Origin of the sequence: Paracoccus suum (genome assembly GCF_003324675.1) — a bacterium.
Taxonomy (GTDB): Bacteria; Pseudomonadota; Alphaproteobacteria; order Rhodobacterales; family Rhodobacteraceae; genus Paracoccus; species Paracoccus suum.
The window spans coordinates 1,502,444-1,948,265 of record NZ_CP030918.1 but is presented as its reverse complement, the minus strand read 5'-3'; the positions used below and the strand labels follow the sequence as shown (position 1 = coordinate 1,948,265).

The window sequence follows — 445,822 nt, the reverse complement described above, 5'->3', positions numbered from 1 at the left end:
GATGCGCTGGATTTCATCCTGCAGGCGATTGAAAAGGCAGGTTATCGTCCCGGCGACGACGTCATGCTGGCGCTCGACTGCGCGGCGACCGAGTACTTCAAGAACGGCAACTATGTCCTTGAGGGTGAGGGCAAGACCCTGTCTCCGGCCGAGAACGTGGATTACCTCGCGGCGCTCGTCGGCGACTATCCGATCTTCTCTATCGAGGATGGCTGCTCGGAGGACGATTGGGAGGGCTGGCGTCTGCTGACCGAGCGTCTGGGGCGTCAGGTCCAGCTGGTCGGCGACGACCTGTTCGTGACCAACCCGTCCCGCCTCGCCGAGGGGATCGAGCGTGGTTGCGCCAACGCCCTGCTGGTCAAGGTCAACCAGATCGGCACCCTGACCGAGACGCTGGACGCCGTACGCATGGCTGACCGCGCCGGCTATTCCAGCGTCATGTCGCACCGTTCGGGCGAGACCGAGGACGCGACCATTGCCGACCTGGCGGTCGCGACCAACTGCGGCCAGATCAAGACCGGCAGCCTCGCTCGGTCGGACCGGTTGGCGAAGTACAACCAGCTGATCCGCATTGAGGAAATGCTGGGCGCCACGGCGGAATACGCCGGCCGCTCGATCCTGCGCTGAGATCTGTGTCGGGTGCGTCCCCTTGGGGCGCGCCCGAACTTCCAAGTGTGATCTGCGGGTAACCCTGCTCCCGGGTACGCCGCGGACGGCCGCCTTCCAATCGCGCTTCCCGCCGGCGCGGCGACAGTCTCGGGGCCGCAGCCAACTTCGAGTTGGCGAATTCTCTCAGATGCGCGCTTGGGCCTGACCCGGCCCATACAGGCTGCGGGCCCGGTCCTCGAAGGCGCGCACGATGCGGGCCATTGCCTCGCCGAACACCACCCCGATCACGCGTTGCAGGATCGGGTTGCGGAATTCGAAGTCGACGTTGAAATCGACTTCGCAACCGCCCTCCGGGCGGTCGCGGAAAGCCCAGCCAGATCGCAGGTAGCGAAACGGGCCATCGAGGTATTCGGTGTCGATCCGCTGCTGCTGCGGCCATAGGGTAACCCGGCTGCCGAACCTTTCCCGAAACACCTTGAAGCTGATGACCAGATCAGCGTCGATCACCTCCGAACCGTCAGGCCCCGGCGCGCGCGCACGTAGGCGCGCAGCACTGTTCCACGGCAGGAACTCCGGGTAGCGCTCGACATCGGCCACGAGGCCATACATCTGCTCGGCGCTCCAGGGCAGGCGGCGGGTCTCGGCATGATTGGGCAAGGGCGGCGGTCTTTCAGCGGCAGGCGGCGGCGGCCGGGTCGGCGGTCAGAGCCCCGCCTCCCCGAAGGTATTGCACTTCGCGATCTCGCCCGATTCAAACCCGCGCGCAAACCATTTCTGTCGGTCGGCGGACGAACCGTGGGTAAAGCTGTCCGGCATCGGCACGCGGCCCGCGCCTTCCATCAGGCGGTCGTCGCCCACTGCCCCGGCGGCACCTATCGCCTCGCTGAAGTCCTCTTGCGTGATCTTCAGGTTCTGGCTGGCTTGGCGGCCCCAAATCCCGGCAAAGCAGTCAGCCTGCAACTCGGTCAGTACCGACAGGGCGTTGCTGTCCGCCTCGGACGCACGCTGGCGCATCTGGGTCACCTTCGGCAGAACGCCGATCAAGTTCTGGATGTGGTGGCCGATTTCATGCGAGATCACATACGCATAGGCAAAATCGCCGCCCGCACCCATCCGGTCCTGCATCTGCGAAAAGAACGAGGTGTCCAGATACACTTTCTGGTCGTTGGGGCAGTAGAATGGTCCCATCGCCGCCGAGGCGCCACCGCAAGCTGACTGCACCTGACCGCTGTAAAGTACCATGCTCGGGTCCGTATACTGGACCCCCGTCTGCTCGGGCAGGACCTTCTGCCAGACGTCCTCGGTGCTGGCGAGGACGGTCGAGACGAACTCGCCCGACTCGCGCTGCTCGGGCGAGAGTTGCGAGGGATCGACCTGGGTCTGCTGGGTCTCGCCCTGCATCGCACCGACCAGCGGCGAGATGTCGATGCCGAAGAACCAGCCGACGGCCAGCACCACCAACGTGCCCACAAGCCCCAGCCCGCCGATTCCGCCCGCGCTCATCCCGCGGCGGTCATCAATGTTGCTGCTGCCCCGTTGTCCGCGCCATTCCATATGCTTACCGCCTCCTGCTGGCCAACGCCGCACTGTCGCCCACGCGTAACAGTCCCGCGCAACACGGGCAACGAGCGGCGTTGCCCCACGGTTCCTCACGATCCCGCGCGCGGGGCGTCCGGGTGGGTCCCGCGGCCAACGCGGAACTTGACGGCGGCAGCCCGAGCGGCGACGAGGGGCCGCGTGAAACGGCCCGATGGTCAGCGACGAGGACAGCGATGCGAACGGCAACGGCACGGCAGATCATGCTTCTTGCGGGGCTTCTCTCGGGGCTGCTGCTCGCAACGGTGTTCGGCTTTCAATATGCCGGCTACCCGCCCTGCGAGTTGTGCATCCTGCAACGCTGGCCGCATGTAGCGGCGCTGGCGCTGGGGATCGTTGCCTGGTTCATGCCTGGGCGGACCAGTGCCCGTGCGCTCGCCTGGGCCGGGGTGATCGTGATGCTGGCCTGCGCGGGCATCGCCTTCTACCACGCGGGGGTCGAGTGGAAATGGTGGGCCGGTCCCGCGCAATGCAGCGGCGGCGCCAGCAACATCGGCAGCCTCAGCGTCGATCAGCTGATGGCGAAGATCAACGCCGCCCCCGTCGTGCGCTGCGACGAGCCGGCGCTGCTGATCCTGGGCTTCAGCATGGCCGCCTGGAACGTGGTTGCCTCGCTGCTGCTGGCGGGCCTCTGGTCGGTCGCGGCGCGCCGCCTGCGCTGAAGCCCTCAGCGCAGGAAGATCAGCGCCATCCCGACGGTCGCCATCGCCGCCCCCGCCCATGACGTCGCCGAGGGCCGTGCCCCGGTCACGATCCAGAGCACCGGCAGAATCAGCACTGGCGAGAGCGCCGACAGGGTCGAGACAATCCCGACCTTGCCGCCTGACAGCGCAAACAGCAGCAGCGTCATCCCGATCAGCATCGCGAGGACTCCCGAGGCCGCAATCTGAGCACCGAGGCGCAGGGTCAGCCGCGCTTGCGGGCGGAATTGCCTGATTGGCAGCGAGACGAGGATCGAAGAGCAGACAACCGCGATCCCGACCCGGATCAGCGAGGCGGTCATGGCATCAACCTGCCCCGCCGCCATGACCGGCCGCGCGATTAGCGAGCCGCCAGCCTGTCCCAAAGCGGCCAACAGGCCGAAGGTGACGCCGATCCAGACCCGGCCGCGCACCGCCTCGAAGCTGTGGGTGCCGCTGCGGCCCGGACGGCCGAGGACCGCCACCGCCACCCCGACGGCGCAGAGCGCGACCCCGGCCCAGCCCTGCGGCGGCAGGGTTTCGCCCAGAACCACACGGCCGAGCAGGGCGGCCATGGGCGCGTTCAGTGCAAACAGCGCCCCCGCGCGGCGCGGTCCGAGCCGGACCAGCGAAAAGAACAGCAGCGTGTCGCCCAGGAAAACGCCGACAAGCCCCGAGAGGGCGAGCCAGGCGGCGTCATGGCCGGTGACCGACTGCCAGCCGCCGGTGACCAGCGTCACCGCGCCCAGCATCAGCGTTACCATCCCTTGCCGGTAAAAGCCGAAAGCGGTGGGACCCACCGCCCGCGCGGGGCCAGCCCCGACCAATCCCGTCACGGCCCAGCACAGCGCCGCGCCCAGTGCCGCCAACTCGAACATCGCGCGCCCCCTGATGGCCTCAGCGGCCCGCAGCGCGATCGCTAGCCTTGCCGCGCAACCGAGGCAAGCGGTCCGGCGTTCGGCCTACGACATTGATCAACGGAGGTTTCACGATGACCACGAAACGCGGCTCGGCCCGCTGGCAGGGCGACATTCGCGGCGGCACCGGGCAGATCTCGACAGAGTCCGGCGCGCTGAACAAGCAGCCTTACGGCTTCAACACCCGCTTCGAAGGCGTGACCGGCACCAACCCGGAGGAGCTGATCGCCGCCGCCCACGCAGCCTGCTTTTCGATGGCGCTCTCGAAGGCGCTTGGCGATGCCGGGGTCACCGACCCGGTGATCGAGACGACCGCCGCCGTGACGCTGGAAAAGGATGGCGACGGCTTCAGCATCACCCGCTCGGCCCTCACCTCCAAGGTGTCGGCGGCGTCGGGCGATGAAGAAACGATCCGCACCGCCGCCGAGGGCGCGAAAAGCGGTTGCCCGGTCAGCAAACTGCTGAATGCCGAGGTGACGCTGGACCTGACCGTCGGTTGAGGCGGTATGACGCATCGGGGCCGGCTGCCACCGGTCCCGATGTGTCAGCCGGTAGTCAGCGCGTCGTCTCGGTCAGGCGGCGGCGCACATAGCTCTGCACCGTGTCGATCATCGGCTTCATGTGGGCTTCGTCGTCCCGGAAGAAGTGGTCCGCACCGTCAACGATCTCGTGGGTGACAGTGATACCCTTCTGCTCGCGCAGCTTGCCGACCAGCGTCGCTGTATCCTTGGGCACGGCCACGCGGTCCGCGGTACCGTTGATGATCAGCCCCGAAGCCGGGCACGGCGCAAGAAAAGTGAAGTCATACATGTTCGCGGGCGGCGCGACGCTGACAAAGCCCGTGATCTCGGGGCGGCGCATCAACAGCTGCATGCCGATCCATGCGCCGAAGCTGAAGCCTGCGACCCAGCAGTGCTTGCTGTTGGGATTCATCGCCTGCAGGTAATCGAGCGCCGATGCCGCGTCCGACAACTCGCCAATGCCCTGGTCGTATTCGCCCTGGCTGCGCCCGACGCCCCGGAAGTTGAACCGCATCACCGTGAAGCCCATACGGTGGAACGCGTAGTGCAGATTGTAGACCACGCGGTTGTTCATCGTCCCGCCATATTGCGGGTGCGGATGCAGGACGATGGCAATGGGGGCATCGCGGGCAGGCTGGGGATGATAGCGCGCCTCTAGGCGGCCCTCGGGGCCGGGAAAGATCAGTTCGGGCATGGGATGTTGACGATCCTGACGGTGCTGTTCTTGACCGCGCGGGGGCGCAGGCCTAGTGATTGCCTCTATGTGGGGCATCGGGCGTTCGCGTGCAAGCGAACGGACGCCGATGTGGCAAGGGGACCGTCATGAAGCTGTCCACGAAGGGCCGTTATGCGGTGGTGGCGCTGGTTGACCTCGCCATGCTGAAGGGCGACGAGCCTGCCTCGCTGGCCGAAATCTCGCGCCGCCAGGACATTTCGCTACCTTATCTGGAGCAGCTTTTCGTCCGCCTGAGGCGCGCCGGGCTGGTGAAGTCGGCCCGCGGACCGGGCGGCGGCTACCGCCTTTCGCGTCCGGCGGAGGAGATCAACTTGGTCGACGTGCTGTCCGCCGTGGATGAGACCGTCAGCGCGCTGCATGTCGGTGCCGGTGCCTCCGGCGCCATCTCGGGCAGCCTCGCACAATCTCTGTCGAACCGGCTGTGGCAAAGCCTCAGCGCGCATGTCTATGTGTTCCTGCACAACACCACGCTGTCGGATGTCGCCCGGAACCGCCTTCTGCCCTGCCCCGCTGTCCCTGAGCTTTTGTCGGTGGTCGACGACTAAAGCCCGAACGGGCGTTTCACCGCAGGCCGCGAACCCATGCCGCAGCCCTTTTCCGCCGCGACCGGCTTTCCGCGCGCGCCTGCAAGGCGTAGAACGCCTCTGCCCAAGCCGGAGCCGTGACCGTGAACCAGACCATCGCCATTGCCGCCCCGAAGGTGACCATGCCTGACACGCAGACCGTCACCTCGGTCACCCACTGGACCGACAGGCTGTTCAGCTTTCGCTGTACGCGGCCCGCCTCGCTGCGGTTCCGCTCGGGCGAGTTCGTGATGATCGGTCTTGCCGGCGAGAACGGCAAGCCGCTGCTCCGGGCCTATTCCATCGCCTCGCCCAACTGGGATGACGAGTTGGAGTTCTATTCGATCAAGGTGCCGGACGGGCCGCTGACCTCGCGCCTCCAGCATATCCGGGTGGGCGATCCGATCGTTCTGCGCCCCAAGCCGGTCGGCACACTGGTCCACGACGCTCTGCTGCCGGGGGAGCGGCTGTGGCTGCTGGCGACCGGCACGGGCCTTGCGCCCTTCGCCTCGTTGATTCGCGATCCCGAGACCTATGAGCGGTTCGGCACGGTCGTGCTGATGCACACTTGCCGCGAGGCGTCCGAACTGGAATACGGCCGCCGCCTGGTCGAGAGCCTGAAGGACGATCCGCTGATCGGCGAGATGGTCGAGGGCAGGCTGCTGTATTACCCGACCACCACGCGGGAGGCCTCGCCCCGCATGGGCCGGATCACCGACAACCTGACCTCGGGCAAGGTGTTTGCCGATCTGGGCCTGCCGGCGATGACGCCTGGGACGGACCGGGCGATGATCTGCGGCAGCCTGGCCTTTAACCTCGACGTCAAGGCTGTGCTGGAAGGGTTAGGCCTGAACGAAGGGGCCAACAGCGAGCCGCGCGAGTTCGTGGTCGAAAAGGCCTTCGTCGGCGACGGGATCTGAGGGGACTGCCCTCGTGCAGACAAAACAGCCGGGGGTTTCCCACCCCCGGGCCCCCGTGGGATATTTCGCCAACGCAAACAGGCTGACGCCGCGCCCCGGAAGGGACGCGGCGCTTTGCGTTGACGGTCATCGGCCTCCCCGCCTGTACCGTGGGGGAAGTTTGGTACATGCAGACTTAAGGAAGGGTTAAAGTCGGCGGGACATTGAGGACAGCTTCCTTGCGGCTGGCCAGCCAGCAGGATGGAGGCGCCTCATTTCATCTGGGCGGTCCGGCGCAGCGAAGGGCGCCCTCGTTGCCGTGGTTAGATTGGTGCGATGTCACCTTCTGCCCGCAGGGCGTGGAAGTCGTCCGCGAAATCCCCCAGCCGGCCCGCGGCGATGGCGGCGCGCAGGCCAGCCATGAGCTGCTGATAGTAATGCAGGTTGTGCCAGGTCAGCAGCATACCGGCGATCATCTCGCCGGCGCGCACGACGTGGTGCAGGTAGGCGCGCGAGTAGCCGCGGCATGCGGGGCAGCCGCAATCCTTGTCCAGCGGGCGCGGATCGTCGGCGTGGCGGGCGTTGCGCAGGTTGACCTGTCCGCGCCGGGTCCAGGCCTGCCCGGTCCGGCCCGAGCGCGAGGGCAGCACGCAGTCCATCATGTCGACGCCGCGCTGCACGGCGCCGACGATGTCGTCGGGCTTGCCGACGCCCATCAGGTAGCGCGGCTTGTCCTGCGGTAGCAGGCCCGGCGCGTAGTCCAGCACGCCTAACATCGCCTCCTGCCCCTCGCCCACTGCGAGGCCACCGATGGCATAGCCGTCAAAGCCGATGGCGGTCAGCGCCGCCGCGCTTTCGGCGCGCAGGTCGGGTGAGACGCCGCCCTGCATGATCCCGAACAGCGCATGGCCGGGCCGGTCCCCGAAGGCATCGCGAGAGCGCTGTGCCCAGCGCATCGACAGCCGCATCGAGGCGGCGACCGCGTCCTCGGTTGCCGGCAGCGCCGGACATTCATCGAAGGCCATGACGATGTCCGAACCGAGCAGGCGCTGGATCTCCATGCTGGTTTCGGGCGAGAGCAGATGCCGACTGCCGTCGATGTGGCTGGCGAAGGTCACCCCCGCCTCGGTGAGCTTGCGCAGCCCGGCGAGGCTCATGACCTGAAAGCCGCCGGAGTCGGTCAGGATAGGCCCGTCCCAGTTCATGAACCGGTGCAGGCCGCCCAGCCGGGCGATGCGCTCGGCCCCCGGGCGCAGCATCAGGTGATAGGTGTTGCCCAGAAGGATATCCGCCCCGGTCTCGCGGACCGAGCCGGGCAGCATCGCCTTGACGGTCGCGGCGGTGCCGACCGGCATGAAGGCCGGCGTGCGGATCTGCCCGCGTGGCGTCGAGATGATCCCTGTCCGGGCGGCGCCGTCAGTCGCGGTCAGGTCGAAGGCAAAGCCGCTCACGCCAGCCCCTCGGCGCGCAACAATGCCTTGACGTCCTGTTGCGGGCGGGCACCGACATGGCCGATCACCTCGGCCGCGGCGATGCAGCCCATGCGTCCGGCGGCGGAGAGGCCCACCCCGGTCGCGAGGCCATAGATCAGGCCGGCGGCAAACTGATCGCCGGCGCCGGTGGCGTCAACCGGCACCACTTTCCGGACAGGGGCGGTCACCCGTTCGGTCCCGCGGATCAGGATGGCATCCTCGCCCGAGCGGGTGCAGATGACCGTGCCGCAATCGGCCGCCGCGAGGCCCAGTGCCTCCTCTAGGTCTTCGACCTGATAAAGCGATTGCCATTCATGGACGTTGCCAATGACGTAATCCATCGGCCCGGCGACCAGGCGACGAAAATCCTCGCGATGACGATCGACGCAGAACGGATCGGAGAGGGCGATCCCGGCCTGACCACCGGCCGCATGGCAGGCCTCGGCGGCTTTAAGGAAGGCGGCCTTCCCCTCGGGCCGGTCGAACAGGTAGCCCTCGAGGAATAGCCACGGCCCGCCCGCGAACACTGCCGGGTCCACGTCGGCGGGCGACAGCTCGGCCGAGATTCCGAGGTAGGTGTTCATCGAACGCTCGCCATCCGGCGTCACAAGGATGATCGAGCGCGAAGTCGGCAGCGCCTCGCCCGCGACCGGCGGGTTGACGAAGGCGCAGCCCTCGGTCTCGGTCTCGCGGGCGTAGCCGAGGCCCAGTTCATCCTGCGCCACGCGGCCGATGAACGCAGTGCCCAAGCCCAGCCGGCCGATCCCGGCCAGTGTGTTGGCAACCGATCCGCCGGGCACCAGTTGCGCGCGGTGGACGTCCGCCGCCTGAGCCGCCATCAGGAATTCGGACCGGGCGCGATCGACCAGTTGCATGATCCCCTTGTCGACCCCGAGCCGGGTGAGGGTCGCGTCATCGGTCGTCGCGATCACGTCCATGACCGCATTACCGATGCCGACCACGTCATAGCGGCGAGGGGTGCTCATAAAGTCTTCTCCGGGTAGGGACACAGGTCGGCGATCAAACAATCGGGACAGCGCGGGCGACGGGCCTGACAGATATGGCGTCCGTGCAGGATCAGCCAGTGGTGGGCGCGGGTCTGCGCGAAGGCGGGGACGTTATCCTCGATCGCGCGCTCGGCTGCCTCAACATCCGCGCCGGGGGCGAGTTGGGTGCGGTTGGCGACGCGAAAGATATGCGTGTCGACCGCTTGCGCGGGCAGGCCCCAGATGCAATTCAGAACTACGTTGGCAGTTTTGCGCCCGACGCCCGGCAAGCTGGTCAGGGCCGCGCGCGAGGACGGGACCTCGCCGCCATAACGCTCGATAAGAATTTCCGAAAGGCGGATGACATTGCGGGCCTTTTGCCGGAAGAGGCCGAGGGTGCGGATCGCCTCGGTCAACTCGGCCTCGCCGATCGCCAGCATCGCGGCGGGGGTGTCGGCGCGGGCGAACAACGGCCCAGTGGCGCGGTTCACGCCAGCGTCGGTCGATTGCGCCGAGAGTGCGACCGCGACCAGCAGGGTGAAGGCGTTGGTGTAGACCAGTTCGGTCAGCGGCTGCGGCTGCGCTGCGGCAAAGCGTTCGAAGACCGCCATTTGCGCGGCATAGGGCAAGGGGGCTGGGAGGCGGGCCATGCCCTGTCATGACGGCGGGGCGGCGCCTTGGCAAGCCGGCGCCGCCGCCGCAAAGCGAAGGGCCAGACCTTTCGGCCCGGCCCCCTGCAAGCGGATCAGCCAGCGATCACATCGGGCGGATGATGATCTCGACCCGGCGGTTCTGGGCGCGGCCCTGCGGTGTCGCGTTCGAGGCGATGGGCTGAGTGAAGCCACGGCCCGCGGTCGCAATCCGGTTCGAGGCGACGCCGCCGGCGCTGAGGATGCCGGCGACAGCGCGGGCGCGACGCTCGGACAGGTCCTGGTTATGCGCGGCGCTGCCGGTGTTGTCAGTGTGGCCGATCACGTCGACGCGGGTGTTCGGATACGAGTTCAGGTTGCGCGCAATGCTATAAAGGTCATTGACCGCAACGCCCGAAACCGCGGCCGAGTCCGTGGCGAACAGGATCGATTCCGGCAAGTTGACGTTGATCACGTTGCCGTTCTTGACGACCGTGACACCGGGAGTGGTGACCGACTGCTGCAGGGCGCGGGCCTGCGCGTCGAGCGCCGAGCCGGCGAGGCCGCCGACCAGGGCACCGGCAGCAGCGCCGCGGACGATGTCCCGGCCCTTGTTCGAGCTGTCGCTGTCACGCTGCAGTCCATAGGCGGCGCCGGCGGCAGCGCCGAGGATGGCCCCGGTCTGGGCGCGGTTCGCCGGGACGGGGTTGCCAAGCTGGTCAGTGGCACAAGCCGAAACAGCCATGACGCCAGCCGTGGCGAGGATCAGAGGGGCGCGAAGTTTCATCTGAGTCGTCCTTGTCAGCGGCCGTCATCCACGGCCATTCAAATCTCGCAACGCGCGGCGGGCATCCCGCTGCGCAATGGAAACTGCGCGTTGATAGCATCGGTTCCCAACGCAAGCCATTCGCATTGCTTGAAAACCTGTCACAACGCCGGGCGCGCGATGTGACTGGTCAACGCAAAACGCCCGCAACGGGTTGCGGGCGTCAGGTTGCGGCGGTGGCGCGGCTCAGTGAAAGCGCGCGGCCACGTCATCGATAGCCCGGTCGATCGCAGCGCTGCGTGTCTCGGGCGTGCCCTGGGTACGCAGGATGTCACTCGCCGCGGCAACTGCCGTCTGGACGGCACGGTCGCGCACCGCGCGCACGGCATCCGCCTCGGCCGAGGCGATCTGATCCTGCGCCGACTTCAGCCGGCGCTCGATCGACACCTCGAGGTCGCGCTTGGCTTTCGCGGCGCCAGCCTCGGCCTCGCGGCGGGCGTTGGCCACGATCTCTTCGGCTTGGCCCTTCACTTCGCGCTGGCGGCGCTCGTAGGAGGCATAGATCTCCTGCGCCTCGTCGCGCAGGCGACGCGCCTCGTCGAGGTCGGCGCGAATGTCGACGGCCCGCTTGTCCAGGTGGTTGCCGATCGCGGCCGGCACCTTGAAGTAGAACAGGATCGCCAGGAACAGCAGGAACGCCAGCAGCACGACAAAGTCGGTGTTGCGCAGCGAAAAGAACGGCCCGGTAGCGGCGAGCGCCGGAGAGGCGACGAGGCCGGACAGGGCGGCGCTGAGGGCGAGACGGTTCATCGGGCAACCCCTTGCAGACGGTGGTCGACGGCGGCGCTGACGGCGTCGGCATCGGCCCGGCCGCCAAAGGCGTTCACCAGCTCGGCCGTGACCTCGCGTGCGACGCTGCGGGCGTCATCCAGCGAACTGGCCTTGATCTGGCTGATGCGGCCTTCGGATTCCGCACCGCGGGCCGAGATTTCGGCATCGGCATGGGCGATCGCAGCATCGACCTCGGCCTGGATGGCGGCCTTTTGCTGGGCGACGATGCCTTGGGCCTCGCCGCGGGCCTCAGCCAGGGCACGCTCGTAGGCGGCCTCGGCGTCGCGCGCCTTGCGCTTGAATTCCTCGGCCGCGCCTAGATCGCCGCCGATGGCGTTCTGGCGGTCGGCCAGCACGCCACCGATACGCGGCAGAGCGACGCGCGAGAGCACCCACCAGATCAGCAGCAGCGTCAGCGCCAGCCAGAAGATCTGGTTGGCAAAGGTGGTGATGTCGAGTTGCGGCATGCCGACCGAGGCGACCGCCTCGTGACCGCCGGCGGCGGCCGCAGTGACGTGGTCGGCCGCGGTGGCCGCGCCATCCGTGGTGGTCGTCACGACCGAGGTCGTTCCCGCCACGTCTGCGGACGGCTGATGCGCCTCGGTCGCGGCCGGGATCGCGGTCTGTTGGAGGAGGCTGATCATGTCCTGTCCCTGAGCGTCGTCGCTGGAAATGCTCGGCGGGCGGAGGCCGGGGTTATCCCCCTGCCCCCGCCCGACCGAAAGGCGAGATGCAGGCGGTTATCAGACCGCGAACAGCAGAAGCAGCGCGACCAGGAACGAGAAGATCCCGAGGGCTTCTGCGAAGGCCATGCCGATGAACAGCGTGGCGGTCTGCGAAGCGGCAGCCGACGGGTTGCGCAGCGCGCCCGACAGGTAGTTGCCGGCGACATTGCCCACACCGATCGCGGCGCCGGCCATGCCGATGCAGGCAAGGCCCGCACCCAGATACTGACCCAGCTGGGCTACGGCGACGTTTTCCATGGTTTCTGCTCCTTGAGGCGATGGAAAGAGGATTGTTCCGTCAGTGCGACGGGTGCAGCGCGTCCTTGAGGTAGACGCACGTCAGGATGGTAAAGACATAGGCCTGGATCAGTGCGACCAGCACCTCGAGGCCGTACATCGCGGTAATCGCGACGATCGAGATCGGGGCGATGGCGGCGAGCGCGGCAAAGCCGGCGAACACCTTGATCACGGCGTGACCGGCCATGACGTTGCCGGCAAGTCGGATGGAGTGGCTGACAGGACGGACAAAGTACGAGATCAGTTCGATGATCGCGAGGATCGGGCGCAGCGCCAGCGGCGCCGAGCTGACCCAGAAGAGGCCGAGGAAGCTGGCGCCGTTCTTGACGAAGCCGAGGATCGTGACGCCAAGGAACACCAGCAGCGCCAGCACCGCCGTCACCGCGATATGCGAGGTGGTCGAGAACGACATCGGGATCAGCCCGAGGAAGTTGGCGAACAGCACAAAGGTGAACAGCGTCATGATATAGGGGAAATACTTGACGCCTTCGTGGCCGGCGACGTCCTCGACCATCTTGTGGACCATGCCGTAGGTCAGCTCGGCGATCGACTGGATGCGGTTCGGAATCAGGCCGCGGCCACGGGTGCCCCAGACCATCAGTGCGATGATCGCAAGCGCCACGAGGCCCATCCACAGCGTGGCATTGGTCGGCTCGTACCACCGGACGCAACCCGCGGTCAGGCCCTCTGCGGGAACGCAGGTGCCCGGCTCTACGGTGCGGAACAGCGGTTCGACGATGAACTGGTCCATCGGGTGGAACACCAGCCCGGTCGTCTCGCCATGCGCTTCGGTCGCCATCAGTGTGCCTCGTCCTCGTCGTCGTCATCATCGGCGGCGCGGCCGCCCGTGGTGTCAGTCCTGCCCGCGGCTGCTGCGGGTGGCGGGTTCGCGTCCGCCATCTCGCGCGCGGTGCGCATCATCGTCTTTACGCCTGCCGCGAACCCGGCGAGGGTGAACAGAACCAGCAGGATCGGGCGCGTCCCGAACAGCCAGTCGAGGCCAAGACCGATGCCAAAGCCGAGGACAATCCCGGCCACCAGCTCGATCACCATGCGCCACGCCTGATTGGCGTGATCGAAACTCTTTCCCAACGCGCCGGCGGTTGAAGGCGCGGCGGTCCGGCGGGCATCCAGCTTTACCTCGAGCGCCGCGAGCCGCGCGGCGTCTTGCTGCCGCTGGGCGTCGGTTTCGGCCTCGCTTGGCACGCTGATCCTCTTGCCGGTGGTTGGCGGTCTGATATGGGCCGGGGTGCCTGGTGTCAAGCAGGTGTAAATTATTGAAATAGCGTAGATTTCCGATTGTTGCATCGGATGGCGCGCGCGAGGCATAGTCAACCGCGCAGTTGAATATCGAAAGGCGGCCCCTTCGTGAGTGATCTGGACGCGATCTTTGCCGCGCTTGCCGATCCGACACGGCGGGCGATCCTGTCGATGCTGCTGGAAGACGACATGGCGGTCAGCGATGTCGCGGCGCCCTTCGCCGTCTCGCTGGCGGCGATCAGCAAGCATCTGGCGGTTCTCGCCGCGGCCGGCCTGATCGCGCAGGAGCGTCGGGGCCGCATCACTTGGTGCAAGCTGGAGCCTGAGGCGATGCGCGCGGCCAGCGTCTGGATGCGCGGCTTTGGCCAGATCGACCCGCTGGACTTGGACGATTTCGAGCGGTTTCTGGCGTGTCAGCTGGCTGAGGATGCCGGCCAGTTGTAGCCGTCGCCGCGGGGCACCTCGCGGATAGGCGGATCAGCCGGCTGGAACACCTCGACCAGCAGCGGATAGCAGGCCGCCGCGTCCGAGGAATGGCCGGTGCTGCAATCGCCGCCCGGACAGGCTGACAGGCCGGCGATCAGGTCGATCTCGGCAAAGAACTCCAGATAGTCGCCGGGACGGACCGGGCTCGCCTTCATGAAATATTGGCCGGTATCGGCAGTGAAGCCGGTGCACATGAAGAGGTTCAGGACGTCATGGACCAGCAACTCGACTTCCGCCGGCCGCTTGCCGAGGTGGCGGGCCATGGCATTGGTCAGGTTTGAGTGGCAGCAGTGATGGTAATCCCCGCCGCCCAGTAGATGCTGGGTGTAGGGATCGCAGCGGGTGCCGATCACGTCATGCACGCGTCCACCATCAGGATCGGTGCCATACCAGCCGAGCGAATCTGCGGTGATCGTCGCCATCGCCCGCAGATGCGGCAGCGTTGACCAAAGCCGGTCGCCAACCTTGACATGGGTGCCATGCAGCGCCCGGGTCTTGCCGGAAAAGAAACGCTCCGTCAGGTCGTCCTTGGCCCAGAGGTTCAGGTCCCCGACCTGCGGCCCCTCGATGGAGGAGATGCGCACGAACTGACCGGCCGCTAGATCCCAGCAGCGCCCGTCACGCGGCGGCACCCGCAATTCGCTGACTTTGACGGCGCCGTCACGGGCAGCGTGCAGCTGGGCGAGATCCGGGTCCGGCAGCGTTTGTGACGGATAGACCAGCACCGGCGGGATCTGCCGGCGCTGCTGGGCGTCGGCAGGGGCGGTGGAAGGGGGGGCGGAATCTGGCATGGCGTCAGATCACCATGCCGGCGTTCGTTTGAAAAGCCCTTCAGGCCACCAGATCGTATTCGGGCTGGGGCTCAAGCGCGGAGGCGGGCAGAGGCTGTGGCTCGTAATAGGCGAACATCTCGGCCAGAACGGCGAGGCCGCGCTCGGCATGCGACTTCGGGGCGGCGGGGCGGTTGAACGGGGTAGCACTGGCCATCATGGCCTCCTGCAGTTGCGATGTTATCGTCTCCTCCCGAGGACAACATAATATGCTGCGTCGCAGAATACAGGTGCTGCAACGCAGCGTCACGACATGCAAACGCCGCGCGGTCTGGCCACGCTGCGTCATTCTGCCGGTCCGGTCAGTGGCTGCGTTCGACCATCATGTGCTTGATCGAGGCGATGGCCTTGGCCGGGTTCAGCCCCTTGGGACAGGTGTTGGTGCAGTTCATAATCGTGTGGCAACGATACAGCTTGAACGGATCCTCCAGATCGTCCAGCCGCTCGCCGGTCGCCTCGTCGCGCGAATCCGAGATCCAGCGATACGCCGTCAACAGGGCCGCCGGCCCGAGGAAGCGATCACCGTTCCACCAGTAGCTGGGGCAAGAGGTCGAGCAGCAGGCGCACAGAATGCACTCGTAAAGCCCGTCCAGCTTCTTGCGGTCCTCGACCGACTGCAGCCATTCCTTGTGCGGGGGCGGCGTCTCGGTCTCCAGCCAAGGCTGCACATAGGCGTGCTGGGCGTAGAACATGGTCAGGTCCGCGACCAGGTCCTTGATGACCGGCATGTGCGGTAGCGGATAGATCGCGACATCGCCCGGCACCTCGTCGATGCCGTAGATGCAGGCGAGGTGGTTGCCGCCGTCGATCACCATCGCGCAGGACCCGCAAATCCCCTCGCGGCACGAGCGGCGAAAGGTCAGCGTCGGGTCGATCTCGGTCTTGATCTTGATCAGCGCGTCAAGGACCATCGGACCGCATTTGTCGAGATCGATGAAATAGGTGTCCAGACGCGGGTTTTCCCCGCTGTCAGGTTCGAAGCGATAGATCTTGAACTTGCGCAGCCGGGTCGCGCCCTCGGGGGCGGGCCAGGTCTTTCCAACCTTGATCTGGCTGTTCTTGGGCAGGCGGAACTGGACCATGGAGGGCTCCTTTTCAGGGCGTGTCTGTCGGCTGACAGGCAGAAAGAGGCGAGTGCGTAATGCCGAAGCGCGCCGCGAAAGCAGACGGCAAGCGCGCGTTCGTCAACGAAAACTCAGGCGTGTGGCGCCGGCGGGACGCGCTCAGGGCTCCAAGCATCTGCATCCGATCACCCGGCCCAGCCGGGTTGCGAGGTCAGCGGCCGGGTCGGCATCTGCCCCGAGCGGCGCATCACGCAGCGCGTAAAGACATCGGATGGATCACGCCCGGCAATCGCATCGGACGAGATCGAAAGGGACACCCCGGCAACGGGATGGACCCCATGCCGGTCGCCAGCCACGCCCACCGAGACGCTGCTTTGCGGCCCGCGGGCGGCGCGCGCATCGCCAAGGCAGGTGCGCTCGGCATCCGCCACCGGCACCGGGCCGCACCCCGCCAGCACCGCTGCGGCGAGGGTCAGGACCAGGATGCCGGGGGCGGCGCGCAAGGTCAGGCGGTCCGCGACAAGGCGGCGATGCAGCTGCTGGCTGCGGGGCGCTTGACGATCGATGCGACCGCGCCGGCCGCACCGCCGCTGGCGCCGGAGCTCGCCAGGTCCGCAAGCTCGGCCTGCGTCGCGTTGTTCACCACGCAGCTGGTGTAGGGCATGACGTTCACACCCGGCAGGCGGGCCGCCATCTCGCGGTTCACCACCGATACGGCGGCGGCGCGGGTGGCGCTGCCCACTGTGGAGGGCGCGGTGGGGGTCGGGGCAACGACGACCGGCGGCGCGACCGGGGCTGGGGCGGGTTGCACCGGGACCACCGCGCAGCCGGCGAGCGACAGTGCAGCAGCGGACAGGATCAGAACGGAACGCATTAATATACCCTCGCTTTGGGAGCAATCTTCTTCAGGTCGATCCCGCCTTCCTCGACCGTGGTGAGCGGTTCCAGATGCACGGGGCGATAGCTCAACGTTACGCCGGTTCCATCGACCCGCGCCAGAGAATGCTTGCGCCAGTTGACATCATCGCGTTCGGGCCAGTCCTCGTGCGCATGGGCGCCACGGCTTTCCTTGCGCGCCTCGGCCGCGACGATGGTCGTCAGGGCGTTCGGCATCAGATTCGTCAGCTCCAGTGTCTCCATCAGGTCGGTGTTCCAGATCAGCGACCGGTCGGTGACATGCAGGTCGGACATCTTGGCGGCGATCGCCTCCATCTTGTCCACCCCTTCGGCCAGGGTCTTGTCGGTGCGGAAAACCGCCGCATCGGCCTGCATGGTACGCTGCATCTCGCCGCGCAGCTGGGCGGTGGGGATGGCGCCGCTTGCATGACGCAGCGCGTCGAACCGACCGAGGATCTTGTCCACCTCGGCGGTGTTGGTCGGCGGCACGGGGGTCTTGCGGTCGATCACCTTGCCCGCCTGGATCGCAGCAGCCCGGCCAAAGACCACCAGGTCGATCAGGCTGTTCGAGCCGAGGCGGTTAGCGCCGTGGACCGACGCGCAGCCCGCCTCGCCCACCGCCATCAGGCCGGGGAACACGCGGTCAGGGTTATCCTGCGTCGGATCAAGGACTTCGCCCCAGAAGTTCGTGGGAATTCCGCCCATGTTGTAATGCACTGTCGGCAGGACCGGGATCGGCTCGCGGGTCAGATCGACCCCGGCAAAGATCTTGGCGCTTTCGCTGATGCCGGGCAGGCGCTCGTGTAGCGTCTCGGGCGGCAGGTGCGACAGGTGCAGGAAGATGTGGTCCTTGTGATCGCCGACGCCGCGACCCTCGCGGATCTCCAGCGTCATGCAGCGGCTGACGACGTCCCGGCTGGCGAGGTCTTTGTAGGTCGGCGCGTAGCGTTCCATGAACCGCTCGCCTTCCGAGTTGGTCAGGTAGCCGCCCTCGCCCCGTGCCCCCTCGGTGATGAGGCAGCCCGAGCCATAGATCCCGGTCGGGTGGAACTGCACGAACTCCATGTCCTGCAGCGGCAGACCGGCGCGTGCCGCCATCCCGCCTCCGTCCCCGGTGCAGGTATGCGCGCTTGTGGCGCTGAAATAGGCCCGGCCGTAGCCGCCGGTGGCCAGCACGACCATCTTGGCGTTGAACACATGCAGCGTGCCGTCGTCGAGCTTCCAGCACACGACGCCGGTGCAGGCGCCGTCGGTTATGATCAGGTCGAGCGCGAAATATTCGATGAAGAACTGCGCCTTCTGCTTCAGCGCCTGGCCGTAGAGCGTGTGCAGGATGGCGTGGCCGGTCCGGTCGGCGGCGGCACAAGTGCGCTGGACGGGCGGGCCCTCGCCGAACTCGGTGGTGTGGCCGCCGAAGGGCCGCTGGTAAATGCGGCCATCGGCCGTGCGGCTGAAGGGCACGCCGTAATGTTCCAACTCATAGACCGCCTGCGGCGCCTCGCGGGCGAGGTATTCCATGGCGTCGGTGTCGCCCAGCCAGTCGCTGCCCTTGACGGTGTCATACATGTGCCACTGCCAGTTGTCGGGGCCCATGTTGGACAGGCTGGCGGCGATGCCACCCTGTGCCGCGACGGTATGGCTGCGGGTCGGAAAGACCTTGGTCACGCAAGCGGTGCGCAGGCCCTGCTCGGCCATGCCGAGGGCGGCCCGCAGGCCGGCCCCGCCGGCGCCGACCACGACGACGTCATATTCGTGCGTCTCAAAGGGATATGCTGCGCTCAACGCTCGCCTCCTTGGATGTTCAGGCGGTCTTTGTCAGACGACGATGCCGATCAGGGCCATCCGCGCCAGGGCGTAGATGCCCGCCGCCATGACCGCCCAGCCAACGATCTGGACGGCGATCAGCGTCCAGGTACGGGCCAGCCCGCGCATGTAGTCGTCGATCAGGATCCGCGTGCCGCGAATCCAGTGAATCATGCCCACGACAATGAACAGCCCCAGCAGGATCGCCGGGCCGGGGCGGCCGATCAGGCCGATCACGTCTGGCTGCTCCAGGCCGATGGCCGAGCCGGTCAACCCGATGACCAGCGGCGTCAGGATCGCTAAGGCAACCGCACTGACGGTCATTGCCCAATGTGCGGCCGTGCCAGAGCGGGCGGAGCCGAGGCCCTCGGCCGCCTTGCGCGGGGTGTAGAAATGCTGCGTCGGCAGGGCGGCGTCGTTCTTGCGTTCGCTCATGATGGGTGCCTCCTCAGGCCATGACCACGAGGGTCAGGACGGTCAGGATCGCTGATCCGACCAGCACGGCGATCGACAGGTTGCGACCGGTGTCGATCTCCATCCCGCGACCAGAGTCGTAGTAGAGGTGCCGCAGCCCCGCGAGCAGGTGGTAAAACAGCGCCCACATGGTCCCGATCATGACGAGCGAGCCGAGCCAGCTGCGCAGTGCCCAGTCGGCGGTTGCAAAGGCGTCGGGCGAGGTGACCGCGGCGACCAGCCACCAGACGATCAGCAGCAGACCGGGCAGCATCCCCTGGCCTGTGATGCGGGTCAGGATCGAGGTGATGGCGGTAAGCGGCAGGCGGTAGACCTGCAGATGCGGCGACAGCGGGCGCTCGCCGCGTTGGAACCTGATCTCGGCCAAGGTGCCCTCCCCTCATCGGACGCCGGGGGCGGCCCTTGCGCAAGGCGCGACCCCTTTTGGTATTCTGCGCCGCTCTCTACGCGCTTGAGGCGGGAAGGTCACGTCACTTTCTGCCCGCTAGCGCAAACGAGGCGGGGATGTGATCACAGGCGCCAAAGGCGTGATCACACCGCTCTGCCCGGTTGCGCGAGTCTACTGCGCGCCGAGTTTCAGGTCGGGCGTGTAGTCCACGGCGACATCCTTGGTCATGGCCTGTCCGCAACGCATCACGCCGCGCGCGGCATCGAACGACATCGTGGGCGAACCATGCAGCGCCCAGCCCTTGGCGAGCGCGTCGCTAATCTTGTGGCAGAACGCGGCGGTGTCGTCTTCGGTCAGCAGGCGGTAGAGGGTGGTCATGAATTACGCTCCAAAGGGGTTGGGGCCGACCCATCCGTGGATCAGGCCCAGGACAATGAACACGAGGACCGCGCCGACGGCGGCCATGATTTCCTTGCGCGCCGGCACTGCGGCGGTTGCGGGCGGGGTCCAGGGCGTGCGGCTGATCATCGCCATCTCGACCAGCGCCCAGACCAGCAGGCCGCCGAACAGCACGAACGAGGGCAGATCGCCGTTTACCAGTAGATGCGCGACGGCCCAAAGCGAGAAGCCGAGCAGTTGCGGATGGCGCAGCGCGCGGCCGACGCGGGTTTTCATGCCGCTGGCGGCGAACAGATAGATCGCGATCAGCACCAGCAGGTTGTTGATTCCCCGCGTGGCGGCGGTGGGTCTCCACCACACCGGGCCGTCCGCCGTACGATAGCCCCAGATCATCAGCAGGATCGAGACGACCAGCGCGCCGGTGACGATACCCTTGCCACCCTCACCAAATCCGATGCGGCTGTCCGGCGCGACGCGTTTCCACAGATGCGCGGCCCACCACAGGGCAACGCCGGCAATCAGGATGATCATTCCCATCGGGCTGGCTCTCTCTGTTAAGCTGGCGGTTGTTCCTGCGCGGTAATCTGCGCCGGCTGGCGCCGGGCCGCAATGGCTTCGGCCTGCGCAAGGGTGCGGCGCGCCATCGCGGCATGCAGGTTCTCGACGATGCGGCCGCCGAGGACAGCCACGCCGCGCCCCTCGGCCGCGGCACTGTCAAAGGCGTCGATCTGGCGGCGGGCCAGCTCAATCTCGGCTTCGGTCGGCGCGAATGCGGCGTTGGCGGCAGCGATCTGGTTCGGGTGGATCACGGTCTTGCCGTCAAAGCCGAGTTGGCGCCCGGCGGCACATTCGTCCTCGAGCCCTGCCGGATCTCGCAGATCGGGAAACACGCCGTCGAGGATCAGCCGGCCATGTGCCCGCGCCGCCAGCACGGACATGCTTAGCGCGGTCGCGAGCGGTGCCCGCCCCGCCTCGGCCGGCAGGCGCAGGTCAGCGGCTAGGTCATTGGTGCCCATGACCAGCGCCGCGACCGCTGGATGCGCGGCAATGGCGCCAGCGTTCAGCACACCGGCGGCGGTCTCGATCATCGCCCACAGCGGGACACCCGCCGCCCGTTCGGCCACCGCTGCCGAGTCCGCGGCCCCGCCGACCTTGGGGACCAGCACCGCGTCGGCCCCTGTCGCCGCGGCCAGATCATCGGCGCCCCAGGGTCCGGCCAGCGCGTTGATGCGCACGATCCGCGGCCGGCCGCCGAAGTCCGCGGCCAGCACATCCCGCAGGTTCGCCCGCGCGGCAACCTTTTGCGATGGGGCAACCGCATCCTCGAGGTCCAGGATGATCGCGTCGGCCGGCAACCCGCATGCCTTGTCCAACGCGCGCGGGTTCGAGGCCGGGACATAAAGGGCAGAGCGGCACAGGATCGGGGTCATGCGTTACCTTCGCGGCTGCGCGCTGAGGGAAATAGATCAAATGCACGCCATGGGCTCGACGCGCTTAGGGCCAGGGGCCACCATTCGTCAATCAGATGCACTTTGCGCGCCGCAGGGAGGGCGAGCGATGATCAGCGGCCCGATCCGCCCGGCGAGCCCCGCCCCAGGTCTGCCCGCGACCGCGACGCCCGGCATCGGCCGCGAGGCCCTCGCCGGCCCTGCCGCGATGCCCCCCGTCCAGCCGGTCGCCGCCTTTACCGCGGCCAGCGCCGCGCGAGAGGAACGGCTGGCCGAAGCCACACCAGAGCCGCCACAGCGCGCGGCAGCCGGCGCGCCGGACGACCGCGCCTTGGTGCTGGCGCTGATGAGCGAGGCTGAATCCATGTGCCGGATCGCCAATGCCCGCAGCGTCCCCGAGGGGCACCTGCCCGCGCTGCGCCTCGGCTGGGGCTTTGGCCGCGAGCATGGCGCCCTGGAGGTGCGGGGCGAATTGGTGCTGCTGGGCGAGGGCGGCTATCAGATCGGCGCGGGCCAGATCTATCGCGCCGGCCAGTTGGTGGCGGCGTTCAGCGGCCAGAACCTGGCATTTCTGGACGGCGGCAAGACCGACCGGCTGCTGTGAGCCCCGTCGTCAGACCGGCCCAACCTGATTTCAGATCTGGCGCTCGGGCATCTGCACGACCAGCCCATCGAGTTCCGGCGTGACCTTCAACTGGCAGGTCAGGCGCGAGCGGACGGGGTCGGGCTCGTAGGCGAAATCGAGCATGTCCTCCTCCATTGGATCGCGCGGAGGCAGGCGATCGATCCATTCGGGGGCGACATAGACATGGCAGGTCGAGCAGGCGCAGGCACCGCCGCAATCGGCGTCGATGCCAGGGATGCCGTTGTCACGCGCGCCCTCCATCACCGTCATGCCGGGCTTCACCTCGACCTCGTGGCGGGTGCCATTGTGCTCGATATAGGTGATGCGGGCCATGACGTGATGATCTCCCCTCGGGACTGGGCGCTGGTGTTGCAGGCATCCGATAGTCGAGCCCGCCGGCATTGAAAAGGGCGGGGGCCGCGCGGCACCCGCCCCTGTTCAGATCAGGCGCAAAACCTCAGCTGCGGTCGATCGGCAGCGCCACGTACAGCGGGTCACCCCCGCGGCGGATCAGCAGCAGGATCGACTTGCGGCCGGCATCGCGCGCCGCCTTGACCTGCGCATCCAGATCACCGAGCGTCGCGACCGGCTTCTGGCCGATCTCGGTGATGACGTCACCGCTGGCGATGCCCTTGTCGGCCGCCGGACCCTCGGGATCGACGCTGCGCACGACGAGACCCTGGGTGCCGCTCGGCGCGCCGATCTGCGCCGCCAGCTCGGGCGTCAGCTCGGCCAGCGTCAGGCCCATGGCATCGCTCGCGGTCTGCGAAGCGGCGCTGTCCTTGGCGGTCTGGCTACCCGTCTCGCCGCCTTCGGCCAGCTCGCGCCGGCCCAGCGTGACCTTCAGATCGACGGACTGACCCTGGCGCATGACGGTCATCGGCACTGCCTCGCCGATCGGAGCGTCGGCCACGCGGCGCACCAGATCGCGGCTGTCCTTGACCGGACCGCCGGCAAAGCTGACGACCACGTCGCCGGCCTTCATCCCCGCCTCGGCCGCGGGTCCGCCGGGCACGTCGGTGATCATCGCGCCCTGCCCCTCCTTGAGGCCCAGCGCGTCGGCCATTTCCGGCGTCACGTCCTGGATCTTGACGCCCAGCCAGCCGCGGCGCGTCTCGCCGAACTGTTCAAGCTGCTTGACCACCTTGGCAACGACGTTCGAGGCCATCGAAAAGCCGATGCCGATGCTGCCGCCGTTCGGCGACAGGATCGCGGTGTTCACGCCCACGACCTCGCCGTCGAGATTGAACAGCGGGCCGCCCGAGTTGCCCCGGTTGATCGCGGCGTCGGTCTGCAGGAAGTCGTCATAGGTGCCGGTCAGCTCGCGGTTACGGGCCGAGATGATGCCGCTGCTGGCGGAGAATCCCTGCCCCAGCGGGTTGCCGAGGGCCAGGACCCAGTCGCCAACGCGCGCCTTGTCGCTATCGCCGAACTGGACGAACGGCAGGTCCGTGCCTTCGACCTTCAGCAGGGCGATGTCGGTCTTGGGGTCCGTGCCGATCACCTTGGCGGCGCGCTTGTGGCCGTCCTTGAACTCGACCTCGATCTTGTCGGCATCTTCGATGACGTGGTTGTTGGTGACGACAAAGCCATCGGCCGAGATCACAAAGCCCGAGCCGAGGGCCTGGCTGCGCTGCGACGGGGCGTCGGGGCCACCCTGACCGAAGGGGTTGCCCTGCCCGCCGTCCTGGCCCTGCGGCATGCCGGGAAAGCCGAAGTCGCGGAACATGTCGCCAAAGGGCGATCCCGGCGGAAAGACCGGGCCACCGCGGCGACCTTGGCCCTGCCCTTGGCCTTGGCCGCGGGCCGGCTGCGAGACGACCGAAGTGGTGGTGATGTTGACCACCGCCGGGCTAACCTTGTCGACCAGATCGGCAAAGCTGTCGGGCATGACCTGGGCGCGCTTGGCCGAACTGTCGGGCGCGGTCAGGGGGGCGTTATTGTTGGCAGTGCCGACAACCGGCTGGTTGGCCGGCGCTTCGGCAGGAATGGCCGGGGGTGTGGCAGGCGCCTCGGCCTGCGCGGTCGGCGCGGCGGGGCTGACGGGGGCGGTCTGCTGCGCGATGCCTGGCCCCAGGGCCATGGCCAGCGCCAGACCGGAACCGGTCAGCAACAGTTTGGTATTCTTGCGGATCATCTAGCTTACTCCATCATGGGACGGGCGGCCCGGGTGGGCGGCCGTCCGCTGCCGGCAAGATCAAGAACCCATCTGGGAAGGCGCGACAAATAAATCACGGTCTCGGCTAGTGAACTGATCGTGACTTGTATTTCATCTTGCAAAGATGGCGCGAGGCGTGGCCCGCGCCATTGAGGTTTCAGTTGGCGGGCGCCGGCGTTGCGGCGGCCGGATCGGCAGGTGCGACGACCGGCGCCTCCGCGGCAGGCACTGGGGCCGCCGCTCCGGAACCGGCCGGCGTTTCCGGGGTCGTCGCGGCCGGGGGCGAGGCTTCAGTGGCGGCGGTCGGTTCGGCCGCGGCCGGAGTCCCCTCGGCTGCCGGCGGCGTTACTGCGGGCGCCTCGCCTGACGGGGGCGGCAGGGCGACCGGCGCCGCGCCATTTGCGCGATCGCCGCGCAGATAGCTGAAGAATTCGCCATCCGGCTGCATGACCATCGAACTGGTCTCGGCGTTCAGCGCCCGCTCATAGGCGGTCATGCTGCGCGTGAAGGCAAAGAACTCTGGGTCGCGGCCAAAGGCGCGCGCGTAGATCGCGTTGCGGGCGGCATCGGCCTCGCCGCGCACGACCTCGGCCTTGCGGCGGGCGTCCGAGGTCAACTCGACCACGGTGCGGTCGGCCGTGGCGCGTACGCGCTGCGCCTCCTCGCCGCCGCGGGCCCGTTCGTCCGCGGCCTCGCGCTCGCGCTCGGCCCGCATGCGTGCATATGTCGCAGCCAGGTTCTGCTGCGGCAGGTCGGTCCGGGTCAGGCGCACGTCGATGATCGTGATGCCCAGCGCCTCGGCCTCGGATTTCGCCGCGTCGCGGATCTGGTTCATCAGTGCGGTGCGGTCGTTCGACAGGACGTTGGTCGAGGGGACCGAGCCCAGGACCCCGCGGATGGCGTTGGTCAGGATGCCGCTCAGCCGCTGCTCGGCAAAGGTGATCCCGCCATCGCCGACGGCGCGGCGAAAGCGCACGGCGTCGGTGATCTGCCAGCGCGCAAAGGCGTCGACCACAAGGCGGCGGTCATCGGCCGGCGTGACCTCCATCGGCTCGGTCGGCAGGCCGAGGATGCGGGCGTCGTATTTCACGACCCGGTCAACCAGCGGCAGCTTCATCCCGAGGCCGGGCGTGGTGCGGATCGCGACGACCTCGCCAAAGCGCAGGACCAGGGCGGTCTGGCGCACGTCGACGATATAGATCGTGGTCATCACCAGGATGGCGACGACGATCACCAGCGGCAGTGCAAGATTGGACAGGATGCGCCGCATCAGTTCGTCCCCCGGTGGTGGTGGCGGTGGCACCGTTGCTGGTAGCGGTGCCGGTGGCGGGCGCCTGAGCGGGCGCTTGAGCGGGCGCGCGGTTTGCCGCGGGGCGCTGCTGGCCGCGGGTCAACTGGTCCAGCGGCAGATAGGGCACGACGCCCTGCCCGCCCGTGGCCTCGCCGTCGAGGATCACCTTGTTCACGCCGCCCAGGACCTTTTCCATCGTTTCCAGATACATGCGCCGCCGGGTCACCTCGGGCGCCTTGACATATTCGTTGTAGACCGACTCGAAGCGTGCAGCTTCACCCTCGGCAGCGTTGACCGCGAGGGCACGATAACCCTCCGCCTGCTCGACCAGGGCCGCTGCCTCGCCGCGGGCATTGGCGAGCACGCGGTTGGCATATGCATCCGCTTCTTTCGCCAACCGGTCGCGTTCCTGCTGGGCTGCCTGCACGTCGCGGAAGGCGTCGATCACCTCGTTCGGCGGGTCGGCCCGGCCGAGGTTGACCCGTGCCACATTGATCCCCGCGCGGTAGCTGTCGAGCGTCCGCTGGATGGCGATTTCCAGATCCTTGGCGATCACGCCCCGGTCGCGGTTCAGAATCGGCGCCAGTTCGGTCCGGGCGACGATGTCACGCATCGCACTTTCCGCCACCGCGCGGATGGTGCCTTCGGGATCGGCGAGGTTGAACAGGTACTGCTGCGGATCCGAGATGTTCCAGACGACTTGGTATTGCAGGTCGACGATGTTCTGGTCGCGGGTCAGCATCAGACCGCTGTCCATCTCGCCGTTACGGCCCGCGCCAATCTCGGTTACGCGCTCGCCTGTGACGTTGACGATTTCCTTGGTGACGAACGGCCAAGGGGCAAAGTTCAGGCCCTCCTCGCCGATGGCGATGGGTTTACCGAACAGCAGTTCTACGGATTTTTCGCCCGTGGTGACCTGGTAGAACGAGGCAAAGGCCCAGACCACGGCCGCCCCGAGCGCAAAGATCCCGAAGCTGGAGCGGTTGAAGCCAAAGCCGCGCCCGCCGCCGGGCCGGCGCGGGCCATTGCCCCCTGCGCCGCCCATCAGGACGCGCAGCCGCTCCTGCCCCTTGCGGACCAGATCATCCAGTTCTGGCGGCTGGCCGGGGCGGCGCGGGCCACCGTTGCCGGGGCGCGGCGGCAGTTGCGGGCGCTGGCCGCCCTCGGGCGGGGTGGCTGGGGGCACGCCCCAGGGGCGATTGGGCCGTTGCGGGCCGCCCGCGTTCGGCCGGTCGCCGCCGTCGGTGCCGCGCTCGCCATCCTTACCGCCGCCGCTACCGCCGCCCCAGGGGCCCTGTGCCGCCATGTGTCCCGCCTCTCTCGTCGTAAAAAAAAAATCTAAGTCAATCTGGTGCCTAGCCCAGCAAAATCAAGGTAACGCCGGCAGTTAGACGCCGACGGCCCGTGCCGCAGGAGCGTCGGGCGCAATGTCCGAGGTCACATCCGGCGCCTCATCGTCTGGCACTGCCTGGTCGAGTTCGACCGGACCGTGGCGGCGCACGGGGCGGCGCATGGTCACGATTTCCTCGGCCAGGGTCGGGTGAACGGCCATGGTGCGGTCGAAATCGGCCTTGGTCGCGCCCATCCCCATCGCAATCGCCGCCATCTGGATCATCTCGCCTGCCTCGGGGGCAAAGATATGGCAGCCCAGCACCTTGCCCTCGGCCGCCCCGTCGCTGGCGTCAACGATCAGCTTCATGCTGACGCGGCCCGGACGGCCGGCGAATTTCTGACGCATGGGCGCGAAATCGGCGACAAAGACCTCGACCGGACCGCGCGCGGCGGCCTCGTCCTCGGTCAGGCCTACCGTGCCCACCTCGAAGGGGCGGGTATAGACGGCGCTGGCGACCAACTCGTGATCGACGCTGCGGGCGCGCGCGCCAAAGATGGTGTCGGCAAAGGCGTGCCCCTCGCGGATCGCGACCGGCGTCAGATTCACGCGGTCGGTGACATCGCCCACCGCGAAGATCGAGGGCACCGACGTCTGCGACCAGCGGTCGACCATGACCTGACCCTTGCTGCCGAGGTGCACGCCGACCTCAGCCAACCCGAGGCCGCCGGTGTAGGGCGCGCGTCCGAGGGCAAAAAACACAGCGTCGAACACCGCCTCGCTGCCGTCGCCAAAGCGGACGCGTCTGGCGTCCCCCTCGGCGCTGATCGCGGTGACCTTGGTTTCCAGCCGGAGGTCAATCCCGATCTCGACCATCTGCGCATCGACATGCTCGCGCATGTCCTCGTCAAAGCCGCGCAGCAGGTGATCGCCGCGGTGCGCGAGCGTCGTCTTGCTGCCAAGCCCGTTCAGGATCGTGGCGAATTCGCAGCCGATGAAGCCGCCGCCGATGACCAGCGCCCGCGCCGGCAGGGTTTCCAACTCGAACAGATCGTCCGAGATCAGGCCAAGCTCGGCCCCCGGGATGTCGGGCCGGACCGGCCGGCCGCCGGTCGCGACCAGGATATGCTTGGCGCTGACCGTCTGGCCGTCCGCGAGGCGTACGGTGTGCGCGTCCTGGACGGTGGCGCGCTGCTTGAAGAGAGTGCCGCCCGCCACGGTAAAGCCGTTCTCGTAGATCGCCTCGAGGCGCGAGAGCTCGGTATGCAGCGCCGCGCGGAAGGTGGGCCAGTCAAAGCGTCCCGCGGTGGCGCCCCGCCAGCCGTAGCCCTGCGCCTCGGCCGCGGCCTCGGGGGCGGATGCGGCAAAGATCATCAGCTTCTTGGGCACGCAGCCGCGAATGACGCAGGTGCCACCCATGCGCGATTCCTCGGCCATGGCGACGCGCGCGCCGTGTTCGGCTGCGGCGATCCGTCCGGCCCGCACCCCGCCAGAGCCGCCGCCGATGACGAACAGGTCGAAATCAAAGGCGTCGTCGGGAAAGCCTGCGCTGTCCTTGCTCATGCCAGATCCTCCTCGGGGGTGATGTCGGCCTCGAGCAGGGTCACGGTGCCGTCGGGCTGGCCGATCAGGGCGATGTCGGCGAGGCACAGGAACAGGCCGTGCTCGACGACACCGGGAATGGCGCTCAGCCCCGCGGCCAGCGCCTGCGGGTCGGGGATCGCGCCCAGCTCCAGATCGAGGATCAGGTTGCCCTCGTCGGTGCGGTAGGGCGAGCCGCTGCGCTGGCGGAGCATCACCGGCCGGTCGGCCATGTCCATCCGCGCCAGCAGATGGTCGATATGCTGTTGCGTGCTGGCAAGACCGAAGGCCAGCACCTCGACCGGCAGAGGAAAGCCGCCCAGCTGCTCGACCACCTTGGCGCCATCGGCGATCACCACCATCCGCTCGGACGCCGCGGCGACGATCTTTTCGCGCAGCAGGGCGCCGCCCCCGCCCTTGATCAGGGTCAGGTCGGGGTCGATCTCGTCGGCGCCGTCGATGGTCATGTCCAGATGGCCGATCGCGTCCAGCGGCTCTACCTTGAGGCCGAGCGAGGTGGCGAGGTCCGCCGTCGCGACCGAGGTTGCGGCGCAGCGCAGCGAGAGGCGCTCGGCCGCGGCGCGGGCGGCGAGTTCGCGCACCATGATCACGGCGGTCGAGCCGGTGCCAAGGCCAAGGCGCATGCCGTTTTGGACCATGGCGACGGCGGCGCGGGCAGCGGCGCGTTTTGCGGCATCGGCGGCGGCGGGATCGGTCATGATAGCCTCGAACATATGTTGCGGGCGAAAGGGAGCGGATCGCGGCAGGGTGTAGCCGAGTTTGCCCGCGGGCGCGAGGGGGCGGCCGACCGCGCCGCCGGCTGCCGCGATTACTGCCGCGATTGCTGCCGCAGAGGGCTGCGCGGGCGGCCGGATGCCTCCGCGTCAACCGCCGGCGCGATAGCCATTGCGCGGCGTCGGATTTCCCTGTTTTGCTGGCGCAAAGGACAGACAGATGCGCAAGCCAGCCGCGTTCCCCGCCAACCCCGATCGACCGGCCCCGACGGTTCCGGCAGGGCAAATCGCACCCGCCAGTCCCGCGTCCGCGCCCGGGCCTGTCCCCCTGCCCTCCACGGCCCGACGCAGCGCCACCATCAACGCCGCCGCGACGGAAAAGCCGCGCCATTTCCGCTTTCTGCTGCTCGACCGCTTTACGATGATGAGCTTTGCCAGCGCGGTAGAACCGCTGCGGCTGGCCAACTATGCCGCCGGCCGGCGCCTGTATGAGTGGAGCTTTCTGGGCGAAAACGGTCGCGAGGCCGTCTGCTCGAACGGCGCGCGCGTTGCCCTCGACGCGGGCCTCATCCCGACCGCACCGGGCGAGGCGATCATCGTGTGCGGCGGCCTCGACATCGCCCGCGGCCTGACCCGGCCGATCCTGACCTGGCTGCGGCGCGAGGCGCGGCGCGGCAACGTCCTGGGCGGGCTTTGCACCGGGACCTGGGCGCTCGCGGCCGCGGGGCTGATGGACGGCCGGCGCGCCACCATCCACTGGGAAAACCATGATGGCCTGGCCGAGGCTTTCCCCGAGGTCGACCTGTTTCGCTCGGTCTTCGTGTTGGACGGTAATCGCATCAGCGCCGCGGGCGGCACGGCGCCGATCGACCTGATGCTGCGCCTGATCGCCCGCGATCACGGCGACGAGTTGGCCGCCACCGTGGCCGACCAGTTGATCTACACCGCGATCCGCACCGACCAGGACAGCCAGCGTCTGTCCATCCCGACCCGGATCGGCGTGCGCCACCCTCGCCTCGCCGCCGTCATCGCCCGAATGGAGGCCAATCTGGAGGATCCCATCAGCCCGGCGCAACTGGCGCGCGACGCGGGCATGTCGACCCGCCAGTTGGAGCGTCTGTTCCGCCGCTACCTGAACCGCAGTCCCAAGAAATACTACATGGAAACGCGCCTCAGCCGGGCGCGGAATCTGCTGATGCAGACCGAGATGTCGGTGATCGAGGTCGCCCTCGCCTCGGGCTTTACCTCGCCTTCGCATTTTTCCAAATGCTACCGCGCCCAGTATGGCGCGACCCCTTACCGCGAGCGTGGGACTGGCGGTGCAACCGTGGCGGCAGCGCCCGCGCTGGCACAGCAGGCGGCCGGCTGACATCTTGCAAACTGGCGCATGCCACCCGGCATTGCGCCCGACGCACCGCCCGTATCGCCAGCGCAACGCGCTTTTCTTTTGCAGGTCCGCCCCCTAGGCTGCTGGCAGGACAACGTTCCACTCAGGGAGTTCCACAATATGCAAAAGCTGCTTCTCGCCAGCGCCGCCGCTGCCGCCTTGCTGGCCGCCAGCGCGGCCGGCGCCGAGGATATCAAGATCGGCGTTTCGCTGGGCTTTACCGGACCGCTTGAATCGATGTCCCCAGCGATGGAGCAAGCCGCGCTGATGGCCATGAAAGAGGTCTCGGATTCCGGCAAGCTGCTGGACGGCTCGAAAATGGTCGAGGTCAAGGGTGACAACACCTGCACCGACGCCGCCGCCTCGGTCGCCACGGTCGAGCGCATGGTCGCCGAAGGCGTCAAGGGCATACTCGGGGGCATGTGCTCGGGCGAGACGATCGCCAGCCTGGAAAAGGTCGCCGTGCCGCAGGGCGTCGTGATGATCTCACCCTCAGCGACCTCGCCGGCGCTGTCGACCATCGACGACAAGGGCTTTTTCTTCCGCACCTCGCCGTCTGACGCGCGCCAGGGCGAGGTCATGGCCGACATCATCCTGTCGCGCGGCATCAAGAACGTCGCCCTGACCTATACCAACAACGACTACGGCAAGGGTCTGGCCGACAGCTTCCAGGAAGCCTTCAAGAAAAAGGGCGGCACGGTCACGATCAACGCCGCCCATGACGACGGCAAGGCCGACTACTCGGCCGAGGTCGCGGCGCTGGATTCGGCCGGCGGCGATGCCCTCGTGGTCGCGGGCTATGTCGACCAGGGCGGCGCTGGCATCGTGCGCGGCGCGCTCGACAGCGGCGCCTTCGACACCTTCGTGTTCCCGGACGGCATGGTCAGCCAGTCGCTGGTCGACAAGTTCGGCACCGAATTGAAGACCTCGTTCGGCCAGAACCCGGCCTCCGAGGGCGAGGGCCGCGACAAGCTGCTGGAACTGGCCAAGACTGCCGGCTTTGACGGCAGCTCGGCCTTTGCCGCGGAAAGCTATGACGCCATCGCGCTGATGGCGCTGGCGATGGAGGCTGCCAAGTCCTCCGATCCCAAGGTCTGGAAAGACAAGGTGATGGAGATCGCCAACGCGCCGGGCGAGAAGATCATGCCCGGCGAGCTGGCCAAGGGCCTCGAGCTGCTGGCCGAGGGCAAGGACATCGACTACGTCGGCGGCACCTCGGTCGAACTGGTCGAGCCGGGCGAGAGCGCCGGCGTCTACCGCGAGGTCGACTTCCCCGACGGCAAGCTGAACGTGGTCAAGTACCACTGACCTGATCGCCCATAATCCAAGGCCCGGTGCGCATGGCGCGCCGGGCCGATTGCTACCCGCTGACCGGCCCATCTGCCAAGAGGCTGGCGGCGAACAGGGGAAATTTACATGATCCGGGTCGACGACCTGCACAAGCATTTCGGCGGATTTCGTGCCGTGGACGGCGCCAGCCTCGCCATCGAGACCGGCTCGATCACCGGGCTGATCGGCCCAAATGGCGCCGGAAAATCAACGCTTTTCAACGTCATCGCCGGGGTTCTTGCGCCCACCTCGGGCCGCGTGACGATGGATGGCGAGGATATCACCGGCCTGCCGCCGCATGAGTTGTTCCACAAGGGGCTGCTGCGGACCTTCCAGTTGGCGCATGAATTCGCCTCGATGAGCGTGCGGGACAACCTGATGATGGTCCCGGGCGGGCAGATCGGCGAGGGGCTGATGGGCGCATGGCTGGGCCGCGGCCGCGTCGCCGCGCAGGAGGCCGAATTGCGGGCCCGTGCGAACGACGTTCTCGACTTCCTGACCATCCGCCACCTGACCCATGAAAAGGCCGGCAACCTGTCAGGCGGCCAGAAAAAGCTGCTGGAACTGGGCCGGACCATGATGGTCGACGCCAAGGTCGTGTTCCTCGACGAGGTTGGGGCCGGCGTGAACCGCACCCTCCTTGGCACCATCGGCGAGGCGATTACCCGCCTTAACCGCGAGCGGGGCTACACCTTTTGCGTGATCGAGCATGACATGGATTTCATCGGCCGCCTTTGCGACCCGGTCGTGGTGATGGCCGAGGGGCGCGTGCTGGCCGAAGGGCCGGCCGACGCAATCATGCAGAACGAGGCCGTGATCGAGGCCTATCTGGGCCGCGGCCTCAAGAACAAGGGGGCGGGCGTGGCATGAGCAGCGATGCGTTCGGTGGCCGGGGCGCGCGCGATGCCTCGCTGGTGAACAGCCGTGGCACCGGGACAATGACCGGCGCTGCCCGCAGCGGTCCGGTGCTGCCCGGCAAGCCCGGCGATCCCTTCCTCATCGGCGAGGACATGCGCGGCGGCTACAGCAAGGCCGACATCCTGCATGGCTGCACTCTTGCGGTCGATCGCGGCCAGATCGCGGTCATCGTCGGACCCAACGGCGCCGGAAAGTCGACGGCGATGAAGGCGGTGTTCGGCATGCTGCCCCTGCGTGAGGGCAGCGTGCGCCTCGGCGGACAGGACATCACTGCTCTGACCCCCCAGGACCGGGTCCATGCCGGCATGGGCTTCGTGCCCCAGACCCACAACATTTTCCCCTCGATGTCGGTCGAGGAAAACCTCGAGATGGGGGCCTATATCCACACCGCTCCGGCCCGCATCCGGACGGCCATGGACCAGGTCTACACCCTGTTCCCGGCTGTGGCCGAAAAGCGGCGGCAGGCGGCGGGCGAGCTGTCCGGCGGGCAGCGCCAGCAGGTCGCGGTCGGCCGCGCGCTGATGACCGGCCCGCAACTGCTGATGCTGGACGAGCCGACGGCGGGCGTCTCGCCCATTGTCATGGACGAGTTGTTTGACCGCATTATCGAGATTGCCCGGACTGGCATCAGCATCCTGATGGTGGAACAGAACGCCCGACAAGCCCTTGAAATTGCGGACATCGGCTATGTCCTGGTGCAGGGCGCGAACCGTTACACCGGCACCGGGGCCGAGCTGCTGGCCGACCCCGACGTGCGCCGCACCTTCCTTGGGGGCTAAGCCATGGACATCCTGAACGCCCTGGTGGCAATCCTCAACTTCGTCATCATCCCCGCTGCGGCCTACGGCGCGCAGCTTGCGCTGGGCGCGCTGGGGGTGACGCTGGTCTATGGCATCCTGCGGTTCTCGAACTTTGCCCATGGCGACACCATGGCCTTTGGCACCGCGGTCACCATCCTGCTGACCTGGGGGCTGCAGGCCCTCGGCGTGACGCTGACCCCGCTTCCGACCGCCCTGCTGGCGCTGCCTGTCGCGATCGCGTTCACTGCAGCGCTGGTGTTGCTGACCGACCGCGCGGTCTATCGCTTCTACCGCCGCAAGAAGGCCGCCCCCATCATCATGGTCATGGCCTCTGTCGGGATCATGTTCATCATGAACGGCCTGACGCGCCTGCTGATCGGTGTCGACGAGATTCGGTTTGACGACGGCGCGCGTTTCATCATCAGCGCCGGGGATTTCAAGCGCTGGTCCGGCCTTGACGAGGGGCTGTCGCTGCGTGGCACCCAGGTCATCACGCTGGTGACGGCCTTTGCGGTGATGGTCTGGCTGTTCTGGTTCCTGAACCGCACGCGGTCGGGCAAGGCGATGCGCGCCTATTCCGACAACGAGGATCTGGCCCTGCTGTCGGGAATCGACCCCGAGCGCGTGGTTCGCCTGACCTGGATCATCGCCGCGGCGCTGGCGACCCTTGCCGGCACGCTCTACGGCCTCGACAAGGCGTTCAAGGCGTTCAACTATTTCCAGATCCTGCTGCCGATCTTTGCCGCTGCCATCGTCGGCGGCCTCGGCAGTCCGCAGGGCGCCATCGCCGGCGGCTTTGTTGTCGCCTTCAGCGAGGTCGCGGTCACCTACCCTTGGAAAAAGGTCGCGACCTACTTCGGCTTTCAGCCCGAGGGCCTGCTGCAACTGCTGTCCACCGAATACAAGTTCGCCGTCAGCTTTGTCATTCTGATCGTGGTGCTGCTGTTCCGGCCAACCGGCCTGTTCCGCGGCAAGTCTGTCTAAGGGGGCGCCGTCATGTCCAGCAATCGTCAGGCCGGTCAGGCCAGCCCGTGGCGCGCACCCGCACTGTTCTGCGTCATCGTCGCGCTCGTGATCCTCGAGGGGACGACCCGCAACGCGCTCTTCTCCGGCTCTTGGAACACGGCGCTGGGGATTTTGAACATGGGCATCATCTCGGCCATCACGGCGCTGGGGGTGAACATCATCTGGGGCTATGCCGGCCTCTTCAACGCCGGTGTGGTCGGCTTTCTGGCGCTAGGCGGGCTGGCCCCGGTGCTGATCTCGACCCAGCCCGTGCCCGGCGCCTGGTCTGCCGGCGGGGCACGGATGCTGGCGGCGATGCTGATGGGCCTTGCGGTGCTGGCCCTCGCCACTTGGCTCTGGCGCCGCGCCGGCGCCCGCCGCGGGATCGCCGTGGCACTGATCCTGCTCGCCGGGTTCTTTGCCTTCCGCTGGCTGTTCGATCCCGCGGTCATGGCGATCGAGGCGAACAACGCCGCGCGCGCCGGCAACATCGGCGGCCTCGGCTTGCCGGTCCTGCTCAGCTGGCCGGTCGGCGGGCTGCTGGCCGCCGTGGCCGCCTGGGCGGTGGGCAAGGTCGCGCTGGGCCTGCGCAGCGATTACCTCGCCATCGCCACCCTCGGCATCGGCGAGATCATCGTCGCCGTCCTCAAGAACGAGGACTGGCTGGCGCGCGGCGTCAAGAACATGACCGGCATTCCCCGCCCCGTCCCCTACGAGTTGGACCTGCAATCCAATGCCGAGTTCGCGGCCGAGGCTGCCCGCGTCGGCCTGCCCGTGGCCGAAGCTGCTGGCATCTGGGTCAAGCTGGGCTACACTTCGCTGTTCACTGCGGTGCTGCTGTCACTGGTGCTGCTGGCGGAACTGGCGCTGAACAGCCCCTGGGGCCGGATGATGCGCGCCATCCGCGACAACGAGGTCGCGGCCGGCGCCATGGGCAAGAACGTAACCGCCCGTCACCTGCAAGTGTTTGTCCTCGGCTGCGCCGTGATCGGCCTCTCGGGCGCGATGATGGTGACAAGTGACGGGCTGCTTAACCCCACCTCGTTCAACCCGCTGCGCTATACATTCCTGATTTGGGTGATGGTGATCGTCGGCGGCTCTGGCAACAACTGGGGCACCGTGCTGGGCGCGCTGCTGATCTGGTTCCTGTGGATCAAGGTCGAGGTCTGGGGCCCGCAGCTGATGGCTTTCCTGACAATGCCGCTGCCGGCCGGCGCGGTGAAGGCGCACCTGCTCGGCTCGGCAGCACATATGCGCTTCATCGCCATGGGCCTCGTGCTGCTGCTGGTGTTGCGCTTCGCCCCCCGCGGGCTAGTGCCCGAGCGCTAGGCGGCGTCGCACCCGACCTGCGCCCCGCCGCGCAAGCCTCAGCAGGAGCCGCATGTTCGACACCGGCGGGGGAGGCGGGGGCGGCTCGGGCGGGTCCACCGGCTCGATGAACGTCTGCTCGATCATGCTGGCGATGGCGCCGTCATCGTCCCGCCAGAACGGCCCTTTCGGGTCGAGCAGCGAGCGGAGCATCGCGGTCAGCGCATGTTTGGGCACAGGGGCGTGGCCCTCGCCCCAATCGGCGAGGTGCAGATAGCACCCCTGCCCGACGCGACCCGTGTAGTCCCCGCCTGGCACCAGAAAGCTGTTACGCTTTAGGAACGGCTGCATGTGGCGCTGAACGTGCCAGTCCCTGCTGTTTTGCAGATACAGCACCCGGCTGCCGCGGAAAGCGAATGTGTCCGGCAAGACCGCAGGCGCATTCTGGCGGATCACCTCGCGTGCCGAGGAAAGGTCGCGAACTTGCTCGTCCCATGCGCGGCGGGCGTATTCGATGACAAAAGCATCATCATATTCGCAAATATCGGTCTGCGGGTTCCATACCAACGCCCCGCTGCCGGGCGTGTGATATGCGGCCTGCAACCCCGCGAAACCACCGCCTGACCCGCCAAAGAACAGGATACGCGAAGGGCGCAGATTCATCCGCAGCGCTTCGATCACGCGCTGCACGGCCTCCTGCGCCCTGACCGCGCGACTGCCGGCATACCAACCCAGCGTAAGGCAATCGCTTTCCGCCAGCACAGGGTCGGCGATGCTGACAAAGGAGACCTTGCGATCAGGCGGCGTCACACCGACGCCCGAAAAGAATGGTGGGTGCGCCGTCGGGCCGCGCGGCTTATTGCCAGTAAACGTCACCAGCATAGGCTGTCCCGGGCGGGGCACGATCAGCAGATCAATCGGCGTGCCCTCAAAGTCGACGGTGTGCAGGCCGATCGTCAGTTCCGCCTTTTGCAGGGCGCTGACATCGGCATGGGTGAATTGCGCCAGCTTCGACCAATTATCGAGGTTTCGATACGAGGTCTGCGCGGCCGTCATAAAACACTCATTAAAATTATCTGACACAGTCATGACCATGTTGCAGTCAGTCCAGCAAGCGGATTGCGCCGCAAAGCCGGCAGCATCGCCCCTTGTCGTCACGACGCCGGCTGACTAAAGCGCCAGCATGACCCAGCATCAGCGCCTGCTCATCGTCGATTTCGGTTCTCAGGTGACCCAGCTCATTGCGCGTCGCCTGCGCGAGCTGAACGTCTACTGCGAAATCCATCCGTTCCACGACGTCACCGACGCCTTCCTGGACGAGTTCGCCCCCCAGGCGGCGATCCTGTCGGGGGGCCCGGCCTCGGTCACGGCGACGGGCAGCCCGCGCGCGCCGCAGCGGCTGTTCGAAATGGGGATCCCCCTCTTCGGGATCTGCTACGGCCAGCAGGCCATGACGATCCAGCTGGGCGGTCATGTCGAGGCCGGCCACCATGCCGAGTTTGGCCGCGCCTTCGTCGCCCCCGCCCCCGGTCACAAGGGCGATGGAATCTTTGCCGGCCTCTTCCAGGACGGCCGGGAGGAGGTCTGGATGTCGCATGGCGACCGGGTCACCACCCTCGCCCCTGGGTTCGAGGTCATCGGCACCTCGCCGGGCGCGCCCTATGCGATGATCGCCGACGAGGCACGCCGGTTCTATGCAGTACAGTTCCACCCAGAGGTGCACCACACCCCGCATGGCCGTCAGATGCTGGAAAACTTTGTCCGCCTCGCCGGGTTCACCGGCGACTGGACCATGGCCAGCTATCGCAACGACGCCATCGCCCGTATCCGCCAGCAGGTGGGCGACGCCAAGGTGATCTGCGGGCTGTCCGGCGGGGTCGATTCCTCGGTCGCCGCGGTCCTGATCCACGAGGCGATCGGCGATCAGTTGACCTGCGTCTTTGTCGATCACGGCCTGCTGCGCCAGGGCGAGGCGGACGAGGTGGTCGCCATGTTCCGCGACCACTACAACATCCCACTGATCCATGCCGACGAGCAATCGCTCTTCCTGGGTGCCCTGACCGGCGTCAGCGACCCGGAGGTCAAGCGCAAAACCATCGGCCGCCTTTTCATCGAGGTCTTCCAGAAGCACGCGGCCGAGGTCGGCGGCGCCCGGTTCCTGGCGCAAGGCACCCTTTATCCCGACGTGATCGAGAGCGTCAGCGTCTCCGGCGGGCCCTCGGTCACCATCAAGTCGCACCACAATGTCGGCGGCCTTCCCGAAAAGATGGGCCTCAAGCTGGTGGAGCCGCTGCGCGAGCTTTTCAAGGACGAGGTCCGGGCGCTGGGGCGCGAGCTTGGCCTGCCCGCCAGCTTCATCGGCCGCCATCCGTTCCCCGGCCCCGGACTCGCCATCCGCTGCCCCGGCGAGATCACGCCCGAAAAGCTGGACATCCTGCGCAAGGCCGACGCCGTCTTCATCGACCAGATCCGCAAGCACGGCCTTTACGACGACATCTGGCAGGCCTTCGTCGCGATCCTGCCGGTCAAGACCGTCGGCGTCATGGGCGACGGCCGCACCTATGACTTCGCCTGTGCCCTGCGGGCCGTCACCTCGGTCGACGGCATGACGGCGGATTACTACCCCTTCAGCCACCAGTTCCTGGGCGAAACTGCCACCCGTATCATCAACGAGGTCCGCGGCATCAACCGCGTGACCTATGATATCACGAGCAAGCCGCCGGGGACGATCGAGTGGGAATGATGGGAATCTGAGGCCCAATCCTCGCTCGATTCATAGGGGTTACAAGCAAGCCAGATTAGGTTCAGGCGCCTGGTAAACCAAGGTTCTGACTGCCTCGCCTCGCCGCCTCGACAGCTTGCGCAAGTGCGGCGGGCGAAAGGCACCCTTTGCGGGGCCAGCCGCCTCGCGCCACGTTGCGCGTCACGAGCGTCGAAGTCGTCGGCGCGCTTGCCAGGTTCACCAGCCTTGAACGCAAGCGTGAGCTAGCCGCATTGATGCCACGCGCAGACCCCTGGCGGTTGCGCGCGCCCTCCCCCAATCCCTACATCCACGCCAAAGCAACACGCGTTGCCTCCTGGGAGTCCCCTTATGAAGACCATCGGCTTTCTCTCCTTCGGTCACTGGTCGGACGAGCCCGGCTCGGCCGTCCGCTCGGCCCGAGATGTACTGACCCAGTCCATCGAGCTGGCGGTCGAGGCTGAAAAGCTGGGCGTTGACGGCGCTTATTTCCGCGTCCACCACTTTGCCCGGCAGCTGGCCTCGCCCTTTCCGCTGCTGGCGGCAGTGGGTGCGCGGACCTCGCGGATCGAGATCGGCACCGGCGTCATCGACATGCGCTACGAGAATCCGATGTACATGGTCGAGGATGCGGGCGCGGCGGACCTGATCTCGGGCGGACGCTTGCAGCTTGGGATCAGCCGCGGCTCGCCCGAGCAGGTGGTCGATGGCTGGCGGCACTTCGGTTTTCAACCGGCCGAGGGCGAGGATCACGCCGACATGGCGCGGCGCCATGCGCTTGTCTTTCTGGACCTGCTGGAGGGGCGAGGCTTTGCCAAGCCCAGCCCGCGGCCGATGTTCCCGAACCCGCCGGGCCTGCTGCGTCTCGAGCCGCATTCCGAGGGGCTGCGCGATCGTATCTGGTGGGGCGCGGCATCGGATGCGACGGCGGTCTGGGCGGCTGAGATGGGGATGAACCTGCAAAGCTCGACCCTCAAGCAGGACGAGACGGGCGAGCCGTTCCACATCCAGCAGGCCAGACAGATCCGGGCCTTTCGCGACGCATGGGCAAAGGCCGGCCACGCCCGAAAGCCGCGGGTATCGGTCAGCCGGTCGATCTTTGCGCTGATGGACGACCGCGACCGGATGTATTTCGGGCGCGGCAAGGAAAGCGATCAGGTCGGCATCATCGACGAAATGCGGGCGGTGTTCGGCCGCGGCTACGCCGACACCCCCGACCGGCTGATCGAGCAACTGCGCGAGGACGAAGGCATCGCCGAGGCAGACACCCTGCTGCTGACGGTGCCGAACATGCTAGGCGTCGATTACAACGTCCATGTGCTTTCCAGCATCCTGCACCATGTCGCGCCGGCGCTGGGCTGGCGCTAGGCCCTAGCCCTCGGCGACCAGCGGCGGATCGTCCGGCAGGGCCGCGCGCTTCGCATCGACGTCGGCCCGGCCCTGCAGCATCTCTGCCTCCAGCAGGGCCGATTGCTGGCGGGACAGGCGCACAAACTCCGGGTTATCCTCGGGGGCGACACCGCGGCGATAGGCTTCGGCCATGCGCCGCAGATGGGTCTTGTCGGCCTCGACAAAGCGCGCGGCGAGGGCATCGGCCTCGGCGCGGGTAAACCCGAGCGCCTCATAAGCCGACCGGCCGCTGCGTACGGCGCTGTCAAAGGTCTCGCGGATGATGTCCTCGGCGCCGGCCTCGTAGAGGTCATAGACATGCGTGCGGTCGACCGCGCGCGCGACAATGTGGACGTTCGGATATGTGGCGGCGACATAGCGCACGATCTCGGTGATCTGGGCGGCGTCGTCGATGGCGACCACCAGCAGCTTGGCATTGGCGATGCCGGCAGATTCCAGCAGGTCCGGCCGGGTGGCATCGCCGAAATACGCTTTGATGCCAAACAGCTTCAGCATCTCCAACTGCCGCGACGAGTAATCGACAACCACCGGCTGCTCGCCGATGCTGCGCAACATGCGCGCGACCAGGCCGCCGAAGCGGCCGTGGCCGGCGATGATGATCGGGCTGGCCTCGTCGATCTGGTCCGCCTCGCGTTTCTGGTCGCCGCCCGCCATGGGCGCGATCACCCGGTCGTAGAGGATGAACAGCGCCGGGGTCAGCAGCATCGACAGCGCCACCACCAGCAGGGCAACGTCGGCGATGCTCTGCGGAATAATCTGCGAGGCGGTGGTGAAGGACAGCAGCACAAAGCCGAACTCGCCCGCCTGCGCGAGGCCCAGCGCGAACAGCCAGCGGTCGGTGCCCCGGACCCCGAACAGCCGCGCGAGCAGCAACAGCACGGCCGCCTTGATCGCCATCAGGCCCAGCGTGAGGCCGATGACTGTCGCCGCTCGGTCGATCAGCAGCGCGAAATCGATGTTTGCGCCGACGGTCATGAAGAACAGGCCCAGCAGCAGGCCCCGGAACGGGACGATGTCGCTTTCCAGCTCGTGGCGGTATTCGCTGCTGGCCAGCACGACACCGGCGATGAAGGTGCCCAGCGCCGGCGACAGTCCGACCAGCGACATCAGGGTGGCAATCCCAAGGACCAACGCAAGCGCCGTAGCGGTGAACAGCTCGCGCAGATGCGCGGTCGAGACAAAGCGGAACAGCGGCCGGGTCAGGCGGTTTCCGATGAACACCACCGCCGCCACCGCCGCGAGCGTGATCAGCGCCACCTGCCAACCGGGCCGGCCGTCGACGAGGCTGAAGGTCGCCGCGGCCGCCTCATGCGAGGGCGTTGCGACGGGGTCCATTAGCCCCGGCCGCGCGAGCAGCGGCATCAGCGCCAGCATCGGGATCACGGCGATGTCCTGGAACAGCAGGACCGCGAACGACGCCTCGCCGCCGTCGCATTTCAACAGGCCCTTTTCGGTCAGCGTCTGCAGGACGATTGCTGTCGAGGACAGGGCAAAGACCATGCCAAGCGCCAAGGCGATGGTCCAGGGCAACCCCAGCGCCACACCCGCGCCGCCGGCGGCGAGCGCGGTCAGCACCACCTGCAATCCGCCGAGCCCGATCAGGCGTCCGCGCATGGCCCAAAGCTTGTCGATCTCCAGCTCGAGGCCGACGAGGAACAGCATCATGACGACCCCGAACTCGGCGAAATGCTGGATGGCAGAGACATCGACCCGCAGCAGTGTCAGCAGGGGCGAGATCGCCATCCCAGCCACGAGGTAGCCCGGCACCGACCCGAGGCCGAGGCGCGTCGCGATCGGCACGGCGACGATTCCGGCGACCAGAAAGAGGGTGGCGAGCATCAGGATGCCGGTCATGTCGTGCCCCGCGCGGAATTGTCGGTGGCCACCTTGCGCGCCCCACGCCGCTTCGCGCAAGCGGGCGCTTATTGCGGCAGGCGGGCCAAGGACCTTGGGCTGACCTAGCCGCCGGTGGCTGGCGAGGGAGAGATCACCTCCAGCAGATAACCCTCGGCCAGCGGCAGGCCCGCCGCGCCGATGGCCCGCGCCGGGGCGCCCATCGTGCCGCCCAGTATCTCCGGCAGCACGACCCCGGCAGAGGGCAGGCGCGACAGGGCGCGGCCGACCTCGGCCACCACCTCCGTGCGTAGCGCCGGCGCGAAGGCGCCATCGATCACCACCGCCTCCAGATCGAGGATGGTGGCCGCCGATAGTGCCGCAAAGGCGATTGCCTCGCCTGCCTCGGCCGACCAGCGTGCCCGGACGGCGGGCGCCAACGGCCAGTCCGGGACCGGGTCGCCCTGCGGCAACTCTCTCCCCGCACGCACCTCCAGCGCCGCCAGCGACGCTCGTTGCAGCAGTTGCGTCACGCCGGCATGGGCGGCCCCCGCCGCGGCGCCCGGCACGGCGAGCGCCGGCGGCCCGCCCGGCACCGGGGTCGAGCCGATAGCCCCGGCATTGCCGCGCGGACCCAGCCACAACCGACCGCCCAGCACCAGCCCACCGCCGGCATAATGGCCGATGTAGACATGCAGGAAATCATCGGGCAGATCGCGCCGGCCAAAGATCAGCTCGGCCGCGCAGGCGCAGGAGGCGTCGTTCTCCAGCCAAGCCGGCAGGCCGGTCGCGACTTCGGCCTCGGCGCGCAGATCCCGGCCCTGCCAGGGCGCAAAGGCATCGCCCCAGTCCCACATGCGGAACGGCATCGCGATCCCGAGGCCACCGACGCGGGCCTGCGCCTCGGGCGGGAGGCTGGCGGTCAGTTCCGCCGCGGCGTCCGTGGCGAAGGCCAGCACCGTGTCGGGATGCGGGACGGCCTGCGGATGGCGCCGCTCGCGCTGGCCGAGGATGGCGCCGGCAAAGTCGATCAGCACCATCCGCGCGCTGCGCCGACCCACCTGCAGCCCCAGAAAGAACGCCCCGCCGGGGGCGAGGGACAGCGGGACGCTGGGTTGGCCGATTCGTCCCCGCACCCGCCCTTCCGCCGCAATCAGCCCGCGCGCTAGCAGATCGCGCACGATGTTGGACATGGACTGCGGCGTCAGCCCGCTGGCCTGCGCCAGTGCGCTGCGCGCCAAGGGTCCGTCCCGCCGCAGAAGAGTCAGCACCAGCCGCTCGTTATGGCGGCGCATAGTTTCGGGACGCATCGAGTTTGAGGGGCGAACGGGCATGCCCACATGCTGGCGAGCGCACCGACTAAATCAAGATCATTGATTTATTGACAGCGCCCGCCCGGTCATGCTGCACTGACGCAAGGTCCGGGCCGCGCATGGTCGGGGGAACGATGCCGCGCGCCACCGGAATCGGAGCATCAGGGGAGAGAGATTTGATGACCAAGACCATGAGCCGCGCCTTGCTCGCCGGCGCCACTGCCTTGGCCCTTTCGGGCACCATGGCCAGCGCCCAGGGCACCACCAGCGCCTGCCTGATCACCAAGACCGACATCAACCCGTTCTTCGTCAAGATGAAGGAAGGCGCCAGCGCCAAGGCCAAGGAACTCGGGATCGACCTCAAGACCTTTGCCGGCAAGGTCGATGGCGACCACGAAGCCCAGCAGGCAGCGATGGAGAGTTGCATCGCCTCCGGGGTGAAGGGCATCCTGATCGTCGCATCGGACACCAAGGCGATCACTGAAAGCGTCAAGCAGGCGCGCGATGCGGGGATCCTGGTGATCGCGCTGGACACGCCGCTCGACCCCATCGACGCCGCCGACGCGACCTTTGCGACCGACAACTTCGAGGCTGGCCGCCTGATCGGCGCCTGGGCCAAGGCGAAACTGGGTGACAAGGCCGAAAGCGCCAAGGTCGCGATGCTGAACCTGACCGAGATGCAGCCTTCGGTCGACGTGCTGCGCAACCAAGGCTTCATGGAAGGCTTCGGGATTGATCCCAAGGACAAGACCAAGTGGGGCGACGAGGATGACCCCCGGATCATCGGGCAGGAACTGACCTCGGGCAACGAGGAAGGCGGGCGCACCGCGATGGAGGCGCTGCTGCAGCGCGATCCCGGCATCAACCTAGTCTATACCATCAACGAGCCTGCGGCCGCCGGCGCCTTTGAGGCGCTGCGCAGCGCCGGCAAGGACAAGGACGCAACCATCGTCTCGATCGACGGCGGCTGCCCGGGGGTGGAAAACGTCAAGGAGGGCGTGATCGGCGCGACCAGCCAGCAATACCCGCTGCTGATGGCCTCCAAGGGGATCGAGGCGATTGCCGCCTTCGCCAAGGACGGCACCAAGCCGCAGGTCAGCGAGGGCCTCGATTTCTTCAACACCGGCGTGAACCTCGTCACTGGCGAGCCGCAGGAAGGCGTGCCCTCGATCTCGGTCGAGGAAGGCCTCGAGCAGTGCTGGGGCTGATCTGATCTGGCAGGGTCCGGGAGCTTCCCGGGCCCCGCCGCGCGCCTGAAGGCGCGTTCGCAGATTGTCCGCGCCAGTCCGGTCCCCTACCCTTGCAAAGGTCCGCCGATGTCCGACCGCCCCGACCCCGCGCTGCCGCAACGCCAGCCCGAAGCCCCGCCCGAAGCGGTCGCGCAGTTCGAGCCGGCGCATGGCGACAGCGGGCTGCAATCGATGCAGCGCTTCCTGCACCGCTTTCCGACCATGGTGCCGGTGATCGTGCTGGCGCTGGCGCTGGCCGGGTTTGGACTGCTGGCGCCCAACTTCTTTTCCGCCTTCAACCTGTCCCTGATCCTGCAGCAGGTGGCCATTGTCGGCATCCTGGCGGCGGCGCAGAGCCTGGTGATCCTGACCGCAGGCATCGACCTGTCGGTCGGCGCGGTGATGGTGCTGACCTCGGTCGTGATGGGCAAGCTCGGCATCGGCCTGGGCCTGCCAATGCCGCTCGCCCTGGCCGGCGGACTGCTGGCCGGCGGCGCCACCGGGCTGCTGAACGGCTTTCTAGTCACCCGCCTGCGTCTGCCGCCGTTCATTACCACATTGGGCACCTGGAACGTGTTCCTTGCCCTCAACTATTACATCAGCGACCGCGAGACGATCCGCAGCCAGACCATCGATGCCGAGGCGCCGTGGCTGAAGTTCTTTGGCACCCGCTTCAACCTCGGCGGGGCGACGCTGACCTACAGTGTCATCCTGTTGGTGCTGGTCTTTGCCGCGCTATGGTTCGCGCTCTACCACACTGCCTGGGGCCGGCGCGTCTATGCCGTAGGCGATGACAAGGAGGCGGCCGAACTGGCGGGCATCCGCACCGACCGCACGCTGCTATCGGTCTATATCGTGGCCGGCTTGATCTGCGCGCTCGCCGGCTGGGCCTCCATCGGACGCGTCGGCTCGCTGTCGCCGACCTCGTTCCAAGAGGCCAACCTGGAGAGCATCACGGCCGTGGTGATCGGCGGGATCAGCCTCTTTGGCGGGCGTGGCTCGATCCTCGGGCCGCTGATCGGGGCCCTGATCGTCGGCGTCTTCAACTCGGGCCTCAAGATGATGGGCGTCGACGTGTTGTGGCAGCTGTTTGCCACCGGCTGGCTGATCATCATCGCCGTCGCCGTCGACCAATGGATCAGAAAGCTGACCGCATGAGCATCGCGCCCAAAGCCCCGACCACGCCGAGTGTCGCACCGATCCTGACCGCCCGCGGGCTGGTCAAGCGCTATGGCCGCGTGACCGCCCTCGATGGCGCCGACTTCGACCTCTATCCCGGCGAGATTCTGGCCGTGATCGGGGATAACGGTGCGGGAAAATCCTCGCTCATCAAGGCGCTGTCGGGCGCGTTCCAGCCCGATGAGGGCGAGATGCGGCTGGACGAGCGGCCGATACGCTTTGCATCGCCGCTAGAGGCCAAGCGCGCCGGGATCGAGACCGTCTACCAGACGCTGGCGCTGTCGCCCGCGCTGTCCATCGCCGACAACATGTTCATGGGCCGCGAGCTTTATACCAAGGGTCCACTGGGCCGCATGCTGGGCATGCTCGACAAGCCGGCGATGGCCCGCTTTTCGCGTGAAAAGCTGACCGAACTAGGGCTGATGACGATCCAGTCCATCGACCAGCCGGTCGAGACGCTGTCGGGCGGTCAGCGTCAGGGCATCGCCGTGGCCCGCGCCGCCGCCTTTGGCAGCCGGGTGATCATCCTCGACGAGCCGACCGCCGCGCTGGGCGTCAAGGAAAGCCGCCGCGTGCTGGACCTGATCCTGGATGTGCGCGCGCGGGGGGTGCCGATCGTCCTGATTTCGCACAACATGCCGCATGTGTTCGAGATCGCAGACCGCATCCATATCCACCGCCTTGGCCGGCGGCTGTGCGTCATCGACCCCAAGTCGCATTCCATGTCGGATGCGGTCGCCTACATGACCGGCGCCGCCCGGCCCGAAGGCGTCATGGCGTGAATCTGCCCGAGGGCGACGCGAGCCAGGCGCCGCGGCGGCTGATCGCGTTGGCCGGGCCGCCTGGCGCCGGAAAATCGACCCTCGCCCCGGCGCTGGCGGCGCATCTTGGGGCTGTCGTGGTGCCGATGGACGGGTTTCACCTCGACAACCGCCTGCTGGACGCGGCCGGGATGCGCGGGCGCAAGGGCGCGCCCGAGACGTTCGACGTGGCGGGGCTGTCCAACGCTCTGGGCCGCCTCAAGGCGGGCGAAGGAGACGTCATCCTGCCCGCCTTTGATCGGGACCGGGATGCCGCCATCGCGGGGGCCATCCGCATCGGGCCCGAGGACCGGTTGCTGCTGGTCGAAGGAAACTATCTGCTTTGCCGCCTGCCCGACTGGGCCGATCTGGCGCAGTTTTGGGACGCAAGCATTCTGCTGCGGGTGCCCCGCCCGGTGCTGGCTGCGCGGCTGGCGGCCCGCTGGCAGGGCTACGGGCTGACCGCCGAGGCCGTCGCGGCGCATCTGGCCAACGACCTGGCAAATGTCGATGTGGTCACCGACAGCGCAATCGAGCCAACCTTGCACATAACCGAGACAGATACGGCCGAGGCCATCGCGGCCCGGATCGCCGCCCGCCTCAGCCGATAAGGCGCAGGGCCTCGGCGATAGCGTCGTTGCTGTAGGGCTTGCTCAGCCGCGGGGCGTCCCGCAGGACTGCGGCCGCCGCACCGCTGCCATCGTCATAACCGGTCGCCAGCAGGAACGGCACGCCCGCCGCACGCAGCGCTTCGGCTACCGGGGTCGACAGCCTGCCGCCCAAGTCGAGATCGAGGATGGCGAGATCGAACCCGCCCGCTGCGATCCGCTCCAGCGCGTCGGCGATCGTGCCGGCAATCACAACGTCGGCCGCGCCCATCGCGCGCAGCGCATCGGCGGCATTCATGGCGATCAGCAGGTTGTCCTCGACCACCAGGGCACGCCCGGTAAAACGCGGCCGGGCGCCGCGCGCCGCCGCCGTCCGGGCGCTGGCGGCCTGAACCTCGGGCTGCTCGACCACCTCCTCGATGCAGCGGGCCGGGATCAGGAACTCGGCCGCAAGGCCGGTGGCCTCAAAGCTGACCTGCGCGTCGCCCCCCAGCTCGTGCGGAATGGCGCTGCTCAGCAGCGTGCTACCGAAACCGCTCCGCTTCGGCGGGCGCACGGCCGGGCCGCCCCGTTCGGTCCAGCGCAGGCGCAGCGGCCGCTCGTCGCCAGCCTCGCCATCGGTGACAAAGGCAACCTCGACCTGGCCGGAGGGCGAGGACAGCGCGCCGTACTTGACTGCGTTGGTCACCAACTCGTGGATCACCAGTGCCATCGTGCCGCGCGCCCCGGCCGCGAGAACGACGTCGCCACCGCTGAAATGCAGCCGTTCGCTGTCGCCCGCGAAAGCCTCGATCTCGGTGCAGATCAGTCGGCGCAGGGTTGTGTCCTGGTCCTCGCTGGTTCCGGTCAGCACGTCACTGGCCCGCGCCAGCGCCTCGATCCGGCCGCGCAGCTCGGTCGCGAACTTGCCAACCTCGGGCGAGGCGCCAGCAGCCCCGCGCGAGATCAACCCGCCGACCAACCCGAACATGTTGCGCAGGCGGTGGTTTAACTCGGCAATGACGACCTCTTGCGAGTGGCTGCGGCGCAAATCGCGGTGGCTCGTGTCGGCGGTCTGCTTCAGCGCCATTTCCAGCAGCGTGATGCGCAGGACCTCGGCGGCGCGCAGATCGCCCGCGTTCCAGGGAAGGCTGTGGCCCGACACCTGTTCACGCCAGGCCTCGAAGCTTTTGCGCGGCGACAGGCGGCCATCCGGCAGCAGGGTCTTTTGCGGAACGCCCGCCCAGACCACATCCTGCGTGACCTCGCGCCGCAGCAGCAGCACATATTCGCGTGGATGACTGCGCAGCGGGATCGCCAGCAGGCCGCCAATCCCACGCTCGGGGGCGATCACGCCGGGCAGATCAGCTTCCAGATGGTCCGTGGCGAAAACCTTGGCAGGACCGGCAGCGACCAGGGCAGACAGCAGGGCACGATGCTCGGCCTCGGTCGGCGTCAGGCCCTGACTGTCGTAGATGCCGCGCAGCATCAGCGTCATGCCGTCAAAGGCAATGACGGTCCCGATTTCCTGCGCGAGGATCGACAGTTCCAGCCCCGGCTGGATGCCGCTGGCGAGCGCTGCCGAGACGCGCTCGTGCATCGCATGGGCCGCCCGGGCATGCTCGCCCTCGGCCGCGATCTCGGCCAGCGTCAACTCGTAGGACAAGAGGCGCGTGAACAGCTCGATCTGGGCGCGGGTGTTGTAATCCACGTAGTGCGCGCGGGGATGGTGGCAGGCGATCATGCCCCACAGCTTGCCGCCGCGCAGGATGGATGCCGACATGGAGGCGCCGACGCCCATGTTGCGCAGATAGGTCAGGTGGATGGGCGCGACAGCGCGCGTGACCGACAGCGACAGATCCACGGGCTTTCCGTCAGGGCCGACCGCGGGCACCAGCGGATGCACCGGCGCGTCCACATCGGCGATGATGCGCAGCAGGCTGCGGGTATAGAGCGCGCGCGCCTGCGCCGGGATGTCCGAGGCGGGAAAACGCTGGTCCATGTAGCTGTCGGCGCCGGCGCCCAGCGCCTCGGCAATGACGACGCCGCTGTAGTCGGGGTCGAACTTGTAGACCATGACCCGGTCAAAGCCGGTCATCGCCCATATGCCGTTGGCGGCGATATCGCACATCGCGCGCGGATCCGGCGCGGCCCGCACGCGCGCCAGCAGCGCGCCGACGACCGCCGCGTCGGCATGATGGGTGCCATCGCCCGAGCGCTCGAAATCGAACAGCAGGTTGTCTCCGTCGCGGTGCAGCGCGATATCAAAGCGGCGGCCGTCCTGCAACAGATCGACTTCGAATACCGAGATGCCGTCATCGCCGCCACGCCCGAGGATCTGGACCTTGCCGCGCAGCAGGTGCATCGCGTCGGGGGGCAGATGCTCGATCAGGCGCGTGCCGACCATCGCCTCGGCCTCGATCCCCAGGACCGCGCCGCAGTTGGCCGAGGCGTTGCGGACCACCCAGTCCGTGGACAGCACCAGCAGGCAGCCGAAATCCTGCACGCCGCCCAGAAACTGGATCGGCTCGCGCGCGCAGCTGTCGTCGCCGGCCATGCTTTCGTCCGGGACGTCTTGCCCGACAGCCACCATCGGAGCGGAATCAGGCATAGGCACGGTCTTGTGCTGCCGAGGGGGTCCGTTCGAGTGCTGCGGTATAAAGGTCAAAGATTGCTCCCACCTGCGCCACCAGCGCATCGCCCGCGGCACCGGCCGCGGGCAGCGCCGCGAGCCGGGCGCACAGGGCCCGCCACCGGGCGCTTTGTGAATCCATCGTCAGATACTGCCCCGCGCCGCGCGCCAGTGCATCGGCCGTCGCCAGCCAGCGACGGGCCAGCACCTGCGCACCAAGGCGTGAGCCGAGCAAGACATACAGAACCGCTGTCGCATCCGCCTGTTGCGGCGCGAGGCGGGCCCGCGGTCCGGCGCCGAGCGTGCGCAGGTCGGCCGCAATGGCCGCGCGCGTGGTTGCGGCCAGCGCCTCCGCCTCGGCGCAGTCAGGGCCGTCCTGCGGCACCAGCGCCTCGAGCGCGCTTAGCTGCGCTGCAAGGAAACGGGTCAGATCGCCGGCGCGGCCCAGATCCAGCGCGGCGAACGCATCGTCAACGCGTTGATGATGGGGCCGGGTCTCGGCACGCAGGCGCCCTCGCAGTTGATCCGACCCGTCCACCCGCGCCTTCTCCTCGCCGTCCGTCCCTCGACCCTGTCGAAAATTAGCGTGGGCCAATCTCCGGGTCATTGTTGTTGCAACTCGCCCCTGGCGGCCGCGAAGCCAAGGAGTTTGGCCATAAAATCAAACACAACGATGTTGGCCATACAACCGTTGCCATTTTGATAATTTTCGCCTCGACCTCGCGCACTCCATTGCGTAAGTGACTGATTCTTCGGGCTGGATCAACTCGCGCGAGATGATGGCCTCCCGGCGATCCGCAGAAACCGGCGGCATTTTGCCACCATGTCGGGTATCCCGTTCACCCTGCAGTTGGCAAATCCCGCAAATGGGCGGCCTCAATCCAGCGTCACCGCCCTGCCCTCACGGATGCTCTGATCGGCGGCGAGGACGATGGCGAGCGAGTTCAGCGCCGCCTCGACCAGCGGGGCGGAGTCGGTACTGCCGTCGATGCAGTCGGCGAACAGCGTGGCCTCCAAGTCGCAAAGCGCCTGGTGGTCAGGCTCGCCCTCCATGGTGATGGTCTCGTCGGCCTTGACCAACCTGTGGTCGGGGCCGGTTTCAGCGTGGTGCAGGCGAATGACGTCGGTGCGGGTGTGGCTGTCGATATCGGCGCTGCCGGCCTCGCCCCCCGAGGCGGCCGGAACCAGCGAAACTGCGCCCCGCGGTCCGACCACGTCCTTCACGAAATGGGCCACCTCGGACATCATGGGACCCCAGCCGGCCTCGTACCAGCCGACCGAGCCATCGTCGAAGACGACGTGCAGCGCGCCGTAGTTGGGCTGGGTGCCCTCGTCCCACAGGCGCGCGCCGATGCCGTGCACGCGGAGCGGGCGGGCGCCCGTCAGCTGGCACATGACGTCGACGTAATGGACGCCGCAATCGACCAGCGGCGTCAGGCTGCCGAGCAGGTTGCGGTGCCAGACATAGGCCTCGCCGGTGCTCTGCTGGTTCAGGTTCATGCGCATCACCAATGGCTTGCCGAGGCCTTGGCCGATCTGCACGAACCGCTGCCACGAGGGGTGAACGCGCAGGATATAGCCGGCCAGCAGGACCCGCCCGACCTCTGCCGCGCGGGCGGCGACGGCGCGCGCGTCCTCCGTCGTGGTGGCGATGGGCTTTTCGACGAACACATGCGCGCCCATGTCCAGCGCGGCCAGTGCAAAGGCTGCGTGGGTGTCGGGCCAAGTGCTGATCGAGACCGCGTCCGGCCGGGTTTGCGCCAGCGCCTCGCCGTAATCGGCAAAGCGGGGATAGTCGGCCAGGGCCGCGGGAATCGGGCGGTCATGAATGCCGCGAGCGACCAAGCCGACGATCTCAAACCGCCGATCGCGATGGTAGGCATCGGCATGCGACGCGCCCATGTGCCCCAGACCGACCACCAGAATGCGGATCGCTGCCATCGCTTGTCCCCCGGTTTGCCTCGCAGCGCCGTTGCCGGCAACTCCCCCATCCTCACGGTTGGGGACGGGCCCGCCATTCGTGCCAGATCAGGCCGATGATCGCCAGATCAAGCGCGGCGAGGCCCAGCAGCACCGGATTGCCGGTGTGCATCCAACGATGCCCCTCGAAAGCGATAAAAAAGCATTGGATGGCGATGGCGGCGGGATAAGCCCAGGCGAACCGCGCCCACAACAGGCCGACCATCACCAGCTTCAAGCCGCCATGAAGCACCAGGTAGAGGGCGTAAAAATGCTGGCTGGCGGCAGGCCAATTCTCGGCCGCGTGCAGCAGTTGGCGCGACAGCGGGCCGTGACGGTCGGCAATCAGGTGCCAGCGGGCCGCGGCCTCGATCAGGTCGTGGACCCGCGTCGGAGGTGCGGCCAGCAGCGCGGCGCCCGCGACCAGTTCGGTAAGGCCCATCAGGCCCTTCAGCGTGATGCCGCCCTCGAACAGCCAGTGCCACCAGCCCTTGCGCGCCTCGATCCGCCGGGCGATGGCGCGGGGACGCGCGCGGTCGGTCAATCGCTGCCCCGGTAGGGCTCGACATATTGCAACGCCATGTCCCAGGGAAAGAAGATCCAGGTGTCCTGACTGACCTCTGTCACATAGGTCTGGACCATCGGCTTGCCCTTGGGCTTGGCATAGACGGTCGCGAAATGCGCCTTGGGATAGAGGTTCCGGCACAGCTCGAGCGTGCGGCCGCTGTCGACGAGATCGTCCACCACCAACACGCCCTCGCCGTCACCCATCATCTGCGCATCGGGTGATTTCAGCACCTGCACGCTGCCCTGCTCGCCCTTGAGGTAGGATTTCACGCTGATCGTGTCGATGGTGCGGATGTCCAGCTCGCGCGCGACGATCATGGCCGGGACCATGCCGCCGCGGGTGATGGCAACCACCGCCCGCCAGCCGCCGTCCGCAGGTCCCTGACCGTCAAGCCGCCAGGCCAGCGCGCGCGCGTCGCGATGCAACTGGTCCCAACTGACGTGAAAGCCCTTTTCATGCGGCAGGCGGTCGGCGCGGGGTTCAAGCATCTGGTCGGCCATCGGCATGTACCTTTTCAGTGGCGAACGATCAGCAGCAGCCCGAGCGCGCCGATCAGGGCGCCCGCCGTGCGGTCGATGGTGGACTTCAGGGCGAAATAGCGGCGGCGCACCGGTGCGGTGGACATCAGGGCGTTGACCGCGACGTAAAAGGTCAGCTCGCACGCCAGGGCGACCGCATAGACCAGCGCCGGCCCGGCGACGCCATGCAGCCGCGGAAAGAGCGACAGCAGGATCGCACCATAGAACAGCGCCGGCTTGGGGTTCGACAGGTTCAGCGCCATGCCGGCCCGAAAGCCCGGCCCGCCGATCACCGCCGACGCGGGCAGCGGATCGTGCGCATGGCGCCACATCTTGACCGCGACATAGATGAGGTAGAGGCCCCCCGCGACCTTCAGCACCACGAACAGCTGCGGCACCAAGCGGAAGAGCAGGCTGAGGCCGAAGAGCGAGGCAAGGCACCACAGCGATGCCCCGAAGGCGAGGCCAAGCGCATAACGCAGCGCCGCCTGACGGCCCATGGCCGCGGCGGCGCGCGTGCAGGCAATGATAGCTGGCCCCGGGGTCAGGATCGCCAGCGACAGGGTGGCCACGAAGGCGGCCAGTGCAGGGACCGTGATCGCGTCCACTCAGCCTTCCTTGCGCGCGGCCACGGTCATGCCGTTGCCGCTGGCATCGATGTCGGGGGAATCCACCGCCTTCATCCCGACCACATGATAGCCGGCATCGACGTGATGCACCTCGCCGGTCACGCCCGATGACAGGTCAGACAGAAGGTAGAGGGCCGATTTGCCCACATCGCCCTGGGTGACGGTCCGCCGAAGGGGCGAGTTCAACTCGTTCCAGCGCAGGATATAGCGGAAATCGCCGATGCCACTGGCAGCCAGGGTCTTGATCGGACCGGCGCTGATCGCATTCACGCGGATACCGTCGCGGCCGAAATCCTCGGCCAGATAGCGCACCGATGCCTCAAGCGCGGCCTTGGCGACACCCATGACATTATAATGCGGCATCACGCGCTCGGCGCCATAGTAGGTCAGGGTCAGCATGGTGCCGCCCGGCGACATCATCGCTGCCGCCCGCGCCGCCACGGCGGTAAAGCTGTAGACGGAAATATCCATCGTCAGGCGGAAATTGTCGCGCGTGGTCGCGGCATAGCGGCCGCGCAACTGGTCCTTGTCGGAAAAGCCGATGGCATGGACGATGAAATCGATAGCGCCCCATTCCTGCTGCAACTGCGCGAACAGCGCATCGATCGAGGCGTCGTCGCCGACGTCGCAGGGCATCACCAGCGGCATGCCGATGCTGGCGGCCAGCGGCTCGACCCGTTTTTGCAACTGCTCGCCGACATAGCTGAAGGCGAGGGTCGCACCCTCGGCTGCCAGGGCCTGGGCAATTCCCCAGGCGATCGACTTGTCGTTGGCAACGCCCATGATGAGGCCCCGCTTTCCGGCCATAAGTCCGGCACGTCCGGACCGACCGTCTGCCCCATCACCGTCGCTTGACATGTATCGTCCCCGCTGTTTTGCAGCCTTCGGCGAGGATTAGGCCAAACCCTTGGGGGCATCAAGCATGAGCGAACGCGGCGGAATCTTTGCCGGGAACGATCCGTTCTCCATCGCAACCAGCTGGCTGGCCGAGGCGGGCGGCACCGAGCCGAACGACCCCAGCGCCATGGCGCTTGCCACCGTGGACGCCGAGGGCCTGCCCGATGTCCGCATGGTCCTGCTGAAGGCGATCGATCCGCCGGCGCCGGATGCGGGCTTTGTCTTCTACACCAATTATGACAGCGCCAAGGGCTGCCAGATCGCCGAGACCGGCGTTGCAGCCTTTGTCCTGCACTGGAAATCCTTGCGCCGGCAGGTCCGCGTGCGCGGCGAGGTCAGCCGTGCAGACGGGCCGGAGGCCGACGCCTACTACGCCTCGCGCGGACTGGAGAGCCGCATCGGCGCCTGGGCATCGGACCAGAGCCGGCCGCTGGACAGCCGAGCCGCGCTGATGGCGCGGGTCGCGCGCGAAGGGCTGCGCCACGGGCTCAACCCCCCGCGCCCACCCTTCTGGGGCGGCTTTCGCATCCGCCCGCTGGCGGTCGAGTTCTGGGCCGACGGAGCGTTCCGGTTGCACGACCGCTTTCGCTGGACGCGTCCGCAGCCGGACGCGGCGCCGGCCGCCGGGGCGGAAATGGTCGATGGCGCGGCGGGCGCCTGGCAGGTAGTTCGACTCAACCCTTGAAAATCGCGCGCATTTCCAGCAAACCTTAGGTCCCGCGGGCGCCGCGCATCGCACCGCGGGCCATGCTGGAAGTTTGCGCGCCGACGTCACGGAAAGCCCCGCGAGCATGTTGCAACGACAGGACGACCCGGTCGAGATTGTCGGTCGTATCAAATGGTTCGATCCAGGCCGCGGATTCGGCTTCCTGATCGATTCCGACGGCGGCCCCGACGTGCTTCTGCACGGCAATGTCCTGCGCAACTATGGCCAGAGCACCATCGTCGAGGGCACCGAAGTCAAGGTGCGCGCCATCGTCACCACCCGCGGGAAACAGGCGGTCGAGGTGCTGTCGATCCTGCACCCTTCGCCCACCAGCGGCGCGCAGATCGCGGAACTGGCGGGTCCCGAGCTTGCCGAGGTCGCCGCCCTGCCCTTCCAGCCGGCGCGGGTGAAGTGGTTCGACAAGTCCAAGGGCTTTGGCTTTGCCAATATCTTCGGCCTGCCCGGCGACGTATTCTTGCATATCGAGGTGCTGCGGCACAGCGGCTTTGCCGATCTGGTCGTAGGCGAGGCGATCGCGCTGAAGGTGATCGCCGGCCCGCGCGGCCCGATGGCCGCACTGCTGGCCAGTTGGGATTATGCCGCCCTGCCGCCCGTGGCGGCCTTGCCGCCGGAGGACGCGCCGGCACGAACCGAAACCCTGACGGCGGAGCACGCATGAGCGCCCTGACCCTCGCCCGCCCCGCGTTGCTCGCCCTGTTGCTGGCCGCGTCTGCCGCTGCGGCAGACACAAAAGTGGCCTGCGCGCCGGACCGCGCAGCCTTTACCCTGCCGGACGGCAGCACGCGCGATATCGCCGTCGAGGTGGTCGATACCCCCGACAGCCGGGCACGGGGGCTGATGTTCCGCGAAAGCCTCGCCCCGGAACACGGCATGTTGTTCATCTACGAGGCGCCGTCCGAAGTCGCTTTCTGGATGCGCAACACATTGATCCCGCTCGACATGCTGTTCATCGATCCCGCCGGCCGCGTGGCCCATGTCGCGGCCAACGCCGTGCCGCATGACGAGACCCCGGTGCCGGGCGCCCACCCCGGCGATCCCGCGCCAGAGCGGCTTATGGTCCTCGAGATCGGCGGCGGCGAGGCGGCGCGTCTTGGCCTCGGCGAGGGCGCGATCCTGTCGCATCCGCGCCTGCCGCAGGACATCGCCGCGCTGCCCTGCGAATGAGGCCTTGCGCCGGGCGGTGCTTCGGCTAGACCCGTCCCCGGCCGGGGCGTAGCGCAGCCTGGTAGCGCGACGGCTTTGGGTGCCGTAGGCCGCGAGTTCGAATCTCGCCGCCCCGACCATTTCCTCACCATCCCTATGCCACGGCAGCTTTAGCGGCCGGGCCGTGTGGCGGCGATTGTGGAGCGCCCCCAAGCTGACAAAAACCCGCTGGCGCTTGCCCTGCCCCGTCCGGCCCGGCTAAATCGCGCCATGCATGTTCTTGACCGTATCCACGCCTACAAGCTGGACGAAATCGCAGCCGCCAAGGCGGCCCTTCCCCTGTCCGAGATCGAGGCCCGCGCCGCTGCGGCCCCAGCGGTGCGCAGCTTTTCGGGCGCGCTCGATCACGCTGCATCAGGCGGCTATGGCCTCATTGCCGAGGTCAAGAAGGCCAGCCCCTCCAAGGGACTGATCCGCGCCGATTTCGACCCGCCGCGCCTTGCACTCGCCTACGAGGCGGCGGGGGCCGCCTGCCTTTCGGTGCTGACCGACGGACCGTCCTTTCAAGGCTCGCCGACTTTCCTGGCGCAGGCGCGTGCGGCAACCTCGCTGCCCGTGCTGCGCAAGGATTTCCTCTATGACACTTATCAGGTGGCCGAGGCGCGGGCCTGGGGCGCGGATTGCATCCTGATCATCATGGCCGCCGTCGACGACACGCTGGCCGCCGAACTGGAATCCGCCGCCAGCGACTGGGGCATGGACGCATTGATCGAGGTGCATGACGAGGCGGAGACGGAGCGTGCGCTGCGCCTGAACTCGCCCCTGATCGGTGTCAACAACCGCGATTTGCGCAGTTTCGAAGTCTCGCTCGACACAACCCGGCGGCTGGCGCCGATGGTGCCCGCAGGCCGCCGGATCGTTGCCGAGAGCGGGCTGTCCGGCCCGGCGGAGCTTGCCGCCCTCGCCCATGCCGGCGTGCGCCGCTTCCTGATCGGCGAGAGCCTGATGCGCCAGCCCGATGTCGAGGCCGCTACCCGCGCCATCCTCGCCGATCCCGTGCCATGAGCCTGACCCATTTCGACGCGGCCGGACAGGCGCACATGGTCGATGTCTCGGCCAAACCCGCGACCGCGCGCGAAGCGGTGGCCGAGGGGCTGGTGATCATGCAGGCCGAAACGCTAGCCCTCGCCCAGGGTGGGGCCGCGAAAGGCGACGTGCTGGGCGTCGCCCGCCTCGCCGGGATCATGGGCGCCAAGCGGACCGCCGATCTGATCCCGCTGTGCCACCCGCTGCCGATCACCAAGGTCGCGCTGGAACTGACCCCGGAGCCGGCGCTGCCCGGAATTCGCATCCGCGCGACCGTGCGCACCGCCGGCCAGACCGGCGTCGAGATGGAGGCCCTGACCGCCGTCAGCATCGCCGCACTCACGGTCTACGACATGCTGAAGGCGGCCGAAAAAGGCATGCGGATCGAGGGGATTCGCCTGCTGACCAAGACCGGCGGCAAGTCCGGGACATGGCAGGCGGACGCGTCCGGAACCCGTCTGAACGAGGAGGCCGGCACATGATCCCCGTCGACGAAGCGCTCGCTCGCACCCTCGCCCTCGCCCCGGCCCCGATCCCAGAGGAGGTTCTGCTAGCCGAGGCAAACGGCCGCGTTCTGCTGGCCCCCGTGGCGGCGCGCCTGACTCAGCCGCCGTTCGACGCAGCCTCGATGGACGGCTATGCCCTGCGTAGCGCCGACCTGCCCGGCCCGCTGACAGTGGTCGGCGAGGCCGCCGCCGGGCGCGAATGGGATGGCGAGATCGCCCCCGGCCAGGCAGTTCGGATCTTCACAGGCGCGCCGGTCCCCGACGGATGCGACCGCGTGGTCATGCAGGAAAACGTCACGCGCGAGGGCGAGCGGATCGCCGTGACCGACGCCTCGGGCGGCAGCAACATCCGCCCGCGCGGCAATGATTTCAGTGAAGGCAGCGTGATCGACGCCGGCCGCCGGTTGGGTCCGGCGGAACTGGCGCTGATCGCGGCGATGAACGTGCCGCGCGTCACGGTCGCCCGCCGCCCGGTGGTCGCGATCCTGCCCGGCGGGGACGAGCTGGTACCCCCCGGCACCAACCCCGGTGCCGGCCAGATCATCAACAGCAACGACATTGCCATCGCCGCCATCGCGGCGGCGGCGGGCGCCCTGCCCCGCATCCTGCCGATCACGCGCGACACTGCCGAGAGCTTGCGCGCGGGGCTTGAGGCGGCGGCGGACGCCGACATCATCGTCACCATCGGCGGCGCCTCGGTCGGCGATCACGACCTGATCGCGCCCGTGACCGAGGCGATGGGCATGGAGCGCGCCTTCTGGAAACTGGCGATGCGCCCTGGCAAGCCGCTGGTCGTCGGCCGTCTCGGCAATGCGTTGATGCTCGGCCTGCCGGGCAACCCGATCTCGGCCATGGTCAGCGCCCTGCTGTTCCTGCGCCCGCTGATCGAGCGCATGCAGGGCCTGCCCGGTACCCAACGCCTGCACCATGCGACGCTCGGCTGCGACCTGCCCCCCGAAGGGCCGCGCCAGCACTACCTGCGCGCGCGGCTGAACGAAGGCGCGGCCGGGGATCGCGGCCTGCCGGTGATTACGCCCGACGACAATCAGGACAGCGCCAGCCTTTCGGTGATGGCGGCGGCGGGTGCCCTGCTGGTGCGGCCTGCCCACGATCCCGCGCGCCGGGCCGGTGAGGTGATGGACTACCTGTCCCTGCGGGATTGGACCTGAGCCGCCCAAATTAAGGGAGTTCGCGTAGGAGCAACCAGCCGTGTCGCAGCCGGGGTTCCGGCAGGCGCGCCTATTCTCACCACAGCGAGGTGCGGCCGCCAGTACCCTAGATCAGCCCTACGGAGCCTCGTCTTCCATGATCCGCGCCAGCCGCGATTGCTCGTCGGCGCTCAGGGGGGCCGTGACCGGGGCGGCCTTGCGCCGGCGCGCATAGGCAAAGGCCAGGCCGAGCCCCAGCAGCGCCATCACGGGGCCGGCCAGCCACAGGATCAGATTGCCGCCCGTGCGCCGCGGCTCGAACAGCACATATTCGCCGTAGCGGTCGGTCACCGCGTCAATCACCTGGCTGTCGCTGTCGCCCGCGACCAGCAGCTCGCGCACATAGAGGCGCAGGTCCCGGCTGATCTCGGCATTGCTGTCGTCGATGTTCTCGCCCTGGCAGACCGGGCAGCGCAGCACCCGGCTGATCTCGCGGGCGCGGGCCTCCATCGCCGGATCGGCCAGCACCTCGTCGGGCTGGATCGCCAGCACCGGCGAGGCGAGCGTGAGCGCAAACAGCGCTGCGGCAGCCAGACGCCTCATTCGGCGGGCACCGCGCCACGGGCGGCGGGATGGGGCTGCCGACGCGCGCCGGCGGCGACGCGGCTGCGCCGGTCCGACAGGCTGAGGCAGCCGCCGAGCGCCATGATGATCGCGCCCGCCCAGATCCAGTTGGCGAACGGTTTTACGTAGCTGCGCACCGCCCAGCCGCCCTGTGCCTGCGGATCGCCGATCACGACGTACAGGTCGCGGAAGATACCGTTGTCGATCGCGGCCTCGGTCGTCGGCATCCCCTGCACCGGATAGAACCGCTTTTCGGGATGCATGACCGCGACCTCGCGACCGTTGCGGCTGACCCGCATCTCGGCCCGCGTCGCGGTGTAGTTGGGGCCAGGCAGATCCTCGACCGAGGCAAGCGTTATCTGGTAGGTGCCGACGTCGAACGTCTCGCCCACCTTGGCGACGCGGATATCCTCGATCTGCCAGGCCATGATCAGGCTGACGCCGATAAAGGTCACCCCCAGCCCGCCATGCGCCAGTGCCTTGCCCCAGTCGGCCCGCGGCAAGCGCGTAAGGCGCGACCAGCCGCCGTTGTTGGTGCGGTAGACCAGCTCAGCCAGCGCGCCGAAGATCAGCCACGAGCCGAGGCCGGCACCAATCACCGCCAGCGCGCTGCGGCCGCTCGACACGGCAAACACCAGCGCCATCACCGCAAAGGCCAGAGCCAGTGCCGGACGTAGCGGCCGTAGCGCGCGGGCGAGGTTGCCGCGCTTCCACGGCAGGATCGCGCCGATCGGCAGGATCAAGGCGATGGCCACCATGAACGGCGTGAAGGCCTGCTCGAAAAACGGCGCGCCGACCGACAGCCGGCGGCCCCACATCTCGGCCAGCAGTGGCCAGACCGTGCCGATGAACACCACCAGCGCGGCCACTGCGAGCAGCACGTTATTCACCAGCAGCGCCCCCTCGCGCGAGACGGGGGCAAAGACGCCGCGCGCGCTGAGGGTGCTGGCGCGGGCGGCGAACAGCGTCAGTGCGCCGCCGACAAACACCGCAAGGATGCCGAGGATCACCACGCCGCGGGTCGGATCGCTGGCAAAGCTGTGGACCGAGGTGATGACGCCAGAGCGGACGATAAAGGTGCCGATCAGCGAGAAGGCGAAGGCGAGGATCGCAAGCAGGATGGTCCAGCTTTTCAGCACCTCGCGCTTTTCGACCACGACCGCGGAATGGACCAGCGCGCCGGCCAGCAACCACGGCATGAAGCTGGCATTCTCGACCGGATCCCAGAACCAGAAGCCGCCCCAGCCAAGCTCGTAATAGGCCCACCACGAGCCCAGCGCGATGCCGATGGTCAGGAACACCCAGGCGGCGAGCGTCCAGGGACGCACCCAACGCCCCCAAGCGGCGTCGACCCGGCCCTCGATCAGGGCGGCGACGGCAAAGCTGAAGGACATCGAGAGGCCGACATAGCCGAGGTAAAGGAACGGCGGATGGAACGCGAGGCCGGGGTCCTGCAGCAGCGGGTTCAGGTCGCGCCCGTCAAAGGGCGGGTTCACCATCCGCAAAAATGGGTTCGAAGTGAACAGGATGAACGCGAGGAAGGCCGCACCGATCGAACCCTGCACCGCCAGTACCCGCGCGCGCAGCGCGGGCGGCAGGTTATCGCCAAAGGTTGCCGCCGCGGCGCCGAACAGCGACAGGATCAGCACCCACAGCAGCATGCTGCCCTCGTGATTGCCCCAGACGCCGCTGACCTTGTAGAGCATCGGCTTCAGGGTATGGCTGTTCTCGTAGACCAGCTTGAGCGAGAAGTCGGAGGTCACGAAGGCGACCGTCAGCGCCGCGAAGCTGATGCCGATCAGCCCGAACTGCGCCGCGGCGGCAGGCCGCGCGCTCTCCATCGCCGCCATGTTGCCGCGCGCCGCGCCCCACATCGGCACGCTCATCTGCCAGAGCGATACGGCAAAGGCGAGGATGAGGGCGAAATGGCCCAGTTCGGCGATCATGGCACACTCCGGTCTCGACTGACTTGGCGGGACTTTAGCGGCATGCGGGCGGCAGGGCTATGCAAGATGGCGTGCGACAGGGTGCCGCGCAGTTGGCCGTGCGCTCGGCGGCGGGACGGGATGCATGGCAAAACAGGGGGCAGCGCGCCCCCCGTTTTTATCCCGCCCGAAGTCGTTTCAGGACCGCTGCGCGGCCCATTCGGCCAAGGCGGGATTGTCGGCGAAAGGCTCCGGCCCCCGCACCCGGCCGGGGGCTGAGGCACCCGTTACATCGGCACCACCGGGCCCGCCGACTACCGCGTCGCCCGATGCCATGGCCGCCGCCAGCGCCTCGCCCAAGGGATCGCCCGATGCGGCCTCGACCTCAGCTGCGACCACCGCGCCGCCTTGGCTGGACGCGGCGACGGTCTTTTTCACCTTGGCGCTCGGCCAGACGCGGCCGCGGAAATAATGCGCTTCGCGCGCGCCGAAATAGAAACTGACGATCGCACCCATCAGCCACCACAGCGGCTCGGGCACCAGCGCAAGCCCCTCCATCCGGGTGGAAAAACCGATCGGCTCGACCATGGCGTAGACAAAAAGGCCAATGGTGCCGAGCGTCAGCATGGGGCGCGGCAGGCGGTTCAGACCGTTCATAAGGCTGTCCCACCAAGTGCGGGGGGCCGCCTCGAACTCGGTGCCATGTTCGGCCATGGCGCGGGCATAGGCTTCCTCGTCCAACTCCATCCGGCGGGTGGTGTTCTGGCGGAACACTTCGGCCATCCCGGTGGCGGCGTTGCCGACCGCCGTAACCGTGCCGCCGACGCCAATCAGGCGGTCCATCATGCCCATTTCGCGCACCTCGCCTTATGCTGAGCCAATGTCAGGTGATAGCGCGGCGCCACAAAGCTTTCGGCGCGAGTGATCCAGCCGCCCTTGCCGCCATCGTGCCGGCGGCAATACTTGCGGCTGGCGGGGCGCAGATCGCCAAGGCTGTAGTAATAGTTCCGCCGGGCGATGCCGTAGGCGTCAGCGAGGTGCCGGGGCGCCGCCAGCGCCGCCTCGCGCGCGGCGCGGATGGTCTGAGGGCCGACCTGGCCATCATCCGTCGCATCAAAGCCCATGCCGGCCAGCAAGCGCTGCAGGATCTTCACCGCGTTGCTGCCGGCGTTGACATACATGTCGAACACCGAAGGCTGCACGATCCCCGGCAGATCCGCGATCCGCGGGCGACGAAAGTAGTGCTCTACGAAAATGCGGCGGGCATCCTCGCGGGTCAGCGCCTTGACGTCGGCAACGTCGATCCGGCGGTCGTCGGTCTTGTCGAAGCCGAGGCGTTGCAGCGTCGCGAGTGTCACGCCGTATTTCGTGGCCCCACCCGGATCGTCCGGGTCGTTCACGTACCCCCCTTCACGCGCGACGATCTCTGCCGCGATCTGATCGACCGTCATCATGCCTGCTGCCCTCGCATCCCGTGGCGAGGGAATGTGCCGGGTGACGGTTAACGGGGTCTTAGCGGTACGTGCGTTGCGCCGGGCGCGGTCAGCTGTTGGGGGCTTTGGGGTCGACGTAGACGCCCTGCGACTTCAGCGATTCGACCACTTCACGCGGGACATAGCTCTCGTCATGCTTGGCGAGGATCTCGTTGGCGACGAACACGCCGCCCTGCATGCTGCCAGTGCCGATCATGCCCTGACCTTCCTCGAAGAGGTCGGGCAGGATGCCGGCAAAGCGGACCGGGACGGTCTTGGCGGTGTCGGTGACGGTAAAGCTCACCTCGTGGCCCTGTCCGCGCTTGAGGGTGCCCTCTTCGACCAACCCGCCGAGGCGGAACACCTCGCCCTCGCGCGGCGGATCGCTGGCCACCTGGCTGGGCGAGCGATAGAGGTTGATGCCATCGCGAAAGCCGTATCCGATCAGGACGGCGGCGATCAGCAGCGCCGCGCCGGCCGCGATCAGAACCTGGATACGACGCTTTTTCTTGAGCGATTTCATGGCATGGCCTCAAATATCTTATGCCGCCTCGAAGGCGATGGGCTGGCGCAGGAACTGGGTCGCCTTGGTCGACACCCGGGCCGGATCGCCGGTCGTCAGAAAGCGGGTCTCGCTACCGGCGCCGATGAACTCGGGACGGCGGTCAAGATAGTCCTTCAAGCTGGCCGCCACCAGTCTTGGCTGTGACAGAACCCGCACCCCCGGCCCGAGCGCGGCCTGGAAGGCGCGCTCCATCAGCGGGAAATGGGTGCAGCCGAGGACCGCGGCCTGCGGATGCGGCATGCGCCGCTTCAGCGCCTCGACATGGCTGGTGACCAGGGCTTCGGCGAGGATCTCGTCTCCTTCCTCGATGGCATCGACAACGCCGCCGCAGGGCTGGCCCTCGACATCGACGCCGACCGCCCGGAACGCGAGTTCGCGCTGGAAGGCCCGGCTGGCGACGGTTGCAGGCGTCGCGAACAGTGCCACATGCTGCACCGCGACCTGCCGCGGGGGCGAGCTGTCGCCCCATTGCCGCTCGGTCAGCGCCTCGATCAGCGGGACGAACACACCAAGCACGCGCTTGTCGTCCGGGATCCAGGTTTCCTGCATGCGCTTGAGGGCGACGGCACTGGCGGTGTTGCAGGCCAGAATGACCAGATCGCAGCCTTCGGCCCAGAGCCGCTCGACCGAGGCGCAGGTCAGGTCATAGATTTCCTGCGCCGGGCGGGAGCCATAGGGGGCGTGGGCGTTATCGCCCAGATAAACCAGCGGCAGCTCCGGCATGGCCTCGCGGATCGCCGAAAGCACGGTCAGCCCGCCAAGGCCCGAATCGAAAACGCCGACCGCCATGAGACACCCCTCCGCCTATGCGCGCCCTCTCTAGGACGCGGGCGGTGCAAAGGAAATGACCTTGCGGGCGCTTGCGAAAGGCTTGGCGTGACAGTTTCGCCGCTCCAAGCGCCACCGCCCCGCGACCCTTTATTCAGCCGCGTGACGCAGGGGCGTGCCGCCGGTGCGGAACGCGGCCAGCAGTTCGGCGGCCCGGTCGGAGGCCTTTTCGGCGGCGGCGTCCTTGATCATGCCGTAGCCCTTCACCTCCAGCGGCAGGCGCGCCAGTTCGCGCGCAATACCCTCGGTGGCCGGGGTGACGGCCGGCAACACCTCGCGCATCATCGCCTCGTAATCGCTGATCGCCTGACGCTCGCGCCGACGCTCACCGAGGTAACCAAAGGGGTCGAGCGGCGTGCCGCGCAGGCCCTTGAGGCTGGCGAGCGCGCGGAACACCGGCAGCATCCACGGCCCGAAAGTCCGCTTTTTCGGCCGCCCGTCTGCATCGCGTCCCGGCAGGACCGGCGGGGCCAGATGGAACGACAGGCGGACATCACCCTCGAAACTTTCGGCGACCCGGGCGGCAGTCTGTAGGTGCAGGCGCGCGACCTCGTATTCGTCCTTGTAGGCCAGCAGCTTGTAATAGCCCTCGGCGACATCGCCGCGCAGCGCCGGGGGCGCCGCATCGACCAGCGCCATGAATCGTCGGGCGAGCGCCTCGTTCTGGTAACCCACCAGCCGGGCGGCACGGTCGGCGACCGGATCGGCAGGCGTGTCGGCCGCCGGCGGGGCAATCACGGCCGCCACGTCCGCCGGGTGGATCACCGCCCAGCGGCCGATCTGGAAGGCGCGCTGATTGGCCGCAACCTGGGCGCCGTTCATCTCGATTGCGCGCAGGATCGCCACCTCGGACAGCGGGATCAGCCCGCGCTGCCAGGCCGCACCGGTGACGATCATGTTGGAATAGATCGAATCCCCCATCAGCTTCAGCGCCAGTTGCGAGGCGTCGAAGAAGGCCAGCCGATCCTTTAGCCGCGCCTCGAGGCTGAGCTTGAGGCGCCCCGAGGGCAGGCGGAAATCGCGGTCGCGGGTGAACTCGCCAGTGATGATCTCATGGTCGTTGACCACGGCCCCGGTGCGGCCGGTGGTCATTAGTCCAAGGGTGCGGGCCCCGGCGGTGACCACCAGATCGCCGCCGATGACGCAATCCGCCTCGCCCACCGCGACGCGGATGGCGCTTATGTCGGAAGGTTTTTCGGCAAGACGCAGGTGGATATGCACAGCGCCGCCCTTCTGGGCGAGGCCCGCCATCTCCATCATGCCCGCGCCCTTGCCGTCCAGTTGGGCAGCCTGCGCCAGCACTGCGCCGATGGTCACGACGCCAGTGCCGCCAACACCGGTAATGACGATGTTATGGGTGCCATGGATCGCCGGCATCACCGGATGCGGCAGGTCGGGCAGATCGAACGCAGCAGCCGCCGGCTTGCGCGGCTTGCCGCCATGGACGCTGACAAAGGAGGGGCAGAAGCCTTTGACGCAGCTGTAATCCTTGTTGCAGGACGACTGGTCGATGGCACGCTTGCGGCCCAGCGCAGTGTCCAGCGGCACCACGCTGACGCAGTTTGACTGGACGCTGCAATCGCCGCAGCCCTCACAGACCTCGGGGTTGATCCAGATGCGGGTGTCGGGGTCGGGAAAGGCACCCTTCTTGCGGCGACGGCGTTTTTCCGCGGCGCAGGTCTGGATATAGAGGATCGCGCTGACGCCCGGCGCCTCCTCAAGCTCGCGCTGGGTGGCCATCAACTCGCTGCGCGGACGCAGGATCAGGCCGGGGAAGTCGTCGGCGCGGACATCCTCTTTCTCGTCATGCACGACGATCACCGGATCGACGCCCATGGCGGTCAACTCGCGTGCGATCTGGGCGGCGGTCAGCCCGCCCTCGTTCGGCTGGCCGCCGGTCATGGCGACGGCGTCGTTGAACAGAATCTTGTAGGTGATGTTGGTCCCGGCGGCGAGCGCCGCGCGGATCGCGAGGCTACCTGAATGGTTGTAGGTTCCGTCGCCAAGATTCTGAAAGACGTGCTTTCTTTTGCTGAAGGGCGCCTCGCCGACCCAGTTCACGCCCTCGCCGCCCATATGGGTGAAGCCGTTGGTCTCGCGGCCCATCCACTGCACCATGTAGTGACAGCCGATGCCGGCATAGGCGCGGCTGCCCTCGGGCAGACGGGTGCTGGTGTTGTGCGGGCAGCCCGAGCAGAACCACGGCGTGCGGGCGGCGATCTCGGGCGCGTTGTCGGCGCGGCGCGCCTCGCGGATGCGGTCCAGCCCGGCGCGCAGCGCGTCGGTACCACGGCCTTCCTCGATCAGGATGCCGCCGATCTTTTCGGCGATGCCGACCGGGTCCAGCGCATAGCGGGTCGGGAACAGTTCTTCATGGGTCCGGTCGTGCTTCCAGCCCAGAACACGGCCGCGCCGGTCGTCGAAGATCGCTTCCTTGACCTGGACCTCGATCAGCTTGCGCTTTTCCTCGACCACGGTGATGACAGCCAGTCCCTCGGCCCAGTCGTGAAAGCTGACCATGTCCAGCGGCCAGGTCTGGCCGACCTTGTAGAGGGTGATGCCGAGCCGCTCGGCCTCGGCCTCGTCGATGCCGAGCAGGCCAAAGGCGTGGACCAGGTCCAGCCAGTTCTTGCCCGCCGCCACAAAGCCCAGCTTGGCCCCAGGCTTGCCCCACATCCGCTTGTCCATGCGGTTGGCGCGGCTGAACGCCTCGGCCGCAAAGCGCTTGTGGTCGATCATCCGCGCTTCCTGGATGACCGGCGTATCGCCGAGACGGATGTTCAGGCCGCCTTCGGGCATCGGGAAATCGGCTGGCGTAACGAAAGAAAGCCGCATCGGATCGCCATCGACGACGCTGGTCGCCTCCACCGTGTCCTTCATCGTCTTCAGGCCAACCCACAGGCCGGAGAAGCGCGACAAGGCATAGCCGTAAAGGCCGTAGTCGAGGATTTCCTGCACCCCGGCCGGGGACAGCACGGGCATATAGGCATCGACCATGGCCCAGTCGGACTGGTGCAGCACCGTGCTGCTCTCGCCGGTGTGGTCGTCGCCCATGGCCATGATGACGCCGCCATAGCGGCTGCTGCCGGCCATGTTTCCATGGCGCATGACGTCGCCCGAGCGGTCGACGCCCGGCCCCTTGCCATACCACAGAGCGAAGACGCCCTGATGGCGCCCCTCGCCGCGCAACTCGGCCTGCTGGCTGCCCCAGATGGCTGTCGCGGCCAGGTCCTCGTTCAGGCCCGGCTGGAACAGGATATTGGCGGCCGCCAGCTCTTTCTTCTGGCGGGCCATCTGCAGATCGACCCCGCCCAGCGGGCTGCCGCGGTAGCCGGTGACGAAGCCCGCGGTGTCCAGACCTGCGGCCCGATCGCGCGCGGCCTGCATCAGCATCAACCGGACAAGGGCCTGGGTGCCGTTCAGCAGGACGCTGCGCTTGGTGAGGTCAAAACGGTCGGCGAGTGAAAACTCGGCGTGTTTGCTCATTCCGCCCTCCCCAGCGTTATGATCGCTCAAGTATAGGTCAGAAACTGTGACCCACAAAGCGCAAACTTCCTGTTTCGCTAGCGACAATCGCAATGGTAAGGATTGCACCGAACGCAAGCCTGCCCCGCAAGGATCGCAAAGCAATGGACTGGGACAAGCTGAGAATCTTTCACGCGGTTGCGGACGCCGGCAGCCTGACCCATGCCGGCGACGCGCTGCATCTGTCGCAATCTGCGGTCAGCCGGCAAATCCGGGCGCTGGAAGAATCACTGTCGACGACTCTCTTTCACCGCCATGCGCGCGGGCTGATCCTGACCGAGCAGGGCGAGTTGCTGTTCGAGGCGACGCGCAGCATCACCAAGCGGCTTGATACCGCCTCGGCCCGCATCCGCGACAGCGAGGAGCATGTCTTCGGCGAATTGAAGGTCACGACCGCGACCGGCTTCGGCACGCTGTGGCTGGTGCCGCGCCTGCCGCGCCTTTACGCGCGCTACCCGGACCTCAAGATCGATCTGATGCTCGAGGAACGGGTGCTGGACCTGCCCATGCGCGAGGCCGATGTCGCGATCCGCATGAAAGAGCCGTCGCAGTCCGACCTGATCCGCCGCCGGCTGCTGAACATCCGCATGCGGCTTTATGCCACCCCCGAATACTTGGCCGAGAACGGCATCCCCGAACAGCTCTCGGACCTCGCGACGCACCGTATCATTTGCCAGAATCCGACGACGCCGCAGGTGTCTGCGGGGGCCAGCCTCGTGCAGACGCTGCTCGCGCAAAATCCGCGCTCGACCTTGGCGGTGAACAATTACTTCGGCGTGCTGCAGGCCGTGCTGTCGCAGGTCGGGATCGGCATCCTGCCGGACTACCTGACCAATGATTTTCCCAACCGCCTAGTGCGCGTTCTGGCGGACGTGGAATCCGGCGAAGTCCCGGTTTTCCTTGCCTTTCCGGAGGAACTGCGCGCCTCGCGCCGGGTCACTGCGTTCCGCGATTTCGTGCTGGAGGAAATCCAGGCCTGGCGCCGCGTCCAGCACGCTCTGGTGGCCGAGGGCGAGAGCCATACCGGACACGCATAGCGGGTTTGCCCCTGGCACGCACACCCACGCCTTGATGCGGCGCCCCTCTCGCCATATCTCATTTCGTGAAGGCGATGGGTCGGGCGACCGACCCCTTGGCTTCACCTCCCTGTTGGACTTAGGCCGGGCCTCGTGCCCGGCTTTTTTTTGGCCTGCGTCCAGCGGCTTGACACGCAAATCCAGTCGGACCGTCTGAACCCTTCCGGGCCCTTTCCCCCACCCCCTCGGGCAGGCTAGAACCGCGGCGCTTGGAGGCGCCGCGTGTTGCGGCCAAAAGGGGGCAACGGGTCATGTCAGAGCCACAGATCACGCCGGAACTGATCACCGCCCATGGCCTCAAGCCCGATGAATATGCACGCATCCTCGAGTTGCTGGGCCGCGCGCCGACGTTCACGGAACTCGGCATCTTTTCCGCGATGTGGAACGAGCATTGCAGCTACAAGTCGAGCAAACGCTGGCTGCGCACCCTGCCGACCACCGGCCCGCAGGTGATCTGCGGCCCCGGAGAAAATGCCGGCGTGGTTGATATCGGCGACGGCCTCGCCGTGGTCTTCAAGATGGAGAGCCACAACCATCCCAGCTATATCGAGCCGTATCAGGGCGCCGCGACGGGCGTCGGCGGCATCCTGCGTGATGTGTTCACCATGGGCGCGCGGCCGGTGGCGGCGATGGACGCGCTGTCCTTTGGCCGCCCCGACCATCCCAAGACCGCCCATCTGGTGCGCGGCGTGGTCGAGGGGATCGGCGGCTATGGCAACGCCTTTGGCGTGCCCAACGTCGGCGGCGAGGTGCGCTTTCATTCCAGCTATGACGGAAACTGCCTCGTGAACGCCTTTGCCGCCGGTATCGCCCCGGCGGACCGCATCTTCTATTCCGCCGCTTCGGGCGTCGGCATGCCAGTCGTCTATCTCGGCGCCAAGACCGGCCGCGATGGCGTCGGCGGTGCGACCATGGCCAGTGCCGAGTTCGACGACAGCATCGAGGAAAAGCGTCCCACGGTGCAGGTGGGCGATCCCTTCACCGAGAAATGCCTGCTCGAGGCCTGCCTCGAACTGATGGCCTCGGACAGCGTCATCTCGATCCAGGACATGGGCGCGGCGGGCCTGACCTGTTCGGCGGTCGAGATGGGCGACAAGGGCGGCCTCGGCATCCGGCTCGATCTGGACCGCGTGCCGGTCCGCGAGCCGGCGATGACCGCCTACGAGATGATGCTGTCCGAGAGCCAGGAGCGCATGCTCATGGTCCTCAAGCCCGAGAAAGAGGCCGAGGCGCGCGCCATCTTCGAGAAATGGGACCTTGATTTCGCCGTCGTGGGCGAGACGATTGCCGAGGACCGGTTCCTGATAATGCTCGGCAATTCGGTCATGGCCGACCTGCCGCTGTCGAAGCTGGCCTCGTCGGCGCCGGAATACGACCGGCCGTGGACCCCTACCCCCGCAGCGGGCGCCATGCCGGACTTGCCCGCCATCACGCCCATCGCGGCGCTGAAGGCGCTGATCGGCAGCCCGAACCACGCCTGCAAATCCTGGGTGTGGGAGCAGTATGATACCCAGGTCGGCGCCGACACGGTGCGCCGCCCCGGCCTCGGCGCCGGGGTGGTGCGGGTCCATGGCACAGACAAGGCGCTTGCCTTCACCAGCGACGTGACCCCGCGCTACGTCCGCGCCAACCCGGTGCAGGGCGGCCGTCAGGCCGTTGCCGAGGCATGGCGCAACCTGGTTGCGGTCGGCGCGCGGCCGCTCGCCGCGACCGACAACCTGAACTTCGGCAACCCGGAAAAGCCGGCGATCATGGGTCAGTTGGTCGGTGCGATCCAGGGCATCGGCGAGGCCTGCACCGCGCTCGACTTCCCGATCGTGTCCGGCAACGTGTCGCTCTATAACGAGACGGATGGCACGGGCATCATGCCGACCCCGACCATCGGCGGCGTCGGCCTGCTGGACCGGCTGGACGACCTGATCGCGGGCCTGCCCGAGGACGGCGATATCGCGATCCTGATCGGCGAGACGCGCGGCCATCTGGGCCAGTCCGCCCTCGCCTACGAAGCCTTCGGGATCGAGAGTGGCGACGCCCCGCCGGTGGACCTGTCTGCCGAGCGCAAACATGGCGAGTTCATCCTCGCGAACCGTAAGCTGCTGTCGGCCTGCACCGATCTGTCGGACGGCGGTCTGGCCCTCGCGGCCTTCGAGATGGCCGAGGCGGGACGGACCGGCGTCACGCTGGACGCCGGCGAGATCGCCGATCTGTTCGGTGAGGATCAGGCCCGCTATCTCGTGGCCTGCACGACCGGCGACGCCGACAGCCTGCTGGCCGCGGCAAATTCCGCCAGCGTTCCGGTCCGGCGGATTGGCAGCTTTGGCGGCGCTCAGGTAGCATTTGGCGGTGACGCGGCGCCATTGGCGGAGTTGTCGCAACTCTACCGCAGCGCTTTCGTCGCGAAGCTGGGTCTCGCCGAAGCCGTCTGAGCGGGGCCCCTCGGCCCTTAACGGGTCGGGGTGCAGCATTCCCGCCTTCGCGTAGCTACTCCGCCTGTCGGACGGAGATGCACCGCGCGCGCCCTCCGGCCCCAGCCTAGCCGCGGCGGACGTCCTGGCTTTCCGGCAGGACCGCCGTGAACCGGCTGCCCTTCCCCGGTTCACTTTCGATGCGCAGCCGGCCGCGGTGACGGCCGATGATATGCTTGACGATCGCAAGGCCGAGGCCGGTTCCACCCTGCTCGCGGGCGCGGTGTGTGTCGACGCGGTAAAATCGCTCCGTCAACCGCGGCAGGTGCAACGGGTCGATCCCGTCGCCGGTGTCGCTGACCGTGATAGCCCAGGCGGGCCCGCGCAGCACCGGCTCGTGCGCAATTCGCTCCAGCGCCACGCTGACCGTGCCGCCGCCATATTTGATCGCATTCTCGATCAGATTGTGCAGCACCTGCACAAGCTGGTCGGCATCGCCCGGCACCATCACGGGGGAGTTGACTGCGACCGTGCGCAGCCGCACACCCGCAGCCTCCGCCGCCGGAGCGAGGGTCGCAACTGTCGCACGGATCAGGCCGGCCAGATCCACGCTCGCGGCGGGACGCTGGCGCTCGTTCGCCTCGACCCGGCTCAGCGACAGAAGGTCGGCGACTAGCCGGTTCATGCGCCCGGCCTCGCGCTCCATGATCGCCAGGAACCGCTCGCGCGCGGGGGCGTCGTCCCGCGCCGGGCCGCGCAACGTCTCGATGAAGCCCATCAGCGCGGTCAGGGGCGTGCGCAATTCGTGGCTGACGTTGGCGACGAACTCGCGGCGCATCTGCTCGGCCTGTTCCAGCGCCGTCAGATCCTCGATAGCGACGAGTGCCCCGCGCCCCGTGCCGATGGCCAGCGGGGCGACGGTGACCTCGCAGGCGTGATCGCGCCCCGCCCACGGCAGCGTGACGCGCAGCCGCTGCCCGCCGGTGGGGGCGGGCGAGAGGCCCGGATCGGGCGGCGCCTGCGGGCGAGCCGGGTCGAGCACCGATTCCAGCGCGCGGATGACCGAAGGCTGGCGAATCAGGGTCACGAAAGGGCGACCAAAGACGGCGGGGCCCAGCATCGCCTCGGCCGCGGGGCTGGCGCCGATCAGCAGCGCACGCTCGTCAACCGCAAGCAGCGGCACCGGCACCGCGGTCAGGAACGCGCCGATCAGCCGCCGGTCCATCAACCGTCCAGACGGCTGAGGCCGGCGCCAAAGCGTGCCGCGTTCTCGCGATAGCGCCGGGCGCTTGCGCGCAACTCGGCCTGTGCAGCATCGTCCAGTTGGCGCACCACACGTCCGGGCGAGCCGACGACCAGCGCGCCCGGCGGGATCACCTTGCCCTCGGGGATCAGCGCCCCGGCGCCGATCAGGGCGCCCTCGCCGATCACCGCGCGGTTCAGGATGATCGCCCCCATGCCGACCAGCACGCCATCGCCGATGGTGCAGCCATGCAGGATCGCCCGGTGGCCGATGGTGCAGTCCTCGCCTACGGTCAACGGGCAACCGATGTCGGTATGGCACACGCACAGGTCCTGCAGGTTGCTGCCGACACCGATGCGGATCACCTCGTTGTCGCCGCGCAGGACCGCGCCCCACCAGACGCTGGCGCCGGCCAGAAGTTCGACCCGGCCGATCAGCTGCGCGTCCGGCGCGGCCCATGCGTCCTTCGCGAGTTGCGGTGCGACCCCGTCCAGTTCCCAGATCATGGCGTTTCCCTGTCCTTGTCCATCATCCGGCGCACGAAATCGCCCAAGTCCACCTGCCGCTCGCGGCGCAGGCGTTCGGCCGCGATGATGGACCGCAATTGCGCCTCGGTCGCGTCCAGATCGTCGTTGACCAGCACATAGTCGTATTCCGCCCAGTGGCTGATCTCGCCCCGGCTCTTGTCCATGCGCGCGTCGATAACCTCGGCGGCGTCCTGCCCGCGCGCCTGCAGACGGCGCCTCAGCTCTGCCAGGTCGGGCGGCAGGACGAACACTGATACCGCCGACTGTCCGAGGGGCGAGTTGCGAATCTGCTGGCCGCCCTGCCAGTCAACGTCAAAGAGGGTGTCGCGGCCTTCGGCCATCGCGGCCTCGATCGGGCCGCGCGGGCTGCCGTAGAGGTTGCCGAAAACCTCGGCATGCTCGAGCATCTGGCCGCCTTCGACCAGGGCGCCGAACTGCTCGCGCGAGCGAAAGAAGTATTCGCGGCCCTCGGCCTCGCCAGGCCGCGGAGCGCGTGTGGTGGCCGAGACAGAGAACCGCAGGTTAGGGTCCCAGGCCATCAACCGGCGCGCCAAGGTCGATTTGCCCGCCCCCGAGGGCGAAGACAGAATGATCAAAAGTCCCGTGCGCCGCATTCCGTCCCCTTGTCACCCGGCCGAGGCGGCCTCTGGCGCCGCCTGAATGGACGAGGGGGGCCGGGACGGTCAAGGGCAGGTACCGGCGCGCCCGATGCTAAATGTCGTTAAGAAGTCGTAAAAAAGCCGTGCAAACTTGGCTGGCGCGGCGCAATCTCGGGGGGCATCTAGCAGGGTAGGCAGGCGGGGCTGACGGACGGCACGCCTTGCGTTTGGCGGATGGCGGCACGGCGGCGATGGAAGACGACGACCAGTTCAGCGGCGGCGATAAAGATTTTGATGGACCCTGCGCCGGTCTGGCCGACTTGGTGCGGCTGTCCGATTTCGATCCGCGCCACCCGGGGCGAATCCTCGGCGAATTGCGGGGCTATTGGGACGGGCTGCGGCGCGGCCGCGCCATCCCCACCCGGGCCGATATCGACCCTCGCGGGCTACGCGGCGCGCTGGGCCACGCCTTCATTCTGGAGCGGATTGCGCCGGGCGCGGCGCGCTTTCGTCTCGCCGGACGGCACCTGATCGACTTGATGGGCATGGAGGTGCGGGGCATGCCGCTCTGCTCGTTCTTCAATCCCGCCTCGCGCGGGCGGCTGTCGGATGTGCTCGAGACCGTGTTTGCAGGTCCCCAGATCGTCGAGTTGACCCTGCTGTCCGAGGGCGCCTACGCCCGGCCCGTCCTTCCCGCACGCATGCTATTGCTGCCGCTGCGATCAGACCTAGGAGATATCACCCGGGCCCTCGGCGTGATCGTGGCGGAAAGCGCGATCGGCCGGCCGCCGCGCCGCTTTGACCTGACGGCCGAGGTGCTGACCCCGGTGATCGAGGGCGCGCGCACGCTGGCCCCGGCGCCGGGCGCGCTGGGCTTTGGCGAGCCGGCACCGCCGCCATGGCGCACGCCGGACCCCGGCCGCAGCCCCGGCCTCGGCCGTCGTCCGGGCCGCGTGCCCGCGGGCTCAACAGCTGGCGAGCCGCCCACTGCCGCCCGTCCCGCCCTCACCGCTGGCGAGACGCCCGGCTGGCCGACCCTTCCCGCAAGCGACCCCCTCGCCGCGCCGAAGCCCGAGCCCCTGCCCAAGAACGCGACCCTGGCCGAACGCCGCGCCCGTTTCCGCGTCATCCCCGGCGGCAGCTAGAGTCCGGACGCCCTCCCCCCGTCCTTGCATCCGCCGCCGGTGATGAGCATCTTCGCGCGGTTGCAAAGACATGCCCAGAACCAGCCAGGGACCGCCCGATGACTCAACAGCCCCGTGACCTCGCCGCGCTCGGCACCCTGCCCGACTGGGACCTGACCGACCTCTACCCCGCCCCCGACGCGCCCGAACTGGCGCAGGACATCGCCCGCGTCACCGCCGAGGCCACCGATTTTGCCGCCCGCTACCAGGGCAAGCTGGCCGACCTGACCCCGGCCGAGATGCTGGCCTGCATCGAAGCCTATCAGCAGATCGACATCACCGCCGGCCGGATCATGTCCTACGCCGGGCTGCGCTATTACCAGAACACGACCGACGCCGCGCGCGCCAAGCAGATGGGCGATCTGCAGCAGACCATCACCGATGCCACGACGCCGCTGGTGTTTTTCAGCCTCGAGTTCAACCGCGTTCCCGATGCGACCTACGATGCCGTCTTTACGGCAGCCGACGGCCCGGCGCGCTATAAGCCCGTGTTCGACCGCATGCGCGCCATGCGCCCCTACCAGCTGTCGGACGAGTTGGAGCGGTTCTTGCACGACAACAGCGTGGTCGGCGCCGCTGCCTGGAACCGCCTGTTTGACGAGACAATGGCCGGCCTGACCTTCGATGTCGACGGAGAGACACTGGGGCTCGAGGCGACGCTGGACCGCCTGACCGACCATGACCGCGACCGCCGCGAGGCTGCGGCCAAGGCGCTGGCGGTGATCTTTGGCCGCGACGTCAAGCTGTTCGCCCGCATCCACAACACGCTCGCCAAGGAAAAGGCGATCGAGGACGGTTGGCGCAAGATGCCGACACCGCAGACCGCCCGGCACCTGTCCAACCATGTCGAGCCGGAGGTGGTCGAAGCGCTGAAAAATGCGGTCGTCGCCGCCTATCCGCGCCTTTCGCACCGCTACTATCGCCTCAAGGCCAAGTGGCTCGGCCTGGACAAGTTGCAGGTCTGGGATCGCAACGCGCCACTGCCGGGCGAGCCGCCGCGGCTGATCGGCTGGGACGAGGCGCGGGCCACCGTCATGGACGCCTATGCCGGCTTTGATCCCAAGCTGGCGGAGCTGGCGCAGCCGTTCTTCGAGCGTGGCTGGATCGACGCGGGGGTGAAACCCGGCAAGGCGCCGGGCGCCTTTGCCCATCCGACCGTGACCACGGTGCATCCCTATGTGCTGCTGAACTACCTCGGCAAGCCGCGTGACGTGATGACCCTCGCTCACGAGCTTGGCCACGGCGTGCACCAGCGCCTTGCGGCCGCGCAGGGCGAACTCCTCGCCTCGACCCCGCTGACGCTGGCCGAGACCGCCTCGGTCTTCGGCGAGATGCTGACCTTCCGGGCGCTGCTGGCCAAGACCACCGATCCGGCGCAACGCAAGGCGCTGCTGGCCGGCAAGGTCGAGGACATGATCAATACCGTCGTGCGCCAGATCGCTTTCTACGATTTCGAATCGCGCCTGCACGCCGCCCGGGCCGAAGGCGAGTTGACGCCCGATGACATCAACCGAATCTGGATGGACATACAGCACGAGTCGCTGGGCGATGCGTTCGAATACATGCCGGGCTATGAGACATTCTGGGCCTATATCCCGCATTTCATCCACTCGCCGTTCTACGTCTATGCCTATGCCTTTGGCGACGGGCTGGTGAATGCGCTCTACGCCGCCTACGAGGCCGCGCCGCAGGGGTTCCAGGCCAAGTATTTCGACATGCTCCAGGCCGGCGGCTCGCAGCACCATTCGACGCTGCTGCAGCCCTTTGGCCTGAACGCCGCCGACCCGTCCTTCTGGGACAAGGGCCTGTCGATGATCGAGGGCTTCATCGACGAGCTGGAGGCGCTGGAGGGGTGATCTCGCTGCATCGGCTGGCACCGGACGAGGCCGAACGTCTGGCCGGGTTGCGCATCGCGCCCGGCCAGGATGCCTTCGTATCCGCCGGCCGAGAGATGATCACCGACCAGACCGAGGGCCTGAGCCTGCATGAGGTTCGCGGTGCTGACGGCGATGCCATCGGCATGTTCAAGCTGGATCCCCTTTATCACCAGCGCCACGACTTTGCCGGCACCCGCGATCTGGGCCTGCGCGGCTTCCTGATCGACTCGCATCTCCAGGGGCGCGGGATCGGGGCCGCCACGCTGGCGGCGCTGGGCGATCATGCGCGCGCGGAATACCCCGAATTCGACCGGGTCGTCCTGACGGTAAACCTGGAAAACACCGTCGCGCGCCGGGCCTATCTGAGCGCCGGGTTCGAGGATCGGGGCGAGTTGTATCTGGGCGGCGCGCGAGGTCCGCAGCATATCCTGTGGCTGGACCTGCGCGCGGACCGCTAGCTGTCAGGCGACAATTAGCTCGTCGGGGTCGTGCAGGGCTTCGCCCCCGCCCCAGACGGCATCGGCAAGGCTGGACGGCTTGTGCCGCAGCCTAGCCAACTCGGTCTGGGTCACCCATCGGAAACGGTCCACCACGCCCTCGGGATCGCCCATGCGGACGATTGCATCGCCGATTACCGTCGCGCGAAAGACCAAATCGACCTGACGAAAACCATGTGCATCGCTGTGAAATTCGTTCACCAGGATCGGCGCGCCGACGGTGATGGAGAGCCCAGTCTCCTCGGCCACCTCCCGCGAGAGGTTCTGGCTCAGCGACTGGTCGGCCTCGACCCCGCCGCCGGGCAGGCACCACAGATCCGATTGCGCGCCGGGATAGGCGTTAACCACCAGCAGCCGGCCCCACGCGTCGAGGATCGCCGCGCGCACCGCCAGCCGCAGCCGCATCCGTCAGTCCCTGCGACGGGTGACGCGGTTGACATGGCCCATCTTGCGGCCCGGACGCACCTCGGATTTGCCGTAGAGGTGGATCTGGGTGTCACGCTCGGCCAGCAGGGTCGGGATCCGCTCGATGTCGTCGCCGATCAGGTTCTCCATTACCACGTCGGCATGGCGCTGACCGTCGCCCAGCGGCAGGCCGGCGATGGCGCGCACATGCTGCTCGAACTGGCAAACCGCCGCGCCGGCCTGTGTCCAATGGCCACTGTTGTGGACCCGCGGGGCGATCTCGTTGACCATCAGACCGCCCTTGGTGACGAACATCTCGACGCCCATGACGCCAACATACTCGAGCGAGGTGACGATCTTGGCCGCCATCAGCACTGCGTCAGTCACGACCCGTTCGGGCTGGCCGCAGGGCACGGTCGTCAGGCGCAGGATGCCGCCGCGATGCTCGTTCGTTCCGGGGTCATAGGCCGATACCGAGCCATCGCCCGCACGTGCGACGATCACGCTGATTTCACTGTCGAAATCAACCATGCCTTCAAGGATGCAGGGTGCGCCGCCAAGCTCTGCCAGGGCCGCCTCGGCCGCAGCCGGCGCGTCGTCCTTGAGCCGCACCTGACCCTTGCCGTCGTAGCCCATCCGCCGGGTCTTGAGGATCGCGGGCGCGCCAATGGCGGCCAGCGCCGTCGTCAGGCCGGGCACGTCATCCACCGCCGCCCACGAGGCCGTGGGCAGGCCCAGATCGTTCAGGAACTGCTTTTCGTCCACCCGGTCCTGGCTGACCGCCAGGGCGTGGCGGCCGGGCAGGACCGCGCAGCGCCGTTCAATCCGATCGAGGGCCGCGGTCGGGACGTTCTCGAACTCGTAGGTCGCAACGTCGATCGCCTCGGCAAAGGCATCCAGCGCCGCCATGTCGTCCCAGCCAGCGGTGGTGCGGGCCGAAGTCAGGGGCGCAGCGGGACAATCCTCCTCCGGCTCGAACACATGGGTGTGATAACCCAGCCGTCCGGCCGCAATTGTCAACATACGCGCCAGCTGTCCGCCGCCGAGAATGCCGATTACGCCGCCCGGGCGCAGCGCAGCGGTCGGAAACTCAAGGCTGCTCATCGATAGGCTCCTGTGGAATCGATGCGGACAGGGCGGCGCGCCAATCATCGAGCCGCCGCCCCAGCGCATCATCGCCAAGGGCGAGGATCGCCGCCGCCATCAGCCCGGCATTGGCTGCCCCGGCAGCGCCGATAGCCATGGTCGCGACCGGAAAGCCCTTGGGCATCTGAACGATCGAATACAAACTGTCTATTCCGCCAAGGGCGCGGGTCTGGATCGGCACCCCGATCACCGGCAGCCGCGTCTTGGACGCCATCATGCCCGGCAGGTGCGCAGCGCCCCCGGCGCCGGCGATGATGACCTTTAGGCCCCGGTCTGCCGCCTCGACCCCATAGCTCCACAAGCGATCGGGGGTGCGGTGCGCGCTGACGATCCTGGCCTCGTAGGCGATCCCCATTTCATCGAGGATGTTCGCCGCCTCACGCAGGGTCGGCCAGTCGGACTGGCTGCCCATGATAATGCCGACGGGAGGGGTCATATAGCCTCTTCCACTGAGCAGCCCTTCGCAGGAAGCACCTGTTATATATCGCACTTTCATGCGTGCAACCTAGCCTTTTCGGGCCAGTCCCCGAGACACCCGACAGGTCGGCGTCAGGCGATGATGTCAGGGGTAACCACGTCCTCGAGCCGCGCGATTCGGTCTTTCAGTTGCAGCTTGCGCCGCTTCAGCCGCTGCATTTCGAGGCTGCAGGACAACGGTCCCTGCCCCGCCAGACCGGCGATCTGCGCGTCTAGCTCGCGATGCTGGGCGCGTGCAACCCGTAATTCGGCTTCGGCCATCTCGGCCGCGGACATCACGTGATCGTTTGGGGAACAGGGCGGCGGCATGGCAGTCCGTGGCTGGCGTGTGGCCACCGTACACTACACGGAGAGCCGTGGCTTGTTAACAATTCTGTGCCTTGTTGCAGGGCAAGTGCGTTCACATATCTTAACCCGATGATGCCGCCGCTATCGGGGCATTGCCGCAGTCGCTTTGACAAGGACGCCGAAAGAAATGAGCCGTATTGCCATCGCAACCCACCCGACGTTGCTGGGCTTTGATCAGCTGGAACGGCTGGCCGAACGCGCCTCCAAGGGGGCCGAGGGTTATCCGCCCTACAATATCGAACATATCCAGCCCGACGGGTTCCGCATCACGCTGGCCGTCGCCGGCTTTGCCGAGGACGATCTGTCGATCACGCTTGAGGATCGGCAGTTGATCGTGCGCGGCCGGCAGGCCACGGAACCAGAGGCCGAGGGCCGGACTTTCCTGCACCGCGGCATCGCTGCGCGGGCATTTCAACGCAGCTTTGTGCTCGCCGATGGTGTCGAGGTCGGGTCGGCCCGCCTTGAAAACGGCCTGCTGCACGTCGATCTGACGCGCCGGGTGCCCGAACAGATCGTCCAGACCATTCCGATCAGCCGTCCATGAAGGGGATCGCCATGAACATGAAACATGATTTCACGCCCGAGACGCTCGGGAACATCGTCTACATTCGCCCGGTCGCGGTGGATTCACTGCCCAAGGACGTGCGAGAGCAGGCCCCCGGAATCGCCACCCTTTACGCGGTCCACGGCCCCGACGGCGAGCGCTTGGCCTTGGTGCGCGAGCGCGACATGGCCTTTGTTCTGGCCCGCCAGAACGATCTGGCCCCGGTCAGCGTCCACTGACCCGCCGCGCCGCCCGCCCGTCCTCGCGTGGGCCAGGCGGCGCGAGCCTCAAGTCCCATCGGCGTTAACCCGCCGAATCTCAACAATTTCCTCACATTCTCGCAAGCCAGGCGGTGTGGCGTGCGCCAGCCCTTGCGCCTTTTCCTCCGCCGCCGCACGCATGGAGTCGCACCCGCGCGAGGTTCCATGTCCGCAGTCGTCATCAGCCTGACTACCATCCCGCCCCGCCTGCCGCTTATCGCCGAGACTTTGCACGACCTGCTGGCCCAGACCGCGCGCATCGACGAAATCCGCCTCTACCTGCCGCGCAAGCACCGCCGCTTTCCGCTGTGCGAGGCGCAGATTCCGCAGCTGCCCAAGGGCGTGCGCCTGTGCCTGATAGACGAGGACTGGGGACCGGCGACCAAGGTGCTACCCGCCGCGCGTGAGTTGCGCGGCCAAGATGTCGAACTGATTTTTTGCGATGACGACCAGCGATACGCCCCCGATTGGGCGGCCCATTTCCTCGCCGCCCGCGCCGATCACCCGCGCGCCTGCCTGGTCGGCCTTGGTTATGACCTGGAGCACCGCCCGCGGGGCTTGCGCTATTTTCCCGCGCGGGAAGGCGGCCCCTTGCCCCGCGCCCGGCGGATCGAAAAGGGACTGGGCTACAGGGTGCGCCGCGCCCTTAGCCTCGGCCGATGGCGGCCGCGGCATTATACTGCCAGCGGCTATGTCGACATTCTGCAAGGCTATCGCGGCGCCATGATCCGGCCCGATTTTCTGCCCGAGACCGCCTGGGACATTCCGGATGTGCTGTGGACCGTCGATGATCCATGGCTATCGGGCCAGATGCTCGCCAATGGCGTGCCGATCTGGCTGGTCGCAGGCTGTCCGGGCGGGCGCGAGACCGCGGCCGCCCGCACCGAGGGCCTGCGCCAGATGATCTATCAGGACCACGGCCGTCGCGAGGCGGACAGCCTGGCCATCGAATATTTCCGCCACCACTACGGCCTGTGGCCCGACCGCAAACCGCCCCAGTCCTTGAGCGCGTCAATTCCGATCCCGCGCATCCGAGGGCGGGAACCGGCAGAGGCGCCGGCGGAATAGAAAAAGGGGGCCCCGGGGGCCCCCTTTCGATTCGGCGATGGCAAACGGGTCAGGAAACCGACGCGTTGCCCGGACCGATCAGGCCCATCTGCTCGAGCTTCAGCAGCACCTGCTGGGCAGCGTAATCGACATCGACGCCAGCGGTGTCGACGCGCAGCTCGGGGGACTCGGGCGTCTCGTAGGGGTCCGAGATCCCCGTGAACTCCTTGATCTTGCCTTCGCGCGCCATCTTGTAGAGGCCCTTGCGGTCGCGGCGCTCGCACTCTTCCAGAGAGGTCGCGACGTGCACCTCGATGAAGGCGCCGAACGCCTCGATCATTTCGCGCACCGAACGGCGGGTGGCGGTGTAGGGCGCGATCGGCGCGCAGATGGCGATGCCACCGTTCTTGGTGATTTCGGACGCGACATAGCCGATCCGCTTGATGTTGATGTCGCGGTGCTCTTTCGAGAAGCCCAGCTCCTGGCTGAGGTGCTTGCGGACTACATCGCCGTCCAGAAGCGTGACCGGACGGCCGCCCATCTCCATCAGCTTGACCATCAGCGCGTTGGCGATGGTGGATTTGCCGCTGCCCGAAAGGCCGGTGAAGAACACGGTGAAACCCTGCTGGGCGCGGGGCGGCGCGTTGCGACGCAGCTCGCGCACCACCTCGGGGAAGCTGAACCACTCGGGGATCTCCAGCCCCTCGCGCAGGCGGCGGCGCAGTTCGGTGCCCGAGATGTTGAGGACGGTCGCGCCTTCCTCGATCTCGTCCGCCGGCTCGTACTGGGCGCGCTCCTGCACATAGACCATCTGTTTGAAATCGACCATTTCGACGCCGATTTCGTCCTGATGCTTGCGGAACAGCTCCTGCGCCTCATAGGGGCCGTAGAAGTCGTTGCCCTGGCTGTTCTTGCCCGGGCCTGCGTGGTCGCGGCCGACGATCATGTGGGTCAGACCGTGGTTGCGGCGGATGATGCCATGCCAGACAGCCTCGCGCGGGCCGCCCATGCGCATGGCGAGGTTCAGCAGCGACAGGTGCGTGGTGGCCTGCGGATACTTGTCCAGCACCGCCTCGTAGCAGCGCACGCGGGTGAAGTGGTCGACGTCGCCCGGCTTGGTCATCCCGACGACCGGATGGATCAACAGGTTGGCCTGCGCCTCACGGGCCGCGCGGAAGGTCAGTTCCTGGTGCGCGCGGTGCAGCGGGTTGCGCGTCTGGAAGGCGACGATCTTGCGCCAGCCCAGCTTGCGGAACATGCTGCGCAATTCGTTCGGCGTGTCACGGCGGCCGCGGAAATCGTAATGCGTCGGCGGCTGCAGGCCAGTGACCGGGCCACCCAGGTAGACCGGGCCGGCGGTGTTGTGCAGATAGTTGACAGTCGGGTGCGCCAGATCGTCGGCGCCAAACACACCCTCGGCCTCGACGCTCTTGTTGGGCACCCATTTGTCGGTGACCGACATGATGGCCAGGATTACGCCCTCCTGATCGCGCAAGGCGATATCAGTGCCCGGCTCGATCTCGCCGGCAAAACCTTCGCTGACGTCCAGCGTGATCGGCATCGGCCACAGGGTGCCGTCGGCCATCCGCATTTCCGAGACGACGCCGTTGTAGTCGGCCTCGTTCATGAAGCCTTTCAGCGGCGAGAAGCCGCCGTTCATCAGCAGTTCCAGATCGCAGATCTGGCGCGGAGTCAGGTCCCAGCTGGGCATGCTGCCCGCCGCAAGCTTGAGTTTCTGCGCCGAGTCGGGGCTGACATAGAGTTCGGGGATCGGCGACAGGTTCGGCTGGGTCATGGGAACACCGGAAAAAAGCGCGTGACGCGGGGAGGTTGGGTTGCCCGGCCCCTTAACGCGGGGGGCGCCGAGCGTCAACGTGACGATCCGCCCAGCTTGCGCCCTGCATCGGTCAGGATGGGCGGCAGGCGGTGCGCCGCTCAGGCGATTGCCACTTCGCTCGCGGCCGGCGCCACGTCGGCGGGCACGCCTGCCTCCGCTTCCTGCTCGGACAGCCAGCGTTCCGCGTCCAACGCGGCCATGCACCCCATCCCGGCGCTTGTGACCGCCTGGCGATAGATATGGTCGGTCAGATCGCCCGCCGCGAAAACTCCGGGGACCGAGGTGCGAGTACTGCCGGGCTCCACCACCACATAACCGCCGTCGTGCAACTCCAACTGATCCTTGACGAGCTCGGAGGCAGGGGCGTGGCCGATCGCGATAAACACGCCATCCGCCGGCAGCACCTGGGTCGTCCCATCGACGGTGGAGCGCAGCTGGACCCCCGTCACCCCCTGCGGCTGGCCACCGCCAAGGATCTCGTCCACCTCGGCGTTCCAGATCACCTCGATCTTGGGATGGTTGAACAGGCGCTGCTGCATCACGCGCTCGGCCCGCAGGCTGTCGCGGCGGTGGACCAGGGTCACCTTGGTCGCGAAATTGGTCAGGAACAGCGCCTCCTCGACCGCGGTGTTGCCGCCGCCGACGACCACGACCTGCTTGCCGCGATAGAAAAAACCGTCGCAGGTCGCACAAGCGCTGACGCCAAACCCCTGCAGCCGCTGCTCGCTCTCCAGCCCCAGCCACCGGGCCTGCGCGCCGGTCGCCAGGACCACCGCATCCGCCGTGACCACCAAGCCGCTGTCGCAAACCGCGCGGAACGGGCGCTTGAAGAGGTCCAGCTCGGTCACGACGTCGGAGACGATTTCGGTGCCCATCTCGCGGGCATGGGCTTCCATCCGGGCCATCAGGTCGGGGCCCTGGACTGACAGATCGCCGATCCAGTTCTCGACATCCGTGGTGATGGTCAGTTGTCCGCCCGGCTGGATGCCTTGGATCAGCAGCGGCTGCAGCATGGCGCGCGCGGCGTAGACTCCGGCGGTATAGCCGGCGGGACCGGAGCCGATGATGAGCAGGCGGACGTGGCGGGCTGTCTGGTCAGACATGGATCGCTCCTGAACAGGGGGCGCATCGGGCGCGTTCCTGCCGTGCTAGCCCGCGGCCCCGCAGGCTGCAACGCCTCCCCCGACCCCAGCGGCCCGGGCGAAAGAATATTGCGCAGAGGGCCGCCGGGCGATACCGTCCAGCACGTTTCACCGCCGGAGGACGCAATATGACTGGTGCGAGGCTCGACGAGATCGACCGGCGTATCCTCAGCGAATTGCAGGCCGACGGTCGCATGACCAATGTCGAGCTGGCGCGCCGGGTCGGCATTTCCGCCCCGCCCTGCCTGCGCCGAGTGCGCACGCTCGAAGAGGCCGGGCTGATCCGCGGCTATCACGCTGACATCGACCCCCGCGCGCTGGGGTTCGAGGTCGCGGTCTTTGCCATGGTCCGGCTGGTCAGCCAGTCCGAGCGCGACCTGTCCGCCTTCGAGGCCCGGGCCCGCGCCTGGCCCCTGGTCCGCGAATGTCACATGCTGAACGGCGAGATCGACTTCATCTTGAAATGCGTCGCGCCCGATCTGTCCAGCTTTCAGCATTTCCTGACGAACCAGTTGACCTCGGCCGAGAACGTCGCCTCGGTCAAGACCAGCCTGGTGATCCGCTGCGCCAAGGACGAGCCGGGCGTGCCGTTCGAGCCATTTGGCCCGCTGCATTCGCATGCGGTAGCGATCTGACCCGCGCGCGATCCCCGGCGTTTACAAGGTGATGGCCGAGATAAGCCGTCCGTAGTCCGGCTCGCCCAGATGGGTGGCGCGGCGGTAACTGAAAAACCGCTCGGGATCGCTGTAGGTGCAATGCCCGATCCATTCCGCCTCGCCCCCCGCCGCGCGCAGGCGCGAGACGCCCATGCCGGGCAGGTCCAGCATCGGCCGTCCATTCGGGCCGCCTGCGAAAAACCGGGACAGCGCCGGATCATCGTCGGTGAAGGCTTCCATCATTTCCGGGCCGACCTCGTAAGCCGCCTGGCTGATGCAAGGGCCGACCACTGCGCGGATATCGCGCGCGCCCAGATCGCGCATGGCGGCAACCGTCGCCTCGAGCACGCCCGCCTGGGTGCCGCGCCAGCCGGCATGGGCGGCACCGATGACGCCGGCCGCCGGGTCAGCCAGCAGGACCGGCTGGCAGTCGGCGGCGAGAACGCCGAGCGCGATCCCGGGCTGGGTTGTCACCATCGCGTCCGCGCGGGTGGTGCGCAGCGCGTCGAGGTCGGTCTGCGCGGTCACAATCACGACATCCGCCGAATGGACCTGCGACAGCGTTACCAGATGGTCCGGCGCCACCCCCATCGCATCCGCCACACGGCCCCGGTTGACGTTCACCGCCTGCGCCTGATCGTCTGACCCGCGACCGCAATTAAGCCCAGCATACAACCCCGACGAAGCGCCGCCCTTGCGGGTAAAGAACCCGTGGCGCGCGCCCCCCAGCAGAGGGTGGGTCAGGATTTCAAGCATGACCTGCATCCAGGGTCCTGTCGTTGGGCCGCGCAGCAGAGGCGGCTTTTGGGCGCAGCGCGCGGCGAGGGGCCGCGGCTGTCTCGGGAGGGGCGGCGCGGCGGTCATTCGACCGTTGGCCGCGCCGTCACGGTTCATCTCGGGGCGCGCCGTCCGGACATGGCTGCCGGACCGACACGGAGGGTTATCGCGGCGGGCGCAAAGCCGCGGATCCCGCGCCCGGATTGCCAGCCACCAGCGGCTGAAAGCCCGGCACCGGCGGGACGCCTTCGGGCCAGATCGCCATCGCCTCGAACAATTCACCCATCTCTGCGGGATGGGTCAAGCGCCGATGCGCAGTCAGTACCGCGTGGGCCGCCGCCGGTCCGGCCGCGGCGAGCCGTTCGGCCCGCGCGGTGATGCCGAGCGATTCCAACCAAACCCCCTGCGGCACAGGCGAAGACACCGCCGCCCCGGCGGCACGCGCCGCCACCGCCAGCGGGGCAAAATCGACATGCGATGTCAGGTCTGCCTCGCCCGGATGGTCCAGGATTCCCTCCATTCGGTGTCTGCGCAGCGCCTGCAGGCTGTCGCCGCGCCCGTCGAAGGTACCGTAATCGATGATGATGGCGGCCCCACCATGGCGGGCAATGCGTTCGGCAACCACGGTCATGATCGCGGGCGCGCCTGGGCGATCCTCGAACACCTCGCCAACTGGGGCGCTACGCGGCAGCGTCACCGGGGGCGCAAGGGCCAGGGTCAGGTCGCCGGAGGGCGAGAGGGTGACGACCCGCTCTGCCCAAGCCGTCTCGACCCTCTGGAATTGCCGGATCGGCAGCGCGTCGAAGAACTCGTTCGCGATCAGGAACAAGGGTTTTTCAGGCAGTTGCGCAACATCGTCCAGATGCGTCACCGCGCCCAGACGGTCCCGCTGGACGCCGCGCAGATGAGGCGAGGCCTCGATCAGGATCACCGGCGGCTGCCATCCCAGCGCCGCGGCAAGCACCCGACGCGCGTCCGCCATCAGCGTGCCACGACCCGGCCCGATCTCTGCCAGCACGGCGTCCGCGGGCGCGCCCTGATCGCGCCACGCCTGACCGATGGCGAGACCTACAAGCTCGCCGAACATCTGGCTGACTTCGGGCGCGGTGGTGAAATCGCCGCGCGCTCCAAAGGGGTCGCGCGTGGCGTAATAGCCGTGCTGCGGATGTAGCAGGCAGGTCTGCATGAAATCATCCAGCCGCATCGGCCCGTCCACGGCGATCCGCGCGGCGATCAGCCGGCCCAGCGGCGTCGGCATCAGGCCGGGCCGCGGGCCGGGCGGGCACGCGCCCGCAAGATCAGCGCAAGTCCGATCAGCAGCATCGGTAGCGACAGTAGCTGGCCCATCGACAGCCCCCAGACCGGGCCGCCGATCACATGGCCCAGCGGGTTGTCGGGGGTGATGAACTGCGCATCGGCCTGGCGGAATGCCTCGACAAAGGTGCGCGCCGCGCCATAGCCGGCCAAGAACACGCCCAGTGCCAACCCGGGCCGGCGCAAGCCGCCCCGCGCCATCAGCGCCCACATCACAAGCCCGAGGACCAGTCCCTCCAACCCGGCCTCGTAAAGCTGGCTGGGATGGCGTGCGCAAAGGCCGGCGGCGATGCCGGGGCAGTTCTGTGCCGCCTCGCCGGGAAAGATCACGCCCCAGGGAACATCCGTCGGGCGGCCCCAAAGCTCGGCATTGATGAAGTTCGCGATCCGGCCAAAGAACAGCCCGACCGGCACCACGACGGCAAGCGCATCGGCCAAGCGCAGCGCTTCCACGCCGTTGCGGCGCGCCCAGATGATGGCGGCAATGACGACGCCCAGAAAGCCGCCGTGAAAGCTCATCCCGCCGTGCCAGACCTTCAGGATCTCGGCCGGATGGGCGAGGAAGAATGCAGGCTGGTAGAACAGCACAAAGCCGATACGCCCGCCGAGGACGACGCCGAGCACAATCCAGGTCAGCAGCTCCTCGGCCTGCGCGGGGCGGAACGGGGCGCGGTCGCCCCAGGGGCGGGGGCTGCGCATAAGCCGCGCGATCAGCAACCAGCCGCCAACCAGCCCGGCGAGATAGGCCGTGGCATACCATCGGATGGGAAACTCCCGCCCGAACAAAGGAATGGTCACGATATCGGGGCTGATGTCGGGAAACGGGATCATGTCGGTCCTCGGCCGGATCGGGGGCGGGGCAGGACTGCGCGGGCCGGCCGGGCGTGTCAACCGGATTGAAACCCCGCCCGCCGCGGCCCATATCGCCGGAAGGCCCACCCGGGCTACACGGCAGCCGCCGCCAGGAAGGATCGCCCATGACCACCCAGAACCGGATTTTCGACGATCTGTCCAAGCTGATGACCAATGCCATGGGCGTCGCCCAGGGCGCCCGGTCCGAGGCCGAGACCGCCTTCAACGGCTGGATCGACCGCTGGCTGGCAGAACGCGACTTCGTTACCCGCGAGGACTTCGAGGCCGTGCGCGAGATGGCGATTAAGGCCCGCACCGAGGCGGCGGAGCTACGCGCCCGGTTGGACCGGCTCGACCCGCAGGGCGCCCCGGCCGTGAGGGCGGATTCTGCGACACCGGCAGAGCCGCGGCCGGGTCAGACCTCGAGCCTGGACGGAAAGCCCGACCCGGCCGAGCGCCTTTGAACCCTATTCGGTCAGCTTGATTTCCTGCTGCAGGGCGCCGGCCGGGTCATAGACCAGCACGCGCCCTGCCCTTGTCACGACGATCACCCGCGTTGCCGTCTGGGTCACGGCCTCCGCCACCTCGCCGCTCGGCAGGGCCAGTTGCGGCGGCAGAACCGGCCCGGTCGCCCCCAGCCGCAGCCACAGCAGCGCCACAATTGCCAGAATACCCAACCCCATCACCACCGCGAGCCCGGACACCAGAGCCTTGAGATAACGCAGATGCGGCAAGGCTTCCGGCGGGGCAGGCGGGTCTGCTAGATCATCGCCCATGGCCCACCTCATTGTCACCGTTCCGACCGACCTGCCGCCCGAGCGGCTTGATAAGACGCTCGCCTCCCTCGCGCCAGAGGGCGAGGGCCTGTCGCGCACCCGCATCGCCCGGCTGATGGCAGAGGGCGCGATCACCGGGCCGGCCGGCATCGTGCGCGACGGCAAGGGCACGGCCCAGCCCGGAGACTACCATGTCGCACTGCCGCCGCCGGCCCCGGTCGACACGGTGGCCGAGGATATCCAGCTGGCCATCGCCTACGAGGACGAGGCGCTGATTGTCATCGACAAGCCCGCCGGCATGGTCGTGCATCCTGCCCCCGGCAGCCCCGCCGGCACGCTGGTCAACGCGCTGCTGGCGCATTGCGAGGGCGAGTTGTCGGGCGTCGGCGGTGTCGCCCGTCCTGGGATCGTCCACCGGATCGACAAGGACACGTCCGGCCTGCTGGTGGTGGCCAAGACCGACCACGCCCACCAGACGCTGGCGGCGCAATTCGCCGCGCACACGGCAGAGCGGCGCTATCTGGCCCTCGCGAATGGCGTGATCGACCCTGCGGACGCGCGGCTGCGCGGCCTGAAGGGCACGAGCTTCGAGCCGGGGGGCGTCTTGAAGGTCGCGAATCACCTGGGCCGCCACCCGGGTGACCGCCAACGCCAGGCCGTGGTTGCGCGCGGCCGGCATGCGGTCACCCGCGCGCGCATGATCGAGTCGTTTGGCACCCCGCCAGCCGCGATGCTGGTCGAGTGCCAGCTGGAGACCGGGCGCACCCATCAGATCCGCGTGCACCTGGCCTATTGCGGCCTGTCGCTGATCGGTGATCCAGTCTACGGCGGCGCGCGACGCGCCTCGACCCGCGCCCTCGGCCCGGCGGCCGAGCTTGCTGCAGCGTTTCCCCGGCAGGCGCTGCACGCCGCCCATCTGGGCTTTGTCCACCCGCTGAGCAGTGAGACATTGCGATTCGACAGCCCGCTACCGTCCGACATGGCCGGGCTGCTGGCTGCCCTGCAACGCGCCGACGCCTAGGGAACCCACACCGGCGATCCTGCGTTGGCAGCACGCCCCGTGCCGCCTCTCACGCGGCGAAAGGATACCATGGCCAGCTATACCAACCTTCCCGCGCCCAGCCCCGAACAGGGGCTCAACCGCTACATGCAGGAGATTCGCAAGTTCCCCCTCCTCGAACCGGAGGAGGAATACATGCTGGCCAAGGCATGGGTCGATCACGAGGACAGCGCCGCCGCCCACAAGCTGGTCACCTCGCACCTGCGCCTCGCGGCGAAGATTGCCATGGGTTATCGCGGCTACGGCCTGCCGCAGGCCGAGGTCATCAGCGAGGCGAACGTCGGCCTGATGCAGGCCGTCAAGCGCTTCGATCCAGAGCGCGGCTTTCGCCTCGCGACCTACGCGATGTGGTGGATCCGCGCGTCGATCCAGGAATACATCCTGCGCTCGTGGAGCCTGGTGAAGATGGGGACGACCTCGGCCCAGAAAAAGCTGTTCTTCAACCTGCGCAAGGCGAAATCCAAGATCGGTGCGCTGGAAGAGGGTGACCTGCGGCCCGAGAACCTGGCCCGTATCGCGACCGAGTTGAATGTGACCGAGCGCGAGGTCATTGACATGAACCGCCGCCTCGCCGGCTCTGACGCCTCGCTGAACGCGCAGGTCGGGGCCAGCGACGGTGACAGTACCGCGCAATGGCAGGACTGGCTGGAAGACGAAGACGCGAACCAGGCCGAGGCCTTCGCAGAGGCGGACGAACTCGACGCGCGCCGCAGCCTGATGGCTTCGGCAATGGTCGATCTGAACGAGCGTGAGCGTGACGTCCTGGTCGAGCGGCGGCTGCGGGACAACCCCCTGACGCTGGAGGAACTCTCGGGCCGCTATGGCGTCAGCCGCGAGCGCATCCGCCAGATCGAGGTGCGCGCCTTTGAAAAGCTGCAGACGCGGATGCGCGCACTGGCTCGCGATCGCGGCATGGCCGTGCCCGAGCGCGATTGATCCCCCGCCCCTCGGGGGCTTAGGTTGCCTTGCGACGACGGGTGACGCCTTGCGGCGGGGAATGGCGGCAGCTTCATGACGGCGCTTGCGCAGTATCAGCGGCTTGAGGCGGCGGGGACCTGGCGTCCCGGCCCGTCCGCGCAACGGCGCGAGGTGATCGTCAGTTTTGGCGATGCGACGTTGGTCCTCAGCGATCCACGCTCCGAGGTGCCCCTGTCGCATTGGTCACTGCCCGCAGTGATGCGCCTTAACCCCGGCCGCCTGCCAGCACTTTACGCGCCCGCGGGCGCGACCGGCGATGAGGAGTTGGAGGTTGCTGATCCGCTGATGATCGGCGCCATCGACAAGATTCATCACGCGATCGCCCAGGCGCGCCCGCACCCGGGCCGGTTGCGCAGCGGCGGCATGGCGGCGATTGCCGTCGCACTCTTCGCCGTCGCCGCCTGGTGGCTGCCGGGGGCCATGCTGGATTATGCCATCCGCATCGCCCCGCCGGCGCAGCGACTGGCAATCGGCAACAGCATCCTTGATGATATGACGCGGGTGACGGGACCGGCCTGCGGGCGTCCAGCGCCCGCCCAGGTCCTCGCCCGCCTCGGCCCACGCCTGCTGGGTCAAGGCGGCCGGATCGAGGTGTTGCCCGCGGGCCTGAAGGGCGCGCGCACCCTGCCCGGCCGGATCACGGTCATGGGGCCAAACCTTCTGGACGCGGGCGAGGTCCCGGCCGAGGCCGCCCTTGGCCATGTGATCGCGGCCGATGCCTATGCTTCCGAGGTCGATCCCCTGCGGGGGGCCCTACAGCACGCGGGCTCCCGAGCGGTGCTTCAGCTGCTGACCCGGGGCGGGCTGCCGCCCGGCGCCCTTGATGGTTACGGCCAGTCGTTGCTGACTGCGCCCGAGCCCCGCGCGAGTGACGACCCCCTCCTCGCCGCGTTCACCCGCGCGGGCGTACCCAGCGAGCCATACGCCCGCGACGTCGACCCCAGCGGGGAGTCGACGCTGGTCCTGATCGAGGCTGATCCATACCGCACCCGCTTGCCCGACCAGCCGCCACTGACCAAGGACGAATGGCAGACCTTGCGGGGAATTTGCGACGAGTAGGCGCGGGCATCTCTGCCTGTCTCTGAATAATCCCTCTTCGCAGCCGATGCATTGGATCGCGTCTGCCATCGCAGGGCCGACGGCCCCTGCCGCAGGTCCGCGAGGCTTGGCCTCAGGGTTCGCGTGGCAACGCTCTTTACCTTGGGATCAAAGCCGCGAACCCGGCGCGGGTGAGGCGATCATAGGCGCTGACGATGCCCTCCCGCGTCGGGTAGGGCCCGGCAAGTATCGCATCGCGGCCCCGCGCTGCGGTCCCTCTCGCCGCAGGGAAACCGGCCGCAGCCAGCCGGCTCAAGCCAGCGTTGACCGAGTCGGCATCCGCGTAAACCCCGATCTGCAGCCATCGTGCACCGGCGGGGATCATCGCTGCAGTTCGGGATGCTTTGTCTTTTCTGGCGGCGCCTCCGGTCGGTCCCATGACGCCAGATTTTCCTACTGAAGGTGCCCGGGCATTCTTCAGCGACTTCGGGTTACCTCGGCGCAGGACGTCGGAACGGGCGCCCTTCGCATCTGTGGCCTTATCAAAGCGATCCGAAGCGCCCGCAGCCGCAGCCGCCCTTGGAACAGCGTCGGCGAGCCGACCGCTGCGGTAGCGAAAGCCCCGCGGCTCCAACAGACCGCCCGCGCAGTATCCTCCGGTCGGATCCTCCTTCAGTTTCGCCGGTCTGCTTGATGACGCGGCGGACAGGCCGAGCAGCCTGCACAGCCGCTGGTCGGGATGCAGGCTCGCGGCACTGGCGCTCGCGATGAGCGGCTGGACGTTTACGCTAACAGAGATTTGTCGGCCAAGGGTTTGGTCATCGGGACCGTTGGCTTCGACCGAGGCAGGTCCATCCGCAGCCGCCATTGGCAACCCATCATTCTGACTTGCGCCGATGCCCTCGGTCTCGGGTGACGACGGGAGCGAAAGACCTTCATCCGCTGTGGCCGATGTCGCCGTTGCGGGATCAACCATGCCCGATCTTGCCGCCGCGTCCGGGACAGGCACAGGACGGTCGGGACTCCGCTCCCCGGCCTGCAGTGCCGCAGCTCGCACCGATACAAATTCGCCCGGACGCATCTCGCTCGCGAGCGCGGTGAGCAGGCGCGCTTCGACCTTCTCCATTCCCGGCATGGCAGTGACGCCGTTCTCCCCCTTTTCCACCGGAAAAGGTCGCGCGTCGGACCAACTCCCCGGGGTCGGGGGATAGCCGCATATTACGGCCCCGGTGCCATCTAGCCGTGGCTGCCATTGGCGGCCGTTGCGGACAAATACGCAGCCGGCGCTGTCGACATATTGCCGCCCGGTAAAGGCGGCCGGGGGGACCTCTGCTGGCCGGATGGTGGGTGCCACGTCCCCCGGCGCGGCTTCCTGTGCGGCGATCGCCGTGCCCCACACACAGCAGAGCAACAACAGAAATATGCGCACCATGCAGACCAGCCCCGAATCAGTCCGTCAGGACCGGTCTAGCGGGTGCCGCCTAATCGCCGGTTAACAGGCTCTCACTTCGTGCCGAACATCCGGTCACCGGCATCCCCCAGACCGGGCACGATATACCCGTGATCGTCCAGCCGCTCGTCCAGGGCCGCGGTAAAGATCGGCACATCCGGATGCGCGTCGCGCATCCGCGCAACCCCTTCCGGGGCGGCCAGAAGGCACAGGAATCGCAGATTCTTCGCCCCTGCCTCCTTCAGAAGATCGATCGCTGCGACCGAACTGTTACCCGTCGCCAGCATCGGATCGACGGCGATCACCATGCGCAGGTCCAGGTCGGCGGGAACCTTTGAATAGTATTTCACCGGCTGCAGGGTCTCCGGGTCGCGGTAAAGCCCGATAAAGCCGACGCGCGCGGCCGGGATCAGTTCGAGGATCCCGTCCATCAACCCATTGCCGGCCCGCAGGATCGAGATCAGGGCCAGCTTTTTGCCCTCCAGCGTCGGCGCCTCCATCTGGCAGACGGGGGTTTCGATGGTCGTCGTTGTCAGGTCCAGCTCGCGCGTCACCTCGTAGGCGAGCAGCAGGGAAATCTCGCGCAGCAGGCGTCGGAACCCGGCAGTCGAGGTGTTCTTGTCGCGCATGATCGTCAGCTTGTGCTGGACCAGGGGGTGTTGAACGATCGTCAGATGGGGCTGGGTCACGAAACTTTCTCCTTCAGGCGCTGGCGGGTGGCCGCGTCGCAGAATGCAGCCTCGGCAGCCCAAAGATTCATCTGCCGAAACTCGTCCTCAGCCCAGCCGAACGCGTCCGCGAGGGCATCATATTCCGCGCCGAGCGTGGTGTGAAAGAACGGCGGATCGTCGGTCGAGACCGTGACGCGGCAACCGGCATCGACCAGCCGGGCAATGGGATGGTCGGCAATCGAGGGGTAAATGCCCAGGACCACGTTGCTGCCGGGACAAACCTCCAGCGTGACGCCAGCCTCGGCCAGATCGCGCACGAGGTCCGCATCCCCGATAGCGCGGACGCCGTGGCCAAGGCGGCTGACGCCAAGATCGCGCCATGTGCTGCGGATGCGATCCGGTCCGCACCACTCGCCCGCATGGCATGTCAGGCCCAGTCCCGCCTCGCGCGCGCAGTCAAAGGACCAGGCGTAATCCTTTGGCAGGCCTTTGGTTTCATCGCCAGCGAGGCCAAAGCCCGAGACCCAGCCGGAACCGTCCTCGGACGCCGTCTCGACCGCGCAACGGGCGGAGGCGCGGGCGCGTTCGGGGCCGAAATGGCGGATCGGGGTGATGATGGCGCGGCTGTCGATGCCTTGCGCGGCCATCTGCACGGCGACCTCGCTCATGGCTGCGACGTGATCGCGCCAGGCACCGAGGTCGGCACCGCCGCAGAACTCGGGCGAGACGAAGGTCTCGACGTAGATCGCACCTTGTTCGGCGGCCTCCTCCAGCACGGCGCGCAGCAGGGCGGCATAATCCTGCGGGCCACGGATAACGCTGGTCGCGGCCTCATAAACCCGCAGGAAATCATTGAAGCCGCGGTAGGAATAGTTTCCCGCGGCGTCAAAGATCGAATCGAGGCGCAGGCTCTTGGCGCCGGCTAGGCCGCGCACGAATGCGGGCGGTGCCGCGCCTTCGAGGTGCAGGTGCAGTTCAATCTTGGGGATCAAGGAAGCTGCCCTTGGTTGTTGGCGCGAGGCCCAGATGGGCGGCGACCGAGGCGCCGACATCGGCGAAGCTGACCAGACCGATGGCCCGCGGGCCCACGCCCCATCCGAGGACCGGGACCCGCTCGCGCGTGTGATCGGTGCCGCTCCAGCTGGGATCGTTGCCATGGTCGGCAGTGAAGATCGCCAGATCGCCCGGGCGCAGGCGGGCGAGGAATTCGCCCGCAACTTGATCGAACCATTCCAATGCACTGGCGTAGCCCGCGACGTCCCGACGGTGACCGAAGCGGCTGTCGAACTCGACGAAATTGGCGAAGGTCAGGCTGCCATCCTCGGCGGTGCCGGCAAGGCTCAGCAAGTGATCCGCGAGGGCCGCGTCGCCGTCGCCCTTCCAAAGCTTGCCGATGCCGCGCATGGAAAAGATGTCGCCGATCTTGCCAATGGCGTGGGTGGCGCGGCCGGCTGCTGCGGTGCGTTCCAGAATGGTGGCGGCCGGGGGTTCGGCCGCAAAGTCGCGCCGATGGGCCGTGCGCTGAAAACTGCCCGGCCCGCCGATGAAAGGCCGGGCGATGACGCGGCCCACGCGCATGGCGTGAACCTCGGGGGCGAGGGCGGCGCAAAGGTCCAGCAGGCGTTGCAATCCGAAGCTTTCCTCATGCGCGGCGATCTGGATGACGCTGTCGGCCGAGGTGTAGACGATCGGCCAGCCGGTCTGCATGTGTTGCGAACCAAGGCGCTCGATCACCTCGGTCCCGGAGGCATGCGCGTTGCCCAACACGCCGTCCACCCCCGCCAGGGCGGTGATCCGGTCCGTCAGGGACTCCGGAAACGCCGGGCAGCTGTCAGGAAACACCCTCCATTCCCAAGGGGTAGGAACACCGGCAAGCTCCCAATGGCCGGTCGGGGTGTCCTTGCCGTGCGAGACCTCGGTCGCGGCGCCCCACAGCCCTTCGGGCACCGCGCCGAGGCCGGGCGCCCTCGCCCCAGAGGCCAGCGCCAATGCCGCGCCGAGGCCGAGGCGGTCGAGATTCGGCATGCGCAATGGGCGCTGCGCCGCGATATGAGCCAGCGTGTTGGCGCCGGTGTCGGGGCGCGTCCCGTTGAAGAACGCACCCGCGTCCGGCGCGCCGCCGATGCCAACACTGTCCATCACGATCAGGAAGGCGCGGCTCATTCAGCGTGCCCGGAGGGGGAAACGCGGGACAAGACCTGCGGCCGCGGCGCGGGGGCAGTCCCCAGCTGATAAGCGGTGCGCAGGCGGGCGGCGGCCACATCGGCCGCGGCCTCGCTAGCCGCATGAACCCGGCCGAGGGGTTGGTCCGGACCGGCCAACTCGCCCAGCCGTGCGAGGTGGGAAAAGCCGACGCTGGGGTCCAGCGCCTGGCCCGCGCGCACCCGCCCGCCGCCGAGGGCGACCACCGCCTCGCCAATGGCGGTGGCGTCGATTGCGGCAATCGCATCGGCTGACGCGGGGTAGACATCTCGGACCACGGGGGCCGCGGCGAGATGCCGCGCGGGTGCGTCGACCAGATCGGTCGGACCGCCCTGCCCGGCGATCATCGCCGCAAAACGCTCGGCCGCCGCGCCGCTGTCGAGGGCGCGCGTCACCGCCGCCAGTGGGTCCGCTTGGCCGACGAGAGCCAGGCACTCGGCCGCCAGCGCCAGCGTCAGGTCGCGCAGCGCAGATGGCGCGCCGCGCAGGCAGTCGATTGCCTCCATGACCTCAAGCGCGTTGCCGGCGGCGCGGGCGAGCGGCTGGTCCATGTCGGTCAGCAGCGCCGAGGTCCGGCAGCCGGCGCCGTTTGCCGTATCGACCAGCGCCTCGGCCAGGGCCTCCGCCTCGGCCGGCGTCTTAAGGAAAGCGCCAGAGCCGCTTTTGACGTCCAGAACGAGCGCATCCAGACCCGCCGCCAGCTTTTTCGACAGGATCGAGGCGGTGATCAGATCGACGCTCTCGACCGCCGCAGCTTCGTCACGGATGGCGTAGAGGCGCCGGTCGGCCGGTGCCAGATCGGCGGAGGCCGCGACGATGGCGCAGCCCGTACGGCCAACGAGGGCACGTAACGCGGCCTCGTCCAAGTCGGTGCGCAGCCCGGGAATCGCCTCAAGCTTGTCGAGCGTGCCTCCGGTGTGCCCGAGGCCGCGACCAGAGATCATGGGCACATAGGCACCGCAGGCGGCCAAGACCGGCGCCAGGACCAGCGAGACAGTATCGCCGATCCCGCCGGTCGAATGCTTGTCGACCACTAGCCCGGGCAGGTCCCAGGTCAGCATCCGGCCCGAATCGCGCATCGCGCCAGTCAGCGCTACCCGCCCGGACATGCCGATTCCGCGCGTCAGCACCGCCATCGCAAAGGCGCCGGCCTGCGCGTCGCTGAGCGCACCCGAGGCAAGGCCGCGCGCGATGATCCCTGCGCCGTCCGAATCGAGGCCCCGCCCGTCGCGCACCGCTGCGATGACCGGGCGCGGGTCGGGTGCGCCGTCGGTCATTCGCTGCCGGCCATGTGGGCGACCTCGAACCGGCCCGGCAGCAGCTCGCCCACGGTGGTGGCAAGTGTCTGCCCGCCGGTGGTCGCCAGCAGGACCGGCGTCTCGCCCCGCGCGAACTCCGCCAGCTTCTGGCGGCAGCCGCCGCAGGGCGGCACCGGGGCCGGCGCATCGGCAATGACCGCGACTTCGATGATCTGCGTCTCGCCCGCGGCGATCATGGCCGCAATGGCGCCCGCCTCGGCGCAGGTGCCTTCCGGATAGGCGACATTCTCGACATTGCAGCCGGAATAGACCTGGCCCGAAGGGACACGGATTGCCGCACCCACCTTGAAGCGGGAATAGGGTGCATAGGCACGCTCGCGCACGGCGCGGGCTGCATCGAGAAGCGACATCGGGCACCCTCCGGATCTGTTGGCGGCAAGTCTCGCGCGCGGCGGGTGTGGGTGCAAGGGCGGCCTTGAGTCGTCGGGCGCTCTCAAGGGATTATCGCAATCGGGCGCGATGACCCTTGCGCGAAAGCCCGGTTCCGCAGCCCCGGCCGATGCGCTACGCAGATATGTGGCAACCAGGGAGGGGCGCGGGGATGGACGATCGGCGGCAGGACAGCGCGCGGCAATCGGCGCTCGATTATCACGAGTTTCCCCATCCCGGAAAACTCGAGGTCCGCGCCACCAAGCCCTTGGCCAACGGCCGAGATCTCGCCCGCGCCTATTCGCCGGGCGTCGCCGAGGCCTGTCTGGAGATCAAGGCGAACCCGGCCGACGCGGCCCGCTACACCGCGCGCGGCAATCTGGTCGCGGTGGTCAGCAACGGCACCGCCGTGCTGGGCCTCGGCAATATCGGCCCGCTGGCGTCCAAGCCGGTGATGGAGGGCAAGGCCGTCCTCTTCAAGAAATTCGCCAATATCGACTGCTTCGACCTGGAAATCGCCGAGACCGACCCAGAGCGCCTGGCCGACCTCGTCTGCGCGCTGGAGCCCACATTCGGTGCCGTCAACCTCGAGGACATCAAGGCACCAGACTGTTTTATCGTCGAAAAGATCTGCCGCGAGCGGATGAACATTCCCGTTTTCCACGACGACCAGCACGGCACCGCAATCGTCGTCGGGGCGGCCGCGACCAACGCGTTGCTGATCGCCGGCAAGCGGTTTGCCGACATCAAGGTGGTCTCGACCGGCGGCGGGGCGGCCGGCATCGCCTGCCTGAACATGTTGCTGAAGTTGGGCGTGCAGCGCGAGAATGTCTTTCTGCTTGACCTTCACGGGCTGGTCTATGAGGGCCGCGAGGCCGACATGACGCCGCAAAAGGCAGCCTTCGCCCAGCCGGGAGGGCCAGCGACCCTCGGCGACGTCATCATCGGCGCGGACATGTTCCTCGGCCTCTCCGGCCCTGGCGTGCTGACTGCCGAGATGGTCGCCCAGATGACGCCGCAGCCGATCGTCTTCGCCCTGGCAAACCCCACGCCGGAAATTCTGCCCGACGAGGTGCGCAGCGTCGCGCCGGATGCGATCATCGCCACCGGCCGCTCGGATTTTCCTAACCAGGTCAATAACGTCCTGTGCTTTCCCTTCATCTTCCGCGGCGCCCTCGACGTGGGCGCCACGCAGATCAATGACGCCATGCAGTTGGCCTGTATCGACGGCATCGCTGGCCTCGCCCGGGCCACGACCTCGGCCGAGGCGGCGGCGGCCTATCGCGGCGAGCGGCTGAGCTTTGGCCCCGACTACCTGATCCCCAAGCCGTTCGACCCGCGACTGATCGGCGTGGTGGCCACCGCCGTCGCGCAGGCCGCGATGGAGACCGGGGTTGCCACCCGCCCGCTGGCCGACATCGGGGCCTACAAGCGCAAGCTGGACGGATCGGTCTTCCGAAGCGCGCTGATCATGCGCCCGGTATTCGAGGCCGCCGCCGCCGCCACGCGCCGGATCGTCTTTGCCGAGGGCGAGGACGAGCGCGTGCTGCGCGCGGCCAACGCCATGATCGAGGAGACCACCGACGTGCCGATACTGATCGGCCGTCCCGAGGTGATCGAGCACCGGGCCGAGCGCGCGGGCCTGCCGATCCGCCCCGGCCGCGATTTCGAGATCGTGAACCCCGAGCATGACCCCCGCTATCGCGACTACTGGGAGGAATATCACCGCCTGATGGCACGACGCGGCGTCAGCCCCGACATCGCTCGCGCGATCATGCGCACCAACACCACTGCCATCGGCGCGATCATGGTCCACCGTGGCGAGGCGGACAGCATGATCTGCGGCACCTTCGGGCAGTATCACTGGCACCTGCGTTATGTGCGCGAGGTGCTGGCGCGCGGCGGCCTTGCCCCGGTCGGGGCGCTGAGCCTGATGATCCTTGAGGATGGGCCACTGTTCATCACGGACACGCAGGTCAACCACGACCCCTCGCCGCAGGAGGTGGCCGACAGCGCCATCGGCGCGGCCCGGCACGTGCGCCGCTTTGGCGTCCAGCCGCAGGTAGCGCTGTGCAGCCATTCGCAATTCGGCAACCTCGAAACCGAATCCGGCCGCAAGATGCGGGCTGCGATGGCAATCCTCGACGCGCGCGAGGCCGATTTCACCTATGACGGCGAGATGCACACCGACGCCGCGCTCGACCCCGAATTGCGCGAGCGCATTTTCCCCGGCTCACGCCTGCAGGGGGCGGCAAACGTCCTCGTGTTCTCGAACACCGACGCCGCGTCCGGCGTGCGCAACATCCTCAAGACCAAGGCCAACGGGCTGGAGGTCGGGCCGATCCTGATGGGCATGGGCAACCGCGCGCATATCGTGACCCCCTCCGTCACGACACGGGGCCTGCTGAACATGGCCATGCTGGCCGGAACGCCGGTGCAGCATTACGGCTAATTGAAAAGGCGGGCGCTCTCGCCCGCCTTTCTCCGCTCGCCGTCGGCCTGAGGTCAGATCGCGAAGGACGTGCCGCAGCCGCAGGACGAGGTCGCGTTCGGGTTCTCGATATGGAACCGGGCGCCGATCAACTCATCTTCAAAGTCGATGACCGCGCCGGCGAGGAACGGCAACGAGACCGGATCGACGACCACCTTCTGACCCTCCTGCTCGAGGACCAGATCGCCCTCGCCGGGCGCATCGAGGCGGATGTCATACTGGAAACCCGAGCAGCCGCCCCCCAGCACTGCGACGCGCAGCGGTTGGGGCGCCTCGGCGCCACTATTGATTTCGGCCAGCCGGGCGAAGGCGCGGGGCGTCACGCGCGGCGGCAAGTTCAGTTCGGAAGGCAGGTTCATGGGGCGTTCCCGTTCAAAGACGGCATGACGCCGATATAGGGTGTCATCGGCCCCCGGGCAAGAAACCCCGTGCCGATAAGGAGGTTTGATGCGCGCGCCTTACGCCTGCCAGCCCGAGCTTAGCCGTGGGCGGCTTCACGACGAGGCGCTGTCTACCTTTCGCTCGCCCTGGCAGCGGGACCGCGACCGCATCATCCATTCCAGCGCCTTTCGCCGCCTCAAGCACAAGACGCAGGTATTCGTCGAGCACGAGGGCGATTACTACCGCACCCGCCTGACGCATACGATCGAGGTCGCGCAGGTGGCGCGGACTATCGCCGGGGTACTTGGCCTCGATACCGACCTCGCCGAGGCGGTGGCCCTGGCCCATGACCTTGGCCATCCGCCCTTTGGCCACACGGGCGAGGATGCCCTGGCCGGCCTGATGGCCCCCTACGGCGGATTCGATCACAACGCGCAGGCCTTGCGCATTGTCACCCGGTTGGAGCGTCACTACGCTGGTTTCGACGGCCTGAACCTGACCTGGGAGACGCTGGAGGGGATCGCCAAGCACAACGGGCCGGTCGCCCCGCCCTGGTCCTATGCCCTGGCCGATGTGAATGCCCAGTGGGACCTGGAGCTTGGGACCAATGCCAGCGCCGAGGCGCAGGTCGCAGCGGTGGCCGACGACGTCGCCTACAACCATCACGACCTGCACGACGGCCTGCGCGCGGGACTGTTTGACGAGGCCGAGCTGGCCGAGCTGCCCCTGATCGGCCCAGCCTTTGCGCAGGTTGACGACCTCTATCCGGGCCTCGACCCGATGCGCCGCCGCCACGAGGCACTGCGCCGCGTCTTCGGCGTCATGGTCGAGGATGTGATCGCAGTGGCGCAGAATCGCCTCGCAGCCTCGCAGCCCCGCTCGGTCGACGAGATCCGGGCGATGGACGGCCCGATCATCCGCTTTTCCAAGCCGCTCTACCAGAACCTCAAGGCAATCAAGGGGTTCCTGTTCACCCGCATGTATCGCGCCCCGACCGTCATGGTCGAACGGGCACGGGTGACGCAGATGCTGACCGAGTTGTTTCCGCTGCTGATGGACCAGCCCGCCCTGATGCCGGAGGATTGGCAGGCCGAAATCGCGGGGGCCGGCAACGATCCGGCCCATCGCGCCCGCGTCGTGCTGGATTACGTCGCCGGGATGACGGATCGTTTCGCGATTGCCGAGTACCACCGCCTGATCGGGCCGTCCGAGTTCGCTTGAGCCGTCAGGCCGCCGCTGCGCTCGCGCGCAGCCGCGCGACCATGGCCCGCAATCCGTTCGAGCGTTGCGCCGACAGATGCTCGTCAAGGCCGAGGCGGGCCAGTTCCGCCTGCGCGTCGACCTTTTCCACCTCGCCCACCGGCAGACCCGAATAGAGAGCGTGCAGCACTGCGATCAGCCCGCGCACGATCATCGCGTCGCTCTCGCCCGCAAAGTCAAAGCGGGCGTCCGCGCCCTGCCCCTCGATCCGCGGCATCAGCCAGACCTGGCTGGCGCAGCCTTCGACCTTGGTCGCGGGCACCTTCAGCGCGTCGGGCAGCGCCGGCATCTCGCGCCCGATCTCTATCAGGTGGCGGTAGCGATCCTCCCAATCATCCAGAAAGGCGAAGGTCTCGGCGATATCCTCGAAGGCAGGCTGGGCCATGGTCTTGTCCTTAAAATCGCAGGCGCGGCGGGCGCGGCTCGGCCGGGGCGTCGGGTGCAGGCGCCGGCGGTTTCGGGGCGGGCTCGACCCGTATGCTGACGGCGCCGGCAGGGATCGGCAGATGGTCGGCAAAGCTGACATCAACCGGAACCGGCAGCGGCGGCAGGAAAGCGATCAGCTCGGACACTGCCTTCGCCAGCGCCGGCCGCGCAGCGTCGGGCGTACCGGACAGAATCGCCAGATGCGTGGCGCTGCCGTCCGACATTTGGGCGGCGACCAGCACCGCGCCGGTGGTCAGCCCGGCCATGTCGGCCAGCCGCCTGCCCAGCGCGGGCGCAAGCGCGGCCACCAGCCCGGGGTCGGGGGGCGACAGGCTGCGGGCCCGTTGGTCCACCTCGGTCGGGGCGGCGGCCAGCGCCTGCGCCAGCCAGGCCAGCGCGGGGGCGTCCAGCAGCATGGCCGAGGGCGCGCCGGGATTGACCAGCAACGGCAGCCCCTCGGCGCCAAGGCGGCGCGCGACCTCGCGGCCCGGCAGTGCCACATGCGCCACCGGGCGACCCAGCGCCCCGGCAAGGCGCCCGTCGTCGTCGCAGGCGAGCGCGACCTCGGCCCCGTCCAGGGGCAGGCGCAGCACGGCAGCGATGTCGTCCCGCGGGTCCTCGGCCAGCGCCAGGAACAGCTCGGTGTCGGCCAGCTGGCGCAGGATCGCGGCGCGGGCAGCGTCGCCCGCCTCGTGGAATGGGACGGAGCACAGATCGTCGAGCGCACTCATGCAAGGTTCCTCAGGCTTTGGTCCACGGCGGCGCGCAGGGCCGGGACGACCTCGGCCTCGAACCATGGGTTGCGTTTCAGCCAGCCGGTATTGCGCCACGACGGGTGCGGCAAGGGAAAGATCGCTGGCGCATGCTCGCGCCAACGGGCGACGGTTGCGCCGACGCCACCCCGCGTCGCTGCGGCGCCAAGGTGCCAGCGCTGGGCGTGGCCGCCGATCAGCAGCGTCAGCTGCGGCCGCAGCAGGTCCAGCACCTGTGGGCGCCACGTCGCGGCACAGATCGGCGGTGGCGGCAGGTCGGAACCCTGCGCGTTGTAACCCGGAAAGCAGAAGGCCATTGGCACGATGGCAAAGCGCGCGCGGTCATAAAAGGCGGCCTCGTCCACCCCCATCCACTCGCGCAGCCGCTTGCCTGAGGCGTCGGCGAAGGGGCGGCCCGCCTCATGCACGCGCAGGCCGGGCGCCTGCCCGACCAGCAGGATGGGCGCGCCGGGCGCAAACCACACCACCGGCCGCGGCGCATGGCGCGTCGCGGTGCCGGCAAAACGCGTGGCACAAAGGCGGCAAGCCTCGATCTGCGGGATAAGCGCGGGCATGCGGATCAGATAGGCGCGGCGGGGCGGCGCGGAAAGGGGCCGGCGGCATGGCAGCAGCGGATGTGCAGGCGCGAGTGGTGGCGAGACGGCACCGCGCGGACCACGAACGATCTTGGCCAGGCTAGAACGCGCGGCGGGCCCGCAACGCGGCGCTGATCGTGCCGTCGTCGAGGTAATCCAGCTCGCCCCCGACGGGCACCCCCTGGGCAAGGCCAGTGACGCTGACCCCCAACGGCGCCAGCGCCTCGGCGATGTAATGCGCGGTTGTCTGGCCCTCGACCGTGGCATCGAGCGCCAAGATCACCTCCCGCACGCCTTCCTCGGCAACGCGGCCGATCAGGGTTGGGATACGCAGGTCTTCCGGCCCGACCTCGTCCAGCGCCGACAAGGTCCCGCCGAGGACATGATAGCGACCGCGAAAGGCGCGCCCGCGCTCCATCGCCCACAGGTCGGCGACATCCTCGACCACGCATAGCTCGCCATTGGCGCGGCGCGCGTCCGTGCAGATCGGGCACAGGTCAGCATCGGTGATGTTGCCACAGCGCAGGCACTCGCGCGAGGTCTCGGACACGCGGGCCATCACCTCGGCCAGTTGCACCATGGCGCCGCTGCGGCGGCGGATGAGGTGCAGCACGATCCGCCGGGCCGATCGCGGGCCGAGGCCCGGCAGCCGCGCCATCAGCGCGATCAGCGCCTGGATATCATCGCTGCCAGCGGAATCGGACATTCAGAATGGCAGCTTCATGCCGGGTGGCAGACCAAAGGTCTCGGCCATCTTGGCGGCCTCGGACTTGGCGGCATCGCCCGCGCACTCCTGCGCGTCGCGGATGGCGGCGACGATCAGGTCCTCGACCACCTCGCGATCCTCGGGACGGAACAGCGACGGGTCGATCGACAGCCGCTTCAGATCGCCCTTGGCGCTGACGATGGCCTTGACCATCCCCGCGCCGGCACTCCCCTCGACCTCCAGGCTGTCGAGCTTGCCCTGCATCTCCTCGACCCGGCCCTGCATGTCGCGCGCCGCCGCCATCATCTTGGCCATGTCGCCAAAGCCGCCCAAACCCTTGATCATCGCTCTATTCCTCGTCCTCGAAGGGATCCCATTCCTCGACCGCCGCGACCGGGCCCAGGCCCTCGCCATGGCCCTGCAGATCGTCTTCGACCTCGGCCTGCACCTCGACCGGGGCCGGGCGGACCGAGGCGATGCGGGCGCCGGGGAAGGCCGACAGGACGGCCTGCACCTTCGGGTCGGCTGCAGCGCGCGCGCGGCGGGCGGCGAGGTCAGCCTCCCGCACCTCGGCGACAGTCGGCGCGCCGCCCTCATTCACGAGGCTGACGGTCCAGCGTGCGTTGGTCCAACCGCGCAACCGCTCGGTCAGGCGCTGCGCCAGATCGCGCGGGGTGTCCGGCATCGGCTGAAACTCGACCCGGCCGGGGGCATAGCGGGCCAGCCGCACATGGGTTTCGACATCGATCAACAGCCGCACGTCGCGCATCCGCGAGATAAGGGCGAGCACCGAGGCCCAGTCGTGATAGTCGGCCAATTGCGGGATCGGAACGAGGGCCTGCGCCGTCGCCGCGGCCCCTGCCCCGCCAAGGTTCGCGCCACTACTGCGCGCAACCGCATCCACCCGCGCCATGGGAGGCTGCGCTACCCGGGCGGGGGAGGCCGGAGGGGCAAGGGCCGTGGCGCCACCGCCGCCGCCATTGCCGCCAGTTTGCGCCGCGAACTCCCCCGCCGCCTGCGCCTGTTGCACGCGGCGAATCAGCGCCTCCGGGTCGGGCAAGTCGGCCACATGGGTCAGGCGGATGATCGCCATCTCGGCAGCCATCATCGCGTTGGGCGCAATGGACACTTCCTCGAGCGATTTCAGCAACATCTGCCACATGCGCGTCAGAACGCGCATCGGCACCTCGGCGGCGACGCGGGCGCCACGGGTGCGCTCGTCCGGGGTAAGGGTCGGATCCTCGATCGCCTCGGGCGTGATCTTCAGCACGCTGATCCAGTGCGTCACCTCGGCCAGATCACGCAGCACCGCGACGGGATCGGCGCCATCGGCATACTGCGCCTGCAATTCGGCAAGCGCCCCGGCCGCATCGCCGCGCAGGATCATGCCAAATAGGTCCAGCACCCGCCCGCGATCCGCAAGGCCCAGCATGGCCCGGACCTGCGCGGCGGTCGTCTCGCCTGCACCGTGGCTGATGGACTGGTCCAGCAGGCTGGTCGCATCGCGGGCCGAGCCTTCGGCTGCGCGGGTGATCAACGCCAGCGCATCCTCGCCGATCTCGGCCCCCTCGGCCGCGGCAATGCGACGCAGCAGCGCCAGCATCACCTCGGGCTCGATCCGGCGAAGATCGAACCGCTGGCAGCGCGACAGCACCGTGACCGGGACCTTGCGGATTTCGGTGGTGGCAAAGATGAACTTCACATGCGGCGGCGGCTCCTCCAGCGTCTTCAGCAGCGCGTTGAAAGCCGAAGTGCTGAGCATGTGCACCTCGTCGATGATGTAGATCTTGTAGCGCGCCGAGGCCGCCCGATAGTGAACCGATTCAATGATTTCGCGGATATCATTGACGCCAGTCCGAGATGCGGCGTCCATCTCCATCACGTCCACATGACGGCCCTCGGCGATGGCGAGGCAATGCTCGCACTTGCCGCAAGGCTCGGTCGTCGGGCCGCCGGTGCCGTCCGGGCCGGTGCAGTTGAGGCCCTTGGCGATGATCCGCGCGGTCGTGGTCTTACCCGTGCCCCGAATGCCGGTCATGATGAAGGCTTGCGCGATCCGGTCGGCGGCAAAGGCATTCTTCAGGGTGCGGACCATGGCCTCCTGCCCGACGAGGTCGGCGAAGGTCTCGGGGCGGTATTTGCGCGCCAGCACCTGATATGCGGAGGTCGCGCCGACAGTCGTGGCGGCCTCGGTCGCAGGGTCTGCAGGCGGGATCAGGGGGGCATCATCCATGCGCGGAATGTAGGTGCGGCGGGGCACCGCGTCCACTACCGGCGCGCAGACTCGGTGGACACAACAGGCGGTTCAGCTTCTCCGGCCGCCCACCCTGCGCCGTCTTCCGTCCCGCTATCGAGGATCGAGTTCATATCCTTGGGGCACGGCCGGATCGGGCTCGCCATCTCCCCGCCTGTGGCGCAGGCGCTTGGCCGCTTCGACCCGGGACTGCTGCTTCATCAAAACAGCCTCTTCGTCCGAGGTCCCCTCGGAAAGCTCGTGTAGGCGAAGGGTCAGGTCCATCGTCCTCTCCTGCGGTTGCCGAACTTAGTCCTCGGCTTTTGCCGGGTTCACGGCGGGCTTGCCGGGAACGGCCCCGTTGTCATCTTGCTCCTGCGCCGCCTTGTTCTTGCCCATAGCGCGCTTGTTGCGTTCGGCTTCCTCGGGAGTCGTTTCGGCGGGCGGGGTGATATGGGCGCGGTTTATCATGGCCATGCTTGCGTTCCTTTCGGTGAGGTTCCAGCGGTCACACGGTGCGGGGCGGCGGCCCCTCGACGCCCTCGGGCGACTGGTCCCTAACCGGGCGCGTGCCGTTCGCGGGAATCCCGTCCCGCTCGGCATCGCCCTCATATTCATTGGTCAGGGTGTGCTCGTCCTCGTCCGTTCCGGACTTGTCCGATTTATCAGGCTTGCTGGCCATGGTGATCCCTCCTGCTCACAGGATCAACCAGCCAGTGCAGCAAGGGTTCCGGCGCCTCAGGCGGGCTGCCCTAGCCGTTGCCGCGGGTAAAGCGGGCCGCGCCCTCGGCGGCCCGCATCAGGGCGCGGGACTTGTTCACCGTCTCGGTAAACTCGGCCTCGGGATCGCTGTCCAGCACGACGCCCCCGCCCGCCTGGACATAAAGGGTTTCATCCTTGACCACCCCGGTCCGCAGCGCGATGCACATGTCCATCTCGCCATTAGCGGCGAAATAGCCAACCGCGCCGCCATAGACGCCGCGCTTTTCCGGCTCCAGCTCGTCGATGATCTGCATCGCGCGGACTTTGGGCGCGCCACTGACGGTCCCGGCCGGCAGCCCGGCGAGCAGCGCCGACAACGCGTCCTCGCCGCCCCGCAACTCGCCCACCACGTTGCTGACGATGTGCATGACATGACTATAGCGTTCGATGATGAACTGCTCGGTCGGACGCACGGTGCCAATCCGGGCGACCTTGCCGACATCGTTGCGCCCGAGGTCGAGCAGCATCAGATGTTCGGACAGCTCCTTCTCGTCGGCGAGCAACTCGGCCTCCAGCGCGCGGTCCTCGTCCGGGTTCGCGCCGCGCGGGCGGGTGCCGGCGATCGGACGGATCGTGACTTCGCCGTCGCGCAGGCGGACCAGGATCTCGGGGCTGGCACCGACAATCTGAAAGCCGCCCATGTTCAGGAAGAACATGAAGGGCGAGGGATTGGTGCGCCGCAACGAGCGGTAAAGGGCAAAGGGCGGCAGCGGATAATCCATTGCCCAGCGTTGCGACGGCACGACCTGGAAGATGTCGCCCGCGCGGATGTAATCGCGCGCCGTCTCGACCGCCGCCAGGTAATCGGCACGGGCAAAGTTCGAGCGCGGCTCTCCGACCTTGGTATCGCCGCCCAGCGCGCGCGGTTCGGCCGGCTGCCGGTCGAGGCTGCGCAGCGCGTCCATCACCCTCTCTGCCGCCTGGGCATAGGCGGCGCGGGGCGGAACACCCGCGTCGTGCCAAGCCGGAGCGCAGAGCGTCACCTCGCCCTTCACGCCGTCCAGCACCGCGACCAGCGAGGGCCGGATCAGCATGGCGTCGGGCAGGTCCAGAGGGTCGGGATTGACGTCCGGCAGATGCTCGACCAGGCGGATCATGTCGTAACCGAGATAGCCGAAGAGGCCCGCCGCGACCGGCGGGATGCCGTCCGGCATGTTCATCCGGCTTTCGGCCAGCAGGGCGCGCAGGCTGTCGAGCGCGGGCCGGTCGTCCGCTGCAAAGCGGTCCTCCCAGCGGGCATTGCGGTTGACCTCGGCCGCCTGGCCACGACAGCGCCAGATCAGGTCTGGCTTCATCCCGACGATGGAATAGCGACCGCGCAGCTCGCCGCCGGTGACGCTTTCCAGCACGAAGCTGAGGGGCTCGGCTTCGGCCAGCTTCAGCATCAGGCTGACGGGCGTGTCGAGGTCGGCGGCCAGCACAGCCGTGACAAGCTGGTTTTCGCCCCTCGCCCAGGCAGCGGCAAAGCTGTCAAAATCGGGCGAGAGCTGCATCACTGCATCCGTGCGTCGACGGCGGCCGCGGCCTGCTGGTTCAGGTGCAGCCCAAATTCGTCGACCAGCGCGCGGGTGTAAAAGTCGAAGTAATCCTCGGCCAGCGTCTGCGTCTGACGCTTGCTGACGGCCGAGGCGACCTGAACCGTCTGGTCGGCCTTGGGATCGGCCTCGTGCACCGCATCAAGGGTGACGATGAACACGCGCCCGTCGGCATCCACCACGGCGCCGTCGCCAGCTTCCTTCAGGGCAAAGCCTTCGGTCACGACCGCTGCCGGCGCGCCGTCGATGGCGCCGTCGCGGCCAAGGCCGGGGGCCTTGGTCCCAGCGGCCTGCCCGGCCTCGGCCTCCGCCGAAAGGCGCTGCTTGTCGGCCAGCGCCAGTAGGCGCTTGTGTGTCTCGGTCGTGGTCCAGTCGGCCAGCACGCGATCGCGCACCTGATCGAAGGGGATCACGGCGGCGGGCGTGACCTTGGTCAGAGTCATGGCAAAAATGCCGCCATCGTCGAGTTCGAACAGCTCCGGATAGTCCTTGTCGGTCAGGGTCTCGACCCGGGTGCGGAACGCCGGATAGGTCGCGATCGAGCCGGCGGCGGGGGTCTCCCCCTCCTGCCAGTCGATCTCGCCGCGCTTCATCGGGGTCTCCTTGGCCAGATCGTCAAGGCTGGCGCCGCCGGCCAGGAGATCGTTGATCGCCGCGGACTGGCCCTCGATATCGCGCTTGGCCTTGTCGAGGGCGGCTTCGGCGCGCAACTCGGTCTGGGCCGCCTCGAAGCCGACGTTCACCGGATCGAGGATGGCATTCACCGAAAACAGCGCCGGCCCCAGATCGGTGGGCACTGGCCCCACGACGCCATTGCCTTCGGTCGCAAAAACCGCGGCGCCCGCAGCGCCCAACTGGGCCTGCGTCACCTCGCCCAAGTCGATCGCCTGCCGGGTCAGGCCGCGCTCTGCCACCAAGGCGTCGAAATCGACCTCGCCCTTGTCGAGGCGCGCTTTGGCGGCCTCGGCCGTCGCCTGATCGGGATAGACCAGACGGTCAACCATGCGCCGCTCGGGCTGCTGGAACTCGTCCTTGCGCTCTTCATAGAGCTGGCGCAGCGCGGTTTCGTCCAACTGGACAGAGTTTTCCAGCATCTCGGGCGTCAGCCAGGCATAGCTGATGTGGCGCGTCTCGGGCTTGGTAAAGCGGCTGGCATTGGCCTGGTGCCAGGCCTGCAGCGTGGCGTCGTCCGGGGCGGTGACCGGGCCATCCAGCTGATCCGCGGTGACCTCGGACCACGTCAGATCGCGGGTCTCGGTCAGCCAGCGCGTGGTCTGGGCGACTGCGCCGGCCGGGGCGGCGGTGGCTCCGGTGACGGCGCGCTGCAGCAGCAGCCGCGCTTCGTCCATGCGCACGTCACGCTCGAACTGCGGCTCGGACAGCTGCTCGTTGCGCAGTGTGTCGGCGTAGCGCGCACGATCAAAGCCGCCGATCCCCTGGAAGGCGGGCGCTGCCATGATCTGGTCGGCAACGCGGCGATCTCCGACCGACAAGCCCATCTGGCGCGCCTCTTCCTCCAGCGCCGAGGCGGTGATCAGACGCTGCTGGACCGACTGCGGCAGGCCCATGGCGCGCGCGGTCTCGGCCGTCATCGGCTGGCCGGTCTGCGACTGGATGCTGCGCATCTCGGCCTGCAGGGCGCGGGCATAGTCGGCGGCCTTGATCTCGGTACTGCCGACCGCACCGATGCTGCCCTGGCTCGGGCCGGTAAAGTTGCTGACCCCCCAGCCGCCAAGGCCGAGCAGGATGAAACCCATGAGGATCCAGTTGATCGCGGACTTGCCGCGGCGGGTCATGGCCATGATGGGGTCCTCGGGCTGGTCTCGGGCGTCGTGTCAGGCGGTCGCTGTGGGGCGCGCGGGGGCGCGTCTGCGCTGTCTTAGGCAGGCGCCTCGCCAGCGACAAGCCTCGCCCCGCCCAGATCGGCCAGGCGCGCCGCCATGTCGGCGATGCCGGCTCGGTCCACGTTGGCAAAGGCAATGCGCACATGGCGCGCGCCCTCGGCCGAGCCGTCGGGCATGAACATGGTGCCCGGCAGCAGGAGCAGCCCGGCCTCGCGCACAAGCCGCCGCGCGAGGGTAGAGCTGTCCTCGGCATAGGGATGCTCGGCCCAGGCGAAATAGGCGCCGCAGCCTTTCAGGCGCCAGCCGGGCAGGCCGCCCAGTGCCGCCGCCATGGCGTCGCGCCGCGCCAGGATCTCGCGCCGCTCACCGGCGAGCCAGTCGCCGAGGTTCTCCAGCCCCCAGAGCGCCCCGATCTGGCCCATCTGCGAGGCAGAGATGGCGACAGTGTCGAGAAACTTCTCGACCTCGACCAGCCGCTCGGGCGAGGCGATGATCGCCCCGACCCTGTGGCCAGTCAGGCGGTAAGCCTTTGAAAACGAGTAGAGCGATATGACATCGCGGCCCCAGTCGGGGTCCTGCAGCAGGTCATGAACCGGCGCGGCGCCTGGCTCGGTCCGGCTGTCGAAATCGGCATAGGTCTCGTCCAGCACCAACGCGATGCCATGCTGGCGCGCCAGATCGCGAAACGCCGCCAGGATGCCCGCGGGGTATTCCGCCCCGGAGGGGTTGTTCGGCGTCACCAGCACGATGGCGCGGGTGCGCGGAGTGATCAGCGCTGCGGCATCCTCCGGCCGCGGGACCATATCCTGAGGACAACTGAGCGGCACGGCGCGGGCGCCCTGCATGTCGAGCCACATCTTGTGATTGAAGTACCACGGCACCGGAATGATGACCTCGTCCCCCGCGCCAACGAGGGTGGCCATCACCGCACAGAACGCCTGGTTGCATCCCTGGGTGATGGCGACGTTCTCGGCGGTGATCGCACCGCCCGACCGTTCAGACCAGCGCGCCGCCAGCGCCGCGCGCAGGGGGTCATTGCCGAGGACCGGGCCGTAAAGATGCGCCTCGGGGCGGTTCAGCGCGGCATCGGCCAGCGCGTGGCGCAATCCCTCGGGCGGGGGATCGATCGGCGCGGCCTGGCTGACGTTGATCAGGCGAGCGAGCGTCGCCGCATCCGCCTCGGCCATCCAGCCACGCGCCTCCATGATCGGCGGGCGGAAGGTGCCGGCAACGGAGGGGTTCAGCGGTGTCGGGGTTGCGGTCACGGCATCTGCCTCGGTTCGAGAAGGGCGGGAAGGTCCGGCGGCAGCGCCAGATCCGGGGCGGGGTAAGTTTTGTGAGGCGCGGCGGGGCTGATCGCTCGCTGCGGAATGGTCAGCGGGGAGGCTTGCGCGGCGGGGGCGATTGCTGCCGGCTGAACTGGCGCCTCGGCCACGGCCATCTGGGTATTGTCGGTCCATGTCGGCGGGGTCTCTGGTGCCGTATTCGTCACGGGCGTTGAGGACGCCGGATCGCCAGTCACGGCCGGGACGGCATCGGAGGCGTTATTACCCTGCCCGGCGGCACTGTTCTGCGTCTGCGGCGGCCGTTCGTTCACAGCGGCGGGCAATGCATCGGGCATCCGAGCAGCCGGAGGAGCCGCCCCAACTTCACGACTCTCCGCCCCAGCCGTTTGCGGCGAAGGGCTGGCGATGATCACGGGCGCCCGCTCGCCTGCGGGGGTGGAGAGCGGCGACAGCGCAGCCTGCTGTATTGCGGGCGCATCCGACCGAGGAGTCTGCGGAAGCGCCGGGGCGCTACCGGTAGCGGCGGGCAGGCCCTCCTGCGACGGCTCGTCCATGGGGGCGGGGCGCGAGTCGGCCTCGGCGACGGCACGCTGCGGCAAGGTTTCGCCACGCGGGGCGGGTAACGGTCGGCCGGGCACGGGGCGCGGCGGATTTGCTGCAAGGCTGCCCGGCGCGGTAGGCGCGCGGTCCAACGCCTCGCCGATCGCTGCAGGCGCGGCCGGCTCGGCCACCGGCCCGGCGGCCCCGGGTAAGGGGCGGTCGATGGCCTGCGAAGGCGGCGCGGTGCTAGCCCCCGCCGGTGCAGTAAGCGCCATCCCGGCGGCCGCTGGCACGGGCGGCGTCTCGTCGCGCGGCGGACCCTTTGGCATCTCGCCGGTCACGCGCGGCGCCACCGCAGCGGCCTCAGTCAAGGTGGGCTGCGGCAGCGCAAGCGACAGCGCGGCAAGCGTCGCCCCGCAGAGCAGCGCGCCCTGCATCAGTCCGCCCCCGAAACCCGCCATTCCGTCCTGCCTTGTCCCATTCGTCGCGCTATCTGGCAGGCTTGACCCCCCCGCGCGCTTCGGACCATTTATACCGACGACCCCGCCGGGGTATAGCCTCTGACAAAAGCGGACGCGCATGATCCTGCTGATCGACAACTACGACAGCTTCACCTGGAACCTCGTCCACCTGCTGGGCGAGGCCGGGGCGGAGATCGCTTTGCACCGCAACGACGCGCTGAGCGTTGACGAGGCGATGGCCCTGGGCGCGGACGGAATCGTGATCTCTCCCGGGCCGTGCGATCCCGCCCGCGCCGGCATTTGCGTGTCCCTGATCCGCGCCGCGGCCGAGGCGCGGGTGCCACTGCTGGGCGTCTGCCTGGGGCATCAGGCGATTGGCGAGGCGTTCGGCGGCAAGGTGGTACGGGCGGTGCGCGCGGTCCACGGCAAGACCGACGCCATTCGCCACGACGGTCGCGGCCTCTTTGCCGGGCTGCCCGACCCCCTGACGGCCACGCGCTATCATTCGCTGGCGGTCGATCCGACCAGCCTGCCCAATTGCCTCGAGATCACGGCGCGCACAGATGACGGCACCATCATGGGCCTGATGCACCGCAAGTTGCCGATCGAGGGCGTGCAGTTCCATCCCGAAAGCATCGCCAGCGAAGGTGGCCGCACGATGATCGATACCTTCCTCAGCCGGTGCCAGCACCAGGCGCCGGTTGCCGCATGACCGATATCCGCCCGCTGATCGGCCTTGCCGCCGACCGTCCCCTGACCGGCGCAGAGGCGGAAACCGCCTTCGGCGCGCTCTTCGATGGCGCCGCCACCCCGGCGCAGATCGGCGGGCTGCTGATGGCGATGCGCGTGCGCGGCGAGACCGTGGACGAGATCGCCGCTGCGGCCCGGGCAATGCGCAAGCGGATGCATACCGTCATCGCGCCCTCCGGGGCGATGGATATCGTCGGCACCGGCGGCGACGGCAAGGGCACGCTAAACATCTCGACCGCGACGGCTTTCGTCGTCGCCGGCACGGGTGTGCCAGTCGCCAAGCACGGCAACCGCAACCTCAGCTCGCGCTCGGGCAGTGCCGATGCGTTGACCCACCTCGGCCTCGACGTGATGGCGGGCCCTGACGCGGCCGGACGCGCGCTGAAAGCCTGCGGCATCTGCTTCATGATGGCCCCCGCGCATCACCCCGCGATGCGTAATGTCGGCCCCGCGCGGACCGAGCTTGGGACGCGCACAATCTTCAACCTGCTCGGCCCGCTGACCAACCCCGCCGGGGTACGCCGTCAACTGACGGGCGCCTATTCCCCCCAGTGGATCAGGCCGATGGCCGAGGTGCTGGCCGCCCTCGGGTCCGAGGCGGCATGGCTGGTCCATGGCGGCGATGGCACGGACGAGCTGTCCATCGCCGCCCCCTCGCGCGTCGCCGCGCTGGAGGATGGCGTGGTGCGCGAGTTCGAGATCTCGCCCGAGGACGCGGGACTGCCGGTCCATCCGTTCGAGGCGATCATCGGCGGCGATCCGGCGCAGAACGCCGCCGCACTGCGGGCGCTACTGGCGGGCGCGCCCGGCGCCTATCGCGATGCGGTGTTGCTGAACGCGGCAGCCGCGCTGATCGTCGCCGGCACAGCGCCGAACCTGCGCGAAGGGGTCGAGCGCGCGGCCGAGAGCATCGACAGCGGCCGCGCCGCCGCCCGCCTCGCCGATCTCGCCGCGATGCAGCCCCCGCCGCCGGCGTTCTGAACCGCCCTGCCCGGCTCGCCCGGCCTATCAGCGGAGCGTTCCGTGACGCCATCACCGACCCCCGCTCCGCCCCCGGCATGGGCCCATCTGCCCTTCTTTCAGGCCGACTGGCCGCGGATCGCCGCGCATTTGGCTGGGACGCAATGGCTGCCCGGCCCGGATCGGGTGTTCGCCGCCCTGCAGGCCGTCTCGCCCCGAGATGTGCGAGTGGTGATCCTTGGGCAGGACCCCTACCCCACGCCGGGCCATGCCGACGGGCTGGCCTTTTCGGTCGCACCGCAGGCGCCGTTGCCGCGCTCGCTGAGAAATATTTATGCCGAGATGCGCGACGATCTGGGCGCCGCGCCGGCGGATGGATATTTGGGGCATTGGGCCGCGCAGGGGGTGCTGCTGCTGAATACCGCACTATCGGTCGGGCCGGGCGATGCCGGCAGCCACGCCCGCCTGGGGTGGAGCGGGCTGGCGAGCCAGGTGATTGACGCGGCGCAGCGAGGCGGCCCCATCGCCTTCGTGCTGTGGGGCGGCCACGCGCAGGGCGTGGCGCGCGGGTTGGCACGGCCGCAGGATCTGGTGCTCGCCAGCGCCCATCCCTCGCCGCTGTCAGCGCGTCGCGGCTTTTTCGGCTCGCGCCCCTTCAGCCGGGTGAATGACTGGCTGACGGCGCAAGGCCGCCCGGCCATCGACTGGGTCGGTACGGATCGGCCTGCTCTGTTCGCGGATCGCTGATTCGGCGCGCTACTGCGCCGCTTCCAGCGCTGCGATGATCGGCGAGAAATCCGCGGCCTTCAGGCTCGCACCGCCGACCAGCGCGCCATCGACATTGGGAATCGCAAAAATCTCTGCCGCATTCCCTGCCTTGACCGAACCGCCATAGAGCAGCCGCATGCCATCCGCGTCGGCAAAGCGCGCCGCGAGCGTTTGGCGCATCGCCCCATGAACCTCGGCGATCTGGCTGGCATCGGCGGTGCGCCCGGTGCCGATGGCCCAGACCGGCTCATAGGCGACGACGGTGTTGGTTGCGGTCGCACAATCGGGAACCGAGCCTGCAAGCTGCGCGGCGATCACCGCCAGCGTTTCGCCGGCGTCGCGCTGCGCCTCGGTTTCGCCGACGCAGATGATGGTGACAAGGCCGGCTTGGTGCGCGGCTACGGCCTTCGCCGCAACCTGGGCATCCGTCTCGCCGTGATCGGCGCGCCTTTCCGAGTGTCCGAGGATGACATGGCTGGCGCCCGCGTCCAGCAACTGGGCGGCCGCGATGTCGCCGGTATGGGCGCCCTCGGCGCGCGCATCGCAGTCCTGCCCGCCGACCAGAACCCGCGAGCCGCGATCTGCCAGCGGGGCGATCAGCGTGGCTGGCGGACAGATCAGCACCTCGACCCGGTCCGAGCCGAGGCCATCGACCTCGGCCAACGCGGCACGGGTGCCGTTCATCTTCCAGTTTCCAGCGGCAAGCTTTTTCATGTCGATCCCCACCATGTTGCGCAGGTGGGGTTAGACGGCCGGTGCCCCGGGATCAACCGACAGCCGGCCGCAACAGCGGTCAGCTGCCAGCGCGCGCGCCCTCGATCGGGGCGAAGTTCACGGATTCGCCGCAGCCACAGCTGTCGGTGACGTTCGGGTTGCGAAAGCGAAAGCCGCTGTCGAGCATCCCGCTCTCGTAATCGATCTCGGTGCCGAAGAGGAACATCTGCGCCGTGGGCGCGATCAAGACGCGGGCGGCGCCCTGCTCGATCGCCTCGTCACCGGGCGCGGCGGCCTCGGCCAGCTCCATCGTGTATTCCATCCCCGCGCAGCCGCCCTTTTTCAGGCCGATGCGCAGCGCGAATGCCTGCTTGTCCTCCATCAGCCGGGCGATTCGCGCCTCGGCCGCCTGGGTCACCGTCACGGGGGTCTTGCCGGGGATCGAAAACATGCCGCAGGGCCTTTCTTCAACTCGGGCCAGATGTAGGGACGCCGCGGCCGCCGCTCAAGCGGGACCGCCCGCGAAGAGGCGTTACATGAAGCCCAGTTCCAGCCGCGCCTCGTCCGACATCATGTCCATGCCCCATTGCGGCTCGAACGTCATATGAACGTCGACCTGCTTGACGCCCGGGATGGCGTTCACCGCATCGGCGACCCAGCCCGGCATCTCGCCGGCGACTGGGCAGCCGGGTGCGGTCAGCGTCATGCGGATCATGACCTCGGCCGCGTCGTTCACGACGATGGTGTAGATCAGTCCAAGGTCAAAGATATTGACCGGGATTTCCGGGTCATAGACCGAGCGGCAAGCCTCGACGATGCTATCGTAGAGGGGGTGGTCGACGGTCGAAGGCTCGATCAGCGGGGCGCCCTCGGCAGGCGCTGCCGGCGCGGCGGGGGATAGGTTCATGTGCGCGCGTCCTGTGATTTCCGAGCAAAGATATAGGTCTTGCCGGCGCGCGGGTCCAGATGCAGGCTGGAATATCAGACGCCGAATGGCGGCGGGGTGAAATCCGGGCGCAGTTACATCTTGCGTCTGGCGTGATTTTGGCTATTTTCCCCGCTTCATCGACCGGCGGGCCAGCGCCGTGACCCGCCCCTCACCCGTCCCTGGGCTGTCTGAGGTCCGCGCGTCCGCTTGGCGCGTCGGTCCCGAATCATAGACTTTGCAGCGGCCAGACGGCCCTGCCCCAGACCGAGGTTGCGACATGGCCGTCCCACAGAACCGCGTCACCCGCTCCAAGCGCAACATGCGCCGCGCGCATGATTCGCTGGTTGCTGCGAACCCGAACGAATGCTCAAACTGTGGCGAGCTGAAGCGCCCGCACCACGTCTGCCCGTCCTGCGGCCATTACGCGGATCGCGAAGTTGTCGCGCAGGCCGCCGCCGTTGACCTGGACGACGACGCCGCCTGAGCGCTGCCGCGCTAAGAGGGGTTTGATATGACGATCGGTGACGCGTCGGGCCGCCCGGCGGCCGCGCGTACTGCCGCAAGCGGCGGCAATGTGGTGATTTCGGTCGACGCCATGGGCGGCGACCGTGGTCCCGCCGTCGTGGTCGCAGGCATGGCTGAAAGCGCAGCCAAGAACCCCGATCTTCGATTTATCGTCCACGGCCCCGCCGCGGAATTGCAGCGCCTGATCGGGCGCCGCCGCGACTTGGCGGACCGCTGCGATCTGCGCGACGCCCCAGGGGTCGTCACCATGCAGGACAAGCCCAGCCAGGTGATGCGCAAGGGCGAAGGCACTTCGATGTGGTCGGCGATCGATTCGGTCCGCGCTGGCGAGGCAACGGCCTGCGTCAGTTGCGGCAATACCGGCGCGCTGATGGCGCTGTCGATGATCCGCCTGCGCAAGCTGCCCGGGATCAACCGCCCCGCCATCGCGTGCCTGTGGCCATCGCGCAATCCGCAGGGCTTCAACGTCATGCTGGACGTCGGCGCCGATATCCGCGCCGATGCGCCCGATCTGGCGCAATATGCGATGATGGGCGCCAGCTACGCCCGCAACGGCCTGGGGCTGGAGCGTCCGCGCGTCGGCTTGCTGAATGTCGGCACCGAGGAGCACAAGGGGCGGCCCGAGTTGAAGCTGGCAGCAGAGTTGATCGAGGCCGGCACCTCTCTTGGCAGCTACGATTTCGTGGGCTTTGTCGAGGGCGGCGACCTGCCCGGCGCGCGCGTTGATGTGATCGTCACCGATGGTTTCACCGGCAACGTCGCGTTGAAGACCGGCGAGGGAACGGCCAAGCTGGTCGGCGATTTCCTCAAGGAAGCCTTCGCCAACTCCGTCATGTCGAAATTCGCCGCCGTTCTGGCCATGACCTCGCTGAAGCGCCTGCAAAAGCGGATTGATCCGCGCAGAGTGAATGGCGGGGTGTTCCTGGGCTTGAACGGCACAGTCGTAAAATCGCACGGCTCGGCCGACGCGACCGGCGTCTCGGCCGCGATCAAGTTGGCGTTCCAACTGGCTCGCTCGGGCTTTCAGGAGCGGCTGGCGGCGCGTGTCGCCCAAGGGCCCGCGGGCGATATGCCCGCCGCGCAAGTTCGTCCCGGTCCGGTCGCGTGAGCGGCCTGGGGGACGCCATCATCCGCAGCACGGTGCGCAGCACCGGGATGTACCTTCCCGAGCGCATCGTGCGGAACGCCTTTTTCGAAGCGACGCTCGACACCTCCGATGCCTGGATCCGCGAGCGCACCGGCATCGAGGAGCGCCGCTTTGCCGCGGCCGACCAGGCGACCTCGGATCTGGCGATCCGCGCCGCGCGCGATGCGCTCGACCGCGGCGGTCTGGACGCGGGTGAGATCGACGCGGTGATCGTCGCAACCTCGACCCCCGACCTGACATTCCCCTCGGTCGCGACCATGGTCCAGGCGGGCCTGGGGATGGAGCGCGGTTTTGCCTATGACATCCAGGCGGTCTGCGCGGGCTTCGTCTACGCGCTTGCCAATGCCGATGCGATGATCCGCGCCGGCCTCGCGCGCCGCGTTCTGGTAATCGGGGCTGAAACCTTCAGTCGCATCCTTGACTGGACAGATCGGGGCACCTGTATCCTGTTCGGCGATGGTGCCGGCGCGGTGGTGCTGGAGGCGGCAGAGGGCTCGGGCGATAGCGCCGATCGCGGCATCCTGGGGATCGACCTGAACAGCGACGGCCGGCACCGGGACCTGCTCTATGTCGATGGCGGCGTTGCCACGACTGGCAAGGCGGGCGTTCTGAAGATGCAGGGCAACTTGGTGTTCCGCCACGCTGTCGAGAAGCTCGCCAAGACGGCCCATTTGGCGCTCGACCGGGCCGGCATTGCCACGAGCGAGGTGGACTGGCTTGTTCCCCACCAAGCCAACCTTCGCATCATCGCGGCGACCGCCGCGCGCATGGACCTGCCGATGGAGCGTGTGGTGCTGACCGTCTCGCAGCACGGCAATACGTCCGCCGCCTCGATCCCACTGGCGCTTGCGACGGCGGATGCCGCCGGGCGCTTACAGCCGGGACAGGTCGTCGTAACCGAGGCGATCGGCGGCGGCCTCGCCTGGGGCGCGGTCGTCCTGCGCTGGTAGCTTTTACCGCAGCTGGCTGTCCTTGCTGCCGCGTCGGTTGATCCCGGCCGCTGGTCGCCACGTCTTATCACTTGCTTGCTGGCATTCGATGCACAGCTGAACCCCCGGGATCGCCGCCCGACGCGCCTCGGGGATCGGCTCGTCACACTCCGCACAGGTCTCGCGGCTGGGGCGTCCCTCGCCCGGACGCTGGCGCCGCATCCGTTCGATGGCCTCGCGCGTGCTGACCTCGATCTGCTCGTTTACTGCGCCGTCTTGCGCCCAACCGCCTGCCATGGCTTTGCTGTCCTGCGTCATTATCAGGCCCTCAATGTGGGCATTCGGAGCAGCCATCGCAACGCCAAGCGCCGGGCAATGCGGGCAAAAGCCGGGAAAAGCGGGAACGCTATGGGTGCCCGGCCGTTGACAGAGAATATTTCAGCCCGCAATCTGCGACGCCAGAAGGTTGACCGATGAGTGAGAAAACATTGACCCGCATGGATCTGTCCGAGGCAGTTTTCCGAGAAATTGGACTGTCGCGACAGGAATCTGCGCAGTTGGTCGAGAGCGTGCTGACCCATGTCTCGGACGCGTTGGTGCGTGGCGAGCAGGTCAAGATTTCCTCGTTCGGGACTTTTTCCGTGCGTGAAAAGAACGAGCGCATGGGTCGCAACCCCAAGACTGGCGAGGAGGTCCCGATCACCCCGCGCCGTGTCCTCAGCTTTCGCCCTTCGCATCTGATGAAGGACCGCGTCGCCGACGGGAACCGCCGCTGATGGTCAAGTCGGCCGAAGCTTTCCGATCGATCGGCGAGGTTGCGAGGCTGATTGGCGTCGCACCCCATGTGCTGCGCTATTGGGAAGCGCAGTTCCCGCAGTTGTCGCCGGTCAAGCGCGCCGATGGGCGGCGGTATTACCGACCGGACGACGTGCGTCTGGCGGCGGGCCTTTGCGTCGTCATGCGCGACGAGGGTATGACTGCCCGAGGCGCGACCCGGCTGATGGCCGACGACAAGGGGGCCGCCCTTCGCGCCCGCGGGGCGGATCGCCTGGCCGAACTGCTGGCCGCGGCGCCCACCCAATCAAGCCGCAAGCCCGCGCCGGCCAAGCAGCGCAGTGCCGATGGCCCGGCCAAGTCGCCGCGCCGTGAGGCGACCGATCTACCTCTCTTTCCGCAGGCAAAGCCACCCAAGGCCGTCCTCTCGGAGCGTTTTGCGGCAGCGCATGATGGCCTGCGGCGACTTCCGAATGCGGCTAGGCACCGGGCTGCGTTGACGGATCTGGCGCAGCAGTTGCGCGCGCGCCTGAAGGCCGCCTGAACGCAAACAGGCGGGCCTGCGCGGGCCTTTCGCCCCATCCCGAATGGCCCCGCGATCAGGGGCATAAACCCCGCATCGCCCCTTGTGCAGCCCTGCCGATCCCATCTATATGGCCGGCGTCGGGCCGTGGCGCAGTCTGGTTAGCGCGTCCGTCTGGGGGGCGGAAGGCCGAGAGTTCGAATCTCTCCGGCCCGACCAAAACGAAACGCCCACCCCATGCGGGGTGGGCGTTCGCATATCCTGGGGGTTCACGGCGTGACAGGCATGCAAGGCAACGGCGTTCTGCCTGATCGCGCCCTGCGCGCGCTGATCGCGGATGGCGGGTTGAGCGCATCGCGCCCCATCGACCCTGATCAGGTCCAGCCTGCCAGCCTAGATCTGCGCCTAGGCACCTGGGCGATCCGCCTGCGGGCCTCGTTCCTCGCCGGACAGGGCCGGCGGGTCGACGACCGGCTGCCGGACTTCCAGATGCACCGCATGGACCTCACCGACGGCGCGGTGCTGGAAAAGGGCTGCGTCTATCTGGTGCCGCTGCTGGAGCGGGCGCGCCTGCCCGAAGGGCTTGAGGGGGTCGCGAACGCAAAATCCTCGACCGGAAGGCTCGATCTGTTGACCCGCCTGGTCGCGGACGGCGGGACCGAGTTTGATCGCCTGGCCCCCGGCTATGACGGCCCGCTGTATGCCGAGATCTGCCCGCGCAGCTTTTCCGTTCTGGTGCGCCCGGGAATGCGCCTGAACCAGTTGCGACTGAAGGCCGGCGATGCGCGGCTGACGGATGGCGACCTGCGTGCGCTGCATACGCGCCAGCCGCTGGTCGATGGCGCGCCACTGATCGACGCCGGACTTGGCTTTTCGGTCGACCTGACGCCCGGTCCCGGTGGCCTTGTGGGTTGGCGTGCCCGCCCGCATGCCGGGGTGATCGACCTCGAGCGGATCAGCGCTTACCGGGCGCGCGATTTCTGGGACCCGTTGCAGGCCGAGAATGGCCGACTGATCCTCGATCCGGGTGCATTCTATATCCTCGTCAGTCGCGAGGCGGTGACGATACCGGCGGACCACGCCGCCGAGATGTCACCCTATCTGGCCCTGGTGGGCGAATTCCGGGTGCATTACGCCGGCTTTTTCGACCCCGGCTTTGGCCTTGGCACCGCAGGTCATGGCGCGCGCGGTGTGCTTGAGGTGCGTTGCCACGAGGCGCCCTTTGCGCTGGAGCACGGGCAGGTCGTCGGCCGCCTGGTCTACGAGCGTATGGCCGCCCCGCCGGACCGCCTCTACGGCACGGACATCGCGTCAAACTACCAGGGCCAGGGGCTGAAGCTGGCCAAGCAGTTTCGCGACAACTGACGTCAGAAGCGCCGGCCGACCCGCGTCGCCAGCCTTGCAGCGCGGCGCGCCTGGTTCATCTGCTTGCGTCCGACGGCGGTCTTGGGCCCGCCGGAGGTCGAATCCGCCGTGCGCCGGGCATAGGCATTGGTCGCCTTGCGCATCCCCATGCCGATCAGGCGCCGCAGCGCCATGCGAAAGATCATTTCCAGCGGGTTCATTTGCTGTCCTTCTGCAGGATCAGGCCTCGCCGAACAGATCGCCGGGTGGGCCATCGGTATCATCACCGTCATCCATGTCGGGATCAACCGGCTTGACTGCAAGGCCGTCTGGCGCCGGACGCGCGTCCAGCAGGCCGGCGGCGCGCAGTTCGGACAGGCCCGGCAGATCGGCCGCGCTTTCAAGGCCAAAGTGGTCCAGGAAAGCCTCGGTCACGACGAAGGTCACCGGGCGACCGGGCGACATCCGCCTGCGCCCAAGACGAATCCAGCCCGTCTCGATCAACTGGTCGAGCGTACCGCGCGCGACCGCGACGCCGCGCAATTCCTCGATCTCGGTGCGGGTGACAGGCTGGTGATAGGCGACGATGGCCAGCGTCTCGATCGCCGCGCGGCTGAGACGGCGCGACTCGACCCGGCTGTCCTGCATCAGAAACCCGAGATCCGGCGCCGTGCGAAAGGCGAAGGCATCACCCACACGCTCGAGCGTCACGCCGCGCCCTTCATAGCGTCGCCGTAGCCGGGCCACAGCTTCGCCCGGATCGCTGCCTGCGGGCATACGCTGGGCCAGATCGGCGATCCGCAGCGGGTCACTTGCAGCAAACAGCATCGCCTCGACCATCCGCTCCTGCTCCTCCAGCGGCAGGGGCGCGAAAGTCGGGGCGTCGTTTGCCTCACTCATCGGCGCGGCCGCCGCAGGCTGATCGGCGCGAAGCTGCCGCCCTCCTGGCGCAACTCGATCCGGCCTTGGCGCGCCAATTCCAGGCTGGCCGCAAAGGTCGCCGCGGTGGCGCTGCGCCGGCGCGCCGGGTCCTCCGACCAGCCCTCGGGCAGGAACTGCGAAAGATCGGTCCAGTCGGGTGCAAAGCCGACGAGGTGGCGCAGCCGGTCCAGCGCCTGCTCCATGGTCCAGATGCCGGCCCGGTCAAAGGCAAAGGGACGGAATTCGTCATGGGTCCGCAGACGCGCATATGCCGCCATCAGGTCCATCAGGCCGGCCTGCCAGCGGATGGTACGGGAGCGGGCGATGGCCTCAGGGGCGCCGCGGGAAAAGCGGTCCTGCCCCAGCCGGTCGCGGGCCATCAGCCCGGCCGCCGCGCGCCGCATCGCATCCAGACGTTCCAGCCGCCAAGCCAGATGCGCAGCGAGGCTCTCGGCATCCGGGCCCTCTGCCTCTGGGTCCGGGGGCAGCAGCAGACGGGATTTGAGGTAGGCCAGCCACGCGGCCATCACCAGCCAGTCAGCCGCAAGTTCGATCCGCAGGCTGCGGGCGCGGTCGATGGCGGCAAGGTATTGCTCGACCAGCGACAGGACGGAAATGGTCATCAGATCGACCCTCTGCGCGCGCGCCAGCGACAGCAGCAGGTCCAGCGGCCCCTCGAAACCGTCCAGATCGACAATCAGCGACTCGTCCCGCTCAACCGCCGGGACGGGCGGACTGTCGGGGACAAGATTCAGATGCGGCGGGCGACTGGCCACGGTCCGTCCTTTTGCAGTCGGCTGAAGGCAGCCTGTCCCGACCGCCGGCGCTGCGTCAAGTTTTCCGCCGGCGGGGCGCAGCTGGATCGAGCGCGGCGAGGCGCTGCTCGAGTGCCGCGATCCGCGCCGATTGCGCCGCAGTGCGGGCGGCCAATGCGTCGAGCAGGCGGGCGCGCACCGCCTCGATCCGGGGCGCTGGCGGGGGGGGTTCCGCCAGGGCGAGCAGGTCGGGGCCGCCCTGCTCAGCGATGGCGTCAAATATGCCGACCCGAGCGGCGATTGCGGCCTCGATCTGGGCACGACTGGGGATGGACTGCATGATCTGCGGCAGGCTGGGCAGATCGCCCTCGTCCGGCAGCAGCGCCGCAACAATGGCCGATTCCGGATCGGCGACCTCTGGCACGGGCGGCAGAGTGACGCCAAAGACGGCCGCCGCGAGGGCGACCATGTCGGTATCACCACGGCAGGTGTGAATCTCGACCGCGCCCGGCAGCAAATCCTGCCAGACCGGCAGATCGCCATAGCGCTGTACCAGTTGGTCCAGCGCGCCGGGGTGCGGCGCGCCAATAGCGTTGGCAGCCAGCCAGGCATGCGGATCGCGGGCAAAGATCACGACCCTCAAGTCAAAGCGCTCGGCCAAGGGTTCCAGCAGCCGCGCCATCGCCTGAGGGTGGCGGCACAGCCGGTCATTCGACAGGATCAGCCGCAGCGCGCCGGGCGCCTGCGCCTGCGACGCCAGCTTTGCCGCCCAGCCGGCGCCGAGTTTGGTCAGCTGCGCGGGAGATTGGTCCAGTGCCGCCTCAAGCGGCTTGCCCCGTGCCAGCAGGGGCGAGGGCCCAAGGTCGAGCGCGTGGTCTGCCTCAAGATCAGCGGCCGCGAGGCTCGCCGCGATGAGGGCGCCCCCGTTGCCAGGCATTCCGACATGCACGATCAGTTCGGGCCGCGCCGGGTCGGGCTGCGTCCGGACCGGCGTAGAGGCAGGCATTACGGGCGCGGCCGGCGCACGCGCCTCGACCTCGGCCAGCATGTCGAAATCGCCGCTGTAGACCCGGCGCACGGTCGCCAGTCCATCCTCGGACAGAGCCGGCACCCCGCCGGCACGCTGACGCGAGCTGTTTTGCGGAAACAGCGCCGGGACGTCGATCAGCTCGTATCCACCCGCGCCAAAGATCGGCGTCAGCATGCGCTCGACGTCCGCCTTCAGCGTCTCGACCCGGCCGATCTGAAGGTCGGGCACCAGGTCGTAGAACACCTGCAGGCGTTGCGGGCGCCAGTGATCGTTCATGTTCAGCAACTTGGGATCGGACTCGAGTGCGGTGGCAAAGCTGTCCGGCGTCAGGAAATCGCGCAGGGGGATGCGCTCTGGAACCTTCATCTGAGCCCGAACACGCTCGGTAATCCGGTTTTCTTTCGACAGTTTCTTGCCAAAGCAGGACATGAACCGGCGCAAGGGGTCGCGGATAAACGCGATCTTACGCACCGCTGGATCCTCCAGCATCTCGGCAAAGCGGGGCAGGCCGATGTCGCTGGGGCGCTGCAGTGGGTTGGCGGCGCGGTCATGGATCGCGTCGAGGCGCAACTCTGGCGCGGGCAGGCCCAGCGCGCGGGCCGTCGCCTGATTAAGCGTCGCCTTGAGCGTGCTGCAGGCGACGATCGGGTTGGAAAAGAACATGAACCCGAGGTCGGGCGACAGGTGGATGGTATTGTCGAACGACTTTGGCGTGCGCAGCAGCGCCTGCATCCGCGCCGCGCGTTCGGCCCCGCTGGTCATCTGGCTCATTTCCGTCGCCCTCACTGAGGGCGCGACAGGACCACAGCGAGGCCCCCGCCGCAAGCGCGACGCAGCCGCCTCAGCCGTGACCGAGGCTGTCGAGTTCGCCGCGCAGGGCGGCAAGATCGGCATTGTCCGCCAGTTGCCGACGGTCGAGTGCGCGGTCGGCTCGCTGCTGGGCCTCGGCGCTCATGGCGCCCGCGGCGGCAACCACCGGGATCATTGCGGCAATATCGCCGTTGCAATGCATGACCACGTCGCAGCCGGCGGCGATCGCGGCGGCGGTGCGCTCGGCATGGGTGCCGGGCAGCGCCTGCATGGTGATATCGTCGCTGGTCAGCAGGCCGCCGAAGCCGATGTCCTCGCGGATCGCGGCGACGACTGCGGCCGAGGTGGTTGCCGGCTGACGCGGGTCAATCGCGGTAAAGATGATGTGCGAGGTCATGGCAATCGGCAGGTCGGCCAGTGCCCGGAACGGGGCAAAATCCCCCACCCGCAGATCGGCGAGGTCTGCATCGACCACGGGCAGATCGTGATGCGTGTCGGCGGTGGCGCGGCCATGGCCGGGCAGATGCTTGATACAGGGCAGAACGCCAGCGGCCAGCAGCCCGTCGGCGCAGGCCCGGCCGTGCTTTGCGACAATGGACGGATCATCGCCAAAGCAACGGTCGCGCAGGAAGGCGTGCGTTTCGTCGCAAAGCAGATCGAGGGTCGGGGCACAGTCACCGTCGATCCCAACCGCTGCAAGCTCTGCCCCGATAAGGCGATAACGCAGGTAGGTGGCGCGCGGCCCGGCCGTCGCGGCGCGCAGCGGAGGCGTCCAGTCGCTCCAGTGCGGGCCGCGCAGGCGCTGGACGCGCCCGCCCTCCTGATCGGTCATGATCAGCGCGTCGCGCCCCACCGCATCGCGCAGATCGCCCGTCAGGCGACGCAACTGGTCGGGCGCCTCAACATTGCGCGCGAAAAGGATAAAGCCCCAAGGGTCGCTGTCGCGGAAGAAGGCACGCTCATCCGCGGTCAGCACCGGCCCGCTGATGCCACCGAGGATCGTTGCAGAAGTCATGGCCGCGCCTTTGGCAGAGCTGATGAAAGAATCGGGGCGGACGATGCCGCCCGCCCGTAACCGGCCCGGCAGCAGGCTAACCCGCGCCGGGCAATGCGCTCAGTTCGAGGCGGTCGGGATACAGTCGGTGCCCGCCGATTTCAGCTGCGCGCAAAAGGCGCGCGCCTCGTCGCGGTCGCCAAAGCCGGCAACGCGCAGGCGCCAGAAGGTGCGCCCGTTCCGCTCGGTCTTCTGGACAACCTGATCCTTGCCGGCGAACAGGCCGCCGTTCTTGCCGGCGACGCGGGCCCATTCGCCGCGCGCCAGCTTGTCGCTGTCGAAGGCACCGATCTGGACTACGGTCTTGCCCGACGCCTTGGCCGCCGCGGCGGGTTTCTCAGGAGAGTTCTCTGCCGTTTTCTCGACCGGCTTGTCGGCCGGTTTTTCGGCCGCCGCGGCACGTTCGGCCGGGGCTTCGGTTACGGTCGCGGCAATTGGCTCCGCCTCGGGCGCGGGCTGCGCGGTGGGCTCGGCTGCCGCGATGCGACGCTGCGGGCGCGGCTGCGGGCGCGGACCCTCGGCGACGGCCGGGGCGGCGGCCTCTGCCAGCGCATTGGTGATCGCATCGGTCTGAGCAGGGGCGCCGGCGAGGTCGGTAACGGCACTGTCGACCGCTGCATCGGCGGCCGGCTCGTCCGTCGTCTCAGGCAGGCTTGCCACAGCGGCGAGGGCCTGAGCCTGGGCCGCGGCCTCCTGCTCGGCGGCGAGGCGGGTCGCCTCGGCCTCGCGGGCGGCGCGAGCTTCGGCGTCGCTCTGCGCGATGACAGTGGCGGCAGCCTGGGTCGGGGCAACCTCGGCCAGCGCGCCCGGGGTCCGGGCGGTGGCGCCGAAGGTGCCCATGGCAGCGTCCTCGGGCGCAAGGCCCGCGGCCTGCGGCGCAATCTCGACCTTGCCGACGCGGCCTATGCCCTCGCCGGCGGCAATCGCATTGACCGCAAGGCCGGTGCCCTTGGTCATCTCGCCGCCCGGCTCCTCGGGGGCGACGCGGGCCTCGCCCTGCAGGGCCCGGATCACCGGCACGCCCGAGACATCGCGCGTGACCAGGCGATAGCCCCAGACCAGCAGCCCGACCATCAGCGCGACCGAGACGAGTGCACCCACATAGTTCAGCAGCCGCGCGATTCGCGCGGCCATGCCGTCCCGCGCGGCGCGCACATCGCCCTCGGCATCGGTAGAATAACGGGCCGGGTCGTCCCAGCCGTGGTCCATTGCAGGCTCGGTATGATCGTAGTCATAGCCCCGATGGCGGGAATGTCCCTGCCCCGGATAGCCGTCATCAAACCCGCCGAGGCGGAAATCTGCTGTCGTCATCTCACTGCCTGCCTGTTCCGGTTGACCCGGCTTTTCGTGGACTGCTCGTTCGCCCTGGCCTTGACGCTGTTGCTCAGCGCATCTCGCGGACAGGGGTCACGCCAAGGATACCAAGACCGGCCGCGATCGCAACGCCCACCGCGCGAGCCAGGGCGATTTTCGCCGCCGTTGTGGCATTGTCGCCATCGTGGACGAAGCGCAGCGTGGAATCGTCATGGCCGCGGTTCCACAGCCCGTGGAGGGCGCCGGCCAGATCATAAAGGTAGAAGGCCACCCGATGCGGCTCGTTCGCGCGGGCCGCGATCTCGACCGTACGGGGCCATTCGGCCAGCTTGGTCATCAGGTCAATCTCGGCCGGGTGCGACAGCCGGCTGAGGTTGGCTCCGGCGAGGGCCGCATCGCTGACGTCGACTCCCGCCTCGGCCGCCTTGGTCAGAACCGAGCTGATGCGAGCATTGGCGTATTGCACGTACCAGACCGGGTTTTCCTTGGACTGCTCAAGCACCTTGGCAAAGTCGAAATCCAGCGCCGCGTCGTTCTTGCGTGTCAGCATGTGGAACCGGGTCACGTCTGCGCCGGCCTGGTCGATCAGATCGCGCAAGGTGATGAAGGTGCCGGCGCGCTTGGACATCTTGAACGGCTCGCCGTTCTGCCAAAGCTTGACCAACTGAATGAGCTTGATGTCCAGCGGCACCCGGCCGTTGGACAGCGCGCTGACGGCGGCGTTCATCCGCTTGACATAGCCGCCGTGGTCGGCGCCGAAAATATCAATCAGCCGGTCAAAGCCGCGGTCGATCTTGTCCCAGTGGTAAGCGATGTCGGGCGCGAAATACGTCCAGGCGCCATCGGATTTCTTGACCGGCCGGTCCACGTCATCGCCATGCGCGGTGCTGCGGAACAGGGTCTGCTGACGCGGCTCCCAATCGTCGAGGGTCTTGCCCTTCGGCGGCTCCAGCGTGCCCTCGTAGATCAGGCCGGCGCTGCGCAGCCGCTCGATGGCGGTCTCAATCCGGCCGGTGCCATACAGCGCCTTCTCAGAGGAGTAGACGTCCATCTGCACGCCGAGCGCGGCCAGATCGTCGCGAATCATCCCCATCATCGCTTCGGTCGCGAATTCGCGGACCTCGGCCAGCCATTCGGCCTCGGGACGGTTCAGCAGCTTATCGCCATAACGCTCTTTCAGGGCCTGGCCGACCGGGATCAGGTAATCACCGGGATAGAGGCCCTCGGCGATCTCGGGCTCCAGCCCGTTGGCTTCGCGGTAGCGTTCGTAGGCTGAGCGGGCGAGGACATCGACCTGCGCGCCGCCGTCGTTAATGTAGTATTCGCGCGTGACGTCATAGCCGGCGAAGGCCAGCAGCCGGGCCAGCGCGTCGCCGAACACCGCGCCGCGGGCATGGCCGACATGCATCGGGCCGGTCGGGTTGGCGCTGACGAATTCGATATTCACCTTCTCGCCCGCGCCGAGGGTCGAGCGACCGAAATCAGCCCCCTCGCCCAGCGCGGCGCGAACCACCTCCTGCCAGACCTCGGTGCTGAGGCGCAGGTTCAGAAAGCCGGGCCCTGCGACCTCGGCCGCGGTGATGCGGGGATCCTTGCGCAGATGGGTGGCGAGCGCCTCGGCGATGTCGCGCGGCTTCATGCCCGCGGGCTTGGCAAGCACCATGGCGGCGTTGGTGGCCATGTCGCCATGCGCGGGATCGCGGGGCGGCTCGACCGTCACCGCGGCAAAATCGAGGCCGGCCGGCAGCGCGCCCTCAGCCGTCATGGCATCGAGCGCGGCGATGGCGACGGCGCGCAGATCGGCAAACAGATTCATCTTGTCCATCCTCGGGATCCCGCGGGAAGTGCCAGAGGCGCGGGCGGGCGTCAACGTCACGCAGGAGGGACTGCGCCGTCAGACCCGCGGAAAGACGTAATGTTATTCGCCTAACCTTCTGACAAATCTTCGTAAAGCAGATTCGCCTCGTCGGGGGGTCCGCGCCGCTCGCCCGGGGCGAGAAAGCGCAGGACCCTGACCCGGGCCGCGCTGCCGATGGTCACCACGTCCCCGGGGCCCACCAAGTGGGCCGGCTTGCCGCAGGGGGTGCCATTGACGCGAATGCCGCCGCCGGCAATCCGGTCGGCGGCAAGGGTGCGGGTCTTGAAGGCCCGGACGTGGAACAACCAACGATCAAGGCGAATGCGCCCGCCGGGCCCATCGCCATGGTCCGCGCTATGCGGGCCGCCGTTCACTCGCGGTTTTTCAGTGCCGCCAGGATCGCGAACGGGCTGTCGGGGTCGACCGGCTTTTCAGCGCGCGGCGGCCGGGCGGTGTAGGTCTTGGCGCGGTCCTCGCGCAGGGCGCGGTCCTTGCCACCCTTCCAGTCCGGCTTGCCGCCGCTGCGATCACCGCCCCGATCGCCGTCGCGCGGGCCACCTTTGCCCCGTCCGTCCTTGCGGGGGCCGCGGTGGTCCTGACCATCGCGGCGGGGCTTGTCCCCGCCTTCGCGGCGCTGTTGCGCGGGCTGCCCGTCGGCCGGTGCAACGGAAGCGTCAGCGGGCTGCTGCTGGCCTTGGCTTGGGAATTGGCCTTGGCGCGGACGCCGCGGACCAGCATTGCGTTGCCCGTCCTGCCCCTGCGGGCGGCGGTTTGAGGTGTGGCGGGGCTTCGGCGCCCAGGTGAAGGTGTAGAAAACCTCGGTCTCGACCGGAGTCTCGCCGCTGTCGGAAACCTCCTCACCAGCGGCAGCTTCGGTCGCGGGCGCGGTCTCGCCTGCTTCGGCCGAGGCTTCGCCCTCAGCCGGCGTCGCCGCCGTCGCAGCATCCGCCTCGGCCTGACGCGCCGCCTCTGCGGCGGCGTCGGCCTCGCGGCGGGCGGCCTGCTCGGCCTCCCAGCGCACGCGCGTCTCGGCAGCGAGGACGCTTTCTTCCTCGGTCATCGGCGCGTCGGACGTGGGCTGCGCCTCGGCATCCGGCGCGGCCTCCGGCTCGGGCGCGGGGGCCGGCGCGGCGACGGACTTGCTGGCCTTCGGCCGCTCGCCCTTGGCCGCTGCATAGCCGAGGCCGCCCATCAGCCCGGCGAACTGGTCCAGCGTCATGCCAGTGATCGACAGCATCTCGGGCGCAGCTTCAAAGCCAGCACGGCTGTCCTTTTGCCGGACCATGTCGGCCAGCCGCTCGAGCATATCGATGCGGATCGCGCGATCGCCGGCCGGGTGGTAGCCAGCAAGCGTGTAGTGCTGGCGCGGAACCTCGGGCAGGTTCGGGATCGTGACCAGCCCAGGGGGCGGGCTCTCGGGGAAGGTGTCCAGATCGTTCGCCAGCCCCCACAGCACCAGCCGAAGCCGCGTCGGCGCGGGCTTTAGCAGCGCAGGCTGGAAGATGGTGAACTGGCCGAAGCGCACGCCGTGCTTGCGCAGGGCGCTGCGCGATTCCTGGTCCAGTTCCTTGACGTCACTGGCCACGCCCTCGCGCGGCAGCACGCCCATCGCCTCGACCAGACGAAAAGCGAAACCTCGCGCGAGGCCCGTCAGCGTCTCGTCATTGGCAAGCGCCGTCAGCGGCTCGAACTGGGTCGCGATGCGGCGGTCGATGAAATGCTGCAGGCGCCGGCGCAGCTTTTCGGCGACTTCGGGGCCGGCCTCCTCGTCGACGAAGGGCTCGACCTGCGGCTTCAGCGGATCGGCGCCCTTGACCAGCTTGCCGACCGCGGAATTGCCCCACATCAGGCCACCCTGCTCGGTCAGGTCCAGCTCCGTGTCGGGGGCGTTGTAAAAGCGGTCGGCCCGCAGATGAAATTCTGGCCGCAGCGCCTCGTAGGACGCGCGGGTCAGCATCTTGGCCTCGTCGCCCGTGGCTGCGGGGTCGGTGCGGAAGCGGAATCCTTCCAGCCGGCCGGCGAATTCGCCCTCGACCGTAACCTCGCCCTTGTCGTTTACCTCAGCCACCAGGCTCTCCTTCTGCTTCAACCGGCGCAGCAGCACTGAGGTGCGCCGGTCCACGAATCGCTGCGTCAACGCCGCGTGAAGGGCGTCTGACAGGCGATCTTCTACCGCGCGGGTCTCTCCCCGCCAATGGGCTTCGTCCTGCACCCAGCCGGTGCGCTGGGCGACATAGGTCCAGGTGCGGATATAGGCGAGGCGCTTGGACAGCGCGTCGATATCACCGCCGGTCTTGTCGATCCGCGCTACCTGGCGCGCCAGCCAGTCGCCCGGCACACCGCCATCCTGCAGGAAACCGAACAGCCTTGTCAGCAAAGTTGTGTGCTCGGCCGGCGAGATGCCGCGAAAATCGGGCACGCGGCAGACATCCCAGAGCAGCCGCACATCCTTGGGCCCGGTCACCCGGTCGCGCATCTCGGGCATGTCGCGCAGCGCCTTGAGCGCGCCGAGATCGTCCGCCTCGCGCCCGCGCTGCAACCAGGGCGAGGGCGCCGGCACCTCCAGGCTTTCGACCAGCCGGTCCAGCGTGCCGAACTCGGGCCGCGGGTTGCGCCACATCAGGCGGCTGATAGGGGCAAAGCGGTGGTTCTCGATCGCGTCGATCAGCCCCTCCTCCAGCGGCTCGGCCTCGCCGGTGACGCCGAAGGTGCCTGGCTCCGTGTGGCGCCCGGCGCGACCTGCGATCTGGCCCAACTCGTGCGGGAACAGCGGACGCATGCGCCGGCCGTCGAACTTGTGCGTGCTGGAGAAGGCGACGTGGTGGATGTCGAGGTTCAGGCCCATGCCGATGGCGTCGGTCGCGACCAGATAGTCGACCTCGCCCGCCTGGTACATCGCCACCTGGGCATTGCGGGTGCGGGGTGACAGCGCGCCCATGACCACGGCGCAGCCGCCCTTCTGGCGGCGGATCAACTCGGCCATGGCATAGACGTCATCGACAGAAAACCCGACGATCGCGCTGCGGGCCGGCATCCGGCTGAGCTTTTTCGACCCCGCCCAGCTGAGCGTGCTGAACCGCTCGCGGCGCATGAAGGTGACGTCGGGGATCAGCGCGGCAATCGCCGGGCGCATGGTGCTGCTGCCGAGCAGCAACGTCTCATGCGCGCCGCGGGCGTGCAGCAGGCGGTCGGTAAAGACATGGCCGCGCTCGGGGTCGGCGGCCAGCTGGATCTCGTCGATGGCGACGAAATCGGCGGCGATGTCTGGCATCGCCTCGGTGGTCGCTACCCAGTACTGGGCGCGCTCGCCGACGATCCGCTCCTCGCCGGTGATCAGGGCCACGACCGAGGGGCCCCGGGCACGCACGATCCGGTCATAGACCTCTCGCGCCAGCAGCCGCAGCGGCAGGCCGATGACGCCGCTGCGATGCGCCAGCATCCGCTCGATCGCGTAATGCGTCTTGCCGGTATTGGTCGGCCCCAGAACGGCCGTCACGCGCGCCATGGCTGGCCTTTCAAAGTGCGATCCCGTCCATCGCCTGCTGCAGGCGCGCAACCGCGTCAATGGCCTCGGGTTGATGCGGGTTGATCTTGAGGCTGGCCTGAAAGGCCGCCAGCGCTCGGGGCAGATCGCCCATGTCCTCGAGCATGGCGCCCAGCTGGGTCAGCGCCGTGAACTGCCGCGGCTCCAACGTCAGGGCCTGGGCGAGGTCCGCGGCGGCGGGACCGAAATCGCCATGCGCAGCGTAGGCGGCGGCGCGATCGACATAGCCGGTGGCAAAATCGGGGGCGTGATCGACCAGCGCGGTCAGATGGCCGATGGCGGTGACGGCGTCCCCCTCGTCCAGCGCCGCGACCCCGCGCCGGTGCAACAGGTCCATAGCGGCCGAGCCGGACTGCGACCAGATGCGCAGGATATCGCTTTGCGCGCGGCGCCAGCTGTCGTCGCCCTCGGCTGAGGGCATCGCAAGCTCGGCAAACAGGCGATCCAGATCGGCGGCAGAGGTCGGAGCGGCTTGGGTCGCGGGGGCGGTTTCCGCCCGCGGGGGCGCGGATTGCGCAGCAACCAGCGGCGTAAACCCTATGGTAAGGATTGCCATGCTAAATGCCGCGACGGCAGGGTGGATAAGGGCCGCCCATAAGGTCATATTCCTGTTCTAGCGCCTGCATGGGCCATGCGCCAGCGGGCAAGACAGCCACAAGCGGAGGGTTTGATGAGCGATGTGATCACCGGTGCGGTCGAGGCACTGAATTCCAAGATGTCGGGCTTTGACGGGCTGGCAAAGTTCGTGATCGAGGGTGAAGGCGCGATCATGCTCGACTCCAGCGGCGCGCGCGCCGGGGACGAGCCCGCCGACGTGACCATGACCGCCAACCGCGAGACGTTCGAGGGTATCCTCGACGGCTCCGTCAATCCGACCAGCGCCTTCATGACCGGCAAGCTGACGGTCGACGGTGACATGGGCGCGGCCATGCGCCTGGGCAGCGCGCTCAGCTGAACTGCAATGCGCGCGGGCGGACAGTCCGGCTTTGCTGAGGGCGGCGGCGGACCCGTCGCCCGCGAGACCGTGCCTTTGGCCGGCGCGCCCTACCGCCTGTTACCCGGCACATCCTGGCCTGCGGCGACAGCGTGGTGGGCCGAAGCATCGGACGGCATCCGCCTGCGCCTCGCGCGATGGTCGCCCGAGGAAGCCCGCCCGGACGTGGCGGCAGCATGGCTGGCGGGCCTGGCCACAGCTGGCCCAGCGTCCGCCGATGCGCTGCCGCCCTGCAATGCGGGTTGCGGCAGCGTCCTGCTATTTCCCGGCCGAACGGAATACGCCGAGAAATATGCCCCCATCGCCGGGGTTCTTACCGCCGCCGGATTGACCGTTCTGGCAATCGACTGGCGCGGTCAGGGGGCATCGGACCGCCTGATCGAGGATCACGCCATCGGGCACGTCGGCGATTTTGCCGAATACCAACGCGATGTCGCGGCCATGTGCGCCGCGGCCGAGGCGCTGGACCTGCCCCGCCCCTGGCACCTGCTGGCACATTCGATGGGCGGCTGCATCGGGCTCCGCGCGCTGACCGACGGTCTGCCGGTGGTCTCGGCGGCATTCTCGGCGCCGATGTGGGGCATCCGTTTCGGGCCCCTGCCCGATCCGCTCGGCGCGGGAATGGCCGTTGGCCTTGCCCGCGCGGCCGGACGCGCGGGGCGCGGACCGCGCGCGGTGCCCGGCGTCGGCTCGGTGCTGGAGATGGCCTTTTCGCGCAACCCGCTGACCAGCGATCTGGACGAATATATCCGCCTGATGCGAGAGGCCGCGGCCTGGCCGGACCTGGTTCTGGGCGCGGCCAGCTATGACTGGGTGCGGGCGGCCCTCGCCGAATGCCGCGCCCTGGCGCGAATGCCGGCGCCGCATGTGCCCGCGCTGATTACCCTCTCGGGCGCGGAAATGGTGGTCTCCGCCCCTGCCATTCGCGCGGGCGCGACCCGTTGGCCGGAATCGCGGCTAATGACGCTGCCCGGCGCGCGGCACGAGGCGCTGCTGGAGGTGCCGGCGACGCGCGCCGCCACCTTCGACGCGATCCTGCGCCATTTCGCCGATCACTGCAGCGAATCGTAAAGGGCGGTCTCGGCCGACAGCGCGCCGCGCAACCGCGCCTCGATAGCCTCGGGCAAGGTAGTGTCCGTCGCCAGTGGCACGTTGACCCGCGGCAGACTGATGACGCAATCTAGCCGGTCCTCGAGGAAATGCTTGAAGCTGACCTCGATGTCCTCATACCGGAAGATGTGGTCAACCCGCGGCCCGCGCTCGGTTCCGCCGACAAGAAAGGCCGACTGCCGACCGACGCGCGCATAGTCCGGCGGTGCATCGCCGGTGCAGCTTTCGGCGAAGGCGGCAAAGTCGATGTCGTCCATCTGGTGGACCGGCTCCTCGCGATCGTCCTGCAGGCGGAAGCGGTACCAGCTGCGCAGCCAGTCGACCGGCTCGCGCATCAGGGCTACCGTCGTGAAACGCCGGCCGGGGACCGCGGCCTCCAGCCAGGGACGGATATGCCGCTCGAACTCGGTGACCGAAGTGTGTTTCAGCGTGGCTGGGCGTTGCACGGCGACACTGGCGAGCGGTTCCAGCGCGGATTCGACCGCGCTGCTGCCGGCTTTCGGCGTTGCCAGGAAAACCAGCCGGCGTTCGAAAAAGATCAGCATTGCGAATTCCAGCTTCCACGATCAGCCGAATTTTGGCCGAAGGGCGCGAATAACCTCCGCTGCCGGGTCTGTAAACTGCGCTGACCCGATCCGGATAAACCTTTGGTTAACCTCTCGCGGCCATATTCGGCCCCGGGTTGGTTAATTGCGGCCTTGTCAAACCCACGCATGGTCGCATAGGAACAGGAACAATGCGCGAACATCAGCGAAGGTTGCCCATCGCGCGTAATCCGTGACAGGAAGGCAGCACCGACATGGCAAGCGTGAACATCATCGACATGAGCGACAAGCGCGACGACAAGAAGGCCGGCGAGCGGCAAAAAGCGCTGGACAGCGCCCTGGCACAGATCGAACGGCAGTTCGGTAAGGGCTCGATCATGAAACTGGGCAAGGACAGCCCGGTAATGGAGATCGAGGCAACCTCGACGGGCTCGCTGGGCCTCGATGTCGCGCTGGGCATCGGCGGCCTGCCCAAGGGCCGCATCATCGAGATTTTCGGCCCGGAAAGCAGTGGCAAGACCACGCTGACGCTGCATGTGGTGGCCGAAGAGCAGAAAAAGGGCGGCGTCTGCGCGTTCGTCGACGCCGAGCACGCGCTCGATCCGCAATATGCCAAGAAGCTGGGCGTGAACCTGGACGAGCTGCTGATCAGCCAGCCCGACACCGGCGAGCAGGCGCTCGAGATCGTGGACACGCTGGTCCGCTCGGGCGCGGTCAGCCTGGTGGTGGTCGACTCGGTCGCAGCCCTGACCCCCAAGTCCGAGATCGAGGGCGACATGGGTGACATGCAGATGGGCAGCCAGGCCCGCCTGATGAGCCAGGCCATGCGCAAGCTGACCGCCAGCATCGGCCGCAGCAACTGCATGGTGATCTTCATCAACCAGATCCGCATGAAGATCGGGGTGATGTTCGGCAGCCCGGAGACGACGACTGGCGGCAACGCGCTGAAGTTCTACGCCAGCGTGCGCCTCGACATCCGCCGCATCGGCTCGGTCAAGGACCGCGACGAGGTCGTCGGAAACCAGACGCGGGTGAAGGTGGTCAAGAACAAGGTCGCCCCGCCCTTCCGCCAGGTCGAGTTCGACATCATGTATGGCGAGGGCATCAGCAAGGTCGGTGAGTTGATCGACCTCGGCGTCAAGGCAGGCGTGGTCGAAAAATCCGGCGCCTGGTATTCCTACGGCGACGAGCGCATCGGCCAGGGCCGCGAGAACGCCAAGCAGTACCTGCGGGACAATCCCGACATGGCCTATGCCATCGAGGACAAGATCCGCGCCAGCCACGGCCTCGACTTTGGCATCAGCGAGGATAGCGCTGCGGTCACCGAGGACGAGTGACCCCGCCTCGCCGGCGACATGCATCGCGCCGGGACCCGCGGGTCCCGGCGCTTTGCATTTGGCGGGCCGAACGCCAGCCCTGGCGGCTTTCCTTCCGGACGCGCAGCCGCTAACCCTCGGGCCGTCATCCCAGAGGGTCCGCCATGTCCGAAAATCGCCCCAACAGCCTGCGCACCGGTCCTGATGAAGGTGGCCGCTTCGGCATTTTCGGCGGCCGCTTCGTGTCCGAGACGCTGATGCCGCTGATCCTGCAGCTGGAGGCGGAATATGCCCGCGCCCAGAGCGACCCGGCCTTCAAGGCCGAGATGGATGATCTGTGGACCCATTATGTCGGCCGGCCGTCGCCCCTCTATTTCGCCCCGCGCCTAACCGAGCGGCTGGGCGGGGCCAAGATCTACCTCAAGCGGGACGAGCTGAACCACACCGGCAGCCACAAGATCAACAACGTGCTGGGCCAGATTCTGCTGGCGCGACGCATGGGCAAGACCCGCATCATCGCCGAGACCGGGGCCGGCCAGCACGGCGTCGCGACCGCGACCATGTGCGCCCGCTTTGGACTGAAATGCGTGATCTACATGGGCAAGACCGATGTCGAGCGGCAGGCGCCGAACGTCTTTCGCATGCGCCTGCTGGGGGCCGACGTCGTCCCCGTTACCTCGGGCCGCGGCACGCTGAAGGATGCGATGAACGACGCGCTGCGCGACTGGGTGACCAACGTGCGCGACACGTTCTATTGCATCGGCACGGTGGCCGGCCCGCACCCCTACCCTGCCATGGTCCGCGATTTCCAGTCGATCATTGGCAAGGAGACCAAGGCCCAGATGCTGGAGCGTGAGGGTCGCCTGCCTGACACCCTCATCGCCGCGATCGGCGGCGGCAGCAACGCCATGGGGCTGTTCCACCCGTTCCTCGACGACGCCTCGGTGCGCATCATCGGGGTCGAGGCCGGCGGGCATGGCGTTGACGACCGGATGGAGCATTGCGCCAGCCTGACCGGCGGCCGCCCGGGGGTTCTGCACGGCAACCGCACCTTCCTTTTGCAGGACGACGACGGCCAGATCCTCGAGGGGCACTCGATCAGCGCCGGCCTCGACTACCCCGGCATCGGTCCCGAGCATGCCTGGCTGCATGAGATCGGCCGCGCGGAATATGTCAGCATTACCGACCGCGAGGCCCTGGCCGCATTCCAGCTGTGCTGCGAGACCGAAGGCATCATCCCCGCGCTCGAGCCGTGTCACGCCTTGGCGCATGTCGCCAAAATCGCGCCCGACCTGCCGGCTGACCATCTGCTGGTGATGAACATGTGCGGTCGGGGGGACAAGGACATCTTCACGGTGGCGCGCCACCTTGGCGTTGAGATCGACGCCTGACGCGAAACTCACGGCGGCGTGCTTGCGCCGCCGGGAACCCCACCGCGGGTCGGCCGTTTAGCATCACATGCAAGGATGCAAACGGGAGTTTATCCAGTGAAACTGTTCCAGATCACCGCCGTTACCCTCGCCGCCGCGCTGCCGATGATGGCTGCGGCTCAGACTACCCCGACTGCCGGATCGACCGGGATGGGCGAATCGGGCGCCGCGACTGCGGAAAGCTCGACTGCTGCCACGACGACGACCACCCCGGCGCCGGCGACCACCACCGCTGCCCCCGCGGCGACCACGGCTGCGCCCGCCGCGACGACCGAGACCGTTGTCATGCCGGTCTATGTCGAGACCCTGACCGACATGGATGACGACGCCAAGGTGACGGCGCGCCTGACCGAAGCGGGCTACACCGACATCAAGATCACCCGCGAAGACAACAAGTTGCAGGTCGAGGCCAACAAGGACGGCACGCCGCAGAATCTGGTCTACGACATGACCACCGGCACGCTGACCACCGTTGACGGCGCGGGCTACACTGTCGGGGCTGGCGTCACCGACCAGACCGGCGATCAGGAACCGACCGCCGTCAAGCACTGAACTGTCGACCGGCATGTTGTCTGATGCTGCAAGCCGTCCCTTCGGGGGCGGTTTTTGCATGCCGGTATACCGTCGCACACCGGCTTTCCTTTCGACCCGCCACCGCGTAGAAACCTGGCAATCATTTCAGGTTTAGCGGAGGGGCGGCGCCCATGTCGAAGATCAAGGTGGACAACCCGGTTGTCGAACTGGACGGCGACGAGATGACCCGGATCATCTGGCATTTCATCAAGGACAAGCTGATCCTCCCCTATCTCGACATCGACCTGAAGTACCACGATCTTGGCATCGAAGAGCGTGACAGGACCAGCGATCAGGTCACCATCGACGCCGCCTACGCGATCAAGGAATACGGTGTCGGCGTCAAATGCGCGACCATCACCCCCGACGAGGCCCGGGTCGAGGAATTCGGGCTGAAGAAGATGTGGAAATCCCCGAACGGGACGATCCGCAACATCCTCGGCGGTGTCATTTTCCGCGAGCCGATCATCTGCCGGAACGTCCCCCGCCTGGTGCCGCACTGGTCCAAGCCGATCGTCGTTGGCCGGCATGCCTATGGCGATCAGTACAAGGCCACCGATTTCCGCTTTCCGGGCAAGGGCACGCTGACGATCAAGTTCGTTGGCGAGGATGGTGAGACGATCGAGCACGAGGTGTTCCAGTCGCCCGGCGCCGGCGTCGCCATGGGAATGTATAACCTCGACGAATCGATCCGCGATTTCGCCTACGCCAGCCTGAATTACGGCCTGCAGCGCAATTACCCGGTTTACCTGTCGACCAAGAACACGATCCTGAAAGCCTATGACGGCCGCTTCAAGGATATCTTCCAGGAAGTCTATGACAGTGAATTCGTCGACCGCTTCAAAGCCGCCGGCATCACTTACGAGCACCGACTGATCGACGACATGGTCGCCAGCGCGCTGAAATGGTCGGGCGGCTATGTCTGGGCCTGCAAGAACTATGACGGCGACGTCGAATCCGACATCGTCGCGCAGGGCTTCGGCAGCCTCGGGCTGATGACGTCGGTGTTGATGACGCCCGATGGCAAGACCGTCGAGGCCGAGGCAGCCCATGGCACGGTGACGCGTCACTACCGCGAGCACCAGAAGGGCAAGGAAACCTCGACCAACTCGATCGCGTCCATCTATGCTTGGTCGGGCGGCCTCAAGCACCGTGCCAAGCTGGACGGCAACGACGCGCTGATGCGCTTTGCCGAGACGCTCGAGCGGGTGACCGTGCGCACCGTCGAGGACGGCTTCATGACCAAGGACCTCGCCCTGCTGGTCGGTCCCGAGCAGCCGTGGCTGACCACCATGGGCTATCTCGAGAAGGTCGACGAATACCTCGGCAAGGCCCTCGAGGGCTGAGTTGACGAACCGCCCGTATCGAAGGGCAGTTTGTCACAAAGAAAGCGGGCCGGGCCGTTGTGTCCCGGCCCGTTTTCGTCCTAGGGAACGGCAAACCCCTGCCCGCGTGAGGCCGCCCCATGAAAGCTGCTGTCGTCACCTTCCCCGGCTCGAACTGCGACCGTGACCTGGCCGTCGCCCTCGGCAATGCCGGGGCCGAGGTGGTTCGCGTCTGGCACAAGGATACCGCCCTGCCCGCCGGCACCGATCTGGTGGCAGTGCCGGGCGGTTTCTCGTTCGGCGATTACCTGCGCTGCGGGGCGATTGCCGCACGCTCGCCCATCGCCGGGGCGATCCGCGATCATGCCGATCGTGGCGGCCACGTGCTGGGCATCTGCAACGGTTTTCAGGTCCTGACAGAGCTCGGGCTGCTGCCCGGCGCGCTGATCCGCAACAGCGGCCTCGCCTATGTCTGCCGCGATGTCGGGCTGTCGGTCGCCAGCCGCGACAGCGATTACACCGCTGGTTATGAGACGGATGAGGCTATTGCCCTGCCGGTCGCGCATCACGACGGCAATTACCGCATCGACGCGGACGGCCTCGCACAGTTGGAGGACGAGGGCCGGATCGCCTTCCGCTATCTCGATCCCGTCAATGGCGCCGAGGCGGGCATCGCCGGTGTCCTTTCAGCTAACCGCCGGGTGCTGGGAATGATGCCGCATCCGGAACGGGCGGCCGATCCGGCGCTTGGCCGGGCGGACGGGCAGCGTTTCTTTTCGGCGCTGGTCGCCGCCTGACCCTCAGGTCAGCGCCGCCAGCACCAACCGCCACTGCTCGCGCGGCAGCAGGACCAACATCGGCCCCTCGATCGCCAGGCTGACCGGCCCCAAGGCGATGTTCGAGGTGCCGACTGTGCCATGCGGAGCGAATTCGATGCCGTCGATGGGCCAGCGCAGGCCGGTGCTGATGCCTCGCGCCGGGCCCATCGGCCACAGCGAGACCCGCGTATCCGCCGCCAGCGGCAGGTCGAGGCGCGGCGGGGCGAGGAAGGTCACGTCCTCGGCCCCCAGCATCAGAATAGCACGGCCCCGGTTCTGGGTCATGACGGTCAGCGCCGCCAGGGTATGGTCCAGTCGCCGCCCCTCGAACCCCAGCGCCAGCACGAAGCCGGCGTCGATCCGGCTTAGGCATTTGGCGAAATCGGTGCTGTCCTGTTCAGCGACGCGGTGCAGCCGCTCCCGCGGGATGCGCGCCTGCGCCTCAGGTGAGATGCTGTCGAAATCGCCGATCACGGCGTCGGGGACATGGCCGGCGGCCAGCGCCGCATCGGCGCCGCTGTCGGCAGCGACCAGCAACGGCGCGGTGGAGAGTGCCTCGGCCAGATCGCCGTGCCCCAACTCACCGCCGCCGACCAGGGTCACGCCGCCGGCGGTCCGCAGCACGGGGATCACGACGGCGCCTTGCCGACGCCCAGGAATACTCGCCGGAAGGGCGCGACCCACAGCAGCCCGAGGCAGACATAGATCACCAGTTCGGCCAGCACCGGAGGGCGACCGAACCGGTCGGACAGCCAGCCCATGCCGACAAGCACCAGGATGATGTAGGCCGGCATCCAGACCAGCAGGACGAACAGCGCCCAGCGCCGCTGCGTGCGGGGGGTCATGGACGCACCTGCGACTCGTCATCCAAGTGCGCGGCCCGTCGCCAGCCGAGGCTCACAGGACCGAAGTCGCGGCCCACGACCCTGCGGACGCCAAGACCTGAACGCGCTTCCAAGGTCACTCTCCACATCGCCTCAGTCCGCGAACGGATCGGTGACCAGGATGGTGTCGTCCCGTTCCGGGCTGGTCGACAGCAGGGCCACCGGACACTGGATCAGTTCTTCGATGCGGCGGACATATTTGATCGCCGCGGCCGGCAGCTGGGCCCAACTGCGCGCGCCTTCGGTCGATTCGCTCCAGCCCTCGATCTCCTCATAGATCGGGACAGCGCGATCCTGCAGCGCGGCAGCGGTCGGCAGATGGTCGTAGCGCACCCCGTCGACATCATAGGCGACGCAGATTTTGAGCGTGTCAAACCCGTCCAGCACGTCCAGCTTGGTCAGCGCGATGCCGTTGACGCCGCTGATGGCGCAGGTCTGGCGCACCAGAACCGCGTCGAACCAGCCACAACGGCGCTTGCGGCCGGTGACCGTGCCGAACTCGTGCCCGCGCTCGCCTAGGCGCTGGCCGGTCTCGTCTTCAAGCTCGGTCGGGAAGGGGCCGCTGCCGACGCGGGTGGTGTAGGCCTTGACGATCCCGAGGACGAACCCGATCGCGCTCGGCCCGAGGCCCGTGCCAGTCGCGGCCATGCCGGACATGGTGGTCGACGAGGTGACATAGGGATAGGTGCCGAAGTCGATGTCGAGCAGGCTGCCCTGGGCACCCTCGAACAGGATGCGTTTGCCAGCGCGGCGTGCCTCGCCCAACACCTTCCAGACTGGCTGGGCGTAGGGCAGCAGCTTGGGCGCGATCTCCAGCAGCTTGGCGCGCAGCGCGGCGCGGTCGATTGGCTCGGCGCCGAGGCCGATCCGCAGCGCGTCATGATGGGCGAGCAGGCGGTCGAGCCGCTGGTCCAGCGTCTCCTCATCGCCGAGGTCCGCGACCCGGATCGCGCGGCGGCCCACCTTGTCCTCGTAGGCGGGGCCGATGCCCCGGCCGGTGGTGCCGATCTTCGCGGTCCCGGCGGCGGCCTCGCGCAGTTGGTCGAGGTCCTGGTGCAGCGGCAGGATCAGGGGCGCATTCTCGGCGATCATCAGGTTGCCGGTGTCGATGGAAACGCCTTGCCCCGCCAGCTTGTCGATTTCCGCGAACAGCGCCCAGGGGTCGAGGACGACGCCGTTGCCGATCACCGCAAGCTTGTCCGGGCGCACAATGCCCGACGGCAGCAGCGAGAGCTTGAACACCGTCTCGCCCACGACCAGCGTGTGACCGGCGTTATGGCCACCCTGAAAGCGGGCAATGATATCAGCCCGTTCGGACAGCCAGTCGACGATCTTGCCCTTGCCCTCGTCGCCCCACTGAGCGCCGACCACCACCACATTCGCCATTCGCCAGCTCCCTCGCAGGTCCGCGTGGCGTATAGCCGGGGGGAGGCCCGGGGGAAAGCCGCGGTTTTCGGTGCGAAATGCCGCAGGCCCGCGGACGCCGGGTCAAGCGGCCTTGGCGGCGGCCAGCGATGGGCGGAACGGGCGGATCGAAACTGCCTCGCCCTCGAAGGTGCAAAAGCTGCCGGCCGGAACCTCGGTCCAGTCGTCCTGCTCGCCATCGAACGGCTCTGACACGACGGCGCGGCCCGCGCGCGAGGACGACCAGCGGTGAAACAGCGTCGGCGCCTGCTCGTCGCTGGCATAGCGCGCAGCATAAAGGCGCCGGCCGTCCGAAAAGGCACAGGTCAGGCGTACATAGGGTCCTTCGCCACGGCTGCGGGCCAGTGCCTCAAGCCGCGCGGTTGCCCGCTCCAGCGCGGCGCAGGCATCATCCTCGAGCCCCTCGCCCAAGGCGATCAGAAACAGTGCCTCGCTGTCGGTCGCGCCCTTGCGCTGGCCGTAAAGGGAATCGGGGATCATTGCCTCGGCTTCGCGACGATAGCGGTCATAGCCGCCGAACTGCCCGTTGTGCATGAAGCACCAGTTGCCGACGGCGAAGGGATGGCAGTTGTTGCGACTGGTCGCCGTCCCGGTCGAGGCGCGGACATGGGCCATGAACAGCGCACTGCGGACGGTGGCTGTCAGGCTGCGAAGGTTCGGATCCGACCAAGCGGGCATCACGTCGCGGTAAAGGCCGGGGATTGCGCGGTCGCCATACCAGGCAACGCCGAAACCGTCTGCGTTGACCGCGGTGTGACAGCGCAGCGCCGACAGGCTTTGCCGGATCAGCGAATGGCCCGGCGTTGCCACGATTTCTTCCAGGTAGATCGGCGCCCCCGTGTAGGCTGCCCAGCGACACATGCCTCTGCCCCATCCGTCTTTTTTACAACAATGACACGGAAGGACAAAGAAAGCACCAATTCAAGTGCCTGGACCGTTCTCTTCGACGATCACAAGCTCGCGTTCAGCGGCCCCCCGGGCATGTTTGAGGGCGGTTTGATAGGCGTCCGATCGATAGCAGGCCTCGGCGGCCGCCAGCGAGGGGAAACGCGCGACGACATTGCGCGGCCGGTCCGGTCCTTCCAGCTGCACATACCGGCCGGACCGGGCGAGGAAAACGCCGCCATGGGCCGCAATGGCCGGGCCTGCCGCTGCGGCATAGCGGCCGTAGGCGTCGGGGTCGTGCACATCGACATGGGCAATCCACAGGGCGGTCGGGTCGGACATTTTTCGCTCCGGTTCGGTGTCGATGCAGCATGGGCCGCGCACCGGGTCCGCGCAAGGGAGGCGAAACTGCCGTCGGCGTTGAGGGGCGGCGTCAGCCTCATGGACGTCTTCGCCCCGACGCTCCTCGCCGCCAACCCCGCAACACGCCCCGGCCTGCAAGGCAGAACGAAAAATGCCCGCCTCCTTGCGGAGGCGGGCATCGGGGTCGTTTCAGAAAAAGGTCAGTTGCGCGCGCGGTCGACCATCTTGCCCTTGGAGATCCAGGGCATCATCTCGCGCAGCTTGGCCCCGACCTGCTCGATCTGATGCTCGTCGTTGATCCGGCGGGTCGCCTTGAACGAGGGCTGGCCGACGGCGTTTTCCTGCATGAAGTCGCGGACGAACTTGCCCGACTGGATGTCCTTCAGGACGGCCTTCATCCGCGCCTTTGTTTCCTCGTAAGGCAGGATGCGCGGGCCGCTGACATATTCGCCATACTCGGCCGTGTTGCTGATCGAATAGTTCATGTTGGCGATGCCGCCTTCATAGATCAGATCGACGATCAGCTTCACTTCGTGCAGGCACTCGAAATAGGCCATTTCCGGCTCGTAGCCCGCCTCGACCAACGTCTCGAAGCCCATGCGGATCAGCTCGACCAGGCCGCCGCACAGGACCGCCTGCTCGCCGAACAGGTCGGTCTCGCATTCCTCACGGAAGTTGGTCTCGATGATCCCCGAGCGGCCGCCGCCGATGGCGCTGCAATAGGACAGCGCCAGGTCCATGGCCTTGCCGCTAGCGTCCTGGTCGACCGCGACGAGGCAGGGCACGCCGCCACCCTTGACGTATTCGCCGCGGACGGTGTGGCCCGGACCCTTGGGCGCCATCATGATCACGTCGACACCCTTCTTGGGCTCGATCAGGCCGAAGTGTACGTTCAGGCCATGGGCGAATGCGATCGCCGCGCCTTCGCGCAGGTTGTCATGAACGTATTTCTTGTACGTGTCCGCCTGCAGCTCGTCCGGCATGGTGAACATGATCAGGTCAGCCCACTTGGCGGCCTCGGCGATTTCCATCACCTTCAGGCCTTCAGCTTCGGCTTTGGCGGCAGACGCGGAACCGGGACGCAGCGCCACGACGACGTTCTTGGCACCGCTGTCGCGCAGGTTTAGCGCGTGGGCGTGACCCTGGCTGCCATAGCCAAGAATGGCGATGTTCTTGTCCTTGATCAGGTTAACATCGCAGTCACGGTCGTAATACACGCGCATGGCGGCCCTTCCCCTCGGTAAAATCATCAGCGTTTGCGACTACACCGGGGCTGCGCGCTTGCGCAAGGGCAGCTTGTGAGGTAGAGAGCGCCGCAAGTCTTTAGGCGACATGGCCAGAACAGGCCGCATGACAGGGGTCGGGCATCTTTGCCGCGACCCTTTGTCGTTACCGAAGGGCGTCCACAACAGACCGGCGGAGCCAACCGCAAGGCCAGCAACCCACGTCAAAGGATATTTCAGCCGCATGGCGAAGAACGCGACCATGGAGGAGTTCGAGGCCCTCCTGAACGACAGCCTCGAAATCGACACCCCGAACGAAGGTTCGGTCGTCAAGGGCAAGGTCATCGCCATCGAGGCGGGCCAGGCCATCATCGACGTCGGCTACAAGATGGAAGGCCGCGTCGATCTTAAGGAATTCGCAGCCCCCGGCGAGGAAGCCAACCTGAAGGTCGGCGACGAGGTCGAGGTTTATCTGGACCGCGTCGAGAACGCGCGCGGCGAAGCCAGCATCTCGCGCGAGAAGGCCCGCCGCGAGGAAGCCTGGGACCGCCTCGAGCAGGCCTACGCCAAGGAAGAGCGCGTCGACGGCGCCATCTTCGGGCGCGTCAAGGGTGGCTTCACCGTCGATCTGGGCGGTGCCGTGGCCTTCCTGCCCGGCTCGCAGGTTGACGTCCGTCCCGTGCGCGATGCCGGCCCGCTGATGGGTCTGAAGCAGCCGTTCCAGATCCTGAAAATGGACCGCCGCCGGGGCAACATCGTCGTCTCGCGCCGCGCCATCCTGGAAGAAAGCCGCGCCGAACAGCGCGCCGAGGTCATTGCCAACCTGCACGAAGGTCAGGTTGTCGATGGCGTGGTCAAGAACATCACCGAATACGGTGCCTTCGTTGACCTCGGCGGTGTCGACGGCCTGCTGCACGTCACCGACATGGCCTGGCGCCGGGTCAACCACCCGTCCGAGATCCTGGCGATCGGCGAGACCGTCAAGGTCCAGGTCATCAAGATCAACAAGGAAACGCACCGCATCAGCCTCGGCATGAAGCAGCTGCAGGCCGATCCGTGGGACACCGTCGCCTCGAAGTTCCCGATCGAATCGGTGCATCGCGGCCGCGTGACGAACATCACCGACTACGGCGCCTTCGTCGAGCTGGAGGCCGGGGTCGAGGGCCTCGTCCACGTCAGCGAGATGAGCTGGACCAAGAAGAACGTTCACCCCGGCAAGATCGTCTCGACCTCGCAGGAAGTCGACGTGATGGTGCTGGAGATCGACGAGCAGAAGCGTCGCGTCTCACTTGGCCTTAAGCAGACCATGCGCAACCCGTGGGAAGTCTTTGCCGAGACCCATCCGACCGGCACGCAGATCGAGGGTGAGGTCAAGAACATCACCGAGTTCGGTCTGTTCGTCGGCCTCGAGGGCGACATCGACGGCATGGTCCACCTCAGCGACATCAGCTGGGACCAGCGCGGCGAGGACGCCATCCAGAACTACCGCAAGGGCGACACCGTCCAGGCGGTCGTCCAGGAAGTCGACGTCGAGAAAGAGCGCATCAGCCTGTCGATCAAGGCGCTGGGCAACGACGCCGCCTCCGAGGCGGTCGAGGGTGTCAAGCGCGGCTCGGTCATCACCACCACGATCACCGCGATCGAGGAAGGCGGCATCGAGGTCGAATACAACGGCATGAAATCGTTCATCCGTCGTTCGGACCTCGCCCGAGACCGTCAGGACCAGCGTCCCGAGCGGTTCCAGGTCGGTGACCACGTCGATGCGCGCGTGACCAACGTCGACGCCAAGTCCCGCCGTCTGGGCCTGTCGATCAAGGCGCGCGAGATCGCCGAAGAAAAAGAGGCTGTCGAGCAGTTCGGCTCGTCCGATTCGGGCGCGTCGCTGGGCGACATCCTTGGTGCGGCCCTGAAGAACCGCAACTAAGACGCGAGCGGCGGGGCGATATGACGCGCCCCGCTTGCAAAGACCATGACGCCCGATCCGGCCAAGACCCCGGAACGGGCGTTTTTCGTAGCAGGGCTTGGAGGGACCGCCCCAACCACTTGCAACCATTCCCTTCCACTAGCGTTTTCACCTGACCCCGGCGGCACGTTCCGGGATAGCCGCGGGCCGCCCAGGCACAGGACTGGCCGACTGACGCGCGCGCAGCATAAGGAAGCCCCATGATCCGGTCCGAGCTGATCCAGAAAATCGCCGACGAGAACCCGCATCTGGTGCAGCGAGACGTCGAGAGGATCGTCAATACCGTGTTCGAAGAGGTTATCGACGCCATGGCGCGCGGGGACCGGGTCGAGCTGAGGGGGTTTGGCGCATTCTCGGTGAAACGTCGCGATGCCCGCACTGGCCGAAACCCCCGCACGGGCGAGGCGGTGACGGTTGAAGAAAAACATGTGCCGTTCTTCAAGACCGGCAAGTTGCTGCGCGACCGCTTGAACGGCGGGCAGGAATAAGCGACACCCCTGCCCGGTGTCCCGCCTGCGGAACCGGCGGGACAAACTACAAAGGGGTGGTGAGATGCGCGTGATTCGCATGATGTTCCTCGGACTGCTGGCGATCGCGCTGGTCGTCCTGGCCCTCGCCAATCGCCAGATGGTCGTCTTGCGCCCCTTCCCGGCCAACCTTGACGCCTATCTGGGCGGCAGTTGGCAGGTGACCATGCCGCTGTTCCTGGTGATCTTCCTGGCGCTGCTGCTGGGAATGGTCCTGGGTCTCATCTGGGAATGGCTGCGCGAAACACAGTTGCGCGCCGAAAGCACCCGTCGCGCCCGCGACCTGGCCGAACTGGAGGCCGAGGCCGGCGCCCGCCGTCGCCCCCGCGATGACGTCCTTGCCCTTCTCGACCGCGCCCCTGCCCCGCAAAGTGCGGCGCAAAGCAGCGTGCCCGCACTGCCGGCACGTCGCTGACGGTCCATGCCTGTCCGCCTGCAGTATCCCTTGGCCGAACCCCGCCCGACCGCGATCAAGTTCTGCGGCCTCAGCCGCCCCGCCGACGTCGCGGCTGCATTAGATGCCGGCGGGCGCTATCTCGGCTTTGTCTTTTTTCCTCGCTCCCCCCGCGCGATCACCCCGACCGTCGCTGCCGCGCTGATCGCGGATGTGCCGCCCGGCATCGCCCGTGTCGGCCTGTTCGTGGACCCGAACGACGCCACCCTTGACCTCGCCCTGGCCGAGGCTGGGCTGGACATCATCCAACTGCATGGCAGCGAGTCCCCGGCCCGCGTGGCCGAGGTGCGCGCCCGCACCGGGCTACCGGTGATGAAGGCCGTCGGCCTGGCCGTCGCGGATGATCTGGCGCAGTTGCGCCTCTATGGCACGGTCGCTGACCTGCTGCTGGTGGACGCCAAGCCGGCCCCCGGTGCCGTGCTGCCCGGCGGCAACGGCATCGCCTTTGACTGGCGCCTGCTCGGCGGTCAGCGGCTTGCCCGCCCGTGGTTCCTGGCCGGCGGCCTCAACCCGGCCAACGTAGCCGAGGCAGTGCGCCTGACCGGCGCCCCCGCGGTTGACGTCAGCAGCGGCATCGAGCGTGCGCCCGGCGACAAGGACCCCGCCCTGATTGCAGCTTTCGCCGAGGCCCTCGTTTGAGCGTGCAATTCCGCCCCGCGACCGATGCCGACCTGCCGGCCGTTGTCGACCTGCTGATGGATGACGAGCTTGGCCGCACCCGCGAGACCGGCAGCCTCGATCACTACCGCGCCGCCTTCAACGCGATGAAGGCCGAAGGCAACAACCAGCTGATCGTCGGCACCGATGCCAATGGTGCGGTGATTGCCTGCTACCAGCTGACGCTGATCTGGGGCCTGTCCCTGTCCGCCGCCTGCCGCGCGCAGATCGAGGGGGTCCGCGTCGCCGCCAATCTGCGTGGCGCGGGGATCGGGGCGGCCCTGCTGACGGACGCCGAGGATCGCGCCCGCGCGGGCGGTGCCCGCCTGATGCAGTTGACCTCGAACGCCGCGCGCACCGACGCCCGACGCTTTTACGAGCGCGCGGGCTATGCGTCGACGCATATCGGGTTCAAGAAACCGCTGGTCCCCTGACCGCTGGGCCAGTGCAGCGCGGGGACGCCCGCCGCGCGTTGCACTTTACCCGCCCGCCGCCTGCCACTATCTGCGGTGCAGCCCCTGCCACACCGGACACCCGCCATGCCCAGCCTGAACGACATCCGTTCGACCTTCCTCGATTTCTTCGTCCGCAACGGGCACCGGCAGGTGGCATCATCGCCGCTGGTGCCGCGCAACGATCCGACGCTGATGTTCGCCAACTCGGGCATGGTCCAGTTCAAGAACCTGTTCACGGGGCTTGAGACGCGGGACTATGTGCGCGCCACCACCGCGCAGAAATGCGTGCGCGCCGGTGGCAAGCACAATGACCTCGACAACGTCGGATACACCGCCCGCCACCACACGTTTTTCGAGATGCTGGGCAACTTCAGCTTCGGCGATTACTTCAAGTCGGACGCCATCCCCTTTGCCTGGGAATTGCTGACCCGCGATTTCGCCATTCCCAAGGACAAGCTGCTGGTCACGGTTTACCACACCGATGACGAGGCGGCGGACCTGTGGAAAAAGGTGGCCGGCCTGCCGGACGAGCGCATCATCCGCATCGCCAGCGACGACAACTTCTGGCGCATGGGACCGACCGGTCCGTGCGGACCCTGCACCGAGATCTTTTACGATCACGGCGACCACATCTTCGGCGGGCCGCCCGGCAGCGCCGACGAGGACGGCGACCGCTTCATCGAGATCTGGAACCTCGTCTTCATGCAGAACGAGCAGCATGCGGACGGCACCATGACGCCGCTGCCCAAGCAGTCGATCGACACCGGGATGGGGCTGGAGCGGATCGGCGCGTTGCTTCAGGGCAAGCACGACAACTACGACACCGACCTGATGCGCTCGCTGATCGAGGCCTCGGCGCATGCGACCTCCAGCGACCCGGACGGACCCGGCAAGGTCCACCACCGGGTGATCGCCGACCACCTGCGCTCGACCAGTTTCCTGATCGCCGATGGCGTGATGCCCAGCAACGAGGGCCGCGGCTATGTGCTGCGCCGGATCATGCGCCGGGCGATGCGCCACGCGCATATGCTGGGCGCGCAGGACCCGGTGATGCACAAGCTGGTCCCGGCGCTGGTCCGCCAGATGGGCACCGCCTACCCTGAGCTTGGCCGTGCCCAGGCCAGCATCGAAGAAACCCTGCGTTCGGAAGAGACGCGCTTTCGCCAGACGCTGGACCGCGGGCTGAAGCTGCTGGCGGACGAGGTTGCGCGCCTGCCCGAGGGCGGCGCGCTGCCAGGCGCGGCGGCGTTCAAGCTGTATGACACCTACGGCTTTCCGCTGGACCTGACGCAGGACGCCCTGCGCGAACAGGGCCGCTCGGTCGACACCGCTGGCTTTGACAGCGCCATGGCCGAGCAGAAGGCCAAGGCCCGCGCCGCATGGACCGGCACCGGCGAGAGCAAGGATGCCGCCATCTGGTTCGCGCTGGCGGACACCCATGGCGCGACCGAGTTCCTCGGCTATGACACCGAGGTGGCCGAGGGCGAGGTGCTGGCGCTGATCGACGGCGCCGACCAGATCGAGGCGGCAGCGCTGGGCGCCAAGGTCCAGATCGTTGTCAACCAGACGCCGTTCTACGCCGAATCCGGCGGCCAGGTGGGCGATCAGGGGCTGATCAAGACCGAGACCGGCTCTGCCCGCGTGACGGACACCCGCCGTATGCAAGGTGTCGTCGTCCATGATGCCGAGGTGACGCTGGGCGAGATCCGTCGCGGCCAGGGCGCGACGCTGTCGGTCGACCATGACCGCCGCAGCGCGATCCGCGCCAACCATTCGGCCACCCACCTGCTGAACGAGGCGCTGCGCGGCCATCTGGGCGCCCATGTCTCGCAAAAGGGCAGCCTGAACGCCGAGGATCGCCTGCGCTTTGACTTCAGCCACACCAAGGCTGTGTCCCCCGACGAGCTATCGGTGATCGAGGCCGAGGTGAACGCGCTGATTCGCCAGAACGAGGCGGTCGAGACGCGGGTGATGAGCCCGGACGACGCCCGCGCGTTGGGCGCGCAGGCCCAGTTCGGCGAGAAATATGGCGACGAGGTGCGCGTCGTTTCGATGGGCCGCGCCGCCGGCTCGGCCCGCGGAACGGATGGCGAGACCTATTCGATCGAGCTTTGCGGCGGCACGCATGTCAGTCGCACCGGCGATATCGGCGCCTTCGTCATCCTCGGCGACAGCGCATCGTCGGCCGGGGTGCGCCGCATTGAGGCGCTGACGGGCGAGACTGCGCTGGCGCATCTGCGCAGCTCCGGCCAGCGGCTGGGGGAGATCGCCGGGCTGCTGAAAACCCCGACCGTCGACGTGGTCGAGCGGGTGCGCGCGCTGGCCGACGAGCGCAAGGCGCTGGCGAATGAGGTTGCCAGCCTCAAGCGACAGTTGGCGATGGGCGGCGGCGGAGCCGAAGACGCGCCCAAGGACATCGGCGGCATCCGACTGATCGCGCGCCGGGTCGAGGGCGTCTCGGGCCGCGAACTGGCGCCGCTGGTGGACGAGTTGAAACAGCGCCTCGGGTCGGGCGCTGTGCTGATCCTGTCCGAAGCGGGCGGCAAGGCCGCCGTCGCGGCGGGCGTCACGCCCGACCTCACGGATCGCCTGTCAGCCGTCGATCTGGTCCGCACTGCGGCCGAGGCCCTGGGCGGCAAGGGCGGCGGTGGCCGTCCCGAGATGGCCCAAGGCGGCGCGCCCTCACTGGAGGCCGCGGACGCCGCTATCGGCGCGGTCGAGGCTTTGATCGCCGGTTGATCTGATCTGCAGCCTGCGAGAGGCGCCGGCTGCCAGATAGCGATTTGGCTGGCAACCGGGCGACGCGCAAAGGCTTACCAACACCTAAGCAGGCAGGAGCACGCGCGCTCCCCCGCGTCAGATTTCCACCACCTCCAGCACCCCCGGCACCGCCCGCAGCATCTGCCGGGCGGGCGGGGTCAGGGGGGCGTCGGTCGCGACCTCGATATCGACCTCGTCCTCGCCGCAGCGCAGGCGCAGCAGGACCGGGCCGCGCGCCCGGGGACCGGCGCGCACCTCGGCGGCGATGCGGGCCAGCATCGTTGCCACATCCCCCGCGACGCCCGCATCCGACACGCGCACGGCGAGGCTGCCCGCCTCGGCATCGGCCACAACCGCCTCCAGCGGCTGAACCGTGCGCGCCAGCATCTTCAACTGGTCCCCCGAGGGTTCGGTCTGGACCTGCAGCACGATGCACGATCCCGGCTCCAGGTGCGGGCGCGCGGCATCCAGCAGGTCCGAGAACATGGTCACCTCGTAAAGCCCGGTCGGATCGGACAGGTGCACAAAGGCATAGCGCGTGCCGCGCGCCGACTTCTTTTCCTGCCGGGCCGAGACCGTCCCTGCGATCAGCGCCACCTGCGGGCCATCGGCCGCCGCGGCCGTCAGTTCCGCCAGCGTGACGACATTCTTGCGCCGCAGCATCGGCAGCCAGTCGTCGACCGGGTGGCCGGAAAGATAGAAGCCCACCGCGCCATGTTCCTGCGTCAGCCGCTCGGCCGGCAACCAAGGCTCGGTCCGCACCGGGCGCGGCGGCGGCAGGTCCTCGCCCGCGCCAAAGAGGCTGGTCTGGTTCGATCCGGCCTGCGCTTGCACGGCCGCCGACCAGGCCACCAGCCCGTCGAGGCTGGCCAGCACCCGCGCCCGGTCCGGGTCGAGCAGGTCGAACGCCCCCGCGCGGGCCAGCGTCTCGAGCGGGCGCTTGCCGACCCGCTTCATGTCCACGCGGCGGGCAAAGTCGTGCAGGTCGGCAAAGGGGCGGCCGTCGCGAGCGATGACGATCAGCCCCATCGCCTCGGCCCCGACGCCCTTCAGCGCGCCAAGGCCGTAGACGATGCGCCCGGCATCGACGCTGAAATTCGCCTCGGACCGGTTGACGCAGGGCGGCACGATCTCGATCCCCATCCGGGCAACCTCGCGCCGGTAGACCGCCAGCTTGTCCGTCAGGTGAATGTCACAGTTCATCACCGCGGCCATGAACTCGACCGGGTGGTTCGCCTTCAGCCAGGCGGTCTGGTAGCTGACCACCGCATAGGCCGCGGCATGCGATTTGTTGAAGCCGTAGTTCGCGAATTTCTCCAGCAGGTCAAAGACCTCGCCTGCCTTCTTGGCATCGACGCCATTCCCGGTCGCGCCGTCGATGAACTTGGGCCGCTCCTTCGCCATCTCTTCGGCGATCTTCTTGCCCATTGCCCGGCGCAGCAGATCGGCCCCGCCCAGTGAATAGCCGCCCATGACCTGGGCGATCTGCATCACCTGTTCCTGGTAGACGATGATGCCCTGCGTCTCGGCCAGGATGTGGTCGATGCTGGGATGGATCGAGGCCAGTTCCTGCCGGCCGTTCTTGACGTCGCAATAGGCCGGGATGTTCTCCATCGGGCCGGGACGGTAGAGGGCGACGAGCGCGACGATATCCTCGATGCAGGTCGGGCGCATGCGGCGCAGCGCGTCCATCATGCCCTGCGATTCCACCTGGAACACCGCAACCGTGCGGGCCGAGGCGAACAGATCGTAGCTGGCGGCATCGTCCAGCGGGATGGCGCCGATGTCATCCTCGGCGCCCGGCGGCGGCGCATAAAGGTGGCGCCCATCGGGGGCAATGTGCAGGTGCCGGCCGCTGCGGCGGATCAGGTCCACCGCGCCCTGGATGACGGTCAGGGTCTTGAGCCCGAGGAAGTCGAACTTGACCAGCCCGGCGGCCTCGACCCACTTCATGTTGAACTGCGTCGCCGGCATGTCCGATGCCGGGTCGCGATAGAGGGGCACCAGCCGGTCCAGCGGCCGGTCCCCGATCACCACCCCGGCCGCGTGGGTCGAGGCGTTGCGATAAAGCCCCTCCAGCTTTGCGGCATAATCGAGCAGGCGGCGGACCTGCGGCTCGCGGTCGCGCTCCTCTCGCAGGCGCGGCTCGTCGGCGATGGCCTTGGTGACGCTGACCGGCTTGACGCCCTCGACGGGGATCATCTTGGACAGGCGGTCGACCTGGCCATAGGGCATCTGCAGGACGCGCCCGACATCGCGCACCGCCGCCTTGGACAGCAGCGCGCCGAAGGTGATGATCTGGCCGACCTTGTCGCGGCCATACTTGCCCTGCACATAGCGGATCACCTCCTCGCGGCGATCCATGCAGAAATCGATGTCGAAGTCGGGCATCGAGACCCGCTCGGGGTTCAGGAACCGCTCGAACAGCAGGTTGTAGCGCAAGGGATCAAGGTCGGTGATGGTAAGAGCGTAGGCCACCAGCGAGCCTGCGCCCGAGCCGCGTCCCGGCCCGACCGGGATGCCCTGCCCCTTGGCCCATTTGATGAAGTCGGCCACGATCAGGAAGTAGCCGGGAAAGCCCATCTGCTCGATGATGCCCAGCTCGAAATCGAGGCGGGCGGTGTATTCCTCGGGCGTCGCGGAGAGGGGAATGACGGCAAGACGCGCGTCGAGGCCTGCGCGGGCCTGACGGCGCAGCTCCTCGATCTCGTCATCGGCAAAGCGCGGCAGGATCGGCTTGTGCTTTTCGACCGCAAAGGCGCAGCGGCGGGCGATCTCGACCGTATTGTCGACCGCCTCGGGCAGGTCGGCGAACAGCGTCACCATCTCGGCCGCGGATTTGAAATGATGCGCCGGCGTCAGGCGGCGGCGCGGCTGGCGCTGATCGACATAGCATTTGTCGGCGATGCAGATCAGCGCGTCATGCGCCTCGTAAAGGTCGGGCGTGGGGAAATGCACGTCGTTGGTGGCGACCAGCGGCAGGCCCAGATCATAGGCCAGCGTGATCAGCCCCTCCTCGGACGCTGCCTCCAGATCGGTCAGAACGCCGCTGGCATTCGGGTGGCGCTGCAACTCGACGTAGACGCGGTCGCCGAACGCTGCGTGCAGGCGCTCCAGGTGCGCGCGCGCATCGGCCGTCCGGCCGGCGGCAACCATGCGGCCGGCGGGGCCGGTCGCGCCGCCGGTCAGGCAGATCAGCCCCTCGGCATGGGCGGCCAGTTCCGCCTCGGTCACATGCGCGGGCAGCGGGCTGCCCTCGCGCAGGAACAGGCACGAGGACAGGGCCATAAGGTTCATCCAGCCGGTCCGGTTTTGCGCCAGCAGCACCACCGCCGCCAGATGCTCGCCCACCTGCAGGACCATCTGGCAGCCGACGATCGGCTGGACCCCCTTGTCGATCGCGGTGACCGAGAATTCGAGCGCGGCGAACAGGGCGTTGCTGTCGGTCAGCGCCACGGCGGGCATGCCGGCGGCGGCGGCGAGCGCCGGCAGTTTCTTGACCGGGATCGCGCCCTCCAGCAACGAATGCTCCGAATGGCAGCGCAGGTGAATGAATCGGGGATTGTCGGGCATGGCCGCAAACATAGTGCCTCGGGGGGACGCGTCGCAATGGACGCAAAGCCGCTGGCCGGGCTAATGTCGCCGCACGGGAAGCAGGGGGCAATCCGCGTGACAGAAGCCGTGTTCCGGGCCGAGGGCCTGAGCAAGACCTATCCCGGCGTGCGGGCCAATGACGATATCGGCTTTTCGGTTCGCCCCGGCGAGATTCACGCCCTGCTGGGCGAGAACGGCGCCGGCAAATCGACGCTGGTCAAGACGATCTACGGCCTTGTGCGGCCGGATGCCGGCGCGATGTGGCTGGGTGGGGCGCCCTATGCCCCGGCCGATCCGCGTGCCGCCCGGTCCGCCGGGGTCGCGATGGTATTCCAGCACTTCTCGCTGTTCGACGCCATGACGGTCGCGGAAAATGTCGCCCTGGGGATGGAATCGCCGCCGCCGCGCGGCGCGCTGGCCGCCCGCATCGCCGAGGTCAGCGCCGCTTACGGCCTGCCGCTGAACCCGCGCCGGCGCATCGCCCACCTTTCCGCGGGCGAGCGCCAGCGGGTCGAGATCATCCGCTGCCTGCTGCAGAACCCGCGCCTGCTGATCATGGACGAGCCGACCAGCGTGCTGACCCCGCAGGAGGGCGAGATCCTGTTCGCCACCCTGCGCCAACTGGCCGCGCATGGAACTGCGATCCTCTATATCAGCCACAAGCTGGAGGAGATCCGCGCCCATTGCGACCGCGCGACGATCCTGCGCCAGGGGCGCGTTGTTGCCAGCGTCGATCCGCGCGAGGCAACGGCGGCCAAGCTGGCCTCGCTGATGGTCGGCGGCACGCTGCGCGCGGTGGACCGCAGTGGCCGCAGCCGGGGCCCGGCGGTCCTGAACGTCACCGGCCTCAGCGCGCCCGCGCCCTCGGCAGAGGGGACGACGCTTCGCGAGATCGAGCTGAGCCTGCATGCGGGCGAGGTGCTGGGCATCGGCGGCGTTGCCGGCAACGGCCAGCAGGAGTTGCTCTCGGCCCTGTCGGGCGAGATACGCAGCCCGCGCGGAACCGTCGTGCTATCGGGCCATGACCTGTCAGCCGCAGGCCCCGAGGCGCGCCGCTCCGCCGGGCTGCTCGCCGCGCCCGAAGACCGCCTCGGCCACGCGGCCGTGCCGGGGATGAGCCTTGCAGACAACACCTTGTTGACTGGCGCTACCCGCCAAAAGCTGGCGCGGAACGGAATGGTCGATCGCGCCGCCGCCACCGCCTATGCCGAGCGGGTGATCGCCAGTTTCGACGTGCGCACGCCGGGCCCACGCACGGCAGCCCGCGCGCTGTCGGGCGGCAACCTGCAGAAATTCGTCATCGGCCGCGAGGTGCTGGGCCGGCCCACGGTCCTGGTTGTGAACCAGCCGACATGGGGCGTCGATGCAGGCGCTGCCGCGTCAATCCGGCAAGCGCTGCTGGACCTCGCCCGAGGCGGCGCCGGGATCATCGTCATCAGCCAGGACCTGGACGAGCTGCTGGAGTTGTCGGATCGCTTTGCGGCGCTGAACGCCGGCCGCCTCAGCCCGGCGGTCGAGACCGAGGGCCTGACGCTGGAGCGGATCGGCCTGATGCTGGGCGGCGCGCATGGCATGGAGGTGGCGAATGTCGCCTGACGCCATGCGTTTCCCTGTTGCCCAAACCGTCGGTCCTGCTGCATGCGCGGCATCATGAGCGTTTCGACAGCAACCCGGCCCGTCATGTTCCGCCTCGAGCCGCGCGCCGTGCCTTCGGTGCTGTGGCAGGTGGCAACGCCCATCATAGCGGTGCTGGCGACGATGATCGCCGGTGGCATCCTGTTCGCGCTGATGGGGTTCGACCCGGTTGCCGCGATTCGCACGATCTTCTGGGACCCGCTGTTCGGCCCGGCATCGGGCTATTCGCGCCCCCAGCTGCTGGTCAAGGCGGGGCCGCTGATCCTTATCGCCTGCGGCCTCGCCGTCGGCTTTCGCGCGGGTATCTGGAACATCGGCGCCGAGGGGCAGTACATCATCGGCGCGATCTGCGGCGCGGCCGTCGCGCTGGCCGCCTATCCGACCGAGGCATGGTGGATATTTCCGGCGATGGTTCTGGCGGGCGCTGTCGGCGGCTGGGCCTGGGGCATGATCCCTGCCCTGCTGCGCAACTGGTTCGGTGCGTCCGAGATCCTCGTCTCGCTGATGCTGGTCTATGTGGCCAAGAAAATCGCTGCCTGGATGGCATTTGGGCCGATGAAAAACCCCGAGGGCTTCGGCTTTCCCGGCTCGCGCAACCTGCAGCAATACCCCTCAGCGTCGAACCCCGAACTGATCTCCGGCACCGGGCTGCACTGGGGCGTGATCGCGGCGCTGATCGCCGTGCTGGCAATCTGGGTGCTGATGTCGCGCAGCCTGATCGGCTTTCACATCCGCGTCGCCGGCGAGGCACCGCGCGCGGCGCGGTTTGCCGGGGTGATGCCGGGCCGGCTGGTCGCGCTGTGCCTTGGCCTGTCGGGCGCCCTCGCCGGGATGGCCGGCCTCTTCGAGGTCGCCGGACCCGCCGGCCAGATCACCGACAGCTTCGGCACTGGTTACGGCTTTACGGCCATCATCGTCGCGTTCCTCGGCCGGCTGCATCCCATTGGCATTCTGCTGGCAGGCCTCCTGCTCGCGCTCACCTATATCGGCGGCGAGCTGGCGCAGATGTCGCTGAACCTGCCGGCCGCCAGCGTGCAGGTGTTCCAGGGCATGCTGCTGTTCTTTCTGCTGGGGTTCGACCTGCTGACCCGGTTTCGCATCCGCTGGAGGCCGCACGCATGATCACCGATCCGATGGCCCTGCTGGCTCTGCTCATCGCGGCCGCGACCCCCATCCTGTTCGCTGCACTGGGCGAGATGGTGGTCGAGCGTGCGGGTGTGCTGAACCTTGGCGTCGAAGGCATGATGATCACCGGCGCGCTGGCCGGGTTTGCCGCCGCCCACGCCACCGGCAGCCCGACGGTCGGCTTTGTCGCAGCAGCCCTGGCGGGCGCGGCCCTGTCCCTGATCTTTGCGGTGCTGACGCTGGGGCTGCTGACCAACCAGGTCGCGACCGGCCTCGCGCTGACGCTGTTCGGCCTTGGCCTGACGGCGATGTTCGGCCGCCCCTACGAGGGGGTCAAGGCGCCCCCGGTGAGGTTTGACTGGGTCATCTGGGCTGGCCTCGCGATGGTGCCGCTGCTGTGGTGGTGGCTTAACCGCAGCCGATCTGGCCTCGTGCTGCGCGCGGTCGGCGAAAACCACGAGGCCGCCCATGGTCTCGGCTATCCGGTGCGCGCGCTGCGGCTGGCTGCCATCGCCTTTGGCGGCGCGATGGCTGGCGTCGGCGGGGCCTATATCTCGATCGCCCGCGTGCTGCAGTGGACCGAGGGCATGACCGCCGGCGCCGGCTGGATCGCGGTCGCCATCGTCGTCTTTGCCGGCTGGTCGCCCTGGGGCGTTCTGGCCGGGGCCTGGCTCTTCGGCGGCGTCACCGTGCTGCACCTGCGCGCCCAGGCCGCCGGGTTCGCCGTACCGACGCAACTGCTGGCCGCCTCGCCTTATCTTGCCACGATCCTCGCCCTCGTGCTGATATCGGCCCGCGCAAAGTTTTCCCGCAGCGGCGCCGGATCGGCCCCCGGATCGCTGGGCCAGACCTTTCACGCCACCCGCTGACACCAACAAGCATCACGACAGGGAGCCCTTTGATGGATCGCAGAACCCTCCTCGCCTCGGCCGCCGGCCTCGCCACCCTTGCCGCCCTGCCCGTCCGGGCACAGGCCATCGAGCCGCTGAAGGTCGGCTTCATCTATGTCGGTCCGGTCGGAGATGGCGGCTGGAGTTACCAGCACGACCTCGCCCGGCAGGCTATCGAAAAGACCTATGGCGACAAGATCAAGACCACCTACATCGAAAGCGTCCCCGAGGGCGCCGATGCCGAGCGCGCGCTGACCCAGCTGGCGCTGGCCGGCAACAAGCTGATCTTCGCGACCAGCTTCGGCTTCATGGACGCGGTCATCAACGTCGCCAAGAAATTCCCCGACGTGAAGTTCGAGCACGCGACCGGCTACAAGCGCGCCGACAACGTCTCGACCTATGACGCCCGCTTCTACGAGGGCCGCGCGGTGATCGGCACCATCGCCGGTCTGATGACCAAGTCGAACAAGATCGGCTATATCGGCAGCTTCCCGATCCCCGAGGTCGTGCAGGGCATCAACAGCGCCTTCCTCGCGGCGCGCAAGGTGAACCCGTCGGTCGAGATGAAGGTCGTCTGGGTCAGCAGCTGGTTCGACCCCGCCAAGGAGGCCGACGCCGCCGCCGCCCTGATCGCCGAGGGCGTGGACGTGTTCATGCAACACACCGATTCCACCGCCCCCCTCGCCAAGGCGCAGGAGGCCGGGGTCTACGGCTTTGGCCAGGCCAGCGACATGGCCAACTTCAAGCCCAAGCCGCGCATCAGCTCGATCATCGATAACTGGACGCCCTATTATACCCGCCGCGTCGGGGCCGTGCTGGATGGCACGTGGAAATCCGAGGGTGTCTGGCTGGGCATCGGCGACGGCGAGGTCGAGATCGGCGAGATCACCGATGCCGTTCCGGCGGACGTGAAAGCCAAGGCCGAGGCGGTCAAGGACGCCCTTGCCAAGGGCGAGCTGCACCCCTTCACCGGCCCGCTGAAAAAGCAGGACGGCAGCGACTGGCTTGCCGATGGCCAGAAGGCGACCGACGAAGAACTGTCGGGCATGAACTTCTTTGTCGAGGGAATCACCGCGCAGCTGCCGAGCTGATCGGGGATTTCGCGAGACAAGGGGCGGGCCGAAAGGTCCGCCCTTTTGCTTGGCTGAATGTCCGCGCTGATGGCGCAATCCCTTTTGGGCCGCCCCTGTCCGGCGGTGCAATCGCCGATGATGACAGCCGCGTCGCACGCGGCTAGTCCTGAGCCGGAGCACGCCAGCAAGGGAACGCAACATGCTGAAGGGAATCGATCCGCGCCTGAATGCCGAGGTGCTGTACGTGCTGCGCGCCATGGGCCATGGCGACCTTCTGGTGCTGGCCGACGCGAATTTCCCCTCCGATCAGGTGGCGCAATCGACGGTCCACGGCAGCCTGCTGCGCATGGACTGCACCCTGCCCGAGGCGGCCGATGCGGTGCTGTCGGTCCTGCCCCTGGACACGTTTGTCGATGATTTCGCAGGCCGTATGCAGGTCGTTGACCAGCCGGACGAGATCCCCCGGGTGCAGGAACAGGTGCAGGCCGTCATCGACCGCCACGAAGGCCGCCACCGCCCCATGATCGGCATCGAGCGCTTCGCCTTCTACGACGTCGCGCGCGGCGCCTATGCCGTGATTCAGACCGGCGAACGCCGTTTTTACGGTTGCATCACCCTGCGCAAGGGCGTGATCGGCCCCGACGCCTAGGACAATGCGGCTGACCGCTTTCGCTTTGCCCTGCAAACCCCTACATAGCCGCCAAACCTAGGGATCAGGAGCTTCGCGATGGCCTCGTATCAGTATGTCTACCACATGGATGGCGTCTCGAAGGCCTATGCCGGCGGCAAGAAAGTCTTCGAGAACATCCACCTGAACTTCCTGCCGGGGGTCAAGATCGGCGTCGTCGGCGTGAACGGGGCGGGCAAGTCCTCGCTGCTGCGGATCATGGCCGGCACCGACAAGGATTTTTCCGGGGAGGCCTGGGCCGCCAAGGGCGCGACCGTGGGCTACTTGCCGCAGGAGCCGCAGTTGGACCCGGCACTGAACGTCCGGGGCAACGTCATGGAAGGCGTCAAGGCCAAGCAGGCCAAGCTGGACCGTTACAATGAGCTGGCGATGAACTATTCGGACGAGACCGCCGACGAGATGGCGGCCTTGCAGGACGAAATCGACGCCCAGAACCTGTGGGACCTCGATTCCCAGGTTGACGTCGCGATGGAGGCCCTGCGCTGCCCGCCCGACGATGCCGATGTCGAGAGCCTCTCGGGCGGCGAGCGCCGCCGCGTCGCGCTGTGCAAGCTGCTGCTCGAGGCGCCGGACATGCTGCTGCTGGACGAGCCGACCAACCACCTCGACGCCGAGACCATCGCCTGGCTGCAAAAGCACCTGATCGAATATCCCGGCACCATCCTGACGGTGACGCACGACCGCTATTTCCTCGACGACATCACCTCGTGGATCCTCGAGTTGGATCGCGGCCGCGGCATCCCCTACGAGGGCAACTATTCCGCCTGGCTGGAGCAGAAGGCCAAGCGCGCAGCCCAAGAGGCGCGCGAGGACAAGGCCAAGCAAAAGCAGCTTGAGCGCGAGCTTAACTGGATCCGCGCGGGCGCCAAGGCCCGTCAGGCCAAGCAGAAGGCCCGGATCAACGCCTATAACGAAATGGCCGGCAAGTCCGAGCGCGAGAAGATCAGCAACGCGCAGATCGTCATCCCCAACGGCGAGCGCCTGGGCGGCAAGGTGATCGAGATCGCCGGTCTGAAAAAGGCGATGGGCGACAAGCTGCTGATCGAGGACCTGTCGCTGACCGTCCCGCCGGGGGCAATCATCGGCGTCATCGGCCCGAACGGCGCCGGCAAGTCGACCCTGTTCCGGATGATCACCGGCGGCGAGGCCCCCGACGAAGGCACCATTACCCTCGGCGAGACGGTGCAGCTGTCCTATGTCGACCAGTCCCGCGACGCGCTGAACCCCGAGGCCACCGTATGGGAGGAAATCTCTGGCGGCGCCGAGTTGATCCAGCTCGGCGATGCGACCATCGCCAGCCGCGCCTATTGCGGCGCCTTCAACTTCAAGGGCACCGACCAGCAGAAAAAGGTCGGCCTGCTGTCGGGGGGCGAGCGCAACCGCGTCCACATGGCCAAACTGCTGAAAGAGGGCGGCAACGTCCTGCTGCTGGACGAGCCGACCAACGATCTGGACGTCGAGACCCTGCAGGCGCTGGAAGCCGCGCTGGAGGATTTCGCCGGCTGCGCCGTGATCATCAGCCACGACCGCTTCTTCCTCGACCGTCTGTGCACGCATATCCTGGCCTTTGAGGGCGATGCGCATGTCGAGTGGTTCGAGGGCAACTTCGAGGCCTACGAGGCCGACAAGGTGCGCCGCCTGGGTCCGGACTCGATCGAGCCGAAGCGGGTGAAGTACAAGAAATTCACGCGGTGATGTGACTGGTTGAGAGATCCCTGCGCCTGTTCATGACCGGCGCAGGGCGGCATAATCCCTTGATCTGACACGGCGGTCAATCTGGCGGGCTGCCGGAAAAGGGATCGAAACATGCGCCTGCCCACCCTCCTGCTCGCCCTCTGCCTCGCGCTGCCGGTGCAGGCCAAGCCCGCGCGTGGGCCGATCGTCATCAACAACGACCGCGGGGGCAACGTCCTCGCCATGCTGCAACGCCGGGCCCAATTGGAGCGCAGCGGCCGCCCGGTCGAGATCCGGGGCTATTGCCGCTCGGCCTGCACGATGCTGATCACGATGCGCAACGCCTGCCTCGCCCCAAACGCCACGGTCGGCTTTCACGCGCCGCGTATCGAGGGGACGAACTTCATTCCGCCCATCGTTGATCAGATCATGGCCGCCACCTATCGCGGCGGTATCAAGCGCAAATGGGACAGCGAGTGGCGCCAATCGCTTAACATGGTCCGCATCAGCGCCAAGCAATATGTCGCGCTGGACCCCCAGACCCGGCTTTGTCGCCGCTGACCTCCGGTGCCGGGTGGCCTCTTCGCGCACTGGTTTTTCGTGAGCGGATCGTGATTTCCTCGTCGGGTCGCGGGGGATTATGGCTTGGGCTATCCGCCGGCCGAATGTCCCGTCCTTCGCCCGAAAGCCGGCCCGAAAGGAAACGCCATGCCGACCCGCCGCCACGCTCTCGCCCTGATCGCCGCTGCGAGCGGCGCGGCTGCCTTGCCGGCGGCCGCCCAGCGGGCCAATGCCATGCCCGAGGAACTGCGCAAGGCGCTGGAGCGCGATCCCGGCGCGCCGGTCCTCGGCAATCCCGACGGCGACATCACCCTGACCGAGTTTTTCGACTACAACTGCCCCTTCTGCCGCAAGATGCTGCTGACGATGCAAAAGCTGATCGGCGCCGATCCGAAGCTGCGGGTGGTGCTGCATGAATGGCCGGTGTTTGGGGAAGGTTCGGAATTTGCCGCCCGCGCCGCGCTCGCCTCGCTACAGCAGGGCAAGTACTGGCAGATGCACAGCGGGCTGCTGAGCATGTCGGGCCGGGCCGAACAGGCCAGCGTCCTGCGCGTTGCGCGCAAGGTCGGGCTGGATATACCCCGGCTGGAAAAGGACATGCAGGGCGAGGCGGTCAGCGCGCAGATCGACCGGTCGATCGAACTTGCAGACCATATGGGGCTTGTCGGCACCCCGACCCTGATCTGCGGCGATGAGGCGGTGTTCGGCGAGAACAGCCTCGCCGACCTGCAAGCTCTTGTCGCCCGCGGCCGCAAGACGCTCGCGAGTTAAGGCCCACCCGCCGATCACGCGCGAACGGTAGGGCGGCCAAACGCCGGCCGGCCCCTACAGCCTTAGTCCCCGCCCTGCTCCCACTCCCAGGCGACGGAGAACTCGCCCAGCTTCTGCCGGATCGCTGCCTCGTCAGCGCCGGCCTTGCGGCGGACATGGGCGAGCATGCCGCGCGTCTTGTCGTCGTCCACCGCGCCAACCGAAGCGCCGAGGGGGGCGAGCGCAACATCCAGAACGCGCGCCGTCGCGAGGGCGCGCAGCTGCGGCTTGAACACTTTGCCCACCGCCGTTTTGGGCAGTTCGGGCAGGATTTCGATATGCTTGGGCACCGCCGCGCGCTCGGTGATGCGCTGGCGGCAATGGGTCAGCAGTTCGTCCGGGGTGGCAGTCATGCCGGCGACCAACTCGACATAGGCGCAAGGCAACTCTCCGGCGAAGGCGTCTGGCTGGCCGATGGCGCCGGCGACCGCCACGGCCGGATGCGACATCAGTGCCTCCTCGATGATACCCGGGTCGAGGTTGTGTCCGCCGCGGATGATCAGGTCCTTGGCCCGGCCGGTGATCCACAGATAGCCATCCGCGTCGAGCCGCCCAAGATCGCCGGTGCGCAGGAAGCGCCCCTCGGCGAACAGGTCGCGGTTGCGGTCAACCTCGGTATAGGTCGAGCCCTCAAAGACGCCGGGGTTCGACACGCAGATCTCGCCAATCTCGTCCACCGCGCATTCCTGCAGCTTGCCATCGGCGCGGCGCAGGATGCGGACCTCGGTGTAGGGAAAGGGAATACCGACCGAGCCGACCTTTTTCTTGCCGTCGATGGGATTGCAGCTGACGAGGCAGGTGCATTCCGTCAGGCCATAGCCCTCGGCAATCTCAACCCCGGTCGCTTGCTTGAAGCGGTTGTAAAGCTCGATCGGCAGGGGCGCGCTGCCCGAGATGGCGGTACGCAGGCTGCTGACGTCGGCATCGACCGGGCGCTGCATCAGCGCCGCGATGGCGGTGGGCACCGCGATCAGGAAAGTCGCCTGCCACCGCTCGACCAGCTTCCAGAAGTTGTCGAGAACGCCGTCGCCGCGATAGCCCGCCGGCGTCGGCATGACCATGTGCGCGCCCGAGCCGATGCAGGACATCAGCACCGGATAGGCGGCAAAGACGTGAAACAGGGGCAGCGGGCACAGCAGGACGTCTTCCTCGGTGAACAGCAACTCCGAGCCGAGCCAGCCGTTGTAGATCATCCCCGAATAGCGATGCTGCGCGACCTTGGGCATGCCAGTGGTCCCGCCCGTGTGGAAATAGGCGGCGATGCGATCGTGCTGCGGGTCGTCAAAGTTCAGGCGAGTATGCTTGCGCGAGGACGCCTCGGCCTCGAAGTCCATGACCTTCGCGTGGTGGCGGGTCTTGACGCGAGGCCGCATCAGACCGGCGGCAACACGCTTCAGCCCGCCGAGGTAAACGCCAAGATCGACCTGCAGGACAGTGTGCACATCGGGCGCCATGGCGACGGCGGCGGCCGCCTTTTGCGCCAGGTCCGACTTGGGGAACGGGCGCAGGGTGACCAGCACCTTGGCGTTGGTCTCGCGCAGGATGGCGCCGATCTGCTCTGGCTCCAGCAGCGGGTTGATCGGGTTGACGATGCCGGCGGTCGCGCCGGCGACCAGCACCACCGCCGCCTCAAGGCAGTTCGGCAGAAGATAGGCGACGGTGTCGGTTGGCCCGATCCCGAGACCGCGCAGCAGGTTGGCGCATTCGGTGACGCGCTGGTGATATTCGTCCCAGGTCAGGGTGCAGGCGCGTGTGCGCGGGCCGGACAGCAGCTGAAAGCTGATCGCGGGCCGGTCCGGCACGCGATCGCGGATGCGGGTCAGGTAGGCAAACAGCGTCACCGGTAGATCGCGGTCCGCATAATCGCCCTGCGCCTCGATCGCATTACGCTCGGCGAGCGTATTCATGCTGCTGGCCATGTCCCCCCCGGTTTTTGGCAATTTGTGGGCGGCAAGATGGGCTGAAAGCAGTTGGTGGGGCAAGCGAAAGGACGCCGGAGGCAAGCTGGACGCAGCGTCGGCGGGGGCGTGGCGCGGCCCCCTTGGCCCCTACTCAGCAGCCGTCTGCACTGGCCCGTCGGTGAACTGCAGCCGCGCCAGGCGGGCATAGAGGCCGCCCTCGGCCACCAGTTGCGCATGGGTGCCCTGAGCCACGATCCGCCCGCCGTCCATCACGACGATACGGTCGGCCTTTTTGACCGTTGCCAGCCGATGGGCGACAATCACCGTCGTGCGCCCGGCCGCGAGGCGGTCGACCGCGCCCGAGACCTGCCGTTCGCTCTCGGAATCGAGCGCGCTGGTCGCCTCGTCAAGAAGCAGGATCGGCGCGTCGCGCAACATGGCGCGGGCAATGGCGATGCGCTGGCGCTGGCCGCCGGACAGCATCACCCCCCGCTCGCCCAGCGGGCTGTCATAGCCCTGGGGCAGATCGGCGATGAAGTCATGGGCATAGGCCGCGCGCGCGGCGGCCTCGACCTCGGCGTCGGTGGCATCGAGGCGGCCAAAGCGGATATTCTCCCGCGCGCTGGTGGCAAAGATCGCCGGCTCTTGCGGCACCAAGGCGATGGCGCGGCGGAAATCGTCGCGTGCCATGTCGCGCAGATCGATGCCATCGATGGTGACACGGCCCTGATCGGGATCCCAGAAGCGCAGGATCATCTGCACCACGGTGGTCTTGCCCGCCCCCGAGGGGCCGACCAGGGCGACCGTCTCGCCGGCGGCAATATCGAGGCTGACATCCTCCAGCGCCTGCGCCCCCGGTCGCGAGGGATAGCTGAGGCTGACGTTCCGCAGCGCAATGCGCCCGGCGACCGGGCGCGGCAGAGCCACAGGGTTGGCGGGATCGGCGATGGTGTCACGGGTCGCCAGCAACTCGCCCAACCGCTCTGTCGCGCCCGCGGCCCGCTGCAACTCGCCCCACAACTCGGACAGTGCGCCGACGCTGCTGGCAACCATAATGGCGTAGATCACGAACTGGACGAGCCCGCCGACCGTCATGTCGCCCAGGCGGACGTCGCGTGCGCCGATCCACAGCACGCCAGCGACGCCCGCGAATATCAGGAAGATGACAAGCACGGTCATCACGGCGCGGGTGGCGATGCGGCGGCGCGCGGCGGCAAAGCTGGCCTCGGTCACTTCGGCAAAGTTGGCCCGGCTGGCGCCCTCATGGGTAAAGGCCTGCACTGTCTGCGCAGCCAGCAGGCTTTCCGACGCGGCGCCGGACGAGGACGCGATCCAGTCCTGGTTCTGCCGCGACAGCCCGCGCAGACGCCGGCCAAGGACGATGATCGGTACCAGCACGATGGGCACGATCAGCAGGACAAGGCCCGTCAGCTTGGGCGAGGTGATCATCAGCATCACCATGCCGCCCGCGAACACCAGCATGTTGCGCAGCGCCAGCGAGACAGACGAACCGATGACCGAAAGGATCAGCGTCGTGTCGGTGGTGATGCGGCTGATGATCTCGCCGGTCATCACGCGCTCGAAAAACGCGGGCGACATGCCGATCACGCGGTCGAACACGGCCTTGCGGATATCGGCCACCACCCGCTCGCCAAGGCGGGTGACAAGGTAGTAGCGAAGGCCGGTCGCGAGCGCGAGCAAGGCGATGATGCCGATCGCCGCGCCGAAATATTCGTCCAGCAGACCCGCGCCCTGCGAAAAGCCGTCGACGACGCGGCGCACCGCCAGAGGCAGGATGAGGCTGATGGCCGATGTCAGCGCCAGGGCCAGCATCGCCGCCGCGAGGAGGCCGCGGTAGGGTCGCAGGAAGGGCCACAGCGCGCCAAGGGCGCCAATGCGCCGGGTGGTGGGGCGGTCACCCACAGGGGTCGTTCTGCGGGCCATCGCGTCTCACTTTTCTTCCGGCCGGCCGGGATGTGCCCGGATCGGCGGACAGACTAAGCATGCCGCCCCGCCTCGGCAACGCGCCGCGGTGTCGCTGTGCGCAGGACGGGATGGTTGGTGCGGGCCGCGGGACTCGAACCCGCACGGGCCTCAGGCCCCAGGGATTTTAAGCGAGCCCAGATGGCCTATCCTTTGTCTATCCGGGGGTATCCGATTTCCCGATAACCGTCTGTAGGCACTAGCTTTTTTCGGCTATCAACACATCCATACCTAACCGGGCACACGCCATGGCTGGATTTCCAGGTGCTCCTATTTTGCACCTGAAATCCGGCCTCAAAGGAGGTTAGGAATGGCCAAAATCAAGCTCACCAAGACGGCTGTTGACGCCGCAACCCCGCAAGAACGCGACTACGAACTCCGCGATACGACGATACCCGGCTTTCTCGTGAAGGTCACGCCCGCTGGTCGGAAAACTTTCATGATCGCCTATGTCACGAACAGCGGTCAGCGCCGAAAGCCCGCCATTGGCCGCTACGGCGAGATCACCGTCGAACAGGCGCGTGGGGTCGCGCAGGACTGGCTCGCCGAGGTCCGGCGTGGCGGCGATCCCAGCGCCGAGCGGACGGCGACCCGTCAGGCGCCGACGGTCAAAGAACTCTTCGATCGTTTCATCACCGATTATTCTGAGGGTCGCAATAAGCCCTCGACCGTCCAGTCCAATCGGGAACGGGGCAAGCGCCACCTCATTCCGAAGCTCGGGCAATTGAAGGTGCCGGATGTTACGCGCGCCGACATTGCCGATCTCATGAAGAAGATGGCGAAGTCCCCCACCAGCGCGAACCGCGTTCTGGCGATGTGCCGGAAAATGTTCAACGTGGCCGAGGTCTGGGGATTGCGGCCTGATGGCTCCAATCCCTGCCGCCATGTCCCGAAATACCCCGAACGCGGCAAGACCCGCCTCATCACCGATGGGGAAATGCGCAAACTCTTCGAATATCTTGACCGTGCCGAGGCGGAAGGACTGGAACACCCGTTCATTGTTCTGGCCATCCGGCTTCAGTTCGAGTTTGCCGCACGCATGTCGGAGATCACCGAACTCGAATGGGCCTGGGTCGATTTCGACAACCGCCGCGTCGTCTGGCCGGACAGCAAGACGGGCGGGATGTCGAAGCCGATGAGCGCCGAGGCCCAGCGCCTTTTCGAGAACGCGCCGCTGATGGTGGATTCGCCTTATGTCTGCCCTTCGATCTTTGACCCGGAAAAGCCGATGTCGGCCTACACCTACTACCAAGGCTGGAAGCGCATTCTGGAGCGGTCGGGCCTTCCTCATGTCGGCACCCATGGCATCCGGCATCGCTCCGCCACCGATATCGCCAACTCCGGCGTGCCGGTGAAGGTCGGCATGGCGCTCACCGCCCACAAGACGGTGACGATGTTCATGCGTTACGTCCACACCGAGGACGAGCCTGTCCGGGCGGCGGCGGAAGCCGTGACACGGCGCCGGATGAACGTGATCGGCGTGGAGCACCAGCCGCCCGCGCCGCCGCCTCCCGCTATGGAGCCGCCGCCCGTCGCGCCGGTCGTGGAGTCTGCACCCGCGATCCCCGGCTCGGACGGCAAGCCGCTCGGGTTTGAGGACGGCAAATACGCCTCGCGCACGCGCGTCGGAAACTACCGGCCCTTCCGCCACCGCAGCGGTGAGAACCGGACCCTGCCGCCCGGCAGCAAGCGAGTTGAAGCGCAGGAGGCCGATCATGCGTGAGGAAGCCAAGGCCCAACGCCGCTGGCCGACACCCGACATCCTGCGCCGCGCCCAATTTGTCGACGACGCCGGCCCGATCCGCTTCGTCGATACCGAAGCCGCAGCGCGATACCTCGCGCTGTCGGCCCACACGCTCGAATGCTACCGCTCGCTCGGCGGCGGACCTGCCTACCACAAGTTCGGCAAGTGGGTCCGCTATGCCGTCGATGATCTCGACGCCTGGGCCGCGAGCTGTCGCCGATCTACGGTAGCCTCGCCGGACGGGCCACACGCCCTTTCCGTTGACCGGACATAGCCTTAAAGCTATACAAACGCAGATCTATTGTCGAAGGAATCACGGCATTGGCTGATCTGTCGTTTGGCAGCAACGTCACCATGCCAACACGTATCAAGGAAGGACAGCAAGATGGGTAGAAGCACCGACCATATCGATGCTCTCCTTCCTCACGACCAGCAGGCCGTCATAGATGCGCGTCAGCAGGATATGACACAAGAGGTCGAGGGTTTGCGCGAACTTCGTCAGATCGCAGGCAAAGCGCAGGCGGATATCGCATCCGCTTTGAATATTACGCAGCCGTCCGTCTCCAAGATCGAGAAGCAGAGTGACATGCACCTCTCGACTTTGCGCAATTATGTGGAAGCCGTCGGCGGCGAATTGGAGCTGACTGTCAAGCTACCCAAGCGGCCGGTGCTGCGGATTCATCATCTTGGCGATCTTGTACCTGTCAGAGCCGCATCGGTGCGGAAGAAGAGCGACGATCCGACGCCAAGGCGGCGCCATGGATGAGTTGCAGCGGTCCATCTACGTTGATCGTTTCCGTTTGGCGTTTCACACCAAAAAAGGCACCGCCTTTCAGGATTGGTTCGTGCTTCTCGCAGGCCATGCCCTCGGTGCTGATTTCGAGGAGGTCCGCCCCTACGGTCCCTATGGGGACCTGAAATGCGATGGCCGCCGGATCAGCTCCGGCTCGGTTTTCCAGTGCTACGCCCCCGATGCCATGAAGGAAGCCGACCTCATCGCCAAAGTCGATGAAGACTTTCACGGTGCCCGTGCCCATTGGAACGGCAACATGCTGGAGTGGGTCTTCGTCCATAACGACGGGCGCGGACTCCCGCCGAACGCGGTTCAGCATATTGACGGCCTTCGTCAGGCTCATGCGCCGCTGCTCATTACCACTTGGTCCGAGCCGGAGTTGCTGGATCTTACCATGATGCTCGATCTGGCCGCGCTTCAGGCCCTCTTCGGTCCTGCGGCTTCGATAGCGATCGTGGATCGCCTCGTCATGTCTGATCTGGTGCCGATCATCGAGGCGCTCCAGCGGCAGGAGCCCAATCCAAGCGATCCGCCACTGACGCCGCCGTCGCCGGAAAAGCTGGAAAAAAACGCACTATCCGAGGAATCGGGCCTGTTTCTGCGCATTGGTCGACGGAAGTCGGCGCTCGTTGATACATTCTTCCAGAAAATTCCCCGTCCCGATCTCGGCGAGCGCATCGCCGAGGCTTTCCGACTGCGATATGCCGAGCTGAAAGCTCTCGATCTTCCGGCCGACACGATTTTCAAGCACCTTCAGGATTATGCCGGCTTCAATGGCGAGCCGAAGCGTCAGGGAGCGGCGCTGGCAGTCCTCGCTTATTTTTTCGATAGCTGCGACATCTTCGAAGATCCGACCATCATTTCTGTGGAGGCATCATGATCCTCCCGACAAAGCATGTCCGTCCCGATCGCGCGCTCATTGGCGTTGGCGCAGAGGTTCTCGATATTCTAAAGCGACCGATGACGATGTCGCGGCTGTGGGACGAGATGCGCGGACGCCGTTCGCTTCATGCGCCCAATGCTCCCATTGACTATCAGTGGTTCATTCTCTCGCTCGACCTGCTCTTCACGATTGGTGCCGTTGACTTCGATCGCGGCCTGGTGCGGAGGGTTCAACCATGATCCGCCGTTTCGGCAGCGACCTCGCGTCTTTCAAGACACTGACCTTCAAGCCGGGTTTGAACATCCTGCTGGCCGACAAGAGCGAAGGCGCCAACGATCGCCAGTCGAGGAATGGTGCGGGCAAGACCAGTTTCATCGAGCTGGTCCATTTCTTGTTTGGCGCCGACGCGCGCAAGGATAGCATATTCCGTTCTGATGCGCTGACGGCATGGACCTTCGACGTCTCCGTCGACATTGCGCAAGAAACCATCTCGGCGGCCCGTAGCGGCGCCAAGCCGAGCCGGGTCTTTGTCAATGGCGCCGTCGAGAACTGGCCGATCCCGCCGCAGTTCGACACGCGCGCCGGCCTGTTCGAGTTATCGAATGAGAACTGGAAAGCCAACCTCGGTCAGCTTTGGTTCGACCTGCCCATTTCGGCGGGCGACGAAGCCGAGCGTTTCCAGCCGTCGTTCCGCTCGCTCTTCTCCTATTTCGTCCGTCGTCAGAACAGCGGCGGCTTTCAGCAGCCAATGCAACATTCGGGAATGCAGCAGCCGTGGGATCAGCAGGTCTCGATCTGCTATCTGCTTGGCCTCGACTGGAGTATTCCCGGCCGCTTTCAGGAACTGCGCGCGCAGGAGAAGGTCGCTCAGGAACTGCGTAAGGCAGCCCGCAGCGGCGATCTTGGCCGCTTCTTCGGCAAAGCGGCCGATCTCAGAACGAAGCTGACTGTCGCGGAGGCTCGTGCCGTGCGGCTTCGCCAGCAGCTTGAAACGTTTGAGGTAGTGCCTGAATACAAAGCTCTGGAGCGTGAGGCGAACGAAATTACGCGCGAAATTGACGGGATGAACGTCGAGAATGTGATCGACGGCGATCTCCTGCAACAGCTTCGCGCGTCGCTGGTTGATGAGGATGCGCCCGACTTGGGCGACGTTACGAAACTCTATGCGGAGGCCGGCGTCGTCCTCCCCGACATGGTGCGGCGGCGTTTCGACGAGGTGGAGCGCTTCCACCGAACTATCATCGAGAACCGGCGCGCGCACTTGACCGCCGAGATCACCTCGGCAGAGGCCCGCATCGCTGAACGCGATCAGCGCACAGCCGAGCGCGACCGTCGGCGTCGTCAGATAATGGGTGTGCTGCGCTCCGGTGGAGCACTCGAACATTATACATCGCTGCGCGAAGAAGCCGGCCGGGCCGAGGCTGAGGTCGAGGGACTTCGCCAGCGGCTCGATACCGCTGAACGGATCGAAAGCACCAAGGCTGAACTCGACATCGAACGGGCCAACCTGACCAAGGCGCTACGCGACGATATTCACGAGCGGACCGACATCATCCGCGAGGCTATCCTCATTTTCGAGTCGCTCTCGGAGTCCCTTTACGAAAAGGCTGGCAGCCTAACGATTGGCGAGACCGGAAGCGGCCCCCAATTCGAGGTCCATATCGATGGACAACGAAGCAAGGGCATTACCAATATGCAGATATTCTGCTTCGATCTCATGTTGACCGAGATTAGCCTTAAGAATGGGCGCGGTCCCGGCTTTCTGGTCCATGACAGCCATCTATTCGATGGGGTGGACGAAAGGCAGGTTGCTAAGGCGTTGCAACTCGGCGCCGAACGGGCTGAGGCTGCCGGGTTTCAGTACATTGTCACAATGAACTCTGACGCGCTGCCGCGTGAAGGGTTCAAGGCCGGGTTCAATATCCGCTCCCATGTCATGGACACGAAGCTGACCGACGCGACCGACACTGGGGGGCTATTCGGCCTGCGGTTTGAGTAGCCCGCCAATGCAATCAGCTCCCTTCACCCGTCCGACCCTGATTGCTGCCGTCGAACTGCTCGAACAGCACAGCCAGGCGCGCTTCAACCAGGTTGTGCTTCGTCTCGCGCTTGAGGATGAGATTTCGTCAGATACCGGCATCAGCGTCGCGAAAAAATGCGATCTGCTTGGACGCATTGTCGTCCAGCGCGTCGATGCAATCCTCGACACGCTCGATGGTCGCATGACGCTCGGCGAAGCCGTCGTGCGCCAAGCGGCGCTGCTGGCACAACCCGACGCGATTCATCCATTGCAGACGGCGTTTGCCCGTGGGCTTGCCCGCGATGCCTTTGTGTTGGTCTGGGACGACAATGGTCGGAACGCATCAATTCGAGCCGCGCTGCCGGGAGAAATCCAGCTTCCCGAAACCGACGATGAAGTGCATCGGCTCCTAAAATCCTTCGCTTTCATGACCCCACTCGGTCATCTCGATCAAGCGATCGAGGCGCACACCCGCGGCGATTGGGCTGCCTGCAACGGACAACTTCGCACATTCCTTGAAAGCCTGTTCGACGACATTGCCCGCAACGTCCGCCCGGAAGATGCAGCGAAAAGGCCCAGCTCCGAAAATCGCCGGGCATTGCTGGCGGAAATCGGCTTCTTGTCGACGAGCCGCAATGAATGGACCGGAGACGGGAAGAACTACGTCAATGGCCTTTTCAAGATGCTGCACACCGAAGGATCGCACCCCGGTCTTTCGGACGAGGATCACAGCACCTTCCGTCTCCACGTCGTGCTTGTTACCGCGCGAACCTTCCTCCGGCGCTTAGCCAACGGTCGGTAGGAGACCCAAATGAGTAGGTGGACGGCGGACGATCTGCGCCGATTGGATCTGAAATATGCCGAGAATGGTGTTCACATTCACCAGCGGCCGTTCCGGGCCGCGATGGAGTTGCTCGGCTCCAGTTTCGTGATGGGGGTTGGCGGCAATCCCGAGGTCAAACGCATCATGGATGCTTATGCGGCCATGATGCCGGAAGTCGAGACGAGTTGGCCCGGTGCCGGAATCGGATTGGTAGCTTCGGTCGATCAGGTGCGAAAGGCCGTTTTCCCCGTCCTGTTCGGTCAGAATTCTCTCCAGCCTTGGCAGATAACGGGCTTCGAGAATGCGGAGGAATGGTGGAATTGGTGCCGCCAAGATCGGTCGATCGCCGCTGGCGTCGCCTTTGCCGGCGCGGACATTCACGATTTCACAATGGGTCTCAACGAGGTTGAGCAACGCAATGCTGGCGCGGTGACGCTCTGGCGGATGGCGGGGTCGAATCTCGAAGACGTGGCGAACACATTGCCCACCTCGTTCAGCCACGACTCGGTAGTACAGCCAATCTGCATGGCCGCCGAGCTGTCCATAAAGGCAGCATTGGTTTGGGATGGTGTCGATCCCGACTCTTTCCGAAAAGGCAAGGACGGTCACAACTTGGCTGTGCTCGCCCAGCGTATGGCTACCGCACGGCCGCACCGCGACGATGCGCGAGTTCAAGCCGTGGTGGCGAGCCTGCCGCCCTATGTTGCGAGCCGATATAAGCCCGCAGGCTTGAAGCGGCTTTCGGTTGTCAGGTTGGCGCTCGGTGTCCAATTCATTGCGGCGTCTAGCCTGAGGCGGGTCGCAGCAGCCGATCTCGCAAGCCAGATGGAAACCGATCCCGATTGGCCGGGACCGAGACCCGCTTTCACGATCTGAAAGTCCGCTCGATAAAGTGTCTAGCGATCGGGGCGGTACTCCACGGTGGATGATCACTCGCTTGGTCGCGTGTGGTTTTGTTGATCCGGTATAGCTTTGAGGCTATGAACGTTGAAATAGCACTATCGGGCGCGTAGCGGGCGATGCATCCGGCGAGAGTCAGCAGCGGTTCTACCGGCAGCTCATCGCAAAAGCGGATCTACGGTTTTCCGAGCATGTGGAAAGCCTGAAATCCGCAAAGAAGGGACGTTGAGATGGCTCGGAGCCTGAACGAAATCATTGCCGGGCTTCCTGCTGACGAACAGGCAGCTATCGAAGCGCGCTATCAGGAACTGCGGCAGGAGGTCGAGGGTCTGCGCGAGCTGCGCCAGATCGCCGGCAAAGCGCAGGAAGACATCGCCTCGGCCCTCAACATCAAGCAGCCGTCGGTGTCCAAGATCGAAAAGCAGGCGGATATGTATCTCTCGACGCTGCGCAGCTATGTCGAGGCCGTCGGCGGCAAGCTCGAACTTACGGTGACGCTGCCATCGCATCCGGCGCTTCATCTCCATAGCCTGGGTGACATGACCATGGGCGATAGTGCTGGCGTTCGTACCGTGGCCCGTCGTCGGAAGCAGGCCGGGACCAGGTGAGCAAATTCAGGTGAAGGGGGAAAGCCTTCCCCCTGGCCGGCGCCAAGGTCGCCGGCACACCCCCTTCTGCGGGGAGACCCCGCAACGCCCCCTTGTCAGGCGATCGTCCAGCGCGATCTTCAAGGCGTAAGACGCCGAGAAGGAGAAAGCGCCCGAATGCGTTTCCTGTTTCCTCATAGCCATGCCTTTCGGAAAGGCCGCGTCACCGTCGACGATGATGGGAAGGCCGCGCCCGACTGCCTGGTCGAGTTCGGCGACGGCGTCACCGTCATCGCGGAATGGCGCGCCGAAGGCGATTCCATCCGTCTCACCGTTCCCGACTATCGCACCGCCCGCGGCACGCTCGTAACCGTGCAGAACTGGCGGCTCGCCAAGGGCCAAGATGGCCACTGGCGGTCCGAGCGCACTGCTTGATCACGCGCCGTTTCACTTGATCGCACCGCGCCGATCATGGCGCTGCCCGACCACACGATGCAGTGCCTGAACTATTAGAGTGAGAGTGCGGACCGGTTTTGCCGTGACGGGTAGAGAGCTGGAGGAGAGGCTTCCGGCGCCCGTCGCGGAGAGCCGCGATGTCCAGAAACGATCGCCGCGTTCGTGCCGGAGCCGACCGGGCGAACCTCTATGACGAAATCACCGACAAGATCATCGGGGAGCTGGAAGCTGGCCGCGTGCCGTGGGTCCAGCCTTGGGGCACGTCGGCGGCCAAGGCCCCGCTTGGCCTGCCGCGCAACGCCGCAACTTCGCGAAGCTACAGCGGCATCAATGTCCTGATCCTCTGGGGAGCCGTCATCGAGCACGGCTTTCCCGGCCAGGGCTGGCTCACCTTCCGCCAGGCACTGTCGCTCGGCGGCCATGTCCGCAAGGGCGAGCGCGGCACCACCGTCGTCTATGCCGACCGCTTCACGCCGGAGGACGAGAAGCGCCGCGCCTTCGAGGCTGGCGAGGAAGCGCAGGCGATCCCGTTCCTGAAGCGCTTCACGGTGTTCAACACGGCGCAATGCGACGACCTGCCCGAAGACATCGAGGCGACCGCGCCGCCGCCGCCGCCCGGCATGATCGAGCCCCAGGTGGAGGCGCTCATCAAAGCGACCGGCATCGATTTCCGCATTGGCGGCAACCGGGCGTTCTACGTTCCGTCGCTCGACTACGTGCAAGTCCCTCCGCCAGCCGCCTATTTCGAGCCGATCAACTGGCACCGGACGGCCTTGCATGAACTCGGTCACGCGAGCGGCGCAGAGCACCGGCTGAACCGGAACCTCTCAGGCTCCTTCGGCTCGAAGCTCTATTCGGTCGAGGAAATCACCGCCGAATTGATCTCGGCCTATAGCTGCGCCGCGCTCGGGATCGTCCCGACCGTGCGCCATGCCGACTATATCGGCTCCTGGCTGGAGGTGCTGCGCGAGGACAACCGCGCCATCGTCCGAGCCGCCTCGCAGGCCAGCAAGGCGGCCGACTGGCTTCTCAGCTTCCTGCCGCATGCCGGCAGCATCGACCAGAACGACGACGAGCAGGAGGCGGCGTGATGAACGCGCTCGCCTTTCCGGGTTTCGTCCCCGACCCCGCGCAGTCGGCCGACATCCGCCTGCGCGTCCTCAGCCTGGGCGCCGGCGTCCAGTCCACCACGCTGGCGCTGATGGCGGCGCATGGCGAAGTCGGCCCCATGCCCGATTGCGCCATCTTCGCCGACACCGGGTGGGAGCCGCAGGCCGTCTATGACCATCTCGCCTGGCTGCGGTCGCCCAATGTCTTGCCGTTTCCCGTCCATATCGTCTCAGGCGGGGATCTGCGCGCCGACCTCATCGCCGGCGCACAGGGCGAGCGTTGGGCCTCCATTCCAGCCTTCACCCGCACCGTGACGCCTGCCGGGAGCGAGCTTCCCGTCTATGACGAGGATGAAAACGGCGATCTCGTCGTCGTCGGCTCCCGCATCGTGGCGACCGAGCGGGCCAGCATCGGCATGATCCGCTGCCAATGCACCGGAGACTACAAGATCGTGCCGATCAAGCGGAAAGTGCGCGAGCTGCTCGGCATCGCAGGGCGGCGCTCGCCCACGTCGCCGGTCGCCGAGCAATGGATCGGGATTTCGCTCGACGAGGCGCTTCGCATGAAACCCTCTTTCGAGAGCTGGCAGGTCAACCGCTGGCCCCTGATCGAGCGGGGCCTGACCCGCCGGGATTGTCTGCGCTGGCTGGAACGGCATGATTATCCGCTGCCGCCCAAAAGCGCCTGCATCGGGTGTCCGTTTCATTCCGACGATCACTGGCGACAGATGCGCGACCATGAAGCCTGGGCGGACGCCGTGTCGGTCGACGCCGCCATCCGCACCGGTTTCCGCGGCATCCGCGCCGAAGTCTATCTGCACCGCTCCGCCGTGCCGCTCGACCAAGCCCACCTATCGACGGCCGCCGACCGCGGCCAGCTCGATCTCTGGCCGAACGAGTGCGAGGGCATGTGCGGGGTCTGATTCCCTGAAAGCCGCAGATGCGCAAAGCCGCTTCTCCGGCTTTCCGTCTTTCCGGGTGTCCGGTTCTGCGGTTTTCCGCGTTTCCGGCTCGTCAGCTTGCAGCTTTGCGCTACGACGCTCAGCCTACCGGCCGTCCTTCATCAACCCTGCCCAGACAGCGAGAATGTCGCCTTCGGCCGCGTTGTCCTCAGCGACAACTACGCTGAACACGCCGAGCGTGCCGGCGAACTCCTCCATATCCATCACGCCCCGTGCGTGAAGCATTGTCGCCAACAGCATCAGTGCCTTGCCCTGCGCGGTGATGACGGCCCGGTCCGCCTCGGAAAAGCGGACATGGCGGGCTGGCGACGCGCCCAGCCATCGGCGCAGAACGCGCGCCAAGTCCGCCCAGGGCGGATTTCTAAAGCCAGAAATCATAGCGTCCATAGACAATTCCCCGCCGCCCCGACTGGCGCCGGGACGGTTGAACACGCGTGAACACTGGGAACCGCGCCCCACGTATTTCCCACGCCGGGCAAGCCCGACGCTGATGGGTATTCTATTCCGTGGGCCGCCCGACATAGTCGGTGACCCAGTGTTCAAACGCTTGATGCGATCGATGCGGTGCTCAAGCCGCAGGCGATGCAATCCCTATGGCACAGGAAGACAGTCCTGAACATCGCCGTTCCGTTCTCGCCCCTAGCCAGACGACAGGGTCCGACCAGCAGAGTGAGAGGGAGGTGGGGATTTTCGTGACGGGTTCGGGTCGAGAGAGAGGCTCTCGGCGCCCGTCGCGGAGACTACCACGATGGCTACTGCCGCCCAGAAAATCATCCTGTCGCCTTCCCGCGACATCCCCTTCAACAAGCTCGTGCTCAGCCAATCGAATGTCCGACGCGTCAAGGCCGGCGTCTCGGTCGAGGAACTGGCCGAGGACATCGCCCGCCGAGGCACGCTCCTCCAGAGCCTCAATGTCCGCCCGGTCCTCGACGCCAGGGGCGATGAGACCGACATGTATGAAGTTCCCGCCGGCGGTCGCCGCTATCAGGCGCTCGCCATCCTCGTGAAGCAGAAGCGTCTCGCCAGGACCGCGCCTGTGCCCTGCGTCGTGCGTGATCCCTCCACGTCGATTCTCGCCGAGGACGACAGCCTCGCCGAAAACACCCAGCGCGTGCCGCTGCATCCTCTCGATCAGTTCCGGGCCTTCTACGACATGCGCCGCAAGGGCATGAGCGAGGAGGAGATCGCTGCGGCCTTCTTCACGACCGCGCAGGTGGTGAAGCAGCGCCTGCGTCTGGCCTCTGTCTCGCCCACGCTCCTCGACATCTATGCCGAGGACGGCATGAAGCTCGAAGAGCTGATGGCCTTCACCGTCAATCCCGACCATGCCCGCCAGGAGCAGGTCTGGGAGACGGTCCAGACCTCCCACAATCGCCAGCCCTGGTATATCCGCCAGTTGCTCACTGAAACCACGGTGCCGGCCACCGACAAGCGCGCCCTGTTCATCGGCATCGAAACCTATGAGCAGGCGGGCGGCAGCGTGCTGCGCGATCTCTTCCAGACCGATGGAGGCGGCTGGCTTCAGGACCCCGCGCTTCTCGACCGTCTGGTCGGCGAGAAGCTCAAGACCCTCGCCGATGAAATTGCCGCCGAGGGCTGGAAGTGGATCGCCGTCGATACCGATCTGCCCTATGGCTACGACCAGGGGCTTCGGGCGCTCGACTTCACCCTGGTCGATTTGAACGATGACGAGCGCGCGGCCCGCGAAGCCCTGCGTGAGGAATACGAACGGATCGAAGCTGAATACTCGGAAGCCGACGAGCTGCCGGACGAGATCGACCAGCGTCTCGGCGAGATCGAGACGGCGCTCGAAGCCTTTGAAAAGCGCCCGGTCATCTACGATCCGGCCGACATCGCGCGTGGCGGCGTCTTCATCAGCGTCGACCGCGATGGCGAGCCCGTCGTCGATCGCGGCTATGTGCGCCCGGAGGACGAGACGCTGGTCGGCGTCGACGACCCCGACGGCGAGGCCGAAACCACCGGTACCGAAGTCGCGGCTGCAGGCACCGTCCAGCGCGCCGTCATCACCATCGACGGCCAGTCGGCCGAACCGGAGGATGACGACGAGGAAGACGTCATCAAGCCGCTGCCCGAACGGCTCGTTACCGAACTGACGGCGCACCGCACCCTGGCGCTCCGCGATGCCGTGGGCGCCAATCCCCAGGTCGCGTTTACCGCCTTGCTGCACAAGCTCGTGCGCGACACCTTCCAGCGGACGGGCACCTCCGGCGCGAGCCTGCAGGCGTCCGTCAATCACGTCTTCTTCCGCGAACAAGGCAAGGATCTCGCCGAGACGGCCTATGCCAAGTCCGTCACCCAGCGGCATGAGGACTGGAAGGCTGACCTACCAGCCGATGAGGATGCGCTGTGGGACTGGCTCGCCGTGCTCGACGACGCCAGCCGCATGGCGCTGCTAGCGCATTGCGTCAGCTATGGGATCAACGCCCTCTATGAACGGCCCAATCCCTACAGCGGCAGCGGCGTGTCGCAGTCGGGCCTCGACCGGCGTATGGCAGAGGCCGATCGACTGGCCCGCGCCACCGGCCTCGACATGGTGGACGTCGGCTTCCGACCCACGGTCGAGAACTATCTCGGCCGCGTCACCAAGCCCCGCATTCTTGCGGCCGTCCGCGAAGGCGCGGGCGAACGCGCGGCCCAGCTCGTCGACCACCTGAAGAAGGGCGACATGGCCAAGGAGGCCGAACGCCTGCTGGCCGACAGTGGCTGGCTACCGGAGCCGCTGCGCCTGATCGACTATGACGAGCCGACCACGTCCGATGCCTCGGAAGGCGAGGCCGAGACGGCGCTCCCAGCCTTCCTTGCCGGTGAGGACGAGGACTAGGAAACCGCCGAAGATCCGGAAGCCGAGGCGCCATCGATGATCGCCGCGGAATGACGCCAAACCCCGGCGGGGCGGTCGAAGCCGCCCCGCCGTCTTCATCTTCAGCTTCAAGGCCCGGCGATCCGTCGTCGGGCCTTTTTTCATTTTCAGGGAACTCCCACCTCCGACATATATCTACCAGCCGGCCGTCAAATGGCGGTAGCCGGTTCCCCTCTCAGTGGGATTTCCGCTCGTAGACGTGATTGAGGTTATCGGCTTGGTGCTGGAGGCTCCTCGCCACAGTTGCAGCCGCGGCCCGGTTCGGAAACGCCCCCGTTGTCATCCCGTTCAGGCTAACGCACCACCCATCGGGCTTCTCAATGACCGTATAACGCCGTCGCTCTCCACCGACATTGGCGGACTTACCCGTCACATACCCATTCATCATGAGTGTCGATCGCCTCGTTGATTCGGTGTGTCGGACTTCGTCCAGACCCCAAACGCCGCTCCGATAACCGTCATCGCCATACGCCAGGATGATCGGCTGCTCTCGTTCGTCTTCATCGTTGCCCGCAAAAGTGCATTTCTGCTCATGGCTTCACCTCAACAAGAGGCCCAATCAAAGCTTCGAGCGCGTATGAATTCCATCCTGACGCAACCGGCCGCTCATAGTATTTTCATCAATTCCACCGGTCGACCTCGGCGCCATGAAACGCCATAGCGGGCCAAGCTCGTGCCCGGACAGCTCACACCCTCAAACATCTTCGCTTCACCAACAGGCGGGAAGTGCGGGGGGCGATGGCACCCTTTTAGATTGATGATCCGGCTTTTGTCTGATGGCGGACACCATCCCGCTTCCATTCGCAACCTTGGTCCGATCCGTCTCCTTATCAATCAACCCGCAAGGGGTCGGCTTACGCGCGCGTGCCGCCCTCGGGGATTCGGAAAACGTCCGAACGCCCGAGGGTGATTGCAGAGCCGGTCAGACACTTCGGGCGCCTGTCGCGCGGGGGATGGTCCCCCGCCTCCCAAGACAGGAGCCGGAACCATGTCCTATGCAGATGCCACCGCTTTCGCCGCAAGCCTAGCCACCACGCTGATGGTTTCGATTATCGTCTACCAGGCCGGGGACGGCACTCACGGCGCCATGCCCGCCAACGAATTCGATGGCGACGAAGAAATGGTCAGGCTGGAACTTGATCCCTTCGGCTGAGGCGCGACAGCGCCTCACCCCGACGGCTCGGAGCGCAAGATCGCGTCCGGGCCTTCAGCGCTGCGCTACCGCTCATCGCCGGCAGCGGCACCGGCTCATGCCCCGACAAGGGAGAGTGAGAGTGCGGACGGGTTTTCCGTGACGGGTTGGTTGCCGGAGAGAGAGCTCCCGGCGCCCGTCCTGGAGCATCCTGCGATGGCCCATGCACCTCAAACCACCTTCGCCCCGATCGGCGACATCCTCGCGCATCAGATCCTGCCCCGGCTGCGCCTTGCCGCGAAGCTGCCGCTGCGCATCACTTGCATCGGCACGGCCCGCTATGCCGGCACCGACGAGGCCGACAGCTTCGACCGCAGCGTCTTTCTCGGCGACCGCCCGTCGCTGGAGAACGCCACCAGCTTCGCGGCCGTTTCGGTCAGGCGCGGCGGCATTGGCGTGGGACAAGATAAGACGCTGCGCTTTCATCCACGCTTCGCCGTCATCCAGGACAACGATCAGAATCTGGTTCTGGCCGGCGAAATCCGCGCCGGGATCATTCTCTGGCAACAGCCTGTCGCCAGCGACGGCGAGGCCCGTCGGATCGTGATCGAAGCCAGCCGCCTGCGCGGACTGGCTTTCGCCGCCTCCGGCCGGGGCGAGCAGGGTGCGGCCCGCAATCATCGCCACCAGGTCGGCCTGCTCGAAGCACGCCTGGTCGACCCCTTCTGGCGCGAGGCCGCCGCCGATCTGCTCCGGCTGCCTCAGGCCGCCTGATCCCATCCCCCGATTTCCACCCATCCGACCCGGCGCTTCGCTTCGCCGGGTTCTCACCTATGGAGTTTTCCCATGCAGAAATTCGTCGTCAGCAAAGGCCACGACGCCTTCGTCTATTACGAAACCGTCCTAGAGGCCGACACGCCCGAAGAGGCGCGAAGTCTCGTCCGGAGCGTTCATTACGAAGGCGCATGGCTCCCCACCGGCTATGTGCAGGAGTTCGACGATTACGAGATCGACGAGCACAGCGGCGTTCGCCTCCTCGACGACGGTGAAGCCGTCGAGGCGTTCCTACCATCGGCATCACCGCCCAGGAGCGCGACGCCTTGCTGGCGGGGCTGCGCCTCCTCCAGCTCGCCCTTGGGCGCGGCGATCTCGAACCTGCGCTCGAAAAGATCGTCACCAATGACGGCGCGCATACCGGCCTCGATCCGACTCGTATCGACGCTCTGTGCGAACGCATCAACGTCTAGGTGGTGGCGATGTATGCGACCTACCTGCGCCTCGACATCCTGGTCTGGGACAGCCAGCGCGCCGTAATCCGCGCCGCGCGCTGCAAGCTGGCTTTATCGGCCCGGCGCGATCCCGCACTGCGGGGCGCGCGAAAGCGGTTCTATCGCGACATGCTGCGCCACCATGCCGATGCCCAGCGGCTTGTGGCGCAGTTCCGCCTCTGACGCTTCCGCACCGCGTCCATCCCTTGAACCTCGCCCGGCCATCGCGCCGGGCTTTCTCGTTTCAGGAGCCTGACATGGCCAACTACTTTACCCATTTCTCGTGCCTGCTTGACGTCGGCACGCCCGATAATGCCGCCCGAGCGCTTGACCTCTACAACAAGCTTTCGGAGGAAGGCGCTTCCGACGAACCGCCGTCCGAGGGGTTTCTCCTATCGATCCAGCCGGAGCACGGGGGTGCCCGGCTCTGGATGCGCGATGACCAGACAGGCGATCCCGAGCGTCTGCTGCGGTTCGTGAAGATCTGCGCGACCGAGTTCCGCCTCAGTGGTCTCTGGGGCTTCCAATACGCCAACACCTGCTCGCGGCCACGCCTCGACGGTTTCGGCGGCGGCGCTCATGTCCTCGACCTCGCCACCGGCGAGACGGTGGCATGGACCTACACCGATGGCTGGCTCGCCCAGGTTCTCGATGGAGGCGGCTCAGATGAGTAAGGTCATCGAAACCACGGTCTATCAGCTCGACGAGCTTGCTGACGCCGCCAAGGAGAAGGCCCGCGATTGGTATCGCGAAGGCGGCTTCGACTACGACTGGTATGATGCCGTTTACGAGGATTTCCAACAGATCGCGGAAATCCTCGGCCTTCGGCTGAAAACCCGCAGCATGCGGCTCAACGGCGTCGGCTCCCGGCAGAAGCCCTGCATCTGGTTTCGGGGGTTCTGGAGCCAGGGCGACGGCGCCTGCTTCGAGACCTTCTATTCCTACCGGAAAAACGCCCCGCGCCGGATCAGGGAACACGCGCCGCAAGACGCCGAACTGCACCGCATCGCCGAGGCGCTTCAGGCGGTCCAGCGGCGTAATTTCTACCAGCTTCGCGCCGAGGCGAGCCATCGCGGTCACTACTACCACGAATACTGCATGACGATCTCGGTCGAGCGCGACAGTCCAACCTATCAGGATATGACGGCCGATGCGGAAGACGCCGTGGCCGAGGCGCTGCGCGACCTGGCCCGTTGGCTCTACCGGCAGCTCGAACGCGAATACGAGTATCTCACCTCGGACGAGGCCGTCGACGAGGCGATCACCGCCAACGAATACACGTTCACGGCAACCGGCCGCCGCTTCGGTTGAACCCTGCAAGCGTCCTGCCATTAGGCAGGGCGCTTTTTGAATGCCGGCCACGGCCTACCTTTCGAGAGTCAGAGGAGGCCGGGACGGGTTTGAGCCTGTGCGGTCGAGAGAGAGCGCTGCGCGGCTCGATCCTGTCCTGCTCTCCCGAGGTCTCCCCATGAACATGATTTCCGCATCCGCGGCGGCATCGGTCGCCGGGCCGCTTCCGCTTGTCCCCGACAGCCATGCCGCCACGTCCGTCTTTTCGGCGGCAGGTCTTCTTCTGCCTCACCTCGAGCGCGGCCAGCGCATCGACGCCGCCACGCTTCGCAGCGCGATGGAAACCGCCTTCGGCGCGTCCGATACCGCTGGCGCCTGGGACTGGAAAACCGCCTATGACGCCAGCGAGGCCGCGATCGTCCTGTTCCTGCGCAAGTACGGAAAGGCGCTTTTCCGTAAAGCCGGTTCGCCAGCCGATAGCCTGCCGCTGCTGACGCGGATCGCCGGGCTGCTGCCGACCCATACACGCCGCTCGGAGGAGGCGCAGACCTTCCAGCAATTCTCCACCCCGATCCCGCTGGGGCTGGCGGCCGCGACTGCCGCCGCCATCACGCCCGCCGACCGGGTTCTGGAACCCTCGGCCGGGACCGGACTGCTCGCCATCCTGGCCGAGATCGCCGGCGGCGCGCTCGTCCTCAACGAGCTGGCCGAGATGCGCGCCGGTCTTCTTTCCTCCCTCTTTCCCGCCTTGTCCGTCACGCGTTTCGACGCGGCGCAGATCGACGATCACCTCGATCCTGCCCTGGTCCCGTCCGTGGTGCTGATGAACCCGCCGTTCTCGGCGCTGGCGAATGTCCAGGGCCGCGTCGCCGATGCCGCCTTCCGCCACGTCGCTTCGGCGCTTGCGCGCCTTGCGCCCGGCGGGCGGCTGGTGACGATCACCGGCGCGAGCTTCGCCCCCGATAATCCTGCCTGGACCCCGGCCTTCGTCCGGCTGCAGGAGCGCGGTCGCGTGGTCTTCTCCGCCGCAGTCGATGGTTCTGTCTATGCCAAGCATGGCACGACGATCGATACCCGGATCACCGTCATCGACAAGCTGCCCGCCGACGATCCGGCAGTCTTCCCGACCTCTCCCGGCGCCGCACCGGATGCCGCCACCCTGATGGTCTGGATCGGCGCGAGCCTGCCCGCGCGTCAGCCTGTCGATCCTTCAGTCGTTGTCCCGGTTGCCGCAGCGCCTACGCCTCGCACCGTGCGCGGCTATATCGCCGCCACGGCGAAAGCCGCCCGCCCGGCGCCGCAGACCGAGCCGGAAGCCGCACCGCTCGACTATGAGATTGTCGATTGGCAGCCGGCCGAGGGCGGCCACATCACCGACGCCATCTATGAGGAATACGCGCTTCAGGTCATCCGTATTCCCGGCGCCCAGCCTCATCCAACCCAGCTCGTCCAGTCGGCGGCGATGGCGAGCGTCGCCCCGCCGAAGCCCGGCTACCGACCGCATCTGCCGAAGACCATTCTTGGTCTTCTGTCCGACGCGCAGCTTGAGACCGTCATCTATGCCGGCCAGGCCCATGCCGACCATCTCGCCGGGGCCTGGACCGTCGACGAGACCTGCGATGTGGTCAGCGCGGCGGCCGAGGACGCCAAGAACGCCGTCCGCTTCCGGCAAGGCTTCTTCGTCGGTGACGGCACCGGCGTCGGCAAGGGTCGGGAATCCGCCGCCATCATCCTCGACAACTGGATGCAGGGCCGCCGCAAGGCCGTCTGGATCTCCAAATCCGACAAATTGCTGGAAGACGCACAACGCGACTGGTCGGCGCTCGGCATGGAGCGCCTCCTGGTTACGCCGCTGTCGCGCTTCCCGCAGGGCAAGCCCGTGACGCTGCCCGAAGGCATCCTTTTCACGACCTATGCCACGCTACGCTCAGACGACCGCGGCGATAGGGTTTCCCGCGTCAAGCAGATCGTCGAATGGTTGGGCGAGGATTTCGATGGAGTGATCATCTTCGACGAGGCGCATTCGATGCAGAACGCCGCAGGCGGCAAGGGAGAACGGGGCGATGTCGCCGCCAGCCAGCAGGGCCGAGCCGGGCTTCGCCTCCAGCACGCCCTGCCGGACGCCCGCATCGTCTATGTCTCCGCGACCGGCGCCACTACGGTCCACAACCTCGCCTATGCCCAGCGCCTTGGCCTTTGGGGCGGCGAGGATTTCCCGTTCGCCACGCGGACCGAATTCGTCGAGGCCATCGAGGGCGGCGGCGTCGCGGCGATGGAGGTTCTGGCCCGCGACATGCGCGCCCTCGGCCTCTACACCGCCCGGTCGCTGTCCTTCGCCGGCGTCGAATACGAGCTGGTCGAGCATGAGCTGACCCCGGAACAGACCCGCATCTACGATGCCTATGCCGGGGCCTTCGCCATCATTCACAACAATCTGGATGCGGCGATGGAAGCGGCCAATATCACCGGCAGCACCGGCACCCTGAATCGGCAGGCGAAATCCGCCGCGCGCTCGGCCTTCGAGTCGGCCAAGCAGCGGTTTTTCGGCCATCTCCTGACCAGCATGAAAACCCCGACGCTGCTCCGCTCCATCGCAGCCGATCTGGAGGCGGGCCATTCGGCCGTCATCCAGATCGTCTCGACCGGCGAGGCGCTTATGGAACGCCGGCTGGCCGAGCTGCCGACCGAGGAATGGAACGACGTCCGCGTGGACATCACCCCGAGGGAATATGTCCTGGACTACCTTGCCCATTCCTTCCCGGTGCAGCTCTACGAGCCGTTCACCGACTCGGAGGGCAATACGTCATCGCGGCCCGTCATGCGCGACGGCCGGCCCGTCGAAAGCCGCGAAGCGGTCGCCCGCCGCGACGAGCTGATCGCAAAGCTCGCCAGCCTGCCGCCGGTCCCCGGTGCGCTGGACCAGCTCATCCAGCAGTTCGGCACCGATACCGTGGCTGAAGTGACGGGCCGGTTGCGGCGCATCATCCGCAAGGCTGGCAAGGGCGTCACTGTTGATCGCCTTGTCGTCGAGAATCGCGCAGCTTCGGCCAACCTGGCCGAAACCCAAGCGTTCATGGACGACGGCAAGCAGGTTCTGGTGTTCTCCGACGCCGGCGGCACAGGCCGCAGCTATCATGCCGAACTGTCGGCACGGAACACGCGGCTGCGCGTCCATTACCTGCTCGAAGCCGGATGGAAGGCCGATACTGCGATCCAGGGGCTTGGCCGAACGCACCGGACCAACCAGAAGCAAGCGCCCCTGTTCCGGCCGATCACCACGAACGTCAAAGCCGAAAAGCGCTTCCTTTCGACCATCGCCCGCCGTCTCGACACCCTGGGCGCGATCACGCGCGGCCAGCGCCAGACCGCCGGTCAGGGCCTGTTTCGGCCCGAAGACAATCTGGAATCGCATTACGCCCGCGACGCGCTGCGCCAGCTCTACCTGCTGCTGGTCCGCGGCAAGGTCGAGGGATGCACGCTCGACCGCTTTGAGAGCGCCACCGGCTTGAAGCTGATGGACTCCAACGGCATCAAGGATGACCTCCCGGCCATCACGACCTTCCTGAACCGGCTGCTGGCCTTGACGATTGAGCTTCAGGGCGTGCTGTTCACCGCCTTCGAGCAACTTCTGACGGCGCGCATCGAGGGCGCCATCGCGTCGGGCACCTATGACGCCGGGCTGGAGACGCTGCGAGCGGAGAGCTTTACCGTCACCGACCGTCAAACAATCTATACCCATCCGCGAACCGGCGCCCAGACCCGCCTGCTGACCATCATCGAGCGCAAGCGCAACCATCCGGTCACGCTGTCGGAGGCCATAGGCAACCTGGACGATCCGCGCGCGGTACTGTTGGTAAACGAGCGGTCGGGCCGCGCCGCCGTGCAGGTTCCGACCACCAGCGTCATGCTGGACGATGGCGAGATCGAGCGCCGTGTCCGACTGATCCGGCCGACGGAAGCGCACAACATCCCGGTCAAGACCATGCCCGAGACCCATTGGGTCGAAGCCGACCGGGACGCCTTCGCCTCTGCCTGGAATGCCGAGATTGCCGAGGTGCCGGAGTTTTCCGACAGCACCCTGCATATGGTGACAGGTCTCCTGTTGCCTATCTGGAAGCGGTTGCCGAACGAATCCACCCGCGTCTATCGGCTCCAGACCGATGCTGGCGAGCGGATCATCGGCCGCCGCGTTTCGCCTGCCTGGGTTGCCCACGCGACCGCGATCGGCGTCGCGTCGATCACGCCGGAGGATGCCTTCACCGCCCTTATGGACGGAAAGACGATCCTCGATCTCGCCGAGGGCCTTCAGCTTCGCCGGGTCCGCGTCATGGGCGCGCTGCGCATCGAACTCACCGGCTTCACCGACACGATGCGCCAGCGCCTCACGGCCTATGGCCTCTATCACGAGATCATCTCGTGGAAGCTGCGCTTCTTCGTGCCGGTGGACGCTCAGGGGCCGGTAATCATCGGCAAGCTCTTCGACCGCTGGCCGGTCGAACGCATCGGCGAACGGGAGGCCGCATAAATGGCTTCGCGTCACGCCTCGGAACTGGCGCATCGCCTCGGCCGCGAGGCCGAGGCGGTCTGCCGCGAATACCTGTCCTCCGGTCGGAGGGCAGGCAATTACTGGCAGGTCGGGGACGCGCAGAACAGCCCCGGCCGCTCCCTCTATGTCCGACTCAGGGACACCCCCAAAGGTCCGGCCGGGAAATGGACCGACGCCGCCACCGGCGACCATGGCGATCTGCTCGACATCATCCGCGAGGCGCTTGGCCTCGTCGATTTCACGGATGTGGCCGAGGAAGCGCGCCGTTTCCTCAGTCTCCCGCATCCCTTGCCGGAACAGACCGGGACACCGACCGGCAGGACATCGAGCATTGCCGTCGGTTCGCCCGAAGCGTCGCGGCGGCTGTTCGCCGTGTCGCAGCCGATTGGCGGCACGCTTGCGGAAATCTACCTCAGCGGGCGGGCAATCACGTCGCTCATCGGCGGCACCGCACTGCGCTACCATCCCCGGTGCTATTACCGGCCCGACGAGCATTCGCCCACGGAGATCTGGCCGGCGATGATCGCGTCCGTCACCGACCTTGACGGGCGACAGACCGGCGCGCACCGCACCTGGCTCGCCCCGGACGGCTCGGGCAAGGCGCCTGTCGAAACGCCGAGGCGGGCGATGGGCGACCTTCTCGGACACGGCGTCCATTTTGGCGTTGCCGGCGATGTGCTGGTCGCCGGAGAGGGCATCGAGACCGTGCTGTCGCCCCGTCAGGTTCTGCCGCACATGCCGATGCTGGCGGCGCTCTCGGCCGCACACCTCGCCGCCATCCTGTTCCCGGCGACGCTGCGCAGGCTCTATGTCCTTCGCGATCGTGATCCGGCTGGGGACGGCGCGAGAGACAGCCTGATCGCCCGAGCTGCGAGCGTCGGGATCGAAGCGGTTGCGATGTCGCCAGCGCGCGAGGACTTCAACGAGGATCTGCGCTGGCGCGGCGTCGATGCCCTCCGGGCGGCCCTGAAGGATCAGCTTCATCCCGTGGACGTCAGCCGGTTCATGGAGGGGTGAGAGGATCGGCGGGGGATGGGGCAAAGCTCTGAATGGCTCCGCCTGCCGTCTCCACTCATCATCGGGAACACCCTTCCCGCGTCGGAGAGGGCGCCCACGGCCTTCTGAGAGGGCGATCGGCTCACAAACGGGCCAGCCGGGCAATGGCGCTGCGCTTTCGGCTATTTTCCGCCAGCGGGGCAAGCCCCGCCTTTGCATCGCGAAGCAAAATAGCCGGCTTGGCCATCAAGGCCCTCGCGGGAGCACGAGGGCTGCCAGGCCGTCCCGCCCGTGAGCTTCGACGCCTGCGAAGGCCGCGATGGGCGCGGTCTCCAGACGAAGGATGCTCCCGATGATGAACGAAGACGATGACACAGGCTTCGAGCCGGTCCACACCTCATCCCCCACCGATCACGTCCTCACCGAACTCCAGCTCTATGGCTACCGCCCCTTCCAGGACGAACCCGATCCGCGTCCGCTGCCGGAGGGCAACACCGTCGCCGCAGCCGTCGCAGACATCTTCGACGCCCTCGTCTCGACGCTCGGCGACACCCGCCTCGAACCCGATCTCGACGATCTCCTCTGGTCGACGGTCAATCTCTTCCATCGCGCCGCCGACCGGGTCGAACGCGAACTGGACGACAACGAGCAGGGGCAGCGCCGCCTTCAGCGGGAACAGGATGGCAGCGAGGTCAAGAGCGTCGAACTCGAACGCCTCACGGCGGAGGGACAGACCCTGGTCGAACGGCGCAACAGCATGGAACTCTTCCGCGACCTCTCGGCGGACGCCTTCGAGCACCACACCGGCACGCCCTGGCGGCCGCGCAGCGGTTCGATGGTCAACCATCGCAACCTCATCTCGGCAATGATCGACAGCCGCGATTTCCTCGCCGCTAAGCGCCGGGCCGAGACGGAGGTGCTGCTGCCCGCCGGTCCCAGAGTCGCCGTCACGGGCGGTGCGGACTTCAACGATCACAACCTGATCTGGACGAAGCTCGATCAGGTTCATGCCAAGCACACGGACATGGTGCTCCTGCACGGCGGCTCGCCGAAGGGCGCTGAACTGATCGCCTCCCGCTGGGCTGACAGTCGCAAGGTGCCGCAGGTCGCCTTCAAGCCCGACTGGACGAAGCACGCCAAGGCCGCGCCCTTCAAGCGCAACGACGCCATGCTCGATGTCCTGCCGGTCGGCGTCCTGGTCTTCCCCGGCACCGGGATTCAGGAGAACCTTGCGGATAAGGCGCGCAAGCTCGGCATTCCAGTCATGAAGTTCGACGGCGGCGCGTAAAGCGCCGCCGCTCGGCGGCCTGCCAGCCGCCTCTACTTGACTGAACACGAGGTTGATGGCTTTCTTGAAGAATATTTGCAGCAACGGCGAACTGGCATAGTCGCAGGCGGAGCGTATTATCCGGCAGCCTGTGGTGATCCTCAATCGTTCATGCGGAGGCTGCCGTGACCCTCATCCTGCTTGCCATCTCCCTGACGATCGCGCTTTGCGTCATCGCCTACAACTTTGCCATCTACGCCTTGCCGTTCATGGTCGGGCTGACGGCCTTTCAATATGTCTATGGAATGGAGGCCGGCTTCCTGCTGTCGGCGCTCGCCGCCCTCGGCGCGGCGCTGCTATCCGTGGCGCTGGTCATCGCCGTCGTAGGCTTTGCCAAGAACCCAGCCTTGCGGCTCATCGCCCTCGCCGTATTCGCGGTGCCGGCGATGATCGCCGGTTATGCGCTCGTGCATGGCGTCACGAAGAACTTCGTCGACTCGACGATTATGCTGAACCTGCTCGGCGGCGCGGGCGGTCTCTTCATCGGCATAGCGGCGATGCTCAATCTCAATGCGCTCGGCACAGGCGTCCTGTCTCGCTGATGCGATCGCGAATCGCCGCTGGTCACGAAGAAATTTGCGCGGCTTGCACCGTCGGGCTTCCGGCATCCTGCTCTGAGGAATGGCGTCACCAGCGCTGTAACTGCCAGGGTCTTCGCTCCGATTGGCCCCGCTGTGGAAGTCGGTCATCGGCTGATACCCTTCCAGCCTTAGCAAGGTCGCCACTCTCTGCTTCGTTCCCCTCCGTATCGTGGCGTCCGCGAACCAGAACCTTCATGCTCTCCAGCCCTGCAATTCACTAGATCGCACCTTCGGCCGACGGGGTGGAACAACGCCATACATCCTGGAGCCCAATAGCCGTTCGTCCTGGTCCCGGCTTGCCTTCCGACTGGCGGCGTGCTGAGGCTCGTGACGGCGATCCCTGCGGCGCGCACCCCGCTCTGATGCGGGTTTCATATCGGGGCCTGTAGCGCCCTCGTTGCCGGGAAGGACGAACGGTTCTGCTGTGCGTCCCCGGTGTGAGCTTTCCGAGGCGCCAATCCCTCCGACTGACTGATCCCCTAAGTCCGTTCGGTTTCCGACCGCAACCCCCGCGGCTCCGGACCGTGTTGCCGCGCAAGCGCGGCTGCCCGCTCCACTCCGGGCCTTAAGGGCGAGGTGCCGCCAAGGCGGCGCTTGCTGGCGTCTCCCGACGGCCTTGGCCGGGTCTCGTCGGAGGGATGGTCCCTTCGAGAAGCAACGGAGACTTACAATGCAGAACATCGTCATTCTTGCCGGCAACATCGGCCAGGACCCCGAAACCCGCAACACCCAGAGCGGCACCTCGATCACCCACTTCACGCTGGCCACCTCGCGCCCCCGCTACTCGGAAGGCAAGGTTGTCCGAGACAAGGACGGCTATCGCGTCCAGGACACCGAGTGGCACCGGATCACCGCCTTCAACGGCCTCGGCAAGACGATCCAGCAGCATTGCGAGAAGGGCATGAAGGTTCTGGTTCGCGGCCGCATCCACTACACCAAGTGGACCGATCAGCAGGGCGTCGAGCGCTACGGCTGCGAGATCATTGCCGAGACGGTGGACTTCCTCAGCCGGGCAAAGCAGACCCAGAACGACGACGGCAAGTTCATCGACGACGATGACATCCCGTTCTGAGCGGGATACCGGGAGCCCGGCGGCGTAAGCCGCCGGGATTTCCTAATTGTCTGGCGTTCCTGGCATGAGTCGTCGTCTCCCGGCAGCACGATAAGCCTCGAACAATCTCTCCTGCTCGCCTTGGCTTGCGGAGAGAGAGCCTAGCACTGCCCGAATCGCCCCCGCCACTGACCAGACGTCAAATCTCTAGGAACACCGATTCTGGGTCGCTTTCCACTCAAACTCCGTCTATAATAGTCGTAGTTCTGGCGTGACGTTGACGCACGGTGGGAGGTGATCATGCATGATCACTTCCCGACAAACACGGGCCGCGCGCGCATTACTGGGTTGGACACAGGAGATGCTCGCTGACAAGGCCAAGGTTTCGCTGACGGCGCTCAAGCGCATGGAGTCGGCCGCTGAACTGCGTGTGTATGAAAGCACCAGCGACCAGGTCCGCAGAGCGCTTGAGGCCGAAGGAATCGCCTTCATCAGATCGGGCCGCAACGAAGGGGTTATGCTTGTCGATGTGCACGAAGCAGCCGAACGCAGCAGAGTCCGGTAATTCCCACCCTTCTACCGCCTCCCGCTTGTCATCGTCGCGCTGTAATGGTGCTTAAGAATAGCAACCGCCATCCCAGAGTGTCACGTGCCGACTAATGACCACAATTGATTTCCTCGACGAAGCCCCTTCCATGCTGTCGCTCACCGAATATGACCGACAGCACATTAAACTCTATGCACGTCTGCTGGACGCAGAGGCAGATGGAGCAGACTGGCGGGAAGCGGCCGAGGTTCTTTTCGGCATCTGTCCAAGGACTGAGCCGGACCGCGCTCGCCGCGTCCACGACAGCCATCTGGCTCGCGCACACTGGATGACCGAGCATGGCTACCGGCAGCTCAGGCGCGGCCGGCCTCATTAGATCCCGTGTTGTCTCAAGTGCAACGCCTGTTGCGCCTTGCAACCTTCCCAAGAAATAGAATCCCCGGAATCAATTCGCTCTGTACGCGTATTCGCTGAACGGGGAGGATTAAATGACGCCCGATACAAGAGAATGGCGATCATCAACTACATACGACTATCTCGATCGGGCAGATGTAGATGCACTGGCGTGGGAGTGCCTTCGGCGCAATCTCGATTACCAGCGCGACTACGCAAACTCCATCCGCACGGCCTCCGAACTCGGGCCTGAGACCGAAGCGATCGGCGATCGCTGGGGTCTCCGATTTCCCCGCCAGGCCGAGCCTGAATGCACTCGAACAACCGGTTTTCTGGACGCCGGAAGCTGACACCAGCGTAGTCCATATCGGACCCGCCCCGGAAATTGAGCAGGTCAGCCCTCGCATTTTCGAGGATATTCGCTCGGAAATCAGCCGCAGTTCAGAGGAAGGACTGCATATATCGGTTCTCACCGGAAGCGGTCGCCTGCACCTTGTCTCGAGAGCGGGTCTCGAGCCGACGCAGTCCATCGCCGCCATCATTCCGCTCGACGCCCACAGCCTGGATCGTGTCCAGTCACTGATCAGACTCTGGCGAAGCCTTCACGGCCTGCCTGTGCCACAGGACAGCCGGATGACGGCGCAGCAGCGCCGTCGTCTCAAAAACATGCTGCGCGCCGCTGACGGCCGTTTGCACAATGCCGACTATCGCGAGATCGCCGAAGCGATTTTCGGAGTTGAACGCGTTGCCAGCGACCCCTGGAAAACGTCCGCGCTCCGGGACGCTGTCCTCGATCTGGTCAAGGACGGCTTCGCGATGATCGACGGCGGTTACCGCAAGCTTCTTCGCCACCGCCGTCGTTCGTAACCTGCGCTACTAGGGCAAGGTGTGCGAATTAGGCCCCCCCAAGTTCGCACTCCCCCTTCGCTATTCTTCTTCGCCACCGTGGCCTTCGTTCGCCGCTGATCGCCAGCGGCTCCCGCGAAAGCCACGGAGGCCACCATGAACGCCAATCTCGCGACCCTGCCGCCGCGCTTCCTCCGCACCAAGGAAGCCGCCGAATTCCTCAGTCTCTCGGCCCGTACCCTCGAAAAGCACCGGACCTACGGCACCGGGCCGGCCTATCGCAAGCTTGGCGGGCGCGTCGTTTATTCTGTCAATGAGCTTGAGGCATGGGCTGAACGCGGCGCCGTGACGTCCACCTCCGATCCGCGGGGCAGCGTGCTACCCGCGAAACGCCATGAGCCCGCACCGGCATCCCATGCCGGCCGTCACGCCCGCTGATCCGCGCGGTCTTTTCAATGACGACGCGGCATCGCCCATCTCCGGAGCGCGGACAACTCGATCTGTTCCACGCGCTCCCTGGCGATTTCGCGCCCCGCGATGCGCAGGACCTCATGGCCTATCCGTTCTTCTCCCTCTCCAAGTCACACCGCACCGCGCCGATCGATTTCGTCGCCGGCGACGTGAGCATCCGCGTCGAGGCGGTTCCCGATCATGGCATGGCCACAATCTGGGATGCCGACATCCTCATCTGGGCGGCGAGCCAGATCGTCGAAGCGCGCGACAAGGGTCTTCGCACTTCGCGCCTGATGGCCGCCACCCCCTACGAGATCCTCAATTTCATCGGTCGCGGCGTATCGATGCGCGATTATCAGCGCCTCAAGGCTGCACTCGACCGGCTGCAGTCGACCACGGTCGCAACCTCAATACGGCAAGCGGCCGAAGGACGCCGCCACCGTTTCTCCTGGATCAATGAATGGCAGGAGCGCACCGATCGCCAAGGGCGTCCCGCTGGCATCGAACTGATCGTGCCGGACTGGTTCTACCGCGCCGTTCTCGACGATGCGCTCGTCCTGACCATCGACCGGGACTATTTCGGTCTCACTGGAGGCCTCGATCGCTGGCTCTACCGCATTGTGCGCAAGCATGGCGGCAAACAACGCAATGGCTGGCGCTTCGACTTCCGCCACCTGCATCAGAAATCCGGCAGTCTTTCGCCATTAAAACGCTTCGCGTTCGAGCTGCGCGACATCATTCGCCGCCAGCCATTGCCTGGCTACTCGCTGTTCCTTGAGGTCGAAGTCGGCGGCCGGTTGCTGCTTGCTTTCGAACCATCGGCGGCCTGTGGACAACCTGTGGACGGCCTCGTGCTATCAGGAACCCGACCTATCGTGCTATCGGGAACCGGAGGCTCGTGCTATCGGGAACCGAAACAGGGTGTAAGCTCTGGAAACAAAAAGCGAAATCGCGCCCTTAACTTAGAGTCTAACCAAGAATCTAACTTTGAAGAGCGCGCGCGCGATGTGGAAAACGTCGCCGGAAGGCGGCCGAACCAGGCCAAAAAGCCATCACTTCAAGCGCATGTAACCGATCAGGCTCTTCGTAGCTCCGCCTGTACGGACCGCTCTTCCGGCCACGCGCATCGCACCTTCGGCGACGAGCCTGGAGGCGCGAAATGATCGTCGCGCTTCTCAATCAGAAAGGCGGCGTCGGCAAAACGACGCTCGCGCTGCATCTTTCTGGTCAATGGGCGCTTGAAGGCAAGCGCATCACCCTGATCGATGCCGACCCACAGGGATCGGCGCTCGACTGGTCGCAGCAACGCACCCGCGAGGGCCTGCCTCGCCTGTTCGGCGTCATCGGCCTGGCGCGCGACACACTTCATCGCGAAGCGCCCGAGCTCGCGCGTGACGCCGATCACATCGTCATCGACGGACCACCACGCGTTGCAGGTCTTATGCGTTCGGCGCTGCTCGCCGCCGATCTTGTCCTGATCCCTGTGCAGCCGTCACCGCTCGATGGCTGGGCCTCGGCCGAAATGCTGGCGCTGCTCGCAGAGGCCCAAATCTATCGGCCGCAACTCATGGCTCGCTTCGTACTCAACCGCTGCACTGCACGCACCGTCATCGCCCGCGAGACCGCCGAGACATTGGCCGACCACGATCCGCCCCTGCTGTCGGCGACGATCGGCCAGCGTGTCGCCTTCGCCGACCTAGCACAGTCCGGGTGCCTCGTTTTTGAGGCCGACGACAATAGCGCGGCCGCGCGCGAGATCGCCGCCCTGACTGCGGAAGTCGGGAGGTTGGCGCCATGACCAAAGCCAGCGCCCGGCGCGGCTTCGTCGCGCGTCCTTCCGACCCAGACGACTGGATCAAGTCCGCCGAACCGGTGTCGCCTGGTCCAGCTTCCAGCACGGGCTTCACCGCTAGGCTGACCATCGACGTCACGCCGGAGGTGCGCGGTCGCATCAAGATCGCCGCCTTTCAACGCGGCGTCACCGTCGCCGACATGCTTCGCGAATTGCTCGCGCGCGAATTCCCCCAATCACCAGGAGACCCGTCATGACCGGCATCGCGGCCCCCCGCATGCGCGGCGGCTCGATGCCGTCGTCTTTCCAAACCGACCGTCTCACCCACGTCGAGCTGACATGGGTGGAAAAGCAGATCGAATACTGGATCAGGTTCGGTCAAGACGTGCAGGAGACGATCCTTGATCGCCGCCGCCGCGTCCTCTCGTTCAGGCCCGGCACGACTTTCGCCTTCGTCCGGTGGGCGTCCAACGACTTCGGCACGATCATCTCGCGCATCGATATCGTGCGCGCCATCACGCCCGGCGAGTCCTATCAGACGCTGCCCTTTGTGCGCCCCGGCGGCGACATCCTGCTCAAGATCGAAAGCTGGCCGAAGGTCGAACGCGTGCTGCAGCTCATCGACGCGATCGAGGCCCTTTCGCTCGATCCGGCCGACGCCGCGCCAGACTATTGGCGGCATGTACACAACCGACTGAGCGCCGGCCAGGACGCACGCCGCTACTCGCGCGATCAGCACCAGGCGTGGCTTAAGCGCCGGAGGATCGTGCCATGACCGACCTCAAATGGGCCATGGCGACGTTCGTAGCGTCCAGCGCGATCGCCGTGACGACGTGGATCGACGCCCCCACCAAACTCATCTGGAATGCCTCGGCCAGCACCCCGATCGGTTTCTATTCGGTCGAACCTGCAAAGCGGCTCGAAGTCACCGATCTGGTCGCCGTCACTGCGCCGGAACCGATTGCGAGCTTTCTCGCCGACGGCGGATACCTGCCGCGCGACACGCCACTCCTAAAACGGGTCCTCGGCCTTCCCGGGCAGACCGTCTGCCGCTCCGGCGTCCTGATCAGTGTCGACGGCGTCGCGATGGGAACGGCTCTCCAACGCGACCGAATCGACCGCCCGCTCCCCGATTGGCAGGGCTGCCGGATCGTCGCGGACGGCGAGGTCTTCCTCATGAACTGGGACGTTCCCGACAGTCTGGACGGCCGCTACTTCGGCCCGATCCCGGCCAGCGCCGTCATCGGCCGCGCGGTTCCCTTGTGGACCGACGAGGACGGCCACGGCCGCTTCGAATGGCGGGCGCCAACGCGGTGATCGCTTCGCCTGGGGCGGGCGCGCTGCTCGCCCAATCCTTCTCCACCGCATCTTGAAAGGAAACCGCCATGCCGCAAATCGGCGAATTCACCCGCGAGGAATCCGGCTTCACCGGCCGCATTCATACGCTCACCCTATTTCGCGAGATCACCATCGTTCCCGTCGATCCCTCGGACGTCGAGAACGCGCCGAGCTACCGCGTCCATCACGGCGCGGATGACAACGCACCGGAGATCGGCGCGGCCTGGACGGAGTCCAGCGAAAAGGCTGGTGAATATCTGTCACTGCTGATCGACGACCCCAGCTTTGCGCAGCCGATCCGTGCCCGCCTGTTCCAGAACGGGGCTGATACGACCTCCTGGTCTTTGCACTGGAGCCGCCCTCAGAAGCGCGGCGAACGGGAATAGCGCATGCGGATCGCTCGCACGACCCCCGCATCGCCGATGTCAACCGGGCGGCCTCGCGCTGCCCGGTGCATCATCCTCTTCCTCCTTTCCGGCCTGTCTGTTTCCGCCGCGCCGCCGCTCGCCGTACTGGCGCAGAGCGCTCCGTCGATCGCGCAGCCAACCCACGATCCTCACGCCGCCTTCGTGACCGAAGCCTCACAGCGTTTCGGTATTCCCGAACACTGGATCAGGTCGGTGCGCCGCGTCGAAAGCGCCGATGACGCGCGCGCCGTCTCATCGGCGGGAGCAATGGGCCTGATGCAGGTCATGCCCGCCACTTGGGCGGAATTGCGCGTCCGTTATGGCCTTGGACGCGATCCGTTCGACCCGCGCGACAACATCATCGCTGGTACGGCCTATCTGCGCGAAATGTACGATAGCTACGGATCGCCGGGCTTTCTTGGAGCCTATAACGCTGGACCCGGACGCTATGAGGAATACCTCGCGGGCCGCCCCCTTCCGGCAGAAACCCGCGCCTATGTCGCCACGCTCGCGCCATTGATCGGCGGGGCTCACCTGTCGCCACCCGCACCGGGGACCGTCGATGTTGCCGCCGCCGATCCGCACGCTTGGCGACGAGCTCCGCTCTTCGTCACGCCGTCAGCCCACGGTCTGGATGCGCGCAAAATGGTATCCGAACCGCAAGACAACGACGCCCGGACTGCGCCGTCATCGGGCGAAGGTCCCGCCAATTCTGTGCAAAGCGGCAGCATTTTCGTTGCCCGTGCCGACGATGGAGACCCGCAATGAGCCGGTTCGCATCATGGCGCAGCTTGGCGTGTTCCAGAGAGCGTTGTGCGCAAGGGTGGGAGGAGCAGAGAGCAACGACAGCAGGACGGCGAGATAAAAGGGCCTCGCCATATTCGCACAAGCCATTGACATGGCTTGGCTTTTGGCGTGCTGGTCGGTCGGGTCGCGTGCCGCGACTGCTGTTTTACCCAGCGATTTCAACAGTGTTTTCGGCACTGTGCGCCTTCGCGCCGTCTCGGGAGGCCCTCCCATGAGCGAGGGCGACAGCGATTTCCGCGTCCGCCCAGGACGCATCAAATCCACGCGCGCACCCAAGTCCAAGAGCTTCATCAATCAAGTGCTGAGGGCCTCGAAGAAGGCCGGGCACAGCTCTGGCGAAGGGCAGACCGCCAAGAGAAGCGCCGGCCGTGGTCATTCAACCTTCGGGCGTGGACGCACCAGCTTCAGCCGTTCGCGCATATTCAGCGCTTCGCGCCGTGTCGTCATCAAGGCGCGCGTGGTCCGCCATCAGGGCACGTCATTCCGCTCCGCGCCACTCTCGGCTCATGTGTCCTACCTGAAGCGCGAAGGCGTCAGCCGTGATGGGGAGAAGGGGGTCTTGTTCGACGCGACGAACGAGCGCGCCGACGATCTCGCCTTCTCCGACCGATGCAGGGATGACCGGCATCATTTTCGATTCATCGTCTCGCCCGAAGACGCGGGGGACATGACCGATCTGCGAGAGTTCACCCGCGACCTCGCCAACCAGATGGAATCGGATCTGGGCACCAAGCTCGACTGGGTCGCCGTCGATCACTGGAACACCGACAATCCGCATGTGCATTTGCTTGTGCGCGGCGTCGACGAGACCGGCGCCGATCTGGTCATCTCGCGCGATTACATCAGCCGCGGCCTGCGCTCCCGCGCCGAGGATCTTGTCTCCATCGAACTCGGCCCCAAGCCCGAACATGAAATCCGCAACGCGCTGGAAAAGGAAGTCACCGCCGAGCGCTGGACACGGCTCGATGTTGAAATCCGCATCGCCGCCGACGAGACCGGCTTTATCGACCTGCGCCCCGAGGCGAACCGCAAGACCGATCCCTCGCTGCGCCGCCTGATGATCGGCAGACTCCAGCATCTCGAAAGGATGGAGCTCGCGGCACAAGGCGCTCCAGGGGAATGGACCGTCGGGCTGCAGGCCGAACGCACACTGCGCGATCTCGGCATTCGCGGCGACATCATCAAGACCATGCACCGCGCCTTCACCGAGCGTGGTCAGGATCGCGGCGTCAGCGATTACACGATCGACGGCGGCGGGGCGGGTTCACCCGTTATTGGCCGCCTGGTCGATCGCGGCCTGCATGACGAGCTGACCGGCGAAGCCTATGCCGTGATCGACGGCACGGACGGCCGCGCGCACCATGTCCGCTTCCGCGGGATCGAGGCCTTCGAGCATGCGCCCCCGATTGGCGGCATCGTCGAGGTACGTCGCTTCGGCGGCCCCGACGATCCCCGGCCGACGCTGGCGCTCGCCAACCGATCGGACTTCGATCTCAACCGCCAGATCACGGCGCCGGGCGCGACCTGGCTGGATCATCGCCTGGTTGAGCGCGAGGCGATGCCCATGTCGATGGGAGGCTTCGGCGCCGAGGTGCGCGACGCCATGCAGGCGCGCGCCGAGCATCTAGCCGATGAAGGCCTTGCCCGCCGGCAGGGCCAACGCATCCTGCTGCAACGCGATCTCCTCAATACGCTGCGACAGCGCGAGCTCGATGCCGTTGGCACGAAGCTCCAGAGCGAACACGGACTGCCGTACCAGAAAGCGCAGGCCGGCGAGCATGTCGCCGGTGTCTATCGCCAGCGTATCGCGCTCACCTCGGGCCGCTTCGCCATGATCGACAATGGGCTCGGCTTCCAGCTCGTGCCCTGGACACCGCCGCTCGAAAAGAAGCTCGGCCAGCATATCGCCGGCGTCGCCAAGGGGCATGGCGGCATCGAGTGGAGCCTGGGTCGCCAGCGCGGCCTGGGCCTCTAGCACCACAAGCAGCAAGAAAGGACCCGGCGAATGTCCGCCACCAAAATCCTCTGGGGCCAGATCCTCACCGTCTTTCTGATCATCCTCCTCACCACCTGGGGCGCGACGCAATATGTCGCCTGGCAACTTGGCTATCAGGCCCAGCTCGGCACACCATGGTTCGAGCTTGCCGGGACGCCGATCTATTATCCCCCTGCAATCTTCTGGTGGTGGTACTTCTTCGACGCATATGCGCCGGGCGTGTTCGCCAAGGGCGGCGTCATCGCCGCATCAGGCGGCTTCATCGCCATCGCGGTCGCCATCGGCATGTCGGTGTGGCGCGCTCGCGAACAGAAGAACATCGAAACCTATGGCTCGGCTCGATGGGCGAAGCCGCAGGAGGTGAAGGCGGCTGGCCTGCTCAACCCTGACGGCGTCGTCCTCGGTAAGCTCGATCGTGACTATCTTCGCCACGACGGACCGGAGCATGTTCTGTGTTTTGCTCCGACCCGATCCGGCAAGGGTGTCGGCCTCGTCGTGCCAACCCTGCTGACCTGGCCGGGCTCCGTCGTCGTTCACGACATCAAGGGCGAAAACTGGCAGCTCACCGCCGGCTTCCGCTCGAAGCACGGTCGGGTGCTGCTATTCGACCCCACCAATCCGAAATCGGCCGCCTACAATCCTCTGCTCGAAGTGCGGCGCGGCGAGTGGGAGGTGCGCGACGTCCAGAACGTCGCTGACGTCCTGGTCGACCCCGAGGGTTCGCTGGAGAAACGCAATCACTGGGAAAAGACCAGTCACTCTTTGCTGGTCGGCGCCATCCTTCACGTCCTCTATGCCGAGAAGGACAAGACCCTTGCCGGCGTCGCAGGTTTCCTGTCCGACCCGAAGCGCCCGATCGAGACCACGCTGGCGGCGATGATGACCACGCCACATCTCGGCGAGGCCGGCCCCCACCCCGTCATCGCTTCAACGGCCCGCGAACTGCTCAACAAATCCGACAACGAGCGCTCCGGCGTCCTGTCCACCGCCATGTCCTTTCTGGGCCTGTACCGCGATCCCGTTGTTGCTGAAGTGACACGCCGCTGCGACTGGCGCATCGCCGACCTGATCGAGGACGCGCTGCCGGCCACCCTCTACCTGGTGGTCCCGCCATCCGACATCTCGCGCACCAAGCCGTTGATCCGGCTTGTGCTCAACCAGATCGGTCGCCGCCTGACCGAGGATCTGCACACCAAGGCCCGGCGGCACCGCGTGCTGATGATGCTCGACGAGTTTCCGGCTCTCGGCCGCCTCGACTTCTTCGAAAGCGCGCTCGCCTTCATGGCCGGCTACGGCATGAAAGCCTTCCTCATCGCCCAGTCGCTCAACCAGATCGAAAAGGCCTACGGCGCCAATAACTCGATCCTCGACAACTGCCATGTCCGCGTGAGCTTTGCGACCAATGACGAGCGCACCGCAAAGCGCGTCTCGGATGCGCTCGGCACAGCCACCGAAATGAAGGCGATGAAAAACTACGCCGGGCACCGTCTGTCGCCCTGGCTCGGTCATCTCATGGTGTCGCGCTCTGAAACCGCGCGTCCGCTGCTGACCCCCGGTGAGATCATGCAGCTTCCGCCCAACGATGAAATCGTCATGTTGGCGGCTACCCCGCCGATCCGGGCCAACAAGGCGCGCTACTTCGAGGACAAGCGCTTCGTCGAGCGCGTACTGCCCCCGCCGGACCCGGCCCAAACCAGTCGCACGACGCGCAAGGACGCCTGGACAGAGCTGAAGCCGCAGGCGCCGGACGCTGCGCTGCTCGCCGAGATCCAGAAGGCCGAGCAAGACGCGGCCAATAGCGGCCTTCGTCGAGAACCCGAGCTTCCCGATCATGTCGCCATCGTCAAGGAAACGACCGATCCGAACCCTGCCGACGAGTTCAAAGCTCTGCTCGACGACGAACCCGAGGACGCCGCGCGCCAACGGCAAGCGCTTCGCCGCCACATGACTGGAATCGCCCGCCAGGTCTCCATGGACCCCAACGACAATATGGAGCTCTGAGCCATGCGCGACCGCATGAATGTGTACTTTCCGCCTGAGATGCTGCGCCAGATCGCCGACCTCGCGGACCGCAAGAAGATCTCGCGCTCGGCGATCGTCGAGGCTGCGGTCGCATCGTTTCTTTCGCCTGATGGAGCAGACAAGCGCGAAGCCGCCCTCACACGCCGTCTCGACCGCATGACCAGGCAGATCCACCGCATCGAACGCGATCTCGGCATCACGGCCGAGACGCTTGCCCTATACGTTCGCTTCTGGCTGTCGGTCACGCCGCCGCTGACCGGCGACGCCAACTCAGCTGCGCAGGCGAGGGGCCGCGAACGCTACGAAGGGTTTATCGAGACGATCGGACGGCGCCTCCAACAGGGTCAGAGCTTCTTGCGTGAGATACCCGACGATATCGGTTCGGACGATCAACGCGAGAGCTGAAGAGTGGCGGGGTGGCAGCGACGGCTTTTGAGCACATTGCTGTCATCTGGCTTGGTTCAGCTTTCTCTCGATAAAGTCGATGGCGGCCGCGACCCCATCCTCGGCACGGATAGCTGTTCCAATTTCGGCGGCACGGGCGCGCATGCCGACATCGTCCATCGCCAGAAAGGCAGAAGCCAGGTCCTCTACTGTCATCGCATCCTTGCCGAGGGGCTTTGGCCCCACCCCAAGAGCAACGACGCGACGCGCCCAGAAGGGCTGATCACCGAGAAATGGACAAATGGCCGTGGGATTGCCCGAACGCAAAGCAGCGCCAGTGGTCCCAGCACCGCCGTGATGTAGCGTTGCGTGCATAAGCGGAAGGAGCCGATCGTGCGGAGCGCCCGAGATGACATGGATATGCCGACTCGGCTCGATCTGCCCGAGCGCACCGCCCGCGGTCGCGAGCAACCCCCGCTTGCCCGCTCGCTTCAAACCGTCGACCACGAGACTTGCCAGCCGTTGCGGATCAACACCGGGCATGCTGCCGAAGCCGATATAGATCGGCGGATCGCCAGCCGCGAGGAAATCAGCAAGCTCCGCGTCAGGCTTCCAATCCGGCGTATCGAGGAACCAGTAGCCGGTCACTGCAACCTCTGCGCCCCAGTCTTTCGGCTTTTGCAGTACGTGCGGACTGTAACCATAGAGTGTGCCAGTCAGCGGAGCCGCTTTGCCGCGAGCGGAGGTCCCGAGCGCCTCGGCTCGCCATGCGCGGATCGTCTTTGCAAACAGCGTGGGCCCGCCGTGGATCATCAGGGCATGACTTATTCGATTGAGCGGTCCAAGCGAACCGAACGGGAGGATTGGTGTCGGAAAAGCCGACGTATAGGTGAAGCCCGGCAGCGGCGGTGCGAGGAAGAGTGGTACGCCGAGCTTCGCCGCGATATGGGGTGCGCCTAGCGCCTTGGGGTGGAACAAGATTGCTTCGGGAGCGAACATGCGAGCGGCATCTCACTCGGCATCAAGCAGCTTTCGGCCTATCTCGCGATAATACCGCAGCAGCTTAAAGCCGGCTGCAAAACCAGCGCCCGAGCTGCCGATAGCCTTTTTCGCTTCGGCGGTTTCGAGCAGATCCAGGAACTCGGCTGGCAAAGGCGCAAACGCAACGCCCTCGGCCGCTGCCATCTCGGCGAATTGAGCTGGTGCAACAATCAGCACCTCGTGCCCGCGCGCCTTGAGCCCACGGGAGAGCGCCAGATAAGGCTGAAAGTCGCCGCGCGTGCCGAGCGTGTGGATGGAGAAACGCATCCTCTTATTCCCTTAAAGGTCGACGATGATGCAACGCATTTGAGGGTTACGATGTGCGCTCCAGCGACGTGGGCAATATACGTCCCACCACATCAGAGAAGGTTCCCCACAGACATCTATCTTCTCACCTTAGGCACAAAGTTTCGATTGGGAATTCGGTCCCGTTGCATGATGCTGCGCTCGAAATCGTCCGAAGGTCATGGTTGCGGCTGGATGATCGGCACGTGGGGTGCAGCGTGCATGGGTAGGACACCGCTCAGTCGCGGGTCAGGCACCACCTCTAGTTGCCGACTGAAGGGCGTAAAGCCCGTTCGAATGTAGAATTCGAGCGCTGCTGGATGATCAAACGTGCAAGTATGCACCCAGAATCGCCTGATCTGCCGAGACCAGGCCTGTTCGACGGCGACATTCATGATCGCGCGCCCGAGCCCTTTTCCCGTCGCCGCGGCGGTGAGACCAAGAAATGACAACTCACACTGGTCGAGTTCACTGAAATCGAGTTCAAGCAAGCCGATCGCCTCGTTCCCCTCACGGATCTCGAAACTCTCTACTTTCGGATTGGTCAGAATTTCCCGCAAGGCGCCGTCTTCCATCAGCACCCGGGAGAACCACATCCAGCGTTCGCCAACCTTGAGAAACAATGCCCGGTATTCACTCAGGTCAGGATCGACCATCCGCACAAAGGTGACGTCTTCCGGCATAGTTGCCGGCCGAAGCAACGGCTTCTGCAACATCTCAAGATTTGTCACGATGGTAGCGATGTGGCCGCCTGGGATCTCCGAACAACCTTTCGGCGCGACAGGGAGTTTGCTCATCAAAGATGCTTTCTTGGCAATTTCAGCAAATGACCACGCCGGTGAACCGGGCGATCATGGCGAGAGGTAGGTATAGCAACGCGCATGGCGTATGGATTCGGGCGTCTGGGCGCAGACCATAGCGGCTTCCAGCTTAACCGCCATTCTCCTGTATTTGCACGCCACGCTACTACTCCGACAAAGACTTGTTGAATCAGCCCAACTTCGGGCTCTTTTAATCGTCCCCGATCCAGGGCCGGCTGAACGGTCCCTGGCCGCAAGGGGACGACATGGCGGCATCTCACCAGAAATCGGACGCGATCACGCGCGGCGCACGCATGCTGCGCACAGCCCTTGGACCGGCCATCGCGCGGTTTCTGGAAGATTCGTCGATCGTCGAGGTGATGCTCAATCCTGACGGCCGGCTCTGGATCGACCGGCTGTCCGAAGGATTGTCCGACACAGGCGAGCGTCTGGCGCCCGCAGATGGCGAACGGATCGTACGACTCGTCGCGCACCATGTCGGCGCCGAGGTCCATCCCGGCAATCCGCGGGTGTCGGCCGAACTACCCGAGACGGGGGAGCGGTTTGAGGGGCTGTTGCCCCCAGTTGTTGCGGCGCCGGCTTTCGCGATCCGCAAACCTGCCGTCGCAGTATTCACGCTCGACGACTATGTGGCCGCCGGAATCATGTCGGCGGACCAGGCCGAGACGCTTCGCGGGGCGGTCGCCGCCCGAGCCAACATCCTTGTCGCCGGCGGCACCTCGACCGGCAAGACCACACTCACCAATGCGTTGCTCGCCGAGGTCTCCAAGACCACGGATCGCGTCGTCATCATCGAGGACACGCGCGAGCTGCAATGCTCCGCACCCAACCTCGTCGCCATGCGCACCAAAGACGGTGTCGCCACCTTGTCGGATCTGGTGCGGTCCTCGCTGCGATTGCGACCAGACCGCATTCCGATCGGAGAGGTCCGCGGCTCCGAAGCTCTCGACCTGCTCAAGGCCTGGGGAACGGGTCATCCGGGCGGCATCGGCACCATCCATGCCGGCACAGGGATCGGTGCGCTGCGCCGCCTCGAGCAACTCATCCAGGAAGCCGTCGTCACCGTCCCAAGAGCGCTGATCGCGGAGACCATCGACCTCGTCGCTGTTCTCGCTGGTCGCGGCTCGCAACGCCGGCTCGCCGAACTCGCGTGCGTCGATGGCCTCGGCCCGGACGGCGACTACCGCGTCACTCCCGCAACCTCAGCCTCAAGCCCAACAGGAGATCCCTCATGATCCGTCACGCCCGGCGCATCCGCCGCCATGTCACGGCAGTAGCAGCCGTCACCTATGCGACCCTGATCCTCGCCCCCGCCGCTCACGCTTCCGGTTCGTCCATGCCCTGGGAAGCGCCGCTTCAATCGATCCTGCAATCGATCGAGGGCCCGGTCGCCAAGATCGTCGCGGTCATCATCATCATCGTCACCGGCCTCACACTGGCCTTCGGCGACTCGTCCGGCGGGTTCCGCCGTCTGATTCAGATCGTGTTCGGTCTGTCGATCGCGTTCGCCGCATCCAGCTTCTTTCTCTCCTTCTTCTCGTTCGGCGGCGGGGCGCTCGTGTGATGGCGGGGAGGCTGGAACAGCTCGACGAGGTGCCGGGCTTCACCGTGCAGGTCCACCGGGCGCTAACCGAGCACATCCTACTCGGCGGCGCACCGCGCTCCATCGCCATCATGAACGGCACTTTGGCCGGAGCCGTTGGCCTCGGTCTGCGCCTCTGGCTTGTCGGCCTGGCCATCTGGGTTGTCGGCCACTTCGCCGCCGTCTGGGCCGCCAAGCGCGACCCGCTCTTCGTCGAGGTCGGCCGGAGGCATCTGCGCATCCCCGGCCACCTGTCGGTCTGAAGGAGCAGCGCTCATGATGAACCTCGCTGAATATCGCCGCACTTCCAGCCGCCTGGCGGATTTCCTGCCTTGGGCGGCTCTGGTGGGCCAGGGCGCCGTCCTCAACAAGGACGGTTCGTTCCAGCGTACCGCACGCTTCCGCGGCCCCGACCTCGACAGTGCCGTTGCGGCCGAATTGGTTGCAGTCGCGCGACGCCTCAACAACGCCTTCCGTCGGCTCGGCTCTGGCTGGGCGATCTTCGTTGAAGCGCAACGGCACGAAGCCTCGACCTATCCCGAGAGCCGTTTTCCCGATCCGGCGTCGGCCTTGGTCGATGCCGAGCGCAAGGCGGACTTCGAGGAAGCCGGCGCCCATTTCATTTCCGGCTACTTCCTCACCTTCACCTATCTCCCGCCGGCCGAAGATGCGGCGCGGACTGAAGCATGGCTCTATGAGGGACGCGACCGAAGCGGCGTCGATCCGCATGAGGTCCTGCGCGGCTTCATCGATCGCACCGACCGGGTGCTGTCGCTGCTCGATGGCTTTATGCCGGAATGCGGCTGGCTCGATGACGCCGAGACACTGACCTATCTGCATTCCTGCGTTTCAACCAACCGTCATCGGGTGCGGGTCCCCGAAACGCCGATCTATCTGGATGCGCTGCTCGCCGATCAGCCGCTTACCGGCGGGCTTGAGCCGCGTCTGGGACATTCCGACCTTCGCATCCTGACTATCGTCGGCTTTCCCACCGCGACGACACCCGGAATCCTGGACGAGCTGAACCGTCTTGCATTCCCCTATCGCTGGTCGACACGGGCAATCCTGCTCGACAAGACCGACGCCACCAAGCTGCTGACAAAGATCCGGCGGCAATGGTTCGCCAAGCGCAAATCTATCGCCGCAATCCTGAAAGAGGTCATGACCAACGAGGCGTCCGCCCTCGTTGACACCGACGCAGCCAATAAGGCCGCAGACGCCGATCTCGCACTTCAGGAACTAGGGGCCGACTATGCCGGCCAGGCTTATGTCACGGCGACCATCACCGTCTGGGACAACGACCCGCGGATCGCTGACGAAAAGCTGCGTTTGGTCGAGAAGGTGGTCCAGGGCCGCGACTTCACCGCCATGCCCGAGACCATCAACGCCGTAGACGCATGGCTCGGCTCGCTGCCGGGCAATGTCTACGCCAATGTTCGGCAGCCGCCGATTTCCACGCTCAATCTCGCCCACATGATCCCGCTTTCAGCGGTGTGGGCGGGGCCGGAACGGGACGAGCACTTCGGGTCGCCCCCCTTGCTGTTCGGCAAGACCGAAGGAAGCACCCCGTTCCGGTTTTCCCTTCATGTCGGAGATGTCGGCCATACGCTCGTCGTCGGTCCGACTGGTGCGGGCAAGTCCGTGCTGCTGGCGCTGATGGCGCTCCAATTCCGCCGCTACGAAAATTCTCAGGTTTTCGCCTTCGACTTCGGCGGCTCCATTCGGGCCGCGGCATTGGCGATGGGCGGCGATTGGCACGACCTTGGCGGTGATCTGACGGACGGCGCCGAGTCTTCCGTATCACTTCAGCCTCTCGCGCGCGTCCATGACGTGCCCGAACGCGCCTGGGCCGCTGACTGGCTCATCGCCATCCTCATGCGCGAAGGCATCCAGATCACGCCAGAGGTGAAGGAACACCTCTGGTCCGCCTTAACGTCGCTCGCCTCCGCCCCTGTCCAAGAACGGACCATCACCGGCCTGTGCGTGCTGCTGCAATCGAACGATCTCAAGCAAGCCTTGCGGTCCTATTGCGTCGGCGGGCCTTATGGTCGGCTTCTTGATGCCGAGAACGAGCATCTCGGGCATGCAGCGGTGCAGGCGTTCGAGATCGAGGGCCTTGTCGGCACAGGCTCAGCGCCCGCCGTTCTCGCCTATCTCTTTCACCGCATCGGCGATCGCCTCGACGGATCGCCCACACTGCTGATCATCGACGAAGGCTGGCTCGCCCTCGATGACGAAGGCTTCGCAGGTCAGCTCCGCGAATGGCTGAAGACCCTTCGCAAGAAGAACGCATCGGTCATCTTCGCCACCCAATCGCTCAGCGACATTGATGGCTCGGCGATCGCCCCGGCCATCATCGAAAGCTGCCCGACTCGGCTGCTGCTGCCTAACGAGCGGGCGATCGAGCCCCAGATCACCGCAATCTATCGTCGCTTCGGATTGAATGATCGGCAGATCGAGATCCTCGCGCGGGCCACCCCGAAGCGGGACTACTACTGCCAGTCGCGACGCGGCAATCGCTTGTTCGACCTGGGCCTCTCCGAAGTGGGCCTCGCGCTCACCGCGGCTTCTTCCAAAACCGATCAGACGGCCATCGCCAGGATCTTCGCCGAGCATGGGCCAGACGGGTTCCTCCCCGCATGGCTGCGCCTGCGCGGCGTCGACTGGGCCGCCGACCTTATCCCCGATCTCGCCAATCTCGTTCCCCCAGCCCCCAAGGAGACTACGTCATGACCATCCATCGTTCCCGCTCGCGCGCACTATTCATGGCCGCGACAATGCTGGCGATGCCCGTCGCCCTGTCGCCGATCTTCATCTCTCCGGCGCATGCTCAATTTGGCTTCGGACGGATCGTCTATGATCCGTCCAATTACGCGCAGAACGTGCTCACTGCCGCGCGCACGCTGGAGCAGATCAACAACCAGATCACACAGCTCCAGAATGAAGCGCAGATGCTCATCAATCAGGCGCGCAATCTCGCGAGCCTGCCGCATTCCTCGCTCCAGCAGCTTCAACAGGGCTTTCAGCGCACGCAACAGCTTCTGAGCCAGGCTCAGAACATCGCGTTCGATGTTCAGAGCATCGATCGGGCCTTTCAGCAACAATACGGCAATGTCTCACTGTCGACGACGGATCAACAGCTCGTCGCCGATGCACGCTCACGCTGGCAGAACACCGTGGGCGGACTGCAGGACGCCATGCGCGTCCAGGCCGGCGTGGTCGGCAACATCGACACGAACCGCGCCGAAGTTTCGACGCTGCTCGGCCAAAGCCAGGGGGCGACAGGCGCGCTCCAGGCGACCCAGGCCGGCAACCAGCTTCTCGCTCTCCAGTCGCAGCAGCTCTCCGATCTTGTCGCATTGCTCGCGGCCGATGGACGTGCCGGGGCGCTGACCGAAGCAGAAAGGGCTGCCGCAGCCGAACAGGGGCGCGAACAACGCCGCCGGTTCCTGACGCCTGGCTCCGGCTATCAGCCCGGCAACGCCCAGATGTTCAACAACGGCAACTGAGGGCGCAAGCATGGATGGCAAGCTGCTGGCCCGGCTGGGCGCGGTCGTCTTCGTCGCCATCGCGATCACTGCGACGGCGATCGAGATGACCCGGAAGGAGGGAGCTCCCGCAGAGGAGCCCGCGCGTCTCGCAGAGCCCGTGCGAGATTCCCTGCGCGAGGCTCAACGCTGGTGCCAGCAGCTTGGTCAGAGCGCCGCAAGCGATGCGGACTGCATGCGCGTCTGGGCCGAAACCCGCGACCGCTTCCTCGGCCGTGCGCCGGCGCCCACAGCCCCATCTCAGAATCAAGGACAGTGATCCATGGGCGGCACCGGCGTCATCGACACATTCCTGGGCACCTTCACCCGCTACATCGATTCCGGCTTCGGCCTGCTAGGCGGCGAGGTCGCCTTCATCGCCACAACCCTCATCGTCATCGACGTGACGCTGGCCGCGCTCTTCTGGTCCTGGGGAGCCGACGACGACATCATCGCGCGCCTTGTAAAGAAGACACTTTTCGTCGGCGTCTTCGCCTACATCATCGGCAACTGGAACAATCTGGCGAACATCGTCTTCGACAGTTTCGCCGGCCTCGGTCTGAAGGGTTCGGGCACCAGCTTCACCGTTCAGGATCTTTTGCGCCCCGGCAAGGTGGCGCAGACCGGCCTCGATGCCGCCCGTCCATTGCTCGAATCCATTTCCGATCTGATGGGGTGGATCGCCTTCTTCGAGAACTTCATCCAGATCGCCTGCCTGCTGTTCGCATGGGCTCTGGTGCTTCTCGCCTTCTTCATCCTGGCCGTGCAGCTCTTCGTAACGCTGATCGAGTTCAAGCTGACGACGCTTGCGGGCTTTGTGCTGATACCCTTCGGGCTGTTCGGCAAGACCGCCTTCATGGCCGAACGCGTGCTGGGCAATGTCGTGTCATCCGGCATCAAGGTTCTGGTGCTTGCCGTCATCATCGGCATCGGATCGACCCTCTTCTCCCAGTTTACCGCTGGCTTCGGCGGCGAGACCCCTACGATTGACGAGGCCATGGCAGTGGTCCTCGCTGCGCTTTCGCTGCTCGGCCTGGGAATCTTCGGTCCTGGCATCGCCAGCGGCCTCGTCTCAGGCGGTCCGCAGCTCGGCGCCGGCGCCGCTGTGGGCACGGGCCTTGCCGTCGGCGGCGCGGCGCTGGCCGCAGGTGGTGCAGCGGGTCTGGCCGTCAAAGGCGGCGCCGCCGCCATATCCGGTGGAGCCGCCGCCGTGCGTGGTGGCGCTGCCGCTGCCGGCGCCGCATCTTCGGCCTACAGTCTCGGTTCTCTTGGTCAGACTGGCGCGTCGGGCGTGGCCTCGGGCCTCGGAGGCGTCGCACGCGCAGCAGGTTCGGCTGCCGCATCGCCGCTCAAGCGCGCCGCAACGAAAGCTGGCGAAAGCGTCAAGTCCAGCTTCGCCGACGGCGCGAAGGCCGGTTTCGGAGCCACCGGCGGGTCCTCGACCATGGGGACCATCGGCGGCGCCGACGCTGCCGCCGCTTCCGCCAGCCCCCCGCGAGATGGAGCCCCTGACTGGGCGAAGCGCATGAAACGCAGCCAGGCCCTCAGCCACGGCGTCTCAGCGGCCGGTCACGCCGTGCGCTCCGGCGACAGCCATGGCGGCGGCTCTTCCGTCAACCTTTCTGAAAGTGATCGCTCATGAGCCTCTTCAAACGACCCGCAACCCACTATGGCAAGACACCCGAGCCTGAAACGCCCTATCAGAAGGCTGCTCAGGTCTGGGACGAACGCATCGGCTCGGCCCGCGTGCAGGCGAAGAACTGGCGCTACATGGCGTTCGGCAGCCTGATTCTCACAGCGGGGTTTGCCGCAGCCCTGGTCTGGCAGTCAGCTCGCGGGACCGTCGTGCCTTGGGTCGTGCAGGTCGATAATCTCGGCCAGGCGCAAACCGTCGCGCCAGCCTCCGCGGACTATCGGCCCAACGACCCTCAGATCGCTTTCCACCTTGCTCGCTTCATCGAACAGACCCGCGCGATTCCGTCTGACGCCATCATCGTGCGCCAGAACTGGCTTCGCGCTTATGAATGGACCACTGATCGCGGCGCCGCAGCGCTGAACGACTACGCCCGCTCCAACGACCCCTTCACACGGGTCGGCCGCCAGCAAGTCGCCGTAGAAGTCTCAAGTGTGATCCGGGCTTCCCCCGATAGCTTCCGTGTCGCCTGGACAGAGCGTCACTATGAAAACGGCCAGCTCGCCCGAACGGAACGCTGGACCGCCATCCTGACCATCGTCATCCAGACGCCGCGCGACGCAGAACGCCTCCGCGCCAATCCTCTGGGCATCTATGTCAATGCCATCAACTGGTCGCGGGAGATGAGCCAATGAGCCGCCCTCCGATGAGCAAATCCGCGTTTCAGGGTTTTTCCAGATCTGGCCTCGCGATCGTTCTGCTTTCCGCGACCGTGCTTGCCGGTTGCGCGACCAATCGGCCGCCGCAAATCAGTTACGATTCGGACGTGCCGCCGCTGCCCGCCGTGCCGGCAGTCGTCACGGACGCGCCGCCGAGGCCATTGCATGTCCCTCCGGCATGGACGCCGGCAAGAGGGGGGACAGCCGCCAACACCCCGGAGGGGCGCGTCCAGAACGCCAACTCGGCCGCCCGCGTTCAGCCTCGCCGCGAAGGCTATTTCAACTCGATCCAGATCTATCCCTGGAGCGAAGGCGCGCTCTATCAGGTCTATGCCGCGCCCGGCCAAATCACCAATATCGCGCTGGAGCCAGGGGAGAGCCTGACCGGAGCCGGCCCCATCGCCGCTGGCGACACGGCACGATGGATCATCGGCGATACCGAAAGCGGCAGCGGCGCGACCCGTCGCGTCCATATCCTCGTCAAACCAAGTCGCGCTGACATCACGACCAACCTCGTCATCACGACCGATCGGCGGGTTTACATGATCGAACTGCGCTCCGGGGAAGCGCCCTATATGCCCGCCGTCGCTTGGGCCTACCCGCAGCCGTCCGCAGGTCAGAGGCAGAGCGTCCCGGCGACCCCCGTCATCCCCGTCGCCTCGGCGCGCAACTATCGCTACGGCTTGACCGGTGATTCACCGCCCTGGCGGCCCGTGTCGGTCTATGATGACGGGCGGCGGGTCTATGTCGAGTTCCCGCGCGGCATCGTCCAAGGCGAGATGCCGCCGCTGTTCGTCATTGGCTCCGATGGCGAAGCGCAAATCGTCAACAGCCGCATTTTCCAGCACATCCTGATCGTCGATCGCCTCTTCGGCGCGGCCGAGCTGAGACTCGGCAGCGGCGACCGCCAGCAAACCGTCAGGATTGTCCGCACCGACGGGAGGCCAGCGTCATGAGCAACAAGGAAGATAACCGCGATGACGGCCTGGCGCCCGCCGGTCCCACTGTCGCGTCAACCTCGACCATGCGGCTGCGCGCTGAGCCTCCGCGCGTCACCCGGCTGTCCCGCAAGGTATTGGCTGGTGTCGGCCTCATCGCCAGCATCGGCATCGGCAGCGCGCTGATTTATGCGTTGCAGACGCGCCAAGGCGGGCCGGGCAACGAGGAGCTCTATTCCACGGAGAACAGAACCACTGCCGATGGTCTTGCGGGACTGCCGCGCGACTATACCGGACCGGTCCTCGGCCCACCTTTGCCAGGCGATCTCGGCGGTCCGATCCTCGACGCCCAGAACCGCGGCCAGCCCGTCGTGCCGCCAGCAATGGCGACACCCCAGGTCGATCCCGAGGAGCAACGCCGTCTCGCCGAGGAGGAAGCAGCCCGAACGAGCCGGGTGTTCTTCCAAACAGGACCTGGAACAGGCGCACCGCCTGCAACCCCAGCCATGAGCAGTCCGTCGCTGGCGGGCCTCGGCCTGCCGGGTCAGATGGGAACACCAACAGCCCAGGAGCGGCAGAGCGCTTTCCTGAACGCTGCTGTCGATCGGCGCACGGTCTCGCCAGATCGCGTCATGGCCCCGGCATCGCCCTATGTGCTTCAGGCCGGCGCGGTGATATCCGCCGCCCTCATAACCGGCATCCGCTCCGACCTTCCCGGCCAGATCACCGCGCAGGTGACCGAGCACATCTATGACAGTCCCACCGGCCGCATCCTGCTCGTCCCCCAGGGCACCCGTATCATCGGCGAATACAGCAACGATGTCGGTTTCGGACAGCGCCGCGTGCTCTTGGTCTGGAACCGGCTGATCTTGCCGAACGGGCGCTCTATCGTCCTGGAACGCCAGCCCGGCGCCGACACGCAAGGTTATGCCGGCCTTGAGGACGGCGTCGACTACCATTGGTGGGACCTTGCGAAAGCCGCCGGGTTGTCGACCCTTCTCGCCGTGGGCGCCGAGATCGCCGTCGACGATGAGGACCGTCTGATCCGCGCCATTCGCGACGGCGCCCAGGACACCATCAATGACGCTGGCCAGCAGATCATCCGCCGCCAGTTGCAGGTCGCGCCCACCCTGACAATCCGGCCGGGATTCCCGGTCCGCGTGATCGTCACCCGCGACCTGGTGCTCGAACCCTATGGAGCAGCGCAATGACCAAACTGAAGCTCGGCCCGATCGCCGAGGACAAGCCAGTGAAGATAACCCTGGATCTCCCCGGCGCTCTTCACCGCGACCTCAGTGCCTATGCGGACGCGCTTGGCCGTGAATCCGGCCAACCCGTCATCGACCCCAAAAAGCTCATTGTTCCGATGCTTGAGCGGTTTATGGCGACGGACCGGGGGTTCGCCAAAGCGCGCCGACATCGCGAGTGATCGCGACCCGGACCCCGATCCGGCAAGATCAGATAAGCCGCCTCAGGCGCTCTCCAGAGTCTTTGGACGCTAGTTTCGAGGCTAGCGAAAGAAAACGTCGAAGTGACGGGTTATCCCGGCCAGGCGCCCAGACTGCGCTGAACGGGACTATGTCTTCGTCCTCGACCAGAGGTCGCAGTACGAGCCGGGGGACGGAAACAAAGCTCCAGCCGGCCGACACCACAGTTATGCCTCTGCCGATAGCGACCATGTTCATCAAGGTCTCCTGGTTGCATGGCATGATTTTGATGGCGGGATAGTTGCTGTAATCCGCCAACCGACGAACGATGTAATCGTGGACCTCAAGTCCGGGCGCGCATTTCGTCGCCAGGAATTTCTGGTCGCGGAGCCACGACCATTCAATCGATTCACGCTCGGCTAGATGATGATCCGCCGAGAAGGCAACATGCACCCGCTCTTGCCAGAGCTCGGCGGTTTCACAATCGGCGATCGCGCCATTCCCGGTAAAGAAAGCGATATCCAGTTGCCGGGACCGCAGTGCGGCTATGTGTTCGGCCCTTCCTCCATCCCTGATCTCGATGGATACCTCCGGGTGCAACAAGGCATATTGTTCGATGAGCTCCCTCAGAAACCCGCCCGCAAGCGACGTCAGAACGCCGATGCTAAGGCTTCCGTTTTCGCCGCGGCCCGCCGCGCCGGCGGTTTGGGTCGCTCGCATGATCTGCTCAATCGCTGGACGGACGGCGGCGACAAATTGCTCTCCGGCATGCGTCAGGCGAATCCCGGAGGGGCATCGCTCGAAGAAAGAAACGCCCACCACATCCTCAATGCGTTGCACGCCCCGGCTCACCGTCGCCGGATATTGCCCCAACGCCTCCGCAGCGCGCCGAAAGCTGCGATAGTCCGCCGCCGCCACGACATACTGAAGCGAACTCAGGTCAAACGGGATCTTCGTGGACACGGGAGGAAAAGAAGGCCCCTCTGAGTCCTGGTTTTCCTCCTCCATCCGGTCGCCCTTCAATCAATCGGCGGAGGAAGCGATAAATGCCTCAGGACCAACGGCCTTGGGCAACAATCCCATTTGGAAAAGACGACCACGGTCAGCCCCGGCACCGCCGTTCGGGCGACGCCGGTGACCTCGACGACCTCTTGTCGATCCGGCCGTCGGAACCTCCTCATACCGGCTGTTCTACCAGGACCGAATACGCGGCAGGCGCGGTCTTAGCGCCGCGCAGCATTTTCATGACCTGCTCATCGCGCGTCCGACGGGCGACCGCCGCGAGAATCTTCAGGTATTCGTTGCTGCCTTCGGGGGACGACAGCAGCAGAAAGACAACATCGACGGGAAGGTCGTCCACCGACTCGAAATCGATTGGCTTCTTCAGCACCATCAGCGCCGCAAAGGATGTCTGCAGCCCGGGGACCGGTGCATGAGGCATGGCGACGCCATGACCGATGCCGGTCGAACCCAGACGTTCGCGGCCCAGCAAAGCTGTGTGGATCGCTTCCTCGGTCAGCCCCGTGCGGGCGGCCGCATGCGCGGCCAGCTTCTTGATCAGGACGGCTTTTGTCGAGATGGATAGATCAAGGATCACGTCCTCTGGTGCAATTGCAGATGACAGGTTCATAAGAGTACTCACGTTAAGTCGCCCGCCCGTGGACGAGCGCGCGCGGTCACTGCTCCGGCTCACGGAGGCGGTAACCGACACCTGTTTCAGTCAGGATATATTGCGGTTGATCGGGCGTGGCCTCGATCTTCTGCCGCAACTGGCGGACATAGACCCGCAGATATTGGACATCGGTCGCGCCGCCCCACACATGCTGGAGGATGTGCTGGTGCGTAATGACCTTGCCCGCGTGCTGCACGAGAACGCGCAGGATTTCATATTCCTTGGGTGAGAGCTTCACCTCCTTGTCTGCGACCTTGACGATCCGCTTCACCAGGTCGACCGAGAGATCGCCGACCTGGAATATCGGGCGTTCGCCCTGCTGCTGGAGCTTGTGCCTGAGCGCCACCCGAATGCGCGCCGCTAGCTCGCGCATCCCGAATGGTTTGGTCAGATAATCGTCGGCGCCCAGTTCCAGCGCCTTGACGATGCCCGTTTCATCGGTCCGGCTGGAGAGGATCACGATCGGCAGCTCGACAAGCTCGGCCCGCCACCTTTCGAGCAGCTCATGGCCGGAGATATCGGGCAGCCCAAGATCGAGCAGAATGAGATCGGGCTTCTCCTCTGTGAGGAGCGCGACGGCCTCCTCGCCGTTTGCAGCCTCGACCATGGCATAGCCCTCTGCTGTCAGCCCGACACGCAGGAGCTTCCTGATCGGCGGTTCGTCATCGACGACGAGAATCTTGACTACGGACGTACTCATATCCTTCCTTCCAAAGTCGAGGGCTCCGGTCCGATCGGAAACCGCAGCGTGAAAATGGCGCCGGGTCTGTCGGCCCGGTTGGTCGCGAAAATCGTTCCGCCCATCGCCTCGACAAATCCCTTGCAGATGGAAAGTCCAAGCCCGGTTCCAGCCTGGACGTGGTCCTTCTTCCGGACGCGATAGAAACTGTCGAAAATCCTGGTGAGATCGTCGGGCGGAATGCCGGGCCCTTCATCGACGACCTGCAATGTGACGTGGCTCTCGTCCGCCCACGCCCGAAGCGCGATCCGCGACCCTGACGGTGCGTATTTGCGGGCATTGTCGAGCAGATTGAACAGCACCTGTTCGAACAGGACCGGATCGAGCCGAACCATCGGCAGATCGGGCGGCACTGCAAGGTCTACCCTGTGGAGAGTCAATATCTTCTCGGCACGGCGCAGGGCGCTGCCGACGCTGTCGCCGATGAACAGCGGCGTCAGCGACACCGCCGCAGCGCCGGATTCCAGCCGTGTCATGTCGAGAAGGTTCGCGATGAACCGGTTCAGCCGCTCGGCCTCTTCGACAATTGTCGTCAGCAACTCGACCCGACCGGAATCGGTCAGGGATGTCGAATAGTCTCTGAGCGCTCCCGCAGATCCGAGGATCGACGCCAAAGGCGTCTTGAGGTCATGCGATAGTGACGTCAAAAGCGCGGAGCGCAGCTTGTCCGCCTCGACGGCCAGACGCGCATTGTCGACATCGGCGACCAGCTGGATGCGCTCGATCGCCAGAGCGGCCTGATCTGCCAGTGAGTCGAACAGCCGCTGTTCCAAGGGCGTCAGAACCGGCCCTTGCTTGTCATTGTCCAGACCAATGACGCCCACCCGTGTCCTGCCGGTTTTCAGGGGAAGGTAGAGGCGCTTCGCACCCGGCAGCGTGTCCGCTCCACGCCCTGCAGGCTTGTCATGCTCCCAGGCCCATTGGGCCGCCGCAATGTCGGCGTCATCGAGCGTATCGTCGGGCGGGAAACCCGCCTGGACCGCGATGCGGCCATTCTCCGGCAGTAGAGCGACGACCCTGACCTGAAGCATCGAGGCGATCTGATAGACCGTCGCCCAAAGAACGTCGCCCAAGGTCCCGGCGCCGGCGAGCTTCTTGCTGAACAGATAAAGGCCCTCGGTCGTTTTGGCCCGCTGACGTGCTGTCACAGCCTGGCGTTGAACACGCCCGGCAAGATTGCTGGCGATCACCGCAACGCCGAGAAAGAACGCGAAGGCGACGACGCTCTCGGGATCGCCGATATCCAGCGTGTAGCGCGGTTCGAGGAAAAAGAAGTTGAAGACTAGCGCGCCCAATACGGAAGCGAACAGCGCCGGCCAGAGGCCGCCGCCCATAGCCGAGGCCAGCACGGCCATCAGAAAGACGAGGGCGATGTTGCGGACGTCCAGAAAGCGCGAGAGCGCCGTTCCGATGCCTAGCGCCATGGCGACGTAGAGCGAACTCCACAGATAGTGGCCGAAGTCGATTCGTCGTTTGGGCCGCGCGCTGACTGTCGCTGGAGATCGCGTTTCCTCGCCGTTGCCCGGCGAGATGACATGCACGCTCACATCCGTCTTGGCGCGGATCAGATCATGCGAAACGGAGCCCGCGAAGATCTCCCGCCACCTGGGCGAGGTCGGCATGCCGACGATGACGTGCGCATAGTTGTTGGTCGATGCGTAGGCCAGGATCTCTTGCGCAACGTTCTCGCCTGGCAGGGTAACAGCCTCGGCGCCGAGCTGCTCGGCAAGACGCAATGCACTGGCGATCTTGTCCTTCTGCTGCTCTGAGAGTCGGCCATCCTTGCTCGTCTCGACGTGAACCGCGGCCCATGGCGCACGAAGCCGGTCGGCCTGACGGCGGCCGTAGCGGACAAGCGCCATCGCTCCGGGCCGTTCGTTGATGCACACCAGGACGCGCTCGCCGGCCGACCAGGGGCCGGCGATGGCATGCGCCTGCATATGCGTGACCAACTGGTCATCGACCCGCTGCGCTGTGCGCCGCAGCGCCAACTCACGAAGGGCTGTCAGGTTGCTGGGCGAAAAATAATTCTGCGTCGCGCGCTTGGCTGTTTTGGGCAGATAGACCTTGCCCTCGTTCAAGCGCTTGATCAGGTCGCCCGGCGTGATGTCGATGATTTCGATATCGTCGGCGCGGTCAATGATCGAATCCGGAACGGTCTCGCGCACCCGGATCCGTGTGATCTGCGCTACCACGTCGTTGAGGCTTTCGACGTGCTGAATGTTAAGGGTGCTGTAGACGTCTATGCCGTTGGCGAGCAGTTCCTCGACATCGAGATAGCGCTTCGGATGGCGACTGCCCGGCGCGTTGGTATGGGCGAGCTCGTCCACCAGGACCAGCGCCGGCTTGCGCGCCAGAATTGCGTCGATATTCATCTCATCGAGCACATGCCCTCGATACGGCACAGTGCGGCGCGGAACGATCTCGAACCCGTCGACCAGAGCCTCGGTCTCGGCCCGCCCGTGGGTCTCGACCACCCCGATGACCACGTCGACGCCATCGGCCCGCTGAGCCCGGCCCGACATGAGCATCTCATACGTCTTGCCCACACCCGGCGCCGCCCCAAGAAAGATCTTGAGGTGGCCCCGCGTCTCCCGCTGCGCACTTTCCAGCAATGCATCAGGCGATGGCCGGCTCTGCTCTCGTATTGAGTCGTCAGACACTCGGTTGACTCCGGATCAACGTTCAGGACGGCTATTATAGCCGTCCTGACAGCTTCATTCAGCTTCTATTGGCGTCGTCGAGCGCCAGGTTTAGCTTGAGAACGTTGACCACGGGCTCACCCATGAAGCCGAGCATGCGCGGCTCGACATACTGATCGACCAATGCGCGCACCACAGCCTCGTCGATACCGCGCGCTTTGGCGACACGCCCCACCTGGAAGTAGGCGGCTTCGGGCGTGATGTGCGGGTCAAGTCCGCTGCCCGAGGCGGTCACGAGGTTCATCGGAACGGTCGCATCGCCACCGTTCGCCGCGCGCAGAGCCTCTGTATCGGCGGCGACGCGGTCGCGAAGCGCCTGGCTGGTAGGGCCAAGGTTGGAGCCACCCGAAGCGCCCGCGTCATAGCCGTCGGAGCCGGCCGCCGACGGGCGGGGGTGGAAGTAACGCTCGCCGGTGAACCGCTGGCCGATCAGCTCGGAGCCGACGACCGTGCCGTTGCGCTCGATCAGGCTGCCATTGGCCTGGAAGGGAAGGATCGCTTGCGCGATCCCGGTGATACCGAGCGGATAGAGAAGCCCGGTGATGATGGTGAAGGCTACGATCATGAAAATCGCAGGTCGGATTTGCTTAAGCATCTTTGTTTGTCCCGAATGATCCGCCGCTGAACAACAGCAAGGACGCGGAATGATTTCGTGGTCGTCGGTCCCGCCTTAGGCGAGACCGACGGCGGTGATCGCCATGTCGATGAGTTTGATGCCGGCGAAGGGCACGAGAATGCCGCCCAGGCCGTAGATCAGGAGGTTACGGGACAACAGCGAACCCGCTCCGATGGCGCGATACTTGACGCCTTTCAGCGACAGCGGGATCAGCGCCACGATGATGAGGGCGTTGAAGATGATCGCCGACAGGATCGCGCTCTCGGGCGAAGCGAGGCCCATGATGTTGAGCGCGCCGAGCTGCGGATAGAAGACGAGGAACATCGCCGGGATGATCGCGAAATACTTCGCGATATCGTTGGCGATCGAGAACGTCGTCAGCGCGCCGCGCGTCATCAGCAACTGCTTGCCGATTTCCACGATCTCGATCAGCTTGGTCGGGTCGCTGTCGAGATCCACCATGTTGCCGGCCTCGCGGGCGGCGACCGTGCCGGTGTTCATGGCGACGCCGACATCCGCCTGGGCGAGCGCCGGGGCGTCATTGGTGCCGTCACCACACATGGCGACCAGCTTGCCCTTGGCCTGCTCCTCACGGATCAGCGCCAGCTTGTTCTCCGGCGTCGCCTGCGCCAGGAAGTCATCGACGCCAGCTTCGGCGGCGATGGCCGCCGCGGTCATCGGGTTGTCGCCGGTGATCATCACCGTGCGGATACCCATGCGGCGCAGCTCGGCGAACCGTTCCTTGATGCCGCCCTTGACGATGTCCTTGAGGTAGATGACGCCGAGCAGGCGGCCATCCTTCACCACGGCGAGCGGCGTGCCGCCTGCCTTGGCGATCTGGTCGGCGATGCCCTGAAGCTCACGAACGCTTTCGGCGGACGCGCGCGGGCTGCCGGTCGCGACCGTGGAGAGATCCACGTGCTTCAGAACCGCATCGACCGCGCCCTTGCGGATGGTCGAACCGTCCAGGTCGACGCCGCTCATCCGGGTCTGCGCCGTGAAGGGGACGAAGGTGGCGTTGAGGCTCGCCATGTCGCGCGCGCGGATGCCGTATTTTTCCTTGGCGAGCACTACGATCGAGCGGCCTTCGGGGGTCTCGTCGGCCAGCGAAGCAAGCTGCGCTGCATCGGCGAGTTCCTTTTCGGTGACGCCCCGGATCGGCCGGAACTCGCTCGCCTGACGGTTGCCGAGCGTGATCGTGCCGGTCTTGTCGAGCAGCAGCGTGTCGACGTCGCCAGCGGCTTCAACGGCACGGCCGGACATGGCCAGAACATTGAAGCGGACCAGCCGGTCCATACCGGCAATGCCGATGGCCGAGAGCAGTGCGCCAATGGTGGTCGGAATCAGCGTGACGAACAGGGCGACCAGAACGATGATGGGAACATACCCGCCCGCATAGGTCGCGAAGCTCGGAATGGTCACGACCGCCAGAACGAAGATCAGCGTCATGCCCGCAAGCAGGATATTGAGCGCGATTTCGTTCGGCGTTTTCTGGCGCTCGGCGCCTTCAACGAGAGCGATCATCTTGTCGATGAAGGTCGAGCCAGCCGCGGCCGTGATCCGGACCTTGATCCAGTCGGAGAGCACTTGCGTGCCGCCAGTGACGGCGGAGCGGTCGCCACCAGACTCGCGGATGACAGGGGCCGATTCGCCGGTGATAGCCGCTTCGTTCACCGACGCGACGCCCTCGATGACTTCGCCGTCAGAGGGGATGATGTCGCCGGGCTCGACGAGAACAACGTCACCAACCTTCAGCGTGGCCCCGGGCACCATTTTGTAGTCGGAGCCGCCGTTCGAAAGCAGCTTGGCCTGGGTCTCGCTGCGCGTGCGCCGAAGCGATTCCGCCTGCGCCTTGCCGCGCCCTTCGGCGACGGCTTCGGCAAAGTTGGCGAAAAGCACTGTGAACCAGAGCCACAGCACGATCTGCAGCGAGAAGCCGACATTTTCGGCCCCGGTCGCGATGTCCTTCAACAGCAGCACCGTCGTCAGCACCGAGACGACCGCGACGACGAACATTACGGGGTTTTTGGCGAGGCTCTTCGGATTCAGTTTCCGGAAGGCATCGCCAATGGCCGGTACAAGTATGCGAGCGTCCAGCATGCTCGCGGATTTGGACTGGTTCATAAGAAACTCCAGCGAGTTTGTTCTTGGGGGCCAACCACTCGGTCACGCCGCCGCGAGCAATTCAGTGATAAGTTTGGCGAGGAGCACCACGCCCCCCAAAGTCAGTGTCATGCCGAGAATGATCGTCGATGCCCTGGGCGGTCTGGCCGCCCCTCGCTTCTGAAACCAGGAGCGAGGGTTCACGACAAATCGGATCGATCTCAGCCATTTGGCCGTCATCGCGATCCTCAGAACGTCTGGCCCGCCAGCATGGCGAAGTGCTCGACGATCGGACCCAGCGCCAGGACCGGGAAGAACGTCAGGCCGCCGACGATCAGCGTCACGCCAACGACAAGGCCGATGAACAGCGGTCCCGTCGTGGGCAGTGTTCCCGTCGATGCCGGCACGCTCTTCTTGGCCGCGAGCGAGCCCGCGATCGCCAGGACCGGCACGATGAGCAGGAAGCGCCCCATCAGCATCGCGAGACCGATAGTGATGTTGTAGAAGGGCGTATTCGCGCTCAGACCGGCAAAGGCGCTGCCGTTGTTGTTGGCGCCGGACGTGAAGGCGTACAACACCTCGCTCAATCCATGCGGGCCAGCGTCCTGGATGCTGGACAAGCCAACAGGAAGAACGACGGCGATCGCGGTCAGGGCCAAGATGGCGAGCGACGGTCCAAGCATCGCGAGGATGCTCATCTTCACTTCCTTGGCCTCGATCTTCTTGCCGATATATTCCGGCGTGCGACCGACCATCAGACCGGCGATGAAGACGGCGAGGATCGCGAAGATCAAGGTGCCGTAGACACCGGCGCCGATGCCACCGAGCGGCGGGATCTGCATGTTGAACAGGGGCACAAGGCCGCCAAGCGGCATGAGGCTGTCATGCATAGTGTTGACGGCGCCCGTCGAGGCCGACGTCGTTACGACGGCGAAGAGCGAGGAAAGCGCAATGCCGAACCGCGTCTCCTTGCCTTCCATGTTGCCGCCCTCGAGGCCGAGCGCATGGAGCAGCGGGTTTCCAGCGGATTCAGCCCAATAGATGACGCTGATGCCGGCGACAACGATGCTGAGGACCGCGCCAAGCAGTGCCCAACCCTGCTTCTGGTTACCGATCATACGGCCGAACACGTTCAGCATCGCAAAGGAGATCGAGTAGATCGCCAGAATGTGGATCAAGTTAGTCAGTGCCGTCGGATTCTCGAACGGATGGGAAGAGTTGGCGTTGAAGAAGCCGCCGCCATTCGTTCCCAGATGCTTGATGATCATCTGCGAAGCGACAGGGCCCTGCGCGATAGTCTGCTGAGCGCCTTCAACCGTCGTGGCGACGGTGTAGGGGTTCAGGTTCTGCGGAACGCCTTGCCACACCAGCACCAGGCTGCCGACGATGCAGATCGGCATCAGGATGTAGAGCGTCGCCCGCGTCAGATCGACCCAGAAATTGCCGACGGTCTTGGCGGACGCGCGAGAGAAGCCGCGAATGATCGCCATGGCCCCGGCCACGCCCACAGCCGCCGACACGAAGTTCTGCACCGTGATGCCGGCCATCTGTGTCAGATAGCTCATGGTGGTTTCGCCGCCATAGCCCTGCCAGTTGGTGTTGGTCATGAAGCTGACCGCCGTGTTGAACGACGAATCCGCGCTTACAGCGCCCATTCCGGCTGGATTGAAGGGCAAACCGCCCTGGATGCGCTGCAAGAGATAAAGCAGTGCGAAACCGGCCAGGTTGAACAGCAGCATGGCGCCCAGATAGGTCGTCCAGTGCTGCTCTTCCTTCTCACTGGTTCCGGCCATGCCATAGAGGCCGCGTTCCACGGGTCCCAGAACCGGCGAAAGGAAGGTCCTCTCGCCGTTCATGACACGCGTGATGTAGCCGCCGAGCGGCTTCACCAGCGCGATGACGATCCCGAGAAAGACTAGGATCTGTATCCATCCATTTATTGTCATCGGTCGTTTCTTTCCGAGCTGTTGCCTTGATCAGAACCGCTCGGGACGAGCGAGGGCGTAAAGCAGGTAGCCGGTGATAAACACCGCGACTGCTGCCCCAAGGAAATATTCCAAGATCATGTTGCCGCCTCCTGGGTCAGAGCTTTTCGCAAAGCTTGATGTATCCAAACATCAAGGCGAAGAATCCGAACCCTATCGCTAGTACAAGAACATCCATTGCTTTCGCCTCCGGCGCCGCTGTTGGTACAAATGGCCGCCCAGGATGGATCGTCCTGACCGGTCACAGGTTGAATTCTTCCAGCGCGCCCTTGCGTACGCACGGGTGCCGGAGGAGGAATTTGGCGGAAATATGGACGCGAACCGCATATAGGTTCGAGAGAGGACGGGGCCTCAAAAAATAGGAATCCAATAGTTATTTCGGCGGCTTGCATAAAAATTCCATAGGAATTTCTGCCAAACCGCCCATTGGCAAGCAAAAAGCCCGCCGACTCGGTAGAGGCGGCGAGCTTTGCTTATCTTAACTGGGAGAGTTACTTTCGCATCGCCATCGTCGCGATAAATTCAGCGAGTGTGACGCGGCTCTGTCGGATCGATGGCAACCGGCTAGGCGGCGGCCCGGCGTCCAAACAGCGGGTCAAGGCTCAGGCGCTGGCTTTCGGCCATGCAGATCACAGCCCCCGGCGCGTTATTGGTTTCATGACGGGCGAAGTGAATCGCCGCATCCTTGCTGACAAAGCAGCCGCCGACGAGGTTACGCTCATCGCGGACGGTCCAGCATCCTCGGTTGTCCTGGCCGACAAAAAAATGGTTCAGAGGTTGGGGAGGCTCTTTCGGCTGAATGGCGCTTGCCATGGTGGATGATCCTGATTGTTCGTTGAAGAGTGAGCTGTGGACGTCGTTGGCGCGCTAGCCAGCCAACGCGGTGACTGTGGCGACGGCCGCAATCACGAGGGCCATCACGACTCCGAGCCGCAGGAACATCCCAACGTCGGCCATCGGCTCATCCGAGCGCACGGCAACCTTGGCTTCGCCATCCGTCCGCCCAGGGTTGGCCTTGTTCTGTTGTTGCATCGCATAGAAATAGTAACCACGAGGGTACATCGCAGACATCCTTTCTGGGTATCGGCAGGCCCTTCCACTCGTCGAGTCAAATGATGCCTTTTGCCGATACGTTGAATTTAAAGATGTCGGGATTTGTTCTCCATTTCACGGATAGCCGGATTTCATAGTATTTTCATTGGAGAACACAGCAGCATCATGCTGTTCTTATAAGGGCGGTCCGATCAGGCCGAGAGGGGGACGAGAGACCTCTCGGCGACCAAAGACGTATCGATCTCCAAGGAGTCGATCTCCGCCACGGCAGCGCGTATTCTTGCTGCGGTGCCTTCAGTGACCTCGACCAGCGGAAGGCGGACGGCGGGCGAGTATCCGCGCGCGCAATGCAACGCGAACTTGACCGGGCATGGGTTGCTTTCAAGCTCCAGCGCCTCGATCAGCGGGAAAAGATGGGCGTTGATGCGCCGAGCTTCCAGATAGGCACTCTTCCGCACCGCGCCGATCATCGCCGCTGTCAGCATCGGGGCGACGTTCGACACGACCGAAATGGCGCCGTCGCCGCCAGTCGCCATGAAAGCCAGCATGGATCGGTCATGGCCGGAAAGCTGCGTGAAACGATCGCCGAATCGGACGGCCATCGTGCTAGCCCGCGTCGGATCTCCGCTTGCGTCCTTGACGCCGACAAGACCGGGCAGGTGCGCAAGGCGGTCGAGCGTTTCGATCCTGATATCGACGGCCGTCCGGGAAGGCACGTTATAGATGATGATCGGCAGCTCGGCAGCTTGCGCGACGCTCTCGAAATGCCGGAACAGGCCCTCTTGGCTCGGCCGACTATAGTAAGGCGTGACGACCAAAGCACCATCCGCGCCAAGGCGAGCCGCCTCGCGGGTCAACTCCACGGTACGCCGGGTGTCGTTGGTGCCCGAGCCGGCGATCACCGGCACACGGCCATTGGAGACCTCGACGCACAAGCGGATCACCGCCGCCCATTCCGGATGAGACAGGGTCGGCGCCTCGCCCGTAGTGCCGCAGGCGACAAGCCCCTGTACGCCCTGGTCGATCTGCCAGTTGGCGAGTTCCGCCAAGGCGTCGAAAGCGATAGCCTCACCCCTGTACGGGGTGACAAGTGCGGTCATCAGACCGCCGAATAACGGAGGGTCGCCACTGGGTTTCATGCTGCCTCTTCTCCACGTTTCGAGAGTTCTTTTGGTCGGCGCTGGCGACGATCGAGGGAGCCCAGCAATGCGATCAGCATGGCAGCGGCCAGATCGTCGTGTCGGCCCACGCACCTGCGTAAATTGCCTCGATCGCTCCACGCCACGCGACATCGCCAACGATCTCCCGAGCGGCCCATCGACCAAGGATGCCGCGTTGGTTGCAGATGCGCTCCGAGTTCGAGAACCGCTTCAAGCAAGGCATTTGCTTCGAGCAGATCACGGAGCCGGCGGTGCCGTCGAAACTGCGACTGATCTTCGCGCTCCTCGATAATCCTCACAGCCAGCCAGATGTGGTGCTCCTTGAGGACCCGAGCCATCACCAACTGCGTCCTCAGGCCTGGCAGCGCAGCCAGACGGCTTTCACCGATACCCGGCCTTGGATCGTCGGCTTGGAGATCTGGAGCCGCAGGGCGTGTCATTCCGCTCTCAGAAAAACTATGGCGACGACCTGCACCGCGGCACAGCTCGCAGCAAACATCAGAAGCAGGTATTCCGATCTACGGCGTCGCTCGCGTTTGCTGAACCTCGGTTTTGGTCGTGGCAACCTGGGGTGAGCAGGACGGCCCGAAAATCTGCATTCAGCCGCCATTTCTGAACATTAGGTAGATGCTGGGGCCTGCGGCAGCAAGAACAGCGCAACCGGCGATCACCACCAGAGCGATGATCTCCACGGCGCAGCGGAAGACGTGTCGGGAGACTTGGCGCTTGCTTGGTACAGCCCGGCTCAATTTTCGCCCTCGCTCCCCATCTGACGCGGCTCGCGCCGCCGACTGAGGTTCATCATCTCCAGGCAGAAGCGACCGTCTGTCAGTTGAAGATAGAGGCGGTAGCAGCCGTAGCTCTCGCCTATCAGCCTTGCCGCACCGACCGCATCATTGCGCGTCGGGTGGCACCATTCGGAGTCTTCACCTTCAAGATGCACAGTCCAGCGATCATCATAGTTCCGATAGACCCAGAGAACGGGCAGGACCGGATACACAGTCGCTGTGGCTTGAGGAGCCTCCAATTTCGATATGATCTGTTCCAAACCCATGTTTCACCTGAGCTCGCAGTGCGTTTGCGGAGCCGGTGGCTCCGCATTTCCGCCCGCGCCCGTCCTAGAAAAGCACCCCGGCCTCAAACATCCCGCGTACCTGGTCGCGCTTGTCGAAGTTGGACCCAAAGCCGTAGCCTTCGGTGACCCGATCGATGCGGGTGTACGAAAGCTCGGTACGCGCGAAGAAGATCCCGCGCTGGTAGGTCGGCGTCACCGTCAGCGACCACGCCCTGCTTTTCGGCCCGTAGAGCAGATTGGTGGGGGCGCAGTCTGCGGCGACGCCGCAATCTCCTCCGCTTGAAGCGATGTACTCGGCACGTCCAGCGATCGAGAAATTCTCATTGATGGCATAGCGAGCCAGCAGCGCTCCGCCGAATGTTTCGGCCGAGCGATCAATACCGATGTCCCTGTTCGAGCGGACCGTTGTGTATTGCAGGTAGGGCTGGAGCGTCAGCGGGCCGTCGACATAGGTGTAGATCACATTGAAGATGCTGCTGTTGTTCTGCGCCAGTGGCGTCGCGGCGCCGGTCTTGCCGGACTCTGCAAAGTTGTCTGCGGCGACAAGCGTGATCGTGCTCGACGGCGTCGCCGCATAAGACACGAGACCGGATACCCAGTTGTAATCCCCTGAGTAGAAACCATCATTGACCGACACCGAGGCGTTGACCGGTCCATTGCTATAGTTCACCTGAACACCGCGGCTGATCGCCGGCTCCTGGTTCCAGAGCAGGCCGCGCGCGATATTCATATTCTGGAAGGTGAAGGTCGATTCCGCGCCGATCAACGTCGGCAGCAAACCCGCCTGCACCGAGAAATTCGGCGACAGCTCGAGCTTGCCATAAGCAACCGGCACCGGCCCGTACAACTGATCGGTGACGTCGGTTGCGCGGGTGTAGGCCGAGCCCAAAGAAGGCAGCGAGTAGACACCGCCCTGGACGAAGAACGTCAAAGGCGCCCCGGTTGTCTGCACCTGAATTTGGGCATTGCCGATATCGACGAGGGGATCTGTCGTTCGCGGATCGACGCCGGGAATGCCGTTCGTCTGCGCATTCCCGATGCCTGTGAGCTGGCCGGTGATATGAAGGCGACCAAACAGGCCCGCATCCATGCTCATCGGATCGGGGTTCGGGCGCAGAGGGCCACCAAAGCTCGGCGCGCTCAGGGGTTCCGCCGCTGCCTGGCCAAGACCCATCATCGAACCGGCCATAATCGCGACCGCGCCAACCGCGCTCCGGCAAAGCGTCTTCCGACGCTCCGACCCCGGTCTTGTTGGACGACCGGCCTCGGCCGTGGCCGTAGCGGCGGGTGCGAGGGACGGTTTAAGCGGCTTCATACCTTCAGGTCCTTCCGGTTTGGTGGGACCCTCAAGCTAGATAGAGCCGCATATTATTTCGACGGGAGCTCAGCCGCGCTGCGATAGTATTTTCATAAGAAAAAGCCCTGACAAAAATATACGTACTTATATAGTCGGATTTTTATTTGACTGAGCACGACTTTGCGCCCTCTCTCGCGCGGGAGTGTGCTTCTATGATTGACCAGAATCTCGACTATCTCGCTAACTTGCTTTGCCAAAACCGTCGGCAGGGAATTACCTCAGATATCCCGTTCGATCTGCTTCGAAGCGAGGATGACGCCTGGGCGGTGCAGTCAGCAGCAATCGCGGCCTTCGCCAATGACGCGGTAGGCTACGCCCTGATAGGCACTTGCCCCGCCATCCGCGGCACGCTTGGCCTTGCCAGTCCCATCTACTGCCCGATCCCTGTCGGAACAGTTCTTCAGGACTCCCACGGGCCGTTCCGGCTTCCCCAAGGCTTCATCGGGGCACAATGCGAAATCGTCTTTACGATAGGCGGTCCCTTGGGGGCGGACCATTGGCCCATCACTCGCGATCAATTTTGCAAGGCGATCCTGAGCTACCAACCGGCTATCGGTCTTGTCGGGCGACGTGGTCACCTGACTGGGCAACCACACCTGGCCGCCATTGCTGACTATGCGTTCCATGTTTCGACGATCGTCGACAAATATCATGAGCCAACAGGCCTGGAGGCCATGGACAGAATCGACATGCGAGCGTCGATCAACAACGTTCCAGTGTTTCAGTCGGCATCGGGAGAGGGGCTGGTTGATCCGATCAACTCTGCGCTCTGGCTCGTGAATGACCTGATCGCCAGAGGCAATTATCTCAGCGCCGGCGATATCGTAGCAACCGGATCGATCATCCCGATGCTGCTGCAAATCCTTCCTGGTCAGGAACTGAAGGTCGAGTTGTCAGGCGTTGGCGACGCATCCGCACGGTTTCTTTGAACCAACAGAAGCGGCCGATCAGACGGCCAACTGATGGCCACTGAAAATGTAGAGACCCAACGCCGTCGCCGCCAACCATAGAGCCTCATCCCAATAGGTGAACCTGGTCTTGCCGAATCGTTCGCCGCGATGAACTGCGTAAGCGACGGCCATTACGCCGTATATGCCGGTCCACAGCGCGAATGTGGCAAGGAAGTTCTCGCTCTTCAGAATGTAGGCGATTGCCGCAGCGACGACCAGCTTGATGCCATAGCGCCCAATGTGCTCTCGCGACTGCTCGTCTAACCGCATAACACGCCTGGATCGTTCGTTAGATCAGGCCGAAGACGAGGGACAGCGGGTAGCCGACATACCCAACGCCGATCGCGGTAATCGCCAGGACAAGCAGCAAGCCAAGCCCACCATTCCCTGGCTCTTTCTGAGGGCGCGGCGCCTCGTTCTGATTCTTCCGGACCCTACTATTTCCAGCCATTTGCGATGAACGCTCCCTCGGCGCTCCAGTGCGCAGCTATTTCTAGGATGCTGCTGCATAGGAATTCGAGAGGGACCGTCCGCAAGCTGCATAAGCGGATTTTATTTCGGGGTTTGAGGTGCGTTGCTAGGTGAACTGCATCACAGGGTGAGGATCGAAAACGTTAACGCCCGTTCCACTTCGATCTTCGGAACAGCGGCTGTAGTGTTCATAGTTCGAAGATCAAATGGCGCGCACGATATTTTGGACTCGGACTCACCGAACACGATCTTATGATGCAAGATCATCCGCCACCGCTTAATGCTTGGATTCCAGCGGCACCCTGTGACGCTGGATAATGGTGCGGACGACGGGACTCGAACCCGTACTCTCACAGAGAAGCAGATTTTCGTACCACTTCGACTTTCGCCGCCGCCTTATGGCGTTCGTGGTCTGGACTGTCCCTTCGCCATGGCCCGAAGGCTTTAGGCGCCGCCCGTCCAGTCTCTACACCTTCCCCGAAGAGGGGCTTGGCTCGGGATTGGCTTAGGGCAGATGCCCTTTAGCGTTCCCCGACTTTGAGCGGTTCTACTCCGCGGATTTCCCCGCGGGCACTCCAATTCTAAAGTCTGCTGCGTCTACCGATTTCGCCACGTCCGCCCTTTGCCGCCGATTCTCGCCCTTGATCTCTGCTCCTACGCAGCACCTAGAACGAAATCAGCCTTTTTTCGCCTTCCTTACCCTGCGCTCATAGCGCATTGAAAAACCATTCAATTCTCTTCCGCAAACTATTTTGCAGCATGGTAGAAAAAAGACTTTTTAAGTCCCATGCGTCTACCATTCCGCCACGCCCGCGTGGCGCCCTGACTAGTGCGCCAGCCGGGGCCGGGCAAGGCTCACTTGGCGCGGGTCGGGCGGTCAAAGACCTTGCGGCCCATCAGGCTGCCGACCAGATCGACCATCAGCCGCGCGGTCTGACCCCGGTCGTCGAGGAACGGGTTCAGCTCGACAAGGTCGAGCGAAGTGACAAGGCCGCTCTCGTGCAGCATCTCCATGACCAGATGCGCCTCGCGGAAGGTGGCGCCGCCGGGCACGGTGGTGCCGACCGCCGGTGCAATCGAGGGGTCGAGGAAATCGACGTCGAGCGAGACATGCAGCAGACCGTCGGCCGCGCGCACCCGGTCGAGGAAGCCGCGCAGCGGCGCGACGATGCCATGCTCGTCCAGCACGCGCATGTCATTGACCTCGATCTCGGAGGCGGAAAGCGCGGCATGTTCCGCCGGATCGACGCTGCGGATGCCGAACATGCAGATCTGGGCGCCCGGCACCGGCGCTGGAAAGGCAGGCATCGGCTCGAACCCGTCGCGACCGGACAGGTAGCCGACCGGGCAGCCGTGGATGTTGCCCGACCGGGTGCTCATCAGCGAATGGATGTCGGAATGGGCGTCGAGCCACAGCACGAACAGCGGCCGCTGGGCCGCCGCGGCATGGGCAGCGACGCCAGAGACGGTCCCGAGCGACAGCGCATGATCGCCCCCCAGAAAGATCGGCATGCCGGCTGTCATGGCGGATTTCGCCGCCGCGCCCAGCGCCTCGGTCCAGGCGATCATCTCGGGCAGGTGATGGACGGCGGGATTGTCGCAGACCTCGCCGCGCCCGGCGGCAGGCGCGACATCCCCGCGATCCTCGACCGTGTGGCCCAGTTCGGACAGTGTGCGCGCAAGGCCCGCGACGCGGTAGGCCGCCGGTCCCATCAGGCAGCCGGCGCGCTTTTGCCCCTCGTCCACAGGGGCGCCTATCAGGATGCAGTGGGTCATTGGGCCTCGCGTCTAGGTAATTGTTTGTGCTTAGGACATTCTTGCGGGCGGCGGCAGGGGCTGCCGGCCGCGCCGCCTTACAGCACCTTGCGCGTCGCGGCGGTGACGGCATCGCCGGTGTTGGGCGTTCCGGTCGGCTCGATCAGCAACAGATGCGCCTCTTCCCGCGCAAAGGGGCAATGCTCGACCCCTTTGGGCACGACGAACATCTGGCCTTGTTGCAACGTCACGGTCCGGTCCCGCAACCGGATGTCAATCGCACCTTTCAGGACAAGGAACAGATCATCCGTGTCGGGATGCGAGTGCCAGCGGAACTCGCCCTGAACCTTGACCACCATGACATCGTAACCGTTGAAGCTGGCCACGGTGCGCGGCGACCAATGATCATCAAAGGACGCCAGCTTCGCCTTGAGGTCAATCTCGCCCGTCATTCGCTACACTCCACTTGATGTCGGGCAGCAGATCGCAGGACCGCGCACCCTCCCCGATGCGTCGCTAGTCCCGCACGCCCTTGAACCGCTCCTGCCATTCCTCGCGCTGCTCATCGGTGATCTTGGCGAACAGGTTTTCGGGAACGGCAAAGGCATGTCCGGGCGACAGGGTCGTCAGGGCCGCAGTAACGTCATCGGGCCATTCCGCGTCTGCCCCCATCGCCTCGCGCAACGTTTGCGCGGCGAAGGGGATGAAGGGCGCCGACAGAATCGCATAGAGCCGGATCAGGTTCAGGCCGAGGCGGACCTGCATGGCGGCTGCCTGCGGATCGGTCTTGAAGGTCGCCCAAGGCGCGGCGGATTGCAGGTATTCGTTGCCCAGCACCCATATCGCACGCAACTCGGACGCGGCCTTGCGGACCTCGCGGTGGTCCATGAAATCCTCGTAGGCGCGCAGACGCTCGGTCAGCGCTGCGGCGAGGGCGGTCTCGCGCTCGGTCCATGCGCCGCCCTGGGGGACGGTCTCGCCAAACTTGCTGCGCGCGAACTTCGTGATGCGGCTGACGAAATTGCCCAGAACGTCGGCCAGGTCCTTGTTCACCGACTGCTGGAAATTGTCCCAGGTGAACTCGGCATCACTGCCCTCGGGGGCATGCGACAGCAGCCACCAACGCCAGTAATCGGCCGGCAGGATCGACAGCGCCTGATCCATGAACACGCCGCGTCCCTGCGAGGTGCTGAACTGGCCGCCGTCATAAGTGAGGTAATTGAATGACTTGATGTAATCGACCATCTTCCACGGCTCGCCCGAGCCGATCAGCGTCGCGGGAAAGCTGAGGGTATGGAACGGCACGTTATCCTTGCCCATGAACTGGGTGTAGGTGACGTCATGCGCGCCCTCGTCGGTGCGCCACCAGCGGCGCCAGAAGGCATCGTCCTGCCCGGTCGCGTCGGCCAGTTCAGCCGCGCAGGCGATATATTCGATCGGCGCGTCGAACCAGACGTAGAACACCTTGCCCGGCAGCCCCGGCACCGGGACGCCCCAGTCGAGATCGCGGGTGATGCCGCGATCCCGCAGGCCATCGCCATCGTTCAGCCATTTGCGCGCGATCGACGTCGTCAGGATCGGCCAGTCCGTCTTGGAATCAATCCAGGCGGAAATCTCCTCCTTCAGCACGGATTGCCGCAAATACAGGTGCTTGGTCGTGCGGACCTCGAGGTTGGTCGAGCCCGAGATGGCGCTGCGCGGGTCGATCAGGTCGGTGGGATCAAGCTGCTTGGTGCAATTCTCGCACTGATCGCCGCGGGCCTTGTCATAGCCGCAATTCGGGCAAGTGCCCTCGATATAGCGGTCGGGCAGGAAGCGGCCGTCGTCGACGGAATAGACCTGGCGCTCCTCGACCTCGGCGATCAGGCCGTTTTCGGCCAGCTTTTGCGCGAAATGCTGGGTCAGCCCGCGATTGCGGTCCGATGACGAGCGGCCGAAATGGTCAAACGACAGGCCAAAGCGGCTGGCGATGTCGGATTGCACCTCGTGCATCCGGGCGCAGAACTCGGCCACCGGCAGGCCGGCCTTGGCGGCGGCCAGCTCGGCGGGAGTGCCGTGCTCGTCGGTGGCGCACAGGAACATCACCTCGTTTCCCCGGCCGCGCAGGTAGCGGGCGTAGAGGTCGGCGGGCAGCTGGCTGCCGACCAGATTGCCCAGATGCTTGATGCCATTGATGTAGGGAATGGCAGAGGTGATGAGGTGCCGGGCCATGCGCGTGTCCGTTGAGAGGTCGCGCGCTTCTAGCGCCCGGGGCACCGGGGGGGAAGTGGCGGCGCGACGGGGGTCGGGCTATTCGTCTTCGAGTATCCCTTGGCGACGACCGAGGCGGCACGCTTGCAGGAGTGTTCCGCAAATCACGCAGGCGTGCCCGCTATCAGCAGACCACTGGGCAAGCGCAGCGCCTTGTCCGGCCGGAAGCATCCCATTGGGTCAAATGAGCGCGCCGCTGCTCGTCAGCAGCCCAGCTGGGACGCGAACACTTCGCGCTCCCTCCGCCCCCAGCATCGCCGCGAGCCAAACGGCACCACTCCCCTGCCCTCACGCGGGCGAGCAGCGTCTCCCGAACTGTCTAGGACGGGGCGTGCCGTTACCCGGCCACCCGCCGGGCCAGATATTGGGCGAACTCGAAGTTCGGCCGCTCGAGATGGCTCAGCGATCCGGGCGAGGCCATGCCCGATTGCAGGCCGCGATAGACCTTTTCGGTGCAACCCTTGTCCTCGATGTTGACGTCGTCCAGCAGCGCGCGGACTTTGGCCAGATGTGCCTCGGCGGCGGGGTCGGCCAGCCATTCGGGCGACATGCCGCCGCCGAACATGACATCGACCTGCCCCGGATCCTCGGTCGGGGTCAGGCTGAGATACCAGAAATAGCCCGGCGTCAGCGTGATCAGCAGCGAGGGATAGATTGCAAGCAGCCAGGTGGTGCGGCGCTGATCGCCGACCAACTGTGTGTTCGAGGGGTGCGCCAGAGCCAGCGGCACCGAATCGTCCTTGAGGATGAAGTGATAGTTGAATGCCTCTGATCCCTCGGGGCAGACCATTTCCTCCAGCTTGCTCGCGCCGCCGATGGTGCCGGCGTGGCAAACCGGCAGGTGGTAGCTCTCCATGAAATTCTCGGCGAGGACCTTCCAGTTGGTGTTCCAGCGAAAGGTCTGGCCAAAGGTCTGCCGATAGGCGGACATATCCAGCGGCGCGATCAGGCCTGCGACCTCGGCCAGTTGCACCTCGGGCGATGGCGCATCGGGGTCGAGCGAAACCATGACCCAGCCTTGCCAGACCTCGCAGCGAACCTGCGGCAGCTTGACGTCGGATTTGCAGAACCCCTCGTTCAGCGTCATGCCGGGCGCGCCGCGCAGACTGCCGTCGAGATTGTAGGTCCAGGCATGGTAGGGGCATACGATGGCGCGCACATGGCCCCGCCCTTCGAGCAGGGTCGACATGCGGTGGCGGCAGACGTTGGACATCGCGCGCACGGTGCCGTCGCGGTCGCGCAGCACGATGATCGGCTCCCCGGCCAGTTCGATCGTCACGTAATCGCCCGGCTCCGGGATGCTCTCGGCCCGGCCGGCACAAACCCAGTCGCGGCCGAAGATGCGCTCCTGCTCCAGGGCCAGGAACTCGGGCGAGGTATAGACCGACTTCGGCATCGCATGAGCCTGGTTGAAGGGCACGGCGACATTGGCGGCCAGTTCGGCCGCGGGCGACAGGGTCGGGGACAGGTTCTTGTCGTGGCTGGTCATGGCGCGGCCTCCCTGGTTCCGCGGCGGTGCGCAAGGCGCCCGGCGCGGCATCGTCGTGATAGCCTAACATGGGGCGTGGCGCCGTTGGGCGAAATGAGTCACTTCCGGCGGAGGGGTTAGGCTGGGCCTAATCAGCGCCCCGCGCCTCGACCAGCGCCGCGGCGATCAGAGCGGGCACCTGCGGCGCGGTGCCGACCGCGGGCGCGATGGGTCCGGCATCGACCCAAGCTGCCGGTATGTCTTGCGTGACATGGCCCGCGGCGGTGGCAAAAAACGGCAGGCATACGGATGGCGCGACGGGGTACAGTTCGGTCAGCAACGGCGCCTCCTCGATCAGGGCGATCCGGGTGCTGGCAAAACCGGCCAGCGGCGCAACTGCATCGGCAAAGGCGCGGGTCGCCTCGGCCGAGGCGCGGGACGGCCCGCCCGAGCCATGGCCGACCACCACCAGCCGCGTGTGCGGCGGGTCCAATCCCGTTGCCGCGGCGCGCGCAAGCTGCGCGCCAATGGCTGGCAAGGCGGGATCAAGGCCGAGCGGCCGCAGGACCCTCGCCTTTTCGGCGCCCACGGCCCGCAAACGGCGCGGCAGTTCGGTTCGGGTGAACCAGCCCTCGGACATGAAAAGCGGATAGACCAATTGGACACGGCCAAGCGCAGCCATGCTCGCGGCATCGGCCAGCGTTGCGCCGCGGATGCGCCAGCCGGGAAGCAATTTGGCGACTTTGGTTGCAAGCGCTTCGACCGCCGCCTGTAGTGGGGCGGGCTCGCCCGGCTGGCCGTGGGCAATGATCGCGACGTCCATGCCCGGCGACGTCAGACGGAGGCGACCAGCCGGAACTGCGGGACAGGCGGGCGCATGATTTCGGGCGTCAGGTGCGTGATGGCATCGGCCAGCGCGGCCACATGGCCGATGATGAACAGCACCGGCGCCTCGAGCGGGTTTGCGGCCATGTCCGCGCCGATCCGTGCCAAGGTCGAACGGCGGCTCGCCTGGCGCGGGGTCGTGGCATGGGCGACCGCGAGCACGGGCAAATCGACGGGCATGCCGGCCGACATGAGTTGCGCGGCGATTTCCGGGATCGCACCCGCGCCCATATAGACCACCAGCGTGGTTTCGGGGTCGGCGAGCGCGGCCCAGTCCAGCGCCAGCGGCTGGCCTTCGGCCCGGTGGCCGGTGACATAGCGCACCCCGGTGGCAAGGCCACGATGGGTCAGCGGCACCCCGGTCGCGGCGGCGGCGCCTTGGGCGGCGGTGATGCCGGGGACATAGCTGTAGGGGACACCGGCAGCCTCAAGCTGCGCGGCCTCCTCGCTGCCGCGGCCAAAGATGAGGGGATCGCCGCCCTTCAGGCGCACCACGGTCAGGCCGTCACGCGCGAGCCGCACCAGCAAGGCGTTGATCTGGTCCTGCGGGACGGAATGCGCGCCCGCGGCCTTGCCAACCGAGATGCGGCGCGTTCCGGGCGGGATCAGGGCCATGATCTCGGGGCTGACGAGGCGGTCGTGGACCACGACATCGGCGCCGCCGATCAGGCGCAGGGCGCGCACCGTCAGAAGGTCCGGATCGCCCGGACCGGCACCCACGAGATAGACTGTGCCTGGCGTCACGTGGATAGCTCCTCAAGGGGCGGATGCGGGGTGCGATGCCCTGAAAATATGACGCTTTCGCGGCTGAAGCCAACGCCGCCCCGGCAATCAGGGACGCCTGCGCGGGGTGTGCCGGGCGGGCGGAAAACGGTTCGCATCGCACGCGGGAATGCCGGCATCCCTTCCGCGCGAGGGCCGATTCCCGAAACGCTGTCGTCGGGGTTTCGGCCGGCATGAGGTAGCGGCAATCTTGCGCGGGGCGGCGGCAGCGCGGCACCCTGACCCGCCTCGTCCTGTCGAAGGGGACCGCGCATGAATGACACGGACCGCCTGCAAACCGTCCTGTCGGCGATCGACGCCGCCAACGCCGCTGACCCCAGGTCCGAGGATGGCCAGCCCGCCGAGTGGCTGTACGGCCGCCGCATGAGCGAGGAATTGGCCGGCCTCTACCCGGGCGCAGGCGATCCGCTGCGCATCGCCTGCCGCGGCCAGCACATCGAACGCTGGCTGCTGCCGCGCAGCGATTTCCCCGACGGCCGCACCGGCTACCTTGCCTGGCGGACCGAGCAAGGCCGCCGTCACGCGACCCGCGTCATGGGCCTGATGCGCGAGGCCGGCTACCCCGAGGTTCAGGCCGAGGCCGCGGGCCGGATGCTGCGCAAGGAGGGGATCAAGCGCGACCCCGACGTCCAGGCGCTGGAGGATGTGGCCTGCTTTACCTTCATCCGCCACTACCTCGGCGATTTTGGGGCGACGCAGGAGGCTGACGACCTGCTACGGATTGTCACCTGCACCGCACGCAAGATGTCCTCGGAGGCGCGGGCACAGGCTCTGACAACCTTTGCCATTCCCGAGCCCTTTGCCGCCGCTTTTCGCGATCCTCAGGCGTAATGCAGGGCCTCCACACTACTTGCGCGCCCGTTTGAATGAAGCCCGATCTGCCAGCGGACCGGCGTCCTTTCCCGGCGGCAAAATCTTGTCGGGGTTCAGGATGTCGTTCAGGCGCACTGCGCGGCCGCATCGCCTACAGCGGCAACACTTTCCCAGGGTTCAGGATGCCGTTCGGGTCCAGCGCCGCCTTGACCCGGCGCAGCGCCGCAAGGTCAGCCGCGGTGCGCGACTGGCCAAGGTAGTCGCGTTTCAACGTGCCAATGCCATGCTCGGCCGAGATCGCGCCGCCCATGCGTCCGACCAGCGGATAGATCACGTCGTCAACCTCGTGGATCGCGGCCTCGGGGTCGGTGCCGGGCAGATGCACGCACAGGTGCAGGTTGCCGTCACCGACATGGCCAAAGCTGAACGTCGCCGCCCCCGGCAGCGCGCTGCGCAGCGCGTCGGCCGCGGCCTCGTCAAAGCGGCCCAGATCGGTGCTCGGAAGGCTGATGTCGAGGTTCACGAGGCCGGGCATCGCCTGCTCCATTCCCGCCGTCTCGCGCACCGACCACATCGCGGACAACTCGCGCAGCGACTGTGGCAGGATCGCGTCGGTGATCTCGCCCGCCTCGATCGCGGCCTCGAGCAGCGCCTCGAACCGCAGGCGCTCGGCGTCCGAGCCGTCGGTCTCGGCTTCGATGATGACGGCGAGCGGCGGGGCGTCGGCAAAGAGCGTGCTGCCGCGCATCTCGCTCATCAGCCTGAAGAAGCTGGCCCACATCGCCTCGAAGGCCGAAAGGCCGGGCAAGGTGTCGCGCGCGCGTGTCAGCAGGCGCAGAACTGCTGGAAAATCGGACAGCGCGCAAAGTGCGGTCAGCCGGCCCGCTGGCTGCGGCACGAGGCGCAGGACGGCGCGCGTGATGGTGCCAATCGTGCCTTCGCTGCCGATCATCAGCGCCGACAGGTCCGGCCCCAGCGAAATTTTTATCATCTTGCGCAGCGCGCCGATGGTGCTGCCATCGGCCAGCACCGCCTCGAGCCCCAGCACGTTCGCACGCGTGGTGCCATAACGGATCACGCGCAGGCCGCCGGCGTTGGTCGCGATATTGCCGCCGATCAGGCAACTGTCCCTCGCGCCAAGGTCGATGGGCAGCATCAGCCCCTCGGCCGCGGCGGCGGCCTGCGCCTCTGCCAGCGGCGTTCCAGCAAGACAGGTCATGCTGCGCGCATCGCGATCGATGTCGATCACGCCCGAAAGTCCGGCAAGCGACAGGGCGACATCCTGCGGGCGTGGGTTGGCGCCGCCGGCAAGGCCGGTCAGCCCGCCTTGCGGCACGACCGTCTGCGACAGGCGGTTCAGCCCGGCCATGGCCCGGGCGACCTCTTCGGGGGTGCGCGGGCGCAGGACGGCTAGAGGCTCTGCGCGGCCCATGCCGCTCCAGTCGGTGCGGGCGGCGGCGCGGGTGGCCGGATCGTCGGTAAAGCCGGGCAGCGCCCGCAGATCGTCCAGCATCCTCGCCCTACCCCGTATCTGAGCCTGCGCCGGGATAGCGCGGGCACAAGGGGCATGGAAGGGCGCGCTTATCGTCGGCGGCCCGCGAGCACCGCGCTCAGCGCGAACAACAGGGCCGCCGCGACGACGATGCTGGGCCCGGCGGGCGTGTCAAAGCGCAGCGCGCCCTGCAGGCCGCCGGCGACCGCCAGCCCGCCAACCAGCAGCGCGCCTATCGCCATCCGTTCGGGCGTGCGGCTGAGGCCGCGGGCGGCGGCGGCCGGGATGATCAGCATGGCCGTGATCAACAGCGCGCCGACGACCTTGATCGCGACCGCCACGGTGACGGCGAGGGCGAGGGTCAGGATCAGTTGCTCGCGCCTTGGGTCGATGCCGGTCGCGCGGGCGAGATCCTCGTTCAGCGTCACGGTCAGCAACGCAGACCAGCGCCAGCCGATCAGCAGCGCAACAATGGCGGCGCCGGTCCAGATGGTGACCAGATCGCCGCGCGTGACCGCCAGGATGTCGCCAAACAGCAGCGCCTGCACGTCGATCCGCACCCCGAGCAGCGCGACCGCAACCAATCCGGCAGCCAGCGCGCCGTGCGACAGCACCCCCAGCAGCGTGTCGACTGCATGGCCGCGGCCCGACAACTGGCTGATGGTCAGGGCCATCGCGACGGCGGCGATCAGCACACCCGCGGTGATCGGCAGGCTGGTCGCCAGCGCCAGCGCTACCCCCAGGATCGCGGCATGGCCGGTGGCATCTCCGAAATAGGCCATGCGCCGCCAGACGACAAAGCAGCCCAGCGGTGCCGCAGCCAGCGCCACGCCCAGTCCGGCCAGCAGCGCGCGCAGCATGAAGCTGTCAAGAATGGTCATGATCGCATCCCTGCGCCGGAACAGGGCCGCCGTCGTCATCGTGGCTGTGGCCGTGATGGTGGTGCCGATAAAGCGCCAGCGTGCCCATCGTGCCGTCGCCAAAGAGGGCGCGATAGGCGGGCGCGCTGGCGACAACCTCTGGGTGGCCCTCGCAGCAAATATGGGTGTTGAGGCATATGACGCGGTCCGACGCGCTCATCACGACATGCAGGTCGTGGCTGACCATGACGACCGCGCAGCCGAGATCGGCCCGGGCCGCCTCGATCGCGCGGTAAAACGCGGCCGAGGCGGGTTGGTCGAGGCCCTGCGTCGGCTCGTCCAGCATCAGCAGTTGCGGGCGGCCCAGCAGGGCGCGTGCCAGCAGGACGCGCTGCAACTGGCCGCCCGACAGCGCGCCGACCTGGCGCCCGGCCAGTCCCTCGACTCCCGCGCGGGACAGGGCGTCGGCGATGGCAGCATCAGCCTCTGGCCGCGGCAGGGACAGGAACCGCCGCACGGTCAGCGGCAGGCTGGGATCGACATGCAGGCGCTGCGGGACATAGCCGATGCGCAGGCCGGGGGCGCGGGTCACCGACCCGCTGGCGAGCGGGACGGCCCCGATCAGCGCCCGCAGCAAGGTCGATTTGCCCGAGCCGTTGGGGCCGACGATGGTGATGATCTCGCCCGGCTCGACTGACAGGCTGACCCGGTCGAGGATCAGCGTGCCGCCAAGGCGCACTGTCAGATCGCGCGCGTCGATGAGGCTCAAGCGGGGCCGCCTTCGCTGGCGGCGGTCGGGATGCAGGTCGGGCACAGGCCCACGACCTCGATCACCACGCTCTCTATCTGAAAGCCGCCGCTGCTCGCGGCGTTCGCGAGGGCGGCGCGGGCGGCCGAGGACGCAGCCTCCTCGACCACGCCGCAGCTGCGGCAGATCAGGAAGGCCGGGCTGTGGGCATGATGCGGATGCGGGCAGGCGACGTAGGCGTTCAGCCGCTCGATCCGGTGAACGAGGCCGTTCTGCGTAAGGAAATCCAGCGCGCGGTAGGCCGCCGGCGGCTGGCTGCCGAGGCCGTCCGCGGCAAGCCCCTCGAGCACCTCATAGGCGCCCATCGCGCGGTGGCTGGACAGCAGCAGGTCCAGCGCCCGACGCCGGGCCGGGGTCAGGCGCAGGTCGCGCGCGCGACAGTAATCCTCGGCGGCGGCCAGGCCGACAGCGGGGCTGTGGTTCGCGCAGACACTGTCTGCGTCGGCTTCCGGGTGGGAATGCGTGTGCCTGAGGGTCGATTGCGGCGGTGGGGCGGGTTCGGCGTTTCTGGATCGGGACATGTGTCTGCAACTTTGGGGCTGTTGACAGTGATACAGGATAACAGTTAGGAGCGTCCATACCGTTATAACATAACACTCAGGTGCCAGATGCTCCCGCAGCCGTTTCCGATCAGATCACGTGCCCGCCGCGCCGCGCCCCTCTGGCTGTGCGGTGCCGCGCTGGGGGCGCTATCCTTGCCCGCTTCGGCGGCCGTGCCGCGCGTCGTGGCCGATATCACGCCGGTCCAGTCGCTGGTGGCGCGAGTGATGCAGGGACTGGGCGAGCCGGGATTGATCCTCCCGCCCGGCGCGTCGCCGCATGATCACGCAATGCGCCCCTCCGAGGCGCAGGCCCTCGACGGAGCGGACCTGGTGTTCTGGGTTGGACCGGCGCTGGAGCCCTGGATGGAAAAGCCGCTGACATCCCTCGCCGGCGACGCCAGGATCGTGCCGCTGCTGGACAGCCCCGGGACGGAAGTGCTGCCAGTTCGACAGGGCGCGAGCTTCGAGAAGCATGAGCATGGAGATGGCCATGCCGAGCACGGGGATGAAGCGCACGACCACGCCGCGGATGGTGAGGAAGCGCATGACGACGCCGAGGAGCCGCATGATCACGCCGCGCATTCGAGCGAGGAGCAGGACCGCGGGGCGCGGGCCGAGGGGGCGCGGGACCCGGTCGAACACGCCCACGAGCTGCACGACCACGCGGCCGATGCAGGCGGTGCAGACGCTAACGCGCATGCGGACGCAGAGGAGGTCGAGGGTCATGACCATGCAGACGAGACCGCGCATGATCATGACCACGGGCACGATGGGCGCGATCCCCATGCCTGGCTCGACCCCGACAATGCGCGCGTCTGGCTGGACGTGATTGCCGGGACCCTGTCGGAGATGGACCCCCACAACGCCGCCGCCTATGCGGCGAATGCGGCGGCCGGCAAGGCGGAGCTCGCGACCCTCGATGGCCAATTGAAGGCCGAACTCGCACCGCTGGCCAGCATGCCCTTCATCGTCTTTCACGATGCCTATCAGTATTTCGAGGCGCATTTCGGCCTCAACGCTGCGGGGTCGATCAGCCTGGCCGACGGCGCGGCGCCCGGCCCGGCGCGGCTGAAAGAGGTGCAGGACAAGGCCCGCTCGCTGCATGTCTCCTGCGCGTTTCGCGAGCCCCAGTTCGATCCGAAACTGATCGAGACGGTATTCGAGGGCCAGGACGTCAATATCGAGGTCCTTGACCCGCTGGGCGCGACGCTGACGCCGGGGCCGCAGCTCTATCCTGACCTGCTGCGCCAGATGGCTGCGGCGTTTACCGCTTGCCACGGCTGATCGGGAAATCATCGCCGTCCGGCGTGGCATAGGCGGCGCGAGACAAAGTAAACCCGCGTCACCCAAGGCGCGCAAAAGGGGCGGCCCGAAGAGCCGCCTCTGTCCCATTCCTGACCTTCCCATCATGGCTGCCCGCGGGCCAGAAGCGACGCGCTGCCCTGCAGCAGTGGCCCGCGGGCCTCGGCCAGGACTGCCAGCGAGCCGGCGCCGCCGGCCTCGCCGCTGCCGCGGATTGCGCCCAGCAGCATGGTACCGGCCTGGGATTCGCGGTGCCGGCGGCTGGCACCGGCGGCCGGTTTGCCGCCCGATTGGCCGGTCAGGTCCATGGCGAGTTGCTGCAAGCTTATCTCCTCGCCGGGCAGCGGCTGGGGCGGCCATTGGCCGGACGCTTTCGCAGCCAAGCCCTGTTGCCCCGGAGCCGTGCCATCAAGCGGCGCCTGAGCAAGTCCGGCAGATAACCCGATAGAGGGAAGCCCGTCATAGACGCCGGGTGCGGTACCGCCCGAGTTCGAACCACCACTGTCCAGCGCAACATTCAGGCCGCCGCCTTGTGCGCCGTCCGGCACGGGCACCTCGACCCCGAGACCCAGCGCGTCGGCCGGCATTGCGCCCCCGACCTCATCCGCGGGGGCCTGTCCACCGTCGAGGACGGTCTCCGGACCCGCGCTCGCAGTAACCTCGACGGCCCCGTGCCTCGCGGCGGAACTGCCGGACCCCGGCCCGGCACCCGCAATGCGGTGCAGCACTCCCACCAGACCGCCGGGCGTGACCGCGGCATCCCCGGCTTCGGCGGCAAAGCTGTTGTAAGTCTCGGGCGTGCCCATCAGCCCGGCCCAACCCCGCTGCTGCAAGCCGGCGCGCAACTCGTCAAAGCGTGCCAGATACTTCCGCGCATCCGCCGGCCGGCGCGAGTGGAACGCCCCCGCAGCCGCGCGCCAGTCGCCGCTTTCGTCATAAAGCTGGCGCAGGAAGCGGGCGGCGTAGCGGGCGTTCTGCACCGGGTCGAACATCTCTGACACCGAGGCGAACCCGGCGCCGTGCCAGCGATAATTCAGTTGAAAACACCCGATATCGAGGTTGCGCCGTCCTTGCGCCAGGCGGTCCTCGGCATAGGCAAGCGCCGGGCCGGGGGCGTCGAACCAGGTACCCTTGCCCTCTGCATTGACGCTCCACGCCCAAGGGCGCACGACGCCGTCCGCGCGGCGGCCGGTCTCGGTGAGGGTCAACGCGCCGAGGATGTCGGCCGGGACGCCGCTTTCAGCGGCCACTGCAATAGCCGCGCGCTCGCAGGCCGCCGCGGGTTGGCTAGCCGCCGTGCGCCCGGCCGAAAGAGCCGCGAGAAGCAAGGCTACCACGGCCAGCAAAATCGTCGAACAACGCACCAGATACACCCCGCGGAACGCGCGATCCCTAGCACCGAGGGGTTAAGATACCGTGCATTCCCGCCCCGCCCCGCGCACCCGGAAAAATGGACTGAATGATTGACACGTCACTGACATGATGCACGGCTAACGGGCAGGGGAGTTTCTTGAAGGAGGATTTGTCTTGCGGGTATTTGCTGTCGCCAGTCTTGCGGCCCTGGTCGCCACGCCGACCTTTGCGGCCACCGAAATCCAATGGTGGCACGCCATGGGCGGCGAACTGGGTGCGAAACTGGAAGAAATCGTGAAGGGCTTTAACGACAGTCAGTCCGACTATGTCGTTGTGCCCAGCTACAAGGGCAGCTACCCCGAGACGATGACCGCTGCCATCGCGGCCTTCCGCGCCAAGCAACAGCCGGCCATCGTCCAGGTGTTCGAGGTCGGCACCGGCACGATGATGGCTGCCAAGGGCGCGATCAAGCCGGTCTACCAGATGATGGCCGATGCCGGCGAGCCGTTCGATCCGGCGGCCTTCCTGCCGGCAGTCGTTGGCTACTACACCGACCCCCAGGGCAACATGCTCTCGATGCCCTTCAACAGCTCGACCCCGGTCCTTTACTACAACAAGGACATGTTCGAAAAAGCCGGCCTCGACCCCGAGACCCCGCCCAAGACCTGGGCTGAGTTCGAGGATTTCAGCGCCAAGATCAAGGCTGCCGGCGGCTCTGCCTGCGGGCTGACCTCGGGCTGGATCAGTTGGATCCAGACCGAGAACCTGAGCGCCTGGCACAACCAGCCCATCGGCACCGAGGCCAACGGCTTTGGTGGCACCTCGGCGCGCCTGACAGTGAATGGCCCTGTGCAGGTCAAGCACTGGGCCAACCTCAAGAAATGGGCTGACGAGGGCGTCTTCAAATACGGCGGCCCGACCGGCGGCGACAACGCGCCGCCGATGTTCTACAGCCAGGAATGCGCGATGTATATGAACTCGTCGGGCTCGCGCTCGGCGGTCATCGCGAACGCCAAGGACTTCAAGGTCGGCGTCGGCATGATGCCCTATTACGACGATGTGCCCGGCGCGCCGCAGAACAGCATCATCGGCGGTGCCACCCTGTGGGTGCTCGAGGGTCGTCCGGCCGAGGAGTACAAGGGCGCGGCCAAGTTCTTCACCTACCTGTCCAGCCCCGAGGTGCAGGCCGACTGGCATCAGGCCTCGGGCTATCTGCCGATCACTCAAGCCGCCTACGAACTGAGCAAGTCCCAGGGCTTCTACGACAAGAACCCCGGCACCGAGGTTGCGATCAAGCAAGTGACGCTTAACCCGCCGACCGAGAACAGCAAGGGCCTGCGCTTCGGCAACTACGTGCAGGTGCGCACCGTCATCGACGAGGAGTTCGAACAGTTGCTGGCCGGCAAGAAGGACGCGCAGGGCGCGCTTGACGCTGTCGTGTCGCGCGGCAACAAACTGCTGGAAGAGTTCGAGGCACAGAACAAGTAAGCGCCAATAAAGACCTGCCGCGGGGCTGGCATCGCGCCGGCCCCGCGCTTTTGCGAAAGCCCGACGATGAAGCGTGCACTCTTTGGCAACCGGCTGCTTCCGTGGCTGCTGCTGGCGCCCCAGCTTGCTGTGACCCTGATCTTTTTCATCTGGCCCGCGGCCCAGGCCGTCCGCCAAAGCTTTCTGCGCGAGGATGCGTTCGGCCTCAACTCCAGCTTCGTGGGGCTTGCGAACTACACAGCCCTGGCGCGCAGCCCGGAATACCTCAACTCCTTCAAGGCCACCGCGATCTTTGCAGTCTCGACCACAATGCTGTCCCTCGTCGTCGCATTGGTCATGGCCCTCGCCGTTGACCGCCTGATCCGCTCGGGGCGCTTTTACACCACGCTGTTGATCTGGCCCTACGCGGTCGCACCTGCGGTCGCGGGCATCCTGTGGTGGTTCATCTTCAACCCCACGGTCGGCATCCTGCCTTATGTGCTGAAGGGCGTCGGCTATGACTGGAATCACCTCTCGCGGCCACGCGATGCGATGATCCTGATCGTCCTCGCCAGCGCATGGAGCCGCATCAGCTACAGCTTCCTGTTCTTTGTCGCAGGGCTGCAGTCGATCCCGCAGAGTCTTTATGAGGCGGCCGCCATCGACCGGGCCGGGCCGCTGAAACGCTTCGTGACCATCACCCTGCCCCTGCTGTCGCCGACCACGTTCTTCCTGATGGTGGTCAACATCGTCTACGCCATGTTCGAGACCTTTGGCGTGATCGACGCCACCACCGAGGGCGGGCCGGCGCAGTCCACCAACATCCTGGTCTACAAGGTCTGGTTCGACGGCTTCATCGGCCAGAACCTGGGCAGCTCGGCCGCACAATCGGTGATCCTGATGCTGATCGTCATCGTCCTGACCGTCATCCAGTTCCGCTGGATCGAAAAGCGGGTGGCCTACTGATGGTCGAGGATCGCCCGTTTCTGAACTTCCTCGCCCATCTCGTGCTCATCTTTGGCGTCGCCATCGTCGCCATGCCGCTATGGCTGGCCTTTGTCGCCTCGACCCACGGGCCGAATGACTTCATGTCCGGCGTGGTGCCGATGTTGCCGGGGCCGAACCTGATCGAGAACTATGGCCACATGTTCAGCACCGGCGTCAGCAGCAGCGGCATGCCGCCGGTCGGGCGGATGCTCGGCAACAGCCTGATCATGGCGCTCTCGATCGCGTTGGGAAAGATCGCGATCTCGATCATATCCGCATTCGCCATCGTCTATTTCCGCTTTCCGTTCCGCATGGCAGCATTCTGGATCATTTTTGCCACGCTGATGCTGCCGGTCGAGGTGCGGATCGTGCCGACTTACAAAGTGGTCGCGGACCTCGGGATGCTGAACACCTATGCGGGCCTCTCGATCCCACTGATCGCCAGCGCCACCGCGACTTTCCTCTTCCGGCAGGTGTTCCTGACCATGCCGGACGAGTTGACGGAGGCGGCGCGGATCGACGGCGCGGGGCCGATGAAGTTCTTTCGCGACATCCTGCTGCCGCTGTCGCGCACCAATATCGCGGCGCTGTTCGTGATCATGTTCATCTATGGCTGGAACCAGTACCTGTGGCCGCTTCTGGTCACGACGAGCAGCAGCAAGTACACCATCGTCGCCGGCATCAAGCGTATGGCCGATGTCGCCGACGCGCAGCCGCAGTGGCATCTGGTCATGGCGACCGCCGTGCTGGCGGTGCTGCCGCCCCTGCTGGTGATCGTGTTTATGCAGCGCCTGTTCGTCAAGGGCCTGGTCGATACGGAGAAGTAACGTGGCGCAGATCACTCTTGACGGGCTCGGCAAGGTCTATCCTGGCGGTACCCGCGCGGTCGGCGATGTCGACCTCGACGTAGCCGACGGCGAATTCGTCGTGCTGGTTGGCCCGTCCGGCTGCGGCAAATCGACCTTGCTGCGCATGGTCGCGGGCCTCGAGGCTATCACCGACGGCACGGTCACCATCGGCGGGCGCGTCGTGAACGATGTCGAGCCGGCCGACCGTGACATCGCCATGGTGTTCCAGAACTACGCGCTCTACCCGCATATGTCGGTGCGCGACAATCTGGCCTACGGGCTGCGCAACCGCCGCACGCCCAAGGACGAGATTGCCCGCCGCGTCGACGAGGCCGCGCGGATGCTGCAACTTGGGCCCTACCTGGACCGCCGCCCGCGCGCGCTGTCCGGGGGACAGCGCCAGCGCGTCGCGATGGGTCGCGCCATCGTGCGCGAGCCGGCGGCGTTCCTGTTCGACGAGCCGCTCTCGAACCTCGACGCGAAACTGCGCGGCGCCATGCGGCTGGAGATCAAGGCACTGCAGCGCCGGCTGCGGACCACGGCCCTTTATGTAACGCATGACCAGATCGAGGCGATGACCCTGGCCGACCGTCTGGTGGTCCTGAACGCAGGCGCGGTCGAGCAGATCGGAACGCCGCTCGAGGTTTATCGCCGGCCCGCCTCGGTCTTTGTCGCGGGCTTTATCGGCGCACCGCCGATGAACCTGATCCCGACCGCCGCGCTGCCGCAGATGGGCTTGCCCGACGCGATCCTGGGCGTGCGCCCCGAGGACCTGGTTCCGGCTGCGGGCGGCCCGATCGAGTTGACGATCACCGCCATCGAAGAACTGGGACCGCAGCGGCTGGTGCATGGCACGGTCGCCGGCGAGCCGTTGGCCGTGACGCTGCCACCCGACATGCCGCTGTCCGACCGCCTGCAACTGCGCGCTGATCCCGCGGCGCTGCATCTGTTCGACGCCCTGACCGGCAAGCGCCGCGAGGGCGTGCCGGTGCCGCAGATGGCGGGCGTCTAGGCGGCACGGGGGACGTCCCGGCATGGTCGGGCGTCTGGGGCGGGCCATTGGTCCGCATCCTAAACCTGCCCAGCACCCCGCTTCCCTACGCATGAGGCCGGCCCCAAGGACCGGCCCTCGCGCCTCGCAACCTGCCGGGCTGACCAGCCCTACCCGACCCGATAGTTGGGCGATTCCCGCGTGATCTGCACATCATGGACGTGGCTTTCCTGCAGGCCCGCGCCGGTGATACGGACGAACTCGCAGCCGCCCTTCATGCTCTCGACGGTGGCGTGGCCGGTGTAGCCCATCGCGGCGCGAAGGCCGCCAACCATCTGGTGAATGACCGCTGCGACGGACCCCTTGTAGGGCACCTGCCCCTCGATCCCCTCGGGGACCAGCTTGTCCGAGGCGGCGTCCTTCTGGAAATAGCGGTCGGCGCTGCCGCGGGCCATGGCGCCAAGGCTGCCCATGCCGCGATAGGATTTGTAGGATCGGCCCTGGTAGAGGATCAACTCGCCCGGCGCTTCGTCGGTGCCGGCTATCGCGCTGCCGACCATGGCGCAGGACGCCCCGGCGGCAATCGCCTTGGCGAAATCGCCGGAATACTTGATGCCGCCATCGGCGATGATGGGAACGTCCCCCGCGCCCGAGGCTGCGTCCATGATCGCCGTCAGTTGCGGCACGCCGACGCCGGCGACGATGCGCGTGGTGCAGATGCTGCCGGGCCCGATCCCGACCTTCACCGCATCGGCCCCCGCGCCGATCAGCGCCCGGGTCGCCTCGGCCGTGGCGACGTTGCCGGCCACCACCTGCACGTTGTTCGAGAATTGCTTGACCCGCTCGACCGCCATGGCGACGCCTTCGGAATGGCCATGGGCGGTGTCGATCACTACCATGTCGACCCCGGCCTCGATCAGCGCGCAGGACCGCTCGAACCCCTCGTTACCGACGGTCGAGGCGGCAGCGACGCGCAGGCGGCCCATCTCGTCCTTGCACGCCTGCGGGTTCAAGACAGCCTTTTCGGTGTCCTTCAGCGTCAGAAGGCCGGTCAGCTTGCCCTGCCCGTCGGTCACCAGCAGCTTTTCGATCCGCCGGGCCTTCATCAGGCTCTTGGCGCTCTCAAGATCGGCCGGCTCGTCCAGCATGGCGAGGTTGTCAGAGGTCATCATGACCCGCACCGGGGTCGCATCGTCGCTGGCAAAGCGCATGTCGCGGTTAGTGACGATACCGACCACCCGGCCCGCCCCGTCGACCACTGGAAAGCCGGTCACATTATATTGGGCCTGCAACGCCTTGGCATCGGCCAGCGTCTGGTCCGGGGACAGGGTTATGGGGTTGAAGACGATCCCGCTCTCGAACCGTTTCACACGCCGGACTTCGTCGGCCTGCGCCTCGATCCCGAGGTTGCGGTGAATTACCCCCAGCCCGCCCGCCTGGGCCATGGCAATCGCCATGCGGCTCTCCGTGACCGTGTCCATGGCCGAGGACAACAGCGGGATGTTCAGCCGGATGTTGCGGGTGACAAAGGTCGCGACATCCGCGCCGGCCGGCAGCACGGTTGATGCAGCCGGCACCAGCAGAACATCGTCGAATGTCAAAGCCTCTCGAATCTGCATGGCGCGCTCCGTGCATGGGTCCGTTTGGCGGTTTGCTGTTTCACGCACCGGGGGCGAAGTCCAGCGGCGATCGGCGGGTTTGGAAGCCCTGGCCGTTGCGGCGCCGCAACGCCGCCAGCGGGTTGCGAAAGCCGACGCGGCGTCACGCCACAGTTGTGATTGACCGAAAGACCTGCCGCCGGGCAGCCTGTCTGAACGCGCGTCGGCGGAAAGATGCCATGCGCGCAATGGGAGGGACATTAATGAAAACGACCCTGGGTAGCGTCGCGGCATTGCTGATGACCGCTGCACCACTGTTCGCCGGCGGGATCGAGCGCGCGCCGCAATCGATCAACGCGATCTTCGAGCCGGGCAACTATGCCGAGTTCAGCTTTGGCCATGCCAATCCGCGGGTCGATGGCACTGATGTTGCCGGCTTCCGCACGGGCAGCGTGGGCAAGAGCTACAGCTTTGGCGGGTTCGCCTACAAGACGCAGATCAACGATCACTGGTCTGCCGCCTTTCTGGTCGAGACGCCGTTCGGCTCTGACGTGGTCTACCCTGCGGGTCGCTCGGTCGTGCTGGGGGGCACGAAGGCCGAGGTCTCTTCGGCGACGTTCACAGGGATCGTCCGCTACAAGGCCGACAACAACATCGGCGTTCACGCCGGTATCCGCGCCTCGCGCGCCAGTGGCACCGTCGATCTGGTCGGCGCCGGCTATGGTCCACTGTCAACCTATCGGGCCGACCTGGACACCAGTTGGGGCACCGGCTGGCTGGCGGGCGTATCGTGGGAGCGGCCGGACATCGCAGCCCGTGTCTCGCTGACCTACCAGTCGGAAATCTCGCATGATTTCGACACCAACGAATCGATCACCTCGCCGCTGGCGGGTGGCGCGCGGGTACCGCTGGGCGGCCAGACCACAACCGAGGTCACGACCCCGCGTTCCTGGAACCTCGAGGGGCAGACGGGCATCGCCGCCGACACGCTGCTGTTCGGCTCGGTCCGGTGGGTCAAATGGTCCGAGTTCAAGGTCAAGCCGGCCTTCCTGACCGTCCCGCCGCCGCGCGGCGCCGGCATCACCGAGGGCATCGTTTCGCTGGATGACACGATCACCTACACCCTCGGCGTCGGGCGCAAGTTCAACGACAACTGGTCGGGTCTGATGGCCGTCGTCTACGAGCCCAAGAACGACGAGCCGCTGTCGCCCCTGGCCCCCTACAACGGCCGCAAGGGCATCTCGCTCGGCGCCAGCTACACGCAGGGCGCGATGAAGGTAACCGGCATTGTCAGCTATTCGCGGCTGGGCGACGCGGCGGTCGGCCGCGGCGAGACGACCTATGCGAACATGAAGGACAACTCGATCCTCGGGGTCGGGGTGCGCGTCGGTTACTCGTTCTGATCGGCTCAAGCATGAGGAATGCGCCGCCCCGAAAGGGCGGCGCTTTTTTTGACCTGGCCCTGCGGCGCTTGGACCCGCGCCCCCAAAGCTGGCAATAAGGCAAACCCCGCCAACCCCACGGCTGATGGCGCCAATCCCGCTTGCGGGGATTACCCCTGCGGGTGGACAAGCCGGCGCAGCACACCTGCCCGCGTCACCCGGCCGCCGCCCTCGAGCGGCAGGGCCTCGACTTCGCCCAGCGCCTGCATCACGTCGCGGGCCGGCAAGTCGCGCGGCAGCGCCGTGCCAGCGGCCTCGCCATCCTCAGCCATGTCGGTCGCGGTCAGAACGCCGATCGGGTTCATATTGGCCACGAAGTCCTGGACATAGCCGTTGGCGGGCGCAGCCACGATGTCGCGCGGCGTGCCGAACTGGACGATGCGTCCGCCCTCCATCAGGGCGATGCGGTTGCCCAGCTTAAATGCCTCGTCGAGGTCGTGGCTCACAAAGACGATGGTGCGCCGGGTGCGGGCCTGCAATTCCAAAAGCTCGTCCTGCAGCCGGGTGCGGATGAGCGGATCGAGCGCGCTGAACGGCTCGTCCATCAGCAGGATCGGCGCCTCGGTCGCAAAGGCGCGGGCGAGGCCGACGCGCTGCTGCATGCCGCCCGACAGATCGCCGACCCTGCGATCGGCCCAGTCCGACAGCCCGACGGTCTGCAACTGGGCATCGGTGCGCGCGGCGCATTCGGCCGCGGGCACACCCGCAAGTTCCATCCCCAAGCCCACATTCTGGCGCACGGTGCGCCACGGCAGCAGGCCGAATTGCTGGAACACCATCGACACGCGGTTGAGGCGGATCTCGCGCAGGCGGGCGCGGTTGGCGGCCGTCACGCTGACCATTCCCCCGTGCCCGTCGCTGATCCGCACCTCGCCCCGGCAGACCGGGTTCAGGGCGTTGACCGCGCGGAGCAAGGTCGACTTGCCGCTGCCCGAGAGACCCATCAGCACCAGGATCTCGGCCTCGGGAACGGTCAGGTCGCAGTTGTGAACGCCCAGCACCTGTCCGGTGCGGGCCTTGATCTCGGCCCGGTCGAGGCCGCCGTCCATCAGGGGCAGCGCCTTGGCAGGGTCGTTGCCAAACACAATCGAGACATTGTCGAACACCACGGCAGGCGGGCGGACGTCCGGCGTTGCGGGAGGTGTGCTGGCATCCATCATGACCGCTCCATCCGCAGCATCCGGTCGAGGATGATCGCCACCACGACGATGATGAATCCGCTTTCGAAGCCCAACGCGGTGTTCACGCTGTTCAGCGCCCGCACCACGGGCACGCCCAGACCGCTGGCCCCGACCAGCGCGGCGATGACCACCATCGACAGCGACAGCATGATCGTCTGGTTCAGGCCCGCCATGATCTGCGGTAGCGCCGAGGGTAGTTCCACCTTCCACAGCAACTGCCGCCCGGTGGCGCCAAAGGCTCGTCCCGCCTCGACCAGCGCGACCGGGGTCGAGCTGATGCCCAGATGGGTCAGGCGGATCGGCGCGGGCAGCACAAAGATGACGGTGGCGATCAGGCCCGGCACCATGCCGATGCCAAAGAACACGATGGCCGGGATCAGGTAGACAAAGGTCGGCAGGGTCTGCATCAGGTCCAGCACCGGCCGCATCGCCTGAAAGAGGCGCGGACGATGGGCCGCGGCGATGCCCAGCGGCACGCCCAGCGCCATGCACACCACGCAGGCCGACAGCACCAGCGTCAGCGACTGCATCGTCTCGTCCCAGTAGCCTTGGTTGAGGATAAACAGCAGCCCCAGCGCGACGAGGATGCAGGTGCCGATCCGCCTCTGCACCGCCCAGGTGATGCCAACGGCAATGGCGATCAGGATGAAGGGATGCGGCGTTTCCAGCAGCCACAGCACCCCCGCGATCAGGTGCTCGAGCGCGCTGGATATGGCGTCGAACACCGGCGCCGCGTGGCCTTTCAGCCAGTCAAAAGCGGCCTTTGCGGTCTTTCCGACGGGTATCTTCCATTCGGTGACCAAATTCATCAACGGGTCCGCCATCACGCCCCCCCTTGCGGAAAGTCGAAATGGTTGCCCGTGGCCCTCTGCGGGCCTGCGGCACAGGGTGGTTCGCGCAGGTCCCCCAGACCCCTGACCTCCGGCGCGGTCAGCAGGGTCTTGACCCTGCGCAATGGGCCCCCGCGGACGGCTGCGGTTGTGCCGGGCCGGGCGCGCCCGGCAACAGCAGCGCCTCCGGACCATACCAGCAGCGCGACGGGCGCCGTCGGAGGGAGGGACGCCGGCCTGTCCAGCCCCGCCATCAGCCCCCCAGCGCGGCGGTCAGCGCGGCCTTCGCGTCGCCACCGTCGAACGTCGTGACATCCTTTAGCCAGGCGTCGGCAACGCCTGGGTCGGCCTTGAGGAAATCGGTCGCAGCGGCGGCCGGGTCCATCCCGTCGTCGAGGATCTTGCCCATGACCGTGTTTTCCATCGGCAGGGTGAATTCCAGGTTTTGCAGGAACTTGCCGACATTGGGGCATTCCGAGACATAACCTGCACGGGTGTTGGTGCGCACCTCGGCGCCGCCGAGGTTGGGGCCGAACACCTCGTCGCCGCCGGCCAGGTAAGTCATCTTGTACTTCGTATTCATCGGATGCGGCTCCCACCCGAGGAAGACAATCGGCTTGCCCTCCTGATCGGCGCGGGCCACCTGCGCCAGCATCCCCTGCTCGGAGCTTTCGACCACCTCGAACCCGCCGAGGCCGAACTTGTCGTCCGCCACCATTTCCAGCAGCAGGCGGTTGCCGTCATTACCCGGCTCGATGCCGAAGATCTTGCCGCCCAGAGCATCCTTTGCGCCGGCGATCTTGCTGAAGTCATCCAGTCCCAGCGCGGCGCCAGGGGCATTCGTCGCCAGAGTGTACTTCGCCCCGGTCAGGTTGACCCGCACCGTGTCGACGGTCTTGGAGTCGGCATAGGGTTTGAGGTCCGCCTCCATCGTCGGCATCCAGTTGCCCAGGAACACGTCGATATCGCCGGTGGACAGGCCCGTGTAGGTCACCGGAACCGACAGGACCTTGACCTCGGTGTCGTAGCCCAGCGCCTTCAGCACGGTCGTCGCAAGCCCGGTCGTGGCACTGATGTCGGACCAGCCGACATCGGCAAAGGTGATCTTCTTGCAACTCGCGGGATCGCCAGCCGCGGCGGGGCCAGCCAGGGCGGCGAGCGCGACAAGGCCGAGGCCGATCTTGCGGCGGATGGGCGAAAGGGACATGCCAGTCTCCACGTTTTTGTTGATTGACGCGCCAATCAATGGCGCGCTAGCAGCGAAATGCAACCAATTTTGCCCGAGGGAACGACGTCCATGCCCAAGCTTGGGGCCGAGCCTATCCGAAAGGCGGCATTGATCAATGCCGCGATCGAGGCTGTGGGCCGCGCCGGCACGCTCGACGTGACCGTCGCGCAAATCGCGCGCAGCGCGGGCATGTCGCCGGCACTGGCGCATCACTATTTCGGCTCCAAGGACCAGATCTTCCTGGCCGCCATGCGTCATATCCTTGGGAATTACGGCCGCGCGGTGCGCAGCGCCGGCACGGGCGCGGCGCAGCCTCGCGCGCGCCTTGACGCCGTCTTGCAGGCCAGTTTCGACGCGGAAAACTTCAGCCGGGACACCGTTGCCGCCTGGCTGAACTTTTACACGCTGGCGCAGACCAACCCCGAGGCGCGGCGCCTGCTGCGGGTCTATCATGGCCGCCTGCGGTCCAACCTGCGCGCCAGCCTGCGGGCCCTGACCCCGCGCCCCGAGGCGATTGCCGAGACGCTGGGCGCGCTGATCGACGGCGTCTATCTGCGCGCCGCCCTCAGCCCCGACCGAATCGACAGCCGCGCCGCGCTGGCGCTCTGCGCCAACTATCTCGACGAGGCCCTGCGCTGATGAAACCGGACCGTGACATGATCGCTCAACCAATGGCGAGCCACTGGATCGACGGCCGCGCCGTCGAGGGCACCGGACCCGCGTTGGAGGTCCGCTTCCCCTATGATGCCAGCGTCATCGCTACCCTGAATGAGGCCGCCGCCCCGCAGATTGAGGCCGCCCTCGCCGCTGCCGCCCGCGCGCAGCCTGAATGGGCGGCGCGCCGTCCGGTCGAGCGCGGCCGCATCCTGACCGAGGCTGCGCGCCTGATTCGCGCCCGCGCCGAAGAGCTGGCACAGCTTGAGACGCTGGATACCGGCAAGCCGATCCAGGAAACGCGGGTGGCCGACTGGCCCTCCGGCGCGGATGCGCTGGAGTTCTTTGGCGGCCTTGCCGCCGCGATCACCGGCCAGCACATCCCCTTGGGCACCGACTGGGCCTATACCCGGCGCGAGGCGCTGGGCGTCTGCCTCGGCATCGGCGCGTGGAACTATCCCAGCCAGATCGCCTGCTGGAAAGCCGCGCCTGCGTTGGCGATGGGCAACGCGATGGTCTTCAAGCCGTCCGAGGAAACGCCGCTCGGCGCGTTGAAACTGGCCGAAATTCTCGCCGAGGCCGGGCTGCCGCCCGGGGTCTTCCAGGTGCTGAACGGCGGGCGCGATCTGGGCGCGGCACTTCTGGGCGATCCGCGCATTGCCAAGGTCTCGCTGACCGGTTCGGTCGAGACCGGACGCAAGGTCTATGCCGAGGCCGCCAGCGGCATGCGCCATGTCACGATGGAACTGGGCGGAAAATCCCCGCTGATCGTGTTCGACGACGCCGATCTGGAGGATGCGGTCGGCGCGGCGATCCTGGCGAATTTTTATTCGACCGGACAGGTCTGCTCGAACGGCACGCGGGTTTTCGTCCAGGAGGGTATCGCCGAGCGGTTTCTGGACCGCCTCGCCGCGCGAGCGGGCGAGCTTGTCGCCGGCGATCCGCGCGACGAGGCAACGCAACTCGGCCCGCTGGTCTCGGCCGGGCACGCGGCCAAGGTGCGTGCGGCGGTCAATGCCGGCATTGCCTCTGGCGCGCGGTTGGTCTGCGGTGGCCCCGGCGACGGACCCTTCGTGCCGCCCACCGTGTTTGTTGCCGATGACGCCAATCCGCTCGCAACCAGCGAGATCTTCGGCCCGGTGCTGACCGCGCTGACCTTTACCACCGAAGAGGAGGCGTTGGCGCGCGCGAACGCCCTACCCTTTGGCCTCGCCGCCGGTGTCTTTACCCGCGATCTGGCCCGCGCCCACCGCGTCGCCGCCGGGTTCGAGGCGGGCACGGTCTGGATCAACGCCTATAACCTGACCCCGGTCGAGATGCCCTTCGGCGGCGTCAAGCAATCGGGCATCGGGCGCGAGAACGCGGCCGCCGCGATCGAGCATTACAGCCAGGTCAAGACCGTCTATGTCGGCATGGGCGGCGTCGAGGCCCCGGTATGAGCGCCGGATTTCAGCCCCGCGCCGATGTCTCGGCCGACTACGTCATCGTCGGCGCGGGATCGGGCGGCTGCGCGCTGGCTTATCGCCTGACCGAGGCCGGCCACACCGTCGCCCTGATCGAGGCGGGTGGCAGCGACGCTGGCCCCTTCATCCGGATGCCGGCGGCGCTGAGCTATCCGATGAACATGCGCATCTATGACTGGGGCTTTCAGTCCCAGCCCGAGCCGCATCTGGGCGGCCGACGCCTTGCGACGCCGCGCGGCAGGGTGCTGGGCGGCTCGTCCTCGATCAACGGCATGGTCTATGTCCGCGGCCATGCGCGGGATTACGACCACTGGGCCGAGGTCGGCGCGGCCGGCTGGGGTTATGCCGACGTGTTGCCCTATTTCCAGCGCATGGAGAGTTGGCACGGCCCCGAGGACGCGCCCGACGCCGCCTATCGCGGCCGCAGCGGGCCACTGCACGTTACGCGCGGGCCGCGCAGTAATCCGCTGTTCAACGCCTTTATCGCCGCCGGGGCCGAGGCCGGCTACGCCGTCACCGACGATTACAACGGCGCCCGGCAGGAGGGGTTCGGTCCCATGGAGGCGACCATCTGGCAGGGCCGCCGCTGGTCCGCCGCCAATGCCTATCTGCGCCCGGCGCAAAAGACCGGTCGGCTGCGGGTGATCCGCGGCTTCGCGGCGCGCGTCACCTTCGACGGCCGGCGTGCCACTGGGATCGCGATGGCCGGGGGCGGCCGGATCAAGGCCGGGCGTGAGGTGATCCTTTCGGCCTCGTCGATCAACACCCCCAAGCTGCTGATGCTGTCGGGCATCGGCCCGGCGGCGCATCTGGCGGCGCATGGCATCCCGGTTCTGGCCGACCGCGCGGGGGTCGGCGGCAACCTGCAGGACCATCTGGAAATATACATGCAGTTCGCCGCCAGCCAGCCGGTGACGCTGTTCAAGCACTGGAACCTGTGGGGCAAGGCCCGCATCGGCGCGCAATGGCTGGCCACGGGACGTGGGCTCGGCGCGTCGAATCAGTTCGAGGCCTGCGGCTTCATCCGCTCGGCCGCAGGGGTCGAGTATCCCGACATCCAGTATCATTTCCTGCCGCTTGCCGTGCGCTATGACGGCAAGGCGGCAGCCGTGGGTCATGGGTTCCAGGCCCATGTCGGCCCCATGCGGTCCAAGTCGCGCGGCACCGTACGCCTGTCAGGCCCAGCCCCCGAATCCGCGCCCGAGATCCGCTTCAACTACATGAGCCATGAGGACGACTGGCGCGATTTTCGCCGCGCCATCCGCCTGACGCGCGAGATCATGGGCCAGCCGGCAATGGCGCCCTTCATGGGCGGCGAGATCCAGCCGGGGGAAAATCTGCAGAGCGATGCAGCGCTGGACGATTTCCTGCGCCAGCATGTCGAGAGCGCCTATCACCCCTGCGGCACGGCCCGCATGGGAGCCGTCAGCGATCCGCTGGCGGTCGTTGACCCCGAAGCGCGGGTGATCGGCGTCGAGGGGCTGCGGGTGGCCGACAGCTCGGTCTTTCCGCGGGTCACCAATGGCAACCTGAACGGGCCGTCGATCATGGTCGGGGAAAAGGTCGCCGATCATATTCTTGGCCGCGGCATGCTGGCGCCTTCGAACCTGGGCCCGGAGATGCCGCAGGATTGGCGGGTGGCGCAGCGCTAGGGCGCCCCGCGGCGCCTCAGGCGCCCTTGGCAACGTCGATCGGCGGCGTGATGGGGCTGCGCCGCGCCGCCTCGCGCCAGGTGATGTAGCTGACCGCGCCGATCATCAGCCCCCCGCCGAGGATCACGAACAGGTCCACCTGATCGCCAAACACAATCGTGCCCAGCAGGCTGGCCCAGATCAGTTGCAGGAAGGTGACCGGTTGCGTCACCGTCATTGGCGCCACGGCAAAGGCCCGAGCCATGAAGTAATGGCCGAGGCTGCCCATTCCTGCCGCCAGCAGCAGCCATCGGTAGTGCCACGGTTCCGGCGGCACCCAGACGGCGGCGGCAATCGGCGCAAGCGCCAGCGTGACCGTGGCGGTCATCATCGCCACGGCGACTGCGGGCGAGGTGCGCTCGACCAGCCGCTTTGCGATCAGATAGCTCGCGGCGAACATCGCCGCCGCGCAGAGCTGCGCCAGATGGCCGCTGCCCAGCGCCCGCAGGCCGGGCCGCAGCACGATCAGCATGCCGACCAGCGCCACCCCGATCGCCACCATGCGCCGCCAACTCAGCCGCTCGCCCATCAACAGCGCGGCGCCGATGGTGACGAGGACGGGGTTGACGTAGCCAATGGCCGTCACCTCGGCGAGCGAAATATGCGCCATCGCGTAGAACCACCCGATGACGCCAAGGCAGTGCAGTGCCCCGCGCAGCGCAAAGCCGGCCCAGAGGTCACGGGGAAAGCCGCGGCGCAGCGCCGGGATCAGCGTGGGTAGGAACAGCGGCAGGCCAAAGGCAAAGCGTAGGAACGCGTTCTCGGCGGCCGGCAATCCGGTGCCGAGATGGCGCACAATGCCGTTCATGGCCACGAAGGTCAGGCCGGTGGCGAGCATCCAGCCGACACCGATAAGGTCATTGCGGGGGGTCTGGGGTGCTTGCGCCATGTCGCCGACCTGCCGCAGGCCGCTGACGGGGGCAAGGGGAGGCGCGCATCAAACCTCTGGCCGCGCAGAAAATCTGGCGCCACGCACCCTTTTCCAGCCGGGAAGCATGCGCTACCCCTCGCCGGGTTCGACCCCGGAGGCATCCATGCACGACATTCGCGCCATCCGCGACAATCCCGACGCCTTTGACGCGGCGCTCGCCCGGCGGGGACTGCCGCCGCAATCGTGCCCGCTGCTGGCACTGGACGCCGCGCGCCGGGCGCGTATCGCCTCGGCCGAGACAGCGCAGGCCGACCAGAACCGGCTCAGCCGCGAGGCGGGGGCCGCCAAGGGTCGCGGCGACGACGCCGCCTTTGCCGCGGCGCGCGATTCCGTAGCCGCCCGCAAGGCCGAGGTCGCAACCGCCATGGCCGAGGCCGAGGCGCTGGACCGCGAGTTGCGCGACGCCCTGATGGAGCTACCGAACAGCCCGCTGCCGCGCGTTCCCGACGGCGCCGACGAGACCGCCAATGTGGAGATCAAGCGCTGGGGCGCCCTGCACAACCAAGCCTTCACGCCGCTGGAACATTTCGAGATTCCCGGCGTAAAGCCCGGAATGGATTTTGAAACCGCTGCTCGCCTGTCCGGCACGCGGTTCGTGATGTTGCGCGGAGCCGTGGCCCGCATCCACCGGGCGCTGGCGCAGTACATGACTGACCTGCATGTCGACCAGCACGGGTTGACCGAGGTCTGGTCGCCGGTCCTGGTCCTGCCAGAGGCGATGTACGGCACCGGCCAGCTGCCGAAGTTCGCCGAGGACAGCTATCAGACTCGCGAGGGATGGTGGCTGATTCCGACGGCCGAGGTGACGCTGACCAATACCGTCGCCGGCCAGACGCTGGAGGCAGCGCAACTGCCGCTGCGCTATGTCGCCGACACCCAGTGCTTTCGCTCCGAAGCGGGCAGCGCCGGGCGCGACACCGCAGGAATGCTGCGGCAGCACCAGTTCGAGAAGGTCGAGATGGTCTCGATCACCGATGCCGCGACGGGCGAAGCCGAGCACGCCCGGATGACCGCCTGCGCCGAGGCGGTGTTGGAGGGTCTGGGCCTGCCCTATCGGACCGTCGTGCTCTGCGCCGGCGACATGGGCTTTGGCGCGCGCATAACGCATGACATCGAGGTCTGGCTGCCGGGCCAGAACCGCTATCGCGAGATCAGCAGCATCAGCTATGTCGGCGATTTCCAGGCCCGGCGGATGAACGCCCGCTATCGCCCCGAGGGCGGCGGCAAGCCCGAGTTCGTGCACACGCTGAACGGCTCGGGCCTCGCAGTCGGCCGCACCCTGATCGCGGTGCTGGAGAACGGCCAGCAGGCCGACGGATCGGTGATCCTGCCCGAGGCGCTGGCCCCCTGGCTTGGCGGCCGGCTGACGCTGACGGTGGACGGCACGCTGGCCTAGGGGGCGGCGTGCCGCTCATCCGGTTGCGCAGGTTGAACCCGCGCAACCTTGCGGTGAGGGATTTTCCACGGGCGTGCGCCGGGTTGGCGGATCGCCCGGCGGTCGCAGCACTTTCCACGGCGACGTGAGATTGTCGCGCCGAACCATCCCTCACGCAGGCGCGTTCGGGGTAATGCGGTGGGCTGGCGTTCTCATGCTCGTGGTGGCTTCGGTCATCTTCCTAGCAAGCTCGATCGGCTTTGCGGTCGCGCCGGCGCTATCGTTCCAGAGGTTCTCGGTCATGCTGCCGGATCTGTTGGGCGAGGCAGCGGGGCCGGCCCCGGGAATGGCACGGCCTACAGGAATCGCGCTGAAAATACTGCTCGCCGGCGTCTGGCTCGCGGTCGGATTGCACGCCCTGCGTTGCCTTCTGGCCGAGATTTCGCGCCGCACCGGCCCGCGCACCCATGCCATGCCGCTGCGCGAGAATCGCCTGTCGGTGCATCTGCCGTTCGTCATCGCGCTGCTCGCCGGTGCCGCCTGGCCTTGGGTAGCCGAGCAGGAGGGCCGAATCGCCGGACTGATCCTTTCGGGGGTGATGGTCGCCGCCAGCCTGTGGCATTCGCTCAGCCGCAGACACTCTGCCCACCACGTGACGCTGCGCGGCGGTGCGGACGTGTTCGCGGGATGGGCGATGGTCGGGCTTTACGCCGGCTTTGCCGCGATCCTCGTGTCCGACCTCGGCATGTCAGCCGGGCTGGCGGCGATCGTGTCAGTGCTGTTGATGATGGCCAGCGCGGCCGAGGTACAGTTGCGCCTAGGCGGCTCGGTCGGGTTCAGCTTTGCGGTGATCTGGGCACTGATCGGCACCGCAGCCAATGCCATGCAGACGGAACTGACCGTCGCCACCGCCGCGATTATCGCCATCGCGGCCCTCGTCGCGGTGTTGGTGCGCGTCATGTCCTGAACGCGCCGGATGCCGGCCCGCGCTCTATTCCTTGGGCTTGCCGCGGGTCTTGTGCTTGTGAAGCGCGCCCTTGGGCCGCTCGACCGTGCGGCGGTCCTTGTAGGGGTTTTTGGTGCCCTGATCGCGAAAGATCAGCCGGATCGGCGTGCCAGGCATATCGAAGTCCGCCCGCAAACCGTTGACCAGATACCGCCCGTAGCTTTCCGGGATCTGGTCGGTATGCGTTGCCATCACCACAAAGGCGGGCGGGCGGGTCTTGACCTGGGTCATGTAACGCAAGCGGATGCGCCGGCCGCCGGGCGCCGGTGGCGGATGAGCCTCGGTCATGGCCGACAGCCACTGGTTCAGCTTCGCGGTCGAGATGCGGCGGTTCCACACCTCATGTGCCTTCAGGATCGCCGCGTGCAGCCGGTCGAGGCCCTTGCCCGTCTGCGCGCTGACGGTCACCAGCGGAGCGCCCTTGAGCTGCGGCAGCAGCCGCTCGAACGCCTCGCGCAGCTCGTTCAGCTTGTGCGGCTTGTCCTCTTCCAAGTCCCATTTGTTGGCGGCGACGACCACCGCGCGGCCCTCGCTCTCGGCGTAATCGGCGATCCGCAGGTCCTGCTGCTCGAACGGGATGGCGACGTCCAGCAGGACCACCACCACCTCGGCAAAGCGGACCGCGCGCAGGCCGTCGGCAACCGACAGCTTTTCGACCTTGTCCGTCACGCGCGCCTTCTTGCGCATCCCGGCGGTGTCAAAGATGCGGATCGGCGTGCCCATGAAATCGGCGCCGACGCTGATCGCATCGCGGGTGATCCCGGCTTCGGGGCCGGTCAGCAGGCGATCCTCGCCGATGATCTTGTTGATCAGGGTCGACTTGCCCGCGTTGGGACGGCCAATGACGGCGATCTGCAGCGGCCGGTCGGCGGACGGGCGCCAATCCTCGGCCTCGGTGTCGTCTTCCTCGAAATCCTCAGGCAGATCGACGTCTGTCGCGGGGGCGGTATCGGGCCGCTCGGCCGCCAGGACATCCGCCAGCGGCAGCAGCGTGCGGTAGAGGTCGTCCATCCCCTCGCCATGCTCGGCCGACAGGCGCAAGGGCTCGCCCAGTCCGAGGCTGAAGGCCTCCATCGCCCCCGCCTCACCAGCCCGGCCCTCGGCCTTGTTGACCGCGAGGATGATGTGCTTGGCCCGCTTGCGCAGCAGTTCAGCGAAATATTCGTCGGCTGCCGTGACCCCGACCCGGCCGTCGAGGACGAACAGGCAGATGTCGGCCTCGTCCACCGCGCGCTCGGTCAGGCGGCGCATCCGGCCTTGCAGGCTCTCGTCGTCCGCCATCTCCAGGCCGGCGCTGTCGATCACGATGAAGCGCAAATCGCCCAGCCGCGCCTGCCCCTCGCGCAGATCGCGGGTGACGCCCGGCTGGTCGTCGACCAGCGCCAGGCGTTTGCCCACGAGGCGGTTGAACAGGGTCGATTTTCCGACGTTCGGACGGCCAACAATCGCGAGTGTGAACATCAGCGGAAGGCGTGCAACTGGCCGTTGCGGCCCGTGACATAAAGGGTCTGGCCGGCGACCACAGGCGCAGTACCCGCACCGCCGGGGATCGCGCCCTGCCCGATCAGCGCGCCGCTAGCCGGGTCGAACACGCGCAGCGCGCCGTCGGTCGAAGCAAGATAAAGGCGGCCGCCGGCCAATATCGGGCCATAATGGGCCCAGACACGGTCCTGCTTTTTCGGCCGGTTATCGGTGAATTCGGGCAGCGGGACCGCCCAGACGCGGCCGCCATTGGCGATGTCGAGGCGCACCAGCTGGCTTTCGTCGGTGACCGCGAAGACGGCATTGCCGACCGCGAGGACAGGGCTCATCGCACCTTCGCGCGCGCTCCAGACAGGGGCGCCGGTGATACGGTCAAAGGCCCCGATCCGCCCAGCGGAAGAGCCGGCGATGACGAGGTTGCCGGTGATGACCGGATCGCCGGTCAGGTCGCGGATTGCGCTGATGGCGCGGCCCGGACGGCGCCCCGCGACGTTGGCCGACCAGCGCGGCTGCCCCGAGGCCGCGTCCACCGCCAGCAACTGGCCCGAGGCGAAAGGAAAGACGACCAGATCGCCGTCGACCGCCGGGGCGGACACGCCCATCCAGCCGGCGATGTCGCGCGTGCCTGCCGTGGTCCACAGCACCTTGCCGTCGGCGACGTCAATGGCCCAGGCCGTCGCATCGCGGCCGGTCACGAACACGCGTCCGCCCTCGACCGTCGGCGCGCCCGAGATCGGCGCATCCACCTTTTGGCGCCACAGCACCCCGCCCGAGCGGGCGTCCAGGGCAACGAGTTCGCCATATTCGCTGGTGACGAACACGCGCCCGGCGGCATAGGCGATGCCCCCGCCCGAAGCGCTGTCGCCAGTTTCCAGCGGCGGCTTCAGGTCCACGCTCCATGCCGTGCCGCCGTTGGTGGCGGTGGCAGTCACGCGCGCGCGGCTGTCGAGGGTGTAGATCAGCCCGCCTCCGACAATCGGATCGGCAGTGATTCGGTGAGGCAGACCGACCGGCTGGCCGACATTATTCGACCAGATGCGCTGCGTGCCGCCGCTGAGGGCCTCGTTGCCGCTGACGTGGCTCGCCGAGCCGCTGCGATGGGTCCACTCGGCATTGCCGCGCACGCCGGGCAGGCGCAGCGCCGCCGTGGTCGGGGCGGCATCGCCCTCGATCGCCGGGCCGTCGGGGCTGAGGACAGAGCGCGGGTCTTCGCGCTGACCTTGCAAGATGACCTCGCGGTCGCAGGCCACCAGGGCCGTCGTCAGACCAAGGGCCAACAGCACGGCAAAGGGGCGGCGCAGGGTATCCGGTCGGGTCATCGGTCGCGGTCCTTTCGCGGGATCAGTTGGCCGGCGCGGGCGCGGCGGGCGCGGCGGACGTTTCGGGGGTGGCGGCCCCAGCCGGCGTGGCGGATGCGGCCGGGGCGACAGGAGCCGGGGCGGGTTCCGTCGGCGCTGTCTGGGCGGCGGCTGGCGCAGCAGGGGTCGGGGCGACCGGGGTCGCCGGAACTACGGCAGCGCCACCAGACGTCGGCTGGTTGGCGGCGGGGGCGGGCTGGACTTGCGTCCCGGTCTCGCCCGCCGGTGCGGCGGTGGCCGGTTCAGCGGGTGCAGTTCCCGGCTGTGCGGCCGCCGGATCGGGTTCGACCCCGAGGGTGATCAGCATTTCCGAAAGTCGCCGGCGCAGGTTTTCTGTCAGACCCTGTTCCTGCTGAATCTTGCGGATCAGAGTGGCGGCGTCCTCGTTGCGATCTGCTTCGACCAGGGCCACCGCCTTTTGCTCCAGCGCCAGCAGGCGATAGGGCGCGCCGGGCGCCGAAAGCTCGGACAGCAGGGCATCGCGCTTGGCGGGCTCGGTGCCGCCATTGGCCGGATCGTCCAGCATCAGCCCCTTCAGTCGGGCCAGGTCGCGGATCACCGCAGGCAGCCCGGCCTCGCTCCCGAGGGCGTCAAGCGTGGCCGCCGCCGCGGCGCGATCACCTGCCTTCAGTTGTGCATCCGCCGCAAGCAGCCGCGCCAGCGCCGCCCGCGCCGCGCTGCCGCGAGCATCGACCCCCGCCAGCGCGGTGGCGGGGTCAGCGGCGGACTCGGCCGCCAGCAGCGCATCGCCAAAAGCCTGTGCCCGGGTTTCACCGCGCGTGCGGCTGAACTCGCGCCAGGCGGCGCCGGCGACGATTGCCAGGATCAGCAGGAGCACGACCCAACCATAACGCCGCATCGCCCCAAACAGGCGATCGCGACGAAGATCCTCGGTCACCTCGTCGATGAAGCTGTCGTGCTGGTTGGCCATGCTGTCCGTCATGTCTGCAATCGTTGGCGCCCCTTATAGCCGGGCACGCGTTCCGGGCAAGGCGCGCCTCCGGTGCAGCGCCGCGGCAGAGTAAAGGCCAAGTGCCAGCCAGATCAGCGGAAAGGCGATCAGGTGCCAGCGGGTGAATGGCTCGCGGAACCAGAGCGTTGCGGTCAGGAACTGCAGCGTGGGGTTTACATATTGCAGCAGGCCCACTGTCGCGAGGTCCAGCCGCCGTGCGGCAAAGGTGAACATCAGCATCGGCACCGCCGTCATCAGGCTGGAGCCAACCAGCAGCGCCGGCTGCCACCCCTGCCCCATCAGCGGCAACCCGCCACCCTCTGGCCGCAGGATCAGCCAGACGGCCGCCATGGGTGCGAGGACCGCCAGTTCTGCCGCGACGGAGATCGCCGGCGGCAGGTCGAGGCCCTTCTTGATGGTGCCGTAGACCGCGAAAGTGGCCGCGATGGCAAGGCTGAGCCATGGCGCGACCCCGAGGCCTACCGCAAGGATCGTCACCGCCAGCGTTGCCAGCCCGACCGCGACGATCTGGAGGGGCGTCAGGCGCTCGCCAAACAGCACCACGCCGATCAGCACGCTGAAGAGCGGGAATATGTAATAGCCAAGGCTGGTCTGCATCACATGGCCGCTGAAGACGCCAATGATGAACACCAGCCAGTTCGAGCCCATCATCACCGCGGCGAGGGCGATCCGCCTCAGGTTCGGCCCGCGCAAGGCCGCAACCAGATGCCCCAGCCGGCCCTGCAGGGCGAACATTCCGGTGAACAGTGCCAGCGACCACAGGATGCGATGGGCCAATAGCTCGCCCGGCGGAACGCCCACCAATGCCTTGAAATAGATCGCGGAAGAGCCCCAGATGAAACAGGCGCCCAGCATCGACAAGAGTCCGGCCCGCTGCGCCTGCATCCACGTCCCCGCTGCCGATGGCTTCGAAACGCTGACGGATTGCCGCAGGTGCTGCAAGGGGGCTTTGTGGGGGAGCAGCGCCGCGAGCGGGTACGCCCGCGGGGTTCTTCTGCGGTGACGCAGGAATGACGCCGGCCGCAAGCGGGCACCGGAGGAGGCTCTCGCACGGTCACGACCGAGCAGCACCCCCCCGCTGCGACTGTCAGTCCGGAGGATGCGCAATGCCCGCCCAGACAGGGCCGCGAATAACGGTCAGTCATGCTTGGGCCTTTCACCCAAATAGCGCAACCGGTCGAGGGCGCCTTGCAGGATGTATCCCGCGGCCACCTGGTCGATGACCTGCGCGCGGCGGGCGCGGCTGGCGTCGCCCTCCAGCAGCGCGCGCTCGGCGGCGACGGTCGACAGGCGCTCGTCCCAGAAGGCGATGGGCACGGGCGTCAGGCGTTCCAGGTTGCGGGAGAAGGCGCGCGTCGACTGGACGCGCGGCCCCTCGCTGCCGTCCATGTTCAGCGGCAGCCCGAGGATGATACCCGCCAGCCCGCGCTCTGCCACCAGCGCCAGCACGGCGGCGGCGTCCTGAGTGAACTTGGTCCGGCGAATGACGGTCAGGGGCGATGCGACCTGCCGCAGCCCGTCGCTGACGGCCACGCCGATGGTCTTGGTGCCGAGATCCAGCCCGATCAACCCCCCTGCGCGCGGCAGCAGCGGGGCGAGATCCTCGATCCCGACGCAGATCACGGTGCGGTGCCGCCCGCAGGAGTGGTTGCGGGGCTGCCCGAAGGTGTTGCGCCCATTGCGGAGCCGCCCGCTCCGGTGGCATCCGATGGGGTGCCAGCCCCGCCTGCGGCAGCGCGCGGCGCGGCGGCAGCACCTGGCCCAGCGGCCCCCTGCCGGGCGGCCGCCGGGCCCGTGGAAGCGGCCGGCCCGGGCACGTCCGCCCCGGCCGCTGCCACGGCGGTCTCGATCTGGGCCAAGGCCTCTGGAACCGCCGCGAATTGGGTTCGGGCCTCTGCTGCAATTTCCGCGGCGTGGGCGTCGTTACCCTGCACATGCAGCGCGCGGATCAGGCGCGCCCATTCCTCGGGCGTCCCGCCCTGGGCGGCAAGGCGACCCTCGAGCTGGCTGACCATGCCGGCGATCATCTGCTGGCGCTCCTCGTCGCTCATGCCCTCGGCTGCCGCGACGGCGCCCGCATCGGGTCCGGGCAGCGCCGGGCCCCTCGGCGCGGCCGGCGGCTGGTAGTCTGGCTGGCCGGCGAGCCACGCGAGATCGGGGATGACGCGCCGGATCGACTCGGCCCAGGGTGCGCCCGGCGGGGCAGTTTCCAGAAGGTTGCGCCAGATCGGAAAGGCCCGGTCGGGCCGCTGGTTCTGGATATAGAGAAGGCCCTGCAGATAGCGCGCCTGCGGGTTGTTCGAATCGCCGGCCAGGGCGCGCGCAATCTCGGCCTCGGCCTCGCGAGTGATCAGGCCCCCAGCGGCATCGACCAGCAACGCCGCCAGCTGGGCGTGATCGGCGGGCGAGGCCTTGGCACCGTTCAGCGCATTCAGATGAGCCATGGCCCGCGCGCCGGCAGCAACGTTCCCGAGGCGGGCCTCGTGTTCGGCCAACAGCCGCAGGCCCTGCGGGTCGTCCGGACGCTCGGCCACGGCCGCGCGCAGTTGCTCGATCAGCTGGCTATAGGCGGGATCGGGAACCATGAACGGCGCGGGCGGGCGCGCTGCAACGGCAGCCTCGGCCTCGGCCTGGGTCGGTCGTTCCTCATAGACGCGGTTCGCCTCGGCGGTGCGCAGGGCGATGGGATCGTCGGGCATGCCCGGCGCGCCGATCCACTGGTAAAGGGCAAAGGCCCCGACCCCCAACACAACCAGCGCCACCGCAGCGGCCAGCGCGCGAGGCGCGCGGCGGGCGGGGGCCGCCGCAGCGGCGTCGCGCTGCAGTGCGCGGTCAGCCTCCAGCACCTTGCGGCCGATCTCGGTGCGCAGGCGCTCGGCCTCGTCGGCGGGAATGACGCCACGAGCGAGGTCGCGATCAACCTCGGCCAACTGGCTGCGATAGACGCGCAGGTCGTAGGCGGCCGCCGGCAGCGCCGCCTCCTCCGCCATGCCCCGGCCGGGCATGCGCAGGAATGGCGCCGCAATCGCCACCATCACCACCCCCGCCAAGGCCGCCGCTATCGCCCAGAGCATGCCGTCACCCCTTTTGTCGCACGCGCCCGTCTAGCGCCTTGGCGGGCCCGGCAAAAGGCCATCCGATGCCGCAGCAGCCGGCGGTGCGTCCCGGCCCGGCGGGAATCACGCCCGCAGGCGCGCGTGTCGCATTTCGCCCACCGATGCCGTTTGGCGCCTTGCCGCATCGCTGGAGGCGCGGCACACCATGGACAGGACGGTCGCCACGGCCGTGCACGACCTAGTCCGGGGACATGATGACCGATGCCCGCCCGCGGCCCCGCCGCTATTCCGTGTTCGCCATCGCTCGCGAGGCGATGCGGCTGCACACCGGCTGGACCCGCGCATGGGCCGATCCCACCCCGAAAAAGCGCTATCAGGTGGTCGTCGTCGGGGCGGGCGGCCACGGCCTCGCCACCGCCTATTACCTCGGCAAGAATCACGGCATCACCGATGTCGCGATCGTGGAAAAGGGCTGGCTGGGTGGCGGCAACACCGGCCGCAACACCACCATCATTCGCAGCAACTACCTGCAGGACCCCTCTGCCGCGATCTATGACAAGTCGCTGAAGCTGTACGAGGACCTGTCGCAGGACCTGAACTACAACGTCATGTTCAGCCCGCGCGGCCTCATCATGCTGGCGCAGACCGAGCATGAGGTGCGCGGCTACAAGCGCACCGTCTATGCCAACCACCTGCAGGGCGTCGCAACCGAGTGGATCGAGCCGGCGCGCGTCAAGGAACTGGTGCCGATCATCAACCTCGACGGGCCGCGCTATCCGGTCCTCGGCGGCCTTTACCAGGAGCGTGGCGGCACCGCCCGGCACGACGCCGTCGCCTGGGGCTACGCCCGGGCCTGCTCGGCCATGGGCATGGACATCATCCAGAACTGCGAGGTGACAGGCATCGACACCGCAAGCGGCGCGGTGACCGGCATCCGCACCACACGGGGCGAGATCGGCTGCGACAAGCTGGTGCTGGTCGCCGCCGGCCATTCGACCGTGCTGGCAGACATGGCCGGATTTCGCTTGCCAATCGAGAGCATGGCCTTGCAGGCCCTTGTGTCAGAGCCGATCAAGCCCTGCATGGACGTGGTGGTCATGGCCAACACCGTCCACGGTTACCTGTCGCAATCCGACAAGGGCGAGATGGTGATCGGCGGCGGCACGGACGGCTTTGTGAACTACACTCAGCGCGGCAGCTGGCACCACGTCGAGGAGACCGTGCGAGCGCTGATCGAGACCTTCCCGATGATCTCGCGCCTCAAGATGCTGCGGCAATGGGGCGGGATCGTGGACATGACCGGTGATCGCTCGCCGATCCTGTCGACCACGCCGGTCGGCAACATCTTCGTCAACTGCGGCTGGGGCACCGGCGGCTTCAAGGCGATCCCCGGAAGCGGCTGGGCCATGGCCGAACTGGTCGCCAAGGGCACCCCCGGCCCGCTGGCCGAAGCATTCGGCATGAACCGCTTTCGCGAAGGCCGCTTCATCGACGAAAGCGTCGCCGCCGGGGTGGCGCACTGATGTCCTGCTGCAACCCTCTAGCGCCTGTCCTCGGGAAAGCGGAAGCAATCGTCTTCCAGCTCGGCCAGATAGGAGGCGCGACTGGCCCAAACGATGTGTTGCCGCCGGAACATCTCGCGCAGCGCGGCAGCATCGGCATCCCCTCCGGACGCCGCATCGACGGCCCGCGTCGCAGATGCAAACGCGCATTCGGCCGCGTAGGCCGAGCGCCGGGCCATCAGTTCTCTGTAGCGCGCATCCTCGATCCGGTAGCAGAGAGGGTATTGATGGGACATCTTGATCCTCGCTATGGGAGTGAGTTCTTGATTTGTTCTATTCCGCGTCCGGCTGACCTCGCAACCCTGCCGGTGGCGCACTGATGGCGCGCGATCCGGAGGTCGAGGATCTGCTGCGCGATGCCCTGCTGGCGCATCTGCCGCGTGGCACGCAGTTACAGGAAAAGCCGATGTTCGGCGCGATCTGCTTTATCCTCCATGGCAACATGATCGGCGGCGCCAGCGACCGGGGCGTGATGCTGCGCATTGGCAAGGAGGCCGTAGCCGAAGCGATGACCGTCCCTGGCGTCGGCCTCATCGAGATGTCGGGCCGGCGGATGGGCGGCTATATTCGCGCCGACGAGACAGCATGGGCCGATCCCGAAAGCCTCGCCCGGCTGACCGGCCTCGCGGCCAGGTTTACCGCCGCGCTGCCGCCGAAATGACGCCCCCCGCCCGACCGGCCCCCATGCCCCGCCCGCAGACCGCCCCCGCCAAGGTATCCCGATGCTGATCCTCACCTGCCCCCTGTGCGGCGTCACCGCCGAGGAAACCGAGTTCGCTCCCGGCGGCGAGGCGCATCTGAAGCGCCATGGCCCCGGCTCGAGCGACGAGGATTTCGAAGGCTATCTGTTCATGCGTGAGAACCAGAAGGGTCCGGTGCTCGAACGCTGGCGCCACGCCTATGGCTGCGGCAAATGGTTCCTGGCCGCGCGCGACAGCGCCACGCTGGTCGTCTATGGCACCTACCCCGCGCGGCTTGCCCATCCGAGCGACGAGATCGGCGACAAGGTCCGCGCCGCGCACCCGAACTGGAGGACGCAGATTTGAGCGCTCCGGCACCCGACACCGCCGCCCCCGGCCCGTCCCGCCTCGCCACCGGCGGGCGGCTCATCGACCGCGCCTACAGCGCCGCGTTCCGCTTTGACGGGCGGCACCTGCGCGGCTTCAAGGGCGACACCATCGCCTCGGCCCTGCTGGGCGCGGGCGTCGGGTTGATCGGCCGCAGCTTCAAGTATCACCGCCCGCGGGGCCTCCTCGCCGCCGGAGCGGAGGAGCCGAACGCCCTCGTCGGCCTCGGCCAAGGTGGCCGGTTCGAGCCGAACCAGCGCGCCACCACCACGCCTCTGATGCCCGGGATGCTGACCATCAGCCAAAACGCTTGGCCCAGCCTCGCGGTCGATGTCGGCGCGATCAACGACACGCTGTGGCGTTTCTTTCCTGCGGGCTTTTACTACAAGACCTTCATGCACCCGCGTCCGTTCTGGAAGCATGTGTTCGAGCCGGTGATACGCCGGGCCGCCGGCCTCGGGAAGGCGCCGACCGAGGCCGATCCGGACCGCTACGAGCAGGCCTATGACTTTGCCGAGGTGGTGATCGTCGGCGGCGGCATCGCCGGGCTGACTGCGGCGCGCGAGGCCGCCGCCACCGGCGACCGCGTGCTGGTCCTCGAGCAGGAGGGGCACTGGGGCGGCCGTACCCCCGTCGATCACCCGGACGGCCAGGCCCGCATCGACGCGTTGCTGGCAGAACTGCGCGATCTGCCGAACGTCACGCTGCGCCGCCGTACCATGGCGACCGGCCTCTACGATCACGGCTACCTGCTGGCGCGCGAGGCGATTGCCGATCACGACCCCAACGCCGGCCTGCCGCGCCAGCGGCTGTGGCGCATCCGGGCCGGACGGGTGGTGACCGCGACCGGCGCGGTGGAACGGCCGCTCGCCTTTGTCTGCAACGACGTGCCGGGCGTCATGCTCGCCTCGGCGGTGCGCGATTACATCGTCAACTGGGCGGTGGCCCCCGGCCGCCGACTGGTGGTGGTGACCAATAACGACGATGCCTATCGCACGGCACTTGTGGCGCTCGACGCGGGGCTGCAGGTGGCCGCGGTGGTCGACGCCCGCCCGCAGGCCGAGGGCGATCTGCCCCAGGCGGTGCGCGATCGGGGCGTGCCGGTGCTGACCGGCACGGGCATCGCCAAGGCGGTCGGCCGGTTGCAGCTTACGGCCGTCAAGCTGTGCGCGCAGGACGGCGACGGCGCGGTGGCCCAGACCATCGATTGCGACTGCCTCGCCATGTCCGGGGGCTGGTCGCCGGTCGTCCATCTGTGGAGCCATTGCAACGGCAAGCTGCAGTGGGACGAGGCCGGGGCCTTTTTCCGCCCCGACCCGGCCCGCCCGCCGATCGGCGCGGACGGCGCGCCGAATGTGCTGGCAATCGGCGCGGCGGCCGGCGATCTGCGCCTTGCCGCGCTGACCGATGCCGCGCCCGAGGCGCCCATGCAGCCGGTCTGGCTGATGCCCGCCCGCGCCAGTCGCAAGGCGCGGTTCAAGATCTGGCTGGATTTCCAGAACGACGTGAAGGCCAGCGACGTCGCCCTGGCCGCGCAGGAAGGGTTCGCCAGCGTCGAGCACACCAAGCGCTACACCACGCTCGGCATGGCCACGGATCAGGGAAAAACCAGCAACATCAACGGACTTGCGTTGCTATCTGATGCCTTGACGCAGAGCATTCCGCAGACCGGGACTACCACTTTCCGGCCGCCCTACACGCCACTGACCTTTGGCGCTATTGCCGGCGAGGCGCGCGGGCCCCTGTTCCAGCCACTGCGCCGCACGCCCATGCACGGCTGGCACGAGGCGCATGGCGCAGTGTTCGAGCCGGTCGGCCTGTGGCGTCGGCCCTATGCCTATCCGCAGGGCGGCGAGACCGTGCAGGACGCCGTCAATCGCGAGATCCTGTCGGTGCGCGGCATCCATGGCGGCGGCGGGGTCGGCATGCTCGACGCCTCGACACTTGGCAAGATCCTCGTGAAGGGGCCGGATGCCGGCCGCTTCCTCGACATGATCTATACCGGCATGATGTCCTCGCTGCCGGTCGGCAAATGCCGCTACGGCCTCATCTGCACCGAGAACGGGTTCCTGACCGACGACGGCGTCGTCGCACGCCTGTCCGAGGATTCGTGGCTCTGCCACACTACCACCGGCGGGGCCGAGCGGATGCACGGCCATATGGAGGACTGGCTGCAGTGCGAATGGTTCGACTGGCAGGTCTACACCGCCAACCTGACGGAGCAGTCGGCCCAGATCGCGGTCGTCGGCCCCAACGCGCGCACGCTGCTGGAAGCCCTCGGCGGCATGGACCTGTCGCCCGAGGCGCTGCCCTTCATGGGCTGGGCCGAGGGCACGCTTGGCGGCCACCCGGTCCGCATTTACCGCATCAGCTTCTCGGGCGAGCTGAGCTTTGAGGTCTGCACCCCCGCCGGTCACGGGCTGGCGCTGTGGGAGGAACTGATCGCCGCCGGCAAGCCGCTGGGCGTGACCCCCTATGGCACCGAGGCGATGCATATCATGCGGGCCGAAAAGGGCTTCATCATGATCGGCGACGAGACCGACGGCACCGTCATCCCACAGGACCTGAACCTCGGCTGGGCGATTAGCAAGAAAAAGCCGGACTATATCGGCAAGCGCGCGCAAGAGCGCAGCCACATGGCCAGCCCCGACCGCTGGCGGCTGGTCGGCCTCGAAAGCCTCGACGGGCGGATGCTGCCAGACGGCGCCTATGCCGTGGCGCCTGGGTCCAACGCCAATGGCCAGCGCAACGTGCAGGGCCGCGTGACCTCGACCTATGCATCGCCGACCCTGGGCCGGCCTATCGCGATGGGGCTGGTCCATAACGGCCCCGAGCGGATGGGCGAGGAACTGGAGTTTCCGGTCCCCGGCGGCCCCTCGGTCAAGGCGCGGATCGTCGATCCGGTCTTTTATGACAAGGAAGGGACGGGGGCCAATGGCTGAGGTGATGACGGCCCTGGCGCGCGTGGTGCCGGTCGAGGGCCTGGGGATGATAACCATCCGCGCTGATCTGGACCGCGCGGGGGACGCCATCGCCGAGGCGGTAGGCCTGGCCATGCCCGGCCAGACCCGGATCGTCACCGCAGGGGAACGCGCCCTCGGCTACATGTCTCCGGACGAGCTGCTGTTGATGCTGCCTCATGCCGAGGTGCCGGGCGCGCTCGACGCCGTCACCGGTGCGCTGCAGGGCGAACATTCGCTGGTGGCGGATGTGTCGGACATGCGCTGCGTCTTTGACGTTCTGGGCGAGGGGGCCGAACAGGTGATGGCGAAACTCTCTCCCACCGACTTTGCCGCCCTGCCGCCGGACGGGCTGCGCCGCTCGCGCGCGGCCCAGGTTCCCAGCGCGTTCTGGCGGGTGCCCGGCGGCCTGCGGGTCATCGCCTTCCGCTCGGTTTCAGAGTATCTGGGGGGCGTTCTGCAAGGTGCGGCAGCGCCCGGCACCTGGCTGGACCCGCGCTGACACGCGCGGAACCGCCCGCACGACGCGGCGTTGCCACCCCGACGGCCCCGGACTATCGGTTCGGCGAGCCACCATCACCGAGAGGAATCCGCTATGGCATTCACCCTTCCCGATCTGCCCTATCCGCATGACGCCCTGGCTGCGGGCGGCATGTCCAAGGAAACCCTCGAATATCACCACGACAAGCACCACAAGGCATACGTCGACAAGCTGAACGAGCTGGTCGCCGGCACCGAGTGGGAGGGCAAGTCCCTCGAGGAAATCGTCAAGGGCACCTACAAGGACGGCGCCGTCGCCCAGAACGGGATCTTCAATAACGCCAGCCAGCACTGGAATCACAGCCAGTTCTGGGAAATGATGACCCCGAACAAGAAAGCCATGCCGGCCGCGCTGGAAAGCGCCATTGTCCAGGCCTTCGGCAGCGTCGACGAATTCAAGAAGAAGTTCAGCGAGGCCGGCGTCGGCCAGTTCGGCAGCGGCTGGGCCTGGCTGGTCAAGAACGCAAACGGCGGGCTGGAGATCACCAAGACCGAGAACGGCGTTAACCCGCTAGTCAAGGAAGGCCAGACCGCGCTGCTGGGTTGCGATGTGTGGGAGCACTCCTACTACATCGATTTCCGCAACAAGCGCCCGGACTACCTCAAGAACTTCCTCGACAATCTGGTCGACTGGGAAAACGTCGCCTCGCGCATGTAACTTTTCCGCAAGCGGTCATGATTTGCGGCCCGCCGGTTAAACCGGCGGGCCCTTTATTTGCTGGCCGCGCGATGCGATGCGAGGGCCCGCCCCTGCGGCATCGCGCAGCGTCGCGCCTGGCCTATCGGCCTTGCCAACCGCCAGCACAATCCGCACCATTCCGCCGCCGACCGGAGGGCCGCGATGCTGTTGATGATCCGCCGAAATACCCTGATTGCGGCGGTGCTGCTGATATGCGCTTTCCTGCTGTTGTCCCGGCTCGGCGGGGTGCTGGTGCCCTTCGTTCTGGGCATCGCGATTGCCTATTTCCTCGACCCAGTCGCCGACCGGCTGCAACGCGCCGGCCTCTCGCGTGTCTGGGCGACGGCGCTGATCACGCTTGTCGCCTTTGCCGTCCTCGGCATGGCCTTCGTGGTGCTGATTCCGACCCTGATCGCGCAGCTGACCCAGCTGGTGAACGCCACCCCGGCCACGGTCAACGCCGCCATCGCCCTGCTGACCGACCAGTTCCCCCACATGATGGAGCCGGGGGGCTTTCTGAACCGCACCTTGATCGACCTGTCCGAGAAATTTCGCCTGACGACCCTGCGCCTGCTGACCGGAACGCTTAGATCCGTGGTCAGCGTGATCTCGACGGTGTTTGTGTTCATCATCACCCCCACAGTCGCTATCTACATGCTGTATGACTGGGACCGCATGGTGGCGGCCGTGGACCGGCGCCTGCCCCGCGACCGCGCCCCGCTGATCCGCCGCCTCGCGCTAGACATCGATGGCGTGCTGAGCGGCTTCGTGCGCGGCCAGTTCATCGTCGGTCTGCTGCTCGCAACCTTCTATGGGGTCACGCTGATGGCTCTGGGGCTGAAATATGCCTTGATTATCGCCATCCTGGCCGGGGTTCTTAACTTCATTCCCTGGCTCGGCTCGTTCGTCGCCTTCGGCATTGCGCTTGGGGTGGCAACCGTCCAGTTTTGGGGCAACTGGTGGCACATTGCCGTCGTGGGTCTCGTGTTCGTCTTTGGTCAGGTGGTCGAAGGCAATGTGATCACACCCCGCATCGTCGGCGACAGCGTCAAACTGCACCCCGTCTGGCTGCTGGTCTCGCTGGCCGTTTTCGGCAGCCTGTTCGGCTTCGCCGGACTGCTGCTGGCGGTGCCGATTGCGGCGAGCCTCGGGGTAGTCGTGCGCTGGCTGGACGATCGCTGGCTCGCGAGCCCGACATTTCGCGGCGAGGGGCCACCCCCCGATAAGGCCGGATGACTGCACTTTTCCGCCAACTGGGGCTGCGCGGGGGCCATGGCGCTTGCCGCCGCCCGGGGCGATGCGCTAGGGCGCGAACAACGGACACGAAAAATCCCCGAGGGACATCCATGTTTTTGCGCCGCGCCGCCCTGCTTGCCCTGCTGCCGCTGACCCTTGCGGCCTGCGACAGCAAGATGCTCTCCAACCTGCCCGGTTTCGGCAAGCCCGAGGCTGCCCCCGCGGCCCCGGTCGCACCGGCGACGCCCCGCGCGCCCGCAGTCTCGCCGCTGGAAGTCCCGATCGAGGTCGAGGGCCAGCGCACCACGCTGGGCACTGCCAACGCAGCCTTCGTCAACGTTGCCAACTTCACCGCCTCGGGTCCCGGCTGGGTTGCCGCCGTGCGCGGCAACAACGCCGCCGTGCGCCGCGCCGGGGTCAAGGACGCCCAGGTGAACGTGCGCCGGGTCGATTTCGGGCAAGGCACCGAGTTCGTCGGTACCTATGCCGAGCGCACCGCCTCGATCAACCTGCGCGCCGCCGACTGCCGTGATGCGAGCGGCGCCCGCTGGCCGATGAGTGCCACGCTGCGTGTCGCCGGCGCCAAGCTGGAAGGCTGCGCCGCGCCGAGCGGCAGCGAGCCCAAGGGCTTTGACGTCGCCGCCCTGCCAGTGCCCAAGGCCGTCGCGGCCGCGGCGCCGGCCGCCAAGAAAGCAACGCCCAAGAAGGCCGCGCCGAAAAAACCCGTGACCCCGGCGAAGCCCGCGCCCACCACGTCGCCCGAGCCGGCGACCACCACGCCGACAACTCCGACCCCCGCCACCCCGGCCCCGTCGACCACCACGACGCCCGCGCCGACGACCTCCACGACCCCGGCGACGACTACCCCGGCCCCAGCGGCTACGCCCACCCCGACGACGACGCCTGCCGCGCCGACGACCCCGGCGCCCGCCGCAACAACGCCGGCGCCCAGCACCCCGGCCGCAACCGCGCCCGCGCCCGCCCCGGCCGCCACCACCCCTGCGCCGGCGACGACGGGCAGTTCGACCACCGTTCCGGTCGTCATCCCGCCGGCAAACTGAGGCTGACCGGCCGAGTGTGACATCGAGGGCGCATCCCTCACGTCATCCGGCCGGCGGCACCGCCTGCAACTGTTGGCAGCCAGCCGCTGCCGGCCCTAGAGTGTGACAAGCCGGTGCCCGGCATTGTGTCCAGCCGGACGCAGCCGGACACCGCGCGACGCTGCCCGAGAGGATCCGCCGATGCCCCCTGCCCCCGTCCTGCGCCGCCTGATGGCCAGCACCCTGCCCGCGGCGCTGCTGCTGGCCTCGACCGGATCGGTGTCTGTCGCGCAGCCGGCGACGGGCTGGGCCCTGAACAGCTACGGTCTGCCCGGCGGCATCGACACGCCCAGCGCCGAGATGTTCCCGGACGCCACGATCTCTGCCTCGGCCGGACAGTCGAGCTATGGCTGGCGGGTGACCGGCGCGTTCCAGCTGACCCCGCGGATCACGACCGCCCTGCGCTATTCGCGCATCGAATCCAAGAACCTGGACGCCAAGCGGGACTTTCTGAAGGACCGCTCGGCCGATGTGCGCATTCAGCTGCTCAGCGAGGATGCCGGCTGGATGCCCGCGGTTGCGGTCGGTCTGCAGGACTTCATCGGCACCGGTACGTTCTCGGGCGAATATGTCGTCGCGACCAAGCACCTCACCGATCGCCTGACCGGCTCGGTCGGCGTCGGCTGGGGGCGCCTGTCGGGCACTGCCCGCGAGCGGGACCGTGAGGATATCGGTGGCACGTTCAAGGCCGACAACTGGTTCCGCGGCCCTGCCCGGCCCTTCGCCTCGATGGCGTGGCAGGCAACCGACAATTTGCGCGTGGTCGGCGAGTATTCGCAGGACGACTACGACGTCGAGGCTGAGCAGGGCGAGGAGCGTCCCGGCTCGCACTTCAACCTCGGGGTCAACTACCGCTACCGCGACATCTACCAGCTGTCCGCCTACACGCTGGGCGGCAAGGTGTTCGGGGCCCAGGTCTCGTTCAGCATGAACCCGAACCAGGCGGCCTACCCCTCGGGCCTGGAAAAGGCCGGCGCGCCGGTCCGTCCGCGCCCGGCGCCGAATGCCGATCCCGAAGGGTGGTCCGGCGCATGGTCGTCCGATCCGACCGCCCAGCCCGCGATCCAGCAGGCCCTGGCTGCCAGCCTGCGCAAGGAAGGCCAGATCCTCGAGGCGATGGCGCTGTCGGCCAACCGGGCCGAGGTGCGGATCGATAACCGCCGCTACATGCAGCAGGCCGAGGCCATCGGCCGCACAGCGCGCCTGATGACGCGCGCCATGCCGCCCTCGGTCGAGACCTTCGTCATCACCTCGACTCGCCGCGGCATGCCTACCAGTTCGGTGGTGCTGCGTCGCAGCGACATCGAGCGTTTGGAGAATACCGAGGCCGGCCAGATCGCAGCGGTCGCCGACATCGTCAACGGCGATCCGCGCGTTGCCGGCATGACCCAGACGCCGGGGCTGTTCCCGCGCTTTACCTGGTCGCTGCGCCCCTCACTGGGTACGGGCCTCTTCGACCCCGACCAGGGCTTGCGCTATGACATCGGTCTTGAGGCAAAGGCCAGCTACGAGATCATACCGGGCCTGATCGCCTCGGGCTCGGTTCGCCAGCGCCTGCTGGGTAACGCGGACCAGAAGGCACCGGGCAGTTGCATACAGCCGGACGGCAGCACTGCGGACTGCACCGTTGATCAGTTCCTTGACCTGACGGACGGGGAGCAGCGCGCCCGCAACAACGGCGTGCAGCGCGTCCGCTCGGACGGGCGGATGTATTCGGGCAATACCAAGCCGACGATCCCCTCGCTGACGCTCGCCTACTACGGCAAGGTCACTGACACGGTCTACGCACGCGTCACCGGCGGTCTGCTGGAGCGGATGTATGGCGGCGTTTCGGCCGAGGTTCTGTGGTACCCGGCGGACTCGAACCTCGCCCTCGGGGCCGAGATCAACAAGGTCCGCAAGCGCGACTACGAAGGCAAGTTCGGCTTCCAGGACTACGAGGTCACGACCGGCCATGTCTCGGCCTATTATGACTTCCAGAACGGCTTTGTCGGCCAGATCGACGCCGGCAAGTACCTGGCGGGTGACAAGGGTGCGACGGTCACGCTGACGCGCGAATTCGCCAACGGCTGGCGGGTCGGCGCCTTTGCGACCAAGACCAACATGAGCGCCGAGGACTTTGGCGAGGGTTCGTTCGACAAGGGCATCACGCTGCAGATCCCGGTCGCATGGGCAACGGGCCAGCCCTCGCGGCAGACGGTCGGCGGCAACATCAATTCGCTGTCGCGCGACGGCGGCCAGCGGGTCAAGGTGGACGGCCGACTGTATGGCACGGTGCGGGACAGCTCGGCCGCAGGACTTAATCAGGGTTGGGGGAAGTTCTGGCGATGAGCAGCGGCAGCATGAACTGGATGGGCCGCGCCGCGGCTGCGGCGGCACTGACGGCCATTGCCGGCTGCGGCAGCGCCTCGATGGACGGGCCCGGCCTTGGCGGCTCGCTGCGCCAGGCAGCCGGGCAATTGGCCGGACGCGCCACCGGGCGAACCCCCGAGCCCGCCCCGCCAGCAGACCCGCAGGCGATGGCCGCCGAGGCGCTGAAGGTGAACCCCGGTCCCCTCATCCTCGTCGGTCTGGAGAGTGCAGGCACGACCCAGGTCATGGCCCTGACGGGCGAGAACGGGCGCATGCGCACCTACATGACCGAGAACCAGCAGGCCGTGATCCTTCGCGACGGCCTGGTGATCGGCACGCGTGGCCTCGGCAATGACCTGAACGTGGCGGAGGTCGGCACCGAAGGCCTGATCCGCAGCCGCCGCGCCGGTCACGGCCAGCGGCTGATGCGCTCGCTCGCCGGCGACGGACGCGAGCATGCCCTGCCTCTCAACTGCACCGTTTCAGTCGAGGGCGGCCCGGTCATCGAGCGTTGCGAGAACGGTCAGTTGCAGATCGAGAATCGCTTTATCGTGGGCGCCGGCGGCGGAATCAGCGTCTCGCGCCAATGGTTAAATCCGAGGCTGGGCTATGTCACGGTCCAGACCTTGCGTCCGTAAAAACTTACTTCCGTAATATGAATGAAATGGGCCGGCATAATTGTGCCGGCCCATTTCATTCATGTAGCCATTTAATGGCGAGCGAATTTTGCGCGGCGTAATGATAAAATAACAGGGGCCGACCTTTCGGCCAGCCCCTGCATTTCCGTCCGGTCGCGCCGCGAGGCGCAGCGGAATCAGTTGGTGGTGTCGTCGTCGTCGTCGTCGTTGTTGTCCGCGGCGACAGCAGCGGCAACGCCCAGCAGCAGCAGGGCGGGGACGATCAGGCCGGCGTTCGACGAGGCCGGCTTGGTGTCCACGACGACCGGGGCGACGTCAACGACGGGGGCAACGTAGCCACCGGCGAGAGCGGTCGAAGCCGAGAGGCCGAGGGCCACGGCGAAGGTAGCGAATTTGGTCATGATCATGCTCCGTATTCTACTCTTGAAAGCTGCCATCTCTGACAACATCGAAGCGACAGTCGCACAATCCCCCCTACTTGAAAAGCCGCCGCGGCGGTGGTCGGGATGCAGATCAGGCTGACTGTTGCATATTGGACAACACCCTTTGGAGGGGCCGGTTCCGGGCTCGAAACACAGCCTGGGCAGGCGTGGTCGCAAGGCAACGCCGCGCCAATCTGGCCTGCACGGAAAGGGTTCTCGGGATACCTTGGCCCCCTGTGGCGCAAGTCGCACAGCGGGCGTGCGCTCGCATAAATCAGCCCGGCTTTTGGTGCCGGGCTGACCGAAATGTTACCGCCCCGTGTTGCCCCGAGGTTTGTGCGGCGCGCCGCCGCCGGGCCTGGGCCCGCGAGGTCCCGTCCCGCCGGCACTGCCAGACCCGCCGCCCTTCGGAGCGCCAGGCCGAGGCCCTCGCCCCGAACCCCCAACCGCAGGGCGTGCGCCTTTATCGAAGCTTCGCGCGGGGCGTTCTCCCTCAGTCCGCGCCGGGCGGTCCCCGTCGGTGCGCGGCTTGTAGCCACCGGTGCGAGGGCCCTTGTCGAAGCTGCGCGCGGGACGCTCACCCTCGGGGCGGCCGGGACGATCGCCATCGGTCCGCGGCTTGTAGCCACCAGCCCGGGGACCCTTGTCGAAGCTTCGCGCCGGACGCTCGCCCTCGGGGCGGGCGGGACGGTCGCCGTATCCACCGGTCCGCGGCCCCTTATCGCCATAGCGGGTAGGACGCTCGCCATCCGGCCGCGGCGGGCGGTCGCCGTCCGTGCGCGGCTTATAGCCACCGCTCCGGGGGCCTTTATCATAGCTACCCGGGGGACGCGCACCCTCGGCGCGGGCAGGACGGTTGTCATACCCACCCGTCCGCGGGCCTTTGTCCCCGTAGCGCGCGGGGCGCTCGCCGTCCGCACGTGCCGGACGATTATCATCGGTGCGCGGCTTGTAGCCCCCGGTCCGCGGCCCTTTCTCAAAGCTGCCGGCCGGGCGCTCGCGATCGGCGCGTGCGGGCCGGTCGCCATATCCGCCCGTCCGCGGACCCTTGTCACCGTAGCGTGCGGGGCGTTCGCCGTCCGGCCGCGCCGGGCGGTCACCGGTCCGCGGACCTTTGTCAAAGCTCCGGGCCGGACGCTCGCCATCGGCACGGGCCGGGCGATCGCCATAGCCGCCCGTCCGAGGAGCCTTGTCGCCGTAGCGCGCGGGGCGCTCACCCTCGGTGCGCGCCGGACGCTCTCCGTAGCCGGTGCGCGGGGGCGCGCCGCGGCTGCCGGAATCGTGACGCGGTTTGCGTGCGCCGTCGGCTGCAGGGCGGCCGCGCTGAGGACGGGCGGAAGCCTCGTCCTCGGGGGCGTCCTGATCGCCCGTCAGCAGGTTGCCCAGTTGGTCGCGCAGGATACGGCGTTTGACCTCGCGGACCTCGTTCTTGTCGAGGCCGGTCACGCGGAACGGGCCGTAGCTGACGCGGATGAGGCGGTTCACCATCAACCCGACATGGTTCATCGCCCGCCGAATCTCGCGATTCTTGCCCTCGCGGATGCCAACGGTCAGCCAGGCGTTGGCGCCCTGCTGGCTGTCCATCTCGATCTCCATTGGCGCGAATTGCTCGCCATCGATCTCGACCCCGCGGCGCAGCGGCTCGAACGTAAGCTGGTTTGGCTGGCCGTTCACCCGCACCCGATAGCGGCGCATCCAGCCGGTCGACGGCAGCTCCAGCCGGCGCTTCAACTCGCCGTCATTGGTCAGCAGCAGCAGGCCTTCGGACGTAAGGTCCAGCCTGCCGATCGTCATCACCCGCGGCAGATCGCGCGGCAGGGCGTCGAAGATCGTCTGGCGCCCCTTCTCGTCCGATTCCGAGGTCACGAGGCCGACCGGCTTGTAGTAGAGCCACACGCGCGTCGGCTGCGGCGCGTCGAGCGGCTGTCCGTCGATTTCGACCCGGTCGCTGGCACGGATGTCCAGCGCCGGGCTGCGGATGACCGAGCCGTTCACCTGGACCCGACCCTCGAGAATCATCCGCTCCGCATCGCGACGCGAGGCGACGCCGGCTCGGGCCATGATCTTGGCGATTCGATCGCCGTCCTGCGCGGGCGGGGATGGCGCGCGGGACTTTGCTGCGGTGCGTGTCTTGTAGTTTGCAGTCGGCCCATCAACCGGCACGTCGCCATCAGATGGGTCGGAATCATCCGGCAGATCCTCCGGGAGGTCCTCTGCCGGCGGCACGGGCTGCGGTTCATCGATGGCCTCGCCGGCGAGCGGCGCATTCTTCGGCTCTTCGACCTGGGGCGCATCCGCCTGCGAGTCGGGGGAATCAGGGGTCTGATCCGGGACGGGATCAGATTCGGGGCGGGGTTCTTGATCGTGCATGGCGACTCCTTCGCAGTCTCTGCGGTGGCAAGCGGTCGGCTCTAGCAGGCAACGCGACCGGCGGGAATGCAGTTCGTGCGGCTGCGAGCCTCTTGCGCGGGCCGGGCCCGTGGGGGCATGGACGGGATATGCCGTTTACCAGCCATATGCCCGCCGCCCTGGATCAGGCGCGCGCCGCCGCATTGCGGGGCGAGGTGCCGGTCGGCGCGGTGCTGGTGGACCCGGCGGGCCGGGTTGCAGCCGCCGATGGCAACCGAACGATCCAGTTGGCCGATCCCACCGCCCATGCCGAAATCCTGGTTCTGCGCGCGGCATGTGCGGCCGCCAGCTCGCCGCGCCTGCCCGGCTACCGGCTTTGGGTCACGCTCGAGCCATGCCCCATGTGCGCCGCCGCGATCTCGGCCGCGCGGATCGAGACGCTGTATTACGGCGCCGCGGACCCTCGCATGGGCGGCGTGGCGCATGGAGCGCGGGTGTTCAGCCACCCGCAGTGCCACCACCGCCCCGAGGTGCATGGGGGCATCGCCGCGCCTGAGGCGCAGGCGTTGCTGCAGAGGTTTTTTGCCGAAAGGCGCTGACGCGGGGCGCGCGCCCTGTCAGTCACGAAAACTGCGGCTGTCCTTGATCTGGTCCCAGGCCCAGACGACCTCCTGCAGGCGATCTTCATCACTGCGGTCGCCGCCATTCATGTCGGGATGAAGATCCTTGACCAGCGACTTGTATTGCTGGCGAATTTCGGTCCGGGACCAGCTGTCCTTGGCAGACAGGATCTCAAGCGCACGGCGCTCGGTCGGGGGCAGCCTGCGGTTGCTCACACGCGCGGCGGCCGAGGTGCCGTTCGCCCCCAGAATCTCCATGGGATCGCTGACACCGTGGCGCGCCCAGGCCTGGTCCTGCGAGCCTTGCCCGAAGGGCCGGGTCGGCCGCTCCCATACCGTCGCATTGTCCAGAAACCGCTGGAATTCCTCCTCGGATTGGCCCTGAAAATAGTTCCAGTTCAGGTTGTATTCGCGCACATGATCCTTGCAGAACCAGAAATAATCATCCAGCGCGCGCGGTGATTTCGGGGCGCGATACTGGCCGGGCAGGTCGCATCCTTCCTTGTCGCAGCGGCGGGTCGATGTCTCGAACGCACCCGACATCCCACGCCGCCCCTTGGCCCGGCGCTTTTTGTCGGACGCGGCCGACATGTCGAATCCGAAGGGATCACTTTTACTCATCAACCTCGGCCTTTCCGATCCGGGACGGCGAGTTTACTTTATTCGACGCGACACGGAAGGGGGGTGGACCATGATCACGCAGCAGATGACCGACCGGCTGGCGGTCCTGCAGCCGACGCGGCTGGAGGTGCTGGATGAGAGCGAGGACCATCGCGGCCACGGCGGCTGGCGCGAGGGCGGGCAGACGCACTTCCGCATCCGCATGGCCAGCCCAGCCTTTGCTGGCATCAGCCGCGTCGCCCGGCACCGCCTGGTGCACAGCACGCTCGGCGACATCGTCCCGCGCATCCACGCCCTGGCGCTGGAGCTGGACGAGGCCTGAACCCAGCGGTGGACATTGCCGCACGCATCGTCCTAGCGTCCGGCGGCCGTCCGGCAAAGGATTCCGTCATGTCCCCCATCATCGAGATTGACCACCTGTCCAAACGCTACGCCGCGGGCACCGAGGCGCTGCGCGACGTCACGCTGAATATCGAGGAGGGCGAAATCCTGGCCCTGCTCGGCCCCAACGGGGCTGGCAAGACGACCCTCATCTCGATCATCTGCGGGCTGGTGGTGCCGACGGATGGCACGGTGCGCGTGGGCGGCCATGACATCCGCACCGACTGGCGCGCCGCCCGGCGGCTGATCGGGCTGGTGCCGCAGGAAATTGCGCTCGAGCCGTTCGAAAAGGTCGAGCGCTCGGTCGCCTTCACTCGCGGGCTCTATGGCCTGCCGCCCGATCCCGCCTGGCTTGAACGGGTGCTCCGCAGCCTCGCGCTGTGGGACAAGCGCGATTCCATAACCAAGGAGCTGTCGGGCGGGATGAAGCGCCGCGTGTTGATCGCCAAGGCCCTGGCCCACCGCCCTCGCGTCCTGTTTCTCGACGAGCCGACCGCGGGCGTCGACGTCGCCCTGCGCCGCGAGATGTGGGAGGTCGTGCGCGGCCTGCGCGCCGAGGGCGTTACCGTGATCCTGACCACCCATTATCTCGAGGAAGCCGAGGAAATGGCCGACCGGGTCGGCGTCATCAGTCGCGGTCGACTGATGCTGGTGCGTCCCACGGCCGAGTTGATGGGCGAGTTCGGGCGCAAGCAGATGGTCGTCGAACTGGACGATCCGCTGACGAGCCTTCCCGAGGAATGGCTGGACCGCGGTCTGACGCTGTCGCCTGATGGCCGGCGCCTGACTTATGACTACGACCACCGGGCCGAGCGCACCGGCATCGGGCGCCTGCTGTCCGACATCGCCGCGCGTGGCATAGGTGTGCGCGACGTGGCGACCGAGCAATCGCGGCTGGAGGACGTGTTCCTTAGCCTGATTGGCAATGACACTGGCGCCGAGGAGCGCGCCGGGTGATGCCGGCGACCGGGGCCTGGGTGCCAGATAGCCATCCTGACTCGCCGGATCGCGCCGCATCCTCATACGACGAGACCACCCCCTTACGAGCAAGGCATAGCGCATGAACTGGCCAGCCATTCGCGCCATTTTCGGTCACGAAATGACGCGCTTTTTCCGTACCTTGACGCAATCCATCGCCTCGCCCGTGATCTCGACCACGCTCTATTTCGTGGTCTTCGGCGCGGCCATCGGCGGACGCATCCAGTCGGTCGAGGGGGTGCCCTACGGCGCGTTCATCGTTCCCGGCCTGATGATGCTGACGGTCCTGCAGCAGTCAGTCGCCAACGCCAGCTTCGGCATCTACTTCCCAAAGTTTTCCGGCACGATCTACGAGATCCTGGTCTCGCCCACCGGCTGGGTCGAGGTGACGCTGGGCTATGTCGGCGCCGCAGCGACGAAGGCGATCTTCATCGCGCTGCTGATCCTCGCCACCAGCTATTTTTTTGTCGACCTTCGCATTGCCCACCCCATCTGGATGCTGGCCTTTCTGGTGCTGACGGCGGTCGCATTCTCGCTGATCGGCTTCATCATCGGGCTCTGGGCCAAGAATTTCGAGCAGCTGCAGATCATTCCGATGATGGTCATCACGCCGCTCGTGTTTCTGGGCGGCGCGTTCTATTCGGCCTCCATGCTGCCGCCGTTTTGGGCGGGCGTGGCTAAGCTGAACCCGGTCCTTTACCTTATCTCGGGGTTCCGATGGGCCTTCTTTGACCTGGCGGACGTGCCTGTCGGGGTGTCGCTGGTCGCGGTCGCGATAGTGCTGATGATCTGCCTTGCGGCTGTCCGCTGGATCTTCCTGACCGGCTGGCGCCTGCGCGAGTGATCGTCATACAAAGACGAAATCGCCCGGGTCGACCAGCCGCGCGGAGGTATTGGCCAGAACGATCTGGGTGCCCGCAAAGCTGACGCAGGTGTGGGCCCCGACCTGAGCGATGCTCAAGTCGGCGTAACGCTCCGCCCCCGTCGCGATCTCGATGCGGTCGTATCCATTCTGGAAGTCGGTGATGACATCGCGCCCCTCGCCCCGGGCGAAGACAAAGCGGTCGTAGCCTGCCCCGCCATTCAGGACATCGCTGCCCGCGCCCCCAACGAGCCGGTCGTTGCCGCTCCCGCCGAACAACAAGTCATTACCGGCCAAGCCGAAGAGACGGTTTGCCGCCGCGCTGCCGGTGATCCGGTTCGCCTCGGCGTTCCCGAGCCCGGTGCCCGCGAGACCGGACAGGACCAGATGCTCTACGCCTGGCGGCATTGTCCATGACCCGCTGCTGTAGGCGGTGTCAAAGCCCTGATTATATCGCTCGATCACCGTATCATCGCTATCGACGATATAGATGTCGTTGCCGCCGCCGCCTGCCAGCGTGTCGCGGCCGCCCCCGCCCGTCAGCCGGTTGGCAGCGACATTGCCGGCGATGTAATTCGCCTCCCGCGAGCCCAGAATCGAGACTGCCCCATAGCCGCCAACGATCAACCGCTCGACCCCGGGGGTCATGGAATAGTTGCTGCTGACCAGCACGGTATCCGTGCCTGCACCCGGTCGTTCGACCACCACGGTGCCGGGATAGACTACGTAGAGGTCGTTGCCTGCCCCGCCCATCAGCACATCCGCGCCCCCGTGGCCGTTCAGCGTATCGGCCCCCACCCCGCCGGTGATCCGGTTCGCCAAAGCGTTGCCTCCCAGCGAAAGACCACTGCTGGATGCGGAAAACAGCCATTCGACGTTTTGAGGTAAGGTGTAATTGCCGGTCGTCCGCACCGAGTCGGTTCCCTGCCCCGCCACCTCGATTATGACGTCGCGTCCATCGGTATCATAAATATCGTTGCCATAGCCGCCCGCCATGACGTCAGTTCCCGCACCGCCGTTCAGGACGTTGTTGCCGACGTTGCCGTAGATCGAATTATTCGCGGCGTTTCCTGTTCCGGCAATCGCGCCGTATCCCGTCAGGCGCAGCACCTCGAAGTTCACTGGCAGAGCGGCGGAGAGAGAGCTTATCAGGGTATCGACGCCGCCGTCGCTCGCCTCGGTCAACAGATCCAGCGGATCGTAGACATAAGTGTCGTTGCCAAGGCCCCCGATCAGCGTGTCGCGCCCCTGCATACCGTCCAGGTAGTTGGCGCCGCCGTTGCCGAGGATCAGGTTCGACTGATCGTTGCCGATCCCGGTGAGGTTTCCGATCCCCGATAGCATCAGGCGTTCCGTATAGGCCGCCAGCCGGACCGAACCCGAGGAGATGACAGTGTCATATCCGCCGAGCGCGCTTTCGACGATGATGTCGTGGCCGTCGGTCATGTAGACGTCGTCCCCACCGCCGCCGAGCAGCGAGTCTGCCCCCTCGCGGCCATCCAGCAGGTTGGACGCCGCGTTTCCGGTAATGCGGTTGTTCAGCGTGTTTCCCCGGCCAAAACTGTCGCTGGTGCCGGTCAGAAAGAGCCACTCGATCCCGTTGCCGAGATCCATCGAGCCGCTGGAGTAGACGACATCGACAAAGCTGTCGGTCACCACCTCGCGCACCATGTCCTCGCTATCGGCGAAATAGATGTCGGCGCCGCCCCCGCCATCCATGGTGTCGCTGCCGCCACCGCCGGTCAGACGGTTCGCCGCGGCATTCCCGATGATGAGGTTGCCCAGCGTATTGCCGACCACGGCATTGGCCCCCGTGCCCGTCAGGCTGGCATTCTCGACATTCAGGGGAACTGCGATCGAATTGGCGCTGTAGATCGTGTCGATCCCGGCATTTGCGGCCTCGACGACCAGATCCTCAGCGTCCCCCGTACCCAGGACGTAGCGATCATTGCCGAGCCCCCCCTCAAGCGTGTCGCGTCCCAATCCGCCGGTCAGCTGATTGTCGTCGGCATTGCCGATGATCCTATTTGCCAAGCCGTTGCCGGTGCCCGAAAGCAGGCCATATCCCGCCAGGACCAGGACCTCGACCTCGTCTGGCAGGGCCGCATCGACCTCGGCGCGCAAGGTGTCGATCCCGCCGCCCGCGGCCTCGACGATCAGGTCCTCGCCGTCCCATTCGTAGACATCGTTGCCGAGACCACCCTGGAGGGTGTCGGCCCCGGCGCCGCCAGCGAGTGTATTTTGGCCATCATTGCCGATGATCAGATTGTCGAGGTCATTGCCGGTGCCTGTGATCGAGGCCGTGCCGGTCAGCCGCAAGGCGTCGAGATTGGCAAGCAGCGTCGCCGCCTCGGCCGAGATGACAGTATCGAACCCGGCATCCTCGCCCTCAATCACAAGATCGGCGCTGTCTGCGTAATAGATGTCGTCGCCCGCCCCGCCATCCAGCGTGTCGGAGCCGCCGTTGCCGATCAGCGTGTCGGCGCCCGTGCCGCCAGTCAGCCGGTTGCCTGCGTCGTCGCCGATCAATTCGTCGTCACCACTGCCGGCAGAGACATGCTCGACCGTCTGCAACAGATCGTAGCCGAAAGATACCCCGATCAGTTGCGCCCCCGTCAGGCGCAGATCGACCCGGACGGCATCGGCGCCCAGGTAAACGGCCGTGTCCGAGCCCGGGCCGCCGACCAAGGTGTCGTTGCCTGCGCCGCCCTGTAGCACATCATTGCCATAGCCGCCGTTCAGGCTGTCGCTGCCCGCACCGCCGATCAGGCTGTCATTTCCCCCGCGCCCGTAGAGGCGCAGGCCAGCCGGCAAACCGCCGTTGCCATCCAGGGGCGCGCCGGTGATGACATCACCCAAGTTGGTGCCAAAGACGGTGTAAAGGTCCGAAGGATTGCTGGCGAAGGGCCCGAAGGTGAACGTCACCCCGGTCCCGGTGATCGTCGTCAGATCGAACCCGTGGCCCGAGAACCCCATGCTCCACGCTTTATCGTCGCCGGCCACCTCCATTGCTGTGCCCAGATATACGATCCGGGTCAGGGTGGACGCCGCACCGGTAATCAGCAGGGTGTCGCCGTCCTGGGTGGATGAGAGCATGCGGCGATCCTGTGGCGTCTTGCAGCTTCAGCAAACACGCCGTTGGCCCTCGCGCAACCAAAGGTTGTCGCGCATTTTAACCAGATTGCGGCCCTTTCCGGATGCCGTCCCAGGCCGTATATGCCCGCCATGACCCTGAACCCGCCCGACCTGCGCCCCGACCGCGCTCGCACCCTTTTGCCGGAGGCCCCTCTGCGGCCTGGCCAGCCCCGCATCGGGATGGTCAGCCTCGGCTGCCCCAAGGCGCTGGTCGACAGCGAGCGTATCCTGACCCGCCTGCGGGCCGAGGGTTACGCCATAAGCCCCGATTACGAGGGCGCCGACGCGGTCATCGTGAATACCTGCGGCTTTCTGGACAGCGCCAAGGCGGAAAGCCTCGAGGCCATCGGCGAGGCGATCGCCGCCAACGGCAAGGTCATCGTCACCGGCTGCCTCGGGGCCGAGCCGGACTACATCACCGGGGCCCATCCCTCGGTTCTGGCTGTGACCGGTCCACAGCAATACGAGCAGGTGCTGGACGCCGTCCATGCCAGCGTGCCGCCTCAGCCGGACCCGTTCGTGGACCTGTTGCCCGCCTCCGGCGTACGCCTGACGCCGCGTCATTATGCCTATCTGAAGATTTCGGAAGGCTGCAATCACGCCTGCAAATTCTGCATCATCCCCGACATGCGCGGCAAACTGGTCAGCCGGCCGGCGCATGCCGTCGTCCGCGAGGCCGAGCGGCTGGCGGAGGCAGGCGTGCGCGAACTCCTCGTCATCAGTCAGGACACCTCCGCATATGGCCTCGATCTGCGCCATGCCGAGGAGCGCGGCCACCGCGCCCATATCACCGATCTGGCACGCGATCTGGGCAGTCTGGGGATGTGGATCCGGTTGCACTATGTCTATCCCTACCCGCATGTGCGCCAACTGATTCCGCTGATGGCCGAGGGGCTGGTGCTGCCCTACCTGGATATCCCGTTCCAGCATGCGCATCCCGATACCCTGCGCCGCATGGCCCGCCCGGCCGCGGCCGTACGTACCTTGGACGAGATCGCCGCCTGGCGCGGCATCTGCCCGGACCTGACGCTGCGCTCGACCTTCATCGTCGGCTATCCGGGCGAGACCGAGGCCGAGTTCCAGACCCTGCTCGACTGGCTGGACGAGGCGCAACTCGACCGCGTCGGCTGCTTTCAGTACGAGGACGTCAAGGGCGCGCGGGCGAACCTGCTGCCCGATCACGTCGCCCCCGAGGTCAAACAGGACCGCTGGGACCGCTTCATGGCCAAGGCGCAAGCGATCAGCGCAGGCAAGCTGGCCGCCCGGGTCGGCCGGCGCGAGACGGTGATGGTCGACAGCGTGGACGAAGCGGGCGCCACCTGCCGGACCAAGGCAGACGCGCCGGAGGTCGACGGCAACCTGTTCATCGACGAAGGCTTCGAGGCGCTGAACGCCGGCGATATGGTCGAAGTGACGGTGGACGAGGCCGGGGAATATGATCTGTGGGGCCGGCTGTGAGGGCAGATGACGCTGCTGCGGAGGGGGACCGCTTGTCTCAACTGCGCGCGAATGTGCCGTCTCACGATGTTAATTGTCCGGAGTTTTCTGGCCAAAGAGTTCCGGCGCGTCCCCATGCGTGAAATGGCTTGGGACAACAACGGCAAGGGCCGCGATCCCCTGATCGTGGGGATCGGCGCACAAAAGGCCGGGACCTCCTGGCTAAGCCAGATGCTGGGCCAGCACCCGCAGGTCTGGGCGACGCCTTTCAAGGAAACCCATTTCTTCAATCACCGCTTCATTCCCGAGCACCGCCAGTGGATCGACTGGCACTTTCGCAAAAAGCCCGAGGAGATTCGCGCCCGTTACCTGCGCCGTGGTGAGATCATTCCGCCGGCGATGGAAGGATATATCACAAGCGTTTCGACCTCGCCGGACATATATTCCGACAAATGGTATCGCGGGATATTCCATCCTGCGCCCGAAGGAACTCTGCCTCTGGACGTAACGCCGGAGTTTTCGACCCTGCCTGAGGAGGGGGTCGCGTTTGCCGCGCAGATGCTGCCCGAAACGCGGTTCGTGTATCTGATCCGCGATCCGGCCGATCGCGCGGCATCGCAACTGCGCATGAACCTCGCGCGCGAGCGCCGGACGCCGGAAAACCTTGATGCCTGGATGAAAGAGGTCGCGAACCCGGTCCTCGCCAATCGCGGGGACTATGCCGCTTATCTGCCGCGCTGGCGAAAGCACTTCGGGCATCGGCTGCTGGTGCTGCCCTATGGGCGGATCAAACATGATCCGCGCGGCCTGTTGGCCGAGGTCGAACGGCATTGCGGCCTGATCCAATGGGATTATGCCAATCCCAAGGTGCGAGTATTCGAGGGGCCCAAGGACATCGAGGTGCCGCCCGAGGCAATGGCCGCACTGCGCGACAGATTGCGGCCGCAGTATGATTTCCTGTCGGACGAATTCGGGCCGTATTTCCTTGATGATATCCGTTAGGTTTGTCGGCCTGGACCAGTTGCCCTACGTTTGAATCCCGAGCCCGAAAGCCAGGGGGCAGGACGCGAAGACTGGTTCCCCGGTCGAGGTGTTGCGCGTCGTGGAGTGTAGCCCGGGCTAGCGGACACTTTGGCGGTCCAAATCGGCCGCTGGAGCGAAGATCGGCTACAGTCATGGCATTTGAACAACCTGAGCAGCACCTCTTGTGTGCGCTTTTGCAAGACCCTCCTATTCTGCGCGGCCTCCAGCTTGCTGATCGGGGCCGCGTTGCCCGGGAGACAAACTTCCGTTCGCTTCTTGGTCTTGCCCACGCGGGATGGCCTTCCGCGTAGATGAGTCCGAGTAGGTCTTGTCGGGCGTTGCCTGCACCCTCCCGCCTCTCCGGAACTGCAGATCAGCGAAGCGCGGGCGCGCATTTTTGGCGCGGCCTGACCAAGGGCGGTCTCCTGCTGCATCGCGAACTGTCCGCATGCTGCCGTCCGCGGAAATGGCCACAGCGCCCGTCAGGCGAAGTGAATTCAGGTCGATCCGTTGGCAATCGGCGATCTGTTTTTCAGCTCCCGCGCTTGTATCGCGACCGCGGCTTCGGGCCTCTTTATTGGAGCCCTCCTTATTCCCCGTTCGCGTGACGTTGGCGGCAGACTTCCAGTCTATTGCCGCTTTTGCGGTCCCTGCGCTGCCTCCCTGGCCCTGCGCCGCCCCTCGCGAGGGCACCCGCTCACCACTCCCGCGGGGCCGGTCGTCAATCGCTGCGACTACCACCCCTCCGTTCTTGCAAGTCGCTGCGAGGGCATCCTCAGCACCCTTGCCTGTCAGATGCACGACGGTTCGCCCGTTCGGAAGCTGCGCCGTTCGGACACCCGCCGGACCGGACCAACCGGCACGGTTTCCGGCAGCCTCCGACGAGGCGATGTCGCCGTCCTCGGCCAGCCAGGTTGCAACGGCAAAGCTGCCGCCCTTGGGCTTGGACATGGTCCGTCCCGCCGGCGTCAACAAGCCGACCGCGTCCGCCTCGGCCGCAATCAGCAGCGCCGGGCGCGTGGCGGTCAGCCAAAGAGCCATCGCGAGCGTCAGCACCGCCGCGCCGATGCCCCGGACCATGCCGTGGGGCAGCCCCAGCCCACCCCCGCCCAAGGCGAGCAGCACCCCGCCGAGGCCGAGCAACGGGATCACCGCGCCCGGCGGCGAGGGGACCGTCGACACCGCGCCGTGGAGTCCGGAGATGAACCGCGCGATGTCCAGCATCAGGCCGGTCCCGATGCCCATGATCCACAAGGCAGGCTGCGCAAACCCGACCGGCGCCAACAAGGCCGCGATCACGCCGCCTGGCATCACCACCGCCCCCATCAGGGGCACTGCCAGAAGATTCGCCAGCAGTCCGTATTCTGACATGCGATTGAAATGCGCGGCGGCCAGCGGCGCGGTCGCGAATCCCGCGACAGCCGACGACAGCAGCAACATCGCAACCGGCCGCAACAACCGGGGAACCCGGGGCGAGACGCGGGACCATGGGCCAGCGCTGAGGATCAGGCCAACGGTAGCGGCAAAGCTCATCTGGAATCCGGGCTGAGTCAGTGCCTCGGGGGACAGCACCAGCAGGATCAGGGCGGCCAGTGCGACGGTCCGGAGCGAAATCGCGCGACGATCGACGATGATGGCGCCGAGCATGACCGCGATCATGACAAAGGCGCGCTCGGTCGCGACGCCGCCATCCGACAGCGCCATGTAAAAGGCCGCCGCCGCCAAGGCGACCCCGGCGGCCAGCTTATGGACCGGCCTGCCCGCGCCGCGCCCGGTTGCCGCGCTCAGCGCCGACAGTGCGATCCGCAGCGCGCCATAAATGAACCCCGCCAGCATCGACATATGCAAGCCTGAGATCGACACGATGTGATAAAGATTGGCATCGCGCATGACGGCGTTGGTTGCCTCGGCGATCCCCGAGCGATCGCCGGTCATCAGGGCCGACGCGACCGCCCCCTCCTGTCCGCCGATGGCCTGCTGCATTGCCAGGGACATGCGTTGGCGCAGGCGCTGAAGCCACATCTGGGCGCCCCCCACCGACGGCTCAGCCACCATCACCGGATTCCGGGTGTAGCCGATTGCGCCCAACCCCTCGAACCAGGCTTGGCGGCGGAAATCGAAACTGCCCGGCGCTGCGGGGCCGGGCGGGGGCCCGAGGTATCCGGTGGTCATGACCCGTGTGCCAGGTGGAGGAATGGGGGTTGCGACGCCTTCCTCGCCCAGAGACAGGCGCACCCGGCGCGGGGTTCGGGACGGGGCGAGGTCGCGCAAGGCCACCTGGTCCAACGTCAGCCGGATACGATCGCGCGCCGAGCGGTCAACCTCGACCAGACGGCCTTCGATCGGGCCGTGGTAGCGCCAGCCGAGAATCGGCGCCGCCACCTGGGCCGAGCGAATGCCGGCGACCGCGAACCCTGCGGCAGCGACGGCGAGGGCCAGTCCGGCCAGCCGAAAGCCATCACTCATCGCCCACGGAAGGGCGCCGCTCTCCGCCAGGCGCGGCACCCGCCACCATGCTCCCAGACCGCCGAGGACAGTGACCCCAGCTAGCGCATACGCCAGTGGTCCCGGTTCGACCGGCAGCGCGAACCATAGTCCGATCCCGAATGCCAGCCAGACCGGTAGCCAGGGAAACCAGCCGGCCCGCGCCAGCGCAGAGGGGCGGGCGGGGGGCGCCGCCGCTTGGGCGCGCGGCCGGGTGGCGTATGGCGCCAGCACTACGCCGGTCAGTGTCCCCGATCCTGACCGCACGCCTGACGCCGCTGCCCCCTGCACCTGCTGGACACCCCTCTGCCTGCCCGCTATCAGTCGCGGCGATCCTAACCCCACGGAGCTTTCCAGAAGGTTAACGGCCGCCCCGTCCGCCGCAGGAAGCGCATCTTATGTCCGACATGACCGCCCCCTCGCCGCTCGCCTCCGGCGTTGCGCCTCGCCCCCCCGTCACGCGCTTTGCCCCCTCGCCCACCGGCTATCTGCACATCGGCGGGGCGCGGACGGCGCTCTTCAACTGGCTCTACGCCCGAGGCCACGGCGGCACCTTCCTGCTGCGGATCGAGGATACCGACCGCGCCCGCTCGACCGAAGCGGCCAGCCGGGCGATCCTTGAGGGGTTGCAATGGCTTGGTCTCGATTGGGATGGCGAGCCGATCAGCCAGTTCGCGCGTGGCGCGCGGCATGCCGAAGTTGCGCGCGAGATGATGGCCAACGGCAGCGCCTATCCCTGCTACAGCACCCCGGCCGAGATCGAGGCCTGGCGGGCGGGTCACCCGCACCAACCGTTCCTCAGTCCCTGGCGCGACGCGGACGCCGCCAGCCGTCCCGACGCCCCCTATGCCATCCGCCTGCGCGCGCCGCGTGATGGCCAGACGGTCGTGCGCGACGCAGTGCAGGGCGACGTCACTTTCGCCAATGCCGAACTGGACGACATGGTCCTGTTACGCAGTGACGGCACACCCACCTATATGCATGCGGTAGTGGTGGACGATCACGACATGGGCGTCACACATATCATCCGCGGGGACGATCACCTGACTAATGCCGCGCGGCAGATGCAGATCTACCAGGCAATGGGCTGGAACGTTCCGCTCTTTGCCCATATCCCGCTGATCCACGGCGAGGACGGCAAGAAGCTGTCCAAGCGGCACGGGGCGGTCGGACTGCACGAGTTCGCCGCTTTGGGCTACCCGCCTGCGGCGATGCGCAATTACTTGGCGCGCCTCGGCTGGAGTCATGGCGATGACGAGCTTTTCAGTGACGCCGAGGCGCTTGAATGGTTCGATCTGGGCGGCATCGGCAAGGCCCCGGCGCGGCTGGATTTCAAGAAGCTAGAGCATGTCTCGGGCTGGCATATCGGCCAAATGGACGACACCGCCCTGATGGCCGAGATCGATAGCTTTTTGGCCGCCACCAGCGCCGCCCCGCTGACGCCGATCGCGCGCGAGCGGCTGGTCGCGATCCTGCCGGCATTGAAGGAAAAGGCACGGACCCTGCCGCAGTTACTGGACCAGGCCGCCTTTGCGCTGGCGGAGCGGCCGCTGGCTCTCGATGCCAAGGCCGAGGGTGCACTCGATCCGGTATCCCGTGGTATACTGACCGCGTTGACGCTCGCGTTACCGGATGTTAGGTGGAGCCGAGACGATCTGGAGGCTGCGGCGAAGGCCGTGGCCGAGGCGCAGGGCCTGGGTCTGGGCAAGGTTGCGGCGCCGCTTCGGGCAGCGCTGGCCGGCCGGACCTCGACCCCCAGCGTTTTCGACATGATGGTGGCGCTTGGCCGCGATGAGACGCTGGCCCGACTCGGGGATCAGCAAGGCTAAGCACCAGCGAGGACTTCCGCTCCGCCATTGGCGGGCAAAGTGAAAAGAGGACTGCAATGGCAGACACCAAAAGCGCGACCCTGACGGTCGCGAACCGGACGCTGGAGTTGCCGATTCTGTCGCCTACCGTCGGGCCAGACGTGGTCGACATCCGCAAACTGTACAGCGGCGCCGACGTCTTTACCTATGACCCCGGCTTTACCTCGACCGCCGCTTGCGAGAGCGCGATCACCTATATCGACGGTGACAAGGGCGAGTTGTGGTATCGCGGCTACCCTATCGAGCAACTTGCGACCAGCAGCCACTACCTCGAGGTCTGCTACCTGCTGATGCAGGGCGAGCTGCCCAATGCCGCCCAACTGGCCGATTTCGAAGAGCGGATCACGCGCCACACCATGGTGCATGAGCAGATGCACTATTTCTTCCGCGGCTTCCGCCGTGACAGCCACCCGATGGCGACCATGGTCGGCGTGGTCGGGGCGATGTCGGCATTCTATCACGACAGCACCGACATCACCGATCCGATGCAGCGCGAGATCGCGTCGATGCGGATGATCGCCAAGCTGCCGACCATCGCGGCGATGGCCTACAAGTATTCGATTGGCCAGCCGTTCGTGTATCCGCAGAACGACCTCAGTTACGCCGCGAACTTCCTGCACATGTGCTTCTCGGTCCCGGCCGAGAAATACGTGGTCGATCCAGCCCTGGCCCGCGCCATGGACCTGATCTTTACCCTGCATGCCGATCACGAGCAGAACGCCTCGACCTCGACCGTGCGGCTTGCCGGCTCGTCGGGCGCCAACCCGTTTGCCTGCATCGCCGCCGGCATCGCCTGCCTCTGGGGCCCCGCGCATGGCGGCGCCAACCAGGCCGCGCTGGAGATGCTGGAGGAGATCGGCACCGTCGATCGCATTCCGGAATACATCGCCAAGGCCAAGGACAAGGACGATCCGTTCCGCCTGATGGGTTTTGGCCACCGGGTCTACAAGAACTTCGATCCGCGCGCCAAGGTGATGAAGGAGAGCGCCGACGAGGTGCTTAGCCTGCTGGGGATCGAAAACAACGAGACCCTGAAGGTCGCCAAGGAACTCGAGCGGATCGCGCTTGAGGACGATTACTTCATCGAGAAGAAGCTGTATCCGAACGTCGACTTCTACTCGGGCATCATCCTGTCGGCGATGGGCTTCCCGACCTCGATGTTCACGCCGATCTTTGCCCTGTCGCGCACGGTCGGCTGGGTCAGCCAGTGGAAAGAGATGATTGGCGATCCGGAACTCAAGATCGGCCGCCCGCGCCAGCTTTATATCGGCGAGGGTCGCCGCGACTATGTGGATCTGAAGAGCCGCTAATCCCGGCCCGCACAATTCGAACCCCCGGCACCTCGCGGCGCCGGGGGTTTTTCTTTGCGCCGTTTCAGGGCGGTCAGTCCGCCTCGACGCGCTCGGCAAGTTGTTCGAGGCAGGTGCCCCAGCCTTCTGCAAAACCCATCTCACTATGGCGGTCGCGGTCGGCTGCGTCCTTGTGCAGCGCGCGTGCCGTGTAGGTCGTCCCGCCGCCCGACGGCTCGAGGGTGATGATCGCGGTCATGAACGGTTTTTCGTTGGGTCGATAGCCGCCGGACATGGCATCGGTCCAGGCGATCCGCCGGTTCGGCTCGGCCACCAGCACGCAGCCCTCGCTGGCTCCGCACTCCTCGTTCTCGCCATTGGGGCCGACCATGGCGGTGACAAAGCGGCCACCGGGCCGAGCCTCGATTACCGCCTTGGTGATGCGCCAGGGTTTGGGAACGAACCATTCCTTCAACTCGTCGGCGTCGGTTAGCGCGCGCCAGATGCGCTCGGGCGAGGCAGCGATGTGGCGGGTGATGATCAGGTCGTTGCCGTCGACAGTGGTGGTGCTTTTCATGATTCTGGTTCCCTTGTGACGAATTCTGCCAGACGATCGCTGCGCCCTTCCCAAAGCTGGCGCTGCGCCTCCAACCACTCCTGCAGCGGCGCATAGCCGCCCGTCGCCAGCCGGCAGAGGCGCACTCGCCCCTGCTTGCGGGTGTGGATCAGCCCGCCCTCCTCCAGCACGCGCAAATGCGCGAGGAAGGTCGGCAGACTTACCGCAAAAGGTTCGGCCAACTGGCTGACACTGGCCTCGCCGCCGGTCAGCTGTGCCAAAACCGCCCGTCTGGTCGGGTCGGCAAGGGCATGAAAGCTGCGGTCCAGCCGGGTCATGGTCCGCAAATATCATGCCGCGCAGGTCCGCGGCAATGGTTAGGTGATCGACTAAGTGTCTTTCCGCTTGCGGGCCGGTGACGGCAGTGGCACTGCCCCGGCATGGAACAGAAAATCGCTCTGGTGACGGGGGCCTCAAGGGGTCTGGGCGCGGCACTGGCCGCGGGGCTGGGCGCGCGAGGCTGGCATGTGCTGGCCGTTGCGCGCACCACCGGCGCGCTGGAGGAACTGGATGACCGCATTCGCGCCGCGGGTGGTGCGGCTACGCTGGCGCCGATGGACGTCACCCTGCCCGAGGCGATGACCCAACTGGCACAGGCCATCGCGGGGCGCTGGGGCGGTCTCGATCTGTGGGTGCATAGCGCAATCCACGCCGCGCCGCTCACCCCGGCCGGCCATGTCGACGCGAAGGACTGGTCCAAGTCGCTGGCGATCAATGCTACTGCAACCGCCACGCTGATCCCGCTGCTGGAGCCCCTGCTGCTCGCCCGTCAGGGGACCGCTATGTTCTTCGACGACCCTCGTGCCGGCGAGCCGTTCTTTGGCAGCTACGCAGCCAGCAAATCGGCGCAGATCGCCCTCGCCCGCAGTTGGCAGGCCGAGACCGTCAAGCTGGGCCCCCGTGTGCTGATCGAGGCACCGCCGCCTATGCCGACCGCCCTGCGCGCGCGCTTCTTTCCCGGCGAGAACCGCGCCCCGCTGGCGCAGCCGCAGGACGTGGCCGACGACATCCTGACCCGCCTCCTCGACTGAGCAAAGGGTAGTAAACGAAAAAGCCCCGGCATCGCTGCCGGGGCCTTTTTATGTCGCCTGCAGGCGCTCAGTGCGGAACTGACGCCTGATTGGGATCGAGGCCGATATGGGTGCCCAGGGCCTCCATGTCGGCCAGCAGCTTGATCGCCGCAGCAACCGCCGAATCGCCACGCTCGGCGCGGGTCTCGATCGCCTTGCGCTTGCGATGCGCCTCGACGAGCATCTCGTTATACAGCTCCTGGGTCATCTCGGACCGCGGGTGGCCGCGCTCTGCCAGCAGCGAGACGCTGTCGCCAGCGATCTCGGCAAAGCCGCCGGTGACCGCGAACTCGGTCTCGGTCCCCGAGGCGTCGACCACGGTGACCATGCCGGGACGCAGCGTGATGATGGTTGGCGCGTGGCCGGGCATGGCGGTCAGATCGCCGTCATTGCCCGGCAGGCGAACCTCGCGCGCCGCGACGGAGACCAGGCTCCGCTCGGGCGAGACGAGGTCGAACTGCATCGTATCGGCCATGACGCCCCCTTACGCGTCGGCCGCGAGGCGTTGCGCCTTGGCCTTCACGTCCTCGATGCCGCCGACCATGTAGAAGGCCGATTCCGGCAGGTGGTCGTATTCGCCCGCAACCACGGCCTTGAAGCTGGCGATGGTATCGGCCAGCGGCACCTGCACGCCGGGCGAGCCGGTGAACACCTGAGCCACGTCGAACGGCTGCGACAGGAAGCGCTGGATTTTGCGCGCGCGGGTAACGGTCAGCTTGTCCTCTTCGGACAGCTCGTCCATGCCGAGGATGGCGATGATGTCCTGCAGCGACTTGTAGCGCTGCAGCACGCCCTGCACGTCACGGGCAACCTGGTAGTGCTCTTCACCCACGACGGCGGGATCGAGGATCCGGCTGGTCGAGTCCAGCGGGTCCACGGCCGGGTAGATGCCGAGTTCCGAAATCGCACGCGACAGCACGGTGGTGGCGTCGAGGTGGGCGAACGAAGTCGCCGGAGCCGGGTCGGTCAGGTCGTCGGCCGGAACGTAGATCGCCTGCACCGAGGTGATCGAGCCGGCGCGGGTCGAGGTGATCCGCTCCTGCATCGAGCCCATGTCGGTCGCAAGCGTAGGCTGATAGCCCACGGCCGAGGGGATGCGGCCCAGCAGCGCCGACACTTCCGAGCCGGCCTGGGTGAAGCGGAAGATGTTGTCGACAAAGAACAGAACGTCGGTGCCGGACTGGTCGCGGAACTGCTCGGCCAGGGTCAGGCCGGTCAGCGCGACGCGCATGCGGGCGCCCGGCGGCTCGTTCATTTGCCCGTAAACAAGGGCCACTTTGGACTTGGTCAGGTCCTCGCTGTCGATAACGCCCGATTCCACGAATTCGTGGTAGAGGTCGTTGCCCTCGCGGGTCCGCTCGCCAACGCCGGCGAACACCGAGTATCCGCTGTGCACCTTGGCGATGTTGTTGATCAGTTCCTGGATCAGAACGGTCTTGCCGACGCCGGCACCGCCGAACAGGCCGATCTTGCCGCCCTTGGAATAGGGGGCCAGCAGGTCGATGACCTTGATGCCGGTGACCAGGATCTCGGTCGTGGTCGCCTGCGACGCGAACTCGGGCGCCGGCTGGTGGATCGAGCGGGTCTCGGAGGCCGGGATCGGGCCGCCCTCGTCCACCGGCTCGCCGACGACGTTCAGGATGCGGCCCAGCGTGCCGTCACCCACCGGAACCATGATCGGGCCGCCCGTGTCGGACACCGGCGCGCCGCGGACCAGACCTTCGGTCGCATCCATGGCGATGGTGCGGACGGTGTTCTCGCCCAGGTGCTGAGCGACTTCCAGAACCAGGCGCTTGCCGTTGTTCTCGGTCTCGAGCGCGTTCAGAATCGCCGGCAGATGGCCGTCGAACTGTACGTCGACCACAGCGCCGATGACCTGGGTGATCCGGCCCTGCGCACCGGCTTGGCTCGGCTCGTCGGCCAGAATGTTGCGGGCAGCGTCTGCCATGGTCTTACCCCTTCGTCAGTGCGGTCAGAGCGCTTCGGCGCCCGAAATGATTTCGATCAGTTCTTTGGTGATCGCGGCCTGGCGCGAGCGGTTGTACTGCGTCGTCAGGCGGTCGATCATGTCACCGGCGTTGCGCGTGGCGTTGTCCATGGCCGTCATCCGCGCGCCCTGCTCGGACGCGGCGTTTTCCAGCAGCGCGGCAAACACCTGGGTCGCCACCGAACGCGGCAGCAGGTCGTGCAGGATCACGTCCTCGCCCGGCTCGTAGTCATAGAGCGCGGTTGCCCCGCCAACCTCGCCAGCCCCTTCAGGGACCACGGCGGGGATGATCTGGCGCGAGGTCGGGACCTGCGCGATCACGCTCTGGAAGGTGTTGTAATAGAGGGTCGCGACGTCGAAATTGCCGGCCTCGAACCGCTCGAGGATGTCCTCGGCGATCTCGCGGGCGGTGGCATAGTTCACCGCCTTCAGCTCGCTCAGGTCGAAGTGGCGCTGGAAGCTGCTGGCGTATTCACGCTTTAGCTGTTCGCGGCCCTTCTTGCCGACCGTGACGATAGTCACGTCCTTGCCCTTGGCGGCCAGGGCTTGCGCCTCCAGCCGTGCCAGCTTGACGATGGCGCTGTTGAAGCCGCCGGCCAGACCCCGCTCGGAGGTCAGCACCACCAGCAGGTGACGCTGATCGCTGCCGGTCCCGGTCAGCAGGCGCGGCGCGCTGTCGGAGCCGACCGAACCCGTGGTCAGCCCGGCCATGACGGCTGCCATGCGGTCGGCATAAGGGCGCGCAGCCTCCGCCGCCTCCTGCGCGCGGCGCAGTTTGGCGGCGGCGACCATTTGCATCGCCTTGGTGATCTTTCGCGTGTTCTTGACGCTCTGGATCCGGTTCTTGAGGTCCTTGAGGCTTGGCATCCCCTATGTCCCTCAGCCTGCGTAGCTCTTGGCGTAGGCGTCGAGCGCGCCCTTGATCGACGCCTCCAGCTCGCCACTGACCTTGCGGTCATTGCGGGTCATGTCGTCCAGCAGGTCGGCTTTCTGGTTGCGCAGGTATTGGATCAGACCATGCTCCCACTTGCTGACGTCGCGCACCGGCAGGCTGTCCAGATAGCCCTTGGTGCCGGCATAGATCACGATCACGATCTCGGCGTTGGTCAGGGGCGAGTATTGCGGCTGCTTCATCAGCTCGGTCAGGCGCGCGCCGCGGTTCAGCAGCTTTTGCGTCGCCGGGTCGAGGTCGCTGCCGAACTGCGCGAACGCAGCCATCTCGCGGTACTGGGCCAGTTCCAGCTTGACCGGGCCGGCGACCGATTTCATCGCCTTGGTCTGCGCGGCCGAGCCGACGCGGCTGACCGACAGACCGGTGTTCACCGCCGGGCGGATGCCCTGGAAGAACAGTTCGGTCTCGAGGAAGATCTGGCCGTCGGTGATCGAGATCACGTTGGTCGGGATATAGGCCGACACGTCGCCTGCCTGGGTTTCGATGATCGGCAGCGCCGTCAGCGAACCCGAGCCGTTGTCCTCGTTCAGCTTGGCCGAACGCTCCAGAAGGCGCGAGTGCAGGTAGAACACGTCGCCCGGGTAGGCTTCGCGCCCCGGCGGACGGCGCAGCAGCAGCGACATCTGGCGGTAGGCCACGGCCTGCTTGGACAGGTCGTCATAGACGATCAGCGCGTCCATACCGTTGTCGCGGAAATATTCCGCCATCGCGGTCGCGGCATAGGGAGCCAGGTACTGCATCGGCGCCGGCTCGGAGGCGGTCGCGGCGATGACCGTGGTGTAGGCCATGGCGCCCGATTCCTCGAGGCGTTTGACCAGCTGTGCGACGGTCGAACGCTTCTGGCCAATGGCGACATAGAAGCAGTGCAGCGTCTTCATGCCGTCGGCTTCACGGCCGTTGTAGTTCATCTGGTTCAGGATGGTGTCGAGCGCGAGCGCGGTCTTGCCGGTCTGGCGGTCGCCGATGATCAGCTCGCGCTGGCCGCGGCCAACGGGGATCATGGCGTCAACCGACTTGAGGCCGGTCGCCATCGGCTCGTGCACCGACTTGCGCGGCATGATGCCGGGCGCCTTGACGTCGGCGACGCGACGCTCGGTCGTCTCGATCGGGCCCTTGCCGTCGATCGGGTTGCCCAGCGCGTCAACGACGCGGCCGAGCAGCGCCTTGCCGACCGGAACGTCCACGATCGAGCGCGTGCGCTTGACGGTGTCGCCTTCCTTGATGTTGCGGTCATCGCCGAAGATCACGATGCCGACGTTGTCGGTCTCGAGGTTCAGCACCATCCCGCGGATGCCGCCGGGGAATTCGACCATCTCGCCGGCTTGGACGCTGTCCAGACCGTAGACACGGGCGATCCCGTCACCGACCGACAGCACCTGGCCGACCTCGGCAACTTCGGCGTCCTGGCCGAAATTGCGGATCTGGTCGCGGAGGATTGCCGAGATTTCGGCGGCCTGAAGTCCCATTATCCGACCTCTTTCATCGTATTCTGCAGGGAGGACAGGCGCGAGCGGACCGACGTGTCGATCATCTTCGAGCCCAGTTTCACGATCATGCCGCCGATGAGGCTTTCATCGACGGAGGCATTCAGCTTGACGGTCTTGCCGGACTTCTCGCCCAGGCTGCGGATCAGACGCTCGGTCTGCTCGGCGCTCAGGGGCTGGGCGGTGACGACCTCGGCCGTGACCTCGCCGCGTGCGTCGGCGGACAGTTGGTCCAGCGCCTTCAGGAAATGGGGCAGCGCGAACAAGCGGCGGTTCTGGGCCATCAGGGCCAGGGTGTTCTTCAGCTCGGGGGACAGGTTCATGCGTTCAGCAACGGCGGACACGACCCGGCCCTGGTCCTCGCGGGTCAGCACCGGCGAGGCGAGGGCGGCGCGCAGCTCGTCACTGCCCTCCAGGGTCTCGGTCAGTGCCTTGACCTCGCCGGACAGACGTTCGACGCTGCCGTCCTGGCGCGCGATGTCGAACAGCGCCTGCGCATAACGCCCGGCGACACCAGAGGAAATCGAAGCTGATTGGGCCACGGTCGTCCTTCCCGTTAACGCATGGCCCCGCTGGCCGGGCCGGCCGAACCTGGGGTCGGTGGCCGGTCAGTCGCGGGGTCTTGACGCCCATAAGGTCGTCCATGCCGAAATCTGGCGCGTCTCTAACAGCACATGCCGGGGTCCGCAACATCGCAGCGCGTGCCGCAACCCTGTTTGTCGCGCGGAAAATCGCCCGTCCGGGCACCATCAGGGCCCGATCCAGCGCAACAGCGAGCCATCACAGTCGATCACGGCAACATCCGCAGCCCGGGCGTGATGTCGCAGGGCGGCGTCAGTCGTGGAATCCCGCGTTCCGGTAACTCCGCAAGCGCAAGCGACGCGAAGATCGAATCGAGTGCGCCCGGCGCCTCGGTTCGCAGGCAGGCGCTGAACCAGCTTTCCTTGGGATCTAGGCGAGGATGGGGAAAGAACTCGATGACCGCATTGTCGCGGCCGAGGATCATCCATCCCTCGTCGCGGAACCGCTCGTAAAATCCCAGCCGGGCATAAAATTCTACTGACTTCGCGAAGTCGCGAGAGGGCAGATTCGGGGTCGCCGACAGGCTCATGGGCCGCGACGCGCGGGCGGGGACGTGCCCGGAATCGCGGCTGGACGGGCGATCCCCTCCAGCACCCCCAGCGGGCTGGGCACCAGGACCTTGGATCCCGGCGGAAGCGGCGCCCGCACCTGCTTGGTGAACTCGGCCAGCACCACCCCGGCGACAAGGAAGGAGCTGATCCGCGCGCCCGCCCGCTCCCATATCTGCGCGCTGCCCAGCCAGAAGCGCCGGTCCGACGGCGGGATATAGAGCGCCGCCCCGCTGCGCTCGGCAATGAAGCCTGCGTCACGGGCCTGCTTTTCCAGTTGGCCCGCGCTATAGCTGCGGCCGGTGCCAAAGGGCGTGCCTTCGCTGCGCGCCCAGAGGCCGGTGCGGTTCGGAACCATGACCACCATCCGACCGCCCGGCCCCAGAACGCGCCATGCCTCGGCCAGCAGGGCGGCGGGATGGTCCGACGTCTCCAGCCCGTGCAGGATCACCAGCCGGTCGATCGATCCGGTCTCGATCGGCCAGGCGCCTGGCTCGGTCAGGACAGAATGGTTCGGCAGGCCGACGGGCCACTGGATCGCCCCCTGCTCGCCCGGCATCAGTGCGACAACGCGTCGCGCCCGCCCCAGGTAGGGCCGCAGCAACGGCACCGCAAAGCCGTAGCCGGCAACCGTCATGCCGGCGGTGCTGCCGACCGGCCACGCCGCCTGCAGCCGGTCACGTAGGATGCGCTGCACCACCCGACCCAGCGCCCGGGAATAGTAGAAGCCGCGCAGGTCGATCACGTCGTGATGCATTGCGCCCGGACCCCCTTCTGTGGCGCATTGACTGTGCCGAAGGACGAAAGGAATGCCAATGACGACCCCGCAGCTGGTGACTGTGCGCTGTCTCACGGACAATTACGCTTATCTGGTCCATGCCGGCGGCAAAACGGTCCTGTTCGACGCCCCCGAGGCCGCCCCGATCCTCGCGGCGCTAAAGGAGCGCGGCTGGACCCTCGATGTCATTGCGCTGACGCATCACCACGACGATCACATCCAGGCGGTGGCCGAGATCGTGGCGGCAACGGGCGCCGAGGTGGTGGGCGCCGCCGCCGACACGCACCGGCTGCCGAAACTCGACCGGACGGTCGCGCCGGGGGATCGGATCGAGTTGGCAGGGCTGGAGGCGCAGGTGATCGATGCCGGCGGCCATACCCGCGGTCACATCGCCTACTATCTGCCGCAGGCGCAGATGGTCGCGACCGGCGACAGCCTGATGGCCCTCGGCTGCGGCCGCCTGTTCGAGGGCGATGCGCCGATGATGTGGGCCAGTCTGCAGCGCCTTGCCGCGCTGCCGCCACAGACACTGGTCTGCTCGGGGCATGATTACTGCGCCGGAAATGGCGCCTTCGCCCTGTCAGTCGACGCCGACAACAGCGCCCTGCGTACGCGCATCGACGCGGTCGCCGCCGGTCAAAAGCCCTGCGCGCCACAGTCCCTCGCGGTCGAGCTGGCGACCAACCCTTTTCTGCGCGCCGCTGCTCTTGCCCCTAGCCTGGGACTGGAGGGCCACCCGGAAGTCGACGCCTTTGCCCGCCTGCGAAGCATGAAGGACAGATCGTGATGAGGCTTGCGCCCGCATCCCTTGAAACCGTCCCTGCGCAGGCTCACATTTGCACCAATCGCTGCATTTCATGCAGTGCCACGCAAAAATCTCTTGCCTCACTACGTGCGGCAAACAAATCTTAAACCTATCGTGACAGTCTGGACAGGTGGACCGCTGATCGTGGCCCAGACCCGCCGGCGACGACTGACAGGAGGCTCAGGCCCGTGCCATCATTCTCGACTACTCTGGAGCAGGCCATCCACGCAGCCCTGGCCATCGCAAACGAGCATCACCACGAGCTTGCGACGCTAGAGCATCTGCTTCTCGCCCTCACCGAAGAGCCCGATGCCATCAAGGTGATGAAAGCTTGCAACCTCGACCTAGACGAGCTGCGCCAGATGCTCGTCGAGTTCATCGAGGACGACCTCTCGACGCTGGTCACGGATGTCGAAGGCAGCGAGGCGGTGCCGACCGCAGCGTTCCAGCGCGTGATCCAGCGGGCGGCGATCCATGTCCAAAGCTCGGGCAGGTCCGAGGTAACCGGCGCCAATGTGCTGGTCGCGATCTTTGCCGAACGCGAAAGCAACGCCGCCTTCTTCCTGCAAGAGCTGGAGATGACGCGTTATGATGCGGTCAACTTCATTGCCCATGGCGTCGCCAAGAACCCTGCCTTCAACGAGCGTCGGGGCGTCGAAGGCAGCGAAAAGACCGAGCAGCAGGCGTCAAGCCGCAAGGAAGAGGCCGCGGAAAGCGCGCTGGCCAAGTACTGCGTCGACCTGAACCGCAAGGCGACCGAAGGCGACGTCGACCCGCTGATCGGCCGCCAGGGCGAGGTCGAGCGCTGTATCCAGGTGTTGTGCCGCCGGCGGAAGAACAACCCGCTGCTGGTCGGCGATCCGGGCGTCGGCAAGACCGCCATTGCCGAGGGCCTGGCGCTCAAGATCACCCGCGGCGAGACGCCCGAGGTGCTGAAGGGCGCAACGATCTTTTCGCTCGACATGGGCTCGCTGCTGGCCGGCACACGCTATCGCGGCGATTTCGAGGAGCGGCTGAAGGCCGTCGTGAAGGAGTTGGAAGAGCATCCTGATGCGATCCTCTTCATCGACGAGATCCACACCGTGATCGGCGCCGGCGCGACCTCGGGCGGGGCCATGGATGCATCCAACCTGCTGAAGCCGGCGCTCGCCGGCGGCAAGCTGCGCTGCATGGGCTCGACCACCTACAAGGAATTCCGCCAGCATTTCGAAAAGGACCGCGCCCTGTCGCGCCGGTTCCAGAAGATTGACGTGAACGAGCCGTCGGTGCCCGACACCATCAAGATCCTGATGGGCCTCAAGCCCAGCTTCGAAAAGCACCACGACCTGCGCTATTCGAACGAGGCGATCAAACTGGCGGTCGAGTTGTCGGCCCGCTACATTCATGACCGCAAGCTGCCCGACAAGGCGATCGACGTGATCGACGAGGCCGGGGCCGCCCAGCACATCGTGGCGGAAAGCAAGCGGCGCAAGCTGATCGGCCCGCGCGAGATCGAAGCCGTGGTTGCCAAGATCGCGCGCATTCCCCCGAAAAGCGTCAGCAAGGACGATGCCGAGGTGCTGCGCGATCTGGAAGCGACGCTCAAGCGGCTGGTGTTCGGCCAGGACGCCGCGATCACGGCGCTTGCCTCCGCGATCAAGCTGTCCCGGGCTGGCCTGCGCGAGCCGGAAAAGCCGATCGGCAACTACCTGTTTGCTGGCCCCACGGGCGTCGGCAAGACCGAGGTCGCCAAGCAACTCGCGAGCACGCTGGGGGTGGAACTGCTGCGCTTTGACATGTCGGAATACATGGAAAAGCACGCGGTCAGCCGCCTGATCGGCGCGCCGCCCGGCTATGTCGGCTTTGACCAGGGCGGGATGCTGACCGACGGCGTCGACCAGCATCCGCATTGCGTGCTGTTGCTCGACGAAATTGAAAAGGCGCATCCGGATGTCTACAACATCCTGCTGCAGGTGATGGACCACGGCAAACTGACCGACCACAACGGGCGGCAGGTGGACTTCCGCAACGTGATCCTGATCATGACCTCGAACGCGGGCGCAGCGGACCAGGCCAAGGCGGCCTTCGGCTTCGGCCGCGACCGCCGCGAGGGCGAGGACACCGCGGCCATCGAGCGCACCTTCACGCCCGAGTTCCGCAACCGCCTGGATGCCGTCATCAGCTTTGCGCCGCTCTCGCGCGAGGTGATCGTCCAGGTGGTCGAAAAGTTCGTCCTGCAACTCGAGGCGCAACTGATCGACCGCGGCGTGCATATCGAGTTGACCCCGGAGGCTGCCGAATGGCTCGCCGACAAGGGTTACGACGACAAGATGGGCGCCCGCCCACTCGGTCGCGTGATTCAGGAGACCATCAAGAAGCCGCTCGCCGAAGAGCTGCTGTTCGGCCGGTTGACCAAGGGCGGGGTCGTGCGGGTCCGGCTCGAGGACGACAAGCTCGCCTTCGACATCACCGGCCCCTCGACGCCGCGGATCACCAAGGAAGAAACGCCGCTATTGACGGCGGAATGATAAAAAAAACGGCGCCCTTCGGGGCGTCGTTTGCTTTTGAATGACAGGGCCCGGGGGCGAGACGAACGACGGTCGGGGGGCGACCTCTCGTTCAGCGAGATGGGCAGCTCCTAACCAAGATGCATCGCTCTCGCGCCAAAGGAATCGCCGTTAAGCGAAGCGCGTCGGCGTTAGGCGACACGCATTATGGTTGCGCGTGGCAGGGATTCGCAGTCGTGAGCCCTCGCCCATTCCCCTCGTGAAAATGAACGTCGGCTCATCAGCACCGCGGCGCGGTTATCCCCCACCTACCCCTTCGCCAGCAACTCCGCCGCCTCGGGCGCGTAATAGGTCAACACGCCGTCGCAACCGGCCCTGCGGAAGGACAACAGCGCCTCCAGCACGACCTCGCGCTTCAGCCAACCTTGGCGGATCGCGCCCTCCATCATCGCGTATTCGCCGCTCACCTGATAGGCATAGGTCGGGGCGGCGAAGGCGTCGCGGACCATGCGGCAGATGTCCAGATAGGGCATCCCCGGCTTGACCATCACCATGTCCGCCCCCTCGGCGAGGTCCCTGGCAACGCAGCGCAGGGCCTCGTCGCGGTTGGCGGGGTTGATCTGGTAAGTCTTCTTGTCGCCAACCAGCCGCCCCGAGGCACCAACCGCGTCGCGGAACGGACCATAGAACCCTGAGGCGTATTTCGCGGCATAGCTCAGGATCGCGACATCGCGGTGGCCCGCGCCTTCCAGCGCGCCGCGCAGCGCACCGATCCGGCCATCCATCATGTCGGAGGGACCCAGGATATCGGCCCCGGCCTCGGCCTGCGCCAGCGCCATCCGCACCAGGCACTCGACGCTCTCGTCGTTCAGGATCACCCCGTCGCGCACCAGACCGTCATGGCCGTTGGCATTATAGGGGTCGAGCGCGATATCGGTCATCACTGCCAGGTCGGGCGCGACTTTCTTGATCGCGCGGATCGCCTGGTTGCCGATGTTGTCCGGGTCCCAGGCCCGTTCGCAGCCGTCGGTTTTCTGGTCGGGATCGGAATGGGGAAAGATGCAGACGGCCGGGATGCCCAACGCAATCGCCCGCTCGGCCGCGCGGCGTGCGCCGTCCAGTGTCAGCCGGTCCACCCCCGGCAGCGAGGCGATCGGCCCCTCGGCGCCTGCGACCTCGGTCACGAATATCGGCCAGATCAGGTTCGCGGCGCTGAGGCCGACCTCGGCGGTCAGCGCGCGCAACGCGGCGGTGCGGCGCAGGCGGCGCAGGCGGCCGGCGGGAAACGGGGCGACGATGGGCGTGGGGGACATGGACAATTGTCTTGATGTGAGGGGAGGGGCGGCGCCAAGGGTGGCACGCCAGCGCATCCTGCCGCAAGGGAGGGGCGTTTCCCTTGCCGGTGCGCTGGCTTAGGCTGCGCGCGAATCGCATCACCGGATCCTCCCTTGTTTCGTCCCGATGGCCTTCTGAGCCTGCTCGATACCCGCGCCTTCACCTCGCTCTGGTACTGGCTGATGCTGGCCGGGGCCTGGGCGCTGGCCAACCGTGCGCCGCTCGGCGTGCCAGCCGACATCGTGCTGCGCGCGCGCCGGGCTCTGCGAGGCGGCGACGCCGACACCCCGCCCGAGGCGCTGGTGCTGCTGGACTGGCTGTCCCTCTGCCTGCCCCGCTGGCGACTGACGCCCGTCGAGGGGCCGATCGGCCTTGCGATCTGCGCTTTTGGCCTCACCGTGCTGGCGCTGCTTGGCTTTGCCTACGGCAGCCAGACGGCCCAGGCGGCAACGCTGCTGCTCGCTCCTCTGGCACTGCTCGGCGCGATCCGCATTGGCCTCGCCCGCCGCCTGACCTTGATGCTGGACGCCGCGCGCCGTGGCGAAATGCCCGTGCGCGATGCCGCGAGCACGGCGGCCGCGCGCCTGATGCGCCATCGCTGGCTCGGCACGGGTCTGTCGGTGCTGGCCGTCGCCATCGCGACGTGGTGGGGGGTCGTGTGGAACCTGACCCATCCGAACGGCCTGTGACTTGACACCCCGGCGCGTGGACCACAGGTCACCCGACATGTCCGATCCAGCAGCCAAACTGATCCTGTCCGGCGCGCCCGAGGGGTACGACGCCGCCCTGATCGCACGCGAGGCGACAACCCGCGCGGCGCCCGTGATCCATGTCGCGCGCGACGACCGCCGCATGGCCGGGATGCGGGCGGCTCTCACCTTTCTGGCGCCCGGCCTGCCGGTGATGGAGTTTCCGGCCTGGGACACGATGCCCTACGACCGGGTCTCGCCCGCGGCCGGCATCCAGGCGACGCGCCTCGCAACGCTCGCCACGCTCGCCAGCGGCGCGCTGCGCGGCCCCTTCGTGGTGCTGACCACACTGTCGGCAGCCATGCAGCGCCTGATCCCGCGCGAGGTCGTTGCCGCCGCCAGTTATACCGCCCGCGTGGGCGACCGCCTAGACGAGGCTGCCTTGCGCGCCTACCTCGTCCGAATGGGCTTTTCCCAGGCCCCGACCGTCACGGAACCGGGCGATTACGCAATTCGCGGCGGCATCATCGACATTTTTCCCCCTTACGACTCCGACGGTGGGGGCGGGCCGATCCGGCTGGACCTGTTCGGCGACGTGCTGGACGGCGCCCGCCGCTTCGATCCGGAAACGCAGCGCAGCGAGGGCAGGCTGGACCGAATCGAACTGGCGCCCATGTCCGAGGTCATCCTCGACGAGGCCGCAATCGCTCGTTTCCGCCAGTCCTACCGCGCCGAATTCGGCGCCGGCGGCGGGGGCGATCCCCTCTACGAGGCGATCAGCGCCGGGCAAAAATCGCAGGGCATGGAGCATTGGCTGCCCTGGTTCTATGCCCAGACGGAAACGCTGTTCGACTACCTGCCCGCTGCCTCGCTGGTCCTCGATGACCGGCTGGAGCAGGTCCGGGCCGCGCGACTCGAGACCGTCACCGAGCAATATGCCGCCCGGCGCGAGGCGATGGCGGCGCGCGCCACCAACGAATCCCTCTATCGCCCAATCCCCCCGGCCGAGATGTTTCCCGACGCCGCCGGCTGGGCAGAATGGCTGGCACCGCGCCGCGTGCTGCAATTGTCCGTCTTGCCCCAGCCGCCCGGGCCCGGCGTTCTCGATGCCGGCGGCCGAGTCGGTCGCAACTTTGCCCCCGAACGGCAGAACGAAAAGATTAATCTTTTCAGCGCGCTCTCCGATCACCTTCGCGACTTGCGCAAGACCGACCGGGTCGTCGTCGCCTCGTTCTCGGACGGCGCGCGTGAGCGGCTTGCCGGATTGATGGCGGATGAAGGGGTCACCGGCGCGATCCCCATCGCCCGGCTGTCGGACCTGCCCGACACCAAGGGCGCGCTCGGCCTCGCGGTCTGGCCGCTGGACGAGGGGTTCGTCGCGGACGGCACCGCCCTGGGCCGGATTGCCGTCATTTCGGAACAGGACGTTCTGGGCGACCGGCTGATCCGCGGGGCCAAGCGCAAGCGCCGTGCGGAAAACTTTCTGCGCGACACCCAGACCCTCAGCCCCGGCGATCTGGTGGTCCATGTCGAACACGGCATCGGCCGCTATACCGGGCTGGAGACGATCCGCGCCGCAGGCGCGCCGCACGATTGCGTCGCCATCGAATATGCCGGCGGCGACCGGCTGTACCTGCCGGTCGAGAATATCGAACTGCTGACCCGCTATGGGCACGAGGAAGGGCTGCTGGACAAACTGGGCGGGGGGGCGTGGCAGGCCCGCAAGGCCCGCCTCAAGGAACGCATCCGCCTGATCGCCGACCGGCTGATGCGCGTTGCCGCCGAGCGCCTGCTGCGCGCCGCCCCGATCCTCGAGCCGGCACATCACGAGTGGGAGGCCTTTGCCGCCCGCTTCCCCTATACCGAGACCGACGATCAGTCCGCCGCGATCGCCGATGTCGCGGGCGATCTGGCTGCGGGCCGGCCGATGGACCGCCTGATCGTCGGCGATGTCGGCTTTGGCAAGACCGAGGTGGCGATGCGCGCCGCCTTCATCGCCGCCGAAGGCGGCCGCCAGGTCGCCGTTGTCGCGCCGACAACGCTGCTGGCGCGCCAGCATTACCGCAGCTTTGCCGAGCGGTTTCGCGGCACCGCGATCACCATCCGGCCGCTGTCGCGCTTTGTCAGCGCAAAGGACGCAGCCGCGACCCGCGCCGGGCTTGCCGATGGCTCGGTCGACATCGTGGTCGGCACCCATGCGGTGCTGGCCAAGGCGGTCCGGTTCAAGAACCTCGGCCTGCTGATCGTCGACGAGGAACAACACTTCGGCGTCGGTCACAAGGAACGGCTCAAGGAAATTCGCAGCGATATCCACGTGCTGACGCTGACCGCGACGCCGATTCCGCGCACGTTGCAATTGTCGCTGTCGGGCGTGCGCGATCTGTCGATCATCGGCACGCCCCCGGTCGACCGGTTGGCGATCCGTACCTACGTGTCCGAGTTCGACACCGTCACCATCCGCGAGGCCCTGCTGCGCGAGAAATATCGTGGCGGGCAAAGCTTTTTCGTGGTCCCACGCCTGGCCGACCTGCCCGACGTGCAGCACTGGCTGGCCGAGCACGTGCCGGAGGTCAGCGTCATCACGGCGCATGGCCAGCTTGCAGCTGGCGATCTGGATCAACGGATGAACGCGTTCTACGACGGCAGCCACGACGTGCTGCTGGCGACGTCGATCGTCGAGAGCGGCCTCGACATCCCGACGGCCAACACGATGATCGTCTGGCGCTCGGACATGTTCGGGCTGGCGCAGCTCTACCAGATCCGAGGGCGCGTCGGCCGCGCCAAGACCCGGGCCTATTGCTACCTGACCACCAAGCCGCGCGTGCCGCTGACACCGCAGGCCGTGCGCCGCCTCAAGTTCCTGGGCAGCATCGAAAGCCTTGGCGCAGGTTTCAACCTTGCCTCGCAGGATCTCGATCTGCGCGGCGCCGGCAACCTGCTGGGCGAGGAGCAGTCGGGCCACATCAAGGAAGTGGGCTTCGAACTCTACCAAGCCATGCTTGAAGAGACGATCGCCAAGATCAAGTCGGGCGAGTTGGAAGGCACCCCGGAGGACGAGTGGGCCCCGGTCCTCAACCTCGGCGTTCCGGTCACTATCCCGGAGGCTTACGTACCGGACCTTGATGTGCGTCTGGGGCTTTATCGGCGGCTGGCCGAGTTAACGACCAAGACCGAGATGGAGGGTTTCGCGGCCGAGTTGATCGACCGCTTCGGCACCCTGCCCCGCGAGGTGAACACCCTGCTGCTGGTCATGCGCATCAAAGCGATGGCCAAGCGCGCCGGGATCGCGCGTCTGGATGCCGGCCCCAAGGGCGCCAGCGTGACCTTTCACAACGACAAGTTCGCCAGCCCCGAGGGCCTGGTGGGCTTTATCCACGAAAACCGGGGCGACGTGACGGTCAAAGACAACAAGATCGTCATGCGCCGCGACTGGCCCACCGATGCCGACCGCATCAAGGGCGCCTTCACGCTGGCCAAGGACCTGGCCTTGCGGGCCGAGGGCAAGGTCAAGAGCACTCTTCCCCCCGCCGCAACTGCTGCCACGGTCATGGCCGCAGCCAAGCCGGCCCCAGCCCCCAAGCCCAAACCGCCGAGCCGGCCGTTCCGGCCGCAACCCCCGACGCAGGGCAAGCGACCCGATACAAAGCGGTGGTCATGATTGCCGCCCTTCACGCCACCCTGTGGCAACCGCGATGACCGTCTACGTCGATGCGGACGCCTGTCCCGTCCGCGCCGAGGTCGAGCGTGTCGCGACGCGTCACGGGGTACCGGTCGTCATGGTCTGCAATGGCGGCATCCGTCCCTCGGCCAACCCGCTGGTCAGCCTAAGGATAGTGCCCGAAGGACCGGACGAAGCCGACCGCTGGATCGCCGATCAGTGCGGGCCCGGCGATGTGGTTGTGACCACCGACATGCCGCTGGCCGACCGCTGCGTGAAGGCGGGCGCGCAGGTGCTGCGTCCAAACGGTGATTTCCTGACAGCGGCCAATATCGGCCCGCAATTGGCGGCCCGGGATCTGATGGCCGACCTGCGCGCCGCCGACCCGTTCATGCGCGGCGGTGGATCGGGCTTTACCAAGGCCGACCGATCGCGCTTTTTGCAGGCGCTGGACCGCGCCCTGATGATTGCGGCGCGATAGCCTGCGGCCAGCTGGGGCAATCTTGCAGCAGTGCCGTGGCCTCGCAAAAATCATCGGCCGTCCTTTCCCCGATTAACCCTTCATTAACCCGCCGTGGTTAACGGTCCGTCAAAGGACAGAACGCCGCTCATCCGCCGGCGGTAAAGATGCGGGCCGCGGGCAATGGGGATAGACTTTCCGGCAGGGCAATTTCGGCCCGGCGGGAATGGAAGGATCAGGCAATGACCCCGAACGAAGGTGGCATTACGCGTCGCGGACTGATGATGCGGGGCGCGGTCGGCACGGCGGCCCTGCTGTCCGGCGCGGCCCTGGGTGGCTGCGCGACCGGCTACGGCATCGGCTCGGCCGCCGGCATCGACACCCGCGTCGACGCGACGCGGGATTATCTGGTGCAGACCTATCCCTCGGCCGCGCCCATGGTGCAGGCGGCGCAGGGCGTTCTTTACATGCCGCTGGTGACCGAGGCGGCCTTCGGCCCGGGCGCCGCCTATGGCGAGGGCGCGCTGCGCGTCGGCGGGCAGACGGTCGATTACTATTCGGCGGCCAAGGCGACCTTCGGCGTGCAGGCCGGCGCCCAGCAATATGCCCACGCCCTGATCTTTCGCAGCAGTGACGCGCTGGCGGCGTTCCGCGCCTCGCCGGGCTGGGTTGCCGGGGCGGATGCGTTCTACGCCCTTCCGACCGGCGGCATGGACATCGGCGCCGACACGCTGGCGCTGCAATACCCGGTTGTCGCGATGATCTTTGGCCAGTCCGGCCTTATGGCCGGCGCCGCGATCGAGGGCACGAAATACACCCGCATCACCCTGAGCCGCGCCTGAGGAGCCAAATGTCCAGTTTCGTTACACCGCTCGGCGAGGCCGCAGCGCCGGCCCCGCTCGCCGATGACACGTTCACCATCATGGCCCTCGGCGGCGATTTTCCGTCTGCGGAAAGCACCTTGGCAGCGGTCTATGCGCCGATGTCACTGACGATCCAGGGCTTTGCGCTCGCCGCGGTCATGACATGGACCGGAACCGAGGATGATGACCTGCTGTTCGGCGACAACTCGGCAGGCAACGTTATCAATGGCGGCGGCGGCGCGGACTATATCGTCGGTACCTCCGACCCCGACTGGACCTTGGACGGCAGCGACAGCATCAACGCTGGCGACGGCTACGACACCGTCTACGGCTGCAATGGCAACGACACGATCGACGGCGGCGCCGGGTTTGACCGTATCTATGGCGGCCAGGGCGACGACCGCATCACCGACTTGGTGGGCGGCAGCTATGTCGAGGGGGCCAAGGGCAACGACTGGCTTAAGGGCGGCGACTGGTACACCACCCTCAACGGCGGTGACGGGGCCGACACGCTGCTCGGCGGCTCGTGGGGATCGGTCCTGCAGGGCGGCGCGGGGATCGATTCCATCACCGGCGGCAATGGCAATGACACGCTCTATGGTGATGGCGGCGGCGACGCGCTGATCGGCGGCTCGGGCAACGACAGCATGTATGGCGGTTCGGGGAACGACACGCTTGCAGGCGGAGTGGGCAATGACGTTTTGATCGGAGACGAAGGGGCCGACACGCTGAGCGGCGGCGACGGAGACGACTCGCTCTATGACGGAGCCTGGAGCGATGTGCTGGACGGCGGGGCGGGCAATGACCGGCTGGTTGCGATGGAGGGCAACGACACGATGACCGGCGGTCTCGGCGCCGACTTGTTCGATTTCCGACGCGCCAGTTTCGAGATGACGGGGACGGACCGGATCACTGACTTCAAACAGGGCGAGGACCGCATCTTCATCGGTTATGGCGAGGATGCGGCCAGGATCATCGCCGAGGCGCAGGTTCTCAAGACGTCCGTGGTGCTGCGCTTTGGCGAAGGGGCGGTCATCACCCTCGCCAACTTCATCGTCCCCTTGCAGGAGAGCGATTTCATCTACGGCTAGTGGGGTGGGTGCTTGGCTCAGCCGCCAGCGATCACGCGGACGTAGTTCGTCGTCTCGCGATACGGCGGCACACCGCGATAGCGGGCGACCGCCCCGGGGCCTGCGTTATACGCCGCGAGGGCCAGGCGCCAGTCGCCAAACGTGTTGTACATCAGGCGCAGATAGCGCGCCCCGCCGTCCAGGTTCTGGATCGGATCGGCGGCGTTGACGCCCAGCTTGGCGGCCGTGCCGGGCATCAGCTGCGCCAGACCGCGCGCGCCCTTGTAGCTGCGAGCATTCGGGTTCCAGCCGGATTCCTGCTGCACGAGGCGCAGGAACAGATCCTCCGGAACGCCGTGCTTGCGCGCAGCGGCGCGGGCGTGGGGCACGTAGGCGCTGCGGCGGCCGCTGTATTGGGGGATCGCCCCCTGCAGGGGCACGGTGGTGACGGTGATCTTGCGGTTGGCACCGCCGGGTTGCAGGCGCGCGCTCTGCTGGTACTGGGCCGATAGGCGGGAATCCATCAGCCGGGTCTGGCGTTGGAATTGCGACAGGCGCGAGCCGCCGCCGCCTTGATAAAGGCCTTGTGCCGATGAGGCGGTGGGGGCTTGGGGGACCAGCATCGCCGCCAGCGCCACGGCCACGAGACCCCGCGTCACGCGCCCGGCGCGCACTCCAGACCCTGCCAACATCGCTGCCCTCGTTCTTAATTCTATTTCGGCGACGATAGCCCCAACCGGATCCTACCGCCAGCCTCTCGCAAAGGTGCGCCGGCCCGCGGGAACCGGCGCGCGGATTCCCGCTTAATACGGCCTGCCCGCGCGGTGGCGGCAGCGACTTGAGGGCCGATCCGGCGCGGTTTAAGGCTGTTCGCCAAAGGCAAGTTCTGGGGGTGCGGCAATGGCTGGAAGCGTGAACAAGGTAATCCTGGTCGGGAACCTCGGGCAGGACCCTGAGGTCCGCAATTTCCCGAACGGCGGCAAAGTGGCAAACTTGCGAATCGCCACCTCGGAAAGTTGGCGCGACAAGAACAGCGGCGAGCGCCGCGAAAAGACCGAATGGCACAGTGTCGCCATCTATTCCGAGCCCTTGGTGCGCGTCGCCGAGCAATACCTGAAGAAAGGCGCCAAGATCTACGTCGAGGGCCAACTGGAAACCCGCAAGTGGCAGGACCAATCCGGCAACGACCGCTACACGACCGAGGTCGCGCTGCGTCCCTTCCGCAGCGAGTTGACAATGCTGGATGGACGCGGGGGCGGCCAGGGTGGCCAAGGTGGCGGCGATTACGATCGTGGCGGCAGCGATTGGGGCGGCCAGTCGGGCGGAAGAAACGCCTCGGGCGGCGGCAACCAGTCCGGCAGCAGCAACCGGCCCGAGTTCGACGACGACATCCCGTTCTGACCTCCGTCACGGCGTTTCGGCCCTCTTGACAGCTCTCAGATGCTCGCGCTGCCGCGAGGCTGCGTGAATGCGGCCCGGACCCGGGCCCGCATTTTCGTGATCAACACTGCGACCTTGCGCCGCACTGCAGCCTTGCCTGACCCTGCCATTGCAGACATTGTCGCCCCACCAAGATCCGGACAGAGAGGAGACTGCCCGATGCAATCCAGCCTTCGCAAGACCGCGCCCCGCCGCGGCCGCCTGCTGGCGGCGGCACTGGCCGTTGCCGCCCTGGGCGCACCGATCGGCGCCTCGGCCGCGCAATTCATCAACATCCTGACCGGCGGCACCTCGGGGGTTTACTACCCGATGGGCGTGGCGCTGCAGAAGATATACACCGACGGCATTTCCGGCGCCCGCGTGCAGGTCCAGGCGACGAAGGCCTCGGTCGAGAACCTTAACCTGCTGCAGCAGGGCAAGGGCGAGATCGCCTTTTCGCTGGGTGACAGCGTCAAGCTGGCATGGGAGGGTGACGCCGAGGCCGGATTCAAGGCGCCGCTGGACAAGCTGCGCGGGGTCGCCGCGATTTATCCGAACTACGTCCAGATCGTCGCCAGCAAGGAAAGCGGGATCAACACCCTCGCCGATCTGAAGGGCAAAAGCCTGTCCGTGGGCGCTGCCAAGTCGGGGACGGAGCTGAACGCCCGCGCCATTCTGGAAGCCGCCGGGATGAGCTATGACGATCTGTCCAAGGTCGAATATCTGCCGTTCGCGGAATCGGTCGAACTGATGAAGAACCGCCAACTGGACGCGACGCTGCAGTCCGCCGGCCTCGGCGTAGCCTCGCTAAAGGACCTCGCGACCTCGGTGCCGATCACCGTGGTGGCGGTTCCGGAGGATGTGGTGACCAAGCTGGGCGCGCCCTACCAGGCGACGACGATTCCGGCGGGCACCTACCAGGGCCAGGATGCCGAGGTTCCGGGCGTCGCGGTGCAGAACTTCCTGATCACGCATGAAGGCGTGCCCGAGGAAGAGGTCTACCAGATGACCAAGCTGATGTATGAGCACCTCGACGGCCTGCGCGCGGCCCATTCGGCGGCACAGGCGATCGATCCGGCCAAGGCGCTGGAAGGCATGCCGCTGCCGCTGCACCCCGGCGCGGAAAAGTACTACCGCGAGGCCGGCATCCTCAAGTGAGGGTGGCGCAAGCGCGCGCGACACACGATCAAACGCCCGGCGGCATCGCCGGGCGCCATTCCATTTCAATGGCGGCCGACACATGACAGCAGCCCACCCGCACCCCGTCCCGGCCGCAGCGCCCGACCTCGGCTTGCATGACCCGCTGGCCGACAGCTTTCCGGATGCGCCGGTCGGACGTTTGCTGTTCTGGATCGCGGTCGCGTTTTCGGTCTTTCAGGTCGCCACCGCCGCGCACCTCCTGGACCTGCCCTCGCAGATCGTGCGGGCAGTGCATGTCGGCTTTTTGCTGCTGTTGACCTTTCCGTTGGTCGCCCTGGCCAAGCGCTGGTCCCGGCCCGCGATAGCGCTGGCCTGGGTGCTGGCCCTCGCGGGGGTCGCGGTCGCCGCCTACCAGTGGCTCGAGTTCGAGCCGCTGCTGATCCGTGCCGGGGATCCGACCAGCCTCGATCTGCTCATGGGTGTCGTTGCGCTGGTAACGGTGTTCGTCGCCGCATGGGCGATCATGGGCATCGCCCTGCCAATCATTGCCGGGGCTTTCCTACTGTATTGTTTCCTCGGACAATATGCGCCGGGCATGATGCAGACCCGCGGCTATGACTTTAGCCAGGTGGTCGAGCACATGGCCTATGGCACCGAGGGTATCTATGGCATCCCGATCTACGTCAGCAGCAGCTATATCTTCCTGTTCATCCTGTTCGGCTCGTTTCTCGAAAAAGCCGGCATGATCAAGCTATTCACCGACGTCTCGCTGGGCCTGGTCGGGCACCGGCTTGGCGGCGCGGCCAAGGTCGCGGTGGTCAGCAGCGCGCTGATGGGCACGATCTCGGGTTCGGGCGTCGCCAACGTCGTCACCACCGGCCAGTTCACCATCCCGCTGATGAAGCGCTTTGGCTATCGTCCAGCATTCGCCGGCGGTGTCGAGGCCACGGCCAGCATGGGCGGGCAGATCATGCCCCCCGTCATGGGCGCGGTCGCCTTCATCATGGCCGAGACGCTGGGCGTTGAATATGTCCAGATCGTCAAGGCCGCGGTGATCCCCGCTATCCTCTATTTCGCCGCAGCCTTCTGGATGACCCACCTGGAGGCCGGCAAGCGCGGCCTCGTCGGCATGAAAAAGGCCGACCTTCCCTCGCCCCTGCGGGCGCTGCGCGAGGGCTGGTACCTGATCCTGCCGCTGGCGGTCCTCGTCTGGCTGCTATTCTCGGGCTACACGCCGCTTTACGCGGGCACGATCGGCCTTGCGCTGACGGTCATGCTGATCCTCGGCGCTTCGGCCCTGCTGGGGGTGTCGAATGGTGTGATCCGGGCCATCGTCTGGATCGGGCTGGGCCTGATCACCGCGTCGTTTTTTGAATGGGGGATCAAGCCAGTCGGCGTCGCGCTGGGGCTGCTGGTGGCCTGGAACCTGCTCAGCCGCGGCGGCCGCGAGACGCTGCGCCTCTGCATCGAGAGCCTCGCCGACGGCGCCAAGACAGCGCTGCCGGTGGGCGTCGCCTGCGCGCTGGTCGGCATCGTGATCGGCACCATGACCCTGACGGGGGCGGCCTCGACCTTTGGCACCTTCATCGTGTCGGTCGGCCAAGGCAGCCTTTTCCTGTCGCTGCTGCTGACCATGATCACCTGCATCGTGCTGGGTATGGGGATCCCGACGATCCCCAACTACATCATCACCTCGTCCATCGCCGGCGGCGCGTTGCTGCAACTGGGCGTGCCGCTGATCGTCAGCCACATGTTCGTCTTTTACTTCGGCATCCTGGCAGACCTGACGCCGCCGGTGGCACTGGCCTGCTTTGCCGCAGCCCCCATCGCCAAGGAAAGCGGCCTCAAGATCAGCATGGAGGCGATCAAGATCGCGGCCGCCGGGTTCGTCGTGCCCTTCCTCGCGGTCTACACACCCGAGCTGATGCTTCAGGATGGGGGCGCCCTGGGCGCCGCGATCGGCTTTTTGCCGGCGGTGGCCTATATCGTCGTCAAGGCAGTGCTGGCGATCGGCCTCTGGGGCATCGCCGTGATCGGCTGGCTGGGGCACCGCATCGGCTGGCCAGAGCGCGCACTGGCGATGGTCGCCGCGTTCCTGCTATGCGCCGCCCTGCCCGTCACGGACGAGGTCGGCTTTGCCCTTTCGGCACTGTTCGCGCTGTGGATGTGGCGCCAGCATCGGACTGTCGCCGCCGCCGGATGAGCGGTGGATGCCTGCTGGTCGGTGCGCTCGCCCTGACCGCGAGCCACGGCTTTGCGCTGGAATGGACGCATTCTGTCCAGCGCACCAGCTGGCGCGAGCAGTGGCGCGTCGCCGATAGCGCATTGGTTTTGGAGAGCGCCGCCGTTCGCAGTTCCGGCGCAGGGATGGAGCCCGGCGACGGCGCGGTGCTGCGGGGCGGCTGGTGGGTTTGGCCCGTCGGCCGCCCGGTACCGGAGGTGGTGCTGGCAGCCTCGGGCACGACCGGCGCGGGCTGGCGGCTCTGCGTCGATGCAGGATGCGTAAGCCTTGGCGCAACAGCCGGTGCGCCGGTGCATCTGGCGCCCTGCGCGCAGTAGGGCACTTAGCGCCCCTCGGGGTCGTTCGGTGCGCCCCACGTCCACCCCAGGGCACGCGCGGATACCTTGTCCTCGCCCCGCCACCTGCTACACCCCTGCCCAAGCCCAGCCAGCCGGAGCCTTTTCATGGATTTCGCCGAACGTCGTTCGTCCGACCTCGCCACCTGGAACCTCGCCACAGCCATCCGGGCACTGGCGATGGACGCCGTGCAGGCGGCCAACAGCGGTCATCCGGGAATGCCGATGGGCATGGCCGATGTCGCCACCGTCCTCTTCCGCGACCACCTCAAGTTCGATGCCGCGGCGCCCAACTGGTTCGACCGCGACCGGTTCATCCTGTCCGCCGGCCATGGCTCTATGCTGCTCTATTCGCTGCTGCATCTGACCGGCTACGAGCAGATGACCCTCGACCAGCTGCGCAACTTCCGCCAACTCGGCAGCATCACCGCCGGCCACCCCGAATATCGCCACGCCGAAGGGGTCGAGATGACCACCGGCCCGCTGGGCCAGGGCTTCGCGACGGCCGTGGGCTTTGCCATCGCCGAGGAAAAGATGCGGGCCGAGTTTGGCGCCGATCTGTGCGATCACCGCACCTGGGTCATCTCGGGCGACGGTTGCCTGATGGAGGGTATCAGCCAGGAGGCGCTCACCCTCGCCGGCCGGCTGCGGCTCGGCAAACTGATCGTGCTCTGGGACGACAACAAGATCACCATCGATGGCCGCGTCGCCCTGTCGGATGCGACCGACCAGAAGGCGCGGTTCGAGGCGTCGGGCTGGCGCGTCCTTGAGTGCGACGGCCATGACCCGGCCGATATAGCGACCGCCCTGAACAAAGCCATCAAGGACGACGGCCGCCCGGTGCTGGTCGATTGCCGGACATTCATCGGCTATGGCGCGAGCAAGCAGGACACCAGCGGCGTGCACGGCTCGCCCCTCGGCGCCGAGGAGATCGTCAAGGTCCGCGGCGCCTATGGCTGGGAGCATCCGGACTTCGTCGTGCCCGACGACCTGCGCGAGGCCTGGCTGCAAATCGGCGCCAAGGGCCGGTCCGCGCGCGAGGCGTGGAACGCCCGCGTCGACGCCCTGCCCGCAGATCAGCGCACGGCCTTTGCCCGGCGCGTCTCGGGCGAGACCTCCGACGCCCTCGCGCCGGCCATCGCCGCGGTCAAGGCCAAGGCACTCGCCGACAAGCCCAAGCTCGCAACCCGCAAGGCATCCGAAATGGTGCTTGAGGCGGTCAACGCCGCCATCCCCGAGACCGTGGGCGGCAGCGCCGACCTGACCGGCAGCAACAACACGCTGACCCCCGATCTCGGCATCTTCAACGACCAGAACCGCCACGGCCGCTACATCTATTACGGCATCCGTGAGCATGGCATGGCGGCGGCGATGAACGGCATCACGCTGCATGGCGGCTACCGCGCCTATGGCGGCACGTTCCTGTGCTTTGCCGACTACATGCGCCCCTCCATGCGCCTGGCGGCGCTGATGGGCGTGCCGTCGGTGTTCGTGATGACGCATGACTCGATCGGCCTCGGCGAGGACGGCCCCACCCACCAGCCGGTCGAGCATCTGGCGATGCTGCGCGCGACGCCCAATACCTGGACCTTCCGCCCCGCCGATCTGGTCGAGACCGCCGAGGCGTGGCAACTGGCGCTGACCACCGACACTACCCCCTCGATCCTGGCGCTATCGCGCCAGAACCTGCCGCTGGTGCGCCAGGACGACGGGGCGGAAAACCTGACCGCCCGGGGCGCCTATGTGCTGCGCGAGGCCTCGGCCGCGCCCAGGGTGGTGCTGATGTCCTCCGGCTCGGAGGTCGAGATTGCCCTTGCTGCACGCGAGACGCTGGAGGCCGAGGGCGTGCCGACCCGCGTGGTTTCGATCCCCTGCATGGAACTGTTCCGGACTCAGGACGCGGAGTACCGGCGCGAGGTTCTGCCCGCCGGCACGGTGCGCATCGCCATCGAGGCCGCCTTGCGAATGCCCTGGGACTGGCTGCTGCTGGGCGAAGGCGGCGCCGAGGCCAAGTCGGGCTTTATCGGCATGGACGGCTTTGGCGCCTCCGCCCCGGCGCCCGAGCTTTACAAGCACTTCGGCATCACCGCCGACGAAACGGTCAAGCTTGCCCGGTCGCTGATGTGACCGCGCACGGCGCCGCCGATCGGGCCGAGGCTGCCGGTGCCTGCGTGCCCGGCACCGCGCCCGGTGCGGCGCCTGTGCTGGACCGAGTGCGCAATCCGGCCGGCGGCGGCACGCAGATGGCGGGGTTGCTGCTGCTGCTGGGCTCGGTGTTCGTGTTCACCATGATGGATGCGACCGCCAAGCATCTGACCCAGACCTACAATCCCGGGCTGGTCGTCTGGGCCCGCTTTGCGGGCAACTTCCTGATCGTGATGGCGATCTTTGGCCCGCGGCTGCGCAGCACGCTTCGCTCGGTCCGGCCTTGGGTGCAGCTCTTTCGCGGGCTGACGCAGCTGGTCTCGGTCGTGATGTTCTTTACCGCGATCACCTTCATCGGCCTCGCCGAGGCGACGGCGATCATGGACGTGAACCCGGTCCTCATCACCCTCTTTGCGGCGCTGTTCCTGGGCGAGCGCATTGGCCCGCGCCGCATCGCCGGCATCGCCGTGGCCCTGGTAGGGGCGATGATCATCATTCGCCCCGGCAGCGGCGTGCTGCACCCGGCGGCCATCCTGCCGATGATCGGCGCGGTCAGCTATGCCGCCGGCGCCATCCTGACCCGCATGTCGCGGGCCGATTCGACCCGCACCTCGGTCCTGTGGTCGGCCCTGATCGGCACCACCGCGACCACCCTGATCCTGCCCTTCGTGTGGGAGCCGATCGCCCTTGGCGATCTGTGGGCCTTTGCGCTGCTGGGCGTCTTTGGGACTATCGCCCAGACCATGATCATCCGCGCCTTTGCGATGGCCGAGGCATCCGCCATCGCGCCCTTCGGCTACACCGGGCTGATCTGGGCCGGGGTCTGGGGCTGGCTGTTCTGGGGCACGATCCCCGACGCATGGACCCTGATCGGGGCGGCGCTGATCGTCGGCGCCGGCCTCTACATCTGGACGCGCGAGGCACAATCCGCCCGCGCCAGCCAAAGAACCGCGGCTGCATGAGCGGGGCCGGCGATGACGACCGGCCCGGCCTTGTTGACCGCGCCGCCTCCGCCCTCTTCCAGGGGCTGATGGCCGGCGCGCGGCTGATACCTTACGAGCGGCGCATTCCGATGGTCGGCTGGGTCTTTTCCCGCCTGCTCGCCCCCCTCGCCGGCTGGCCCGCGCGCATCCGCGCAAACCTCGCCCTCGCGCGCCCCGATCTTGCCCCGGCCGAGGTCGCCCGCCTCTGCCGCGCTGTCCCCGACAACGCCGGCCGCGCCATGGCGGAGATTTATTCCGGGGCCGAGTTCACCAGCCGCATCCGCGCCGCGGACATCCTCGAGGGCGCGGGCGTGCCGACGCTCGAGGCCGCCGCCGCAGACGGGCGCCCGGTCATCATCGCCTGCGCGCATTTCGGCAATTACGACGCCATGCGCGCCGCCCTCAGCGCGCGGGGCTGGCCGGTCGGCGCCCTCTACCGGCCAATGAACAACGCCGCCTTCAACCGCCACTACATCCCCGCGATGGAGGCAATCGCCCAGCCGATCTTTCCGCGCGGCCGTCAGGGCGTCGGCCAGATGCTGCGTTATCTGCGCGGCGGCGGCTGGCTCTGCCTCGGCTTTGACCAGTATATTCGTGATGGTGCCACGCTGCGCTTCTTTGGCCTGCCGACCGAGACGGTCCTGACCCCGGCTGAATTGGCCCTGCGCCATGACGCCCCCTTGGTGCCTGTCCACGCCGTCCGCCAACCGGACGGGCTGTCGTTCCGCGTCCACGCCCTCGCCCCCATCCCCCCCTCGGACGCCGAGACCATGATGCAGAGCCTGAACGACGGGCTGGAGGCACTGACCCGCGCTCACATGGATCAGTGGTTCTGGGTGCATCGTCGCTGGAAGCCGCCGCGCAAGAAGGCCGGCCCCGCTTGACAGCGCGTGACATATTCAAGAACTGCGATTGACAATCGCGGGAACGCCGCCGACCATCGCCCCGACCACAGGAGATCGCATGCTCGATATCAGTTATTGGGGCGCCTTTGTCGCCGGCATCCTGTCGTTCCTGTCGCCCTGCATCCTGCCGATGGTACCGTTCTACCTCAGCTACATGGCGGGCATCTCGATGTCCGAACTGCGCGCCTCGGGCGAGATCGCGCCCGGCGCGCATCGACGGCTGGTCGTCTCGGCCATAGCCTTTGCGTTGGGCGTGACGACGATCTTTGTGCTGCTTGGCCTTGGCGCGACCGCACTGGGACAGGCCTTCATCGCCTGGCGCGATCCGCTGAGCTATGTCGCGGCGGCTGTCCTGCTGGTGTTCGGCCTGCATTTCCTGGGCGTGATCCGCGTGCCCTTCCTCTATCGCGAGGCGCGCCTTGAATCGAAAGCCGAGCCGACCAGCATCATCGGCGCCTATGTCATGGGCCTCGCCTTTGGCTTCGGCTGGACGCCCTGCGTCGGCCCGGCGCTTGCGGCGATCCTGATGGTCGCTTCGGGGACCGGCGATCTGGTCCGCGGGGGCACCCTGTTGCTGATCTATGGCCTGGCGATGACGCTGCCCTTCGTGATCGCCGCCCTGTTCGCCAAGCCGTTCCTCGCCTGGGTCGCGCGCAACCGCCGCTATCTCGGCTACGTTGAAAAGATCATGGGCGTGATGCTGATCGTGTTCGCGATCCTGATCGCGACCAACAGCGTCAACACCATCGCCCAATGGATGATCGACACCTTCGGCATGACCGGCACCTGAAAGGACGCAGCATGAGCCACCTGCCCCGCCGCCTGTTCCTCACCGCCGCAGCCGCTTTGGTGGCTGCTGCCGGCCTCGGCCTGCCCGCCATGGCCGCGGCGCCCGCGCCGCTGGGCGATGATGGGCTCCACCACGCGACGTGGATGCATGACACGTTCCGCAACCTGTCCGACGACCTGGCCGAGGCAAACGCCTCGGGCAAGCGCCTGCTGCTGATCGTCGAGCAGCGCGGCTGCATCTACTGCACGCGCATGCACGAGAAGGTCTTTACCGACGACAGGATCGCCAAGCTGCTGACCGACAAGTTCTTTGTCGTGCAGGTGAACCTGTTCGGCGACACGGAGGTGACCGATTTCGACGGCACTGCGCTGCCGGAAAAGAAGATGGCCAACAAATGGGGGGTGATGTTCACACCGACCATGATCTTCCTGCCCGAGGAGGTACCCGAAGGTAAGGGCGTGCGTGACGCCGCTGTCGCCATGATGCCCGGCGCCTTCGAAAAGGGAACGACGCTGGACCTGCTGGAATGGGTCCTCGCTCATGGCTACGACACCGGCGAGAACTTCCAGACCTATGTGCAGAGCAAGGTCAACGACCAGATCGACAGCACCATCACACCGCCGACCAACTAGGCCGCGGGGCGGGGCCGCTATCTCGCGGCCTCGCCTTCCAGCCAGGCGCGCGCCGCGGTGCGGACGTGACGAAAGCGGTCGCCGCCCAGTTGCTTGCCGCCATACCAGCGGGTCACCACCAGCAGCGTGTCGGGACGCCCGGCGGCCTGCAATTCGGCCAGGATGATAGCCCCGGCGCCGGCCTCGCCGTCATCACCCTTGACCGGCACCCCGTCCAGGATCGCGCCCCAACTGTTGTGCGTCGCCTTGGCGAAGCGCTTGTTGCGCCGCAATTCGGCCAGCAGCGCGTCAACCTCGGCGCGGCTGGTCGCCGGACCGCCAGCGGCGGCATAGCGGCTGCCGCGGTCGCTGACGATGCCGTCCAGGATGCGCAGTGGGAGTGGCGGGGCCTGATCCATCGGACTTGGATTGCAGCCGGGGCGCCCCGGCGCAAGGGCCGCGCTTGATGCGCCGCGGCCACGGCGCTACACCCGCGCGCGAGACGAAAGGAAGCCCATGAGCATCACCCGCGACGAAGCCCGCAAGGTCGCCCATCTGGCGCGCATCGCCGTGCCCGAGGCCGAGCTGCCGCGACTGGCCGACCAGCTGAACGGCATCCTGCAGTTCATGGAGCAACTGAACGAGGTCGACGTGGACGGAGTCGAGCCGATGACAGGCGTCACCCCCATGCGCCTGAAGCGCCGCGAGGACGTGGTCACCGCCGGCGGGATGCAGGACAAGATCCTCGCCAATGCACCCGACGCCCGCGAGGGCTTTTTTGCCGTCCCGAAGGTGGTCGAATGAGCGCGCCGAACAGCCTGACCATCGCCGCCGCGCGCGACGCCCTGCGCGCCCGCAAGCTGAGCGCGACCGAGCTGACCGAGGCCTGCCTCGGCGCCATCGACGCCGCCGGCGCGCTGAATGCGTTTGTCCATAACACGCCCGATGCCGCGCGCAGCATGGCCGCCGCGGCCGACGCCCGGCTGGCCGCGGGCGATGCGCCCGCCATGTGCGGCATCCCGGTCGGCATCAAGGACCTGTTCTGCACCGAGGGGGTGCCGGCCCAGGCCGCAAGCCGCATCCTCGAAGGATTTCGCCCGCAATATGAATCGACCGTCACCCGCAACCTGTGGGACGCCGGCGCGGTGATGCTGGGCAAGCTGAACATGGACGAATTCGCCATGGGCAGCAGCAACGAGACCAGCGTCTACGGCCCGGTCGTGAACCCCTGGCGCGTGAATGCCGACCTGACCGCTGGCGGCAGCAGCGGCGGCAGCGCCGCGGCGGTGGCGGCGGACCTGTGCCTTGGCGCGACCGGAACCGACACCGGCGGCTCGATCCGCCAGCCGGCGGCCTTTACCGGCATCGTGGGCCTCAAGCCGACCTATGGCCGCGTCAGCCGCTGGGGCGTGATCGCCTTTGCCTCCAGCCTCGACCAGGCCGGACCGATGACCAAGACCGTGCGCGATGCGGCGATCATGCTGGGCGCCATGGCCTCGGTCGATGCGATGGACAGCACGTCGGTCGATGTCCCTGTCCCGGATTTCGAGGCGGCGCTGACCGGCGACATCCGGGGCAAGCGCATCGGCATCCCCCGCGAATACCGCATGGAGGGCATGCCCGAGGCCATCGACGCGCTGTGGCATGACGGCGCCGCGATGCTTCGCGACGCCGGGGCCGAGATCGTCGACATCAGCCTGCCGCACACGAAATACGCCCTGCCCGCCTATTACGTCATCGCCCCGGCCGAGGCGTCCTCGAACCTCGCGCGCTATGACGGGGTGCGTTATGGCCGCCGCGCCGCGCTGGATGCGGGTGATGGCGTGACCGAGATGTATGAAAAGACCCGCGCAGAGGGCTTTGGCCCCGAGGTGCAGCGTCGCATCATGATCGGCACCTATGTGCTGTCGGCGGGGTTTTACGACGCCTATTACAACCGCGCCCGGCGGGTCCGCGCCCTGATCAAGCGCGATTTCGACTTGGCGTTTGCCGACGGGATCGACGCGATCCTGACGCCGGCAACGCCCTCGGCCGCGTTCGGCCTCGGCACGATGGCCGATGCGGATCCGGTTGCGATGTATCTGAACGACGTGTTTACCGTGACGGTGAACCTGGCCGGTCTGCCGGGGATCAGTGTGCCGGCGGGCCTCGATGCCAATGGGCTGCCGCTGGGCCTGCAGCTGATCGGCCGCCCGTTCCAGGAAGGCGCGCTGCTGAATACCGCAATGGTCGTCGAACAGGCGGCAGGTTTCGTGGCCAAGCCGGATCGCTGGTGGTAGGTTGGTGAAAACGATGGGGACGGCGATGCGCAAGGCGATCTGTCTGATGGTTCTGGCGCTTGCCGCCTGCGGCGAGAACAACGGCTGGAATCCCAACTATGTTGTGGCGGACCGGCCCTACGGCACCGTCTTTGACGAGACCACGCCCTATGCCCAGTACAAGGTGCAGCGCGAAAAGGCGCTGATCGGTCAGCGCGCCGCGCCCAAGACCGTGCCGATCGCGCGCCCGTTCAAGGCCCCGACCGCGCAGGAGATCGCCGGCCCCAACCTGTGGCAGATCATCAGCGGCGAAGCCCGCGCCGTGACCGGCCAGACCGTGATCCAGCCGGGGGGAACGGTTCGGACCACCACCGTCGTCGCGGCGCCGGCAGATGGCGCGGCAGTGCTGTCGCGCTATGCCTCGGCCACGGTGCATCAGCCGGGCAAGACCGTCTGGCGCCGCAGTGCCGCCGATCCGGCCGCCGCCGCCCGCATCTGCCGCAGCTACGCGACGCCCGACGCGGCGCAGATCGCCTTTCTTGCCAAAGGCGGCCCCGAGGCTGATCCGGCGCTTATGGACCCCGACGGCGACGGCTTTGTCTGTGGTTGGGACCCCCGGCCGTGGCGGCGCAGCGCCGGCCTGTGACGGCGGCCCCGCACGGGGCTGATCCGGCGGTGGACTGGCCCTCGCCCAACCATGGCGATCGACGTGGCCGGCGGGTGGAGCTGGTGGTGCTGCACGCCACCAACATGGCCAGCTTCGCAGCCGCGCGCGACAGGCTGTGTGACCCTGCGGCCGAGGTCAGCGCCCACTGGCTGATTGCCGAAGACGGGACCACGCTGGCCATGGTCCCCGAAGAACGCCGCGCCTGGCACGCCGGCGCCGGCGCGTGGCGCGGCGAGGCTGATGTCAACAGCCGTTCGATCGGTATCGAACTCGCCAACCCCATGGACCGCCCCTTCCCGGAGCCGCAAATGGCTGCACTGGAGGGGCTGTTGCGCGGAATCCTGACGCGTTGGGATCTGCCGCCGGCGGCGGTGATCGCCCATTCCGACATGGCGCCAGAGCGCAAGGACGATCCCGGCCCGCGCTTTGACTGGGAGCGGCTGGCGCGGCAGGGGCTGGCGGCGGGGCAGCATGGCGCCGTCGCAGCGGACGGGCCGCCGCTGCCGGAGACGCTGGACGCTCTCGGCTATCCCCCCACGGAAGCGGCGGCGCGGCTGACTGCCTTTCGCCTCCGCCACCGGCCTTGGGGACGTGGTGAGGAGGCGGCGGCGGACCGCGCCCTGGCCGCAGCGATCCTTTCAGGCCTTTAGAGCCTCAGCGCAGCAGCGCGTCGAGATCAGGATAGGTGACCCCCATCACGTCCCCGCCAGCCGTGTATCCCAGCGTCCCCGGCAGGTCGTAGGGGTCGCCGCCAGCGACATCGGGGTGGCAGACGTGCAGATAGGCTGCCGTTATCGTTTCAGTCGCGCCGAATACCTGCGGCAGCGGCAGGACCGTCCACGAGCCAACCTCGGACTGGAAAGCCGGGCGCTTCATCGAACAGAAGTACCGCGCCTCAACCGGTGGGCGCCATTTCGCGTCCGCGGGCGCCGAATCGGGATAATCCCCCGTGGGATGGCCGGTTTGGGCGGTGGTCTGCATGACCGCCATGACCCTGCCCGGCACCGCTGCGCTGCCCTCGCCCACCTGCCATGGCTGGCTTTGGCGATACCAGGTGCAGGCGTCCATATGACAGCGGCCGGTGAAATCGACGTTCAGTGGGCGATCGCCCGCAGAGGCGGTTGGGGCGGGACCCCCGGCGGTCGTGCCTGCGACTGCGGCAACCTCGCGCGCGCACACCCGCGCCGAGAGGCTCACCCAACAAGCCTTGTCCACCGGATCGCGCCGCGCATCGCCCCAGTCAAGTTTTGCTCCATCCGCTCCCGATGCGCTCAGATGCGGCCTCGCCCCGGACAGATCGAGCATGACCTGGTTCGCGCCACCGACCGAGGTCCCGCCTTTCAACGCCGCCGTAAAGCTGCCGTCCTTCTTGGCGGCGAAAGCGCACGGCCCCTCTATAGTCTGGTCGCCCGCGGTGATCGAGCAAGCGACCTCTGCGGCGGCGGCTGGCGCGGCGCAGAGTGCCAGGAGTGGCAACAGATATTTCATGCGGTTTTCCTCCGTTTTCAGTTCAACCACCGTCGCGGAGGCCATGTTCCACGAGCCGGCGCGCCGTCCCAAGGGGGAGGTCGCTCCGCTTGACCGCCTGCCGCCCACAGTCCATATCCGCTTCGCGCGGATGGCTGGATGACCGCGGGCGGCAACGCCCGAGGAAAGTCCGGGCTCCACAAGGCAACGGTGCCGGGTAACCCCCGGCGGGGGCAACCCCAGGGAAAGCGCCACAGAGAACAGACCGCCTGCGGTCCCGCGCTTGCGGAACCGGCCGCCGGCAAGGGTGAAACGGTGGGGTAAGAGCCCACCGCGGGACGGGCAACCGGACCGGCACGGCAAGCCCCACCGGGAGCAATGCTAAATAGGGGGTCCGCGCCGGCGGCAACGACGGCAGGGTGGCCTGACCCGAGGACCCCGGGTTGGCAGCTCGAGGCGCATCGGCAACGATGCGTCCAGATGAATGGTCATCCAAGGGGCAGCGATGCCCCCGGACAGAACCCGGCTTACAGGCCATCCGCGCAAAATGCCCCTCGTCGGCGCCAGAGCGGCCGCTTTGCCGGTTGACAGTGCAGCCGCAGCGGCTAGAAAGCGCCTTCAGCAATTTCAGGGCTGCGCGGCATCGCGCCATATGCCCGTACCAGGAGCAAGAGCGATGGCGAAACCGACCACCGTCAAGATCCGCCTGAACTCGACGGCGGGCACGGGTTTCTTCTACGTCACCAAGAAGAACGCACGCACCATGACCGACAAGATGACCGTGCGCAAATACGACCCCGTCGTGCGCCAGCATGTCGAGTTCAAGGAAGGCAAGATCAAGTAAACACGGCCAGAAACGGCGGGCCGAATATCGGCCTGCCCCTGGCCACTGTCGCGATCCGTCGCCGCGTTCCCGCTTGGGGCGCGGCGTTTCGCGTGACTGAGACGGGCTCTACGGCGATGGCTTGTCCGGCCCTTCCGCCGCCTTGAGCGCAGGGATCGTCAACGCTCCCTCGCCTATTGCGACGAAATGCTGAGGCTGCGGGGCTCTGGACAGGCGCGCACCGATCGTGAAAATGGCCCGATGCGAAGCAGTCGCCTGCCTGCCAAGTGCCGCCCTGAGAGACCGTGAAATGCCCCTCGCCAGCAGCGACATGACCCTCGATCGCGCGTATCCGGACCTTTTCAACGTCGAAGAAGCGCGGCTCATGCGCGAGCTGATGGAGCCGCCGGAAAGCAACCGGCCCAGAACGCGTGTGATCCGGGCCGGGGTCGAGCTGGATGTCAGCCTGTACCTGTGCGACGGCTTCATGGGCCGTTTTTCCTGCGACAGACTTGGGCGGCGACAATTCGTCGCACTGCAGGTGCCCGGCGATTACGTCGACCTGCCGGCCTATCTGCTCAAGAAGCTCGACTATGACGTCGATTCGCTCGGCCTGAGCATCTCTCGGCTGACGCGCCATGATCGGCTGCAGATGGTCGGGCATGAATTTCCCGATCTATATCGCAAGCTGTGGCGCATCACGATGATCGACAGCGCGATCCACCGCTACTGGATCTTTCGGGTCGGCCGGCTGGCGGGCAAGGCGCGCCTCGCCAATTTCTTCTGCGAGATGTTCCTGCGCCTTTTCGCCCGTGGCCTCGCCCAGCCCGAGGGCTTTGCCCTGCCGACCTCGCAGGCGGACCTGGCCGAGATCTGCGGCGTGACCCCGGTCCATGTAAACCGTCTGCTGGCCGAACTGCGCCTCGACGGGATCTGCACTTTTACGAACGCCCGGCTGGACATCCTCGACCTGCCGCGCCTGTTCCGCGTGGGCGAACATAGCCGCGGCTATCTGTTCCTGTCGGATGAGGTCGAGGAAACCGTGCGCCCGCTGATCGGCGACAACGGTCGTCGCTTCAATACCTGAAGGCCTCAGTCCGCCGTCTGGCCGTCACGCTCGCGCAGGTCGTTGTGGATCGCGACCGCGGCCTTGGCCCCGGTGCCGGTAGCGACACTGATCTGGTCCAGCCCCTCGATGGCATCGCCCGCAGCATAGATGCCCGCGACGCTGGTGCGCTGGCTGTCGTCGGTGACAAAGCACGCGCCCTCTGCGACCTCCGTCCCCAGCATCAGCCCGAGGGTGTTGCGCGTCTCTGAACCCAGTGCAGGATAGAGGGTGTCGAGGGTAAGCTGCCCGCCGTCCTGCAGGCTGACGCGCACGCCGCCGCTCTCGTCCTCGCCCGGCGGGGCAAAGGTCAGACCGGCAAGCGGACGTTCCTCCAGCGTGATCCCGGCGCCCTTCAACTGGGCGCGTTCGCCCGCATCCAGATCGGTCTCGATCAGCGTGAGCATGGTGAGGTGTTTGGAATAGCCCCGCAAGAACAGCGCCTCGGCCATACCATGCGAATCCGCGCCCAGGACGCCAATCCGCTTGTCCTGCTGCTCGAACCCGTCGCAGATCGGGCAATAACGCAGTAGGCCCCGTGCGACCGCGTCGGCATGGACGTCATCGGCCAGCGGCGGGCGACGATTGACGACGCCGGTCGCCAGCAGGACGGTCCGGGCGGTCAGGACCGTTCCGTCCTCCGTCGTTACGGTAAAACCGTCCACCTTCCCGGCGAGGGCCGTGACGCGACCCGAGGTCACCTCGGCTCCGTATTCGCGCGCCTGTGCGCGCATACGGTCCAGCAAATCACAGCCGGCGATGCCCTTGGGAAAGCCGGGGTGGTTATGCGACAGCGGGATCATCGCCAGCCGCCCTTCGTCGGCATCGATCACCGTCAGGCTACGGCAGAACCGGGCAAGATAGATCGCGGCCGTAAGCCCGGCAGGGCCGCCCCCGACGATGACGCAATCGCGCTTGGTCATTCGGGCGCGGGTGAGGCAATCGGCCGGCGCGGCGTGTCCGGGGTGCCCGGAAAGCGCAGGCGCAGGCGCTTGAGCCGGCGGGGGTCACCCTCGACAATCTCGAATCGTGCACCACCCGGATGGGTGACGACCTCGCCCGGCGCGGGCACCCGGCCGGCGATCAGGCCGATCAGCCCGCCCAGGGTGTCGACCTCTTCGTCGCCCTCGTCGATGGCGAGGCGCAGGCCGGTGGCGGCCTCGATCTCGTGCAGATCGGCCCGGGCATCGACCAGCCACTGGCCGGGACGTTCGACCACCCAATGGCCGGTTTCCAGCTCGTCATGCTCGTCCTCGATCTCGCCGATGACTTGCTCGACGAGGTCCTCCAGCGTGATCAGCCCGTCAACGCCGCCATATTCGTCGATGACCAAGGCCATGTGGATGCGCTTTTGCTGCATCTGCTGCAGCAGTACGCCGATCGGCATGGACGGCGGCACATAGAGCAGCGGTCGCAGCATCGGCCGCATCTCGAACGGCGATTCCGCCTCGGCGCCAAAACCGTATTTCAGCGCCAGGTCCTTCATGTGGATCAGGCCCAGCGGCGTGTCGAGCGTGCCGCGATAGACCGGCAGGCGCGAGAAGCCGTGATCACGGAACATTTGCAGAATGTCGTCCAGCGCCGATTCAACGGAGGCCGCGACGATGTCGCTTTTAGGCACGGCGACGTCATCGACGCGCAAGCGCAGGAGGTTCTGGATGCCGGGTGCGGTCGCGCCACTGCCAGGTGCGATGTCGTCTGGCGCGGTCTCGTCGGCGACATCGCCACTGAACGCGCCGAGGAGCCGGCCGAGGAACCCGCGCGAAGACGGGACTTCGCGGCCCTCTTCGCCACTAGAGGCGGGGTCGTCTGTCGGACTTTCCGAATAGGACATGCTGCCTTCGCGGGCAGCGGCGGGACTGGGGCGATCGTCGCTCATGCGGTTCCGTGGTCGAGATAAGGATCGGCGATACCGAGCCGGCCGAGGATTGAACGCTCTGCCGCCTCCATGGTTTCCGCGTCAGCCTCGTTGATATGATCGTAGCCGGCCAGGTGCAGCACCGCATGGACGATCAGGTGCGTCACATGGTCGGGAAAGGTCTTGTTCTGGCCCGCGGCCTCAGCGGCGCAGGTCTCAAAGGCGAGGGCGATGTCGCCCAGTTCATCGACCTCGGGCACCTGCGGCTGCGCGCCGGGTGCGCGGGGGGCGTGTTCCACCGCCGGCCAGCTAAGCACATTGGTCGGCCGGGGCTTGCCGCAGAAATCGGCGTTCAGCCCGGCGATGCGGGCATCGTCGCAACCGAGGACGACAACGCTGGACTCGCGCCGATCCAGCCAGTCGAGGGCTGCTGTCACGGCAATCAGCGCCAGCCGCTCAAGGCCGGCATCCTCCCAGCGTTCGTCCTCGATGACGACGTCTGCGCCGGCTTCGTCAGCCTCGGGGCCGGTATCAGCCACGGCCGCGCTCGCGCCAGTCGCCGCGCCGCGCCGCCGCTGGATCGGCCTGCTGCCCGGCGGCCAGCATTGCGGCGTCGTCAACTTCCCACGCCTCGATGACGCGGGCGACCAGCGGGTGGCGCACGACATCCTTGGCGGTGAAATAGTTGAAGCTGATGCCCGCCACGCCTTTCAAAATCCGCTCGGCATCCTGCAGCCCCGAGGCCACGCCGCGCGGCAGGTCGACCTGCGTGCGGTCGCCGGTGATGACCATGCGCGAGCCCTCGCCAAGGCGGGTCAGGAACATCTTCATCTGCATGGTGGTGGCGTTCTGAGCCTCGTCCAGCACAACGAAGGCGCCGGACAGGGTGCGGCCGCGCATGAAGGCCAGGGGGGCGATCTCGATCCGCTTTTCCTCCATCAGCTTCTGCATCTGCTTGGCCGGCAGGAAATCGTTCAGCGCATCATAGAGCGGCTGCATGTAGGGATCGACTTTTTCCTTCATGTCGCCGGGCAGAAAACCCAGCCGCTCGCCCGCCTCGACGGCCGGCCGCGACAGGATGATCTTGTCCACATGTCCGCCGATCAGCATGGTCACGCCGACGGCCACGGCCAGATAGGTCTTGCCGGTGCCTGCCGGGCCGATGCCAAAGGCCAGCTCGTTCGCGAACAGCGAGCGGACATAGTCCTTTTGCGCCTCCGTGCGCGGCTCGACCGTCTTCTTGCGGGTGCGAAGCTCGATCTTGCCGTGCGAGAACATTTCCAGCTGCTCGGTTGGGCTGGGCTGCGCCTCTCCCTCGGCGCCCATGCGCAGCGCAGCATCGACATCGCCCATCTCGACGGGGCGCCCTTGCTCGAGCCGGGCATAAAGGCCGTTCAAGACGGAAGCGGCATCGGATTGGGCATCGGCCGGCCCGACCACGGCCAGCAGGTTGCCGCGGCGAAGGACATGGGTGCCGGTCGCCGCCTCGATCCGCGCCAGGTTGCGGTCGTGGGGGCCGCACAGCTCTATCAGCAGGCGGTTGTCGGGAAATTCGATCAGGGTCTCGGTCGTTGCGGCAGTGTCGCGCGGGCCGGCGGCGGCTGGGGTCAAGCCCAAGGGGCGCTCCGTGTCAGTGTTGCCCCCTCCGGGCGGAGGGGCATGGGCCCATGCTTGCAGTCCGGCTGCGTCAACGCAAGGGCGCCCAGCCCTCAGTGCCCCGGCGTTGCGGCCAGGGCCGCAACCGGGTCGAGGAACGCGGCCAGGGCCGGCACCTGAGTCGCCGCGGCCTGCATCTCGGCCGGGCGGCCGGTCCAGACAATGCGGCCGTCCTGCAGCAGCGCCACCCGGTCGGCCATGACCTGAGCCGAGGCCATGTCATGGGTGATGCTGATGGCGCTGGCGCCGGTATCGCTGACGATGCCGCGGATCAGCGCCGTGATTCGTGCCGCCCGGAGCGGATCGAGGCCGGTCGTCGGCTCGTCAAAGAAGATCACCTCGGGGCTGGCCGCGATGGCGCGCGCCAGGGCCACCCGCTTGAGCATTCCGCCCGACAGATCGGCCGGGTAAAGGTCCGCCACCTCGGGGCCCAGGCCGACGCGTGCCAGCCGCTCGACCGCGACCTCGCGCGCGGCGCGGGCGCCCATCGGCTGGGTCAGGCGAAAGGCGACGTTCTGCCAGACGTTCAGGCTGTCGAACAGCGCGCCGCCCTGAAACAACATGCCAAAGCGGTCCATGAACTGCGCCCGCGCCGCGCCCGACAGCGGCCGGCCGTGCCACAGCACATCGCCGCTGTCCGGCGTATCCAGCCCCAGGATGCAGCGAAGCAGCACCGACTTGCCGGTCCCCGAACCGCCGATGACCACCAGGCTTTCACCCTTGGCCAGCGTCAGATCGACACCGCGCAGCACCGCCTTGGGGCCGAAGCCCTTGGTCAGGCCGCGCACTTCGAGGAGCGGCGCGTCGCTCATGAGAAGAACAGCCCGGTCATCAGGAAGTTGGCCGCGAGGATGCCGACCGATGCGACAACGACGGCCGATGTAGTGGCCCGTCCGACGCCCGCGGCACCGCGCCCGGCGCGCATCCCGAACCAGCAGCCTGACAGCGCCACGATCAACCCGAAGACCGCGCCCTTGATCAGGCCCGAGGCGACGTCCCAGCCCTCGAGATACTGCCAGCTGACGCGCAGCCATGTGGCCGAGGGGAAACCCAAGGTCTGCGTCCCAACGAGCCAGCCCCCCATGATGCCGACGGTATCGCCAACGCCGACCAGCACCGGCACCGTCAGCACCGCCGCCCACAGGCGGGGCGTCACCAGCCAGCGGACCGGGTCGGCCGACAGCGTGACGAGTGCGTCAATCTGCTCGGTCACGCGCATGGTGCCGATCTCGGCCGCGATGGCTGAGGCGACGCGGGCGGCGACCATCAACCCGCCGAGGACGGGCCCCAACTCGCGCGCCATGCCGATGGCGACGATCGCCGGGACCACGTCGCCGGCCTGGAATCGCTCGCCCCCGGCGTGGATCTGCAGCGCGAGGGCCGCCCCCGTAAACAGCGCGGTCAGCCCGACGACCGGCAGCGACAGCCAGCCAACCTGAAGCAGTTGAACGGCAATCGCGCGTCCCGGAAAGGGGGAAAGGCCGGCCAGCCCGCGCCATGCGAAGAGGGCCGCCGCGCCGATCCCGCGCAGCAGGCGCAGGGTGGGACGGCCGATGCTGCGCAGCGTGGCCGTCGCGGCGTCAGGCATTGTCCACATACCGCCGCGCGTAACGGCGGCCGAGGGCGGTCAGCGCCTCATATCCGATGCTGCCAAAGACCGCGGCATAGGCGTCGATTGGCTCGGCGGGACCGATCAGGCTCAGTTCGGCCGGCACATCGGCCAGGTCGGTGACATCGCAGGTGATCGTGTCCATCGAGATGCGCCCGACCACGGGCACCGCCGTCTCGCCCGCCCACAGCTTCAGCCCCCGTCCCGCCGCCGCGCGCGGGATGCCGTCGGCATATCCGCCCGAGACGGTGGCGATTCGGGTTCGCCGCGCGGCAGTCCACGCCCCACCATAGCCGACAGTCTCGCCCGGCTCGATCCATCGGGTCTGGATGACCGGCAAATCGAGCGTGACGACCGGCATGGCATCGGCAAAGGGCAGGCCGCCGAAAAGGCCCACCCCCGGCCGGGTCAGGTCAAAATGGTACTCGTGCCCCAGCAGCACGCCCCCCGTCGCGGCGAGCGAGCGTGGCACCCCGGTGCCGTCGGTCAGTTCGCGGAACAGCGCCAGTTGACGGGCATTGGTCGGATCCTCCGGCACATCCGCCGAATAGAGGTGCGACATCAGCAGGACCGGCCCGGCGGCCAGAACCTCGGCCCGCAGATCGGCCCAGGCGGCGGGCGCAAAGCCGACCCGGTTCATGCCGGTGTCGATCTGGACCGCAAACTGGCCGCTCGGCCGCGTGCTGCGGTCTCGGAAAAACTGCTCGGGGCTGGCGAGACAGGGGATCAGCCCCTCCATCGGCGCGCCGGGGACATGCCCCTCCAGCACGAAGATGCGCGCCCCTGTGCCAAGCACGGGGCGAATCGCCTGCCCCTCGTGCGCGCCATAGACAAAGAAATCCTGCGCGCCGGCGGCCTGCAGCGCGGGCACCGCGCGGGCGGCGCCGAGGCCATAGGCGTCGGCCTTGACCACCGCGCCGGTGCGCGTGCCAGGCCCGGCCTTTGCCGCCAGGGCCTGCCAGTTGGCCGCGATGGCCGAAAGGTCGATCGTCAATCCCATGCGCGTCTGTTGGCCCCGCGGCGGGCGCGGGTCAAGACCCGCCAGTCGGGCCGCCGCCAGTGTTGACATGCGATCACACTGTGACGAGGCGGCGGCGCAGCGGGTTGCACCCGGCGGCGTCCGGGCCGACAAGGGATCACCCTTCGGGTGCCTGCCGCGCTTGACCAAAAGCTTGACCCGCCTTGCCTTACAAGCCGACACCTGCCCTGCACTGCCCCGCTGCCGCCGGTTTGGCGCTGACGGTGGCGCTGTTGGGCGCACAGTCCGCGGCGGCGCAGGCACCGCTGCCGACCACCTCCGAGGAAATCTCGGTCCCTTCCGGGCACAAGGCGAGGTGGCTCGATACCGTCAACGACGTGCCGGGACCGGCGGGGCTGACCTATCGCTACCGCTTTGTCATGCCCGACCTCGCAAAGCTGGTCCCCGCCACCGACGGCCCGGCCGGAGAGGAACTGACCGAGGAAGACATGGCGGAGCTGGACGGGCTGGGCAGCGCCCCCGCGACGCCGGGCCAGATGATGGACATGGCCCCGATCGACGGCGGGTCGGGCACAGAGGTGGGCGAACTGGGTGAGGCCGAACTGGTCGACCCCGAGGACCTCGACCTGCCCGATTTCCGCCCCGAGGATTTCGCCGAAGGGGCCGAGGCGGACGCGGACCAGCCCGGCGCCCTGCCGCCCGATCCCGATCTGCTGCTGCAGGACCCGGTACATGGCGACATCGTCTGGCTGTGCGACAACTGGGTCCTGCCGCGCCTCGATCCGGCGAAACCGCTGCCCGGACAGGTGGTCATCAGCCTCGCCGACCGTCCGACGACCTTTGGCGAAGCCGACCTGCAGGCGATCCAGCTGTTCGAGGCCTTCGCCATCGCGCCGGACCGTAAGAGCTGCATCTGGCAGGGTTTTTGACCGCTCTAATTCGCGTGTTGCCTGATGCAGGCCGGCCACAGGGACCGTCCGCATGGGGCTTTCCCGGCGGCCCCTGACTGTCGGCACCCCGCCGCGGCCCATAGACTGTCACAGCCGGGGCATGTCGCCGTGGCAGATCGAGCAGCCGGGGCGCACGAACCCCGCCCAACAGGAGAAAAAGTTCATGTTCCAGCGCATTGCCGCCGCCGCCCTCATCCTCGGCGTTCTCGCCGCCTGCCAGCCGCGCCAGCCCGAGGTCGTCGCCACCACGTCCACCGTCACCACCGAGCCCGTATTCCAGGGCAAATACGGCGCCAACTAAGGCCCCTTTCGCCCGGCGCGCGGAACCGTCATGGTTCCCGCGCGCCGTTGCGCCTCCTCGCGGGCGCCATTGTCCACCGATCCGCCAAGGCCGGCCATGCTCAAGCACCGACGCTTTCCGGGGCGCCTGCCCTCGTCCGACCAGCAATTCGTGATCCGCCGCGCCAACCCCAAGGGCGCGACCAAGCTGATCGCGCGTGAGCGGTTCCGCGACCGCTCGGCCCAGGAACGGCGGGCTGACACCGCGTTTCTGGCCGCGTTGATCGAACATTTCGGCGACGAGCCGTTCGAGCGTGGCAACCTCGACGCTGGCCGTCTTTCCTGGCTGCTGGGCCGCGAGGTCCAGGCGGTCGGCAAGCTGGACCCGACCAGCTACGAGCAACTGCTGCGGGTAGATATGGCCCGCGCCGAGGCCAGCTTTCCCGAACTGTTCGCCGACGAGGCCCCCGATTTCGGCTGGGGTGACGACGAGGATGACGACGCGGACGAGGACTGAGGCCCCCTCCCGCGTCGCGCAGGCTTACAGTGCAAAGACCTCGACTTCCGGCAGATCAGTCAGATCGGCCCCCAGCGCCTGCATGGTCCCGAGCGAGGCCTGACTGCCCGAGCCGCCGCTGCTGAGCGGCAGCAGTACGACCTGCGCGGTCTTGCCCGTCTCGGGATTGACCACGCGGCCATTGGTGCGGGCCTTGACCAGCGGCGTCTTCAGCCACAACCCACCCTCGCCGGCGGCCCCCAGCGAGGCGACGGTCTTGCCGAGACTACCTTTGGCACCGGCGGCCGCAGCCGCAGCGCCATTTTCCGGCGCGACCGGGGTCGGCGTGCCCGCACCCGCCGTCGCCGTCGTCTGGACGGAGGCCGTGGTCGTCGGCGCGGCGGGCGGCGTCTTGCCGTTCATGCCGCCTGTATAGCCCCCGCCCCCGAGCGCGGTTCCATCGCAGGCGGACAGGGTCAGGATCGCCGCACAGGCCGCCAGCGGCGGCAGCATCTTCAGACGAGGCATCGCATTCTCCGATAAATTGGCCGTGAGCCGAGGTTAGGGACTGGCGTGCTGTCAGTCCACGCCACCTTGGACCGATGCGAGCAATTACGCCGATCGATCGGAACAGCCGCCCGACTGCGCCAAGCAACCACCGCCGCAGGCGGAGCGGCCTTCGCCCCGATCCCCACGCTCACCTGCGCTTGTGCCTGCCTGGCCCCGGGCTTATCTTGACCCCATGGTAACCCCGGTTCTCGCCGACACCCCGCCCCTGATCGACCCCTTTGCGCGGCCGATTACCTACCTGCGCGTCTCGGTGACGGACCGCTGCGATTTTCGCTGCACCTATTGCATGACCGAGCACATGCAGTTCCTGCCCAAGGTGGAACTGCTGACCCTCGAAGAGTTGACGCGCCTGTGCAACGCCTTCGTCGATCTCGGCGTGCGCAAGCTGCGCGTGACGGGCGGCGAGCCGCTGGTGCGGCGCAACATCATGTCCTTCTTCCAGTCCATGTCGGACCGCTTGGGGCATGGCCTCGACGAGCTGACGCTGACCACGAACGGCAGCCAGCTGGCGCGTTTTGCCCAAGACCTCGCGGCCTGCGGCGTGCGGCGTGTGAACGTCTCGCTCGACACGCTTGATCCCGACCGTTTTGCCGCGATCACCCGCTGGGGCCGGTTGCCGCAAGTGTTGGCCGGCATCGACGCCGCCCGCGCCGCCGGACTGCGAGTGAAGATAAACACCGTCGCCCTGAAGGGTTTCAACGAGGACGAACTGGACCGGCTGGTCGATTGGTGCGCTGCCGATGGGCATGACCTGACGTTCATCGAAGTGATGCCCATGGGCGAGATGGGCGAGGACGCGCGCCTCGGCCAGTATTGGCCCCTGTCGGACCTGCGCGCCCGCCTGGAATCCAGCCGCACCCTGATCCCGCTGGCCGAGCGGACCGGGGGCCCGGCCCGCTATGTCCGCGTTGCCGAAACCGGCCAGACCATCGGCTTTATCACCCCCCTGACGCATAATTTCTGCGAGAGCTGCAACCGCGTGCGCGTAACCTGCACGGGCGAGTTGTTCATGTGCCTCGGGCAGGAGGACAACGCCGACCTGCGCGCGCCGCTGCGCGCGAGCGAGGATGATGCGCCCGTGCGCGAGGCGATCCGGGCCGCCATCGCCCGCAAGCCAAAGGGCCATGACTTCGACTACTCGCGCCAGCGGGTCGCAGGCCAGGTCAGCCGCCACATGAGCCATACGGGTGGCTGAAAAGGGCCTCGCGTGCTCGGCCTTGTGTATCGGCGCGGCCCATTGGGACCTGATCGGCCGCAGTGCCGCTACCGTCATGCCGGGCGATGATCTGACCGGCACCGTCACCCGCCGGGCGGGCGGTGTCGCTGTCAATGTCGCCCGCGCCCTGAACCGGGCCGGCATCAGCCCGTTGCTGCTGTCAGCCGTCGGCGATGACGGCGCCGGCGCGGAACTGGGCGAGGCACTAGGCGCCGACGGGATCGGGGTGACTTTCCTCCTGCGCCTGCCCGGGCACGCCACCGGCAGCTATGTCGCGGTCGAGGACCCTTCGGGCCTGATCGCTGCCATTGCCGATACCACGACGCTCGAGGCCGCCGGCGCGCGCATCCTGACGCCTTTGCGCGATGGCAGCCTCGCCTCGGCCGGCCGGCCTTTCGCGGGTGTGGCGGTGATCGACGGCAACCTGTCGCCCGAATTGCTGGCTCGGGTCGTGGCCGAGCCGGGGCTGCGCGGCGCCGATCTGCGTGTCGCCTCGGCGAGCCCGGCCAAGGCGGCACGCCTGCGCCCGCTGCTGGGCCGCACCCATGCCTGCCTGTGCCTCAACCGCGCCGAGGCCGAGGCGATCTGCGGCGAGACACTGCCCAGCGCCGCCGCCGCGGTCCAGGCGCTGCTCTCGCGCGGGGTGCGCCGGGCAATTGTCACCGATGGCCCGCGCCCAGCGGCCGAGGCCTCCAGCGGCGAGGCGCCGGTGACCGCAACCCCGCCCAATGTTAGTGTCATCGCCCATGTGACTGGCGCGGGCGACACCGCGCTCGCTGCCCATATCGCCGCCGAAATGGCCGGCGCCAGCCGCCAGGCCGCGCTGACCCGCGCGGTCGCCGCAGCCTCGGCCCATATCTCGGCCGGCAGCCTGACCTTCGCGCCGACGGCGTGACGGCACCGACCACCCCTCCCGCCGGCAAGGACCGCCCATGCAGCCCGACCAGACCGCCCTGCCTCTCGACCTGTCGCCCGAGGTTGCGGCCGCCCGGGCCGCGGGCCAGCCGGTCGTTGCGTTGGAATCGACCATCATCACCCATGGCATGCCCTGGCCGCGTAACCTTGACATGGCCCGTTCCGTCGAGGCGGCGGTGCGCGAGGCCGGCGCCGTGCCCGCGACCATTGCCGTCATGGCCGGCCGCATCCGCATCGGTCTGCCCGACGCTGACCTGACGGCGCTGGCGCAGACCCCCGCGGCCGAGGTGATGAAGCTGTCGCGCGCCGATCTGGCGGTGGCCCTGGCCAGCGGGCGCACCGGCGCCACCACCGTCGCCGCGACCATGATCTGCGCCAATCTGGCCGGCATCCGGGTCTTCGCGACCGGCGGTATTGGCGGCGTTCATCGCGGCGCCGAGGCCAGCTTTGACGTCAGCGCCGACCTTGAGGAACTGGCGCGCACGCCGGTCACGGTGGTCGCCGCGGGCGCGAAGGCGATCCTGGATCTGCCCAAGACACTCGAAGTGCTGGAGACGCGTGGGGTGCCGGTCATCGCCTATGGCCAGAACGCGTTTCCCGCCTTCTGGTCGCGCGACAGCGGCCTGCCCGCCCCGCTGCGCATGGACAGCCCGGCCGAAATCGCCGGTGCGGCGCGGATGCGCGCCCGCCTCGGGATCGAAGGTGGCCAGCTGGTGGTCAACCCGATCCCACCCGAGGCCGAGATCCCGCGGGCCGAAATCGACCCGATCATCGCCCGCGCCCTGCGGGAGGCGGCCGAGGCGGGGATCGCCGCGAAAGCCGTGACGCCATGGCTGCTGCAGCGCATCTTCGAGCTGACCGAGGGCCGCTCGCTGGAAGCCAACATCGCGCTGGTACTGAACAATGCCCGCCTCGCCGGCCAGATCGCGGCCGCGATGTAGCCTGGCGCGCGCATGTTCGACGCCGGCTGCGGCCACCCGAGCTTGCATCCCCGGACCCCGCTTGCCATGTCCGGGACACAACAGCCGTAAGGGAACGCCATGCAAAAGATCACCCTGCCTGAACGGGCCGGCTGGCGCGACCGGGCCGCGACGCTCGGCTTCACCTTCGCCGACATGGGCGGCGAGCCCTATTGGGACGAGACGAGCGCTTACCGCTTTACGCTGGAGGAGATCGAGCAGCACATCGAAGCGCCCGCCGGCGAGTTGCACGCCCTGTGCCGCGCCGCGGTCGAACGCGCCATCACCTCGGAGGAGTGGATGGAGCGCCTGGCCATTCCACAGACGCAGCGCGACTTTGTCGCCGCCAGTTGGCGCGCCGGCGAGCCAGAGCTTTACGGCCGGTTCGACCTCGCCTGGGGCGCCAGCGGCCAGACCCATGCGAAGCTGCTGGAATACAACGCCGATACCCCGACATCCCTTTATGAGTCCGCCTCGTTCCAGTGGCTCTGGTTGGAGGAGGCGCGGGCCGCCGGCCTGCTGCCGCCCGATGCCGACCAGTTCAACTCGATCCACGAGGCGCTGGTCGACCGCTGGGCCGAGATCGCGGCCCCCGACACTGACGTCCACTTCGCCGCCGACAAGGAAAACCCCGAGGATTACGCCACTGTCGAGGCGCTGGCATGGGCCGCGCGCGAGGCCGGGCTCGGCGCGCATTTCACCGATCTTTCGGCCATCGGCGTCACCGAGGAGGGCCAGTTCGCGGACAGCGAGGACCGGGTCATCGGCGCCCTCTTCAAGCTCTACCCCTGGGAGGACATGCTGCGCGACGACTTTGCGCCCTACCTCGCCCCCTCGGGCTGCCGCTTCATCGAGCCGCCGTGGAAGGCGCTTGTGTCGAACAAGGGCCTGCTGCCCCTGTTGTGGGAGATGGAGCCGGGCCATCCCAACCTGCTGCCGGCGTTCTTTGCCGCCGATATCGAAGATGCGCTCGCCGGCGGCGCGCCCGCGCCGCAGGTCGCCAAGGCCTTTGCCGCCGCTGAGGGCGCGTTGCGACGCGGCCATGTACGCAAGCCGATCTTTTCGCGCGAAGGGGCCGGAGTTACCTTTGTCGAGGGCGGCCAGCCGACCGACACCTCGCCCGACCAGGATTACGTGCATCACCCCATGATCATCCAGGCGCTGGCGCCGCTGCCGTCATTCGATGGCTTTCATCCCGTCCTCGGGGCATGGATGGTGGGCGAGGCCTGTGTTGGCCTGGGGATGCGCGAGGATCGCAGCCGCATCACGCAGAACCTGTCGCGGTTCAAACCGCATTTCATCGAAGGGTGAGCGCCATGACCGTCCCGACCAAGATCGCCGCCCGCGGCCCCGCCGACGATGCGATGCCCGACGCTTTGGCCGCGCCGGAGCGTCCCCGCCGGATGCGCTCGCGCCGGGTGGCGCTGGCGCTGGCTGGCGCAACCATCCTGACGCTGGCTGCCTGCGAGGACAAAAAGGTCGATGCCGAGGCGTTTCCGGACCTCGAAAGTTGCCTTGCCGCGGCCAAGAAGGATTCACTGTTCTTTACGGCCGACGACTGCAACAAGGCCTTCGCCGACGCCAAGAAGAACTGGGAGGAGACGGCCCCCCGCTACGACAGCAAGGCGGTCTGCGAGGAGCAGCACGGGGTCGGCAACTGCGGCGGCGATCCGGTGGCGCAGCCGGGTGGCGGGTTTTCGTTCATGCCGCTTTTCATGGGCTACATGCTCGGCTCGATGCTCGGCCGGGGCGGCGGCGTGTTCAGCCAGCCGATGATCCGCAACAGCGCGAACGGATATACCACACCGAATGGCGATCAGAGCTTCGCCAGCAACCGCGGCACCGGCAAGGTCGCGCCCTCGACCTTCAACCGCGCCCCCGCGACGATCGGCAAGGCCCCGATGAGCGCGGCGCAGGTGCGTCAGCGCGGCGGCTTTGGCAGCTCGGCCACGCGTGGCACAGGCGTGACCCGCAGCACAGGCGGCGCGCGCAGCTACGGCGGGTAAGGGCCGGCGCTTAAGGCCAACTGCCCTCTTAGCGCGCCCCGAATTTGGTGCGGCCGCCGACATGCCGCGCCGCGTGCAGGTGCCGCGGACGAGAGAACGCCGCTTAGCGCAAGCGGCCGCCTCAAGCGGTTCCCCTCGGCGGAGGTCCGATATGTGGCGACGGTGCTGCCATCCCGCCCGGTAACATCGAAAATTTCGCATGGGTCTTGCGACTAGTCAGGTTTTGGCGCCAGGTTCGCGCCAGCAAACACGACCTGTCAGAGGGGCGAGCATGACGCCGACCGATCAGTCCCGCGCGACCCGCGCCCTTGCCGCCCTCGCCCCTGTCATTCCGGTCCTGGTCATCGACGATGCCGCGCGCGCGGTCGATCTGGCCTCGGCCCTGGTTGCCGGGGGCTTGCCGGTGCTGGAGGTGACTCTGCGCACGCCGGCCGCGCTGGCGGCAATCCGGGCGATGGCCGATGTGCCGGGGGCGGAGGTCGGGGCGGGCACCGTGCTGACGCGCGATGATGCGGCCCGTGCGCTCGATGCCGGGGCGCGCTTTGCCGTCTCGCCGGGCCTCACCGAGGCACTGGCCCGAGGCTGCACCGAGCTTGGGCTGCCCCTGCTGCCCGGCGCCGCAACCGCGTCCGAGGTGATGGCAGCGCTCGATCTGGGCTACGACATGCTCAAGTTCTTTCCGGCCGAGCCTGCCGGCGGGCCGGCCGCCCTCGCCGGGCTTGGCGGCCCGCTGCCGGCGGCGCGTTTCTGCCCGACCGGCGGCATCACTCTCGCCAATGCGCCGCGCTATCTGGCGCTGGCAAACGTCGCCTGCGTCGGCGGCAGCTGGATCGCGCCCGTGGCCGATCAGGCCGCCGGCAACTGGGCCGAAATCGAGGCCCGCGCCCGCGCCGCCGCCGCCCTAGTTGCCCAATCATGACGCCTGAGGCGCGCCGCACCTGGCGCAACGTCGCGGTCCTGGTACTCGCCCAATCCGTCCTCGGCGCGCAGATGACCATCCAGTTCATCGCCGGCGGCCTCGTCGGCCAGCAACTGGCCTGGACGCCGTGCCTTGCGACACTGCCGCTGTCGATGATGATCCTCGGCTCGACCCTTTCGGCGCGGCCGCTCGCCGGTTTCATGGCGCGCCACGGCCGCCGGGCCGGCTTTACCCTTGCCAGCGCCGTCGCCGGCACCGGCGCGGTGCTCGCGACGTTGGGAGTGCGCTATGCCAATTTCGGGCTGTTCATGGCCGGCACGACCCTCTGCGGTTGCTATATGGCGGCGCAGGGGTTTTTCCGCTTTGCCGCCACTGACACCGCCCCGCCTGAGCTCGAGCCAAAGGCGATCAGTCTTGTGCTGGCCGGCGGCCTTGTCTCGGCGCTGACCGGGCCCGCCATCGTCGCCGCGACCGGCTCGCTGATGGCGACGCCGTTTCTGGCGACCTATGCGACGGTGATCGGCCTGAACCTGGCCGGCCCGCTGATCTTTTCCTTCCTCGACATTCCGCGCCGGCCGCCGCCGCCCCCGCGCCCCGCGGGTGCACCCTCGGCCACACCGCTGATCCGCCAGCCGCAGATCGTGGTCGCAATCATCTGCGGCATGGTCAGCTATGCGCTGATGAACCTGGTCATGACCTCGACCCCTCTGGCGATGGTCGGTTGCGGATTTTCCCCGGACATCGTGGCGGGCGTCGTCTCATCGCATGTGCTGGCGATGTATGTGCCAAGCTTCTTCACTGGCCACCTGATCGCGCGCTTTGGCGCGCCGCGGATCGTGGCGATGGGCCTTGTCATCCTCGCCGCGGCCGGCGCGGTGGCGCTGTCGGGAATCACCCTTGGCAACTTCTTCGGAACGCTGGTCCTGCTGGGGCTTGGCTGGAACTTTGGCTATATCGGCGCGACCGCCATGCTGACCCGTGCCCAAGGGCGCGAGGGACGCGAGCGCATCCAGGGCATCAACGATTCCTTCGTGTTTGGCGGGGTGTTCTTCGCGTCGCTCGGCTCGGGCGGGCTGCTGAACTGCACCGGGGGCGGCACCGTCGCCGGCTGGAACGCGGTCAATCTGGCGATGGTCCCGTTCCTGCTGCTCGCCGGCGCGGCACTGGTCTGGCTGATGCAGCGCCGCAGGCAGGCGGCCTAGGCGTCCCGGACCCAGGCGGCCAGCCGCACCGTCGAGGGGTCGTGTCCCGGCGCGGGCTGCCCCTCAAGAAGCGGGGCGACCTGCAGCGCCAGTTGCTTGCCCAGTTCGACCCCCCACTGGTCAAAGCTGTTGATCCCCAGGATCACGCCCTCGACGAACACCCGATGCTCGTAAAGCGCGACGATCTGCCCAAGGGCGAACGGCGTCAGCCGCTCTATCAGCATCGTGGTCGAGGGGCGGTTGCCCGGGAACACCCGGTGTCGGGCCTGACGCTCAAGCTCGGCACCAGTCAGGCCCCTGGCAGCCATCAGGGCCCGCGCCTCGTCGAGGCTGCGGCCGCGCATCAGCGCCTCGGACTGGGCGAGGCAATTGGCGGCCAGCAGCAGGTGATGGTGGTCCAACGCGGCCTCGTGGCCACGAGCTGGCAGGATGAACTCGGCCGGGACGATCTGGGTGCCCTGGTGGATCAGCTGGTAAAAGGCGTGCTGCCCGTTCGTCCCCGGCTCGCCCCAGACCACGGGCCCCGATGGCAGCGCCAGCGGGGTTCCGTCCATCGCGACGCTCTTGCCGTTACTCTCCATCTCCAGCTGCTGCAGATAGGCCGGCAGACGGCCGAGGCGTTGGTCGTAAGGCAGCACTGCGCGGGTGGGATAACCGCAGACCTGGTGGTGCCACAGCCCGACGAGGGCGAGGATCACCGGCATGTTCTGCGCCAACGGTGCGGTGCGGAAATGCGTATCCATCGCCGCGCCACCGGCGAGGAGCTGGTCGAAATCATCCGGGCCAATCGCCAGCATCAGCGAGAGGCCAATGGGTCCCCACATCGAATAGCGCCCCCCGACCCAGTCGGCGAAGCCGAACACCCGGTCCGGCGGAATGCCGAAATCGGCGGTCTTGTCCTCGGCGGTCGAGACGGCGGCGAAATGGGCCGCGGGGTCCGGCACCGCGGCCGCTAGCCAAGCGCGGGCGGTCGCGGCATTGGTCATCGTCTCGATGGTGGTGAAAGTCTTCGAGGATACGACGACCAGAGTCGTCGCGGGGTCAAGCCTTGCCAGCGTGTCGGCAATATCCGCGCCATCGACGTTGCTGACGAAATGGACTCGCGGGCCATCCGCATAGGGCGAGAGCGCGCGCGCCGCCATCGCCGGGCCCAGGTCGCTGCCGCCGATGCCGATGTTGACCACGTCGCGCACCGGACCGCCGGTTACCGTGAAATCGCTGCCGCGCACGGCATTCGCGAATTTCCGCATCCGTGCGAGCGTCCGGCGCACGTCCGGCAACACGTCATGTCCGTCTACCATGACCGGGGCCGCACCCTCGGGCGCGCGCAGCGCGGTGTGCAGGACCGCGCGGCCCTCGGTCTCGTTGATCGGGGCGCCGGTGAACATCTGCTCGCGCCGGGCGGGCACGCCCGCGGCCTCCGCCAGCGCCAACAGCAGATCGCGCGCCGGGGCGTCGATCGCGGTCTTTGACCAATCCAGCAGCGTGCCGTCGGCTGTAGTCGAGAATGCCTCGGCCCGGCTCGGGTCCGCCGCGAACAGATCCTCGATGCGCAGGGCGCCCTGGGTCGCCCGGCGGGCCTTGAGGTCGGACCAGATGTGATCGACGCCCGTCATTACGGGGCCCAGTGGATTGTCAGGTGTTCGAGCAGCCCCAGGATCGGCGCCTCGGCCGGGTCGGTGCCCTCGGGCATCGACAATGCCCGGGCGAGGGCGGCGCGCTTGGAATCGCCGACGATCAGCAGATGCGCCCCGCCCGCCGCCTGCAGCACCGGCAGGGTCAGGGACACGCGCGGCTCGCGCTCTGGCGCCGGGCCCTCCATCGCCATCAGCGGCGGGGCATCGGGCGACAATGCCTGCACGATCCCCGGCGCACCGGGAAAGAGGCTGGCGGTGTGCAGATCGTCCCCCATGCCGACCACCAGCGCGGTCAGCGGCAGGTGCGGGGCGAGATGCGCGCTCAGGCCGGGCGCCGCCGCCTGCGGCGTCGGCTCGCCATCGTAGAGGTCGATCAGCTTTGCCATGACCGCCTCGTCGCGCAGCAGGTGGCGGCGGATCAGCGCCGCGTTGCTGCGCGGATGATCGGCCGGTACCCATCGCTCGTCAGCCGGAAAGACGGTGACCTGCGCCCAATCCAGCTCCTGGCGTGCCAGCGCCTCCAGAAAGAGGCCCGGCGTTGTGCCGCCCGGCAGGGCGAGGCTGGCCCGGCCCTCCGCCGCGATGCCGGCGCGCAGAGTGTCGGCAACGCTCGCCGCCAGACCCTCGGCCTGTTCCGCACGGTCCGGATAATCGATCTGGCGCATCTCACCTCCCAAGGACATAGCCACGCTCCTTCTTTGCCGCAGGTTCGGCGCGGCGGCCCAAAGTCGTCAGGCGCGGATCTCGCGCCAGCGGCGGTTGTCGCGGTGCATCAACCGCGAAGCCTCCTCGGGCCCGCCAGAGCCAGGATCATAAGCCTCGGGACTGGCGGCGGCCTCGTCCCAGGCGCGGATGATCGGGTCGGTCCAGGCCCAGGCGGCCTCGACCTCGTCGCCGCGCATGAACAGGGTCTGGTTGCCACGGATCACGTCCATGATCAGCCGCTCGTATGCGTCCGGCATGTCGGTCCCGTCCGGCCCCAGCGCCTCGGCAAAGCTCATGTCGAGGGGCACCTGCACGAGGCGCATACCGCCCGGTCCCGGCTCCTTGATGTTCACGCGCAGCGTCATGCCCTCGTTGGGCTGCAGTTTTATGACGAGCGCATTGGCGGGAGGGTCGCTCTCGTCAAAGATCGAATGCGGCGGCTCCTTGAAGATCACCGCGATCTCGGAAGTGCGGGCCCGCAGCCGCTTGCCTGTGCGCAGATAGAAGGGCGTGCCGGTCCAGCGCCAGTTGGCGATCTCTACCTTCAGGGCGACAAAGCTTTCAGTCCGGCTGTCCGGGTTTTCGGCATCGGCACGGTAGTCCTCGGCCGGGCCGCGATACTGGCCGCGCACTATGTCCTCCGGTCCAATAGGGGCCAGTGCGCGGATCACTTTCAGCTTTTCATCACGCACCGCGTCGGGGTCGAAATGCCACGGCGGCTCCATCGCGATCAGGCAAAGCAGCTGCATCATGTGGTTCTGGACCATGTCGCGGATCGCGCCCGACTGGTCGTAATAGCTGCCGCGCCCGGCAACACCCACAGTCTCGGCCACCGTGATCTGCACATGGTCGATGTTCTGCGCGTTCCACAGCGGCTCGAACAGCATGTTGGCAAAGCGCACGGCCATCAGGTTCTGGACCGTTTCCTTGCCCAGGTAATGGTCGATCCGGTAGATCTGCCCCTCGGCAAAGTGCTGGGCGAGGGTCCCGTTCAGCGCCCGGGCGCTTTCCAGATCGCGGCCGAAGGGTTTTTCGACCACGATCCGGCTGTCCGCATCGGCGATGCCATGGCTCGCCAGACGCTCAGCAATGGCGCCGAACAGCGCCGGCGCGACAGAAAAGTAGAATGCCCGGATGACTCCCGGCCGCATGGTCTTGGCGAGGGTGTCCCAGCCCGTCTCGCCGGTGGCATCGACGGCGATGTAATCCAGATGCGCGGCAAAGCTGTCGAGGCTGGCTGCATCGGGCGGCGTGCCGCTGTATTCCTTGATGGCGGCGATCGCCTCGGCCCGAAAGGCGGCGGCATCCTGCTGGGTGCGGGCGGCGCCGATGATCCGCGCCCCTTCGGGGATCTGGCCGGCAAGCCAGCGCCGGAACAGTCCCGGCAGGATCTTGCGATGCGCCAGATCGCCGGTCGCCCCAAAGATCACGAGGTCGAACTCATCGACTGGAATGACGCGCGAGACCATGTTGCCTCCGTTCTGACAGCGGGCGGTCCAGCGGATAAGCCCTCGGCGTGTCAGCGGCAAGGCACGCCTGCGGATCGGGACGGGGGCCGCATCAGTCCCGGAGCAGTTTCGCCAGCCGGGGCAGGCGCGCGCGTTTCAACATATCGCGCAATTCCAGCGGCCCCCCCGCGGCCTCGGCCCGGGCATGGGCGTCGTGGACCGCGGCCGTGACGGATTCCGGCGCGCTACGCCAGAGCGAGGACAACACCTCGTCGGGGTGGCGCGACTCCAGCCCCACGGCGGCCAGCGCGTGGCGCGGGAAATCGCGCAGGTTGGCGGTGATGATCAGCGGCGCGCCGCGCGCCAGGGCGGCTTCGATCACATGGCGGTCGGCCGGGTCCGGCAGGTCAAGGCCGATGGCGCGGCTGCCGTCATCGGCGGCCATCGCGGCAGGAAAGGCGGCCTGCGCGAGCGCCGCCTCGACCCCCGAGACGCGCGCGCCCTCGGGTCCGAGGCGGGCGGCGGCGCGGGTCCATTCGCCGAGGATGCGGGCCGACCAGACGGGTTCGATCAGCCCGCGCGAGGCGCAGCCAAGCAGGATCTCGCGCAGGACGGTGGGGTAAAGGACGCAGGCGTCCAGCACCGCCCGCATCAGCCGTCCAGCCGAAAGAACAGCGCCTTCAGATATCCGCTCTCGGCCAGTTGCGGCAGCATCGGATGGTCGGGCCCGGCAAAGCCGGTGTGGATGAGCTGCATCCGCCGGCCGCCTCGACCGATGCCGCGGGCCGAGGCGTTGCGGAAGGCCGCCAGATCGGCCGCATGGCTGCAAGAGCAAAGGCACAGGTATCCGCCGGGCGCGACCAGCGGCGCGGCAAGGCGGGCGACCCGCTCGTAAGCGCGCAACCCGGCCTCGAGCGCGGGCTTGGCGGGGGCAAAGGCGGGCGGATCGCAGATCACCAGCTCAAAGCTGGCGCCCTCGGACGCCAGCCCCTCCATCGCGGCAAAGGCATCCTCGCGCCGGGTGGTCAGCCGGTCTGCGGCGCCCATGGCCGCCGCCCCGCCCTCGGCCAGCGCTAGCGCGGGGGCCGAGCCGTCGACGCAGGTCGCATGCATCGCCCCGGCGGCCAGCGCAGCAAGGCCAAAGCCGCCCACATGGGTGAACACGTCCAACACCCGCGCACCGGCCGCGAGACGCTGCGCAAAGGCGTGGTTGGGCCGCTGGTCGTAGAACAGGCCGGTCTTTTGCCCGCCCATCACATCCGCCAGATAGATCGCGCCGTTCATCGGCACCTCGATCGGGGCGGCGGGCGCGTCGCCAATCAACGCCTCCATCCGTTCGGACAGGCCTTCGAGCGATCGGGCCCGGCCGGCACCGTTCAGGATGACCGTGCCAAGGCCGCAGACATCCACGAGCGCCGCGGCGATGTCCCCAGACATGCGCTCGGCCCAGGCGGCGTTCGGCTGGATCACGGCGAGATCACCAAAGCGGTCGATCACCAGGCCCGGCAACCCGTCAGCCTCGGCATGGACCAGACGGTAGAACGGCGCGTCGTAGAGCCGCTCGCGCAGGGCCAGCGCGCGGCTGATCCGGCCGGCAAGCCAGGCCCGGTCGATCACCGCTTCCGGGTCGGGGTCCATCATCCGGGCGACGATTTTTGACACCGGGTTGACGGTCACGACCCCCATCGGCCGCTGAGCATCATCCTGAAGGACGGCGAAACTGCCCGGCTCGATGCCCTTCGTGCGGCGGTCGAGGACGACCTCATCGGCATAAACCCATGGAAACCCGTGCCGGATCGCCTGAGGCTTGGTCTTGGGGCGCAGGCGGAAGATGGGCAGCATGGCGGCCTTTGGCTGAAACATGGAACGCGTCCCTGTGCCACGGTCCGGGTCCGGGGGGCAAGGCGCGGTGCCGTGGGACCGGAGCGCGGCGGAGTGCGGTGAAAGCGGGCCGACGCGCCGGATCCAATGCTCGCCGCACGGGGGCGCCCGTCGCACACAGGAGGCCTCGGCCACACCGGTGCTGCCCGGAGGAGGAGCCCAAGAAGGGCGCCGCGTCGTGTGGCCCAACGCCTCGGACCACGGACCGCGCGGTTGCGGCGTCAGGCGGCACGAGCGGGCGCGCAAGTTGTCACCGTGGCCCGACCACCCCAAGCCGTCACGACGGGGTCAGCCGTACCTGATCCTCGGTGCCCAGCAGCAGGATGTCGGACAGTGCCGCCTCGACCGCGTCGCGAATGCGGCGGGCGCGATCTCCCGCCTCGGCATCGGCCGGCGCGCCATCCTCGCCCGCCGCGGCGCGCACCTCGCGGAAATGTCGCGGGCTGACCGTCAACTCGCCGGTAAACGATCCGCCGAGTGTCTTGTAGGCGGCGATCAGCGTGCGCAGCCGCTCGTTGATCTGGCGGTTCACCCGCTGCTGGCGTGCCTGGATCGTCAGCATCACCAGGACTCGCACGCCGACCCCGATCAGCGTGAACAGCGCCAGCCCCATCAGGGTCGTCAGCAGCCCATGCATCGAGCTGAAATCAAAATTGCGCACCTGCCCGCCCCCGGTTTCGACGCGGCCGACCATACGCCGACGCGAGGCGGATGCCTGTCGCCTGCCCTTGCCCCGTTACCGCTAACGACTTACCTTATTAACCGCTGACGCCTCGCCCTTCTCGCAGCCGCCAAAGGAAGCCCGCCATGTCGCTGCACCCCACAATCGCCCGTGTCACCGACCGCATCCGCATCCGCTCGCAGCGGGATCGCGACGCCTATCTGGCGCGCACCGCCGCCGCCGCCGAGGTAGGCCCGCGGCGGGCGCACCTCTCCTGCGGCAACCAGGCGCATGCCTATGCCGCCATGCCCGACAAGCAGGACCTGGCGCTGACCCGCAAGCCGAACCTCGGCATCGTCACGGCCTATAACGACATGCTCTCGGCGCATCAGCCCTACGAGCGTTACCCCGACCTGATCCGAGCCGCCGCCCACCAGTCGGGCGCCACCGCGCAGGTGGCGGGCGGCGTGCCTGCCATGTGCGACGGCGTGACCCAAGGCCAGGCGGGGATGGAGTTGTCGCTGTTCTCGCGCGATGTCATCGCCCTCGCCGCCGGGGTCGCGCTGTCGCATGACACTTTTGACGCGGCACTGTTTCTGGGGATCTGCGACAAGATCGTGCCCGGCCTCGTGATCGCCGCCGCGACCTTCGGCCACCTGCCGGCGGTGTTCGTTCCGGGCGGGCCGATGCCCTCGGGCCTGCCCAATGACGAAAAGGCCAAGGTCCGCGAACAGTTCGCCAAGGGCGAGGTTGGCCGCGACGTGCTGATGGCGGCCGAGATGGCATCCTACCACGCGCCCGGCACCTGCACCTTCTACGGCACCGCCAACAGCAACCAGATGCTGATGGAGATCATGGGCCTGCACCTGCCCGGCGCCAGTTTCGTGAACCCGAACACGCCGCTGCGCGAGGCGCTGACTGCAGCGGCCGTCGCCCGCGCCGCCGCGATTACCCAGCTGGGGAACGACTACATCCCCGCAGCCGCCGTGCTCGATGAACGTGCCTTCGTGAACGGCATCGTCGGGCTGATGGCAACCGGCGGGTCGACCAACCTCGTGATTCACCTGCCGGCCATGGCGCGGGCGGCCGGCATCCACCTCGATCTGGAGGACTTTGCCGAGTTGTCGGACGTGGTGCCGCTGATGGCGCGGGTCTATCCCAATGGCCTTGCGGACGTTAACCATTTCCACGCGGCGGGCGGGCTGCCTTGGCTGATCGGCAACCTGCTGGAGGCCGGGCTGCTGCACGAGGACGTGCAGACCATCGTCGGCCCTGGCCTCGCCCGCTACACCGCCGAGCCGCGGCTGGATGCCGAGGGTGGTCTGGTCTGGGTCGACGGTCCCAAGGCCAGCTTGAACGACCGCATCCTGCGGCCCGCCAGCGACCCCTTTGCGCAGACCGGCGGCCTGAAGGCGCTGACCGGCAATCTGGGGCGGGGGGTGATCAAGATTTCGGCCGTCAAGGAAAGCCATCATATCGTCGAGGCGCCGGCGCGGGTGTTCGCCGACCAGGACGCGGTCAAGGCGGCATTCAAGGCGGGCGAGTTCACCAGCGACACTGTGGTCGTGGTCCGCTTTCAGGGCCCGCGCGCGAATGGCATGCCCGAGTTGCACGCCCTCACCCCGACCCTGTCGGTTCTGCAGGATCGCGGGCTGAACGTTGCGCTGGTCACGGACGGGCGCATGTCGGGCGCCTCGGGCAAGGTGCCTGCGGCGATCCACCTGTCGCCTGAGGCCGCCAACTGCGGCCCGCTGGCCCGCGTGCGCGACGGCGACGTGATCCGCGTCGATGCGGTGGCGGGCACCATCGACGATCTGGCCCCCGATTTCGCCGACCGCCCGCCCGTCGCATATGACCCCGAGCATTCCGCGCATGGCGTCGGGCGCGATCTTTTCGCAGCGTTCCGCGCGGTGGCGGGGCCGGCAACCGAAGGGGCTGCGGTGGTCGTCTGACGGCTGGCAAAGCGCGGCGGCTGCGGCGCCCTACAAACGAGGGTGCCGCGGGAACCTGCCGGGCACCGCAGCCGGCGACGGAGCCGAACCGCGCGGCGGCCCGGAGATCAGTGAGGCCCGGCATGGGCGACCATCAGCCGTGCTGCAGCGCGGGCATTGGCAGCGACCTGCGATCTGCCACCGCCGGGAAACCTCCCGGTGCGGCCACCGACCGCCAGCGCCGAAATCCCTCGCGCCCTCCGCACCCCCTCGCCTCGCGCCGCGCCGCGGGCTATCACCGAGCCGCAGCAAGTGAGGCCGCCCATGTCCGATCCGACGCCCGCGATCATTCCCGTCCTGCTTGTCGGCGGCGCCGGCACACGCCTGTGGCCGGTCTCGCGCAAGGCCTTTCCCAAGCAGTTCGCGCCGCTCCTCGGGGCTCAATCGCTGTTCCAGGCCTCGGCCCTGCGGCTGTCGGGTACCCACTTCGATGCACCGATCGTCACCACCAATGGTGATTTCCGCTTTATCGTGACCGAGCAACTGGCCGAGATCGACATCGCCCCGCAGGCGGTGCTGATCGAGCCATCGGCCCGCAACACCGCGCCCGCGATCCTCGCCGCGGCCCTCCATGCCGCCGCTACCGACCCGGATGCGCTGATGCTGGTCGCGCCCTCAGACCATGTCGTGCCCGATACCGAGGCGTTCGGTGCGAGTATCGCCGCCGGGGTTCCGGCCGCGCGCGCCGGACAGATCGTCACCTTCGGCATCGCCCCGACCCGGGCCGAGACCGGCTATGGCTGGCTCGAGCTCGACGGGCCGCCCGGCGACGGGCCGACACCGCTGCGCCGGTTCGTCGAAAAACCCGACGCCTCTGCCGCAGCCGCCATGTTGGCCGAGGGGCGCTATCTGTGGAACGCGGGGATCTTCCTTTTCACCGCGCGCACCATGATTGATGCGTTCCGCGCCCATGCGCCCGATTTTCTGCCGCCGGTCGAGGCGGCGCTGAAGGGCGCGACCACCGACCTGGGCTTCCTGCGCCTTGACCCGAAGGCCTGGTCACGGCTGCCGGACCTCTCGATCGACTACGCGGTCATGGAGAAGGCACCCAACCTCAGCGTCGTTCGCTTTTCCGGGCATTGGTCGGACCTTGGCGGCTGGGACGCCGTCTGGCGCGAGCAACTGCCCGCTGGCGCGGCTGGCGGCAGCGTGACCGACCCCCGCTCGACCGCCATCGATTGCACGAACGTCCTGCTGCGATCCGAGGCCGACGGGGTCGAGGTCGTGGGCATCGGCCTCGAGGATACCATGGTTGTCGCCACGGGCGACGCCGTGCTCGTCGCGCCCATGTCCCGCGCGCAGGAGGTGCGGCGCGCGGTCGCCGCCCTCAAGGACAAGGGCGCCCGCCAGGCCGAGGCCTTCCTGCGCGACCACCGCCCGTGGGGCTGGTTCGAGACGCTGGTGCTGGGCGAGCGGTTCCAGGTCAAGCGCATCGTCGTCCACCCCGGCGCGTCCCTGTCACTGCAAAGCCACATGCACCGGGCCGAGCACTGGATCGTCGTTAGCGGCACCGCCCGGGTCACGGTCGGCGAGCAGGTCACCCTGATGGCCGAGAACCAGTCGATCTATGTACCCTTGGGCGCGCTGCACCGCCTGGAAAACCCGGGCCGCGTGCCGATGGTCCTGATCGAGGTGCAGACCGGCGCCTATCTCGGCGAGGACGACATCATCCGCTACGAGGATGCTTACGCGCGCGGCTGAGGTTGGGGCTGAGGTTGAGAGGGTGATTTCCGACTGTGCCGGGCCGGCCGCCGGTGTGGTGGTAGACGACCAACCGACTGCACCCCGAGCCTGACGACAGGACGCCACGGGTTAACAACAGCAGACTGTGCTCGTCAGCGGGTGTGGCCAATGACCAGCGCCAGTGGCCCTCGGCAATGGGTAGCGGCCAAAGGCCACTGGGCGCGCGGCGGAGTGGTAATCAGGTACCGCCAGCCGCGCACCCCAACTCCTCCCCAGCCCAAACGCTAAAGCAACACATCCTTCACCGCCTCCATGCTGACATGGGTCGAGGTACTCTCGACATGCGGCAGGGCGCTGATCGTCTCGCCCAAGACCGCGCGGTATTCGCGGATATCATGGGTGCGGACTTTCAGCAGGTAATCGAACGCGCCGGCGATCATGTGGCACTGCTCGATTTCGGGCAGTTCGCGCACGCGGGCGTTGAAGGCGCGCAGCGCGGCCTCGGAGGTGTCCTTCAGCTTGACCTCGACAAAGGCCACATGCTCGCGCTCCATCGCCACCGGGTCGAGGATGGCGCGAAAGCCGCGGATCACCCCGCCCTCGATCAGGCGCGCCAGCCGGACCTGCGTCGGCGACTTGGACAACCCGACCCGGGCGGCAAGGTCGGTGACCGCCATGCGGCCGTCCCGCGCCAACTCGCGCAGGATGCGGGCGTCGATCCGGTCGATCGGCCTGTGCTTTGGCTGTTTCATGCGTATTCGACCTGAGCCTGCGCCATCCTTCGCACCATAAGCCTGCAACCGGCGCTAAGACAGGCCCTTTTCCTGCTCGATCCGCCATATGGCTGTGCCAACCCATTGCACCCCGAGGCCGCCATGTTCGACATTCCCCAGCCCCATTGCGTCCAGTCCCGCCCGGTGATGACCGCCGCTGACGCTGCCACGGAATCCGATCTTTTGGCAGCACTGGCGCCGCTCGGCCCGACCCCCGCGCAGCGGCTGGCCGCGACCGCCCGCGGGGCCGAACTGGTGCAGGCGATCCGCGACAGCGCGCGTCCCGGCCTGATGGAAATGTTCCTCGCCGAATATGGGCTGTCGACCCGCGAGGGTGTCGCGCTGATGACCCTGGCCGAGGCGCTGCTTCGCGTGCCTGACCGCGCCACCGCCGATGCGCTGATCGCGGACAAGGTGGGCACCGGCAACTGGCGCGCGCATCGCCGCAGCTCCGGCTCGGCTCTCGTCAATGCCGCGACAGAGGGGCTGGTGCTGACGCGCGGCGTGCTCGCCCCTGACATGGAGGACGCGGGCGCCCTGCGCGCCGCCGTCCGCCGCCTCGGCGCCCCCGTGATCCGCCGCGCCGTGACCCGCGCCATGCGCGAGATGGGCGATGCCTTCGTGCTGGGCCGCGACATCACCGAGGCGCTGCGCCGCGGCCGCGGCCCGCAGGCGCAGGGCTACACCTACAGCTATGACATGTTGGGCGAGGCCGCGATGACGGCCGCCGACGCGCAGCATTTCGACCAGGCCTACAGCACCGCCATCGCGCGGCTGGCCGGCGATTGCCGCAGCGACGACATCCGCGAGAACCCCGGCATCTCGATCAAGCTGTCGGCGCTGCACCCGCGCTACCAGACCGCCCAGTCCGACCGCGTGATGGCCGAGCTGGTGCCGGTCGTCACCCGCCTCGCCCGCGCCGCGCGCGATGCGCGCATGGGCTTTAACATCGACGCCGAGGAGCAGAACCGACTGGAGCTGTCGCTGGACGTGATCGCAGCCGTGCTGGACGATCCCGCACTGGAAGGCTGGGACGGCTTTGGCGTGGTCGTGCAGGCCTACGGCAAGCGCGCGCCCGCCGTCCTCGACTGGCTCTACGATCAGGCCGGCACGCGCGGCCGGCGACTGATGGTGCGGCTGGTCAAGGGCGCCTACTGGGACAGCGAGATCAAGCGTGCCCAGATCGACGGCGCGCCGGGCTTTTCGGTCTTCACCCGCAAGGCCGCAACCGACGTCAGCTACCTGTGCTGCGCGGGCAAGCTGGTGGGCATGACCGACCGCATCTATCCGCAGTTCGCGACCCACAATGCCCATACCGTTGCCGCGATCCTGGCGATGACCCCCGACCGCAAGGGGTGGGAGTTTCAGCGCCTGCACGGCATGGGTGAGGCGCTGCACGACATCGTGCGCCGGGCCGAGAGCACGCGCTGCCGCATCTATGCCCCTGTCGGCCCGCACAAGGACCTGCTGGCCTACCTTGCCCGGCGCATGCTGGAAAACGGGGCCAACAGCAGCTTTGTCAATCAGGTGGTCGATCCCGACGTGCCTGCGGCCGAGGCAGCGGCCGACCCCTTCGCCCGCCTCGCCGCGCAACCGCGCAATACCGCCGTGATCCCGCCGGGCGATCTGTTCGCGCCGCGCCGGCGCAACTCGGCCGGCGCCGACCTACAGGAGCCGGCGATGCTGGCCGCATGGGAGGCCGCGCGCGCGCCCTTCGCCCAGGCCGAATGGCATGCAGCCCCGATCCTCGCCACGGCCCGTGAGGGTGCCGAGGCAACCGCGCAGCCGGTCGAGAACCCGGCCCGTCCGAACGACCGGCCGGGCACCGTGAGCGAGGCAAGCGCCGCTGACGCGGACGCCGCACTGACCGCCGCCTGGCCCTGGTCCGCCCCGGTGGCCGAGCGCGGCGACGCGCTGCGCCGGGCAGCCGACCTCTATGAATCCCACCGCGGCGAGATCGCGGCCCTGCTGGCGCGCGAGGCCGGCAAGACCCCGGCCGATGCGCTGGGCGAGTTGCGCGAGGCGGTCGATTTCCTTCGCTATTACGCCGCCGAAGCCGAGGCCTTAGGTGACGCCGCGCCGCGCGGCATCATCAGCGCCATCAGCCCCTGGAACTTCCCGCTGGCGATCTTTACCGGCCAGATCGCCGCAGCGCTGGCGGCGGGCAATGCGGTGCTGGCCAAACCGGCCGAGACAACGCCGCTAATCGCACACCGCGCCGTGCAACTGATGCACGAGGCAGGCGTGCCGCGCAGCGCGCTGCAACTGCTACCCGGCGCGGGCAGCGTCCTAGGCCCAGTGCTGACCGGCGATCCGCGCGTCGCCGGCGTGGTCTTCACCGGCTCGACCGCGACGGCGCAGTCGATCAACCGGACCATGGCAGGCGCCCTCGCGCCCGACGCGCCCCTGATCGCCGAGACCGGCGGTCTGAACGCGATGATCGTCGACAGCACCGCCCTGCCCGAACAGGTGGTGCGCGACGTAATCGCCTCGGCCTTCCAATCGGCCGGCCAGCGGTGCAGCGCGCTCCGCTGCCTCTATTTGCAAGAGGACGTCGCCCCGGCCGTGCTGGCTATGCTGACCGGCGCGATGGACCAGCTGCGGATCGGCGATCCTTGGGATGCGGCGACGGACGTCGGCCCGGTGATCGATGCCAAGGCGCGGGCCACGATCCTCGACTACGTATCGGCGGCCGAGGCCGAAGGTCGCGTGCTGCACCGCCTCAACGCGCCGGCCGAGGGGCATTTCGTTGCCCCGGTGCTTGTCCGCGTCGGCGGCATCGCCGATCTGGCGCGCGAGGTGTTCGGCCCGGTCCTGCACGTCGCGACCTTCCGCGCGCGCGACCTGGACACGGTGATCGCTGCGATCAATGCCTCGGGCTACGGGCTGACCTTCGGGTTGCATTCGCGGATGGCCGGCCGGGTCGAGACGGTCGCGAGCAAGATCCGCGCCGGCAACATCTACGTCAACCGTAACCAGATTGGTGCGGTCGTCGGCAGCCAGCCGTTCGGCGGCGAGGGCCTGTCCGGCACCGGCCCCAAGGCCGGCGGCCCGTCCTACGTCCCCGCCTTCGTCCAGCCACACGACACGAAACCGGAGGCGCTCACCTCGCCCCAAGGTGTGCCCGCCGACGCCGACGCCGTCGCAGCCGCGCTAGCTGCCCTGCCAGACGAGGCTGGTAACCTTCAGGCCGAGACCATGCCCGGCCCCACCGGCGAGGCGAACCGCCTGACCCGCCATGGACGGGGCCCCGTGCTCTGCCTCGGCCCGACGCTGGCCGAGGCAGAGGCGCAGGCAGCCCAGGCCCGCGCCGCCGGCGCGCCGGCGCTGATCGTCGCCCCCGGTGCACGCGGCCCGCACGCCATCGACGGCTGGCTGGACCCGGCGCTGGTTGCGGGACTGCCACATCTGGCGGCGGTTGCCTGGCGTGCTGCAGATGATCCCGCAGCCCAAGCCCTGCGACGCGCGCTTGCCAGCCGCCACGGCCCGCTGATACCGTTGCTGACCGAAGCCGACATCACGCCCCGCTGCCGGATTGAGCGGCATATCTGCATCGACACGACCGCAGCGGGAGGCAATACCGCCCTGCTCTCTGCGGCAGGTTGAGAGCGCCGCTTTACCCGTCAGGGTTGACTTCGGAGTTGTTGCGGCTAAGCCCATGTAACAATGGGGTCCCGCGGTTTGGACACGAAGAAGTTTGGACATGCAGCGGACCGATCATAGCCATACCGGTACCCCGCACGGACATGACGACGGGCAACCCGAGGCGCGGGGTCGCAGCCATGTCGATGCCGCCGATGTCCGCCGCATCGTCGGCTTCGTGGCGCTGGTCTCCGCCAGCTTCGACGGCGCGCTGCGGCAACTCGATCCCAGCCTGACGCTCAGCCAGTATGCCGCGCTCGAGGCGATCAATCGCGCCGGCCGGCTGCGCCCGTTCCGCCTCGCAAGCCAGCAGCGCATCTCCCGACAGTTGGCGTGGCAGACCTGCAAGCGGTTGGAAAGCCTCGGCCTTGTCGCCTTCGAGGGGATGGAGGCCGGCAAGCGCGGGGTCGAGGTCACGGCCACCCCGGCGGGCGCCGCGCATCTGGACGGCATCGCATCGCTGCTGGATCGCCTCGCCGAACGCCTCGGCGAGCCTGGCGCCAAGGGCGAGCGCTTCGAGCCGCATCCGACCCGGCGCGGCCTACGCCTGCTGGCCCATGCCGCCGGCGCGCTGCAGGACGAGGCCGAGACGGCGGCCGGGGCTGACAGCCCAGATGCGCCGGCCGAATCGCCCGCCCCGCGCCGCAAACGCGTGACCCCGCAGCCACCGCCCGCGCCCGAGGGAGGGGCGATGCCATGGAAAGATCCCGCCCCGATCCGCACGAAGTTCGACCATGAGTGAAGCCGCCCCCATCGACCCCGACCCAGCCCGACAGGACACGTCGCCCCTGCCGCTGCTTCTGGTCGCAGGATCCGTGCCGGAAGATCTGGCCGCATCGCTGCCGGGTTTTGAGTTGCTGCCCGTCGCCCTCGACACCGCACCGGACGATCCGAACCTGCGCGCGGCCATGGCGCCAGCCCGCCTCCTGCTGGCGCCGCGCGCCAGTCTGACCCAGGCGCGCGATCTGGCCGACGCGGCCGGCCTGCCCGACCTCGCCGTCGCGGCGCTGGAGGATGCCATCACTGCCGTGCCGGCCGCCCTCGCCGCGCGACTGGCCGCGGCCGAGCGTGACGCCGGCATCGCGCGCCGCAGTGCCGCCCTGCTGCGCCGCGAAACCGAGGAAGTGAGCCGCCGCCTGAACACCCTTGAGGCCTTCATCTGGGGCCTCGGCGGGCCGCGGCAAATGCAGGCGCTGCACTGGCCCCCTGCCGATCGCATCGCCCATGCGCCCGCGGCGGACGCGGTCCTTACCCAGCGGTTGCCGATCGACAGCCCCGGCATCGCCGCTGTCGATCTGTGGCTGCCAGATGCCGGCGAGTCCGAGGCGCGCGAACTGTCGGTCGCAATCCTCGACAGCGAGGGCACCGTCCATGCCTTGCGGCTTGATGACGGCGCCCTGCGCCGCGACGACGGCTGGCTGCGTTTCCTCGCACCTGCCCCGCTGGCAGGCGATCGCCAGGATTGCAGCCTGCAACTGTCTGGTGCGGACCCCAAGCTTTCCCTCGGCCTCGGCCCGGCGGTGCCAGACCCGGATTTTGCCCTGCACGGCTCCGATACCCAAGACGGCGAGGACAGCGACCGGACCCTCGCCCTGCGCGTCTGGCGCGCGACCGGCGGGGCCGGCCTGACGATCACGGAGGGCGGCGCAGGCCGACCCGGCAATGCATTCGCCCAGCGCATCCGTCCCGCCGATATGCCCCGGCCCAGCCTGCTCGCCACCCCGCGGGGCGCCAAAGACTACGTCGCGACTGCCTTTTGGGCTGGCGAGGACGCCATCCTCGTCCACCCCTCGGCTGGAGGTCCCGTCTGCGCGCTGCTGCAACGGGTGCCGCTGGCCGGCCTGACGCGCCTGTCCGCGGTGGTCCACGCCGCCCGCCGCGACGGACCGCCCGTGGCCTTTGCGCTGGGCGTCAGCCAATCGGGCAACATCACCGAGGATAACTGGGCTGACCACCTCGGCCCCTGGGTAACGCTGCCGCCGGGCGGCTGGGGCGAGGTGCACGCGCCTCTCAAGGCCGCGGCAATGTCCGGCGAGCGGTGCGACGTGGCGCTGGCGACCGCAGTCGCCGGCGGCGCCAGCAACGACAACGCCTGGGCCCTGTTCCGTGCCTTCCGGGCGGTCGGAAGGTTCGAGCCGTGAGCTCGCCCGACCCTCGCGGCGGCCCCGCCGCCGGCGGGGCGCCGCGTGTCAGCGTGGTCATCCCCGTCATGGGTCACCCGGTACTGGTCGACGACGCGATTGCGTCGGCGGCAGCGCTGCTCGACGAGGGGACGGTCAGCCGCATCATCGTCGTCAACGACGGCTGCGGTTTTGCCGAGACGCGCGATGCGCTGGCCTCTTGGGCGGCGGCGCTCGGGCGGGACCGGCTGAAGGTCGTGCCGCAGGTCAACCGCGGCCTCAGTGCCGCGCGCAACGCCGGGATCGAGGTTGCACTGGCGGACCCCGTAGGACCACCGGATGCGCTGTTTTTGCTCGATGCCGACAACCGCTTTGCGCCTGGCGCTGGCGCCGCCTTCGCGGCGCTGCTGGAGGGTCACCCGGAGGGCGACTGGTTCTATCCACCGTTCGATTTCTTCGGCCAGGACGGCAGCTACGCGGGCGAGGCGGCGCCCTCGGCCTTGATGCACATCCTCGCCAATCATTCCGAGGCCGGCAGCCTGATCCGCACCCGCGTCTTTGCCACGGGCCTGCGTTTTGCCGAGGACCTGCGCCAAGGCTATGAGGATTGGGACTTTTTCCTCGCCGCGACCGGCCGCGGGCTGGTTGGCCTGCCGGCTGGCCGGCCGCTGATGCAGTATCGCAAGCGTCCCGCCTCGATGCTGGCCGCCAGCCACGAACTCGACAGCCGCCTGAGGGCGGATCTGCGCCAGCGCCACCCTTGGCTGTTCCAGCCGCGCGGCCTGCTGGCGCGCGAGGCAGCGGATTTCCCTCGCTACGCGCTGACTGCACAGGCCACCGGCCCGGCCGTGGTGGGCAGCGATCCCGCCCTGATGGCCGCATGGCCTGCGGGCGAGTTGCAGGCGGCGCTGTTCCGCCATCTCGGCGCCCCGCTGCGCCACCACGCACCGCCCTATGTTATCGTCATGCCAGACGCCCTGCGCGCGGCCCTTACAAACGCCGGTCTGCTGAGCGGCATCCTGTGGAACATCGAGCGCCGCTTTGCCCGCGATCCGGACTGCGAAGCGATGACCGTCGGCATCGCTGCCTCTGATGCGACCTTCGGCTGGACCGAGGCTGGCGATGCCGCAGACGCGCCGGCAATCACCGCGCTAAGCCCCGCCATTATCGCCCGCGCCGCCGCGCAGGGCGAGGTGCCGGCCGATGCCGCGGCCCTGCGCGCCGGTGCAGCGCGGGCGCAGCTGACCTTGCCGACGAGCATCGCGACCGGCCCCGCTGGTGATGGCAGTGCGACCGAGGCCCAACACCTGCTGGCCGGCCTCGCCGCCCACCCTTACCGCGCCACGTTGGCCGAGCGCTGGGACTGGCGCGAGCCGGGCGGCGCGCGCTCCCGCGCCGCGGCGATCACCGCGCCCCGCCAGGTGGCTCATGGTGGCGTGGTGCTGCCGTTCCTCGGCACGCCCGGCGCGCGCCTGGAGATCGGCTTTACCGTGCCGATTTTTGACCAAGGCGGCGTCGAAAAGGTGGTCCTGCAACTGGCCCGCACGCTGCATGAGGCTGGCCATGCCTGCCATTTGTTCGTCATCGGCGGCCGCCCAGCGCATCTGCATCCGGACGAGCTGGCGCTTTTCGCCTCGCTCAGCTTCCTGCCCGATCCCAGCGCCGGCGATTGGCACGGAACACCCTACCTCGGCACCGCCGAGCCGAGTTGGGGCAATCCGACGGAGCGTTCTGACCTCGAAGGGCTGCTGCGGCCGATGGACCTGGTCATCAACGCCCACGCTGCAGCGGTCCACAAGGTCGCAGCGGCGCTGCGCCGGGGCGGCACCCGTATGGCCAGCCACGAACACCTGCTCGAGGTCAGCCAGTATGGCCGCAGCTATGGCCCGCCCATGCTGGCCCTCGCCTATGAGAATGCCTACGACCGCATCCTGACCTGCTCGACCTCGCTGTCCGACTGGCTCGGCGCGCACGGCGTGCCGCAGGCCAAGCTGATGCCGTTGGTCAACGCCCCCGGCTATCCGCTCGCCCCGGCCGATGTCGCAGCCGCGCTCGCGGGGCGAGCCGATCCCCTGGCGGAACGGCCGCTGTCGGTCCTCTACCTCGGGCGGCTGGACGAGCAGAAAGGCATCGACCGCGTCGCCGCGATCTTTGCCCGGCTAGCTGGGGCCGGCGGCGCGAATTTCCGCCTGACGGTCGGCGGACGGCCCGTGGTCGGCGGCGCTGAGCCCGTGAACTGGCCCCCCGGCACGCAAGTGTTGGGGGCAGTCGAGGGCCCCGAGGCGCTGACCGCTGCCTTTGCCGGCGCTGATATCCTGATCCTGCCCTCGCGCTACGAGGGGCTGCCGCTAGTCTTGCTCGAGGCGCAGCGCGTCGGCTGCGTGCCCATCGCGACCGATGTCGGCGCGGTGCGCGAAGCCATCGACCACGGCCGCACCGGTTTTGTCGTGCCCGAGGATGACTGCATCGCCGCGATCACCGACCACATCCTGCACCTCTCGCAAGACCGGCCGCGCCTCGCGGCCATGTCGGAGGCCGCAGCCGCCACCAGCCGCGACTGGCAGCAAGCGGCCCAACCCCTGCTGGACTGGTGCGCCGCAATCGCCGATATGCGGGATGAAGCCTCGCCCGAGCCCATTTCCGTTGGAGCCCTCGCCACATGACCCTCACGGCTGACGCCCTCTCTGCCTACCGCACCGCCGCGCGCCTGCTGGCGACCCTGACCAATGTGCGCATCGACCTGCTTTCCGAGGCGCTGGACGAAACCGCGCCCGGGACGGGGGTCGAAATCACCGGCTATCACGACTTGGGCGAGCGGTTCGCCGTCTGTGTGCCCCAGGGCGCACGGGCGCAGGTCCGCTCGCTGCGACCGCAACAGGCGGCGGTCGCGCTCGACAGCGATTTCCCTGACTGGCTCAGCCTCGAGGGCTGGCTGCCAACCGGCTCGACTGCCGATCGCTGCGTGATCGAGGCTGAGATGCTGGCCGAACGCGCCATCGCCGCCGAGGTATTCGTGCGTATCATAGAGGCCGATGGCACCGGGCTGGACCAGCCGCCGCAAAGCTGGCGGCTTGATGGCCGGGGGATTTCCGTCGCCGAGGTCCCGCTTGATCCGGACGACAGCCGCCCGCGCAAGATTGTGGTCCTGCTGCGCCGCCCGCCGGCCGAGATCACGCTGCGCCAACTGGCACTGGTGCCGGTCTGACTTGCGCCCCGCCCTGCCGCCGGCACCAGCCGGATGGGGGACTCTCCCACCTCGCCTGGGGGTTGGGCGGATGAACCTCGATTTCGGCTTTCTCGATGACGCCGGCCGGCTGGTGTTGGCCGGCTGGGACGCTGAGGCCGGCCCTCTGAACCTGCAAGTCGAGGACGCCGAGGGGAAGCGTCAGCCCGTGACGGTGCTCGCGCGCTTTGCCCGCGGCGATCTGGGCACGGAGGCCGCGCTAGGCATTCTGGCCGTGGCCTCCCCGGGTAGCATGCCCGCGGCGCTGCTGGCCGGCGATACGCGCACTGTGCTGGACGCCGAGGCAATAGCCGACGGCGCCAACGCACTGATCTCCGCCTGCCTCGACGAAACCTTTGCCGCCCTGCTGCGCGCCATTGCCATGGGCCAGATCGGGCCGCTGCCGGCCGACGCTGTGGCCCGGTTGGTGGACCGTACGCGGGCCACGGCGGCGCCCCTGCCCGCGCATTACACCCGCATCGCCGCCGCCGCAGACAAGGCGATGGTTGCGCCCGGCGGGCACGGCTTTGTCCTCGGCTGGGTGCTGACCGATGACGCGGCCGACGCGCCCTTGGTCGGGCTGGTCGGCGATGGCACTTCGCTGGTCCCTGTCGCAATCAACACCGGCTCCATCGAGCGGGCAGATCTCGCCGGCTATGGCGAGCGCTACTCCCTCACTGGCGCGGACGGGTACCAGGCCGTGTTTCGCCTGCCCTCTGCAAATAATCGCCCGGCGCAACTGATCCTGCTGCCGCGCGACGGGGCGCACGGCTTTGGCCTGATGACGACCCCGCTGGTGCGCGCGCCAGGGACGGTCGTCACCGCCTCGCTCGCTGCCGGCCTGCGCGGTCTTCCGCGGGATGCCGCGCGGGCGCTGCTGGCCCGACTCGCGCCGCGCCCTGGCCGTGAGTTGGCGCCGCTGCCCCAAGTCACCGACACCCGCGCCGGCAGCGCGCTGCTGCTGATCCCCGACACGGAACCGCGCGAGTTGCGAGACATCCCGCGCTGGCTGTTACCGCACCTTCCGCCGCCCGTCACGGTCGTTCCGCTGTCGGATGCACTGCCGGCCGCCGCAGCCGCCGCTTTGCGCGCCGCCTTGGCCGAGGGGCGCGGCGACGGTACGCTGACCCCACCCTGCGCTGCCGCGGACCTGCCAGACCTGCACCTGCCCCCGGGGACCGAGGTCGCCGCCGGCAGCGCCGCCGCGCTGTTCCAGCTTGGTCTGCCGCCAGCCGCACCGAACATGGCGGCGGCGCTAGTCCACAACCCGCTCGGCGCCCTGTCAGCGGAGACCGAGTTGCGCGCGGCTGACCTCGCCGGGCTGCCCTTCACGCTGCGCCTGTCCTCCGACCTGCTCGGCCCCGCGCTCGCCGCCCTTCCGCGCGGCCTTCTTTCCGCCGAAGGCAGCCTCGCCATCGCCGCAACTTCGCTGGCCGCTGCAGGCCGTCTTGAGATTGCCACGGCCGCGACGACGGAGTTCTGGCCCGGGCGCTATTCCGGCATTGCGGCGGCCCGCATCGACGCCGCCCTGCAGGCCGCGCCATGACCACGGCCCCGCGCGTCGCCATCATCGCCCATTCCCACCCCCGCCTGCGCGCTGGCGGCGGCGAGATCGCGGCTTGGCGCCAGTTCGACCGGCTGCGCGCGCGCGGCGTTGACGCCTGGTTCCTCGGAGTAGTCGCGGGGGACGATGGCCTGCGTCTCGGCGGCACGATGGGCGACGTGACCGCCTTTGACCCGCGCGATCTGGCCCTGCGCACCGGCGCGATGGACCCGTTCCTGATGGAGCAGCCCGACGCCGCTGCCGAGGATCGTCTGCTGGCGACGATCCTGCGGTTTGACGCCGGGATCTATCATTTTCACCATGTCTGGAACATCGGCGCCGGGGTGATCCGCCGCCTGCGCGTGCAGCGGCCGCAGGCACGCCTGGTTCTGACCCTGCACGAGATGGCGCCGATCTGCGCCCTCTGGGGCCAAATGGTGCGCGCAGACGGCGGCCTCTGCGATGCGGCAACGCCCCTCGATTGCGCAGCTTGCCTGCCGGCCCATGCCCCTCTGTCCTTCGCCATCCGCCGGGCGCGGATGCTCGAGGTGCTGGGGCTGATGGACGTGCTGATCGCGCCCAGCCGCTTTCTGGCCGGTCGGTACGAGGACTGGGGCGTGCCGGCCGGCCGCATCCAGGTGATCGAGAATGGCTTGCCGTCCGACGGCGCGCCCCACCCCGCGCCGATCCCGCAAGGCGCAGAGGCGGACGCCCTGTCGCGCCGCTTTGCGTTTTTCGGCAATGCCACGCCGACCAAAGGCCTCGACGTGTTGGCGAACGCGGCGGCCCGGCTGGCCGTCGACCCTGCCGCCGGCCAGGTGACGATCGAGGCGCATGGCGTCGATGCCGCCGGCTTTGCCCGCGCCCTGCCGGGATTTTCCGTCCCGCCGACGCTGGCCCTGCGCGGGCGCTACCGCCCGGCAGAGGCGACCGCACGCATGGCGCGGCAGGGCTGGGTGATCGTGCCCTCGACCTGGTGGGAAAACGCCCCCGTGGTGATCGACGAGGCGCGCGCGGCACGGCGCCCGGTTATCGCCTCGGATATCGGCGGGATGGCGGAAAAGACCGCTGGCTGGGGGCTGCAGTTCCCGGTCGGAGATGCCGGCGCCTTGGCGAGTCTGATCGCCACGCTCGCCGGCGACGGTGCGCGCTGGGCGGCCTTGGCCGCGGCAGTCCCACCGCCAGCAAGCCTCGATCAGGTACTTAATGAATGGGCGAGCGCTTGCGGGATTACACTCCGCGAGTAAACGGACTTGACTTATTCCGCAGTTGGGCAGACTCTGCTGCGGGATTTATTCGTGCAGCCGTGACCGATGGCTGCACCCTCCAGAGGAGAGCCGTGATGAGTGACTTCGACATCAAGACCCAGAGCGAAACCACTGTGGGCACCGAGCCCAAGGCGCCGCCCGCGCCGCTGGACGGTGCCGCGCTGCTGGACATGGCGATCAGCGCTCGCTCGCTGGCCGACGCGCTGCAAAAGGGCCTGCGCCAGGTCGTGCCCCGCATGACGCTGGAGCATCTGGCTGCCCTGCGTGGGCTCGCCGATGCCGGCGCTGGCGGCCAGACCCTCGGCCCGCGCCGCGAGGCCACCATGTTCGCCGCGCTGGCCGACCTCGGCCTCGTGACGATGGCCGAAAAGCCGGAAACCGCGCAGCTGACCCCCGCCGGCAGGAGCGCGCTGGAGCGGACGGACGCGATCCTGTCTGGCATCGCCGCAAAGATGGCCGATCGGCCCAAGCCCATGGGCGGGCGCGCGACCAAGGTCGTGAACCAGATCGGCCGCATCGTCCGCGGCTATCTTCGCGAGAACCCGGTCGAGGGCGCCGCCACCAAGCGCAAGGCACGCAAGTCGGAGTAATTGACGGTCGCCGCTTGCGGTCAGCTTCATCCGCGCACAGGGTGAGGCCGTCGGTCCAACCGACGCAACTTAGGTTGCAGATCGGATAGGCCGAGCAAGCGACTGAAAACGAACGCCGCCGAGCCCACAGGCTCCGGCGGCGTTCCCTTGTTCAACACCCAAGTCAAAAGGCGGGACCGCGCCTTGCGCGCGGCCCACGCTTGTCCGGCTTAGAACGGGCTGTCGGGGAAGTAGAACTGCGCCGCGTTCTCCGGGGTGATCAGCTGGCTGCCGATGATGAAGCGGCCCATGACCGGGGCGGTAGAGGTGAAGTGCAGCGCAGTCATCTCGATCGCGGCCGAGATCAGCCCCGGCGGGTAGGTCACGTCGACCGGCAGGGCCGGGTCTTTATCCATGATCCGCTTGACGATGTCCTTCATGCCAGCGCCGCCGACGACCACCATCTTGCCGTCGCGGCCCGCGGCCGAGATCGCCTCCAGAACGCCCATGGCCATATCGTCGTCCGCTGCCCATACGGCATCGATCTGCGGATACTTGGTCAGGTAGTCCTGCATCACCTTAAAGGCATCGTCGCGGTTCCAGTTGCCGTGCTGCATATCCAGCACCTCGACCTGGCCGCCCTCGAGCGCCTTCTGGAACGCATCGACCCGCTCGTTGTCGAGGGTCGTCGGCAGGCCGCGCAATACCACCAACTTCGAGCCGGGCTTGAGGTTGTTCTTGAAATACTCGCCCGCGACCCTGCCGAAGGCTGTGTTGTCGCCGGCGACGTAAAGATCCTCGATCCCCTCCTCGGACAGGCCCCGGTCGACCACCGTGACCCATTTCCCGGCGTCCTTGACGGCCTTGACCGGGCCGGTCAGCGGCTCGGATTCGAACGGCAGCACGACAAGGCCGTCGATGTTGCGGGTCGCCATCATGTCTTCGATGTCATTGACTTGCTTGCCAGCGTCGCCCGCGGTGGAAAGAACGAAGGTCAGGTCGGGATAGACCTTGGACAGCCGCTCGATCGTCTGCTGGGCGTGCCAGTTCAGGCCGCCCATGAAGCCGTGGGTCGCCGACGGAATGGCGACGCCGATCACGGCCTTGCCGCTGGTCGCGCCACCGGGTGCTGCGTCCTGCGCCGCGGCCTTGCCAGCCCTGCCGAGCGTTGCGACTGCCGCGACCGCCAGCGGCGCGACCAGAATATTCCTGCGAAGCATGTGCTCTCCCTCCCCAAGGGTTGCCGCGGGTCAGTCCCGCGCGGCGCGCTTGTCCCGCTGCAGGATCACAGCGAGAACGATGATGACGCCCTGGATCGCCCCGTTCAGATAGGGGCTGACCAGATCCGCCAGATTCAGGATGTTGTCGATCAGCGACAGGATCAGGACGCCGACGACAGTGCCCCAGACAACGCCGTGCCCACCCTTCAGCGCAGTGCCCCCGATGATGACAGCGGCAATCGCCTCCAGCTCCCAGCCGATGCCGGTGCTGCCTGAGGCCGAGCCGAGGCGCGGGACATAGATCACCGTCGCGAGCCCCACCAGCAGGCCGAGCAGCACATAGGTCATCAGCTGCACCCGCCCGACGTCGACCGAGGAATAACGGGCGACGCGCTCGTTGCTGCCAATGGCCTCGACGTGGCGGCCAAAGCGGGTGTGACGCATCAGGACATGGCCGCCAACCGCGACCAGGGCAAAGACAATGATCGGCCAGCTGACCGGTCCGATGCCGGAGTAATAGACCGGCCGGTAGAGCGTGCGCAGTTGTGAATCTAGGCTGAGCGTGCCGCCGTCGGCGATCCAGGTGACGAGGCTGCGAAAGATGCCCATGGTCCCGAGGGTGACGATGAACGGCTCGATCCCCGCGCGCGTGACCAGCAACCCGTTGATCAGTCCGGCGACCAGACCGCCCAGCAGGGCCGTGCACATGCCGAGCAACACGGTGCCCCAGTTCACCCCGGTGACCGGCGCCAGCGCATTCATGGCAAGGATTGCCATTCCGGCAAGAAAGGCCGCCATGGCGCCGACCGACAGATCCAGCCCGCCCGACGTGATTACAAAGGTCATGCCGACCGCGATCAACCCGGTAAAGGCCGAGCGTGCCAGGACGTTGACGACGTTGCCCGGCGCCAGAAAAGCCGGATTCAAGGCGTAGCCGATGATGACCAGCGCGATCAGCGCGATGACAGGGCCGAGCGAGTGGAGCGCGCGCCAGTTCATGCCGCGGCCCCTTCGACACCCATCATCAGCCGGACGATGGCGGCCTCGGACGCGCCGGCGCCGGGCACCTCGCCCGCGATGCGGCCCTGCCGCATGACCAGGATGCGATCGGCGAGGCCCATCACCTCGGGCAGTTCGGATGAAATGACGATCACGCTGCGCCCGGCGGCGGTTAGCCCGCGCAGGAAGGAGTAGATCTGCCGCTTGGTGCCAACGTCGATGCCGCGTGTCGGTTCGTCCACGATGATCACCTCAGGTTCGTTGAGCAACATCTTGGCAAGAAGCAGTTTTTGCTGGTTGCCGCCGGACAGGTTGCCGGCCGTCATAGTGGGATCCGCAGCGCGAATGTCGAAATCGCGGATGGCGCGCGCCAGCGCCGCATCCTCGGCCGGACGGTCGATCAGCACGCGGCCAAAGCGATGCAACGCCGCCAGCGTCAGGTTCACCCGCAGGGATTTTCCCAGCAGTAATCCTGCTTCCTTGCGGTCCTCGGTCAGGTAGGCGATGCGCGCCCGGGTCGCGGCGGCCGGATCGCCAAGGGGGATAGCCCGGCCGTTCCCGCGCGAGATGACGCCCTGCGCCGGACGCAGCCCGGCCAGCGCTTCCGCCAGTTCGGTCCGCCCAGCGCCCACCAGCCCGGCAATGCCCAGCATCTCGCCCCGGTGCAGATCAAAGCTGGCGCCGCTGACAAGCGGCGGCACCGAAAGGTCTCGCACCGACAAGGCAATCTCGGGCGCGGTGGGCGCCGCGGGACGGGGCGGGAACATGTCCTCCAGCTCGCGCCCGACCATGGCGTTGGCCATGGCATCGGGGGTCAATTCGCCGCGCAGCGCGCTGCGCACGACGGTGCCGTCGCGCAGCACGGTGATGCGGTCGGCCAGCCGCTCGACCTCGTCCAAGCGGTGCGAGCAGTAAAGGATCGCCACCCCCTGCCCGCGCAGCCGGTCGATCAGGTCATACAGCGTACCCACCTCGCGATGCGTCAGCACGGCCGAGGGCTCGTCCATGATCAGCACCTTGGGTGCGCGGCTGACGGCCTTTGCGATCTCGACCATCTGGCGCTGCGGGACGGTCAGGTCCTGAATACGCGTGCGGGGATCGAGGGGCGTGCCCAGATCGGCCAGCAGCCGCGCGGCGCCGTCGCGCATGGCCTGGTGATCCAGCCGCCAGCCCCCGATCTCGCGCCCCAGGTAAATGTTCGCAGCGATGCTGAGGTCGGGGGCGAGGTTGAACTCCTGGTGGATCATGACGATCCCGGCCGCCTCGGCCTGCGGCGCGCCGCTGAAGGCGACCGGCGCGCCCGCCAGCCGCACCTCGCCCGCGCTGGGCGGCAGGTAACCGGCGAGGATACGCATCGCCGTGGACTTGCCCGCACCATTCTCGCCGATCAGCGCGTGAACCTCGCCCGGCAGCAGGGGCAGATCGACGCCGTGCAGCACCTCGACCGGACCAAAGCTGCGCCGCACCCCGGTCAGCGCAAGGATCGGGGCGGCGCTCATGTCGCGGTCCCCGTCCCGGTCGCAACCCAGGCGCCGCCCGCCTCGGAGGAGCGGCGTGCGGCAGCGATGAATTCCATTCCTGACAGCCCGTCGGCCAGTCCCGGCAGGCGTGCGGCAGGCGTTGAGTCGCCACGAATAACCGCAGCTATATCGCTGTAAAGATTTGCAAAGGCTTCGAGATACCCCTCGGGGTGTCCGGGCGGAGTCCGGCTGCTGGCGCTGCGATCCTGCGCCCGGGTCAGGATTTGCGAGGGTTGGCCAAGATGGGTGCGGATCAGCCGGTCCGGCACCTCGTGCGACCATTCGAGACCGCCGGTGCTGCCGTAAAGGCGCAGGGACAGGCGGTTCTCGCAGCCGGTCGCGACCTGACTGACCCAGATTCCGCCCCGCGCGCCACCGGCATAGCGCAGCGCCACGCGGGCATCGTCGTCGACCGCGCGTCCCGGCACCAGGGCGCTGACCTCGGCCGCGATCTGGCTCGGATACTGGCCGGTGACAAAGGCGGCGAGTTGCCAGGCATGGGTGCCGATGTCGCCCAGCGCCCCGGCGCCGGCGCGCGCCGGGTCGAGCCGCCATTCCGATTGTTTCGAGCCGGGATCGCTCGCCAGCCAGTCCTGCAGATATTCAACCTGCACCAGCCTCAGGTCTCCGATCCCGCCCTCGGCCATGATCGCACGCGCCTCGCGGATCATCGGATAGGCGGCGTAGTTGTGGGTCAGAAAGAACCGCGCGTCCGAGGCGCCGGCGGCCTCGGCGATCTGCCGCGCGCCTTCCTCGGTCGCGGCGAGGGGCTTGTCGCAGATCACATGGATGCCGGAGGCGAGGAACGCCGCCGCTGGACCGGCATGCAGGTGGTTCGGGGTGACGATGGCGACCGCTTCGATTCCGTCGGGGCGTGCCGCCTCGGCCTTGGCCATCGCGGCCCAGTCGTCATAGCTGCGCGCCAGCCCTAGCGCCTCGGCCGAGGCGCGGGCGCGGGCCGGATCGCCGCTCAGCGCCCCCGCGATCAGTTGGAACTGACCGTCCATGCGCGCGGCGATCCGGTGGACGGCTCCGATGAACGCGCCTTCGCCCCCGCCGACCATCCCAAGGCGGATCGGCGCGCTCATGCGACCTCCTCCGCAAGGCCCAGGGCGCGGGCGATGGCATCGGAATCGACACAGCCGGCAGCGAAATCGTCAAAGGCGTGCGGGGTGACGCGAATGATGTGATCGCGCACGAACGCCGCGCCCTCGCGCGCGCCATCCTCGGGGTGCTTCAGCGCACACTCCCATTCGACAACGGCCCAGCCGTCAAAGCCGTATTGGGTCAGCTTGCTGAACACCGCGCCGAAATCGACCTGCCCGTCGCCGAGGCTGCGGAATCGCCCGGCGCGGTCCACCCAAGGTTGAAAGCCGCCATAGACGCCCTGCCGCCCGTTGGGACGAAACTCGGCATCCTTGACGTGAAACGCCCTGATGCGGTCGTGGTAGATGTCTATGTTTGCCAGGTAATCAAGCTGTTGCAGGACATAGTGCGAGGGATCGTACAGCATGCAGGCGCGCGGGTGCTGGTCCACGCGGTCCAAAAACATCTCGTAGCTGGCGCCGTCGCACAGATCTTCGCCGGGGTGGATTTCGTAGGCCAGATCGATGCCATGGGTGTCCGCCAGGTCCAGCAGCGGCCGCCAGCGCGCGGCGAGGGTATCGAACGCCGCCTCGACCAGTCCGGGCGGGCGCTGCGGCCAAGGGTAGAGATAGGGCCAGGCCAGCGCGCCGGAAAAGGTCGGCAGCGCCCGCAAACCCATCGCGGCCGACGCGCGAATCGCCAGTGCCATCTGCGCGACGGCCCATTCCTGCCGGGCGGCGGGGCGGCCGCGCAGGGCGGCCGGGGCAAAGGCGTCGAAAGCGGCATCATACGCCGGATGGACGGCCACCAGTTGGCCCTGCAGATGGGTCGAAAGCTCGCTCACTTCGACGCCGTTCTGGCGTGCGATGCCCAGGAACTCGTCCCGCCAATCCTGCGACTCGGCCGCCAATTGCAGATCGAACAGCCGCGCATCGGTGGTGGGCACTTGCACCCCGCGATAGCCGAGGTCTGCTGCCCAGCGGGTGATGCCGTCCCAACTGTTGAACGGCGCGACATCGCCGGCAAACTGCGCCAGAAACAGGGCCGGACCTTTCAGCGTCTGCATCACGAGCGCGGATTCCCTGGTTGCAAGGGGGCGGTTATCCGACATGCTGACCCGCAATGTAATCGATTACAAGGCTTCTTTTCCTGACCCGCGATGGCTATGCCTGCGCCATGAGCAAGAGCCTTGTGCCCCCCCGAATCCGCGATGTCGCCGACCGGGCGGGGGTCTCGGTCGCGACGGTCAGCCGCACGCTGTCGCGGCCTGAGGTGGTCACGCAGGCGACGCGCGATGCGGTGATGGATGCGGTGGCCGCGACCGGCTACCGGGTCAACCACGCCGCCCGCAACCTGCGCCAGCAGCGCAGCGGCATGGTCGTGGCTCTGGTGCCAAACCTCGCCAACCCATTCTTTTCGCGCATCCTTGCCGGTCTGGGCGAGGCCCTCGCCGAGGCGGGAACCGGCCTCATCATCGCCGATACCCGCCCCGGCGAGGACGGTGCACGCCCGGGGCTGGAGGCATTCCTGAACCCGACCCGCTGCGATGGCGCGGTGCTGTTCGACGGCGGGGTCGAGGCAGCGCACCTCACTGGCCGGCGCGGCACACCGCCACTCGTCGTCGCCTGCGAATGGATCGACGGCACCGCCCTGCCCTCGGTCACCATCGACAACGCCGCCGGCGCACGATTGGCGGTACAGCATCTGGCCAGCCTGGGGCATAAGCGAATCGCCCTGATCGGCGGGCCGGCCCAGAACGTGCTGTCACGCGAGCGGGACCGCGGCGCGCGCGAGGCGGCGCTGGAGGCGCGCGTTACCCTGACCCGGATCGCCGGCGATTTCAGCATCGCCTCGGGCGCCGCGGCGGCGCGCGAATGGGCCGCGCTGGAGCCGCGCCCCAGCGCGGTGCTGGCCTTCAGCGACGCGATGGCCTGCGGATTTCTGGCCGAGGTTCAACGCGCCGGGCTACGCGTGCCGCAGGACGTGTCGGTCATGGGCTTTGATGATATCGACATTGCCCCTCACTTGCTGCCGTCCCTGACGACGATCCACCAGCCGCGCCGGCAGATCGGGCGACTGGCGGCGGAAACCGTCCTCTCCCTCGCCGCGGGGACCGAGCCGGCGAGTCGGCATCACGTCCTGCCCGTTCATCTGGTGGTCCGCGAATCGACCGGGCCGGCGCGGTAGCCGTTCAGCGCAGCGCGCGCACCGGGGCCAAGATGGTGCCTTGCGGCCGCGCGATCCGCACCGCCTCCACCGCGAACACCTCGGCCAACAGGGCGTCGCTCAGCACCTCGGACGGGGGGCCGTCGGCCATGACGCGCCCGCCGGCAGACAGCACCACCACGCGGTGGCAGGTCAGCGTCGCCAGTGCCAGGTCATGCAGCGTTACCAGAACACCCCGCCCGCTGGCCGCGAGGTCCGCGAACAGTGCCATCAGCGCCAGTTGATGCGCGGTATCGAGGCCCGCGGTCGGCTCGTCCGCGATCAGCAGTGGTGCCTCCTGCGCGAGCGCGCGGGCGATCAGCACCCGCGCCTGCTCGCCGCCTGACAGTTGCGTGGCCGGGCGTGCGCGCAGGGCGTCCAGATCCATGGCGGCGATCGCGGCCTCGATCGCCGGTTGGTCAGCGGGACCCGGGGCATGCGGCCGGCGGCCGAGGGCGACGAGCGTCGTGACGCTGACTGGCCAGGCAATCTCGCGCGCCTGGGGTAGCCAGGCGGCGGCCCGCGCCCGGGTGCGAGCGGGCATAGCGGCGAGGTTGCTGCTACCCTTGGCGGCGGGGATCAGTCCCAGCGCGGCGCGCAGCAGGGTGGTCTTGCCGGCGCCGTTGGGACCGATCAGGCCGACCACCTCGCCGGCAGCGACGGTCAGGCTGACCCCCTCCAGCACCGTGCGCGCACCGCGGCGGACGGTCAGATCGCGCAGGTCGAGCAGGTTCATGACATGCCCTCGCGTCGGGCGCGTAGCAGCATGTTCAGGAACATCGGCGCGCCGATCAGGGCAGTCACCACCCCGAGCTTCAGGTCACGCTCGGGCAGCACCAGGCGCACCGCGATGTCGGCGATCAGCAGCAATGCCGCCCCGCCGAGGCCCGAGGCCGCCAGCACCCGCCCCGGCCGCGCCCCGACTAAAGGTCGCAGCAGATGCGGCACCACCAGCCCGACGAAACCGATCGAGCCTGCAACCGCTGTCCCGGCGCCGACGGCAAAGGCGGTCCCGAGGACGATCCGCCAGCGCAGACGCGACGGGTTGACGCCCATAGCCGCCGCCGCATCCTCGCCCAACGTCAGCGCATCCAAATCCGGGCCGGTGCCGAGCAGCAGCGCCCAGCCGATCACCATAAGCGGCAGCGCAAGCCAGACATGGGACATGCTGCGATCGGCGAGCGAGCCCATCAGCCAGAACACGATCTCCTGCGCGGCATAGGGATTGGGCGACAGGTTCAGCACCAGCGCCGATAGCGCCGCCGCCAGTTGCGACAGCGCGATACCGCCGAGGATCAGCAGCAGCGGGCCGCCTTGCCCAGCCGCTAGCGCCATTAGCAGCGCGACACCTGTCAGCGCGCCGAGCAACGCCAGCGCCGGCAATGCCAGCGGCGCCGCCGCGGCAAGGCCGGTGTGGATCGCAATCACCGCCGCCAGCGCCGCCATGCCGCTGACGCCAATCAGCCCCGGCTCGGCCAGCGGGTTGCGCAGATAGCCCTGCAAGGCGGCGCCCGAGAGGCCGAGGCCGGCGCCGACCATCAAGCCCAGCAGGGCGCGCGGCAGCCGGATCTCGCGCATGACCATCGCCGCGGGGCCGTCGCCGCCGAGGAACAGCGCGCGCAGCCCGGCGCCCGGCGCGATTCCGGCGGGACCGATCACGAGGCTGGCCGCGAACAGCAGCGCGACAAGCAGCGCTAGGACCAGCGTCAGGCGCGCGGCAGCGCCGCGAAGAAACCCGCGCGCGCTCATCGCCCGGCGGCCTTGCGGGCAGCCGCGAGGCGCCCTGCGGCGTCCAGCACCTGCGGCGCCGCACAACCCCAGTCGCTGTCGCTGCGCGGCATGGGAATGCCGCGGGCACGCAGATTGCGCAGGGCGGGGTGCTGCAACAACTCGTAGCCACGCGAAGTGCCAGGCGCGGGACCGGGCGAGATGATCGCCTCTGGCGCCAGCATTACCAACTGCTCCAGCGGCAGGGTGCCGCCATAGGGCAGCCCGGCCTCCGCCGCGATGTCGGAGAACCCGGCGGCGGCTGTGATCTCGCCGGCGAGGGACTGCGGGCCGGGGCTGTAGCCGTTCGGCTCATAGAGGGCGGAGCGCGGCGGCCGCGCGGGAATGTCGGCGCGCAGGGCGGCAAGGTCGGCGCGAAAGCGAGCCTGCATCGTCGCCGCCGCGTCCTGCCGTCCCAGCGCGCGGCCCATCTGGCCGATGGCTGCATCGACATCGGCAAGCGACGTCGCGGCGGGAAATGCCTCGACCCGCAACCCGAGCCGGCGCAACATCGCAAGGCTGGCCGGGCTGGTGAAGTCCGAGGCGAGGACCAGGTCAGGGCGCAGAAGGTACACCTCCTCTGCGCGGGCATGGTTGGCCGGCAGCGCGCGCGCGGCGTCTGCCATGGCCGATTGCCGCGGGTCCTGGGCAAAGGCGGTGACCGAGGCGAGCTGCCCCGGCGCCGCGAGCATCAGCGCAAGCTGGTCGGTGCAAAGGTTTATGGAAACCACGCGCTGCGGGACGGCCGGGCCGGCGGCCGGGATACCGCCGGCCGCAACGGCGAGGGCCAGCCCCGCCGCCGCGACAGCATCAGAAATTCGCCGCAAGTCCGACATAGGCCGTGCGCCCGCGCGAGGCATATCCCCAGACATCGACGGCGGCGCTGTCGGTCAGGTTGTCGACCCGCGCTGTCAGCGCCACGGCATCATTCAGCGCCCAGCGCCCAGCGGCATCGATCACCGAAAAGCTGTCCAGCTTGACTGGCGCAAAACGCACCTGGTCCATGTCGCGCAGCCCCGCGAGGTGGCGCAGATCGGCACTGAGGCTGCCGCGGCCGTCGGCGGTGGTCCAGGTCGCGCCAAGGCCGATCTGGCTGCGCGGGATGCGCAGTTCCTGTTCGCCCTGCGGATCGGTGCTGCGCAGCCAGGTGGCGTGGCCGCGCAGGGCCAACTGATCGCTCGCCTCCCACTGGAACGAGGCCTCGACCCCGCGCCGCTTGCTGGTGCCGGGCACGTTCCGGTACTGGCCGGTGAAATCCGGCTGGCTGACGTAGGCGATGCGGTCAGTCGCGTTTTCGGCAAACAGGGTCACGTCGGCCTGTCCGCGCCCGCCCAGCGGCAGGGTGACGCCGGCATCGAGGCTGCGCACCCGCTCGGGCGCCAGGTCGGGATTGGCGATGGTGTAGATGCCGTCGCCAAACAATTCGTAGAATACCGGCTTGCGACGGCCATCCCCGGCCGAGGCATGCAGCTTGATGTCACGGCCCGGGATCACATAAGCCAGCGCCGCATTCCACGAGGTTGCATCGCGATAGGCGTCGTTGGCATCGCGCCGCACCGCGCCTTGCACGCTGAGGCCGGGCGCGACCTCGCCGCGGTATTCCAGCGCCAGCGTGTTGGTGGCGCGGTCAAAGCGGTCGTCCAACGGGCTGTCATCGACCACCCGCTCGGCCATCAGGCTGACGAGGTTGGTCGATTCCAGCGCCGCGCGACCGTCCAGCGCATAGCTGAGGCGATAGCGCAGCGCGCGCCGCGAGACGTCGGTTTCTGTCGCCGGGAAGGCGGCGGAAAAGGCATTGGTCCGTTCGTAACGGGCATCGTCATAGGACAGCCGGTGGGTCAGCGCCGGGGTGGCGCGCCACTCCAGCCACAGTTGGCCCTGTTGGCGGTCGGCGCGGCCATGGGGATAGCGGTCGTCAACGATGTAGTCGGACTCGCTGGTCGGACCGAAGGAGGTGGTGTCAAAGTCATAGCTCTCGGTCGCGCGGCGCAGGTTGAAGCCGACGGTCAGATCGTCGGTCAGCGCCGCGTCCCCGGCGAGGCGGATGCCGCGGCTGATGACGCCGTCCTTTTCGCCGCCGTCGCCCGAGACATCCCAGCCCAGATCCTCGCGCCATTCGGTGGCCATCAGGATGCCAGCCCGCGCGCCGCGCTGCGAGACCCAGGCCGAGGCGCCGCGCGCCCCGCCCGCCTCGACGCTGCCGCCGTAGTGCAGCCCGGGCGCGGATTGGCGGGTCACGATCGAGATGACGCCGGCCGCGGCGCCGGTGCCGATACTGGCCGCCTGCGGGCCGCGCAGCACCTCGATCCGGGCGATGTCGGCGATCGGCAAGCGGCCGAGCGCGGTGCCGCCGAGGTCGGCGATCTGCTCGACCCCGTCGATCAGCACGAGCGTCTGTGCGCCGGAATGGCCGCGGATACGGGCGGTGTTGGTCGCCGGGTCGCTGCCGACCAGGCTGATGCCCGGAACTTCGCGCAGCGCCTCGGTCAGGGTCTGAACGCCCTTTTCACGCAGCGCATCGCCGTCCAGCACGGTCGCGGCGCGGCCATATTCGTCCTGCGGCACCGGCGTCAGGCCGGCGGACAGGATGATCGGATCGAGGGTGAGCGTCGCGCCTAGCTTGGCTTCGGCAGCGGTCTGGGCATGGCTTGCGAGGGGGACCGCCATTGCCGTCAGCAAGGCCAGTGCGGCGGTGGCGGGGCGGGGGCCGGGATGGAATGGCATGACGGATCGCGTCCTTGCGGTCGGGCGCCGGACGTTCCGGCGCAAGTTGCGGTGGCCGTCCGGCTTGCGGCCCGAGGGCCGCTTGCGGACGTTCGTTTGGCGCCACCGCGACGGACCTGTCCGCGCCCCCGGCGCGCCCCGCGCCCGGACTGGGTGATCGACCTCGGCAGGTCTCCTGGCTTGCGGGTCGATGCTTGGCCGGGCCTTCCCGCCGCGCTTGCGGCAGTGGCGTTGTCCGGCCTCGCTCTCCGCTTACAGTTGCGGGGGCAGCCGCGGCGTCGAACCGCGTTCCCTTTTCACCGGGCACGCCCGGAACCGAGATGTCGCCGCCTTAGCCATAATCGGTGGATGCGGCAAGCGGGCGGCGGCGAATCGCGCGAGCGGCGACCCCTGGGAAATCATGGGACTGGGCTGGAACTGTGCGGGCGGCGCGAACTGCCGTCGGGAGAAGAAATCACCCGTTTAAAGGGAAATTTCGGGATTCACGTGGCCGTGAGGCGCCGTGATTCCGATTCGAGGAGGGACGGCGGATGGAGCTTTGACAGGCCTCGACTGGTCGGCACGGAGACCGCCGCTTACGATCTGGGAAAACATGGGTCAAAAAAGTCACTGTTTTCTACTACCACACCTAGAGAGGTATGGGTGGTACTCGACTATATGTGGACATAATTTCGGCCGTCTCGCTTATGTTCGATCTTCGTTCACGAGCGACCCTTCGCTGCATCGAAGGACTGTCGCAAAATTTTCCGTTGCTACCCATGAAATCCCATGGCATCCCTTCCTCACGAGGACGGGAGAATAAGGGGCGTCAAAGACCCCGAAGCAGGCAGCTTCATACAGGCAACCCGTTTTCGCAAAAGGACGGCCCGCGCGCGAGCAGCACCTCCCCCAGGTGGCGCAACGAGGTCGGACCAGCCCGGAACAACCGGGCCCCAGGAATGGGAACGAGGGCGGCGGATCGGGCAGTGGCAGCGGCCCGATCCGCCCTTTCTCTATCCGGCAATCGGATAGGGCGGACGGTGACGAGGGATTGCGGTGGCGCGCAGGTTCAGAGGCTCGGAAGAGGTGAAGGTGGACGGCAAGGGCCGTCTCTCGATCCCGGCCAAGTTTCGCCGCGTGTTCGAGGCCTGCGATCCCGAGTTCGAGGCCGGTCGCCGCGCCCAGTTGGTCATCGTGTACGGGTTCGAAAACTGGACCCAGCTGCGCCTTTACACCATCGAGGCGATCAACCAGATCGACGCGCTGATCGCGACCAAGGCGATCGGCTCTCCCGAGCGTAACTACCTTGAGACCATGATGTTCGGCCTGTCCGAAGAAGCCGAGATCGACGGCGACGGCAGGCTGGTCCTGCCCCAGAAGCTGCGCGAAAAGATCGGCCTCGGGGATCGGGCGCTGTTCGTCGCGCTGGGCGATTACTTGCGCCTCTCCACCCCCGAGAGATACGAGACCGACCTGCGCGAGATGGAGGCATCCATGCCGACCTTTGCGCCGGGGGCCGATCCGTTGTCGCTGCTGTCGGCGGCGCCCCCCTCTGCCGCGCCGGCCGGGGATTGAGGCTTTGGACGCGCCGCATGTCCCTGTCCTGATCGACCCGCTGATCCGCGCGGTCGCGCCGGTGGCGGGCCGCTGGGTCGACGGCACCTTTGGCGCCGGCGGCTACAGCCGCGCGCTGCTGGCGGCGGGCGCGGATGAGGTGATCGGCATCGACCGCGATCCCACCGCCCTGGCCCTCGCCCAGCCTTGGGCTGGCGAATATGGCGTGCGCCTGAAGCTGGTGCAGGGCGTTTTTTCGGACCTCGACGGGCTCGCGGGCGGGCTGGTGGATGGCGTGGTGCTGGACCTCGGCGTCAGCTCGATGCAGCTCGACGAGGCAGAGCGCGGCTTTTCCTTCATGCGCGACGGGCCGCTGGACATGCGCATGGGCAGCGACGGGCCGTCCGCGGCCGAGATGCTGGCCGAAGCTGACGAGGCGGCGATCGCAGACGTCCTGCACCATTTCGGCGAGGAGCGCGCCGCCCGCCGCATCGCCCGCGCCATCAAGCGGGCCGGCCCGATGAGCCGCACAAGCGAGCTGGCCGAGGTGGTCGCAGGCTGCCTGCCACGGCCCAAGCCCGGGCAGAGTCATCCCGCGACCCGCAGCTTTCAGGCCATCCGCATCTGGGTGAACGACGAGTTCGGCGAACTGCTGGCCGGCCTCGAGGCGGCCGAGCGGTCACTGAAGCCCGGCGGCCGGCTGGCCGTGGTGAGCTTTCACAGCCTCGAGGACCGGGTGGTCAAACGGTTTTTCGCCGAGCGCGCGGGCGCGGTGGGCGGCGGCAGTCGCCACGCCCCCGAGGCCGCCAAGGTCGCCCCGGCATTTACCCTGCCCTTCCGCCGCGCCATCGGCCCGGACGAGGCCGAGCTGGCCGCCAACCCCCGCGCCCGCAGCGCGCTGCTGCGCGTCGGTATCCGCAGCGATGCCTCAGCGGGGCGCACTGACCCCGATGCGCTGGCCGTCCCGCGCCTGCCTGATGCACGGCCCAGCCATCATCGTCCCGCCCAGCAGTCGGGCGCCCGCCGGAGGGGCCGCTGATGCGCACACTGTTGTTCCTCGTCACGGCGCTGGTGGTCATGGTCCTCGCCTTCTGGGCCTACCGCGAAAACTACAGCACGCAGGCGCAGATCGACCGCATGCAGGCAGTCCAGACCGAGATCGCCGGCCTGCGCGAGCGGCTGGGTGTCCTGCGTGCCGAATGGGCTTATCTGAACCGGCCGGACCGGCTGGCGCAGTTGGTGAACCTCAACTTCGACAAGCTGCATCTGGCACCGCTGACGCCGGGTCAGTTCGTGACGCCCAAGCAGGTGACTTTTCCGCCCGCAGGTGCCCCGGCGCTTGACCCGGGGGCACCCGCAGAGGCATGGCAAGGGCCATCGCAGAACCCAGGCGCACCGCCCCGCCGTCCCTCCGTCAGCGCGCAGCCAAACCCCGATCTAGCCCCAGCACCCGACCAGACCGCCTCGCAACCCGCCCCAGCCGCCGACCCGGAGAGCCAGCCATGATCCGCACCCCGCTGCGCCCCCTCGCCCGCATCCTCAGCGCCCGTGACAAGGGCGAGAACCCCGATGCGATCGAGGCCGAGAACCGCGCCGCCCGCCATGCCGAGATCCAGACCAACGCCCGCCGGCGCGCCCGGACACGCCTCGGGGTGATGGCCGGGTGCTTTGTCATCGCCTTCGGCACGGTGGGCGTGCGGATGGGCAGCCTTGCCGCCAGCCAGCCATCCGAGCCGCGCACCCAGGCCAGCGGCGCACGCATCATCTCGCAGCGGGCCGACATCACCGACCGGCGCGGCCGGGTGCTGGCAACCAACCTGACGACCCATTCGCTCTATGCGCAGCCGCCGCTGATGGTCGACCCGGCCCGCGCCGCACGCGAGCTGGGCAAGGTTTTTCCCGACCTCGACGTCGCCCGGCTGACCAAGGATTTCACCGGCACGCGCAAGTTCGTCTGGATCCGCAAAGTGATGTCGCCCGAGCAGATGCAGGCGGTGCATGACATCGGCGATCCGGGCCTGCTGTTCGGCCCGCGCGAGATGCGGCTTTACCCCAACGGCAAGCTGGCGAGCCATATTCTCGGCGGCGCCGGCTTTGGCGCCGAGGGCGTCAGCAGCGCCGAGGTGGTCGGCGTCGCGGGCGTCGAAAAGGCGTTCGACGCCTGGCTGCGCGATCCCGGCAACGAGGGCTCACCCCTGCAGCTGTCGCTGGACCTGACCGTCCAGCAGGCGATGGAGGAAGTGCTCGGCAACGGCATGAAGGTCATGCGCGCCAAGGGTGCCGCCGCCATCCTGATGGATGTCCACACTGGCGAGATCATCGCCATGGCCAGCCTGCCCGATTTCGATCCCAACAATCGTCCCGCCCCGCTGCTGAAGGGTGATGCCAGCGACAGCCCGCTGTTCAACCGCGCGGTGCAGGGGCAATACGAGCTTGGCTCGACCTTCAAGATTTTTCCGGTCGCGCAGGCCCTGGACCTGAAGCTGCTGAACCCCAACACCATGGTCAGCACCAAGACGCCGATGAAGATCGGCAAGTACCTGATCCGCGATTTCCACAACTATGGCGCGGCGCTGTCGGTGACCGACATCATCGTCAAGTCCTCGAACGTCGGCACGGTCCGCATCGCGCAGATGCTTGGACCCGAGCGGCAGCAGGATTTCCTGCGCAAGCTGGGCTTTTTCGAGGCCACGCCGGTCGAGATGGTCGAGGCGCCGACCGGCAAGCCGCTGGTGCCGAGCCGCTGGCCGGCCGTCACCTCGGCCACGGTCGCGTTCGGCCATGGCCTCGCGGCATCGCCCCTGCACCTCGCCTCGGCCTATGCCACGCTCGCCAATGGCGGCCGTCAGGTGCGCCCGACGCTGATTGCCGGGCGTGACCGCGCCGAGGGGCCGCGCGTCCTTTCCGAAGGCGCGGCCCGCACCGCTCTGGGCCTGCTGCGTCAGGTGGTGGTACGCGGCACCGCCCGCCAGGCCGAGGTCGAGGGCTACGCCATCGCCGGCAAGACCGGCACCGCCGACAAGCCGCGCCCAGGCGGCGGTTACTACGGCAACAAGGTGGTCTCGACCTTTGCCAGCGTGTTTCCGGTCGACCGGCCGAAATACGCCTTGGTGCTGTCCCTGGACGAGCCGACGTCCGCCGCGGGCGGGGGCGAGAGCCGCGTCGCCGGCACGACCGCCGTGCCCGTCGCCGCCGAGCTGGTCCGCCGCGTCGCCCCCCTTCTTGGCCTGCAGCCAGAGGTCAAGGCGCCGCTGCCGACCGTTGAACGCGCGCCGGATGACGGTCTAAAGCTGGTCTCGAACTGAGGCCGCCCCGCGGCTGACACGCGACTGACCACAGGAAGGCCCAGAGATGACCGAAACGACACGCAGCCTCGGGACGCTGGGACTGAGGGCGCGAGGCGGGGCCGATCCTTTGATTACCGGGATCAGCACCGACAGCCGGCAGGTCCGCCCGGGTCATCTTTTCGCAGCGCTGCCCGGCAGCATCGTGCATGGCGCCGAATTCGTGCCCTATGCGCTGCGCCAAGGCGCGGCGGCGATCCTGACCGACCGCGCCGGCGCCGCCCAACTGGCGGATCTGAGCGACGCCGCGCTGATCGTTGCCGAGGACGCGCGCGCCGCGCTGTCGGGCGCGGCGGCGCTATGGTTCGCGCGCCAGCCGGCGCATGTCGTGGCCGTGACCGGCACCTCGGGCAAGACCTCGGTCGCCAATTTCACCTGCCAGATCTGGCAGGCCCTGGGTCAGCGGGCAATCAGCCTCGGCACGATGGGCGTGCAGGGCGATTTCACGGCAAAGCTGGCCCACACCACGCCAGAGCCGGTGACGCTGCACCGCATCCTGGCCGAGGCGGCGGATGCCGGTATCACCCATGCCGCGATGGAAGCCTCCAGCCACGGGCTGGACCAGCACCGCCTCGACGGCGTCCGGCTGGAGGCTGCGGCATTCACGAACTTCAGCCAAGACCACCTGGACTATCACAAGGATTTCGAAAGCTATTTCGCCGCAAAGGCGCAGCTGTTCACCCGCCTGCTGGAGCCGGGGCAAGCCGCCGTCACCAATATCGACGACACCCGCGGCCGCGAGATTGCCGGGCTGGCACGCGAGCGCGGGCTGATGTTGACCACCATCGGGACCGCCGAGGATGCCGATCTGCGCATCCTCGGGCAGCGGTATGACGCGACCGGGCAAGAGTTGCGCTTTGCGGGCTGGGGCAGCACCCACATGGTCCGGCTGGCGTTGATCGGCGGCTTTCAGGCCGAGAATGTGCTGGCCGCGGCGGCGCTCGCGGTCGCATCGGGCGAGGATGCGGCGGCCGTGGTGCGCACCCTGCCGGGCCTCACCACCGTGCGCGGCCGGATGGAGCTTGCGGCCCGCCGGGCGAATGGCGCGGCGGTGTTTGTCGATTACGCCCACAAGCCGGGCGCAGTCAGCGCCGCCCTGAAATCGCTGCGTCCGCATGTCATGGGCAAGATCGTGGTCGTGCTGGGCGCCGGCGGCGATCGAGACCGGGGCAAGCGCCCGTTGATGGGCGAGGCCGCGCGCACCCATGCCGACGTCGTCTACATCACCGACGACAATCCCCGCACCGAGGACCCGGCGGCAATCCGCGCCGAGGTCATGGCCGGCGCCGGCCGCGACGCGGTCGAGATCGGCGACCGCGCCGAGGCGATCCTGCGCGGCGTCGATGCGCTCGAACCCGGGGACGCCCTGCTGATCGCCGGCAAGGGCCACGAATCGGGACAGGTCATCGGCCAGGACGTCTATCCCTTTGACGATGCCGAACAGGCATCGGTCGCCGTCGCCGCGCTGGATGGCCGCATATGAGCGTGCTGTGGACCGCGGCCGACGCCGCAGCCGCGACCGGTGGGGTCACCGGCGAATGGCAAGCCAGTGGCATCAGCATCGACACCCGCACGCTGCGTCCGGGCGATCTGTTTGTCGCCCTGACCGACGTCCGCGACGGCCATGATTTCGTCGCCGCCGCGCTGGAAAAAGGCGCCGCAGCGGCCCTCGTCTCGCGCGTCCCCGAGGGCTGCGATCCCGGCCGGCTGCTGCTGGTGCCCGAGGTTTTGCCCGCGCTGGAGGCGCTGGGGCGCGCCGGGCGGGCGCGAACCGGCGCGCGGGTGTTGGCGATCACCGGCAGCGTCGGCAAGACTTCGACCAAGGACATGGCGGTGGCAGCCCTGCAGGAGCTGCCGACCGGTCCCGCAGGCGTGCACGCGGCCGAGGCCAGCCTGAACAATCACTGGGGCGTGCCGCTGACGCTGGCACGAATGCCGCGAGATACCTCCTATGCCGTCCTCGAAATCGGCATGAATCACCCCGGCGAGATCGAGCCGCTGGCCCGCATGGCCCGGCCCCATGTCGCATTGATCACCACCGTCGCCGCCGCCCATCTGGAAGCTTTCGCCAGCATCGACGAGATCGCTGTCGAAAAAGCCGCCATCTTTCGCGGGCTGGAGCCAGCGGGCATCGCCGTTCTGCCCGAGGGACTGGCGGTCACGCCGATCCTGCGCGAGGGCGCGGCGAATGCCGAGGTCCGCAGCTTTGGCCACAGGGGCGACAACCGTCTGATCGCGGCCGAGGCGCGGGCCGGCCAGACCGAGGTGCAGGCGCAGATCGGCGGCCGCCCGATCACGTTCTCACTGGCATCGGTGGGCGAGCATTTCGCACTGAACGCAGTCGGCGTTCTGGCGGCGCTGGATGCGCTGGGCGTCGATCCCCTGCAAGCCGCGGCCGGCCTTGCGAACTGGCGCCCCTATGCCGGGCGCGGCGCGATCGAGGGTCTGGCCGGGGTGACCCTGCTCGACGACAGCTACAATTCCAATCCGGCCTCGCTATCCGCGGGCCTTGCCATGCTGGCCCGCCTGCCCGGTGCCCGGCGGATCGCCATCCTTGGCGACATGCTGGAGCTTGGGCCGGACGAGATCGCGATGCATGCCGCGATGGCGGGCGACCCGGCCATGGCCTCGGTCGATCTGGTCCATGCCTGCGGGCCGCGCATGCGCGCGCTGCTGGACGCCCTGCCCCCGGCCAAGCGCGGTATCTGGGCCGAGGATGCGGCCGAGTTGCGCGCGCGCGCCGGCGATCTGGCCCGGACCGGCGATATCGTGCTGATCAAGGGCTCCAAATCCTCGCGCGTCGCGTCGGTGGTTGACGCGCTGCGGCAGGCGCGGCAAAGCCCGCCCTCTCACGAACAGGGTTAAAGATGCTCTACTGGTTCACCTCGCTGTCGGACGGCGGCGATATCTTCAACCTTTTCCGCTACATCAGCTTTCGCGCCGGCGGCGCGTTCCTGACCGCGCTGGCGTTCGGATTCATCTTTGGCCGGCCGCTGATCGACTGGCTGCGGGTCAAGCAAAAGCGCGGCCAGCCGATCCGTAGCGACGGCCCCGAGGGACATTTCGTCAAAGCCGGCACGCCGACCATGGGTGGGTTGTTGATCCTGTCCGCGCTGACCGTCGCGACGCTGATGTGGGCGCGGCTGGACAACGGTTATGTCTGGATCGTGCTGCTGGTCACCCTCGGCTTTGCCGCCATCGGCTTTGCCGACGACTACGCCAAGGTCACCAAGCAGCACCACGCCGGCGTCTCTGGCCGGGTGCGGCTGGGCCTTGGCTTCCTGATCGCCGCGCTCGCCGCCACCGCCGCCGCATGGCTGCACCCCGAGGCCCTCAGCTGGCGCCTGGCCTTTCCCTTCGTGAAAGAGGCGACGCTGAATCTCGGCATCCTGTTCGTGCCCTTCGCGATGTTCGTGATAGTAGGCGCCGCCAATGCGGTGAACCTGACCGACGGGCTGGACGGACTGGCCATCGGACCGGTGATGATCGCCGCCGGGACCTTTGCCCTTATCAGCTACCTCGTCGGCAATGCGAATTTCGCCAACTACCTCGGCGTGCACTTCGTCCCCGGCACCGGCGAGATCGCGGTCTTCCTGTCCGCGCTGATCGGCGGCGGCCTCGGGTTCCTGTGGTATAACGCCCCGCCCGCCGCGGTGTTCATGGGCGATACCGGCTCGCTCGCCCTGGGCGGCGCGCTGGGCGCCATCGCAGTATGCACCAAGCACGAACTGGTCCTCGGCATCGTCGGCGGCCTCTTCGTGGTCGAGGCCCTGTCGGTCATCATCCAAGTCCTCTATTTCAAGCGCACCGGCCGCCGTGTGTTCCTGATGGCGCCGATCCACCACCATTTCGAGAAAAAGGGTTGGGCAGAGCCCCAGATCGTGATCCGCTTCTGGATCATCTCGGTGATCCTGGCGCTGATCGGGCTGGCGACGCTGAAGCTGCGCTAAGTCTGCTTGCCGCCCGCCCTTGGGGCGGTGTAGCCCTCGCCGAAACCTCGCGGAGTGATGGCATGATCCCGGTCCAGGACGTCGCAGATCGGACCGTCGCGGTCCTGGGGCTAGGCCGCTCGGGGCAGGCCACGGTCGAGGCATTGGTGGCGGGCGGGGCCCGGGTCGTCGCATGGGACGACAGCGCCGAAACGCGCGCTGCCGCGGAGGCCGAGGGGTTGGTGCTCGCCGACCTGACCCGCGATGCGGCCTGGGACGGCGTCAGCTTGCTGGTCACCTCGCCCGGGATCGCACATCTTTATCCCGCGCCGCACCCAGCGATTGCGCAGGCTCTGGCCCGCGGCGTGCCCGTCGACAACGACATCGGCCTGTTCTTTCGCAGCTATGCCACCGCCGACTGGGACCGGTTCGACACCGCGCCGCGGATTGTCGCGATCACCGGCAGCAACGGCAAATCCACCACCACCGCTCTGACCCACCACATTCTGCTGGAGGCCGGGCGTGACGCGGTCATGGCCGGCAACATCGGCCGGGGCGTTCTGTCGCTGGACCCGGCCGAGGATGGCCAGATCGTTGTACTGGAGCTGTCGAGCTATCAGACCGACCTGGCCCGCGCGCTGACCCCGGACGTGGCGGTGTTCACCAACCTTTCGCCCGATCATCTGGACCGGCACGGCGGGCCCGGCGGCTATTTCGCGGCCAAGCGCCGGCTCTTTGCGGAGGGCGGACCCGACCGCGCCGTGGTCGGCGTGGACGAGGTCGAGGGCCGCTATCTGGCGAACCAATTGGCTGAAGGGCCGGCCGACGACCGCGTCATTCGCGTGCTGTCGGCCGGCAAGCCCGAGGCGTTCGGTTGGGCGGTCATGGCCCGAAAGGGTTTTCTGTCCGAATGGCGCAAGGGGCGCCAGGTCGCTTCGATCGACCTGCGCGAGGTCAAGGGGCTGCCCGGCGCGCATAACCACCAGAACGCCTGCGCGGCCTATGCCGCCTGTCGCGCCCTCGGCCTCGCCCCGCGCGAGATCGAGGCCGCGATGTCCAGTTTCGCCGGCCTGCCACATCGCAGCCAGCACCTTGGCCAGATCGGCGGCGTGGCCTGGGTCAACGACAGCAAGGCCACGAATGTCGACAGCGCCGCCAAGGCGCTGCAGGCATTTCCGAAGATCCGCTGGATCGCCGGCGGGATGGGCAAGGATGGCGGCATCGCCGCCTTGGCGCCGCATCTGGGATCGGTGGTCAAAGCCTATCTGATCGGCCATTCGGCGCGCGATTTCGCCCTGCAACTGGGGGACACCCCCCATGAGATCGCCGAGACGATGGAGGCCGCCGTCGCCCACGCTGCCGCCGAGGCCGAGCCAGGCGAGACGGTCCTGCTTGCCCCTGCGGCGGCCAGTTTCGATCAGTATCCGAATTTCGAGAAGCGGGGCGAGCATTTCGCAGCCCTGGTCGCGGCGCTCGAGTCGCCGACAGCCCGGGGGTGACGGTATCTGAATGGTCGGGAGGGCCGTTCGCCGTTCTTTCCTGTCCACATTGGCTTGGCGGCCGGGCGAAACTCGCCAATAGCCCCCCGCCATACATCGTCGCTTCCCAATCATCTGACGCTGGTCAGGGGCCACACAGCGCCCATCAGTCCTAGCCTTACCAAGTCAATCAGCGGTGGCGCGATGCAATAATCCGCGCTAATCTGCCCCTCAGACCCGGTCAACCGGGCGGACCCGAGGCAGTGACAGCAGGACCCCGATGACGGAGATGGTCTTTGGCGCAGCGCCCACGCGGGCGGGCGAGCCGATTCTGCCCAGATGGTGGCGCACCGTCGACCGCTGGTCGCTGGCCTGCATCCTGGGCCTTTATGCCGCCGGATTGCTGCTGGGACTGGCAGCGTCCGTTCCACTCGCCGAGAAGAACGGGCTGCCGGCATTCTATTACGTGACGCGGCAGGCTGCCTTTGGCGGGATGGCACTGATCGCCATGCTGGTCATTTCGATGATGTCGCCGCGCCAGGTGCGGCGCATTGGCGTGCTTGGATTCATTTTCGCGGCCGCCGCCCTGCTGGCGCTGCCGGTGATCGGCACTGACTTCGGCAAGGGCGCGGTCCGCTGGATCAGCCTCGGCTTTGCCAGCGTGCAGCCGTCTGAATTCCTCAAGCCTTGCTTCGTGTGTCTGGCCGGCTGGTTCATGGCCTCCAGCCAGGAGGTTGGGGGCCCGCCCGGCAAGACCTACAGCTTCATCGCAACGGCCGTGATCGTGCTGCTGCTGGCGATGCAGCCCGACTTTGGCCAGGCTTCGCTGATCCTCTTCAGCTGGTGCGTGATGTATTTCATTGCCGGCGCGCCGATGACGCTGCTGGCGGCCGTGGGTGGGCTGACCGCCGCCGGCGGGTATCTCGCCTACCACAGTTCGGAACACTTTGCCCGCCGGATTGATGGCTTCATGGCCGCCGATGTCGACCCGCGCACGCAGCTCGGATATGCCACCAACGCCATCCAGGAGGGCGGCTTTTTCGGCGTCGGCGTCGGCGAGGGCACGGTGAAATGGTCCCTGCCCGATGCGCATACCGACTTCATCATCGCCGTTGCGGCCGAGGAGTATGGCCTCGTGCTGGTGCTCGTCATCATCGCCCTTTATGCGACTATCGTCATCCGCTCGCTGACGCGCCTGATGCGCGAGCGCGATCCCTTTGCCCGCATCGCCGGCACTGGCCTTGCCTGCGCATTTGGCGTGCAGGCCCTGATCAACATGGGCGTCGCCGTGCGGCTGCTGCCGGCCAAGGGCATGACACTGCCCTTCGTCAGCTATGGCGGCTCGTCCGTCATTGCCTCGGGGATTGCGGTCGGGATGCTGCTGGCGCTGACCCGAACCCGCCCGCAGGGCGAGATCGGGGACGTCCTCGGGCGGGCCGGCCGCTGATGGCCGCCGGTTCGCAACGGCGCGCCAGCGGCAAGCTGGCGCTGATTGCCGCCGGCGGCACCGGTGGGCACATGTTCCCCGCCCAGGCCCTGGCCGAGGTGCTGCTCGCCGAAGGCTGGCGCGTCACCCTGTCGACGGACGCCCGCGGCGCGCGCTATGCAACGGGCTTTCCCGACGCTGTCCGGCGCGAGACGGTCGCCTCGGCCACCACTGCCCGCGGCGGGTTGGTCGGCAAGATCACCGCCCCGGGCAAGATCGGCGTCGGCATCGGCCGCGCGGTCAGCGACCTGCGCGCGGACCGCCCCGCGGTGGTGATCGGCTTTGGCGGCTATCCGGCGATCCCCGCGATGGCGGCAGCCACCATGCTGGGCGTGCCCCGCATGATCCATGAGCAGAACGGTGTCATGGGCCGGGTCAATCGCCTCTTTGCCCGGCGCGTGGACGTTGTCGCCTGCGGCACCTGGCCCACGACCCTGCCGCCGGGCGTCAAGGGCATCCATGTCGGCAACCCGGTCCGACAGGCAGTGCTGGACCGCACCGGCGAGGCTTATGTTGCGCCCGGCGACGGGCCGTTGAACCTGCTGGTGGTCGGCGGCAGCCAAGGCAGCCGCATCCTGTCCGAGCGCGTGGCCGAGGCCGCGGCCGCCCTGCCCGACGCCATGCGCGCGCGGCTGAACGTTACCCATCAGGCCCGCCCCGAGGACGTGGACCGCGTCCGCGCGGCCTATGCCGACGCTGGCATCTCTGCCGAGGTGGCGCCCTTCTTTTTCGACATCCCGCAGCGCATGGCCGCGGCGCAGCTGATCGTCTGCCGCGCCGGCGCCTCGACCGTGGCCGAAGTCACGGTGATCGGCCGTCCCGCGATCCTGATCCCCTTTGCTGCCGCCGCCGGCGATCATCAGATGGCCAATGCCCGCCCCCTGGCCGAGGCGGGCGCAGCCATGGTGCTTCCGGAATCGGTACTTGACGCGACGAGCCTGTCGCGGGACATGCATGCCATCCTGTCGGATGCCAGCCGCGCCGACGGCATGGCGCGCGCCGCCCTTACGCAGGGCCGCCCTGATGCGGCCCGCAGACTTTCCGATCTCGTCACGGACCTAGCCAGCACATGAACGCCGCCACAAAACTGCCGGGCGAACTCGGCCCCATTCATTTCATCGGCATCGGCGGGATCGGCATGTCCGGCATCGCCGAGGTGCTGATGACGCTCGGCTACCGGGTCCAGGGCAGCGACGCCAAGAAATCCAAGATCACCGACCGGCTGGAGACCCTCGGCGCCACCGTGTTCGAGGGCCAGCGAGCCGAGAATATCGGCGAGGCCGGCGTGATCGTCACCTCGACCGCCATCCGCACCGGCAACCCCGAACTGGAGGAGGCGCGTCGCCGCGGCCTGCCCGTCGTGCGCCGGGCCGAAATGCTGGCCGAACTGATGCGCCTGCGCAGCAACATTGCCATCGCCGGAACCCACGGCAAGACCACCACCACCACCATGGTCGCGACCCTGCTGGACAAGGGCGGCTTTGATCCCACCGTCATCAATGGCGGCGTTATCCACGCCTACGGCTCCAACGCCCGCGCAGGCGCCGGCGAGTGGATGGTGGTCGAGGCGGACGAGAGCGACGGCAGCTTTAACCGCCTGCCCGCGACGATTGCCATCGTGACCAACATCGACCCCGAGCATATGGAGCATTGGGGCAGCTTCGACGCGCTGCGGAAGGGCTTTACCGACTTCGTGTCGAACATCCCCTTCTACGGCCTCGCGGTTTGCTGCACCGATCACCCCGAAGTGCAGGCCCTGGTCGGCCGAGTCACCGACCGGCGGATCGTGACCTTCGGCTTTAACGCCCAGGCGGACGTGCGGGCGATCAACCTGACCTATCAGGGCGGCGTTGCACATTTCGACGTCGCCCTGCAGGCCGAAGATGACATCATCGAGGGCTGCACCCTGCCGATGCCGGGCAACCACAACGTCAGCAACGCGCTGTCGGCGGTTGCCGTGGCCCGGCACCTGGGGATGAAGAAGGCCGAGATCCGCGAGGCGCTCGCCAGCTTCAGCGGCGTCAATCGGCGCTTCACCCGGGTCGGCGAAGTCGACGGCGTGACCATCATCGACGACTACGGCCACCACCCGGTCGAGATTGCGGCGGTGCTGAAGGCGGCGCGGCAGGCCTCGACCGGGCGCATCATCGCCGTGCATCAGCCGCACCGCTACTCGCGGCTCTCGAACCTGTTCGACGATTTCTGCACCTGCTTCAACGAGGCGGACGTCGTCGCCATCGCCGATGTTTACGCCGCCGGCGAAGAGCCGATTGCCGGGGCAGAGCGCGACGATCTGGTCGCGGGCCTCATCGCCCACGGCCACCGCCACGCACGCGCTATCCTGAACGAGGATGATCTGGCGCGGCTCGTACGCGAGCAGGCGCGGCCGGGCGACATGGTCGTCTGCCTCGGGGCGGGGTCCATCTCGGGCTGGGCGCATGGCCTGCCCGACCGGCTGAGGGCCAAGGCCGCGTGAGCAAGCTGGCACAGCAAGTGGGCGCCATGGACGCGGTGCAGACCGGGCTGCTGCACAGCGCCTGGGCGCCGCTGGCCGCAGCGGCGCTGTGGATGATCGTGGCGGGGCTGATGCCGGCGATCCGTAGCCAACGCCGTTGCAGGACCGCCGTCATGGCGCTGACAGCCGCGGGCGTGCCGATCCTCGGCTGGCTGACTTATGCTTGCGGACCGGCGGTCGGGGTGCTGGGCTTTGCTCTCGGCCTCGCCATGCTGCTGGCGCAGCCGCTGGCCCGGCTGCGGACGCGCCGCCCCGCGTAAGGCGTCAGGCAAGCCGCCCTTCGGTGTCGTTCACCGAGATCCGTCCGTCCCAATCCCACAGCACCATGTTACGCGCGCCCGGTTGGGCCGTGCGCGCATAGCTCGGCACCAGCATCGCGGCATAACCATGCGCGATCAGCCGCTCTGCCAGGATCTGGCCCGGTGCGCCACCCTCCGGAGCGGTTGTGCCAGCGGGGGGCCGGGCCGCGCCCATGCGCAGGCGCCAGTCAGGCGCGGCCAGATCAGCGGGCGAGACCGCCCATTTCGCCAGCAGCGCCGGTTCGGTGGCGTCAAAGATGGGCCCCACTGCCGCGGCGTAGCTGACCAGCGTCACGGGTTGCAGAGGCTGGCCGACCTGCGAGGCCTCGGCCACAGCCGTCATCGGGTCAAGCGCAGTATAGAGCGCCGCCCGGCCCTTGAGGTTGAAGCGTCCACCGTGGCGGCGCGCGCCCTCGCCAGACAGGGGCTCGCGCATCCAACGGGGGTTCAGCGCGCGGTAGAGGGTGCCTTGCCAGATCGTGGGGTCGGGCGGTGGGGGGCGCGCGGCAGCGTCCCCCGCCGTTTCAGGCAAAGACGCCATCGTCCACGGCGTCGAGGTAGTCCATCACTGCCTCGGCCTGTCCGTCGCGCACCAGCGCCATTGCGGTCAGCCCGCCAAGGCCGGCCAGCGGCTCCGACCGGTACCAGGCAAAGGCGATCAGATCAGAGCCAAAGCGCGGCGTGACGCGGTTGAGGATCTCGACCATCTCGCGCAGGCGAGTCTGGGTCCGCGCGCTGAGCGCCCGGCCCTTGCGCGCCAGTGCATCGCGGCCGAGGCCGGTCGAGCGTGCAACCTCGTCCTGCGTGGTGTGCAGCGCCTCGGCGATGCGCCGGGGCGAGAAAGCGCCTTGATCGGCATAGGATGCAAGGGACATGGATGCCTCCTTCCACTGGATATGACGCAAGATAACGTCAGTTCCGGTGGAAATCAAGATGCCAGCTCCAGCCTCCCGGAGGCGTCGGCCGCTTCAGCCCCGAGACGCGGAAGCACCCCCTGCCCCGCCTGCCGGCAGCGCGGCGGCCGCGGCCGGGACCGGCCCCGGCCTCAGGCCGGCGGCCTCCATGGCGGGCTTCAGCTGACTGTCGATGGTGCGCGCGGTCAGCGGGCCGGCAAAACGATAGGTAATGCGCCCGGCGCCATCGATGACGAAAGTCTCGGGCACGCCATAGACGCCCCAATCGAGTCCGGTCTTGGCCTTGGGATCGGTGCCGATCGCGGCATAGGGGTTGCCCAGTTCGGCCAGGAAGGCCTCGGCCTTTGCGGGATCGTCCTTGTAGTTGATGCCGTAGATCGGAACGCCGGCGGCTTGCAGCGCCGCCAGATTCGGATGTTCAACGCGGCAGGGCGCGCACCAGCTGGCAAAGAAGTTGACCAGCTTGGGCTGGCCGTCGCGCAGCGTCTCGTGGGTCAGCGGCGGCAGGGCGCCCAGCGGCTGGACCTGGATACCCGGCGCGGGCTGTCCGATCAGGTTCGAGGGCAATTGGGTATCACGCCCGAGGCCCAGATAGAACACCACGCCGAGCGCGGCGAACACGGCGGGCGGCAACAGCACAAGCGGCGACAATCTAGCCATGCGGCTGTTCCCCCTTTGCAGTGGCGGCGGGGCGCGCCAGACGCGCCTCTTCGGATTCCAGGGCGCGGCGGGCGGCGGCATTGCGCATCAACGTGCGCGCGATCAGCGCGGCCAGCAGCACCAGCGAAATCGCCCAGGCGGCAAGCACCGGGGCGGCGTATTTTCCAAGCTCGATCACGCCCGGGCCTCGCGCGCGTGCAGCGCCGCGAGGCGGCGCGTGCGAATCTCGGTCCGGGTGCGAATCAGCAGCAGGGTCAAGAACAGCAGGGCAAAGCCGATCATGCAAAGATACAGTGGGTATTTGTAGGCCGCGCTCATCCGCTCGCCAGACTTGACCGACAACGAGGCGCCCTGGTGCAGCCCCTGGTTCCAGAAGTTCACCGCATAGCGGCTGAGCAGGGCAAAGACCGATCCGACAAGGCACAGAACGCCAGTCAGGTCGGCCGCGCTGTCGGCATCCTCGACCGCCGACCACAGCGCCATGTAGCCTAGGTAGAACAGCAGCAGGATCAGAAAGCTGGTCAGCCGCGGGTCCCATTCCCACCAGGTGCCCCACATCGGCTGGCCCCAGATCGCGCCGGTGATCAGGGCGATGACGGTCATCATCGCACCGACCGGCGCCGCGGCCCGCGCCGCGAGGGCGCTGACGTGGTGGCGGCGGATCATCCAGATCAGCGAGGCGACCAGCATCATCACCCAGATATTGATCGCCATCATCGCCGCCGGGACATGCAGATACATGATCTTGACGGTCGCGCCCTGTCGGTAGTCGTCGGGCACCAGAAAGCCCCAGACCAGCCCGCAGACCAGCACCAACCCGGTGAGCGGCGCCAGCCACCGCAGCACGCGCCCCGACGTCCGCATGAAGCGGACGGGATTGGCATATTCCCAAAGCGAGGTCATGGCTCGTCCTCCCATCATCGTCGTAAGGCGGGCGCAGATGCGCCTCAAGTCTGATTACCGAAGGTTGATCCGCAGCGCGGCAGCTGCGGCAAATGGCACCAGCGCAAGGCTCGCCGCGGTAATCGCGGCGGTGAAGACCAGCGGCGCAGTGGGATCGGCACCAAGGCCCCCGCGTCGTACCGCCTCGGCGCCAAAGATCAGCGTCGGCACGTAGAGCGGCAGCACCAGCAGCGAGAGCAGCAGCCCGCCGCGCCTCAGACCCACCGTAACCGCCGCGCCAAACGCGCCGAGAATCGACAGTGCGGGGGTGCCGAGCGCCAGCGACGCGACCAACCACGGGACGGCCGCGCCGGGCAGATGCAGAAGCAGCCCAAAAAGGGGCGCCGCCAGCACCAGCGGCAGGCCGGTCACCAGCCAATGCGCGGCGGCTTTCATCAGCACCGCGGCCTCCAGCGGAACCGGGGCGGTCGCCAGCAGGTCGAGGCTGCCGTCCTCCCAATCGAGGGCAAAGATGCGGTCGAGCGAAAGCAGGCAGGCCAGCAGCGCGCCGACCCAGAGGATACCGGGGGCGATGCGCGCCAGCAGCGCGCCGTCGGGGCCGACGCCGAACGGTACCAGCGTGCAGGTGATCAGGAAGAAGGCGAGGCCAAGGCCAAAGCCGCCGCCGGCGCGCACGGCAAGGCGCAAGTCGCGGACCAGCAGCGCGATCATGTGCGCTGTCCGACTCTGGGGTAAGGCAGCAGCACGGCGGTCACGCGAAAACCTCGTCAAAGCTGGCCGCTGCGGCTGTGCGGCGGCCGGGGACGGCGCGGTAGGGCACAAGATCAAGCTCTCGCGCCTCGGGCAGGCCGAGGTCGATATGGGTCGCGATCAGCGCCGCGCCGCCCTGCGCCAGATGGGCGCGGATTACCCCCGCGAACAATGCAACTGAGCCAGCGTCGAGCGAGACGGTCGGCTCGTCCAGCGCCCAGATCGGGCGGCCGCTGACCAGCAGGCGCGCGAGCCCCAGGCGGCGCTTTTGCCCGGCGGACAGGGTGTGGGCCGGCCGCTGAGCGAGGTGAGCCAGGTCCATCGCGGCAAGGGCCGGTGCGACCGCCGGGCCGGCAAAGACCTCGCGCCAGAATTGCAGGTTTTCGGCTGCGGTCAGGGCCGACTTCAGGCCATCGGCATGGGCAGCATAGGCAATCGAGTCGAGCTGGACATCGATCCGCCCGGCGACCGCTGGCTGCAGGCCGGCGATTGTGCGCAGCAGCGTCGTCTTGCCGACCCCGTTCGGCCCGCGCAGGATCAGCGCCTGCCCGGGATGGAGGGTGAGGTCCAGGCCCTCAAGCGTGCGGGCGCCGCCGCGCGCCACGGCGAGGCCGTACGCCGTCAGCAGGGCCGTCATACCGGGATCAGCGCGGCGGCGACGCGCCGCCCCTCGGACAAAAGGACATTGTAGCTGCGCGCGGCAGATGGGGTAACCATCACCTCGGTGCGCAGGCCCGCGGCCTCGGCCGCGTCGAGCAGCGCCGGCGGGGCGCGACCGATCTCGCCCCCGAGGCCGATCAGCAGCAGGTCGGCGCGGCCTGCCAGCGCGGCCACTGCCTTGCTGTCATCAAGGCCGCCCCAGGGCAGCACCTGACCGCCGAGGATCAGCATCGCGCCGCGATATACCTGCCCGCCCAGGCGGACGAAGCCGGGACCGTAGCCGTCGATTGGCACCGCGCCATCAAAGTCGATCGGCGCCATCGCCATCAGGGCATGTCCGAGAACGGCGTGCCATGACCCTCGGCCTCGGTGGCCGCATCGGTGCGCACCTTCTTGGACCAGTCGCGTTTCACGCCCAGCCACAGCACGATGTTCTTGGCGACATAGATCGTCGAATAGCAGCCGACGAAGACGCCCCAGAGCATTGCAAACACGAAGCCGCGGATCACGTCGCCGCCGAAGACCAGCATGGCAGTCAGCGCGATGGCGGTCGTGACAGCGGTCATGATGGTCCGCGACAGGGTCTCGTTCACCGTCAGGTTCATCACGTCGATCAAGGGCATCGACTTGAACTTCATCAGGTTTTCTCGAAGCCGGTCAAACACCACGACGGTATCGTTGATCGAATAGCCAAGGATGGTCAGCAGCGCGGCGATGGTCGTCAGGTCGAACTTCAGCTGGAACAGCGAGAAGATCCCGACCGTCAGCACCACGTCATGGACCAGCGCAAATACCCCGCCGATCGCGAACTGCCATTCGAATCGCAGCCAGATGTAGAGCAGGATGCCGATGGTTGCCGCGCCGACGGAGTAGAAGGCGGTCTTGATCAACTCACCCGAGACCTTGGGTCCGACCGACTCGACCGCGGCGAAGGTGACGTTCGGGTCGACCTTCTTCAACGCCGCCTCGACCTCGGTCAATTCTTCCGGGGTGACCGCCTGGGCATTGGTCTGCGGGCCGATGCGAATCTGAGTGACGTGCTTGTTGGCCCCAAAGCTGGCATCGAACACCTCGGTGATGGCGACATCGCCAAGGCCGAGGCCGTCCAGTGCCTGTCGGTAGGTGCCGACATCGACGGGGGTCGTCGTCTCGGTGCGGATGGTGGTGCCGCCCTTGAAGTCGATGCCAAAGTTCAGCCCCATGGTCAGGGTGATGATGATCGAGGCGATCATCGCCGCCGCCGAGATGCCGAAGGTCAGCCACTGCCAGCGGAAGAAGTTGATCCGCGTGTCGTCGGGAACCAGCTTGAGACGAAAGGCCATGCGTCGGTCCCCCTTACAGGATCAGTTGCTTGGGGCGCGTGCGCTCGTACCACACGGCGATCATCAGACGGGTCAGGAAGATCGCGGTGAAGACCGAGGTCACAAGGCCGATGGTCAGGGTGACGGCAAAGCCTTTCACCGGGCCGGACCCGAGGAAGAACATCACCAGCGCAGCGATGAAGGTAGTGATGTTGGCATCGATGATCGCCGACATCGCTTCCTGAAAGCCGGTGGAGATCGACGGACCGACGCGCCTGCCCTTGCGCAGTTCCTCGCGGATGCGCTCGTAGATGATGACGTTGGCGTCGACGGCGGTGCCGACGGTCAGCACGATGCCGGCGATGCCGGGCAGCGTCAGCGTGGCGCCCATCAGCGACATGATCCCGAGGATCAGGATGACGTTCACCGAGACGGCGATCGAGGCAAAGACCCCAAAGAGGCCGTAGCTGGCGACGATATACGCGATGACGCCGACAGTGCCGATAATTGCCGCCAGTCGCCCGGCGTCGATGCTGTCCTGGCCGAGTTCGGGACCGATGGTCCGCTCCTCGAGGAAGGTCATCTGCGCGGGCAGCGCGCCCGCACGCAGCAGGACGGCGAGCTGGGTCGACTGGTCAATGTTCATCGACCCGCTGATCTGGCCCGATCCGGTCGGAATCGCCTCGCGGATCACGGGGGCCGAGATGACCTGGTTGTCCAGCACGATGGCGAAGGGCTGGCCGACATTGGCGGCGGTAAAGGCGCCAAAGCGTTTCGCGCCCGAGGGGCCAAAGCGGAATTCGACCGCCGGCTGGCCGTTCTGGTCAAAGGACGGACGCGCGTCGGTCAGGTCCTCGCCAGTGACGACGGCGGTTTCCTCAAGGGTGTAGAACACCCCCTTCTCGTCGAGCGAGGGTACGAGGATATTGCCGATTCCCGGGCGGGCGTTGGGATCGGTGCCGCGGCCCACGACCGGGTGGAAGGTCAGCTTTGCGGTGGTGCCGATCAGCGATTTCAGCTCGGCGGCGCTACCGATGCCGGGCACCTGAATCAGGATCCGGTCCTTGCCCTGCCGCACGATGGTCGGCTCGCGGGTGCCGACCTCGTCGACGCGGCGGCGAATGATCTCCAGCGACTGCTGCATGGTGCGATCGTCGGTGGCGACCCGCTCAGCCTCGGACAGGGTGACGATCAGGCGGTTGCCCTCGGCCGTGATGGCCAGATCGGTCTGACCGGCACCCGAGATCGAGGCGACCGGCACCGCCAGCGTGCGCGCCAGCTCGACCGCCCGGGCCATCTGGTCAGGATTGCCGATCTCGACCGCGAGCGTTCCTTCAGGCGAGGGCACGCGGCGTACGGCGCCGACCTGATCGCGGGCCTCGGAGAGCACGCGGCGCAGTTCCGGCCACAGGCTGTTCATCCGCGACTTGTAGACTTCCTGGACGTGAACTTCGCCCAGAAGGTGCGCCCCACCCCGCAGGTCGAGCCCGAGGTTGATCAGGGTCGAGGGTAGAAAGCCGGGCCAGCCGGCCTCGGCCGCCTTTTGCTCGGGCGTGGCAAAACCGGCCTTTTCGGCGGCAGAGATGGCGTCGTTATGTGCCTCGACGCGGCCGTAGAACAGGTTCGGGACAGCCAGGCCGATGCCGATCAGGGTCACCAGCAGGATGAGAATGCGCTTCCACGGCGCGATGTCGAGCATCGTGACCTCAGCTGTTCGCGGCGGCGGGCGCGTTCGGCGTCACCACCTGTGCGACGGTCGCGCGGACAACCTTGATGCGGACCTGCGGCGCGATCTCGACCTCGAGCTCATTCTCGCGCACCGCGATGACCTTGCCGATGATTCCGCCCGAGGTGACCACGGTGTCACCCTTTTTCAGCGCCTCGACCATGGCGCGGTGCTGGGTGGCCTTCTTCTGCTGCGGGCGGATCATCAGGAAATACATGATGACGAAAATCAGGACCAGCGGCACGAACTGGGCAAAGGCGGCGGCCCCGCCGGGGGCGGCGGCGGTGGTCTGGGCGAAGGCTGGGCTGACGAACATCGGGTGTCCTTTGGTCGAACGCGACGTGCGCCGGCGGAGGGGCCGCGGCGCGGATTGGCGCGCACCCTATTCGCCAAGGACCGGGATTACAAGAAACCCCCGCGCCGATTCGCGGCGCGGGGGCGAGCGGATACAGGGTCATGATGCGGTCCGCAGCAGGGCGAATTCCGGGGCGGGGCGGCTGGGTTACGAAGCAGCCGCCTCGACCCGCCGCGCGGGCTGCGCGCGTTCGACCAGGCGGGCAAAAAAGCTGGCCCCGACCGGCGATGCGGCGTCGTTGAAGTCAAAGCCGGGGTTGTGCACCCCTGCCCCGGGTCCGGTGCCGAGGAACAGATACGCCCCTGGCCGGGCCTGCAGCATGTAGCTGAAATCCTCGGCCCCCATCTCGCGCCCGGCAGCGGCATCGACCTGGGCTTCGCCCGCAACGTCACGCGCGACCTCGGCCGCAAAGGCGGCGGCGGCATTGTCGTTGACCGTCGCCGGGTAGCCCTCGGAATAGACCAGTTCGACCTCGACGCCATAGGCGCGGGCCTCGCCTTCGCAGATGTCGGTGAGGCGCCGGCGCACCATCTCGCGTACCTGCGGATCGAAGGTGCGGATGGTGCCGTTCACCCAGGCACTGTCAGGGATGATGTTGTCGGCGCTGCCGGCGTGGATCTGGGTCACGGACAGCGCCAGATCGTCCAGCGCGTAATGGTTGCGGCTGGAAATGGTCTGGATCGCGGACACGATGGCGACGGCGCAGACGATCGGATCGGCGGTCAGATGCGGCATGGCGCCATGCCCGCCGCGTCCCCTGACGGTAATGTCGAGCGTGTCGACCGCCGCCATGATCGGCCCGGGCGTGGTCCGAAAACTGCCAAGGTCCTGACCGGGATTGTTATGCAGCGCAAAGACCTGACCGATGTCAAATCGGTCCATCATGCCGTCCTGGACCATTGCCTCGCCGCCGCCGCCAGCCTCCTCGGCAGGCTGAAAGATCAGCGCGACGCGGCCGGCAAAGTTGCGGGTCTCGGCCAGATAACGCGCAGCGCCCAGCAGCATGGTGGTGTGGCCGTCATGGCCGCAGGCATGCATTCGCCCCGGCACGCGCGAGGTCCAGGTCGCGCCCGTCGCCTCGTCCATCGGCAGCGCATCCATGTCGGCGCGCAGCCCGATGGTCGGGCCAGCGCCGCCACTGCCGCTGATGATCGCGACGATCCCGGTCTGGCCGATGCCCTCATGCACCTCGTCCACTCCGAATTCCCGCAGCTTCTCGGCAACGAAGGCCGCGGTCTGGTGGCATTCGAATCCCAGTTCGGGATGCTGGTGCAGGTGCCGCCGCCAGGCGGTCATGTCACTCTCGAAGGCGGCGATGCGGTTCAGGACGGGCATGATGGACTCGCGGCAGGGGCTATGGCAGTTCGGGCCACAGTCAGCATTTGCCGGGGAATTGTCCATGACCGAGGCCACCCTTCCGACAGGCGACCCGCGGGACGACGAGGCCGCCGGGGCCGAGATCGCCCGGCTGGCGCAGATCATGGCCCGGTTGCGCGACCCCAGCACCGGCTGTCCCTGGGACATCGAGCAGACCTTCGCGACCATCGCCCCCTACACCATCGAGGAGGCGCATGAGGTCGCCGACGCCATCGCCCGGCAGGCTTGGGACGAGTTGCCGGGCGAGTTGGGGGATCTGCTGTTGCAGGTGGTCTTTCACGCCCAGATGGCACGCGAGGCCGGCATGTTCGGCCTGACCGAGGTCGCCGCCGCGATCAACGGCAAGCTGATCTCGCGTCACCCGCATGTCTTTGGCGACGAGAGCCGCGACAAGTCCGCCGCCCAGCAGGTCAAGGACTGGGAGGCGATCAAGGCCACCGAGCGCGCCGCCAAGGCCGAGCGGGGAGTGCTGGACGGTGTCGCCTTGGGCCTGCCGTCGCTGACCCGCGCGGTCAAATTGCAGAACCGCGCCGCGCGCGTCGGCTTTGACTGGCCGCAGACCGCGCAGGTGCTGGACAAGTTGCAGGAGGAGGCCGCCGAACTGGTGGCCGCGCGCGACAGCGCCGACAAGGCCCACCTGACGGAGGAGATGGGCGATCTGCTGTTCGTCGTGGCCAACCTCGCCCGCCATCTCGACATCGACCCCGAGGAGGCCTTGCGTAGCGCCAATGCCAAGTTCACGCGCCGGTTTGCGTCGATCGAGGCGGCGCTCGCCGCCCGCGGCAAGCGCCCCGAGGATAGCGATCTGGCCGAGATGGACGCGCTATGGGATGCCGCCAAGGCGGCAGAGCGCGCCTGAACGGCAGCGCGGACGTCCGCTAGGCGACAGCCGCCATGGCGAAGTCGTAGGTCCGCAGATCGCCGGTCGGGCCGGCCTCGGACAAGGTGCGCTTCCAGCCGCGCGCGCCGGGCTGGCCGTGAAACAGCCCCAGCATATGGCGTGTGATTTGATGCAGCCGCCCGCCCGCCGCCAGATGCGCCGCGATCCGCGGGCGCATCGCTTCAGCGGCGGACAGCGGCGTCGTCAGCGGGGGCGCCTCGCCCCAGAGCGTGTCGGCTGCGCCGAGGACGTCCCATGGCTGGTGATAGGCGGCCCGGCCGACCATCACCCCGTTCATGACGCCCAAGTGTTCAACCGCAGCCGCGAGGCTGGCGATGCCGCCGTTGATCGACAGGTGCATATCCGGAAACGCCTCGCGCATGGCATGAACCAGCGGATAATCGAGCGGCGGGATCTCGCGATTCTCGCGCGGGCTGAGGCCTTGCAACCATGCCTTGCGGGCATGGATCGTGACCCGCCGCACGCCACGGTCCGACAGCATCTGCAAAAAGGCGGGAAGCACCTCGTCGGGGTTCTGGTCGTCGACGCCGATGCGGCACTTGACGGTGACCTCGACCCCGCCTGCCGCGTCTTGCATGGCAGCTACGCAATCGCCAACCAATCCGGGATCGCGCATCAAGGCGGCCCCAAAGCAGCCTGACTGCACCCGGTCGCTGGGACAGCCGACGTTCAGGTTCATCTCGACATAGGGCCATGCCCGCGCCGCCAGAACCGCCTTTGCCAGCAGCGCGGGGTCCGAGCCGCCCAGTTGCAGCGCAACCTGGCCCTCTGCCTCGCGGTCGAAGCCCAGCATGCGGTCGCGGTCGCCATGCACGATGGCAGCGGCGGTCACCATTTCGGTATAAAGCAGCGCCCGGCGGCTCAGCAGCCGGTGAAACGCCCGGCACTGGTGGTCGGTCCAGTCCATCATCGGCGCGACGGAGAATCTATGCGCTGGGTATTCGGTCATGGCTTTCTTGAGCGCGCGGGCGCGCCTTCCAGAGGGACGGGCAACCGCATGCGAGCATATTGGGAGGGGCCGCAGACCTAAGGGCCGGATCGCCTGCATAAAGGCGATCTTATGCAGATCGGCAACCCCCGGAGGCCGAATGTCGCGGAGCAATCCGCAAGTTCAAGAACCTGCCCCCCCGCGTCAGAAGCGGTTGACAGGCAGCTTCAGATAGACCCGGCCGTCATCCTCGGCCCGAGGCAGCCGACCGCCCCGCAGGTTGACCTGCAGCGCGGCGAGGATGCGGTCCGGTAGCGGCAGGGTCGCGTCCCGGTCGTCGCGGCGCTTGATCCAGTCCTCGCGTCGGGTGCCGTCCTTGACATGCGGGTTCTCGGCCTTGTGCCTTGCGACCGTCGCCTCCCACATGGGCTCGTCGCGGCTGTCAGTGCCGTAGTCGTGGCCGACGAAAAGGCGGGTGTCCGGCGGCAGCGCCAGGATGGCCTGGATCGAATCCCACAGTTGCGCCGTGTTGCCGCCCGGAAAATCGGCACGCGAGGTGCCGACGTCCGGCTGCATCAGCGTGTCATGCACAAAGGCTGCATCGCCGCAGACATAGGTGACCGAGCCCAGCGTGTGCCCGGGGGACAGCATGACCCGCGCCTCCAGATCGCCAATCCGGAAGGTCTCGCCCTCGGCGAACAGGTGGGCGAAATCGCGCTTTGGCTCGAAAACGCCGGGGAGATTGTAGATCTCGGCCCAGATGGCGGCGATTTCGGGCACCTTCTCGCCAATCGCGTTCGGCGCGCCGGTCCGCTCCGCCAGATGGGCGGAGGCCATGACGTGATCAGCATGGGGGTGGGTGTCGAGCACCCATTGCACGGTCAGACCCTCGGCGCGCACCAGATCGAGCACCTGGTCCATGCTTCCGGTCGAAAAGCGGTAGTTCTTGGGATCGAAATTCCACGCGACGTCGATTAGCGCGGCCATTCTGGTCACCGGGTCGGCGCAGATATACTGGATCGAGCCGGTGTCAGGCTCGTAGATGCCCCAAACGTCGGGGCTGCCCACCCCGCGCGAGGGCGAATGACGCACGAGGCGCTGTTTCAGTTTCGAGTCGGTCATTGCAAGGCGCCTTTGGCCGCGAGGAAGTTGTTCGATCTGGCGCGCGCGCCGATCCAGAGGCCGGCGAGCATGGCCGGCAGGAAAACCAGCGTGCCGGGGGCCAGCAGCGGCAGCGCGGCCCAAGCAGGTCCGGGGCAAAACCCACCGATGCCCCAGCCGATGCCGAACAATGCAGCGCCCAGGATCAGGGGACGGTCGATCCGCGATTGCGCCGGCAGATCGAAGCTGGCGTCCAAGACCGGGGCCTTGCGCCGCCAGACCAACCGGTAGCCGATGAAGGCCGTGGTCATCGCGCCAGCCATGACAAAGGCTAGGCTGGGATCCCACGTCCCGGCAAGGTCTAGGAAGTTCAGCACTTTGGCCGGATTGGCCATCCCCGAAATCACGAGGCCGAGGCCAAAGATGAGGCCGCTGAAAAATCCCATCACCAGGCGCATCACACAGCCCCCACCACGTGGCGCAGGACGAAAACCGTCGCAACTCCCGCCGCCATGAAGGTCAGCACGGCGACGAGCGAGCGGCGGGACAGCCGGGCGAGTCCGCAAACCCCATGCCCCGACGTGCAGCCGGAGCCTAGCGCCGTGCCGACGCCGACCAGCAGCCCGGCCATCACCATCCGGAGCAGATTGCGGGGCACCGACTGGGTCACCGTCCCGCCCAGCAGCATCACCAGCGGCGGCGCAGCGATCAGGCCCAGCAGAAAGGCGATGCGCCAGTCCCGGTCTCGCGGTGCGCGGGTCATGGGCGCGATGGCCCCGAGGAAACCGGCCGTGATCCCTGAAATCCCGGCGATGCGACCGAAAAGGCCCATCACCATCACCGCGCTGAGGCCGATCAGAACCCCGCCAGCCAGCGAGGCCCAGGGCGTGAACGCTGTCTCAACCGCCAGTTCCATGCGTCTTGCCTCGCTAACATCGTCCCGCTTGCCTTGGGCGGACAGCGGCTTATATATTAGCACATTCTATATAAGGCAATCCTAATATCATGGATGCAAAGTCTGCCCCCTCGATCCCTGCCCTTCAGCAGCGCGCAGACCACGTCGCGGGCCGACTGGCCCTGGTCGCGAACGCAAAGCGCCTGCTGATCCTGTGCGAACTCGCCACCGGCGAGCGGTCGGTCGGCAGCCTGCAGGCAGCAGTCGGTCTCAGCCAGTCCGCGCTCAGCCAGCACCTCGCCAAGCTGCGCGAGGCGCGGATGGTGGACACGCGCCGCGAGGGCCAGGCGATCTATTACAGCATCTGCGACCCGGACGTTCAGGTGCTGATGTCAGCGCTTTACGAGGCGTTTTGCAGGGAGCGGTGAGGGTGGGCGCGGCGCTTTTCGCGCGCTCCGCAGGGAGGTCCGCGCGATAGCTCAGCTATTGATCACGATCGGCACGCCACCTTTTACCATGGCGTAGACCTCCTCGATCTCCTCGTCCCGGACAGCAATGCAGCCTGCGGTCCAGTCGCGCTTGGTGGGCGCCAGGCGGTGACCCTCATCGCCCCAGCCGTGGATGAAGATATCGCCGCCGGGGTGCCGACCCTGCGCCTGTGCATAGGCGATGTCGTTCGCGTTCGGGTAGGACACGCCGAGCGACAGGTGAAACTCGCTGTTCGGGTTGGCGCGGTCGATGAAATAGACGCCTTCCGGTGTCTTGCCGTCGGCATCGAAATGCTTGGTGCCGACCGGCTCGTTGCCGAGCCCGACCTCATAGGCCTTCAGGACGGTCTGGCCGCTCATCAGGTACATGCGGCGCTCGCCCTTGTTGACGACGATCTCGGTCACCGGCGGGCCGTTGTAGGTCTTGAACTTTGGATCTGTCTGGCTGCACGCGGCCAGCAGCGCGAGCAAGGCAAACGTGACCGTTCTGCGAGTGACATGTTGCATCTCGAACCCTCAAAGCGTTTCGAATTTATCGGCCACGCCGGCCGAAATCCAGCCGGCCCGGGGGGCGGCCGGCCGATCCTCGCCGGCGGCGCGCCGGCCGAGCCTCTGGCTATTCAGGATGACCGAGACGGAACTCGCCAGCATCGCCGCCGCCGCGACCGCCGGACCGATCAGCCCGAAAGCGGCGGCCGGCAACATGAACGCGTTATAAATCAATGCCAGGGCCAGGTTCTGATGCGCGATCCGCCGGGTGCCGCGGGACAGCGTGATGGCCCCGGCGATATGGGTCAGCCCGCCGGCGGTTATCACGACCGCCGCCGTCTGCACCGCGGCCGAATGGGCATCCGCGACCGAGATCCCGCAATCAGCGGCGGCGAGCGCGGGTCCGTCATTGACCCCGTCGCCCACGAAGGCCACGGGTCGCGGCAGGCTTCCCAGCAGCGCCGCCTTTTGGCTGGGCGTGCAGTCATGCGAGACAGAGCCGGCCGAAAGCCCCAGCCGGTCTGCCAGGGCAAGCGCCGCGGGCGCGCTGTCGCCAGTTGCCATGTGCAGGACAATCCCCTGTTCCCGCAGCGTTGCAAGAACGGAGGCCGCCTCTGGCCGCAGCGTGTCTGCCAGCGCGATGCGGCCGACCTCGCGCCCGTCGCGGCGGACGACCAGCCAGCTGCGCCCCTGCGCATCGGCCTGACCGGCAGCGCCGATTTCGACCACGCGCCCTGCGTCGTCCTCGGCCTCGGCGCCGCGCGGCAGGCGGCGCCCGCCCACCCCAGCCTCGCAGCCATGCGCGGCGATGATCGCCCGGGCGATGGGGTGGCTGATCCCGGTCTCGGCCAGTGCAGCGAGTTGCAACAGCTGGGCGGCATCGATCCCTTCGGCCGGGCGTAGCTCGACCACCTGCAACTGGCCGGTGGTCAACGTGCCGGTCTTGTCAAAGACGATGCTGCCGAGATGGCCGAGCGCGCCGAAGGCGTCGGGATCGCGCAGGCGCATGCCCTGGGCAGCGGCGGTCTGGGCGGCGCGCATCTGCGCCAGTGGCAGGGCAATCGCCAAGGCGCAGGGACAGGCCGCGACCAGCAGGGTCAGCCCGCGCAGCAGCGCGGCCTCGGCCCCGAGTCCCAGGCCAAAGGATACCAGCGCGGTGATCGCGGCCAGCGCCGGGATCGCCACGGACAGACGCGCCGCCCAATGGTCGGAGGCTGAGGCGCGGGTGCCGCGCCGCGCCACTTCCAGCGCGATGGCCCCGCCCATGCGGTCGATCTCGCGGTCGCCGAAAGCGCGCTCGACCCTCAGGATCAGGCGCCGGCCGAGGTTGATGGCACCTGCCTCGACCCGGTCCCCCGATCCGACAGCAACCAGCGCCGTCTCGCCCGTCAGGACAGCGCGGTTGATCTGGCTGTCCCCGGAAAGGACCACCCCGTCCATGCTGACCGGCGCGCCGGCATCGACTGCGATGCGCCTGCCGATGGCCACATCGGCGCAGGGTTGCGGCTGCCAGCCGGCATCGGTTTCGACCAAGGCGGTTTCCGGCGAGGCGTCCTCCATCGCGCGCAGGGCATCGACCGCGCTGCGCCGGGTCGCGGTATCGACCAGCCGCCCGAACAACAGCAGCGTGATCAGCATTGTCGCGGTATCGAACCAGACCTCGGACCGGCCTTGCGCCAGCGACCAGGCCGAGACCGCACAGGCTGACAGCGCGCCGAGGCCGATCAGCAGGTCCATCCCCGGCGCGCGCAATAGGACCGAGCGCCAGGCCATCCACAGGATGCCGGAACCGGCCCAGAATACGACTGGCAGCGCGAAAAGGCCTGAGGCAACGGCTAGCCAGAAGGCGACATCGGGACCCAGCGCCGTGAAATAGATCACCAGCGCCGGCACCATCGACCACATGCCAGCAAAGACGGCGACGGCAAGGCGGATGCCCAGCCGGTGCAGATCGCGTCCCATCGCGGCGGAAACCTCGTCCGGTCGGTGCCGCGGCGCCATCACATAGCCGGCTTTGGCCACGGCAGCCGAAAGGTCGGCGCGGCTGGCCTGGTTTTCATCCCAGTCGACCAGCGCTGAGGCGGTCAGGTAATGCACCCCGGCGGCGCGCACGCCGGGCAGCGACTGCAGGCGCTTTTCCAGCCCGCGCGCGCAGCCGGCGCAGGCCAGCCCGTCGATGCCGAACAGCTGCCGGGTCATTCCGGCGGCGTGACCCCGGCCGGGGCATCGGGCGCGCCCACCGGCCGCGCCGGGTCGGGCGTGCCGACGCCGATCAGGGTGCCATTAAGCACCTGGCCGTAATAGGTCGCGTCGCCGTCATGGGACTTCTTGCGGTTCTCCTCGACCGTGCCCTTGCCCTGGCGGGGATCCTTGGGCCGCTCGTGACTGTCGATATATGCGGCGACGTCCCAGGCCTCCTGGTCGGACAACTTGCCCGGCTGGGAGAGCGGCATGTTGTGCTGCACGAAAGCGGCGGCGGTGTCGATCTTGGCCATGCCCGCGCCCCAGTTATAGCTGTTCGGTCCCCACAGCGGTGGGAACACGATCCGGCCGTTGGCATCGGTCTGGCCCTGCCCGTCCTCGCCGTGGCAGACTGCGCAGTTGGCCGAGAAGACCTGGGCCCCGCGGTCGGAGGAATAGCCGGCCTCGGTCTTGGCGACCTTGCCAAAGCCGTTGCCCTCCATCGGGACGTTGGTCGGCGCGCCGGTGGCGAGCCAGTAGAAATAGCTGTCCAGATCGCGGTAGATGTCGCTGCCATGCGGCGGCGGGCCACCCGAGACCGAATGCTGGGCGTTCATCGAATAGCTGAAGCAACCCATCACCCGATCTTCCATCGTATTGATCTGGTTGTTCTTCTTTCGATACATCGGATAGCGCGTCCAGGCCGCCCACATTGGCGCTGCCATCGGCTGGCGGCCGCCGTCGAGGTGGCAGTTCGAGCAGGACAGCCCGTTGCCGACGTATTCCCCGGCATTGGTGGACGTGTTCATGAAGATATCGCGACCACGCTTGACGGCCTCGCCAAAGGGGCCTTCAGGCAGTTCATCCTCGGAGGGGGGCTGAAAGAAGGCGCTTTGGGCGGCCGGCGCCTCCGTCGTGCGGCCGCTGATCCATGTCGGCAGCAGATCCGACTCGAGCGCCAGGGCGCCGATGGCCACCAGAACAAGTCCCCCGCCGACAGAATAGATCAGCCGCTTCACGCTGCGGCCCTGGCCCGGGTCCTCGTGTTTTTCAGAGCTCATCCTTACCCCCATCAATCTTTGCCTCGGCCCGCTGTTCGGGCGCCGGAACTGCCGGCAGCGAGGCGAGGTAGTCGGCCACGGCGCGACGGTCAGCCTCGGGCAACGCCTCGGAAATCCGGTCCATCAGACCAAGCGGCGAGTTGTTGCGATGACCGCCCGCCCAGGCAGCGAGCTGGCTGGCGATGTAGGCTGGCTGCTGCGCCGCCAGCGCCGGGAAATCGGGTGCCACGCCAAAGCCCGACGGGCCATGGCAGCTGAAACAGGCCGGAACGCCGATGCTCCAATCGCCCTGCAGCGCGATCTGCTCGCCCCGCGCCAGATCGCCGCCAAGCGCGGGCTGCGCGGCAGAGGCGACCCGCTGGCGGGCGTAATAGGCGGCCAGCCCGTGGATCTCATGATCGTTCAGGGCTTTTGCGACCGAATTCATGCTTTCGTTATGGCGCTCGCCTTGGCGGAAATCGCGCAGCTGGCGGGCGATGTAGCCCTGCGCGAGACCGGCGAGGCGCGGCGTGTTCTCGGTCCCCTGCCCCAGATCGCCGTGACAGCTGGCGCAGGACCAGGCATCGCTCTTGCCGGCAAAGACCAGGGCCGAGATGGCAGGATCGGTCGCAGGCTTTGCCTCTGCCGGCATCGGTGGCTGCGTGGGTAGATCGGGGACCAGCGCGGCCAGTTCGGCGCCGCCTTGCCAGCTGCCCTTGTTCGCCTGCGCGGCACGCAGGGTGGCCACCTGCCCGGCCTCGAGCGCGGCCCCGGTCCCGCCAAAGCGGTTGGCAACGAAAGATGCGATCTGCGCGATATCACCATCGTTCAGCGCCGCGGCAAAGCTTGGCATGCGCCCGTCATACGCAAAGCCCGAGACCCGAATGGGGCCGTCGATGCCGCGCAGCATGATCTGGGCGACGACCTCCGGGCCTGCCTTTGCAAAGTCAGACCCGTGCAGGGGGGGAACAGCCAGCCGGACGCCGGCGCCGTTGGGCTGGTGACAGGTCGAGCAGCGGGCGAGGAACAGCGCCTCGCCGCCCTCCGGCGCCTCGGCGGCCACAGTCTCGCCGGATTGGCGCTCGTTCTGGGCGACCGCGTAGCTGCCGCTATCGCGAAGCAGCGTTGCCGTACCCCAGACGGCCAGCGCCACGGCGACCCAGATCACCGGCAGCGGGATGCGCCTGTTGTTCTCCCACGGCTCGTAGCCCTCGTCGGCAAGCCGGGATTTGACGGGCTGCTTGTCGGGCCGGTTCATGAGCTTGCTCCCCGGCGGGCGAAACCGTCGTCCCGGAGCGAGTTTGCGGGCACCGGATAGGTCCGGTCGAGCGACAGCAGGTAAGCAGCCAGATCCAGCGCCTCGGGACGGGCGACAATGACGCCGCCATCCGCCGGGCCGACGCCGTTGGGCAGAACAACAACGGTGTCGCCTTCGGCTGCCTTTGCCTTTTTCTCGAACAGATACGGATAGGCCGGCATGATCGACCACGGAAAGATTGCACGGGGCTGATAGAGATGCGTCAGCTGCCAGCTTGCCGAGGGCAGGCGCGCGCCGACGTTCAGCAGGTCCGGGCCGGTGCGCATCGTCCCCAGCTGGTGCGGACGGTCGAAGACATAATCTCCCGCGACGGCAGGACGGCCCCAGCCGCGTTCTCCGTCCGGGGCCTGGTCGGGCGAGCGGGGCTGCTGGCTGTGGCAGTAGACGCAGCCAAGACTGACATATTGCGCGCGGCCGCGCGCCTCCTGTTCGGTATAGGGGCGCAGCCCTTCAGAGACTGCGCGCTGGGCAATCTGGATGCCCGGCGCGATCACCAGAAACAGGGTCGCAAATGCGAGGATCCCGAGCGAGATCAGCACGAGGGGAAGATAGCGGTTCATTCTGCCGGCACGCTGCTTTGGGGTTGGAGGGCACGGCGCGGGGCGCGCAGGATGCCGATGATGTTGGCGGCAAAGACGACATGGCCCAGCGCCATCATCGTGCCGCCGACCGACCGCGCTTCCAGATACGGCTTCGTTACCATCACGCTTTCCGCAAAACTGCGGGTCGCATCAAGCATCGCGAGGCCCTGCAGCACGCCGCCGATGGTCAGCGCGAAGAAGTAGATCGCAAAGCCGAGCACCACCAACCAGAAGTGCAGGCGGATCAGGCCGGGATAGGCGAACTCGCGCCCCACCATGCGCGGCATGATGTGGTAGGCCGCGCCGAACATGACGATCGAGACAAAGGCATAGGCCCCCAGATGGGCATGGCCGACGGTGTAATGGGTGAAGTGCGTGATCGTGTTGACCGAGCGCAGCGCCTCGATCGAGCCCTGGAACGAAGCCAGCGTGTACATCACCGCTCCGAAGGCGATGAAGCGCAGCGGCAGCGATTCCCGCAGTGCCCAGGTGTTGCGCGCCACCGTCACATGCTGGTTGATCGCCACCGCGATGACCGGGATGAACATCATCATCGAGTGCACGATCGAGAGCGTGACCACCCAGGTCGGCAACGGACCGCCGATCAGGTGGTGGATGCCAACCTGACTGTAAAAGAGCGCGAGCCCCCAGAAGCCGATCAACGACAGTGAATAGGAATAGATCGGTTTGCCGATGATCTTGGGGATGAAATAATAGGCCGTCCCGACCCCCAGCGGCGTCAGCCAGAGGCCGAGGACGTTGTGGGCAAACCACCAGTTCACGGTCGCCTCCTCGACCCCGTAGTGAATGCCCGGGAAGTTGGCGATGAAGAAAAGGCAGGGGAACCAGACCATTGCGGCCAGGAAATACCAGCCGGTGACGTAGATATGGTCGACCTCGCGCGCCCGCGCCGTGCGTACCAGCGGCACGACGAAAAATACCCCGGCGAGGACCAGCAGCATGTCAAACTGCCAGGCGAACTCCAGCCATTCCTCGCCATCGGTCCAACCCCAGGCGAAGGTCACGGCGCCCAGCGTGACGCCGATGTTCCACAGCCAGAAGCCGATCACCGCCAGTTGTGGCGAGCGCAGTTGGGTGCGGAAGATGCGCGGCAGGATCCAGTACATGCAGGCGATGCCGATCTGCGACAGCCAGCCGTAGGTCACGAGGTTCAGGTGCAGCGCGCGCATCCGGCCAAAGGTCAGGGGCGCGGCCTGGTTCAGCCAGTCCGGCCAGTGCAGCTTGAGCGAGGCGATCACTCCGAAGGCTGATGCCAGCAGCAGCCAGAAGATCGCGCCCAGGATCAGTAGCCGCACTGGCCGGGCCGAGACGCGGTCGATCCCGGTGGTGTCGAACAGATGCGTGCCGTCCGTATCGGGCTCGGCTGCCTCCTTGCCGAAGACCGTCTTGGCCTGGGCGCGGTCCAGCGCGAACTGCCGCGTCGCGATCGCCCAGATCAGGAAGGTCAGGGCAAGCAGCGAAACAACGAAGCTGAGGGCCAGAAGCAGGCCCATGGTAATCAACATTGCGGACGGTCCTTCTGTGCGTCCCGGCGGAGCCATGGCGGGTCGGAAACGGCCCGCCCGGATTCACGCGAATCTCGAGCGGCCGGCTTATCGGCGGCAAACCTTAAGCGAGCCTTAAGGTCCGGCCTGCGTCCCGAGCCGCCCCCTCGGACAATCTCGGGATCAGGCGTTTACCGAGGGCCACGGGCCTTCGCCACCGACAAAACGACGCAGCAGCGGCGGAACAATCTTGTCATCACGCCCGACCAGCTAGAGACGCGAGCTTAAGCCCCGCTTAAGCATGGGCGGCGAGACTGTGATCATCTCGGGCAAGGAAATCATCCCATGCGCTTGCTGATTATCGAGGACGACCCGCTGCTGCTGGACGGATTGAGCGTCGGGCTGCGCCTGTCGGGCTTTACCGCCGATACCGCCGGAACGCTGGCTGATGCGCGCGCGGCACTCCTCGGGGGCGGCTTTGCCGGGGTCGTGCTGGACGTCATGCTCCCGGACGGCTCGGGCCTCGATCTGCTGAACGAACTCCGCGCGGCGGGATCGCGGATTCCCGTCCTGCTGTTGACCGCCCGCGACGAGGTGCGCGACCGTGTCTCGGGCCTCGACGCGGGGGCGGATGACTACCTCGGCAAGCCGTTCGATTTGACCGAGCTTGCCGCCCGCATCCGCGCCATGTTGCGCCGTCAGGAGGGGCGGGCGACGGCAGTGATCGAATGGAACGGCCTCAGCCTCGATCCCGCCACGCAGAACGGTCGCATCGGCGGGCGTGAGTTGAGCTTTTCGCGCCGGGAATTCAGCGTCCTGCACGCCCTGGCCGAACATCCCGGCCGCATCCTGTCCAAGGCGCAGCTGGAAGAGCGGCTTTACGGCTGGCAGGAGGATGTCGAGAGCAACACGGTCGAGGTTCACGTTCACAAATTGCGCGCGAAGCTGGGCCGCGACTTCATCCAGACCGTTCGCGGCGCGGGCTACCGCCTGCTGAACCCGGCCGACGGTGGCTCGCCATGACGTCGATCCGCGGGCGCCTGTTTGTCATCCTGCTGCTTGCCACCGGGGCAATCTGGCTGTCGGCCGTCGCCTGGATCCAGCATTCCACCCGCAGCGAGGTCGGCCATGTGCTGGACCGGCGCTTGCAGGAATCGGCGCAGATGGTCGCTTCGCTGATCCAGCGCAACGGCGGCATCGCCGGCCCCGACGCCGCGCGGCTGGTGGACGAGGTCCCGGCCCTGTCACAGACTGGGCGGCACGACGTCGCGCGCCAGCTGATCTGTCAGGTCTGGGGCTTTGACGGCCAGCTGAAGAGCGAATCCGCCGGCGCGCCCTCGGGGCAATTGTCGGCGCAGGCCGGCTTCAGCGAAAACACCATCGATGGTGAGGTGTGGCGGGTCTATACCCATGTCGATGAGGATCTGGGGGTCCGCGTCATGGTCGGCGACGCCCTCAGCGTGCGCGAGAGGCTGGTGCGGGGCGTTGCCATCGGCCTGCTGGCGCCAGCGATCCTGATCCTGCCGCTGCTGGCGGGGATGATCTGGCTGGCCGTGCGCCACGGGCTGGAGCCGCTGGACCGCCTCGCCCATGCGCTGTCGCGCCGTCCGGCGACCGACCTCAGCCCGCTGACGCAGACCCGCGGTCCGGCCGAACTGCGACCGATGACCGAGGCGCTGAACGGCCTTTTCCGCCGCGTCGAGGGGCTACGCGAGCGCGAGCGCAGCTTCACCGCCTTTGCCGCCCACGAGTTGAAGACCCCGCTTGCCGGGCTGAAGACGCAGGCCCAGATCGCCGCTCTTGCGCCCGATGCCGCGACGCGCGAGCGGGCGCTGACGCAGATCACGCTGGCTGTCGATCGCACCGACCGCATGGTGCGCCAGCTGCTGGACATGACGGCGGCCGAGAACACCATCGACAGTGCACAGGCCCCCGCGCAAGACGGCGCGAGCGTACTTGCCGACGTGGCTGGCCAACTGGCCGGGCTGGCGAAATCGCGCGGCGTCGAGTTGCGGCTGAAAACCGGTCAAGCGAAATGGCGCACCACGCAGGCGGCGCTGCTGGCGCCCGCGCTTCGCAATCTGCTCGAGAACGCGATCCTCGCCTCGCCCCGTGGTGCGGTGGTGCAGGCGCGGCTTGTCCAGGATGGCGACGCGGTGCGCTTCAGCGTGCTGGACCGGGGGACCGGCATCGCCGAGGCGGATCGCCCGCATGTCACCGAGCGCTTCTATCGCGGCGCGGCGAGCGCGTCGGGCGGGGGCAGCGGGCTTGGCCTCTCGATAGTGGCGGCCGCCGTGCAGGCGATGGGCGGCGAGTTGCGCCTGTCGCCGCGTCAAGGCGGCGGCGAGCAGGCCGATGTGATCCTGCCCGCCGGTTAGGCTGGCTAAGGCTCTATCTGCGCGGCGGCGCGGTTCTGACGCCGCCGGACTGATATTTCAGGCCAAGGTCGCGCGGGCGCGTTTCACCATGCCGCGCAACTCGTCGAGGCTGTATTGCCCGAAGGCGCCCTCGTCGCCTGCGATGAAGCTGGGCGTGCCGACAAGGCCCATGTGCTCTCCGAGCATGTGGCTTGAGGTGATGTGCCGCTCGACCTGCTCGCTGTCCATGTCGCGCTCCAGGCGCGCGATATCGAGGCCGATGTCGCGCGCCACCTGCATCGTGGCCTTCTCGGTCACGCGGCCCTTCGTGCGGAACAGCGCGGTGTGATATTGCCAGTATTTGCCCTGCTGCAGCGAGGCCAGCGAGGCGCGCGCCGCGAATTCCGAATCCTCGCCGAACACCGGCCATTCGCGCAACACGACGCGCAGGTTCTTGTCCTCGACGATCAGGCTGTGCATCGGCCCGACCATCTTGCGGCAGAACGGGCAGTTGTAGTCAAAGAACTCGGTCAGGGTGACATCGCCATTGGGATTGCCCAGTACCGGGGCGGTCGGGTCGCGCTCCAGCGCCTTGCGCAGGGCGGCCGGCATCGGATTGCTGGCCGCAGCGGCAGCGGCGGGCAGGGCGACGGTCGGCAGCACAAGCAGGCTGGCGCCCGCGAGAACAAGATTTCGACGATGCATGTTTTTTCCTTCATGGTTCATGGCGTGGGGCTTGCGGGGCTTGCCCCGCCCTGACGTGTTTTCGGCTGATGCCAACCTGCGGGCGCAGGCGCGGCCCGGCTGGTCGGTCGCCTCGTTTCCCGAAACGGCTACGGGCGCCGGCTTAAGGCAGCCTTAAGACCTCAGGCGGCGGCGCGGGCATCGGCGATGATCGCCCGCAGTCCGGTCTCGTCCAGCGCACCGGGATAGATCTTGGCGCCGACGATGAAGGCCGGCGTGCCTTGCAGACCCAACTCGCCCGCCTGGGCGGAATTGCGCGACAGCAAGCCGTCCCATTTTCCGCGATCCGCGCGATAGGCGGCCAGCGAGGCGTCGGGGTCGATACCGCCATCGCGTAGCACCTGCCGGATCTGCCCCTCGGACAGTTTCGCCTCGGTCGCCATGAGGGCCGAATGCGCCTTTTCATATTCCCCGGTCGAGGATGCCCCGAGGACCAGTTGGCTGGCCCGAACCGAGGGCGCGCCAAAGATCGGCCAGTCCTTCATCACCAGCCTGATATCGCCGTCCTCGTCGACCACGCGCGTCAGCATCGAATGGCCGCGTTTGCAGAACGGGCACTGGTAGTCGAAATACTCGACGATGGTCAGCGCACCCTTGGGGTTTCCGAGGACGGGATTGTCGGGATCGTGCAGGACATCTTGGACACTGAGGGCGGCGGCCTTGCTCGCGCCCCGGTCCATGCTGAGCAGGAAGGCCCCGCCGGCGATCCCGGCCAAACCGAGGCCGACGGTGCCCGCCAGAATGTCGCGTCGGGTTATGCTCATCTCGTTTCTACTGTCTGGCCGAGAGCGCCGGTCCGGCTCATCTTCGCGGTGCTGCGTCAGCGATCATGCGGCCCAGGGCCGCTCGTGAAATTTCGCCGGTGTGTGCTCCGATCAGCCGGCCACCGGCGTCGAAAACCAGCGTCGAGGGCAGGCCAATCGCCTCAAGCGCAGCCATCAGCCCGCTCTGCGGATCGCGGACCATTCCGGCTGGCGGCAGCCCCTCGCCGCGCAGGAATGCGTCAATCTGGTCCGCGCCCTCGCCTTGATTGGCGAAGATGAAGTCCACCCCCGGCGTTCGCGCGGCGAGGTCGGTCATCATCGGCATCTCGCGCCGGCATGGCGGGCACCAACTCGCCCAGAGGTTCAGCACCACGGACCGCTCGCGCCCGGTCAACTGGACCGGGGCGCCGTCCAGAGCCATCAGTTGCATCGGAGGCAAATCAGGTTTGGTCATGGGAAACGCGACCGGGATCGCCAGATGCGTGACCAGTGCCGCGGCGCTGCCCAGGGCCAGCGGCGCGAGCGCGCCGCGCACATCGCGCAGCATCGCCAGCAGAAACACTGCGAGGCCGGCTGCCCAGCCACCGGCCGGCAGAAAGCCGCCCTGCCACAACTTGACGCTGTCCCAAGGATGGGGGGAAAACTCGGCCCAGTTCATGGCGACAAAGCCAATGCGAGCGCCCATGATCCAGGCGATGGCGGCCAGCCAGGTCCAGCGCGCGGGATCGCCGCGCAGGACCTGCCCCCGCTGGCCCCGGGCGACGATTTCCGCCACGGCAAAGAACAGCAGCAGCGCGAAGATCGCCGCGAACCGCGCGCCGTCAAACACCAGCGGTCCTATCGAGACGGCATTCACGACCCGACTTTGCCGATCGAGGACAGCATCGCGCCGCTGTCGACCATGCCAATCAGCCGGCTGCCCGCGGCCTCGGCCCGGGCCGCGTCCAGAAAGATCATGGTCGGCGGGCCCGCCGCGGCCAGATCCTTCATCAGCATCTGCGCCTCGGCGTTGAAATCGCTGACATCGACCTTGATCGCGTCCAAGCCGCTGAGGGCCGCGGTGACTGCGGGATCCGCCAGCGGCCCGCGCTCGATGGCGCGGCACGTCACGCACCAGTCGGCAGTGACATAGACCAGCGCAGGCTTGCCGCTTCCCGAGGCCAGCGCCTGTTCGAGGCCCGCGCCGGTGGTGACGTGCGCGAACTGCGCTTCAGCCCCTGCCGTTGCTGGCGCCGCGCGGCCCGCCAAGGGCGCCAGCGGCCGCAGCGGGTCGACGGCCCCGAGGGCGGCACCAAGGCCCTGCACCACGCCCGTAAAGAGCAGCAGCACCCCCAGCACTGCTGCCAGCCGCCGCCCGCGCGTCGCGCCGCTGTCGAGCCGGTCGAGCGCACCGAGGAAGACCGCGGTCCCGACCAGCAACGCCGCCCACAGCGCCAGTGTCGCGGGTCCCGGCAGCACGCGGCTCGCCAGCCAGATGGCAAAGCCGAGGAAGATGACGCCGAACACCTGCTTGGCGCCCTCCATCCAAGCGCCGCTGCGCGGCAGTATCCGCGGCCCGAAGAGACCGATGACCAGCAGGGGCACGCCCTGCCCCAGCCCCAGCGCGAACAGCGCCGCCGCGCCGAGCGCCACGTCGCCGGTCTGCGCGATATAAAGCAGCGCCCCCGCCAGTGGCGCGGTGACGCAAGGCCCGATGATCAACGCCGAGGTAAAGCCAAGCACCGCCGCCCCGCCCAGCGAGCCACGCTTGCCCGCGACCCGACCGAGCCGGCGCTGCAGCGCCTCGGGCATCTGCAGTTCGTAAAATCCGAACATCGACAGCGCCAGAAGAACGAACAGCACGGCGATCACGGCGATGGCGGCCGGCGATTGCAGCACCATCTGAAGGTTCGCGCCGGACCAGGCCGCGGCGATGCCCAAAAGGCCAAAGGCCGCCGCCATCGCCAGAACGTAAGCGCCGGTCAGCACCAGACCACGCCGCGCGGTCAGGGCCTCGCCCTGCCCGGCCAGCATCCCGGCGACGATGGGAAACATCGGAAAGACGCAGGGCGTGAAAGCCAGCAGCAGGCCAAAGCCAAGGAAGCCAAGGATGACCAGCGCACCGCCGCCGCGCGCGGCGAGGCCTTGGACGAGGCCCTGGTCCTGCGCGAGGATCACGCCGGTGCCTGTCCCCCGCCGCGCAGTTTCCGCCCCACCGGCCCCCGCATCTACCTGCCCCACATCAACTTTGCCAGCCTCTGCTTGGTCGACCATGCCTGTCTGCGGGGTCCAACCCGACCCTGCAGACACGCCGCCATCGTCCTGCGCGGGGGTCCGATTCGCGACCGGCAGGACGCTGCCGTCGGCACCCAGACTGACCTTTTGCGGCGCGTAGCAGATGCCGTCCTGCTGGCAGCCCTGCCAATGCAGGGTCATTCCGTCGACCGGATGATCCAGCATTGCACTGACATTCTGGCGGTAAATCTGCCCTTCGCCCAAATAGGGGTCGGCATAGGTCTCGCCCTCGGGCAGCGACAGCGACAGCTCCTGCCCGTCGCCGGCCTCGGCCTTCAACTCACTGCGGTAAAGGTAATAGCCGTCCGCGATATCCCAGTTGAGGTTCAGCGCGCCGTCGGCGTCCTGGCTGACCCTCAGCGCAAAGGCGTCCTCTGGTTGCAGTGGTGGCTTGTGCGTCTGGGCGCCCGCCCAGCCTGCGGCAAGGACCACAATCAGCAGCGACAGCGTCGCGAAGGATAGGGAAAAAAATCTTGTCATCATGCCGGCTTGGCTAGGGAAGCCACCTTAAGCCGACCTTAAGCCTGCCCAACAAACCTGTGAGAGAGTGATCCGCGTCGCGCAAGCGATCCTGAAACGCAACGTCAGGTTGCGGGGGTCGACAACCGAAGCTGGGGCCGCCTTGACATACCTATGTGTTTTACTCAGATATCTGCCCGCCATTCCCCGCAAAGGTCGCCCCCATGAGCCTGACCCATCGCTTTCCCATCTCGCTGCGCGAACTTGAGGTTCTGGACGTCGAGGATATCTCGCCCCGGCTGCGACGCGTGACCCTTGGCGGCCCCCAGATGGGTGCGTTCGAGCGACAGGGCCATCCGCAGCCGCCGCTGCAGAGCCTAGGGCCGGACGATCACGTCAAGCTGTTCTTTCCCGACCCGGATACCGGCATCCTGTCGTTGCCGGACCAACTCAGCGATCATCTGCATTGGCCGCAAGACCCGCCCGCGGTCTCGCGCGAGTATACGCCCCGCAGCCACGACCCGGCGGGAGGAACGCTGGCGCTGGAGTTTGTGCTTCACGGCCACGGCATTGCAGGCACATGGGCGGCACAGGCGCAGGTCGGACAGCACCTGTTCGTCGCCGGACCCAAGAAATCGGCACTGATCTCGCCGGCGGACTGGTATCTGCTCGCCGGGGACGAGACCGCCCTGCCGGCAATCGCCAACTGGCTGGAAATGCTGCCGCAGGATGCCGCTGTGCGCGCCCTGATCCTGGTCGAGGACGAGGCCGCGATCATCCCGCTGGCCGCGCCGCGCGACGCCGATATCCGCTGGCACGTCACTGATCACGCCGATGCCGGGCTGTTGACGCAATTGTTGTCGGCCACGCCGCTGCCCGCAGGCGACGGCTTCATCTGGGCCGGGGCCGAACGCGAAGCCATCGCCACCCTTCGTAACCATTTGTCAGAATTGCAATTTCCTAAGGACCGGTTCCACGTTACCAGCTATTGGCACAAGGACGATGCGGCGGGGGACTGACGGCGGGGTGCGACCTTCCTGCATCGTCACGCGACATCTTTGACACGGAACTCTGGCGGATTGTCCCAGTTTGTGCACAAGCCCCTCATTTACCGTCTCATCACCCCCTGACCTGACCCGAGGTGCCGCGATGCTGAAACCGATCCTTTCCACCCTTGCCGCGGTTGCGGTGCTGGCCGCATGCGAGCCTACCGGCACGACCTCGGCCGATTCCGGTGCCGACCCGATGTCGGGCAGCTGGCGCATCCTCAGCATCGGCGGCACCAAGGTCGAGGATGCGAACGCCACGATGATGACCTTTACCGGGCTGACCACCGTCACCGGCTCGTTCGGCTGCGGCGAGTTTACCGGCAACTACACCTATGACCGCAACGTGCTGTTCATCACCAACATCGCCGGTTCGCCGATGGCCTGCAGCGGCGCGCCCGAGCGTCAGAACCGCCACGGCATGCGCCTACTCAGCTTGCCGATGACCGTGGTCGCCGACGCGAACGGCGCCATCCTCAGCGGCCGCGAAGGCCAGAGCTTCGCGCTCGGCCGCTGATCTGTCCGACTAGTAGGCTGCCCCGCCGGTCCCCGCCGGCAGGGCGCCATAGGGCAACCAGACGGTCTTGAGGCGGGTGGCGTGGCGCAGATAATCGCGCCCAGCGCCGCCCGTGCCCAGCCAGTCGCAATCCGGTACCGCCCAGACCGGCTTGAGGTTGCCTGCCGCTGCTGCACCCGCTTGTACCTGCAGATCCTGACCCGCCCCTGCCAACCACAGGGCCGCAACATCGTCATGCGCGGCCAGTGTCATCGCCAGATCGCGCGCCCCACCGGTCACGATGTTGACGACGCCGCCCGGCACATCCGAGGTGTCCAGCACCTGATAAAGCTCGAGCGCCGCGCGCGGTCGCGCCTGCGCAGGCACCGTGACGACCGCGTTGCCCATGGCGATGGCCGGCAGCACCAGCGACAGGAAGCCCAACAGCGGCGCCTCCGCCGGTGCGATCAGGCCCATGACGCCATGCGGCTCGGGCAGGACCATGGTGAGATGGCCGGGTTTGGTCTGGACCGTCGCGCCGTCGAACTTGTCGGCGAAACCGGCATAGAAAAAGCAGCGGCGGATGGCGGCATCAGCCTCGGCCGCCGAGGTCAGGGCTGCAAACTGGTCGCGCCGGGCGGAGAGGTTCTCGGCAAGGTAATACAGCACCTGCGCGCGGGCATGCGCGCCCATGGCGGCCCATTTGCCGGCCTTGTGCGCCGCCTCGACGGCGTTGCGGATGTCCTTGCGGTTGCCGGCCGGGACCAGCAGCCCCTCGGCCGCATAGCTTGCGCCCCCGTCGGGGCGCTTTTGCGCGCCGCCGATATACAGCTTGGCCGTGCGGTCAATGGCATCGGGTGCCACGGCGGCGGCAGGCGCAGGCAACTTTTCCGGTTTGGCGGCCTGCGCCGTGGGCGTGGGCTCGCGCAGATAATCCAACATACCCGCTCGGCCACCCTCGCGGCCAAAGCCGCTTTCGCGCACGCCACCGAAGGGCGCAGCAGCGTCAAAGATGTTGGCGCAGTTGACCCACACCACCCCCGCCTTGAGCTGCGCGGCCAGATCGGTGGCGTTCGTCGCGCTCTCGGACCAGACCGAGGCGGCGAGGCCGTAGCGCGTCGTATTCGCCAACTCGACCGCCTCGTCAGGGGTGCGAAAGGTTGTCAGGGTGGCGATGGGGCCAAAGATTTCCTGCTGCCAGCCGGGGTTGGCCGGCGCAACGCGGCGCAGATAGCCCGGCGCGATGGCGCAACAATCGAGCGCCGCGCCGCCGACCAGTTCGGCCCCGCCGGCCACCGCATCGGCGCAGATCGACAGGATGCGGGCCTTTTGCACCGGATCGACGATGGCGCCGACGTCGGTCGACTTGTCCAGCGGCGGCCCCACCCGCAGCCCCGCCATGCGCGCGGCCAGCCGCGCCTCGAACGCATCGGCCACCGCCTCGGCGACAAGGATGCGCGATCCGGCGCAGCAGACCTGGCCCTGGTTGAACCAGATCGAATCGACCACGCCCTCAACCGCCGCATCAAGGTCGGCATCCTCAAGGACGACAAAGGGCGACTTGCCACCCAGTTCCAGCGTCAGGCGCTTGCTCGTCCCGGCTGTCGCGGCGGCGATCTGGCGGCCGACCTCGGTCGAGCCGGTGAAGGCGATCTTGTCCACCTCGGCCGCGACCAGCGCCGCACCGGTGGCGCCGTCGCCGGTCACGATGTTCACGACGCCGGGCGGCAGGCCGACCTCGGCGCAGATCTGGGCAAAGGCGAGTGCCGACAGCGGGGTATATTCGGCCGGCTTCAGCACCACGGTGTTGCCAGCGGCCAGTGCCGGGGCGATCTTCCACGCCAGCATCAGCAGCGGAAAATTCCACGGGATGATCTGCCCGCAGACGCCGAGGGGAGCAAAGCCCGGCATCTCGCTCGCCAGCAGTTCGGCCCAGCCCGCGTGGTGATAGAAATGCCGCGCGACCAGCGGCACGTCGATGTCACGGCTCTCGCGGATGGGCTTGCCGTTATCGAGCGATTCAAGGACCGACAGAAACCGCTCGCGCTTTTGCACGGTGCGGGCGATGGCATACAAGAAGCGGGCGCGGGCATGGCCGTCCAACGCCGCCCATCCCGGTTGCGCCGCGCGCGCCGCGGCGACAGCGGCGGCAACATCCGCCTCGGTCCCCTGCGAAACCTGCGCCAGCAATTCGCCTGTCCAGGGATCACGGCTGTCAAAGGTCGCACCGGGCGCGGTGAACGCGCCGTTGATGAAATGGCCAAAGCTGGGACGATCTGCCAGCCAGGCGCGCACCGCGCCGGCATCCTCGGGCGCGGGGCCGTATTCCATGCTGTCCATGATCTCCTTCACGCTCGGCATGGGTATTCCTCAGGCAATTGCAAGGCGGTGGGTTGCGGCGTACCGGCCGGTGACGTGATGGTGCAGCTGCCGCTCGATATCGCCCAGCAAGGACGAGGCGCCAATGCGGAACAGGTCCGGGCGCAGCCAGTCGGGGCCCAGTTCCTCGCGCATCAGCACCTGCCAGTTCAGCGCGTCCTTGGCGGTGCGCAGCCCGCCCGCCGGCTTGAAGCCGACCTTGATACCCGTCCCCGCGGCGAAATCGCGGATGCAGCGCAGCATCACCAGACTGACAGGCAGGGTCGCGTTGGCGGCCTCCTTACCGGTCGAGGTCTTGATCCAGTCGGCGCCGGCCTGCATGGCCACATGGCTGGCACGGGCCACGTTGTCGAATGTCTTGAGTTCGCCCGTGGCGAGGATCGCCTTCATCCGCGCCGGCCCGCAAGCCTCGCGCATGGCGCAAATCTCGTCGTAAAGGGCGGCCCATTCGCCGCGCAGCGCGAGGCCGCGCGAGATGACGATGTCGATCTCGGACGCGCCCTCGTCCACGGCATAGCGGATCTCGGCGAGGCGCAGCGGCAGCGGCATCAGGCCGGCGGGAAAACCGGTGGCGACCGAAGCCACCCGGATGCCGCTGTTGCCGAGCGCGCGGACGGCGGCGCGGACCATGGTCGGATAGACGCAGACCGCGCCGGTGGTGAGGCCTGTCACGCCCAGCGCCTCGGCGATGTCAGGGGCGATGGGCTGGCGCGCCTTGGCGCAGAGGCGCGCGACCCGCGCCTCGGTGTCATCACCTGCCAGCGTGGTCAGGTCGATACAGCGCACGGCGTTGCAGAGCCAAGCCGCCTGCCATTCCTTTTTCAGGCTACGCCGGGTGGGGATGGTGGCCGCCCGCCGCTCGACCGCGGGCGTATTGATGCGCAGCCCCTCGAACGCGTCGGTGCTGAACGGAGTGCCGGGATTGCGTCGTAGATTGGACATGGGGCCTCGGGTCGCAGCATTGGGGGGCGGCAGGCCGAATGCGGTTGCAACGGGACGTCGCGGCGGATGGCAAAACCTAGCCGCGGGTCCGGACGCCGGCAAGCGGGCGCCTCAGCGGCGCGGCTTGCCGCGCCAGGTGTCCAGCCAGCCGCGGATACGGCCCCGCGCCTCGCCCGCCTCGGACGAGAGGCGATCCCGTGCGGCGTCGGCCCGGGCGTCGAGCCGGTCCCATGTCTCGTCTGCGCGGCGCACCGCCGGGTCGATCGTCCGCTCGCGGAACTGCGCCCAAATGCGCCACAACAGCACCAGCAACAGCCCCAGAACCCCGAGGATCACCAGCGCCGCCCAGTTCAGCGGGCGCACGTCCGGCCCGGCCACGGGCTTGAGCGAAATGGCGTTTGGAAAGATGGTCAGCCAGCCGACGCGCCAACCATATGCAGTCACGCTGACCCATTTGGGCGCTTCGGCAGTCGATTTCAGGTCCGTCGCGCGCGCTTGCAGGTTCGAGCTGTCGTATTTGAAATATGGCGGCCAGATCCAGCCGGTATCCTCGTTTCGATAGACGCGCGGCCGGCCATTGGCCTTAATCGTGTCGATATACCGGATGTCGCGCAGGCCCTGCTGGTTCTCGACCGTGCCGGTATCGGCGCCCGCATAAAAGATGCTGTTGGCACCGAGGTCGGTCAGCTTGTTGTAGGTATTGGTGATCCGCACAGTCTCGCGACTGGGTAGCGAGTAGTCGAGAAACAGGAACACCAACAGGGCAAACAGCCCCTTCAGCACCCAACCTGCATATCGCATCGCGCGCCCCCTCTGATCACCGATAGTTCACGAAGTAGACGATTACCGAGATCGCCACCATGGGCAGCAGCACCGCCAGCACTACCAGCCGCGCGCGCAGGGTCTTGTGAAACGCCGTCATCCGCCGCTCGACAAATTCCTGTCTGGCTGGGCTGTCGCCGCCGCGGCCGGGGTTGACTTCATCCCATGCCTCCTCCAGCCGCTCTCGCTCCAGCGAGCGCAGATAGATCGACAGGACGACGTAGAGGACCGCCTCCAGCGCGATGACCAGTGCAGCGAGGCGCACGAACTTCATCGCGCCGGCCCCCAGGGCGATGGGGTGGCAGCCGCCTGCCGGGCGCCCCACGGGCCGACAATGGCTGGGGCCGCCGGCGCGCCGACCGGATCGGCCATCCCCGGCTCCGGCCCGAACAGCGCGGCGCGGGTGCCCTGCTTGTCGAGCATGTATTCCTGCTCAAGCTGGGTCGCGACGTAGGTCTGCTTGGCGGCGTCCCAGCCGCGATAGAGGCGGTAGAACAAGGGCTTGTTGAGAATGAACAGCGCCCGAACGTCATGCGGGGCGAGTTCCGCCAACAGCATGTTGATGACGTCGCGGGCCGGGCCGGGCGTCGCCCGGACGGCATAGAAATAGGCTGGATCGGCGCTGTCGATCACGGGCCAGTCGCCGCCATGCTCGATATAGCTGGCCAGCGCCGACAGGCTGCGCACCTCGGGCGGCAGCGCGTCGCCCATGCGCCCGACGGCGCGGCGCAGGTCGGCACGCGTACCAGCGCCGGTGTCGATCTCCAGCCGCACCGCTGCATCGACGAGGATAAAGTCGATCTTCTGGCGAAGCAGTGCCGCTGTTCCGGCCGAGCGGGTCGAGGCCAGCGAATCCGCCAGCCCGTTGCGCGCCAGCCAGGCGGCGATCGCATGGGGCTGATCGACGCTCAACGACTGCGCGCCCTGCAGCGGGCGAAGCTTTGTCTTGTCCGAAAAGATCACCGCCGGCTCCCGCGCCGAGCGGATGACATAAACGCCCCCGAATTCGGCCGTCCAGAAATCACCGACCTCGAACTCGGTCTGACCGAGGCGGACCGGGTTGCGGGTGACATCGCCCGATTTCTGCGCCTGCTCGATCATCTGGGCGATCAGCACGTCGTCCCACCAGGCATCGCGCTCGGTGCGAAAGCGGTCGATCATCGCCGTCAGACGGGCGCTTTGCGCCACCTGGTCCCCGGTAGTGTCGGCAGTCACCCGCAAATGCCGGATGCCCAGCAGATCGGCGGGCGACGCGATCTGCCATACGCCCTCGTCCATCTCGCCCACGACCGCATCGCGGGCGGTCAGGGTGAAAAGCTGGCTTTCATTGGCGACGATAAAGCGGCGCAGGATCTCGCGCTCGACCGACAGATCGACGTTCAGCAGCGGCGCGGTCTTTTGTTCTGTCGTCAGCAGGATGAACTGGCGCGTGCCGCCCTGCGGGTCGAGGTAGTCCAGATCGCCCAATTCGTCCCCGATCTCGGGCGAGGTGCCGCTGAGGTCGATGTGAAACTCGCTCAGCGCGGTCTGCTTGCCGATCAGCTTTTGCAAGGCGCGGTTATAGCGCGCGACCCATGCCGGGGAATCGACGCGGATCAGACCGCCGAACATCAGGCCTTTTTCGATGAGCGTGGCAACACCGGTCATCTGCGCGTCCCCAACTTGCCGCGCAGCACCGCCTCTATGTGCTGCAACTCGCGGTGCAGAAGGTCGAGGATGCCGGAATGTGTGGGACTCGCGCCTAACGCGTGGTCGGGGGAATCAGCGCTTGTGGCGAAAATCTCGCCCTCAAGGCGCAGCGCCTGTGCCAGTCGGTCGGCAGGAAAGTCCTTGCCCCAGACCGCCTCGGCCTCCTGCGACAGGGGCAGGACCTCGGCCCTCGCCTGCGCAACGGCGCGGCGGTCGGTCGAGGGGTCCGCGGTCGCCGGCATGTTGACGGCGGCGCGCACGGCATTCTCGTAATGCGACAGGGTCAAGAGCATGCGCCGTGCAAGGTCCTTGTCGGCCTTCCACATGTCCTGCTTTTTCCAGGTCCAGAGGCCGAACAGGCCAACGACGCAGGCGCCGACCGATGCAACGGCCATGATCCAACTGGCGACGGCCGACCAGACATCGGCGCTCCAATGCATCATCGCGCCGCCCCCTCGAACCGCCGCCGCGCCTCGGCCGCGCGCTCCATGCCGCGCACCGCATCCTCGATCGCGGTCTCGTCGCTGGTCCCGCTATACCGCCATTCGCTATCGGCGTAGCGGTTGATCTCCTGCAGGACCATTTCCGGGGTGATCGGCTGGCGCAATGCTTCCAACATCTGCAGCTTCACGTCGTAAGGCTGGTGCAGGAATGGCTCGGGCGAGGCAAACCACTCGTCCGGCATGTCGAAATCCATGGCCCGCAGCTTAATCGCGTCGGTGATATTCTTGACCGCGCGGCCGGTAAAGCGCGGCTCGGCCTCGGCGATGGCGTGCAGGTAGGTGCCGAAGTCGGCCAGCGTGTCCATCGGGCCAAGCTGCGCTTCGACCTGCGACCAGACCTTGGCAAGGCCGGCCTCCTGCGGGCGGGCGTGACGCTCGTAGCCTTCGGAGACCGCCGTGCTGATCGCCTGCGCCTTCATCAGGTCATGCTCGCCGACCGGGATGTCGTGGCGCTTGCCCAGCAGAAGGGCAAAGATGTCGATGTAATCCTCGCGCGACTTCGGCCCGTCGATCAGGAAGCGCGCCCCCGCTCGCTGGCGCAGCGCGTCGTCGATGGCCTCGGCGTAGTTCGAGAACATGCCGAAGGTGGCATTGCCGCGCACCACGGTGGACGCGCCGGCGAAGGCGTCCATCAGCACCGCCGTGATCTCTTGCTGGCCGCTGGAGGATTGGCGATCGCCACGCCGGCCAGCGACCTGGTCGATGTCGTCCACGGTGCCAAAGCCGATCACCGCCGGGTCGATTACAGCGTCGATGAAAGCCCGCGCGTTCTGGCCGGATTTGCCCTGGTAGCTGTCGACATTGTCGATGCCGAGGTTGCGATAGACGAAGGGATAGCCGGCCACGGTGCAGTAATCGTTGATCAGCCCGGCCATCATCTGGATCAGCGTGGTCTTCCCGGTGCCCGGCTTGCCGTCGCCGAGAAAGGTGAAGATGAAGCCCCCAAGCTCGACAAAGGGGTTGAGGCGTCGGTCGAAATCATAGGCGACGATCATCCGCGCCAGGCGCATCGCTTGGTGCTTGGCGGCGGCGTTGCCGACCACCTCCTCGGGCTTCTTGAAGGCCATCGCCAGCGGCTTGCCGCGGCTGCGCGCGGCGGGTGCAAAGCCCGTGATCGGCAAATCGTCGGCGGCGACGCGCCAGCTGGCGCCGGTGAATACCTCGGTGCGCGGCGCGCTTTCGGCGCGGGCGCGGACGGCAGCGGCGAGCGCCTCGGCATAGGCCAGGGTGACGGCGACCAGCGTCTTGTCGTCGCTGGCATGGGTGGCAAGCTTCTGGTCCAGTTCCCACAGCGCGCCGTGCAGGGCGGTGTGCGGGGCGTCTGTCAGCACCTCGGACACTGGCCCGATGTCGGGCGCTTCGGGCCCGGCCTGATCGGCCAGCAGGAAGGCCGCCGCATTGGCAAAGGTCGCCAGCACCGCCAGGCTTTCGACGGCCAGCATCTCGGTGAACTCGGGCTTGCGATCGAGCGTGAGGCGGCCGTCGAGGTTCAGCCGCTTCAACTCGGCCGCGCCGCTGCGCTGCGAGACTTCATCGCCCAGGGCCAACGCGATGGCGAGCGCCCGGCGCAGATCGCGCAACACGGTGGCCGCCGCCGCGGAGGGCAGATCGTCGCCGGAGATCGCCTCGACCCGCTCAGCCAGATTGACGCTGCCCGGCCGGGCGGTGGAACGCCCCGCCAGCCCCGGCACGGTCGAGCGAAAGCGGGCCGGGGGCGGGAAGCCGGGCGCGCGCTCTGGGCCGTGCGCCGGCGCCTGCGCCGTTGCAATGCGCGGCGCGTAGTCAAACCCGCGCAGCAGCGAAAGCGCCTGCGGATACTGGGCGCGAATCTTCGCCTCGGGCAGTTCCATCGCGTCACGGGTATCCATCATTCGCCTTCCCGGCCCAGCGGCCCTGATCCTGCGCCGTCACGCATAGCCGCGCACCGTATCGCCCGGGGCCACGACGTACTTGCGCACGTTGCGAAACCCCTCCGGGTCCAGTTCGGACAACGCCTGAAACGGCCGCGCCGGCAGCACCAGCACACGCGCGGCCGACGTGGCGCCCTGCCCCGCGCCGTGCTGGTTCAGCGGGTCGAGGTCAAAGATCTGGCGCTCGACCACCGAGAAAAGGCCCGAGGCCTCCATCACCGCGCGTCCGGCGCGCAACTCCTCGATGGTCATGGCCAACGCCCAATCCTCACCCTGGGGCGCGTGTGCATCGTCCAGCACTTGGCGGATCGGGCCTTCCTGCACGGTAAAGAGGCGCGAATATATCGGGCCGAGTGTCAGGCGCCGCAGGCGACGGGGGTGGAGGGTGTCGAAATCCCGGTCGAACCCTTGCGCTATGGTGACCAGTTGCAGCGCGGTCACCGACTGCGCCAACAGATGTGCGCTCGCCTCGGGCCAGCGGCGCGAATCCTCGGGCAGCGGCTTGCGGCCGCTGTCGTCGCAGTCGAGCAGGTAGATCACCGGCACGTTCAACTGGCTGTCGTAGATCGCCCAGTGGATCAGCCAGCGGCGGCGGCTGCCGGCTTGGCCCTGCCCCTCGGCCTGCGGGTGCATTTGCGGCCAGAACAGCCCGCCCGCCGCCAACGCCTCGTAGTAATAGCGCTGTGACAGGGCATATTGCAGCCGGGTCGGCAGGACCCGATCGCCGACGATCTGTCGGATCATGTCATCCTTGATCGTTTCGGCCGGCGGCGTGCGGCCCAGTTCGGTCGCTGCCTGCGCCGCGTCCGCGGCGGTCTGGGCAATCTCCTGCCAGACCGGAAACCCGCTTTCATGGGTATCGATGGTCAGCCAGCTGCGCAGCGGGCCTTCGATTCGCCCAGCGACGAGGTATTTCATTCCCAATGCAGCAAGGCTCGCCTGCAACGCCGCCAGATAGCCGCCGATCACCCGGACATCGGCATCGCCCAGCAGCCGGTCGCGCACCATCTCGCGGGTGACGGCGGGCAGCGCCGCCATAACCCCTGCCGTACGCGCGACGTAGGACCGCGTCTCGAGGTCATCCTCGATCCGGCGATGGTCGGCATCGAGGGTTCCGGTGTTGGCCATCAGCGACGTCCCCTGCCCGCCCGGCCGCCGTCAGCCGCCATAAAGGTTCTTGTCGTGCTTTTCGACGATCTCGGCAAAGCGGCGCGCAAAGCGCTCGTCGGCTTTCTGCTTTTCCTCCAGCACCTTGCGGGCGAACACCATATGCTCGCCATGGGCCTCCAGCATGTCGGCCATCCGGCTGTTGGTGGCCGTGCCGATAGCCGCCATCTGGGCCTGCGCCTCCTGGTCGGTCTTGACCCCGATCTCGTTGATGCGGTGGGCAATGTCCTGCTGCTGCGCGGTCTTGAGGCTTTTGGTCAGAGCGTCGTACAGCACCACCCGCTGGCGGGTGTCGGTCTGCAGCTTGTTGATCAGCACCATCTGCGTGGCCGCCTGGTTCTGAAGGCTGTCGACCCAGGTCTTGCCAGCCTCGATATAGCGTTCGAGCGTCTGCGACTTGGCGAGGGCGACCTGCTCGTCCTGCACAAGCGCGTTGTGGCGGGCGTTGGCCTGCGCCAACTCGCTCTCCAGCCGGGTACGGTCGCTGGGGTCTGTGGTGCTGGCAACTTTGCCCTCGAGCTCGATCAGTTGCGGGTCCATCGCCTTGATCTGCTCGCGCAGCGTCTCCAGCGTGTCGACCGTGGTCTCGCGGTCGGTCAGGGTCTGGGACAGGTTCGCCTCAACCTTGGCCTTTTGCTCGTTAAGCTGGTCCAGCTGGCCTTGCAGCAGCCGGGTGATCACGTCGGACTTGCCGATCAGATCCTGCAGCTTGTCGTCGATGCTGGCGGTGCGCAGGCGTTCCTGGCGCATCGCCTCGGACTTGCCGCGGGCGAACATGCCAACAAAGCTCTCCCACCCGGTTTTCGAGCGCATCTCCTCGAAATCCTTGGAAAAGCCCGAGGTGATATCGTCCAGCCCCATGATCAGCTCGGCGATATTGGCGTTCATCACCTGCGTGTGGCGGTTCACATCCTCCAGCGTCGCGGTGGCGACGTCGATGCCGGTGCCGGCCTCGGTCTGGCTGGCGGCGGCCTGGTCAAAGCGGTTGCCAAGCTCGCTCAGCTTGCGCTGCGTCTCGGCCACCTGCTGCTGGCTTTCGACGATCTGCTGGTCCAACGATGCCATGGGGTCCCCTTGAAAAATGGCGCGGCGTCAGCGCTTCAGCACCGAACACGATGTGCGCGCAGGGGGTTCCTTGCACAGTCTGCGCGCCGCACCTAGCGTCATGCGATGGACCGCCTTTTTTCCCAGATCGAATCCCGCCGCGACCAGCTGATCGCCCTGACGCAACAGCTGATCCGCATCCCGACGCTGAACCCCCCGGGGCTGCATTACCGCGATATCTGCGACGCTATCGCGGCACGCATGGCGCCGCAGGGGTGGGATTGCCAGTTGATCCGGGCGGTCGGCGCGCCCGGTGACAGCGAGGCCTATCCGCGCTGGAATATCGTGGCGCGGCGCGAGGGCACAGGGTCCGGTGACTGCGTTCATTTCAACAGCCATCACGACGTGGTCGAGGTCGGCCACGGCTGGACCCGCGATCCGTTCGGGGGCGAGCTGACGGACGAGGATGGCGGGCGCATCTATGGCCGCGGCGCCTGCGACATGAAGGGCGGCCTCGCCGCCAGCATCATCGCCGCCGAGGCGTTCGTTGCCGCCTGTCCCGACTTCGCCGGCAGCATCGAGATCAGCGCCACCGCCGACGAGGAATCGGGCGGCTTTGGCGGGGTCGCCTATCTCGCCCAGCAGGGCCATTTCGACCGTGTCCAGCACGTCCTGATCCCCGAGCCGCTGCACAAGGACCGCATCTGCCTCGGCCATCGCGGTGTCTGGTGGGCGGAGATCGAGACAGAGGGGCGGATCGCCCATGGCTCGATGCCCTTCCTGGGCGACTGCGCCGTCCGCCACATGGGTGCCGTGCTGGCCGAGATCGAGGCGAACCTGATACCGCTGCTCGCCAGCCGCCGCACGGCGATGCCGGTGATCCCGGATGGCGCCCGGTCCAGCACGCTGAACATCAACAGCATCCACGGCGGCGCGGTGGAGCAGGCCGAGGACTACACCGGCCTGCCGTCCGCCTGTGTGCCCGACCGCTGCCGCATCGTGATCGACCGCCGCTATCTGATCGAGGAGGACCTCACCGAGGTAAAGCGCGAGGTTACAGCTCTGCTGGAGCGTGTGCGCGCCGAGCGCCCGACCTTTCGCTACGAGGTGCGCGATCTGTTCGAGGTGATCCCCTCAATGACCGATCGCGACGCTCCAGTTGTCACCGCCACCGCCGCCGCCATCGAAACGGTGCTGGGTCGTGAGGCCGCGTATGTCGTCAGCCCCGGCACCTACGATCAAAAGCATATCGACCGCATCGGCAAGCTGAAGAACTGCATTGCATATGGTCCGGGTGTTCTGGACCTCGCGCACCAACCGGATGAATGGATCGGCGTGCAGGACATGGAGGAGAGCGCCAAGGTGATGTCCCTGGTCCTGCACCGGCTGTTGCACGCGGGCTGAGTTGGCAGCGTCGCGCCCCGCCTTGGCGAGCTAGAGCTTGCGTCTTCAGGTACGTCGCGGGCCACAGTGGCGGGCGACGCCGGAGCATCGCCTCCCGGCATTTCCAAGTTACAGTCGGGCCTCCTCCAACACGCCGCTGGTCGGGCTGGTGCGCCTGAAGCGGGTCAGGCGCTTGCGCATGTTCTTGACGGCCGGCAGCACCAGATACCAGCCGCCCTCGCCCGAGCCGTCGTCGAGGGTGTTGCCGCTTCGCGTGAAGATGAAGTCGAAATCCTCGCGCCGCCACGGCGCGCAAATGCCGACCATGACGATCTTGTCGCCGCTTGCGAGGTCCGCCGCCTCCAGTGCCTCGTAGCCCTTGTTCATAAGCTTGCGCAGCGCTTCCTCGGACATCCGCGCCCAGATGCCGAAAGCGACTGGGTATTCGCCCCTGCGTAGCAGGATCACCTGCTCGTTCGCGGCGTGATGGGTCAGCATCTCGACCAGCCGCAGCCCGGTGAGCTGCGAGAAGGCACTGTCATGGGCGGCGAGATATAGCATGTCACGTACGGTGGCGCAGGTCTCGGCCTGCGCCTCGGGCATGCCGAACGGCGGATCACCCGGCAAACGGCCAATGATGGCGTCCCGGCCAGTGGAAGTCCCTTCGGGTTGTACGTTCATGCTGATTCTCCTCGCAAAAGATCAGTTCGGAAGTCATCAGGCCGACCCCTTGGGTAAGCCTGATCGTGCACTTTGTCGGTTGCGCGACATGGCATTGCCGTCAGCCTCCAAAGCGAATGGCTGCCCGGTCCACGCCCCCGGGCAGCCCTCGTTTCATCAACAGGCCAGCCGAGGCTGGCAGCTGTTATTGCAGCGCGATTCCCTGGGTCCGGTGGCCCGCGATGATCTTTTCGGCCAGCGGGCCGCGCGCGACGGGACGAACCAGATCCTGCCGGCCGGTGCGAACGATCGCCGCAAGGTCGGGGAAAAAGGCTTCCAGCTCGACCAGCTGGGCCGCGCCCACCTGGTTGCGCGACAGCGGCGAGACACAGAAGCTTTCGCTCTGCACACCGTTGGCGGTGATGATCTCGTGGCGGTCGAACATGAAGTGGACGTAGTCGACGTGGCTGGCGTCCTCGACGATCTCGACCCCGTCAAGCGCCGTCAGGAAGCGCGCGGCGACCAGCACCTCATTGCTGTCGAAATGCTGCCGCGCCACCGCGCCGCGCACCACGACCCGGTGCAGTTGCGAGACTTGCAGGTCGCTCGCCGGCAGGCCGCCGCCCAGCGCACCTGCGCGGATAATGACCGGCTTCCAGCTGGGGAAGTGCTCCAGCTCGGCACCTGCGACGACCGTCTTGCCGACCCAGCGCACAGGGCGCGCGCCATTGTCGACGGTCGCGATCATGTCCCCGACGTTGATGTCACCGGCGCGGCGCTCGGTCCCGTCGGCCATGAGGATCAAACTGTCTGCAGTGAAGCAGGTCTTCACGAAGGTCAGTTTGATGGTCAACTCATCCGTGCCGCCGCCGATGGCACCATATTCTACCGCGTCGACCCGGTATTCGACCGTCAGGCTCTCGCCGATGGCCAAGTCCTTCCAAGCCTGGGCCGAGGTGTCGAAGGTGAACTTGAAGGTGTCGTGCTGCCAGTCGTTACGGTTGGTCAGGCTCGTCCCGTCAGGCTGCAGGGCGTCCGTATCGCCCGTGCCGTTACCGAGGACGGCAGAGCCGACGTTCCCCGGGTCCGAAACCTCGGTCAGGGTGTACAGGTCCCATTCGGTGTTCAGCGGATCGGGCAAGATCGCGCCAAGCAGCGAACGGTGAAATTCAATCGAGATGTTCTGCGCGCCGGCGCTCTGATCGACGTTGATCGTCGCATCGATGTCGCTTGCGCTGCCCAATAAACCGAGAAATCCGCCATAGGCGATTTGCGCGGGTCCTGTCGTCATCATAGCCTCCTGCATGAGCCGCCAAGCCGAGGGGAAATGGTCCCTTTGGCTCTTCCGGAGATTGCGTGGCGATGGGGTCAGGGAGTGGCAAGCAAGCTCAACTCAAGGCTTTAGACATTTTCGAGACAAACTATTTTAGCACGAATGTACTTTCAAAGCGATAAGTAGATACAATTTCCGGTTGTGGATTTTTGCCGCTTTACACGTGCTTTTCGGACCAGGAATGCGCCGCACGAATCATTTCAGCGCCTACTTTCTCGCCCGACCTCGGCGTGGCATGATGGCCTCAACCAGACAGACGCAGGCCCATGACCCAGTCCCGCCTATCGATCAGCGCCCTCGTGATTTTTGCCCTCATGCTGCTGATGGGGCTCTACTTCGCCTTCGCTGCGGTGCAGGGCCCGTCGGGCATCCTGAGGCGCGTCCAGCTGGACGCCGAGACCCGTGAGCTGGAGGCCGAGCGTGACCGCCTGCAGGCAGAGGTGGATCGCATGGCGAACCTGACTCGGCGGCTGTCGAACGACTATCTCGACCTGGAACTCCTGGACCAGCAGGCGCGCGAGGTACTGGGCCTCGCCCGCGCCGACGAAGTTGTCGTACCAGAGGCGAACCGGTAGCCCTCCGGGCTTACGCGGCACCTGAAGTAATCAGCCCGCGCGCCAGATGCGCATAGGCATCGGCAATCGGTCCCTCGCCTGCCGCGACCGGCACGCCGCGGTCACCCGACATCCGCACATCCAGGTCCAGCGGGATCTCCCCCAGGAAGGGCGAGCCCATGCGGGCCGCCTCGTCGCG

General features: G+C 67.3%; 439 protein-coding genes, 2 tRNA genes, 1 other RNA gene, 2 pseudogenes and 1 riboswitch (2 of these 445 cut by a window edge). Of the genes and pseudogenes, 219 read left to right on the top strand and 225 right to left on the bottom strand.

Going from position 1 to position 445,822, the window contains the following annotated elements:
* Positions 1 to 627, top strand: partial view of a phosphopyruvate hydratase gene (gene eno, locus DRW48_RS09515; protein WP_114076217.1) — the end only. The gene continues 648 nt to the left of window position 1, outside the view; only the last 627 of its 1,275 coding nucleotides appear in the window; its start codon lies off the left edge, out of view; its stop codon occupies positions 625 to 627.
* A gap of 165 nt (positions 628 to 792) precedes the next feature.
* On the opposite strand, the gene DRW48_RS09510 is transcribed toward eno, so the two are convergent.
* Positions 793 to 1,266 carry a type II toxin-antitoxin system RatA family toxin gene (locus DRW48_RS09510; RefSeq protein ID WP_114076216.1) on the bottom strand — a complete coding sequence of 158 codons (474 nt, stop codon included), beginning with the start codon at positions 1,264 to 1,266 and terminating at the stop codon, positions 793 to 795.
* A 45-nt stretch (positions 1,267 to 1,311) separates the two neighbouring features.
* On the bottom strand, positions 1,312 to 2,163 hold the full coding sequence (gene ypfJ / locus DRW48_RS09505) for a KPN_02809 family neutral zinc metallopeptidase (protein WP_114076215.1): 852 nt from the start codon (positions 2,161 to 2,163) through the stop codon (positions 1,312 to 1,314).
* A 218-nt stretch (positions 2,164 to 2,381) separates the two neighbouring features.
* Here ypfJ and DRW48_RS09500 point away from each other — a divergent pair, with 218 nt between their 5' ends.
* Positions 2,382 to 2,867 carry a disulfide bond formation protein B gene (locus DRW48_RS09500; protein ID WP_114076214.1) on the top strand — a complete coding sequence of 162 codons (486 nt, stop codon included), beginning with the start codon at positions 2,382 to 2,384 and terminating at the stop codon, positions 2,865 to 2,867.
* A 5-nt stretch (positions 2,868 to 2,872) separates the two neighbouring features.
* Here DRW48_RS09500 and DRW48_RS09495 read toward each other — a convergent pair whose 3' ends face one another.
* Positions 2,873 to 3,763, bottom strand: a complete 891-nt coding sequence (locus DRW48_RS09495) for a DMT family transporter (protein ID WP_114076213.1) — start codon at positions 3,761 to 3,763, stop codon at positions 2,873 to 2,875.
* 113 nt (positions 3,764 to 3,876) lie between these two features.
* Here DRW48_RS09495 and DRW48_RS09490 point away from each other — a divergent pair, with 113 nt between their 5' ends.
* A complete protein-coding gene (locus DRW48_RS09490) occupies positions 3,877 to 4,302 on the top strand; it encodes an OsmC family protein (RefSeq protein WP_114076212.1) in 426 nt (141 codons plus the stop codon).
* 55 nt (positions 4,303 to 4,357) lie between these two features.
* Here the strand turns inward: DRW48_RS09490 and DRW48_RS09485 are convergent, their stop codons facing one another.
* Entirely contained in the window at positions 4,358 to 5,017 is a 660-nt protein-coding gene (locus DRW48_RS09485; RefSeq protein ID WP_114076211.1) for an alpha/beta hydrolase, read from the bottom strand.
* A 128-nt stretch (positions 5,018 to 5,145) separates the two neighbouring features.
* Between DRW48_RS09485 and DRW48_RS09480 the strand changes: the two genes are divergently transcribed.
* Positions 5,146 to 5,604 (top strand): Rrf2 family transcriptional regulator, encoded by a 459-nt coding sequence (locus DRW48_RS09480; RefSeq protein WP_114076210.1) that lies wholly within the window; start codon positions 5,146 to 5,148, stop codon positions 5,602 to 5,604.
* Positions 5,605 to 5,726: 122 nt separating this feature from the next.
* A complete protein-coding gene (locus DRW48_RS09475; protein ID WP_422385762.1) occupies positions 5,727 to 6,542 on the top strand; it encodes a ferredoxin--NADP reductase in 816 nt (271 codons plus the stop codon).
* 302 nt (positions 6,543 to 6,844) lie between these two features.
* Here DRW48_RS09475 and tgt read toward each other — a convergent pair whose 3' ends face one another.
* From tgt to DRW48_RS09430, 9 genes are all read right to left on the bottom strand, one after another.
* On the bottom strand, positions 6,845 to 7,972 hold the full coding sequence (gene tgt, locus DRW48_RS09470) for a tRNA guanosine(34) transglycosylase Tgt (protein ID WP_114076209.1): 1,128 nt from the start codon (positions 7,970 to 7,972) through the stop codon (positions 6,845 to 6,847).
* Positions 7,969 to 8,979, bottom strand: a complete 1,011-nt coding sequence (locus tag DRW48_RS09465) for an adenosine kinase (RefSeq protein WP_114076208.1) — start codon at positions 8,977 to 8,979, stop codon at positions 7,969 to 7,971. Before DRW48_RS09465 ends, tgt begins: the two co-directional genes overlap by 4 nt.
* On the bottom strand, positions 8,976 to 9,629 hold the full coding sequence (nth, locus tag DRW48_RS09460) for an endonuclease III (protein WP_114076207.1): 654 nt from the start codon (positions 9,627 to 9,629) through the stop codon (positions 8,976 to 8,978). The genes DRW48_RS09465 and nth overlap by 4 nt, the downstream gene beginning before the upstream one ends.
* A 106-nt stretch (positions 9,630 to 9,735) precedes the next feature.
* Positions 9,736 to 10,395 carry a YiaD family glycine zipper/OmpA-like lipoprotein gene (locus tag DRW48_RS09455; RefSeq protein WP_114076206.1) on the bottom strand — a complete coding sequence of 220 codons (660 nt, stop codon included), beginning with the start codon at positions 10,393 to 10,395 and terminating at the stop codon, positions 9,736 to 9,738.
* Between the two features lie 225 nt (positions 10,396 to 10,620).
* Positions 10,621 to 11,184, bottom strand: coding sequence for a F0F1 ATP synthase subunit B (locus DRW48_RS09450; protein ID WP_114076205.1), 564 nt, complete (start codon positions 11,182 to 11,184; stop codon positions 10,621 to 10,623).
* A complete protein-coding gene (locus tag DRW48_RS09445) occupies positions 11,181 to 11,849 on the bottom strand; it encodes a F0F1 ATP synthase subunit B' (RefSeq protein ID WP_114076204.1) in 669 nt (222 codons plus the stop codon). Before DRW48_RS09445 ends, DRW48_RS09450 begins: the two co-directional genes overlap by 4 nt.
* Positions 11,850 to 11,948: 99 nt before the next feature.
* A complete protein-coding gene (locus DRW48_RS09440; RefSeq protein WP_114076203.1) occupies positions 11,949 to 12,188 on the bottom strand; it encodes a F0F1 ATP synthase subunit C in 240 nt (79 codons plus the stop codon).
* 40 nt (positions 12,189 to 12,228) lie between these two features.
* Positions 12,229 to 13,026, bottom strand: coding sequence for a F0F1 ATP synthase subunit A (locus DRW48_RS09435; RefSeq protein ID WP_114076202.1), 798 nt, complete (start codon positions 13,024 to 13,026; stop codon positions 12,229 to 12,231).
* On the bottom strand, positions 13,026 to 13,433 hold the full coding sequence (locus DRW48_RS09430; RefSeq protein WP_241963225.1) for an AtpZ/AtpI family protein: 408 nt from the start codon (positions 13,431 to 13,433) through the stop codon (positions 13,026 to 13,028). Before DRW48_RS09430 ends, DRW48_RS09435 begins: the two co-directional genes overlap by 1 nt.
* A gap of 162 nt (positions 13,434 to 13,595) precedes the next feature.
* Between DRW48_RS09430 and DRW48_RS09425 the strand changes: the two genes are divergently transcribed.
* On the top strand, positions 13,596 to 13,931 hold the full coding sequence (locus tag DRW48_RS09425) for an ArsR/SmtB family transcription factor (RefSeq protein ID WP_114076200.1): 336 nt from the start codon (positions 13,596 to 13,598) through the stop codon (positions 13,929 to 13,931).
* On the opposite strand, the gene DRW48_RS09420 is transcribed toward DRW48_RS09425, so the two are convergent.
* The 11 genes from DRW48_RS09420 to DRW48_RS09375 all read right to left on the bottom strand — a co-directional run bounded on the left by DRW48_RS09420 (position 13,901) and on the right by DRW48_RS09375 (position 21,258).
* On the bottom strand, positions 13,901 to 14,764 hold the full coding sequence (locus DRW48_RS09420) for an urea carboxylase-associated family protein (RefSeq protein ID WP_114076199.1): 864 nt from the start codon (positions 14,762 to 14,764) through the stop codon (positions 13,901 to 13,903). The genes DRW48_RS09425 and DRW48_RS09420 overlap by 31 nt on opposite strands.
* A 40-nt stretch (positions 14,765 to 14,804) precedes the next feature.
* Positions 14,805 to 14,963 (bottom strand): hypothetical protein, encoded by a 159-nt coding sequence (locus DRW48_RS15930; protein WP_162784712.1) that lies wholly within the window; start codon positions 14,961 to 14,963, stop codon positions 14,805 to 14,807.
* Positions 14,964 to 15,105: 142 nt separating this feature from the next.
* On the bottom strand, positions 15,106 to 15,885 hold the full coding sequence (locus DRW48_RS09415) for a succinate dehydrogenase iron-sulfur subunit (RefSeq protein WP_114076198.1): 780 nt from the start codon (positions 15,883 to 15,885) through the stop codon (positions 15,106 to 15,108).
* Between the two features lie 167 nt (positions 15,886 to 16,052).
* A complete protein-coding gene (locus tag DRW48_RS09410; RefSeq protein ID WP_114076197.1) occupies positions 16,053 to 16,370 on the bottom strand; it encodes a hypothetical protein in 318 nt (105 codons plus the stop codon).
* A gap of 2 nt (positions 16,371 to 16,372) precedes the next feature.
* Complete coding sequence (locus DRW48_RS09405; protein WP_114076196.1) at positions 16,373 to 16,741, bottom strand: hypothetical protein; 369 nt, start codon at positions 16,739 to 16,741, stop codon at positions 16,373 to 16,375.
* On the bottom strand, positions 16,741 to 18,546 hold the full coding sequence (sdhA, locus tag DRW48_RS09400; RefSeq protein ID WP_114076195.1) for a succinate dehydrogenase flavoprotein subunit: 1,806 nt from the start codon (positions 18,544 to 18,546) through the stop codon (positions 16,741 to 16,743). Before sdhA ends, DRW48_RS09405 begins: the two co-directional genes overlap by 1 nt.
* Before the next feature lie 33 nt (positions 18,547 to 18,579).
* On the bottom strand, positions 18,580 to 19,002 hold the full coding sequence (locus tag DRW48_RS09395) for a succinate dehydrogenase, hydrophobic membrane anchor protein (RefSeq protein WP_114076194.1): 423 nt from the start codon (positions 19,000 to 19,002) through the stop codon (positions 18,580 to 18,582).
* Between the two features lie 13 nt (positions 19,003 to 19,015).
* Positions 19,016 to 19,408: a succinate dehydrogenase, cytochrome b556 subunit gene (gene sdhC, locus DRW48_RS09390; RefSeq protein WP_114076193.1), complete on the bottom strand. Its 393-nt coding sequence runs from the start codon at positions 19,406 to 19,408 to the stop codon at positions 19,016 to 19,018.
* Between the two features lie 192 nt (positions 19,409 to 19,600).
* Positions 19,601 to 19,807, bottom strand: coding sequence for a DUF1737 domain-containing protein (locus DRW48_RS09385; RefSeq protein WP_114076192.1), 207 nt, complete (start codon positions 19,805 to 19,807; stop codon positions 19,601 to 19,603).
* 3 nt (positions 19,808 to 19,810) lie between these two features.
* Positions 19,811 to 20,359, bottom strand: coding sequence for an NnrU family protein (locus DRW48_RS09380; protein ID WP_114076191.1), 549 nt, complete (start codon positions 20,357 to 20,359; stop codon positions 19,811 to 19,813).
* A 23-nt stretch (positions 20,360 to 20,382) separates the two neighbouring features.
* Positions 20,383 to 21,258, bottom strand: coding sequence for an HpcH/HpaI aldolase/citrate lyase family protein (locus DRW48_RS09375; RefSeq protein ID WP_114076190.1), 876 nt, complete (start codon positions 21,256 to 21,258; stop codon positions 20,383 to 20,385).
* 127 nt (positions 21,259 to 21,385) lie between these two features.
* Between DRW48_RS09375 and DRW48_RS09370 the strand changes: the two genes are divergently transcribed.
* Positions 21,386 to 21,880: a hypothetical protein gene (locus DRW48_RS09370; RefSeq protein WP_114076189.1), complete on the top strand. Its 495-nt coding sequence runs from the start codon at positions 21,386 to 21,388 to the stop codon at positions 21,878 to 21,880.
* Between the two features lie 30 nt (positions 21,881 to 21,910).
* On the opposite strand, the gene DRW48_RS09365 is transcribed toward DRW48_RS09370, so the two are convergent.
* The 6 genes and pseudogenes from DRW48_RS09365 to rpiA all read right to left on the bottom strand — a co-directional run bounded on the left by DRW48_RS09365 (position 21,911) and on the right by rpiA (position 28,980).
* On the bottom strand, positions 21,911 to 22,234 hold the full coding sequence (locus DRW48_RS09365) for a 2Fe-2S iron-sulfur cluster-binding protein (protein WP_114076188.1): 324 nt from the start codon (positions 22,232 to 22,234) through the stop codon (positions 21,911 to 21,913).
* Positions 22,235 to 22,358: 124 nt separating this feature from the next.
* Positions 22,359 to 24,038, bottom strand: coding sequence for a Do family serine endopeptidase (locus DRW48_RS09360; protein WP_114076187.1), 1,680 nt, complete (start codon positions 24,036 to 24,038; stop codon positions 22,359 to 22,361).
* Between the two features lie 178 nt (positions 24,039 to 24,216).
* Entirely contained in the window at positions 24,217 to 25,329 is a 1,113-nt protein-coding gene (gene hflC / locus DRW48_RS09355) for a protease modulator HflC (RefSeq protein WP_114076186.1), read from the bottom strand.
* Positions 25,330 to 25,369: 40 nt separating this feature from the next.
* Positions 25,370 to 26,656: pseudogene (hflK, locus tag DRW48_RS09350) on the bottom strand (FtsH protease activity modulator HflK); the annotation flags it as partial.
* A gap of 81 nt (positions 26,657 to 26,737) precedes the next feature.
* Positions 26,738 to 28,243 (bottom strand): glutathione-disulfide reductase, encoded by a 1,506-nt coding sequence (gene gorA, locus DRW48_RS09345; RefSeq protein ID WP_114076185.1) that lies wholly within the window; start codon positions 28,241 to 28,243, stop codon positions 26,738 to 26,740.
* On the bottom strand, positions 28,240 to 28,980 hold the full coding sequence (gene rpiA, locus DRW48_RS09340; RefSeq protein WP_114077475.1) for a ribose-5-phosphate isomerase RpiA: 741 nt from the start codon (positions 28,978 to 28,980) through the stop codon (positions 28,240 to 28,242). The genes gorA and rpiA overlap by 4 nt, the downstream gene beginning before the upstream one ends.
* Positions 28,981 to 29,215: 235 nt before the next feature.
* Here rpiA and DRW48_RS09335 point away from each other — a divergent pair, with 235 nt between their 5' ends.
* From DRW48_RS09335 to DRW48_RS09310, 6 genes are all read left to right on the top strand, one after another.
* Entirely contained in the window at positions 29,216 to 30,364 is a 1,149-nt protein-coding gene (locus DRW48_RS09335; RefSeq protein WP_114076184.1) for a GlxA family transcriptional regulator, read from the top strand.
* A 138-nt stretch (positions 30,365 to 30,502) separates the two neighbouring features.
* Positions 30,503 to 31,690 carry an ABC transporter substrate-binding protein gene (locus tag DRW48_RS09330; RefSeq protein WP_114076183.1) on the top strand — a complete coding sequence of 396 codons (1,188 nt, stop codon included), beginning with the start codon at positions 30,503 to 30,505 and terminating at the stop codon, positions 31,688 to 31,690.
* Between the two features lie 108 nt (positions 31,691 to 31,798).
* Positions 31,799 to 32,581, top strand: coding sequence for an ABC transporter ATP-binding protein (locus tag DRW48_RS09325; RefSeq protein ID WP_114076182.1), 783 nt, complete (start codon positions 31,799 to 31,801; stop codon positions 32,579 to 32,581).
* Complete coding sequence (locus DRW48_RS09320; protein WP_114076181.1) at positions 32,578 to 33,408, top strand: ABC transporter ATP-binding protein; 831 nt, start codon at positions 32,578 to 32,580, stop codon at positions 33,406 to 33,408. The genes DRW48_RS09325 and DRW48_RS09320 overlap by 4 nt, the downstream gene beginning before the upstream one ends.
* Positions 33,409 to 33,411: 3 nt before the next feature.
* Positions 33,412 to 34,413, top strand: coding sequence for a branched-chain amino acid ABC transporter permease (locus DRW48_RS09315; protein WP_114076180.1), 1,002 nt, complete (start codon positions 33,412 to 33,414; stop codon positions 34,411 to 34,413).
* A gap of 12 nt (positions 34,414 to 34,425) precedes the next feature.
* Positions 34,426 to 35,763 (top strand): branched-chain amino acid ABC transporter permease, encoded by a 1,338-nt coding sequence (locus tag DRW48_RS09310; protein ID WP_114076179.1) that lies wholly within the window; start codon positions 34,426 to 34,428, stop codon positions 35,761 to 35,763.
* Here DRW48_RS09310 and DRW48_RS09305 read toward each other — a convergent pair.
* On the bottom strand, positions 35,746 to 36,798 hold the full coding sequence (locus tag DRW48_RS09305; RefSeq protein WP_114076178.1) for a hypothetical protein: 1,053 nt from the start codon (positions 36,796 to 36,798) through the stop codon (positions 35,746 to 35,748). The genes DRW48_RS09310 and DRW48_RS09305 overlap by 18 nt on opposite strands.
* 127 nt (positions 36,799 to 36,925) lie before the next feature.
* On the opposite strand from DRW48_RS09305, the gene guaA reads away from it, so the two are divergent.
* On the top strand, positions 36,926 to 38,485 hold the full coding sequence (gene guaA, locus DRW48_RS09300; protein ID WP_114076177.1) for a glutamine-hydrolyzing GMP synthase: 1,560 nt from the start codon (positions 36,926 to 36,928) through the stop codon (positions 38,483 to 38,485).
* Positions 38,486 to 38,833: 348 nt separating this feature from the next.
* Entirely contained in the window at positions 38,834 to 39,850 is a 1,017-nt protein-coding gene (locus DRW48_RS09295; RefSeq protein ID WP_114076176.1) for an LLM class flavin-dependent oxidoreductase, read from the top strand.
* 3 nt (positions 39,851 to 39,853) lie between these two features.
* Here DRW48_RS09295 and DRW48_RS09290 read toward each other — a convergent pair whose 3' ends face one another.
* On the bottom strand, positions 39,854 to 41,746 hold the full coding sequence (locus DRW48_RS09290) for a cation:proton antiporter domain-containing protein (RefSeq protein ID WP_114076175.1): 1,893 nt from the start codon (positions 41,744 to 41,746) through the stop codon (positions 39,854 to 39,856).
* Positions 41,747 to 41,850: 104 nt separating this feature from the next.
* Positions 41,851 to 43,059: an ROK family transcriptional regulator gene (locus DRW48_RS09285; RefSeq protein WP_114076174.1), complete on the bottom strand. Its 1,209-nt coding sequence runs from the start codon at positions 43,057 to 43,059 to the stop codon at positions 41,851 to 41,853.
* A 158-nt stretch (positions 43,060 to 43,217) separates the two neighbouring features.
* Here DRW48_RS09285 and DRW48_RS09280 point away from each other — a divergent pair, with 158 nt between their 5' ends.
* From DRW48_RS09280 to DRW48_RS09265, 4 genes are all read left to right on the top strand, one after another.
* Complete coding sequence (locus DRW48_RS09280; RefSeq protein WP_114076173.1) at positions 43,218 to 44,246, top strand: sugar ABC transporter substrate-binding protein; 1,029 nt, start codon at positions 43,218 to 43,220, stop codon at positions 44,244 to 44,246.
* 108 nt (positions 44,247 to 44,354) lie between these two features.
* Positions 44,355 to 45,425: an ABC transporter permease gene (locus DRW48_RS09275; RefSeq protein ID WP_114076172.1), complete on the top strand. Its 1,071-nt coding sequence runs from the start codon at positions 44,355 to 44,357 to the stop codon at positions 45,423 to 45,425.
* Positions 45,422 to 46,228, top strand: coding sequence for an ATP-binding cassette domain-containing protein (locus DRW48_RS09270; RefSeq protein WP_114076171.1), 807 nt, complete (start codon positions 45,422 to 45,424; stop codon positions 46,226 to 46,228). Before DRW48_RS09275 ends, DRW48_RS09270 begins: the two co-directional genes overlap by 4 nt.
* Complete coding sequence (locus DRW48_RS09265; protein WP_114076170.1) at positions 46,225 to 46,857, top strand: AAA family ATPase; 633 nt, start codon at positions 46,225 to 46,227, stop codon at positions 46,855 to 46,857. The genes DRW48_RS09270 and DRW48_RS09265 overlap by 4 nt, the downstream gene beginning before the upstream one ends.
* On the opposite strand, the gene DRW48_RS09260 is transcribed toward DRW48_RS09265, so the two are convergent.
* The 7 genes from DRW48_RS09260 to fabI form a co-directional block, all read right to left on the bottom strand.
* On the bottom strand, positions 46,847 to 49,444 hold the full coding sequence (locus tag DRW48_RS09260) for a GAF domain-containing protein (protein WP_162784711.1): 2,598 nt from the start codon (positions 49,442 to 49,444) through the stop codon (positions 46,847 to 46,849). The two genes, DRW48_RS09265 and DRW48_RS09260, sit on opposite strands and share 11 nt — an antisense overlap.
* The gene (locus tag DRW48_RS15925; protein WP_162784710.1) at positions 49,437 to 50,003 is read right to left on the bottom strand and encodes a heme oxygenase-like domain-containing protein; all 567 of its coding nucleotides are present in this window, start codon (positions 50,001 to 50,003) and stop codon (positions 49,437 to 49,439) included. Before DRW48_RS15925 ends, DRW48_RS09260 begins: the two co-directional genes overlap by 8 nt.
* Positions 50,004 to 50,341: 338 nt before the next feature.
* Positions 50,342 to 51,406, bottom strand: coding sequence for a Gfo/Idh/MocA family protein (locus DRW48_RS09255; protein WP_114076168.1), 1,065 nt, complete (start codon positions 51,404 to 51,406; stop codon positions 50,342 to 50,344).
* A 52-nt stretch (positions 51,407 to 51,458) separates the two neighbouring features.
* Positions 51,459 to 51,968 carry a DUF2127 domain-containing protein gene (locus tag DRW48_RS09250; RefSeq protein WP_114076167.1) on the bottom strand — a complete coding sequence of 170 codons (510 nt, stop codon included), beginning with the start codon at positions 51,966 to 51,968 and terminating at the stop codon, positions 51,459 to 51,461.
* Positions 51,965 to 52,492, bottom strand: coding sequence for a xanthine phosphoribosyltransferase (gpt, locus tag DRW48_RS09245; RefSeq protein ID WP_241963224.1), 528 nt, complete (start codon positions 52,490 to 52,492; stop codon positions 51,965 to 51,967). The genes DRW48_RS09250 and gpt overlap by 4 nt, the downstream gene beginning before the upstream one ends.
* Positions 52,493 to 52,506: 14 nt before the next feature.
* Complete coding sequence (locus tag DRW48_RS09240) at positions 52,507 to 53,118, bottom strand: LysE family translocator (RefSeq protein ID WP_241963223.1); 612 nt, start codon at positions 53,116 to 53,118, stop codon at positions 52,507 to 52,509.
* Positions 53,119 to 53,997 (bottom strand): enoyl-ACP reductase FabI, encoded by an 879-nt coding sequence (gene fabI, locus DRW48_RS09235; RefSeq protein ID WP_114076166.1) that lies wholly within the window; start codon positions 53,995 to 53,997, stop codon positions 53,119 to 53,121. It abuts the gene before it with no gap.
* A gap of 64 nt (positions 53,998 to 54,061) precedes the next feature.
* Here fabI and pdxH point away from each other — a divergent pair, with 64 nt between their 5' ends.
* The 7 genes from pdxH to DRW48_RS09200 all read left to right on the top strand — a co-directional run bounded on the left by pdxH (position 54,062) and on the right by DRW48_RS09200 (position 58,667).
* Positions 54,062 to 54,721, top strand: coding sequence for a pyridoxamine 5'-phosphate oxidase (pdxH, locus tag DRW48_RS09230; RefSeq protein WP_114076165.1), 660 nt, complete (start codon positions 54,062 to 54,064; stop codon positions 54,719 to 54,721).
* Positions 54,722 to 54,827: 106 nt separating this feature from the next.
* Entirely contained in the window at positions 54,828 to 55,421 is a 594-nt protein-coding gene (locus DRW48_RS09225) for a cold-shock protein (protein ID WP_114076164.1), read from the top strand.
* A complete protein-coding gene (locus tag DRW48_RS09220) occupies positions 55,418 to 55,927 on the top strand; it encodes a DUF192 domain-containing protein (RefSeq protein ID WP_114076163.1) in 510 nt (169 codons plus the stop codon). Before DRW48_RS09225 ends, DRW48_RS09220 begins: the two co-directional genes overlap by 4 nt.
* Before the next feature lie 42 nt (positions 55,928 to 55,969).
* Positions 55,970 to 56,046 (top strand) — tRNA-Pro (locus DRW48_RS09215).
* A gap of 130 nt (positions 56,047 to 56,176) precedes the next feature.
* A complete protein-coding gene (trpC, locus tag DRW48_RS09210) occupies positions 56,177 to 56,971 on the top strand; it encodes an indole-3-glycerol phosphate synthase TrpC (RefSeq protein ID WP_114077472.1) in 795 nt (264 codons plus the stop codon).
* Positions 56,968 to 57,474 carry a cyclic pyranopterin monophosphate synthase MoaC gene (gene moaC, locus DRW48_RS09205; protein WP_114076162.1) on the top strand — a complete coding sequence of 169 codons (507 nt, stop codon included), beginning with the start codon at positions 56,968 to 56,970 and terminating at the stop codon, positions 57,472 to 57,474. The genes trpC and moaC overlap by 4 nt, the downstream gene beginning before the upstream one ends.
* Positions 57,471 to 58,667, top strand: coding sequence for a molybdopterin molybdotransferase MoeA (locus tag DRW48_RS09200; protein WP_114076161.1), 1,197 nt, complete (start codon positions 57,471 to 57,473; stop codon positions 58,665 to 58,667). Before moaC ends, DRW48_RS09200 begins: the two co-directional genes overlap by 4 nt.
* A 117-nt stretch (positions 58,668 to 58,784) precedes the next feature.
* Here the strand turns inward: DRW48_RS09200 and DRW48_RS09195 are convergent, their stop codons facing one another.
* From DRW48_RS09195 to DRW48_RS09165, 7 genes are all read right to left on the bottom strand, one after another.
* Positions 58,785 to 59,249 carry a cytochrome c-type biogenesis protein gene (locus DRW48_RS09195; RefSeq protein WP_114076160.1) on the bottom strand — a complete coding sequence of 155 codons (465 nt, stop codon included), beginning with the start codon at positions 59,247 to 59,249 and terminating at the stop codon, positions 58,785 to 58,787.
* Positions 59,246 to 61,216, bottom strand: a complete 1,971-nt coding sequence (locus DRW48_RS09190) for a heme lyase CcmF/NrfE family subunit (RefSeq protein ID WP_114076159.1) — start codon at positions 61,214 to 61,216, stop codon at positions 59,246 to 59,248. The genes DRW48_RS09195 and DRW48_RS09190 overlap by 4 nt, the downstream gene beginning before the upstream one ends.
* A gap of 177 nt (positions 61,217 to 61,393) precedes the next feature.
* A complete protein-coding gene (locus tag DRW48_RS16520) occupies positions 61,394 to 62,047 on the bottom strand; it encodes a holin family protein (RefSeq protein ID WP_338418413.1) in 654 nt (217 codons plus the stop codon).
* The gene (locus tag DRW48_RS09180) at positions 62,038 to 62,649 is read right to left on the bottom strand and encodes a holin-associated N-acetylmuramidase (RefSeq protein WP_114076158.1); all 612 of its coding nucleotides are present in this window, start codon (positions 62,647 to 62,649) and stop codon (positions 62,038 to 62,040) included. The genes DRW48_RS16520 and DRW48_RS09180 overlap by 10 nt, the downstream gene beginning before the upstream one ends.
* An 88-nt stretch (positions 62,650 to 62,737) precedes the next feature.
* Positions 62,738 to 63,190, bottom strand: a complete 453-nt coding sequence (ccmE, locus tag DRW48_RS09175) for a cytochrome c maturation protein CcmE (protein WP_114076157.1) — start codon at positions 63,188 to 63,190, stop codon at positions 62,738 to 62,740.
* Positions 63,191 to 63,208: 18 nt separating this feature from the next.
* Positions 63,209 to 64,021 carry a glutamate racemase gene (locus DRW48_RS09170; protein ID WP_114076156.1) on the bottom strand — a complete coding sequence of 271 codons (813 nt, stop codon included), beginning with the start codon at positions 64,019 to 64,021 and terminating at the stop codon, positions 63,209 to 63,211.
* Between the two features lie 129 nt (positions 64,022 to 64,150).
* Positions 64,151 to 67,546: an indolepyruvate ferredoxin oxidoreductase family protein gene (locus DRW48_RS09165; protein WP_114076155.1), complete on the bottom strand. Its 3,396-nt coding sequence runs from the start codon at positions 67,544 to 67,546 to the stop codon at positions 64,151 to 64,153.
* Between the two features lie 143 nt (positions 67,547 to 67,689).
* Between DRW48_RS09165 and DRW48_RS09160 the strand changes: the two genes are divergently transcribed.
* The gene (locus DRW48_RS09160; RefSeq protein ID WP_114077470.1) at positions 67,690 to 68,622 is read left to right on the top strand and encodes a LysR family transcriptional regulator; all 933 of its coding nucleotides are present in this window, start codon (positions 67,690 to 67,692) and stop codon (positions 68,620 to 68,622) included.
* A gap of 290 nt (positions 68,623 to 68,912) precedes the next feature.
* Positions 68,913 to 71,087 (top strand): phosphoribosylformylglycinamidine synthase subunit PurL, encoded by a 2,175-nt coding sequence (purL, locus tag DRW48_RS09155; RefSeq protein WP_114076154.1) that lies wholly within the window; start codon positions 68,913 to 68,915, stop codon positions 71,085 to 71,087.
* 106 nt (positions 71,088 to 71,193) lie between these two features.
* Here purL and DRW48_RS09150 read toward each other — a convergent pair whose 3' ends face one another.
* Genes DRW48_RS09150 through gmk form a run of 3 tightly spaced genes read right to left on the bottom strand, consistent with a single transcriptional unit; the run spans position 71,194 to position 73,450 of the window.
* Entirely contained in the window at positions 71,194 to 72,291 is a 1,098-nt protein-coding gene (locus tag DRW48_RS09150; RefSeq protein WP_114076153.1) for a sensor histidine kinase, read from the bottom strand.
* The gene (locus DRW48_RS09145; protein WP_114076152.1) at positions 72,291 to 72,815 is read right to left on the bottom strand and encodes a gamma carbonic anhydrase family protein; all 525 of its coding nucleotides are present in this window, start codon (positions 72,813 to 72,815) and stop codon (positions 72,291 to 72,293) included. Before DRW48_RS09145 ends, DRW48_RS09150 begins: the two co-directional genes overlap by 1 nt.
* Positions 72,812 to 73,450 (bottom strand): guanylate kinase, encoded by a 639-nt coding sequence (gmk, locus tag DRW48_RS09140; protein ID WP_114076151.1) that lies wholly within the window; start codon positions 73,448 to 73,450, stop codon positions 72,812 to 72,814. Before gmk ends, DRW48_RS09145 begins: the two co-directional genes overlap by 4 nt.
* 206 nt (positions 73,451 to 73,656) lie before the next feature.
* On the opposite strand from gmk, the gene DRW48_RS09135 reads away from it, so the two are divergent.
* From DRW48_RS09135 to DRW48_RS09125, 3 genes are all read left to right on the top strand, one after another.
* Positions 73,657 to 74,580 (top strand): PAS domain-containing protein, encoded by a 924-nt coding sequence (locus DRW48_RS09135; RefSeq protein WP_241963222.1) that lies wholly within the window; start codon positions 73,657 to 73,659, stop codon positions 74,578 to 74,580.
* 98 nt (positions 74,581 to 74,678) lie between these two features.
* Positions 74,679 to 76,475 carry a M3 family oligoendopeptidase gene (locus DRW48_RS09130; protein ID WP_114076149.1) on the top strand — a complete coding sequence of 599 codons (1,797 nt, stop codon included), beginning with the start codon at positions 74,679 to 74,681 and terminating at the stop codon, positions 76,473 to 76,475.
* Complete coding sequence (locus DRW48_RS09125; RefSeq protein WP_114076148.1) at positions 76,472 to 76,954, top strand: GNAT family N-acetyltransferase; 483 nt, start codon at positions 76,472 to 76,474, stop codon at positions 76,952 to 76,954. Before DRW48_RS09130 ends, DRW48_RS09125 begins: the two co-directional genes overlap by 4 nt.
* A 3-nt stretch (positions 76,955 to 76,957) precedes the next feature.
* Here the strand turns inward: DRW48_RS09125 and DRW48_RS09120 are convergent, their stop codons facing one another.
* The 4 genes from DRW48_RS09120 to DRW48_RS09105 all read right to left on the bottom strand — a co-directional run bounded on the left by DRW48_RS09120 (position 76,958) and on the right by DRW48_RS09105 (position 79,297).
* A complete protein-coding gene (locus tag DRW48_RS09120; protein WP_114076147.1) occupies positions 76,958 to 77,398 on the bottom strand; it encodes an NUDIX domain-containing protein in 441 nt (146 codons plus the stop codon).
* Between the two features lie 3 nt (positions 77,399 to 77,401).
* Entirely contained in the window at positions 77,402 to 78,502 is a 1,101-nt protein-coding gene (locus DRW48_RS09115; RefSeq protein WP_114076146.1) for a 5-(carboxyamino)imidazole ribonucleotide synthase, read from the bottom strand.
* A complete protein-coding gene (gene purE, locus DRW48_RS09110; protein WP_114076145.1) occupies positions 78,489 to 78,980 on the bottom strand; it encodes a 5-(carboxyamino)imidazole ribonucleotide mutase in 492 nt (163 codons plus the stop codon). Before purE ends, DRW48_RS09115 begins: the two co-directional genes overlap by 14 nt.
* Positions 78,981 to 79,093: 113 nt before the next feature.
* Positions 79,094 to 79,297: a YdcH family protein gene (locus tag DRW48_RS09105; protein WP_114076144.1), complete on the bottom strand. Its 204-nt coding sequence runs from the start codon at positions 79,295 to 79,297 to the stop codon at positions 79,094 to 79,096.
* A 199-nt stretch (positions 79,298 to 79,496) separates the two neighbouring features.
* On the opposite strand from DRW48_RS09105, the gene DRW48_RS09100 reads away from it, so the two are divergent.
* From DRW48_RS09100 to DRW48_RS09090, 3 genes are all read left to right on the top strand, one after another.
* A complete protein-coding gene (locus DRW48_RS09100; RefSeq protein WP_114076143.1) occupies positions 79,497 to 79,913 on the top strand; it encodes an Hsp20 family protein in 417 nt (138 codons plus the stop codon).
* Between the two features lie 11 nt (positions 79,914 to 79,924).
* Positions 79,925 to 80,152, top strand: a complete 228-nt coding sequence (locus tag DRW48_RS09095; RefSeq protein WP_114077469.1) for a DUF1150 family protein — start codon at positions 79,925 to 79,927, stop codon at positions 80,150 to 80,152.
* A gap of 186 nt (positions 80,153 to 80,338) precedes the next feature.
* Positions 80,339 to 81,241 (top strand): glycosyltransferase family A protein, encoded by a 903-nt coding sequence (locus DRW48_RS09090; RefSeq protein WP_114076142.1) that lies wholly within the window; start codon positions 80,339 to 80,341, stop codon positions 81,239 to 81,241.
* 49 nt (positions 81,242 to 81,290) lie between these two features.
* Here the strand turns inward: DRW48_RS09090 and DRW48_RS09085 are convergent, their stop codons facing one another.
* Together DRW48_RS09085 and trxB are read right to left on the bottom strand one after the other, a co-directional pair.
* Entirely contained in the window at positions 81,291 to 83,015 is a 1,725-nt protein-coding gene (locus tag DRW48_RS09085; RefSeq protein WP_114076141.1) for a bifunctional sulfate adenylyltransferase/adenylylsulfate kinase, read from the bottom strand.
* 140 nt (positions 83,016 to 83,155) lie between these two features.
* The gene (trxB, locus tag DRW48_RS09080; protein WP_114076140.1) at positions 83,156 to 84,160 is read right to left on the bottom strand and encodes a thioredoxin-disulfide reductase; all 1,005 of its coding nucleotides are present in this window, start codon (positions 84,158 to 84,160) and stop codon (positions 83,156 to 83,158) included.
* Positions 84,161 to 84,327: 167 nt separating this feature from the next.
* Between trxB and DRW48_RS09075 the strand changes: the two genes are divergently transcribed.
* Positions 84,328 to 84,834: an Lrp/AsnC family transcriptional regulator gene (locus tag DRW48_RS09075; RefSeq protein ID WP_114076139.1), complete on the top strand. Its 507-nt coding sequence runs from the start codon at positions 84,328 to 84,330 to the stop codon at positions 84,832 to 84,834.
* A gap of 21 nt (positions 84,835 to 84,855) precedes the next feature.
* Here DRW48_RS09075 and pgeF read toward each other — a convergent pair whose 3' ends face one another.
* The 3 genes from pgeF to lgt form a co-directional block, all read right to left on the bottom strand.
* On the bottom strand, positions 84,856 to 85,611 hold the full coding sequence (pgeF, locus tag DRW48_RS09070; protein ID WP_162784815.1) for a peptidoglycan editing factor PgeF: 756 nt from the start codon (positions 85,609 to 85,611) through the stop codon (positions 84,856 to 84,858).
* A 184-nt stretch (positions 85,612 to 85,795) separates the two neighbouring features.
* Positions 85,796 to 86,890 (bottom strand): class I SAM-dependent methyltransferase, encoded by a 1,095-nt coding sequence (locus DRW48_RS09065; protein WP_114076137.1) that lies wholly within the window; start codon positions 86,888 to 86,890, stop codon positions 85,796 to 85,798.
* The gene (gene lgt, locus DRW48_RS09060; RefSeq protein ID WP_114076136.1) at positions 86,890 to 87,777 is read right to left on the bottom strand and encodes a prolipoprotein diacylglyceryl transferase; all 888 of its coding nucleotides are present in this window, start codon (positions 87,775 to 87,777) and stop codon (positions 86,890 to 86,892) included. The genes DRW48_RS09065 and lgt overlap by 1 nt, the downstream gene beginning before the upstream one ends.
* Positions 87,778 to 87,923: 146 nt before the next feature.
* Between lgt and DRW48_RS09055 the strand changes: the two genes are divergently transcribed.
* Positions 87,924 to 88,262 (top strand): accessory factor UbiK family protein, encoded by a 339-nt coding sequence (locus DRW48_RS09055; RefSeq protein ID WP_114076135.1) that lies wholly within the window; start codon positions 87,924 to 87,926, stop codon positions 88,260 to 88,262.
* Positions 88,263 to 88,265: 3 nt separating this feature from the next.
* On the opposite strand, the gene DRW48_RS09050 is transcribed toward DRW48_RS09055, so the two are convergent.
* Positions 88,266 to 88,574, bottom strand: coding sequence for a DUF6476 family protein (locus tag DRW48_RS09050; protein WP_114076133.1), 309 nt, complete (start codon positions 88,572 to 88,574; stop codon positions 88,266 to 88,268).
* On the opposite strand from DRW48_RS09050, the gene DRW48_RS09045 reads away from it, so the two are divergent.
* The 3 genes from DRW48_RS09045 (at position 88,573) to DRW48_RS09035 (ending at position 91,671) form a co-directional block, all read left to right on the top strand.
* The gene (locus tag DRW48_RS09045; protein ID WP_114076132.1) at positions 88,573 to 89,595 is read left to right on the top strand and encodes an RluA family pseudouridine synthase; all 1,023 of its coding nucleotides are present in this window, start codon (positions 88,573 to 88,575) and stop codon (positions 89,593 to 89,595) included. The genes DRW48_RS09050 and DRW48_RS09045 overlap by 2 nt on opposite strands.
* A gap of 69 nt (positions 89,596 to 89,664) precedes the next feature.
* Entirely contained in the window at positions 89,665 to 90,570 is a 906-nt protein-coding gene (gene rpoH / locus DRW48_RS09040; RefSeq protein ID WP_114076130.1) for an RNA polymerase sigma factor RpoH, read from the top strand.
* A 75-nt stretch (positions 90,571 to 90,645) separates the two neighbouring features.
* Positions 90,646 to 91,671: a hypothetical protein gene (locus DRW48_RS09035; protein WP_114076129.1), complete on the top strand. Its 1,026-nt coding sequence runs from the start codon at positions 90,646 to 90,648 to the stop codon at positions 91,669 to 91,671.
* A gap of 136 nt (positions 91,672 to 91,807) precedes the next feature.
* Here the strand turns inward: DRW48_RS09035 and DRW48_RS15920 are convergent, their stop codons facing one another.
* The 6 genes from DRW48_RS15920 to DRW48_RS09005 all read right to left on the bottom strand — a co-directional run bounded on the left by DRW48_RS15920 (position 91,808) and on the right by DRW48_RS09005 (position 97,642).
* Complete coding sequence (locus DRW48_RS15920) at positions 91,808 to 93,082, bottom strand: hypothetical protein (protein WP_162784709.1); 1,275 nt, start codon at positions 93,080 to 93,082, stop codon at positions 91,808 to 91,810.
* Positions 93,083 to 93,153: 71 nt separating this feature from the next.
* A complete protein-coding gene (gene upp / locus DRW48_RS09025) occupies positions 93,154 to 93,789 on the bottom strand; it encodes a uracil phosphoribosyltransferase (protein WP_114076126.1) in 636 nt (211 codons plus the stop codon).
* The gene (locus DRW48_RS09020) at positions 93,786 to 94,763 is read right to left on the bottom strand and encodes an adenosine deaminase (RefSeq protein WP_241963221.1); all 978 of its coding nucleotides are present in this window, start codon (positions 94,761 to 94,763) and stop codon (positions 93,786 to 93,788) included. Before DRW48_RS09020 ends, upp begins: the two co-directional genes overlap by 4 nt.
* Positions 94,747 to 95,934 (bottom strand): phosphopentomutase, encoded by a 1,188-nt coding sequence (locus DRW48_RS09015; RefSeq protein ID WP_114076125.1) that lies wholly within the window; start codon positions 95,932 to 95,934, stop codon positions 94,747 to 94,749. Before DRW48_RS09015 ends, DRW48_RS09020 begins: the two co-directional genes overlap by 17 nt.
* Positions 95,931 to 97,250, bottom strand: a complete 1,320-nt coding sequence (locus tag DRW48_RS09010; RefSeq protein ID WP_114076124.1) for a thymidine phosphorylase — start codon at positions 97,248 to 97,250, stop codon at positions 95,931 to 95,933. Before DRW48_RS09010 ends, DRW48_RS09015 begins: the two co-directional genes overlap by 4 nt.
* On the bottom strand, positions 97,247 to 97,642 hold the full coding sequence (locus DRW48_RS09005; protein WP_114076123.1) for a cytidine deaminase: 396 nt from the start codon (positions 97,640 to 97,642) through the stop codon (positions 97,247 to 97,249). The genes DRW48_RS09010 and DRW48_RS09005 overlap by 4 nt, the downstream gene beginning before the upstream one ends.
* A gap of 191 nt (positions 97,643 to 97,833) precedes the next feature.
* On the opposite strand from DRW48_RS09005, the gene DRW48_RS09000 reads away from it, so the two are divergent.
* A complete protein-coding gene (locus tag DRW48_RS09000; protein ID WP_114076122.1) occupies positions 97,834 to 100,113 on the top strand; it encodes an NADP-dependent malic enzyme in 2,280 nt (759 codons plus the stop codon).
* A 53-nt stretch (positions 100,114 to 100,166) separates the two neighbouring features.
* On the opposite strand, the gene DRW48_RS08995 is transcribed toward DRW48_RS09000, so the two are convergent.
* Positions 100,167 to 100,511 (bottom strand): HesB/IscA family protein, encoded by a 345-nt coding sequence (locus tag DRW48_RS08995; protein ID WP_114076120.1) that lies wholly within the window; start codon positions 100,509 to 100,511, stop codon positions 100,167 to 100,169.
* An 88-nt stretch (positions 100,512 to 100,599) separates the two neighbouring features.
* Here DRW48_RS08995 and DRW48_RS08990 point away from each other — a divergent pair, with 88 nt between their 5' ends.
* A complete protein-coding gene (locus DRW48_RS08990) occupies positions 100,600 to 101,754 on the top strand; it encodes a deoxyguanosinetriphosphate triphosphohydrolase (protein WP_114076118.1) in 1,155 nt (384 codons plus the stop codon).
* Positions 101,755 to 101,758: 4 nt separating this feature from the next.
* Here the strand turns inward: DRW48_RS08990 and DRW48_RS08985 are convergent, their stop codons facing one another.
* The 13 genes from DRW48_RS08985 to DRW48_RS16315 all read right to left on the bottom strand — a co-directional run bounded on the left by DRW48_RS08985 (position 101,759) and on the right by DRW48_RS16315 (position 112,934).
* On the bottom strand, positions 101,759 to 102,178 hold the full coding sequence (locus DRW48_RS08985) for a SufE family protein (RefSeq protein ID WP_114076117.1): 420 nt from the start codon (positions 102,176 to 102,178) through the stop codon (positions 101,759 to 101,761).
* A gap of 10 nt (positions 102,179 to 102,188) precedes the next feature.
* Positions 102,189 to 102,950 (bottom strand): SseB family protein, encoded by a 762-nt coding sequence (locus DRW48_RS08980; RefSeq protein WP_114076116.1) that lies wholly within the window; start codon positions 102,948 to 102,950, stop codon positions 102,189 to 102,191.
* Positions 102,947 to 103,546 carry a uracil-DNA glycosylase family protein gene (locus tag DRW48_RS08975; RefSeq protein ID WP_114076115.1) on the bottom strand — a complete coding sequence of 200 codons (600 nt, stop codon included), beginning with the start codon at positions 103,544 to 103,546 and terminating at the stop codon, positions 102,947 to 102,949. The genes DRW48_RS08980 and DRW48_RS08975 overlap by 4 nt, the downstream gene beginning before the upstream one ends.
* Positions 103,547 to 103,667: 121 nt before the next feature.
* Entirely contained in the window at positions 103,668 to 104,273 is a 606-nt protein-coding gene (gene recR, locus DRW48_RS08970; protein ID WP_114076114.1) for a recombination mediator RecR, read from the bottom strand.
* Positions 104,274 to 104,618, bottom strand: a complete 345-nt coding sequence (locus tag DRW48_RS08965; RefSeq protein ID WP_114076113.1) for a YbaB/EbfC family nucleoid-associated protein — start codon at positions 104,616 to 104,618, stop codon at positions 104,274 to 104,276.
* 4 nt (positions 104,619 to 104,622) lie between these two features.
* Complete coding sequence (locus tag DRW48_RS08960; protein ID WP_114076111.1) at positions 104,623 to 106,506, bottom strand: DNA polymerase III subunit gamma/tau; 1,884 nt, start codon at positions 106,504 to 106,506, stop codon at positions 104,623 to 104,625.
* A gap of 114 nt (positions 106,507 to 106,620) precedes the next feature.
* Entirely contained in the window at positions 106,621 to 106,791 is a 171-nt protein-coding gene (locus DRW48_RS15915) for a hypothetical protein (protein WP_162784708.1), read from the bottom strand.
* A gap of 24 nt (positions 106,792 to 106,815) precedes the next feature.
* Positions 106,816 to 106,983 carry a hypothetical protein gene (locus DRW48_RS15910; protein ID WP_162784707.1) on the bottom strand — a complete coding sequence of 56 codons (168 nt, stop codon included), beginning with the start codon at positions 106,981 to 106,983 and terminating at the stop codon, positions 106,816 to 106,818.
* 31 nt (positions 106,984 to 107,014) lie between these two features.
* A complete protein-coding gene (locus DRW48_RS15905) occupies positions 107,015 to 107,188 on the bottom strand; it encodes a hypothetical protein (RefSeq protein WP_162784706.1) in 174 nt (57 codons plus the stop codon).
* Positions 107,189 to 107,258: 70 nt separating this feature from the next.
* Entirely contained in the window at positions 107,259 to 108,761 is a 1,503-nt protein-coding gene (gene trpE, locus DRW48_RS08955) for an anthranilate synthase component I (RefSeq protein WP_114076110.1), read from the bottom strand.
* A complete protein-coding gene (locus tag DRW48_RS08950) occupies positions 108,761 to 110,605 on the bottom strand; it encodes a peptidylprolyl isomerase (RefSeq protein ID WP_241963220.1) in 1,845 nt (614 codons plus the stop codon). The genes trpE and DRW48_RS08950 overlap by 1 nt, the downstream gene beginning before the upstream one ends.
* Positions 110,606 to 110,682: 77 nt before the next feature.
* Positions 110,683 to 111,852 carry an aminotransferase gene (locus DRW48_RS08945; RefSeq protein WP_241963454.1) on the bottom strand — a complete coding sequence of 390 codons (1,170 nt, stop codon included), beginning with the start codon at positions 111,850 to 111,852 and terminating at the stop codon, positions 110,683 to 110,685.
* A 56-nt stretch (positions 111,853 to 111,908) separates the two neighbouring features.
* Positions 111,909 to 112,934, bottom strand: coding sequence for a hypothetical protein (locus tag DRW48_RS16315; RefSeq protein ID WP_241963219.1), 1,026 nt, complete (start codon positions 112,932 to 112,934; stop codon positions 111,909 to 111,911).
* Between the two features lie 118 nt (positions 112,935 to 113,052).
* Here DRW48_RS16315 and DRW48_RS08940 point away from each other — a divergent pair, with 118 nt between their 5' ends.
* From DRW48_RS08940 to DRW48_RS08930, 3 genes are read left to right on the top strand one after another with little or no spacing between them, the layout of a single operon-like run.
* Positions 113,053 to 113,646: an anthranilate synthase component II gene (locus DRW48_RS08940; protein WP_114076103.1), complete on the top strand. Its 594-nt coding sequence runs from the start codon at positions 113,053 to 113,055 to the stop codon at positions 113,644 to 113,646.
* Positions 113,643 to 114,665 (top strand): anthranilate phosphoribosyltransferase, encoded by a 1,023-nt coding sequence (gene trpD, locus DRW48_RS08935; protein ID WP_114076101.1) that lies wholly within the window; start codon positions 113,643 to 113,645, stop codon positions 114,663 to 114,665. Before DRW48_RS08940 ends, trpD begins: the two co-directional genes overlap by 4 nt.
* Before the next feature lie 42 nt (positions 114,666 to 114,707).
* Positions 114,708 to 115,391, top strand: a complete 684-nt coding sequence (locus tag DRW48_RS08930; RefSeq protein WP_114076099.1) for a uracil-DNA glycosylase — start codon at positions 114,708 to 114,710, stop codon at positions 115,389 to 115,391.
* A 9-nt stretch (positions 115,392 to 115,400) separates the two neighbouring features.
* On the opposite strand, the gene tpiA is transcribed toward DRW48_RS08930, so the two are convergent.
* The 3 genes from tpiA to DRW48_RS08915 all read right to left on the bottom strand — a co-directional run bounded on the left by tpiA (position 115,401) and on the right by DRW48_RS08915 (position 117,033).
* Positions 115,401 to 116,126 carry a triose-phosphate isomerase gene (gene tpiA / locus DRW48_RS08925; RefSeq protein WP_199286079.1) on the bottom strand — a complete coding sequence of 242 codons (726 nt, stop codon included), beginning with the start codon at positions 116,124 to 116,126 and terminating at the stop codon, positions 115,401 to 115,403.
* A gap of 79 nt (positions 116,127 to 116,205) precedes the next feature.
* Positions 116,206 to 116,577, bottom strand: coding sequence for a HesB/IscA family protein (locus DRW48_RS08920; protein WP_114076097.1), 372 nt, complete (start codon positions 116,575 to 116,577; stop codon positions 116,206 to 116,208).
* An 81-nt stretch (positions 116,578 to 116,658) separates the two neighbouring features.
* The gene (locus tag DRW48_RS08915) at positions 116,659 to 117,033 is read right to left on the bottom strand and encodes an SUF system Fe-S cluster assembly protein (protein WP_114076095.1); all 375 of its coding nucleotides are present in this window, start codon (positions 117,031 to 117,033) and stop codon (positions 116,659 to 116,661) included.
* A gap of 298 nt (positions 117,034 to 117,331) precedes the next feature.
* Here DRW48_RS08915 and rpmF point away from each other — a divergent pair, with 298 nt between their 5' ends.
* From rpmF to DRW48_RS08900, 3 genes are read left to right on the top strand one after another with little or no spacing between them, the layout of a single operon-like run.
* Complete coding sequence (gene rpmF / locus DRW48_RS08910) at positions 117,332 to 117,538, top strand: 50S ribosomal protein L32 (protein WP_114076093.1); 207 nt, start codon at positions 117,332 to 117,334, stop codon at positions 117,536 to 117,538.
* A 27-nt stretch (positions 117,539 to 117,565) separates the two neighbouring features.
* The gene (gene plsX, locus DRW48_RS08905) at positions 117,566 to 118,687 is read left to right on the top strand and encodes a phosphate acyltransferase PlsX (protein WP_114076092.1); all 1,122 of its coding nucleotides are present in this window, start codon (positions 117,566 to 117,568) and stop codon (positions 118,685 to 118,687) included.
* Between the two features lie 17 nt (positions 118,688 to 118,704).
* The gene (locus tag DRW48_RS08900) at positions 118,705 to 119,676 is read left to right on the top strand and encodes a beta-ketoacyl-ACP synthase III (RefSeq protein WP_114077466.1); all 972 of its coding nucleotides are present in this window, start codon (positions 118,705 to 118,707) and stop codon (positions 119,674 to 119,676) included.
* Between the two features lie 3 nt (positions 119,677 to 119,679).
* Here DRW48_RS08900 and DRW48_RS08895 read toward each other — a convergent pair whose 3' ends face one another.
* Positions 119,680 to 119,952 (bottom strand): DksA/TraR family C4-type zinc finger protein, encoded by a 273-nt coding sequence (locus DRW48_RS08895; protein ID WP_114077465.1) that lies wholly within the window; start codon positions 119,950 to 119,952, stop codon positions 119,680 to 119,682.
* A 176-nt stretch (positions 119,953 to 120,128) separates the two neighbouring features.
* On the opposite strand from DRW48_RS08895, the gene ihfA reads away from it, so the two are divergent.
* The 4 genes from ihfA (at position 120,129) to DRW48_RS08875 (ending at position 122,317) form a co-directional block, all read left to right on the top strand.
* Positions 120,129 to 120,431, top strand: a complete 303-nt coding sequence (gene ihfA / locus DRW48_RS08890) for an integration host factor subunit alpha (RefSeq protein ID WP_114076091.1) — start codon at positions 120,129 to 120,131, stop codon at positions 120,429 to 120,431.
* Positions 120,431 to 120,973: a MerR family transcriptional regulator gene (locus tag DRW48_RS08885; protein ID WP_114076090.1), complete on the top strand. Its 543-nt coding sequence runs from the start codon at positions 120,431 to 120,433 to the stop codon at positions 120,971 to 120,973. Before ihfA ends, DRW48_RS08885 begins: the two co-directional genes overlap by 1 nt.
* Positions 120,974 to 121,093: 120 nt before the next feature.
* Positions 121,094 to 121,171: transfer RNA gene (locus DRW48_RS08880), tRNA-Pro, on the top strand.
* A gap of 66 nt (positions 121,172 to 121,237) precedes the next feature.
* Positions 121,238 to 122,317: a 2'-deoxycytidine 5'-triphosphate deaminase gene (locus DRW48_RS08875; protein WP_114076089.1), complete on the top strand. Its 1,080-nt coding sequence runs from the start codon at positions 121,238 to 121,240 to the stop codon at positions 122,315 to 122,317.
* Between the two features lie 2 nt (positions 122,318 to 122,319).
* Here the strand turns inward: DRW48_RS08875 and DRW48_RS08870 are convergent, their stop codons facing one another.
* From DRW48_RS08870 to DRW48_RS08825, 10 genes are all read right to left on the bottom strand, one after another.
* Positions 122,320 to 122,517 (bottom strand): hypothetical protein, encoded by a 198-nt coding sequence (locus DRW48_RS08870; protein WP_114076088.1) that lies wholly within the window; start codon positions 122,515 to 122,517, stop codon positions 122,320 to 122,322.
* Between the two features lie 19 nt (positions 122,518 to 122,536).
* Entirely contained in the window at positions 122,537 to 123,196 is a 660-nt protein-coding gene (gene scpB / locus DRW48_RS08865) for an SMC-Scp complex subunit ScpB (RefSeq protein ID WP_114076087.1), read from the bottom strand.
* Complete coding sequence (locus DRW48_RS16310) at positions 123,193 to 123,972, bottom strand: segregation and condensation protein A (protein WP_241963452.1); 780 nt, start codon at positions 123,970 to 123,972, stop codon at positions 123,193 to 123,195. The genes scpB and DRW48_RS16310 overlap by 4 nt, the downstream gene beginning before the upstream one ends.
* Before the next feature lie 76 nt (positions 123,973 to 124,048).
* Positions 124,049 to 125,773, bottom strand: a complete 1,725-nt coding sequence (locus DRW48_RS16305) for a sulfotransferase family 2 domain-containing protein (protein WP_162784705.1) — start codon at positions 125,771 to 125,773, stop codon at positions 124,049 to 124,051.
* A gap of 70 nt (positions 125,774 to 125,843) precedes the next feature.
* On the bottom strand, positions 125,844 to 126,827 hold the full coding sequence (locus DRW48_RS08850; RefSeq protein WP_114076084.1) for a glycoside hydrolase family 3 N-terminal domain-containing protein: 984 nt from the start codon (positions 126,825 to 126,827) through the stop codon (positions 125,844 to 125,846).
* A gap of 99 nt (positions 126,828 to 126,926) precedes the next feature.
* Complete coding sequence (locus tag DRW48_RS08845; RefSeq protein WP_114076083.1) at positions 126,927 to 128,177, bottom strand: SPOR domain-containing protein; 1,251 nt, start codon at positions 128,175 to 128,177, stop codon at positions 126,927 to 126,929.
* Between the two features lie 73 nt (positions 128,178 to 128,250).
* Positions 128,251 to 129,996 (bottom strand): arginine--tRNA ligase, encoded by a 1,746-nt coding sequence (argS, locus tag DRW48_RS08840; RefSeq protein WP_114077464.1) that lies wholly within the window; start codon positions 129,994 to 129,996, stop codon positions 128,251 to 128,253.
* 110 nt (positions 129,997 to 130,106) lie between these two features.
* On the bottom strand, positions 130,107 to 130,412 hold the full coding sequence (locus DRW48_RS08835) for an RNA-binding S4 domain-containing protein (RefSeq protein ID WP_114076082.1): 306 nt from the start codon (positions 130,410 to 130,412) through the stop codon (positions 130,107 to 130,109).
* Positions 130,409 to 133,543 carry a helicase-related protein gene (locus DRW48_RS08830; RefSeq protein WP_241963218.1) on the bottom strand — a complete coding sequence of 1,045 codons (3,135 nt, stop codon included), beginning with the start codon at positions 133,541 to 133,543 and terminating at the stop codon, positions 130,409 to 130,411. The genes DRW48_RS08835 and DRW48_RS08830 overlap by 4 nt, the downstream gene beginning before the upstream one ends.
* A gap of 10 nt (positions 133,544 to 133,553) precedes the next feature.
* Positions 133,554 to 134,138 (bottom strand): tetratricopeptide repeat protein, encoded by a 585-nt coding sequence (locus DRW48_RS08825; RefSeq protein ID WP_114076081.1) that lies wholly within the window; start codon positions 134,136 to 134,138, stop codon positions 133,554 to 133,556.
* Positions 134,139 to 134,252: 114 nt separating this feature from the next.
* Between DRW48_RS08825 and DRW48_RS08820 the strand changes: the two genes are divergently transcribed.
* Both DRW48_RS08820 and DRW48_RS08815 read left to right on the top strand, forming a co-directional pair.
* Positions 134,253 to 134,537, top strand: a complete 285-nt coding sequence (locus DRW48_RS08820) for an SCP2 sterol-binding domain-containing protein (protein ID WP_114076080.1) — start codon at positions 134,253 to 134,255, stop codon at positions 134,535 to 134,537.
* A gap of 6 nt (positions 134,538 to 134,543) precedes the next feature.
* A complete protein-coding gene (locus DRW48_RS08815) occupies positions 134,544 to 135,647 on the top strand; it encodes an alpha/beta fold hydrolase (RefSeq protein WP_114076079.1) in 1,104 nt (367 codons plus the stop codon).
* On the opposite strand, the gene DRW48_RS08810 is transcribed toward DRW48_RS08815, so the two are convergent.
* Entirely contained in the window at positions 135,629 to 136,231 is a 603-nt protein-coding gene (locus tag DRW48_RS08810; protein ID WP_114076078.1) for a hypothetical protein, read from the bottom strand. The two genes, DRW48_RS08815 and DRW48_RS08810, sit on opposite strands and share 19 nt — an antisense overlap.
* A gap of 278 nt (positions 136,232 to 136,509) precedes the next feature.
* Here DRW48_RS08810 and recA point away from each other — a divergent pair, with 278 nt between their 5' ends.
* The 5 genes from recA (at position 136,510) to purQ (ending at position 141,672) form a co-directional block, all read left to right on the top strand.
* On the top strand, positions 136,510 to 137,568 hold the full coding sequence (gene recA, locus DRW48_RS08805) for a recombinase RecA (RefSeq protein WP_422385761.1): 1,059 nt from the start codon (positions 136,510 to 136,512) through the stop codon (positions 137,566 to 137,568).
* 143 nt (positions 137,569 to 137,711) lie between these two features.
* Entirely contained in the window at positions 137,712 to 138,938 is a 1,227-nt protein-coding gene (gene trpB, locus DRW48_RS08800) for a tryptophan synthase subunit beta (RefSeq protein WP_114076076.1), read from the top strand.
* Between the two features lie 96 nt (positions 138,939 to 139,034).
* Positions 139,035 to 139,529, top strand: coding sequence for a hypothetical protein (locus tag DRW48_RS15900; protein ID WP_162784704.1), 495 nt, complete (start codon positions 139,035 to 139,037; stop codon positions 139,527 to 139,529).
* 152 nt (positions 139,530 to 139,681) lie between these two features.
* Positions 139,682 to 140,896 (top strand): NADP-dependent isocitrate dehydrogenase, encoded by a 1,215-nt coding sequence (locus DRW48_RS08790; protein ID WP_114076075.1) that lies wholly within the window; start codon positions 139,682 to 139,684, stop codon positions 140,894 to 140,896.
* Between the two features lie 119 nt (positions 140,897 to 141,015).
* Entirely contained in the window at positions 141,016 to 141,672 is a 657-nt protein-coding gene (gene purQ, locus DRW48_RS08785; protein WP_114076074.1) for a phosphoribosylformylglycinamidine synthase subunit PurQ, read from the top strand.
* Between the two features lie 3 nt (positions 141,673 to 141,675).
* Here purQ and DRW48_RS08780 read toward each other — a convergent pair whose 3' ends face one another.
* The 6 genes from DRW48_RS08780 to ilvC form a co-directional block, all read right to left on the bottom strand.
* A complete protein-coding gene (locus tag DRW48_RS08780) occupies positions 141,676 to 142,326 on the bottom strand; it encodes a thiamine diphosphokinase (protein ID WP_338418412.1) in 651 nt (216 codons plus the stop codon).
* The gene (locus DRW48_RS16300; RefSeq protein WP_241963217.1) at positions 142,323 to 142,538 is read right to left on the bottom strand and encodes a DUF2842 domain-containing protein; all 216 of its coding nucleotides are present in this window, start codon (positions 142,536 to 142,538) and stop codon (positions 142,323 to 142,325) included. The genes DRW48_RS08780 and DRW48_RS16300 overlap by 4 nt, the downstream gene beginning before the upstream one ends.
* Positions 142,539 to 142,670: 132 nt before the next feature.
* Positions 142,671 to 143,963, bottom strand: coding sequence for an adenylosuccinate synthase (locus DRW48_RS08775; RefSeq protein ID WP_114076072.1), 1,293 nt, complete (start codon positions 143,961 to 143,963; stop codon positions 142,671 to 142,673).
* Positions 143,964 to 144,065: 102 nt separating this feature from the next.
* Entirely contained in the window at positions 144,066 to 144,863 is a 798-nt protein-coding gene (locus tag DRW48_RS08770; RefSeq protein WP_114076071.1) for a class II glutamine amidotransferase, read from the bottom strand.
* A gap of 60 nt (positions 144,864 to 144,923) precedes the next feature.
* On the bottom strand, positions 144,924 to 145,229 hold the full coding sequence (locus DRW48_RS08765; protein WP_114076070.1) for a DUF1330 domain-containing protein: 306 nt from the start codon (positions 145,227 to 145,229) through the stop codon (positions 144,924 to 144,926).
* A 221-nt stretch (positions 145,230 to 145,450) separates the two neighbouring features.
* Positions 145,451 to 146,473, bottom strand: coding sequence for a ketol-acid reductoisomerase (gene ilvC / locus DRW48_RS08760; RefSeq protein WP_114076069.1), 1,023 nt, complete (start codon positions 146,471 to 146,473; stop codon positions 145,451 to 145,453).
* Positions 146,474 to 146,717: 244 nt separating this feature from the next.
* Here ilvC and rpsA point away from each other — a divergent pair, with 244 nt between their 5' ends.
* From rpsA to alaS, 6 genes are all read left to right on the top strand, one after another.
* Positions 146,718 to 148,397: a 30S ribosomal protein S1 gene (rpsA, locus tag DRW48_RS08755; RefSeq protein ID WP_114076068.1), complete on the top strand. Its 1,680-nt coding sequence runs from the start codon at positions 146,718 to 146,720 to the stop codon at positions 148,395 to 148,397.
* Positions 148,398 to 148,636: 239 nt separating this feature from the next.
* Complete coding sequence (gene ihfB / locus DRW48_RS08750; RefSeq protein ID WP_114076067.1) at positions 148,637 to 148,924, top strand: integration host factor subunit beta; 288 nt, start codon at positions 148,637 to 148,639, stop codon at positions 148,922 to 148,924.
* 64 nt (positions 148,925 to 148,988) lie between these two features.
* Positions 148,989 to 149,378: a lipopolysaccharide assembly protein LapA domain-containing protein gene (locus tag DRW48_RS08745; RefSeq protein ID WP_114076066.1), complete on the top strand. Its 390-nt coding sequence runs from the start codon at positions 148,989 to 148,991 to the stop codon at positions 149,376 to 149,378.
* Positions 149,379 to 149,384: 6 nt separating this feature from the next.
* Complete coding sequence (locus DRW48_RS08740; RefSeq protein WP_114076065.1) at positions 149,385 to 150,056, top strand: phosphoribosylanthranilate isomerase; 672 nt, start codon at positions 149,385 to 149,387, stop codon at positions 150,054 to 150,056.
* A gap of 2 nt (positions 150,057 to 150,058) precedes the next feature.
* Positions 150,059 to 150,508 (top strand): GNAT family N-acetyltransferase, encoded by a 450-nt coding sequence (locus tag DRW48_RS08735; protein WP_422385760.1) that lies wholly within the window; start codon positions 150,059 to 150,061, stop codon positions 150,506 to 150,508.
* A gap of 105 nt (positions 150,509 to 150,613) precedes the next feature.
* A complete protein-coding gene (gene alaS / locus DRW48_RS08730; protein WP_114076064.1) occupies positions 150,614 to 153,268 on the top strand; it encodes an alanine--tRNA ligase in 2,655 nt (884 codons plus the stop codon).
* 117 nt (positions 153,269 to 153,385) lie between these two features.
* Here alaS and dnaE read toward each other — a convergent pair whose 3' ends face one another.
* A complete protein-coding gene (gene dnaE / locus DRW48_RS08725; protein ID WP_114077461.1) occupies positions 153,386 to 156,862 on the bottom strand; it encodes a DNA polymerase III subunit alpha in 3,477 nt (1,158 codons plus the stop codon).
* Positions 156,863 to 156,925: 63 nt separating this feature from the next.
* Between dnaE and DRW48_RS08720 the strand changes: the two genes are divergently transcribed.
* From DRW48_RS08720 to DRW48_RS08685, 8 genes are all read left to right on the top strand, one after another.
* Complete coding sequence (locus DRW48_RS08720; RefSeq protein ID WP_114077460.1) at positions 156,926 to 158,479, top strand: ABC transporter ATP-binding protein; 1,554 nt, start codon at positions 156,926 to 156,928, stop codon at positions 158,477 to 158,479.
* A gap of 84 nt (positions 158,480 to 158,563) precedes the next feature.
* Positions 158,564 to 159,640, top strand: coding sequence for an ABC transporter permease (locus DRW48_RS08715; RefSeq protein WP_114077459.1), 1,077 nt, complete (start codon positions 158,564 to 158,566; stop codon positions 159,638 to 159,640).
* Positions 159,637 to 160,512: an ABC transporter permease gene (locus DRW48_RS08710; protein ID WP_114076063.1), complete on the top strand. Its 876-nt coding sequence runs from the start codon at positions 159,637 to 159,639 to the stop codon at positions 160,510 to 160,512. The genes DRW48_RS08715 and DRW48_RS08710 overlap by 4 nt, the downstream gene beginning before the upstream one ends.
* 32 nt (positions 160,513 to 160,544) lie before the next feature.
* Entirely contained in the window at positions 160,545 to 161,624 is a 1,080-nt protein-coding gene (locus DRW48_RS08705) for a BMP family ABC transporter substrate-binding protein (protein WP_114076062.1), read from the top strand.
* 181 nt (positions 161,625 to 161,805) lie between these two features.
* Positions 161,806 to 162,255: an RbsD/FucU family protein gene (locus DRW48_RS08700; protein WP_114076061.1), complete on the top strand. Its 450-nt coding sequence runs from the start codon at positions 161,806 to 161,808 to the stop codon at positions 162,253 to 162,255.
* Between the two features lie 78 nt (positions 162,256 to 162,333).
* Positions 162,334 to 163,989, top strand: coding sequence for an energy-dependent translational throttle protein EttA (ettA, locus tag DRW48_RS08695; RefSeq protein WP_114076060.1), 1,656 nt, complete (start codon positions 162,334 to 162,336; stop codon positions 163,987 to 163,989).
* 111 nt (positions 163,990 to 164,100) lie between these two features.
* Positions 164,101 to 164,529: a hypothetical protein gene (locus DRW48_RS08690; RefSeq protein WP_114076059.1), complete on the top strand. Its 429-nt coding sequence runs from the start codon at positions 164,101 to 164,103 to the stop codon at positions 164,527 to 164,529.
* A 147-nt stretch (positions 164,530 to 164,676) separates the two neighbouring features.
* On the top strand, positions 164,677 to 165,300 hold the full coding sequence (locus tag DRW48_RS08685) for a DsbA family protein (protein ID WP_114077458.1): 624 nt from the start codon (positions 164,677 to 164,679) through the stop codon (positions 165,298 to 165,300).
* A gap of 62 nt (positions 165,301 to 165,362) precedes the next feature.
* On the opposite strand, the gene DRW48_RS08680 is transcribed toward DRW48_RS08685, so the two are convergent.
* On the bottom strand, positions 165,363 to 167,246 hold the full coding sequence (locus DRW48_RS08680) for an acyl-CoA synthetase (protein WP_241963216.1): 1,884 nt from the start codon (positions 167,244 to 167,246) through the stop codon (positions 165,363 to 165,365).
* Positions 167,247 to 167,387: 141 nt separating this feature from the next.
* Complete coding sequence (locus DRW48_RS08675; protein ID WP_114076057.1) at positions 167,388 to 169,184, bottom strand: ABC transporter transmembrane domain-containing protein; 1,797 nt, start codon at positions 169,182 to 169,184, stop codon at positions 167,388 to 167,390.
* Between the two features lie 349 nt (positions 169,185 to 169,533).
* Between DRW48_RS08675 and DRW48_RS08670 the strand changes: the two genes are divergently transcribed.
* The 12 genes from DRW48_RS08670 (at position 169,534) to DRW48_RS08615 (ending at position 179,461) form a co-directional block, all read left to right on the top strand.
* Positions 169,534 to 170,946 carry a tyrosine-type recombinase/integrase gene (locus DRW48_RS08670; RefSeq protein ID WP_114076056.1) on the top strand — a complete coding sequence of 471 codons (1,413 nt, stop codon included), beginning with the start codon at positions 169,534 to 169,536 and terminating at the stop codon, positions 170,944 to 170,946.
* A complete protein-coding gene (locus tag DRW48_RS08665) occupies positions 170,939 to 171,241 on the top strand; it encodes a helix-turn-helix domain-containing protein (protein WP_114076055.1) in 303 nt (100 codons plus the stop codon). The genes DRW48_RS08670 and DRW48_RS08665 overlap by 8 nt, the downstream gene beginning before the upstream one ends.
* A 111-nt stretch (positions 171,242 to 171,352) precedes the next feature.
* Entirely contained in the window at positions 171,353 to 171,733 is a 381-nt protein-coding gene (locus tag DRW48_RS08660; RefSeq protein ID WP_114076054.1) for an XRE family transcriptional regulator, read from the top strand.
* Entirely contained in the window at positions 171,726 to 172,640 is a 915-nt protein-coding gene (locus tag DRW48_RS08655) for an ABC-three component system protein (protein ID WP_114076053.1), read from the top strand. The genes DRW48_RS08660 and DRW48_RS08655 overlap by 8 nt, the downstream gene beginning before the upstream one ends.
* A complete protein-coding gene (locus DRW48_RS08650; protein ID WP_114076052.1) occupies positions 172,637 to 172,882 on the top strand; it encodes an ABC-three component system middle component 6 in 246 nt (81 codons plus the stop codon). The genes DRW48_RS08655 and DRW48_RS08650 overlap by 4 nt, the downstream gene beginning before the upstream one ends.
* The gene (locus DRW48_RS08645; protein WP_114076051.1) at positions 172,879 to 174,642 is read left to right on the top strand and encodes an ABC-three component system protein; all 1,764 of its coding nucleotides are present in this window, start codon (positions 172,879 to 172,881) and stop codon (positions 174,640 to 174,642) included. The genes DRW48_RS08650 and DRW48_RS08645 overlap by 4 nt, the downstream gene beginning before the upstream one ends.
* Before the next feature lie 7 nt (positions 174,643 to 174,649).
* On the top strand, positions 174,650 to 175,465 hold the full coding sequence (locus tag DRW48_RS08640) for a hypothetical protein (RefSeq protein WP_114076050.1): 816 nt from the start codon (positions 174,650 to 174,652) through the stop codon (positions 175,463 to 175,465).
* A gap of 9 nt (positions 175,466 to 175,474) precedes the next feature.
* On the top strand, positions 175,475 to 176,362 hold the full coding sequence (locus DRW48_RS08635) for a HEPN domain-containing protein (protein ID WP_114076049.1): 888 nt from the start codon (positions 175,475 to 175,477) through the stop codon (positions 176,360 to 176,362).
* 254 nt (positions 176,363 to 176,616) lie between these two features.
* Positions 176,617 to 176,994 (top strand): XRE family transcriptional regulator, encoded by a 378-nt coding sequence (locus DRW48_RS08630; RefSeq protein WP_114076048.1) that lies wholly within the window; start codon positions 176,617 to 176,619, stop codon positions 176,992 to 176,994.
* Between the two features lie 156 nt (positions 176,995 to 177,150).
* Complete coding sequence (locus DRW48_RS08625) at positions 177,151 to 177,408, top strand: hypothetical protein (protein ID WP_114076047.1); 258 nt, start codon at positions 177,151 to 177,153, stop codon at positions 177,406 to 177,408.
* Between the two features lie 158 nt (positions 177,409 to 177,566).
* On the top strand, positions 177,567 to 178,520 hold the full coding sequence (locus tag DRW48_RS08620) for an ArdC family protein (protein ID WP_114076046.1): 954 nt from the start codon (positions 177,567 to 177,569) through the stop codon (positions 178,518 to 178,520).
* Positions 178,520 to 179,461, top strand: a complete 942-nt coding sequence (locus tag DRW48_RS08615; RefSeq protein WP_114076045.1) for a hypothetical protein — start codon at positions 178,520 to 178,522, stop codon at positions 179,459 to 179,461. Before DRW48_RS08620 ends, DRW48_RS08615 begins: the two co-directional genes overlap by 1 nt.
* Positions 179,462 to 179,584: 123 nt before the next feature.
* Here the strand turns inward: DRW48_RS08615 and DRW48_RS08610 are convergent, their stop codons facing one another.
* Positions 179,585 to 179,887, bottom strand: coding sequence for a hypothetical protein (locus DRW48_RS08610; protein ID WP_199286078.1), 303 nt, complete (start codon positions 179,885 to 179,887; stop codon positions 179,585 to 179,587).
* A 361-nt stretch (positions 179,888 to 180,248) separates the two neighbouring features.
* Between DRW48_RS08610 and DRW48_RS08605 the strand changes: the two genes are divergently transcribed.
* The 27 genes from DRW48_RS08605 (at position 180,249) to DRW48_RS08475 (ending at position 205,578) form a co-directional block, all read left to right on the top strand.
* A complete protein-coding gene (locus tag DRW48_RS08605; RefSeq protein ID WP_114076043.1) occupies positions 180,249 to 182,342 on the top strand; it encodes a ParB/RepB/Spo0J family partition protein in 2,094 nt (697 codons plus the stop codon).
* Between the two features lie 1,027 nt (positions 182,343 to 183,369).
* A complete protein-coding gene (locus tag DRW48_RS16125) occupies positions 183,370 to 183,534 on the top strand; it encodes a hypothetical protein (RefSeq protein WP_199286077.1) in 165 nt (54 codons plus the stop codon).
* A gap of 138 nt (positions 183,535 to 183,672) precedes the next feature.
* On the top strand, positions 183,673 to 184,287 hold the full coding sequence (locus DRW48_RS08600) for a hypothetical protein (RefSeq protein WP_479684907.1): 615 nt from the start codon (positions 183,673 to 183,675) through the stop codon (positions 184,285 to 184,287).
* Positions 184,288 to 184,613: 326 nt separating this feature from the next.
* Complete coding sequence (locus tag DRW48_RS16295; RefSeq protein ID WP_241963215.1) at positions 184,614 to 184,760, top strand: hypothetical protein; 147 nt, start codon at positions 184,614 to 184,616, stop codon at positions 184,758 to 184,760.
* A gap of 9 nt (positions 184,761 to 184,769) precedes the next feature.
* On the top strand, positions 184,770 to 184,964 hold the full coding sequence (locus DRW48_RS08590) for a hypothetical protein (RefSeq protein WP_035284207.1): 195 nt from the start codon (positions 184,770 to 184,772) through the stop codon (positions 184,962 to 184,964).
* Positions 184,965 to 185,038: 74 nt separating this feature from the next.
* On the top strand, positions 185,039 to 185,455 hold the full coding sequence (locus DRW48_RS08585) for a hypothetical protein (protein WP_003167753.1): 417 nt from the start codon (positions 185,039 to 185,041) through the stop codon (positions 185,453 to 185,455).
* Positions 185,448 to 186,092, top strand: a complete 645-nt coding sequence (locus tag DRW48_RS08580) for an antitoxin of toxin-antitoxin stability system (protein ID WP_114077457.1) — start codon at positions 185,448 to 185,450, stop codon at positions 186,090 to 186,092. Before DRW48_RS08585 ends, DRW48_RS08580 begins: the two co-directional genes overlap by 8 nt.
* A 157-nt stretch (positions 186,093 to 186,249) precedes the next feature.
* Positions 186,250 to 190,596: a bifunctional class I SAM-dependent methyltransferase/DEAD/DEAH box helicase gene (locus tag DRW48_RS08575; protein ID WP_114076041.1), complete on the top strand. Its 4,347-nt coding sequence runs from the start codon at positions 186,250 to 186,252 to the stop codon at positions 190,594 to 190,596.
* On the top strand, positions 190,597 to 191,634 hold the full coding sequence (locus DRW48_RS08570; RefSeq protein WP_114076040.1) for a DUF7146 domain-containing protein: 1,038 nt from the start codon (positions 190,597 to 190,599) through the stop codon (positions 191,632 to 191,634).
* 334 nt (positions 191,635 to 191,968) lie between these two features.
* On the top strand, positions 191,969 to 192,901 hold the full coding sequence (locus DRW48_RS08565) for an SLOG family protein (RefSeq protein WP_199286208.1): 933 nt from the start codon (positions 191,969 to 191,971) through the stop codon (positions 192,899 to 192,901).
* A 164-nt stretch (positions 192,902 to 193,065) separates the two neighbouring features.
* Positions 193,066 to 193,482, top strand: coding sequence for a hypothetical protein (locus tag DRW48_RS08560; RefSeq protein ID WP_010395074.1), 417 nt, complete (start codon positions 193,066 to 193,068; stop codon positions 193,480 to 193,482).
* Between the two features lie 709 nt (positions 193,483 to 194,191).
* A complete protein-coding gene (locus DRW48_RS08550; protein WP_114076039.1) occupies positions 194,192 to 194,593 on the top strand; it encodes a single-stranded DNA-binding protein in 402 nt (133 codons plus the stop codon).
* A 283-nt stretch (positions 194,594 to 194,876) separates the two neighbouring features.
* Positions 194,877 to 195,137 (top strand): helix-turn-helix domain-containing protein, encoded by a 261-nt coding sequence (locus DRW48_RS08545; protein ID WP_029371814.1) that lies wholly within the window; start codon positions 194,877 to 194,879, stop codon positions 195,135 to 195,137.
* A gap of 94 nt (positions 195,138 to 195,231) precedes the next feature.
* Positions 195,232 to 195,495 carry a DNA -binding domain-containing protein gene (locus tag DRW48_RS08540; protein WP_171218693.1) on the top strand — a complete coding sequence of 88 codons (264 nt, stop codon included), beginning with the start codon at positions 195,232 to 195,234 and terminating at the stop codon, positions 195,493 to 195,495.
* A 112-nt stretch (positions 195,496 to 195,607) separates the two neighbouring features.
* Positions 195,608 to 195,862, top strand: a complete 255-nt coding sequence (locus tag DRW48_RS08535; RefSeq protein ID WP_114076038.1) for a transcriptional regulator domain-containing protein — start codon at positions 195,608 to 195,610, stop codon at positions 195,860 to 195,862.
* Positions 195,762 to 196,379 carry a DUF2285 domain-containing protein gene (locus DRW48_RS16290; RefSeq protein WP_241963450.1) on the top strand — a complete coding sequence of 206 codons (618 nt, stop codon included), beginning with the start codon at positions 195,762 to 195,764 and terminating at the stop codon, positions 196,377 to 196,379. The genes DRW48_RS08535 and DRW48_RS16290 overlap by 101 nt, the downstream gene beginning before the upstream one ends.
* Before the next feature lie 135 nt (positions 196,380 to 196,514).
* Positions 196,515 to 196,796 carry a helix-turn-helix transcriptional regulator gene (locus DRW48_RS08525; RefSeq protein ID WP_003167739.1) on the top strand — a complete coding sequence of 94 codons (282 nt, stop codon included), beginning with the start codon at positions 196,515 to 196,517 and terminating at the stop codon, positions 196,794 to 196,796.
* A gap of 113 nt (positions 196,797 to 196,909) precedes the next feature.
* Positions 196,910 to 197,974 carry a replication initiator protein A gene (locus tag DRW48_RS08520; protein ID WP_199286206.1) on the top strand — a complete coding sequence of 355 codons (1,065 nt, stop codon included), beginning with the start codon at positions 196,910 to 196,912 and terminating at the stop codon, positions 197,972 to 197,974.
* The gene (gene parA, locus DRW48_RS08515; RefSeq protein WP_114076036.1) at positions 197,971 to 198,609 is read left to right on the top strand and encodes a ParA family partition ATPase; all 639 of its coding nucleotides are present in this window, start codon (positions 197,971 to 197,973) and stop codon (positions 198,607 to 198,609) included. Before DRW48_RS08520 ends, parA begins: the two co-directional genes overlap by 4 nt.
* Positions 198,606 to 198,860 carry a hypothetical protein gene (locus DRW48_RS08510; protein ID WP_114076035.1) on the top strand — a complete coding sequence of 85 codons (255 nt, stop codon included), beginning with the start codon at positions 198,606 to 198,608 and terminating at the stop codon, positions 198,858 to 198,860. The genes parA and DRW48_RS08510 overlap by 4 nt, the downstream gene beginning before the upstream one ends.
* Positions 198,857 to 199,378, top strand: coding sequence for a DUF2840 domain-containing protein (locus tag DRW48_RS08505; protein WP_114076034.1), 522 nt, complete (start codon positions 198,857 to 198,859; stop codon positions 199,376 to 199,378). The genes DRW48_RS08510 and DRW48_RS08505 overlap by 4 nt, the downstream gene beginning before the upstream one ends.
* Positions 199,375 to 199,920, top strand: a complete 546-nt coding sequence (locus DRW48_RS08500) for a S26 family signal peptidase (protein ID WP_114076033.1) — start codon at positions 199,375 to 199,377, stop codon at positions 199,918 to 199,920. Before DRW48_RS08505 ends, DRW48_RS08500 begins: the two co-directional genes overlap by 4 nt.
* Positions 199,921 to 199,988: 68 nt before the next feature.
* Positions 199,989 to 200,327, top strand: coding sequence for a DUF736 domain-containing protein (locus tag DRW48_RS08495; protein WP_003167733.1), 339 nt, complete (start codon positions 199,989 to 199,991; stop codon positions 200,325 to 200,327).
* 3 nt (positions 200,328 to 200,330) lie between these two features.
* Complete coding sequence (locus DRW48_RS08490; protein WP_114076032.1) at positions 200,331 to 201,116, top strand: lytic transglycosylase domain-containing protein; 786 nt, start codon at positions 200,331 to 200,333, stop codon at positions 201,114 to 201,116.
* A 250-nt stretch (positions 201,117 to 201,366) separates the two neighbouring features.
* Positions 201,367 to 203,130, top strand: a complete 1,764-nt coding sequence (locus tag DRW48_RS08485; protein ID WP_114076031.1) for a relaxase/mobilization nuclease domain-containing protein — start codon at positions 201,367 to 201,369, stop codon at positions 203,128 to 203,130.
* A 30-nt stretch (positions 203,131 to 203,160) separates the two neighbouring features.
* On the top strand, positions 203,161 to 205,152 hold the full coding sequence (locus tag DRW48_RS08480; protein ID WP_114076030.1) for a conjugal transfer protein TraG: 1,992 nt from the start codon (positions 203,161 to 203,163) through the stop codon (positions 205,150 to 205,152).
* Positions 205,153 to 205,155: 3 nt separating this feature from the next.
* Positions 205,156 to 205,578, top strand: coding sequence for a CopG family transcriptional regulator (locus tag DRW48_RS08475; RefSeq protein WP_114076029.1), 423 nt, complete (start codon positions 205,156 to 205,158; stop codon positions 205,576 to 205,578).
* A gap of 42 nt (positions 205,579 to 205,620) precedes the next feature.
* Here DRW48_RS08475 and DRW48_RS08470 read toward each other — a convergent pair whose 3' ends face one another.
* The 3 genes from DRW48_RS08470 to DRW48_RS08465 form a co-directional block, all read right to left on the bottom strand.
* Positions 205,621 to 206,556, bottom strand: a complete 936-nt coding sequence (locus tag DRW48_RS08470) for a glycosyltransferase (protein ID WP_241963214.1) — start codon at positions 206,554 to 206,556, stop codon at positions 205,621 to 205,623.
* Positions 206,557 to 206,568: 12 nt separating this feature from the next.
* Positions 206,569 to 206,865, bottom strand: coding sequence for a glycosyltransferase (locus DRW48_RS16285; RefSeq protein ID WP_241963213.1), 297 nt, complete (start codon positions 206,863 to 206,865; stop codon positions 206,569 to 206,571).
* A gap of 197 nt (positions 206,866 to 207,062) precedes the next feature.
* The gene (locus DRW48_RS08465) at positions 207,063 to 207,680 is read right to left on the bottom strand and encodes a GNAT family N-acetyltransferase (RefSeq protein ID WP_114076028.1); all 618 of its coding nucleotides are present in this window, start codon (positions 207,678 to 207,680) and stop codon (positions 207,063 to 207,065) included.
* 317 nt (positions 207,681 to 207,997) lie between these two features.
* Here DRW48_RS08465 and trbB point away from each other — a divergent pair, with 317 nt between their 5' ends.
* From trbB to DRW48_RS08410, 11 genes are all read left to right on the top strand, one after another.
* Positions 207,998 to 208,939, top strand: a complete 942-nt coding sequence (trbB, locus tag DRW48_RS08460) for a P-type conjugative transfer ATPase TrbB (protein ID WP_479684906.1) — start codon at positions 207,998 to 208,000, stop codon at positions 208,937 to 208,939.
* Positions 208,936 to 209,268: a TrbC/VirB2 family type IV secretion system protein gene (locus tag DRW48_RS08455; RefSeq protein ID WP_114076026.1), complete on the top strand. Its 333-nt coding sequence runs from the start codon at positions 208,936 to 208,938 to the stop codon at positions 209,266 to 209,268. The genes trbB and DRW48_RS08455 overlap by 4 nt, the downstream gene beginning before the upstream one ends.
* Positions 209,268 to 209,549, top strand: coding sequence for a VirB3 family type IV secretion system protein (locus DRW48_RS08450; protein WP_003170524.1), 282 nt, complete (start codon positions 209,268 to 209,270; stop codon positions 209,547 to 209,549). Before DRW48_RS08455 ends, DRW48_RS08450 begins: the two co-directional genes overlap by 1 nt.
* Positions 209,550 to 209,562: 13 nt before the next feature.
* Positions 209,563 to 212,019 (top strand): conjugal transfer protein TrbE, encoded by a 2,457-nt coding sequence (trbE, locus tag DRW48_RS08445; protein ID WP_114076025.1) that lies wholly within the window; start codon positions 209,563 to 209,565, stop codon positions 212,017 to 212,019.
* Entirely contained in the window at positions 212,016 to 212,795 is a 780-nt protein-coding gene (gene trbJ, locus DRW48_RS08440; RefSeq protein WP_114076024.1) for a P-type conjugative transfer protein TrbJ, read from the top strand. Before trbE ends, trbJ begins: the two co-directional genes overlap by 4 nt.
* A gap of 10 nt (positions 212,796 to 212,805) precedes the next feature.
* Positions 212,806 to 213,093, top strand: coding sequence for a putative entry exclusion protein TrbK-alt (gene trbK-alt / locus DRW48_RS08435; RefSeq protein WP_114076023.1), 288 nt, complete (start codon positions 212,806 to 212,808; stop codon positions 213,091 to 213,093).
* Positions 213,094 to 213,096: 3 nt separating this feature from the next.
* Positions 213,097 to 214,455: a P-type conjugative transfer protein TrbL gene (gene trbL / locus DRW48_RS08430; protein ID WP_114076022.1), complete on the top strand. Its 1,359-nt coding sequence runs from the start codon at positions 213,097 to 213,099 to the stop codon at positions 214,453 to 214,455.
* A complete protein-coding gene (trbF, locus tag DRW48_RS08425; RefSeq protein ID WP_010395139.1) occupies positions 214,452 to 215,141 on the top strand; it encodes a conjugal transfer protein TrbF in 690 nt (229 codons plus the stop codon). The genes trbL and trbF overlap by 4 nt, the downstream gene beginning before the upstream one ends.
* Entirely contained in the window at positions 215,138 to 216,121 is a 984-nt protein-coding gene (gene trbG / locus DRW48_RS08420) for a P-type conjugative transfer protein TrbG (RefSeq protein WP_114076021.1), read from the top strand. Before trbF ends, trbG begins: the two co-directional genes overlap by 4 nt.
* Before the next feature lie 68 nt (positions 216,122 to 216,189).
* Positions 216,190 to 217,314 (top strand): TraB/TrbI/VirB10 family type IV secretion system protein, encoded by a 1,125-nt coding sequence (locus DRW48_RS08415; protein WP_199286205.1) that lies wholly within the window; start codon positions 216,190 to 216,192, stop codon positions 217,312 to 217,314.
* The gene (locus DRW48_RS08410) at positions 217,311 to 217,532 is read left to right on the top strand and encodes a DUF2274 domain-containing protein (protein ID WP_114076019.1); all 222 of its coding nucleotides are present in this window, start codon (positions 217,311 to 217,313) and stop codon (positions 217,530 to 217,532) included. The genes DRW48_RS08415 and DRW48_RS08410 overlap by 4 nt, the downstream gene beginning before the upstream one ends.
* 28 nt (positions 217,533 to 217,560) lie before the next feature.
* Here DRW48_RS08410 and DRW48_RS08405 read toward each other — a convergent pair whose 3' ends face one another.
* The 11 genes from DRW48_RS08405 to dapA all read right to left on the bottom strand — a co-directional run bounded on the left by DRW48_RS08405 (position 217,561) and on the right by dapA (position 229,539).
* A complete protein-coding gene (locus DRW48_RS08405; RefSeq protein WP_114076018.1) occupies positions 217,561 to 218,538 on the bottom strand; it encodes a LysR family transcriptional regulator in 978 nt (325 codons plus the stop codon).
* A 169-nt stretch (positions 218,539 to 218,707) separates the two neighbouring features.
* Positions 218,708 to 219,160, bottom strand: a complete 453-nt coding sequence (locus tag DRW48_RS08400; protein WP_114076017.1) for a PTS sugar transporter subunit IIA — start codon at positions 219,158 to 219,160, stop codon at positions 218,708 to 218,710.
* A 46-nt stretch (positions 219,161 to 219,206) separates the two neighbouring features.
* Complete coding sequence (locus DRW48_RS08395; protein WP_114076016.1) at positions 219,207 to 219,902, bottom strand: response regulator transcription factor; 696 nt, start codon at positions 219,900 to 219,902, stop codon at positions 219,207 to 219,209.
* Entirely contained in the window at positions 219,899 to 222,556 is a 2,658-nt protein-coding gene (locus tag DRW48_RS08390) for a sensor histidine kinase (protein WP_114076015.1), read from the bottom strand. Before DRW48_RS08390 ends, DRW48_RS08395 begins: the two co-directional genes overlap by 4 nt.
* 106 nt (positions 222,557 to 222,662) lie before the next feature.
* A complete protein-coding gene (gene kdpC, locus DRW48_RS08385) occupies positions 222,663 to 223,238 on the bottom strand; it encodes a potassium-transporting ATPase subunit KdpC (RefSeq protein ID WP_114076014.1) in 576 nt (191 codons plus the stop codon).
* A 75-nt stretch (positions 223,239 to 223,313) separates the two neighbouring features.
* Positions 223,314 to 225,383 (bottom strand): potassium-transporting ATPase subunit KdpB, encoded by a 2,070-nt coding sequence (kdpB, locus tag DRW48_RS08380; protein ID WP_114076013.1) that lies wholly within the window; start codon positions 225,381 to 225,383, stop codon positions 223,314 to 223,316.
* Between the two features lie 227 nt (positions 225,384 to 225,610).
* Positions 225,611 to 227,251, bottom strand: coding sequence for a potassium-transporting ATPase subunit KdpA (gene kdpA / locus DRW48_RS08375; RefSeq protein ID WP_241963211.1), 1,641 nt, complete (start codon positions 227,249 to 227,251; stop codon positions 225,611 to 225,613).
* 87 nt (positions 227,252 to 227,338) lie between these two features.
* Positions 227,339 to 227,428, bottom strand: a complete 90-nt coding sequence (gene kdpF, locus DRW48_RS08370; RefSeq protein ID WP_114076011.1) for a K(+)-transporting ATPase subunit F — start codon at positions 227,426 to 227,428, stop codon at positions 227,339 to 227,341.
* A gap of 483 nt (positions 227,429 to 227,911) precedes the next feature.
* The gene (locus tag DRW48_RS08365; RefSeq protein ID WP_114076010.1) at positions 227,912 to 228,160 is read right to left on the bottom strand and encodes a hypothetical protein; all 249 of its coding nucleotides are present in this window, start codon (positions 228,158 to 228,160) and stop codon (positions 227,912 to 227,914) included.
* 54 nt (positions 228,161 to 228,214) lie between these two features.
* Positions 228,215 to 228,409, bottom strand: coding sequence for a hypothetical protein (locus DRW48_RS08360; RefSeq protein WP_035284886.1), 195 nt, complete (start codon positions 228,407 to 228,409; stop codon positions 228,215 to 228,217).
* A gap of 182 nt (positions 228,410 to 228,591) precedes the next feature.
* Positions 228,592 to 229,539, bottom strand: coding sequence for a 4-hydroxy-tetrahydrodipicolinate synthase (dapA, locus tag DRW48_RS08355; RefSeq protein WP_114076009.1), 948 nt, complete (start codon positions 229,537 to 229,539; stop codon positions 228,592 to 228,594).
* 200 nt (positions 229,540 to 229,739) lie between these two features.
* On the opposite strand from dapA, the gene DRW48_RS16120 reads away from it, so the two are divergent.
* Complete coding sequence (locus DRW48_RS16120; RefSeq protein WP_199286076.1) at positions 229,740 to 230,135, top strand: hypothetical protein; 396 nt, start codon at positions 229,740 to 229,742, stop codon at positions 230,133 to 230,135.
* A gap of 170 nt (positions 230,136 to 230,305) precedes the next feature.
* Here DRW48_RS16120 and DRW48_RS08345 read toward each other — a convergent pair whose 3' ends face one another.
* Entirely contained in the window at positions 230,306 to 230,614 is a 309-nt protein-coding gene (locus DRW48_RS08345) for a hypothetical protein (protein ID WP_003168941.1), read from the bottom strand.
* Positions 230,615 to 230,678: 64 nt separating this feature from the next.
* Entirely contained in the window at positions 230,679 to 231,950 is a 1,272-nt protein-coding gene (locus tag DRW48_RS08340) for a porin (protein WP_241963210.1), read from the bottom strand.
* Between the two features lie 194 nt (positions 231,951 to 232,144).
* Between DRW48_RS08340 and DRW48_RS08335 the strand changes: the two genes are divergently transcribed.
* Entirely contained in the window at positions 232,145 to 232,921 is a 777-nt protein-coding gene (locus DRW48_RS08335; protein ID WP_114076006.1) for a 2-keto-4-pentenoate hydratase, read from the top strand.
* 18 nt (positions 232,922 to 232,939) lie between these two features.
* Here DRW48_RS08335 and DRW48_RS08330 read toward each other — a convergent pair whose 3' ends face one another.
* The 7 genes from DRW48_RS08330 to cobA all read right to left on the bottom strand — a co-directional run bounded on the left by DRW48_RS08330 (position 232,940) and on the right by cobA (position 240,515).
* Complete coding sequence (locus DRW48_RS08330) at positions 232,940 to 233,212, bottom strand: hypothetical protein (protein ID WP_003168944.1); 273 nt, start codon at positions 233,210 to 233,212, stop codon at positions 232,940 to 232,942.
* A 1,056-nt stretch (positions 233,213 to 234,268) separates the two neighbouring features.
* On the bottom strand, positions 234,269 to 235,189 hold the full coding sequence (gene rocF / locus DRW48_RS08325; RefSeq protein WP_114076005.1) for an arginase: 921 nt from the start codon (positions 235,187 to 235,189) through the stop codon (positions 234,269 to 234,271).
* A 77-nt stretch (positions 235,190 to 235,266) separates the two neighbouring features.
* Complete coding sequence (locus DRW48_RS08320; RefSeq protein ID WP_114076004.1) at positions 235,267 to 235,620, bottom strand: cupin domain-containing protein; 354 nt, start codon at positions 235,618 to 235,620, stop codon at positions 235,267 to 235,269.
* A 64-nt stretch (positions 235,621 to 235,684) separates the two neighbouring features.
* Positions 235,685 to 237,379, bottom strand: coding sequence for a methionine--tRNA ligase (gene metG, locus DRW48_RS08315; protein WP_114076003.1), 1,695 nt, complete (start codon positions 237,377 to 237,379; stop codon positions 235,685 to 235,687).
* 376 nt (positions 237,380 to 237,755) lie between these two features.
* Entirely contained in the window at positions 237,756 to 238,907 is a 1,152-nt protein-coding gene (locus tag DRW48_RS08310) for an SRPBCC family protein (protein ID WP_114076002.1), read from the bottom strand.
* Positions 238,908 to 239,034: 127 nt separating this feature from the next.
* The gene (locus DRW48_RS08305; RefSeq protein WP_114076001.1) at positions 239,035 to 239,709 is read right to left on the bottom strand and encodes a cobalamin biosynthesis protein CbiX; all 675 of its coding nucleotides are present in this window, start codon (positions 239,707 to 239,709) and stop codon (positions 239,035 to 239,037) included.
* 11 nt (positions 239,710 to 239,720) lie between these two features.
* Positions 239,721 to 240,515, bottom strand: a complete 795-nt coding sequence (cobA, locus tag DRW48_RS08300) for a uroporphyrinogen-III C-methyltransferase (RefSeq protein WP_114076000.1) — start codon at positions 240,513 to 240,515, stop codon at positions 239,721 to 239,723.
* Positions 240,516 to 240,806: 291 nt separating this feature from the next.
* Here cobA and DRW48_RS08295 point away from each other — a divergent pair, with 291 nt between their 5' ends.
* Positions 240,807 to 241,385 (top strand): DUF4202 domain-containing protein, encoded by a 579-nt coding sequence (locus DRW48_RS08295; RefSeq protein WP_114075999.1) that lies wholly within the window; start codon positions 240,807 to 240,809, stop codon positions 241,383 to 241,385.
* A 133-nt stretch (positions 241,386 to 241,518) separates the two neighbouring features.
* On the opposite strand, the gene DRW48_RS08290 is transcribed toward DRW48_RS08295, so the two are convergent.
* The 4 genes from DRW48_RS08290 to DRW48_RS08275 form a co-directional block, all read right to left on the bottom strand.
* Complete coding sequence (locus DRW48_RS08290; protein WP_199286075.1) at positions 241,519 to 242,880, bottom strand: FAD-binding oxidoreductase; 1,362 nt, start codon at positions 242,878 to 242,880, stop codon at positions 241,519 to 241,521.
* 68 nt (positions 242,881 to 242,948) lie between these two features.
* Positions 242,949 to 243,734, bottom strand: a complete 786-nt coding sequence (locus DRW48_RS08285; RefSeq protein WP_114077453.1) for a metal ABC transporter permease — start codon at positions 243,732 to 243,734, stop codon at positions 242,949 to 242,951.
* Positions 243,727 to 244,488, bottom strand: coding sequence for a metal ABC transporter ATP-binding protein (locus DRW48_RS08280; protein WP_114077454.1), 762 nt, complete (start codon positions 244,486 to 244,488; stop codon positions 243,727 to 243,729). Before DRW48_RS08280 ends, DRW48_RS08285 begins: the two co-directional genes overlap by 8 nt.
* Positions 244,485 to 245,048 (bottom strand): Fur family transcriptional regulator, encoded by a 564-nt coding sequence (locus DRW48_RS08275; protein ID WP_114075998.1) that lies wholly within the window; start codon positions 245,046 to 245,048, stop codon positions 244,485 to 244,487. The genes DRW48_RS08280 and DRW48_RS08275 overlap by 4 nt, the downstream gene beginning before the upstream one ends.
* An 87-nt stretch (positions 245,049 to 245,135) precedes the next feature.
* Between DRW48_RS08275 and DRW48_RS08270 the strand changes: the two genes are divergently transcribed.
* Positions 245,136 to 246,353 carry a zinc ABC transporter substrate-binding protein gene (locus tag DRW48_RS08270; RefSeq protein ID WP_114075997.1) on the top strand — a complete coding sequence of 406 codons (1,218 nt, stop codon included), beginning with the start codon at positions 245,136 to 245,138 and terminating at the stop codon, positions 246,351 to 246,353.
* Between the two features lie 122 nt (positions 246,354 to 246,475).
* Here the strand turns inward: DRW48_RS08270 and DRW48_RS16280 are convergent, their stop codons facing one another.
* Complete coding sequence (locus tag DRW48_RS16280; RefSeq protein WP_241963209.1) at positions 246,476 to 247,621, bottom strand: lysozyme family protein; 1,146 nt, start codon at positions 247,619 to 247,621, stop codon at positions 246,476 to 246,478.
* A gap of 277 nt (positions 247,622 to 247,898) precedes the next feature.
* Between DRW48_RS16280 and ugpB the strand changes: the two genes are divergently transcribed.
* From ugpB to ugpC, 4 genes are all read left to right on the top strand, one after another.
* Positions 247,899 to 249,212 (top strand): sn-glycerol-3-phosphate ABC transporter substrate-binding protein UgpB, encoded by a 1,314-nt coding sequence (ugpB, locus tag DRW48_RS08260; protein WP_114075996.1) that lies wholly within the window; start codon positions 247,899 to 247,901, stop codon positions 249,210 to 249,212.
* Between the two features lie 66 nt (positions 249,213 to 249,278).
* Entirely contained in the window at positions 249,279 to 250,157 is an 879-nt protein-coding gene (ugpA, locus tag DRW48_RS08255; protein ID WP_114075995.1) for a sn-glycerol-3-phosphate ABC transporter permease UgpA, read from the top strand.
* Entirely contained in the window at positions 250,157 to 251,005 is an 849-nt protein-coding gene (ugpE, locus tag DRW48_RS08250; RefSeq protein ID WP_114075994.1) for a sn-glycerol-3-phosphate ABC transporter permease UgpE, read from the top strand. The genes ugpA and ugpE overlap by 1 nt, the downstream gene beginning before the upstream one ends.
* Position 251,006: 1 nt before the next feature.
* Complete coding sequence (gene ugpC, locus DRW48_RS08245; protein WP_114075993.1) at positions 251,007 to 252,038, top strand: sn-glycerol-3-phosphate ABC transporter ATP-binding protein UgpC; 1,032 nt, start codon at positions 251,007 to 251,009, stop codon at positions 252,036 to 252,038.
* 149 nt (positions 252,039 to 252,187) lie between these two features.
* Here ugpC and guaB read toward each other — a convergent pair whose 3' ends face one another.
* Positions 252,188 to 253,636 (bottom strand): IMP dehydrogenase, encoded by a 1,449-nt coding sequence (guaB, locus tag DRW48_RS08240; RefSeq protein ID WP_114075992.1) that lies wholly within the window; start codon positions 253,634 to 253,636, stop codon positions 252,188 to 252,190.
* 242 nt (positions 253,637 to 253,878) lie between these two features.
* Between guaB and DRW48_RS08235 the strand changes: the two genes are divergently transcribed.
* Positions 253,879 to 255,018 (top strand): OmpP1/FadL family transporter, encoded by a 1,140-nt coding sequence (locus tag DRW48_RS08235; RefSeq protein ID WP_114075991.1) that lies wholly within the window; start codon positions 253,879 to 253,881, stop codon positions 255,016 to 255,018.
* A 149-nt stretch (positions 255,019 to 255,167) separates the two neighbouring features.
* On the opposite strand, the gene choV is transcribed toward DRW48_RS08235, so the two are convergent.
* From choV to choX, 3 genes are all read right to left on the bottom strand, one after another.
* On the bottom strand, positions 255,168 to 256,217 hold the full coding sequence (gene choV / locus DRW48_RS08230) for a choline ABC transporter ATP-binding protein (RefSeq protein WP_241963208.1): 1,050 nt from the start codon (positions 256,215 to 256,217) through the stop codon (positions 255,168 to 255,170).
* A complete protein-coding gene (gene choW / locus DRW48_RS08225; protein ID WP_114077452.1) occupies positions 256,214 to 257,047 on the bottom strand; it encodes a choline ABC transporter permease subunit in 834 nt (277 codons plus the stop codon). Before choW ends, choV begins: the two co-directional genes overlap by 4 nt.
* Before the next feature lie 274 nt (positions 257,048 to 257,321).
* Positions 257,322 to 258,275: a choline ABC transporter substrate-binding protein gene (gene choX, locus DRW48_RS08220; protein ID WP_114075989.1), complete on the bottom strand. Its 954-nt coding sequence runs from the start codon at positions 258,273 to 258,275 to the stop codon at positions 257,322 to 257,324.
* A gap of 90 nt (positions 258,276 to 258,365) precedes the next feature.
* Here choX and betI point away from each other — a divergent pair, with 90 nt between their 5' ends.
* Genes betI through betA form a run of 3 tightly spaced genes read left to right on the top strand, consistent with a single transcriptional unit; the run spans position 258,366 to position 262,065 of the window.
* Positions 258,366 to 258,935 carry a choline-binding transcriptional repressor BetI gene (gene betI, locus DRW48_RS08215; RefSeq protein WP_114075988.1) on the top strand — a complete coding sequence of 190 codons (570 nt, stop codon included), beginning with the start codon at positions 258,366 to 258,368 and terminating at the stop codon, positions 258,933 to 258,935.
* A gap of 17 nt (positions 258,936 to 258,952) precedes the next feature.
* Positions 258,953 to 260,389, top strand: coding sequence for a betaine-aldehyde dehydrogenase (gene betB, locus DRW48_RS08210; RefSeq protein WP_114077451.1), 1,437 nt, complete (start codon positions 258,953 to 258,955; stop codon positions 260,387 to 260,389).
* A complete protein-coding gene (gene betA, locus DRW48_RS08205) occupies positions 260,386 to 262,065 on the top strand; it encodes a choline dehydrogenase (RefSeq protein WP_114075987.1) in 1,680 nt (559 codons plus the stop codon). Before betB ends, betA begins: the two co-directional genes overlap by 4 nt.
* A gap of 16 nt (positions 262,066 to 262,081) precedes the next feature.
* Here betA and DRW48_RS08200 read toward each other — a convergent pair whose 3' ends face one another.
* Positions 262,082 to 262,993 carry a DMT family transporter gene (locus DRW48_RS08200; RefSeq protein WP_241963207.1) on the bottom strand — a complete coding sequence of 304 codons (912 nt, stop codon included), beginning with the start codon at positions 262,991 to 262,993 and terminating at the stop codon, positions 262,082 to 262,084.
* 145 nt (positions 262,994 to 263,138) lie between these two features.
* On the opposite strand from DRW48_RS08200, the gene serS reads away from it, so the two are divergent.
* Both serS and DRW48_RS08190 read left to right on the top strand, forming a co-directional pair.
* On the top strand, positions 263,139 to 264,431 hold the full coding sequence (gene serS, locus DRW48_RS08195) for a serine--tRNA ligase (protein WP_114077449.1): 1,293 nt from the start codon (positions 263,139 to 263,141) through the stop codon (positions 264,429 to 264,431).
* Between the two features lie 193 nt (positions 264,432 to 264,624).
* Positions 264,625 to 265,377, top strand: a complete 753-nt coding sequence (locus DRW48_RS08190) for a hypothetical protein (RefSeq protein ID WP_114075986.1) — start codon at positions 264,625 to 264,627, stop codon at positions 265,375 to 265,377.
* 24 nt (positions 265,378 to 265,401) lie between these two features.
* Here DRW48_RS08190 and der read toward each other — a convergent pair whose 3' ends face one another.
* From der to ccmI, 6 genes are all read right to left on the bottom strand, one after another.
* Positions 265,402 to 266,880, bottom strand: coding sequence for a ribosome biogenesis GTPase Der (der, locus tag DRW48_RS08185; RefSeq protein WP_114075985.1), 1,479 nt, complete (start codon positions 266,878 to 266,880; stop codon positions 265,402 to 265,404).
* The gene (locus DRW48_RS08180; protein ID WP_114075984.1) at positions 266,877 to 268,217 is read right to left on the bottom strand and encodes an outer membrane protein assembly factor BamB family protein; all 1,341 of its coding nucleotides are present in this window, start codon (positions 268,215 to 268,217) and stop codon (positions 266,877 to 266,879) included. The genes der and DRW48_RS08180 overlap by 4 nt, the downstream gene beginning before the upstream one ends.
* A 22-nt stretch (positions 268,218 to 268,239) precedes the next feature.
* Positions 268,240 to 269,199: a hypothetical protein gene (locus tag DRW48_RS08175; protein WP_199286074.1), complete on the bottom strand. Its 960-nt coding sequence runs from the start codon at positions 269,197 to 269,199 to the stop codon at positions 268,240 to 268,242.
* Between the two features lie 21 nt (positions 269,200 to 269,220).
* Entirely contained in the window at positions 269,221 to 270,114 is an 894-nt protein-coding gene (gene rarD, locus DRW48_RS08170) for an EamA family transporter RarD (protein ID WP_114075983.1), read from the bottom strand.
* 252 nt (positions 270,115 to 270,366) lie between these two features.
* Positions 270,367 to 270,852 (bottom strand): Holliday junction resolvase RuvX, encoded by a 486-nt coding sequence (ruvX, locus tag DRW48_RS08165; RefSeq protein WP_114075982.1) that lies wholly within the window; start codon positions 270,850 to 270,852, stop codon positions 270,367 to 270,369.
* The gene (gene ccmI, locus DRW48_RS08160; protein ID WP_199286073.1) at positions 270,849 to 272,303 is read right to left on the bottom strand and encodes a c-type cytochrome biogenesis protein CcmI; all 1,455 of its coding nucleotides are present in this window, start codon (positions 272,301 to 272,303) and stop codon (positions 270,849 to 270,851) included. The genes ruvX and ccmI overlap by 4 nt, the downstream gene beginning before the upstream one ends.
* A gap of 236 nt (positions 272,304 to 272,539) precedes the next feature.
* Between ccmI and DRW48_RS08155 the strand changes: the two genes are divergently transcribed.
* A complete protein-coding gene (locus tag DRW48_RS08155) occupies positions 272,540 to 273,808 on the top strand; it encodes a sarcosine oxidase subunit beta family protein (protein ID WP_114077448.1) in 1,269 nt (422 codons plus the stop codon).
* Positions 273,809 to 273,825: 17 nt separating this feature from the next.
* Here the strand turns inward: DRW48_RS08155 and DRW48_RS08150 are convergent, their stop codons facing one another.
* Complete coding sequence (locus DRW48_RS08150; RefSeq protein ID WP_114075981.1) at positions 273,826 to 274,083, bottom strand: hypothetical protein; 258 nt, start codon at positions 274,081 to 274,083, stop codon at positions 273,826 to 273,828.
* 83 nt (positions 274,084 to 274,166) lie between these two features.
* Here DRW48_RS08150 and DRW48_RS08145 point away from each other — a divergent pair, with 83 nt between their 5' ends.
* From DRW48_RS08145 to DRW48_RS08105, 9 genes are all read left to right on the top strand, one after another.
* Entirely contained in the window at positions 274,167 to 274,508 is a 342-nt protein-coding gene (locus DRW48_RS08145) for a TfoX/Sxy family protein (RefSeq protein WP_114075980.1), read from the top strand.
* Between the two features lie 61 nt (positions 274,509 to 274,569).
* Positions 274,570 to 274,893: a sarcosine oxidase subunit delta gene (locus tag DRW48_RS08140; protein ID WP_114075979.1), complete on the top strand. Its 324-nt coding sequence runs from the start codon at positions 274,570 to 274,572 to the stop codon at positions 274,891 to 274,893.
* Positions 274,890 to 277,856 carry a sarcosine oxidase subunit alpha family protein gene (locus DRW48_RS08135; RefSeq protein WP_114075978.1) on the top strand — a complete coding sequence of 989 codons (2,967 nt, stop codon included), beginning with the start codon at positions 274,890 to 274,892 and terminating at the stop codon, positions 277,854 to 277,856. Before DRW48_RS08140 ends, DRW48_RS08135 begins: the two co-directional genes overlap by 4 nt.
* Positions 277,849 to 278,376 carry a sarcosine oxidase subunit gamma gene (locus DRW48_RS08130; protein WP_114075977.1) on the top strand — a complete coding sequence of 176 codons (528 nt, stop codon included), beginning with the start codon at positions 277,849 to 277,851 and terminating at the stop codon, positions 278,374 to 278,376. The genes DRW48_RS08135 and DRW48_RS08130 overlap by 8 nt, the downstream gene beginning before the upstream one ends.
* A 93-nt stretch (positions 278,377 to 278,469) precedes the next feature.
* The gene (locus tag DRW48_RS08125; protein WP_114075976.1) at positions 278,470 to 279,072 is read left to right on the top strand and encodes a superoxide dismutase; all 603 of its coding nucleotides are present in this window, start codon (positions 278,470 to 278,472) and stop codon (positions 279,070 to 279,072) included.
* Positions 279,073 to 279,255: 183 nt separating this feature from the next.
* A complete protein-coding gene (locus DRW48_RS08120) occupies positions 279,256 to 280,329 on the top strand; it encodes an AI-2E family transporter (protein ID WP_114075975.1) in 1,074 nt (357 codons plus the stop codon).
* 110 nt (positions 280,330 to 280,439) lie between these two features.
* A complete protein-coding gene (locus DRW48_RS08115; protein WP_114075974.1) occupies positions 280,440 to 281,390 on the top strand; it encodes a hypothetical protein in 951 nt (316 codons plus the stop codon).
* Positions 281,391 to 281,570: 180 nt separating this feature from the next.
* Positions 281,571 to 283,760: a YjbH domain-containing protein gene (locus tag DRW48_RS08110; protein ID WP_114075973.1), complete on the top strand. Its 2,190-nt coding sequence runs from the start codon at positions 281,571 to 281,573 to the stop codon at positions 283,758 to 283,760.
* Positions 283,757 to 284,419, top strand: a complete 663-nt coding sequence (locus tag DRW48_RS08105) for a YjbF family lipoprotein (RefSeq protein ID WP_241963206.1) — start codon at positions 283,757 to 283,759, stop codon at positions 284,417 to 284,419. The genes DRW48_RS08110 and DRW48_RS08105 overlap by 4 nt, the downstream gene beginning before the upstream one ends.
* A 176-nt stretch (positions 284,420 to 284,595) precedes the next feature.
* Here DRW48_RS08105 and DRW48_RS08100 read toward each other — a convergent pair whose 3' ends face one another.
* Positions 284,596 to 284,820 (bottom strand): hypothetical protein, encoded by a 225-nt coding sequence (locus tag DRW48_RS08100; protein ID WP_338418411.1) that lies wholly within the window; start codon positions 284,818 to 284,820, stop codon positions 284,596 to 284,598.
* Between the two features lie 330 nt (positions 284,821 to 285,150).
* Positions 285,151 to 287,211, bottom strand: coding sequence for a pseudouridine synthase (locus tag DRW48_RS16515; protein WP_338418410.1), 2,061 nt, complete (start codon positions 287,209 to 287,211; stop codon positions 285,151 to 285,153).
* Positions 287,212 to 287,339: 128 nt separating this feature from the next.
* Between DRW48_RS16515 and DRW48_RS08090 the strand changes: the two genes are divergently transcribed.
* Complete coding sequence (locus DRW48_RS08090) at positions 287,340 to 287,789, top strand: nucleoside deaminase (protein WP_114075971.1); 450 nt, start codon at positions 287,340 to 287,342, stop codon at positions 287,787 to 287,789.
* Between the two features lie 18 nt (positions 287,790 to 287,807).
* On the opposite strand, the gene DRW48_RS08085 is transcribed toward DRW48_RS08090, so the two are convergent.
* A complete protein-coding gene (locus DRW48_RS08085; RefSeq protein WP_114075970.1) occupies positions 287,808 to 288,431 on the bottom strand; it encodes a J domain-containing protein in 624 nt (207 codons plus the stop codon).
* A 70-nt stretch (positions 288,432 to 288,501) separates the two neighbouring features.
* Here DRW48_RS08085 and DRW48_RS08080 point away from each other — a divergent pair, with 70 nt between their 5' ends.
* The 3 genes from DRW48_RS08080 to DRW48_RS08070 all read left to right on the top strand — a co-directional run bounded on the left by DRW48_RS08080 (position 288,502) and on the right by DRW48_RS08070 (position 290,634).
* The gene (locus DRW48_RS08080; RefSeq protein WP_114075969.1) at positions 288,502 to 288,753 is read left to right on the top strand and encodes a BolA family protein; all 252 of its coding nucleotides are present in this window, start codon (positions 288,502 to 288,504) and stop codon (positions 288,751 to 288,753) included.
* Positions 288,754 to 288,821: 68 nt separating this feature from the next.
* Complete coding sequence (locus DRW48_RS08075; RefSeq protein WP_114075968.1) at positions 288,822 to 289,769, top strand: ABC transporter ATP-binding protein; 948 nt, start codon at positions 288,822 to 288,824, stop codon at positions 289,767 to 289,769.
* A gap of 103 nt (positions 289,770 to 289,872) precedes the next feature.
* Complete coding sequence (locus DRW48_RS08070; protein ID WP_114075967.1) at positions 289,873 to 290,634, top strand: ABC transporter permease; 762 nt, start codon at positions 289,873 to 289,875, stop codon at positions 290,632 to 290,634.
* A gap of 3 nt (positions 290,635 to 290,637) precedes the next feature.
* Here the strand turns inward: DRW48_RS08070 and DRW48_RS08065 are convergent, their stop codons facing one another.
* Positions 290,638 to 293,748: a calcium-binding protein gene (locus DRW48_RS08065; protein WP_114075966.1), complete on the bottom strand. Its 3,111-nt coding sequence runs from the start codon at positions 293,746 to 293,748 to the stop codon at positions 290,638 to 290,640.
* A 129-nt stretch (positions 293,749 to 293,877) separates the two neighbouring features.
* On the opposite strand from DRW48_RS08065, the gene rimO reads away from it, so the two are divergent.
* Entirely contained in the window at positions 293,878 to 295,245 is a 1,368-nt protein-coding gene (rimO, locus tag DRW48_RS08060) for a 30S ribosomal protein S12 methylthiotransferase RimO (protein ID WP_199286203.1), read from the top strand.
* Between the two features lie 114 nt (positions 295,246 to 295,359).
* Positions 295,360 to 296,226 carry a sulfotransferase family protein gene (locus DRW48_RS08055; protein WP_241963205.1) on the top strand — a complete coding sequence of 289 codons (867 nt, stop codon included), beginning with the start codon at positions 295,360 to 295,362 and terminating at the stop codon, positions 296,224 to 296,226.
* Between the two features lie 228 nt (positions 296,227 to 296,454).
* On the opposite strand, the gene DRW48_RS08050 is transcribed toward DRW48_RS08055, so the two are convergent.
* Positions 296,455 to 298,998, bottom strand: coding sequence for a ComEC/Rec2 family competence protein (locus tag DRW48_RS08050; protein WP_162784703.1), 2,544 nt, complete (start codon positions 298,996 to 298,998; stop codon positions 296,455 to 296,457).
* A 140-nt stretch (positions 298,999 to 299,138) separates the two neighbouring features.
* Here DRW48_RS08050 and gltX point away from each other — a divergent pair, with 140 nt between their 5' ends.
* A complete protein-coding gene (gene gltX / locus DRW48_RS08045) occupies positions 299,139 to 300,560 on the top strand; it encodes a glutamate--tRNA ligase (protein ID WP_114077446.1) in 1,422 nt (473 codons plus the stop codon).
* Between the two features lie 56 nt (positions 300,561 to 300,616).
* Positions 300,617 to 301,909 carry a citrate synthase gene (gltA, locus tag DRW48_RS08040; protein ID WP_114075962.1) on the top strand — a complete coding sequence of 431 codons (1,293 nt, stop codon included), beginning with the start codon at positions 300,617 to 300,619 and terminating at the stop codon, positions 301,907 to 301,909.
* A gap of 73 nt (positions 301,910 to 301,982) precedes the next feature.
* Here gltA and DRW48_RS08035 read toward each other — a convergent pair whose 3' ends face one another.
* Positions 301,983 to 302,465, bottom strand: coding sequence for an SRPBCC family protein (locus DRW48_RS08035; protein ID WP_114075961.1), 483 nt, complete (start codon positions 302,463 to 302,465; stop codon positions 301,983 to 301,985).
* Positions 302,462 to 302,782, bottom strand: a complete 321-nt coding sequence (locus DRW48_RS08030; RefSeq protein ID WP_114075960.1) for an ArsR/SmtB family transcription factor — start codon at positions 302,780 to 302,782, stop codon at positions 302,462 to 302,464. The genes DRW48_RS08035 and DRW48_RS08030 overlap by 4 nt, the downstream gene beginning before the upstream one ends.
* A 102-nt stretch (positions 302,783 to 302,884) precedes the next feature.
* Here DRW48_RS08030 and DRW48_RS08025 point away from each other — a divergent pair, with 102 nt between their 5' ends.
* Positions 302,885 to 303,535, top strand: a complete 651-nt coding sequence (locus DRW48_RS08025) for an SDR family NAD(P)-dependent oxidoreductase (RefSeq protein ID WP_114075959.1) — start codon at positions 302,885 to 302,887, stop codon at positions 303,533 to 303,535.
* 67 nt (positions 303,536 to 303,602) lie between these two features.
* Here DRW48_RS08025 and DRW48_RS08020 read toward each other — a convergent pair whose 3' ends face one another.
* The 7 genes from DRW48_RS08020 to DRW48_RS07990 all read right to left on the bottom strand — a co-directional run bounded on the left by DRW48_RS08020 (position 303,603) and on the right by DRW48_RS07990 (position 309,884).
* Positions 303,603 to 304,049: a F0F1 ATP synthase subunit epsilon gene (locus tag DRW48_RS08020; RefSeq protein WP_114075958.1), complete on the bottom strand. Its 447-nt coding sequence runs from the start codon at positions 304,047 to 304,049 to the stop codon at positions 303,603 to 303,605.
* A gap of 9 nt (positions 304,050 to 304,058) precedes the next feature.
* Positions 304,059 to 305,522, bottom strand: a complete 1,464-nt coding sequence (atpD, locus tag DRW48_RS08015) for a F0F1 ATP synthase subunit beta (RefSeq protein ID WP_114075957.1) — start codon at positions 305,520 to 305,522, stop codon at positions 304,059 to 304,061.
* A 24-nt stretch (positions 305,523 to 305,546) separates the two neighbouring features.
* Positions 305,547 to 306,428: a F0F1 ATP synthase subunit gamma gene (locus DRW48_RS08010; protein ID WP_114075956.1), complete on the bottom strand. Its 882-nt coding sequence runs from the start codon at positions 306,426 to 306,428 to the stop codon at positions 305,547 to 305,549.
* Between the two features lie 12 nt (positions 306,429 to 306,440).
* Positions 306,441 to 307,979: a F0F1 ATP synthase subunit alpha gene (gene atpA / locus DRW48_RS08005; protein ID WP_114075955.1), complete on the bottom strand. Its 1,539-nt coding sequence runs from the start codon at positions 307,977 to 307,979 to the stop codon at positions 306,441 to 306,443.
* Positions 307,979 to 308,539, bottom strand: a complete 561-nt coding sequence (locus DRW48_RS08000) for a F0F1 ATP synthase subunit delta (protein WP_114075954.1) — start codon at positions 308,537 to 308,539, stop codon at positions 307,979 to 307,981. The genes atpA and DRW48_RS08000 overlap by 1 nt, the downstream gene beginning before the upstream one ends.
* 248 nt (positions 308,540 to 308,787) lie before the next feature.
* Positions 308,788 to 309,108, bottom strand: coding sequence for a VOC family protein (locus DRW48_RS16540; protein WP_422385729.1), 321 nt, complete (start codon positions 309,106 to 309,108; stop codon positions 308,788 to 308,790).
* Positions 309,105 to 309,884: a class I SAM-dependent methyltransferase gene (locus DRW48_RS07990; protein ID WP_114075953.1), complete on the bottom strand. Its 780-nt coding sequence runs from the start codon at positions 309,882 to 309,884 to the stop codon at positions 309,105 to 309,107. The genes DRW48_RS16540 and DRW48_RS07990 overlap by 4 nt, the downstream gene beginning before the upstream one ends.
* A 58-nt stretch (positions 309,885 to 309,942) precedes the next feature.
* Between DRW48_RS07990 and gloB the strand changes: the two genes are divergently transcribed.
* Together gloB and clpA are read left to right on the top strand one after the other, a co-directional pair.
* On the top strand, positions 309,943 to 310,692 hold the full coding sequence (gene gloB, locus DRW48_RS07985) for a hydroxyacylglutathione hydrolase (RefSeq protein WP_422385728.1): 750 nt from the start codon (positions 309,943 to 309,945) through the stop codon (positions 310,690 to 310,692).
* Positions 310,693 to 310,898: 206 nt separating this feature from the next.
* Positions 310,899 to 313,217: an ATP-dependent Clp protease ATP-binding subunit ClpA gene (gene clpA, locus DRW48_RS07980; protein ID WP_114075951.1), complete on the top strand. Its 2,319-nt coding sequence runs from the start codon at positions 310,899 to 310,901 to the stop codon at positions 313,215 to 313,217.
* Positions 313,218 to 313,504: 287 nt separating this feature from the next.
* On the opposite strand, the gene hemB is transcribed toward clpA, so the two are convergent.
* Entirely contained in the window at positions 313,505 to 314,509 is a 1,005-nt protein-coding gene (gene hemB, locus DRW48_RS07975; RefSeq protein ID WP_114075950.1) for a porphobilinogen synthase, read from the bottom strand.
* Between the two features lie 135 nt (positions 314,510 to 314,644).
* Between hemB and DRW48_RS07970 the strand changes: the two genes are divergently transcribed.
* The 5 genes from DRW48_RS07970 (at position 314,645) to DRW48_RS07950 (ending at position 321,292) form a co-directional block, all read left to right on the top strand.
* Positions 314,645 to 315,220, top strand: coding sequence for a hypothetical protein (locus tag DRW48_RS07970; protein WP_114075949.1), 576 nt, complete (start codon positions 314,645 to 314,647; stop codon positions 315,218 to 315,220).
* Between the two features lie 37 nt (positions 315,221 to 315,257).
* The gene (gene mfd / locus DRW48_RS07965) at positions 315,258 to 318,878 is read left to right on the top strand and encodes a transcription-repair coupling factor (protein ID WP_114075948.1); all 3,621 of its coding nucleotides are present in this window, start codon (positions 315,258 to 315,260) and stop codon (positions 318,876 to 318,878) included.
* Between the two features lie 34 nt (positions 318,879 to 318,912).
* Positions 318,913 to 319,359: a YaiI/YqxD family protein gene (locus DRW48_RS07960; protein WP_114075947.1), complete on the top strand. Its 447-nt coding sequence runs from the start codon at positions 318,913 to 318,915 to the stop codon at positions 319,357 to 319,359.
* A gap of 221 nt (positions 319,360 to 319,580) precedes the next feature.
* The gene (locus DRW48_RS07955) at positions 319,581 to 320,180 is read left to right on the top strand and encodes a lipid-binding SYLF domain-containing protein (protein ID WP_114075946.1); all 600 of its coding nucleotides are present in this window, start codon (positions 319,581 to 319,583) and stop codon (positions 320,178 to 320,180) included.
* An 8-nt stretch (positions 320,181 to 320,188) separates the two neighbouring features.
* Positions 320,189 to 321,292: a calcium-binding protein gene (locus DRW48_RS07950; protein WP_114075945.1), complete on the top strand. Its 1,104-nt coding sequence runs from the start codon at positions 320,189 to 320,191 to the stop codon at positions 321,290 to 321,292.
* Between the two features lie 17 nt (positions 321,293 to 321,309).
* Here DRW48_RS07950 and DRW48_RS07945 read toward each other — a convergent pair whose 3' ends face one another.
* The gene (locus DRW48_RS07945) at positions 321,310 to 321,894 is read right to left on the bottom strand and encodes a lytic transglycosylase domain-containing protein (RefSeq protein ID WP_114077445.1); all 585 of its coding nucleotides are present in this window, start codon (positions 321,892 to 321,894) and stop codon (positions 321,310 to 321,312) included.
* Positions 321,895 to 322,171: 277 nt separating this feature from the next.
* Between DRW48_RS07945 and ssb the strand changes: the two genes are divergently transcribed.
* The 9 genes from ssb to DRW48_RS07900 all read left to right on the top strand — a co-directional run bounded on the left by ssb (position 322,172) and on the right by DRW48_RS07900 (position 331,862).
* Positions 322,172 to 322,672: a single-stranded DNA-binding protein gene (gene ssb / locus DRW48_RS07940; RefSeq protein WP_114075944.1), complete on the top strand. Its 501-nt coding sequence runs from the start codon at positions 322,172 to 322,174 to the stop codon at positions 322,670 to 322,672.
* 198 nt (positions 322,673 to 322,870) lie between these two features.
* Positions 322,871 to 323,848 carry a TAXI family TRAP transporter solute-binding subunit gene (locus tag DRW48_RS07935; RefSeq protein WP_114075943.1) on the top strand — a complete coding sequence of 326 codons (978 nt, stop codon included), beginning with the start codon at positions 322,871 to 322,873 and terminating at the stop codon, positions 323,846 to 323,848.
* A gap of 82 nt (positions 323,849 to 323,930) precedes the next feature.
* Entirely contained in the window at positions 323,931 to 326,033 is a 2,103-nt protein-coding gene (locus tag DRW48_RS07930) for a TRAP transporter permease (protein WP_114075942.1), read from the top strand.
* On the top strand, positions 326,030 to 326,389 hold the full coding sequence (locus DRW48_RS07925) for a DUF1850 domain-containing protein (protein ID WP_114075941.1): 360 nt from the start codon (positions 326,030 to 326,032) through the stop codon (positions 326,387 to 326,389). Before DRW48_RS07930 ends, DRW48_RS07925 begins: the two co-directional genes overlap by 4 nt.
* Positions 326,390 to 326,515: 126 nt before the next feature.
* A complete protein-coding gene (gene tkt, locus DRW48_RS07920; RefSeq protein WP_114075940.1) occupies positions 326,516 to 328,534 on the top strand; it encodes a transketolase in 2,019 nt (672 codons plus the stop codon).
* Positions 328,531 to 329,514: a DMT family transporter gene (locus DRW48_RS07915; protein ID WP_241963422.1), complete on the top strand. Its 984-nt coding sequence runs from the start codon at positions 328,531 to 328,533 to the stop codon at positions 329,512 to 329,514. Before tkt ends, DRW48_RS07915 begins: the two co-directional genes overlap by 4 nt.
* Positions 329,511 to 330,419 carry a lysophospholipid acyltransferase family protein gene (locus DRW48_RS07910; protein ID WP_114075939.1) on the top strand — a complete coding sequence of 303 codons (909 nt, stop codon included), beginning with the start codon at positions 329,511 to 329,513 and terminating at the stop codon, positions 330,417 to 330,419. Before DRW48_RS07915 ends, DRW48_RS07910 begins: the two co-directional genes overlap by 4 nt.
* A gap of 79 nt (positions 330,420 to 330,498) precedes the next feature.
* Positions 330,499 to 331,230: a cytochrome c biogenesis CcdA family protein gene (locus DRW48_RS07905; protein ID WP_114075938.1), complete on the top strand. Its 732-nt coding sequence runs from the start codon at positions 330,499 to 330,501 to the stop codon at positions 331,228 to 331,230.
* Between the two features lie 11 nt (positions 331,231 to 331,241).
* The gene (locus DRW48_RS07900) at positions 331,242 to 331,862 is read left to right on the top strand and encodes a thioredoxin family protein (protein WP_114075937.1); all 621 of its coding nucleotides are present in this window, start codon (positions 331,242 to 331,244) and stop codon (positions 331,860 to 331,862) included.
* Between the two features lie 17 nt (positions 331,863 to 331,879).
* On the opposite strand, the gene DRW48_RS07895 is transcribed toward DRW48_RS07900, so the two are convergent.
* Entirely contained in the window at positions 331,880 to 332,260 is a 381-nt protein-coding gene (locus DRW48_RS07895; protein WP_241963421.1) for a YigZ family protein, read from the bottom strand.
* A gap of 97 nt (positions 332,261 to 332,357) precedes the next feature.
* On the opposite strand from DRW48_RS07895, the gene gatC reads away from it, so the two are divergent.
* From gatC to DRW48_RS07875, 4 genes are read left to right on the top strand one after another with little or no spacing between them, the layout of a single operon-like run.
* The gene (gatC, locus tag DRW48_RS07890; RefSeq protein WP_114075936.1) at positions 332,358 to 332,645 is read left to right on the top strand and encodes an Asp-tRNA(Asn)/Glu-tRNA(Gln) amidotransferase subunit GatC; all 288 of its coding nucleotides are present in this window, start codon (positions 332,358 to 332,360) and stop codon (positions 332,643 to 332,645) included.
* Positions 332,642 to 334,120, top strand: a complete 1,479-nt coding sequence (gatA, locus tag DRW48_RS07885; RefSeq protein WP_114075935.1) for an Asp-tRNA(Asn)/Glu-tRNA(Gln) amidotransferase subunit GatA — start codon at positions 332,642 to 332,644, stop codon at positions 334,118 to 334,120. Before gatC ends, gatA begins: the two co-directional genes overlap by 4 nt.
* 25 nt (positions 334,121 to 334,145) lie before the next feature.
* Complete coding sequence (locus DRW48_RS07880; protein WP_114077442.1) at positions 334,146 to 334,745, top strand: hypothetical protein; 600 nt, start codon at positions 334,146 to 334,148, stop codon at positions 334,743 to 334,745.
* Entirely contained in the window at positions 334,742 to 335,416 is a 675-nt protein-coding gene (locus tag DRW48_RS07875; protein ID WP_479684909.1) for an N-acetylmuramoyl-L-alanine amidase, read from the top strand. The genes DRW48_RS07880 and DRW48_RS07875 overlap by 4 nt, the downstream gene beginning before the upstream one ends.
* A gap of 4 nt (positions 335,417 to 335,420) precedes the next feature.
* On the opposite strand, the gene DRW48_RS07870 is transcribed toward DRW48_RS07875, so the two are convergent.
* A complete protein-coding gene (locus DRW48_RS07870) occupies positions 335,421 to 336,254 on the bottom strand; it encodes a hypothetical protein (RefSeq protein WP_162784702.1) in 834 nt (277 codons plus the stop codon).
* Between the two features lie 126 nt (positions 336,255 to 336,380).
* Here DRW48_RS07870 and rnpB point away from each other — a divergent pair.
* The 3 genes from rnpB to DRW48_RS07855 all read left to right on the top strand — a co-directional run bounded on the left by rnpB (position 336,381) and on the right by DRW48_RS07855 (position 338,143).
* Positions 336,381 to 336,779: RNase P RNA component class A (gene rnpB / locus DRW48_RS07865), an RNA gene on the top strand.
* A gap of 130 nt (positions 336,780 to 336,909) precedes the next feature.
* Entirely contained in the window at positions 336,910 to 337,077 is a 168-nt protein-coding gene (gene rpmG, locus DRW48_RS07860) for a 50S ribosomal protein L33 (protein WP_114075933.1), read from the top strand.
* Positions 337,078 to 337,366: 289 nt separating this feature from the next.
* On the top strand, positions 337,367 to 338,143 hold the full coding sequence (locus tag DRW48_RS07855) for a Crp/Fnr family transcriptional regulator (protein WP_162784701.1): 777 nt from the start codon (positions 337,367 to 337,369) through the stop codon (positions 338,141 to 338,143).
* 5 nt (positions 338,144 to 338,148) lie between these two features.
* Here the strand turns inward: DRW48_RS07855 and DRW48_RS07850 are convergent, their stop codons facing one another.
* The 7 genes from DRW48_RS07850 to alr all read right to left on the bottom strand — a co-directional run bounded on the left by DRW48_RS07850 (position 338,149) and on the right by alr (position 344,284).
* Complete coding sequence (locus tag DRW48_RS07850) at positions 338,149 to 339,084, bottom strand: NAD(P)/FAD-dependent oxidoreductase (protein ID WP_114075931.1); 936 nt, start codon at positions 339,082 to 339,084, stop codon at positions 338,149 to 338,151.
* Complete coding sequence (locus DRW48_RS07845) at positions 339,081 to 340,040, bottom strand: hemolysin family protein (RefSeq protein ID WP_114075930.1); 960 nt, start codon at positions 340,038 to 340,040, stop codon at positions 339,081 to 339,083. The genes DRW48_RS07850 and DRW48_RS07845 overlap by 4 nt, the downstream gene beginning before the upstream one ends.
* Positions 340,037 to 340,558, bottom strand: coding sequence for an rRNA maturation RNase YbeY (ybeY, locus tag DRW48_RS07840; protein ID WP_199286233.1), 522 nt, complete (start codon positions 340,556 to 340,558; stop codon positions 340,037 to 340,039). Before ybeY ends, DRW48_RS07845 begins: the two co-directional genes overlap by 4 nt.
* A complete protein-coding gene (locus tag DRW48_RS07835) occupies positions 340,551 to 341,636 on the bottom strand; it encodes a PhoH family protein (protein WP_114075928.1) in 1,086 nt (361 codons plus the stop codon). Before DRW48_RS07835 ends, ybeY begins: the two co-directional genes overlap by 8 nt.
* Positions 341,637 to 341,728: 92 nt before the next feature.
* Positions 341,729 to 342,487: an ABC transporter ATP-binding protein gene (locus DRW48_RS07830; protein ID WP_114075927.1), complete on the bottom strand. Its 759-nt coding sequence runs from the start codon at positions 342,485 to 342,487 to the stop codon at positions 341,729 to 341,731.
* Positions 342,484 to 343,263 (bottom strand): MlaE family ABC transporter permease, encoded by a 780-nt coding sequence (locus DRW48_RS07825; protein ID WP_114075926.1) that lies wholly within the window; start codon positions 343,261 to 343,263, stop codon positions 342,484 to 342,486. Before DRW48_RS07825 ends, DRW48_RS07830 begins: the two co-directional genes overlap by 4 nt.
* On the bottom strand, positions 343,256 to 344,284 hold the full coding sequence (alr, locus tag DRW48_RS07820; RefSeq protein WP_114075925.1) for an alanine racemase: 1,029 nt from the start codon (positions 344,282 to 344,284) through the stop codon (positions 343,256 to 343,258). The genes DRW48_RS07825 and alr overlap by 8 nt, the downstream gene beginning before the upstream one ends.
* A gap of 182 nt (positions 344,285 to 344,466) precedes the next feature.
* On the opposite strand from alr, the gene DRW48_RS07815 reads away from it, so the two are divergent.
* The 3 genes from DRW48_RS07815 (at position 344,467) to DRW48_RS07805 (ending at position 346,009) form a co-directional block, all read left to right on the top strand.
* Positions 344,467 to 345,192, top strand: coding sequence for a DUF6497 family protein (locus DRW48_RS07815; protein WP_241963420.1), 726 nt, complete (start codon positions 344,467 to 344,469; stop codon positions 345,190 to 345,192).
* Between the two features lie 121 nt (positions 345,193 to 345,313).
* Positions 345,314 to 345,514, top strand: a complete 201-nt coding sequence (locus DRW48_RS07810; protein WP_162784642.1) for a hypothetical protein — start codon at positions 345,314 to 345,316, stop codon at positions 345,512 to 345,514.
* 96 nt (positions 345,515 to 345,610) lie between these two features.
* Entirely contained in the window at positions 345,611 to 346,009 is a 399-nt protein-coding gene (locus tag DRW48_RS07805) for a hypothetical protein (protein ID WP_114075923.1), read from the top strand.
* A 24-nt stretch (positions 346,010 to 346,033) separates the two neighbouring features.
* On the opposite strand, the gene DRW48_RS15895 is transcribed toward DRW48_RS07805, so the two are convergent.
* Positions 346,034 to 346,516, bottom strand: coding sequence for a hypothetical protein (locus DRW48_RS15895; protein ID WP_162784700.1), 483 nt, complete (start codon positions 346,514 to 346,516; stop codon positions 346,034 to 346,036).
* 214 nt (positions 346,517 to 346,730) lie between these two features.
* Here DRW48_RS15895 and moaA point away from each other — a divergent pair, with 214 nt between their 5' ends.
* The 7 genes from moaA to DRW48_RS07765 all read left to right on the top strand — a co-directional run bounded on the left by moaA (position 346,731) and on the right by DRW48_RS07765 (position 353,775).
* Positions 346,731 to 347,753, top strand: a complete 1,023-nt coding sequence (gene moaA / locus DRW48_RS07795; RefSeq protein ID WP_114075921.1) for a GTP 3',8-cyclase MoaA — start codon at positions 346,731 to 346,733, stop codon at positions 347,751 to 347,753.
* Entirely contained in the window at positions 347,746 to 348,669 is a 924-nt protein-coding gene (locus DRW48_RS07790) for a PfkB family carbohydrate kinase (RefSeq protein ID WP_114075920.1), read from the top strand. Before moaA ends, DRW48_RS07790 begins: the two co-directional genes overlap by 8 nt.
* A 37-nt stretch (positions 348,670 to 348,706) precedes the next feature.
* Positions 348,707 to 349,630 carry a pseudouridine-5'-phosphate glycosidase gene (locus tag DRW48_RS07785; RefSeq protein ID WP_114075919.1) on the top strand — a complete coding sequence of 308 codons (924 nt, stop codon included), beginning with the start codon at positions 348,707 to 348,709 and terminating at the stop codon, positions 349,628 to 349,630.
* Between the two features lie 99 nt (positions 349,631 to 349,729).
* The gene (locus tag DRW48_RS07780; protein ID WP_114075918.1) at positions 349,730 to 350,959 is read left to right on the top strand and encodes a glutathionylspermidine synthase family protein; all 1,230 of its coding nucleotides are present in this window, start codon (positions 349,730 to 349,732) and stop codon (positions 350,957 to 350,959) included.
* A 5-nt stretch (positions 350,960 to 350,964) separates the two neighbouring features.
* On the top strand, positions 350,965 to 351,654 hold the full coding sequence (locus tag DRW48_RS07775) for a DUF1190 domain-containing protein (RefSeq protein ID WP_241963419.1): 690 nt from the start codon (positions 350,965 to 350,967) through the stop codon (positions 351,652 to 351,654).
* A gap of 271 nt (positions 351,655 to 351,925) precedes the next feature.
* Entirely contained in the window at positions 351,926 to 352,573 is a 648-nt protein-coding gene (gene eda, locus DRW48_RS07770; protein ID WP_114075917.1) for a bifunctional 4-hydroxy-2-oxoglutarate aldolase/2-dehydro-3-deoxy-phosphogluconate aldolase, read from the top strand.
* Positions 352,570 to 353,775 (top strand): MFS transporter, encoded by a 1,206-nt coding sequence (locus tag DRW48_RS07765; RefSeq protein WP_114075916.1) that lies wholly within the window; start codon positions 352,570 to 352,572, stop codon positions 353,773 to 353,775. Before eda ends, DRW48_RS07765 begins: the two co-directional genes overlap by 4 nt.
* Here DRW48_RS07765 and pgi read toward each other — a convergent pair.
* The 6 genes from pgi to DRW48_RS07735 form a co-directional block, all read right to left on the bottom strand.
* On the bottom strand, positions 353,772 to 355,391 hold the full coding sequence (gene pgi, locus DRW48_RS07760; RefSeq protein WP_114075915.1) for a glucose-6-phosphate isomerase: 1,620 nt from the start codon (positions 355,389 to 355,391) through the stop codon (positions 353,772 to 353,774). The two genes, DRW48_RS07765 and pgi, sit on opposite strands and share 4 nt — an antisense overlap.
* The gene (gene pgl / locus DRW48_RS07755) at positions 355,391 to 356,095 is read right to left on the bottom strand and encodes a 6-phosphogluconolactonase (protein ID WP_241963418.1); all 705 of its coding nucleotides are present in this window, start codon (positions 356,093 to 356,095) and stop codon (positions 355,391 to 355,393) included. Before pgl ends, pgi begins: the two co-directional genes overlap by 1 nt.
* 48 nt (positions 356,096 to 356,143) lie before the next feature.
* Positions 356,144 to 357,586, bottom strand: coding sequence for a glucose-6-phosphate dehydrogenase (zwf, locus tag DRW48_RS07750; RefSeq protein WP_114075913.1), 1,443 nt, complete (start codon positions 357,584 to 357,586; stop codon positions 356,144 to 356,146).
* A 91-nt stretch (positions 357,587 to 357,677) separates the two neighbouring features.
* Positions 357,678 to 358,217 carry an RSP_2648 family PIN domain-containing protein gene (locus tag DRW48_RS07745; protein ID WP_114075912.1) on the bottom strand — a complete coding sequence of 180 codons (540 nt, stop codon included), beginning with the start codon at positions 358,215 to 358,217 and terminating at the stop codon, positions 357,678 to 357,680.
* A complete protein-coding gene (locus DRW48_RS07740) occupies positions 358,217 to 359,428 on the bottom strand; it encodes an RSP_2647 family RNA methyltransferase (RefSeq protein ID WP_114075911.1) in 1,212 nt (403 codons plus the stop codon). The genes DRW48_RS07745 and DRW48_RS07740 overlap by 1 nt, the downstream gene beginning before the upstream one ends.
* A gap of 295 nt (positions 359,429 to 359,723) precedes the next feature.
* Positions 359,724 to 360,107, bottom strand: a complete 384-nt coding sequence (locus tag DRW48_RS07735) for a hypothetical protein (RefSeq protein WP_241963417.1) — start codon at positions 360,105 to 360,107, stop codon at positions 359,724 to 359,726.
* Positions 360,108 to 360,253: 146 nt separating this feature from the next.
* Between DRW48_RS07735 and edd the strand changes: the two genes are divergently transcribed.
* Both edd and DRW48_RS07725 read left to right on the top strand, forming a co-directional pair.
* Positions 360,254 to 362,059 carry a phosphogluconate dehydratase gene (gene edd / locus DRW48_RS07730; protein WP_114075910.1) on the top strand — a complete coding sequence of 602 codons (1,806 nt, stop codon included), beginning with the start codon at positions 360,254 to 360,256 and terminating at the stop codon, positions 362,057 to 362,059.
* Between the two features lie 303 nt (positions 362,060 to 362,362).
* On the top strand, positions 362,363 to 363,799 hold the full coding sequence (locus DRW48_RS07725; RefSeq protein WP_114075909.1) for a mannose-1-phosphate guanylyltransferase/mannose-6-phosphate isomerase: 1,437 nt from the start codon (positions 362,363 to 362,365) through the stop codon (positions 363,797 to 363,799).
* A gap of 266 nt (positions 363,800 to 364,065) precedes the next feature.
* Here the strand turns inward: DRW48_RS07725 and DRW48_RS07720 are convergent, their stop codons facing one another.
* Positions 364,066 to 364,533, bottom strand: coding sequence for an Lrp/AsnC family transcriptional regulator (locus tag DRW48_RS07720; protein WP_114075908.1), 468 nt, complete (start codon positions 364,531 to 364,533; stop codon positions 364,066 to 364,068).
* Positions 364,534 to 364,656: 123 nt separating this feature from the next.
* Between DRW48_RS07720 and putA the strand changes: the two genes are divergently transcribed.
* The 8 genes from putA (at position 364,657) to DRW48_RS07680 (ending at position 376,940) form a co-directional block, all read left to right on the top strand.
* Positions 364,657 to 368,160, top strand: a complete 3,504-nt coding sequence (putA, locus tag DRW48_RS07715) for a bifunctional proline dehydrogenase/L-glutamate gamma-semialdehyde dehydrogenase PutA (RefSeq protein WP_241963416.1) — start codon at positions 364,657 to 364,659, stop codon at positions 368,158 to 368,160.
* 97 nt (positions 368,161 to 368,257) lie between these two features.
* Positions 368,258 to 368,938: a MarR family winged helix-turn-helix transcriptional regulator gene (locus DRW48_RS07710; RefSeq protein ID WP_114075907.1), complete on the top strand. Its 681-nt coding sequence runs from the start codon at positions 368,258 to 368,260 to the stop codon at positions 368,936 to 368,938.
* On the top strand, positions 368,931 to 370,337 hold the full coding sequence (locus DRW48_RS07705; RefSeq protein ID WP_114075906.1) for a DUF6212 domain-containing protein: 1,407 nt from the start codon (positions 368,931 to 368,933) through the stop codon (positions 370,335 to 370,337). The genes DRW48_RS07710 and DRW48_RS07705 overlap by 8 nt, the downstream gene beginning before the upstream one ends.
* Positions 370,334 to 372,979 carry a glycosyltransferase gene (locus tag DRW48_RS07700; RefSeq protein ID WP_114075905.1) on the top strand — a complete coding sequence of 882 codons (2,646 nt, stop codon included), beginning with the start codon at positions 370,334 to 370,336 and terminating at the stop codon, positions 372,977 to 372,979. The genes DRW48_RS07705 and DRW48_RS07700 overlap by 4 nt, the downstream gene beginning before the upstream one ends.
* Positions 372,976 to 373,521, top strand: coding sequence for a hypothetical protein (locus DRW48_RS07695; RefSeq protein WP_114075904.1), 546 nt, complete (start codon positions 372,976 to 372,978; stop codon positions 373,519 to 373,521). Before DRW48_RS07700 ends, DRW48_RS07695 begins: the two co-directional genes overlap by 4 nt.
* A 70-nt stretch (positions 373,522 to 373,591) precedes the next feature.
* Positions 373,592 to 375,085, top strand: coding sequence for a hypothetical protein (locus DRW48_RS07690; RefSeq protein WP_114075903.1), 1,494 nt, complete (start codon positions 373,592 to 373,594; stop codon positions 375,083 to 375,085).
* A complete protein-coding gene (locus tag DRW48_RS07685) occupies positions 375,082 to 376,329 on the top strand; it encodes a glycosyltransferase (protein ID WP_114075902.1) in 1,248 nt (415 codons plus the stop codon). The genes DRW48_RS07690 and DRW48_RS07685 overlap by 4 nt, the downstream gene beginning before the upstream one ends.
* Positions 376,330 to 376,424: 95 nt before the next feature.
* Entirely contained in the window at positions 376,425 to 376,940 is a 516-nt protein-coding gene (locus tag DRW48_RS07680) for a hypothetical protein (RefSeq protein WP_114075901.1), read from the top strand.
* A gap of 209 nt (positions 376,941 to 377,149) precedes the next feature.
* Here the strand turns inward: DRW48_RS07680 and DRW48_RS07675 are convergent, their stop codons facing one another.
* The 5 genes from DRW48_RS07675 to DRW48_RS07655 are packed head-to-tail and all read right to left on the bottom strand — an operon-like array spanning position 377,150 to position 382,810.
* Entirely contained in the window at positions 377,150 to 378,139 is a 990-nt protein-coding gene (locus DRW48_RS07675; protein ID WP_114075900.1) for an ABC transporter substrate-binding protein, read from the bottom strand.
* 30 nt (positions 378,140 to 378,169) lie between these two features.
* Entirely contained in the window at positions 378,170 to 379,138 is a 969-nt protein-coding gene (locus DRW48_RS07670; protein WP_114075899.1) for an ABC transporter permease, read from the bottom strand.
* A complete protein-coding gene (locus tag DRW48_RS07665; protein ID WP_114075898.1) occupies positions 379,135 to 380,637 on the bottom strand; it encodes a sugar ABC transporter ATP-binding protein in 1,503 nt (500 codons plus the stop codon). Before DRW48_RS07665 ends, DRW48_RS07670 begins: the two co-directional genes overlap by 4 nt.
* Positions 380,634 to 381,746 (bottom strand): Gfo/Idh/MocA family protein, encoded by a 1,113-nt coding sequence (locus DRW48_RS07660; RefSeq protein ID WP_241963415.1) that lies wholly within the window; start codon positions 381,744 to 381,746, stop codon positions 380,634 to 380,636. Before DRW48_RS07660 ends, DRW48_RS07665 begins: the two co-directional genes overlap by 4 nt.
* On the bottom strand, positions 381,743 to 382,810 hold the full coding sequence (locus DRW48_RS07655) for a sugar phosphate isomerase/epimerase family protein (RefSeq protein ID WP_114075897.1): 1,068 nt from the start codon (positions 382,808 to 382,810) through the stop codon (positions 381,743 to 381,745). Before DRW48_RS07655 ends, DRW48_RS07660 begins: the two co-directional genes overlap by 4 nt.
* Before the next feature lie 110 nt (positions 382,811 to 382,920).
* Between DRW48_RS07655 and DRW48_RS07650 the strand changes: the two genes are divergently transcribed.
* The gene (locus DRW48_RS07650; protein WP_114075896.1) at positions 382,921 to 383,931 is read left to right on the top strand and encodes a LacI family DNA-binding transcriptional regulator; all 1,011 of its coding nucleotides are present in this window, start codon (positions 382,921 to 382,923) and stop codon (positions 383,929 to 383,931) included.
* A gap of 4 nt (positions 383,932 to 383,935) precedes the next feature.
* On the opposite strand, the gene DRW48_RS07645 is transcribed toward DRW48_RS07650, so the two are convergent.
* Genes DRW48_RS07645 through DRW48_RS07630 form a run of 4 tightly spaced genes read right to left on the bottom strand, consistent with a single transcriptional unit; the run spans position 383,936 to position 388,440 of the window.
* A complete protein-coding gene (locus DRW48_RS07645) occupies positions 383,936 to 384,685 on the bottom strand; it encodes an ABC transporter ATP-binding protein (protein ID WP_114075895.1) in 750 nt (249 codons plus the stop codon).
* The gene (locus DRW48_RS07640; RefSeq protein ID WP_114075894.1) at positions 384,682 to 385,698 is read right to left on the bottom strand and encodes a FecCD family ABC transporter permease; all 1,017 of its coding nucleotides are present in this window, start codon (positions 385,696 to 385,698) and stop codon (positions 384,682 to 384,684) included. Before DRW48_RS07640 ends, DRW48_RS07645 begins: the two co-directional genes overlap by 4 nt.
* On the bottom strand, positions 385,695 to 386,552 hold the full coding sequence (locus DRW48_RS07635; protein ID WP_162784699.1) for an ABC transporter substrate-binding protein: 858 nt from the start codon (positions 386,550 to 386,552) through the stop codon (positions 385,695 to 385,697). The genes DRW48_RS07640 and DRW48_RS07635 overlap by 4 nt, the downstream gene beginning before the upstream one ends.
* Positions 386,527 to 388,440 (bottom strand): TonB-dependent receptor plug domain-containing protein, encoded by a 1,914-nt coding sequence (locus tag DRW48_RS07630; protein ID WP_114075892.1) that lies wholly within the window; start codon positions 388,438 to 388,440, stop codon positions 386,527 to 386,529. Before DRW48_RS07630 ends, DRW48_RS07635 begins: the two co-directional genes overlap by 26 nt.
* A gap of 148 nt (positions 388,441 to 388,588) precedes the next feature.
* A riboswitch (cobalamin riboswitch) is annotated at positions 388,589 to 388,775 on the bottom strand.
* Between the two features lie 700 nt (positions 388,776 to 389,475).
* Here DRW48_RS07630 and mraZ point away from each other — a divergent pair.
* The 12 genes and pseudogenes from mraZ (at position 389,476) to DRW48_RS07570 (ending at position 402,985) form a co-directional block, all read left to right on the top strand.
* Positions 389,476 to 389,994, top strand: coding sequence for a division/cell wall cluster transcriptional repressor MraZ (gene mraZ / locus DRW48_RS07625; RefSeq protein WP_114075891.1), 519 nt, complete (start codon positions 389,476 to 389,478; stop codon positions 389,992 to 389,994).
* A complete protein-coding gene (gene rsmH / locus DRW48_RS07620) occupies positions 389,990 to 391,012 on the top strand; it encodes a 16S rRNA (cytosine(1402)-N(4))-methyltransferase RsmH (RefSeq protein ID WP_114077436.1) in 1,023 nt (340 codons plus the stop codon). The genes mraZ and rsmH overlap by 5 nt, the downstream gene beginning before the upstream one ends.
* A pseudogene (ftsL, locus tag DRW48_RS07615) lies at positions 391,012 to 391,320 on the top strand (cell division protein FtsL); the annotation flags it as partial. The gene rsmH and the pseudogene ftsL, both read left to right, overlap by 1 nt.
* 155 nt (positions 391,321 to 391,475) lie before the next feature.
* The gene (locus DRW48_RS07610) at positions 391,476 to 393,278 is read left to right on the top strand and encodes a peptidoglycan D,D-transpeptidase FtsI family protein (protein ID WP_114075890.1); all 1,803 of its coding nucleotides are present in this window, start codon (positions 391,476 to 391,478) and stop codon (positions 393,276 to 393,278) included.
* 46 nt (positions 393,279 to 393,324) lie between these two features.
* Entirely contained in the window at positions 393,325 to 394,800 is a 1,476-nt protein-coding gene (locus tag DRW48_RS07605; protein ID WP_114075889.1) for a UDP-N-acetylmuramoyl-L-alanyl-D-glutamate--2,6-diaminopimelate ligase, read from the top strand.
* Positions 394,797 to 396,182, top strand: coding sequence for a UDP-N-acetylmuramoyl-tripeptide--D-alanyl-D-alanine ligase (locus tag DRW48_RS07600; protein WP_114075888.1), 1,386 nt, complete (start codon positions 394,797 to 394,799; stop codon positions 396,180 to 396,182). The genes DRW48_RS07605 and DRW48_RS07600 overlap by 4 nt, the downstream gene beginning before the upstream one ends.
* A 2-nt stretch (positions 396,183 to 396,184) precedes the next feature.
* The gene (gene mraY, locus DRW48_RS07595; protein WP_114075887.1) at positions 396,185 to 397,267 is read left to right on the top strand and encodes a phospho-N-acetylmuramoyl-pentapeptide-transferase; all 1,083 of its coding nucleotides are present in this window, start codon (positions 396,185 to 396,187) and stop codon (positions 397,265 to 397,267) included.
* 62 nt (positions 397,268 to 397,329) lie between these two features.
* The gene (gene murD / locus DRW48_RS07590) at positions 397,330 to 398,745 is read left to right on the top strand and encodes a UDP-N-acetylmuramoyl-L-alanine--D-glutamate ligase (RefSeq protein WP_114075886.1); all 1,416 of its coding nucleotides are present in this window, start codon (positions 397,330 to 397,332) and stop codon (positions 398,743 to 398,745) included.
* A 259-nt stretch (positions 398,746 to 399,004) separates the two neighbouring features.
* Complete coding sequence (gene ftsW / locus DRW48_RS07585; RefSeq protein ID WP_114075885.1) at positions 399,005 to 400,171, top strand: putative lipid II flippase FtsW; 1,167 nt, start codon at positions 399,005 to 399,007, stop codon at positions 400,169 to 400,171.
* The gene (gene murG, locus DRW48_RS07580) at positions 400,171 to 401,283 is read left to right on the top strand and encodes an undecaprenyldiphospho-muramoylpentapeptide beta-N-acetylglucosaminyltransferase (protein ID WP_114075884.1); all 1,113 of its coding nucleotides are present in this window, start codon (positions 400,171 to 400,173) and stop codon (positions 401,281 to 401,283) included. Before ftsW ends, murG begins: the two co-directional genes overlap by 1 nt.
* Positions 401,280 to 402,686, top strand: a complete 1,407-nt coding sequence (gene murC / locus DRW48_RS07575) for a UDP-N-acetylmuramate--L-alanine ligase (protein ID WP_114075883.1) — start codon at positions 401,280 to 401,282, stop codon at positions 402,684 to 402,686. The genes murG and murC overlap by 4 nt, the downstream gene beginning before the upstream one ends.
* On the top strand, positions 402,683 to 402,985 hold the full coding sequence (locus DRW48_RS07570; RefSeq protein ID WP_241963414.1) for a DUF2484 family protein: 303 nt from the start codon (positions 402,683 to 402,685) through the stop codon (positions 402,983 to 402,985). The genes murC and DRW48_RS07570 overlap by 4 nt, the downstream gene beginning before the upstream one ends.
* A 4-nt stretch (positions 402,986 to 402,989) precedes the next feature.
* On the opposite strand, the gene DRW48_RS07565 is transcribed toward DRW48_RS07570, so the two are convergent.
* The 12 genes from DRW48_RS07565 to DRW48_RS07510 all read right to left on the bottom strand — a co-directional run bounded on the left by DRW48_RS07565 (position 402,990) and on the right by DRW48_RS07510 (position 411,628).
* A complete protein-coding gene (locus tag DRW48_RS07565; protein WP_114075882.1) occupies positions 402,990 to 403,565 on the bottom strand; it encodes an RES family NAD+ phosphorylase in 576 nt (191 codons plus the stop codon).
* The gene (locus tag DRW48_RS07560) at positions 403,549 to 403,899 is read right to left on the bottom strand and encodes an antitoxin Xre/MbcA/ParS toxin-binding domain-containing protein (RefSeq protein WP_114075881.1); all 351 of its coding nucleotides are present in this window, start codon (positions 403,897 to 403,899) and stop codon (positions 403,549 to 403,551) included. The genes DRW48_RS07565 and DRW48_RS07560 overlap by 17 nt, the downstream gene beginning before the upstream one ends.
* Before the next feature lie 93 nt (positions 403,900 to 403,992).
* Positions 403,993 to 404,598 carry a DsbE family thiol:disulfide interchange protein gene (locus tag DRW48_RS07555; RefSeq protein ID WP_114075880.1) on the bottom strand — a complete coding sequence of 202 codons (606 nt, stop codon included), beginning with the start codon at positions 404,596 to 404,598 and terminating at the stop codon, positions 403,993 to 403,995.
* Positions 404,591 to 404,776 (bottom strand): heme exporter protein CcmD, encoded by a 186-nt coding sequence (gene ccmD, locus DRW48_RS07550; protein WP_114075879.1) that lies wholly within the window; start codon positions 404,774 to 404,776, stop codon positions 404,591 to 404,593. The genes DRW48_RS07555 and ccmD overlap by 8 nt, the downstream gene beginning before the upstream one ends.
* The gene (locus DRW48_RS07545; protein WP_114075878.1) at positions 404,773 to 405,501 is read right to left on the bottom strand and encodes a heme ABC transporter permease; all 729 of its coding nucleotides are present in this window, start codon (positions 405,499 to 405,501) and stop codon (positions 404,773 to 404,775) included. The genes ccmD and DRW48_RS07545 overlap by 4 nt, the downstream gene beginning before the upstream one ends.
* A 54-nt stretch (positions 405,502 to 405,555) precedes the next feature.
* A complete protein-coding gene (gene ccmB, locus DRW48_RS07540) occupies positions 405,556 to 406,212 on the bottom strand; it encodes a heme exporter protein CcmB (protein WP_114075877.1) in 657 nt (218 codons plus the stop codon).
* A 40-nt stretch (positions 406,213 to 406,252) separates the two neighbouring features.
* Entirely contained in the window at positions 406,253 to 406,888 is a 636-nt protein-coding gene (gene ccmA, locus DRW48_RS07535; RefSeq protein WP_114075876.1) for a heme ABC exporter ATP-binding protein CcmA, read from the bottom strand.
* Positions 406,885 to 407,238 (bottom strand): Mth938-like domain-containing protein, encoded by a 354-nt coding sequence (locus DRW48_RS07530; RefSeq protein WP_114075875.1) that lies wholly within the window; start codon positions 407,236 to 407,238, stop codon positions 406,885 to 406,887. Before DRW48_RS07530 ends, ccmA begins: the two co-directional genes overlap by 4 nt.
* Positions 407,238 to 408,233: a protein translocase subunit SecF gene (secF, locus tag DRW48_RS07525; RefSeq protein WP_114075874.1), complete on the bottom strand. Its 996-nt coding sequence runs from the start codon at positions 408,231 to 408,233 to the stop codon at positions 407,238 to 407,240. The genes DRW48_RS07530 and secF overlap by 1 nt, the downstream gene beginning before the upstream one ends.
* Before the next feature lie 13 nt (positions 408,234 to 408,246).
* Positions 408,247 to 409,911, bottom strand: a complete 1,665-nt coding sequence (gene secD / locus DRW48_RS07520) for a protein translocase subunit SecD (protein ID WP_114075873.1) — start codon at positions 409,909 to 409,911, stop codon at positions 408,247 to 408,249.
* 7 nt (positions 409,912 to 409,918) lie between these two features.
* A complete protein-coding gene (yajC, locus tag DRW48_RS07515; RefSeq protein WP_114075872.1) occupies positions 409,919 to 410,254 on the bottom strand; it encodes a preprotein translocase subunit YajC in 336 nt (111 codons plus the stop codon).
* Positions 410,255 to 410,440: 186 nt separating this feature from the next.
* A complete protein-coding gene (locus DRW48_RS07510; RefSeq protein WP_114075871.1) occupies positions 410,441 to 411,628 on the bottom strand; it encodes a M20 aminoacylase family protein in 1,188 nt (395 codons plus the stop codon).
* A gap of 64 nt (positions 411,629 to 411,692) precedes the next feature.
* On the opposite strand from DRW48_RS07510, the gene mazG reads away from it, so the two are divergent.
* The gene (gene mazG / locus DRW48_RS07505; RefSeq protein ID WP_114075870.1) at positions 411,693 to 412,529 is read left to right on the top strand and encodes a nucleoside triphosphate pyrophosphohydrolase; all 837 of its coding nucleotides are present in this window, start codon (positions 411,693 to 411,695) and stop codon (positions 412,527 to 412,529) included.
* A gap of 19 nt (positions 412,530 to 412,548) precedes the next feature.
* Here the strand turns inward: mazG and dusA are convergent, their stop codons facing one another.
* The 4 genes from dusA to DRW48_RS07485 form a co-directional block, all read right to left on the bottom strand.
* Positions 412,549 to 413,520: a tRNA dihydrouridine(20/20a) synthase DusA gene (dusA, locus tag DRW48_RS07500; protein WP_114075869.1), complete on the bottom strand. Its 972-nt coding sequence runs from the start codon at positions 413,518 to 413,520 to the stop codon at positions 412,549 to 412,551.
* 183 nt (positions 413,521 to 413,703) lie between these two features.
* Positions 413,704 to 414,621: an MBL fold metallo-hydrolase gene (locus DRW48_RS07495; RefSeq protein ID WP_114075868.1), complete on the bottom strand. Its 918-nt coding sequence runs from the start codon at positions 414,619 to 414,621 to the stop codon at positions 413,704 to 413,706.
* Complete coding sequence (locus DRW48_RS07490; RefSeq protein WP_114075867.1) at positions 414,618 to 415,058, bottom strand: DUF6691 family protein; 441 nt, start codon at positions 415,056 to 415,058, stop codon at positions 414,618 to 414,620. The genes DRW48_RS07495 and DRW48_RS07490 overlap by 4 nt, the downstream gene beginning before the upstream one ends.
* Positions 415,058 to 415,516 (bottom strand): YeeE/YedE family protein, encoded by a 459-nt coding sequence (locus DRW48_RS07485; protein WP_114075866.1) that lies wholly within the window; start codon positions 415,514 to 415,516, stop codon positions 415,058 to 415,060. Before DRW48_RS07485 ends, DRW48_RS07490 begins: the two co-directional genes overlap by 1 nt.
* 89 nt (positions 415,517 to 415,605) lie before the next feature.
* Between DRW48_RS07485 and DRW48_RS07480 the strand changes: the two genes are divergently transcribed.
* Positions 415,606 to 415,923, top strand: a complete 318-nt coding sequence (locus DRW48_RS07480) for an ArsR/SmtB family transcription factor (protein ID WP_114075865.1) — start codon at positions 415,606 to 415,608, stop codon at positions 415,921 to 415,923.
* Between the two features lie 51 nt (positions 415,924 to 415,974).
* On the opposite strand, the gene DRW48_RS07475 is transcribed toward DRW48_RS07480, so the two are convergent.
* The 6 genes from DRW48_RS07475 to DRW48_RS07450 are packed head-to-tail and all read right to left on the bottom strand — an operon-like array spanning position 415,975 to position 423,118.
* Entirely contained in the window at positions 415,975 to 416,490 is a 516-nt protein-coding gene (locus tag DRW48_RS07475) for a L,D-transpeptidase family protein (protein ID WP_114075864.1), read from the bottom strand.
* Between the two features lie 9 nt (positions 416,491 to 416,499).
* On the bottom strand, positions 416,500 to 418,671 hold the full coding sequence (locus DRW48_RS07470; RefSeq protein WP_114075863.1) for a heavy metal translocating P-type ATPase: 2,172 nt from the start codon (positions 418,669 to 418,671) through the stop codon (positions 416,500 to 416,502).
* Positions 418,668 to 419,714 carry a c-type cytochrome gene (locus DRW48_RS07465; protein ID WP_114075862.1) on the bottom strand — a complete coding sequence of 349 codons (1,047 nt, stop codon included), beginning with the start codon at positions 419,712 to 419,714 and terminating at the stop codon, positions 418,668 to 418,670. The genes DRW48_RS07470 and DRW48_RS07465 overlap by 4 nt, the downstream gene beginning before the upstream one ends.
* Positions 419,704 to 420,951, bottom strand: coding sequence for a c-type cytochrome (locus tag DRW48_RS07460; RefSeq protein WP_114075861.1), 1,248 nt, complete (start codon positions 420,949 to 420,951; stop codon positions 419,704 to 419,706). Before DRW48_RS07460 ends, DRW48_RS07465 begins: the two co-directional genes overlap by 11 nt.
* Positions 420,948 to 421,571 (bottom strand): cbb3-type cytochrome c oxidase subunit II, encoded by a 624-nt coding sequence (locus tag DRW48_RS07455; RefSeq protein WP_114075860.1) that lies wholly within the window; start codon positions 421,569 to 421,571, stop codon positions 420,948 to 420,950. Before DRW48_RS07455 ends, DRW48_RS07460 begins: the two co-directional genes overlap by 4 nt.
* Positions 421,568 to 423,118 carry a cbb3-type cytochrome c oxidase subunit I gene (locus DRW48_RS07450; RefSeq protein ID WP_114075859.1) on the bottom strand — a complete coding sequence of 517 codons (1,551 nt, stop codon included), beginning with the start codon at positions 423,116 to 423,118 and terminating at the stop codon, positions 421,568 to 421,570. Before DRW48_RS07450 ends, DRW48_RS07455 begins: the two co-directional genes overlap by 4 nt.
* A gap of 324 nt (positions 423,119 to 423,442) precedes the next feature.
* On the opposite strand from DRW48_RS07450, the gene DRW48_RS07445 reads away from it, so the two are divergent.
* Positions 423,443 to 424,120 (top strand): winged helix-turn-helix domain-containing protein, encoded by a 678-nt coding sequence (locus DRW48_RS07445; RefSeq protein ID WP_114075858.1) that lies wholly within the window; start codon positions 423,443 to 423,445, stop codon positions 424,118 to 424,120.
* On the top strand, positions 424,117 to 425,475 hold the full coding sequence (locus DRW48_RS07440) for an ATP-binding protein (RefSeq protein WP_114075857.1): 1,359 nt from the start codon (positions 424,117 to 424,119) through the stop codon (positions 425,473 to 425,475). The genes DRW48_RS07445 and DRW48_RS07440 overlap by 4 nt, the downstream gene beginning before the upstream one ends.
* A 57-nt stretch (positions 425,476 to 425,532) precedes the next feature.
* Here the strand turns inward: DRW48_RS07440 and DRW48_RS07435 are convergent, their stop codons facing one another.
* From DRW48_RS07435 to dsbD, 4 genes are all read right to left on the bottom strand, one after another.
* On the bottom strand, positions 425,533 to 426,159 hold the full coding sequence (locus DRW48_RS07435) for a DsbA family protein (protein WP_114077434.1): 627 nt from the start codon (positions 426,157 to 426,159) through the stop codon (positions 425,533 to 425,535).
* A 161-nt stretch (positions 426,160 to 426,320) separates the two neighbouring features.
* On the bottom strand, positions 426,321 to 426,962 hold the full coding sequence (locus DRW48_RS07430) for a DsbA family protein (RefSeq protein ID WP_114075856.1): 642 nt from the start codon (positions 426,960 to 426,962) through the stop codon (positions 426,321 to 426,323).
* A gap of 37 nt (positions 426,963 to 426,999) precedes the next feature.
* Positions 427,000 to 427,818, bottom strand: a complete 819-nt coding sequence (locus DRW48_RS07425) for a TlpA disulfide reductase family protein (protein ID WP_114075855.1) — start codon at positions 427,816 to 427,818, stop codon at positions 427,000 to 427,002.
* The gene (gene dsbD / locus DRW48_RS07420; protein WP_241963412.1) at positions 427,815 to 429,719 is read right to left on the bottom strand and encodes a protein-disulfide reductase DsbD; all 1,905 of its coding nucleotides are present in this window, start codon (positions 429,717 to 429,719) and stop codon (positions 427,815 to 427,817) included. Before dsbD ends, DRW48_RS07425 begins: the two co-directional genes overlap by 4 nt.
* 200 nt (positions 429,720 to 429,919) lie before the next feature.
* Here dsbD and DRW48_RS07415 point away from each other — a divergent pair, with 200 nt between their 5' ends.
* Together DRW48_RS07415 and DRW48_RS07410 are read left to right on the top strand one after the other, a co-directional pair.
* A complete protein-coding gene (locus DRW48_RS07415; RefSeq protein WP_114075854.1) occupies positions 429,920 to 430,714 on the top strand; it encodes a siderophore-interacting protein in 795 nt (264 codons plus the stop codon).
* 130 nt (positions 430,715 to 430,844) lie between these two features.
* The gene (locus DRW48_RS07410) at positions 430,845 to 431,258 is read left to right on the top strand and encodes an META domain-containing protein (RefSeq protein WP_114075853.1); all 414 of its coding nucleotides are present in this window, start codon (positions 430,845 to 430,847) and stop codon (positions 431,256 to 431,258) included.
* A 9-nt stretch (positions 431,259 to 431,267) separates the two neighbouring features.
* Here DRW48_RS07410 and DRW48_RS07405 read toward each other — a convergent pair whose 3' ends face one another.
* From DRW48_RS07405 to DRW48_RS07365, 9 genes are all read right to left on the bottom strand, one after another.
* Positions 431,268 to 433,598, bottom strand: coding sequence for an aldehyde dehydrogenase family protein (locus DRW48_RS07405; RefSeq protein ID WP_114075852.1), 2,331 nt, complete (start codon positions 433,596 to 433,598; stop codon positions 431,268 to 431,270).
* Positions 433,599 to 433,607: 9 nt separating this feature from the next.
* Positions 433,608 to 434,558, bottom strand: coding sequence for a deoxyribose-phosphate aldolase (gene deoC / locus DRW48_RS07400; protein ID WP_114075851.1), 951 nt, complete (start codon positions 434,556 to 434,558; stop codon positions 433,608 to 433,610).
* 111 nt (positions 434,559 to 434,669) lie between these two features.
* A complete protein-coding gene (locus DRW48_RS07395; RefSeq protein ID WP_114075850.1) occupies positions 434,670 to 435,359 on the bottom strand; it encodes a DUF1523 family protein in 690 nt (229 codons plus the stop codon).
* Positions 435,360 to 435,375: 16 nt separating this feature from the next.
* The gene (locus DRW48_RS07390) at positions 435,376 to 435,654 is read right to left on the bottom strand and encodes a hypothetical protein (RefSeq protein WP_114077432.1); all 279 of its coding nucleotides are present in this window, start codon (positions 435,652 to 435,654) and stop codon (positions 435,376 to 435,378) included.
* Positions 435,651 to 437,027: a DUF6638 family protein gene (locus tag DRW48_RS07385; RefSeq protein ID WP_114075849.1), complete on the bottom strand. Its 1,377-nt coding sequence runs from the start codon at positions 437,025 to 437,027 to the stop codon at positions 435,651 to 435,653. The genes DRW48_RS07390 and DRW48_RS07385 overlap by 4 nt, the downstream gene beginning before the upstream one ends.
* Positions 437,024 to 437,512 (bottom strand): hypothetical protein, encoded by a 489-nt coding sequence (locus DRW48_RS07380; protein ID WP_114075848.1) that lies wholly within the window; start codon positions 437,510 to 437,512, stop codon positions 437,024 to 437,026. Before DRW48_RS07380 ends, DRW48_RS07385 begins: the two co-directional genes overlap by 4 nt.
* Positions 437,509 to 439,443, bottom strand: coding sequence for an AAA family ATPase (locus DRW48_RS07375; protein ID WP_114075847.1), 1,935 nt, complete (start codon positions 439,441 to 439,443; stop codon positions 437,509 to 437,511). Before DRW48_RS07375 ends, DRW48_RS07380 begins: the two co-directional genes overlap by 4 nt.
* A 36-nt stretch (positions 439,444 to 439,479) precedes the next feature.
* Entirely contained in the window at positions 439,480 to 440,610 is a 1,131-nt protein-coding gene (locus DRW48_RS07370; RefSeq protein WP_114075846.1) for a hypothetical protein, read from the bottom strand.
* A 30-nt stretch (positions 440,611 to 440,640) separates the two neighbouring features.
* Positions 440,641 to 441,714, bottom strand: coding sequence for a coiled-coil domain-containing protein (locus tag DRW48_RS07365; RefSeq protein ID WP_114075845.1), 1,074 nt, complete (start codon positions 441,712 to 441,714; stop codon positions 440,641 to 440,643).
* Positions 441,715 to 441,819: 105 nt separating this feature from the next.
* On the opposite strand from DRW48_RS07365, the gene DRW48_RS07360 reads away from it, so the two are divergent.
* Complete coding sequence (locus tag DRW48_RS07360) at positions 441,820 to 443,097, top strand: acetylornithine deacetylase/succinyl-diaminopimelate desuccinylase family protein (protein WP_114075844.1); 1,278 nt, start codon at positions 441,820 to 441,822, stop codon at positions 443,095 to 443,097.
* A 108-nt stretch (positions 443,098 to 443,205) separates the two neighbouring features.
* Here the strand turns inward: DRW48_RS07360 and DRW48_RS07355 are convergent, their stop codons facing one another.
* Positions 443,206 to 443,757 (bottom strand): toxin-activating lysine-acyltransferase, encoded by a 552-nt coding sequence (locus tag DRW48_RS07355; protein WP_114075843.1) that lies wholly within the window; start codon positions 443,755 to 443,757, stop codon positions 443,206 to 443,208.
* A 184-nt stretch (positions 443,758 to 443,941) separates the two neighbouring features.
* Positions 443,942 to 445,027, bottom strand: coding sequence for a Hint domain-containing protein (locus DRW48_RS07350; protein WP_162784698.1), 1,086 nt, complete (start codon positions 445,025 to 445,027; stop codon positions 443,942 to 443,944).
* Between the two features lie 308 nt (positions 445,028 to 445,335).
* Here DRW48_RS07350 and DRW48_RS07345 point away from each other — a divergent pair, with 308 nt between their 5' ends.
* Positions 445,336 to 445,644 carry an FtsB family cell division protein gene (locus DRW48_RS07345; RefSeq protein ID WP_114075841.1) on the top strand — a complete coding sequence of 103 codons (309 nt, stop codon included), beginning with the start codon at positions 445,336 to 445,338 and terminating at the stop codon, positions 445,642 to 445,644.
* 10 nt (positions 445,645 to 445,654) lie between these two features.
* Here the strand turns inward: DRW48_RS07345 and DRW48_RS07340 are convergent, their stop codons facing one another.
* Positions 445,655 to 445,822 carry the final stretch of an Mrp/NBP35 family ATP-binding protein gene (locus DRW48_RS07340; protein ID WP_114075840.1) on the bottom strand. Its footprint extends 909 nt past the window's final position, so only the last 168 of its 1,077 coding nucleotides appear in the window; its start codon lies off the right edge, out of view — the gene reads right to left on this strand; its stop codon occupies positions 445,655 to 445,657.

What these genes read in the sequence shown, in the direction of transcription:
- ypfJ (WP_114076215.1), bottom strand. Translation starts at nt 2,163, where the DNA reads ATGGAATGGCGCGGACAACGGGGCAGCAGCAACATTGATGACCGCCGC.
- DRW48_RS09500 (WP_114076214.1), top strand. Translation starts at nt 2,382, where the DNA reads ATGCGAACGGCAACGGCACGGCAGATCATGCTTCTTGCGGGGCTTCTC.
- DRW48_RS09495 (WP_114076213.1), bottom strand. Translation starts at nt 3,763, where the DNA reads ATGTTCGAGTTGGCGGCACTGGGCGCGGCGCTGTGCTGGGCCGTGACG.
- DRW48_RS09490 (WP_114076212.1), top strand. Translation starts at nt 3,877, where the DNA reads ATGACCACGAAACGCGGCTCGGCCCGCTGGCAGGGCGACATTCGCGGC.
- DRW48_RS09485 (WP_114076211.1), bottom strand. Translation starts at nt 5,017, where the DNA reads ATGCCCGAACTGATCTTTCCCGGCCCCGAGGGCCGCCTAGAGGCGCGC.
- DRW48_RS09480 (WP_114076210.1), top strand. Translation starts at nt 5,146, where the DNA reads ATGAAGCTGTCCACGAAGGGCCGTTATGCGGTGGTGGCGCTGGTTGAC.
- DRW48_RS09465 (WP_114076208.1), bottom strand. Translation starts at nt 8,979, where the DNA reads ATGAGCACCCCTCGCCGCTATGACGTGGTCGGCATCGGTAATGCGGTC.
- nth (WP_114076207.1), bottom strand. Translation starts at nt 9,629, where the DNA reads ATGGCCCGCCTCCCAGCCCCCTTGCCCTATGCCGCGCAAATGGCGGTC.
- DRW48_RS09455 (WP_114076206.1), bottom strand. Translation starts at nt 10,395, where the DNA reads ATGAAACTTCGCGCCCCTCTGATCCTCGCCACGGCTGGCGTCATGGCT.
- DRW48_RS09450 (WP_114076205.1), bottom strand. Translation starts at nt 11,184, where the DNA reads ATGAACCGTCTCGCCCTCAGCGCCGCCCTGTCCGGCCTCGTCGCCTCT.
- DRW48_RS09445 (WP_114076204.1), bottom strand. Translation starts at nt 11,849, where the DNA reads ATGATCAGCCTCCTCCAACAGACCGCGATCCCGGCCGCGACCGAGGCG.
- DRW48_RS09440 (WP_114076203.1), bottom strand. Translation starts at nt 12,188, where the DNA reads ATGGAAAACGTCGCCGTAGCCCAGCTGGGTCAGTATCTGGGTGCGGGC.
- DRW48_RS09435 (WP_114076202.1), bottom strand. Translation starts at nt 13,026, where the DNA reads ATGGCGACCGAAGCGCATGGCGAGACGACCGGGCTGGTGTTCCACCCG.
- DRW48_RS09420 (WP_114076199.1), bottom strand. Translation starts at nt 14,764, where the DNA reads ATGCCAGATTCCGCCCCCCCTTCCACCGCCCCTGCCGACGCCCAGCAG.
- DRW48_RS15930 (WP_162784712.1), bottom strand. Translation starts at nt 14,963, where the DNA reads ATGATGGCCAGTGCTACCCCGTTCAACCGCCCCGCCGCCCCGAAGTCG.
- DRW48_RS09415 (WP_114076198.1), bottom strand. Translation starts at nt 15,885, where the DNA reads ATGGTCCAGTTCCGCCTGCCCAAGAACAGCCAGATCAAGGTTGGAAAG.
- DRW48_RS09405 (WP_114076196.1), bottom strand. Translation starts at nt 16,741, where the DNA reads ATGCGTTCCGTTCTGATCCTGTCCGCTGCTGCACTGTCGCTCGCCGGC.
- DRW48_RS09395 (WP_114076194.1), bottom strand. Translation starts at nt 19,002, where the DNA reads ATGAGCGAACGCAAGAACGACGCCGCCCTGCCGACGCAGCATTTCTAC.
- DRW48_RS09385 (WP_114076192.1), bottom strand. Translation starts at nt 19,807, where the DNA reads ATGACCACCCTCTACCGCCTGCTGACCGAAGACGACACCGCCGCGTTC.
- DRW48_RS09380 (WP_114076191.1), bottom strand. Translation starts at nt 20,359, where the DNA reads ATGATCATCCTGATTGCCGGCGTTGCCCTGTGGTGGGCCGCGCATCTG.
- DRW48_RS09375 (WP_114076190.1), bottom strand. Translation starts at nt 21,258, where the DNA reads ATGACCCCGATCCTGTGCCGCTCTGCCCTTTATGTCCCGGCCTCGAAC.
- DRW48_RS09370 (WP_114076189.1), top strand. Translation starts at nt 21,386, where the DNA reads ATGATCAGCGGCCCGATCCGCCCGGCGAGCCCCGCCCCAGGTCTGCCC.
- DRW48_RS09365 (WP_114076188.1), bottom strand. Translation starts at nt 22,234, where the DNA reads ATGGCCCGCATCACCTATATCGAGCACAATGGCACCCGCCACGAGGTC.
- DRW48_RS09360 (WP_114076187.1), bottom strand. Translation starts at nt 24,038, where the DNA reads ATGATCCGCAAGAATACCAAACTGTTGCTGACCGGTTCCGGTCTGGCG.
- hflC (WP_114076186.1), bottom strand. Translation starts at nt 25,329, where the DNA reads ATGCGGCGCATCCTGTCCAATCTTGCACTGCCGCTGGTGATCGTCGTC.
- gorA (WP_114076185.1), bottom strand. Translation starts at nt 28,243, where the DNA reads ATGAGCAAGGACAGCGCAGGCTTTCCCGACGACGCCTTTGATTTCGAC.
- rpiA (WP_114077475.1), bottom strand. Translation starts at nt 28,980, where the DNA reads ATGACCGATCCCGCCGCCGCCGATGCCGCAAAACGCGCCGCTGCCCGC.
- DRW48_RS09335 (WP_114076184.1), top strand. Translation starts at nt 29,216, where the DNA reads ATGCGCAAGCCAGCCGCGTTCCCCGCCAACCCCGATCGACCGGCCCCG.
- DRW48_RS09330 (WP_114076183.1), top strand. Translation starts at nt 30,503, where the DNA reads ATGCAAAAGCTGCTTCTCGCCAGCGCCGCCGCTGCCGCCTTGCTGGCC.
- DRW48_RS09325 (WP_114076182.1), top strand. Translation starts at nt 31,799, where the DNA reads ATGATCCGGGTCGACGACCTGCACAAGCATTTCGGCGGATTTCGTGCC.
- DRW48_RS09320 (WP_114076181.1), top strand. Translation starts at nt 32,578, where the DNA reads ATGAGCAGCGATGCGTTCGGTGGCCGGGGCGCGCGCGATGCCTCGCTG.
- DRW48_RS09315 (WP_114076180.1), top strand. Translation starts at nt 33,412, where the DNA reads ATGGACATCCTGAACGCCCTGGTGGCAATCCTCAACTTCGTCATCATC.
- DRW48_RS09310 (WP_114076179.1), top strand. Translation starts at nt 34,426, where the DNA reads ATGTCCAGCAATCGTCAGGCCGGTCAGGCCAGCCCGTGGCGCGCACCC.
- DRW48_RS09305 (WP_114076178.1), bottom strand. Translation starts at nt 36,798, where the DNA reads ATGACGGCCGCGCAGACCTCGTATCGAAACCTCGATAATTGGTCGAAG.
- guaA (WP_114076177.1), top strand. Translation starts at nt 36,926, where the DNA reads ATGACCCAGCATCAGCGCCTGCTCATCGTCGATTTCGGTTCTCAGGTG.
- DRW48_RS09295 (WP_114076176.1), top strand. Translation starts at nt 38,834, where the DNA reads ATGAAGACCATCGGCTTTCTCTCCTTCGGTCACTGGTCGGACGAGCCC.
- DRW48_RS09290 (WP_114076175.1), bottom strand. Translation starts at nt 41,746, where the DNA reads ATGACCGGCATCCTGATGCTCGCCACCCTCTTTCTGGTCGCCGGAATC.
- DRW48_RS09285 (WP_114076174.1), bottom strand. Translation starts at nt 43,059, where the DNA reads ATGCCCGTTCGCCCCTCAAACTCGATGCGTCCCGAAACTATGCGCCGC.
- DRW48_RS09280 (WP_114076173.1), top strand. Translation starts at nt 43,218, where the DNA reads ATGACCAAGACCATGAGCCGCGCCTTGCTCGCCGGCGCCACTGCCTTG.
- DRW48_RS09275 (WP_114076172.1), top strand. Translation starts at nt 44,355, where the DNA reads ATGTCCGACCGCCCCGACCCCGCGCTGCCGCAACGCCAGCCCGAAGCC.
- DRW48_RS09270 (WP_114076171.1), top strand. Translation starts at nt 45,422, where the DNA reads ATGAGCATCGCGCCCAAAGCCCCGACCACGCCGAGTGTCGCACCGATC.
- DRW48_RS09260 (WP_162784711.1), bottom strand. Translation starts at nt 49,444, where the DNA reads ATGCCTGATTCCGCTCCGATGGTGGCTGTCGGGCAAGACGTCCCGGAC.
- DRW48_RS09255 (WP_114076168.1), bottom strand. Translation starts at nt 51,406, where the DNA reads ATGGCAGCGATCCGCATTCTGGTGGTCGGTCTGGGGCACATGGGCGCG.
- gpt (WP_241963224.1), bottom strand. Translation starts at nt 52,492, where the DNA reads ATGGCCGACCAGATGCTTGAACCCCGCGCCGACCGCCTGCCGCATGAA.
- fabI (WP_114076166.1), bottom strand. Translation starts at nt 53,997, where the DNA reads ATGTCAAGCGACGGTGATGGGGCAGACGGTCGGTCCGGACGTGCCGGA.
- pdxH (WP_114076165.1), top strand. Translation starts at nt 54,062, where the DNA reads ATGAGCGAACGCGGCGGAATCTTTGCCGGGAACGATCCGTTCTCCATC.
- DRW48_RS09225 (WP_114076164.1), top strand. Translation starts at nt 54,828, where the DNA reads ATGTTGCAACGACAGGACGACCCGGTCGAGATTGTCGGTCGTATCAAA.
- DRW48_RS09220 (WP_114076163.1), top strand. Translation starts at nt 55,418, where the DNA reads ATGAGCGCCCTGACCCTCGCCCGCCCCGCGTTGCTCGCCCTGTTGCTG.
- trpC (WP_114077472.1), top strand. Translation starts at nt 56,177, where the DNA reads ATGCATGTTCTTGACCGTATCCACGCCTACAAGCTGGACGAAATCGCA.
- moaC (WP_114076162.1), top strand. Translation starts at nt 56,968, where the DNA reads ATGAGCCTGACCCATTTCGACGCGGCCGGACAGGCGCACATGGTCGAT.
- DRW48_RS09200 (WP_114076161.1), top strand. Translation starts at nt 57,471, where the DNA reads ATGATCCCCGTCGACGAAGCGCTCGCTCGCACCCTCGCCCTCGCCCCG.
- DRW48_RS09195 (WP_114076160.1), bottom strand. Translation starts at nt 59,249, where the DNA reads ATGAGGCGTCTGGCTGCCGCAGCGCTGTTTGCGCTCACGCTCGCCTCG.
- DRW48_RS09190 (WP_114076159.1), bottom strand. Translation starts at nt 61,216, where the DNA reads ATGATCGCCGAACTGGGCCATTTCGCCCTCATCCTCGCCTTTGCCGTA.
- DRW48_RS16520 (WP_338418413.1), bottom strand. Translation starts at nt 62,047, where the DNA reads ATGGGCATGATGGACCGCCTGATTGGCGTCGGCGGCACGGTTACGGCG.
- DRW48_RS09180 (WP_114076158.1), bottom strand. Translation starts at nt 62,649, where the DNA reads ATGATGACGGTCGATCAGATCGCGGCAGAGATCGTCGCGCGTGAAGGG.
- ccmE (WP_114076157.1), bottom strand. Translation starts at nt 63,190, where the DNA reads ATGAAATCGCTCAAGAAAAAGCGTCGTATCCAGGTTCTGATCGCGGCC.
- DRW48_RS09170 (WP_114076156.1), bottom strand. Translation starts at nt 64,021, where the DNA reads ATGGCGGTCGGCGTTTTCGATTCGGGCCTTGGCGGGCTGACCGTGCTT.
- DRW48_RS09165 (WP_114076155.1), bottom strand. Translation starts at nt 67,546, where the DNA reads ATGAGCAAACACGCCGAGTTTTCACTCGCCGACCGTTTTGACCTCACC.
- DRW48_RS09160 (WP_114077470.1), top strand. Translation starts at nt 67,690, where the DNA reads ATGGACTGGGACAAGCTGAGAATCTTTCACGCGGTTGCGGACGCCGGC.
- purL (WP_114076154.1), top strand. Translation starts at nt 68,913, where the DNA reads ATGTCAGAGCCACAGATCACGCCGGAACTGATCACCGCCCATGGCCTC.
- DRW48_RS09150 (WP_114076153.1), bottom strand. Translation starts at nt 72,291, where the DNA reads ATGGACCGGCGGCTGATCGGCGCGTTCCTGACCGCGGTGCCGGTGCCG.
- DRW48_RS09145 (WP_114076152.1), bottom strand. Translation starts at nt 72,815, where the DNA reads ATGATCTGGGAACTGGACGGGGTCGCACCGCAACTCGCGAAGGACGCA.
- gmk (WP_114076151.1), bottom strand. Translation starts at nt 73,450, where the DNA reads ATGCGGCGCACGGGACTTTTGATCATTCTGTCTTCGCCCTCGGGGGCG.
- DRW48_RS09130 (WP_114076149.1), top strand. Translation starts at nt 74,679, where the DNA reads ATGACTCAACAGCCCCGTGACCTCGCCGCGCTCGGCACCCTGCCCGAC.
- DRW48_RS09120 (WP_114076147.1), bottom strand. Translation starts at nt 77,398, where the DNA reads ATGCGGCTGCGGCTGGCGGTGCGCGCGGCGATCCTCGACGCGTGGGGC.
- DRW48_RS09115 (WP_114076146.1), bottom strand. Translation starts at nt 78,502, where the DNA reads ATGAGCAGCCTTGAGTTTCCGACCGCTGCGCTGCGCCCGGGCGGCGTA.
- purE (WP_114076145.1), bottom strand. Translation starts at nt 78,980, where the DNA reads ATGACCCCTCCCGTCGGCATTATCATGGGCAGCCAGTCCGACTGGCCG.
- DRW48_RS09105 (WP_114076144.1), bottom strand. Translation starts at nt 79,297, where the DNA reads ATGTCCGCGGCCGAGATGGCCGAAGCCGAATTACGGGTTGCACGCGCC.
- DRW48_RS09100 (WP_114076143.1), top strand. Translation starts at nt 79,497, where the DNA reads ATGAGCCGTATTGCCATCGCAACCCACCCGACGTTGCTGGGCTTTGAT.
- DRW48_RS09095 (WP_114077469.1), top strand. Translation starts at nt 79,925, where the DNA reads ATGAACATGAAACATGATTTCACGCCCGAGACGCTCGGGAACATCGTC.
- DRW48_RS09090 (WP_114076142.1), top strand. Translation starts at nt 80,339, where the DNA reads ATGTCCGCAGTCGTCATCAGCCTGACTACCATCCCGCCCCGCCTGCCG.
- DRW48_RS09085 (WP_114076141.1), bottom strand. Translation starts at nt 83,015, where the DNA reads ATGACCCAGCCGAACCTGTCGCCGATCCCCGAACTCTATGTCAGCCCC.
- trxB (WP_114076140.1), bottom strand. Translation starts at nt 84,160, where the DNA reads ATGTCTGACCAGACAGCCCGCCACGTCCGCCTGCTCATCATCGGCTCC.
- DRW48_RS09075 (WP_114076139.1), top strand. Translation starts at nt 84,328, where the DNA reads ATGACTGGTGCGAGGCTCGACGAGATCGACCGGCGTATCCTCAGCGAA.
- pgeF (WP_162784815.1), bottom strand. Translation starts at nt 85,611, where the DNA reads ATGCTTGAAATCCTGACCCACCCTCTGCTGGGGGGCGCGCGCCACGGG.
- DRW48_RS09065 (WP_114076137.1), bottom strand. Translation starts at nt 86,890, where the DNA reads ATGCCGACGCCGCTGGGCCGGCTGATCGCCGCGCGGATCGCCGTGGAC.
- lgt (WP_114076136.1), bottom strand. Translation starts at nt 87,777, where the DNA reads ATGATCCCGTTTCCCGACATCAGCCCCGATATCGTGACCATTCCTTTG.
- DRW48_RS09055 (WP_114076135.1), top strand. Translation starts at nt 87,924, where the DNA reads ATGACCACCCAGAACCGGATTTTCGACGATCTGTCCAAGCTGATGACC.
- DRW48_RS09045 (WP_114076132.1), top strand. Translation starts at nt 88,573, where the DNA reads ATGGCCCACCTCATTGTCACCGTTCCGACCGACCTGCCGCCCGAGCGG.
- DRW48_RS09050 (WP_114076133.1), bottom strand. Translation starts at nt 88,574, where the DNA reads ATGGGCGATGATCTAGCAGACCCGCCTGCCCCGCCGGAAGCCTTGCCG.
- rpoH (WP_114076130.1), top strand. Translation starts at nt 89,665, where the DNA reads ATGGCCAGCTATACCAACCTTCCCGCGCCCAGCCCCGAACAGGGGCTC.
- DRW48_RS09035 (WP_114076129.1), top strand. Translation starts at nt 90,646, where the DNA reads ATGACGGCGCTTGCGCAGTATCAGCGGCTTGAGGCGGCGGGGACCTGG.
- DRW48_RS15920 (WP_162784709.1), bottom strand. Translation starts at nt 93,082, where the DNA reads ATGGTGCGCATATTTCTGTTGTTGCTCTGCTGTGTGTGGGGCACGGCG.
- DRW48_RS09015 (WP_114076125.1), bottom strand. Translation starts at nt 95,934, where the DNA reads ATGAGCCGCGCCTTCCTGATCGTGATGGACAGTGTTGGCATCGGCGGC.
- DRW48_RS09010 (WP_114076124.1), bottom strand. Translation starts at nt 97,250, where the DNA reads ATGACCGACGGCGCACCCGACCCGCGCCCGGTCATCGCAGCGGTGCGC.
- DRW48_RS09005 (WP_114076123.1), bottom strand. Translation starts at nt 97,642, where the DNA reads ATGTCGCTTCTCGATGCAGCCCGCGCCGTGCGCGAGCGTGCCTATGCA.
- DRW48_RS09000 (WP_114076122.1), top strand. Translation starts at nt 97,834, where the DNA reads ATGGACGATCGGCGGCAGGACAGCGCGCGGCAATCGGCGCTCGATTAT.
- DRW48_RS08995 (WP_114076120.1), bottom strand. Translation starts at nt 100,511, where the DNA reads ATGAACCTGCCTTCCGAACTGAACTTGCCGCCGCGCGTGACGCCCCGC.
- DRW48_RS08990 (WP_114076118.1), top strand. Translation starts at nt 100,600, where the DNA reads ATGCGCGCGCCTTACGCCTGCCAGCCCGAGCTTAGCCGTGGGCGGCTT.
- DRW48_RS08985 (WP_114076117.1), bottom strand. Translation starts at nt 102,178, where the DNA reads ATGGCCCAGCCTGCCTTCGAGGATATCGCCGAGACCTTCGCCTTTCTG.
- DRW48_RS08980 (WP_114076116.1), bottom strand. Translation starts at nt 102,950, where the DNA reads ATGAGTGCGCTCGACGATCTGTGCTCCGTCCCATTCCACGAGGCGGGC.
- DRW48_RS08975 (WP_114076115.1), bottom strand. Translation starts at nt 103,546, where the DNA reads ATGCCCGCGCTTATCCCGCAGATCGAGGCTTGCCGCCTTTGTGCCACG.
- recR (WP_114076114.1), bottom strand. Translation starts at nt 104,273, where the DNA reads ATGTCCGATTCCGCTGGCAGCGATGATATCCAGGCGCTGATCGCGCTG.
- DRW48_RS08965 (WP_114076113.1), bottom strand. Translation starts at nt 104,618, where the DNA reads ATGATCAAGGGTTTGGGCGGCTTTGGCGACATGGCCAAGATGATGGCG.
- DRW48_RS08960 (WP_114076111.1), bottom strand. Translation starts at nt 106,506, where the DNA reads ATGGATGATGCCCCCCTGATCCCGCCTGCAGACCCTGCGACCGAGGCC.
- DRW48_RS15915 (WP_162784708.1), bottom strand. Translation starts at nt 106,791, where the DNA reads ATGGACCTGACCCTTCGCCTACACGAGCTTTCCGAGGGGACCTCGGAC.
- DRW48_RS15910 (WP_162784707.1), bottom strand. Translation starts at nt 106,983, where the DNA reads ATGGCCATGATAAACCGCGCCCATATCACCCCGCCCGCCGAAACGACT.
- DRW48_RS15905 (WP_162784706.1), bottom strand. Translation starts at nt 107,188, where the DNA reads ATGGCCAGCAAGCCTGATAAATCGGACAAGTCCGGAACGGACGAGGAC.
- trpE (WP_114076110.1), bottom strand. Translation starts at nt 108,761, where the DNA reads ATGCAGCTCTCGCCCGATTTTGACAGCTTTGCCGCTGCCTGGGCGAGG.
- DRW48_RS08950 (WP_241963220.1), bottom strand. Translation starts at nt 110,605, where the DNA reads ATGGCCATGACCCGCCGCGGCAAGTCCGCGATCAACTGGATCCTCATG.
- DRW48_RS08945 (WP_241963454.1), bottom strand. Translation starts at nt 111,852, where the DNA reads ATGGAGGCGCGTGGCTGGATGGCCGAGGCGGATGCGGCGACGCTCGCT.
- DRW48_RS16315 (WP_241963219.1), bottom strand. Translation starts at nt 112,934, where the DNA reads ATGGCGGGTTTCGGGGGCGGACTGATGCAGGGCGCGCTGCTCTGCGGG.
- DRW48_RS08940 (WP_114076103.1), top strand. Translation starts at nt 113,053, where the DNA reads ATGATCCTGCTGATCGACAACTACGACAGCTTCACCTGGAACCTCGTC.
- trpD (WP_114076101.1), top strand. Translation starts at nt 113,643, where the DNA reads ATGACCGATATCCGCCCGCTGATCGGCCTTGCCGCCGACCGTCCCCTG.
- tpiA (WP_199286079.1), bottom strand. Translation starts at nt 116,126, where the DNA reads ATGAAAAAGCTTGCCGCTGGAAACTGGAAGATGAACGGCACCCGTGCC.
- DRW48_RS08920 (WP_114076097.1), bottom strand. Translation starts at nt 116,577, where the DNA reads ATGTTTTCGATCCCCGGCAAGACCCCCGTGACGGTGACCCAGGCGGCC.
- DRW48_RS08915 (WP_114076095.1), bottom strand. Translation starts at nt 117,033, where the DNA reads ATGAACCTATCCCCCGCCGCGCCGGCAGCGCCTGCCGAGGGCGCCCCG.
- rpmF (WP_114076093.1), top strand. Translation starts at nt 117,332, where the DNA reads ATGGCCGTCCCACAGAACCGCGTCACCCGCTCCAAGCGCAACATGCGC.
- plsX (WP_114076092.1), top strand. Translation starts at nt 117,566, where the DNA reads ATGACGATCGGTGACGCGTCGGGCCGCCCGGCGGCCGCGCGTACTGCC.
- DRW48_RS08895 (WP_114077465.1), bottom strand. Translation starts at nt 119,952, where the DNA reads ATGGCAGGCGGTTGGGCGCAAGACGGCGCAGTAAACGAGCAGATCGAG.
- ihfA (WP_114076091.1), top strand. Translation starts at nt 120,129, where the DNA reads ATGAGTGAGAAAACATTGACCCGCATGGATCTGTCCGAGGCAGTTTTC.
- DRW48_RS08885 (WP_114076090.1), top strand. Translation starts at nt 120,431, where the DNA reads ATGGTCAAGTCGGCCGAAGCTTTCCGATCGATCGGCGAGGTTGCGAGG.
- DRW48_RS08875 (WP_114076089.1), top strand. Translation starts at nt 121,238, where the DNA reads ATGCAAGGCAACGGCGTTCTGCCTGATCGCGCCCTGCGCGCGCTGATC.
- DRW48_RS08870 (WP_114076088.1), bottom strand. Translation starts at nt 122,517, where the DNA reads ATGAACCCGCTGGAAATGATCTTTCGCATGGCGCTGCGGCGCCTGATC.
- scpB (WP_114076087.1), bottom strand. Translation starts at nt 123,196, where the DNA reads ATGAGTGAGGCAAACGACGCCCCGACTTTCGCGCCCCTGCCGCTGGAG.
- DRW48_RS16305 (WP_162784705.1), bottom strand. Translation starts at nt 125,773, where the DNA reads ATGAGCCAGATGACCAGCGGGGCCGAACGCGCGGCGCGGATGCAGGCG.
- DRW48_RS08850 (WP_114076084.1), bottom strand. Translation starts at nt 126,827, where the DNA reads ATGACTTCTGCAACGATCCTCGGTGGCATCAGCGGGCCGGTGCTGACC.
- DRW48_RS08845 (WP_114076083.1), bottom strand. Translation starts at nt 128,177, where the DNA reads ATGACGACAGCAGATTTCCGCCTCGGCGGGTTTGATGACGGCTATCCG.
- argS (WP_114077464.1), bottom strand. Translation starts at nt 129,996, where the DNA reads ATGAATCTGTTTGCCGATCTGCGCGCCGTCGCCATCGCCGCGCTCGAT.
- DRW48_RS08830 (WP_241963218.1), bottom strand. Translation starts at nt 133,543, where the DNA reads ATGGCGCGCGTGACGGCCGTTCTGGGGCCGACCAATACCGGCAAGACG.
- DRW48_RS08825 (WP_114076081.1), bottom strand. Translation starts at nt 134,138, where the DNA reads ATGGCAATCCTTACCATAGGGTTTACGCCGCTGGTTGCTGCGCAATCC.
- DRW48_RS08820 (WP_114076080.1), top strand. Translation starts at nt 134,253, where the DNA reads ATGAGCGATGTGATCACCGGTGCGGTCGAGGCACTGAATTCCAAGATG.
- DRW48_RS08815 (WP_114076079.1), top strand. Translation starts at nt 134,544, where the DNA reads ATGCGCGCGGGCGGACAGTCCGGCTTTGCTGAGGGCGGCGGCGGACCC.
- DRW48_RS08810 (WP_114076078.1), bottom strand. Translation starts at nt 136,231, where the DNA reads ATGCTGATCTTTTTCGAACGCCGGCTGGTTTTCCTGGCAACGCCGAAA.
- recA (WP_422385761.1), top strand. Translation starts at nt 136,510, where the DNA reads ATGAGCGACAAGCGCGACGACAAGAAGGCCGGCGAGCGGCAAAAAGCG.
- trpB (WP_114076076.1), top strand. Translation starts at nt 137,712, where the DNA reads ATGTCCGAAAATCGCCCCAACAGCCTGCGCACCGGTCCTGATGAAGGT.
- DRW48_RS08790 (WP_114076075.1), top strand. Translation starts at nt 139,682, where the DNA reads ATGTCGAAGATCAAGGTGGACAACCCGGTTGTCGAACTGGACGGCGAC.
- purQ (WP_114076074.1), top strand. Translation starts at nt 141,016, where the DNA reads ATGAAAGCTGCTGTCGTCACCTTCCCCGGCTCGAACTGCGACCGTGAC.
- DRW48_RS16300 (WP_241963217.1), bottom strand. Translation starts at nt 142,538, where the DNA reads ATGACCCCCCGCACGCAGCGGCGCTGGGCGCTGTTCGTCCTGCTGGTC.
- DRW48_RS08775 (WP_114076072.1), bottom strand. Translation starts at nt 143,963, where the DNA reads ATGGCGAATGTGGTGGTGGTCGGCGCTCAGTGGGGCGACGAGGGCAAG.
- DRW48_RS08770 (WP_114076071.1), bottom strand. Translation starts at nt 144,863, where the DNA reads ATGTGTCGCTGGGCAGCCTACACGGGGGCGCCGATCTACCTGGAAGAA.
- DRW48_RS08765 (WP_114076070.1), bottom strand. Translation starts at nt 145,229, where the DNA reads ATGTCCGACCCGACCGCCCTGTGGATTGCCCATGTCGATGTGCACGAC.
- ilvC (WP_114076069.1), bottom strand. Translation starts at nt 146,473, where the DNA reads ATGCGCGTGTATTACGACCGTGACTGCGATGTTAACCTGATCAAGGAC.
- rpsA (WP_114076068.1), top strand. Translation starts at nt 146,718, where the DNA reads ATGGCGAAGAACGCGACCATGGAGGAGTTCGAGGCCCTCCTGAACGAC.
- ihfB (WP_114076067.1), top strand. Translation starts at nt 148,637, where the DNA reads ATGATCCGGTCCGAGCTGATCCAGAAAATCGCCGACGAGAACCCGCAT.
- DRW48_RS08745 (WP_114076066.1), top strand. Translation starts at nt 148,989, where the DNA reads ATGCGCGTGATTCGCATGATGTTCCTCGGACTGCTGGCGATCGCGCTG.
- DRW48_RS08740 (WP_114076065.1), top strand. Translation starts at nt 149,385, where the DNA reads ATGCCTGTCCGCCTGCAGTATCCCTTGGCCGAACCCCGCCCGACCGCG.
- alaS (WP_114076064.1), top strand. Translation starts at nt 150,614, where the DNA reads ATGCCCAGCCTGAACGACATCCGTTCGACCTTCCTCGATTTCTTCGTC.
- dnaE (WP_114077461.1), bottom strand. Translation starts at nt 156,862, where the DNA reads ATGCCCGACAATCCCCGATTCATTCACCTGCGCTGCCATTCGGAGCAT.
- DRW48_RS08720 (WP_114077460.1), top strand. Translation starts at nt 156,926, where the DNA reads ATGTCGCCGCACGGGAAGCAGGGGGCAATCCGCGTGACAGAAGCCGTG.
- DRW48_RS08715 (WP_114077459.1), top strand. Translation starts at nt 158,564, where the DNA reads ATGTTCCGCCTCGAGCCGCGCGCCGTGCCTTCGGTGCTGTGGCAGGTG.
- DRW48_RS08710 (WP_114076063.1), top strand. Translation starts at nt 159,637, where the DNA reads ATGATCACCGATCCGATGGCCCTGCTGGCTCTGCTCATCGCGGCCGCG.
- DRW48_RS08705 (WP_114076062.1), top strand. Translation starts at nt 160,545, where the DNA reads ATGGATCGCAGAACCCTCCTCGCCTCGGCCGCCGGCCTCGCCACCCTT.
- DRW48_RS08700 (WP_114076061.1), top strand. Translation starts at nt 161,806, where the DNA reads ATGCTGAAGGGAATCGATCCGCGCCTGAATGCCGAGGTGCTGTACGTG.
- ettA (WP_114076060.1), top strand. Translation starts at nt 162,334, where the DNA reads ATGGCCTCGTATCAGTATGTCTACCACATGGATGGCGTCTCGAAGGCC.
- DRW48_RS08690 (WP_114076059.1), top strand. Translation starts at nt 164,101, where the DNA reads ATGCGCCTGCCCACCCTCCTGCTCGCCCTCTGCCTCGCGCTGCCGGTG.
- DRW48_RS08685 (WP_114077458.1), top strand. Translation starts at nt 164,677, where the DNA reads ATGCCGACCCGCCGCCACGCTCTCGCCCTGATCGCCGCTGCGAGCGGC.
- DRW48_RS08680 (WP_241963216.1), bottom strand. Translation starts at nt 167,246, where the DNA reads ATGAATACGCTCGCCGAGCGTAATGCGATCGAGGCGCAGGGCGATTAT.
- DRW48_RS08675 (WP_114076057.1), bottom strand. Translation starts at nt 169,184, where the DNA reads ATGGCCCGCAGAACGACCCCTGTGGGTGACCGCCCCACCACCCGGCGC.
- DRW48_RS08670 (WP_114076056.1), top strand. Translation starts at nt 169,534, where the DNA reads ATGGCCAAAATCAAGCTCACCAAGACGGCTGTTGACGCCGCAACCCCG.
- DRW48_RS08665 (WP_114076055.1), top strand. Translation starts at nt 170,939, where the DNA reads ATGCGTGAGGAAGCCAAGGCCCAACGCCGCTGGCCGACACCCGACATC.
- DRW48_RS08660 (WP_114076054.1), top strand. Translation starts at nt 171,353, where the DNA reads ATGGGTAGAAGCACCGACCATATCGATGCTCTCCTTCCTCACGACCAG.
- DRW48_RS08655 (WP_114076053.1), top strand. Translation starts at nt 171,726, where the DNA reads ATGGATGAGTTGCAGCGGTCCATCTACGTTGATCGTTTCCGTTTGGCG.
- DRW48_RS08650 (WP_114076052.1), top strand. Translation starts at nt 172,637, where the DNA reads ATGATCCTCCCGACAAAGCATGTCCGTCCCGATCGCGCGCTCATTGGC.
- DRW48_RS08645 (WP_114076051.1), top strand. Translation starts at nt 172,879, where the DNA reads ATGATCCGCCGTTTCGGCAGCGACCTCGCGTCTTTCAAGACACTGACC.
- DRW48_RS08640 (WP_114076050.1), top strand. Translation starts at nt 174,650, where the DNA reads ATGCAATCAGCTCCCTTCACCCGTCCGACCCTGATTGCTGCCGTCGAA.
- DRW48_RS08635 (WP_114076049.1), top strand. Translation starts at nt 175,475, where the DNA reads ATGAGTAGGTGGACGGCGGACGATCTGCGCCGATTGGATCTGAAATAT.
- DRW48_RS08630 (WP_114076048.1), top strand. Translation starts at nt 176,617, where the DNA reads ATGGCTCGGAGCCTGAACGAAATCATTGCCGGGCTTCCTGCTGACGAA.
- DRW48_RS08625 (WP_114076047.1), top strand. Translation starts at nt 177,151, where the DNA reads ATGCGTTTCCTGTTTCCTCATAGCCATGCCTTTCGGAAAGGCCGCGTC.
- DRW48_RS08620 (WP_114076046.1), top strand. Translation starts at nt 177,567, where the DNA reads ATGTCCAGAAACGATCGCCGCGTTCGTGCCGGAGCCGACCGGGCGAAC.
- DRW48_RS08615 (WP_114076045.1), top strand. Translation starts at nt 178,520, where the DNA reads ATGAACGCGCTCGCCTTTCCGGGTTTCGTCCCCGACCCCGCGCAGTCG.
- DRW48_RS08610 (WP_199286078.1), bottom strand. Translation starts at nt 179,887, where the DNA reads ATGGACGCTATGATTTCTGGCTTTAGAAATCCGCCCTGGGCGGACTTG.
- DRW48_RS08605 (WP_114076043.1), top strand. Translation starts at nt 180,249, where the DNA reads ATGGCTACTGCCGCCCAGAAAATCATCCTGTCGCCTTCCCGCGACATC.
- DRW48_RS16125 (WP_199286077.1), top strand. Translation starts at nt 183,370, where the DNA reads ATGTCCTATGCAGATGCCACCGCTTTCGCCGCAAGCCTAGCCACCACG.
- DRW48_RS08590 (WP_035284207.1), top strand. Translation starts at nt 184,770, where the DNA reads ATGTATGCGACCTACCTGCGCCTCGACATCCTGGTCTGGGACAGCCAG.
- DRW48_RS08585 (WP_003167753.1), top strand. Translation starts at nt 185,039, where the DNA reads ATGGCCAACTACTTTACCCATTTCTCGTGCCTGCTTGACGTCGGCACG.
- DRW48_RS08580 (WP_114077457.1), top strand. Translation starts at nt 185,448, where the DNA reads ATGAGTAAGGTCATCGAAACCACGGTCTATCAGCTCGACGAGCTTGCT.
- DRW48_RS08575 (WP_114076041.1), top strand. Translation starts at nt 186,250, where the DNA reads ATGAACATGATTTCCGCATCCGCGGCGGCATCGGTCGCCGGGCCGCTT.
- DRW48_RS08570 (WP_114076040.1), top strand. Translation starts at nt 190,597, where the DNA reads ATGGCTTCGCGTCACGCCTCGGAACTGGCGCATCGCCTCGGCCGCGAG.
- DRW48_RS08565 (WP_199286208.1), top strand. Translation starts at nt 191,969, where the DNA reads ATGAACGAAGACGATGACACAGGCTTCGAGCCGGTCCACACCTCATCC.
- DRW48_RS08550 (WP_114076039.1), top strand. Translation starts at nt 194,192, where the DNA reads ATGCAGAACATCGTCATTCTTGCCGGCAACATCGGCCAGGACCCCGAA.
- DRW48_RS08545 (WP_029371814.1), top strand. Translation starts at nt 194,877, where the DNA reads ATGATCACTTCCCGACAAACACGGGCCGCGCGCGCATTACTGGGTTGG.
- DRW48_RS08540 (WP_171218693.1), top strand. Translation starts at nt 195,232, where the DNA reads ATGACCACAATTGATTTCCTCGACGAAGCCCCTTCCATGCTGTCGCTC.
- DRW48_RS08535 (WP_114076038.1), top strand. Translation starts at nt 195,608, where the DNA reads ATGACGCCCGATACAAGAGAATGGCGATCATCAACTACATACGACTAT.
- DRW48_RS08525 (WP_003167739.1), top strand. Translation starts at nt 196,515, where the DNA reads ATGAACGCCAATCTCGCGACCCTGCCGCCGCGCTTCCTCCGCACCAAG.
- DRW48_RS08520 (WP_199286206.1), top strand. Translation starts at nt 196,910, where the DNA reads ATGGCCTATCCGTTCTTCTCCCTCTCCAAGTCACACCGCACCGCGCCG.
- parA (WP_114076036.1), top strand. Translation starts at nt 197,971, where the DNA reads ATGATCGTCGCGCTTCTCAATCAGAAAGGCGGCGTCGGCAAAACGACG.
- DRW48_RS08510 (WP_114076035.1), top strand. Translation starts at nt 198,606, where the DNA reads ATGACCAAAGCCAGCGCCCGGCGCGGCTTCGTCGCGCGTCCTTCCGAC.
- DRW48_RS08505 (WP_114076034.1), top strand. Translation starts at nt 198,857, where the DNA reads ATGACCGGCATCGCGGCCCCCCGCATGCGCGGCGGCTCGATGCCGTCG.
- DRW48_RS08500 (WP_114076033.1), top strand. Translation starts at nt 199,375, where the DNA reads ATGACCGACCTCAAATGGGCCATGGCGACGTTCGTAGCGTCCAGCGCG.
- DRW48_RS08495 (WP_003167733.1), top strand. Translation starts at nt 199,989, where the DNA reads ATGCCGCAAATCGGCGAATTCACCCGCGAGGAATCCGGCTTCACCGGC.
- DRW48_RS08490 (WP_114076032.1), top strand. Translation starts at nt 200,331, where the DNA reads ATGCGGATCGCTCGCACGACCCCCGCATCGCCGATGTCAACCGGGCGG.
- DRW48_RS08485 (WP_114076031.1), top strand. Translation starts at nt 201,367, where the DNA reads ATGAGCGAGGGCGACAGCGATTTCCGCGTCCGCCCAGGACGCATCAAA.
- DRW48_RS08480 (WP_114076030.1), top strand. Translation starts at nt 203,161, where the DNA reads ATGTCCGCCACCAAAATCCTCTGGGGCCAGATCCTCACCGTCTTTCTG.
- DRW48_RS08475 (WP_114076029.1), top strand. Translation starts at nt 205,156, where the DNA reads ATGCGCGACCGCATGAATGTGTACTTTCCGCCTGAGATGCTGCGCCAG.
- DRW48_RS08470 (WP_241963214.1), bottom strand. Translation starts at nt 206,556, where the DNA reads ATGTTCGCTCCCGAAGCAATCTTGTTCCACCCCAAGGCGCTAGGCGCA.
- DRW48_RS16285 (WP_241963213.1), bottom strand. Translation starts at nt 206,865, where the DNA reads ATGCGTTTCTCCATCCACACGCTCGGCACGCGCGGCGACTTTCAGCCT.
- DRW48_RS08465 (WP_114076028.1), bottom strand. Translation starts at nt 207,680, where the DNA reads ATGAGCAAACTCCCTGTCGCGCCGAAAGGTTGTTCGGAGATCCCAGGC.
- trbB (WP_479684906.1), top strand. Translation starts at nt 207,998, where the DNA reads ATGCTGCGCACAGCCCTTGGACCGGCCATCGCGCGGTTTCTGGAAGAT.
- DRW48_RS08455 (WP_114076026.1), top strand. Translation starts at nt 208,936, where the DNA reads ATGATCCGTCACGCCCGGCGCATCCGCCGCCATGTCACGGCAGTAGCA.
- DRW48_RS08450 (WP_003170524.1), top strand. Translation starts at nt 209,268, where the DNA reads ATGGCGGGGAGGCTGGAACAGCTCGACGAGGTGCCGGGCTTCACCGTG.
- trbE (WP_114076025.1), top strand. Translation starts at nt 209,563, where the DNA reads ATGATGAACCTCGCTGAATATCGCCGCACTTCCAGCCGCCTGGCGGAT.
- trbJ (WP_114076024.1), top strand. Translation starts at nt 212,016, where the DNA reads ATGACCATCCATCGTTCCCGCTCGCGCGCACTATTCATGGCCGCGACA.
- trbK-alt (WP_114076023.1), top strand. Translation starts at nt 212,806, where the DNA reads ATGGATGGCAAGCTGCTGGCCCGGCTGGGCGCGGTCGTCTTCGTCGCC.
- trbL (WP_114076022.1), top strand. Translation starts at nt 213,097, where the DNA reads ATGGGCGGCACCGGCGTCATCGACACATTCCTGGGCACCTTCACCCGC.
- trbF (WP_010395139.1), top strand. Translation starts at nt 214,452, where the DNA reads ATGAGCCTCTTCAAACGACCCGCAACCCACTATGGCAAGACACCCGAG.
- trbG (WP_114076021.1), top strand. Translation starts at nt 215,138, where the DNA reads ATGAGCCGCCCTCCGATGAGCAAATCCGCGTTTCAGGGTTTTTCCAGA.
- DRW48_RS08415 (WP_199286205.1), top strand. Translation starts at nt 216,190, where the DNA reads ATGCGGCTGCGCGCTGAGCCTCCGCGCGTCACCCGGCTGTCCCGCAAG.
- DRW48_RS08410 (WP_114076019.1), top strand. Translation starts at nt 217,311, where the DNA reads ATGACCAAACTGAAGCTCGGCCCGATCGCCGAGGACAAGCCAGTGAAG.
- DRW48_RS08405 (WP_114076018.1), bottom strand. Translation starts at nt 218,538, where the DNA reads ATGGAGGAGGAAAACCAGGACTCAGAGGGGCCTTCTTTTCCTCCCGTG.
- DRW48_RS08400 (WP_114076017.1), bottom strand. Translation starts at nt 219,160, where the DNA reads ATGAACCTGTCATCTGCAATTGCACCAGAGGACGTGATCCTTGATCTA.
- DRW48_RS08395 (WP_114076016.1), bottom strand. Translation starts at nt 219,902, where the DNA reads ATGAGTACGTCCGTAGTCAAGATTCTCGTCGTCGATGACGAACCGCCG.
- kdpC (WP_114076014.1), bottom strand. Translation starts at nt 223,238, where the DNA reads ATGCTTAAGCAAATCCGACCTGCGATTTTCATGATCGTAGCCTTCACC.
- kdpB (WP_114076013.1), bottom strand. Translation starts at nt 225,383, where the DNA reads ATGAACCAGTCCAAATCCGCGAGCATGCTGGACGCTCGCATACTTGTA.
- kdpF (WP_114076011.1), bottom strand. Translation starts at nt 227,428, where the DNA reads ATGATCTTGGAATATTTCCTTGGGGCAGCAGTCGCGGTGTTTATCACC.
- DRW48_RS08365 (WP_114076010.1), bottom strand. Translation starts at nt 228,160, where the DNA reads ATGGCAAGCGCCATTCAGCCGAAAGAGCCTCCCCAACCTCTGAACCAT.
- DRW48_RS08360 (WP_035284886.1), bottom strand. Translation starts at nt 228,409, where the DNA reads ATGTACCCTCGTGGTTACTATTTCTATGCGATGCAACAACAGAACAAG.
- dapA (WP_114076009.1), bottom strand. Translation starts at nt 229,539, where the DNA reads ATGAAACCCAGTGGCGACCCTCCGTTATTCGGCGGTCTGATGACCGCA.
- DRW48_RS08345 (WP_003168941.1), bottom strand. Translation starts at nt 230,614, where the DNA reads ATGGGTTTGGAACAGATCATATCGAAATTGGAGGCTCCTCAAGCCACA.
- DRW48_RS08340 (WP_241963210.1), bottom strand. Translation starts at nt 231,950, where the DNA reads ATGAAGCCGCTTAAACCGTCCCTCGCACCCGCCGCTACGGCCACGGCC.
- DRW48_RS08335 (WP_114076006.1), top strand. Translation starts at nt 232,145, where the DNA reads ATGATTGACCAGAATCTCGACTATCTCGCTAACTTGCTTTGCCAAAAC.
- DRW48_RS08330 (WP_003168944.1), bottom strand. Translation starts at nt 233,212, where the DNA reads ATGCGGTTAGACGAGCAGTCGCGAGAGCACATTGGGCGCTATGGCATC.
- rocF (WP_114076005.1), bottom strand. Translation starts at nt 235,189, where the DNA reads ATGACCCACTGCATCCTGATAGGCGCCCCTGTGGACGAGGGGCAAAAG.
- DRW48_RS08320 (WP_114076004.1), bottom strand. Translation starts at nt 235,620, where the DNA reads ATGACGGGCGAGATTGACCTCAAGGCGAAGCTGGCGTCCTTTGATGAT.
- metG (WP_114076003.1), bottom strand. Translation starts at nt 237,379, where the DNA reads ATGGCCCGGCACCTCATCACCTCTGCCATTCCCTACATCAATGGCATC.
- DRW48_RS08310 (WP_114076002.1), bottom strand. Translation starts at nt 238,907, where the DNA reads ATGACCAGCCACGACAAGAACCTGTCCCCGACCCTGTCGCCCGCGGCC.
- DRW48_RS08305 (WP_114076001.1), bottom strand. Translation starts at nt 239,709, where the DNA reads ATGGACGTCGCGATCATTGCCCACGGCCAGCCGGGCGAGCCCGCCCCA.
- DRW48_RS08295 (WP_114075999.1), top strand. Translation starts at nt 240,807, where the DNA reads ATGAATGACACGGACCGCCTGCAAACCGTCCTGTCGGCGATCGACGCC.
- DRW48_RS08290 (WP_199286075.1), bottom strand. Translation starts at nt 242,880, where the DNA reads ATGCTGGACGATCTGCGGGCGCTGCCCGGCTTTACCGACGATCCGGCC.
- DRW48_RS08275 (WP_114075998.1), bottom strand. Translation starts at nt 245,048, where the DNA reads ATGTCCCGATCCAGAAACGCCGAACCCGCCCCACCGCCGCAATCGACC.
- DRW48_RS08270 (WP_114075997.1), top strand. Translation starts at nt 245,136, where the DNA reads ATGCTCCCGCAGCCGTTTCCGATCAGATCACGTGCCCGCCGCGCCGCG.
- ugpA (WP_114075995.1), top strand. Translation starts at nt 249,279, where the DNA reads ATGAAGCGTGCACTCTTTGGCAACCGGCTGCTTCCGTGGCTGCTGCTG.
- ugpE (WP_114075994.1), top strand. Translation starts at nt 250,157, where the DNA reads ATGGTCGAGGATCGCCCGTTTCTGAACTTCCTCGCCCATCTCGTGCTC.
- guaB (WP_114075992.1), bottom strand. Translation starts at nt 253,636, where the DNA reads ATGCAGATTCGAGAGGCTTTGACATTCGACGATGTTCTGCTGGTGCCG.
- DRW48_RS08235 (WP_114075991.1), top strand. Translation starts at nt 253,879, where the DNA reads ATGAAAACGACCCTGGGTAGCGTCGCGGCATTGCTGATGACCGCTGCA.
- choV (WP_241963208.1), bottom strand. Translation starts at nt 256,217, where the DNA reads ATGATGGATGCCAGCACACCTCCCGCAACGCCGGACGTCCGCCCGCCT.
- choW (WP_114077452.1), bottom strand. Translation starts at nt 257,047, where the DNA reads ATGAATTTGGTCACCGAATGGAAGATACCCGTCGGAAAGACCGCAAAG.
- choX (WP_114075989.1), bottom strand. Translation starts at nt 258,275, where the DNA reads ATGTCCCTTTCGCCCATCCGCCGCAAGATCGGCCTCGGCCTTGTCGCG.
- betI (WP_114075988.1), top strand. Translation starts at nt 258,366, where the DNA reads ATGCCCAAGCTTGGGGCCGAGCCTATCCGAAAGGCGGCATTGATCAAT.
- betB (WP_114077451.1), top strand. Translation starts at nt 258,953, where the DNA reads ATGATCGCTCAACCAATGGCGAGCCACTGGATCGACGGCCGCGCCGTC.
- betA (WP_114075987.1), top strand. Translation starts at nt 260,386, where the DNA reads ATGAGCGCCGGATTTCAGCCCCGCGCCGATGTCTCGGCCGACTACGTC.
- DRW48_RS08200 (WP_241963207.1), bottom strand. Translation starts at nt 262,993, where the DNA reads ATGGCGCAAGCACCCCAGACCCCCCGCAATGACCTTATCGGTGTCGGC.
- serS (WP_114077449.1), top strand. Translation starts at nt 263,139, where the DNA reads ATGCACGACATTCGCGCCATCCGCGACAATCCCGACGCCTTTGACGCG.
- DRW48_RS08190 (WP_114075986.1), top strand. Translation starts at nt 264,625, where the DNA reads ATGCTCGTGGTGGCTTCGGTCATCTTCCTAGCAAGCTCGATCGGCTTT.
- DRW48_RS08180 (WP_114075984.1), bottom strand. Translation starts at nt 268,217, where the DNA reads ATGACCCGACCGGATACCCTGCGCCGCCCCTTTGCCGTGCTGTTGGCC.
- DRW48_RS08175 (WP_199286074.1), bottom strand. Translation starts at nt 269,199, where the DNA reads ATGACGGACAGCATGGCCAACCAGCACGACAGCTTCATCGACGAGGTG.
- rarD (WP_114075983.1), bottom strand. Translation starts at nt 270,114, where the DNA reads ATGCAGGCGCAGCGGGCCGGACTCTTGTCGATGCTGGGCGCCTGTTTC.
- ccmI (WP_199286073.1), bottom strand. Translation starts at nt 272,303, where the DNA reads ATGCTCTGGGCGATAGCGGCGGCCTTGGCGGGGGTGGTGATGGTGGCG.
- DRW48_RS08155 (WP_114077448.1), top strand. Translation starts at nt 272,540, where the DNA reads ATGACCGATGCCCGCCCGCGGCCCCGCCGCTATTCCGTGTTCGCCATC.
- DRW48_RS08150 (WP_114075981.1), bottom strand. Translation starts at nt 274,083, where the DNA reads ATGTCCCATCAATACCCTCTCTGCTACCGGATCGAGGATGCGCGCTAC.
- DRW48_RS08145 (WP_114075980.1), top strand. Translation starts at nt 274,167, where the DNA reads ATGGCGCGCGATCCGGAGGTCGAGGATCTGCTGCGCGATGCCCTGCTG.
- DRW48_RS08140 (WP_114075979.1), top strand. Translation starts at nt 274,570, where the DNA reads ATGCTGATCCTCACCTGCCCCCTGTGCGGCGTCACCGCCGAGGAAACC.
- DRW48_RS08130 (WP_114075977.1), top strand. Translation starts at nt 277,849, where the DNA reads ATGGCTGAGGTGATGACGGCCCTGGCGCGCGTGGTGCCGGTCGAGGGC.
- DRW48_RS08125 (WP_114075976.1), top strand. Translation starts at nt 278,470, where the DNA reads ATGGCATTCACCCTTCCCGATCTGCCCTATCCGCATGACGCCCTGGCT.
- DRW48_RS08120 (WP_114075975.1), top strand. Translation starts at nt 279,256, where the DNA reads ATGCTGTTGATGATCCGCCGAAATACCCTGATTGCGGCGGTGCTGCTG.
- DRW48_RS08115 (WP_114075974.1), top strand. Translation starts at nt 280,440, where the DNA reads ATGTTTTTGCGCCGCGCCGCCCTGCTTGCCCTGCTGCCGCTGACCCTT.
- DRW48_RS08110 (WP_114075973.1), top strand. Translation starts at nt 281,571, where the DNA reads ATGCCCCCTGCCCCCGTCCTGCGCCGCCTGATGGCCAGCACCCTGCCC.
- DRW48_RS08105 (WP_241963206.1), top strand. Translation starts at nt 283,757, where the DNA reads ATGAGCAGCGGCAGCATGAACTGGATGGGCCGCGCCGCGGCTGCGGCG.
- DRW48_RS08100 (WP_338418411.1), bottom strand. Translation starts at nt 284,820, where the DNA reads ATGACCAAATTCGCTACCTTCGCCGTGGCCCTCGGCCTCTCGGCTTCG.
- DRW48_RS16515 (WP_338418410.1), bottom strand. Translation starts at nt 287,211, where the DNA reads ATGCACGATCAAGAACCCCGCCCCGAATCTGATCCCGTCCCGGATCAG.
- DRW48_RS08090 (WP_114075971.1), top strand. Translation starts at nt 287,340, where the DNA reads ATGCCGTTTACCAGCCATATGCCCGCCGCCCTGGATCAGGCGCGCGCC.
- DRW48_RS08085 (WP_114075970.1), bottom strand. Translation starts at nt 288,431, where the DNA reads ATGAGTAAAAGTGATCCCTTCGGATTCGACATGTCGGCCGCGTCCGAC.
- DRW48_RS08080 (WP_114075969.1), top strand. Translation starts at nt 288,502, where the DNA reads ATGATCACGCAGCAGATGACCGACCGGCTGGCGGTCCTGCAGCCGACG.
- DRW48_RS08075 (WP_114075968.1), top strand. Translation starts at nt 288,822, where the DNA reads ATGTCCCCCATCATCGAGATTGACCACCTGTCCAAACGCTACGCCGCG.
- DRW48_RS08070 (WP_114075967.1), top strand. Translation starts at nt 289,873, where the DNA reads ATGAACTGGCCAGCCATTCGCGCCATTTTCGGTCACGAAATGACGCGC.
- DRW48_RS08065 (WP_114075966.1), bottom strand. Translation starts at nt 293,748, where the DNA reads ATGCTCTCATCCACCCAGGACGGCGACACCCTGCTGATTACCGGTGCG.
- rimO (WP_199286203.1), top strand. Translation starts at nt 293,878, where the DNA reads ATGACCCTGAACCCGCCCGACCTGCGCCCCGACCGCGCTCGCACCCTT.
- DRW48_RS08055 (WP_241963205.1), top strand. Translation starts at nt 295,360, where the DNA reads ATGCGTGAAATGGCTTGGGACAACAACGGCAAGGGCCGCGATCCCCTG.
- gltX (WP_114077446.1), top strand. Translation starts at nt 299,139, where the DNA reads ATGACCGCCCCCTCGCCGCTCGCCTCCGGCGTTGCGCCTCGCCCCCCC.
- gltA (WP_114075962.1), top strand. Translation starts at nt 300,617, where the DNA reads ATGGCAGACACCAAAAGCGCGACCCTGACGGTCGCGAACCGGACGCTG.
- DRW48_RS08035 (WP_114075961.1), bottom strand. Translation starts at nt 302,465, where the DNA reads ATGAAAAGCACCACCACTGTCGACGGCAACGACCTGATCATCACCCGC.
- DRW48_RS08030 (WP_114075960.1), bottom strand. Translation starts at nt 302,782, where the DNA reads ATGACCCGGCTGGACCGCAGCTTTCATGCCCTTGCCGACCCGACCAGA.
- DRW48_RS08025 (WP_114075959.1), top strand. Translation starts at nt 302,885, where the DNA reads ATGGAACAGAAAATCGCTCTGGTGACGGGGGCCTCAAGGGGTCTGGGC.
- DRW48_RS08020 (WP_114075958.1), bottom strand. Translation starts at nt 304,049, where the DNA reads ATGGCCGATACGATGCAGTTCGACCTCGTCTCGCCCGAGCGGAGCCTG.
- atpD (WP_114075957.1), bottom strand. Translation starts at nt 305,522, where the DNA reads ATGGCAGACGCTGCCCGCAACATTCTGGCCGACGAGCCGAGCCAAGCC.
- DRW48_RS08010 (WP_114075956.1), bottom strand. Translation starts at nt 306,428, where the DNA reads ATGCCAAGCCTCAAGGACCTCAAGAACCGGATCCAGAGCGTCAAGAAC.
- atpA (WP_114075955.1), bottom strand. Translation starts at nt 307,979, where the DNA reads ATGGGACTTCAGGCCGCCGAAATCTCGGCAATCCTCCGCGACCAGATC.
- DRW48_RS16540 (WP_422385729.1), bottom strand. Translation starts at nt 309,108, where the DNA reads ATGAGCCTGTCGGCGACCCCGAATCTGCCCTCTCGCGACTTCGCGAAG.
- DRW48_RS07990 (WP_114075953.1), bottom strand. Translation starts at nt 309,884, where the DNA reads ATGCATCACGACGTGATCGACCTGCGCGGCTTCTACTATTCCCGGGCG.
- gloB (WP_422385728.1), top strand. Translation starts at nt 309,943, where the DNA reads ATGACGACCCCGCAGCTGGTGACTGTGCGCTGTCTCACGGACAATTAC.
- hemB (WP_114075950.1), bottom strand. Translation starts at nt 314,509, where the DNA reads ATGTCCCCCACGCCCATCGTCGCCCCGTTTCCCGCCGGCCGCCTGCGC.
- mfd (WP_114075948.1), top strand. Translation starts at nt 315,258, where the DNA reads ATGTCCGATCCAGCAGCCAAACTGATCCTGTCCGGCGCGCCCGAGGGG.
- DRW48_RS07960 (WP_114075947.1), top strand. Translation starts at nt 318,913, where the DNA reads ATGACCGTCTACGTCGATGCGGACGCCTGTCCCGTCCGCGCCGAGGTC.
- DRW48_RS07955 (WP_114075946.1), top strand. Translation starts at nt 319,581, where the DNA reads ATGACCCCGAACGAAGGTGGCATTACGCGTCGCGGACTGATGATGCGG.
- DRW48_RS07950 (WP_114075945.1), top strand. Translation starts at nt 320,189, where the DNA reads ATGTCCAGTTTCGTTACACCGCTCGGCGAGGCCGCAGCGCCGGCCCCG.
- DRW48_RS07945 (WP_114077445.1), bottom strand. Translation starts at nt 321,894, where the DNA reads ATGCTGGTCCCCCAAGCCCCCACCGCCTCATCGGCACAAGGCCTTTAT.
- ssb (WP_114075944.1), top strand. Translation starts at nt 322,172, where the DNA reads ATGGCTGGAAGCGTGAACAAGGTAATCCTGGTCGGGAACCTCGGGCAG.
- DRW48_RS07935 (WP_114075943.1), top strand. Translation starts at nt 322,871, where the DNA reads ATGCAATCCAGCCTTCGCAAGACCGCGCCCCGCCGCGGCCGCCTGCTG.
- DRW48_RS07930 (WP_114075942.1), top strand. Translation starts at nt 323,931, where the DNA reads ATGACAGCAGCCCACCCGCACCCCGTCCCGGCCGCAGCGCCCGACCTC.
- DRW48_RS07925 (WP_114075941.1), top strand. Translation starts at nt 326,030, where the DNA reads ATGAGCGGTGGATGCCTGCTGGTCGGTGCGCTCGCCCTGACCGCGAGC.
- tkt (WP_114075940.1), top strand. Translation starts at nt 326,516, where the DNA reads ATGGATTTCGCCGAACGTCGTTCGTCCGACCTCGCCACCTGGAACCTC.
- DRW48_RS07910 (WP_114075939.1), top strand. Translation starts at nt 329,511, where the DNA reads ATGAGCGGGGCCGGCGATGACGACCGGCCCGGCCTTGTTGACCGCGCC.
- DRW48_RS07905 (WP_114075938.1), top strand. Translation starts at nt 330,499, where the DNA reads ATGCTCGATATCAGTTATTGGGGCGCCTTTGTCGCCGGCATCCTGTCG.
- DRW48_RS07900 (WP_114075937.1), top strand. Translation starts at nt 331,242, where the DNA reads ATGAGCCACCTGCCCCGCCGCCTGTTCCTCACCGCCGCAGCCGCTTTG.
- DRW48_RS07895 (WP_241963421.1), bottom strand. Translation starts at nt 332,260, where the DNA reads ATGGATCAGGCCCCGCCACTCCCACTGCGCATCCTGGACGGCATCGTC.
- gatC (WP_114075936.1), top strand. Translation starts at nt 332,358, where the DNA reads ATGAGCATCACCCGCGACGAAGCCCGCAAGGTCGCCCATCTGGCGCGC.
- gatA (WP_114075935.1), top strand. Translation starts at nt 332,642, where the DNA reads ATGAGCGCGCCGAACAGCCTGACCATCGCCGCCGCGCGCGACGCCCTG.
- DRW48_RS07880 (WP_114077442.1), top strand. Translation starts at nt 334,146, where the DNA reads ATGCGCAAGGCGATCTGTCTGATGGTTCTGGCGCTTGCCGCCTGCGGC.
- DRW48_RS07870 (WP_162784702.1), bottom strand. Translation starts at nt 336,254, where the DNA reads ATGAAATATCTGTTGCCACTCCTGGCACTCTGCGCCGCGCCAGCCGCC.
- rpmG (WP_114075933.1), top strand. Translation starts at nt 336,910, where the DNA reads ATGGCGAAACCGACCACCGTCAAGATCCGCCTGAACTCGACGGCGGGC.
- DRW48_RS07855 (WP_162784701.1), top strand. Translation starts at nt 337,367, where the DNA reads ATGCCCCTCGCCAGCAGCGACATGACCCTCGATCGCGCGTATCCGGAC.
- DRW48_RS07850 (WP_114075931.1), bottom strand. Translation starts at nt 339,084, where the DNA reads ATGACCAAGCGCGATTGCGTCATCGTCGGGGGCGGCCCTGCCGGGCTT.
- DRW48_RS07845 (WP_114075930.1), bottom strand. Translation starts at nt 340,040, where the DNA reads ATGAGCGACGATCGCCCCAGTCCCGCCGCTGCCCGCGAAGGCAGCATG.
- DRW48_RS07830 (WP_114075927.1), bottom strand. Translation starts at nt 342,487, where the DNA reads ATGAGCGACGCGCCGCTCCTCGAAGTGCGCGGCCTGACCAAGGGCTTC.
- DRW48_RS07825 (WP_114075926.1), bottom strand. Translation starts at nt 343,263, where the DNA reads ATGCCTGACGCCGCGACGGCCACGCTGCGCAGCATCGGCCGTCCCACC.
- alr (WP_114075925.1), bottom strand. Translation starts at nt 344,284, where the DNA reads ATGGGATTGACGATCGACCTTTCGGCCATCGCGGCCAACTGGCAGGCC.
- DRW48_RS07810 (WP_162784642.1), top strand. Translation starts at nt 345,314, where the DNA reads ATGTCGCCGTGGCAGATCGAGCAGCCGGGGCGCACGAACCCCGCCCAA.
- DRW48_RS07805 (WP_114075923.1), top strand. Translation starts at nt 345,611, where the DNA reads ATGCTCAAGCACCGACGCTTTCCGGGGCGCCTGCCCTCGTCCGACCAG.
- DRW48_RS15895 (WP_162784700.1), bottom strand. Translation starts at nt 346,516, where the DNA reads ATGCCTCGTCTGAAGATGCTGCCGCCGCTGGCGGCCTGTGCGGCGATC.
- moaA (WP_114075921.1), top strand. Translation starts at nt 346,731, where the DNA reads ATGGTAACCCCGGTTCTCGCCGACACCCCGCCCCTGATCGACCCCTTT.
- DRW48_RS07785 (WP_114075919.1), top strand. Translation starts at nt 348,707, where the DNA reads ATGCAGCCCGACCAGACCGCCCTGCCTCTCGACCTGTCGCCCGAGGTT.
- DRW48_RS07780 (WP_114075918.1), top strand. Translation starts at nt 349,730, where the DNA reads ATGCAAAAGATCACCCTGCCTGAACGGGCCGGCTGGCGCGACCGGGCC.
- DRW48_RS07775 (WP_241963419.1), top strand. Translation starts at nt 350,965, where the DNA reads ATGACCGTCCCGACCAAGATCGCCGCCCGCGGCCCCGCCGACGATGCG.
- eda (WP_114075917.1), top strand. Translation starts at nt 351,926, where the DNA reads ATGACGCCGACCGATCAGTCCCGCGCGACCCGCGCCCTTGCCGCCCTC.
- DRW48_RS07765 (WP_114075916.1), top strand. Translation starts at nt 352,570, where the DNA reads ATGACGCCTGAGGCGCGCCGCACCTGGCGCAACGTCGCGGTCCTGGTA.
- pgi (WP_114075915.1), bottom strand. Translation starts at nt 355,391, where the DNA reads ATGACGGGCGTCGATCACATCTGGTCCGACCTCAAGGCCCGCCGGGCG.
- pgl (WP_241963418.1), bottom strand. Translation starts at nt 356,095, where the DNA reads ATGTCCTTGGGAGGTGAGATGCGCCAGATCGATTATCCGGACCGTGCG.
- zwf (WP_114075913.1), bottom strand. Translation starts at nt 357,586, where the DNA reads ATGGTCTCGCGCGTCATTCCAGTCGATGAGTTCGACCTCGTGATCTTT.
- DRW48_RS07745 (WP_114075912.1), bottom strand. Translation starts at nt 358,217, where the DNA reads ATGCGGGCGGTGCTGGACGCCTGCGTCCTTTACCCCACCGTCCTGCGC.
- DRW48_RS07740 (WP_114075911.1), bottom strand. Translation starts at nt 359,428, where the DNA reads ATGTTTCAGCCAAAGGCCGCCATGCTGCCCATCTTCCGCCTGCGCCCC.
- edd (WP_114075910.1), top strand. Translation starts at nt 360,254, where the DNA reads ATGTCGCTGCACCCCACAATCGCCCGTGTCACCGACCGCATCCGCATC.
- DRW48_RS07725 (WP_114075909.1), top strand. Translation starts at nt 362,363, where the DNA reads ATGTCCGATCCGACGCCCGCGATCATTCCCGTCCTGCTTGTCGGCGGC.
- DRW48_RS07720 (WP_114075908.1), bottom strand. Translation starts at nt 364,533, where the DNA reads ATGAAACAGCCAAAGCACAGGCCGATCGACCGGATCGACGCCCGCATC.
- putA (WP_241963416.1), top strand. Translation starts at nt 364,657, where the DNA reads ATGTTCGACATTCCCCAGCCCCATTGCGTCCAGTCCCGCCCGGTGATG.
- DRW48_RS07710 (WP_114075907.1), top strand. Translation starts at nt 368,258, where the DNA reads ATGCAGCGGACCGATCATAGCCATACCGGTACCCCGCACGGACATGAC.
- DRW48_RS07705 (WP_114075906.1), top strand. Translation starts at nt 368,931, where the DNA reads ATGAGTGAAGCCGCCCCCATCGACCCCGACCCAGCCCGACAGGACACG.
- DRW48_RS07695 (WP_114075904.1), top strand. Translation starts at nt 372,976, where the DNA reads ATGACCCTCACGGCTGACGCCCTCTCTGCCTACCGCACCGCCGCGCGC.
- DRW48_RS07690 (WP_114075903.1), top strand. Translation starts at nt 373,592, where the DNA reads ATGAACCTCGATTTCGGCTTTCTCGATGACGCCGGCCGGCTGGTGTTG.
- DRW48_RS07685 (WP_114075902.1), top strand. Translation starts at nt 375,082, where the DNA reads ATGACCACGGCCCCGCGCGTCGCCATCATCGCCCATTCCCACCCCCGC.
- DRW48_RS07680 (WP_114075901.1), top strand. Translation starts at nt 376,425, where the DNA reads ATGAGTGACTTCGACATCAAGACCCAGAGCGAAACCACTGTGGGCACC.
- DRW48_RS07675 (WP_114075900.1), bottom strand. Translation starts at nt 378,139, where the DNA reads ATGCTTCGCAGGAATATTCTGGTCGCGCCGCTGGCGGTCGCGGCAGTC.
- DRW48_RS07670 (WP_114075899.1), bottom strand. Translation starts at nt 379,138, where the DNA reads ATGAACTGGCGCGCGCTCCACTCGCTCGGCCCTGTCATCGCGCTGATC.
- DRW48_RS07665 (WP_114075898.1), bottom strand. Translation starts at nt 380,637, where the DNA reads ATGAGCGCCGCCCCGATCCTTGCGCTGACCGGGGTGCGGCGCAGCTTT.
- DRW48_RS07660 (WP_241963415.1), bottom strand. Translation starts at nt 381,746, where the DNA reads ATGAGCGCGCCGATCCGCCTTGGGATGGTCGGCGGGGGCGAAGGCGCG.
- DRW48_RS07655 (WP_114075897.1), bottom strand. Translation starts at nt 382,810, where the DNA reads ATGCAGACGCTGAAAGGTCCGGCCCTGTTTCTGGCGCAGTTTGCCGGC.
- DRW48_RS07650 (WP_114075896.1), top strand. Translation starts at nt 382,921, where the DNA reads ATGAGCAAGAGCCTTGTGCCCCCCCGAATCCGCGATGTCGCCGACCGG.
- DRW48_RS07645 (WP_114075895.1), bottom strand. Translation starts at nt 384,685, where the DNA reads ATGAACCTGCTCGACCTGCGCGATCTGACCGTCCGCCGCGGTGCGCGC.
- DRW48_RS07640 (WP_114075894.1), bottom strand. Translation starts at nt 385,698, where the DNA reads ATGAGCGCGCGCGGGTTTCTTCGCGGCGCTGCCGCGCGCCTGACGCTG.
- DRW48_RS07635 (WP_162784699.1), bottom strand. Translation starts at nt 386,552, where the DNA reads ATGTCGGACTTGCGGCGAATTTCTGATGCTGTCGCGGCGGCGGGGCTG.
- DRW48_RS07630 (WP_114075892.1), bottom strand. Translation starts at nt 388,440, where the DNA reads ATGCCATTCCATCCCGGCCCCCGCCCCGCCACCGCCGCACTGGCCTTG.
- DRW48_RS07610 (WP_114075890.1), top strand. Translation starts at nt 391,476, where the DNA reads ATGATCCGCACCCCGCTGCGCCCCCTCGCCCGCATCCTCAGCGCCCGT.
- DRW48_RS07605 (WP_114075889.1), top strand. Translation starts at nt 393,325, where the DNA reads ATGACCGAAACGACACGCAGCCTCGGGACGCTGGGACTGAGGGCGCGA.
- DRW48_RS07600 (WP_114075888.1), top strand. Translation starts at nt 394,797, where the DNA reads ATGAGCGTGCTGTGGACCGCGGCCGACGCCGCAGCCGCGACCGGTGGG.
- mraY (WP_114075887.1), top strand. Translation starts at nt 396,185, where the DNA reads ATGCTCTACTGGTTCACCTCGCTGTCGGACGGCGGCGATATCTTCAAC.
- murD (WP_114075886.1), top strand. Translation starts at nt 397,330, where the DNA reads ATGATCCCGGTCCAGGACGTCGCAGATCGGACCGTCGCGGTCCTGGGG.
- ftsW (WP_114075885.1), top strand. Translation starts at nt 399,005, where the DNA reads ATGACGGAGATGGTCTTTGGCGCAGCGCCCACGCGGGCGGGCGAGCCG.
- murG (WP_114075884.1), top strand. Translation starts at nt 400,171, where the DNA reads ATGGCCGCCGGTTCGCAACGGCGCGCCAGCGGCAAGCTGGCGCTGATT.
- murC (WP_114075883.1), top strand. Translation starts at nt 401,280, where the DNA reads ATGAACGCCGCCACAAAACTGCCGGGCGAACTCGGCCCCATTCATTTC.
- DRW48_RS07565 (WP_114075882.1), bottom strand. Translation starts at nt 403,565, where the DNA reads ATGGCGTCTTTGCCTGAAACGGCGGGGGACGCTGCCGCGCGCCCCCCA.
- DRW48_RS07560 (WP_114075881.1), bottom strand. Translation starts at nt 403,899, where the DNA reads ATGTCCCTTGCATCCTATGCCGATCAAGGCGCTTTCTCGCCCCGGCGC.
- DRW48_RS07555 (WP_114075880.1), bottom strand. Translation starts at nt 404,598, where the DNA reads ATGGCTAGATTGTCGCCGCTTGTGCTGTTGCCGCCCGCCGTGTTCGCC.
- DRW48_RS07545 (WP_114075878.1), bottom strand. Translation starts at nt 405,501, where the DNA reads ATGACCTCGCTTTGGGAATATGCCAATCCCGTCCGCTTCATGCGGACG.
- ccmB (WP_114075877.1), bottom strand. Translation starts at nt 406,212, where the DNA reads ATGATCGCGCTGCTGGTCCGCGACTTGCGCCTTGCCGTGCGCGCCGGC.
- ccmA (WP_114075876.1), bottom strand. Translation starts at nt 406,888, where the DNA reads ATGACGGCCCTGCTGACGGCGTACGGCCTCGCCGTGGCGCGCGGCGGC.
- DRW48_RS07530 (WP_114075875.1), bottom strand. Translation starts at nt 407,238, where the DNA reads ATGGCGATGGCGCCGATCGACTTTGATGGCGCGGTGCCAATCGACGGC.
- secF (WP_114075874.1), bottom strand. Translation starts at nt 408,233, where the DNA reads ATGGCCTTTCGTCTCAAGCTGGTTCCCGACGACACGCGGATCAACTTC.
- secD (WP_114075873.1), bottom strand. Translation starts at nt 409,911, where the DNA reads ATGCTCGACATCGCGCCGTGGAAGCGCATTCTCATCCTGCTGGTGACC.
- yajC (WP_114075872.1), bottom strand. Translation starts at nt 410,254, where the DNA reads ATGTTCGTCAGCCCAGCCTTCGCCCAGACCACCGCCGCCGCCCCCGGC.
- DRW48_RS07510 (WP_114075871.1), bottom strand. Translation starts at nt 411,628, where the DNA reads ATGCCCGTCCTGAACCGCATCGCCGCCTTCGAGAGTGACATGACCGCC.
- mazG (WP_114075870.1), top strand. Translation starts at nt 411,693, where the DNA reads ATGACCGAGGCCACCCTTCCGACAGGCGACCCGCGGGACGACGAGGCC.
- dusA (WP_114075869.1), bottom strand. Translation starts at nt 413,520, where the DNA reads ATGACCGAATACCCAGCGCATAGATTCTCCGTCGCGCCGATGATGGAC.
- DRW48_RS07495 (WP_114075868.1), bottom strand. Translation starts at nt 414,621, where the DNA reads ATGACCGACTCGAAACTGAAACAGCGCCTCGTGCGTCATTCGCCCTCG.
- DRW48_RS07490 (WP_114075867.1), bottom strand. Translation starts at nt 415,058, where the DNA reads ATGCGCCTGGTGATGGGATTTTTCAGCGGCCTCATCTTTGGCCTCGGC.
- DRW48_RS07485 (WP_114075866.1), bottom strand. Translation starts at nt 415,516, where the DNA reads ATGGAACTGGCGGTTGAGACAGCGTTCACGCCCTGGGCCTCGCTGGCT.
- DRW48_RS07480 (WP_114075865.1), top strand. Translation starts at nt 415,606, where the DNA reads ATGGATGCAAAGTCTGCCCCCTCGATCCCTGCCCTTCAGCAGCGCGCA.
- DRW48_RS07475 (WP_114075864.1), bottom strand. Translation starts at nt 416,490, where the DNA reads ATGCAACATGTCACTCGCAGAACGGTCACGTTTGCCTTGCTCGCGCTG.
- DRW48_RS07470 (WP_114075863.1), bottom strand. Translation starts at nt 418,671, where the DNA reads ATGACCCGGCAGCTGTTCGGCATCGACGGGCTGGCCTGCGCCGGCTGC.
- DRW48_RS07465 (WP_114075862.1), bottom strand. Translation starts at nt 419,714, where the DNA reads ATGAGCTCTGAAAAACACGAGGACCCGGGCCAGGGCCGCAGCGTGAAG.
- DRW48_RS07460 (WP_114075861.1), bottom strand. Translation starts at nt 420,951, where the DNA reads ATGAACCGGCCCGACAAGCAGCCCGTCAAATCCCGGCTTGCCGACGAG.
- DRW48_RS07455 (WP_114075860.1), bottom strand. Translation starts at nt 421,571, where the DNA reads ATGAACCGCTATCTTCCCCTCGTGCTGATCTCGCTCGGGATCCTCGCA.
- DRW48_RS07450 (WP_114075859.1), bottom strand. Translation starts at nt 423,118, where the DNA reads ATGTTGATTACCATGGGCCTGCTTCTGGCCCTCAGCTTCGTTGTTTCG.
- DRW48_RS07445 (WP_114075858.1), top strand. Translation starts at nt 423,443, where the DNA reads ATGCGCTTGCTGATTATCGAGGACGACCCGCTGCTGCTGGACGGATTG.
- DRW48_RS07440 (WP_114075857.1), top strand. Translation starts at nt 424,117, where the DNA reads ATGACGTCGATCCGCGGGCGCCTGTTTGTCATCCTGCTGCTTGCCACC.
- DRW48_RS07435 (WP_114077434.1), bottom strand. Translation starts at nt 426,159, where the DNA reads ATGCATCGTCGAAATCTTGTTCTCGCGGGCGCCAGCCTGCTTGTGCTG.
- DRW48_RS07430 (WP_114075856.1), bottom strand. Translation starts at nt 426,962, where the DNA reads ATGAGCATAACCCGACGCGACATTCTGGCGGGCACCGTCGGCCTCGGT.
- dsbD (WP_241963412.1), bottom strand. Translation starts at nt 429,719, where the DNA reads ATGATGACAAGATTTTTTTCCCTATCCTTCGCGACGCTGTCGCTGCTG.
- DRW48_RS07415 (WP_114075854.1), top strand. Translation starts at nt 429,920, where the DNA reads ATGAGCCTGACCCATCGCTTTCCCATCTCGCTGCGCGAACTTGAGGTT.
- DRW48_RS07410 (WP_114075853.1), top strand. Translation starts at nt 430,845, where the DNA reads ATGCTGAAACCGATCCTTTCCACCCTTGCCGCGGTTGCGGTGCTGGCC.
- DRW48_RS07405 (WP_114075852.1), bottom strand. Translation starts at nt 433,598, where the DNA reads ATGCCGAGCGTGAAGGAGATCATGGACAGCATGGAATACGGCCCCGCG.
- deoC (WP_114075851.1), bottom strand. Translation starts at nt 434,558, where the DNA reads ATGTCCAATCTACGACGCAATCCCGGCACTCCGTTCAGCACCGACGCG.
- DRW48_RS07395 (WP_114075850.1), bottom strand. Translation starts at nt 435,359, where the DNA reads ATGCGATATGCAGGTTGGGTGCTGAAGGGGCTGTTTGCCCTGTTGGTG.
- DRW48_RS07390 (WP_114077432.1), bottom strand. Translation starts at nt 435,654, where the DNA reads ATGAAGTTCGTGCGCCTCGCTGCACTGGTCATCGCGCTGGAGGCGGTC.
- DRW48_RS07385 (WP_114075849.1), bottom strand. Translation starts at nt 437,027, where the DNA reads ATGACCGGTGTTGCCACGCTCATCGAAAAAGGCCTGATGTTCGGCGGT.
- DRW48_RS07380 (WP_114075848.1), bottom strand. Translation starts at nt 437,512, where the DNA reads ATGATGCATTGGAGCGCCGATGTCTGGTCGGCCGTCGCCAGTTGGATC.
- DRW48_RS07375 (WP_114075847.1), bottom strand. Translation starts at nt 439,443, where the DNA reads ATGATGGATACCCGTGACGCGATGGAACTGCCCGAGGCGAAGATTCGC.
- DRW48_RS07370 (WP_114075846.1), bottom strand. Translation starts at nt 440,610, where the DNA reads ATGGCCAACACCGGAACCCTCGATGCCGACCATCGCCGGATCGAGGAT.
- DRW48_RS07365 (WP_114075845.1), bottom strand. Translation starts at nt 441,714, where the DNA reads ATGGCATCGTTGGACCAGCAGATCGTCGAAAGCCAGCAGCAGGTGGCC.
- DRW48_RS07360 (WP_114075844.1), top strand. Translation starts at nt 441,820, where the DNA reads ATGGACCGCCTTTTTTCCCAGATCGAATCCCGCCGCGACCAGCTGATC.
- DRW48_RS07355 (WP_114075843.1), bottom strand. Translation starts at nt 443,757, where the DNA reads ATGAACGTACAACCCGAAGGGACTTCCACTGGCCGGGACGCCATCATT.
- DRW48_RS07350 (WP_162784698.1), bottom strand. Translation starts at nt 445,027, where the DNA reads ATGACGACAGGACCCGCGCAAATCGCCTATGGCGGATTTCTCGGTTTA.
- DRW48_RS07345 (WP_114075841.1), top strand. Translation starts at nt 445,336, where the DNA reads ATGACCCAGTCCCGCCTATCGATCAGCGCCCTCGTGATTTTTGCCCTC.